The organism is Thalassobacillus devorans MSP14, assembly GCF_000496835.1.
Lineage (GTDB): Bacteria > Bacillota > Bacilli > Bacillales > Halobacillaceae > Thalassobacillus > Thalassobacillus devorans_B.
This window is the reverse complement of record NZ_KI543236.1, coordinates 1,406,773-1,848,831: the sequence shown is the minus strand read 5'-3', so window position 1 is coordinate 1,848,831 and position 442,059 is coordinate 1,406,773. Positions and strand designations below refer to the sequence as shown.

At 41.7% G+C, this 442,059-nt stretch carries 444 protein-coding genes, 9 tRNA genes, 1 other RNA gene, 2 riboswitches and 8 other annotated features; of the genes, 374 read left to right on the top strand and 80 right to left on the bottom strand.

Annotation, left to right across the window (positions count from 1 at the left end; genetic code table 11):
* Window positions 1-798: 798 nt before the first annotated feature.
* A complete protein-coding gene (locus tag P855_RS0110370; protein WP_028783512.1) occupies window positions 799-1,041 on the top strand; it encodes a hypothetical protein in 243 nt (80 codons plus the stop codon).
* 22 nt (window positions 1,042-1,063) lie between these two features.
* Here P855_RS0110370 and P855_RS0110365 read toward each other — a convergent pair whose 3' ends face one another.
* Window positions 1,064-2,326: an NAD(P)/FAD-dependent oxidoreductase gene (locus P855_RS0110365; protein WP_028783511.1), complete on the bottom strand. Its 1,263-nt coding sequence runs from the start codon at window positions 2,324-2,326 to the stop codon at window positions 1,064-1,066.
* Window positions 2,327-2,432: 106 nt separating this feature from the next.
* Between P855_RS0110365 and P855_RS0110360 the strand changes: the two genes are divergently transcribed.
* Both P855_RS0110360 and P855_RS0110355 read left to right on the top strand, forming a co-directional pair.
* Window positions 2,433-4,079, top strand: coding sequence for a putative polysaccharide biosynthesis protein (locus P855_RS0110360; protein ID WP_028783510.1), 1,647 nt, complete (start codon window positions 2,433-2,435; stop codon window positions 4,077-4,079).
* Window positions 4,069-4,788 carry a pseudouridine synthase gene (locus P855_RS0110355; protein ID WP_028783509.1) on the top strand — a complete coding sequence of 240 codons (720 nt, stop codon included), beginning with the start codon at window positions 4,069-4,071 and terminating at the stop codon, window positions 4,786-4,788. The genes P855_RS0110360 and P855_RS0110355 overlap by 11 nt, the downstream gene beginning before the upstream one ends.
* Window positions 4,789-4,839: 51 nt before the next feature.
* Here P855_RS0110355 and P855_RS0110350 read toward each other — a convergent pair whose 3' ends face one another.
* Window positions 4,840-5,079, bottom strand: coding sequence for a DeoR/GlpR family DNA-binding transcription regulator (locus P855_RS0110350; protein WP_037985766.1), 240 nt, complete (start codon window positions 5,077-5,079; stop codon window positions 4,840-4,842).
* Window positions 5,080-5,229: 150 nt separating this feature from the next.
* Here P855_RS0110350 and P855_RS0110345 point away from each other — a divergent pair, with 150 nt between their 5' ends.
* The 7 genes from P855_RS0110345 (at window position 5,230) to P855_RS0110315 (ending at window position 12,332) form a co-directional block, all read left to right on the top strand.
* Window positions 5,230-6,255, top strand: coding sequence for a potassium channel family protein (locus P855_RS0110345; protein ID WP_028783507.1), 1,026 nt, complete (start codon window positions 5,230-5,232; stop codon window positions 6,253-6,255).
* A complete protein-coding gene (gene pepV / locus P855_RS0110340; protein ID WP_028783506.1) occupies window positions 6,252-7,637 on the top strand; it encodes a dipeptidase PepV in 1,386 nt (461 codons plus the stop codon). The genes P855_RS0110345 and pepV overlap by 4 nt, the downstream gene beginning before the upstream one ends.
* A gap of 32 nt (window positions 7,638-7,669) precedes the next feature.
* The gene (locus P855_RS0110335) at window positions 7,670-8,848 is read left to right on the top strand and encodes an MFS transporter (protein ID WP_028783505.1); all 1,179 of its coding nucleotides are present in this window, start codon (window positions 7,670-7,672) and stop codon (window positions 8,846-8,848) included.
* Window positions 8,849-8,853: 5 nt separating this feature from the next.
* Complete coding sequence (thpR, locus tag P855_RS0110330; RefSeq protein ID WP_037985763.1) at window positions 8,854-9,420, top strand: RNA 2',3'-cyclic phosphodiesterase; 567 nt, start codon at window positions 8,854-8,856, stop codon at window positions 9,418-9,420.
* Between the two features lie 4 nt (window positions 9,421-9,424).
* Window positions 9,425-10,339: a hypothetical protein gene (locus P855_RS0110325; RefSeq protein ID WP_028783503.1), complete on the top strand. Its 915-nt coding sequence runs from the start codon at window positions 9,425-9,427 to the stop codon at window positions 10,337-10,339.
* Between the two features lie 96 nt (window positions 10,340-10,435).
* Window positions 10,436-11,362, top strand: coding sequence for a diacylglycerol/lipid kinase family protein (locus tag P855_RS20770; protein WP_051353137.1), 927 nt, complete (start codon window positions 10,436-10,438; stop codon window positions 11,360-11,362).
* A gap of 166 nt (window positions 11,363-11,528) precedes the next feature.
* The gene (locus P855_RS0110315) at window positions 11,529-12,332 is read left to right on the top strand and encodes a phosphotransferase family protein (RefSeq protein ID WP_028783502.1); all 804 of its coding nucleotides are present in this window, start codon (window positions 11,529-11,531) and stop codon (window positions 12,330-12,332) included.
* Here the strand turns inward: P855_RS0110315 and P855_RS0110310 are convergent.
* Complete coding sequence (locus P855_RS0110310; RefSeq protein WP_028783501.1) at window positions 12,307-12,609, bottom strand: YtzH-like family protein; 303 nt, start codon at window positions 12,607-12,609, stop codon at window positions 12,307-12,309. The two genes, P855_RS0110315 and P855_RS0110310, sit on opposite strands and share 26 nt — an antisense overlap.
* A gap of 543 nt (window positions 12,610-13,152) precedes the next feature.
* Between P855_RS0110310 and trmB the strand changes: the two genes are divergently transcribed.
* The gene (gene trmB, locus P855_RS0110300) at window positions 13,153-13,794 is read left to right on the top strand and encodes a tRNA (guanosine(46)-N7)-methyltransferase TrmB (protein WP_028783500.1); all 642 of its coding nucleotides are present in this window, start codon (window positions 13,153-13,155) and stop codon (window positions 13,792-13,794) included.
* Between the two features lie 65 nt (window positions 13,795-13,859).
* On the top strand, window positions 13,860-14,711 hold the full coding sequence (locus tag P855_RS0110295; protein ID WP_028783499.1) for a YtnP family quorum-quenching lactonase: 852 nt from the start codon (window positions 13,860-13,862) through the stop codon (window positions 14,709-14,711).
* A 47-nt stretch (window positions 14,712-14,758) separates the two neighbouring features.
* On the opposite strand, the gene P855_RS0110290 is transcribed toward P855_RS0110295, so the two are convergent.
* A complete protein-coding gene (locus P855_RS0110290; RefSeq protein WP_028783498.1) occupies window positions 14,759-15,073 on the bottom strand; it encodes a PepSY domain-containing protein in 315 nt (104 codons plus the stop codon).
* 141 nt (window positions 15,074-15,214) lie between these two features.
* Here P855_RS0110290 and P855_RS0110285 point away from each other — a divergent pair, with 141 nt between their 5' ends.
* Entirely contained in the window at window positions 15,215-16,282 is a 1,068-nt protein-coding gene (locus tag P855_RS0110285; protein WP_028783497.1) for a M42 family metallopeptidase, read from the top strand.
* A gap of 166 nt (window positions 16,283-16,448) precedes the next feature.
* Window positions 16,449-16,973, top strand: coding sequence for a DUF84 family protein (locus P855_RS0110280; RefSeq protein WP_037985761.1), 525 nt, complete (start codon window positions 16,449-16,451; stop codon window positions 16,971-16,973).
* Between the two features lie 135 nt (window positions 16,974-17,108).
* On the opposite strand, the gene P855_RS0110275 is transcribed toward P855_RS0110280, so the two are convergent.
* Window positions 17,109-17,549 (bottom strand): YtoQ family protein, encoded by a 441-nt coding sequence (locus tag P855_RS0110275; RefSeq protein WP_028783495.1) that lies wholly within the window; start codon window positions 17,547-17,549, stop codon window positions 17,109-17,111.
* Window positions 17,550-17,710: 161 nt separating this feature from the next.
* Here P855_RS0110275 and P855_RS0110270 point away from each other — a divergent pair, with 161 nt between their 5' ends.
* From P855_RS0110270 to motS, 16 genes are all read left to right on the top strand, one after another.
* The gene (locus tag P855_RS0110270) at window positions 17,711-18,217 is read left to right on the top strand and encodes a hypothetical protein (protein WP_028783494.1); all 507 of its coding nucleotides are present in this window, start codon (window positions 17,711-17,713) and stop codon (window positions 18,215-18,217) included.
* A 307-nt stretch (window positions 18,218-18,524) separates the two neighbouring features.
* Window positions 18,525-19,556, top strand: coding sequence for a PTS transporter subunit IIC (locus P855_RS0110265; RefSeq protein ID WP_028783493.1), 1,032 nt, complete (start codon window positions 18,525-18,527; stop codon window positions 19,554-19,556).
* A 65-nt stretch (window positions 19,557-19,621) separates the two neighbouring features.
* A complete protein-coding gene (locus tag P855_RS0110260) occupies window positions 19,622-19,939 on the top strand; it encodes a thioredoxin family protein (RefSeq protein WP_028783492.1) in 318 nt (105 codons plus the stop codon).
* A gap of 90 nt (window positions 19,940-20,029) precedes the next feature.
* Window positions 20,030-20,848 carry a DUF1444 domain-containing protein gene (locus tag P855_RS0110255; RefSeq protein WP_028783491.1) on the top strand — a complete coding sequence of 273 codons (819 nt, stop codon included), beginning with the start codon at window positions 20,030-20,032 and terminating at the stop codon, window positions 20,846-20,848.
* 2 nt (window positions 20,849-20,850) lie between these two features.
* On the top strand, window positions 20,851-21,456 hold the full coding sequence (gene ytpR, locus P855_RS0110250) for a YtpR family tRNA-binding protein (protein WP_028783490.1): 606 nt from the start codon (window positions 20,851-20,853) through the stop codon (window positions 21,454-21,456).
* Window positions 21,457-21,584: 128 nt separating this feature from the next.
* Window positions 21,585-24,257 carry a DNA translocase FtsK gene (locus tag P855_RS0110245; protein ID WP_028783489.1) on the top strand — a complete coding sequence of 891 codons (2,673 nt, stop codon included), beginning with the start codon at window positions 21,585-21,587 and terminating at the stop codon, window positions 24,255-24,257.
* A 170-nt stretch (window positions 24,258-24,427) separates the two neighbouring features.
* Window positions 24,428-25,558, top strand: a complete 1,131-nt coding sequence (locus P855_RS0110240; protein ID WP_028783488.1) for a nicotinate phosphoribosyltransferase — start codon at window positions 24,428-24,430, stop codon at window positions 25,556-25,558.
* Window positions 25,559-25,822: 264 nt separating this feature from the next.
* The gene (murC, locus tag P855_RS0110235) at window positions 25,823-27,121 is read left to right on the top strand and encodes a UDP-N-acetylmuramate--L-alanine ligase (protein ID WP_028783487.1); all 1,299 of its coding nucleotides are present in this window, start codon (window positions 25,823-25,825) and stop codon (window positions 27,119-27,121) included.
* Window positions 27,122-27,420: 299 nt separating this feature from the next.
* Window positions 27,421-27,855, top strand: coding sequence for a DUF948 domain-containing protein (locus tag P855_RS0110225; protein WP_028783486.1), 435 nt, complete (start codon window positions 27,421-27,423; stop codon window positions 27,853-27,855).
* Between the two features lie 2 nt (window positions 27,856-27,857).
* Window positions 27,858-28,319, top strand: a complete 462-nt coding sequence (locus P855_RS0110220) for a YtxH domain-containing protein (RefSeq protein WP_028783485.1) — start codon at window positions 27,858-27,860, stop codon at window positions 28,317-28,319.
* 63 nt (window positions 28,320-28,382) lie between these two features.
* Window positions 28,383-28,724, top strand: a complete 342-nt coding sequence (ytxJ, locus tag P855_RS0110215) for a bacillithiol system redox-active protein YtxJ (RefSeq protein ID WP_028783484.1) — start codon at window positions 28,383-28,385, stop codon at window positions 28,722-28,724.
* A 202-nt stretch (window positions 28,725-28,926) separates the two neighbouring features.
* Window positions 28,927-29,985 (top strand): bifunctional 3-deoxy-7-phosphoheptulonate synthase/chorismate mutase, encoded by a 1,059-nt coding sequence (locus P855_RS0110210; RefSeq protein WP_028783483.1) that lies wholly within the window; start codon window positions 28,927-28,929, stop codon window positions 29,983-29,985.
* Window positions 29,986-30,353: 368 nt separating this feature from the next.
* Window positions 30,354-30,518: a hypothetical protein gene (locus tag P855_RS22265; RefSeq protein ID WP_161628816.1), complete on the top strand. Its 165-nt coding sequence runs from the start codon at window positions 30,354-30,356 to the stop codon at window positions 30,516-30,518.
* A 246-nt stretch (window positions 30,519-30,764) separates the two neighbouring features.
* Window positions 30,765-31,760: a catabolite control protein A gene (gene ccpA / locus P855_RS0110200; RefSeq protein ID WP_028783482.1), complete on the top strand. Its 996-nt coding sequence runs from the start codon at window positions 30,765-30,767 to the stop codon at window positions 31,758-31,760.
* 55 nt (window positions 31,761-31,815) lie between these two features.
* A complete protein-coding gene (gene motP / locus P855_RS0110195; RefSeq protein ID WP_028783481.1) occupies window positions 31,816-32,634 on the top strand; it encodes a flagellar motor protein MotP in 819 nt (272 codons plus the stop codon).
* A complete protein-coding gene (gene motS / locus P855_RS0110190; protein WP_028783480.1) occupies window positions 32,624-33,430 on the top strand; it encodes a flagellar motor protein MotS in 807 nt (268 codons plus the stop codon). The genes motP and motS overlap by 11 nt, the downstream gene beginning before the upstream one ends.
* 51 nt (window positions 33,431-33,481) lie before the next feature.
* Here the strand turns inward: motS and P855_RS0110185 are convergent, their stop codons facing one another.
* The 4 genes from P855_RS0110185 to P855_RS20765 all read right to left on the bottom strand — a co-directional run bounded on the left by P855_RS0110185 (window position 33,482) and on the right by P855_RS20765 (window position 39,159).
* Entirely contained in the window at window positions 33,482-34,660 is a 1,179-nt protein-coding gene (locus tag P855_RS0110185) for an acetoin utilization protein AcuC (RefSeq protein ID WP_028783479.1), read from the bottom strand.
* Window positions 34,657-35,301 (bottom strand): acetoin utilization AcuB family protein, encoded by a 645-nt coding sequence (locus tag P855_RS0110180; protein ID WP_028783478.1) that lies wholly within the window; start codon window positions 35,299-35,301, stop codon window positions 34,657-34,659. The genes P855_RS0110185 and P855_RS0110180 overlap by 4 nt, the downstream gene beginning before the upstream one ends.
* Before the next feature lie 4 nt (window positions 35,302-35,305).
* Entirely contained in the window at window positions 35,306-35,953 is a 648-nt protein-coding gene (locus tag P855_RS0110175; protein WP_028783477.1) for a GNAT family N-acetyltransferase, read from the bottom strand.
* A 167-nt stretch (window positions 35,954-36,120) separates the two neighbouring features.
* Complete coding sequence (locus P855_RS20765; protein WP_051353136.1) at window positions 36,121-39,159, bottom strand: transglycosylase domain-containing protein; 3,039 nt, start codon at window positions 39,157-39,159, stop codon at window positions 36,121-36,123.
* 123 nt (window positions 39,160-39,282) lie between these two features.
* Window positions 39,283-39,493, top strand: a binding site (T-box leader).
* A 90-nt stretch (window positions 39,494-39,583) separates the two neighbouring features.
* Here P855_RS20765 and tyrS point away from each other — a divergent pair.
* Window positions 39,584-40,852, top strand: a complete 1,269-nt coding sequence (gene tyrS, locus P855_RS0110165; RefSeq protein WP_028783476.1) for a tyrosine--tRNA ligase — start codon at window positions 39,584-39,586, stop codon at window positions 40,850-40,852.
* 292 nt (window positions 40,853-41,144) lie between these two features.
* On the opposite strand, the gene rpsD is transcribed toward tyrS, so the two are convergent.
* Together rpsD and P855_RS0110155 are read right to left on the bottom strand one after the other, a co-directional pair.
* Window positions 41,145-41,747 carry a 30S ribosomal protein S4 gene (rpsD, locus tag P855_RS0110160; protein ID WP_028783475.1) on the bottom strand — a complete coding sequence of 201 codons (603 nt, stop codon included), beginning with the start codon at window positions 41,745-41,747 and terminating at the stop codon, window positions 41,145-41,147.
* Window positions 41,748-41,990: 243 nt separating this feature from the next.
* A complete protein-coding gene (locus P855_RS0110155; protein ID WP_028783474.1) occupies window positions 41,991-42,476 on the bottom strand; it encodes a GAF domain-containing protein in 486 nt (161 codons plus the stop codon).
* A 132-nt stretch (window positions 42,477-42,608) separates the two neighbouring features.
* On the opposite strand from P855_RS0110155, the gene refZ reads away from it, so the two are divergent.
* Window positions 42,609-43,229 carry a forespore capture DNA-binding protein RefZ gene (refZ, locus tag P855_RS0110150; protein WP_028783473.1) on the top strand — a complete coding sequence of 207 codons (621 nt, stop codon included), beginning with the start codon at window positions 42,609-42,611 and terminating at the stop codon, window positions 43,227-43,229.
* Here the strand turns inward: refZ and hisJ are convergent.
* On the bottom strand, window positions 43,208-44,017 hold the full coding sequence (gene hisJ / locus P855_RS0110145) for a histidinol-phosphatase HisJ (protein ID WP_028783472.1): 810 nt from the start codon (window positions 44,015-44,017) through the stop codon (window positions 43,208-43,210). The two genes, refZ and hisJ, sit on opposite strands and share 22 nt — an antisense overlap.
* Before the next feature lie 159 nt (window positions 44,018-44,176).
* On the opposite strand from hisJ, the gene ezrA reads away from it, so the two are divergent.
* From ezrA to P855_RS0110115, 6 genes are all read left to right on the top strand, one after another.
* Window positions 44,177-45,868, top strand: a complete 1,692-nt coding sequence (gene ezrA / locus P855_RS0110140) for a septation ring formation regulator EzrA (protein ID WP_028783471.1) — start codon at window positions 44,177-44,179, stop codon at window positions 45,866-45,868.
* A gap of 11 nt (window positions 45,869-45,879) precedes the next feature.
* A complete protein-coding gene (locus tag P855_RS0110135) occupies window positions 45,880-46,212 on the top strand; it encodes a hypothetical protein (protein ID WP_028783470.1) in 333 nt (110 codons plus the stop codon).
* A gap of 111 nt (window positions 46,213-46,323) precedes the next feature.
* Window positions 46,324-47,463, top strand: a complete 1,140-nt coding sequence (locus tag P855_RS0110130; RefSeq protein ID WP_028783469.1) for a cysteine desulfurase family protein — start codon at window positions 46,324-46,326, stop codon at window positions 47,461-47,463.
* A gap of 7 nt (window positions 47,464-47,470) precedes the next feature.
* Window positions 47,471-48,679 (top strand): tRNA uracil 4-sulfurtransferase ThiI, encoded by a 1,209-nt coding sequence (gene thiI, locus P855_RS0110125; protein ID WP_028783468.1) that lies wholly within the window; start codon window positions 47,471-47,473, stop codon window positions 48,677-48,679.
* A gap of 108 nt (window positions 48,680-48,787) precedes the next feature.
* Complete coding sequence (locus P855_RS0110120) at window positions 48,788-48,988, top strand: alpha/beta-type small acid-soluble spore protein (protein WP_028783467.1); 201 nt, start codon at window positions 48,788-48,790, stop codon at window positions 48,986-48,988.
* 211 nt (window positions 48,989-49,199) lie between these two features.
* Complete coding sequence (locus P855_RS0110115; protein WP_028783466.1) at window positions 49,200-50,792, top strand: amidohydrolase; 1,593 nt, start codon at window positions 49,200-49,202, stop codon at window positions 50,790-50,792.
* A 539-nt stretch (window positions 50,793-51,331) separates the two neighbouring features.
* Here P855_RS0110115 and P855_RS0110110 read toward each other — a convergent pair.
* The gene (locus tag P855_RS0110110) at window positions 51,332-52,135 is read right to left on the bottom strand and encodes an NAD kinase (protein ID WP_028783465.1); all 804 of its coding nucleotides are present in this window, start codon (window positions 52,133-52,135) and stop codon (window positions 51,332-51,334) included.
* A gap of 151 nt (window positions 52,136-52,286) precedes the next feature.
* Here P855_RS0110110 and P855_RS0110105 point away from each other — a divergent pair, with 151 nt between their 5' ends.
* The 7 genes from P855_RS0110105 (at window position 52,287) to P855_RS0110075 (ending at window position 57,873) form a co-directional block, all read left to right on the top strand.
* On the top strand, window positions 52,287-52,850 hold the full coding sequence (locus P855_RS0110105; protein ID WP_028783464.1) for a DUF2953 domain-containing protein: 564 nt from the start codon (window positions 52,287-52,289) through the stop codon (window positions 52,848-52,850).
* A 36-nt stretch (window positions 52,851-52,886) separates the two neighbouring features.
* Window positions 52,887-53,348, top strand: a complete 462-nt coding sequence (gene ytfJ, locus P855_RS0110100; RefSeq protein WP_028783463.1) for a GerW family sporulation protein — start codon at window positions 52,887-52,889, stop codon at window positions 53,346-53,348.
* Between the two features lie 94 nt (window positions 53,349-53,442).
* Entirely contained in the window at window positions 53,443-53,943 is a 501-nt protein-coding gene (tpx, locus tag P855_RS0110095) for a thiol peroxidase (protein ID WP_028783462.1), read from the top strand.
* 154 nt (window positions 53,944-54,097) lie between these two features.
* Complete coding sequence (locus P855_RS0110090; protein ID WP_028783461.1) at window positions 54,098-55,084, top strand: class I SAM-dependent methyltransferase; 987 nt, start codon at window positions 54,098-54,100, stop codon at window positions 55,082-55,084.
* 129 nt (window positions 55,085-55,213) lie between these two features.
* Window positions 55,214-56,401, top strand: coding sequence for an acetate kinase (locus P855_RS0110085; protein ID WP_028783460.1), 1,188 nt, complete (start codon window positions 55,214-55,216; stop codon window positions 56,399-56,401).
* 127 nt (window positions 56,402-56,528) lie between these two features.
* Window positions 56,529-57,371, top strand: coding sequence for an EcsC family protein (locus P855_RS0110080; RefSeq protein ID WP_152526211.1), 843 nt, complete (start codon window positions 56,529-56,531; stop codon window positions 57,369-57,371).
* Window positions 57,361-57,873, top strand: coding sequence for a MogA/MoaB family molybdenum cofactor biosynthesis protein (locus tag P855_RS0110075; RefSeq protein WP_028783458.1), 513 nt, complete (start codon window positions 57,361-57,363; stop codon window positions 57,871-57,873). Before P855_RS0110080 ends, P855_RS0110075 begins: the two co-directional genes overlap by 11 nt.
* A gap of 42 nt (window positions 57,874-57,915) precedes the next feature.
* Here P855_RS0110075 and P855_RS0110070 read toward each other — a convergent pair whose 3' ends face one another.
* Window positions 57,916-58,227 carry a hypothetical protein gene (locus P855_RS0110070; RefSeq protein ID WP_028783457.1) on the bottom strand — a complete coding sequence of 104 codons (312 nt, stop codon included), beginning with the start codon at window positions 58,225-58,227 and terminating at the stop codon, window positions 57,916-57,918.
* An 18-nt stretch (window positions 58,228-58,245) separates the two neighbouring features.
* Window positions 58,246-58,695, bottom strand: a complete 450-nt coding sequence (locus tag P855_RS0110065; RefSeq protein ID WP_028783456.1) for a universal stress protein — start codon at window positions 58,693-58,695, stop codon at window positions 58,246-58,248.
* Window positions 58,696-58,814: 119 nt separating this feature from the next.
* Here P855_RS0110065 and P855_RS22645 point away from each other — a divergent pair, with 119 nt between their 5' ends.
* The 10 genes from P855_RS22645 (at window position 58,815) to P855_RS0110015 (ending at window position 67,842) form a co-directional block, all read left to right on the top strand.
* Window positions 58,815-58,937 (top strand): hypothetical protein, encoded by a 123-nt coding sequence (locus P855_RS22645; RefSeq protein WP_268744485.1) that lies wholly within the window; start codon window positions 58,815-58,817, stop codon window positions 58,935-58,937.
* 248 nt (window positions 58,938-59,185) lie between these two features.
* On the top strand, window positions 59,186-59,944 hold the full coding sequence (locus P855_RS0110055; protein ID WP_028783455.1) for an SDR family oxidoreductase: 759 nt from the start codon (window positions 59,186-59,188) through the stop codon (window positions 59,942-59,944).
* Between the two features lie 162 nt (window positions 59,945-60,106).
* Window positions 60,107-61,228: an alanine dehydrogenase gene (ald, locus tag P855_RS0110050; protein ID WP_028783454.1), complete on the top strand. Its 1,122-nt coding sequence runs from the start codon at window positions 60,107-60,109 to the stop codon at window positions 61,226-61,228.
* 138 nt (window positions 61,229-61,366) lie between these two features.
* Window positions 61,367-61,885, top strand: a complete 519-nt coding sequence (locus P855_RS0110045) for a DUF4178 domain-containing protein (RefSeq protein ID WP_327084778.1) — start codon at window positions 61,367-61,369, stop codon at window positions 61,883-61,885.
* Window positions 61,886-61,905: 20 nt separating this feature from the next.
* Window positions 61,906-62,574: a PspA/IM30 family protein gene (locus P855_RS0110040; RefSeq protein ID WP_028783452.1), complete on the top strand. Its 669-nt coding sequence runs from the start codon at window positions 61,906-61,908 to the stop codon at window positions 62,572-62,574.
* A gap of 115 nt (window positions 62,575-62,689) precedes the next feature.
* Window positions 62,690-63,370 carry a DUF4247 domain-containing protein gene (locus P855_RS0110035; protein ID WP_028783451.1) on the top strand — a complete coding sequence of 227 codons (681 nt, stop codon included), beginning with the start codon at window positions 62,690-62,692 and terminating at the stop codon, window positions 63,368-63,370.
* Between the two features lie 20 nt (window positions 63,371-63,390).
* Window positions 63,391-63,786: a DUF350 domain-containing protein gene (locus P855_RS0110030; RefSeq protein WP_028783450.1), complete on the top strand. Its 396-nt coding sequence runs from the start codon at window positions 63,391-63,393 to the stop codon at window positions 63,784-63,786.
* An 80-nt stretch (window positions 63,787-63,866) separates the two neighbouring features.
* Window positions 63,867-65,417, top strand: a complete 1,551-nt coding sequence (locus P855_RS0110025; protein ID WP_028783449.1) for a polyamine aminopropyltransferase — start codon at window positions 63,867-63,869, stop codon at window positions 65,415-65,417.
* Between the two features lie 39 nt (window positions 65,418-65,456).
* Window positions 65,457-66,137, top strand: coding sequence for a metal-dependent hydrolase (locus tag P855_RS0110020; RefSeq protein WP_028783448.1), 681 nt, complete (start codon window positions 65,457-65,459; stop codon window positions 66,135-66,137).
* Between the two features lie 391 nt (window positions 66,138-66,528).
* The gene (locus tag P855_RS0110015; protein ID WP_028783447.1) at window positions 66,529-67,842 is read left to right on the top strand and encodes a CBS domain-containing protein; all 1,314 of its coding nucleotides are present in this window, start codon (window positions 66,529-66,531) and stop codon (window positions 67,840-67,842) included.
* 47 nt (window positions 67,843-67,889) lie between these two features.
* Here the strand turns inward: P855_RS0110015 and P855_RS0110010 are convergent, their stop codons facing one another.
* The gene (locus P855_RS0110010; RefSeq protein ID WP_028783446.1) at window positions 67,890-68,189 is read right to left on the bottom strand and encodes a YtpI family protein; all 300 of its coding nucleotides are present in this window, start codon (window positions 68,187-68,189) and stop codon (window positions 67,890-67,892) included.
* 125 nt (window positions 68,190-68,314) lie between these two features.
* Here P855_RS0110010 and P855_RS0110005 point away from each other — a divergent pair, with 125 nt between their 5' ends.
* A complete protein-coding gene (locus tag P855_RS0110005; RefSeq protein ID WP_028783445.1) occupies window positions 68,315-69,268 on the top strand; it encodes a DHH family phosphoesterase in 954 nt (317 codons plus the stop codon).
* 49 nt (window positions 69,269-69,317) lie between these two features.
* On the opposite strand, the gene P855_RS0110000 is transcribed toward P855_RS0110005, so the two are convergent.
* The 3 genes from P855_RS0110000 to P855_RS0109990 all read right to left on the bottom strand — a co-directional run bounded on the left by P855_RS0110000 (window position 69,318) and on the right by P855_RS0109990 (window position 70,461).
* On the bottom strand, window positions 69,318-69,518 hold the full coding sequence (locus tag P855_RS0110000) for a hypothetical protein (RefSeq protein ID WP_028783444.1): 201 nt from the start codon (window positions 69,516-69,518) through the stop codon (window positions 69,318-69,320).
* 119 nt (window positions 69,519-69,637) lie between these two features.
* The gene (gene ytrI, locus P855_RS0109995; RefSeq protein ID WP_051353134.1) at window positions 69,638-70,132 is read right to left on the bottom strand and encodes a sporulation membrane protein YtrI; all 495 of its coding nucleotides are present in this window, start codon (window positions 70,130-70,132) and stop codon (window positions 69,638-69,640) included.
* A complete protein-coding gene (locus P855_RS0109990) occupies window positions 70,129-70,461 on the bottom strand; it encodes a YtrH family sporulation protein (RefSeq protein ID WP_028783442.1) in 333 nt (110 codons plus the stop codon). The genes ytrI and P855_RS0109990 overlap by 4 nt, the downstream gene beginning before the upstream one ends.
* A 145-nt stretch (window positions 70,462-70,606) precedes the next feature.
* Between P855_RS0109990 and dnaE the strand changes: the two genes are divergently transcribed.
* From dnaE to P855_RS0109950, 8 genes are all read left to right on the top strand, one after another.
* Window positions 70,607-73,969 (top strand): DNA polymerase III subunit alpha, encoded by a 3,363-nt coding sequence (dnaE, locus tag P855_RS0109985; protein ID WP_028783441.1) that lies wholly within the window; start codon window positions 70,607-70,609, stop codon window positions 73,967-73,969.
* A 265-nt stretch (window positions 73,970-74,234) separates the two neighbouring features.
* A complete protein-coding gene (locus tag P855_RS0109980) occupies window positions 74,235-75,476 on the top strand; it encodes an NAD(P)-dependent malic enzyme (protein WP_028783440.1) in 1,242 nt (413 codons plus the stop codon).
* A 111-nt stretch (window positions 75,477-75,587) separates the two neighbouring features.
* A complete protein-coding gene (locus P855_RS0109975; protein ID WP_028783439.1) occupies window positions 75,588-76,217 on the top strand; it encodes a FadR/GntR family transcriptional regulator in 630 nt (209 codons plus the stop codon).
* A 75-nt stretch (window positions 76,218-76,292) separates the two neighbouring features.
* Window positions 76,293-77,153: an acetyl-CoA carboxylase, carboxyltransferase subunit beta gene (gene accD / locus P855_RS0109970; protein ID WP_028783438.1), complete on the top strand. Its 861-nt coding sequence runs from the start codon at window positions 76,293-76,295 to the stop codon at window positions 77,151-77,153.
* Window positions 77,150-78,112: an acetyl-CoA carboxylase carboxyl transferase subunit alpha gene (gene accA / locus P855_RS0109965; RefSeq protein WP_028783437.1), complete on the top strand. Its 963-nt coding sequence runs from the start codon at window positions 77,150-77,152 to the stop codon at window positions 78,110-78,112. The genes accD and accA overlap by 4 nt, the downstream gene beginning before the upstream one ends.
* Before the next feature lie 297 nt (window positions 78,113-78,409).
* Window positions 78,410-79,369, top strand: coding sequence for a 6-phosphofructokinase (gene pfkA / locus P855_RS0109960; protein ID WP_028783436.1), 960 nt, complete (start codon window positions 78,410-78,412; stop codon window positions 79,367-79,369).
* Window positions 79,370-79,408: 39 nt separating this feature from the next.
* Window positions 79,409-81,172 carry a pyruvate kinase gene (pyk, locus tag P855_RS0109955; RefSeq protein ID WP_037985758.1) on the top strand — a complete coding sequence of 588 codons (1,764 nt, stop codon included), beginning with the start codon at window positions 79,409-79,411 and terminating at the stop codon, window positions 81,170-81,172.
* A 113-nt stretch (window positions 81,173-81,285) separates the two neighbouring features.
* Entirely contained in the window at window positions 81,286-81,678 is a 393-nt protein-coding gene (locus P855_RS0109950; protein WP_028783434.1) for an FxsA family protein, read from the top strand.
* A 67-nt stretch (window positions 81,679-81,745) separates the two neighbouring features.
* On the opposite strand, the gene ytvI is transcribed toward P855_RS0109950, so the two are convergent.
* Complete coding sequence (gene ytvI / locus P855_RS0109945; protein WP_028783433.1) at window positions 81,746-82,858, bottom strand: sporulation integral membrane protein YtvI; 1,113 nt, start codon at window positions 82,856-82,858, stop codon at window positions 81,746-81,748.
* 509 nt (window positions 82,859-83,367) lie between these two features.
* Here ytvI and citZ point away from each other — a divergent pair.
* The 23 genes from citZ to P855_RS0109830 all read left to right on the top strand — a co-directional run bounded on the left by citZ (window position 83,368) and on the right by P855_RS0109830 (window position 107,172).
* Window positions 83,368-84,483: a citrate synthase gene (citZ, locus tag P855_RS0109940; protein ID WP_028783432.1), complete on the top strand. Its 1,116-nt coding sequence runs from the start codon at window positions 83,368-83,370 to the stop codon at window positions 84,481-84,483.
* Between the two features lie 155 nt (window positions 84,484-84,638).
* Window positions 84,639-85,910 carry an NADP-dependent isocitrate dehydrogenase gene (icd, locus tag P855_RS0109935; protein WP_028783431.1) on the top strand — a complete coding sequence of 424 codons (1,272 nt, stop codon included), beginning with the start codon at window positions 84,639-84,641 and terminating at the stop codon, window positions 85,908-85,910.
* 25 nt (window positions 85,911-85,935) lie between these two features.
* Window positions 85,936-86,874, top strand: a complete 939-nt coding sequence (mdh, locus tag P855_RS0109930; protein ID WP_028783430.1) for a malate dehydrogenase — start codon at window positions 85,936-85,938, stop codon at window positions 86,872-86,874.
* Window positions 86,875-86,963: 89 nt separating this feature from the next.
* Window positions 86,964-87,440, top strand: coding sequence for a MaoC family dehydratase (locus tag P855_RS0109925; protein WP_028783429.1), 477 nt, complete (start codon window positions 86,964-86,966; stop codon window positions 87,438-87,440).
* 1,028 nt (window positions 87,441-88,468) lie between these two features.
* The gene (locus P855_RS0109920; protein ID WP_028783428.1) at window positions 88,469-89,164 is read left to right on the top strand and encodes a response regulator transcription factor; all 696 of its coding nucleotides are present in this window, start codon (window positions 88,469-88,471) and stop codon (window positions 89,162-89,164) included.
* Entirely contained in the window at window positions 89,165-90,916 is a 1,752-nt protein-coding gene (pnpS, locus tag P855_RS0109915) for a two-component system histidine kinase PnpS (protein ID WP_028783427.1), read from the top strand.
* Window positions 90,917-91,277: 361 nt separating this feature from the next.
* Window positions 91,278-93,914 (top strand): DNA polymerase I, encoded by a 2,637-nt coding sequence (polA, locus tag P855_RS0109910; RefSeq protein ID WP_028783426.1) that lies wholly within the window; start codon window positions 91,278-91,280, stop codon window positions 93,912-93,914.
* 17 nt (window positions 93,915-93,931) lie between these two features.
* The gene (gene mutM, locus P855_RS0109905; protein WP_028783425.1) at window positions 93,932-94,756 is read left to right on the top strand and encodes a DNA-formamidopyrimidine glycosylase; all 825 of its coding nucleotides are present in this window, start codon (window positions 93,932-93,934) and stop codon (window positions 94,754-94,756) included.
* A 61-nt stretch (window positions 94,757-94,817) separates the two neighbouring features.
* Window positions 94,818-95,429, top strand: a complete 612-nt coding sequence (gene ytaF, locus P855_RS0109900; RefSeq protein WP_028783424.1) for a sporulation membrane protein YtaF — start codon at window positions 94,818-94,820, stop codon at window positions 95,427-95,429.
* A gap of 11 nt (window positions 95,430-95,440) precedes the next feature.
* Window positions 95,441-96,043 carry a dephospho-CoA kinase gene (gene coaE, locus P855_RS0109895; protein WP_028783423.1) on the top strand — a complete coding sequence of 201 codons (603 nt, stop codon included), beginning with the start codon at window positions 95,441-95,443 and terminating at the stop codon, window positions 96,041-96,043.
* Between the two features lie 153 nt (window positions 96,044-96,196).
* Complete coding sequence (locus P855_RS0109890) at window positions 96,197-97,231, top strand: glyceraldehyde-3-phosphate dehydrogenase (protein ID WP_028783422.1); 1,035 nt, start codon at window positions 96,197-96,199, stop codon at window positions 97,229-97,231.
* 232 nt (window positions 97,232-97,463) lie between these two features.
* Window positions 97,464-97,841, top strand: a complete 378-nt coding sequence (gene speD, locus P855_RS0109885) for an adenosylmethionine decarboxylase (protein WP_028783421.1) — start codon at window positions 97,464-97,466, stop codon at window positions 97,839-97,841.
* Between the two features lie 161 nt (window positions 97,842-98,002).
* The gene (locus P855_RS0109880) at window positions 98,003-98,401 is read left to right on the top strand and encodes a hypothetical protein (RefSeq protein WP_028783420.1); all 399 of its coding nucleotides are present in this window, start codon (window positions 98,003-98,005) and stop codon (window positions 98,399-98,401) included.
* A 38-nt stretch (window positions 98,402-98,439) separates the two neighbouring features.
* Window positions 98,440-98,898, top strand: coding sequence for a transcriptional regulator NrdR (gene nrdR / locus P855_RS0109875; RefSeq protein ID WP_028783419.1), 459 nt, complete (start codon window positions 98,440-98,442; stop codon window positions 98,896-98,898).
* Between the two features lie 61 nt (window positions 98,899-98,959).
* Window positions 98,960-100,330, top strand: coding sequence for a replication initiation and membrane attachment family protein (locus P855_RS0109870; RefSeq protein WP_028783418.1), 1,371 nt, complete (start codon window positions 98,960-98,962; stop codon window positions 100,328-100,330).
* Between the two features lie 20 nt (window positions 100,331-100,350).
* Complete coding sequence (dnaI, locus tag P855_RS0109865) at window positions 100,351-101,283, top strand: primosomal protein DnaI (protein WP_028783417.1); 933 nt, start codon at window positions 100,351-100,353, stop codon at window positions 101,281-101,283.
* A gap of 112 nt (window positions 101,284-101,395) precedes the next feature.
* On the top strand, window positions 101,396-102,241 hold the full coding sequence (gene ytxC, locus P855_RS0109860; protein ID WP_028783416.1) for a sporulation protein YtxC: 846 nt from the start codon (window positions 101,396-101,398) through the stop codon (window positions 102,239-102,241).
* 334 nt (window positions 102,242-102,575) lie between these two features.
* Complete coding sequence (gene thrS, locus P855_RS0109855) at window positions 102,576-104,525, top strand: threonine--tRNA ligase (protein ID WP_028783415.1); 1,950 nt, start codon at window positions 102,576-102,578, stop codon at window positions 104,523-104,525.
* Window positions 104,526-104,788: 263 nt separating this feature from the next.
* Window positions 104,789-104,916, top strand: a sequence feature (ribosomal protein L20 leader region).
* 78 nt (window positions 104,917-104,994) lie between these two features.
* Window positions 104,995-105,498 carry a translation initiation factor IF-3 gene (infC, locus tag P855_RS0109850; RefSeq protein ID WP_028783414.1) on the top strand — a complete coding sequence of 168 codons (504 nt, stop codon included), beginning with the start codon at window positions 104,995-104,997 and terminating at the stop codon, window positions 105,496-105,498.
* A gap of 35 nt (window positions 105,499-105,533) precedes the next feature.
* Window positions 105,534-105,731, top strand: a complete 198-nt coding sequence (gene rpmI, locus P855_RS0109845; protein ID WP_028783413.1) for a 50S ribosomal protein L35 — start codon at window positions 105,534-105,536, stop codon at window positions 105,729-105,731.
* A 40-nt stretch (window positions 105,732-105,771) separates the two neighbouring features.
* Window positions 105,772-106,128 (top strand): 50S ribosomal protein L20, encoded by a 357-nt coding sequence (rplT, locus tag P855_RS0109840; protein WP_028783412.1) that lies wholly within the window; start codon window positions 105,772-105,774, stop codon window positions 106,126-106,128.
* A gap of 154 nt (window positions 106,129-106,282) precedes the next feature.
* Window positions 106,283-106,567 (top strand): DUF1294 domain-containing protein, encoded by a 285-nt coding sequence (locus P855_RS0109835; RefSeq protein WP_028783411.1) that lies wholly within the window; start codon window positions 106,283-106,285, stop codon window positions 106,565-106,567.
* A 32-nt stretch (window positions 106,568-106,599) separates the two neighbouring features.
* The gene (locus P855_RS0109830) at window positions 106,600-107,172 is read left to right on the top strand and encodes a TVP38/TMEM64 family protein (protein ID WP_028783410.1); all 573 of its coding nucleotides are present in this window, start codon (window positions 106,600-106,602) and stop codon (window positions 107,170-107,172) included.
* Between the two features lie 25 nt (window positions 107,173-107,197).
* Here the strand turns inward: P855_RS0109830 and P855_RS0109825 are convergent, their stop codons facing one another.
* On the bottom strand, window positions 107,198-107,611 hold the full coding sequence (locus tag P855_RS0109825) for a hypothetical protein (protein ID WP_028783409.1): 414 nt from the start codon (window positions 107,609-107,611) through the stop codon (window positions 107,198-107,200).
* A 114-nt stretch (window positions 107,612-107,725) separates the two neighbouring features.
* Between P855_RS0109825 and P855_RS0109820 the strand changes: the two genes are divergently transcribed.
* Together P855_RS0109820 and P855_RS0109815 are read left to right on the top strand one after the other, a co-directional pair.
* A complete protein-coding gene (locus P855_RS0109820; RefSeq protein WP_028783408.1) occupies window positions 107,726-108,208 on the top strand; it encodes a dUTP diphosphatase in 483 nt (160 codons plus the stop codon).
* An 83-nt stretch (window positions 108,209-108,291) separates the two neighbouring features.
* Complete coding sequence (locus P855_RS0109815; RefSeq protein ID WP_028783407.1) at window positions 108,292-109,377, top strand: M42 family metallopeptidase; 1,086 nt, start codon at window positions 108,292-108,294, stop codon at window positions 109,375-109,377.
* A 38-nt stretch (window positions 109,378-109,415) separates the two neighbouring features.
* Here P855_RS0109815 and sspI read toward each other — a convergent pair whose 3' ends face one another.
* Window positions 109,416-109,628 carry a small acid-soluble spore protein SspI gene (sspI, locus tag P855_RS0109810; protein WP_028783406.1) on the bottom strand — a complete coding sequence of 71 codons (213 nt, stop codon included), beginning with the start codon at window positions 109,626-109,628 and terminating at the stop codon, window positions 109,416-109,418.
* A 101-nt stretch (window positions 109,629-109,729) separates the two neighbouring features.
* Between sspI and P855_RS0109805 the strand changes: the two genes are divergently transcribed.
* The 3 genes from P855_RS0109805 (at window position 109,730) to pheT (ending at window position 114,341) form a co-directional block, all read left to right on the top strand.
* On the top strand, window positions 109,730-110,467 hold the full coding sequence (locus P855_RS0109805) for a TrmH family RNA methyltransferase (RefSeq protein WP_028783405.1): 738 nt from the start codon (window positions 109,730-109,732) through the stop codon (window positions 110,465-110,467).
* Between the two features lie 49 nt (window positions 110,468-110,516).
* Window positions 110,517-110,745 (top strand) — a binding site (T-box leader).
* A gap of 120 nt (window positions 110,746-110,865) precedes the next feature.
* A complete protein-coding gene (pheS, locus tag P855_RS0109795) occupies window positions 110,866-111,900 on the top strand; it encodes a phenylalanine--tRNA ligase subunit alpha (RefSeq protein ID WP_028783404.1) in 1,035 nt (344 codons plus the stop codon).
* Between the two features lie 14 nt (window positions 111,901-111,914).
* The gene (pheT, locus tag P855_RS0109790; protein ID WP_028783403.1) at window positions 111,915-114,341 is read left to right on the top strand and encodes a phenylalanine--tRNA ligase subunit beta; all 2,427 of its coding nucleotides are present in this window, start codon (window positions 111,915-111,917) and stop codon (window positions 114,339-114,341) included.
* Between the two features lie 294 nt (window positions 114,342-114,635).
* Here the strand turns inward: pheT and rnhC are convergent, their stop codons facing one another.
* Window positions 114,636-115,559 (bottom strand): ribonuclease HIII, encoded by a 924-nt coding sequence (rnhC, locus tag P855_RS0109785; protein WP_028783402.1) that lies wholly within the window; start codon window positions 115,557-115,559, stop codon window positions 114,636-114,638.
* 165 nt (window positions 115,560-115,724) lie between these two features.
* Here rnhC and zapA point away from each other — a divergent pair, with 165 nt between their 5' ends.
* From zapA to uvrC, 12 genes are all read left to right on the top strand, one after another.
* Entirely contained in the window at window positions 115,725-116,012 is a 288-nt protein-coding gene (gene zapA, locus P855_RS0109780) for a cell division protein ZapA (RefSeq protein WP_028783401.1), read from the top strand.
* The gene (locus P855_RS0109775; protein ID WP_028783400.1) at window positions 116,005-116,553 is read left to right on the top strand and encodes a CvpA family protein; all 549 of its coding nucleotides are present in this window, start codon (window positions 116,005-116,007) and stop codon (window positions 116,551-116,553) included. The genes zapA and P855_RS0109775 overlap by 8 nt, the downstream gene beginning before the upstream one ends.
* A 68-nt stretch (window positions 116,554-116,621) precedes the next feature.
* Window positions 116,622-118,346 carry a DNA polymerase/3'-5' exonuclease PolX gene (gene polX, locus P855_RS0109770; RefSeq protein WP_028783399.1) on the top strand — a complete coding sequence of 575 codons (1,725 nt, stop codon included), beginning with the start codon at window positions 116,622-116,624 and terminating at the stop codon, window positions 118,344-118,346.
* Between the two features lie 15 nt (window positions 118,347-118,361).
* Window positions 118,362-120,707 (top strand): endonuclease MutS2, encoded by a 2,346-nt coding sequence (locus P855_RS0109765; RefSeq protein WP_028783398.1) that lies wholly within the window; start codon window positions 118,362-118,364, stop codon window positions 120,705-120,707.
* 23 nt (window positions 120,708-120,730) lie between these two features.
* A complete protein-coding gene (locus P855_RS0109760) occupies window positions 120,731-121,138 on the top strand; it encodes a DUF350 domain-containing protein (protein WP_028783397.1) in 408 nt (135 codons plus the stop codon).
* 242 nt (window positions 121,139-121,380) lie between these two features.
* Window positions 121,381-123,090: an AMP-binding protein gene (locus tag P855_RS0109755; protein WP_028783396.1), complete on the top strand. Its 1,710-nt coding sequence runs from the start codon at window positions 121,381-121,383 to the stop codon at window positions 123,088-123,090.
* 111 nt (window positions 123,091-123,201) lie between these two features.
* Complete coding sequence (locus P855_RS0109750) at window positions 123,202-123,789, top strand: TetR/AcrR family transcriptional regulator (RefSeq protein ID WP_028783395.1); 588 nt, start codon at window positions 123,202-123,204, stop codon at window positions 123,787-123,789.
* Between the two features lie 17 nt (window positions 123,790-123,806).
* Entirely contained in the window at window positions 123,807-124,580 is a 774-nt protein-coding gene (locus P855_RS0109745; protein ID WP_028783394.1) for an enoyl-CoA hydratase, read from the top strand.
* A 16-nt stretch (window positions 124,581-124,596) separates the two neighbouring features.
* Window positions 124,597-125,370, top strand: coding sequence for an electron transfer flavoprotein subunit beta/FixA family protein (locus P855_RS0109740; protein ID WP_028783393.1), 774 nt, complete (start codon window positions 124,597-124,599; stop codon window positions 125,368-125,370).
* A gap of 34 nt (window positions 125,371-125,404) precedes the next feature.
* Window positions 125,405-126,385, top strand: a complete 981-nt coding sequence (locus P855_RS0109735) for an electron transfer flavoprotein subunit alpha/FixB family protein (RefSeq protein ID WP_028783392.1) — start codon at window positions 125,405-125,407, stop codon at window positions 126,383-126,385.
* 149 nt (window positions 126,386-126,534) lie between these two features.
* Complete coding sequence (trxA, locus tag P855_RS0109730; protein ID WP_028783391.1) at window positions 126,535-126,849, top strand: thioredoxin; 315 nt, start codon at window positions 126,535-126,537, stop codon at window positions 126,847-126,849.
* A 139-nt stretch (window positions 126,850-126,988) separates the two neighbouring features.
* The gene (gene uvrC / locus P855_RS0109725; protein ID WP_028783390.1) at window positions 126,989-128,788 is read left to right on the top strand and encodes an excinuclease ABC subunit UvrC; all 1,800 of its coding nucleotides are present in this window, start codon (window positions 126,989-126,991) and stop codon (window positions 128,786-128,788) included.
* A gap of 14 nt (window positions 128,789-128,802) precedes the next feature.
* On the opposite strand, the gene P855_RS0109720 is transcribed toward uvrC, so the two are convergent.
* The gene (locus P855_RS0109720) at window positions 128,803-129,240 is read right to left on the bottom strand and encodes a YslB family protein (RefSeq protein WP_028783389.1); all 438 of its coding nucleotides are present in this window, start codon (window positions 129,238-129,240) and stop codon (window positions 128,803-128,805) included.
* A gap of 527 nt (window positions 129,241-129,767) precedes the next feature.
* Between P855_RS0109720 and P855_RS0109715 the strand changes: the two genes are divergently transcribed.
* From P855_RS0109715 to P855_RS0109605, 23 genes are all read left to right on the top strand, one after another.
* Complete coding sequence (locus tag P855_RS0109715) at window positions 129,768-130,388, top strand: succinate dehydrogenase cytochrome b558 subunit (protein ID WP_028783388.1); 621 nt, start codon at window positions 129,768-129,770, stop codon at window positions 130,386-130,388.
* Window positions 130,389-130,446: 58 nt separating this feature from the next.
* A complete protein-coding gene (sdhA, locus tag P855_RS0109710; protein WP_028783387.1) occupies window positions 130,447-132,207 on the top strand; it encodes a succinate dehydrogenase flavoprotein subunit in 1,761 nt (586 codons plus the stop codon).
* 2 nt (window positions 132,208-132,209) lie between these two features.
* The gene (gene sdhB, locus P855_RS0109705) at window positions 132,210-132,974 is read left to right on the top strand and encodes a succinate dehydrogenase iron-sulfur subunit (RefSeq protein ID WP_028783386.1); all 765 of its coding nucleotides are present in this window, start codon (window positions 132,210-132,212) and stop codon (window positions 132,972-132,974) included.
* Window positions 132,975-133,067: 93 nt separating this feature from the next.
* A complete protein-coding gene (locus tag P855_RS0109700; protein ID WP_028783385.1) occupies window positions 133,068-133,529 on the top strand; it encodes an acyl-CoA thioesterase in 462 nt (153 codons plus the stop codon).
* 106 nt (window positions 133,530-133,635) lie between these two features.
* Window positions 133,636-135,954, top strand: coding sequence for a sensor histidine kinase (locus P855_RS0109695; RefSeq protein ID WP_028783384.1), 2,319 nt, complete (start codon window positions 133,636-133,638; stop codon window positions 135,952-135,954).
* Entirely contained in the window at window positions 135,951-136,601 is a 651-nt protein-coding gene (locus P855_RS0109690) for a response regulator transcription factor (protein ID WP_028783383.1), read from the top strand. The genes P855_RS0109695 and P855_RS0109690 overlap by 4 nt, the downstream gene beginning before the upstream one ends.
* Window positions 136,602-136,695: 94 nt before the next feature.
* Window positions 136,696-136,920, top strand: coding sequence for a helix-turn-helix domain-containing protein (locus P855_RS0109685; RefSeq protein WP_028783382.1), 225 nt, complete (start codon window positions 136,696-136,698; stop codon window positions 136,918-136,920).
* Between the two features lie 240 nt (window positions 136,921-137,160).
* A complete protein-coding gene (locus tag P855_RS0109680) occupies window positions 137,161-137,625 on the top strand; it encodes a MarR family winged helix-turn-helix transcriptional regulator (RefSeq protein ID WP_419177266.1) in 465 nt (154 codons plus the stop codon).
* 30 nt (window positions 137,626-137,655) lie between these two features.
* Complete coding sequence (gene racE / locus P855_RS0109675; protein WP_028783380.1) at window positions 137,656-138,456, top strand: glutamate racemase; 801 nt, start codon at window positions 137,656-137,658, stop codon at window positions 138,454-138,456.
* Between the two features lie 130 nt (window positions 138,457-138,586).
* Window positions 138,587-139,672 (top strand): GerMN domain-containing protein, encoded by a 1,086-nt coding sequence (locus P855_RS0109670; protein ID WP_028783379.1) that lies wholly within the window; start codon window positions 138,587-138,589, stop codon window positions 139,670-139,672.
* 120 nt (window positions 139,673-139,792) lie between these two features.
* Window positions 139,793-140,554: a ribonuclease PH gene (rph, locus tag P855_RS0109665; protein ID WP_028783378.1), complete on the top strand. Its 762-nt coding sequence runs from the start codon at window positions 139,793-139,795 to the stop codon at window positions 140,552-140,554.
* Window positions 140,551-141,147, top strand: coding sequence for an XTP/dITP diphosphatase (locus P855_RS0109660; RefSeq protein WP_028783377.1), 597 nt, complete (start codon window positions 140,551-140,553; stop codon window positions 141,145-141,147). Before rph ends, P855_RS0109660 begins: the two co-directional genes overlap by 4 nt.
* A 14-nt stretch (window positions 141,148-141,161) precedes the next feature.
* Window positions 141,162-141,686 (top strand): metallophosphoesterase, encoded by a 525-nt coding sequence (locus P855_RS0109655; RefSeq protein WP_028783376.1) that lies wholly within the window; start codon window positions 141,162-141,164, stop codon window positions 141,684-141,686.
* 271 nt (window positions 141,687-141,957) lie between these two features.
* Window positions 141,958-142,028 (top strand) — tRNA-Gly (locus tag P855_RS0109650).
* A 67-nt stretch (window positions 142,029-142,095) separates the two neighbouring features.
* Window positions 142,096-142,172 (top strand) — tRNA-Arg (locus P855_RS0109645).
* A gap of 192 nt (window positions 142,173-142,364) precedes the next feature.
* On the top strand, window positions 142,365-143,345 hold the full coding sequence (locus P855_RS0109640; protein WP_028783375.1) for a tetratricopeptide repeat protein: 981 nt from the start codon (window positions 142,365-142,367) through the stop codon (window positions 143,343-143,345).
* 170 nt (window positions 143,346-143,515) lie between these two features.
* Window positions 143,516-144,802, top strand: a complete 1,287-nt coding sequence (tig, locus tag P855_RS0109635) for a trigger factor (RefSeq protein ID WP_028783374.1) — start codon at window positions 143,516-143,518, stop codon at window positions 144,800-144,802.
* A gap of 378 nt (window positions 144,803-145,180) precedes the next feature.
* Window positions 145,181-146,458 carry an ATP-dependent protease ATP-binding subunit ClpX gene (gene clpX / locus P855_RS0109630; RefSeq protein WP_028783373.1) on the top strand — a complete coding sequence of 426 codons (1,278 nt, stop codon included), beginning with the start codon at window positions 145,181-145,183 and terminating at the stop codon, window positions 146,456-146,458.
* Between the two features lie 263 nt (window positions 146,459-146,721).
* A complete protein-coding gene (gene lon, locus P855_RS0109625) occupies window positions 146,722-149,055 on the top strand; it encodes an endopeptidase La (RefSeq protein WP_028783372.1) in 2,334 nt (777 codons plus the stop codon).
* Window positions 149,042-149,626 carry a ribosome biogenesis GTP-binding protein YihA/YsxC gene (gene yihA / locus P855_RS0109620; RefSeq protein ID WP_028783371.1) on the top strand — a complete coding sequence of 195 codons (585 nt, stop codon included), beginning with the start codon at window positions 149,042-149,044 and terminating at the stop codon, window positions 149,624-149,626. Before lon ends, yihA begins: the two co-directional genes overlap by 14 nt.
* A gap of 282 nt (window positions 149,627-149,908) precedes the next feature.
* A complete protein-coding gene (locus tag P855_RS0109615) occupies window positions 149,909-150,721 on the top strand; it encodes a transporter substrate-binding domain-containing protein (RefSeq protein ID WP_028783370.1) in 813 nt (270 codons plus the stop codon).
* Window positions 150,722-150,855: 134 nt separating this feature from the next.
* Window positions 150,856-151,506: an ABC transporter permease subunit gene (locus tag P855_RS0109610; protein WP_028783369.1), complete on the top strand. Its 651-nt coding sequence runs from the start codon at window positions 150,856-150,858 to the stop codon at window positions 151,504-151,506.
* Between the two features lie 36 nt (window positions 151,507-151,542).
* A complete protein-coding gene (locus P855_RS0109605) occupies window positions 151,543-152,265 on the top strand; it encodes an amino acid ABC transporter ATP-binding protein (protein WP_037985996.1) in 723 nt (240 codons plus the stop codon).
* Window positions 152,266-152,320: 55 nt separating this feature from the next.
* Here P855_RS0109605 and P855_RS20760 read toward each other — a convergent pair whose 3' ends face one another.
* Window positions 152,321-152,845, bottom strand: a complete 525-nt coding sequence (locus P855_RS20760) for a LiaI-LiaF-like domain-containing protein (protein WP_051353132.1) — start codon at window positions 152,843-152,845, stop codon at window positions 152,321-152,323.
* 230 nt (window positions 152,846-153,075) lie between these two features.
* Between P855_RS20760 and hemA the strand changes: the two genes are divergently transcribed.
* The 8 genes from hemA to P855_RS0109560 all read left to right on the top strand — a co-directional run bounded on the left by hemA (window position 153,076) and on the right by P855_RS0109560 (window position 161,752).
* Window positions 153,076-154,449 (top strand): glutamyl-tRNA reductase, encoded by a 1,374-nt coding sequence (gene hemA, locus P855_RS0109595; RefSeq protein WP_028783367.1) that lies wholly within the window; start codon window positions 153,076-153,078, stop codon window positions 154,447-154,449.
* A 17-nt stretch (window positions 154,450-154,466) separates the two neighbouring features.
* Window positions 154,467-155,285, top strand: coding sequence for a cytochrome c biogenesis protein (locus tag P855_RS0109590; RefSeq protein WP_028783366.1), 819 nt, complete (start codon window positions 154,467-154,469; stop codon window positions 155,283-155,285).
* A gap of 18 nt (window positions 155,286-155,303) precedes the next feature.
* Window positions 155,304-156,233, top strand: a complete 930-nt coding sequence (hemC, locus tag P855_RS0109585) for a hydroxymethylbilane synthase (protein WP_028783365.1) — start codon at window positions 155,304-155,306, stop codon at window positions 156,231-156,233.
* Window positions 156,233-157,021 (top strand): uroporphyrinogen-III synthase, encoded by a 789-nt coding sequence (locus P855_RS0109580; protein ID WP_028783364.1) that lies wholly within the window; start codon window positions 156,233-156,235, stop codon window positions 157,019-157,021. The genes hemC and P855_RS0109580 overlap by 1 nt, the downstream gene beginning before the upstream one ends.
* Entirely contained in the window at window positions 157,011-157,988 is a 978-nt protein-coding gene (gene hemB / locus P855_RS0109575) for a porphobilinogen synthase (RefSeq protein WP_028783363.1), read from the top strand. The genes P855_RS0109580 and hemB overlap by 11 nt, the downstream gene beginning before the upstream one ends.
* A gap of 24 nt (window positions 157,989-158,012) precedes the next feature.
* Window positions 158,013-159,305 (top strand): glutamate-1-semialdehyde 2,1-aminomutase, encoded by a 1,293-nt coding sequence (gene hemL, locus P855_RS0109570; RefSeq protein ID WP_028783362.1) that lies wholly within the window; start codon window positions 158,013-158,015, stop codon window positions 159,303-159,305.
* 303 nt (window positions 159,306-159,608) lie between these two features.
* A complete protein-coding gene (gene spoVID / locus P855_RS0109565) occupies window positions 159,609-160,640 on the top strand; it encodes a stage VI sporulation protein D (protein ID WP_028783361.1) in 1,032 nt (343 codons plus the stop codon).
* Window positions 160,641-160,717: 77 nt separating this feature from the next.
* Window positions 160,718-161,752 (top strand): hypothetical protein, encoded by a 1,035-nt coding sequence (locus tag P855_RS0109560; protein ID WP_028783360.1) that lies wholly within the window; start codon window positions 160,718-160,720, stop codon window positions 161,750-161,752.
* Here the strand turns inward: P855_RS0109560 and P855_RS21805 are convergent.
* A complete protein-coding gene (locus P855_RS21805) occupies window positions 161,724-161,912 on the bottom strand; it encodes a hypothetical protein (protein WP_084315653.1) in 189 nt (62 codons plus the stop codon). The two genes, P855_RS0109560 and P855_RS21805, sit on opposite strands and share 29 nt — an antisense overlap.
* 133 nt (window positions 161,913-162,045) lie before the next feature.
* Window positions 162,046-162,280: a binding site (T-box leader), on the top strand.
* A 145-nt stretch (window positions 162,281-162,425) separates the two neighbouring features.
* On the opposite strand from P855_RS21805, the gene P855_RS0109550 reads away from it, so the two are divergent.
* From P855_RS0109550 to yajC, 34 genes are all read left to right on the top strand, one after another.
* On the top strand, window positions 162,426-165,068 hold the full coding sequence (locus tag P855_RS0109550; RefSeq protein WP_028783359.1) for a valine--tRNA ligase: 2,643 nt from the start codon (window positions 162,426-162,428) through the stop codon (window positions 165,066-165,068).
* A 69-nt stretch (window positions 165,069-165,137) separates the two neighbouring features.
* Window positions 165,138-166,436, top strand: coding sequence for a bifunctional folylpolyglutamate synthase/dihydrofolate synthase (locus tag P855_RS0109545; RefSeq protein WP_028783358.1), 1,299 nt, complete (start codon window positions 165,138-165,140; stop codon window positions 166,434-166,436).
* 111 nt (window positions 166,437-166,547) lie between these two features.
* Complete coding sequence (locus tag P855_RS0109540) at window positions 166,548-168,275, top strand: sensor domain-containing diguanylate cyclase (protein WP_028783357.1); 1,728 nt, start codon at window positions 166,548-166,550, stop codon at window positions 168,273-168,275.
* A gap of 85 nt (window positions 168,276-168,360) precedes the next feature.
* Window positions 168,361-169,113 (top strand): prepilin peptidase, encoded by a 753-nt coding sequence (locus tag P855_RS0109535; protein ID WP_028783356.1) that lies wholly within the window; start codon window positions 168,361-168,363, stop codon window positions 169,111-169,113.
* Between the two features lie 841 nt (window positions 169,114-169,954).
* The gene (locus P855_RS0109530; RefSeq protein WP_028783355.1) at window positions 169,955-170,854 is read left to right on the top strand and encodes an SPOR domain-containing protein; all 900 of its coding nucleotides are present in this window, start codon (window positions 169,955-169,957) and stop codon (window positions 170,852-170,854) included.
* Between the two features lie 189 nt (window positions 170,855-171,043).
* Window positions 171,044-171,613, top strand: a complete 570-nt coding sequence (locus tag P855_RS0109525; RefSeq protein ID WP_028783354.1) for a Maf family protein — start codon at window positions 171,044-171,046, stop codon at window positions 171,611-171,613.
* Between the two features lie 57 nt (window positions 171,614-171,670).
* Window positions 171,671-172,342 carry a RadC family protein gene (gene radC / locus P855_RS0109520; protein WP_037985751.1) on the top strand — a complete coding sequence of 224 codons (672 nt, stop codon included), beginning with the start codon at window positions 171,671-171,673 and terminating at the stop codon, window positions 172,340-172,342.
* A gap of 168 nt (window positions 172,343-172,510) precedes the next feature.
* A complete protein-coding gene (locus P855_RS0109515; RefSeq protein WP_028783352.1) occupies window positions 172,511-173,551 on the top strand; it encodes a rod shape-determining protein in 1,041 nt (346 codons plus the stop codon).
* 11 nt (window positions 173,552-173,562) lie between these two features.
* A complete protein-coding gene (mreC, locus tag P855_RS0109510) occupies window positions 173,563-174,441 on the top strand; it encodes a rod shape-determining protein MreC (protein ID WP_028783351.1) in 879 nt (292 codons plus the stop codon).
* Window positions 174,438-174,956 (top strand): rod shape-determining protein MreD, encoded by a 519-nt coding sequence (gene mreD, locus P855_RS0109505; protein ID WP_028783350.1) that lies wholly within the window; start codon window positions 174,438-174,440, stop codon window positions 174,954-174,956. Before mreC ends, mreD begins: the two co-directional genes overlap by 4 nt.
* A 63-nt stretch (window positions 174,957-175,019) precedes the next feature.
* Window positions 175,020-175,706, top strand: a complete 687-nt coding sequence (gene minC / locus P855_RS0109500) for a septum site-determining protein MinC (protein WP_028783349.1) — start codon at window positions 175,020-175,022, stop codon at window positions 175,704-175,706.
* A complete protein-coding gene (gene minD / locus P855_RS0109495; RefSeq protein ID WP_028783348.1) occupies window positions 175,699-176,496 on the top strand; it encodes a septum site-determining protein MinD in 798 nt (265 codons plus the stop codon). Before minC ends, minD begins: the two co-directional genes overlap by 8 nt.
* A 650-nt stretch (window positions 176,497-177,146) precedes the next feature.
* Window positions 177,147-177,917 carry a M23 family metallopeptidase gene (locus P855_RS0109490; RefSeq protein ID WP_028783347.1) on the top strand — a complete coding sequence of 257 codons (771 nt, stop codon included), beginning with the start codon at window positions 177,147-177,149 and terminating at the stop codon, window positions 177,915-177,917.
* Complete coding sequence (locus P855_RS0109485; RefSeq protein ID WP_028783346.1) at window positions 177,904-178,755, top strand: site-2 protease family protein; 852 nt, start codon at window positions 177,904-177,906, stop codon at window positions 178,753-178,755. The genes P855_RS0109490 and P855_RS0109485 overlap by 14 nt, the downstream gene beginning before the upstream one ends.
* Window positions 178,756-178,772: 17 nt before the next feature.
* Window positions 178,773-180,203: a ribonuclease E/G gene (locus P855_RS0109480; RefSeq protein WP_028783345.1), complete on the top strand. Its 1,431-nt coding sequence runs from the start codon at window positions 178,773-178,775 to the stop codon at window positions 180,201-180,203.
* 36 nt (window positions 180,204-180,239) lie between these two features.
* Window positions 180,240-180,311, top strand: a sequence feature (ribosomal protein L21 leader region).
* 13 nt (window positions 180,312-180,324) lie between these two features.
* Window positions 180,325-180,636, top strand: coding sequence for a 50S ribosomal protein L21 (rplU, locus tag P855_RS0109475; RefSeq protein WP_028783344.1), 312 nt, complete (start codon window positions 180,325-180,327; stop codon window positions 180,634-180,636).
* A 12-nt stretch (window positions 180,637-180,648) separates the two neighbouring features.
* The gene (locus P855_RS0109470; protein ID WP_028783343.1) at window positions 180,649-180,978 is read left to right on the top strand and encodes a ribosomal-processing cysteine protease Prp; all 330 of its coding nucleotides are present in this window, start codon (window positions 180,649-180,651) and stop codon (window positions 180,976-180,978) included.
* A 13-nt stretch (window positions 180,979-180,991) separates the two neighbouring features.
* On the top strand, window positions 180,992-181,282 hold the full coding sequence (gene rpmA / locus P855_RS0109465) for a 50S ribosomal protein L27 (protein WP_028783342.1): 291 nt from the start codon (window positions 180,992-180,994) through the stop codon (window positions 181,280-181,282).
* Between the two features lie 259 nt (window positions 181,283-181,541).
* Window positions 181,542-182,084, top strand: coding sequence for a Spo0B domain-containing protein (locus P855_RS0109460; RefSeq protein WP_028783341.1), 543 nt, complete (start codon window positions 181,542-181,544; stop codon window positions 182,082-182,084).
* A 5-nt stretch (window positions 182,085-182,089) separates the two neighbouring features.
* Window positions 182,090-183,370 (top strand): GTPase ObgE, encoded by a 1,281-nt coding sequence (gene obgE / locus P855_RS0109455; protein ID WP_028783340.1) that lies wholly within the window; start codon window positions 182,090-182,092, stop codon window positions 183,368-183,370.
* Window positions 183,371-183,427: 57 nt separating this feature from the next.
* On the top strand, window positions 183,428-183,877 hold the full coding sequence (locus P855_RS0109450) for an ACT domain-containing protein (RefSeq protein ID WP_028783339.1): 450 nt from the start codon (window positions 183,428-183,430) through the stop codon (window positions 183,875-183,877).
* Window positions 183,878-183,899: 22 nt separating this feature from the next.
* Complete coding sequence (gene pheA / locus P855_RS0109445) at window positions 183,900-184,799, top strand: prephenate dehydratase (protein WP_028783338.1); 900 nt, start codon at window positions 183,900-183,902, stop codon at window positions 184,797-184,799.
* Between the two features lie 200 nt (window positions 184,800-184,999).
* Window positions 185,000-186,085 (top strand): SafA/ExsA family spore coat assembly protein, encoded by a 1,086-nt coding sequence (gene safA, locus P855_RS21520; RefSeq protein WP_051353131.1) that lies wholly within the window; start codon window positions 185,000-185,002, stop codon window positions 186,083-186,085.
* Window positions 186,078-187,031, top strand: coding sequence for a phosphotransferase (locus P855_RS0109435; RefSeq protein WP_161628815.1), 954 nt, complete (start codon window positions 186,078-186,080; stop codon window positions 187,029-187,031). The genes safA and P855_RS0109435 overlap by 8 nt, the downstream gene beginning before the upstream one ends.
* A 34-nt stretch (window positions 187,032-187,065) precedes the next feature.
* Entirely contained in the window at window positions 187,066-187,821 is a 756-nt protein-coding gene (gene nadE / locus P855_RS0109430) for an NAD(+) synthase (RefSeq protein ID WP_028783336.1), read from the top strand.
* Between the two features lie 53 nt (window positions 187,822-187,874).
* On the top strand, window positions 187,875-188,450 hold the full coding sequence (locus tag P855_RS20745) for a YhcN/YlaJ family sporulation lipoprotein (protein WP_051353129.1): 576 nt from the start codon (window positions 187,875-187,877) through the stop codon (window positions 188,448-188,450).
* Between the two features lie 93 nt (window positions 188,451-188,543).
* A complete protein-coding gene (locus P855_RS0109415) occupies window positions 188,544-189,296 on the top strand; it encodes a YebC/PmpR family DNA-binding transcriptional regulator (protein ID WP_028783335.1) in 753 nt (250 codons plus the stop codon).
* Between the two features lie 77 nt (window positions 189,297-189,373).
* Window positions 189,374-189,934, top strand: coding sequence for a BofC C-terminal domain-containing protein (locus P855_RS20740; RefSeq protein ID WP_037985749.1), 561 nt, complete (start codon window positions 189,374-189,376; stop codon window positions 189,932-189,934).
* Between the two features lie 116 nt (window positions 189,935-190,050).
* Window positions 190,051-190,668 carry a Holliday junction branch migration protein RuvA gene (ruvA, locus tag P855_RS0109405; protein ID WP_028783334.1) on the top strand — a complete coding sequence of 206 codons (618 nt, stop codon included), beginning with the start codon at window positions 190,051-190,053 and terminating at the stop codon, window positions 190,666-190,668.
* Between the two features lie 20 nt (window positions 190,669-190,688).
* Complete coding sequence (gene ruvB, locus P855_RS0109400; RefSeq protein WP_028783333.1) at window positions 190,689-191,690, top strand: Holliday junction branch migration DNA helicase RuvB; 1,002 nt, start codon at window positions 190,689-190,691, stop codon at window positions 191,688-191,690.
* The gene (locus P855_RS0109395) at window positions 191,687-191,887 is read left to right on the top strand and encodes a DUF2905 domain-containing protein (RefSeq protein ID WP_028783332.1); all 201 of its coding nucleotides are present in this window, start codon (window positions 191,687-191,689) and stop codon (window positions 191,885-191,887) included. The genes ruvB and P855_RS0109395 overlap by 4 nt, the downstream gene beginning before the upstream one ends.
* A gap of 19 nt (window positions 191,888-191,906) precedes the next feature.
* On the top strand, window positions 191,907-192,932 hold the full coding sequence (queA, locus tag P855_RS0109390) for a tRNA preQ1(34) S-adenosylmethionine ribosyltransferase-isomerase QueA (RefSeq protein ID WP_028783331.1): 1,026 nt from the start codon (window positions 191,907-191,909) through the stop codon (window positions 192,930-192,932).
* A gap of 19 nt (window positions 192,933-192,951) precedes the next feature.
* On the top strand, window positions 192,952-194,088 hold the full coding sequence (tgt, locus tag P855_RS0109385) for a tRNA guanosine(34) transglycosylase Tgt (RefSeq protein ID WP_028783330.1): 1,137 nt from the start codon (window positions 192,952-192,954) through the stop codon (window positions 194,086-194,088).
* Between the two features lie 15 nt (window positions 194,089-194,103).
* A complete protein-coding gene (yajC, locus tag P855_RS0109380; RefSeq protein ID WP_028783329.1) occupies window positions 194,104-194,367 on the top strand; it encodes a preprotein translocase subunit YajC in 264 nt (87 codons plus the stop codon).
* Window positions 194,368-194,395: 28 nt separating this feature from the next.
* Here the strand turns inward: yajC and P855_RS0109375 are convergent, their stop codons facing one another.
* Window positions 194,396-194,785, bottom strand: a complete 390-nt coding sequence (locus tag P855_RS0109375) for a TIGR04086 family membrane protein (protein ID WP_028783328.1) — start codon at window positions 194,783-194,785, stop codon at window positions 194,396-194,398.
* Between the two features lie 120 nt (window positions 194,786-194,905).
* On the opposite strand from P855_RS0109375, the gene P855_RS0109370 reads away from it, so the two are divergent.
* Both P855_RS0109370 and P855_RS0109365 read left to right on the top strand, forming a co-directional pair.
* The gene (locus P855_RS0109370; protein ID WP_028783327.1) at window positions 194,906-196,198 is read left to right on the top strand and encodes an ArsB/NhaD family transporter; all 1,293 of its coding nucleotides are present in this window, start codon (window positions 194,906-194,908) and stop codon (window positions 196,196-196,198) included.
* Between the two features lie 123 nt (window positions 196,199-196,321).
* Window positions 196,322-197,011, top strand: a complete 690-nt coding sequence (locus P855_RS0109365; protein ID WP_037985746.1) for a DUF421 domain-containing protein — start codon at window positions 196,322-196,324, stop codon at window positions 197,009-197,011.
* Between the two features lie 38 nt (window positions 197,012-197,049).
* Here P855_RS0109365 and spoVB read toward each other — a convergent pair whose 3' ends face one another.
* Window positions 197,050-198,603 carry a stage V sporulation protein B gene (spoVB, locus tag P855_RS0109360; RefSeq protein ID WP_028783325.1) on the bottom strand — a complete coding sequence of 518 codons (1,554 nt, stop codon included), beginning with the start codon at window positions 198,601-198,603 and terminating at the stop codon, window positions 197,050-197,052.
* Window positions 198,604-198,733: 130 nt separating this feature from the next.
* Here spoVB and P855_RS0109355 point away from each other — a divergent pair, with 130 nt between their 5' ends.
* From P855_RS0109355 to dtd, 7 genes are all read left to right on the top strand, one after another.
* Entirely contained in the window at window positions 198,734-199,036 is a 303-nt protein-coding gene (locus P855_RS0109355; protein WP_028783324.1) for a post-transcriptional regulator, read from the top strand.
* Window positions 199,037-199,264: 228 nt separating this feature from the next.
* Complete coding sequence (gene secDF, locus P855_RS0109350) at window positions 199,265-201,541, top strand: protein translocase subunit SecDF (protein ID WP_028783323.1); 2,277 nt, start codon at window positions 199,265-199,267, stop codon at window positions 201,539-201,541.
* Window positions 201,542-201,707: 166 nt separating this feature from the next.
* Window positions 201,708-202,049 (top strand): LapA family protein, encoded by a 342-nt coding sequence (locus tag P855_RS20735; RefSeq protein ID WP_051353128.1) that lies wholly within the window; start codon window positions 201,708-201,710, stop codon window positions 202,047-202,049.
* Window positions 202,050-202,115: 66 nt separating this feature from the next.
* Complete coding sequence (recJ, locus tag P855_RS0109340; RefSeq protein ID WP_028783322.1) at window positions 202,116-204,458, top strand: single-stranded-DNA-specific exonuclease RecJ; 2,343 nt, start codon at window positions 202,116-202,118, stop codon at window positions 204,456-204,458.
* A complete protein-coding gene (locus tag P855_RS0109335) occupies window positions 204,448-204,960 on the top strand; it encodes an adenine phosphoribosyltransferase (RefSeq protein WP_028783321.1) in 513 nt (170 codons plus the stop codon). The genes recJ and P855_RS0109335 overlap by 11 nt, the downstream gene beginning before the upstream one ends.
* A gap of 139 nt (window positions 204,961-205,099) precedes the next feature.
* Window positions 205,100-207,301, top strand: a complete 2,202-nt coding sequence (locus P855_RS0109330; RefSeq protein WP_028783320.1) for a RelA/SpoT family protein — start codon at window positions 205,100-205,102, stop codon at window positions 207,299-207,301.
* A gap of 14 nt (window positions 207,302-207,315) precedes the next feature.
* On the top strand, window positions 207,316-207,762 hold the full coding sequence (dtd, locus tag P855_RS0109325; protein ID WP_028783319.1) for a D-aminoacyl-tRNA deacylase: 447 nt from the start codon (window positions 207,316-207,318) through the stop codon (window positions 207,760-207,762).
* Window positions 207,763-207,799: 37 nt separating this feature from the next.
* On the opposite strand, the gene P855_RS21515 is transcribed toward dtd, so the two are convergent.
* Window positions 207,800-209,065 (bottom strand): N-acetylmuramoyl-L-alanine amidase, encoded by a 1,266-nt coding sequence (locus P855_RS21515; RefSeq protein WP_028783318.1) that lies wholly within the window; start codon window positions 209,063-209,065, stop codon window positions 207,800-207,802.
* Between the two features lie 173 nt (window positions 209,066-209,238).
* Window positions 209,239-209,462 (top strand) — a binding site (T-box leader).
* A 67-nt stretch (window positions 209,463-209,529) separates the two neighbouring features.
* Here P855_RS21515 and hisS point away from each other — a divergent pair.
* The 4 genes from hisS to P855_RS0109305 all read left to right on the top strand — a co-directional run bounded on the left by hisS (window position 209,530) and on the right by P855_RS0109305 (window position 213,722).
* Window positions 209,530-210,804, top strand: a complete 1,275-nt coding sequence (hisS, locus tag P855_RS0109315; protein WP_028783317.1) for a histidine--tRNA ligase — start codon at window positions 209,530-209,532, stop codon at window positions 210,802-210,804.
* Window positions 210,805-210,806: 2 nt separating this feature from the next.
* Window positions 210,807-212,582 (top strand): aspartate--tRNA ligase, encoded by a 1,776-nt coding sequence (aspS, locus tag P855_RS0109310; RefSeq protein WP_028783316.1) that lies wholly within the window; start codon window positions 210,807-210,809, stop codon window positions 212,580-212,582.
* Window positions 212,583-212,685: 103 nt separating this feature from the next.
* A non-coding RNA gene (gene ssrS / locus P855_RS21800) (6S RNA) lies at window positions 212,686-212,869 on the top strand.
* Window positions 212,870-212,966: 97 nt separating this feature from the next.
* Window positions 212,967-213,722 carry a tRNA threonylcarbamoyladenosine dehydratase gene (locus P855_RS0109305; RefSeq protein ID WP_028783315.1) on the top strand — a complete coding sequence of 252 codons (756 nt, stop codon included), beginning with the start codon at window positions 212,967-212,969 and terminating at the stop codon, window positions 213,720-213,722.
* A gap of 119 nt (window positions 213,723-213,841) precedes the next feature.
* Here P855_RS0109305 and P855_RS0109300 read toward each other — a convergent pair whose 3' ends face one another.
* Complete coding sequence (locus P855_RS0109300; protein ID WP_028783314.1) at window positions 213,842-214,510, bottom strand: RsfA family transcriptional regulator; 669 nt, start codon at window positions 214,508-214,510, stop codon at window positions 213,842-213,844.
* 110 nt (window positions 214,511-214,620) lie between these two features.
* Window positions 214,621-215,898 carry a replication-associated recombination protein A gene (locus P855_RS0109295; RefSeq protein ID WP_028783313.1) on the bottom strand — a complete coding sequence of 426 codons (1,278 nt, stop codon included), beginning with the start codon at window positions 215,896-215,898 and terminating at the stop codon, window positions 214,621-214,623.
* A 149-nt stretch (window positions 215,899-216,047) separates the two neighbouring features.
* On the opposite strand from P855_RS0109295, the gene P855_RS0109290 reads away from it, so the two are divergent.
* From P855_RS0109290 to greA, 16 genes are all read left to right on the top strand, one after another.
* Window positions 216,048-216,752, top strand: a complete 705-nt coding sequence (locus tag P855_RS0109290) for a YczE/YyaS/YitT family protein (protein ID WP_028783312.1) — start codon at window positions 216,048-216,050, stop codon at window positions 216,750-216,752.
* Window positions 216,685-217,104 carry a cysteine metabolism transcriptional regulator CymR gene (gene cymR, locus P855_RS0109285; protein ID WP_028783311.1) on the top strand — a complete coding sequence of 140 codons (420 nt, stop codon included), beginning with the start codon at window positions 216,685-216,687 and terminating at the stop codon, window positions 217,102-217,104. Before P855_RS0109290 ends, cymR begins: the two co-directional genes overlap by 68 nt.
* Before the next feature lie 20 nt (window positions 217,105-217,124).
* On the top strand, window positions 217,125-218,270 hold the full coding sequence (locus P855_RS0109280; protein ID WP_028783310.1) for a cysteine desulfurase family protein: 1,146 nt from the start codon (window positions 217,125-217,127) through the stop codon (window positions 218,268-218,270).
* Window positions 218,271-218,294: 24 nt separating this feature from the next.
* On the top strand, window positions 218,295-219,407 hold the full coding sequence (mnmA, locus tag P855_RS0109275) for a tRNA 2-thiouridine(34) synthase MnmA (protein ID WP_028783309.1): 1,113 nt from the start codon (window positions 218,295-218,297) through the stop codon (window positions 219,405-219,407).
* A gap of 82 nt (window positions 219,408-219,489) precedes the next feature.
* On the top strand, window positions 219,490-220,149 hold the full coding sequence (locus P855_RS0109270; RefSeq protein ID WP_028783308.1) for a tetratricopeptide repeat protein: 660 nt from the start codon (window positions 219,490-219,492) through the stop codon (window positions 220,147-220,149).
* Between the two features lie 31 nt (window positions 220,150-220,180).
* Window positions 220,181-222,496, top strand: coding sequence for an ATP-dependent RecD-like DNA helicase (locus tag P855_RS0109265; RefSeq protein ID WP_028783307.1), 2,316 nt, complete (start codon window positions 220,181-220,183; stop codon window positions 222,494-222,496).
* 158 nt (window positions 222,497-222,654) lie between these two features.
* Entirely contained in the window at window positions 222,655-222,831 is a 177-nt protein-coding gene (locus tag P855_RS22390; RefSeq protein WP_093045502.1) for a hypothetical protein, read from the top strand.
* Window positions 222,832-222,833: 2 nt separating this feature from the next.
* Window positions 222,834-223,895: an AI-2E family transporter gene (locus P855_RS0109255; protein WP_028783306.1), complete on the top strand. Its 1,062-nt coding sequence runs from the start codon at window positions 222,834-222,836 to the stop codon at window positions 223,893-223,895.
* Between the two features lie 51 nt (window positions 223,896-223,946).
* Window positions 223,947-224,156, top strand: a binding site (T-box leader).
* 50 nt (window positions 224,157-224,206) lie between these two features.
* Window positions 224,207-226,834 carry an alanine--tRNA ligase gene (gene alaS, locus P855_RS0109250; RefSeq protein WP_028783305.1) on the top strand — a complete coding sequence of 876 codons (2,628 nt, stop codon included), beginning with the start codon at window positions 224,207-224,209 and terminating at the stop codon, window positions 226,832-226,834.
* A 72-nt stretch (window positions 226,835-226,906) separates the two neighbouring features.
* A complete protein-coding gene (locus tag P855_RS0109245) occupies window positions 226,907-227,173 on the top strand; it encodes an IreB family regulatory phosphoprotein (RefSeq protein WP_028783304.1) in 267 nt (88 codons plus the stop codon).
* The gene (gene ruvX / locus P855_RS0109240; protein WP_028783303.1) at window positions 227,174-227,590 is read left to right on the top strand and encodes a Holliday junction resolvase RuvX; all 417 of its coding nucleotides are present in this window, start codon (window positions 227,174-227,176) and stop codon (window positions 227,588-227,590) included.
* A gap of 14 nt (window positions 227,591-227,604) precedes the next feature.
* Window positions 227,605-227,886: a DUF1292 domain-containing protein gene (locus P855_RS0109235; protein ID WP_028783302.1), complete on the top strand. Its 282-nt coding sequence runs from the start codon at window positions 227,605-227,607 to the stop codon at window positions 227,884-227,886.
* 566 nt (window positions 227,887-228,452) lie between these two features.
* Window positions 228,453-229,589, top strand: coding sequence for an endolytic transglycosylase MltG (mltG, locus tag P855_RS0109230; protein WP_028783301.1), 1,137 nt, complete (start codon window positions 228,453-228,455; stop codon window positions 229,587-229,589).
* A 186-nt stretch (window positions 229,590-229,775) separates the two neighbouring features.
* On the top strand, window positions 229,776-230,420 hold the full coding sequence (locus P855_RS0109225; protein ID WP_028783300.1) for an O-methyltransferase: 645 nt from the start codon (window positions 229,776-229,778) through the stop codon (window positions 230,418-230,420).
* An 88-nt stretch (window positions 230,421-230,508) separates the two neighbouring features.
* Window positions 230,509-231,144, top strand: a complete 636-nt coding sequence (gene udk, locus P855_RS0109215; protein ID WP_028783299.1) for a uridine kinase — start codon at window positions 230,509-230,511, stop codon at window positions 231,142-231,144.
* 186 nt (window positions 231,145-231,330) lie between these two features.
* Window positions 231,331-231,807, top strand: coding sequence for a transcription elongation factor GreA (gene greA / locus P855_RS0109210; protein WP_028783298.1), 477 nt, complete (start codon window positions 231,331-231,333; stop codon window positions 231,805-231,807).
* A 241-nt stretch (window positions 231,808-232,048) separates the two neighbouring features.
* Here the strand turns inward: greA and P855_RS0109205 are convergent, their stop codons facing one another.
* Entirely contained in the window at window positions 232,049-232,300 is a 252-nt protein-coding gene (locus P855_RS0109205) for a KTSC domain-containing protein (protein WP_028783297.1), read from the bottom strand.
* A 183-nt stretch (window positions 232,301-232,483) separates the two neighbouring features.
* Between P855_RS0109205 and P855_RS21510 the strand changes: the two genes are divergently transcribed.
* The 3 genes from P855_RS21510 to P855_RS0109190 all read left to right on the top strand — a co-directional run bounded on the left by P855_RS21510 (window position 232,484) and on the right by P855_RS0109190 (window position 234,297).
* A complete protein-coding gene (locus P855_RS21510; RefSeq protein WP_051353127.1) occupies window positions 232,484-233,260 on the top strand; it encodes a DUF1510 family protein in 777 nt (258 codons plus the stop codon).
* 35 nt (window positions 233,261-233,295) lie between these two features.
* A complete protein-coding gene (gene mtnN / locus P855_RS0109195; protein WP_028783296.1) occupies window positions 233,296-233,991 on the top strand; it encodes a 5'-methylthioadenosine/S-adenosylhomocysteine nucleosidase in 696 nt (231 codons plus the stop codon).
* Window positions 233,992-234,066: 75 nt separating this feature from the next.
* Window positions 234,067-234,297: a YrhC family protein gene (locus P855_RS0109190; protein ID WP_028783295.1), complete on the top strand. Its 231-nt coding sequence runs from the start codon at window positions 234,067-234,069 to the stop codon at window positions 234,295-234,297.
* A gap of 49 nt (window positions 234,298-234,346) precedes the next feature.
* Here P855_RS0109190 and P855_RS22385 read toward each other — a convergent pair whose 3' ends face one another.
* The 9 genes from P855_RS22385 to sda form a co-directional block, all read right to left on the bottom strand.
* Window positions 234,347-234,490, bottom strand: coding sequence for a hypothetical protein (locus tag P855_RS22385; RefSeq protein WP_200865944.1), 144 nt, complete (start codon window positions 234,488-234,490; stop codon window positions 234,347-234,349).
* Between the two features lie 48 nt (window positions 234,491-234,538).
* A complete protein-coding gene (gene sigK / locus P855_RS0109180; RefSeq protein WP_028783294.1) occupies window positions 234,539-235,270 on the bottom strand; it encodes an RNA polymerase sporulation sigma factor SigK in 732 nt (243 codons plus the stop codon).
* A 325-nt stretch (window positions 235,271-235,595) separates the two neighbouring features.
* Window positions 235,596-235,976 carry a monovalent cation/H(+) antiporter subunit G gene (gene mnhG / locus P855_RS0109175; protein ID WP_037985743.1) on the bottom strand — a complete coding sequence of 127 codons (381 nt, stop codon included), beginning with the start codon at window positions 235,974-235,976 and terminating at the stop codon, window positions 235,596-235,598.
* Window positions 235,957-236,268, bottom strand: a complete 312-nt coding sequence (locus P855_RS0109170; protein ID WP_028783292.1) for a Na(+)/H(+) antiporter subunit F1 — start codon at window positions 236,266-236,268, stop codon at window positions 235,957-235,959. The genes mnhG and P855_RS0109170 overlap by 20 nt, the downstream gene beginning before the upstream one ends.
* Window positions 236,268-236,744 carry a Na+/H+ antiporter subunit E gene (locus P855_RS0109165; RefSeq protein ID WP_028783291.1) on the bottom strand — a complete coding sequence of 159 codons (477 nt, stop codon included), beginning with the start codon at window positions 236,742-236,744 and terminating at the stop codon, window positions 236,268-236,270. The genes P855_RS0109170 and P855_RS0109165 overlap by 1 nt, the downstream gene beginning before the upstream one ends.
* Before the next feature lie 6 nt (window positions 236,745-236,750).
* Window positions 236,751-238,232, bottom strand: a complete 1,482-nt coding sequence (locus P855_RS0109160) for a Na+/H+ antiporter subunit D (protein ID WP_028783290.1) — start codon at window positions 238,230-238,232, stop codon at window positions 236,751-236,753.
* Window positions 238,225-238,563, bottom strand: a complete 339-nt coding sequence (locus P855_RS0109155) for a Na(+)/H(+) antiporter subunit C (protein WP_028783289.1) — start codon at window positions 238,561-238,563, stop codon at window positions 238,225-238,227. The genes P855_RS0109160 and P855_RS0109155 overlap by 8 nt, the downstream gene beginning before the upstream one ends.
* Complete coding sequence (locus P855_RS0109150; protein WP_028783288.1) at window positions 238,563-240,899, bottom strand: Na+/H+ antiporter subunit A; 2,337 nt, start codon at window positions 240,897-240,899, stop codon at window positions 238,563-238,565. The genes P855_RS0109155 and P855_RS0109150 overlap by 1 nt, the downstream gene beginning before the upstream one ends.
* 240 nt (window positions 240,900-241,139) lie before the next feature.
* Window positions 241,140-241,280 (bottom strand): sporulation histidine kinase inhibitor Sda, encoded by a 141-nt coding sequence (gene sda, locus P855_RS21795; protein WP_028783287.1) that lies wholly within the window; start codon window positions 241,278-241,280, stop codon window positions 241,140-241,142.
* A 351-nt stretch (window positions 241,281-241,631) separates the two neighbouring features.
* Between sda and P855_RS0109140 the strand changes: the two genes are divergently transcribed.
* Genes P855_RS0109140 through P855_RS0109105 form a run of 8 tightly spaced genes read left to right on the top strand, consistent with a single transcriptional unit; the run spans window position 241,632 to window position 246,652 of the window.
* The gene (locus tag P855_RS0109140) at window positions 241,632-242,147 is read left to right on the top strand and encodes a YqeG family HAD IIIA-type phosphatase (RefSeq protein WP_028783286.1); all 516 of its coding nucleotides are present in this window, start codon (window positions 241,632-241,634) and stop codon (window positions 242,145-242,147) included.
* Between the two features lie 3 nt (window positions 242,148-242,150).
* Window positions 242,151-243,254 (top strand): ribosome biogenesis GTPase YqeH, encoded by a 1,104-nt coding sequence (yqeH, locus tag P855_RS0109135; protein WP_028783285.1) that lies wholly within the window; start codon window positions 242,151-242,153, stop codon window positions 243,252-243,254.
* Between the two features lie 16 nt (window positions 243,255-243,270).
* A complete protein-coding gene (gene aroE, locus P855_RS0109130) occupies window positions 243,271-244,104 on the top strand; it encodes a shikimate dehydrogenase (RefSeq protein WP_028783284.1) in 834 nt (277 codons plus the stop codon).
* A 4-nt stretch (window positions 244,105-244,108) separates the two neighbouring features.
* Window positions 244,109-244,399, top strand: coding sequence for a ribosome assembly RNA-binding protein YhbY (gene yhbY / locus P855_RS0109125; protein ID WP_028783283.1), 291 nt, complete (start codon window positions 244,109-244,111; stop codon window positions 244,397-244,399).
* Between the two features lie 15 nt (window positions 244,400-244,414).
* Window positions 244,415-244,981, top strand: a complete 567-nt coding sequence (locus P855_RS0109120; protein WP_028783282.1) for a nicotinate-nucleotide adenylyltransferase — start codon at window positions 244,415-244,417, stop codon at window positions 244,979-244,981.
* Complete coding sequence (yqeK, locus tag P855_RS0109115) at window positions 244,971-245,549, top strand: bis(5'-nucleosyl)-tetraphosphatase (symmetrical) YqeK (RefSeq protein ID WP_028783281.1); 579 nt, start codon at window positions 244,971-244,973, stop codon at window positions 245,547-245,549. The genes P855_RS0109120 and yqeK overlap by 11 nt, the downstream gene beginning before the upstream one ends.
* A gap of 17 nt (window positions 245,550-245,566) precedes the next feature.
* Window positions 245,567-245,914: a ribosome silencing factor gene (rsfS, locus tag P855_RS0109110; protein ID WP_028783280.1), complete on the top strand. Its 348-nt coding sequence runs from the start codon at window positions 245,567-245,569 to the stop codon at window positions 245,912-245,914.
* A gap of 6 nt (window positions 245,915-245,920) precedes the next feature.
* Entirely contained in the window at window positions 245,921-246,652 is a 732-nt protein-coding gene (locus P855_RS0109105) for a class I SAM-dependent DNA methyltransferase (RefSeq protein ID WP_028783279.1), read from the top strand.
* Between the two features lie 88 nt (window positions 246,653-246,740).
* On the opposite strand, the gene comER is transcribed toward P855_RS0109105, so the two are convergent.
* Window positions 246,741-247,553 carry a late competence protein ComER gene (gene comER / locus P855_RS0109100; protein WP_028783278.1) on the bottom strand — a complete coding sequence of 271 codons (813 nt, stop codon included), beginning with the start codon at window positions 247,551-247,553 and terminating at the stop codon, window positions 246,741-246,743.
* A gap of 79 nt (window positions 247,554-247,632) precedes the next feature.
* Here comER and P855_RS0109095 point away from each other — a divergent pair, with 79 nt between their 5' ends.
* From P855_RS0109095 to P855_RS20715, 3 genes are all read left to right on the top strand, one after another.
* A complete protein-coding gene (locus P855_RS0109095; protein ID WP_028783277.1) occupies window positions 247,633-248,214 on the top strand; it encodes a ComEA family DNA-binding protein in 582 nt (193 codons plus the stop codon).
* Between the two features lie 68 nt (window positions 248,215-248,282).
* Window positions 248,283-248,750, top strand: coding sequence for a ComE operon protein 2 (locus P855_RS20720; RefSeq protein WP_051353126.1), 468 nt, complete (start codon window positions 248,283-248,285; stop codon window positions 248,748-248,750).
* Between the two features lies 1 nt (window position 248,751).
* Window positions 248,752-251,040 (top strand): DNA internalization-related competence protein ComEC/Rec2, encoded by a 2,289-nt coding sequence (locus P855_RS20715; protein ID WP_051353125.1) that lies wholly within the window; start codon window positions 248,752-248,754, stop codon window positions 251,038-251,040.
* A gap of 41 nt (window positions 251,041-251,081) precedes the next feature.
* Here P855_RS20715 and P855_RS21790 read toward each other — a convergent pair whose 3' ends face one another.
* Window positions 251,082-251,216, bottom strand: coding sequence for a YqzM family protein (locus tag P855_RS21790; RefSeq protein ID WP_028783276.1), 135 nt, complete (start codon window positions 251,214-251,216; stop codon window positions 251,082-251,084).
* Between the two features lie 358 nt (window positions 251,217-251,574).
* Here P855_RS21790 and holA point away from each other — a divergent pair, with 358 nt between their 5' ends.
* Window positions 251,575-252,621, top strand: coding sequence for a DNA polymerase III subunit delta (holA, locus tag P855_RS0109075; RefSeq protein ID WP_037985740.1), 1,047 nt, complete (start codon window positions 251,575-251,577; stop codon window positions 252,619-252,621).
* A gap of 138 nt (window positions 252,622-252,759) precedes the next feature.
* Here holA and rpsT read toward each other — a convergent pair whose 3' ends face one another.
* Window positions 252,760-253,020, bottom strand: coding sequence for a 30S ribosomal protein S20 (rpsT, locus tag P855_RS0109070; RefSeq protein WP_028783274.1), 261 nt, complete (start codon window positions 253,018-253,020; stop codon window positions 252,760-252,762).
* A 162-nt stretch (window positions 253,021-253,182) separates the two neighbouring features.
* On the opposite strand from rpsT, the gene gpr reads away from it, so the two are divergent.
* From gpr to deoC, 13 genes are all read left to right on the top strand, one after another.
* Window positions 253,183-254,277 (top strand): GPR endopeptidase, encoded by a 1,095-nt coding sequence (gene gpr, locus P855_RS0109065; RefSeq protein WP_028783273.1) that lies wholly within the window; start codon window positions 253,183-253,185, stop codon window positions 254,275-254,277.
* Between the two features lie 93 nt (window positions 254,278-254,370).
* On the top strand, window positions 254,371-255,528 hold the full coding sequence (gene spoIIP, locus P855_RS0109060; protein WP_037985738.1) for a stage II sporulation protein P: 1,158 nt from the start codon (window positions 254,371-254,373) through the stop codon (window positions 255,526-255,528).
* A 19-nt stretch (window positions 255,529-255,547) separates the two neighbouring features.
* Window positions 255,548-255,892, top strand: a complete 345-nt coding sequence (locus P855_RS0109055) for a DUF3679 domain-containing protein (protein WP_028783271.1) — start codon at window positions 255,548-255,550, stop codon at window positions 255,890-255,892.
* 225 nt (window positions 255,893-256,117) lie between these two features.
* The gene (lepA, locus tag P855_RS0109050; protein WP_028783270.1) at window positions 256,118-257,935 is read left to right on the top strand and encodes a translation elongation factor 4; all 1,818 of its coding nucleotides are present in this window, start codon (window positions 256,118-256,120) and stop codon (window positions 257,933-257,935) included.
* 59 nt (window positions 257,936-257,994) lie between these two features.
* Window positions 257,995-259,143 (top strand): radical SAM family heme chaperone HemW, encoded by a 1,149-nt coding sequence (gene hemW / locus P855_RS0109045; RefSeq protein WP_028783269.1) that lies wholly within the window; start codon window positions 257,995-257,997, stop codon window positions 259,141-259,143.
* 99 nt (window positions 259,144-259,242) lie between these two features.
* Complete coding sequence (gene hrcA / locus P855_RS0109040) at window positions 259,243-260,274, top strand: heat-inducible transcriptional repressor HrcA (RefSeq protein WP_028783268.1); 1,032 nt, start codon at window positions 259,243-259,245, stop codon at window positions 260,272-260,274.
* Window positions 260,275-260,401: 127 nt separating this feature from the next.
* Window positions 260,402-260,953 (top strand): nucleotide exchange factor GrpE, encoded by a 552-nt coding sequence (grpE, locus tag P855_RS0109035; protein WP_028783267.1) that lies wholly within the window; start codon window positions 260,402-260,404, stop codon window positions 260,951-260,953.
* A gap of 96 nt (window positions 260,954-261,049) precedes the next feature.
* Window positions 261,050-262,885 (top strand): molecular chaperone DnaK, encoded by a 1,836-nt coding sequence (gene dnaK, locus P855_RS0109030; RefSeq protein ID WP_028783266.1) that lies wholly within the window; start codon window positions 261,050-261,052, stop codon window positions 262,883-262,885.
* Window positions 262,886-263,031: 146 nt separating this feature from the next.
* Window positions 263,032-264,165 (top strand): molecular chaperone DnaJ, encoded by a 1,134-nt coding sequence (dnaJ, locus tag P855_RS0109025; protein ID WP_028783265.1) that lies wholly within the window; start codon window positions 263,032-263,034, stop codon window positions 264,163-264,165.
* Window positions 264,166-264,265: 100 nt separating this feature from the next.
* Window positions 264,266-265,201: a 50S ribosomal protein L11 methyltransferase gene (gene prmA, locus P855_RS0109020; RefSeq protein ID WP_028783264.1), complete on the top strand. Its 936-nt coding sequence runs from the start codon at window positions 264,266-264,268 to the stop codon at window positions 265,199-265,201.
* Window positions 265,202-265,222: 21 nt separating this feature from the next.
* Window positions 265,223-265,975: a 16S rRNA (uracil(1498)-N(3))-methyltransferase gene (locus P855_RS0109015; protein ID WP_028783263.1), complete on the top strand. Its 753-nt coding sequence runs from the start codon at window positions 265,223-265,225 to the stop codon at window positions 265,973-265,975.
* A gap of 5 nt (window positions 265,976-265,980) precedes the next feature.
* On the top strand, window positions 265,981-267,336 hold the full coding sequence (gene mtaB, locus P855_RS0109010; RefSeq protein ID WP_028783262.1) for a tRNA (N(6)-L-threonylcarbamoyladenosine(37)-C(2))-methylthiotransferase MtaB: 1,356 nt from the start codon (window positions 265,981-265,983) through the stop codon (window positions 267,334-267,336).
* A 225-nt stretch (window positions 267,337-267,561) separates the two neighbouring features.
* Entirely contained in the window at window positions 267,562-268,230 is a 669-nt protein-coding gene (gene deoC / locus P855_RS0109005; protein ID WP_028783261.1) for a deoxyribose-phosphate aldolase, read from the top strand.
* A 40-nt stretch (window positions 268,231-268,270) separates the two neighbouring features.
* On the opposite strand, the gene P855_RS0109000 is transcribed toward deoC, so the two are convergent.
* On the bottom strand, window positions 268,271-269,197 hold the full coding sequence (locus P855_RS0109000; RefSeq protein WP_028783260.1) for a Na/Pi symporter: 927 nt from the start codon (window positions 269,195-269,197) through the stop codon (window positions 268,271-268,273).
* A 209-nt stretch (window positions 269,198-269,406) separates the two neighbouring features.
* On the opposite strand from P855_RS0109000, the gene rpsU reads away from it, so the two are divergent.
* The 23 genes from rpsU to P855_RS0108880 all read left to right on the top strand — a co-directional run bounded on the left by rpsU (window position 269,407) and on the right by P855_RS0108880 (window position 290,281).
* On the top strand, window positions 269,407-269,583 hold the full coding sequence (gene rpsU, locus P855_RS0108995; RefSeq protein ID WP_028783259.1) for a 30S ribosomal protein S21: 177 nt from the start codon (window positions 269,407-269,409) through the stop codon (window positions 269,581-269,583).
* An 18-nt stretch (window positions 269,584-269,601) separates the two neighbouring features.
* Window positions 269,602-270,048, top strand: a complete 447-nt coding sequence (locus P855_RS0108990; RefSeq protein ID WP_028783258.1) for a GatB/YqeY domain-containing protein — start codon at window positions 269,602-269,604, stop codon at window positions 270,046-270,048.
* Window positions 270,049-270,272: 224 nt separating this feature from the next.
* A complete protein-coding gene (locus tag P855_RS0108985) occupies window positions 270,273-271,619 on the top strand; it encodes an NfeD family protein (protein ID WP_028783257.1) in 1,347 nt (448 codons plus the stop codon).
* Window positions 271,620-271,631: 12 nt separating this feature from the next.
* Window positions 271,632-272,627 carry a flotillin-like protein FloA gene (floA, locus tag P855_RS0108980; RefSeq protein ID WP_028783256.1) on the top strand — a complete coding sequence of 332 codons (996 nt, stop codon included), beginning with the start codon at window positions 271,632-271,634 and terminating at the stop codon, window positions 272,625-272,627.
* 30 nt (window positions 272,628-272,657) lie between these two features.
* Complete coding sequence (locus tag P855_RS0108975) at window positions 272,658-273,194, top strand: hypothetical protein (protein WP_028783255.1); 537 nt, start codon at window positions 272,658-272,660, stop codon at window positions 273,192-273,194.
* A gap of 71 nt (window positions 273,195-273,265) precedes the next feature.
* The gene (yqfC, locus tag P855_RS0108970) at window positions 273,266-273,547 is read left to right on the top strand and encodes a sporulation protein YqfC (RefSeq protein ID WP_028783254.1); all 282 of its coding nucleotides are present in this window, start codon (window positions 273,266-273,268) and stop codon (window positions 273,545-273,547) included.
* Window positions 273,548-273,575: 28 nt separating this feature from the next.
* The gene (yqfD, locus tag P855_RS0108965) at window positions 273,576-274,760 is read left to right on the top strand and encodes a sporulation protein YqfD (RefSeq protein ID WP_028783253.1); all 1,185 of its coding nucleotides are present in this window, start codon (window positions 273,576-273,578) and stop codon (window positions 274,758-274,760) included.
* 2 nt (window positions 274,761-274,762) lie between these two features.
* Window positions 274,763-275,734 carry a PhoH family protein gene (locus P855_RS0108960; RefSeq protein WP_028783252.1) on the top strand — a complete coding sequence of 324 codons (972 nt, stop codon included), beginning with the start codon at window positions 274,763-274,765 and terminating at the stop codon, window positions 275,732-275,734.
* A 219-nt stretch (window positions 275,735-275,953) separates the two neighbouring features.
* Window positions 275,954-276,421 carry an rRNA maturation RNase YbeY gene (ybeY, locus tag P855_RS0108955; RefSeq protein ID WP_028783251.1) on the top strand — a complete coding sequence of 156 codons (468 nt, stop codon included), beginning with the start codon at window positions 275,954-275,956 and terminating at the stop codon, window positions 276,419-276,421.
* A complete protein-coding gene (locus P855_RS0108950) occupies window positions 276,396-276,773 on the top strand; it encodes a diacylglycerol kinase family protein (RefSeq protein ID WP_028783250.1) in 378 nt (125 codons plus the stop codon). Before ybeY ends, P855_RS0108950 begins: the two co-directional genes overlap by 26 nt.
* A 131-nt stretch (window positions 276,774-276,904) precedes the next feature.
* Window positions 276,905-277,810: a GTPase Era gene (era, locus tag P855_RS0108945; RefSeq protein WP_028783249.1), complete on the top strand. Its 906-nt coding sequence runs from the start codon at window positions 276,905-276,907 to the stop codon at window positions 277,808-277,810.
* Between the two features lie 101 nt (window positions 277,811-277,911).
* Window positions 277,912-278,055, top strand: coding sequence for a YqzL family protein (locus P855_RS21785; RefSeq protein WP_084315649.1), 144 nt, complete (start codon window positions 277,912-277,914; stop codon window positions 278,053-278,055).
* A gap of 21 nt (window positions 278,056-278,076) precedes the next feature.
* Window positions 278,077-278,829, top strand: a complete 753-nt coding sequence (gene recO, locus P855_RS0108935) for a DNA repair protein RecO (RefSeq protein ID WP_028783248.1) — start codon at window positions 278,077-278,079, stop codon at window positions 278,827-278,829.
* 40 nt (window positions 278,830-278,869) lie between these two features.
* Window positions 278,870-279,039, top strand: a binding site (T-box leader).
* 74 nt (window positions 279,040-279,113) lie between these two features.
* Window positions 279,114-280,004, top strand: a complete 891-nt coding sequence (gene glyQ / locus P855_RS0108930; RefSeq protein WP_028783247.1) for a glycine--tRNA ligase subunit alpha — start codon at window positions 279,114-279,116, stop codon at window positions 280,002-280,004.
* Window positions 279,997-282,081, top strand: a complete 2,085-nt coding sequence (gene glyS, locus P855_RS0108925) for a glycine--tRNA ligase subunit beta (protein WP_028783246.1) — start codon at window positions 279,997-279,999, stop codon at window positions 282,079-282,081. Before glyQ ends, glyS begins: the two co-directional genes overlap by 8 nt.
* An 82-nt stretch (window positions 282,082-282,163) precedes the next feature.
* Window positions 282,164-282,793, top strand: coding sequence for a helix-turn-helix transcriptional regulator (locus P855_RS0108920; protein WP_028783245.1), 630 nt, complete (start codon window positions 282,164-282,166; stop codon window positions 282,791-282,793).
* A gap of 32 nt (window positions 282,794-282,825) precedes the next feature.
* Entirely contained in the window at window positions 282,826-283,632 is an 807-nt protein-coding gene (locus tag P855_RS0108915) for a pyruvate, water dikinase regulatory protein (protein ID WP_028783244.1), read from the top strand.
* A 232-nt stretch (window positions 283,633-283,864) separates the two neighbouring features.
* A complete protein-coding gene (locus tag P855_RS0108910) occupies window positions 283,865-284,332 on the top strand; it encodes a YaiI/YqxD family protein (RefSeq protein ID WP_028783243.1) in 468 nt (155 codons plus the stop codon).
* Between the two features lie 32 nt (window positions 284,333-284,364).
* Complete coding sequence (gene dnaG / locus P855_RS0108905) at window positions 284,365-286,188, top strand: DNA primase (protein ID WP_028783242.1); 1,824 nt, start codon at window positions 284,365-284,367, stop codon at window positions 286,186-286,188.
* Window positions 286,189-286,221: 33 nt separating this feature from the next.
* Entirely contained in the window at window positions 286,222-287,340 is a 1,119-nt protein-coding gene (gene rpoD / locus P855_RS0108900) for an RNA polymerase sigma factor RpoD (RefSeq protein ID WP_028783241.1), read from the top strand.
* A 593-nt stretch (window positions 287,341-287,933) separates the two neighbouring features.
* Window positions 287,934-288,299, top strand: a complete 366-nt coding sequence (gene cccA / locus P855_RS0108890) for a cytochrome c550 (RefSeq protein ID WP_028783239.1) — start codon at window positions 287,934-287,936, stop codon at window positions 288,297-288,299.
* 178 nt (window positions 288,300-288,477) lie between these two features.
* The gene (locus tag P855_RS0108885; RefSeq protein ID WP_028783238.1) at window positions 288,478-289,182 is read left to right on the top strand and encodes a tRNA (adenine(22)-N(1))-methyltransferase; all 705 of its coding nucleotides are present in this window, start codon (window positions 288,478-288,480) and stop codon (window positions 289,180-289,182) included.
* Entirely contained in the window at window positions 289,172-290,281 is a 1,110-nt protein-coding gene (locus P855_RS0108880; protein ID WP_028783237.1) for a Nif3-like dinuclear metal center hexameric protein, read from the top strand. Before P855_RS0108885 ends, P855_RS0108880 begins: the two co-directional genes overlap by 11 nt.
* Before the next feature lie 80 nt (window positions 290,282-290,361).
* On the opposite strand, the gene P855_RS0108875 is transcribed toward P855_RS0108880, so the two are convergent.
* Entirely contained in the window at window positions 290,362-291,312 is a 951-nt protein-coding gene (locus tag P855_RS0108875) for a 4-hydroxy-3-methylbut-2-enyl diphosphate reductase (RefSeq protein ID WP_028783236.1), read from the bottom strand.
* Between the two features lie 221 nt (window positions 291,313-291,533).
* Between P855_RS0108875 and P855_RS0108870 the strand changes: the two genes are divergently transcribed.
* A complete protein-coding gene (locus P855_RS0108870; protein WP_028783235.1) occupies window positions 291,534-292,853 on the top strand; it encodes a DEAD/DEAH box helicase in 1,320 nt (439 codons plus the stop codon).
* 24 nt (window positions 292,854-292,877) lie between these two features.
* The gene (locus P855_RS0108865; RefSeq protein ID WP_028783234.1) at window positions 292,878-293,771 is read left to right on the top strand and encodes a deoxyribonuclease IV; all 894 of its coding nucleotides are present in this window, start codon (window positions 292,878-292,880) and stop codon (window positions 293,769-293,771) included.
* A 45-nt stretch (window positions 293,772-293,816) separates the two neighbouring features.
* Here P855_RS0108865 and P855_RS0108860 read toward each other — a convergent pair whose 3' ends face one another.
* Window positions 293,817-294,101, bottom strand: coding sequence for a DUF2624 family protein (locus P855_RS0108860; RefSeq protein ID WP_028783233.1), 285 nt, complete (start codon window positions 294,099-294,101; stop codon window positions 293,817-293,819).
* A 186-nt stretch (window positions 294,102-294,287) separates the two neighbouring features.
* On the opposite strand from P855_RS0108860, the gene P855_RS20710 reads away from it, so the two are divergent.
* Both P855_RS20710 and P855_RS0108850 read left to right on the top strand, forming a co-directional pair.
* Entirely contained in the window at window positions 294,288-294,995 is a 708-nt protein-coding gene (locus P855_RS20710; protein WP_037985736.1) for a lytic transglycosylase domain-containing protein, read from the top strand.
* A 142-nt stretch (window positions 294,996-295,137) separates the two neighbouring features.
* Complete coding sequence (locus P855_RS0108850) at window positions 295,138-295,545, top strand: hypothetical protein (RefSeq protein WP_028783232.1); 408 nt, start codon at window positions 295,138-295,140, stop codon at window positions 295,543-295,545.
* A 63-nt stretch (window positions 295,546-295,608) separates the two neighbouring features.
* On the opposite strand, the gene ispG is transcribed toward P855_RS0108850, so the two are convergent.
* Both ispG and P855_RS0108840 read right to left on the bottom strand, forming a co-directional pair.
* The gene (gene ispG, locus P855_RS0108845; protein WP_028783231.1) at window positions 295,609-296,703 is read right to left on the bottom strand and encodes a flavodoxin-dependent (E)-4-hydroxy-3-methylbut-2-enyl-diphosphate synthase; all 1,095 of its coding nucleotides are present in this window, start codon (window positions 296,701-296,703) and stop codon (window positions 295,609-295,611) included.
* Between the two features lie 105 nt (window positions 296,704-296,808).
* Window positions 296,809-297,177 (bottom strand): hypothetical protein, encoded by a 369-nt coding sequence (locus tag P855_RS0108840; RefSeq protein WP_051353124.1) that lies wholly within the window; start codon window positions 297,175-297,177, stop codon window positions 296,809-296,811.
* Window positions 297,178-297,304: 127 nt separating this feature from the next.
* Between P855_RS0108840 and P855_RS0108835 the strand changes: the two genes are divergently transcribed.
* Entirely contained in the window at window positions 297,305-297,949 is a 645-nt protein-coding gene (locus tag P855_RS0108835) for an NfeD family protein (protein WP_028783229.1), read from the top strand.
* Window positions 297,950-297,970: 21 nt separating this feature from the next.
* Here P855_RS0108835 and P855_RS0108830 read toward each other — a convergent pair whose 3' ends face one another.
* Window positions 297,971-298,468, bottom strand: coding sequence for a DUF1189 family protein (locus P855_RS0108830; RefSeq protein WP_028783228.1), 498 nt, complete (start codon window positions 298,466-298,468; stop codon window positions 297,971-297,973).
* Between the two features lie 204 nt (window positions 298,469-298,672).
* Here P855_RS0108830 and P855_RS0108825 point away from each other — a divergent pair, with 204 nt between their 5' ends.
* The 21 genes from P855_RS0108825 (at window position 298,673) to P855_RS0108725 (ending at window position 315,396) form a co-directional block, all read left to right on the top strand.
* Complete coding sequence (locus tag P855_RS0108825) at window positions 298,673-300,307, top strand: Na/Pi cotransporter family protein (protein WP_028783227.1); 1,635 nt, start codon at window positions 298,673-298,675, stop codon at window positions 300,305-300,307.
* Window positions 300,308-300,705: 398 nt separating this feature from the next.
* Window positions 300,706-300,777, top strand: a tRNA-Asn gene (locus P855_RS0108820).
* A 7-nt stretch (window positions 300,778-300,784) separates the two neighbouring features.
* Window positions 300,785-300,861, top strand: a tRNA-Met gene (locus P855_RS0108815).
* Window positions 300,862-300,891: 30 nt separating this feature from the next.
* Window positions 300,892-300,967 (top strand) — tRNA-His (locus tag P855_RS0108810).
* 3 nt (window positions 300,968-300,970) lie between these two features.
* Window positions 300,971-301,047 (top strand) — tRNA-Ile (locus P855_RS0108805).
* Window positions 301,048-301,055: 8 nt separating this feature from the next.
* Window positions 301,056-301,148 (top strand) — tRNA-Ser (locus tag P855_RS0108800).
* Between the two features lie 28 nt (window positions 301,149-301,176).
* Window positions 301,177-301,252: transfer RNA gene (locus P855_RS0108795), tRNA-Phe, on the top strand.
* 237 nt (window positions 301,253-301,489) lie between these two features.
* Window positions 301,490-302,101, top strand: a complete 612-nt coding sequence (locus P855_RS0108790; protein WP_028783226.1) for a superoxide dismutase — start codon at window positions 301,490-301,492, stop codon at window positions 302,099-302,101.
* A 110-nt stretch (window positions 302,102-302,211) separates the two neighbouring features.
* Window positions 302,212-303,489, top strand: coding sequence for an MFS transporter (locus P855_RS0108785; protein WP_028783225.1), 1,278 nt, complete (start codon window positions 302,212-302,214; stop codon window positions 303,487-303,489).
* 83 nt (window positions 303,490-303,572) lie between these two features.
* A complete protein-coding gene (locus P855_RS0108780) occupies window positions 303,573-305,708 on the top strand; it encodes a peptidoglycan D,D-transpeptidase FtsI family protein (RefSeq protein ID WP_028783224.1) in 2,136 nt (711 codons plus the stop codon).
* A gap of 154 nt (window positions 305,709-305,862) precedes the next feature.
* Complete coding sequence (locus P855_RS0108775) at window positions 305,863-306,828, top strand: PstS family phosphate ABC transporter substrate-binding protein (RefSeq protein ID WP_028783223.1); 966 nt, start codon at window positions 305,863-305,865, stop codon at window positions 306,826-306,828.
* Between the two features lie 112 nt (window positions 306,829-306,940).
* Window positions 306,941-307,888, top strand: a complete 948-nt coding sequence (gene pstC, locus P855_RS0108770) for a phosphate ABC transporter permease subunit PstC (protein WP_028783222.1) — start codon at window positions 306,941-306,943, stop codon at window positions 307,886-307,888.
* The gene (gene pstA / locus P855_RS0108765; protein WP_028783221.1) at window positions 307,888-308,766 is read left to right on the top strand and encodes a phosphate ABC transporter permease PstA; all 879 of its coding nucleotides are present in this window, start codon (window positions 307,888-307,890) and stop codon (window positions 308,764-308,766) included. The genes pstC and pstA overlap by 1 nt, the downstream gene beginning before the upstream one ends.
* A gap of 116 nt (window positions 308,767-308,882) precedes the next feature.
* The gene (pstB, locus tag P855_RS0108760) at window positions 308,883-309,641 is read left to right on the top strand and encodes a phosphate ABC transporter ATP-binding protein PstB (RefSeq protein WP_051353170.1); all 759 of its coding nucleotides are present in this window, start codon (window positions 308,883-308,885) and stop codon (window positions 309,639-309,641) included.
* Window positions 309,642-309,665: 24 nt separating this feature from the next.
* Complete coding sequence (phoU, locus tag P855_RS0108755) at window positions 309,666-310,325, top strand: phosphate signaling complex protein PhoU (RefSeq protein ID WP_028783219.1); 660 nt, start codon at window positions 309,666-309,668, stop codon at window positions 310,323-310,325.
* 187 nt (window positions 310,326-310,512) lie between these two features.
* A complete protein-coding gene (rpmG, locus tag P855_RS0108750) occupies window positions 310,513-310,662 on the top strand; it encodes a 50S ribosomal protein L33 (protein ID WP_028783218.1) in 150 nt (49 codons plus the stop codon).
* Between the two features lie 83 nt (window positions 310,663-310,745).
* Complete coding sequence (locus P855_RS0108745; RefSeq protein WP_028783217.1) at window positions 310,746-311,303, top strand: 5-formyltetrahydrofolate cyclo-ligase; 558 nt, start codon at window positions 310,746-310,748, stop codon at window positions 311,301-311,303.
* Window positions 311,304-311,359: 56 nt separating this feature from the next.
* Window positions 311,360-312,370 (top strand): ThiF family adenylyltransferase, encoded by a 1,011-nt coding sequence (locus tag P855_RS0108740; protein ID WP_327084774.1) that lies wholly within the window; start codon window positions 311,360-311,362, stop codon window positions 312,368-312,370.
* A 104-nt stretch (window positions 312,371-312,474) separates the two neighbouring features.
* A complete protein-coding gene (locus P855_RS0108735; protein WP_028783215.1) occupies window positions 312,475-313,440 on the top strand; it encodes an L-lactate dehydrogenase in 966 nt (321 codons plus the stop codon).
* 51 nt (window positions 313,441-313,491) lie between these two features.
* Window positions 313,492-313,668, top strand: a complete 177-nt coding sequence (locus P855_RS22260; RefSeq protein ID WP_161628814.1) for a hypothetical protein — start codon at window positions 313,492-313,494, stop codon at window positions 313,666-313,668.
* A 171-nt stretch (window positions 313,669-313,839) separates the two neighbouring features.
* Window positions 313,840-315,396 (top strand): rhomboid family intramembrane serine protease, encoded by a 1,557-nt coding sequence (locus tag P855_RS0108725; RefSeq protein ID WP_028783214.1) that lies wholly within the window; start codon window positions 313,840-313,842, stop codon window positions 315,394-315,396.
* Here the strand turns inward: P855_RS0108725 and P855_RS0108720 are convergent.
* Window positions 315,381-316,256 carry a hypothetical protein gene (locus P855_RS0108720; protein WP_028783213.1) on the bottom strand — a complete coding sequence of 292 codons (876 nt, stop codon included), beginning with the start codon at window positions 316,254-316,256 and terminating at the stop codon, window positions 315,381-315,383. The two genes, P855_RS0108725 and P855_RS0108720, sit on opposite strands and share 16 nt — an antisense overlap.
* An 85-nt stretch (window positions 316,257-316,341) precedes the next feature.
* On the opposite strand from P855_RS0108720, the gene P855_RS0108715 reads away from it, so the two are divergent.
* The 8 genes from P855_RS0108715 (at window position 316,342) to P855_RS0108680 (ending at window position 324,978) form a co-directional block, all read left to right on the top strand.
* Window positions 316,342-317,388: a M42 family metallopeptidase gene (locus tag P855_RS0108715; RefSeq protein ID WP_028783212.1), complete on the top strand. Its 1,047-nt coding sequence runs from the start codon at window positions 316,342-316,344 to the stop codon at window positions 317,386-317,388.
* A 60-nt stretch (window positions 317,389-317,448) separates the two neighbouring features.
* On the top strand, window positions 317,449-318,903 hold the full coding sequence (locus P855_RS0108710) for a spore germination protein (protein WP_028783211.1): 1,455 nt from the start codon (window positions 317,449-317,451) through the stop codon (window positions 318,901-318,903).
* 77 nt (window positions 318,904-318,980) lie between these two features.
* Entirely contained in the window at window positions 318,981-319,178 is a 198-nt protein-coding gene (locus tag P855_RS0108705) for a YqgQ family protein (protein WP_028783210.1), read from the top strand.
* Window positions 319,179-319,193: 15 nt separating this feature from the next.
* A complete protein-coding gene (locus P855_RS0108700; protein WP_028783209.1) occupies window positions 319,194-320,156 on the top strand; it encodes an ROK family glucokinase in 963 nt (320 codons plus the stop codon).
* A gap of 309 nt (window positions 320,157-320,465) precedes the next feature.
* The gene (locus P855_RS20705; protein ID WP_051353123.1) at window positions 320,466-322,397 is read left to right on the top strand and encodes an LTA synthase family protein; all 1,932 of its coding nucleotides are present in this window, start codon (window positions 320,466-320,468) and stop codon (window positions 322,395-322,397) included.
* Window positions 322,398-322,474: 77 nt separating this feature from the next.
* Window positions 322,475-323,350, top strand: coding sequence for a M14 family metallopeptidase (locus tag P855_RS20700; protein ID WP_051353122.1), 876 nt, complete (start codon window positions 322,475-322,477; stop codon window positions 323,348-323,350).
* A 128-nt stretch (window positions 323,351-323,478) separates the two neighbouring features.
* Window positions 323,479-324,177: an ABC transporter ATP-binding protein gene (locus tag P855_RS0108685; RefSeq protein ID WP_028783208.1), complete on the top strand. Its 699-nt coding sequence runs from the start codon at window positions 323,479-323,481 to the stop codon at window positions 324,175-324,177.
* A 12-nt stretch (window positions 324,178-324,189) separates the two neighbouring features.
* Window positions 324,190-324,978: an ABC transporter permease gene (locus P855_RS0108680; RefSeq protein ID WP_028783207.1), complete on the top strand. Its 789-nt coding sequence runs from the start codon at window positions 324,190-324,192 to the stop codon at window positions 324,976-324,978.
* Window positions 324,979-325,029: 51 nt separating this feature from the next.
* Here P855_RS0108680 and P855_RS21780 read toward each other — a convergent pair whose 3' ends face one another.
* Window positions 325,030-325,194 (bottom strand): DUF2759 domain-containing protein, encoded by a 165-nt coding sequence (locus P855_RS21780; RefSeq protein WP_084315647.1) that lies wholly within the window; start codon window positions 325,192-325,194, stop codon window positions 325,030-325,032.
* A 171-nt stretch (window positions 325,195-325,365) separates the two neighbouring features.
* On the opposite strand from P855_RS21780, the gene P855_RS0108670 reads away from it, so the two are divergent.
* Both P855_RS0108670 and P855_RS0108665 read left to right on the top strand, forming a co-directional pair.
* Entirely contained in the window at window positions 325,366-325,989 is a 624-nt protein-coding gene (locus P855_RS0108670) for an MBL fold metallo-hydrolase (protein WP_028783206.1), read from the top strand.
* A gap of 348 nt (window positions 325,990-326,337) precedes the next feature.
* The gene (locus tag P855_RS0108665) at window positions 326,338-327,450 is read left to right on the top strand and encodes an SAM-dependent methyltransferase (RefSeq protein ID WP_028783205.1); all 1,113 of its coding nucleotides are present in this window, start codon (window positions 326,338-326,340) and stop codon (window positions 327,448-327,450) included.
* Window positions 327,451-327,465: 15 nt separating this feature from the next.
* Here the strand turns inward: P855_RS0108665 and P855_RS0108660 are convergent, their stop codons facing one another.
* From P855_RS0108660 to comGA, 10 genes are all read right to left on the bottom strand, one after another.
* Window positions 327,466-327,705, bottom strand: coding sequence for a DUF2626 domain-containing protein (locus P855_RS0108660; RefSeq protein ID WP_028783204.1), 240 nt, complete (start codon window positions 327,703-327,705; stop codon window positions 327,466-327,468).
* 88 nt (window positions 327,706-327,793) lie between these two features.
* Window positions 327,794-328,474: a helix-turn-helix transcriptional regulator gene (locus P855_RS0108655; RefSeq protein WP_028783203.1), complete on the bottom strand. Its 681-nt coding sequence runs from the start codon at window positions 328,472-328,474 to the stop codon at window positions 327,794-327,796.
* A gap of 197 nt (window positions 328,475-328,671) precedes the next feature.
* A tRNA-Gln gene (locus P855_RS0108650) sits at window positions 328,672-328,743 on the bottom strand.
* Between the two features lie 71 nt (window positions 328,744-328,814).
* Window positions 328,815-329,201: a hypothetical protein gene (locus tag P855_RS22255; RefSeq protein ID WP_028783202.1), complete on the bottom strand. Its 387-nt coding sequence runs from the start codon at window positions 329,199-329,201 to the stop codon at window positions 328,815-328,817.
* Entirely contained in the window at window positions 329,161-329,586 is a 426-nt protein-coding gene (locus P855_RS0108640; protein ID WP_028783201.1) for a ComGF family competence protein, read from the bottom strand. Before P855_RS0108640 ends, P855_RS22255 begins: the two co-directional genes overlap by 41 nt.
* A complete protein-coding gene (locus P855_RS0108635) occupies window positions 329,567-329,899 on the bottom strand; it encodes a type II secretion system protein (RefSeq protein WP_028783200.1) in 333 nt (110 codons plus the stop codon). Before P855_RS0108635 ends, P855_RS0108640 begins: the two co-directional genes overlap by 20 nt.
* Window positions 329,889-330,326 carry a competence type IV pilus minor pilin ComGD gene (comGD, locus tag P855_RS0108630; RefSeq protein ID WP_028783199.1) on the bottom strand — a complete coding sequence of 146 codons (438 nt, stop codon included), beginning with the start codon at window positions 330,324-330,326 and terminating at the stop codon, window positions 329,889-329,891. The genes P855_RS0108635 and comGD overlap by 11 nt, the downstream gene beginning before the upstream one ends.
* Before the next feature lie 17 nt (window positions 330,327-330,343).
* Window positions 330,344-330,646 (bottom strand): competence type IV pilus major pilin ComGC, encoded by a 303-nt coding sequence (gene comGC / locus P855_RS0108625; protein ID WP_037985731.1) that lies wholly within the window; start codon window positions 330,644-330,646, stop codon window positions 330,344-330,346.
* Window positions 330,647-330,660: 14 nt separating this feature from the next.
* Window positions 330,661-331,725 (bottom strand): competence type IV pilus assembly protein ComGB, encoded by a 1,065-nt coding sequence (comGB, locus tag P855_RS0108620; RefSeq protein ID WP_028783197.1) that lies wholly within the window; start codon window positions 331,723-331,725, stop codon window positions 330,661-330,663.
* Window positions 331,688-332,692 (bottom strand): competence type IV pilus ATPase ComGA, encoded by a 1,005-nt coding sequence (gene comGA, locus P855_RS0108615; RefSeq protein ID WP_028783196.1) that lies wholly within the window; start codon window positions 332,690-332,692, stop codon window positions 331,688-331,690. The genes comGB and comGA overlap by 38 nt, the downstream gene beginning before the upstream one ends.
* 102 nt (window positions 332,693-332,794) lie before the next feature.
* Here comGA and P855_RS0108610 point away from each other — a divergent pair, with 102 nt between their 5' ends.
* Together P855_RS0108610 and P855_RS21775 are read left to right on the top strand one after the other, a co-directional pair.
* Window positions 332,795-333,286 (top strand): shikimate kinase, encoded by a 492-nt coding sequence (locus P855_RS0108610; protein WP_028783195.1) that lies wholly within the window; start codon window positions 332,795-332,797, stop codon window positions 333,284-333,286.
* A 49-nt stretch (window positions 333,287-333,335) separates the two neighbouring features.
* Window positions 333,336-333,509 (top strand): YqzE family protein, encoded by a 174-nt coding sequence (locus P855_RS21775; RefSeq protein ID WP_084315646.1) that lies wholly within the window; start codon window positions 333,336-333,338, stop codon window positions 333,507-333,509.
* Window positions 333,510-333,534: 25 nt separating this feature from the next.
* Here the strand turns inward: P855_RS21775 and P855_RS0108600 are convergent, their stop codons facing one another.
* Both P855_RS0108600 and P855_RS0108595 read right to left on the bottom strand, forming a co-directional pair.
* Window positions 333,535-334,341 carry a YqhG family protein gene (locus P855_RS0108600; protein WP_028783194.1) on the bottom strand — a complete coding sequence of 269 codons (807 nt, stop codon included), beginning with the start codon at window positions 334,339-334,341 and terminating at the stop codon, window positions 333,535-333,537.
* The gene (locus P855_RS0108595) at window positions 334,338-335,981 is read right to left on the bottom strand and encodes a DEAD/DEAH box helicase (RefSeq protein WP_028783193.1); all 1,644 of its coding nucleotides are present in this window, start codon (window positions 335,979-335,981) and stop codon (window positions 334,338-334,340) included. Before P855_RS0108595 ends, P855_RS0108600 begins: the two co-directional genes overlap by 4 nt.
* A gap of 167 nt (window positions 335,982-336,148) precedes the next feature.
* Window positions 336,149-336,238, top strand: a riboswitch (glycine riboswitch).
* Window positions 336,239-336,421: 183 nt separating this feature from the next.
* Between P855_RS0108595 and gcvT the strand changes: the two genes are divergently transcribed.
* From gcvT to gcvPB, 3 genes are read left to right on the top strand one after another with little or no spacing between them, the layout of a single operon-like run.
* Window positions 336,422-337,525, top strand: a complete 1,104-nt coding sequence (gene gcvT / locus P855_RS0108590; RefSeq protein WP_028783192.1) for a glycine cleavage system aminomethyltransferase GcvT — start codon at window positions 336,422-336,424, stop codon at window positions 337,523-337,525.
* A gap of 24 nt (window positions 337,526-337,549) precedes the next feature.
* A complete protein-coding gene (gene gcvPA / locus P855_RS0108585) occupies window positions 337,550-338,899 on the top strand; it encodes an aminomethyl-transferring glycine dehydrogenase subunit GcvPA (protein ID WP_028783191.1) in 1,350 nt (449 codons plus the stop codon).
* A complete protein-coding gene (gene gcvPB / locus P855_RS0108580; RefSeq protein WP_028783190.1) occupies window positions 338,892-340,352 on the top strand; it encodes an aminomethyl-transferring glycine dehydrogenase subunit GcvPB in 1,461 nt (486 codons plus the stop codon). The genes gcvPA and gcvPB overlap by 8 nt, the downstream gene beginning before the upstream one ends.
* A 120-nt stretch (window positions 340,353-340,472) precedes the next feature.
* Here gcvPB and P855_RS0108575 read toward each other — a convergent pair whose 3' ends face one another.
* A complete protein-coding gene (locus tag P855_RS0108575) occupies window positions 340,473-340,844 on the bottom strand; it encodes a rhodanese-like domain-containing protein (protein ID WP_028783189.1) in 372 nt (123 codons plus the stop codon).
* 423 nt (window positions 340,845-341,267) lie between these two features.
* On the opposite strand from P855_RS0108575, the gene P855_RS0108570 reads away from it, so the two are divergent.
* From P855_RS0108570 to P855_RS0108560, 3 genes are all read left to right on the top strand, one after another.
* Complete coding sequence (locus P855_RS0108570; RefSeq protein WP_028783188.1) at window positions 341,268-343,835, top strand: vitamin B12-dependent ribonucleotide reductase; 2,568 nt, start codon at window positions 341,268-341,270, stop codon at window positions 343,833-343,835.
* Window positions 343,836-344,337: 502 nt separating this feature from the next.
* Window positions 344,338-344,766: a transcriptional regulator MntR gene (gene mntR, locus P855_RS0108565; RefSeq protein WP_028783187.1), complete on the top strand. Its 429-nt coding sequence runs from the start codon at window positions 344,338-344,340 to the stop codon at window positions 344,764-344,766.
* A gap of 113 nt (window positions 344,767-344,879) precedes the next feature.
* The gene (locus tag P855_RS0108560) at window positions 344,880-345,770 is read left to right on the top strand and encodes a patatin-like phospholipase family protein (RefSeq protein WP_028783186.1); all 891 of its coding nucleotides are present in this window, start codon (window positions 344,880-344,882) and stop codon (window positions 345,768-345,770) included.
* A gap of 17 nt (window positions 345,771-345,787) precedes the next feature.
* On the opposite strand, the gene P855_RS0108555 is transcribed toward P855_RS0108560, so the two are convergent.
* Window positions 345,788-346,174, bottom strand: coding sequence for an SA1362 family protein (locus P855_RS0108555; RefSeq protein ID WP_028783185.1), 387 nt, complete (start codon window positions 346,172-346,174; stop codon window positions 345,788-345,790).
* 34 nt (window positions 346,175-346,208) lie between these two features.
* Complete coding sequence (locus tag P855_RS0108550) at window positions 346,209-347,162, bottom strand: DUF1385 domain-containing protein (RefSeq protein ID WP_028783184.1); 954 nt, start codon at window positions 347,160-347,162, stop codon at window positions 346,209-346,211.
* Window positions 347,163-347,309: 147 nt separating this feature from the next.
* Here P855_RS0108550 and P855_RS0108545 point away from each other — a divergent pair, with 147 nt between their 5' ends.
* From P855_RS0108545 to P855_RS0108400, 28 genes are all read left to right on the top strand, one after another.
* Window positions 347,310-347,819 carry a YqhR family membrane protein gene (locus P855_RS0108545; RefSeq protein ID WP_028783183.1) on the top strand — a complete coding sequence of 170 codons (510 nt, stop codon included), beginning with the start codon at window positions 347,310-347,312 and terminating at the stop codon, window positions 347,817-347,819.
* Between the two features lie 71 nt (window positions 347,820-347,890).
* On the top strand, window positions 347,891-348,334 hold the full coding sequence (aroQ, locus tag P855_RS0108540) for a type II 3-dehydroquinate dehydratase (RefSeq protein WP_028783182.1): 444 nt from the start codon (window positions 347,891-347,893) through the stop codon (window positions 348,332-348,334).
* Between the two features lies 1 nt (window position 348,335).
* Entirely contained in the window at window positions 348,336-349,397 is a 1,062-nt protein-coding gene (locus P855_RS0108535) for a M24 family metallopeptidase (RefSeq protein WP_028783181.1), read from the top strand.
* A 30-nt stretch (window positions 349,398-349,427) separates the two neighbouring features.
* Window positions 349,428-349,985 (top strand): elongation factor P, encoded by a 558-nt coding sequence (gene efp, locus P855_RS0108530; protein ID WP_028783180.1) that lies wholly within the window; start codon window positions 349,428-349,430, stop codon window positions 349,983-349,985.
* 492 nt (window positions 349,986-350,477) lie between these two features.
* On the top strand, window positions 350,478-351,464 hold the full coding sequence (gene spoIIIAA, locus P855_RS0108525; RefSeq protein ID WP_235062622.1) for a stage III sporulation protein AA: 987 nt from the start codon (window positions 350,478-350,480) through the stop codon (window positions 351,462-351,464).
* Window positions 351,409-351,921 carry a stage III sporulation protein SpoIIIAB gene (gene spoIIIAB / locus P855_RS0108520; RefSeq protein WP_028783178.1) on the top strand — a complete coding sequence of 171 codons (513 nt, stop codon included), beginning with the start codon at window positions 351,409-351,411 and terminating at the stop codon, window positions 351,919-351,921. The genes spoIIIAA and spoIIIAB overlap by 56 nt, the downstream gene beginning before the upstream one ends.
* Window positions 351,922-351,938: 17 nt before the next feature.
* Entirely contained in the window at window positions 351,939-352,145 is a 207-nt protein-coding gene (gene spoIIIAC / locus P855_RS0108515) for a stage III sporulation protein AC (RefSeq protein ID WP_028783177.1), read from the top strand.
* Between the two features lie 6 nt (window positions 352,146-352,151).
* Complete coding sequence (spoIIIAD, locus tag P855_RS0108510; RefSeq protein ID WP_028783176.1) at window positions 352,152-352,541, top strand: stage III sporulation protein AD; 390 nt, start codon at window positions 352,152-352,154, stop codon at window positions 352,539-352,541.
* 26 nt (window positions 352,542-352,567) lie between these two features.
* The gene (spoIIIAE, locus tag P855_RS0108505; protein WP_028783175.1) at window positions 352,568-353,740 is read left to right on the top strand and encodes a stage III sporulation protein AE; all 1,173 of its coding nucleotides are present in this window, start codon (window positions 352,568-352,570) and stop codon (window positions 353,738-353,740) included.
* A 12-nt stretch (window positions 353,741-353,752) separates the two neighbouring features.
* Window positions 353,753-354,358 carry a stage III sporulation protein AF gene (gene spoIIIAF / locus P855_RS0108500; protein ID WP_028783174.1) on the top strand — a complete coding sequence of 202 codons (606 nt, stop codon included), beginning with the start codon at window positions 353,753-353,755 and terminating at the stop codon, window positions 354,356-354,358.
* Window positions 354,351-354,971: a stage III sporulation protein AG gene (spoIIIAG, locus tag P855_RS0108495; protein ID WP_028783173.1), complete on the top strand. Its 621-nt coding sequence runs from the start codon at window positions 354,351-354,353 to the stop codon at window positions 354,969-354,971. Before spoIIIAF ends, spoIIIAG begins: the two co-directional genes overlap by 8 nt.
* Window positions 354,972-354,986: 15 nt before the next feature.
* Complete coding sequence (locus P855_RS0108490) at window positions 354,987-355,532, top strand: SpoIIIAH-like family protein (protein ID WP_028783172.1); 546 nt, start codon at window positions 354,987-354,989, stop codon at window positions 355,530-355,532.
* Window positions 355,533-355,909: 377 nt separating this feature from the next.
* Window positions 355,910-356,422 carry an acetyl-CoA carboxylase biotin carboxyl carrier protein gene (gene accB, locus P855_RS0108485; RefSeq protein WP_028783171.1) on the top strand — a complete coding sequence of 171 codons (513 nt, stop codon included), beginning with the start codon at window positions 355,910-355,912 and terminating at the stop codon, window positions 356,420-356,422.
* 13 nt (window positions 356,423-356,435) lie between these two features.
* Entirely contained in the window at window positions 356,436-357,791 is a 1,356-nt protein-coding gene (accC, locus tag P855_RS0108480) for an acetyl-CoA carboxylase biotin carboxylase subunit (protein WP_028783170.1), read from the top strand.
* 20 nt (window positions 357,792-357,811) lie between these two features.
* Window positions 357,812-358,210 (top strand): Asp23/Gls24 family envelope stress response protein, encoded by a 399-nt coding sequence (locus tag P855_RS0108475; RefSeq protein ID WP_028783169.1) that lies wholly within the window; start codon window positions 357,812-357,814, stop codon window positions 358,208-358,210.
* 341 nt (window positions 358,211-358,551) lie between these two features.
* On the top strand, window positions 358,552-358,932 hold the full coding sequence (gene nusB, locus P855_RS0108470; RefSeq protein WP_028783168.1) for a transcription antitermination factor NusB: 381 nt from the start codon (window positions 358,552-358,554) through the stop codon (window positions 358,930-358,932).
* A gap of 21 nt (window positions 358,933-358,953) precedes the next feature.
* Window positions 358,954-359,808: a bifunctional methylenetetrahydrofolate dehydrogenase/methenyltetrahydrofolate cyclohydrolase FolD gene (folD, locus tag P855_RS0108465; RefSeq protein ID WP_028783167.1), complete on the top strand. Its 855-nt coding sequence runs from the start codon at window positions 358,954-358,956 to the stop codon at window positions 359,806-359,808.
* A 15-nt stretch (window positions 359,809-359,823) separates the two neighbouring features.
* On the top strand, window positions 359,824-361,173 hold the full coding sequence (gene xseA, locus P855_RS0108460; protein WP_028783166.1) for an exodeoxyribonuclease VII large subunit: 1,350 nt from the start codon (window positions 359,824-359,826) through the stop codon (window positions 361,171-361,173).
* Window positions 361,166-361,402 carry an exodeoxyribonuclease VII small subunit gene (locus P855_RS0108455; RefSeq protein ID WP_028783165.1) on the top strand — a complete coding sequence of 79 codons (237 nt, stop codon included), beginning with the start codon at window positions 361,166-361,168 and terminating at the stop codon, window positions 361,400-361,402. Before xseA ends, P855_RS0108455 begins: the two co-directional genes overlap by 8 nt.
* Window positions 361,402-362,286 carry a polyprenyl synthetase family protein gene (locus P855_RS0108450; protein ID WP_028783164.1) on the top strand — a complete coding sequence of 295 codons (885 nt, stop codon included), beginning with the start codon at window positions 361,402-361,404 and terminating at the stop codon, window positions 362,284-362,286. Before P855_RS0108455 ends, P855_RS0108450 begins: the two co-directional genes overlap by 1 nt.
* A 686-nt stretch (window positions 362,287-362,972) precedes the next feature.
* Window positions 362,973-363,572, top strand: a complete 600-nt coding sequence (locus P855_RS0108440) for a hypothetical protein (RefSeq protein WP_028783163.1) — start codon at window positions 362,973-362,975, stop codon at window positions 363,570-363,572.
* A gap of 17 nt (window positions 363,573-363,589) precedes the next feature.
* Complete coding sequence (gene dxs / locus P855_RS0108435) at window positions 363,590-365,482, top strand: 1-deoxy-D-xylulose-5-phosphate synthase (RefSeq protein ID WP_028783162.1); 1,893 nt, start codon at window positions 363,590-363,592, stop codon at window positions 365,480-365,482.
* Between the two features lie 4 nt (window positions 365,483-365,486).
* Window positions 365,487-366,311, top strand: coding sequence for a TlyA family RNA methyltransferase (locus P855_RS0108430; protein WP_028783161.1), 825 nt, complete (start codon window positions 365,487-365,489; stop codon window positions 366,309-366,311).
* A 75-nt stretch (window positions 366,312-366,386) separates the two neighbouring features.
* The gene (gene ahrC, locus P855_RS0108425) at window positions 366,387-366,836 is read left to right on the top strand and encodes a transcriptional regulator AhrC/ArgR (RefSeq protein WP_028783160.1); all 450 of its coding nucleotides are present in this window, start codon (window positions 366,387-366,389) and stop codon (window positions 366,834-366,836) included.
* A gap of 67 nt (window positions 366,837-366,903) precedes the next feature.
* Window positions 366,904-368,646, top strand: coding sequence for a DNA repair protein RecN (recN, locus tag P855_RS0108420; protein ID WP_028783159.1), 1,743 nt, complete (start codon window positions 366,904-366,906; stop codon window positions 368,644-368,646).
* A 161-nt stretch (window positions 368,647-368,807) separates the two neighbouring features.
* On the top strand, window positions 368,808-370,100 hold the full coding sequence (spoIVB, locus tag P855_RS0108415; protein ID WP_200865942.1) for a SpoIVB peptidase: 1,293 nt from the start codon (window positions 368,808-368,810) through the stop codon (window positions 370,098-370,100).
* 1,015 nt (window positions 370,101-371,115) lie between these two features.
* Window positions 371,116-371,895, top strand: a complete 780-nt coding sequence (gene spo0A / locus P855_RS0108405) for a sporulation transcription factor Spo0A (protein ID WP_028783156.1) — start codon at window positions 371,116-371,118, stop codon at window positions 371,893-371,895.
* Between the two features lie 264 nt (window positions 371,896-372,159).
* A complete protein-coding gene (locus P855_RS0108400) occupies window positions 372,160-373,506 on the top strand; it encodes an aspartate kinase (protein ID WP_028783155.1) in 1,347 nt (448 codons plus the stop codon).
* A 111-nt stretch (window positions 373,507-373,617) separates the two neighbouring features.
* On the opposite strand, the gene P855_RS20695 is transcribed toward P855_RS0108400, so the two are convergent.
* The 3 genes from P855_RS20695 to P855_RS0108385 all read right to left on the bottom strand — a co-directional run bounded on the left by P855_RS20695 (window position 373,618) and on the right by P855_RS0108385 (window position 376,629).
* Window positions 373,618-374,373 (bottom strand): PolC-type DNA polymerase III, encoded by a 756-nt coding sequence (locus P855_RS20695; RefSeq protein ID WP_084315645.1) that lies wholly within the window; start codon window positions 374,371-374,373, stop codon window positions 373,618-373,620.
* The gene (locus P855_RS0108390) at window positions 374,373-376,283 is read right to left on the bottom strand and encodes a DUF294 nucleotidyltransferase-like domain-containing protein (protein ID WP_028783154.1); all 1,911 of its coding nucleotides are present in this window, start codon (window positions 376,281-376,283) and stop codon (window positions 374,373-374,375) included. Before P855_RS0108390 ends, P855_RS20695 begins: the two co-directional genes overlap by 1 nt.
* A 121-nt stretch (window positions 376,284-376,404) precedes the next feature.
* A complete protein-coding gene (locus P855_RS0108385) occupies window positions 376,405-376,629 on the bottom strand; it encodes a DUF2627 domain-containing protein (protein ID WP_037985729.1) in 225 nt (74 codons plus the stop codon).
* A 186-nt stretch (window positions 376,630-376,815) separates the two neighbouring features.
* Between P855_RS0108385 and P855_RS0108380 the strand changes: the two genes are divergently transcribed.
* From P855_RS0108380 to P855_RS0108345, 8 genes are all read left to right on the top strand, one after another.
* Entirely contained in the window at window positions 376,816-378,885 is a 2,070-nt protein-coding gene (locus P855_RS0108380) for a sigma-54-dependent Fis family transcriptional regulator (RefSeq protein ID WP_028783152.1), read from the top strand.
* Between the two features lie 112 nt (window positions 378,886-378,997).
* Entirely contained in the window at window positions 378,998-379,903 is a 906-nt protein-coding gene (gene yqiS, locus P855_RS0108375) for a phosphate butyryltransferase (protein ID WP_028783151.1), read from the top strand.
* A 12-nt stretch (window positions 379,904-379,915) separates the two neighbouring features.
* Complete coding sequence (gene bcd, locus P855_RS0108370; RefSeq protein WP_028783150.1) at window positions 379,916-381,010, top strand: branched-chain amino acid dehydrogenase; 1,095 nt, start codon at window positions 379,916-379,918, stop codon at window positions 381,008-381,010.
* A 30-nt stretch (window positions 381,011-381,040) separates the two neighbouring features.
* The gene (gene buk / locus P855_RS0108365) at window positions 381,041-382,129 is read left to right on the top strand and encodes a butyrate kinase (RefSeq protein WP_028783149.1); all 1,089 of its coding nucleotides are present in this window, start codon (window positions 381,041-381,043) and stop codon (window positions 382,127-382,129) included.
* Between the two features lie 15 nt (window positions 382,130-382,144).
* Window positions 382,145-383,566, top strand: coding sequence for a dihydrolipoyl dehydrogenase (gene lpdA / locus P855_RS0108360; protein WP_028783148.1), 1,422 nt, complete (start codon window positions 382,145-382,147; stop codon window positions 383,564-383,566).
* An 18-nt stretch (window positions 383,567-383,584) separates the two neighbouring features.
* Complete coding sequence (locus P855_RS0108355) at window positions 383,585-384,577, top strand: thiamine pyrophosphate-dependent dehydrogenase E1 component subunit alpha (RefSeq protein ID WP_028783147.1); 993 nt, start codon at window positions 383,585-383,587, stop codon at window positions 384,575-384,577.
* A gap of 14 nt (window positions 384,578-384,591) precedes the next feature.
* Window positions 384,592-385,575 carry an alpha-ketoacid dehydrogenase subunit beta gene (locus P855_RS0108350; protein ID WP_028783146.1) on the top strand — a complete coding sequence of 328 codons (984 nt, stop codon included), beginning with the start codon at window positions 384,592-384,594 and terminating at the stop codon, window positions 385,573-385,575.
* 18 nt (window positions 385,576-385,593) lie between these two features.
* Window positions 385,594-386,916, top strand: a complete 1,323-nt coding sequence (locus tag P855_RS0108345) for a dihydrolipoamide acetyltransferase family protein (RefSeq protein ID WP_028783145.1) — start codon at window positions 385,594-385,596, stop codon at window positions 386,914-386,916.
* Window positions 386,917-386,965: 49 nt separating this feature from the next.
* On the opposite strand, the gene P855_RS0108340 is transcribed toward P855_RS0108345, so the two are convergent.
* Window positions 386,966-388,018, bottom strand: coding sequence for a homocysteine S-methyltransferase family protein (locus P855_RS0108340; protein ID WP_028783144.1), 1,053 nt, complete (start codon window positions 388,016-388,018; stop codon window positions 386,966-386,968).
* Between the two features lie 85 nt (window positions 388,019-388,103).
* Window positions 388,104-388,215, bottom strand: a riboswitch (SAM riboswitch).
* A 165-nt stretch (window positions 388,216-388,380) separates the two neighbouring features.
* On the opposite strand from P855_RS0108340, the gene P855_RS0108335 reads away from it, so the two are divergent.
* The 6 genes from P855_RS0108335 (at window position 388,381) to P855_RS0108305 (ending at window position 395,319) form a co-directional block, all read left to right on the top strand.
* Window positions 388,381-388,818 (top strand): BrxA/BrxB family bacilliredoxin, encoded by a 438-nt coding sequence (locus tag P855_RS0108335; protein ID WP_028783143.1) that lies wholly within the window; start codon window positions 388,381-388,383, stop codon window positions 388,816-388,818.
* 264 nt (window positions 388,819-389,082) lie between these two features.
* The gene (locus P855_RS0108330; protein ID WP_028783142.1) at window positions 389,083-390,000 is read left to right on the top strand and encodes a proline dehydrogenase family protein; all 918 of its coding nucleotides are present in this window, start codon (window positions 389,083-389,085) and stop codon (window positions 389,998-390,000) included.
* A gap of 31 nt (window positions 390,001-390,031) precedes the next feature.
* A complete protein-coding gene (pruA, locus tag P855_RS0108325) occupies window positions 390,032-391,579 on the top strand; it encodes an L-glutamate gamma-semialdehyde dehydrogenase (protein ID WP_028783141.1) in 1,548 nt (515 codons plus the stop codon).
* A gap of 871 nt (window positions 391,580-392,450) precedes the next feature.
* Entirely contained in the window at window positions 392,451-393,731 is a 1,281-nt protein-coding gene (locus P855_RS20690; RefSeq protein ID WP_037985728.1) for a PucR family transcriptional regulator, read from the top strand.
* 76 nt (window positions 393,732-393,807) lie between these two features.
* Entirely contained in the window at window positions 393,808-394,761 is a 954-nt protein-coding gene (locus P855_RS0108310; RefSeq protein WP_028783139.1) for an aromatic acid exporter family protein, read from the top strand.
* Window positions 394,762-394,806: 45 nt separating this feature from the next.
* A complete protein-coding gene (locus P855_RS0108305; RefSeq protein WP_028783138.1) occupies window positions 394,807-395,319 on the top strand; it encodes a L,D-transpeptidase in 513 nt (170 codons plus the stop codon).
* Window positions 395,320-395,412: 93 nt separating this feature from the next.
* Here P855_RS0108305 and prli42 read toward each other — a convergent pair whose 3' ends face one another.
* Window positions 395,413-395,523: a stressosome-associated protein Prli42 gene (gene prli42 / locus P855_RS22055; protein ID WP_235062620.1), complete on the bottom strand. Its 111-nt coding sequence runs from the start codon at window positions 395,521-395,523 to the stop codon at window positions 395,413-395,415.
* A gap of 239 nt (window positions 395,524-395,762) precedes the next feature.
* On the opposite strand from prli42, the gene P855_RS0108295 reads away from it, so the two are divergent.
* From P855_RS0108295 to P855_RS0108275, 5 genes are all read left to right on the top strand, one after another.
* Entirely contained in the window at window positions 395,763-397,424 is a 1,662-nt protein-coding gene (locus P855_RS0108295; protein WP_028783137.1) for an acyl-CoA mutase large subunit family protein, read from the top strand.
* Between the two features lie 16 nt (window positions 397,425-397,440).
* A complete protein-coding gene (gene mce, locus P855_RS0108290) occupies window positions 397,441-398,262 on the top strand; it encodes a methylmalonyl-CoA epimerase (RefSeq protein WP_028783136.1) in 822 nt (273 codons plus the stop codon).
* A 7-nt stretch (window positions 398,263-398,269) separates the two neighbouring features.
* Entirely contained in the window at window positions 398,270-399,817 is a 1,548-nt protein-coding gene (locus P855_RS0108285) for an acyl-CoA carboxylase subunit beta (protein ID WP_028783135.1), read from the top strand.
* A gap of 93 nt (window positions 399,818-399,910) precedes the next feature.
* On the top strand, window positions 399,911-401,038 hold the full coding sequence (locus tag P855_RS0108280; RefSeq protein ID WP_028783134.1) for a M20/M25/M40 family metallo-hydrolase: 1,128 nt from the start codon (window positions 399,911-399,913) through the stop codon (window positions 401,036-401,038).
* A gap of 166 nt (window positions 401,039-401,204) precedes the next feature.
* Window positions 401,205-402,455, top strand: coding sequence for a DNA polymerase IV (locus tag P855_RS0108275; RefSeq protein ID WP_028783133.1), 1,251 nt, complete (start codon window positions 401,205-401,207; stop codon window positions 402,453-402,455).
* Window positions 402,456-402,564: 109 nt separating this feature from the next.
* Here the strand turns inward: P855_RS0108275 and P855_RS20685 are convergent, their stop codons facing one another.
* Together P855_RS20685 and P855_RS0108265 are read right to left on the bottom strand one after the other, a co-directional pair.
* Window positions 402,565-403,011 (bottom strand): GNAT family N-acetyltransferase, encoded by a 447-nt coding sequence (locus tag P855_RS20685; RefSeq protein WP_051353120.1) that lies wholly within the window; start codon window positions 403,009-403,011, stop codon window positions 402,565-402,567.
* A 92-nt stretch (window positions 403,012-403,103) separates the two neighbouring features.
* Window positions 403,104-404,522 carry an amidase family protein gene (locus tag P855_RS0108265; RefSeq protein WP_051353168.1) on the bottom strand — a complete coding sequence of 473 codons (1,419 nt, stop codon included), beginning with the start codon at window positions 404,520-404,522 and terminating at the stop codon, window positions 403,104-403,106.
* Between the two features lie 213 nt (window positions 404,523-404,735).
* On the opposite strand from P855_RS0108265, the gene P855_RS0108255 reads away from it, so the two are divergent.
* The gene (locus P855_RS0108255; protein WP_152526201.1) at window positions 404,736-405,068 is read left to right on the top strand and encodes a CHY zinc finger protein; all 333 of its coding nucleotides are present in this window, start codon (window positions 404,736-404,738) and stop codon (window positions 405,066-405,068) included.
* A 54-nt stretch (window positions 405,069-405,122) separates the two neighbouring features.
* On the opposite strand, the gene ppc is transcribed toward P855_RS0108255, so the two are convergent.
* Window positions 405,123-407,882, bottom strand: a complete 2,760-nt coding sequence (gene ppc, locus P855_RS0108250) for a phosphoenolpyruvate carboxylase (RefSeq protein WP_028783130.1) — start codon at window positions 407,880-407,882, stop codon at window positions 405,123-405,125.
* Between the two features lie 303 nt (window positions 407,883-408,185).
* On the opposite strand from ppc, the gene P855_RS0108245 reads away from it, so the two are divergent.
* Genes P855_RS0108245 through P855_RS0108230 form a run of 4 tightly spaced genes read left to right on the top strand, consistent with a single transcriptional unit; the run spans window position 408,186 to window position 411,915 of the window.
* Complete coding sequence (locus tag P855_RS0108245; RefSeq protein ID WP_028783129.1) at window positions 408,186-408,605, top strand: GntR family transcriptional regulator; 420 nt, start codon at window positions 408,186-408,188, stop codon at window positions 408,603-408,605.
* Window positions 408,568-409,467, top strand: coding sequence for an ABC transporter ATP-binding protein (locus P855_RS0108240; protein WP_028783128.1), 900 nt, complete (start codon window positions 408,568-408,570; stop codon window positions 409,465-409,467). Before P855_RS0108245 ends, P855_RS0108240 begins: the two co-directional genes overlap by 38 nt.
* Entirely contained in the window at window positions 409,445-411,364 is a 1,920-nt protein-coding gene (locus P855_RS0108235; RefSeq protein WP_028783127.1) for a DUF6449 domain-containing protein, read from the top strand. Before P855_RS0108240 ends, P855_RS0108235 begins: the two co-directional genes overlap by 23 nt.
* A 20-nt stretch (window positions 411,365-411,384) precedes the next feature.
* A complete protein-coding gene (locus P855_RS0108230; RefSeq protein ID WP_028783126.1) occupies window positions 411,385-411,915 on the top strand; it encodes an RNA polymerase sigma factor in 531 nt (176 codons plus the stop codon).
* Window positions 411,916-411,978: 63 nt separating this feature from the next.
* Here P855_RS0108230 and P855_RS0108225 read toward each other — a convergent pair whose 3' ends face one another.
* The 4 genes from P855_RS0108225 to P855_RS0108210 form a co-directional block, all read right to left on the bottom strand.
* Complete coding sequence (locus tag P855_RS0108225; RefSeq protein ID WP_028783125.1) at window positions 411,979-413,349, bottom strand: aldehyde dehydrogenase; 1,371 nt, start codon at window positions 413,347-413,349, stop codon at window positions 411,979-411,981.
* A gap of 13 nt (window positions 413,350-413,362) precedes the next feature.
* Window positions 413,363-414,289 carry a ribonuclease Z gene (gene rnz, locus P855_RS0108220; RefSeq protein ID WP_028783124.1) on the bottom strand — a complete coding sequence of 309 codons (927 nt, stop codon included), beginning with the start codon at window positions 414,287-414,289 and terminating at the stop codon, window positions 413,363-413,365.
* 99 nt (window positions 414,290-414,388) lie between these two features.
* A complete protein-coding gene (gene namA / locus P855_RS0108215) occupies window positions 414,389-415,408 on the bottom strand; it encodes an NADPH dehydrogenase NamA (RefSeq protein WP_028783123.1) in 1,020 nt (339 codons plus the stop codon).
* A 24-nt stretch (window positions 415,409-415,432) separates the two neighbouring features.
* A complete protein-coding gene (locus tag P855_RS0108210; RefSeq protein ID WP_327084777.1) occupies window positions 415,433-416,155 on the bottom strand; it encodes a glycerophosphodiester phosphodiesterase in 723 nt (240 codons plus the stop codon).
* Between the two features lie 90 nt (window positions 416,156-416,245).
* On the opposite strand from P855_RS0108210, the gene P855_RS0108205 reads away from it, so the two are divergent.
* The 6 genes from P855_RS0108205 (at window position 416,246) to P855_RS0108175 (ending at window position 422,344) form a co-directional block, all read left to right on the top strand.
* Window positions 416,246-417,865 carry a M20/M25/M40 family metallo-hydrolase gene (locus P855_RS0108205; RefSeq protein WP_037985725.1) on the top strand — a complete coding sequence of 540 codons (1,620 nt, stop codon included), beginning with the start codon at window positions 416,246-416,248 and terminating at the stop codon, window positions 417,863-417,865.
* Between the two features lie 618 nt (window positions 417,866-418,483).
* Window positions 418,484-419,455, top strand: a complete 972-nt coding sequence (locus P855_RS0108195; RefSeq protein WP_051353119.1) for an MBL fold metallo-hydrolase — start codon at window positions 418,484-418,486, stop codon at window positions 419,453-419,455.
* A complete protein-coding gene (locus P855_RS0108190) occupies window positions 419,455-420,249 on the top strand; it encodes an SDR family NAD(P)-dependent oxidoreductase (protein ID WP_028783118.1) in 795 nt (264 codons plus the stop codon). The genes P855_RS0108195 and P855_RS0108190 overlap by 1 nt, the downstream gene beginning before the upstream one ends.
* 133 nt (window positions 420,250-420,382) lie before the next feature.
* Window positions 420,383-421,657: a DNA polymerase thumb domain-containing protein gene (locus tag P855_RS0108185; protein ID WP_037985723.1), complete on the top strand. Its 1,275-nt coding sequence runs from the start codon at window positions 420,383-420,385 to the stop codon at window positions 421,655-421,657.
* 133 nt (window positions 421,658-421,790) lie between these two features.
* Window positions 421,791-422,123 (top strand): iron-sulfur cluster biosynthesis family protein, encoded by a 333-nt coding sequence (locus P855_RS0108180; protein WP_028783116.1) that lies wholly within the window; start codon window positions 421,791-421,793, stop codon window positions 422,121-422,123.
* Complete coding sequence (locus P855_RS0108175; RefSeq protein ID WP_028783115.1) at window positions 422,120-422,344, top strand: YqkE family protein; 225 nt, start codon at window positions 422,120-422,122, stop codon at window positions 422,342-422,344. The genes P855_RS0108180 and P855_RS0108175 overlap by 4 nt, the downstream gene beginning before the upstream one ends.
* Window positions 422,345-422,392: 48 nt before the next feature.
* On the opposite strand, the gene P855_RS0108170 is transcribed toward P855_RS0108175, so the two are convergent.
* Window positions 422,393-423,313 carry an aldo/keto reductase gene (locus tag P855_RS0108170; protein WP_028783114.1) on the bottom strand — a complete coding sequence of 307 codons (921 nt, stop codon included), beginning with the start codon at window positions 423,311-423,313 and terminating at the stop codon, window positions 422,393-422,395.
* A gap of 97 nt (window positions 423,314-423,410) precedes the next feature.
* Between P855_RS0108170 and P855_RS0108165 the strand changes: the two genes are divergently transcribed.
* From P855_RS0108165 to P855_RS0108055, 23 genes are all read left to right on the top strand, one after another.
* Window positions 423,411-423,953 carry an NUDIX hydrolase gene (locus P855_RS0108165; RefSeq protein WP_028783113.1) on the top strand — a complete coding sequence of 181 codons (543 nt, stop codon included), beginning with the start codon at window positions 423,411-423,413 and terminating at the stop codon, window positions 423,951-423,953.
* A gap of 1 nt (window position 423,954) precedes the next feature.
* On the top strand, window positions 423,955-425,130 hold the full coding sequence (locus P855_RS0108160) for an endonuclease Q family protein (protein WP_028783112.1): 1,176 nt from the start codon (window positions 423,955-423,957) through the stop codon (window positions 425,128-425,130).
* Between the two features lie 72 nt (window positions 425,131-425,202).
* Complete coding sequence (spoIIM, locus tag P855_RS0108155; protein WP_028783111.1) at window positions 425,203-425,841, top strand: stage II sporulation protein M; 639 nt, start codon at window positions 425,203-425,205, stop codon at window positions 425,839-425,841.
* A gap of 117 nt (window positions 425,842-425,958) precedes the next feature.
* A complete protein-coding gene (locus tag P855_RS0108150) occupies window positions 425,959-426,411 on the top strand; it encodes a Fur family transcriptional regulator (RefSeq protein WP_028783110.1) in 453 nt (150 codons plus the stop codon).
* 266 nt (window positions 426,412-426,677) lie between these two features.
* A complete protein-coding gene (locus P855_RS0108145) occupies window positions 426,678-426,896 on the top strand; it encodes a DUF4227 family protein (protein WP_028783109.1) in 219 nt (72 codons plus the stop codon).
* 6 nt (window positions 426,897-426,902) lie between these two features.
* Window positions 426,903-427,793, top strand: coding sequence for a site-specific tyrosine recombinase XerD (xerD, locus tag P855_RS0108140; RefSeq protein ID WP_028783108.1), 891 nt, complete (start codon window positions 426,903-426,905; stop codon window positions 427,791-427,793).
* Window positions 427,794-427,891: 98 nt separating this feature from the next.
* Window positions 427,892-429,070, top strand: coding sequence for a phosphopentomutase (gene deoB, locus P855_RS0108135; protein ID WP_028783107.1), 1,179 nt, complete (start codon window positions 427,892-427,894; stop codon window positions 429,068-429,070).
* Window positions 429,071-429,084: 14 nt separating this feature from the next.
* Complete coding sequence (locus P855_RS0108130) at window positions 429,085-429,909, top strand: purine-nucleoside phosphorylase (protein ID WP_028783106.1); 825 nt, start codon at window positions 429,085-429,087, stop codon at window positions 429,907-429,909.
* A gap of 19 nt (window positions 429,910-429,928) precedes the next feature.
* Window positions 429,929-431,230 carry a pyrimidine-nucleoside phosphorylase gene (locus P855_RS0108125; RefSeq protein WP_028783105.1) on the top strand — a complete coding sequence of 434 codons (1,302 nt, stop codon included), beginning with the start codon at window positions 429,929-429,931 and terminating at the stop codon, window positions 431,228-431,230.
* 215 nt (window positions 431,231-431,445) lie between these two features.
* A complete protein-coding gene (locus P855_RS0108120) occupies window positions 431,446-432,609 on the top strand; it encodes a D-alanyl-D-alanine carboxypeptidase family protein (protein WP_028783104.1) in 1,164 nt (387 codons plus the stop codon).
* Window positions 432,610-432,727: 118 nt separating this feature from the next.
* Complete coding sequence (spoIIAA, locus tag P855_RS0108115; protein WP_028783103.1) at window positions 432,728-433,081, top strand: anti-sigma F factor antagonist; 354 nt, start codon at window positions 432,728-432,730, stop codon at window positions 433,079-433,081.
* Entirely contained in the window at window positions 433,078-433,518 is a 441-nt protein-coding gene (gene spoIIAB, locus P855_RS0108110) for an anti-sigma F factor (protein WP_028783102.1), read from the top strand. The genes spoIIAA and spoIIAB overlap by 4 nt, the downstream gene beginning before the upstream one ends.
* A 9-nt stretch (window positions 433,519-433,527) precedes the next feature.
* Window positions 433,528-434,280: an RNA polymerase sporulation sigma factor SigF gene (sigF, locus tag P855_RS0108105; protein WP_028783101.1), complete on the top strand. Its 753-nt coding sequence runs from the start codon at window positions 433,528-433,530 to the stop codon at window positions 434,278-434,280.
* A 126-nt stretch (window positions 434,281-434,406) separates the two neighbouring features.
* Window positions 434,407-435,030: a stage V sporulation protein AA gene (locus tag P855_RS0108100; RefSeq protein WP_028783100.1), complete on the top strand. Its 624-nt coding sequence runs from the start codon at window positions 434,407-434,409 to the stop codon at window positions 435,028-435,030.
* Window positions 435,011-435,427, top strand: a complete 417-nt coding sequence (locus P855_RS0108095; protein ID WP_028783099.1) for a stage V sporulation protein AB — start codon at window positions 435,011-435,013, stop codon at window positions 435,425-435,427. The genes P855_RS0108100 and P855_RS0108095 overlap by 20 nt, the downstream gene beginning before the upstream one ends.
* A 17-nt stretch (window positions 435,428-435,444) precedes the next feature.
* Window positions 435,445-435,900 carry a stage V sporulation protein AC gene (gene spoVAC, locus P855_RS0108090; protein WP_028783098.1) on the top strand — a complete coding sequence of 152 codons (456 nt, stop codon included), beginning with the start codon at window positions 435,445-435,447 and terminating at the stop codon, window positions 435,898-435,900.
* Window positions 435,901-435,911: 11 nt separating this feature from the next.
* Window positions 435,912-436,925 (top strand): stage V sporulation protein AD, encoded by a 1,014-nt coding sequence (gene spoVAD / locus P855_RS0108085; RefSeq protein ID WP_028783097.1) that lies wholly within the window; start codon window positions 435,912-435,914, stop codon window positions 436,923-436,925.
* Entirely contained in the window at window positions 436,925-437,275 is a 351-nt protein-coding gene (gene spoVAE / locus P855_RS0108080) for a stage V sporulation protein AE (RefSeq protein ID WP_028783096.1), read from the top strand. Before spoVAD ends, spoVAE begins: the two co-directional genes overlap by 1 nt.
* A gap of 50 nt (window positions 437,276-437,325) precedes the next feature.
* A complete protein-coding gene (locus P855_RS0108075; RefSeq protein WP_028783095.1) occupies window positions 437,326-438,792 on the top strand; it encodes a spore germination protein in 1,467 nt (488 codons plus the stop codon).
* A 228-nt stretch (window positions 438,793-439,020) separates the two neighbouring features.
* A complete protein-coding gene (gene lysA, locus P855_RS0108070; protein WP_028783094.1) occupies window positions 439,021-440,334 on the top strand; it encodes a diaminopimelate decarboxylase in 1,314 nt (437 codons plus the stop codon).
* Complete coding sequence (locus P855_RS0108065) at window positions 440,331-440,768, top strand: peptidylprolyl isomerase (protein ID WP_028783093.1); 438 nt, start codon at window positions 440,331-440,333, stop codon at window positions 440,766-440,768. Before lysA ends, P855_RS0108065 begins: the two co-directional genes overlap by 4 nt.
* Window positions 440,769-440,851: 83 nt before the next feature.
* Window positions 440,852-441,304 carry a hypothetical protein gene (locus P855_RS0108060; protein WP_028783092.1) on the top strand — a complete coding sequence of 151 codons (453 nt, stop codon included), beginning with the start codon at window positions 440,852-440,854 and terminating at the stop codon, window positions 441,302-441,304.
* Window positions 441,305-441,648: 344 nt separating this feature from the next.
* Window positions 441,649-442,026 carry a GNAT family N-acetyltransferase gene (locus P855_RS0108055; RefSeq protein WP_028783091.1) on the top strand — a complete coding sequence of 126 codons (378 nt, stop codon included), beginning with the start codon at window positions 441,649-441,651 and terminating at the stop codon, window positions 442,024-442,026.
* The last annotated feature ends 33 nt before the right edge of the window (window positions 442,027-442,059 follow it).

Below are 442,059 nucleotides of genomic sequence, written 5' to 3'. Positions count from 1 at the left end.
TTTGTTTTATAGAGATGACTCTGTTAAAGCTCCCTTTTATGGAATACTCAGTTTCGAGAGAAACTGTTTCCGTTATGGTGATGGGCGTTTGGAGGTCCGGGAAATCACTCGCTTTCCATGGGCGGACGGTGAGCTTCCTCAGGCTCCGCCTTGCGGGATCTCACCATGTCCTATCCTCCCATTGGAGTCTCGCAATTTCCCGGCCCTCCTTGCGTTTGTAAGACTAACGGAAACATCGATATGCGGAACCACCATCTTAACAGCTGAAAAGAGCTTATGTCCTGAATCATTGAGCTTTTCATGCAGAAAATGCGGAAGATATCTTCTCATAACGTAGGGTTCGTTCGTCAAAATATGGATAAGGTGGCGGGGAAACGGTGAGACTCCCATGGGAGAAGGGGCTAGGCGAGACCCCACAGATCGTGTGAAACGGCCGAGGAGGCTTGCCAGCCTCCCCCACAGGAAAGAAATGAATGCGTAATCGCCTTGGTAGACACGACACGCATAAGCAGAACATCAAAAAGGAAGTGTTCTTTCTTCCTGTTGATGGGCTGCTTATGTCGCGAGTGTCTAGGCGATGAAGCTGGAAAGCGAATCGTTTCCCAGCCACCCTTTCCCCTGTCTCGGTAACGAACCCAAATTACTTTGAAACTGAGTCTTCCACAATTCGTCCCTTTAGTTGAATAAGCCTCTTCATGAAAAAATTGTGAAGCAGATCCACAGAAAACACTAGTTGCCCCCGACAGACTTATCTGATATTATATAATGCGTTACAGAATATACGTTCGGGTGGTGTGTATGAAATTAATTCGCTGGGCATACGATAGAAGAGGAGTCGTCAGAGGGTACTTTGACCAGTTTCCGAATACTACCTTTTATTTGAAGCGGATACGTAATTATTATTTTCTTTGTGCGATGGACTGGAATGAGTCCGATCCGGAAATAACCCATGAAAAGCGAGAAGAAATCAATATATTGATTAATAGAGAATTGGGTAGGGAGCAGGCCTACCTGCAAAGAAAAACGAGAAGCCTCTCTTAGAGGGCCACTCGTTTTTCTTATTTTATCTACCGAGTGCTTCCCAAGCGGCATGCATGCCGGCTACCCTTCCAGTAACCATAGCGGAAGTAATGTTATACCCCCCTGTATAGCCGTGGATATCCAGGATTTCTCCGCAGAAATATAGTCCAGTCATTAACTTTGATTGCATGGTGTTTGGAATTACTTCTTTAATAGATACTCCCCCACCGGTTACAAACGCTTTTTCAATCGATTGAGTGTCATGTATGGTAACGGTAAAATGTTTTAGTTCGTCAACGAACTTTCTTATTTGTTCATTGGATATATTTGCTGCTTTATCATCCGATTCGACCCCTGCTTTGTCTAAGGTATAGTCTATCAGGCGTTCGGGAACAATCCCCTTTACCAAATTACGCATACTTTTCTTCGGATGCTCTTTTACTAAGGTTTGCAGCTCTTCTATTAATTCCATTTCTTTTTTCTCAGGGAGCGTATCGATTTCTACTTTAACAGGTCGATTCCCCTTCATGAATTCTTTTACTACATACTGTGAACACCGCAATATAGCAGGTCCGGAAAGTCCAAAGTGGGTGAAAATCATATCCATTTGATGGGTGATAATTGCTTTTCCTTTTTTGTTGAAAACCGATACAGCTACATCTCGTAATGATAAACCTTGCAAGGATTTTTGCTTGATAACACGGTCATAGGAAATTAACGGTACTTCAGTTGGATACAGCTCTGTAATCGTGTGTCCTGCTTTTTTGGCCCAGGCATAACCATCACCTGTGCTGCCGGTATGGGGGACTGATTTTCCTCCCACAGCTAGCACAATCGCTTTAGTTGTAATTTTTTCTTTTTCTTTTAGAATTATCGTATGGCTCTTTTCGCCATAATCGATCGCTTCCACTGGAGTGTTCGTTCTTATCTCAACGTTTAACTCATCCAGCCGGTGAAGCAAGGCGTTGACCACGTCCTTTGCTTTATTGCTTGCCGGGAACATCCGGCCGTGATCTTCCTCTTTTAATGCCACTCCTAATTCTTCAAAGAAGTCAATGATGTCGTAATTATTAAACACCGAAAACGCACTGTATAGGAACTTGCCGTTACCAGGAATATGCTTAATTACTTCGTCTTGAGGAAGTCTGTTGGTCACATTACATCTCCCTCCTCCGGATATAGCAAGTTTATTCCCAAGTTTTTTTCCCTTATCGATCAATATAGTGGAGGCACCTTGCTCAGCAGAAGCAATTGCTGCCATCAAGCCTGAGGGTCCCCCGCCAATGATGGCTGTTTCATAGGACAATGTAGTCATTCCTTTCAATCATGATGTTATTTGATTTGCATCATCTTTATTTATGGTAAAATAGATTCGTTCGACTCTACAATCATTGAAGGTGGAATAAATAGAAATGTCGAAAATAGTAAAAGGGACCATGCTCCTGACTGGAGCTACATTTTTATCAAAATTTTTAGGGATGATTTATCTTATCCCTTTTGAGGCAATGGTAGGCGACACCGGTGGTACGTTATATGGTTTTGCATATATACCATACACGATATTCATCAGTATATCCACATTAGGAGTACCGCTAGCCGTTTCTAAATTCGTTTCTAAGTATAATTCACTCGGAGATTATGAAACAAGCAGGAAAATATTGAAGTCCGGGATGCAATTGATGGCTTTCAGCGGTTTGGTTGCGTTCCTGATCATGTTCTTTGGAGCTGAGCTGCTGGCAAAATCTTTTATGAATGAGGAAAGCAGTACAATTGCATTAACAGATGCGACCAGGGTTATTCAAATGGTTAGTTTCGCTCTGTTGATCATCCCGGGTATGAGTATAGTGAGAGGGTTTTTCCAAGGTCACGAATCCATGGCACCAACTGCCGTATCCCAGGTGATTGAACAGGTCGCCAGGATTGCATTTCTTTTGATTGCGGTGTTTGTGGTCAGAGAAATATTCAACGGTTCTATTGAATTGGCCGTCGGTTTCGCCACCTTTGCTGCATTTATCGGTGCAATTGCTTCAGTAATCGTATTGTATGTCTACTGGAAAAAACGCAAACCATACTTAGACCGCCATCTTGAGCAGCAGGAATACTCATATAATATTCCTCAAAAGAAAATGTTCAAGGAACTACTTGGTTATGCTGGTCCGTTTGTACTGGTCGGGATAGCAATACCGCTTTATCAGCTCATCGATAACCTGACGTTCCAGGATGCCATGTTCGTAGCTGGAAAAGGGGAACTTGCCGATACCGCATATGCAGCTATTGTGATGTATGGACATAAGCTTGTCATTATTCCAATGACACTTGCAACAGGACTGTCCTTATCTATGCTGCCAGCTGTAACAGCATCATTTACAGAACAAAAAGTTCATCTCCTTCATAAGCAGATGAACCAGGTTTTTCAGATTGTTATTTTATTGATTGTCCCTGCTGTGGTAGGGCTGATTGTATTATCCGGAGAAGCGTATGGTGCGTTATATGGTGTCGAGGGCGTTGAAATGAAAGGAATGTGGCTGGCCTGGTACGCACCTGCCTCCTTGTTATTTGGATTATTTTCTGTCAGTGCCGCAGTACTGCAGGGCATTAACCAACAAAATTTTACAGTCTTCAGTCTTACTGCTGGCATGATTATTAAAGCTTCGTTGAATATTCCGCTCATTTTAGCATTCGGAGCTAAAGGTTCCATCTTTGCTACTCTGCTTGCTGTTGGCGCAGCTGTTTTTCTTAATTTATGGAGGGTAAGAAAAAAAGCAGACTTCCCAATGCAGCCTTTATTTAAACGCGCATTGCTAGTAATAATTTTCACAGCCATCATGGCAATCCTGCTATGGATTATTAAATTACTGCTGGGTATGTTCCTGAACCCACTGGAAAGCCGCTTAGATGCTTTGGTTGTCTTGGTTGCCGGTGTAGTTATCGGTGGTGGAAGCTATCTGTGGCTTGCCTATAAGTCCACTTTGCTGGAAAGGGTACTCGGCGGTAAAATAAGAATATTGGACCGGTTCTTGAATAAGAAAAATAGTCAGGAGGAAAATGATGCGCATTGATAAATTGTTAGCTCATATGGGATACGGCACAAGAAAAGAAGTAAAGTCGCTTTTGAAATCAAGTAATGTCAGAGTCAATGAAGAAACTGTGAATAGTCCAAAGACACATGTCAATCCTGATAAAGATCAGGTCACTGTCTATGGGGAACCGGTTGAGTACCGTGAATATATTTATTTGATGATGAATAAACCAGGTGGGCTTGTATCAGCGACGGAAGATACAGTAGAAGAAACTGTTATTGAGATATTGCAGCCTGAAGATCTTATATTCCAGCCATTCCCTGTAGGACGATTGGATAAAGATACTGAAGGACTGCTGCTAATTACAAATGATGGGCAACTTTCCCATAGACTTACTTCTCCGAAAAAAGATATCGATAAAACTTATTATGCAACCATAGATGGTGAAGTGACGGATTCGGATATAAAGAAATTCAAACAAGGGGTCACGCTTGACGATGGGTATGTAACCAAACCAGGTGTGCTTAAAATTTTGGCCTCCGGCCCTGAATCGGAAATAGAACTCACCATTACGGAAGGAAAATACCATCAGGTGAAACGGATGTTTGAAGCTGTAGGAAAACGCGTTATCTATTTGAAACGGATGAGCATGGGCACGCTCCAGCTGGATGAAGACCTGGAGCCAGGAGAGTATCGTGAATTATCGGAAGAAGAAGTAACTTACTTGAAAGAAATAACCAACCTCTAGGAAGGATAAAAAAGCACCCGGCCATGTGGACCGGGTGACTTTCTGATTTATTCAGGAAATTTTTACTTTCTTTTCTGTTGTTGCCCATTTTCCGCGATGTGGACTATCCACTAAACCATTATATTCCAGAATTGTCAAATCCCTTTGAGCTGTACGTTCGGTGATGCCGAACTCTTCCGCTAGCTGTGAAGTCGTAACTACCCCATTCTCTCTGATATAAAGATAAACAGATTTAATACGGTTAAGCATACGGGATGATGAATGATTCAAAAAACCACTCCTTAGATTCATTCGTTGGAATTGTATGTGCGGGTGATACTAACCTATGAAGTTATTTATAGTTTACACCAAAAATTATGATATATGCTACAAAATGAGCTTGAATTTACAGATATTTCACTAAATTTACACAGCTATTACTTTAAGAAAGGGGAGCAGGTTATGTACATACTTCGCAAGTTGCTAGCCAAGATGGTCAATATTAATAATTATGTATTATTTCTATCTAGCGGGATGCTCATCATCATCAGTACGATTTTAATAGTCAGTGTGGAAAAAGAAAACTTTCCTACTTACTTTGATGGTTTCTGGTGGGTAATGACTACCGTAACTACGGTAGGTTACGGGGACTATTATCCAGTTACCATAGCTGGTCGCTTGATAGCTGTTACCCTATATATTTTAGGGATAGGCTTAATTGGTGTCGTTATAGGGAAAGTGGTTGACGGTTTTGCTAGCTTCCGAAAAAAACGCTTGGAAGGTGATATCGTGTATAAAGAGAAAAATCATTATATTATCATCGGCTGGTCACAAAAGGCCTCTTTTGCAATTAAAGAAATTATGGATACGTATGAAAATGCTGAGGTAGTCATTATAGATGATTTAAAAGAGGCTCCCTTCCTAAAAGACAATATCCACTACATAAAAGGTAATGCCTCTCAGAAGGATATTTTAGTAAAAGCCAATGCAGCTTCTGCTAAAGCAGTGATGATATTTGCAGATGACCGTATTAATGATGATCAATTGATTGATGGAAAAACTTTGTTGATTGCCTCCACTGTAGAGGCATTGGCACCAGATGTCCATACGATTGTGGAAGTGATGGAAGAAGCTCATATCAAAAACTTCAAACATGTTAAGGTAGACGAGTTCATTGTGTCGAATGAAACAGTATCTTCATTGGCGGTAAGATCAGCCTTTATGAATGGGGTATCCAATATATATGGTCAGTTATTAAGCCGATCGCATGGAGATGATTTATATTTAATACCTAAACGTAAAGATTGGAAGACCTATCGAGATGCTTTTGAGTCTTTATTGCATAAAGGAGCCACATTAATTGCGGATGGTAATGATTTGAACATCAATCGGCGATTAGATGAACCAATACCCGAAAAAGCAAGGCTTTTCGCTATATGCGATCATGTCACTTATCAGAAAATCATTGGAAACGAGGGAGCAGAATGAAATTTATTACATTAGCTTCTGACTACCAGGTGGAATTTGAAGAAAAAGTTAAAAGAATCTTACGTATTCCCAGCGTGTATGAGGATGATGAACGTTATCCCTTTGGAAAACCCGTGGATGATGTGTTGAAGGAAATGCTTTCTATCGGCCAGGAAGATGGATTTTCAGTAAAAAACATTTCAGGCTATGCCGGTCACATAGAGTATGGTCACGGGAAGGGCCTCATAGGAATTCTCGGTCATCTTGATGTCGTACCTGCCGGTGGAGGCTGGAGCAGTAACCCATTTGAACCTGTAATCAGAGACGGCAAGCTATTTGCCCGGGGTGCGCAGGATGATAAAGGTCCTGTAATGGCTGCGTATATTGCCATGAAACTATTGAAAGACCAAGGTTTTGAGCCGAAAAAAAGAGTACGTCTTATTATAGGGACCGATGAGGAAAGAGATTGGCAGGGAATTGATTATTATTTCAGGCAGGAGGAAATGCCCGAGTTCGGATTTTCTCCTGATGCTTCATTTCCTGTCATTCATGCTGAAAAAGGATTGATCGATGGATATTTACGACTTCCTTCATTTAATCAATCTCCCGATAATGTTATACAGGTCGAAAGTATGAAAGGTGGAGATCGCCTGAATATGGTGCCTGAAACTGCGAAAGCAAAGCTGCAGGTTAGTGCTGCTTATAATCTGGAGGAAGAGTTTAAAGGTTTTCTTCACACACGGCAGGTGAAGGGAGAAATAAATAGGTACGGAAATAAGGTGGAAGTGAATATTAAAGGTAAAGGTGTTCATGCCAGTAAACCGGAACAAGGTATCAATGCTGTTATCGATTTGGCCAAGTTTTTGAAACAACTGCCTTTATCGAAAGAAGCAAAGGAGTTTTTCTCCTGGTTAGCCGTACAATTCGGTGAAACGACAGGTGCGAATTTCGGAATAAACGCGCAGGATAAAGCTTCAGGGGCATTGACAATCAATCTTGGATCTTTTGCCTATCAAAATGGTGACATCACTGCCGGTATCAACATCCGTTATCCAGTTACCAGTGATGGTGAAGGGATTATTAACAAAATGAAAGAAACGGCAGCAATTCAGAAAGGAAGCTACGAACTTTATGATCATCTCTTCCCATTATATATGGATGAAGACCACCCCGGGGTAAAGACGTTATTAGATATATTCAATAAACAGACAGGCAGTGAGCGGAGGGCAGAAGCAATCGGAGGAGCGACCTATGCAAGAGCCTTGAAAGCCGGCGTAGCATACGGCGCAATGTTTACAGATAGTCCGGACACCGCCCACCAGACAGATGAACATGTTCGCATGGATGACATGATAAAAGCCATTGCTATTTATGCAGAAGCGATTTATCAACTGTCAAAATGACGAGACATCTATAAAAAGAGAGGGAATACCAAATGCAGGAATACAAGCATAAAACGTATCGTTTTTTCCAGATATACTATTTCTTCACATTCTTCGGTTTCGGTGCCCTCTTTCCGCTGTTATCTATCTTTTTAGAAGAAGAAAAAGGATTGACCCATACTCAAATTGGATTAGTTATCGCTGCATTGCCTTTAGTCACTATTTTTATTCAACCTGTCTGGGGGATGATTAGCGATCATACAAAACGAACTAGACGGCTGCTCGCGATAGCGACATTATTGGCTGCTGTTTTGGGTTTGCTTTACCCGCTTTGGCAAGGCTTTATATTCTTATATGCTGGTATGCTGGTCATCGCAGTATTTCAGTCAGCTATTGTGCCTCTCTCTGATAGTTTATCGCTTAGTTATGTACAGCAGCATGGGAAACAATATGGAAATATCCGTTTATGGGGAGCCATCGGATTTGCTGTGGCAGTTTTTGTATTAGGACGTGTCACAGAGGTAGCTGGATCACTGAATTGGGTATTCGTGTTTTTTAGCGGAGCGCTTATAATTGCTTTATTATCTCTCTCTCAATTCCCGAAACATGGAGCGGGAGTAGCCGTATCTTTTCGTGAAGGCATCAAGGTGTTAACCAAACAAAAAAGTTTTATGATTTTTTTAATTTCAAATTTCTTAGTTTTTGGACCGGTTTTAGCAAACAATTATTATTTTGGTACATTTATTTTAACTGTCGGCGGGACACTAACCGCAGTAGGAATAGCGTTTTTATTAGCTGCGGGAAGTGAAGCTCCTTTTATGAAAATATCCCAATTTATAATTGATAAGCTGGGAATTTTTCGAGTATTGATCGTCAGCTCTTCTGTTTCATTTGTCCGATGGTTTATATATACACTTGAACCCTCCAGTGGAATCGTTTATGCGACAACTATCATGCAAGGTGTATCCGTCGGACTGTATATCCCAGCTGCCTTGATTCTGGTAAGGGAACTTGCGCCTAAAGATGTTATTGCGACAGCGGTAGGCATGTACTCTGCAGTAGGAAATGGATTGGGTAACGCATTTTTTACGTTTACAGGTGGGGTATGGATAGATGCATTCCATGTATTCGGAATGTATGGCTTTTTCTCTGCTATGACATTTACTGGGATAATGCTGATAGTGGTGGTAAGTAAACGGGAAGCTAAGCAAATTAAATTAGAAGGAGGCTGATTACCATGCAAGGAGGAAGCTCCCATTATTTCGTTGGCGTCCCTATTTCCGAGGAAATACGTGAGGTGCTGATGGAATGGCAAAAAAAACTCAAACAGTTGATACAATATAAAACATGGACGAATCCAGAAGACTTTCATATCACATTGAAATTTCTCGGAGCAGTAGATTCGGAAAATATCACTGATGTACTACGAATGTTGAAGGAAGATGCTCAAAAGTACCCTGATCCTTTCCATCTCAAGACCTCAGACCTGAAGTTCTTTGGTCAAAAGCAAAAGCCGAGGGTTCTATTCATGGAAGTTGAAGATCATCCTTCTTTAAAAAGTCTGAAAGAAATGGTGGATACAAGGCTGAAAGCTGCAGATTTCCGAAAAGAAAACCGTCCATACCGGCCGCATATCACCATAGCGAAAAAGTGGAAACCGGAACAGACGGGTGCTTTTCCGCTTGAAAAATTGGAGACATTGAAAGAAACGATGACTTTACCGGTAGACCGGTTCCATGTTTTCCGCATCGATCCGGCGAAAACACCTAAGTATGAAATAGTCGAGACGATTAAATTGGGGTGACAGAATGGCGCAGTTAATTAAACTTCAGGATTATATTTCCCGATATGAAACCGATATATATAAGTATCCGGGAGAGTATATCCTTGCCAAAAAGCAGCACTGGGAGACAATGAAACAAAAGTGGACCGAACAGCGCTTAGGTTTGATGCAAGATCCTGCACCATCTGAAAAAGTCAAACCTCCATTTAAATGGAAACGTCTATTTAAAAGACAAGGGAAAGAAGAGGATGACCTGCTTCCTCCTCCCGAACCTCCAATGTCGTTAGAACAAGCAAAGCAGACCTTTCTTGATGATATCTTTTCTGTTCAACTGAAGTGGGCATCATCGACTCTATGGGAAACGTCGTTTTTAGACAAGGATTATAAGTGTGATAAGCACTTGAAATACCTTTTACAACGGTTTCCCGATACCTTCCTTATCATGTATGCTCCACTGGTCAAAGTCAAACAAGCGGCGATGGAAATAAATACAATCCTGATTGGCCCATTAGGGATTGAGATCATTCATTTCATGGAGACTTCTGCAAATTCGGTAATTCTACCAGCAGATAACAGAATCTGGTATATCGAAGATCAACAAAGCAGGTCAAAAATAATCAGCCCAATGTTTGCTTTGAATAGAAGTGAAACATATGTAAAAAGTGTTCTTTCCAAATATGACATTGATTTTCCTTATAAAAAAGTGATACTTGCACCTGACAACCAGTTTAAATCTCCCGAAGAAAGTTTTCATACGAGTTGTATTGGTAAAGACGAATTTCAGAAATGGTTTGAAGAAAAAAGAAAATTGCATTCACCATTAAAACATATGCAATTGAAAGTTGCTGAAGCTCTGCTTAAACATAGCCAGACTACTGCCATAAGGCGTCCGGAATGGGGGGAGGAGGAACAGGAGTTCATAAACGGAGAATCAATCTAGGGTTAATTCGTGGCGCTGAGTCTGAAGGAACTACCCTTACATTATTTGTAGTATAATAGGCTCGCAAAGGCTTTGCAATAAACTAGGGGGGAAGACATGCATATTGTCATCGTGAATGCGATAGCTGGTAATGGCAGAGCCTCGTGTATATTAGAGAAAATTCAGCGTGAACATTCATTCCAGACGAATCAATGCAGATCGTTTATCACCAATTATAAAGGTCATGCAGAAGAGATTACCAAACAAGTGTCTGAAATTTATCACGAGACGATAAAATCTGTGATTGTTATAGGAGGAGATGGGACCTTACATGAAGTGGTGAATGGCTTAAAGCATTATCCCGGAATACCTCTTGCTTTTATACCGGCAGGCTCTGGAAATGACTTTGCGCGAGGTGCGGGCATACATATGGATCCGGTTGACTTATTTAAGCGAATTTTAGACCGACCCAGAGTCCTATCCTTTAAGACCGGGACTTACGTATTTCGTAATGACGATAAGGGTCGTCGCCATTTTATGAACAGTATAGGATTTGGTCTGGACGCTGAAGTTGCTTATAAAGCGGATAACTCCTCACTCAAAAAAACTTTTAACAAAATGAGAATCGGGTTCATGAGCTATATCATTGCTTTTTTTACAGTACTTCCTACATATAAAACATTAGATATCACCCTTTCTATTGATGGTAAAGTTAAGCATGTAAAGGATGCGTATATGGTGACTGTTTCGAGACACCCCTATTATGGGGGAGGAATGAAAATCGCTCCTAAGGCAAGACTTGATAAGGACTTCTACTCCGTCATCGTAGTTGAATCGCTGCCAAAATGGAAAATATTTTTATTGTTTATCACTGTGTTTTTTGGGAAACACACATCTTTAAGAGAAGTTAAACAATATAAGGGCAGAACAATTACTGTAGAGTCGCAATCTACCATCCCGGTGCAGATTGACGGAGAAGTGTGCTCATGTCGATTTTGCAGCATAGAAATACCAGAGCAAAAGCGGAGAGTATACCTTGGATAGAGAAGCTTGTTCTTGAAATTGGTCTGGGAGATAAGATATTCTATAAAGCGTGTATCATACCGCGTGATAAAACTTTTACTGGCTATAGAAAGAAAATCATGTATACTTAAAATACCGCTTATGGCACGGCAATACTTAAAGATTTGAGGAATTGAAGGTGAAACGCTTGGAACACATACTTGGAGAAGAATGGACCATTACACCAGCCGGTGGATCAACTGGTGAGGCCTATTATGCACAAAATAATAATAAACGTCTATTCTTAAAGCGGAATTCATCCCCTTTCCTGGCTGTATTGTCTGCAGAAGGAATCGTACCTAAGCTTGTATGGACAAAAAGGTTGGAAAATGGTGATGTGATCACTGCACAGGAATGGCTGGAAGGCAGGGAACTCAAACAAGAAGAAATGAAACATCCACGGGTAGCCAAACTGTTGAGTAAGATCCATCATTCTTCCGAACTTTTAGACATGCTGATGCGAATAAGCAAACATCCACTGCTACCGGAAGATATCCTTGAAGATATTAAAGAGAACGAACGTCTTTTCAAGGACATCGACCCATGGAAACAAATTTATATAGCGATCGATTATCTGGAAGCCAAACTGGGCGAAGTGAAAGCTGCTAAGCATGTAGTGTGTCATTGTGATATGAATCATAATAATTGGATGTTATCCAGGGATGATCAACTGTATTTAATTGATTGGGATAACGCAATGGTGGCTGATCCGGCAATGGACTTAGGGATGTTGTTACATTGGTATATCCCTAAAGAGGATTGGAAACCCTGGCTGGAAAGATACGGGGTGGAGGAAACGGAGAACCTGTATACAAGGATGACATGGTATGCGATAGCTCAATCATTGACTTTTATTCAATGGCATCGCATGCGTGGAGATATAGATGAAGCCGCTCAGCGAACGGATTCGCTGATGCGACTGATGGCTAATCATGATATCTGGTATCTTTGAACTCAGCCAGAGCACTGACCCAGTGCTTTAAATTAGCTTGATTATTATAGATATGTTCTGTCATTTGTTCGTCTGATAAGCTTTGTTGACTATAATCATAAATACCTGGTAAATAATCCTGTATATTTTGTTCAGGCTCATTTCCCAGTTTAGATTGCAGGGAATGGACAAGGCGTGCGATCTGTTGACATTCTGCAACTGTTCCACACCCATCCTCACTATGTTCTGTAAGCAAATCGTATAAGACGTTCAACTGGTCATTTATTGTTAATGGCATGAATTGATCCCCCTTTTTAATTTAGAATGCTGAAAAATGCAGTTTCCTATACAAAAAACTTGGGCTCCTTTTAAGGAGCCCAAGTTTTTTTGGATAATATATTCATGATGTCGTAATCAGACTTTTATGCTTGTGGTGCATACTTGACTTGATTTTTGCGAACTTCGGGGTTTACGAGTTGTGTCAATTTTTCGAATGGATATATGAAAAGAGCATATCCAGCGAAAAGCACGGAAAATACAGCAATTACACTCATTTCAATCAAACTGGTAAATAGTTTCATCAGTAAATACTCACTCCATGTTTGTAGTGTTAATCATACGATTATAATCATATCCCAGTAAACGCTTACAATCCAAATGACTAAGTCATCAGTTATCGCTCCTGAAAAAGGATGTACGGTGATAAAAGTCATATATCTTTTGTATAGCTGTTTATATGGTGATAGATGGAGGTATACGCCATTTTTCTTCATATTCGCTAAAAACTTTTCTAAGATAGTGATTTCATGGTAAAGTTTAGACGTTAGAGGAGGAATAAGATATGCGCTTACGTAATAAACCTTGGGCAGATGATTTTCTGCGAGAAAATGACCACATCGTTGTCCAGGAGCCATTTGCCCATAAAAATGAATGGCAGACACTTTTTCCAAAAGAACAGCCGTTACATTTGGAAATCGGATCCGGAAAAGGACAATTCATCGCCGGGATGGGGAAGCAGCATCCAGATATCAATTTTGTAGGTATTGAGCGTGTTAAAAGTGTCATTGTCGGGGCAGTCAAGAAAGTGATTGATGCTGACACAGTCAATGTCCGTATGGTGAATGAGAAAGCGGAGGATTTGAGGGAATTGTTCGGTGAAAATGAAGTAGACCACCTTTACCTTAATTTTTCGGACCCTTGGCCGAAAACACGGCATGAAAAGAGAAGATTAACATACCATACGTTTTTAGAACAATACCAGAGTATTTTAAAACCGGATGGAAGCATCACAATGAAAACCGATAATAAAAAGCTTTTCGAATATTCGCTAATCAGTTTTTCTCAATTTGGAATGCGTTTGGAAGAGGTGGAACTCGATTTACACCAACTGGATGATCCGTTGAATGTTCCTACTGAATATGAGGAAAAGTTTGCGGAAAAAGGCCAGCCGATTTATCGTTGCCGTATCTCTTTCAAGGACTGATAGTATTTCCATACTTCTCTGCTGTTATGGTACACTTTAATTTGTAAGCAAAAGGAGGGGAACAGATGGAAACATTGCAAGTAGGACGTGCTAAACTGACCTGGCTTCAAGGTGGCGTTACCCATTTGGACGGAGGAGCGATGTTCGGCGTTGTTCCGCGTCCACTATGGACAAAAAAATACCCTGTTAACGATAAGAACCAAATTGAGCTTCGGTCTGACCCTATTTTATTGGAAGTTGACGATCAGAGATTCCTGATTGATTCGGGTGTAGGAAATGGTAAATTTTCTGAAAAGCAAATCAGGAACTTTGGTGTTTTGGAAGAATCGAAGCTGGATGAATCTCTGGAAAAACTGGGGTTGACTACAAAAGATATTGATAAGGTTTTAATGACACACCTTCATTTTGACCATGCCTGTGGATTGACACAGTGGCAGGAAGGTGAACTTGTTTCTACATTTCCTGCATCAGAAATCATAACTTCCGAAGTGGAATGGAAGGAAATGAAAAATCCTAATCTCCGTTCTGCTAATACGTATTGGGAAGAAAACTGGAAGCCTGTAGAAAGTCAGGTACATACATTTCAGGAAGAAAAGGAATTATTGCCAGGCTTGAAAATGATTCATACAGGCGGGCATAGTGATGGGCATAGTATAATCTTATTTGAAGATGGAGAAGATCGATTCATCCATATGGCGGACATCATGCCGACACATGGACACCAGAATCCTTTATGGGTTCTGGCATATGATGATTATCCGGTAACCTCAGTTCATGAAAAACAAAAATGGATGAACTATGGCTATGAACGGAATGCCTGGTATACCTTTTACCATGATGCCCATTACCGGGCAATCAAATTCGACCAGGATGAGACGAAAATAGATGAGGTGAAACGCCATCGGTATGCTTACTAAATGAACAAAAGCCGTGCTGGTTTATTAAACCGGCACGGCTTTTGTTATTAATTTGCTTCAGCCACATCAACGATGGTTCCTGTTTGTGCATCGATGAAGAATTCGTATTGAGAGGTTTCTCCATCCTGACTCTTAGATACACCTCCGCGATATACTTCATAGTCCATTCCGTTTTTAGTCAATTCTTCTGGTTTCATGTAAATCCAGGATCCACTGATTGGTCCTTGTTTTTTGAAAGCTTCCTTTGCAATTTTCAATGCTTTTTCAGGAGTGACCCCCTGTTTGTTGAAGACTTGTTCTTTGACGACATAGCCAGCTAAAGCACCAGCACCTGCCGCAATTGCGACTTTTTTCCAATCCATCACTATTCACCTCAATAAGTATTCTTTCCCACTAGTATACTAAATGTATTTCATAATGAAAACTAAAATCAGTCTGAAAAGTAGAAAGTAGTCGAAAGTTTCGGTAAAATGGTGACTATAGCGAAAGGAGTTCGATACATAATGAATAAAGAAACTCAATCTTTATTCCGGACATTGACGGAATTACCTGGCGCACCGGGCAATGAGCATCTGGTACGTCAGTTTATGAAATCAGAGCTGGAAAAGTATTCAGATGAAATCATTCAAGATGGCCTGGGAGGGGTTTTCGGGGTCAAAAAAGGTGAAGGCCCGAAAGTAATGGTAGCCGGACATATGGATGAAGTTGGTTTCATGGTTACGCAAATTACCAGGAATGGGATGATTCGATTCCAGACACTTGGAGGATGGTGGAACCAGGTTATGCTTGCTCAACGAGTACAAGTAATTACGGAAAATGGTCCCGTCACTGGAGTGATCGGTTCTATACCTCCGCATAACCTGACCCCCGAACAACGTAAGAAACCAATGGAAGTGAAAAATATGTTAATCGACATTGGTGCAGATGACGAAGACGATGTTAAGCGGATTGGTGTTAAACCGGGGCAGCAAATTGTTCCAATTTGTCCTTTTACCCCAATGGCAAATGAGAAGAAAATCCTTGCAAAAGCCTGGGATAATCGTTACGGTTGCGGGCTTGCTGTAGAGCTGTTGAAAGAATTGGAAGGGGAAGCTACACCCAATCAGCTTTTCTCTGGTGCTACTGTTCAGGAAGAAGTCGGGCTTCGGGGTGCTCAAACTGCAGCTAATATGATACAACCGGATATTTTTTACGCCCTGGATGCTTCTCCTGCTAATGATATGAGTGGAGATGATAAAGAGTTTGGGCAACTTGGCAAAGGGGCGCTTCTTCGTATATTCGACAGAAGTATGGTGACACACCGCGGCATTCGCGAATTTATTCTGGATACAGCTGAAAGCAATGATATCCCCTATCAATATTTCATCTCTCAAGGTGGCACAGATGCAGGAAGAGTGCACATTTCCAATGATGGCGTACCATCTGCAGTGATAGGGATCTGTTCGCGGTATATCCATACATCATCTTCCATTATTCATGTAGATGATTATGCAGCAGCTAAAGAGCTGTTGGTAAAATTGGTGAAAACAACAGATCAAAATACGGTCGCACAAATTCGTAATAATGGATAAGGATTCATAAATAAAATCACGCAGCTTTAATTGAAGCCTGCGTGATTTTATTTATGGTTTAGGAGAGGAATGCTTCTGATCAACGTTGACTTTTTAACCATAGACCTGAATGGTGGTAATGATGTATAGTGTAAGGAAGTAATTGTTCGATAGAAAGGTGAATAGAATGGTTCGTATATATACTGGGTCGAAAAACCCTACAAAAATAGAATCTGTTAAAGAAGTATTCCATAGTTTCGATATTGAGGGAGTAGAAGTTGAATCTAAAGTGTCCGCTCAACCTTTTTCTGATGAAGAAACTCAGGAAGGGGCTATCAACCGTGCAAGAGAATGTGCAAAAATGAAAAAAGGAGTTATGGGGCTCGGTTTAGAAGGTGGAGTGATGGAAATAGCTGATGAACTTTACCTTTGTAATTGGGGCGCATTAGTTGATGAATTTGAAAACTTATATTTAGCCAGTGGAGCAAGAATTCCATTACCTGAAGAGATTAAGATAGGGTTAGAAAAGGGAAGGGAACTAGGCGATATCATGGATGAATATGCGGATAAGCAGGAGGTAAGAAGAAACGAAGGAGCGATTGGTATTTTTACTAATGCAGCAGTAGATCGTAAAGAAATGTTCATCCATATTACCAGACTTTTGAAAGGACAATATGAATTTGCAAACAGGCAAAAAGCGGAACAAGCTTAACCTTTCATGGGGAAAATCAGATTTACTTGAATAGGAAGTCAAATTCACTTCAAATTCCCTGCTTTAATAAAAAATAAGGCTGTCCCATCAGGTGATTCATACCGATGGGGCAGCCTTATTTTGTTCTCTAATGTCTTATTCATAAATGTATTGCAATACTTCCAATGCCTGATCGACAGTATCGACCGTTACATCGGCTTTGTTCGTCAATTCCTTCAATGGATGAATTAATGAATCAGGGCGTACAATAATCGTTGGTTTATTCAAGTGAATAGCAGCACTCGCATCCATCGCCGTATTCCATTGCTTATACTTCTCCCCGAATAAGGCGATGACAACATCAGATTTTTTAAGTAGTACTTGTGTCCTGAAGTTATTGATGCTGGATGCCGCATCATCCTTGAACAGACTGCCAGGCTGTTCACCAAGAATGTCTTCCCCGATATTGTCGGAGCGGTCATGGTTTTCCTGGGGCCCGACAAACGTCAGAGGTAAATCTTTTTCTTTTGCTTTACTTTTGATTTCGTTTCTCCAATCATCATGAATTTGTCCGGCTAAATATACGGTCAGTTCCATAATTAATTCCTCCCATTCATTACCTTTGTTCCTACATTTTCATTATGGACAATTTATAAGAAGCTGTCCATTGAAAGGCGATGGAACGAAATGGAACTTGTCAAATCAACAAACAATAGTATCATGAAAGTAAAAAGAGGGAGTTGCAGGAGGAATAATCTATGAAGAAGACGATTGGTTTAACTCTGACTATTCTTGTTTTTGTACTCGGGGGATGTAGTTTTTTTATGTCTGAAGAAGATGCAATCTCGAAAACATATGAAGTTGCAAAATCGACCTTTGAGAAGAACGAAACCAAAACGAATCATAAGACGGATTCATTTTCATTATATATCCCTGATAGCATGAAGATCTCAGAAGAATCGAAAAGTAACTTGATTCTTAACGAGGGAGAGCAGACATTTATATTATTTTATAATCCAAAAGAAGAACGGAAAAGTAAACTGAACTATCAGGCCGCCTCTGAAAAAGATAATCATCTGTTGTTAAAATCTTTCGAAGATGAAGGCCGTTTTGGTTATATAAGAGTGATGCCCGTAAACGAGGAAGAAAAATATGAACTTCAAGTAGGTGTAGGTGGCGTAAAGGTCACAACTTACGCTGAAAAAGCCAGTTTAATGGATGATGCAGAAAAGATGATGAAGATTGCTAATTCAATCGCTTATTAGTTATTAAAGTTCCCTGAACAGGTTTTCCTGCCCAGGGAATTTTTTGTTTAAAATAGGTTGAAGAAATAAGTTTTCCGTTATGATAAATAATCCTCCCAGGATTGCAAAGCTGGTTCCCTTACCAGATGATTCAAAATGTGCTCCTACAGTAGTAAGTAATCCTTATATAACCATTAATAGCAAAGAGTTTGTTGAATCCAAAAAAACTCCCATCCAATGAAAAAACTATTTTACTATCTTAGTGTCTTTACACATGTAAAATATTTTTGTAAAATATAATGGTTGCATACCTTAGGGAGGGGAAAGAATGAAGCGTTTCTTTGAGAAAAAAGGAGTAACTCTTAGTGCAAAAGAATATTTTATAACTGCATTGAGTTTCATGGCTCTTGGGTTGTTTTCATCGCTAATAATAGGATTAATTATAAAGACCATGGGGGAGCAGCTGGATTTCTGGCCATACTTGTCTGCTTCATTAATCGAAATGGGCGAATTCGCAATGGATGTGAAAATTTGGGGAGGAGCGATTGGTATAGCGATCGCTTATGGATTGAAGGCTCCGCCACTTGTTATGTTCGCTGCTTTATTCAGTGGTGCATTCGGTGCTGAACTCGGAGGTCCGGCTGGAAGCTATGTGACAGCATTGATTGCAACTGAAACAGGTAAATTAATTAGTAAAGAAACACGAATTGATATAATTTTAACGCCTTTTCTTACGATTGCTACAGGTTTTATCGTCGGTTCTTTCATTGGTCCTCCAATTGGAAATTTCATGGTGTGGTTTGGGGAAGTTATCATTTGGGCGACTGACCAGCAGCCATTCATTATGGGGATAATTGTCGCTGTATTGTTAGGATTAGCATTGACTGCACCAATTTCAAGTCTGGCCATTACATTAATGCTTTCGTTAGATGGAATTGCAGCTGGTGCGGCTACCGTTGGAGGAGCTGCACAAATGATCGGATTTGCGGCCATCAGTTATCGAGATAACGGTCTGGGTGGTGTACTGGCACAGGGGGTTGGCACATCGATGCTCCAAGTGGCTAATATTATAAAAAAACCGATTATCCTTCTGCCGCCTACGATAGCAGGGGCTGTGCTGGCCCCCATCGCTACTGTTTGGCTCAAAATGGAAAACAACCCAATGGGTGCTGGAATGGGCACCAGTGGGTTCGTGGGGCAAATCATGACGTTTGAGGCGATGGCGTTCAGTTGGGAGGTTTTCTGGGTGTTAATGATACTTCATATCATCTCACCTGCAATCATCAGTTTATTGATAGCAGAGTGGTTCCGGAAAAAGGGATGGATCCAGCCGGGTGATATGAAAATTGATTATGAATAAGAATTTGAGCAAGCATGACCCAGATTTACCAGGTGCTATGTTAGGATGGAAGCGGAGGTGTAGAGATGGAACAGTTGAAAACAGAAGAACAATTTTATGAATGGCGAAACAAAGAAAAGGTAATTATGTTATTCTCAGCTGACTGGTGTCCGGATTGCCGTTTCATTGAACCTTTCCTTCCAGAGCTCGAAGAAAAATATTCAGATTATAACTTTGTATATATTGATCGAGATGACTTTCTGGATATTTGCATCGAATTTGGAGTCCTTGGTATTCCCAGCTTCCTTGCCTTTCATAAAGCAGAAGAGATCGGCCGCTTTGTCAGTAAGCAGCGGAAAACAAGAGATGAAATCGAGGCATTCATTGACGGATTAAAGATATAGTCAGAAACTGCGCGATTGTTGAAGCGCAGTTTTTTTATGCTAAAATAGACAAAGTAATTGATTTCTCTCCAAAATAAAGGAGGAAACGGTATGAAAATGACAAGCATCAAAATGAAAAGAAAACTCGAAGATCGGTTGCAAGTGGAAGAGTGGCGTACTTCTTTCAACCGTGATAAAGATACATTCCGGGTAGAATGGAAGGAATCTGGCCAGGGGATAACCATTACCTTGCCTAACGTTATCTCTAAGTGGGAAAATCGCGGTGAAGAAGCATTGGATGAATTAGAGGAGCATATCAAAGAAGCGTTACGGATTATGAATGAAACGCATCATTTGGAAGGAAAAGAACAACATATTTACCCTGTTATCCGTGCAGGATCATTTCCGACCGAGACTTCTTCAGGAAAAAAGCTGCTGTTTTCGGAACACACCGCCGAAACAAGGATTTATTATGCCCTTGATCTCGGCAAATCCTATCAGCTGATTGATGAAGAAATGCTGGAGAAGGAAGGCTGGACGGCGGATCGTGTTAGGGAAATTGCAAGCTTCAATGTCCGTTCACTATCCGTAGATTTGAAAAAAGACGAAGTGTATGGGAATACATTTTACTTTCTATCGACGAATGACGGGTACGATGCCAGCCGGGTGTTGAATGAGGCATTACTGGAAGAAATGAAAGCGAAGGCAGAAGGGGAACTGGCACTGAGTATTCCACATCAGGATGTGCTGATTTTTGCTGACGTCCAAAATCCCGCCGGCTATGACATTTTAGCTCAAATGGCGATGAAATTCTTTGCAGAGGGACGAACACCAGTCACTTCATTATCATTTTTATATGAAGATAAACAGCTGGAACCCATATTCATTCTGGCTCAAAATAAACCTAAAGATGAAGGAAAGGGCGAGTAGGCATGTATGTATTTTATAACCCCAAAGGAATCGGAGATGTACTGATTTTTCCAATCAAAGATGGAGATCGCAACTATATTAAACAGCAGCATCACGGAGATGTGGTGAAGATTACTGATCAGCGTGATGGAAGTTTGCTCGGGTATAATCTTTTTAATCTTTCTTCCTATATGAATTTGTCTGAGCATGGGAAAATCAGGCTTACGGAGTCATTGCTTGATAAAATCAAAAACATTCTTGAAAAAAATGACCTGGACGAAAAGTTGGATCTAGATTTGTCTCCCAAATTCATCGTTGGATATGTTGAAGAAAAAGATCAGCACGAAAATGCAGATAAGCTGAGTGTATGCCAGGTAAATGTAGGTGATGAAAAGCTGCAAATCGTTTGTGGTGCTCCTAATGTCGATAGCGGCCAAAAAGTGGTTGTGGCCAAGGTTGGCGCAGTCATGCCGAGTGGTATGAAAATCAAGCCTTCCAAATTAAGAGGGGTGGATTCCCAGGGAATGATCTGTTCAGCAAAAGAATTAGGTATGCCGGATGCTCCTAAAGAAAAGGGTATCCTTGTGCTGGAAGATGGATATGAAATCGGCCAGGTTTTTGAAATATAGAATTCAGATTAGATGACTGTAGCACTATTTTCACGCTACAGTCTTTTTTTATTTTAAAAAATAACCTGTATGACTGAAAAACCTGTTAAAATATAAGATAAAACCTTTGTTAGAAGAGAGTGATATAAATGTGGAATCAGATGAAGAAAAAACTGAAAGATATTTTAGCCAACGAGACATCTGAACAGCCGATGCAGGTTGATAACACGTTAAAGCACAAAGAAAATAATGACCCTTATGTAAAAACGAAAATGGCTTATAAATATCCTAAGCAAGGCGAATTCCGTTTTCCTGTAATTCCGGATCATCGTTCACCGCATCAAGAACATAAAAGCAGTCGTCGTCCTGTCCAAACTCCTTCGCACGAATATCAGGCTAACCCGGTTAAAAGCCCTGACAGGGAAAGTGCAAAGCAGCGAAGCTATACAACGAAAAAAGAGTATACCCCTGTACATAACCGGAAAAACAACGACAAACCAAAAAATGAAAGACGTTATCAAAAGGAAGAAAGCAGCAGGGAAGAAGTAAACAATATCCCTTTTCAGCCTTCCGAAGTACCTTCGCCAATTTATGGCTACCATCCGAGAGTAGGAAAAAGTAAGGTAATAGATGACACAGCTTCTTCAGAAAGAGATCATCGGCCTCAGGCAGAGAGCCTATCAGAACTGCTGGCCCGCTATAGGGAAGATGCTTCTTCCCATTCGGAAATAAAAGAAATCGTTACGCCTTTAGAAGAAATTCCAGTGGATCACGGAGAAGAAAAGGTCGATGAGATTTCTGAGGAGATAAATGAAGAGAAGACATTTGCGGCTGATCAAGTGAAACAGCAAGATAGCAGTGAAGAAGAGCTTCCAAAGATTGAAGAGGATCCTGTTGTAAATTCAGAGGATTATATTGCAGCCTCAGTAGAAACACCAGTTCAAGATGAAACAACAGATGAATCTATCAAAGAAATAAAAGAAGAGGAAACAGTAGCTACAGAAAATACGAAAGATGAAACAACCCAGATAGACGAAAATGAGAATGTGGAAGCTATAGTATATGAACAGCCGCCGGAACCTGAAGAACATTCAGATCCAGTTGAACCTGCTGAAAAAGATACGCTTCCAAAAGGTCCTGCTTCCAATGAGGAGGAGAGGTCTAAAGCTCATGCCCATACCCATATCGGGAAGCCAGTAGAGAAAAAAGAACAACATAAGAAAAGAAATCAAGCAAAACACCATTCCAAAAAAGGAAAACAAAGTGTTCCATTTAATGTCATCATGACACCCAGGGATAAAAGGAACAAGAATAAAGAAACAGCGGTCAAACAATCAGAAGTGAAAATAGAAGAAAAGCAAGAAACGGATAAGCCTGCAGCAGCTTACCGGAAACCACCACTACATTTATTAGATGACCCCATAAGAAAACGCGACAAAGATGATGAACAAATAAAGCACCAGATGGAATTACTTGAGACTACCCTGAACCACTTTCATGTCCGGGCGAAGGTCATAAATGCTATGCGTGGTCCATCGGTCACCAGATTTGAAGTTCAACCTGAGCCTGGGGTGAAGGTAAGTAAAATTACAAACCTCTCAGATGACATTAAACTAAGTATGGCGGCCAAAGCGATACGTATCGAAGCGCCAATACCAGGGAAGCAAGCGGTCGGGATTGAGATTCCTAATGAAAAATCAGACTTAGTCGGGTTACAGGAAATCTTTGAATCTCCGTACTTCACAGAGGATCCTTCTCCTTTAACCGTGGCGCTTGGATTGGATATTGGTGGTACACCTATAGTGACGAACCTGCAAAAAATGCCGCACGGGTTAATAGCTGGAGCAACAGGCTCTGGAAAGAGTGTCTGTATCAATACAATTCTTGTCAGTCTACTCTATAAGGCCCACCATGAAGAGGTCAAATTTCTATTGATCGATCCGAAAATGGTGGAACTTGCGCCATATAATGATCTGCCGCATTTAGTATCACCTGTAATCACAGATGTAAAAGCAGCAACCAAGGCACTTAAATGGGCAGTTAAAGAAATGGATGACCGCTATGAAAAGTTCGTTAAAGAAGGTGTCAGAGATGTAGAACGTTATAACCAAAAAATGATCAAACAGAACCGCGTCGAAGAAAAAATGCCATACCTGGTTGTCGTTATTGATGAACTTGCTGATTTGATGATGGTTTCTCCGCAGGATGTCGAGGATGCTATTTGCCGTCTCGCTCAAAAAGCCCGTGCCTGTGGCATTCATCTGTTAGTAGCGACACAGCGTCCATCCGTAGATGTCATCACTGGATTGATTAAAGCTAACATTCCTACCCGGATAGCCTTTAGTGTATCATCACAAGTAGACTCCCGGACGATCATTGATACGGCAGGAGCAGAAAAATTGCTTGGAAAAGGGGATATGCTGTTTGTGGAAAATGGTTCCGGGCAGTCAGTAAGAATTCAAGGGGCGTTCGTTTCGGATGATGAAATCGAACGTATTACAAGCCACGTAAAGAAAATAGCTCCACCTAATTTCCTTTTTGAACAAGAGGAACTGATGATGCAAGCAAGCTCAGAAGCTGGCGAACAAGATGAATTATTTGAAGAAGCAGTCTCTTTTGTTATCGAACATAATGGCGCGAGTGCGTCCATGCTTCAGAGAAGATTCAAAGTGGGTTACAACCGTGCTGCAAGGCTGATCGACCACATGGAAGAATACGGAATCATATCGGAACAAAAAGGCAGTAAACCAAGAGATGTATTATTAAGTAAAGAGCAAGTAAACGAATTATTTCACCCAAGTGAATCTGCCGAACTGAAATAACGATTCCTGCTTATCATGCAGCCGCTATTCTCCCTCGCGTTTTGAGGCGGGAAAAAGCGGCTTTTTTAGTCTGTTTCAGAAATAGCTTGTGTTAGCTAACCAGATTTTATATGATTAGAAATGAATGATTTTATTCGGACAAGGACTTTTCTTATATAAGGAGCAGAATTATGAAGGAAATCACACGTAAGTTAAATGGCGAAATCGATCGGTTGACTAATAAGACTTTCAAGTTTGATGAACGAGTGGGGGAAGGCTGGTTTTCTGCCGTTTATTTCCTGAAAACGAAAGAAATAGTACAAAATCACTTGAAGGATAACCATGTAACCATGCAATTTTTCCAGAAGAATGATGCTGTTTTATGTGGTACAGATGAAGTAATCGCTTTGATTCATACATTTGCGGATCAGCCGGAAGAATTAGAAATTTATTCATTAAAGGATGGGGATAAAGTAAGCCCGTATGAAACCGTCATGACCATTTCCGGTCCTTATCAGAACTTCGGTTATTTAGAGGGAATTATAGATGGAATATTCGCTCGCCGTACGTCTGTAGCAACGAATGTTTATAATGTAGTAAAAGCAGCACGGACGAGCGGGAAACAGAAGCCGATTATCTTTATGGGAGATCGTGATGATCATTATACACAGCAGGCAGGGGATGGGTATGCTTCTTTTATTGGTGGATCGACGGCACAAGCTACTCATGCCATGAATGAATGGTGGGGAAAAGAGGGCATGGGGACGATGCCCCACGCTTTGATTCAAATGTTCAAAGGGGATGTTGTTGCAGCGACAAAAGCTTACCATCAGCAATTTCCTGAAGATGAGTTGATGGCACTGGTTGATTACAATAATGATGTGATCACAGATTCTTTGAAAGTGGCCCGCGAGTTTGGCGACGAATTAAAAGCCGTCCGTATCGATACATCACGCAGTATGGTCGATAAATACTTCTTACGAAATCAACATCTGATGGGTACTTTCGATCCTCGAGGAGTTAATCCGGAACTAATCTTCGCTTTAAGAAGAACACTTGATAAAGAAGGCTATGACCATGTGAAAATCGTGGTAAGCGGAGGTTTTACAGAAGATAGAATCCGCATGTTCGAGGAGCTGAAAGTCCCTGTCGATATGTACGGTGTAGGGGGGAGTCTATTGAAAATAGACATCGGTTTCACGGGAGATAATGTCCTTCTGAACGGAGAGCCGGAAGCAAAAGAAGGACGTCGTTATAACCCGAATCCCCGCTTGGAAAGGGTGCCATTCCAGCCACAATCGACGGATGAAAATAACGAGTAATAATCAAGAAGACTTACTTCCTGGGGAGGAAGTAAGTTTTTTCTTTTATTATGATTCTGAAGAAGTGCATATAAATACTTCTTTCTTTTTACTTCATGTTATTCCATGCTAAAATAGGGAAGTATAAAAATGTCTAATTGCTCATTCATCTACTGCTTTTCTTTGCTATAATAATGGCCTGACTGGCAGATTTGAAAATCGCAAGTTTTAGTATGATACATATACTAAGTAAAAGTGACTCAATAATTTTGGAGGTACTTGTTTATGACGACTTACCATTTCATTGGTATCAAAGGGACGGGAATGAGTGCCCTTGCACAAATTTTGCATGACTCGGGCGAACATGTCCAAGGGTCCGATGTTGACAAACGTTTTTTTACACAGGAAATATTGGAAGCTAAAAATATTTCAATTTTGCCTTTTTCCAAAGCAAATATCAAAGAGGGTTTGACGATAATAGCCGGGAATGCTTTTAATGATGAACATGAAGAAATATTGGCAGCAAAAGAGCTGGGACTGCCATATTATCGTTATCATGAGTTTTTAGGAGAGTGGCTGCAGAAATACACAAGCATTGCCGTGACCGGAGCGCATGGGAAGACCTCTACAACGGGTTTATTGGCACATGTACTCTCTGAAAATTATCCCACCTCTTATTTGATTGGAGATGGGACCGGAAAAGGACATAAAAACAGTCAGTATTTTGCATTTGAGGCATGTGAATACAGACGCCACTTCCTTTCCTACCATCCTGACTATGCAATTATGACAAATATCGATTTTGATCACCCTGATTATTTCACCAGTATCGATGATGTGTTCCAGGCTTTTCAAGAAATGGCAAAGCAAGTGAAAAAGGGGATAATTGCATGTGGTGATGATGAGCATCTCCAGCACATCCAGGCGAACGTCCCTGTCTTATATTACGGGTTGGCGGATGCGAATGATTTTCAGGCACAAAATATTCAGGAAAATCCTGAAGGGACATCCTTCGATGTATTTGTAAGAAATACGTATTATGATACTTTCATCATCCCCGGATACGGTAATCATCACGTATTAAATGCGCTGAGTGTGATAGCGTTATGTCATTATGAAGACATGTCAGCTGAAGAAATCAAGAAAATCAAAACTTTTGAAGGCGTAAAACGGCGGTTTACGGAAAAGCAGGTCGGGGACCAGGTGTTGGTAGATGATTACGCTCATCATCCGATTGAAATTTCAGCTACAATCGAATCTGCCCGTAAAAAATATCCGGAGCGGGAAGTCGTGGCAATTTTTCAGCCACATACCTTCACAAGAACTAAAACTTTTCTGAAAGAATTTGCCGAGAGCCTGCAGGAAGCGGATGCGATCTATTTGTGTGACATATTCGGTTCTGCAAGAGAAGAAAACGGCAATTTGACCATCCAGGATCTTCAGAAACTTATTCCGGAATCGAATTTGCTTATGGCAGAAGATACAAGTGTCTTAAAGGAATATGATAATAGTGTGTTAGTATTCATGGGCGCTGGTGATATCCAAAAATACCAGCAGGCTTATGAAGGTCAATTGAATAGCTGATGTAAAAAGGCTGCCTTTTCAAGAGGATGCTGGCGGGCATGCTCTTGGAACAGCTTTTTTGTTTAGGGTTTGTGATTAAATCCTTAAATATAAAAAGCAAAGGAGTATTTGTGACACATAGTGTTAAAATTCTTAAAATTTTTTTTGCAGATTGATACGAAAAAAAAGGATATTCCGAGGTTAAAAACGAATAATACATTAATAGAACCATAGTCCCTATATCTTAGTTTAGCTATAATCGAGACAGGGTATTTACTTTAACATGAAAAAATACATAACAAAGGAGATGAACAGTGGGAATGGAAATTCTATTATACATTGCTGCGCTTATAGCTGCGGTAGCATTTGCAGTATTGGTGATTTATCTGAGTATCACCTTGAAGTCAGTTTCCCGGACAATGAACAACGTAGCGGATACATTAGAAGGGGTCGAGGAACAGATGGAAGGAATCACCCTTGAAACGACTGCGCTGTTGAATAAAACCAATAAATTGGCGGAGGATGTCGGTGAAAAATCCCAAAAGCTTAATTCACTGGTTGATGGAGTGAAAGGAATAGGGGACTCCGTGCAGGAGTTCAATCAGTCCATCCGCTCCGTATCAAGAAGCTTGACATCTTCTAAGATCAATGACGAAGATTCTGCAGCCCAGGCAATGAAATGGGGACAGGTGGCCATCAATTTATATAAAAAATATAAAAGAGAAGATGCAAGAAAATCAGAGGGAGGAATTTAAAAATGAGTGAAAAGCAAAAGCAAAACCAGCCAAACAACAAGGAAAACGGAAGAGATTTTATTGTCGGTTCATTAATCGGTGGGGTAGTTGGTGCTGTTGTGGCACTATTATTCGCACCGAAAGCAGGACGTGAGTTCCGTGATGATCTAAATCAGGGCTCCAATTATCTGAAAGATCGTGCCGGCGAATGGAAAGAAGTGGCCACAGAAAAAAGCGGCGAATGGAAAGAACGTGCCGTTGAATCTTCATCCCAATTTTCTAAGAATATCACAGAAAAATCCCAGGAACTTGGTACACGTTTTAAAGATTCTACTAAAAACATTGGTGACAAAGTAAGAAACATCCGCGGACAGGATGACGCAGAAGCAGAGGAAGCAGCCCAGGAAGTTGCAGAGGCGATTGAGGAAGCAGCAGAAGAATTAGAGAAACAACAGGAAGCTTCGACTTCAACCAATGCAAAATAAATAAGAGTGACGAGGCTGCTTTCAGTCTCGTCATTTTAGTTTAAGATATATAGGAGGATCCAGATGGACATACAAGTAATTACCAAAGAAGAAGAATTCAACCGTTTATTAGATCAGAAAAACGCCTTTTATCTCCTTAAGCACAGCCTGACATGTCCTGTCAGTACTTTTGTGAAAAGGCAGTACGATCAGTTCAATGAGAAAACAGATATTCCATGTTATATGCTTCATGTTCAGGAAGCTCGTCCACTTTCTAATCAAATTGCAGAAGAATATGAGGTCAAGCACGAGTCTCCCCAGGCATTGTTATTTCATAATAAACAAGTGATTTGGCATGACTCTCATGGAGCTGTAACAGTAGAAGCGTTAGAAGATAGTTCAAACCGGCTTCATTCCTCTGATTAAGCAGGTAGCAAACGAGAGGCAAACCCTGACCTCTCGTTTTTATTTTATTTGTAAACGTTTTCAATTTATTATGTGAAAATTCTTTGAGATTTTATCGCTTTAAAGGGGTGACAAGAAAGCAGAAGTCATATATAATGTTCCGTAATTATCATTTGAAATTATCAATTTTTTCAGCAAAGTAAAACGGAATGGAGGCTTTATCATGAGTAATGAACAATTGGACCAATTACGTGATGAACTGGATAGCGTGAATTTAGAAATCCTCGACCTGATAAACAAACGAGGTGAACTTGTTCAAGAGATCGGAAAAGTCAAGAATACACAGGGGGTTAATCGTTTTGATCCAGTACGTGAACGAAAAATGCTGGACCAAATTAATGAACATAATGATGGACCATTCGAAGACTCGACCATTCAGCAATTGTTCAAAGAGATATTTAAAGCCAGCCTGGAGCTGCAGGAAGACGACCACCGAAAAGCACTGCTAGTTTCCCGGAAGAAAAAACCGGAAGATACGATAATCGATATAAATGGAGAAAAAATTGGAGATGGCAATCCCCATTTTATTATGGGACCTTGTGCAGTTGAGAGTTACGAACAAGTTGCTGCCGTGGCAGAAGCTGTTAAGAAACAAGGACTTAAAATACTGCGAGGTGGAGCGTTCAAGCCAAGGACTTCTCCTTATGATTTCCAGGGACTTGGCCTCGAAGGTCTTAAAATATTGAAACGTGTCGCTGATGAATACGACTTAGCTGTAATCAGTGAGATTGTTAATCCGGCTGACGTATACAAAGCTGTTGATTATGTCGATATCATTCAAATTGGGGCACGTAACATGCAGAACTTTGAACTGCTGAAAGCTGCAGGTTCTGTTGATAAACCAGTATTATTGAAACGTGGAATGTCAGCTACCATTTCAGAATTCATCAATGCTGCTGAGTACATCATTTCACGCAGTAATGCCAATATCATGCTATGTGAACGTGGCATCAGGACTTACGAGAAAGCCACAAGAAATACATTAGACATATCAGCTGTCCCAATCTTGAAGCAGGAAACACATTTACCTGTCATGGTGGATGTCACACATTCCACTGGCCGTCGCGATTTATTGCTGCCGGCAGCTAAAGCGGCACTTGCGATTGGAGCAGATGGGGTAATGGCAGAAGTTCACCCTGATCCTGCCGTAGCACTTTCTGACTCTGCACAACAAATGGACATTGATATGTTCAAAGACTTCATGAAGGAATTGACCAAGTAATCAATAGGGAACAAAAGAACCGGGCTGAGGCGATCTCAGTCCGGTTTTATTTTTGGCTAAGGAAATTATAATTTTCTATTTGTGGATAGCTGTACACGGTGAGCCATATCCAGCTCCGACGCATAGGACGTGCTAGTGCCGATGTCGCCACAGGACGTGGCGTTTTCATCGGCCAGCGCCTACCCCCTCGAGGTCTTAAGTCAATCCTCTTTGTGATTAGAAAAACTTGGCTTATCGCCGCTTCCTAATGGCGAAAGCCTTAGTTTTTCTTATACTTTGATCCTTTAATAAAGTTAGTCTGTATTAAAGTACAGAGAACGTCACGCCGAGGCTTGTCTTAAGCTTGTCGGAGGCCTGCAGGACAAGGAATGCTTCTTAGAACTACATCGCACGAAGAAAAAGCGGTTTTCTTTTTCGAGGATGCAGGTCAGTTCGACGTTGGCACACTAGAACTACTTCTTAGAATGTACTTCGCAGAAAAAGACAAAGTCTTTTTTGAGGACGTGCCGCTTTTAGTCGAACGTCATTACTAGCAAGGCGCTTACGCTTTTGTTCTTGTCATGTGGCTATTCATAAAATACACGCCTTGAGGAAAACTGAACGGAAAGAGTTTATAATCTTTATTCGTTGTTATATGTGTATTTTACATTTATCTGTTTTGGGGTATGATTTGAATAGGGGGAACTCTATATACATCTTTATTGCGGTTGTTAAAATAGTATAATATGATTGGTTTATTGAAATTAAACTTAATAGAGAATTAGAGGAGGGAATCTTGCATGAATGTAACTATATATGATGTAGCAAGAGAAGCAAATGTTTCCATGGCGACTGTTTCCAGGGTTGTCAACGGCAACCCGAACGTCAAGCCGGCAACAAGGAAAAAGGTGTTGGACGCGATTGAGAATCTGGGGTATCGTCCTAACGCAGTAGCTAGAGGTTTGGCAAGTAAAAAGACAACAACGGTAGGTGTCATCATCCCGGATATTTCCAGTATCTTTTTTGCAGAGCTGGCCAGAGGTATTGAAGACATCGCTACGATGTATAATTACAATATCATTCTGAGCAACTCAGACCAAAATAAAGAAAAGGAAATCCATTTAATTAATACAATGCTAGGAAAACAGGTAGATGGCCTTGTTTTCATGGGCGGTAAAATCACTGATGACCATATCCGTGAATTCAATAACGCTTCTGTACCAGTAGCTTTGGCTGCAACCATTGATGAAACGGAAAGTACACCATCTGTAAATATCAACTATGAAGAAGCAGCCTTTGAAGCAACAGAGCTACTGATATCCCATAATAATGAACAAATAGCTTTTGTTTCTGGACCAGAAAATACTGAGGTCAACACCCAAAAGCTGGATGGGTACAAGCGCGCTTTAAAAGAGGCAGGACGAGTAGTTTCGGAAGATTTAATTGTGACGGGCGATTATTCTTATGACTCTGGCATTGAAGCATTCGAACAGTTGAATACCGGTGGACAGGCCCCTGCTGCAATATTTGTCGCTTCTGATGAAATGGCTCTTGGAGTCATTCACGGGGCTCAGGATTCTGGTTTAAAGGTACCGGAAGATATTGAAGTGTTCGGGTTCGATAATACACGTCTTGCCACAATGGTGCGACCGACGTTATCTACTGTCGTTCAGCCGATGTATGATATAGGTGCAGTAGCTATGCGTTTATTGACAAAATATATGAACAAAGAAGAAGTAACGGAACAAAACGTAGTACTTCCGCATCGAATTATTGAAAGAAACTCAACAAAGTAAAAATGGTGTCGATATTAGGAGTAGAATATATACGTATTAGTTGGGGAGAGAGAGTATGAAGAAGCGTGATATTTTAACTCCTGTCGGCATTACTTTAGGTACGATTATGATCATGTTCGGGATTCTTTCCAGTGGCGGGGCCTCCGGAGTCCAATCATTCATCCAGGTTTCTTCGATCGTAATCATTCTAGGTGGATTAGTGGCGGCGCTTATCATTAATTTCAATATAAGCGAGATCAAGCTTACTTTTAGAGTATTCAAAGAGACCTTTCAACAAAATGATTCGAACCTCCGTGAATTGATTACGTTATTTATAAGACTTTCTGAAAGAGCGAGAAGAGAAGGCTTATTAGCCCTTGAATCAGAGCTGGAAGAAGTCGGGGATCCTTTTATAAGAAAAGGGATTTTATTGGCTGTCGACGGCATTGAACCGGAGGTCATACAGGATATTATGGATGCTGAGATTGCTGCTTTAGAAGAGAGGCATCAAAGAGGAAGGTCCATTATTGAAAAAGCAGGAGAATATGCCCCGGCATGGGGGATGATTGGGACATTGATCAGTCTTGTTCTTATGCTGAACAGTCTGACTGATCCTACTACATTAGGTCCAAAAATGGCTGTCGCTCTTTTAACCACTTTTTATGGTACTGTAATGGCTAACCTGGTTTTTATCCCAATGGCAGGTAAGCTTGAGAATAAAACCGAGCAGGAAGTTTTTATAAAACAAATCATTATTGAAGGCGTAATTGGCGTTCAATCAGGTCAGAACCCTAAAATCCTGGAAGAGAAATTAAGTGCCTTCCTCTCAGAGGAAGAAAAACAGGAGAGTCAGGAAGAAGAAGCCTACGTGGGGGAAGCAGCCAATGAGGCGTAGGAATCGAATAAAAAAGAAGGAAGAAAAAGGCGCACCACGCTGGATGGTTACATACTCTGATTTGATGACTCTGATCCTTGTTTTTTTCATCTTATTATTTTCAATGTCACAAATCGATCTGGTCAAATTTGAAGCTATCTCTGAATCTTTTCGTAATCGGATGATTTTTGATTTTTATCCTTCCCCTGTAGAAATGGATAATCCTGCAGAACAGACCGACCTGAAGGAGAATGGTGAGCTATCGAATGAATTTGAAAATCCTTCGAGTGAGGTGAATTCCACAGTTCGTGACGCTGAAGATAATGAGCTTCAAAAAGAACACGAATTGAATCAATTAGTTGAAGAAGTGGATACTTTTTTAGATAACAATGAATTGAATGATGTCATATCTGCAAGTCGTACCGACCGTGGAGTCGTACTGGTGCTTCAGGAGCAATTATTATTCGACTCTGGCGAAGCAGAGGTGTTAGAATCAGGAAAGCCATTCCTCGGTAAGATCGGAACATTGCTGAAGAATATACCGAACGATATTTCTGTAGAAGGACATACGGATGACCGTCCTATCTCGACTTTCCGCTATCCTTCTAATTGGGAGCTTTCCGGTGCCAGAGCGAGTAGTGTTATTCGCTATATTGCAGGAGAGTCTAATTTGAATAGGGGACGTTTTACTGCGGTAGCCTTTGGAGATACACACCCTGCAGTACCTAATGATTCACCTGAAAATTGGGGTAAAAACCGGCGAGTTGAAATTGTTATTTTAGATCCTGCATACAGCAGTAAAAAAACTTCATCTTAACTATAAAAACCACCTGCTTTCGCTGGAATTTCAGCACACAGGTGGTTTTTATCAAGGAGATAAATGGTTATATTTTTTTTGATTATGGATAAATTGTAACGCTTTAGCTAATACTTTTTTATTTTTTTCTGTGATTTCAGCTTTTCGCGGAATAGGCTTAAATAAACCCTCCGGATCCTGCCATGATTCAGGGAGTTCAACAGGAGCGTGCTTTTGCCATTTGTTTTTCCATTCCGTCGGTAATTGCCCTTCAAAGGGCTCACCGGATAGCATTGTTTTCCAGACCTGTGCCCATGCCCTCGGTACTACCCGCCACATATCATAACCTCCTCCTCCAAGAGCAATCCAGCGTCCATTACAATATTGATGGGCTAGTTCATGGGCAAGCTGAGGGATACGTTCGTATGTTTTCATGGTAGAACACAAATGTGTCAATGGATCAAGATAGTGAGCATCTGCTCCATTCTGGGTTACAATGACGTCAGGTTTGAAATATTCCACTACTTCCCTGAATGCAGACTCATACAAATCAAGAAAGGATTCATCTTCCGTAAAAGCATCGATAGGCAGGTTAAAAGAATAACCATATCCTTCTTTTAGTCCCCGCTCTGTCACATTGCCGGTACCAGGAAATAAATAACGTCCTGTCTCGTGGATAGAAAGTGTACAGACATTAGGTTCGTCGTAAAATAACCATTGTACACCATCCCCATGATGGGCATCGGTATCTACATACAATACCTTATAGCCATATTTCTTTCTAATGTATTCAATGCCGACTGCTCCATCATTATAGATACAAAAGCCGGAAGCTTTTCTTTCAAAGCCATGGTGCAGGCCGCCGCCCAGGTTCAAGGCATGTTCATAGCCGCCTTCCAGCACAGCATCAATAGCTGTCAATGTACTCCCAACTAATAGGGAAGATGCTTCATGCATACCAGCAAACATAGGAGTGTCTTCCGTACCGATACCAAATTCCATACCTTCCTCTTCTGTCAGTGCTCCATTACTGGCTTTTTTGACAGCTTCTATATAGGTAGGGCTATGTACTAGCGCCAATTCCTTTTCTGTAGCTAGTCGAGGAGTGAGAAGATTTTCAGGATCCAATACTTTTTCCGATTCGAGTAATTCTTTGGTCATCTGGACGCGTAATTGGTTGAAAGGGTGATCATCTCGAAAATGATACCGTGTGAAGGCATCGGAATAAACGAAACCTGCTTGACATTTCATAATGACATCCCCGGCATGTTCGGCCATAATACTTCATAGCCAGCTTCTTTCAAATCCTCGATGGTAGGCATCGGATTCATGGTTTGAATACGGAAGACAAGTATTTTGTAGCGGGAATCAGGTTTGTAAGGGTAAATCAAAACAGAACTGATGTTGACTTTTCGTTTCCCAAACACCTGCGTCACTTTCGGGAGTATACCAGGTATATTTTTGACTTTGATTTCAATTTGGGAGCTTTGTACATTAGTACCGGTCAATTGAATCAGGGTATAGAGCATGTCTTTCTCTGTAATGATTCCAACGAGCTTATCTTCTTTCGTCACTGGTACACACGCTATTTCGTGTTCATAAAATATACTTGCTACTTCTTCGACAAAATCGAGGGGATGGACAGTGATGACAGGATGAGACATGATGGTTTGTATTTCATTTTCAAACTCTTCGGGTTCCGACTCATCAAAAATGGATGGGCTGGCATCGCGTACATCACGATCGGAAACAATTCCGATCACTTGATTTTTCTCATCCACAATTGGTAAATGCCGGATATGATGATCATTCAACAGCTGCAGTGCTTTTCCGATTGTCTCTGAAGGTGCCATAGTTATTACGTCTGTTTTCATGATTTCTTCTACAAGCATTGGATTACCTCCCTTGTTTTCGTTGTCTGTGCCGGTTCAAGAATCGTAGTTGATCAAACTTCTCTATGGAAGTTTCGGGAACATGCTGACCTATACGCACCATCAAACAGTTTGCGGGATGGGATACGATTTCCGGATCATCGGTAGGAGCTGGTTTCAGCCCGCCTGCGGCCATCATTTTTTCCATCACTTTACGATAATTCCATATACTAAGTCCGGTACCCTTCAAATCCCAATGCCAATAGTACTCGGTGGAAATGATAATATAGTTTTCCATAAACTCATCCAACATCGCTACCTGCAGTAAATGAGAGCCAACCCTGGCACCTCGGAAATCCGGAATGACTTCAATGGCGCCAAGTTCAATCAAATCTTCCATTTGAAACTCTGACCATCGCTCCAGGGGGTCTGGATGCAGATAAGTTACATAGCCGGCTATCGTATTCTCATGTCTTGCAATGATGATACGTCCCTCTTCAAAGTCCGCAATGCTTTTGATTGCTTCGAACTGCTTTGGACCTGGGCGAAATGCATTTAAATCTGGGTGAAAGTCATAGTTGGAGAGTTCTTCAGAGGTAAGGGGACCTTCAATGGTTAAAGATCCATTTTCCGTATCCAGTTCCTTGGAATGGTACGTTTTTACATGCTTCATCGATACACCACCTGCTATAAAGGTTATTATCACTGTTGCTTCCATTATACATGAAATCTATCTATTTTGAATCTATCAGCTGGTACCGGTTTGTTAAGTAGATTAAAAAAAATTCCCATACTGCTCATCGCAGCATGGGAGTTGACAAGATATCATCCGATATTGTTTTAGTTTGTAGGCTCAGTAGTATCAGTGGTATCCGTAGTATCCGTGTTACCTTCTTCTGTGTTCTCATTCGTGTTACCATTTTCACTGCCTGAATTATTTCCACTGCCATTACTTATACTGCCAGTGTCACTAGAAGACGAATCATCATTATTTGATGGTTCCTCAGACGTATCATCAGCTGGCGGTTGCTCCGGCTGCTCCTCAGGCTCTTCTTCCGGTTCCTTCTTAGGTTTTTCAGGAGGAGTATCAGCTGGTTCCTCAGGTTCACTTGGCTGCCCGGGAGAGCCTACCTTGATAGAAGAAGAAAGAGAGGACTCCATTCCAAAGTAATCGACCGCACGAACCGCATAAAAGCCATCAGATCCAGAAAATCCATACTTCGTGTTTGTCGTACTTCCTATCAGGCTGAAAGGACCGCCTTTGGAAGAAGCACGATATACCCGGTAACCGACCACATCATTACTGGAGGAAGCAGCCCAGCTGATAGCAGATCCGCTGGCGGAGACTCCTCCAGGTGTAGCTGGGTTTTGCCCGTCATTGTTGATACTTTCTGATACGTTGGCAGCAGTACCGCTTGGTAAAGCAACATTGCTCCATTTTCCGGAGGAAGGTATCAGATGACGAAGTTTCTCTGGTGAATTCAGGTTATTTTCTTTTAAGAAGTCAGGGTTCAACATGACTCCCCTTGAACTTTCGTTTACAAATTCGCGAGGTGTATTAGGGCCCGCCACGACTGTTTTACCCTTCACGTTCACGAAATTGCCTCCAGTAATCAAACTGTCATCTCTCTTAGAAGGTGCATACTTAGCATTATAGATGTCTGATTCAACGAGGCCCGCTTTCGAACATAAGTCTGAAGGCAATAGCCCAGAGGTAGCGCAATAAGATCGTTGGACAATACCTTCCGGCCGCTGGAAGCTCCTGTTAGGAACGGCGACATCGGGCTTGACTTCTGAAATAGCATTGACGACACGTGCCCAAAGGGTGGTGTTGCGACTGCTATAGCCGTTGCTATCCAGTTGTAGTTTGTAATCATATCCCATCCACATGCTCACGGTGATATTCGGGTTCGTAGCAATGAACCAAGTATCTTTATAACTATTGGAAGTACCTGTTTTTCCTGCCCAGTCGACACCAGGGTTGGTAAGCTGTCCCTTAATACCAGCGGCTGTTCCGTATTTAAGGACATCCCTCATCATATCCAATGTCAAGTAAGCTGTCTGTGGACTAAAGACTTTCTTCGCTTTGCTTTTATGCTCGTAAATGGTTTCACCATTTTTGTCGACAATCTTTTCAATCATATAGGCATCAGCAAATTGCCCATTATTACCTAATGCAGCAAAGGCATTGGTGTTTTCTTCGATGGTGACTTCCGGCGCTCCGATCGCTGTCGTTTGATAGCTGTATTGTTCTTCTGGAATGGTAGTAAAGCCTAAGCTTTTTCCATACTTGGCGATATCCACTTTATTCCTGGCTTTAGTGAAAGCTTTGACCGCTGGTACGTTATAAGACTTCGCTAACGCATATCTTACGGAAGTGAAACCATGGTATCTCCCTGTGTAGTTACCAAGTTCTTTACCGCTTTCATATCTATATGGGACATCGGCAAATACCGAGCCTGGGTGAAGAACGCCTTCCTCTATACCGGGAGCATAAGCCAATATTGGCTTCATGGTACTACCAGCTGAACGACGTGCTTGAGTGGCATGATTCAATTCACCTTTATTGAAGAAATCACGACCCCCGATAAAGGCGAGCACCTTACCGGTTTTATTTTCCATGATCACACTTCCCACCTGGACAGGAAGGGTGACATTTACCATGTTACCATCAGCATCTTCCAATTGAGTGGTCTTATCACGACCGTAATTGGTATATTCATTCTTAACTTTTTGGACGACATCGTACATAGCTTTATCGATAGTAGTATGAACTTTATAACCGCCAGAACGCAGTTCACGTTCGGCATTTTGTTGGAATTCTTTTCTCAGCTCGTCATCATTCTTTAAATCTTCCATCGTGTATCCGGCCTGTTTTGCTAGATACCTAGATAAAACATCTGTTGCACGATCTTCCACTTCAAAGGTCAGCCAAGGGTATTCATTCACGGAAGAAGTTTCTGGTTTTGCCAGGTTTGCTTTCACATCATAATTGATTGCTTTGTCATATTCCTCCTGGGTAATGTAGCCGCCTTCCAACATCCGGGATAAAACTTCCCTCATTCTGCTTAGTCCTGGTTCAATGCTTTCTTTTACCTTTCCACCATTGGTGAATGGAGAGTAATAGGTAGGACTTTGAGGTAATCCTGCTATAAATGCAGCTTGAGGGAGGGAAAGATCCTTAGCTTCAACATCGAAAATTCCCTGAGCTGCTGTTTGAATACCAGCTATATTGCGGCCGTTCGCATCTCTGCCGAATGGTACGATATTCAGGTACGCTTCTAATATTTCATCTTTTTCAAAGAAACGCTCCAAGCGCAGGGCAAGCAGAATTTCCTTAGCCTTACGTTCAAAAGACACTTCATTTGTCAAAATCTGGTTCTTAATCAATTGCTGTGTCAATGTACTACCGCCGGTTTTAACCGAGGCGTTCGTCACTTCCTGTGCAACAGCACGCATGATCGCCTTAGGTACTACCCCGTCGTGTTCTTTGAAGTTAGCATCTTCTGTTGCAATAATGGCATTTTTTAAGTATGGAGAGACCTCTTCCAGTTTAACCTCTTCACGGTGCAGGTCAGTTCGTATTTTTCCTAAGTATTTATTATCTGCAAAATAGAGTTCTGAGGTGGAGGAATAATCATAGATATCATGACTCATTTCCTTCTTGCTTCTGACTGTTTCGTCTTTGACAAGGGATGCGAAATATCCTGCGCCGGCACCACCGGCAAAAAACAGGCCGATGACACCAAGAATAATAAAGAACAAAATGATATTCCAGGCAACATCATAGGTGATTCGGCTGGATTTTTGCAATTTGCCGCTCTGCCAAAATTCTTGGATTTTTGCTTTATTTATACCTTTTAATGGGTTATTAGACATAATAAGACCTCCTAAAATTCCAGTCTATATTATAACACATTCTGCCAGTGTCAGGTATGGATGAATTGAATTTAAGATTGCTTTTTTTAAATGACTATGTTAAAAATATTATTAAGTTAAATAGCAATAGCAATGAACGATTGAAGTAGTAAGAGGATCCCTGTATTCAGAGAGCCGCCGGCTGCTGTGAGGCGGTACACATTCATCTTGCGAATTACGATCCGGAGCTTTCTTCTGTATGGACAGGAGACGGTTTTTAACCAGGCCGTTATCGATACAAGTGGCACGCTTGTCGTGCAACAAGGGTGGTACCGCGACAATGCTCGTCCCTTTTTATTAAGGACGGGTTTTTTTGTTTGTCCTGATGGATATATTTACCACGTGGCGTGCTGGTTTGAGCCGTATTAAATGGAGGAGTGAAAGCATGGAGATTCTACAGGACTTAGAACAAAGAGGGTTAATTAATCAAATTACAGATGAAGAAGGGTTGAAGAAGCATCTGGAGGAAAACCAGGTGACATTATACTGTGGGTTCGACCCAACGGCTGATAGCTTGCACATCGGACATCTGCTCCCAATTCTGATGTTGAAAAGGTTCCAGCGTGCTGGTCACCGTCCAATAGCCTTGGTTGGCGGAGGCACCGGGATGATTGGAGATCCGAGTGGACGTTCCACAGAGCGCCAATTGAATGAGGCACATGTAGTGGAAGGCTTTAGCGAAAGTATCAAGAAACAGCTTGCCAAGCTGTTGGATTTTGATAAAGGGGAGAATGCTGCAGTTGCCCGTAATAACTATGAATGGCTTTCTTCCATCAATATAATCGAGTTCCTGCGTGATACAGGAAAGCATTTTGGAATCAACTACATGCTTGCCAAAGATTCTGTCGAATCCCGTATAGAGCAGGGGATTTCTTACACCGAATTCAGTTATATGATTCTGCAATCGCTAGACTTTTATAACTTGTACCAAAAAGAGAATTGTACATTGCAAATCGGAGGAAGCGACCAGTGGGGAAACATTACTGCTGGTCTAGAGTTCATTCGCAGACGTGCGGGTGGAGAAGAAGAAGTGAAAGCATACGGACTTACTGTCCCACTGGTAACAAAGGCGGATGGCAGCAAGTTCGGCAAGACAGCTGGCGGCGCCATTTGGCTCGACAGCAAAAAGACCTCTCCATATGAGTTTTACCAGTTTTGGATTAACACAGATGATCGTGATGTAATCAAATTCTTAAAGTCTTTTACATTCCTGGAAATGGAAGAAATCGCTGAATTGGAAAAAGAGTTACAAGAGCAGCCGGAAAAACGCGCGGCACAGCGTCGCTTAGCTGAAGAAATGACCGAGATGGTTCATGGAAAGGGAGCATTAGAGCAAGCACAGCGTATTACAGAAGCACTGTTCAGTGGTGATATCAAGTCATTGACTGGAGAAGAAATCGAACAAGGCTTTAAAGATGTTCCTGCCTATACTACAGATAATCAGGAAATCGGTCTGGTTGAGTTGTTGGTAGAAGCGGGCATTTCATCTTCCAAAAGGCAGGCGCGAGAAGATATTAAGAACGGTGCAATTTACATCAATGGTAATCGCCAGCAGGACCTTGGCCATACATTGCAGGAGGAGGATCGTATAGAGGGAAATTTCACGATCATCCGCCGAGGCAAAAAGAAATATTTTATGATTCGATTCCAATAGGAAAAAGATGGTTTTCCTAAGTCGTTCAGATAACGATTAAAAACCGATCAAATGGCAGACTAAAACGAGTATGGAACCTTCCATACTCGTTTTTTGTTAGTAAATACAAACACATATCTTTTTACCCTTACTCTTAAATCAGTATCTCGCATAAACATTGGAACCTTACCAGGCCACCGCAGGGATGTAGTGTCCTGGACCTTTCCACCCTTCATATGGTAAAGGCCACATTTAAATGTTGAGGGTAATAAATAAAGCCATCCGGTAATCGGATGGCTTTTGTGGAAGCATATTAACGAGAGTAGAACTCAACGATAAGGGCTTCATTGATTTCAGAAGGAAGCTCAGCGCGTTCTGGAAGACGGCTGTAAGTACCTTCCATTTTCTCTTCATCGAAAGTAAGGTATTCAGGAACAAAGTTGTTCACTTCTACCGCTTCTTTGATAGAGTCAAGGTTTTGGGATTTTTCACGTAGACCGATAACTTGACCAGGCTTCACGCGGTAAGATGGAATGTCAACACGTCCACCATCAACAGTCACGTGACCGTGGTTTACCAATTGACGAGCTTGACGACGAGTACGAGCCAAGCCTAAGCGGTAAACGAGGTTATCCAAACGGGATTCTAGTAAAGTCATGAAGTTTTCACCGTGGATACCTTTCATGTTACCAGCTTCTTCGAATAGGCGACGGAATTGACGTTCCGTTAGTCCATACATAAAGCGAAGCTTCTGCTTCTCTTGTAGTTGAAGACCGTATTCTGAAAGTTTTTTACGTTGGTTTGGACCATGTTGTCCTGGAGCGTAAGGGCGCTTGTCAAGCTCCTTACCTGTTCCGCTTAAAGAAATGCCAAGGCGACGTGACTTTTTCCAAGTCGGACCTGTATAGCGTGCCATAGGTATTTCCTCCTTTTTATTTTATTTGCATAAAATAAAAACAGTGTGTCCCACACACGATGCTCATTTTGTTTTCATGCACCATCGCTCCAGCAGCAGAGAGTTACACGATGCACCTCCTATCTAGAGGAACAAAATGATGACAACGCAGGTTCACATAGGCTGCCATTTATTTTACACAAAGGCTATTATAGGCTCTACAGATAGAGAAGTCAAGGAAGAATTGAGATTTACTAGTTATCATTAGAGATTGTTTTCCAGTGTTCGGGCGAATTTCTCCAGGTATTTTTTGTCTGTTTCATCGAAACGGTTTTTAGATGGGCTGTCTATATCCAGGACTCCGAAGATCTCTCCGCCTTTATGCAAGGGGACGACGATTTCGGACTGACTTGCAGCATCACAGGCGATATGTCCGGGAAAGGCATGTACATCTGAGACGAGTTGGGTTTGTTTATCTGAAACCGCTGTTCCGCATACTCCTTTCCCCGATGGAATACGAACACAGGCTGGCAGTCCCTGGAACGGGCCTAGCACCAATTCATTTTCTTCCTGTTTCCATATATAAAACCCGACCCAATTGACATCTGCCAGGAATTGGTTCAGTAAGGAAGAAGCATTCGAAAGGTTAGCTATTTGATCGGTTTCCCCTTCGAGCAAGGCGGCAAGCTGCTTGATTAATAGTTGATAGTTTTCTTCTCGGGTTCCATTATAGTGAATGGTTTGGAACATTTGATACCCCTCCAGTTTCTTGATTCGATATTTTTCGAGCCTGCAAGCGCAGGATTTGACGAACGCTTTTAACAGGATTCTTGCTTATTTGCGGCGAAATTCTTATCAATACAGAGAGGAGCTGATGTCCTGATGAAAAAGACCACGACCAGACAAAAAGTGATGGATGTCGCTTGTCGGCAATTTTTTCTCAAGGGGTACCATGGTACCTCGGTAAGAGATATTGCGGGCGAGGCAGCTGTAAATGTCTCATTGATCAGTTATTATTTCACCAATAAGCAAGGGCTTTTAGAAACGTTGATTATCGATTATTATGAAGATTATATTGATTTGATTGAGCAACAGGCGGAAGCCCTGGATGAATTAGAACCAATTGACCGCCTGTGTCGTCTGATTGAAGTAATTTTACATTATAAACAGGACCGGCATCAACTTACCTGTCTTATCCAGCGGGAGCTTTCTCTGGATAACCAATTTGTCCGGGAAATGCTCGTCACTTACCTGTCCAAAGAAAACCATTTACTATATGCCCTGTTCCAACAGGTGGTAGCACCGGTGGTGAAAGAGAAAAGAGATACAAAGTTTTTGTTCCTGCAATTCAAAGGCATGCTGCAGGCACCTTATGCGATGCCGCATGATTGGAAAGATTTCGTGACTTTCGATCAATCGCACAGCTACTTTGCTCAACAGTACAGCCGCACGGTGAAAAAGTGGGTGAAGATGCTTTGTGCTCAGCCGGTTATCAGTGTTTGATCAATTTGGTCAAGTCCCTGACCGATAGCAGAACTGGTATGAGCATCGGACCCGTACACGAGCGGAATACCGGCACGGTAAGCTTGTGCAGCAATCGTATGAGGTGGATAGCTTTCCTTGCAGGCAGGCTTATAATAGCCGGCACCATTATAGTCCAGTTGATAACTTTTCTGCTTGATTTTTTTTAACAGCTCCGGGACTGGTTTATCCCATTCCGAGGGAGACGGAAATCTGTGATGGAACTTCCTTACTAATGTCATATGTCCGATCCTGGCAGGTTTGTAAGGACCAAGATCAGCTTGTATAGACTGTTCTATTGTAGAAAAATAACTTTGGTACACCTTTTCTATTGCACCAAAATCTTCGACAGCTTTCTGAAATGCTGACTCACTGAAGTCAATACAATGGTATCTGCCACTCGGTCCCTTTAAAAAATGGACGGAAAGAATACTGTCATCCAGAACGTCGCCATATTCAGAGAGAAAAAGGGAAGTTTGCTGCTGATACCCTTCGATATAATCGACTTCGAGTCCGAGGAGAATGTCAATTTCCTTTTGATATTCTTTTTTTATTTGTTGAATATCCTTAATATAACTTTCCATTAGGGAAAGCTTCATTCCACTGTCTTTATCAGGCACAGGGTCATGGAATGAGGGGGGTAATGGCGCGTGTTCTGTGAAAGTCATTGTTTGATAACCTTGTTTCAGCGCCTGTTCTATATAGGCTTTGAACGAATCAGAAGAACCGTGTGGACAGTATGGTGTATGGATATGACCATCAATAATCATCAAACTCCCCCTTTAGTGTAGAAGAAAATGTCATATTGTTAATTATTTTGAAATATTTTAGCAAAAATGATCGTTCTCATGGTATCATAATTACAACAATTTATCATTTTGGAGCCTATTTTCCTCTATTGAAAGGTGTCATCTGTTAGGAGGCTGTTTATGGAGTATTTGATCGGGTTAATTTTAGTTATTATCGGGCTTATCATATATGGTTTGATTGCCAGGAAAAAGATATATGATGAAGTCGATCGACTGGAAAATTGGAAAATGGAAATTATGAATCGAAAAGTGACAGAAGAGCTTTCAAAAGTGAAGAATTTGAATTTGTCGGGAGAAACTCATGAGAAGTTTGAAACATGGCGGGAACGCTGGGATAGTATCTTAACCCAAGAGCTTCCGGATCTCGAAGAAGATCTATTCGATGTCGAAGAAGCGGCAGACCGTTACCGATTCCGGAAAGCGAAGCACAAAATCCAGCTGATAGAAAAGAAGCTGGAAGACAAGGAAAAGGACATAGAAGAAATATTCAAAGAACTTGAACAGCTATTGGAATCAGAAGAGTCAAGCCGCCGGGAAGTCGAACATATTGAACCTTTATTAAATGACTTGAAAAAAGAATTGGTCCAAAATCGCCATAAGTATGGAAAAGCATACCGTGCTTTTGACGAGGAAATAAATACGATCCAGCAAACGCTTGACGATTACCGGAATTTGGTGGAACAAGGCGATTACATGGAAGCGAAGCAACTGGTCCACCAGCTGAAAATTATTCTGGAGGAGCTTCAACAGCGAATCTCTGCATTTCCATTATTATATAAAAAATGCCGGCAGGAAGTACCGATGCAGTTAGATGAAATTCTGGCTGGTATGGCAGAGATGAAAGAGGAAGGATACCGCCTGAACCATCTGGGGTTTGAAAAAGAAATACATAATCACAGGGAAACCCTTGCTGACTGTCTCACTGTCATGGAACAAAGCAGCTTAGATGGGGTGGAGGATTCTATCACAGAAATCGAAGTGCGTATCCAGGAAATATATCAGTTGCTTGAAAAAGAAGCGATAGCTCGAAACAATATCGAAAAACAATATGAGCCTTATCAGAAAGTGCTGGAAGAATCAGAACAAATTCTGCTTGCCACTAAAGAAGAAGTCCAAGAATTACAGCGTACCTACCACTTCGAAGATGAAGATATGGAAAAACAGCAATTGCTGGAAAAATGGATGGTGAAGATCAAGAAACAATTTCTTGATTTTCAGAAAAAACTAGAAGATGATTCAACTTCTTATACCGACTTACAGGCCAAGCTTGAGGATTGCCAAAAACAATTAGAAGAATTGCAAGTGGAACATAAACAATTCAGTGATCGAATCAGAACGTTGCGCAAAGATGAAAATGAAGCAAAGGAAAAACTTGTCTCGATGCAGCAATCTTTACTGGATATCAATAGGAAATTAAATAAAAGTAATATGCCTGGAATTCCTGAAGAATTGGCAGTCGAATTAAAACAAGCATACGAGGAGTTGCAAGAGGTCTTTATGACTTTAGAACAGCAACCTTTGGAAATGACAAAAGTTAATGCCGCCCTGGACAATGCTTCAGCAAAGATCACACATGTAACTGAAGCAGCAAGTTATACAATGGACCAGGCGCAGCTTGCAGAATCTGTGATTCAATATGGTAATCGCTATCGAAGTCAATATCCATTGATTGCCGCCAGGCTCTCAGAAGCAGAACGGGAATTTCGTTCTTACCACTATGATACGGCGCTTGAACAAGCCGCGGAAGCTATTCAGGAGATCGACCCGGATGGGTTAAGCCGGTTAAAAACACAACAAAACGTTTTGGTTTAGGGTGGATGACGATGAAAACATGGCTAGTCGCTTTATTAGGATTGTTGACCATTAGCATCTGGTCAACAGTCATATTTATTGCAGTCACCCAAGATAAATCACTTATAGCACGGCCGCATAATGTTAAGAATAGCATAGTTATTCAGGAACGCAGTGTACCAAAAATTCCAGAACTGGCTGACTTGGCAGCAAAGGATAGAGAGACAGCAGTGGGTGGCACAATTATAGGTGAAACCGCGATTACCAAAGCGTGGGTAGAGGACGTTTCTAAAGATGGACGTCTTTCGATTGATACTTTATTGGCTTCATTAGAAGCTGGAGAAGATCCAGAAAATAAGTATTAGTATAAATACAGGAACCGTCATGACTTTAGTGACAGTTCCTGTATTGTTTATTTTTAACATAAGTTATGATAATATATGAGACTGCAAAATAACGCTGAAGGGGACATCCCGATGATATATTTAGACAATAGTGCGACGACAAAACCTTATCCGGAAGTCGTCCAGAGCTTTCAAAAAGTAGCAGAACAATATTATGCCAACCCTTCTTCTATCCACAAATTTGGAAGCGAAGCGGAACGTTTATTACTTCAATCCAAAAAACAGGCAGCACAGCTTCTGAAAGTATCTCCCGAAGAGGTTATTTTTACATCCGGAGGAACCGAAGGGAACAACATCGCGATAAAGGGGATTGCATTAGAACACCAGAGTAGAGGGAAGCATATTATTACAACACAAATCGAACACCCTTCTGTTCTGGAAGCATGCAGGGCCTTGGAATCTTTAGGATTTGAAGTCAGCTACCTCCCTGTTACAGAAACGGGTTCGGTACGAGTGGAAGATATTAAGGCAAGCATACGGCAGGATACAGTATTAATCAGTATCATGTCTGTGAATAATGAGCTGGGCACTGTCCAGCCGATTCGTGAAATAGGACAAGTAGTTCATGAGTATCCAAAGATATTTTTCCATGTCGATCATGTCCAGGGTCTTGGAAAGATAGATATGGACTTTTATGAATGTGGAATTGATCTATGTACCATGTCAGGTCATAAGGTTCATGGCTTGAATGGTACTGGGGCTTTATTCGTCAAAAGGAGGACGAAACTTTTCCCTCTTCATCACGGTGGTGGTCAGGAAGGGGCATACCGGGCAGGGACAGAAAACCTGGCAGGGAATGTTTCATTTGTTAAAGCGTTGCGAATGAGCATGCAACAGAAAGCAACAGCCGTGAATAAGCTTAGAACTTTGAATGAGCGGTTGAGAAACAGGCTGGCTGTTAATCCTTTTGTCATCATTAATTCACCATCGGAGGCAGCTCCACATATTATTAATGTTTCTGTGCCTGGTTTTAAGCCGGAAGTAGTCATTCATGCGCTCGGAGAAAAAGGGATATACATTTCCACCATGTCTGCCTGTTCTTCCAAACGATCAGATGAAAGTGCTGTTTTGGCTGCCTGTCAGCTGAAAGAAGACAGGACGACAAGTGCTTTGCGAATCAGTATGTCTTATCAAAATACACAAGAAGAAATTGATATGTTTGCAAGTGAATTAGAAAAAGTACTAGCGGAATTAAACAAAGTGATGGGGTAGATAAATTATGCAATTCGATCAAATCATGGTGCGTTACGGTGAAATGGCGCTTAAAGGAAAAAACCGTCATAAGTTTGAGCAAAAGCTGCAAAGCAATGTGACACATAAATTGAAACGATATCCAGCTACTAAACTAAAGAAAACAAGAGATCGTATGTATGTCATGTTAAATGGAGAAGATCCCTATAAAGTCATGGAAACATGTCAGGAAGTGTTTGGCATTCAGAGTTTAAGTTTTGCCATTCGAACTGAAAAAGAGGAAGATAAAATTAAAGAAGCAGCACTGTTTGCCTTTAATGATTCAGAAAACGCAAAGACTTTCAAAATATCTGCAAAACGTACGGATAAAACGTTCCCGATTGGATCGCAGGAAATGAATCAGCGTTTAGGCGGCCATATCTTAAAAAATACAGAGGATGTAACAGTTGATGTTCACAATCCTGATGTAGAGATTTCTGTGGAAATCCGGCAGGACGCGGTTTATATTACTGCAAAAAAATACCCTGGCGCAGGTGGTCTGCCAGTAGGGACAACCGGCAAGACTTTATTACTTTTATCCGGAGGAATCGATAGTCCGGTTGCCGGATATCTCGCTATGAAGCGAGGTGTTGAAGTTGAAGCGATTCATTTTCACTCCCCTCCTTACACGAGTGAGCGGGCTAAACAGAAAGTTATGGATTTAGCACAGGAATTGACTCGCTTCGGTATTAAATTAAAAGTTCATCTCATACCTTTTACGAATATTCAGCAAAAAATCCATCAGGAAATGCCTGAAGGGTATAGTATGACCATTATGAGAAGACTGATGTTAAGAATCAGTGAAGCTGTTGCAAAAGAACAGGAGATTCTTTCTATGACTACTGGTGAATCTCTGGGCCAGGTTGCAAGTCAGACGATGGAGAGTATGAGTGCTATCAACGATGTGACCAATTATCCAGTAATCCGTCCGTTGGTCGCCATGGATAAGCTTGATATCATATCAATTTCTCAACAAATAGGTATGTATGATATTTCTATCCGCCCATATGAGGATTGTTGTACAGTCTTTGTACCAAAATCCCCTAAAACGAGGCCAAGTAAAGAGAAAGCCAGATATTATGAATCAGCAGTTGATTTTTCTGAAGATATTAAACAAGCAGTAGAGGAAAGAGAGATCATGGAGCTTAAACTTCAAACAGCTTCAGAGTCTGTAAATGAATTTAAAGATTTGTTCTAAATATGCTTTGTGACAACCTTTAACCTACTAGCAACAAATACCAGTGTGAGTTTTGAATGAAAAAAATCCTCGTTACGCATGATAGAAGTAACGAGGAGGTGAAACAACATGGCGAACAACAACAGCTCAAATCAATTAGTAGTACCTGGTGTACAACAAGCTTTGGATCAAATGAAAACTGAAATCGCTCAAGAGTTTGGTGTTCAACTTGGTCCTGATTCAACTTCCCGTGCCAACGGTTCAGTTGGTGGTGAAATCACTAAACGCTTGGTTCAACAAGCTGAGCAACAATTTGGTGGTCAACAATAACTAAAAAATTATATGTATGGCTAAAGTCTTGCTGTTCTTCAGCAAGGCTTTTCTTTATGATGAGTATAGGGTGGATTTAATCACCTTATAATTGTTTACATTCAGAAAAAGAGCGATCCATGGCAAAAACTCTTCCGGGTGATGTGTGCAATAAGGAAGAATAAGTGACTGCAGGGGAGCAAATATACATAGTAAGAAGGGAGAAGGTATGATGGCTGAATTATGGTATGGTGGAAAAATATATACAATGGAGAAGGAAGGAGAATGGGTAGAAGCGGTAGTTACAGATAATGGTGAAATCATTGCAGTAGGAAATAGCCAGCAACTGTATCATACATATGAAAAACAGTTGACGAAAGAGTATAATTTGATGGGTCATGTCATGTACCCAGGGTTTGTAGATAGTCACTTGCATATCATTGGCCATGGTGAGCGTCTGCAACGGCTGGATTTGTCTTTTATGAGATCTGCCGAGGAAGTTAAATGGGCATTGAGACAGCATGCAGAGCAGATTCCCAAAGGGGAATGGATCATTGGTGAGGGGTGGAATGAGAATCAATGGGAAGATCAGCGGATTATCTATAAAGATGAACTGGATGAAATCACTACCGATCATCCCATGCTGTTGACCAGAATTTGCCGCCATGCTCTGCTTGCCAATTCAAAGGCGATGGAGCTCGGAGGGGTAACTGCTGCTACACCAGATCCTCAAGGGGGACTGATTGTTCGCTCAGAAATCGGGGAACCTCTAGGCTATTTTCACGATCAAGCACAGGAGCTTATCAAACAAGCGATGCCCGAGGTTACTCCTCAGTACCTGGAACGGGCCTTGAAGATGGCGGTAAATGATATGCATATGAATGGGCTGGTTGGCGGCCACAGTGAAGACTTGAATTATTATGGCGGCTTTCAAAAAACTTTTGATGCCTTTCGGGCAGTCATTGACGGAAACCAATTGAAGTTCCGGGCCCATTTATTGGTACATCATGAAGTTGTGGAAGATATGCATGATAATGGCTATAGGTTCAAAAGTGGCACGGATTTTGTAGAACTTGGTGCTATGAAGATATTTTCCGATGGTGCTCTTGGCGGAAGAACAGCCTGGCTATCAGAAGCTTATGCAGATGACCCGCTGAATCGTGGAGTAGCTATCCATGAAAAGAAATCTTTAGAAAAGCTCATCCGTAAGGCTAGGGATAAGCAAATGCCTGTAGCCGTACATGCAATTGGAGATCAGGCAGTTGAGACTATTGCAGATATCCTCAAGAAAAATCCTCTGGCTACTGGGGAAAGAGATCGTATTATTCATGCACAGATCATGCGCGAAGAGTTATATGAGAAATTGGCTGAATTGAATGTAATATTGGATTTACAGCCGACATTTGTTGCATCAGACTTTCCTTGGGTAATCGAACGGATCGGTGAGCACCGTCTGAAGCATGCATACGCATGGAAAACTTTATTGGACAAAGGAATTCCTTGTGCGGGAGGTTCTGATGCGCCTATTGAAGAAATCAATCCTCTATTAGGAATACGAGCTGCAGTCGAACGGCGGGCTAGTTATGATCAAAAAGTTTATAATCCTTCCCAGCAGCTGTCTATGTATGAAGCAATTTCCCTCTATACTAGTGGAAGTGCATTTGCAATCAAGCATGAACACGACCGTGGCAAAATTAAAGAGGGCTACACTGCTGATTTCACTGTATTGGATCGTGACTTGTTTACGATTGCAGCCCATGAAATTGTCGATGCGAATGTATCGATGACTGTAGTAGATGGAGAAGTTGTATATCAAAGAACTTAATAATAATGCTATGGGAAATTTCAGATAAGCTCCCAATAGCTGAAGACTCAGTTTCGAGATTTCAGGTAGCGATTATGGCGGCAGGGAAAACGGATCGCTTTCCGTGGGCATGTGGTGAGCTTCCTCAGGCTTCGCCTTGCGGGATCTCACCGCTCATGTTCATCCCACAGGAGTCTCACCGTTTTCCCTGCCGCCATACGTTTATTTGTGTCTCGAAACTTTATCAGGAATAGCGTATTTATAACACAGAAAGTACAAGCACGATTTCGAGTGCTTTATATTGGCAAGGGGCATGGGGGAAGGTTGAGACTCCTGCGGGAAAGGATAGACTGGCAAGACCCCGCAGAGCTTTAGCTCGAGGAGGCTTGCCGGCTTCCCCGCGGAAAGCGAATCGTTTCCCGAAGCCCCTCAACTCCAACAACATCTCGAAATCAAGTCTTCCATAATCCGGCCATTTTGTTGAATAAGCACTTATGAAAAATCAACAGAGCAAATAATAAAGTCCTGGCACGTTTAGTTAGTGCCAGGACTTCATTATTTTATAAAAAGGTTCGCTTTACGCGATCCCAGAAAGTATTATCCTTCATTTTAACGGTCTTGATAACACGGTCGCTTAGATTAATGGACAAATCTTTAATATTGCGGATAGAGTAAGCTTCATTATCCATCCCAATAATTGGATAATCATTACCATCCTGCTGGACACTTAATTTCAACGTTCTTTCTCCGCTTAATACAAATGGTGATCCGAGTGTCCGGTAACGATTATTATTCAGTGAAGCGATTTCACTTACCTGGAAACAAGGAAGCTTCGGATCGATCACTGCACCTTTGGTCGATTTATTGTAACCGGTACTTCCGGTAGGTGTCGCTACGACTAAACCATCGCCGCGGAATGTCTCAAATGGCCGATCATCAATAAAAACATCGACCACAATTGTTTTTATCAATGTTGAACGCAGACTGCATTCATTCAAACAAAGCATCGTGGATTCATTATCGACGGTCGCTTCAATAACCGGAAATCTTCTGACTTCCAAGTCGGCATTGACCATCGAATCGACCATTGTGTCAAAGTCATCAATATTGAAATCACAGTAAAGTCCTGCTTCGTCTTCTCTCCGGATACCGACGTATAGACAATCCTGGCGAAATCCTGTTTTTCTGACAGCTTGAAGGAATGTTCCATCTCCTCCGACACTGATTATGATATTGGCATTTTTCGAGTCATCCAAAATGGTAAAGCCATTTTCTTCAGCAAGCTTAAATAATGGCTGAAGCTTTATATCAAGCTCTTTGTTCGGTGGGTAATAGAAAAAAAGGTTTTGTCTGTTATTCGACATATGTATGCCTCCCTCTACTTGGTAATCTTTATTTTATCATCTCCAGGTTGTAAGGGGAAATGCTTCCAAGCCGCCCATTGTATGAAAATGTTTGTAGAAATATGTTTATTCGTTTGGGCTAATGTTGATACTAATATGCAGGTGAGGTCTCATGGAATGGATTTGGATTACCTTTTTATTGTTGATGTTCGTACTGGCCGGATTACTATTCATCAGAATATCACTCAAATTTCATTTGATAATCCTGCCTATTGAAAAGCGGCTTACATTAGTCGCTTATTTGGGTTTTCTGCCTGTTTATCGAAAGCGTATTGATTTTAACCATTTAGCAGATGGTGAGACAGGACTAGCACATGTGGAGAAAAAAGCAGAAGAATTCTTGAGACAGCAAAACAGGGATGATAATAAAAAAAGGAATTTAAATCTGCATCAGCTGGTGCAAATGGGGAGAGCGATAACAATACATAAAATGAATAGCATGATGCGTGTAGGAACAGGTAACGCTTCTTCGACTGGTTCTGTTGCTGGTGGGCTGATCGCGATTGGTTCCCTGTTGGAACAATTGATCAATCAATTGTTCACCATAAAAAAGCCTGCTCATTTCCGGGTGGAGCCATCCTTTCAAATGCCATGCTTTCATGTGCATGCTGATGGTATATTTTCTTTCCGGCTTGGTAAGGCTATATATGTGTGGTTACGATACGTGAACAGATAGCCTGAAAAAGCCAGATGATTAGCAGGAGGTAATAGCATGAATGAGCATCCGATTCAAGGTCTAATGACCACAGCAATGGATAGTCTGAAAGAAATGATTGATGTCAATACAATTGTCGGTGAGCCGGTCGAATCGCCTGATGGTAGTATCATTATCCCGGTTTCCAGAGTTGGATTCGGGTTTGCGGCCGGAGGCAGTGAATTCAAAGCGAAAAGTGGCGGGGATCAAGGGAAAGATGGACGAAGCCAGGATCAATCAGAAGAAGAGCTGCCATTTGGCGGTGGCAGTGGTGGCGGTGTCTCCATTACTCCAATTGCTTTTTTAGTTGTTAGAAAGCAGGGAGTACAGATGATTCATTTGAACGAACAAACGCATCTTTACGAGAGAATGCTGGATTTAGCACCTCCGGTCATTGAAAAAATTCAGGAATTATTGCAAAAAGGTAGCAAGAGCGGCGGGCAGCAACAATCAAGGCGTCCTTCTTCCGACCTTTTATAGGTTAACGTTAGACAAGTTTAGAAACTGCCTTCATAATAAAGATAGGCAGTTTTTTTATTTACCTATTCAAACACAAAGCAAGGAGGACGAGGAAATGGCATCAATCACTTTTAAGGAAAATCCAGTGACACTTGTAGGGGAAGAAATTAAGGTAGGGGACAAGGCTCCAGACTTCAAGGTGCTTGCTAATGATCTTAGCGAAGTGACTCTCGATGATTACAAAGACAGTGTCAAATTGATCAGTGTCGTTCCTTCTCTTGATACTGGCGTTTGTGCCGAGCAGACACGCCGTTTCAATGAAGAAGCAACACAACTTGGTGATGTTAAAGTTTTGACTATCAGTATGGACCTCCCATTTGCACAAAAACGCTGGTGCGGTGCTGAAGGTATTGAAAACGTAGATACCTTGTCAGATCACCGTGATGCTTCTTTTGGTAAAGCATATGGTGTGTTGATCGAAGAACTTCGTCTATTGGCGCGTGCTGTGTTCGTTGTCGATTCTGAAAATAAGGTCACTTATACGGAATATGTCAGCGAAGCGACAAACCATCCGGATTATGAATCAGCTATTGCTGCAGTGGAACAAGCCAAGTAAGTTGACTGGCTAACAGATGAATTGTATGATCGGATAGTAAATATGATATCGAGAGACCAACATGGCGCATTTCTAAAATTGAATGCGCCATTTGCTTGTTTTAGATTATGAATCACAGTTGACGTACAGGGGAACAGTAAGGAGGAACAGTTGGATGGAACAATCACATGTAGAAGAAGTATTTGAATGGATCGACGAAGCTGCTACTGCAATAGAACTTCAAGAGAACACGTCATACTTAGAATCTGTGGCGGACGCCCTGGATGTTTTATTCCACCAGGCACCATTTGATGATATGTCTGATTTGCTCAAACAGCAATTGGTAAAGCATTTGAAAGAAATCGAACTGAATAAATTTGAGAAAGAGGAAATCCGAAAGGCGACACAGTTAGCCATTTTGAAAGGTATGAAGGGTGCTACTCAGCAACAACATCTTATCACTCCAGATACGGTGGCCATGTTTATGGGTTATCTGACCCAGCGATTATTCAAAAACGCACATGAGATACGGATATTCGATCCGGCCTGTGGTACAGCCAACCTCCTGACAGCTGTGCTTAACCAGTTAGACAAGCAGGTTGCCGCTTATGGCAGTGATGTAGATGAAACATTGATGAAACTGGCACTGGCTAATGCAAATCTGCAAAAATCAGAAATTGAATTTTTCCACCAGGATAGCTTACGTCCATTTTTATTAGAACCGGTCGACTTTGTTTTAGCTGATTTACCAGTCGGCTACTATCCAGATGATGTTCAAGCCGGTGAATATGAGTTGAAAGCAGAAGAGGGACATTCCTACGCCCATCATTTATTCATCGAACAAAGTTTACGTTATACCAGGCAGGGAGGCTATTTGATGTTTGTCGTCCCTAACTTTTTATTTGAAGGTGATCAGGCACCACAACTGAATGCCTTTTTAAGAGAGCATGCACATATTGTAGGAATGCTGCAGCTGCCAGAGGGGTTATTTAAAGAAGAAAAACACGCTAAAAGTATTTTGGTTCTGCAAAAGAAAGGAAAAGATACGAAAGCACCAAAAGAGGCTTTACTGGCGAAACTACCATCCTTTAAAAACCATCATGCTATGGCTGATATTCTCGGCCAAATCAACCAGTGGTTCGAAAAAAATCATTCTTCGTAATTATGAGAAAATAAAGATTTTATTGCGTAAACGTTACCATTTACTCTTGCATCTTGAAATTGGCCACAGCGGGTGATTAAATGGTAGTGGAATGAAACTAGTGAGCCTAATTTAAGGGGATGAAGAACCTTGAGTAAAATCATAGCAATCAACGCCGGCAGTTCTTCTTTGAAGTTTCAGCTTATTGAGATGCCGGAAGAAACAGTAATAACTAAAGGGTTAGTAGAAAGAATCGGGATCAACGATTCTATTTTCACAATAGAAGTGGGCGGAGAAAAAGTTACGACCACACAAGATATTTCAGATCATGCAGAAGCAGTTAAAATGCTGTTGGATAAACTGACTTCTACTGGCATTATTGAATCCCTGAATGAGATTGATGGTGTAGGGCATCGTGTCGTTCATGGAGGGGAGCGTTTCAGTGATTCAGTTTTGATAACTGACGAGGTTATCCAGGAGATTGAAGAGGTTTCAGAATTGGCTCCTTTGCATAATCCCGCAAACCTGACAGGTATCCGGGCATTTAAGCAAGTACTGCCTGAGGTACCATCAGTAGCGGTGTTTGACACTGCATTCCATCAAACTATGCCAGAACAATCTTATTTATACAGCCTGCCGTATGAGTACTATGAAAAATATGGCATCCGCAAATATGGATTCCATGGCACATCTCATAAATATGTATCCGAACGGGCTTCGGAAATGCTTGGTCTTCCGATTGAACAGCTGCGCCTCATTTCCTGCCACCTCGGTAACGGAGCAAGCATTGCAGCAATTGAAGGCGGAAAGTCAATTGATACATCAATGGGCTTCACGCCATTGGCAGGTGTTACCATGGGAACGCGTTCCGGTAACATCGATCCTGCTTTGATTCCTTACATCATGGACAAAACAGGGAAATCTGCTGCTGAAGTGATGAATGTATTAAACAAAGAAAGCGGGATGCTGGCACTCTCCGGTTTCTCCAGTGATCTACGGGATATTGAAGAAAAAGCTTCAGAAGGGGAAGAACGTGCAGAGCTGGCTTTGGAAGTATTCGCCGCGCGCATTCATAAATATATTGGGTCCTATGCCTCACGTATGCATGGTGTAGATGCCATTGTATTTACCGCAGGTGTTGGAGAAAACAGTACATCTATCCGTGAACGTGTCTTGAAAGGCCTTGAGTTTATGGGAGTTTACTGGGACCCATCTTTGAATCAGGTACGCGGTAAAGAAGCATTTGTAAATTATCCGCATTCTCCTGTCAAAGTAATGATCATTCCTACCAACGAGGAAGTTATGATCGCCCGTGATACTGTACGTCTATCCGCTTAATGATAAAACCAGGCAATCCGTTTCTGAACAAACGTGGTGCCTGGTTTTTATTTATACGTGGATTTTATTTTTTTCCTATTCGAGCTAGAATAAGAATAGGCATAAGAGGAGAATGGGAGGCAATAAGATGAGCGATGGAAGTAAAGTGAGCAGGGATATCCAGCAATGGAGAAGGAACCATACTGATTACCAGCCCAATGATTTTGAGCGTATGTATGATGCCTGGGTCAATCAAATGTTTGATGGTATCGATTCTAAATGGAAACAGCGCTTTTTTCGTAATTTAGATAATTACTTATTTCATACTCATGCTTTTATTCAAGGTACTTCTTTTCAAAATGAAGCAAGGGAACGTATCGTCACGGTCGGTAGAGTTTTTGATAATCAAATTGAAAATATATCTGATTTAAAGGGGTTGTCTATCGACCGCCGTACATATATCGCCCAGCAGCAAATATCACGGATCAGGCTGTATTCTTTTGCCCAGGGAGGGTTAACTGGAACCGGCGGCCTGCTTCTATTCGGCTTGGATTTTCCATTGATGATGGGAATGAATTTGCGTGCTGTCCAAATGATCGGTTTGTCGTTCGGTCATGAAATGAACCATCCGTATGAGATGATGCTGTCGTTGCGTGTCTTCCACGCAGCTACTTTGCCAAAACGGATGCAAGAGGAAGCATGGGAATCTATGGTGGAGGAAGTGCGGAATAACAAACACCCCTATGTGTTTGAGGGTGCGGATGACCTTACGGATGAATCCTGGCTGGAACAGCCTCTTAAGCAAATTCTCAAATCACTGTTTATCGTAATGTTTCGTAAAAAGCTGATACAAGGATTGCCTTTAGTCAGCATGACAGTAGGCGCCACTGTCAATTACCGTTTGACACGCCGGGTATCAGAATTCGCGTTGAGGTTTTATCAATATCGATATTTACTAGCAAAGGAAGAGGAGGGGGAAGATGTCCGTTGAGGAGCATAAACAAGAAGCAAAAAAATCAATAGCGTGCATGATCATCACAGTGAGTGATACGAGAACAATAGAGACAGATAAAAGTGGGAAATTGATGATGGAGTTGTTGGCATCAAACGGGCACTCCATCGTCGATCATCGTATTGTGAAAGACGAAGCACAAGCAATTCGAGATGCAGTAGAAATTGGATGCAGTAATACGGAGGTTGAAGCGATCCTTACCAATGGAGGAACTGGAATTGCGAAGCGGGATGTGACGATTGAAACGGTCGCTTCATTATTTGAAAAAGAAATACCGGGGTTCGGGGAAATTTTTCGGATGCTTAGTTACACAGAAGATATTGGATCTGCAGCAATTTTATCCAGAGCAATTGCAGGTGTCAGCAGAAACACGGCTGTTTTCTCCACACCTGGTTCGAGTGGGGCAGTGAAACTTGCCATGAATAAATTGATTCTCCCGGAGCTTAGCCATATCATCCAGGAAATACAAAAAGATATTTAAAATAAACAAACCCAGCCACTAACACCTAGTGGCTGGGTCTTTCTAACTGGTTTTTGCGGTTATGACAGGATTTGTCCGGTACCAGATCCATAAGTCATTGATAATCGAAGCAAGCTGGCTGATCCGGTCGTTCAACTGGCAGGACGCTTCGAAGTCATCTTCATTATTAAGCCGTGCTAGACAGTTTTCTATTTCTATTTCCAGCTCCTTGATTTTATCAGGAATTTCCCCGCGATGATTTTCCCATTCTGCCAGAATCGAAGCTTGTTCTATGTGGGAATAGGTATAAAAAGGGCGGGGAAGATCCGGAATATAAAGTTGAAGCCTTGAGTCATAATTGAAAAGTTGTTCCATAAAACCTCCCGCAACTTGTTATTTTTGTTCTGGCATCCGTACTACGAGTACGTCGCATTTTGCATATCTGGTAATGTGTTCAGATACACTGCCGATAAAGAAGCGTTCCATCGTGTTGAGTCCGGTAGCCCCGCAGATGATCAAGTCCGCCTGATATTTTGGGGCTACATCCTTAGCGATCTTTATTTTAGGTGAACCATATTCAATATCAATGATGACATTGTCTACTCCGGCTGTTTTCGCTTTCTCCCGGTATTCATCCAGTAACTCTTTTGCATAACCTTCTGCACGGATAGCGAGAGATCTGTCATAAGCTTCGACCGTAGCAAATGCGCGGGTATCCACAACATGAGAAAGAATTAACTGGGCGTCATTACGCTTAGCAATATCGATTGCTTTTTTAAAAGCGAATTCAGCAGCGTTAGATCCATCAATTGCTACTACAATGTTACTATACTCGAATGACATATGGAACGCTCCCTTCCTTAATTTATACTTCTATTATAACATGCAGTATGTTGTTAATGTAAACGTTGTCAGACATGAAAACAAACACTTTTGTGAACATTATAAAGGGAGGTGCCAATATGGAAAAAGACATCAAGAAAAGTTCCAAAGATGAGGAAAACTCTCTGGAAGGAATCAATGAAAGTTATCAGTCAGGGAGTATAGAATTTCCGCGGATGAAAGAGAAAAAACAGCAAGGGTAAGGTATTTCCTGAATAGGAAGGCAGCAAGGAAATATATTCTCCTTGCTTGCTTTTTGTGGCGAGGGAATTGACTCCCACCCTGGTTCCAAACCTATAAGCGAAGACAGAAGAACGGGAAAGGAAAAGCATTAAGTGTGAACCTATTTCAAGTTTTGTAGTAAAGTAGAAAGAGTACAAAGGTTTACAGTTAAAATATAAAAAAGTTACATAAAAAATTTAAAATTGCAAAGACTGAAGGAGGAATATCTATGCGACATGCCCTCATTACCGCCGGCACGAAAGGACTAGGGAAAGTTGTCACTACCCGCTTTTTGGAAATGGGGCATTCTGTCACCGTTACGTATCGAACGGATCGTGATAAAGCAGAACAACTTCTGGATGAGTGGGTCGAACACCAGGATCGTATTCAAATCATTCAGGTGGATGTCACGATAAAGAAGGATTTGATAGAACTTGTTCAGCAAACCATAGACCGATTCGGGAGAATTGATTACTTGATCAACAATGCCGGCCCTTATATTTTTAAAAGAAAAAAATTATTGGATTACACCCAGGAAGAATGGGATACCATGATACGCGGCAATTTGGACGCATCATTTCATTTATTCCAGCAGGTGGCTCCATATATGAGAAAACAGAAGTTCGGACGTATCATAAATTATGGCTTTCAGGGAGCGGGGGCTGCTTCCGGGTGGATCTATCGTTCTGCATTTGCGGCTGCCAAAGTAGGATTGGTATCGCTGACGAAAACCATTGCATTTGAGGAAGCTGAAAATGGAATAACCTCAAACATGATTTGTCCTGGAAATATTATGGGAGAAATGAAAGAATCTACAATTGCTGAAAGTAGAAAAATTCGGGATGAACATACACCAATAGGAAGGTCAGGTACCGGTGAAGATATCGCGCGCACGATAGAATTTTTATGTGAAGAAGACAGCGACATGATCACTGGGGCAGTTTACGAAGTAACAGGAGGGCTGGATGTCATCCATCGTCACCGGTGAATCATGATTTTTTGTAAAAATTAAATGTGTAAATAGAGAGTTTTTTTGTTACAATGTAAAGGCTTACATCTGCGTCATCTATCCACTTTTCAGAAATAGTGGTATAGTGATTATGAAGGGAAGGGCAAGCGTCCTGGATCAATTGATTGGGAGGTTATGAAGATGAAGATTGGGGTACCCAGAGAGATAAAAAATAATGAAAACCGTGTGGCCATGACTCCAGCAGGTGTAATTTCTTTAACCAACGCAGGTCATGAGGTTTATGTGGAGACCCATGCGGGAACAGGCTCGAATTTTACGGATTCACAATACATAGAAGCAGGCGCTACTATCGTAGCTACAGCTAAAGAGGCATGGAGGCAGGAAATGGTCATGAAAGTAAAAGAACCACTTCCTGAAGAGTATGATTACTTTTATGAAGGACTTATTTTATTCACGTATCTCCATCTGGCTCCAGAGCCTGAACTGACAAAAGCATTGATTGATCGAAAAGTAGTCAGCATTGCTTATGAAACAGTTCAACTGGATAATGGGTCTCTTCCTTTGTTGACACCGATGAGTGAGGTTGCAGGCAGGATGGCTACCCAAATAGGTGCACAATTCCTTGAGAAGCTTCATGGGGGGAAAGGTATTCTTCTCGGAGGTATCCCTGGAGTACGACGTGGAAGAGTCACCGTTATTGGGGGTGGAGTTGTCGGGACCAATGCAGCGAAAATAGCGATGGGTCTTGGCGCTGATGTAACAATCATCGACTTGAACCCTGAACGTTTGCGTCAATTGGACGATATATTCGGTTCAGAGATCAATACACTTATGTCGAACCCATTGAATATTCAGGAAGCTCTGGCAGAATCAGACTTAGTGATTGGAGCTGTCTTGATTCCTGGAGCAAAAGCTCCGAAACTTGTCTCTGATGAGATGGTCCAGTCCATGATGAAAGGTTCAGTCATTGTGGATGTGGCGATTGACCAGGGAGGGATTTTTGAAACCACTGACCGGATTACTACTCATGATAATCCAACGTATGAAAAGCATGGAGTCGTGCATTATGCCGTGGCAAACATGCCGGGCGCGGTACCGCGGACATCAACTATCGGTTTAACCAATGTGACAATCCCTTACGCGCTGCAGCTTGCTAACAAAGGGTACCGGCAGGCATGCCAGGATAATATAGCGTTACGTAAAGGGATTAACACCTTGAATGGTTTTGTAACTTACCGTGCTGTAGCAGAAGCACACCAGCTGGAATTTTCAGATGTTGAATCCTTACTAGAATATGAGTGATAACCGAACCAGCGAGGGCAGCTTAAGCTTTCCTCGCTGTTTTTAATAGCATCATCTAAATATTTCAGTTAAAATGAAACTTTCTTTCGGTTATATCGTATAAGAAAGTGACGCAGCGTTTTCATGAAGGAGAGGTGACTGGTCCTGGGACTGTTTTCACGTTTATTTTCAAATAAAAAAGCAAAGGCACCAGCAGTAAAGGAACGCACCCCGTTAAACATTCAAGTAGGGGACATTGTAAACTATGACCTGGTGGATTATGAAGTGGTTGGAAAAATTACTTACAGGGAACATGCCTATGAATGGTTCGGTTATCAATTGCTTGAAGGCCACTCTACGATTTGGCTCTCAGCGGAGATGGACGATGAGTTAGAGTTAGGCATATACCGTACCATCAAGCTTCCAGTATCTAAACCTTTCCCCAAAACCTTGGTATATGAAGGGAAAACCTATCATAAAGATGGCGAAGGGGATGCAAGAGTTGTCGGTGAAGGAAGAAGCGCGAATGTCAATGGCCAGATGATTTCCTATGCGGATTATATCGCTGCGGACGAGACTGACTATCTCAGTGTAGAAGCCTGGGGGAGTGACACAGAAGTTAGTCATGGTTATGATATTGAGCCATATGATATTAAAATCATAGCCGGTTCCCATTAAATTTAAGGAGGAAACTAAGGATGTTCCAATTTTTTAAACGCGTTAAAACAGTAGTAAATTCAGAATTGAATTCGATGCTGGACAAAGCAGAAGATCCAGTGAAAATGCTGGATCAATTCATGCGTGATATGGAAAATGATATTCGCGAGGCAGAAAGTGCCGTCGCCAAGCAAATTGCCAATGAAAAGATGCTGAAGCGTAAACTCGATGATGCCCGGGCTCTTGTCGACAAGCGAATGAAGCAGGCAGAGCAAGCGATAGAAGCAGGTAACGAAGATCTTGCACGTCGTGCCCTGGAAGATAAAAATAGCCAACAGGATCAAGCGGAACAATTGCAGGCATCATGGGAAAAAGCTAAATCAGATGCAGATAGTCTACGTGAAAAGTTAGATGAAATGAAAAAAGAATACCAGCAAATGAAGTTGAAGAAAGATTCCTTGAAGGCACGTGCAGAATCGGCAAAAACAAGAACAAAAATGAATCGTACGATGTCCGGTATTGGGAGCGATGACTCTCGTAAAGGTTTCGAGCGTATGGAAGAAAAAGTTCTTCAACAGGAAGCTGAAGCTGAAACAAGTGAAGATATGTCGCAGGCCAGCCGATCCCTTGATGATGAATTCGAGGCTCTCGAGAAAGACGGGGTAGACGACGAGCTGGCGGCATTGAAGAAAAAAATGGGTAAAGAATAACCTGTCAGCTGATCATAGTGAAAAGAGATATTTGAGCTATGGAAGAAGGGTCTGACTAAATGTCAGGCCCTTATCCATGGGCTTAAGAAACTTTCTCCAGGAAGGAGGAAACTATATGAAGGACTATCTTGTTTTATTTGGGGTCGGCATCATCATCATTGTACTGTTCATGAATATTTTTGCTGGTAATAATGATAGATCAAGAGGTATTTCAGGCTCCTTTTCAGATCCTGCTCTTACATATGACGAATTACCAGAAGAGCCATCAAAAGAAAAAATCATCTCTTCTTTGCAGCAATCTGACCCCTCTGATGCCGAGAAACTTGTAAGCAATCACTTTCCATTAATTGATACGGTCCGTACAGATCAAGGCATTTCCAAGGTTTATGTCACAAGGGAATTTAAGATACCAGAACTGGCGAATCTGTTAGCTGACACCCTCGAGCCGGATGAGAAAAGTGATTACAACAACGGTAAACAGGTACTTGTTTATCCGGATCATTTTGTAATTATGAAGGAAAGTGAAGAAAAACCTGGCGTGGTGTTCATTGAGCTTTCGAACGATCAATTTGTCCGTAATCATTATTCACCTGGATTCTTTAACGGCCTTTTAACCTATGCTGTATTGAACAGAATGCTGGGATCCAGTAATTGGGCTGAAAACCAGGCTGGACGTTGCCGGGCTTCGAATGATTGCTATGGTGGTTACACTATGTACGGGGGGTATCGCTCAGGAGATACAGGTACATTCCGAGGGTCTACGGGACGTGGCGGAGGACCCGGTGCAGGAAAATAATCTATTAGGAGGTTGAAAGTATGGGACCATTCATTGCTACTTTTGCTTATTTTGTCATTGCAGTCATCGTCGTATTGATCGGACTGGCCGTATTCGAATTGATAACTACGAAATATAAGGATTGGGAAGAAGTTAGACAAGGCAATACTGCGGTTGCTTTATCTATTGCCGGAAAAATAATCGGGATTTGTATCATACTCTCATTTGCTATCTATCATAGTTTGACACTATGGGACACTTTGATTTGGGGAGCGTATGGGGTAGTCCTGCAAATGCTTGCCTATTTCCTGTTTGAAATGTTCACGAGGAAATTTTCAGTGGAAACGATGTTGAAAGATAACAATATAGCTGTCGGAATCATCTCTGTTGGAGTTTCCATCGGTCTGGCTTTTGTAATCGGTGCATCCATTACATAAGTCAATCGTCCAGGGAGGGGTGTCTCTGCTTGTGGAGATAGCCCTTCTTCTTTATTATCTGTTCAACGGAGTGATCAACTATGCAACAAGATGCTATTAAGCAAAGCCATTTCATATACTGGGCTTCAGGTATTGTCTCGATTTGTGGAATCATATTTGAGGTGTTATTTGGGGCTTTGGGCTCTTATATATTGGGAGATGGTGTAAAACAATATACTTTGACAATCAGCCTGTTTCTGACAGGAATGGGAATAGGTGCGTCTCTCAGTGAAAGAGTGATGAAGCGTTTGATCATAGCTTTTATCTGGATCGAGTTCATGGTAGCTTTAATCGGTGGTTTTTCAAGCTTCATGATGTTTGGCATGACTTCATTCGCGCCAGATGGCACTGATGCATTATTTTTATATTCGGTGACATTGGTTGTCGGTGCGTTGACTGGACTTGAACTCCCTATCCTAATCCGGAAAGCGAATGATATAGGAGTAGAATTAAATCGCAGTACAGCTCGTGTATTATTTTCAGACTATGCGGGAGGGCTTATCGGCGGGCTTTTGTTCGTTTTCTTGCTCCGCCCGCATCTCGGGATGGTAAAAAGTGCATTTTTCGTAGGAGTAATCAATTTATCAGTGGCATTGGCTGTCCTTTATTTATTTCGTAAAGAAATTGCCAGGTTAAAGGTACATATCGTGGCAGGGGCCATCATCGGCCTGCTATTGCTGACGGGCCTCTTCTTTGGAGAGGAAATGGCGTTTTCCTTTGAACAGAAGTTATATAAAGATCCGATTATTTATAACGAAAATAGCGCCTATCAGAAAATAGTGCTAACTAAAGAACAAGGAGACACGCGTTTGTACCTCGATGGATCCCTGCAATTCAGTTCCTCTGATGAATACCGTTACCATGAGACGCTCGTCCACCCTCCGATGTCAGCGGCTGAGCAGGCAGAAAATGTTTTGGTCCTTGGAGGAGGCGATGGTCTTGCAGTCCGGGAATTATTGAAATACAAACAACCAGAAGAAATCACACTTGTTGATTTGGACCCTGCTGTTACTGAGCTGGCCAATACAAATTACCATTTACTCCAGCTAAATAAAGGTGCATTGAAAGATGAAAAAGTAACGGTATATAACGAGGATGCCTTTGAGTTTCTGGAGAAGGATGAGGGATTTTACGATGTTATCATCATCGACCTTCCTGATCCAAACAATGAAAGCCTGAATAAATTGTATACGCGCGAATTTTATTCCCTTATCAGGAATCATCTTCGTCCAGGTGGAGCAGCAATGATTCAGGCGACAAGCCCTGTTTTTGCTACGGAAGTCTACTGGACGATTGATGAAACGATTCGCTCCACAGGATTAAAGACGGAAAACTTCCACCTTGATATTCCGAGTTTCGGTAATTGGGGTTTTATCATGGCATCGCGGGAAAAGGTTGAACTGGAAGATCTCGATATTTCTGTTGAGACAAAGTATCTCACCGAAGATCTTCTCCATGCTTTTACCGTGTTTGGAAAAGATGAAGATAGGGAAATAATCAACCGGAAAGGGGATAAGGTTCCCTTAAAACCCAATACATTGATCGACCCTCATTTAATTGAAAAATACGAGCAGGCTTGGGATAATTACTAGTGAGACTATTGTAAATTTACGAACGAAGGAGAGGATAGTGTGAAAGCAACATATCATGGTCATTCAGTCGTAAAAGTAGAAGTAAACGGAAAAACAATTTTGTTCGACCCGTTCATTTCCGGGAATGGAAACACGGATCTCCACGCTGATGAAGTTAAAGCAGATGTCATCCTTTTGACCCATGGTCATAACGATCATGTTGGGGATACGGTGGATATCGCTAAGCGAAATGATGCCCTGGTGGTAGCTCCGTTCGAGTTGGCAGAATACCTTGGTAATAAGGGTGTGAATGCTCATCCGATGTATATTGGCGGCTCTCATGAGTTCGATTTTGGTAAAGTGAAATTTACCCAGGCATTTCACGGCTCTTCTTACACCGAAGAGGATGGAACCACCGTCTACACTGGTATGCCGACTGGTATTTTACTGACGGTTGAAGGGAAAACTATTTTTCATGCAGGGGATACCGGATTGTTCAGTGATATGAAGATGATTGGTGAAATGAATGATATTGAACTGGCTTTCCTGCCAATCGGAGATAATTTCACAATGGGACCAGACGATGCTTTAGTCGCAGCGAAGTGGCTGGATGCTAAACAGGTTGTTCCTATCCACTATAACACCTTCGATTTGATCAATCAGGATGGGAAAGCTTTCGCTGAAAAAGTGAGTCCCGGGACAGGTAAAGCGTTAGAAGTAGGCGAATCCATCGAATTATAATTTAGCCAGACCGTCACTTTTGGAAGTGGCGGTTTTTTAATGGCACTGTTAAATGTCATTGTTAACTTCACAATTAAAGCTCCCTATACCTGAAGACTCAGTTTCGAGAGAAACTGTTTCCGTTACGGTTGATAATTTCTGGAGGGCCGGGAAATCACTCGCTTTCCATGGGCGGACGGTGAGCTTCCTCAGGCTGCGCCTTCTTCGACTTTTCGGCCATTTAGTTGAATCAGAAGATAAGGCAATAAAAATGCGAATTGAAATTTTGAGCAAAAAATCAATTACCCCTTAGCTGGATTTTCTGTAAAAAATTGCAGGAAGACTGTAGCATCTGTATAATAACAATTAGATACATAAACACTAGTACAGTTAGAAAGAATGGTGAATGACAATGGCTACGAAACATGAACAGATTCTGCAATTTATTGAATCACTTTCCGTGGGCAATAAAATATCCGTACGCCAGATTGCGAAAGAATTGAATGTAAGTGAAGGAACCGCCTACAGAGCGATCAAAGAAGCTGAAAATCAAAGCCTGGTAAGTACGATTGAACGTGTCGGAACGATTCGCATAGAAAAGAAGAAGAAAGAGAACATTGAACGCCTCACCTTTGCAGAAATCATCAATATTGTAGACGGGCAGGTGCTGGGTGGCCGGGAAGGTTTATATAAGACATTGAACAAGTTCGTTATCGGAGCGATGAAGCTGGAAGCGATGATGCGTTATACAGAAGCTGGGTCGTTACTGATAGTCGGTAACCGGACGAATGCCCATGAATTAGCACTGAAAGAAGGAGCGGCAGTCTTGATTACCGGGGGGTTTGATACGGAAGAGCGTGTCAAAAAGCTGGCTGATGAAAAGAAATTGCCGATCATTTCAACAAGCTATGATACGTTTACTGTGGCAGCTATGATCAATCGGGCAATTTATGATCAGCTCATCAAAAAAGAAATCGTGCTTGTAGAGGATATTTATACTGCCTTTGAGCAATCTTATTATTTGAAAACGACAGATACCGTTGAAAACTGGCATGAATTGAATGAAGCCACTTCCCATAGCAGGTACCCGGTAGTCGACGCAAGCAATCGTGTAGTTGGGATGGTTACTTCAAAGGATGTTATTGGGAAAGACAGGAGTATAGTCATTGACAAAGTAATGACAAAAAACCCAATGACGGTGCAAACAAAAACATCTCTGGCCAATGCTGCTCACATGATGGTTTGGGAAGGCATTGAGATTATGCCGGTAGTGGACCAGTATCATAAATTGCAAGGTCTGATTTCCAGGCAGGATGTTTTAAAAGCGCTCCAGCACATTCAACGACAGCCACAGGTGGGAGAAACGATAGATGATCTGGTCAGCAAACAGGTGGAAGTAATCGGAGAAGAAGGAAATAATATGCTGTTTCAGGTTTCTGTAACTCCACAAATGACCAACCAGCTGGGAAGTCTTTCTTACGGGGTCTTCACCTCATTAGTGACGGAAGCAAGCAGCAGGTTGCTGCGAAAATATAAAAAAGGCGATTTGGTAGTGGAAAATTTAGCGATTTATTTTATCAAACCTGTTCAAATAGAGAGTGTTATTGAAATAAAACCGGAGATCATGGAAGTTGGCCGGAAGTTCGCTAAGGTAGACGTTGAACTTTATCATGAGAAGACATTGGTGGGGAAAGCCCTGTTAATGGCACAACTGATCGACCGTTGAGACAGCTGAAAGGCAGCGCTCCTATGCGCTGCCTTTTCTATCCTAATTCAGTTAGAAGCTGCTTCCTGTTGACGATACGCGTTTTTGTAATAGCGAGAGCTTTTAAAGCCGAAGTACATCTGCATGCCGCCTAATACAAGGAACACAAGACCAATATAAAGCGAGAGTTTTGTTTCATAAAAGAGATATTGATTAATACCAAAAAAGAATACAAAGCTTCCAAGACAAATTCTTGCTTTTCCATTGAAATAAAGCTGTGTCAATCTGTCCCTGGTCCGGGTTATATTTACTTTATAATAAATGTACAAAATAAGAGAAACGAGAATTAAAGTGGAAAATATCAGCATGAAATCTACTCCCTAAAGTTGTCTTAAATCAATTCTATTGTAGCTTGTTTTAATCAAATATGCTACCTGTTATTCGGTTTCTATGATTAAATAGTAAGTAAACACGCAAGGTAAGGAGTAATTATATGTGTAAAACAAAGATATTGGGAAAGATCAAAGAGTACGAGAAAGTCATCATTCACAGGCATGTAAGACCGGATCCTGATGCGCTGGGTTCTACCGGTGGCTTAAAGGAAATCATCCAGGCAAGTTTTCCGGAGAAGACGGTGCTGCTCACCGGGAAGGGAGACCCCTCTTTAAACTTTCTGGTTGGAATGGACCAAGTGACGGATCAGGATTATGAACAGTCCCTTGTAATTGTGTGCGATACTGCCAATCAAGCGAGGGTGGACGATCAACGTTACACACTGGGGAAAGAAGTAATTAAAATTGACCATCACCCAAATGTCGATCAGTATGGCGATATTCAATGGGTTGACACAGACTCCAGCTCCACAAGTGAATTGGTTTACGAATTTTACCTGGAATTTAAAAACCAGGGACTGAAGCTGACTGAGGCCGGGGCGCGTCTATTGTATGCGGGAATTGTTGGAGATACAGGCAGGTTCTTATTTCCAAGTACGACGACAAAGACATTGAAGTATGCGGCTGACTTGGTTCGTTATCCTTTTGACCGACCGGGTTTATATGATGGAATGTATAATACCAAAATGAATGTTGTCAGGCTGAAGGGTTATATTCTCCAGCATTTCACGGTATCATCATCCGGGTTGAGCACGATCAGCCTTACGAAAGATATCATGGAAGAGTATGGAGTGACTGTATTGGAAAGCAGCCAGTTAGTAGGTGTTCTTGGAGATGTGGAAGGAGTTCTTTCCTGGGCATTTTACGTAGAAGAGGAAGATGTTATCCGTGTACGATTACGATCGAAAGGTCCTGTTATAAACGGGGTTGCTGCCAATCATAATGGCGGAGGGCATCCAATGGCAGCTGGTGCTTCTGCACACTCCTGGGAAGAGACAGAAGCAATAACAGCTGAATTGGAAGAAGTATGCCGGCAGTATAAGCAGGAAGGATAATCAACAAAATAACCCTCCGAGCCTGAATGGGCTCGTGAGGGTCCACCTGTTAATGTTTCGACTCTACCGGATCTACTGGAATGAACCAGCAGCCTGTATCAGTGCGGTCGAAAAAGACATTGAGCTGGCGTCTGGCTACATCTCTTTTCATTAGACGGATGAGTTCATCAGTTTCTGCGTATGCGGTGTAACCGTTCATAAGCTGTGCAATCTTTTCCTCCACCAGACGATGACGGTCCATAATCAACATATCACTCACCCCTTTGGTTTGTATTGCTATTTATCTAACTATATTGTATAAAATCCAACAACGTTTCGCTACATTTTTCTGAAAATTTCATCATTTTGTCATATTTTATTTTTTCTTAGTCAAGTATCTATGGATATACTTAACTCGAAACTGAGTTGTGTGTATATAATAAGTTGGACAACTTCTACCTGATAGGTAAAATCATCAATCCTGAACCTTTTGTTCTCTATTGCTTTGATCAGCAAATCGCGGTTTTTGCCAATTTCCTCTACATTTTTACCTATGACATTTTCTATTTCGTGTTTGATCAAAGTTTCTAGTTGGTGTTTGGTCAAACGGTCCAGTTGCAGGCGCTTATCATTTGTAAAGGCTATCTCTATTTGTTGGACAGTGAACTGTTTTTCTTCCTCTTCCTGTGTGTTCAATAACCCTTCATAAGCAGATTCAAGCTCAGTCAACTTCCCTCTTAAACGAATGTTCTCCTCCACCCAGTGTTCAAGTAAACTGCCACTTACGTATAGTAATAATCCATAAGCTATGATGGCTCCTGCAATTACCCCGGCAAAAAAACGCTGCCACCCTCTCCGCTTATAATATGTGGGAATGTGCATCATGTGATATCCTCTTGCAAAATCCATTGAAAAAATAACAGCGCTGTTTTTACGCCCCCCATGGCAGCAATAATGACCATAATTTGTTTGAATATATCAAAGGTTGACCCATCAAAAATACCTTTTTCAAAACGTGCGATCGTATCAAATGTGCCGCCAATTGCAGCAACGATCGCCCAAATCCTTAACCCTTTTGAAATTCGTACCATCGAAGTATATGGCGCCTCTCCAGTTAAAAGACTGCCAAGACTACCAAGAAATGCACCACCGACCATAACACCAAATGCAATGAAAAAAACATGGATCATGGAAACAATCAATCGTTCTTCCACAATTACCAACCCTCTCTTGCCTTCTTACCAGCTGGACTAATGTATTTCTATTAAATATATGAAATCATGAGACAAGGTATGCGGTGTGGTTTCATTCCCTTATGGCAATCAGCTATAATATAGATAAGGAAGAAAGGTGATCAGAATGTCGTATACGCATTTGCAAGTCCGCAGCGGTTATAGTTTGATGAAGAGCAGTATAACCATTCAGAAATTAGTTCAGACAGCAAAGCAAAAAGGGTTCACCTCTCTAGCTTTGACGGATGAGGGGGTCATGCATGGTGCCGTTGAATTTTACCAGGCATGTATAAAAGAAGGGATCAAACCGATTCTCGGTATGATAATCAAAGTGGATACAAATGACCAGGCATTTTCCCCTGTATTATTAGCGAAGAATTTTTCAGGATATAAAAATTTGCTGAAATTGAGCAGCTACATACAGTCAGAGGATAGTAAAAAGGTAGATTTAGAGTTCTTACATAACTATACGTCCGGAGTAATTTCGGTTTTGCCTGCTGGGGGATCACCAGTGGCCCACTATCTGGAAACTGGTAATGACAATGCTGCTCACGATTTTCTGACCGAATGGTCCGCTATTTTTGAGCCCTCAAGTGTTTATTTAGGTATCGAGGATCATAATCTCGAGCGGGAGCGCAGGCTTCATGATAAGTTGAGACAGTTCGTAACAGCCCATGGTGCCAGAGCTGTAGCGTTACAAGATGTACGTTATCTCCAACAGGAAGATGCCCAGGCTTTTGATTGCTTAACAGCGATGAGAGAAGGCAGAAGGTGGTCTCCCGGGGATATGAAGATAGAAAATAAGGAACGGCATTTACGGACAGCCGTGGAAATGCAGCAGCTATTTTCAGACTGGTGGCCTGATATATTAACAGAAACAGAACGACTTGCTGACCAATGCAGGGTAGATTTACCACTGAATGAGCATCGAATCCCTTCTTATCCAGTTCCTGAAGGGAAGACTGCTGATGAGTATTTAAAAGAAATCTGTGATCAGGCAATAGAAGAATTAGAAGATGGGGAAAGAGCACAGGCAGCTAAACGTCTGGAGTATGAATGGCAGGTTATCACTTCCATGAACTTCAGTGATTACTTCCTGATTGTATGGGACTTTGTCACCTATGCGAAACAGCAAAATATCAAAGTGGGGCCAGGGCGGGGATCGGCTGCTGGTTCACTGGTTGCTTATTTATTAGGGATTACAGAAGTGAATCCACTACGTTATGATTTACTCTTCGAAAGGTTTCTAAACCCTGAACGTATATCAATGCCCGACATCGACATTGACTTTTCCGATCATCGAAGAGATGAAGTGATTCAGTATGTAACTAAAAAATATGGAACGGATCATGTTGCCCAAATCATCACATTTGGCACGTTTGCGGCAAGGAGTCTGTTACGGGAACTATTCAAAACGATTGGTATTGATCAACAGGATGCAGCATTTATTTTAAAAGAGTTCTCTGTCAGCAGTGACAAAACGATAGTAGGAACCGTTAAGCAATCGGAAGAATTGGCTATGTACCTACGCCAGTCCCCAAAGCTTCAATTGCTATTTAAAATCGCCGCCAAGCTGGAAGGATTGCCGAGGCATACATCGACCCACGCGGCTGGAGTAGTGATTAGTGAAGCTCCACTTACGGAAGATGTTCCATTGATGGCAGGCCATGAAGGCGTCCCTCTTACCCAGTATGCCATGGGAGATTTAGAAACCATCGGTTTGTTGAAAATGGATTTCTTAGGGTTACGTAACCTGACTCTTTTAGAGCGGATTGAAGCTAATATTATCCGCTCTTCACGGCGTGATTTTTCTCTTGATTCGATTCCTTACGAAGATGATGCTACCTACCAATTATTGAAAGAAGGCAGGACGAATGGGGTTTTCCAATTAGAATCCCAGGGGATGAAGGGCGTACTTCAAAAATTAAAACCGAATCGTTTTGAAGATGTAGTAGCTGTTAACGCTTTGTACCGCCCAGGTCCGATGGAGTATATTTCTGTCTATATCGACCGAAAACACGGTAGAGCCTCTGTGGTATACCCCCATCCTGATGTAGAACCAATTTTAGAGAAAACTTTTGGTGTACTGGTATACCAAGAGCAAATCATGCAGGTAGCCAGTCAAATTGCCGGGTTCTCGCTGGGACAGGCCGATGTTTTAAGAAGGGCTGTCAGTAAAAAAAAGCAGGAGTTGATTGCGGAACAACAAGCGGCTTTTCTTGAAGGTGCAAAGAGAAATGGGTATGAGGAGGAAGTTGCTAAAGAGATATACCAATGGATCGTCAAGTTTTCTAACTATGGATTCAACCGCAGCCACGCTGTGGCTTACAGTATGATTTCCTATCAACTTGCTTTTTTGAAAGCTCACTATCCCGCCTACTTCCTTGCAGAGCTGATGAATTCCAATGCTGGCAATCACGAAAAACTGGCAGCATATATCCGGGAAGCGAAAGAGTCCGGCGTGAAAGTAGCAGCGCCATCAATCAATACTAGCTATGCTGGTTTCCGGGTGAAAAATGGAAACATCCAGATGGGGTTATTATCAATTAAAGGCGTAGGTTTTCAAGCGGTGCAAGAGATAATAGATGCACGAAAGCAAGCGGCTTTTAAAAATATTTTTGACTTTTGTTTAAGAGTGCCGATGAAAGCTGTGAATCGACAAGTGATTGAATCATTGATCCTGGCAGGTGCTTTTGATGAAACGCACGCTAATCGTGCAAGTTTGCTTGCCAGTATCGATCAGGCGATAGAACAAGGGGAGTTGTTCAAGGAGTTCGATGATCAGCCTTCCTTTTTCCAGGATGATTTAATGCTGGATGTCAATTATGTAGAAACCGAACCATTTTCTCAGCTCAAACAGCTTACAATGGAAAAAGAAGTCCTCGGTACGTACATGTCAAGCCATCCCTTGGAAAGTTATCGAAAAGGGCTCCGGGCAAGCGGTTTTATTACTTTGACTCAAATAGAATCGTTAAAGCAGAAGAAAAATTTGAAATCCTGTGGAGTAGTTGATCAGATTAAGCAAATCAGAACCAAGCGCGGTGACCCAATGGCTTTCATAACCATAAGCGACGAAAATGGAGAGGCGGAGGCCGTCATTTTTCCTGAATTATACCGTAAAGTCAGACCCTGGCTGCAGGAAGAGATGCTTATCCGTTTTGAAGGAAATATAGAAAACAGAAAAAATAAGTTGCAATGGCTGCTTTCTACTATTGAGCCACTTTCTGAAGACAGTATCGATAATGGAGATGATACGGAGAGAAAGCTGTTTATACAGTTGACAGAACAAGAGGAATTTGACGCTTTACAGGCAATTAGACAAGTTGCCGAACATTTCCCAGGTAATACCCCTGTTATCGTCCACCATGCAAAAAAAGGAAAAACTTATCAATTATCGAGTGATTATTATCTGAACCTTTCCAGGGATTGTTTACATGCCTTACATGATTATTTTGGTAAAGAATCTGTCGTTCCTGCTTCAACTAAATGATAAATGAGCTCAGCATCCATGCTTTGGTATGCCGGGCTCGTTTTCTCTTTTATGCTCTCCCGGTTGGAATGGTATAACAAACAGAGACAAGTAAATGCAAATGAGAGGAAACAGGAGTTCGAAAGTTATTTACAGGGATGTAAAGGATGTTGCTTTACACCTATTTATCATCTGTTATAATTAAGGAGTCTAACTATGGTGGTCAGACCACTTTGATTTATCTATAAATTATCCATATTTACTGTTTATAAAGGAGCGGTTTCAGGTGTCAAATTTAAGAGATGAGGCATTACACATCCATCGTGTCAATAAAGGAAAATTAGCAACCCATTCTAAAGTACCTATAAAAAACGCTAAAGATCTCAGCCTTGCTTATTCTCCAGGAGTTGCAGAGCCTTGTAAAGAGATTTATGACCATAAAGAATCGGTTTATGATTATACCATGAAAGGGAATATGGTAGCTGTCGTAAGTGATGGTTCAGCTGTATTGGGGTTAGGGAATATCGGCCCGGAGGCTTCATTGCCAGTCATGGAAGGTAAAGCAGCGTTATTTAAAAGTTTTGCCGGCGTAGATGCTTTCCCAATCTGTCTGGACACGCATAATGTGGATGAAATCGTAAATACTGTGAAGCTGATGGAACCTACATTCGGGGGCGTAAATCTGGAAGACATCGCCGCTCCTAACTGTTTTATTATTGAAGAGAAATTGAAAAAAGAAACGAACATTCCAATTTTCCACGATGATCAGCATGGGACAGCCATTGTAACCGTGGCAGGATTAATGAATGCTTTAAAAATTGTCGGAAAGTCCTTCTCCGATATAAAAGTAGTGGCGAATGGGGCAGGAGCCGCTGGCATAGCCATTATCAAGCTGTTATATCATTTTGGTGTACGTGACATAATCATGTGTGACTCCAAAGGAGCCATCTTTGAGGGGCGCAATTATGGCATGAACAATGTGAAAGATGAAATTGCAAAAATCACCAATAAAGATAAACAAGAGGGGTCCCTGGAAGAAATAATGACAGATGCTGATGTATTCATCGGTGTATCTGTCGGCGGGTTGTTATCAAAAGAAATGGTGGAGTCCATGAATGAGGATCCGATTATTTTTGCCATGGCCAATCCTGACCCGGAGATCATGCCGGAAGATGCAAAATCTGCAGGCGCACGTGTGATTGGAACAGGGAGATCGGACTTCCCTAACCAAGTGAATAATGTTCTCGCATTTCCAGGAATTTTCCGTGGTGCGCTTGATGTCAGAGCGACAAGAATCAATGAGAAGATGAAGATAGCGGCAGCTGAAGCAATTGCGTCACTTGTAACGGCTGAAGAATTGAACGAAGACTATGTCATTCCAGCTCCATTCGATGCACGAGTGGCACCGGAAGTAGCGGCAAGTGTGGCAAAAGCTGCGATGGAGTCCGGCGTAGCACGTCTTCATGTAGATCCTGAGGAAGTAGCTGAAAAAACGAGAAAACTTACCATGATTGATGAAGAAAATTAAGGGTATGGGAGAGAGTATGCCTTTCTTTCTCCCGCTTACATAAGTAAACCTGTTTCTTTAAATTTTGGGAATAATAACGATCAGGTGTTGGAGTAAAGGAGTGGCATTCCTGTGTCCGGGACTCAGACAGTAAAGGTATATGAAGAAGTACTACATCAAATAAAAATGTATATAGAACAACATCAGCTGGGTCCGGGAGACAAACTTCCCTCGGAACGCGAATTAAGTGAGCTTTTGAATGTGGGACGTTCTTCCATCAGGGAGGCTTTTCGTGCGCTTGAGTTGTTGGGATTGATTGAAACCAGACGAGGAGAAGGTACCTTTATGCGTACCTATCGACCGTATCATATGGTAGAATTACTATCGACATTCATATTGCATGAGGCCCGAACGAAAGAAGAGTTAGCAGCTGCTAAAATGATGCTGGAAATAGAAGTTATCCACCACGTGATGACAGCTGTGGAATCTTCCCATATTGAAGTTTTGCATAAAATTTTAAGCGATAACCAGCAAAGTGGGGCAAAGCTTCATCATGCTTTTTTTCAATATCTATTTGAGGTATCCGGTAACGAGTTATTAAACAGGATGTGGCAATTGATTGACGGTTTCGCCAATACCGTTCATGACTTCGACTTCCAGCCATCCTTTTACCATGATGTAATCGAAGGTATGGAAAAGAAAAATATAGATGAATTGCGGAGCTGGTATGAAAAAGGAATTAATTTGTCGAAAGAAAGTTGACTGGAAACGACAATAATTTTGTGCATCTTCCGCTACATTGGAATATAGAAGCTTTGTCCCAAAGGAGGAATAGCCTTGCTTAAAGATATATTTAACAAAAAACGCAAATATGCATCGATCCCAAGCCAGGAAGGCAAGCAGGAAGTACCTGAAGGTGTGATGCAGAAATGTCCTGGCTGCCATAAGATTTACTATAGAAAAGAACTGGAAAGAAACCTGAATGTCTGCCCTCATTGCGGCTACCATCATCAGCAAAACGCTTTTGAAAGAATCAAAAGTCTTGTTGAGGAGGATTCCTTCGAAGAGTGGGACAAGTATATGGTGTCCACTAACCCTTTAGGTTTTCCTGAATACGAAGCCAAGCTTGAAAAGGATCGCCAAAAGTCGGGGTTGAATGAAGCGGTTGTAACCGGTAAAGGGATGATTGGAAATAATGAAACAGCTATCGCGGTCATGGACGCCAGATTTCGTATGGGCAGTATGGGCTCGGTAGTTGGAGAAAAGATTGCTAATGCAATCGAACAGGCGCGTAAAGAAAAACTTCCCTTTATTATTTTCACAGCATCAGGTGGAGCCAGAATGCAGGAAGGTGTCCTGAGTTTAATGCAAATGACCAAGACATCTGTTGCTATCCAAAGGCTCCATGCTGATGGTGGGTTGATGATATCAGTAATGACTCACCCTACTACAGGAGGGGTATCAGCCAGTTTTGCTTCTCTTGGTGATTTTAACTTCGCAGAACCTGGAGCCTTAATCGGTTTTGCAGGCAGAAGAATTATTGAGCAGACCATTCGTGAAAAATTGCCAGATGATTTTCAGACGGCAGAATTCTTATTGAAGCACGGTCAATTGGATGGTGTAATCCACCGCCATGACCTTAAAAACAAGTTAGCAACTATTTTAAATATCCATAAACCAGGAGGTGAAAATTCGTGAAACAAGTGTTGGATTTTGAAAAGCCGGTGGTCGAATTGCGAGGTAAAATTGAAGAATTGAAAAGGCTCACCGAGGACAGTGAAATGGATCTCAGCCAGGAAATCGAAACTTTAGAGCAGCGGCTGGAAAACCTGGAAGAGGACGTCTACGACCGATTGACGCCCTGGAACCGTGTTCAATTAGCAAGACATCCTGAACGTCCGACCACTTTGGATTACATCCAGGCAATGTTTACGGATTTCATCGAGCTGCATGGCGACCGGTTATATGGAGATGATGAAGCGATTGTTGCCGGGATAGCTAAATATAAAGGTATGCCTGTAACAATAGTTGGTCATCAGCGAGGAAAGGATACAAAAGAAAACCTTCGCCGGAACTTCGGTATGCCACACCCGGAAGGTTACCGCAAAGCTTTACGTATGATGAAGCAGGCGGATAAATTCAATCGTCCGATTGTATGCTTTATTGATACGAAAGGTGCCTATCCCGGGAAAGCGGCTGAAGAAAGAGGACAGAGCGAGGCGATCGCTCGCAATTTGATGGAAATGGCCGGTCTTGAAGTTCCAGTTGTTTGTATCGTAATCGGGGAAGGTGGAAGCGGTGGTGCCCTGGCGCTTGGTGTGGGTGATCATATCCATATGCTTGAAAACTCCACTTATTCGGTAATTTCTCCAGAAGGAGCTGCTGCGCTATTATGGAAAGATTCCAATCTGGCACAACATGCAGCAGAGACGATGAAAATCACTTCCTATGATTTGAAAAAGCTGGGAATTATCGACACCGTCATTACAGAAATACGAGGAGGAGCACATCGGGATATTGAAGCTCAAGCGGCTAATATTGATAAAGTGCTCCAAAAATCTTTGGAAAGTTTGAAAAAATTGGGCAAAGATGAATTATTAGAAGCCCGATGGAAAAAATACAAACAAATTGGAGATTATACAGATCTTCCATTATAATTGAACGGGATTGTTCAATAGAGGAAAAGTCGCACTTTCGTATAAATGTGCGGCTTTTCGTATCTTCAGGGGCGGGTAGCGCTTTCATTAAAGTGACCTTTATCAACCCAGGTGTCATCTTGTTTGCCAAGCGTTTGTGCATCACGTATAATCTTTTTCGCAAACAGTCAAGCTTAATTGTGAAGGCTGCATAAACATAAAATTGTCACAGAAACGATGTTGCTATTGGTTAAGATTAGATTTATCTTGAGATGGGAACAAAAGAAGCAATGGAACCTATGAAAGAGGTGATTGGATATGAAAAAGATCGGAGTTTTGACTAGCGGGGGAGATGCCCCGGGCATGAATGCTGCAATTCGAGCGGTAGTGCGAAAAGCAATTTACCATAATGTGGAAGTGTATGGTATCAAATATGGCTACCAGGGATTGATCGATGGCAATATAGAAAAAATGGAACTAGGGTCAGTTGGGGATATTATCCAACGAGGCGGTACTAAGTTATATTCTGCGCGTTGCGAAGAATTCAAAACCGAAGAAGGACAGCAAAAAGGCATCGAGCAATTAAAGAAACATGGTATCGATGGTCTGGTTGTCATTGGAGGAGATGGTTCTTTCAGAGGGGCCAAGAAGCTCACTGAAAAAGGTTATCCATGTATCGGTGTACCAGGCACCATCGATAATGATATTCCGGGGACCGATTTCACGATAGGTTTTGATACAGCGCTAAATACGATTATTGAAGCTATTGATAAAATTCGTGATACGGCAACCTCACACGAGCGTACATACGTGATCGAGGTTATGGGAAGAGATGCGGGTGATTTAGCATTATGGGCCGGCTTGGCTGATGGTGCTGAAACTATTCTTGTGCCGGAACGTGAGGAGAATTTTGACGATGTTGTCCAGCGTTTGAAACGAGGACATGAACGAGGTAAGAAACACAGTATCATTCTTGTAGCAGAAGGCGTCGGCAGCGGCTTTGAATTTGGGCAGCGCATTAAAGAAGCAACGGACCTGGAGACAAGGGTGACTGTCTTAGGTCATACACAGCGCGGAGGTTCCCCTACTGCTGCTGACCGTGTTTTAGCAAGCAGATTAGGTGCGAAAGCTGTTGATATCCTGCTGTCTGGAAAAGCGGGCCGGATCGTCGGCATACAAAACAATCAATTGGTCGACCATGACATCATCGAGGCGTTGAACCAAAAACACTCCATTGATATGGAGATGTATCAATTATCTCAAGAACTATCTATATAAAATCATTAGCTAATGAGAATTTTAATGAGGAGGAAAATCATGATTAGAAAGACAAAAATCGTTTCGACGATTGGTCCAGCATCCGAACAGGTAGAAACGTTGACCAAGTTGATTGAGGCTGGAATGAATGTAGCACGACTTAACTTTTCTCATGGGGATTTCGAAGAACATGGTCAACGGATTAAAAATATTCGTGAGGCAGCCGGTAAGGCCAATAAAAATATAGCGATCCTCCTGGATACAAAAGGCCCTGAAATTCGTACAGGGGTTATGCGTGATGGCAGCGTGAAACTGGAACAAGGTGGTACCCTATACGTCAGTATGGAGGAAGTTGAAGGTACCAATGAACGTATTTCAGTCACCTACCCTGGTCTGATTGATGATGTCCATCAAGGGTCTAAAATTCTGCTGGATGATGGTCTGATTGAGTTACAAGTGGAAGAAGTTGATAAAGAAAATAATGAAATCAAAACAACTGTCTTGAATTCCGGCTTGTTGAAAACGAAAAAAGGTGTCAACGTACCTAATGTAAGTGTCAACCTTCCAGGGATTACGAAAAAGGACGCTAAAGATATTGAATTTGGCATTGAACAGGATATTGATTTCATCGCTGCCTCTTTTGTTCGCAGGGCTTCCGATGTACTGGAAATCAGAGAGCTCTTGGAAAAACACAATGCTACCCATATTCAAATCATTCCCAAAATCGAGAATCAGGAAGGGGTAGATAACATTGACGAAATACTTGCTGCCAGTGATGGGCTGATGGTTGCCCGTGGAGATCTTGGTGTTGAGATTCCGGCAGAAGATGTTCCATTGGTGCAAAAAAAATTGATTCGAAAATGTAATCAAGTCGGCAAGCCCGTCATTACTGCCACACAAATGCTTGACTCAATGGAACGTAACCCTCGTCCGACACGAGCAGAAGCATCTGATGTAGCTAATGCTATATTCGATGGTACTGATGCAATTATGCTATCGGGCGAAACTGCAGCAGGTAATTATCCGGTTGAAGCCGTGCAAACGATGAATAACATTGCGAAGAAGACAGAAACAGGACTTGACTATAAAGCGATTCTCCAGGAACGTTCGAAAACAAGCGATTTGACAATTACGGATGCTATCAGCCAATCCGTTACCCATACAGCAATTAACTTATCTGTTAATGCGGTTGTAGCACCAACGGAAAGTGGACATACGGCCCGGATGATATCGAAATATCGCCCGCAGGCTCCTATTGTTGCTATCACTTCCAATGAGCGTGTGCTACGATTGCTTTCACTGGTATGGGGTGTACATGGAGTGCTGGGTGAAAGGGCTGCTACCACCGATGATATGTTAGGGGAAGCGATAGATCGCGGCATTGCATCCGGCGTTGTCAAGCGCGGAGACCGTATCATCATTACCGCTGGCGTACCAGTCGGAGAAAGTGGTACAACTAACCTGATGAAAGTTCATGTTATTGGTGACGTGTTAGCGAAAGGTCAGGGTATTGGTCAAAGTTCTGCTTACGGCAGGGCAGTCATCGCCAAAAGCACCCAGGAAGCATTGGACAAAGTAGAAGAAGGCGATATTCTGGTCTCATATGGAACAGATAAAGATATGATGCCAGCAATAGAAAAAGCCGGAGGGCTCATTACCCAGGAAGGCGGTTTGACTTCACATGCTGCTGTAGTTGGGTTGAGTCTGGGAATACCTGTAATTGTTGGAGTGGAAGAAGCATTTGCTCTGATTAAGGACGGAGACGACCTGACCATTGATAGCTCACGTGGTGATATTTACAGCGGACATGCTGGTGTACTTTAAATAACTCAGAGGATGATATTGCAGAATCAGAGCAGTGTCATCCTTTTCTTTTTAGTTTATTGTGAGCTTGTCGTATAATAGAGAAAAAGACTGAACAAGAAAGGATCATGCCAATGTTTCGTTGGTTGTTATTATTCATATTAGTAGTTCCGGCTTTAGAAATCGGTTTGCTCGTATGGACCGGCAATATCATTGGTCCGTTATGGGTAGTACTATTGATCATACTGACGGGCGTCCTCGGGGCATGGCTTGCAAAACAACAAGGGTTGGAAACAATTTATAATTTCCGGCAATCTATGGCGAATGGGAGAGTGCCTCAAGATGCACTGCTTGACGGGGCTTGCATACTGGTAGGTGGTGCTGTATTGCTCACACCTGGATTTATCACAGATGCAATCGGTTTCCTTTTATTACTACCCCCGACGCGTGCTCCAATTAAACGATTGATACGCAAATTGATCAGACGGATGATGGATCGTGGAACCATTACGATATATCCGAAATGATTATTGTATCAAGCCAACTAGCACAGCTAGTTGGCTTGATTTTTTAATTGCAGGTAATAGCAGGGGTTTATTTAGGCTCAGTAATGTATCGCCAAATTTCCAGGAAAACACCTGCCTGATTGAGCGTATAAAGAATAACGAGTGTGACGGGACCGATAATCAACCCGGATAGTCCGAACAGTTGAAAACCCACGAACAATGCAATCAGTGTTAACAGAGGATCCAAACCGATAGTTGTGGAAAGGATTTTCGGTTCAATCATCTGGCGTTGAATGATTACCAGCATGTAAAGAAGAGAAAGACTGATCGTCAAGAAGTGGTTGCCGGCTACAAACATATAAATGATCCATGGAATGAATACCAATCCGGTCCCAAGGTATGGCATTAAATCGACAACACCAGTCAGAATTGCAATGGTGATAGCATGTTCAACTTTTAAAAAAAGTAAACCGATTAAAACTGTCAGACCTGTAATAGAAATCAAGATTACTTGTGCTTTGATGAAGCCGAATAAAGCCTGCTTTAATCCCAGTAGAACTTCAGAGAATGAAGAGACTACTTTGGCTGGTAAGCTCTTAGATAGTTTGTCCGAGAATTTGTGCCAGTCTTTGCTGATAAAAAATGTACCTAACAATGAGAAAGTCAAAACAGATACATAATTTGGCAATTCTTTGAGTAGTAATGGTATGCGTTGAAGCAGGTCTTGAAGTATGGCAGCTCCCTGGTGGGCTATTTTTTCGCCAAGTTCCTGGATATTACCAATAATGGCATCTTGTTGAGAAGGATCAAGGGTGCTTATGAAAGAGAGCAGTCGTTGGTAAAGTGGAATGATAGTAGAAGAGATGAATACTTGGATATAGTTTATAAGAGATTTGAAATGCTCAGGCACTTCTGCGGCCAGGTAGGCTGTTCCGTTTGCTATTTCCACCACTAATAAGATTAACAATCCAACGCATATACCAGCAATTGTCAGGATAACACTAAACACGGACAGCCCTCTCGGCAAATGTAGCCGCTGATGAAGAAAATTGACAATCGGGTTCATAAGGAAGGCGATACTAAAAGCAATCAAAAAGGGATAAGCATATTGAAATACATAATAGGCGAGTGTAAATGTGAACGATATAACCGACAAAACGATTAAAAAGCGCATCAATTTATTGAGGAATATCATGTCCATATGTCCGATCCTTCCTTGTAGTGATGAACTATAAATCAAGCTTTTACCTTGTCTATTACCATTCTTATTCTTAATTATGATAGGATATAATAAGAGTCTTTTTATCCAGTATATATTAGAGGTGAATAGCACATCTCACTCCCGTTTTAATTACCGTTACCAGGTCTTGCGGTAGTTTTTCAATGATGACAGGTCCTTTGCTTGCAGCTGTGCCTGCATTTACCCCCAAGGGCAAGCGACCGGTTACTTGTATTTGTATGAAAATTCAAAACAATACATAGATACACATCCTCATTAACAGGTGAATTCCGCCAAAATTCGGCTGAAAAATTCATAAAAATGATAAAATCTATTCAAATTAACCGGTTTCAATTCACATATTTTTTAGAATGTTTTATAATTAGCAGTGGGGATGATTTCCTATTCACATGGATAGCTTGTTGGTAAAGCGTTTTCTCGAATAAATGTATATTTAGAAAGCGTCATCAAAAATAAAGGAGAGAATGGGTATGACAGCAACTAAAGGTCTAGAAGGTATTATTGCAACACAATCAACTATCAGTTCCATCATCGATGATCAACTGACATATGTCGGCTATGATATTGATGATTTAGCAGAAAATTCAAGTTTCGAGGAAGTTATTTATTTATTATGGAATCAAAAGTTACCTAATGAACAAGAACTGAATTCATTCAAAGATGATCTTGCTTCTAACATGGAACTTCCTGCAGAAGTTATTGATCACCTTAAATCGTATGATTTATCTACTGTCCATCCGATGGCAGCTCTTCGTACGGCCGTATCCATGCTTGGCCTTTATGATTCAGAGGCGGATGAAATGGAAGAAAGTGCAAACAAACGGAAGGCTGTTCGTTTGCAGGCGAAAATTCCTACCATCGTTACGGCATTTGCGCGTCTTCGTAAAGGACAAGACCCAATCAGTCCGAAAAAAGACTTTAGCTTCGCGGCGAATTTCCTATACATGCTTAATGGAAAAGAACCGGAGGATATCGAAGTAGAAGCATTCAATAAGGCGCTTGTTCTTCACGCTGATCACGAGTTAAACGCCTCTACTTTTACAGCACGTGTATGTGTAGCCACATTATCTGATGTTTATTCCGGCGTTACAGCTGCAATCGGAGCGTTAAAAGGGCCTCTACACGGCGGAGCAAACGAGCGCGTAATGAAGATGCTTACAGAAATCGGCGAAGTGGACAATGCTGTTCCTTATATCAAAGAGAAATTAGCTAATAAAGAAAAAATCATGGGTATGGGCCATCGTGTTTATAAAAAAGGCGATCCACGAGCTAAATTTCTGAAAGAAATGTCCAAAGAATTGACCAAATTGACAGGTCACTCTAAATATTATGAGATGTCTATTAAAATAGAAGATTACATCAAAGAGGAAAAAGGTTTACCAGCCAACGTGGATTTCTATTCTGCTTCTGTTTATCACAGCCTGGGAGTCGATCATGACCTTTTCACACCAATCTTCGCAGTAAGCCGTATTTCCGGATGGCTGGCCCACATTCTTGAGCAATATGACAATAACCGTCTGATCCGTCCTCGTGCGGAATATGTAGGTCCGAAGGGGCAAACATATAAATCACTGGACCAGCGATAAACAGAAAGTTATAATTTTTTTGCAGGAAGGGAGTCCCTTAAGGGAAGACTCCCTTTACAAGTGGATTCTAATGGCTAGTCCTTTTTATTAATTATTATTTATCGTATGATAATTATGTAATCCACATACCAACAACATATTAGGAGGTAATGAGATTGGCACAAGCTGAAAAAATTACAGTAGAAAATGGAGTACTAAACGTACCTGACCGTCCGGTAATCCCATTCATTGAGGGTGACGGTATTGGCCCTGATATCTGGGCAGCTGCGAGCCGTGTAATCGAAGCAGCAGTGGATAAAGCATATAACGGAGAAAAGAGTATCGAGTGGAAAGAAGTTCTAGCTGGTCAAAAGGCTTATGATAAGACTGGTGAATGGCTTCCTTCTGAAACGTTAGATACAATCCGGGATTATAAAATTGCAATCAAAGGTCCTTTGACAACACCAATCGGTGGCGGTATCCGCTCATTGAACGTTGCGCTTCGTCAGGAACTGGACTTGTTCACATGCCTCCGCCCGGTACGCTGGTTCACAGGTGTTCCGTCCCCGGTTAAGCACCCTGAAGATACAGACATGGTCATTTTCCGTGAAAACACAGAGGATATCTATGCAGGTATCGAATGGCAAAAAGGAACACCTGAAGTGAAAAAGGTCATCGACTTTCTTCAAAATGAAATGGGTGTAAATAACATTCGTTTCCCTGAGACATCTGGTATCGGTGTCAAGCCTGTTTCAGAAGAAGGTACAAAACGTATCGTCCGTGCAGCTATTGAGTATGCTTTGAACGAAGGACGTAAAAACGTAACCCTGGTACACAAAGGAAATATCATGAAATTCACAGAAGGTGCCTTCAAAGCATGGGGATATGAAGTTGCGGAAGAAGAATTCGGAGATAAAGTATTCACGTGGCGCCAATATGATGAAATTGTGGAAAAAGATGGTAAAGATGCTGCTAACAAAGCACAAGACGAAGCAGAACAAGCAGGTAAGATTATCGTTAAAGATGCGATTGCTGATATCTTCCTTCAGCAAATTCTGACTCGTCCGAAAGAATTTGATGTTGTAGCTACAATGAACTTGAACGGAGACTATATCTCAGATGCACTTGCAGCACAAGTAGGTGGAATCGGCATTGCTCCCGGGGCGAACATCAACCAGGAAACTGGACATGCTATCTTTGAAGCAACACATGGTACTGCTCCAAAATATGCTGGCCAGGATAAGGTTAATCCATCATCCGTCATTCTTTCTGGTGTACTGATGCTGGAACATCTGGAGTGGAGAGAAGCAGCTAACTTGATTACCAAATCCATGGATAAAACTATCGGTAATAAAACAGTAACCTATGACTTCGCACGCATGATGGAAGGTGCTACAGAAGTTAAGACGTCTGAATTCGGCGATGCACTAATCAAAAATATGGACTAATCAAGCGATAGGGAAGGGGATTTTTATGGGAATCAAGCGTAAAAAGATCTCAGTTATCGGCGGTGGTTTTACAGGAGCTACAACAGCACTAATGTTAGGTCAAAAGGAACTGGGGGATGTAGTATTGGTCGATATTCCTGACATGGAAGATCCGACAAAAGGAAAAGCGCTGGACATGCTTGAAGCCAGTCCGGTTCAGGGTTTTGACTCGAAAATTATCGGTACATCCAACTACGAAGATACGAAAGAATCTGATTTAGTCATCATTACTGCCGGGATTGCGCGTAAACCTGGTATGAGCCGTGAAGATCTTGTAAATACCAACTCTAAAATCATGAAGAGTGTGACTAAAGAAATTGTCAAGTACTCACCAGACTGCCTTATTATCGTGCTCACGAATCCGGTAGATGCAATGACTTACTCTGTCTTCCAGGAAGCCGGGTTCCCGAAAAACCGTGTCATCGGTCAGTCAGGGGTGCTTGACACAGCACGATTCCGTACTTTTGTTGCGCAGGAATTGAATTTGTCTGTCAAAGACATTACCGGTTTTGTGTTGGGCGGCCACGGCGATGATATGGTTCCATTGATCCGTTACTCTTTTGCAGGTGGTATTCCACTAGAGAAATTGATCTCAAAAGATCGCCTGGATGCAATCGTAGAACGTACACGAAAAGGTGGCGGTGAAATCGTTAATCTGCTAGGCAACGGAAGTGCTTATTATGCGCCAGCAGCATCCTTAGTACAAATGGCTGAAGCTATTCTGAAAGATCAACGTCGAGTTATCCCTTCCATTGCTTATTTAGAAGGTGAGTATGGCTACAAGGGGATTTACCTTGGTGTCCCAACTATCCTTGGTGGAAATGGTATCGAAGAAATTATCGAACTTGATTTGACAGAGGAAGAAAAGGCTCAATTAGATAAATCTGCTGACTCTGTTAAAAATGTACTGAATATATTACAATAAAAGATAAGAGAGACCAGGATTCGGGGATCAGCCTCGAATCCTTTTTGTCAAACGAGAAGAAAGCGTTTACATTCAAGGGGGGCGACGGAATGATAGGGAAAAAACGAAAACTAGGGAAAAAAATTCATGAATTGAAATCAGGGGACAAATATACAGCTGAGAAGAGAATTGAAGATCGCGACCTTCTTATGTATTTGGGTTTGTCAGATGATGCTAATCCCCTTTATATCCAACATGATTATGCATCTCAAACACCATTCAAGCGTCCGGTAGTACCTACCGTTATGTTGCAGGGGATGGTTTCCTCCATGATATCCATGCAACTGCCTGGACCGGGCAGCCATATACTGCGCCAGGAGCTTGATTTTCCAAAGCCGGTCTACCATTATGCAGAAATCTCGTTTCATTTAGAGGTAGTGGAGATAGATGTTTCTCAACATAAAGTAACGATATCCGTACATGCCAAGGATGCAGAAGGGGATGAAGTGATCAAAGGAGTGATGGTGGTTTCTCCTCCTTATGAGCCAGAGTCCATGACTGCAAAATCCTTAGAAAACTTTTATTGATAGTTGAAACAAAAAAGGAAATCAAGCCTATTCAGGCTTGGTTCTTTTTTAAAGTTTTTCTTTTAATCGATACTTTATAAAAATAACATCTCATTGTGATTGGTAAGGGTCTATTAGAGAGTCAGCTCGCTTTCCTCAAGGAGGACGACAATTTGATTGGAATAGGAATCAAAGAGCAGGAAAACCTTTAAATATAAAAATGTTTTTTGTTATTATAAATCTCTCTCTATTGATATTACAGTTAAAGCTCCTTTTTGCTGAAGACTCAGTTTCGAGAGAAACTGTTTCCGTTATGGTGATAAGTGTTTGGAGGTCCGGGAAATCACTCGCTTTCCGTGGACATGTGGTGAGCTTCCTCAGGCTCCGCCTTGCGGGATCTCACCTATCATGTTCATCCCACAGGAGTCTCGCAATTTCCCGGCCCTCCTTGCTTTTATAAGAGAAACGGAAACATCGGTATGCGGAACCACCAACTTAACAGCTGAAAAGAGCTTATGTCCTGATCATTGAGCTTTTCATGCAGTAAATGTGGAAGATATCTTCTCACAACGTGGGGTTCGTTCGTCAAAATATGCACAAGATGGCAGGGAAACGGTGAGACTCCCGTGGGAGAAGGGGCTAGGCGAGACCCCACAGGTCGTGAAACGGCCGAGGAGGCTTGCCAGCTCCCCCACAGGAAAGAAATGAATGCGTAATCGCCTTGGTAGACACGACACGCATAAGCAGCCCATCAAAAAGGAAGTGTTCTTTCTTCCTGTTGATGGGCTGCTTATGTCGCGAGTGTCTAGGCGATGAAGCTGGAAAGCGAATCGTTTCCCAGCCATCCTTTCGCCTGTCTCGGTAACGAACCCAAATTACTTTGAAACTGAGTCTACCACAATTCGGCCATATAATTGAGTAATTTCCTTAATAAAAATCAACAAAAACGTTCACCAGAGCCTAAAGATTATGTAAATTTAATTTATTCCTGTGTTCAAACAAGAGGGTTAATTGTATGATAAAGATAGTTTCTTTGTGAGGTGATCAGAATGTCAGAAAAAATATTAATTGTAGATGATGAAGAATCTATCGTGACCCTGTTGAAATACAACATTGAACAGGCTGGCTTTAAAACAGAAGTTGCCTACACAGGTTCAGAAGCCTTACATAAAGCTGAATCAGATGATTTTGATTTGATTGTGCTGGATGTCATGCTGCCTGAAATGGATGGCATGGATGTTTGCAAGGAACTTCGTGTGAATCAAATGGATACACCTATACTTATGCTTACTGCAAAAGACGATGAGTTCGACAGGGTGTTAGGTCTGGAACTGGGTGCAGATGACTATTTGACCAAACCTTTCAGTCCTAGAGAAGTAATTGCCAGAATAAAAGCTATCTTACGTAGATCAAATCGTGTAGTGAAAGAAGATAAGCCCGATGCTATCCAGATTGCTGATTTGACCATCTATCCGCAGCGGTATGAAGCATCTATCAAAAACGAACAGTTGACTTTCACACCTAAAGAATTTGAATTATTACTTTACCTGGCACAGCATAAAGGAAAAGTGCTGGCTCGTGATCAGTTATTAAGCGCAGTTTGGAATTATGACTTTGTCGGGGATACTCGCATTGTTGATGTGCATGTCAGCCATCTAAGAGAAAAAATTGAACCGGATACGAAAAAGCCGGTTTATATAAAAACGATCCGCGGCCTTGGATATAAAATGGAGGAGCCGAAATAAATGAGAGTTTACTCTCGTCCCCTTGTTACTTATACGATCCTTGTATTGATTATCATGTCAGGGCTGGGGATAATACTTGCACAGCTTACACATGGGTATTTTGTCAGTTTATTCGAGGAACGAATAGAGGATGAAAGTGTTTATTATTCCAGGGCTTTTGAAGAGCATATCGACAATACTGCTCTGAACAAGGATGCTTTGGAACAGTTTAGTAGAGAAATGAACACTGCATTTATTTTTTTTAGCGCGAATGACGAAATTTTAATAAATACTGCTGATGTTATCCATTCAAATCAAACTGATGTGGAAAAGATAACGGAAACCGCATCAGCGATCAACCGTGATGGAGCTAAAGGACAATTCGTCAGGAACGAATATTATTATCCGGTTCCTATTGAAACAGGTGGAATTACTGGAAAATTAATTGTAACAACACCAGTGGACTCTCTGGAAAATGTGACAAAAAATATTTGGCTGTTGATATTGTTTACAATACTTCTTGGATTGATTATTGTGCTGGTTATTGGATATAAAATATTTGACAAATATGTAAGACCAATCCGATCTGCAGCAGATGCGGCTTCTGAATTGGCAGAGGGCAATTATAAAGCCAGAACTTATGAAGGCTATTTTGGAGAAGCTCGAAAATTAAGTCAATCGATCAATATACTTGCCCGTAATCTGCAAGAAATGACTACAGAACAGGATATGCAGGATAATCGACTAGAAGCAGTTATTAATAATATGGGAAGCGGTCTGTTGATGATTGATGATAAAGGTTATATCCATTTAGTTAATCGGGCTTTTTTACAAAGCTTCACAGGAGGGGCTAAAGATTATATAGGACGTCTTTATTATGACGCCATCCCCTATACTTCCATCCATGAAGCGATTAAATCTGTATTCATGCTGGAAGAGACTGTAAGAGAAAGCTTCGTTTTACCAATCAATATTGAACGAAAGCATATTGAAATTACCGGAGCACCTATTTTCAATGAAGGTGGAAAATGGAAAGGTGTGGTACTGGTATTTCATGATATAACAGATTTAAAAAGGCTGGAACAGATGCGAAAAGACTTTGTGGCCAATGTTTCCCATGAACTCAAAACCCCCATAACTTCTATTCGGGGGTTTTCGGAAACCCTGCTGGATGGGGCTATGGATGATCCGGCTTTATTGGAGCAATTCTTGACGATCATCCATAAAGAAAGCACTCGTTTACAATCTCTTATCAAGGATTTACTGGAATTGTCCAAATTAGAAAAGTCAGACTTTGAACTGAATATTGAAAATGTGAATTTGAAGCAACTGATGCAGGATTTAATTACTATCATCGATCAAAATGCTAAGAAGAAAAACATCCGGATTGTTAGTCAAATTTCCGAAACAACATACATTCATGGTGATTCTGCTCGATTGAAGCAACTATTTCTCAACCTGTTGACTAACGCGATAAGTTACAGTTCTGAAGCAGGTGAAGTCAAAGTTTCGCTTTCTTCAGAAGATTACCAGGTAAAAGTATCGATTTCAGATAAAGGGATAGGTATTCCTAAAGAGGAAATTCCTCGTATTTTTGAACGCTTTTATAGGGTGGATAAAGCCCGAAGCCGGAATTCGGGCGGGACCGGGTTAGGCCTGGCCATTGCAAAACATATTGTAGAAGCACATCAAGGAGTACTGGAAGTCGAAAGTGAGCCTGGAAAAGGGACTACCTTTCACGTGACACTACCCAAAGACTTAACACAAAATTAACAATTGCTTAATTTTTCCTTTAAATCTCATTGTTATGATAAAACTGACCCTTTCATCCAGGGTGTTTCTCTTTAAACGGCAGCTGTTACAGCTGCCGTTTTTTTATTTATTTTTTTGTGAACCGGATATTTATATAGTTATGGCCATTGTGAAATATTCAGCAGGAAAGTGTCTTTTTTCTTCTCTGTTTTAATCATGGTAGAATAGAGAAGGTAGTTCTTTATTTGTGTGGCATGGAAAATGATGATGTTAGATTTAAAAGGTCTCCCTCTCAAGAGGACAAGCCTTATACTTAAAAAACAGATATACTAAATAACATATTAACCACGGAGACTAAAAAAGATTTTGAAGGAGTGGAATCATGGCAGACAAATTAGTATTGATTGATGGCAATAGTATCGCCTATCGGGCGTTTTTTGCTTTGCCTTTGTTGAACAATGATAAAGGGGTTTATACAAACGCGGTTTATGGCTTCACCACTATGCTTCTCCGCATTTTAGAAGAAGATAAACCGAACCATATTCTGGTGGCTTTTGATGCAGGAAAGACCACCTTTCGTCATAAAACATATGAAGAATATAAGGGCGGGCGGCAAAAAACACCTCCAGAGCTTTCAGAGCAGTTCCCTGTATTAAAGGAGCTCCTGGACACGTTTCAGATACCACATTACCAGCTCGAACAATATGAAGCAGATGACATCATCGGTACGCTAGCCACTTCAGCGGAAAAGCAAGGGTGGGAAACCAATGTGATTTCAGGAGACAAAGATCTTCTCCAGCTGGTTTCTGAACATACAAATGTGACCCTAACAAAAAAAGGTATTACCAATGTAGAAAAATATACCCCTTCTTTCATGAAGGAAAAGATGGAAATACGGCCTGATCAGATCATCGATTTAAAGGCATTAATGGGAGATAACTCCGATAACATCCCTGGTGTACCTGGTGTCGGACAAAAAACTGCGGTGAAATTACTGAAACAATTTGAAACCTTAGAGAGTCTTTACGAAAATATCAGTGAAGTCAAAGGAAAGCTTAAGGAAAAGCTTGAAACCCATAAAGATGATGCTTTCATGAGTAAACAGCTAGTCACGATTAAGAGAGATTCTCCTGTCTCTATTGGACTTGAAGACCTGAATTATGATGGTTACAGCAACCGTGATGTAAGCAATGCTTTCAAGGAACTTGGTTTCCAGTCTTTGCTGGGAAGAGTGGCTGGTTCTGATCAGGATGCGGAAGAGGCAGCGGAAGAGTTGCCCGAGATAAACGTGGAGCATGTTACAGATATTACTCCTGGTATGTTTACAGGAACGGAAGCAGTTTTTGTGGAAATGCTTCATGAGAATTACCACCATGCGGATATCGAAGGAATTGCAGTAGTTAATAAAGACAAGAAGTATTTTATTCCTGTCGAGATTGCTGCTGATTCTAAAGCTTTTTGCGAGTGGGCAAGGGATGATCAACAGAAGAAATGGGTATTTGATGCCAAGAAAACAATAGTAGCATTATTGCGCAAAGGTGTGGATTTAAAGGGGGTTGATTTTGATCTCTTGCTGGCTTCCTATTTGATCAACCCTTCAGAAAATAATCATGATGTACCTTCCATTGCCCATCGGATGGGGGAAACATCCGTACAATATGATGAAGAAGTCTACGGAAGAGGCGCCAAAATTAAACGCCCCGATGATGAATTACTTGCAGAACATATGGCTAGAAAAGCTGATTTGCTATATAAATTGAAAGATAAAGTAGAAGAACAGTTAAAAGAGAACAATCAGTTGGAACTTTATAAAGAATTAGAAATGCCATTAGCATTAATTCTGGGGAAAATGGAACATCTTGGCGTCCAGGTTGATGTGGACCGCTTGAAGCAAATGGGAGAAGAGCTTCAGGGTCGCCTTAAAGAAATTGAAGAGCAGGTTTATGAGCTGGCAGGTGAGAAGTTCAACCTGAATTCACCTAAACAGCTCGGTCCGATCTTGTTTGAAAAGCTTGGACTGCCTGTTATCAAGAAAACAAAAACGGGTTATTCCACGTCGGCAGATGTACTGGAGCAATTACAGGAAAAACACGAAATCATTCCTAAGTTACTTGTTTATCGTCAACTGGGAAAGTTGCAATCCACCTATATCGAAGGACTTCTCAAAGTGGTGGATAAGGATACCCAAAAGATCCATACTCGTTTTAACCAGGCTTTGACCCAAACGGGAAGGTTAAGCTCCACAGATCCCAACCTGCAGAATATACCTATCCGTTTAGAAGAAGGGCGAAAAATACGACAGGCTTTCATCCCTTCTAAACCAGGCTGGATTATGTTTGCGAGTGATTATTCCCAAATTGAGCTGCGGGTTTTAGCTCATATTGCAAAAGACGAAAAGTTGATTGCAGCTTTCAAAGAAGACCGGGATATCCATACCCAGACAGCGATGGAAGTATTCGAAGTCAAAGCGGATGAAGTGACCAGCGAAATGAGGCGTCAGGCAAAGGCGGTCAATTTCGGGATTGTTTATGGAATCAGTGAATTCGGTTTGTCGCAAAGTCTCGGTATTACGAGGAAAGAGGCAAGAGCTTTTATTGACCGGTATTTAGAAAGTTATCCAGGGGTTAAAACATATATGGAAGAAACGGTCCGTGAAGCCAAGCAGACGGGATATGTCACGACATTTATGAACAGAAAAAGATTCTTACCGGACTTGGCGAGCCGGAATTTTAATAGAAGGAATGCTGCAGAACGGACAGCGATGAATACACCGATTCAGGGGAGTGCTGCGGATATAATCAAAAAAGCGATGATCGACTTGCATTACAGGTTGATAGACGAGAAACTGGAAGCCAATTTATTATTGCAAGTGCACGATGAGTTGATATTGGAAGCTCCCGAAGACGAAATTGAGCAATTGCAAAAAATAGTGGCTGAGGTAATGGAAAACACTGTAGAACTTGATGTGCCATTAAAGGTCGATTCCTCTTACGGACCGACCTGGTACGATGCAAAATAATAAAGGGGAAGAATCAAATGCCAGAATTGCCAGAGGTCGAAACGGTACGACAAACATTACGCCAATTGGTGTTGAATAAAAAGGTAACGGATGTCACTGTGTTGTGGGAAAATATCATCAAGCTGCCACTGGAATCAGAAGCCTTCAGACAGGAACTGATAGGACAAACCTTCAAGGAGATCAACCGAAAGGGAAAATTTTTAATTATCGAATTTGACGATATTTCTATGGTTTCCCATCTGCGAATGGAAGGGAAATACGGCGTTTACCCTGCTGAGGAACCAATGAAGAAGCATACGCATGTAATTTTTCAATTAGATGATGGTACGGAGCTGCGTTATAATGATGTAAGGAAATTCGGGACGATGCATGTATTTAAAAAAGGGGAGGAAATCAACCAAAAGCCGCTCTCTTTGTTAGGACCGGATCCTTTTGATGACTCCTTTACCCTCGACTATTTTTATAATCGATTACAAAAAACTCAGCGTACCATCAAAGCGGTATTGTTAGATCAAAGTATAGTAGCTGGTCTGGGAAATATTTATGTTGATGAAACATTATTCAGAGCAGGTGTCCACCCTGAACGTAAAGCCAATCTGCTTAGCAGGCATCAAGCCGAAAGTGTAAGACAAGCCGCAATCGACACAATTGAGGAGGCAATCCAGCAGGGGGGCACTACGATCCGTTCTTATGTAAACAGTCAGGGTCAAATCGGTATGTTTCAGCAGCGATTATTTGTTTATGGTAAAGAAGAGGAGCCGTGTAAGAGCTGTGGAACACCGATTGAAAAAATTAAGGTAAGCAATAGAGGTACTCATTATTGCAGACACTGCCAACAGTAACACACTAAGTAAAGGTTCCCATATACTATCTCATATCCAGATAGCTGAAGGAGATCGTACAATGGGAGTCTTTACTACCTTATTTTTACTTGTGATGGCTGTCAGTATGGACAGCCTGGGACTAGGTGTGGTTTATGGGTTGAAGCAGATACGCTTATCCTTGCTGCCATTGACACTTATTGCCGTTTTGTCATCTGTAATTTTTTATGGAGCTATTACAGTGGGAAACTTTTTGGGACGTTTTCTCCCAGAACATCTAGCGGCAAATTTAGGAGCTTTTATTTTGATTGGCCTTGGAGCATGGTTTTTGATTCAGTTGATTATGCCTTCAACCTCATCAGAAGAGGAAAGTATGTCCTCCTGGTCTGCACCGGCAGATATATTGAAAGACCCTGAATTAGCAGATATCGACAATTCAGGATCGATCAAAGGATGGGAGGCGGTACTTTTGGCTTTGGCATTGTCATTAGACACCCTGGGGGCTGGGATCGGTGCTGCTTTCATGGCACTTCCCGCTGTAGCCACCGCTTTATCCATCGGTTTCATGACGAGCTTTTTACTTTACATCGGTCTTAAAATCGGTAATCGATTCAGCCGGAGTAAATGGGTGGATAAAGCTGTGGTTATACCAGGGGTCATGTTAATACTTTTAGGAATGTCGAAGTTAGTATAAGGAGGAATTCGGTGACACTAGTAATTGGACTTACAGGAAGTATTGCCAGCGGAAAAAGTACGGTATCATTAATGTTTGACGATTACGATATACCAGTAATTGACGCGGATAAGATATCCAGGGAAGTCGTCATTCCTGGAGAAAAAGCCTACCATGAAATTGTCACAGAATTCGGTACATCCATCCTGCGGGAAGACGGGTCGATCGATCGCAAAAAATTAGGAGCCATCGTATTTAAAGAAGAGGAAAAAAGGAAACGTCTAAATAATATTGTCCACCCGGCGGTCCGTAAGCGAATGATCGAACGGAGGGATCATTTCTGTAACCAGGAAGTACCAGCGGTAGTAATGGATATACCTTTATTATTTGAGAGTGAACTGACTCATTTGGTAGATAAGACGTTAGTGGTCTACGTCGACGAAAAAGTCCAGTTGGAGCGGTTAATGGAAAGGGATGGCTCTACGAAAGAAGAAGCAATACAAAGAATTAATGCTCAGTTGCCCGTCCAGCAAAAAGCGGAGATGGCAGATGAAGTCATTGACAACAATGGAACGAAGCATGAATCTTATCAGCAGCTTCATGCGATATTGAGAAAATGGAATGTGTTTTTGTGATTATATAAAAGCAATTTAGGTAACGGCGCTATTAAAGCGTCGTTTTTTTAATGAAAACATGAACTTTATTGACCAAAAATGCTTACAATGTGTTATACTATTTGTGATTAAACGTAACTAAAAGTATATCATATATATAGGAGGCTCTTTATTATGAAACAAACGCGCATCGCTATTAATGGTCTAGGCAGAATTGGAAGGATGGTACTCCGCAGAGCAGTGATGGATGAAACTTTGGATGTCGTTGCCATCAATGCGAGCTATCCTTCAGAGACACTTGCTCACATGATCAAATATGATAGTGTACATGGGCGCTTTGGGAAAGAAGTGAAAGCGCTTCAAGACAGCTTGGAAATAGATGGGAAAGAAATCAAACTTTGCTCTACACGCGATCCTCTTGAATTGCCGTGGAATGAACTTGACATAGATGTAGTAATTGAAGCCACAGGAAAATTCAAAACAAAAGAAGACGCAGGGCTGCACCTGGAAGCTGGTGCTAAAAAAGTAATCATTACTGCTCCAGGCAAGCAGGTAGATGCTACGATCGTCATGGGGGTTAATGATGAAGAATATAACGCTGCCGAACATGATGTCATCTCGAATGCATCCTGTACAACGAACTGCCTTGCTCCAGTAGTAAAAGTACTTGATGATGAATTTGGAATTGAAAATGGATTGATGACAACCGTGCATGCATTTACCGGCGATCAGAAAAATGTCGATAATCCACATAAAGATTTGCGTAGAGCCCGTGGGTGTACGCAATCAATCATCCCTACTTCCACTGGTGCTGCCAAAGCGCTTGGAGAAGTTATTCCCCATATGAATGGAAAATTGCATGGTATGGCTTTACGTGTACCAACACCAAACGTTTCACTTGTCGATTTGGTAGTGGATTTAGAACAGGATGTGACTGTTGAAATGATAAATGAAACGTTCAAACATGCAGCTGATCATGGTTTGAAGGGAATATTACATTACAGTGATGAACCACTGGTTTCCATTGATTATACGACATCGGAATACTCTTCTATCATCGACGGTTTATCTACAATAGTGATGGGAGATAGAAAAGTCAAAGTGCTGGCATGGTACGATAATGAATGGGGCTACTCCTGCCGTGTAGTGGATCTTGCTAAGCATGTTGGCAGCAAATTACAGCAAAAGCGGGAAGCACGTGTATCATAAGTTAGCCAAATCCCCCACATGTCATTTATAATATGAAATAGTATGTTTACCTTAAATAATTATCTTGCAAAATAGGGGTAAACCATATATAATTTCTTTGAACTTCTGAATTCTAGTAATCAGATGGCTACTCAAAGGGTTAGGACCTCTCTGGACTAACTTTCCCCCGTGGTAGTTATTTCCGAAGTATTTGGAAGTCGATTTTTAACCGCTAAAAGGGGGATTTCATATTATGGATACAATGGGAAGACATGTTATTGCAGAATTATGGAACTGCAATATGGATAAATTGAATGATATTAACTATATTGAAAAAGTATTTGTAGATGCTGCACTAAGGGCGGGCGCTGAAGTGAGAGAGGTAGCTTTTCATAAATTTGCTCCTCATGGAGTAAGCGGGGTAGTCATTATCTCAGAATCTCACTTGACGATTCATAGTTTCCCGGAACATGGTTATGCAAGCATTGATGTTTACACCTGTGGAGATCGTATTGACCCGAATGTAGCAGCCGATTATATTGTCGAAGCATTAGAAGCCCAAACGAACGAAAGCGTAGAAGTTCCCAGAGGAATGGGTCCAGTTGAAGTCAAACAATCAAAAGCTTTGTAATAAAATGGTAAATGCCGCAGGCCTGCGTGTCTGTGGCTTTTTTATATTGTTACTACATAATATCCGACATTTTTTGCTGTCGTCGTTTATGCTCGACCAAAAAACATGTTAAAATAAAATAAGTATACGTTCGGGAAAGGTCAATAGAGAAGGAGATTTCCATGAAAAAGTTTGTTTCGAAATATTTCACCAGTCATTCGGAAACAAGAGAACATCATGAGGATGAAGCATTACAAACGCATTATTTTAAAACTACAAAAGATAAAGCCTTGCAGGCCGTAAAGGACATTTTCGAGGATGAACCATTCACAATACTTTCTACTTCAGAAGAGCATGGTGAGATAAGTGTTAATTATTCAGGTAAAAAGAAAGCATTTATCGTAGCTAGTGTCGTAATGGTAAAACCGTTCAGAACCGCGGTGGATTTTTCAGTAACCACGGAATCAGGTGCTCCGGTCGACTTTGGTTTTAGCCGTAATCTGATTATCCAATTAAATGAAAAATTGAAAAAAAGTTTGCCTTATATTGAATCTTCGATGGCTAATAAATTGAATCAATAGAATAAATGCTTGTTGTATAGCGGTGGAGATGATTGTAATTGAGATGCCCAAATTGTCAATTCAAGAATACAAAAGTACTGGATTCACGTCCCATAGAAGAGGGAAGAGCGATACGCAGACGCAGGGAATGTGAACAATGCGGTTTTCGCTTTACTACCTTTGAAAGAATCGAAGAGGTCCCGTTGATCGTGGTCAAAAAAGAAGGGACCAGGGAAGAATTCAGTCGTGAAAAACTGATGCGCGGGTTGATAAAAGCTTGTGAAAAAAGGCCTGTCGCATTAGAGGAAATCGAGACGATCGCCCTGGAAGTAGAAAAAGAATTAAGAAATCAGGGTAATGCGGAAGTGCCGAGTGAGGATATTGGAGAAATGGTAATGGAGCGCCTTTCCAAGGTCGATGATGTTGCTTATGTACGTTTTGCATCTGTATATCGTCAATTCAAAGATATAAATGTTTTTTTAGATGAGTTAAAAGATTTGATTAAACGAGAGGATTGATGTCCGGAACAATAACCGGGCTCTTTTTTCTTCTAAGCATAGAAAAGCAGGGGGTGGTGAGATGAATCATTCTATTGGAAAGTTGTTGCCTGTAGATGGTTATAGTGTGCAGTTGAATGGCGTGATACCGAGAGATTTTGGTATGTCGTTATCTCATTTATATCAACCTATCATAGGTATAGAGGCAATTACACTTTACCAGACTTTGTTGAGTGAGCATGATTTATCCTCAAAACCAGAAACCCACTCACACCATACCTTAATGAATTATTTGGCAATTCCTCTGGATCATATCTATAATGCACGCAGAAAGTTGGAAGCGATCGGTCTTATTCAGACATTTTCCACAGAAAAGGAAGGTCGTACCTGTTTTATTTACCAATTACAGCCTCCGTTTTCACCAGAACAGTTTTTTTATGACGATATGTTGTCATTATTGCTGAATCATGAATTGGGAGCTGACAAATATAGTCGCTTACGTGACCGTTTCCTTAAAGAAAAACATTCATTGGAAGAATGTGAAAATATTACCGCATCGTTCGATGAAATTTTTCATGGCTACCAGAAATCCGGACCTGCTTTTACGGCAAGAACTCCGGAAAAAGAAGCAAATATTATAAAGCTGCAGACAACCCCGGGTCCATACCTGGAAGATGATCGTATTGACTTTACATGGATACACCAGTCACTAAAAGAAAAGATGTACCCCGCTGAGAAGATATTGACTGTACGCCATAAACGGATTATGATGCAGCTGGCTTCTTTGTATGATCTATCTTCCCAGGATTTAGAAAAAGCTATTGGCTGGGCTTTGAATGAAGAGAATCAACTGGTCGTGGAAGAATTAAAAGAAGCATGTCACGACCTATCGCCAAAAAAAGGAAAAGTCACCTCGCTTAAAACAATAGAAAAGAAAGATAGAGTTGTCGAAGATCCGATTGAAGATGGAAATGTAACGAAGGAAGATCAGTTTATCGCTATGCTTGAAAGAAAGTCTCCCAGAGAATTACTGGAGGACTTATCTTCAGGTAATGAAGCTTCTGCCCAGGATTTGAAATTGATTCGTGATGTTATGACAGAACAGGGATTATCACCTGGAGTGATGAATGTTCTCGTCCACTACGTTTTACTGAAAACCGATATGAAACTCTCCAAAGCTTATTTGGAGAAAATCGCCAGCCACTGGGCGAGAAAGAATGTCACTACAGTTCGGCAGGCAATGACCATGGCTAAAGCAGAACACCAAAAATATCAGCAGTGGGGCAAAAATAATAAAGGCCGAGTCAAAAAGCAATCAAAAGAAATTATTCCGGATTGGTTCAAAGAGCGAGAGAATGATACCGAACAAAGAAAAGAAAAACAGGGCTCTCAAAAAATTGACAAAGAAGAAATTGCAGCACGAATCAAACGAATTACCAATAATGGAAATTGATAAACAGGGTGTGATGGAAGATGGAACCGATACAATCCTCTTTAAGGAAATGGATGCGTGAAAATAAGAATTTTAAAGGTCATTTTACAAAGATAAAACAAGAGTTGCTTTCCTCACCAGAGGTTTCCAGGCTATTAAGGGACCATCCTGGATTGGATCAGCAATCACTGGAAAAACAACTGATGAAGCTTTATGAGTATCATAGTCAATCAAAAAAATGCGAGAAATGTCCTTCGTTAGAGGGTTGTATCAATATTCTTCCTGGTTATACACCGAACCTTGATGTCGAGGGCCAACAATTGCATCTTTCCTATGATAAATGTCCACGAAAATTGCGGCAGGAGCACCAGGAGAAGCAACAATCACTTGTAAAGAGCCTTTATATGCCTAAAGAAATTTTAGAAGCCAACTTGGAACGGATCGATTTGTCAGATGATGATAGATCGGACGCCATAGCAAAAATGATTGGATATTTAGAAGATATCCGGGAAGAATTGCCGCAAAAAGGCCTCTACTTCCACGGGCCATTCGGGGTGGGAAAAACGTATTTTCTAGGTGCTGTTGCCAATAGGCTGAGCGAAAAGAACATACCCTCGATGATCATTTATATGCCTGAATTTGTCAGGGAGATGAAATCATCGATAAAAGATGATACATTGAATGAGAAAATTCAGGCATTCAAGACAGTTCCGGTTTTAATGTTGGATGATATTGGCGCCGAATCACAGTCAGCCTGGTTCCGTGATGAGATACTGGGTTCCATCCTGCAGTACAGGATGATGGAGCGCCTTCCAGTGTTTTTCAGCTCCAATTATAATTTAAAAGAGCTCCAAGAAGTATTTACCACTACGAATCGGGGAGATGTGGAAAGCGTAAAGGCATCCAGAATCATTGAACGGATTAAGCAAGTCAGTGAAGTTATCCCGTTATATGGAGAGAACCGTAGAAGTTAATCATGTTATTTTCAACGTGCCCATACAGTTATCGAACTGTATGGGCATTTTTTCATCCCCTTGTCCATATAGTTAGAATAGATTGATTGTTGTTAGGGGGAACGGGGCCAATATGATACGTTTCTTTTTTATTTCGCGGCAAGAGACGATTACTTTTTGTGATGCCATTATGCAGGAGGGGGCGAAGTTCCAGGTCCAGTGGAAAGGGGATGACCAGGGAGGGAACCAGGTCTCTCTCATAGGAGAAGAGTGGGGGGAGGGTGAAAAAGATATTCTTGTTAATATCCTCTCGGCATTGGTTTTTAAATACCGCCTGCCATTATGGCAAAATCAGCTGATCCGTCAAAAATTCTATTATCAGGATGAGGAAGAAATTCATAGGATAAGGGAAATTTGTGATTGGCTGAATGATACAAAGCAGAGAAAAAAACTGGGAGTCAGACTTCCTTCGCTTGAAGATCGGATACAAACTTTCGTTCGAAACAGAATTCAATTTAAAAGTGTGGTTAATTTTAATGAAATGATGCCATTTTGCTTTCAGCATGTACGTACGCTTTTACTTAGCTATATCGGTGCGGCGCTTGATGAATTTAAACGGGAGGAAGATTATCTGTTGTGGGTGGAATCTCTCCGGCACTATATGCAGGATAAACCTTCGAAGGTGGATGAACTCTATTTATTACAACAGAGCCAACTTCATTATTATTCAAATGAGGGAAAGCTGCTGTCGAAAACGGAAATAAAAGCATTATTAAAAAAAGAACCAATACGTATATTTTCCGGGGGAATCGACGATCATAGTATCACAACAGCCCTGGTATATGCGCCGAAGCGAATATATGTCTATGGGGATCCGGCTGAACCGAAGATACAAACGATCATCAACATCTTTCAGGAAAGAGTGATTTGTAAACCTGTCCATGCTTTTCCATTCCATCACCCAGCTCACATTCATTGAAAATGGGCTTGATTTCTCTTTGCACTATCGCTATAATACGTACATATCCTATAACATCAAGGTAATGATGAGGACACGGACGCAAGTCACCGATGCATAAGAGATGGAAGCCACCGGCTGAAAGCTTCCTGCATACGAACTTCCGTTCACCACCTCTGAACCCTTTCTGTGAATATATAGTAGCAGAAAGCGTATGGTCTGCGTTAAAGATGTCAAAGAGCCGCAAGAATTGCGGGAATTAGGGTGGAACCACGAGCTAACGCTTGTCCCTTTGCCAATGGAGCAGAGGGATGGGCGTTTTTTATTTACACAAAAAGGATAGGAGTGAAAGGCCATGTCTGATCAAATTCAAATTACTTTCCCGGACGGAAATATCAAAGGATTTTCAAAAGGTACGACAGGGGAAGATATTGCAGGTGATATTTCTCCAGGACTGAAAAAACAAGCGCTTGCCATCAAGCTGAATGGGGAAATGTACGACTTACGCCGTCCGATTGAAGAGGATGGAGCTATCGAAATCGTAACCTATAAAAATCCTGAAGGACTGGAGGTTCTTCGCCACTCTACAGCACATCTGATGGCACAGGCACTCAAACGTTTGTATGGAAATGTTAAGCTTGGTGTTGGTCCTGTTATCGAAAGCGGATTCTATTATGATATCGATATGGAAGAATCATTGACACCAGAAGACCTTCCTAAAATCGAAAAAGAAATGAAAAAGATTGTGGATGAAAATCTGGAAATCGAACGTTTAGAAGTGAGCCGTGATAAAGCAAAAGAAATGTACCGGGAAGTCGGGGATGAACTGAAGATTGAACTAATTGACGATATTCCGGAAGATCAGCCGATTACAATTTATAAACAAGGTGAATTTTTTGATTTATGCCGTGGTGTCCATGTCCCGCAGACAAGCAAGATTAAAATATTCAAGCTGCTCAGTATTTCCGGTGCTTACTGGCGTGGTGACAGTGATAATAAAATGCTGCAGCGCATCTATGGTACTGCATTTGAAAAGCAGGGTCAGCTGGATGAATACCTTCGTCTGCTTCAGGAAGCTAAGGAGCGGGATCACCGTAAACTTGGGAAAGAGCTTGAAATATTTACAGTTAATCAAAAAGTCGGCCAAGGATTGCCACTATGGCTTCCCAAAGGGGCAACCATCCGTCGTACCATTGAGCGTTATATTGTTGATTTAGAGGAACGTCTCGGTTACGACCATGTCTATACACCGGTATTAGGCAGTGTCGACTTATATAAAACAAGCGGCCACTGGGATCATTATAAAGATGATATGTTCCCGGTCATGGAAATGGATAATGAAGACCTTGTACTTCGCCCAATGAACTGTCCGCACCATATGATGGTTTATAAAAATCAATTGCACAGTTACCGGAATCTTCCGGTTCGTATTGCAGAACTAGGAACCATGCACCGTCATGAAATGTCCGGGGCATTGGCCGGTTTACAGAGAGTGCGTGCGATGACATTAAATGATGCTCATATCTTCAGCCGGCCCGATCAGTTGAAAGATGAATTCATCCGTGTCGTACGTCTCGTGCAAGCCGTGTATGAAGACTTTGGTATCAATGATTACTATTTCCGTTTGTCTTACCGGGATCCAGAAGACAAAGAAAAGTATGTAGACAATGATGAGATGTGGGAAAAAGCACAGGCCATGTTGAAAGAGACAATGGAAGATCTTGATGTCGAATACGTGGAAGCAGAAGGGGAAGCAGCCTTCTATGGTCCTAAGCTGGATGTCCAGGTCAAAACAGCGCTTGGAAAAGATGAGACACTTTCTACTGTACAGCTGGACTTCCACCTGCCTGAACGGTTTGATCTTACTTATGTAGGAGAAGATGGAAAAGATCATCGCCCTGTTGTTATACACCGCGGAGTGGTTTCGACCATGGAACGTTTTGTCGCATTCCTGATCGAAGAATATAAAGGGGCATTCCCTACATGGCTTGCTCCGGTACAGGCAAAAATCATTCCGGTTTCTGCCGATGCTCATCTGGAGCACGCTAAGAAACTGGAAGATGAAATGCGTGAAGCGGGCGTGAGGGTAGAAGTCGACGAGCGAGATGAAAAAATCGGCTATAAAATCCGTGAAGCACAGATTCAAAAAGTGCCGTTTGCGCTTGTTATCGGGGACAAGGAAATCGAAAACAATTCTGTAAATGTCCGCCGTTATGGAGAGAAAGATTCCGTAACTAAGCCATTAGAAACATTCAAATCCGAAATCAAAAACGAGATTGACCAGAAGATCCTGAATAAAAAGTAAGCCAGTTCATGAATAAACGATAATGTATTCGAAATCGAGTATGAGACCAAAAGGTTTTATACTCGATTTTTTCTTAAAAAATATTGTTATATGATTAGAAAGTCTTTCTTAGTTATATCATAGTTAATCTGCTTCATTTCCTGTTGATTTTCACCATGGTTTTCGATATCCTTAGATAGTCAGTCTGATGGATGCTGGTGGATGGTTGACATGTTACTCATCCCATGCTATTATATTTTAGGTGAACAACAAATGAACGGATCTGAGACAAGTAGAAGCACCCGCTTCTCACCTGATCGACGCGTACAGCAGTTGGCAGGTCACTAATCCTTTTGAATTCGAATGGGATACGTGTGGGTGCATCGTTATGTGCCGACACTTTTTTTATTGGTTTAAAAGCACTTGTCGATGACAGATCTCTATATTTCCTAAAAAAATTTGGAGGTGGCTGGTTATTAGCAAAGATAACATGAACGTTAATGAGAAAATTCGAGCACGTGAAGTACGTCTCATTGATAACAACGGTGAACAACTAGGAGTCAAATCACGTCAGGAAGCGCTTGAGATTGCTCAAAATGCCAACCTTGATTTGGTATTGGTAGCTCCTAATGCAAAACCACCGGTCTGCCGCATCATGGATTACGGTAAATACCGTTTTGAGCAGCAGAAAAAAGATAAAGAAGCTCGTAAAAAGCAAACGACCATCAAGGTCAAAGAAGTTCGCTTGAGCCCTGGTATTGAAGAGCATGACTTCAACACGAAGTTACGTAATGCCCGTAAATTCCTTGAAAAAGGCGATAAAGTGAAAGCTTCTGTACGCTTCCGTGGACGCGCCATTACACATAAAGAGCTTGGTCAAAAAGTTCTTGAGCGTATGGCTGAAGAGTGCAAAGATGTTGCACAAGTTGAAACGAAGCCGAAGATGGAAGGCCGAAGCATGTTCTTGATGCTGGCTCCATTGGCTGAAAAGTAAGCACACATTGAATTAAGCAGAAGGAGGAACAACTCATGCCAAAAATGAAAACCCATAAAGGTTCTCAAAAACGATTCAAAAAGACAGGTAGTGGAAAGGTGAAACGCTCCCATGCGTTTACAAGCCACTTATTCGCTAACAAGTCTACTAAACAAAAACGTAAATTGCGTAAGGCTACACTTGTATCTAAGGGCGACTTGAAGCGTATCGCTCAAATGCTGCCAAAAAAATAAGACAACTGAGATATATGATCCAAAATAGGAGGGATTTATCATGCCACGTGTAAAAGGTGGAACAGTGACACGCCAACGTCGTAAACGTGTCCTTAAATTAGCAAAAGGTTATTATGGTTCAAAGCATTCTTTATTCAAAACTGCAAAACAGCAAGTGATGAAGTCAGGTCAATATGCATACCGTGACCGTCGCCAGAAAAAGCGCGACTTCCGTAAGCTATGGATCGCTCGTATCAACGCTGCAGCTCGTATGAATGACATTTCTTACAGCCGTATGATGCACGGTCTTAAAGTTGCAGGTATCGAAGTAAACCGTAAGATTCTTGCTGATCTTGCTGTTACTGATGAAAAAGGTTTTGCCAGCCTTGCTGAGAAAGCAAAAGCAGCACTTAAGTAAAATTGTTTGAATGAAGAGGCCATTTCCGGACGCCGGAAATGGCCTCTTTCCTATAGGGGAATGTCGAGGAAGGTAAGTGCACAGTGTTATGGTAAGCAAAATCAACCTCAGCATTCCACTTATTCTTCCTTAAGAGAGAAGGGATAGAGCAGTCATGAGCCTGTTCACTTATTTTATAATTTATTTATGTATGGTAAATATATTGGCTTTTGGGATGATGGGCTTCGACAAGAATCGAGCTCGAAGACAAAAACAGAGAATTCCTGAAAAACAGTTGTGGGGTGTTGCGCTACTTGGAGGTGCGCTTGGTGGAAGTCTGGGAATGCGGCGCTTTCGTCATAAGACGAAACACTCTGCATTTAAATTCGGTTTTCCGTTACTGATGATCGTAGAAGCAATTCTTGTCGGATACCTTGTCCTGGAGTTATATCAACCCTAATCTTGTCATAGTATGGGATAGGGGGGATACGCATGGAACAATTTACGCTTGGCTTTGTGGAGGTAATGGAGGTGAGTGGCTGGTACGCTCCGTTAATATTCATTATGTTTCACGTGTTGCGTCCGTTGTTCTTTTTACCAGTGGTCCTGATCTGTATTACGGGAGGGGTATTATTCGGTGCTGTAGCAGGGACGATATATTCCATTGTCGGAATTACATTATCAAGCACTTTGTTTTACCGGATAATCAAGAGTGTTCCCAGTATACTGAAACGATTACAGCGTTTGAAAAACAAAGTGTGGAAACAGGAAAGTTCGCTGACGGTTAGCCAGGTGGCTGTATTGCGTTTAGTTCCATTCATACATTTTCATCTCTTATCCCTTTGTCTGATTGAAATTTGTGTAGATTTTAAGGAGTATGTTAAGGCTTCTTTCTTATCCAATATCCCCCTGGCCTTTGTATATACAACTGTCGGTCAATGGTTATCCAGAATCTCATTGCCACTGATGATCTTATTCCTGTTTATGCTTGCCATCATTACTTATTTATTCCGGAAGAAGCAATACAGCATTACCTTGAATGAATTCTTCCAGCCGAATGGCTGAGAACAGAAAAGCGAACATTCCACCTTTAGGAAGGGTGTTCGCTTTCTTCTTTTGGCTGATGGATAAACAGACGATTAAGGGGGTACTTCCACTCCACAGTGGCGTAAGGGTAGCGGATCAGGATTTCTTGTTCAAGAAAATATATGTCTTCGCGTTCTATCCCTCTCAATTGGTTTGGCTGCCTCGCAGACACATTGATATTAACAACCTCGAAGGCGTTTTCAGTTGTGCCTAAATATTTTTCTCCTTCGAAAAGGACCCCTTTATAGGTCATTGAAAAATTTTGTTTTGTATTATCCGGATCATCATAAAAATAAAAGGTTTTGCTCTGTTTTGCCAGTTCCAGCTTCCTGCCCGGACTGGTCACATAGGAGTATATCGTATAAAAAATGAAAATGATTGCAAGCAATATCAACAGCCGGAATAGTATGACAATCATAAAGGTTTCCTCCTGAAATAGGAATTACTTAACTGGTTTACGTATGAAATTACCCAAAAGTTTCATGAAATGATACATTTATGATAGAAATTTATTAAAAAGGATGGACTTAAGATGAATTGGGATGAACTATTTCAAACACAATTACAGTTGGATCGTTATATTGAAGCAAATCACCAGCTGGAGGAGGCTGATTTATTTGAAGATAAAGTGCTGGCACTTCTCGTGGAGGTCGGGGAGCTGGCTAATGAAACAAGATGCTTCAAATTCTGGAGTCAAAAACCAGCAAGTCCTGAAGATGTAATTCTGGAAGAGTATGTAGATGGACTTCATTTTATGCTTTCCCTGGGGCTGGAGAAAGAACTTCGTTACGAAGAACAGCCAATTAAACCAGTAGATGATTTGAGTGGAGGATTTCATCAAGTCTACGAGGATATAGTTAAATTCAAATCAGTTCCAAAGCAGAAAAACTTTCAACAGATGTTTTCAAACTATTTAAGCCTTGGAGCAGGGTTAGGCTTTTCTGAACAAGCAATCCAGTATGCCTACCATAAAAAAAATGCCCGGAATCATCAGAGGCAGGATGAAGGTTATTGAAAGCGTTTTTATAAAAATTTTGTTTATTATAGGAAAAAACGATATAATAAAATAGTCAAAATTTTTCGAGGGGGCAATTACATATGGCGAAAACTGATGAAACATTGACCATGTTAAAGGAGTTGACTGATGCAAAGTCCATTCCAGGTCATGAAAAAGAAGCTAGGGATGTAATGAAAAAATATATTACACCTTTTGCGGATGAAGTGTATACCGATAATTTAGGGAGTCTGATTGCGAAAAAGTCAGGCGAAGCAAACGGTCCAAAAATTATGGTAGCCGGTCACTTGGATGAAGTAGGCTTCATGGTTACCCGTATTGATGATAATGGATTTATTTCATTTCAAACAGTAGGAGGCTGGTGGAGTCAGGTCATGCTTGCACAACGTGTGACAATAATGACTCGCGAAGGTTCTGTCACTGGAGTGATTGGTTCTAAACCACCTCATATATTACCAGCTGAAGCTCGCAAGAAACCCGTTGAGATTAAAGATATGTTTATTGATATCGGAGCTTCCAGCAGAGAAGAAGCAAAGGAATTCGGAGTGCGTCCTGGTGACTCGATCGTTCCTTATTTTGAATTTACCCAAATGAAGAACGAAAAAATGCTGCTTGCTAAAGCATGGGACAACCGTATCGGCTGCGCTATTGCAATTGAAGTATTGAAACAGCTAAAAAATGAAAAGCATCCAAACGTCGTTTATGGCGTAGGAACTGCTCAGGAAGAAGTTGGGTTACGGGGAGCTCGTACCTCTGCTCATGCCATCAACCCTGATATCGGTTTCGGTGTTGATGTTGGGATCGCAGGGGATACACCGGGAGTGTCAGATAAAGATGCATCCAGTAAAATGGGAGAAGGTCCGCAGATTATTCTTTATGATGCTTCCATGGTGTCCCATAAAGGACTGCGTGATTTTGTGGTAGATACGGCTGATGAGAAGGAAATCCCTTATCAGTTTGATGCTATTGCAGGCGGTGGTACTGATTCAGGGGCTATCCATTTGACAGCAAATGGTGTGCCTGCTTTATCCATTACCATTGCAACACGTTACATTCATTCTCATGCGGCTATGCTTCACCGTGATGATTTTGAAAATGCGGTAAAATTGATTGTAGAAGTCATCAAAAAGCTGGATGCCGATACTGTCAAAGAAATTACTTTCAACTAAATAAAAAGCTCTGCCTTTATCGGCGGAGCTTTTTTTGGTTATTGCTGCTGTACACTTTGTTCCAGCGCTTCAAGCATCTCATTTTTTTCACTTTCGCTGGATTCCTGCCAAATCAATTCAAACAACACACCAAGACCTGGAAGCATTTTTTCTTCCCCTTTTTGGATGGCATCAACGATGGTTGCTTCCAGTTGCTCTCTGTTATTTCCTGAAATATTAGACAAAATAGCTTCACGTAAGTTCAAATTCATTGAATAGCACTCCTTTTTTTAACTTTTTCTTTGGTTAGTTTGACCTTTCTTCCTTAAAATATGTATGATAGTCAAAGAAGCTAAGAAAAAGAGGTAAAGTAATGCTGACATCCTTACAAAATACACGCGTCAAACAATGGATAAAATTAAAAAAGAAACGTGAACGAGAAAAATCACGATCCTTTCTTGTTGAAGGCTACCATTTGGTAGAGGAAGCAATCAAAAGTGCATGGGAAACTAAAGAAGTGATAGTCAAAGAAGGTGCCGACCTTCCTGAGTGGATTGAAGGAGAAAGGTTTACACGTGTGTCTGATGAGGTCTTTTCTGCGATTTCTGAAACAGAAACTCCGCAAGGAATAGCAGCTGTTGTAGAAATGAAGGTATTTGAACTTTGTTCTTTTCATCATGTCCTGCTCATTGATGCTGTCCAGGACCCCGGAAATCTGGGTACGCTGATAAGAACCGCAGATGCAGCGGGTTTCGACGGCGTCATTATTGGTAAAGGTTCCGTCGACCCCTTCAATGAAAAAGTAATAAGGGCTACGCAAGGTTCTTTGTTTCACCTGCCTCTTATTCAAGGGGAATTGTTCGAATGGATCGCTTCGCTAAAGCAGCAAGGGCTGACAGTGTTTGCGTCCACATTAGAAAATGCTGAACCATACCATCAGATAACCTTCCCTGAAAAGGCCGCACTTATAGTGGGAAATGAAGGGGCTGGTATTCAGCAGGAAATGATCTCATTAGCAGATAAACAGGTGTACATTCCTATTGCTGGTCAGGCAGAATCGTTGAATGTAGCCATCGCTGCCGGCATTCTGATGTATCAAATGAAAATATAGGCTTGCAAGATTGAAAATGATTTTCTATAATATATGAATAGTTATAGAGCGAATGGCGTTGAAGGAGCCAGTAGATGATCATAACATCGATACAGGGAAGAAGTGCCAGAGACTGCGAGCACTTCTATCGTGGTGATTATTGAAATTTCACTCTGGAGCTGGCATCTGATCATAAAGGTGTCCCGGATGTATATCCGTTATCCGTAATGAAGTGGACACACCATTCGTGTGTCAACAAGGGTGGTACCGCGAAACGGCCATAAAGTCTCGTCCCTTTTCCAGGGAGGAGATTTTTTTTATGCTTTATGAACTTAATTTTGTTAAAGGAAGTAAAGTATACATTCGCAATAAAAACAGGTATAAGCCAGTTTTTTTAATCGAATAAGGAGGAGTTTTGAATGAAAGATCGTTTGCAGGAATTGCAATCAGAAGCGTTGGAGAAAGTGAAACAAGCAGAGGATTTGAAAGCTTTGCAAGATGTACGGGTAGCTTACTTAGGGAAAAAAGGTCCAATTACGGAAGTGCTTCGCGGCATGGGGAAATTATCCAAAGAAGAACGTCCGGTAATCGGACAGCTAGCCAATGAAGTTAGAGAAACTATATCCGATGCAATTCAAAAGAAGCAGGGTAAGTTAGAAGAAGAAGCGCTGGAACAGCAACTCGAAGAGGAAAGTATTGACGTGACTTTACCAGGACGTCCAGTACAGGTAGGCGGGCCGCACCTGTTAACTAGTATCATCGAAGAAATTGAGGATTTATTCATCGGTATGGGCTTCGAAATTAAAGAAGGGCCGGAAGTAGAGACGGATTATTATAATTTCGAGGCGCTTAATTTACCAAAGGGGCACCCGGCACGCGATATGCAGGATTCTTTCTATATTACAGAAGAACTACTGCTGCGTACCCATACCTCTCCGGTACAGGCCCGTACGATGAAACAAAAGGACGGGCATGAACCAGTTCGGATGATTTGTCCAGGTAAAGTGTATCGACGCGATACCGATGATGCAACCCATTCACATCAATTCACCCAGGTAGAGGGTCTCGTCGTAGATGAAAATATCAAGATGAGTGACCTGAAAGGAGTATTAAATGGGTTTGCCAAGCAAATGTTCGGATCAGAACGGGATATCCGTCTTCGCCCCAGTTTTTTCCCTTTTACTGAACCATCTGTTGAAATGGATATTTCCTGTAAGGTTTGCGGAGGTGATGGGTGTTCAGTATGTAAAGGAACAGGCTGGATTGAAATCTTAGGCGCTGGAATGGTACATCCGAATGTACTTGAAATGGCAGGCTATGATCCGAACCTTTATTCAGGTTTTGCATTTGGTATGGGTCCGGAACGGATTGCCATGTTGAAGTACGGCATTGATGATATCCGTCATTTCTACACCAACGATATACGATTCTTAAAACAATACCATAAAGCGTAAGGGAGAGATCTACCATGTTAGTGTCTTTAAATTGGTTGAAACATTATGTAGACATAAATGATCAGACGCCTGAGGAATTGGCTGAGCTGATAACGAAAACAGGCATTGAAGTAGAAAGCGTCGAACCGATTGCCGAAAAAATGAACCATGTAGTGGTGGGGTATGTCCAGTCCTGTGAAAAGCATCCCAATGCAGATAAGCTGAACTTATGCCAGGTAGATGTCGGAGAAGAGACACTGCAAATTATTTGTGGTGCCCCTAACGTCGCTGCTGGTCAGAAAGTAGCGGTTGCTAAGCCCGGTGCTGTGCTTCCGGGAAACTTCAAAATTAAAAAAGCTAAACTCCGGGGAGTAGAATCTAACGGGATGATTTGCTCTTTACAAGAGCTTGGCGTAGATGAAAAAGATGTACCAAAAGAATTTACAGATGGCATTTTTGTATTCCATGACGAAGTGGAAATCGGGGATAATGCAGCTGAATTGTTGAATCTGGATGATATTATTATCGAACTGGGACTGACTCCAAACCGTGCGGATTGCCTAAGTATGCTGGGGGTCGCTTATGAAGTAGCAGCTATCTTAGATCAGCCATTCACCCCACAGGAAGAAGTGGTCAATCCTGTTGAAGAGCCGGCTGCAGATGAAATTTCTGTCAAAGTAGAAGCACCTGACTTAAACCCTTATTATGGCGCTTTTATCATAAATGATGTAAAAATTGGTCCATCGCCTTTATGGCTTCGGAACCGCTTGATAGCTTCAGGCGTACGTCCGATTAATAACGTAGTTGATATTACGAATTATGTGCTGCTTGAATATGGGCAGCCGCTTCATGCCTTTGATTTGGATCGTTTCGGAACTGAGGAAGTGGTCGTCCGAAGAGCAAAGCAAAATGAAACAATCACTACATTAGATGGTCAGAAGCGAACCTTAAAGCCTGAACATTTAGTGATCACTAACGGTAAACAACCGACAGCTATTGCTGGAGTCATGGGCGGTGCTGATTCCGAAGTGCATGAGGATACGACTAATATCCTCTTAGAAGCAGCTTACTTCCATCCAAACGCAGTGCGAACGTCTTCCAAGGATCATGGTTTGAGGAGTGAAGCCAGTACCCGCTTTGAAAAAGGTGTTGATCCTAACAGGGTCATCCTTGCTGGTAAGAGAGCATGTGAATTATTAGAGAAATATGCAGACGGAAAAGTATTAAATGGGGTAGTAGAGTTCGATGACCTGGATAAAGAGCCAAAGCGAGTGGAAATCACTACTTCTCATATCAATGAAAGGCTTGGTACTGACATTTCGGATGAAGAAATTGCCGATATTCTTCGCCGTCTACAATTTAGGTATGAGCAAAACGGTGAATTGTTCAAGGTCATTGTACCTACCCGCCGCGGAGATGTAGAATTATTTGAAGATATGCTGGAGGAGGTAGCAAGGGTTTATGGCTATGATAATCTCCCTTACACACTTCCAGGCGGAGCTTCGCAGGCTGGCGGTCTCACGTTACAACAGCAATTGAAGCGAAAAGTGAAAAATTATTTACAAGGAGCAGGGCTTGATGAAACGATTACCTACTCGCTGACAAGAGCAAATCGTGCAGAGCAGCTGGTAAGTCGAGAGGTGAAAGAACAAGCAAAGGCACCCGTCAGGTTAGCGATGCCTATGAGTGAAGAGCACAGCCACCTTCGTTTGAGCATATTGCCAGAGCTTCTGGAATCTCTTTCTTATAACATCGCAAGGAAACAAACAGATCTTGCTTACTACGAGCTGGGTACTGTATTCATCAGTGAAGAGGAACAGGTTACTGTACAGCCGGAGGAACAGTTACGTTTGTCAGGCGCCCTTACTGGGGACTGGCACATTCACCCTTGGCAGCAAGAAAAGAAATCCGTCGATTTCTTTGTGGTTAAAGGAATCGTAGAAGGGTTGGCGAAATTACTTGATTTGCAGTTGACTTACCGTCAGGCTAAACTTCCAGATATGCATCCGGGCCGAACAGCGGAAGTATTGCTCGATAATCAAGTGATCGGTTTTATCGGCCAAATACATCCAAAGCTGCAAAACGAGTTGGATTTGAAGGAAACCTATGTATTCGATTTGAATGTGGAAGTATTATTTGGCAGCTATGAGAAAGAAGAAGCTTTCCAGGCTATCCCTAAATATCCGTCCATCAACAGAGATATTGCTTTAGTGGTGGATGAACAATCTTTCGCAGCAGAAGTTGCAGAAACAATTTTAGAAGCAGGTGCTCCATTGGTGAAGGATGTTCGCATTTTCGATGTTTATCAAGGAGAGCATTTGGAATCAGGTAAAAAATCAATTGCTTTCAATCTCTTGTATATGGATCCGAACCGTACGCTGAAGGATGAGGAAGTTGAAAAAGCGCATGAAAAAATCCTTTCCGCAGTAGGGGAAAGGCACCAGGCAGAATTGAGAGGCTGATAAGAAAAGCCTGATGAATAGCCAAAGCAGCCAAAGCAGCCAGAGTAACATGATAAAACAATAGAAAACCCAGTTTAAAATCGAGTATGAATCTAATGATTTCATACTCGATTTTTAAGTTTACATTTGTTAAAGGATTAAAGTATAAGAAACACTTAGGCTTTCGCCATAAGGACTTGGCGACAAGCCCATTTTTTTCTAATGGAATCCAAGGAGGTATTCCCTCCGAAGGGCGCTTAGCTTTTTGGGTTTGGATGGAAATAACAAATATCCGAGAATTGGAACCAGAAACGTTTATAGGTATTTTTTAGCTTTTTGAGTAGTTGCAAAATGTACTTTTGCAATCTCATCTAATTTTGCCTTTCCAAACTTTTTAATAATAGTAGCTGCAGCCCTGTCTACCTGGAGGGATGCACCTTTAGGGATAGTCAGCCCAACTTCTGTAGAGATATCTTCTATAGCCTTGACGAAGCTTGCCCTTGCAAGAATCGATCCTGTCGCCACAGCGATGGAATGACTTTCTGCTTTAGTCATAAAAAAGACACTTTCCTGTAGTTTATTTCCTTCTGAGGCAAGATGTCTTTTATATACCTCAGGTTCTGAAAATTGATCCACTAAAATACCGGCAGGACGCTCCGGCTCTATTTTCTTTAACAGTTTTTCTAAAGCATGATGATGGAGCATCGTTTTCATTTTCCCCTGGCTCCAACCCTTAGCTTGTAGTTGGTTGTACTTTTTATTATTCAACTTCAATAATGTAAAAGGGATATCCAAATGGATAATATCCTTAGCAATGGAGCGGATTTTAACATCTGTCAAATGCTTGGAATCTTTGACGCCAAGTTCTTTCAACAAAGCGACTTGTTCTTTTTTTACATAAGCAGCAGCAACTGTTATCGGTCCAAAATAATCACCTGTTCCTGCTTCATCAGAGCCAATGTGGGAACTGGTGAACAGTGATTCTGGCGGATGGTAAGCATGTTGCTTACTAACTTTTGTCTTTACAGGCTGGTCAGCTTTCCCCCATTTAGCCGCTTCATCTTCAGGACTTTTTCCCTGAAATAAAACTTTGCCCGATTGATAGGCTGTGATGGTGCTTCCGGGCGTTTTTGCCACAAATAAGGCAGCTTGAGGCACATCCGGTTTTAAATGTTCTTTATAATATATTTTCATTTTATTCAGGGTGTGTTTTGTTACTTTAAGTACAACTTGGCCCATGTTTGAATTCCTCTCTCTTTCTACGTTTAGGTTGCTTTCATTCATGATAAGTATATCAGACGACAGAATAAGACAGAACCATGCAATATACGATAGATTTAGTTTCCCAATTTTTCTCCTTCGTGTTAATATAAACTTTAGGATTCTATTGTCAGGGGGGATAATATGTCCCATTCAGAAAATAAAAAATCACGTACTACGGTTGAAATATATAATCGTTCCTATACCATTGTGGGAGACGAGCCGGCTCCCCGTGTGAAAATGGTGGCAGGACTTGTTGATCAAAAAATGCGTGAAATCCAGGAGGGAAATCGTTCGCTGGATACTTCCAGACTTGCAGTACTAACTGCGGTCAACACGATGAATGATTACATAGCCTTGAAAGAATCGTATAATGAGCTTCTTGACAAGCTGAAAATCAACGAAGAAAAGGAAAGAAAACAAGATGATTGATTTATTACTGATTATAATATTGATTATTGGAACTCTGAATGGATTACGGAGAGGTTTTATCCTTCAGCTGTTCCATATTATCGGCTTTATAGCCGCGTTTGTAGTAGCTGTACTTTATTATGATGATCTTGCAGAACGACTGACACTGTGGGTGCCATACCCGAATTTACCAGAAAGTGCAGAGTGGTCTGTATTTTTGGAGAGCCTGCCGCTGGAAATAGCCTTTTATAACGCGGTGGCCTTTGCCATTCTCTTTTTTGGTGTGAAGATCATCGTGCAAATTATCGCCTCTATGCTGGATTTCGTAGCTGACCTGCCAATTTTAAAAACATTGAATGGATTGTTGGGAGGCGTACTAGGTTTTATCGAAACGTATCTGATTTTGTTCATTTTACTTTCTATCGCAGCCCTGATGCCGATTGAGTCTGTGCAAAATGCACTGGATAACGCCGGAATTGCCCAGGCAATAATCGAACACACGCCAATGTTCTCACAACAGCTGAAAACGCTGTGGTTTGAGCATGTAGCAGCACTATTATAAAACTTCTCTTACCTGGAGAAGTTTTTTCTTTACGATATCACTACACTCATTAAAAGGAGTTGGCCGACATGGCAGTAGATAAGAAGCAGGTTATTAAGTTACTGGAACAGGTAGCTGTTTATTTAGAATTGAAAGGAGAGAACCCTTTCAAAATATCTGCATACAGAAAAGCTGCTCAAGCCTTAGAACAGGACGAGCGATCCTTAAGTGAAATCGAAGACTTCACTAAGTTGAAAGGGATAGGAAAGGGAACTGCAGAAGTTATAAATGAATATATAGACAACGGTCAATCGGATACGTTGATGCAGCTGCAGGAAGAAGTTCCTAAAGGTTTAGTGCCTTTGCTCGATTTACCTGGACTTGGGGGTAAAAAGCTTTCTAAATTATATCAGGAACTGGGTGTTACGGATGCAGCTTCCCTGAAAAAAGCGTGTGAAGATGGAAGTGTCGAACAACTCCAGGGTTTTGGAAAAAAATCAGCAGAAAAGATACTCAGAGCATTGGAAGATGCGGACAACAGGCCAGAACGACTGCCGATTGCCATGATGCTTCCACTAGCAGAAAAAATCGAAGCATTCCTGGATACTTTGAAGACCGTAGAGCATTATTCCAGGGCTGGAAGTTTACGTAGAATGAAAGAAACGATCAAGGACATTGACTTTATCATTGTATCGGAAGATGCTCCAGCAACTCGTGATCAATTGTTGGGGTATGAAGGTATAGAGGAAGTGATCGCATCAGGAGAAACGAAAGTATCTGTAGTTGTAAATGAAGGATACGATATCAACATTGATTTCAGGATCGTTAAACCAGAAGAATTTGCGACAACACTCCATCACTTCACAGGATCGAAGGACCACAATGTGGCGATGCGCCAATTAGCAAAGCAGCAAAATGAAAAAATCAGTGAATATGGCATCGAAAATGTGGAAACTGGAGAAGTGACTACCTTTAAAAAAGAAGAAGACTTTTTTGCTCACTTTGGGCTCAGCTGGATTCCTCCTGAAGTTAGGGAAAATTTAGGAGAGATAGAAAAAGCAGAGAAGGAATTTGATTTAGTAGATCTGAAGGATATTAGAGGAGACCTTCATATGCACAGCACCTGGAGTGATGGTGCCCAGTCCATAAGGGAAATGGCAGAAGAAGCAAAATCGAAAGGTTATGAATTCATTGCGATTACCGATCACTCTAAATATTTACGAGTGGCAAACGGATTAAATGAAGAACGTTTACGGAAACAAAGGAAAGAAATCGATAAGCTGAATAATGAAATGGTTGATTTTCATATATTTGCAGGAATTGAGATGGACATCCTTCCTGATGGAACCCTGGATTTTGAAGATGAATTTCTGGAAGAGATGGATTTTGTAATCGGGTCTATCCATTCAAGTTTCAGTCAATCCCAGGATAAGATCATGAAAAGGTTAATACATGCTATGGAGAATCCTCATGTTCATATGATCGCCCATCCGACCGGCCGTCTGATTGGCAGAAGAAAAGGATATGCTGTCGATTTAGACATATTAATTGAGACAGCTCAGCAAACTGGAACAGTATTAGAGTTGAACGCAAACCCGAACCGTCTTGACTTGAGTTGGGAAACGTTAATCAAAGCCCAGGAAGCTGGTGTCAAAATAGCTATCAATACCGATGCACATAATTATTCCATGCTGGATCATATGAAAATAGGTGTTGGAGCAGCACGCAAAGGGTGGCTGCGAAAAGAGAATGTCATTAATACCTGGAAAAAGGAGGAACTGGTGAGCCTTTTCCAAGGGAAAGCTAAGAAATAAAGGAGTCAATCACTCATGAATCAACGTGTATTTCATGTATTAGAATATAAAAAAATAGTTGATCAACTAGCAGAATATGCAGCTTCTTCACTCGGTAAGGCGAAAGCTGCCGCATTAAAGCCATCCACTGATTTTGAAGAAGTAGTCCGTTGGCAAAACGAGACAGATGAAGCTGCCCAAGTGATCCGGTTACATGGCAATGTCCCACTCGGCGGTATCTTTGATATTAAACCTGGCATTAAGCGGACTACCATCGGCGGCGTGTTAAGCCCATCAGAATGTCTGGATATCGCTTCTACCATATACGGCGGAAAACAGATGAAAAGATTCATCGACCAAATGGAAGAGCCGGTGGTCCCTATCCTGCGTGATTTAGTAGAAGGGATTGTCCCCCTGAATGAATTAGAACGGCTAATCCGTACGTGTATTGATGACAACGGTCACGTTATGGATGGTGCGTCGGATAAACTCCGGACGATCCGCTCTCGCGTCCGTACCTATGAAAGCAGAGTACGGGATAAAATGGACAATTATACGAAGTCGAAAAGTAAAATGTTATCGGATGCTATTGTGACGATTCGTAATGACAGATATGTACTTCCAGTAAAGCAGGAGTACCGTGGTGCGATCGGGGGGATCGTGCATGACCAATCAGCTTCCGGTGCTACGTTGTTCATAGAACCCCAGGCTATCGTGGACTTGAATAATCAACTTCAAGAAGCAAAAGTTCAGGAAAAACATGAAATTGAACGGATTTTAAAAGTATTATCAGAGGCAATAGCTTCAGACGAATCTTTCCTTTACCAAAATGTTGAACTTCTCGAAAAAATAGATTTTATGTTTGCAAGAGCCAAGCTTGGACAATCCATGAAAGCAGCCATGCCTGCTATGAATGACCGTGGAATCATTAAAATGAAACAAGCGAGGCATCCGTTAATCGATCAGGAAGAAGTAGTAGCAAATGATATCGAACTTGGTGAATCTTTTACTTCTATTGTTATCACTGGTCCTAATACGGGCGGGAAAACAGTGACATTGAAACTGGTCGGCCTATGTACGTTGATGGCTCAATCCGGACTTCAGATCCCTGCTTTAGATGGTGTGGAGATGGCAGTGTTTGAAAATGTCTTTGCGGATATTGGAGATGAACAATCAATCGAACAGAACCTGAGTACTTTCTCTTCCCATATGACTAATATTGTAGATATTCTCCAACACGTCAACGACAAAACCTTGGTGCTATTTGATGAACTGGGAGCCGGTACAGATCCGCAAGAAGGAGCAGCACTCGCTATGTCTATTTTAGATGAAGTAGTCCAAAGAGATGCCAGAGTAATTGCTACCACTCACTACCCTGAATTGAAAGCATATGGCTATAACCGGGAAGGTGTCATCAATGCATCGGTGGAATTCGATATACAAACGCTGCAGCCTACTTACCGATTATTAATCGGAGTTCCAGGGCGAAGCAATGCGTTTGAGATTTCAAGACGATTAGGATTGGATGAACACGTAATTGAAACTGCGAAAGGCCATATTGGCAGTGATTCAAAAAGTGTGGAAAGTATGATTGCTTCCCTGGAAGAATCCACAAGAGGAGCTGACCGGGATTATGAAGAAGCGGAGAAGATATTAGAGCAGGCCCAGGAGCTTCACAGTGAATTAGAAGATAAGTGGAAAAAGTTCGAGGGTAAGCGGGAACAACTTTATCAGCGTGCGGAACAGAAGGCTGAAAAGGCTATAGAGAAGGCTAAAAGGGAAGCTGAAGAAATTGTAAAAGAACTGCGTAACCGGAAACAGCAGGCAGATTTCAAGGAACATGAATGGATTGAAGCGCGTAAGACGTTAGAAGAAGCACGCCCTGAGCTTGCTGAAAAAAAACAAGAACAAAAAAAACCAGGAAGCACAAGTAAACGTGAGTTGAAGGCTGGAGACGAAGTCAAGCTGCTTTCCCTGAATCAGAACGGTACAGTTATTGATGTTATAAGTCAAAATGAGTTTCAAGTCCAGGTTGGGATAATGAAAGTGAAGGCTAAGCGGAAAGATTTAGAATTTATTAAATCTGAACAGCCTTTGAAGGAAAAACCAATGGCAACCGTAAAAGGTAAAGGCTATCATGTCAAAACGGAGTTGGATTTACGTGGAGAAAGATATGAAGAAGCATTAACCCGCTTAGAAAAATATATTGATGATGCCATATTGGCGGGATACCCCAGAGTTTCCATCATTCATGGCAAAGGTACAGGCGCCCTAAGAAATGGCGTGAAAAGTTTTGCGGACAACCATCCTGCTATCAAGTCACACCGATCCGGCGGCATGAACGAAGGCGGGGGTGGAGTTACTGTGTTAGAATTAGCTTGAGAGACTGGGGGGAGAGAGTGTAAATGAATAGCTTTTGGGAGCACCCTTTAATTGAAACTGCAGCAAGGTACAGTGTTGTTATTTTATGTTTGGTTATATTTATGGCAGTTTTTGAACTGGTGACCAGGTATAACAACTGGAAGGAAATTAAAGACGGGAATTTAGCTGTAGCCATGGCAACAGGTGGAAAAATATTCGGTATTGCCAATATTTTTCGTTACTCTATTGAACACAATGATTCCTTATTGCAAACTATGGGGTGGGGATTATATGGTTTCTTTTTACTCTTGAGCGGCTACTTCATTTATGAATTTCTTACCCCTAATTTCAAAATAGATGCGGAAATAGAAAATGATAACCGGGCTGTGGGTTTTATTTCTTTAGTTATATCCGTAGGTCTTTCTTTTGTTATAGGTGCAAATATCATCTAAGGGGCGAATAATCAGCATGGAAACATTAGCGAAGGTGCTGGGTGTAGTCTCAGCGCTATTTATTATTGTCGGTGTAATTTTTATTATCATGAATTGACAAAAGACAGGTTTCAAAGTCCGTCTTTTGTCCTTTTTTTAATACTATATACCCAGGCTGTTTTCTTCGAATTTTCAAATAATAATTCTTTTTATGGGCATAAATCGTTATAATAAGTATAAGCGAGATAAAGGGAGGAATTCTGATGACAGAAAAATTTGAGAGACCTTGGCATCGTCATTACCCAGAAGAAATTCCCGCTACCTTAGATTATGACAGAAAAGCCCTGCACCAATTTTTATATGAAGCAGCTGATTTATACCCGGAAAAGAAAGCGCTTCATTTTATGGGGAAAGAAATGACCTTTGAGGAACTTTTACAGCAGACAGAGAAATTTGCCGCTTATATGCAAAAACTGGGTGTAGAAAAAGGAGATAGGGTGGCTATCATGCTCCCTAACAGCCCGCAGTCAGTAATAGCTTATTATGGCATATTAATGGCTGGAGGGGTTGTCGTCCAAACCAATCCCCTATATATGGAAAGGGAACTGGAATATCAGTTGAATGATTCTGGAGCAAAAATGATCGTGTGCCTGGATATCCTTTATCCTAAAGTAAGCAATGTCAAAGGGAATACTGATGTAGAACATGTAATTATCACAGGCATCAAGGACTACCTTCCTTTTCCTAAAAACCGAATCTACCCTTTTATACAAAAACGTCAATATAAACTGGTAGTAAATCCGGAACAAACACATGATACGCATCTTTGGGAGTATATTTTCCATTCTTCCGTCGACACCGTGACCCCTGTGGATATCGATCCTGCCGATGATCTTGCTTTATTACAATATACAGGAGGAACAACCGGTTATCCAAAAGGGGTAATGCTGACTCATTTGAATTTGGTGGCAAATACTCAAATGTCAATGCATTGGCTGTATAAATGTAAAAAAGGGGAGGAGATAGTACTCGGCGTTCTCCCATTCTTCCATGTTTATGGCATGACAGCTGTCATGAATCTATCAATAATGATGGGATCAAAAATGATTCTTCTGCCTAAATTCGATGCAGGGGAAGTCTTGAAAACAATCGATAAGCAAAAACCAACATTGTTTCCGGGAGCACCGACTATCTATATTGCATTATTGAATCACCCTGCTTTAAAAAAGTATGATTTATCATCGATTGAAGCTTGTATCAGTGGCTCAGCCCCCTTACCAATAGAAGTTCAGGAGCGGTTTGAACGGGTTACAGGAGGAAAATTGGTAGAAGGGTATGGGCTTACAGAAACATCACCGGTCACCCATTCTAATTTTGTGTGGGATCGGAGAGTAAATGGCAGTATCGGCGTCCCTTGGCCTGATACAGATGCGAAGATATTCAGAATGGAAAGTGGTGAAGAAGCAGAGTTTGAGGAAGTTGGGGAAATTGCAGTGAAAGGTCCTCAGGTAATGAAAGGGTACTGGGGACGAAAAGAAGAAACTGACCAGGTACTGGATGCTGAAGGCTGGTTCCGTACCGGAGATTTGGGATATATGAATGAAGAAGGATACTTTTATGTAGTAGACAGGAAAAAAGATATGATAATTGCCGGTGGCTTCAATATTTATCCGAGAGAAGTAGAAGAAGTGCTATATGAACATGAGGCAGTCCAGGAAGCTGTAGTAGTAGGTATTCCAGACCCTTACCGGGGTGAAACGGTTAAAGCATTTATCGTTAAAAGGGAAGATTCTTCGGTGACTGAGCAGGAATTGAATGATTTTTGTCGAAAACATATGGCAGCATATAAAGTACCGAGGGTTTATGAATTCAGAAACGAGCTTCCCAAAACAGCGGTAGGTAAAATTTTGCGCAGAACTCTCATTGAAGAAGAGAAAAACAAACAGGGTACAGGAAGTACGGAACCCGTATAACCTGGTGAGGCTTGTCTTCTTCTTTTTATTGACAGGAACAAGATAGGGATGTAGAATGATAGATGAATGACCATTCATTCATTTTCAGAAGAGATAAGGCAGGAGATTGCAGTGAAAAAAAATAAGCCGAAATATACCCAAATCATAGATGCAGCTGTCAAAGTGATTGCTGAAAATGGATACCATTCCTCGCAGGTTTCAAAGATTGCAAAACAAGCAGGGGTGGCAGATGGTACCATTTATTTGTACTTTAAAAATAAAGAAGATATATTAGTATCCTTATTCCAGCAGAAGATGGGGAATTTCATAGAAAAAATTGAAGAAGAAACCAATTCGCAGCAGACAGCGGTTGAAAAGTTACTGAAGTTGATTGAAATGCATTTTAAGCAGCTTACAGCAGACCATCATCTTGCTATCGTCACCCAGTTGGAGTTAAGGCAATCGAATAAGGATTTACGGTTGAAGATTAATGAAGTTTTAAAAAGGTATTTGACCGTTATTGATCAGATAATAGAAGAGGGAATCCAGGATGAAATTTTCCGTAATGATATTGACGCACGTCTGGTCCGTCAGATGATTTTCGGAACCTTGGATGAAGCAGTCACCAACTGGGTGATGAAAGAACAGCATTACGATTTAGTTGACCAGGCCGGGGCGGTCCATGATTTGATCGTCCGAGGCTTGACATATAGAACTTAGCAAGGGGAGGTAGTGGTTTGGGGAACATAACCTATCATGTAGAAAATCATGTAGCTACACTTACATTACAAAGTCCGCCTGCAAATGCGTTATCCACATCCTTGTTGGAGGCTCTTTCAGACAGATTGGATGAAGTAGAAGAGGATAGCAGCATCAAAGCGATCATTTTGAAGGGGGAAGGCAAATTCTTCTCAGCAGGAGCTGATATTAAAGAATTTACTTCACTGCAAAATGAATCCGATTACACAAGTCTTTCCAAAAAAGGCCAGGCTCTGTTTAATCGGGTAGAAAAATTTCACATCCCAATCATTGCTGCTATTCATGGGGCTGCACTGGGTGGTGGATTGGAACTGGCAATGGCATGCCATATTCGCTATGCAGCTGATCATGCAAAGTTCGGGCTGCCTGAACTGAACCTGGGTATCATCCCTGGTTTTGCCGGGACCCAGAGGCTCCCTGCTTATGTTGGTGCAGCCAAAGCATATGAAATGATGTTATCCGGTATTCCTATTACCGGGGAAGAAGCTGTGCAGGCAGGTCTGGTAAATAAAAGTTTTCCAGAAGAAGAATTGTTTACAGCTGCTGAAAAGTTAGCAAGTACAATTGCAGAAAAGAGTGGACCGACAATTCGTCAGGTGATGGAACTGGTCACTTATACCCGAAGTTCCAGGTTTGAAGAAGGAGTCTTGGCAGAGGCAGAAGCTTTTGGGGAAGCATTTGGCACGAAGGATGCCAAAGAAGGTATCAAGGCATTTATGGAGAAAAGAAAACCTGAATTTAACGATCAATAGTCTGGGAGGTTTTTGTATGAACATTTATGTGTTATTGAAACGAACATTTGATACGGAAGAAAAGATCACCATCAGTGATGCACGTATTGAAGAGGAAGGCGCCGAATTTATCATTAACCCATATGATGAATATGCAGTAGAAGAAGCGATCAACCTCCGTGATGAACATGGTGGTGAAGTCACGGTTGTCACCATTGGTGAGGAGGAATCAGAAAAACAATTGCGTACTGCGCTTGCTATGGGAGCAGATAAAGCAGTACTTATCAATACAGAAGATGATTTAGAGGATGGCGATCAATATACTACGGTTAAAATCCTGGAAGCTTTCTTTGAAGATAAAGATGTCGATCTCATCCTTGCCGGGAATGTCGCTATCGATGAAGCGAGCGGCCAAGTTGGTCCTCGTCTGGCTGAACGATTGGATATCCCTTATGTTACGACGATTACTGCCATTACGATAGATGGTGAATCCGTGCATATCGAACGGGACGTGGAAGGCGACGTGGAAAAGGTAGATTCTTCCCTTCCATTACTCGTTACCTGCCAGCAAGGGCTGAACGAGCCACGCTATCCATCATTGCCTGGAATCATGAAGGCTAAGAAAAAACCATTGGAAGAATTAGAACTTGATGATCTCGATCTTGATGAAGATGACGTAGAACCTAAAACGAAAACAGTGGATATTTTCCTTCCACCTGAGAAAGAAGCAGGTAAAGTGCTGGAGGGCGAAATTGACGATCAAGTGAAAGAACTTGTTTCCTTATTGAGAAACGAAGCGAAGGTACTATAAATATATAGGAGTTACCGGGAAAGGAGAATCGTTTATGGGTAAGAAAATGCTAGTGATTGGGGAAGCACGTGAAGGCGCTTTACGTAACGTAACGTTCGAAGCCATCGCGGCTGCTAAACAAATTAGTCCAGATGGAGAAGTGGTAGGAGTTTTATGCGGTGAAGGTGACCTGACTGAACAAGGAAATGAAATGGTCTATCATGGTGCAGATCGTGTCATCACTGTTTCAGACGAAAAATTGAAAACGTATACATCTGAAGGATACGGGCAAGCGATCAAAGCGGTGGTTGATGATGAAAGTCCTGAAGGAATCGTTATGGGACATACAGCTGTAGGGAAAGATTTGACACCTAAGCTCGCAAGCAAGTTAGAAACTGGGTTGATTTCAGATGCCACTGAAGTGAGCAATGAAGGTGGAAATGTCATCTTCACTCGACCTATATACTCTGGTAAAGCTTTTGAAAAGAAAATCATTACAGACGGAATTATTTTTGTTACGATTCGACCGAATAACATTCCTGCACTTGAGCGGGATGATACCCGGTCTGGGGAAATCACTTCCAGAAGTGTTGAAATAGCAGATCTTCGTACAATCATTAAAGATATCGTCCGTAAAGGGTCGGAGGGTGTCGACTTATCAGAATCAAAAGTGATTGTAGCAGGTGGGCGCGGAGTTAAAAGTGCTGAAGGCTTCGAGCCATTAGAAAAGCTGGCTGAAGTGTTAGGAGGAGCAGTTGGTGCATCGCGTGGTGCTTGTGATGCAGGGTACTGTGATTATTCCCTTCAAATTGGCCAGACAGGTAAAGTAGTTACACCCGATTTATATATTGCAGCCGGCATTTCCGGAGCTATCCAGCACCTGGCAGGGATGTCCAACTCGAAGGTGATTGTCGCGATCAACAAAGACCCGGAAGCTAATATTTTCAATGTAGCTGATTATGGTATTGTCGGTGATCTCTTTGAAGTAGTGCCGAAGTTGATTGAAGAAATCAAACAAATTAAAGTGAACGCTTAATAGAAAGTTACCGGAGCAAATTTTTATGCTCCGGTATTTTAGTGCATAAGAGCAGCTGGTTTGTGGTATAAACAAAGTATTAGCCACTAATTTTAGGACATGATATACTCTATCTATGTTAAAAAAGATTGTTCGAGGAGGAATTTTTAATGGCAATTGTAACTGCAACTGATCAAAACTTTACAGAGCATACGAATGAAGGTCTAGCACTAGTCGATTTTTGGGCACCTTGGTGTGGACCTTGTAAAATGATTGCTCCTGTTCTTGAAGAAATTGATGACGAAATGAGCGATCAAGTGAAGATTGTGAAGCTGGATGTGGACGAAAACCAGGAGACTGCCAGCAAATATGGAGTAATGAGCATCCCGACGCTACTTCTTTTTAAAGATGGAAAAGTTGTGGATCAAGTAATCGGCTTCCAGCCAAAAGAAGCACTTACTGACCTTATCAACAAACACGCTTAATTATAATGAACCTTGTATATACTAAGCCACGTTACATTAAGTAGCGTGGTTTTTTTATTCGGAATAGCTCATGATGCTGTTTATACATGGCAGAATATGATAAATTTATCATACACCCGTAGATGGGAGGGGAGTGGTTATGAACCAGCAAATCCAGGAGAAATTAGCTGTCCTTCCTGACCAGCCAGGCTGTTACCTTATGAAAGATAAAAATGACACGATTATATATGTAGGAAAATCAAAAGTGTTAAAAAATCGAGTTCGCTCTTACTTTAGAGGAGCTCATGACGGAAAAACACAGCGTCTGGTTCAGGAAATCGTAGACTTTGAATATATTGTCACAACCTCAGAAATAGAAGCACTGATTCTGGAAATGAATCTTATCAAAAAATATGACCCTAAATACAATGTGCTGTTGAAAGATGATAAAACCTATCCTTATTTAAAGATTACAGCAGAAAAGCAGCCACGTTTGATTGTTACACGAAAAATCAAAAAGGATAAGGGGAAATATTTCGGCCCTTATCCTAACGTATTAGCAGCACGTGAAACTAAGAAGCTGCTGGATAGACTGTACCCTTTAAGAAAATGTAATACCATGCCCGATAGGGTTTGTTTGTACTATCACATGCATCAGTGTCTTGGGCCTTGTGAATATCCTGTTTCTCAGGAAACGAACCAAAATATTGTCCAAAATATTACTTCTTTTTTGAACGGCGGGCATAAAGAGATCAAAAAAGATCTTAAGAAAAAGATGTATCAGGCATCCGAGGACCTGGATTTTGAGCGGGCAAAAGAGCTGCGGGATCAAATCGAACATATTGAGTCTGTAATGGAGCAGCAGAAAATGACCCTGAATGACCAGGTTGATCGGGATGTGTTCGGCTATGCTTATGATAAAGGGTGGATGTGTGTCCAGGTCTTCTTTGTAAGACAAGGTAAACTGATCGAACGTGATATTGCCCTGTTTCCTTTCTTTGATGATCCGGAAGAAACGTTTTTATCCTATATCGGACGTTTTTACCTTCATCAGAATCATCCTTACCCTAAACAAGTGCTGGTACCAGTTGCTACAAATATCGATTTACTGGAAGGTGTATTGGACACGAAAGTCCATATTCCTATGAGGGGCCGTAAAAAAGAGCTGGTGGAGCTGGCGATGAAAAATGCAGAAATAGCTTTGGATGAGAAGTTCGCACTGATCGAACAGGATGAGGAGCGTACGATTAAAGCTGTAGAAAAACTGGGTGAAAAACTTCATGTTGAAACGCCAAGACGAATTGAGGCATTCGATAATTCCAACATACAGGGAACGGATCCTGTATCTGCTATGGTTGTGTTCATTGACGGCAAACCTCAAAAGAAAGAATATCGCAAGTATAAAATCAGGAATGTTAAAGGACCGGATGATTATGACACGATGAGGGAAGTAATCCGCCGGAGATATTCCAGAGTATTAAAAGAAGGAGCACCTTTACCTGATCTGATTGTAGTCGATGGGGCTAAAGGTCAAATGAGTGCTGCTATGGATGTGCTGGAAAATGAACTCGGTTTAGATATCCCCCTTTGTGGACTTGCTAAGGATGATAAGCATAAAACCAGTGAATTATTGTATGGGGAACCGCCACAGGTAGTAGAATTAGACAGAAAATCTCAAGTGTTTTATCTGATTCAGAGGATTCAGGATGAAGTCCACCGGTTTGCAATCACATTCCACCGGCAGTTACGAGGAAAAGGGGCCATACAATCAGAATTAGATGAAATTCAGGGTGTCGGCCAAAAACGAAGAAGACTGTTATTGCGTCATTTCAAATCAGTAGCAGAAATCCGGAATGCGAAACCCGAAGATATCACGAAGCTGGGTATTCCATTACCGGTCGCAAAAACGATAGTGGAACAACTAAATCAAAAACAAGAAAAGGAGCCAGCGGAAGAATAAGCTGGCTCTTTTATTTATGTATGCATCACTGTAAATGTAACCCGGTGCTTCTTTTCATCAATTTCTTCAAAACATTCTCCATTCACATTTTGGGTAAGCGTAATTGCCTCAGCTAGAAAACCTGCTTCCATCCTGAAGTCTATTTCAAGTAATGGGTTTTGTAATCTTTTTTCTAACACATGGCCACTAAGTTCAAAACGGGTCTCTTTCTTTTTTTCTTGTAAAATAGACAAGGAACCCCAGCCCAATTGCTGGAAAAATTGGATGATGTCATCTAATGTGGTCATTTCGCTTTTTCTGGCCAGGTTTTTCCCCATGTAATAAAGAAGAAAAGGTGCTTCTTTCCCCAATAAGTCTGGAAGTGTATAGTACCTGAGCAAGTCATAACCTGCTCCTGTATGTACAAGCGACTGTAATTGATCCAGGTTGATCTTGGTTGTGTTTCCCCTCATATTTGGTCATTCCTTTCTACATGATTCATTATTACTTGATTTGGATCGTAGTGCAACCAAAATCGAATGATTTAGTTATTTTTAATTAATCTTTTCTTTCGCTAAATTATTAAGTTGGCTTCTTGACGCTCTCACCTGATAGAAGTACAATAAATATGTCACTTTTTGTACATTTATCAACAAAATACGCGAAGCGGGGCTTACACCCCCATTATTTTTTATACTTTCCCACTACTGCTTTAACATGGAAAAGTGTAAATGGGGGGATTGCGGCCTGTTTCATGCGTATGCTTTAATTTGTTCGTGCGCTTTGTAAAGCGCTTTTATAATGGATGGGTGTTTCCATATAGAGAAGTTACAAAACCTTTTGTAGTTAAGGAAGCGCTGTCTTCGGGCTTTTCTAATTTCAGATACCTGTTGAGGCGCCACCGTTATATTACAGGTTGACATGCTTCTGATATGGAACCTCAGCCATGGTGATAATGTACATATAACCAACTATTCATTTAACTTGAGGGGGGTAAAACATGGCGGGAAATCGCGACTATATTAACAGAAGAATCCACTCTTTACTTGGGGTCCTTCCCATCGGGATCTTTTTGATCCAGCACTTGACGGTTAACTTTTTTGCTACACGAGGTCCAGAAGCATTTAATGCAGCAGCACATTTTATGGAAAGTTTGCCATATCGGTATGTACTTGAATTATTCATCATTTTCCTACCGATCCTTTTCCATGGAATCTACGGGGTGTATATTGCATTCACGGCAAAGCACAATGTATCCAATTATGGATATTTCCGTAACTGGATGTTTATGCTCCAGCGTTATACTGGAGTAATCACCTTGATTTTCATCGCATGGCATGTGTGGGAAACTCGAATAGCTATTGGTTTGGGCTGGGTAGACCTTAATTACCAATTGATGGAGAACATTTTGACTAATCCATTCTTCTTCTGGTTCTATGTAGTGGGTGTCGTATCAACAACTTTCCACTTTGCAAATGGACTTTGGTCTTTCTTTGTCAGCTGGGGAATTACGATGACACCGAGATCTCAACGTATCATGACTTATGCAAGTATCATTGTTTTCTTGGCTGTTTCCTATGTAGGCGTTCGCACGCTTTTCACATTCGCCTACGGGGTTTAAATTTAACATAACGTAATTAGATAGAAATGATAGTACTTAGAGGGAGTGAGTTTTAAAAATGAGCGATCGAAATATAGTTATTGTCGGCGGTGGCCTGGCTGGTTTGATGGCAACCATCAAAGCTGCGGAGGCAGGCGTTCACGTCGATTTGCTTTCCATTGTACCTGTAAAACGTTCTCACTCTGTTTGTGCGCAAGGCGGTATTAATGGAGCCGTAAATACTAAAGGTGAAGGTGATTCCCCGTGGGAACACTTTGATGATACTGTATATGGCGGGGACTTCCTTGCCAATCAGCCTCCAGTTAAAGCGATGACTGACGCAGCTCCTGGCATAATCCATCTATTGGATCGTATGGGAGTGATGTTCAACAGAACCCCTGAAGGGCTGTTAGACTTCCGCCGTTTCGGTGGCACTCAGCATCACCGTACGGCATTTGCCGGCGCAACAACAGGACAACAATTGCTTTACGCATTAGACGAACAAGTCCGACGCCATGAGGTGAACGGATTAGTTACTAAATATGAAGGCTGGGAATTCATCTCGGCTATTATTGATGAAGAAGGTACAGGGCGGGGAGTCGTTGCTCAAAACCTTCACACTCATGAAGTAAAAGCATTTAAATCTGATGCAATAATCATGGCAAGCGGCGGACCGGGAATCATCTTCGGGAAGTCAACCAACTCTGTTATAAATACCGGGTCTGCTGCAGGTGCGCTTTATCGACAAGGGGTAAAGTACGCTAATGGCGAATTTATCCAAATTCACCCAACAGCCATCCCTGGTGATGACAAGCTTCGTTTGATGAGTGAATCCGCTCGTGGTGAAGGTGGCCGTGTCTGGACTTATAAGGACGGCGAGCCTTGGTATTTCCTTGAAGAAAAATATCCGGCCTACGGAAATCTTGTTCCTCGTGACATTGCGACACGGGAAATTTTTGATGTATGTGTTAATCAGAAGTTAGGAATCAATGGCGAGAACATGGTATATCTGGATCTTTCTCATAAAGATGCGGAATTCCTGGACGTCAAACTGGGCGGTATCATCGAGATTTATGAAAAATTCGTCGGTGAAGATCCTCGTAAAGTTCCTATGAAAATCTTCCCTGCCGTTCACTATTCTATGGGTGGCATGTGGGTCGATTTTGATCAGATGACCAACATTCCTGGAATCTTTGCAGCTGGTGAATGCGATTATTCCCAGCACGGTGCTAACCGTCTTGGTGCCAATTCGTTACTTTCTGCCATCTATGGCGGAATGGTAGCCGGCCCAAATGCTGTAAAATACATCGATGGCCTGGAGAAAACGTATGAAGATATTGATGAGAGTGTATTTGAAAAGCAATTGCAGCTGGAAAAAGAGAACTTTGAAAAGATCCTGAAAATGGATGGAGACGAGAACGCTTACCAGCTTCATAAAGAACTTGGAGAATGGATGACTGATAATGTAACAGTTGTCCGTGACAATGCTAAATTGCTGGAGACAGATAAGAAAATACAGGAACTTATGGAACGCTATGAGCGTATTAACGTCAATGATACGTCCCGTTGGAGCAATCAGGGTGCAATGTTCATCCGCCAGTTACAAAATATGCTGCAATTAGCACGAGTAATGACGCTTGGGGCATATAACCGTAACGAAAGCCGAGGAGCGCATTACAAGCCTGAATTCCCGGAACGTAATGATGAAGAATGGCTAAAAACAACAATTGCAACTTACGATAAGGCTGAAAACAAACCTGTTTTCACTTATGAGGATGTTGATACATCCTTGATCAAGCCTCGTAAGCGCGATTATTCAAAAAGCAAAGGGGGTAAATGATCATGAGTGAAGAGAAAAAAATAACACTCATTATCGAACGTCAAGACAGTCCTGATTCTGCCCCATATGAAGAAACATTCGAAGTCCCATATCGTGAAAATATGAACGTTATTTCTGCGTTGATGGAAATTCGACGTAATCCTGTTAATGCTAAAGGGGAGGCAACAACACCAGTATTTTGGGATATGAACTGTCTTGAGGAAGTGTGTGGTGCTTGTTCCATGATTATCAATGGAAAGGCACGCCAATCCTGTACAGCATTAGTCGATCAGCTGGAACAGCCGATTCGCCTTGCTCCGATGAGCACCTTCCCTATTACCAGAGACCTGGCTGTGGACCGCAGCAGGATGTTTGATTCCTTAAAACGCGTCAAAGCATGGGTGCCAATTGATGGGACATATGATCTGGGGCCCGGCCCTCGAATGGCGGAGAGCAAGCGTCAATGGGCTTACGAATTATCCAAGTGTATGACATGTGGTGTCTGCTTGGAAGCATGCCCGAATGTAAATAGTAAGTCAGATTTTATTGGACCTGCTGCTATGTCACAAGTTCGTTTATTCAACTCCCATCCAACTGGCGAAATGAATAAGAGTGAACGTCTGCAGTCAGTTATGGGAGATGGAGGAATCATGGGTTGCGGAAATGCACAAAACTGTGTGCAATCCTGTCCGAAAGGGATTCCGTTGACCACCTCTCTGGCAGCAATTTACCGCGATACTGCTATTGAATCGTTCAAAAGCTTTTTCGGCAGCGACAATAAGCTGTAATCATACGCTTATCCCATTTCAAAGAGCCTCGCCTATTATGGAGAGGCTCTTTTGTTACATAACAACAACATAACCTGAATGGAGGAAGTATCAATGAAAAGAACGGCATACATCCATGACTTTGAGAAGTGGAGAAAGGGGTTTCAATTTAATATTCAAGTACATATCCGCTTTTCTGAAACCGATCAATTCGGCCACATGAACAATACAGTTCCTTTTATATATTTTGAAGAAGCGCGCATTGAGTTTATGAAGCACTTAGGTTTTGTTATCCATAAGGATAAAGCGCCAAAAGCAGTGCCGGTGGTCGCAGACATTCAATGTGATTTTCATAGGCAATTATTTTTTGATGAAAAGCTGGATATTTATGTGAAAGCTGATGAAATCGGAAATACTTCCTTTGACCTTCATTACCTGGCAGTCAATCAGGACGGTGATATAGCACTAACCGGACGGGGAAGGCTTGTGCAGGTCGACTCTACGACAGGGAAACCAGTACCTCTTGATGAATCCTTTAAAGTAAAGCTGGCAACTCAATCGACTGCTTGTATTTGACAGCGAAAAATCTTCTGTGATTTTGTATAATATAGAGGTCAGCTATTGCATGCTGACTTCTTTTTATCATAAAAGTGCACCGAAGGGAGTGAGGAGCAGCGTGGGGATGTTCAGCAAGAAAAGTATATTCATAGGTTTATTTTTTGTTTTGTCAGCTTGTTACTTGTTCTATATTTCCTTGGCTTATCCCTACATAGGAATAGAAGTAGAGGAAAAGGCTGGAAAAATAACAGTTGTAAAGTTAGAAAAGCAGGGATGGGCGATCAACAACCAGGTACCACTTGGTAGTAGTGTCACTTCTATCGACGGTAAGCCTCCACTTGAACACTTCTCTGTACCCTTGAATGGTGAAATAGAAAAGGTAAACACATTTACCGTCGAACATCAAGGGCAACGGATACAATATGATAATATCGATGGGGTTAGTCTGCAGCACTGGCTTCTTTACATCATCTTGCCCGTGTTGTTCTTTTTAGTGATATCAGGGATTGCCTATTTCCTTTATGCAAAAGGAAAACAACAGCATTCTTCTCGTCTGTTGATATTATTTTTTTTGACGATTGCGCTTGGCTATATGACCAATAGTGGGGCGATTCGTGATGATCTATATGCTTCTTTTCTTAATGTAGCTATGTTTCTTTTTGCCCCGGTAATTCTGATTCATTTCTTATATGAATACTTTAATGAATTCGATGTAAAATGGTTTCCCCGCTTAGTCTATCGACTGTTATATTGTATTGTAGCTATGATATCTTCCGCGGAAGCGTATTTTTTGATGACCCTATACTATCCAGCATTTATGGACAGGTTTCCCGCTATCTTTTTATTCTTTTTGATTCTATTTTCACTTGGGTTGATCCTTTATGGGTACTTCAAATACAGGGCGACCCGTTATGGTCCGATGTTCAAGTACTTAAACCTTGGGATGAGCATCGCTTTTTTGCCTTATCTTTTATTTTATCTGATACCGGGATTGCTTATAAATGAGCATATTATTCCGTTGGATGTTGCCGCTATGTTTGCTTTTGCCTTACCGGTTACGTTTGTATATTTGATCACCCGACAGCGATTAATGGATATTACATTTGTTATGGGGAGGGTAAGGTACTACACGATTATCAGCTTTTTGCCCAGTATTACCATATTAGTAGTTGGAGCTTTGCTGGTAGACCCTCTACTCCCTGCAATCACACTTGTACAGTTATATTTATTCATCCATGTCGTTTTTATCATTTTTTTATCTTTGAAAGAGAGTCTCGACTTTCGCTTACAGCGCAGACTGATTGCAGCCAAATACAGTTATCAGGATAGTATGCATCGGCTGTCACAGGATATGAAAAAGGAAACGAATGTAGTAGACCTGTTGAAACGTTTACGTTATGAAATTAAAAACGTATTGAATATAAGAGAAGTTTATGTATTTTCAAAGAATTTGAAGAAACAGATGTATTGTGTATATAAAGATGTTCCCGAAGGTGTATTTGAGCATGTCGATGCTCATTTGAAAAACTCGACTGCTGAAATAGGAAAAATATTGGAAACCAATGATGGATTTGGGATGGTGGTCGGTCATTCATTGAATAAAATGACCATACTGTGGTGTACAGGAAAGAGAGATTTTACATCCTTGAATCGAGATGAAAGAACATACCTTCAAACTATTGCACACAATACAAATATTGCGCTTGAGAACTTATCGTTGATAGAAGATCTGGTGAAAGAACTAAAAGCATTGAAAAATGATCAAACCCAGCAATATCCAACGTGGCTGTCACGTCTGCTCTTCACGATAGCAGAAAACCAAAGGAAGCAACTATCCATTGACCTACATGATACCGTACTTCAAGAGCAATTATACTTGTATAGGAAAGTGGATGATTTATTACAACATCGGCCGAATTTATCTGAAACCTTGAAAACCGAATTGAATATGTTTAAAGAATCATTACTAGACAGCATTCATTTGATCAGAGAAACTTGTAATGAATTACGTCCTGCATTCATTGAGGAATTAGGATTGGTTCAGTCGCTCCGGAATATGATTCAGCAATACCAATTACGATCAAATTTTACAGTTTATTTTGATGATCGCTGGTTTGACGCAGAACTGGATCAGGAGAGAATCCTGGCAATCTATAGAATTGTACAGGAACTACTTTCCAATGCAATGAAACACTCAGATGCAAAAATTGTAAGATTACACTTATATAGTGACGATAGTAACATTCATTTACATTATGCTGATAATGGGATAGGGATGGATTATTCTGTACAAAAAGATCTTTTTTCTCATTTCGGTCTGTCAGGAATTGAGCAAAGGATCAATGGCTTTTTCGGTGAAATGCATGTGGAAACAGCACCTGGGGAAGGTTTCCAGATGCAAATTTCCATCCCGCTTACCGTTAACAAGGGGGTATTAGCATGAAAAAAATATTAATCGTTGACGATCACCCAGCTGTTGGCGAGGGAACAAAAGCCATGTTAGAGCAAGAAGATGATATTCAAGTGGACGTCATTTCTAACAGTGAAAAGACAGGCACCTACCTGAGAGAAAATGAATACAATATCCTCTTGCTTGATCTTTACATGCCGGGTTTGAACGGAGTCGAATTAGCAAAGAAGGTGAGGCGCAGCTTTCCCGATATCATCATTTTGATTTATACAGGTTTTGATTTGAGCACTCATTTTAATATGCTGGTTGAAGCTGATATTTCTGGATTTGTCAGTAAAACAGCAAGCAAGGAAGAATTGGTTACGGTCATTCGGTGTGCATTACGCGATGAGGTAGTCATCCCCCTTCATTTATTTAAACAATTACGAAGGACAGAAGCTTGTCCAAGCAATCAGGTTGATTCCCCTGAAGGGGCTGCTATCTCCCTGAATGAAAAAGAGCAATCGATTCTTCAAGAAATCGCAGCCGGTCTGACTAATCGTGAAATCGCACAAAAACTCCATATGTCCCAGCGTAGTGTAGAATATACATTGACTGGAATATTCAATAAACTGAACGTCAGATCACGAACAGAAGCATTATTACAAGCCCAAGATTTAGGATTAATTTCAAAATCTTAATAGAAGCGGAACAGCAGTCAATCTCTCTTCATACGATATTATGACTAAATAATTCCCTCTCAGGGCAGCTCAGAGAGCAAGGAGGGGTACACATTTGAAGGAGAACGACTACAGGCCAAAACAAATCCTGACAAAACGCGAAAAAGAAGTTTTTGAGCTCCTTGTCCAAGATAAGACCACAAAAGAAATAGCAAAAGAACTTTTTATCTCTGAAAAGACTGTCCGCAACCATATTTCAAATGCCATGCAAAAACTGGGTGTCAAGGGGCGATCCCAAGCGGTCATTGAGCTGTTAAGGATGGGGGAATTAAAGCTTTAGTTCACATTTTATTGACGGTTAATGAACTGCCGTTCCTTCTAGAATCACAAGTTTTTTGTGATTCTTTTTTTATACTTTAAAAAGTTCAGTCTTGCTAAGAATTAAAGTATAAGAAAGGCTTTTCATATCGTTGTTTTGCATATTTTAAGAGAAGACTAGTAAATCTATAAACTTCTTTCTTGAATTTTTATAGGGAAACAATGAGAATATAGGAAAAGCTTATTCATTGAGGAGTGCTTCATTGTGGCTAAGACCCAGACAACAACAGTAATTTCTGAAATCGAAAAAGAGATGAGATACATATCCGGTATTATTAAACAAAAAGGCCGGGAAATATTAAACCATTATCCGATAACAGCCCCGCAATTTTTAGCATTACAATGGCTGTTAGAAAAAGGGGATATGACAATTGGCGAACTTTCAAATCGTCTGAATCTTGCCTGCAGCACTACCACAGATTTGATGGATCGAATGGAGAAAAACGGGTTGGTGGAGCGAATTAGAGACCCTAAGGATAGGCGTGTAGTACGCATACATGTCTTAGCAAAGGGAACAGCGATTATTCATGAGGTTATAGAAAAACGACAGGCTTATTTAGAGGGTGTATTGAAAAATGTACCTGAGGAACAGGTCGAAACGCTAAACCAGCTGTTGCATATGCTTCATGACCAAATGCTGGAATCCGATCAGCAAACAACAGAATGATCAGTCAACTAAGAAAGAGGAGGAAGGTTAGTGCGACAAGCAATTGGTGTTATCGATTCTGGAGTAGGCGGGTTAACCGTGGCGAGAGAACTGATGAGGCAGCTTCCTAATGAGCAATTGATTTATTTGGGAGATACTAAGCGCTGCCCATATGGACCCAGGTCAAAAGAAGAAGTGGTTAAATTCACCTGGCAAATGGTTAATCATTTGCTTGGAAAAAATATAAAATTATTGGTGGTTGCCTGTAATACCGCCACAGCATTCACTTTGGATCAGCTGCAGCAAAAGCTGGATATTCCCGTAATTGGCGTCATCCAACCGGGAGCAAGGGCTGCGATTAAGGTAAGTAAAAATAAGCGGGTAGGTGTAATAGGTACAGAGGGAACAATCAGCAGTGCTGCTTATACAAAAGCATTACATGCTACCGATAAATCCTTGGTCGTAAAAGGGCTGGCCTGCCCGGCGTTTGTACCGATGGTAGAAGACGGGATATTAGAAGGAGAAGTAGCTGAGGAAACAGTGAAAAATTCTCTTCACCCATTGAAAGTGAATAATGGCATCGATACGCTGATTCTAGGGTGTACCCATTATCCAATAATAAGGCATCTGATTCAAAGAGAAATGGGAGAAAATATACAAGTCATCTGCTCTGGTGAAGAAACTGCACGTGAAGTGAGTTTAATTTTAGCTTATCAGAACTTAAGTTACCAGGGAGAAGAGAAGCCGAACCATGAATTTTACTCAACTGGAGATTTGGATAAATTTGAAAAAGTAGCCAATATGTGGTTTGAGGAACCGATACAATATTTAAAGCCGGTAATCATAGACTGATCTCCCCCTTGTAAAAGTCGTCTGGATAGATTCCAGACGGCTTTTTCAATTTTTAATCCTCAGGTCATTGGTCTAAATTCCCCACGAGCTCGTATATATAATAGTACAAACCATCATAGGAGGGGAAAGCATGAAAATGCGTGTGATTGGAACACTGGTTATCGGCCTGTCGAGCACTTTGTTATTATCGGGTTGTTTTTTTGAAGGCGAGCAGTCCATAGAAAAGATGGACGCACCTCAGGACGTAGACTATATAGATAAGAATAGTGGGGAAGCAGATAAGAACGCCGGTGAAACGGCTGAGGATACAAACAAAGAAGCAAGCGAAGAAGCGACAGGGACTACCAGCCGTCAACTTTATTTGTTAGACGCCAATGGAATGGTAGTACCTCAAACTTTACAACTTCCGAACATTGCCAGTAAAGAGGTGGCCACCCAATCTCTGGAGTATCTGGTGAAAGGCGGTCCGGTAACGGAGCTGCTTCCTAATGGATTTGAAGCGGTATTGCCTGCAGGTACAGAAATTTTGGGGTTAAACCTTAAGGACGGAACCATGATTGTGGATGTCTCAAAAGAATTTGCCGATTATGCTCCTGAAGATGAACAGAAAATTTTACAGGCCATGACCTATACCCTTACCCAATTTGATAGCGTCGAACGCATTAAACTCTGGATCAATGGCCATGAGCAAGAGGTGATGCCTGTCAATGGCACCCCGATTTCGAGCGGAGTTTCCAGGGCGGATGGAATTAATGTATATGCTAGTGACGATGCTGATCCTGTGGATAGTAAAGCAGTTACGCTTTACTATCCTGCCCAAAACGATAAGCAGGAATTCTATTATGTCCCTGTAACCACTCACCTAAATACAAAGGAAGACCAATCCTATGAATCGATCGTCCAGGCATTAGTGGAAGGACCTGCATTTGATCTTCCCCTGTTATCAGCTTTCAATGATGAAGCTGAACTGAAAGGGACAAGCCTGAAGGATGGGGTCTTAACATTATCATTCAATGAAGCATTACTCTCCAACCAAAAAAAGCAATCTGTTTCTGAACACGTTATGAAAAGCTTAGTCATGACAATGACAGAACGACCTGATGTAAAAGCGGTGGAAGTCCAGGTGGATGGAGTGGATCAAGTTTACAATGAAGAAGGCTCCCCATATGCTGAACCTGTAACAAGAAATGATATCACTGGTGCAGATAGTTTATAGTAATAGAAAAGCCCCCGACAAAGGGGGCTTTTTGACGTGTCAGTATCCATGGTGGCTGCTACGAATTTTTGATTAATTATGTTAAGATGGGCAAGGATATGGAAAAAGGAGGACGTTACCATGAGATCGGACAAGCGAAAAAGAAACCAGTTGAGACCAATTGAAATAGAAACCGAATATGTTATGCATCCAGAGGGATCTGTGTTGATCAAGGTTGGAAACACGAAGGTAATTTGTAATGCAAGTGTCGAAGACCGCGTTCCCCCTTTTTTGCGTGGGCAAGGCAAAGGTTGGATTACCGCCGAATATGCAATGCTTCCTCGTGCTACGGATCAAAGGAATATCCGGGAATCTTCCAAAGGAAAAGTTTCTGGAAGAACAATGGAAATACAGCGTCTGATTGGACGAGCGTTACGGGCAGTGGTGGATCTGGATAAAATCGGTGAACGAACTGTCTGGGTAGATTGTGATGTGATTCAGGCAGACGGTGGTACCCGTACAGCATCCATTACTGGAGCTTTTGTAGCAGTAGTACTTGCTTTTGGGAAGCTCCTTGATAAAAAGGTATTGAAAGAAATGCCAATTAAAGATTACTTAGCAGCTATTTCTGTAGGGGTACTTCCTGATGGAACAGAAATACTTGATTTATGTTATGAAGAGGATAGTAAAGCTCACGTAGATATGAATGTGATTATGACTGGGAATGGCGAGTTTGTAGAATTACAGGGAACTGGAGAAGAAGCAACATTTTCTATGTCCCAGTTGCAGAATATGCTTGAATTAGCACAGACCGGAATAGCAGAAATTTTTACTATTCAACAAGAAGCGATCGGTTCTTACAAAGACCAGGTGGATAAAGCAGTAGAAAGTGATAAGAAATGAAAAAATTGATTATTGCTACTAAAAACCCTGGCAAAGTTAAAGAGTTTCAGGAATTATTCCATAAATATGGCATCCAGGTCAGATCGCTTCTTGATTTAGAGGAGCCGGTTGATGACATTGAAGAGACAGGCAAGACCTTTGAAGAAAATGCCGTATTAAAAGCAGAAACGATTTCTAAACAGTTCAATATTCCAGTGCTGGCGGATGACTCAGGTCTTGAAGTAGATGCCCTGGATGGTAGGCCTGGTATATTTTCCGCACGGTATGCCGGCGAAGAAAAAAATGATCAAAAAAACCTTGAAAAAGTTTTAGTAGAAATGGAAGGCGTCGCCCCGGAATACCGGACCGCCCGGTTTATTTGCAGTGTTGCTATCATCCAGCCTGGAAGAGAAGCTATTGTAAAACGGGGGACTTGTGAGGGAAGGATCGGTTTAGAGCCAAAAGGGGAAAATGGGTTTGGTTATGACCCTGTGTTTATTCCGAAAGGGTATGAGCGATCTATGGCCGAACTTGATCCTGAAGAAAAGAACACTATCAGTCATCGCAGGGATGCCATTAGAAAAGTGGAGGACTGGCTGAAAGAACTAGTGTAAGAGGGGGATGTTCTATGCCAAGTATACTGATTATGAGTGACAGTCATGGAATGACAAAAGAGGTATTGGAAATAAAGCAAAGGTATGAAGAGGTAGTAGATGGTATGATTCACTGCGGCGATTCTGAGCTTGAACTCACTTCTGAAGAGCTGCAAGACTATTATTATGTGAAAGGCAACGTAGACTTTGATCCTGATATGAAAGAGGAAAAGTCTTTTACTATCGAAGGCATGACATTCTTCATTACGCATGGACATCTTTTCAATATAAAGTCTACATTAATGCCATTGAATTACCGGGCTGAAGAAATGGGAGCAGATGTTGTCTGTTTTGGCCATTCCCATATGGCAGGTGCTGAAAAAGTGGACAATAGGCTGTTCATTAATCCGGGCAGCTGTCGTCAGCCCCGGGATCATAGGGAGCCTACTTATGCACTGTTAAGCTGGACGGATAAAAGCAATATAAAACTGCAGTATTACAATATGAATCATCAACCGATAGATTTGAAATTTGATACATCTTTAAGGTCAGAGGGTTAATCCTTTGACCTATTTAGGTGTTGACAAACTAAAAGAGAGTTAATATAATAAGTCTTGTCTCTAAAACGACCATCCGGTTACATACATATTTTAATCCTTGAACTTAACTGATCTATGCGGGTGTAGTTTAGTGGTAAAACCTCAGCCACGAGCAAAGCATCCACCGAATAAGCTGCGAGTTGTCTCGACGGATTAACTTCCATGAATCATCTGGCAGAGGAAGAGACATGATTGTACGTGAACCTGGCTTAAAGCAATCATCTATTATTGTGCGGGTGTAGTTTAGTGGTAAAACCTCAGCCTTCCAAGCTGATGATGTGGGTTCGATTCCCATCACCCGCTCTTCTAAAAACCATAGTAGTGTCCCATAAACAACTTAATAGGATCATTCTTATATCTTCTAATACATGTCCCAGTAGCTCAGCAGGATAGAGCAACGGCCTTCTAAGCCGTGGGTCGGGAGTTCGAATCTCTCCTGGGACGCCATTTTATTACTACATACAAAGCGTTGGGAAACCCCAATGCTTTTTTTATTTTCCTAAAAAACAAAACTGCACCCTGATAGTAATAAAATTCCAGGTGGGGTTTTTATAAATAAAATGTTTGTTTTACTTGAAGTCGGGAAAAGATAGAAAGATAATAGAGAATAATACATAGAGCGATTAGGAAGGGTGTCCTATGAAAAAGAAACAAGGGAATATTGTCATGTTCCCCAAATGGAAAACCAGGCTGGAAAATGAGGGATTAAAGGCCATACAAGAAAAGCGTTATGAGGAAGCGCTGGAAACTTTTGAACCATTGTTTGAGCATGATGTCGCCTCACACGATGTCATAACCGGAAAACTTGTCAGCTTAATGGAACTTGGGAAGTATGAAGCTGCTGAGGAACTTTGTGAATACCTTATGAAATACGATGAGGATAATTATTATCAATACCTACATATTTATTTGACGATTCTGTTTCAAACCAGCCGATATGAAGAATTAGTCAGTCTTTTGGATGAGGTATTCCAGGAAGAAGAAATGCCTCAACAAATGCGCACTCAATTCTGGCAATTATATGAAGTTAGCAGGAAGCTGGTACAGGAAGATGATGAACAGCAAAATAACAAGTTAATAGATGAGTTTTTTGAAGGCTTGAGTGAAGAAGATATACATAAGCAATGGCGTTCGATCATCAAACTTAGAAAATTAAGTGCTGCCCCTTATATCCAGCCATTTGAAGACCTGCTTACATCAGAGCGATTGCACCCGATTATCAAAACGGGGATTATCCAATGGTTTCAGGAACATCAGATTAATCGTAATATGGAGGTTTCTAAGTTCGGGTTAACGGAGCGTATCAATCCGTCCCAACTGAAAGAGCTTCATTCCGATTATGTAATGCAGCAAATGAAAATGAGGCTGGGTGATATGGAACAAAAGAATCCGACAATGTATGATATAGTTCAAAATTTACTTTATCGTTACCTATTTGTCCGTTATCCATTATTTCCGAGAGAGGAAGAAGTACCCCAAATTGTATCTGCTTTAAGACAACTTGGTCATGAATACTTGCAATTACCATCCCCAGGCGTCGAGGATGTGGAAGATGTGGAAGAATACAAACATGAAATTCTGTTATGTGAACAGCACTATACTCTTATAATGGAAGAATAGCATTATCTTTATTGTAATTTCCTTATGGATAAGGTTACATATGTTGAAAGGTGTTTCTTTTATGTTATAATGTAGTGGTTGCAAATTTAGATTCGTATGTAAATAGAATCAGAGAAAAAATGAACCTCGCCGTTGGCGAAAGGGAATCATAGATGTTGGAGGGAATATTTATGTCAGCAAAATGGGAAAAAAAAGAAGGTAACCAAGGGGTCCTTACGGTAGAAGTCCCTGCCGAAGAATTTGATCGTGCGTTAGATCAAGCGTTCAAAAAAGTAGTGAAGCAAGTACAGGTGCCAGGGTTCCGTAAAGGGAAGATGCCACGTAAGCTTTTTGAACAGCGCTTTGGTGTAGAATCTCTCTACCAGGATGCTTTGGATATCGTTCTTCCTGAAGCTTACATGAACGCTGTACAGGAAACTGAAATTGAACCTGTTGATCGTCCGGAAGTTGATGTTCAAGAGATTGAAAAAGGTAAAGGGGTAACTTTCACAGCGGAAGTTACTGTAAAGCCTGAAGTAGAACTTGGCGAATACAAAGGTCTTGAAGTAGAGGAAATGGATACAGAAGTTACCGACGAAGATGTCGAAAATGAACTGAAAACACTTCAAGAGAAGCAAGCTGAGCTTGTGGTAAAAGAAGAAGGAGAAGTAGAAGAAGGCGATACAGTAGTTATGGACTTTGAAGGCTTTGTAGATGGTGAAGCATTCGAAGGCGGCCAGGCAGACAACTACTCCTTAGAAATCGGTTCAGGAAGCTTCATTCCAGGCTTCGAAGAACAGCTGCAGGGTAAAAAAGCTGGAGAAGAAGTAGAAGTGGAAGTTACTTTCCCGGAAGAATACCATGCGGAAGAACTAGCTGGTAAGGAAGCAACTTTCAAAGTTAAAATCCATGAAGTAAAGGCAAAAGAACTGCCTGAACTTGATGATGAATTCGCTAAAGACGTAGATGAAGAAGTGGAATCATTAGACGATTTGAAAAAGAAAACCCGTGAGCGCCTGGAAGAACAGAAAAAGACAGACGCTGAAAATACGAAGCGTGACTCTTTAGTACAGCAGGCATCAGAAAATGCGAACGTGGAAATTCCAGATGCAATGGTTGATACAGAACTTGACCGTATGATCCAGGAATTCGAGCAGCGTCTTCAAATGCAAGGCATGACTAAGGATATGTATTTCCAGTTCACTGGTTCTGATGAGGACGGTCTTCGTGAACAGATGAAAGAAGATGCTGAAAAGCGGGTTAAAACTAACTTGACGTTAGAAGCAATCGCTAACGAAGAAAATGTGGAAGTTTCTGATGAAGACGTCAACGCTGAGTTGGAAAACATGGCTGGAATGTATCAAACAGATGTAGCTAATCTTACACAAATGCTAGGTGGCAACACGGACATGATCAAAGAAGATCTAAAAGTCCGCAATGCAATCGATGTGCTGGTCAACAACAGTAAAACCAAATAATCAATCATTCAAAAACAAGGCGCGTTTAACGTGCCTTGTTTTCTCATATCCATGTATATATTGACATCCGGAAAGATAGACTATTTATAACTGTAAGAATGAAGGTGGGTTGTCATTACATATATTATAAGAAGTGGGACAGACAGTATTTAGAACGACATTTTTTGTCGGATTTAGTGATATTCTATTGTTTGACTTATCTGTAACAAATCTACATAATGAGGTTGACGCAAGTAACAGAAAATGTGTCATTCTTATAGTGTTTTACTTTGTATGCCAACTTATATTTGTTATGATAGGCTAAAGAAACTGTTTGCAAATTGGTGAGACCGAAATGATTATAGATTTTTTGGCTGATATAAATAAGGGGTGAATTGGATGTTTAAATTTAATGATGAAAAGGGACAATTGAAATGTTCTTTCTGTGGGAAAAGCCAAGAGCAGGTTCGAAAGCTTGTAGCTGGCCCAGGTGTTTATATATGTGATGAGTGTATCGAATTATGTACTGAAATTGTGGAAGAAGAACTTGGTAATGAAGAAGAAGTAGAATTCAAGGAAGTTCCTAAACCGCAGGAAATCCGTGAAATCCTGAATGATTATGTCATCGGGCAGGATCAAGCGAAAAAGAATTTGTCGGTTGCAGTTTATAACCATTATAAGCGTGTTAATGCCACTCCTAAGAACGATGATGTCGAGCTCGCGAAAAGTAATATCTGTATGATTGGGCCGACAGGTAGTGGTAAAACATTACTAGCTCAAACATTAGCACGTATTTTGAATGTACCATTTGCGATAGCTGATGCCACTTCATTGACTGAAGCTGGTTATGTAGGGGAGGATGTAGAAAATATCCTGCTTAAACTGATTCAGGCTGCAGACTATGACGTAGAAAAAGCTGAAAAAGGTATCATTTATATCGATGAAATTGATAAAGTAGCACGTAAGTCTGAGAACCCTTCTATAACTCGTGATGTTTCAGGGGAAGGGGTTCAGCAGGCATTGCTTAAGATTCTCGAGGGTACTACGGCAAGTGTTCCTCCTCAAGGTGGAAGAAAGCATCCACATCAGGAGTTCATTCAAATTGATACCACAAATGTCTTATTCATTGTCGGTGGTGCATTCGATGGGATCGATCAAATAATCAAACGCCGTCTTGGTAAGAAGGTTATTGGTTTCGGTTCAGAAGATACGAACGAAGAATTGGATAAAGGTCAATTACTCTCCAAAATCCTGCCGGAAGATCTGCTTCGTTATGGTTTGATTCCGGAATTCATCGGCCGACTTCCGGTTATTGGCAGCTTATTGCCTCTAGATGAAGATGCCTTGGTTGAGATCCTTACACAACCGAAGAATGCACTTGTTAAACAGTACCAGAAATTGTTACAAATCGATGATGTCGAGCTGGAATTTGAAGAAGATGCCCTTCGTGAAATTGCGAGAAAAGCAATTGAGCGGAAAACGGGAGCTCGTGGTTTACGCTCCATCATTGAAAATATCATGTTAGATGTCATGTATGAACTGCCATCCCGGGATGATATTGAGAAATGTATCATTACCAAAGAAACGGTGTTGAATGAAGACGGAAAACCGAAGCTGGTATTGACTGATGGAACCGTACAGGATGATAATGAAGAATCACCAAAAGAAAGTGCATAAGGTGGATAGGTATCGTCAAAGCGAATGAGCTGAAGGTTCAGGCCGCGCTGCAATCAGACTGTAGCGCGGCCTCCTTTCATTATTGCTCTTCAAATAATCGCAGATGGATGATACAGCATGTTATAAAGGATGAAATATACTACATAGGTAACACTAAAAACCAGGAAGAAACCGGTCAAAAGGCCTTACTTATTTTACAATATCCATGCTATTTAATACGATAAAAGTAAGGAATTGCTATTCCATTTGGAGGTGCGCAAAATATGACAGCTAATCAAAAGAAACAAATCCCCCTCCTGCCCCTAAGAGGGCTCCTTGTATACCCCTCTATGGTGTTACACCTAGATGTGGGTCGAGATAAATCCGTCAAGGCCCTAGAGCAGGCAATGATGAATGATAATGAGATATTTTTAGCTTCTCAAAAAGAAATGAACATTGATGATCCAACACAAGATGATATTTACCCATTTGGCACGATAGCTAAAGTGAAACAAATGGTTAAACTTCCTAATGGTACAAACCGTGTACTTGTGGAAGGGCTTGTCCGTGCTGAAATTCTTGAATTCTCATCCAATGAAGAGTTTTATGTTGTGGATGTAGAAACAAATCAAGACAAGCATGGAAACATCAATGAAGAAGAAGCCCTAATGCGTACGCTATTACAACATTTCGAACAATATATCAAAATCTCAAAAAAAATCAGTAAAGAAACTTTGGATACGGTATCTGATATCGATGAGCCAGGACATTTAGCCGACATGGTAGCTTCCCATTTACCATTGAAACTGAAAGAAAAGCAAACGGTTTTGGAAACGGTAAACGTTAAAGAACGATTGCGTCATCTGATCGAACAAATAAGCAATGAAAAAGAAGTTCTTCAAATTGAAAAGAAAATCGGGCAACGGGTCAAACGCTCCATGGAAAAAACGCAAAAAGAATATTATCTGCGGGAACAAATGAAAGCCATCCAGAGTGAGTTGGGAGACAAAGACGGAAAAAGTGGAGAAGTAGCTGAATTAAGGGAAAAAATACATGAGGCTGACATGCCGGAACGTATTGAAGAAGTAGCGATGAAAGAGCTAGGCCGCTATGAAAAGGTACCACAAAGTTCAGCTGAAAGCTCTGTGATCCGCAATTATATCGAGTGGCTAGTATCGCTGCCTTGGAGTAATGAGACAGAAGACAATTTAGAAATCCACAATGCTCAAAGGATTTTAGATGAAGATCACTATGGACTCGAAAAGGTGAAAGAGCGGGTATTAGAATATTTAGCTGTCCAACAGCTGACACAGTCCATCAAAGGACCTATTTTATGTTTAGTAGGACCTCCGGGTGTCGGTAAAACTTCACTGGCAAAATCGATTGCAAGGGCAGTCAACCGCAAGTTTGTACGAGTTTCCCTCGGTGGAATCCGTGATGATGCTGAAATTCGTGGCCACAGGCGTACATATATCGGAGCTATGCCTGGCCGGATTATTCAAGGGATGAAGCGGGCAGAATCCATTAATCCAGTCTTCTTACTGGACGAAATTGATAAGATGGCAAGTGATTTCCGCGGGGACCCATCAGCAGCTATGCTGGAAGTGCTCGATCCCGAACAAAATAGTACGTTCAGTGACCATTTTATTGAAGAAAGTTATGATCTTTCCAAAGTAATGTTTGTAGCAACTGCCAATAATATGGCTGCTATTCCCGGTCCATTGCTGGATCGAATGGAAGTCATATCAATTGCAGGCTATACAGAAGTTGAAAAGCTTCATATTGCCAAGGAACATTTATTGCCAAAACAAATTAAAGAAAATGGTTTGACAAAAGGGCAATTGCAATTTCGGGAGGAAGCGTTGTTAAAACTGATCAGAACTTATACCAGGGAAGCAGGCGTTCGTAATTTGGAGCGGGAACTTGCCTCTATTTGCAGGAAGGCTGCAAAAGTTATAGTTGCAGGTGAAAAGAAGCGTGTAGTTGTAACGGAAAAGTTATTAGAAGAATTATTAGGACGTCCAAAGTATCGCTATGGACAGGCGGAAGAGGAAGACCAAATCGGTACGGCTACTGGCTTGGCATACACCTCTGCAGGAGGAGACACACTGTCTATTGAGGTCTCGATATATCCGGGGAAAGGTAAGCTTACCTTGACAGGCAAGCTTGGGGATGTAATGAAAGAATCGGCTCAGGCAGCTTTCAGCTATATCCGTTCTCGAGCAGAAGAATTAAAAATCGATGTTGATTTTGTTGAAAAGAACGATATCCATATTCATGTACCCGAAGGTGCTACACCAAAGGATGGCCCATCCGCCGGGATTACTATGGCAACTGCGCTTGTTTCAGCATTAACGGGTCGGCCGGTCAGGAAAGAAGTAGGGATGACCGGTGAAATTACATTGCGCGGGCGGGTATTGCCGATCGGAGGTCTGAAAGAGAAATCCCTCAGTGCTCATCGGGCAGGGCTTCGAAAAATCATTATTCCAGCGGATAATGAAAAAGACTTAGAGGATATCCCGAAAAGTGTTCGTGATGATTTAGAATACGTACCAGTCAAACATTTGGATGAAGTACTAGAACATGCCTTGTTGGAGGATAAAAATGAAAGTAAATGATGCTGAGCTTGTCATCAGCGCTGTCAGTAAAAAGCAGTACCCGGCTGATCACTTGCCTGAGATTGCACTGGCAGGCAGATCAAATGTCGGTAAATCATCTTTTATTAATAAAATGATTCAAAGGAAAAGTCTTGCCAGGACTTCTTCTAAACCTGGAAAAACTCAGACATTGAATTTTTATAAAATAAATGAAAGGTTTTATTTTGTAGACGTTCCTGGTTATGGGTATGCCAAAGTATCCAAGAAGGAACGAAAAAAATGGGGCGAAATGATGGAGGAATACTTCGCAGAGAGAGAAAATCTGCGAGCTACCGCTTTAATCATCGATATTCGTCACCAGCCGACCGAAGATGATATCATGATGTACGATTACCTGAAATATTTTGAATTGCCGGTAATGGTGATTGCTACAAAACTTGATAAAATTCCAAAAAACAAACGGGATCAACATATAAAAGAGGTAAGGAGAACCCTCGAAGTTGAAGAAGAGGATATAGTTATTCCTTTTTCATCTGAGACAGGCGAAGGCAAAGATAAAGCATGGACAGCAATGCTTTCCTATTTGAACTAGCTCCATACCCGATCATCTACCCAGGATGGTCGGGTATTTTTTTATTAAACAGTTTTTAATGCTAATTAAAGAAGTGGAGATGATTCTTGTTTACTTGAATGCTGAAAAGTCGAGTATCCCCCTGAATTTTTAAGGAAAAGCTCTGATTACTATGCTCTTCCTGGTTCAAACAGGATTCGTTCGCTATAATAGCCTGATATGAATTTTGAGAAAAGTCAGATTGGTTGGTATGATGAAGAGTGTGCTTATTCAAAAAAAGAAAAAGGAGTGGGTTACGAGAAAATGAAAAAAATATCTTTGTTCTTATTTAGTGTAATTATGATTTTCACACTTGCTGCCTGTGGTGCCGGTGAATCGGAAGAATCGAAACAAAAACAGAATGGGGAGGCTCAAGGTGGAAGTGAATATAATTTAGTGGAAGATGGAAAATTCACCTTTGCTGCATCAGGTGAATTCCGTCCATTCAGTTATACTGGACCTTCCGGAGAAATGGAAGGTTTTGATATCGATGTAGCTAATGCGATTGCAGAAGAGCTTGGATTAGAGCCTAATCAAAAGAAGTTCAAGTTTGCATCGATTGTTGAAGGTGTAAAAACCGGTCGTTTTGATGCCGCGGTTGCCAGCCACACCATCACCCCTGAACGTCAAGAGGAAGTAGATTTCTCCACCCCTTACTACTACTCAGGTGCCCAGATTTTTGTTCGCCCCGATAGTGATGTAGAAACCCTGGAAGATTTAAAAGGAAAGGAAATTGCTGTTTCCAAAGGTTCTACGTATGCGAAATTCGCCAGTCAGGTTACCGATAAGGTTCAAAGTTACGACAGTGATGTCGTGGCATTGCAATCACTGGATAAAGGTCGTCATGATGCAGTGATTACGGACTTTCTTACCGGTAAAGAAGCGATGGGCCAAGGTTTGAATATCGAAGGGAAAGAAATGATTGAGCGTAGTGAACAGGCAGTAGCAGTCGCAAAAGATAACGAGAAACTATTGGAAGCCATTAATGAAGCTATTAAAAAGCTTCGCGAAGATGGTACTTTGACGGAAATCAGTAAAAAATATTTTGGTGAAGATATCACCACAAAACCAGAGTGAAAAAGTCAATAAAAGAGCACGCCCGGCGTGCTCTTTTTACACTTTAAAATAATAAGAATCACTTAGATTTTAGGCCTAAGGGTCTCACGATAGCATGGTATGAGGAGGAGCTGAACGTTTTGTACTTGAATATCATCAAATTTGGTGAAGCGTTATTAGAAAGTAGAAACCTTTTTGCTGAAGCTGCATGGCTAACCTTGAAGCTGACAGCTGTTTCTATTTTCATTGCCATATTTATCGGACTATTTTTTGCATTAATGAAAATATCAAAAATTAAAGTGTTAGAATGGATAGCGAACTTTTATATTTTTATCGTTAGAGGTACACCATTAATCGTGCAAATATTTGTTTTCTATTATGGTCTGACCGAGATAGCGATGATTTCAGGATTTTGGTCGGCAACATTAGGTCTGGCTTTCCACAACGGGGCCTATATAGCAGAAATTTTCCGGGGGTCGATACAATCGATCGGAAAAGGTCAGACGGAAGCGGGCAGATCGCTTGGAATGAACCGTTACCAGACGATGAAAAGAATCATTCTGCCGCAGGCATTTCGAAGAGCACTGCCTCCACTTGGCAACCAGTTTATTATCGGTTTAAAGGACTCTTCTCTTGCGGCATTTATTGGATTGACTGAAATTTTCGGAGCAGCTACTACTATGGGCGCCAATACCTTTGATTACATGACCTGGTTATTGGTAAGTGCTGTTTACTACTTGATACTAGTCTTCTTGTTGACCTTAGTAGTATCTTTCATCGAAAAGAAAATGGCGGCAAGTGATTAATAGAGGAGGAACAAAAGCGTGTCAGAAGATAGGGAAATGATTCGAGTAGAAAAATTGAATAAATCATTCGGGAATCTACATGTTTTAAAAGATATTGATTTTACTGTCAAAGAAAGTGAAGTAGTCGTATTGATTGGCGCAAGCGGATCAGGAAAAAGCACCTTACTTCGTTGTTTGAATTTTCTGGAGCTGAAAAATGGTGGAAGTATAATTATTGAAGGAAAAGAGTCAGATCCAAAAAAAGATAACTTGAACGAGGTAAGGCAAAAAGTAGGAATGGTATTTCAGCATTTCAACTTATTTCCTCACAAAACAGTGCTGGAAAATGTTATCGAAGCTCCTACTCAAGTGAAAAAAATCAAAAAAGCTCAGGCGATAAAAGAAGCTAAGGAATTATTAGCTAAGGTAGGGCTGGGAGATAAAGCGGATGATTACCCTTCCCGTTTATCCGGTGGACAAAAACAACGGGTGGCAATTGCGCGTGCATTGGCCATGAAGCCGGATATCATGCTATTTGATGAACCGACTTCCGCTCTCGACCCCGAACTGGTAGGGGAAGTGCTGGCGACAATGAAGGAACTTGCTAAGGAAGGGATGACAATGATTGTTGTGACCCATGAAATGGGTTTTGCCCGGGAAGTTGCCGATAAAGTCGTATATATGCATGACGGACGTATCGTTGAAACGGGAGAGCCTAATCAATTGTTTGATAACCCTCAAGAACAGCGGACGCAGGAATTTTTGAGTTCTATTTTATAAATAGTCAGTCATTAGTTATTCAGCTTACAATTAATTGAAAAATAATCCCGGGCCGTTATTGGGCTCGGGATTTTAATTTTTTTCTTTTATTTTTGGTATTCTTTTTATTCTTTAGAAGGAACAAACCTATAATGATCAACGCTAATGGCCAAAATTGCTCGATAAGGGAAAATAATTGATAGATCCATTGAAACCATCCGGGATTTACCGGAGAAAATAGGGCGAATAAACCAAGAGCCACTAGTAACAGACCTGGTATCAATCCCTGTTTTGTTTTATTGGAGCGAAGCACGAAGGCAATTCCAATAATCAGGGGATACACTCCCCAATGATCCACCCAGAGCCTGTAAGTGGTAAGCCCATGGAAATGTATGCCGAACCCCAATAACACTGCACCAGCGAAAATATTGTGAAACTCATTTGTTATATAACTATGTAATAAAAATGAAATGCCTATAATCATTAAAATGGTCGGCCAGGAATAAAAATCAGTTAATAGGGGAATATGTAATTGTCGCAGTAAAAAATAAGCTCCTAAACCAATCAATAGGAAACCTGTAAAAGTGTTCTGTCTTTTCATGCAAAGCCTCCCTTTACATATATCGAATTGTTGCGAATATACCTCGGTTATGGTACATTACAGTCGGGTTTGATTTGTTTACGAAGGAATTACATTATTTATTCTTTATTTAATCCTACCATATAGTTTCATATTCTGTTCACAATTTCCATCAGTTAGTACTATTTCACATGTTATAATGTATTTTATAAAATACTGCTCGTCAGGAAAGTTTTTTGGGGGTAGATGAAATGCACATATTAGTTGTCGGCGTAAATTATAAAACAGCCCCAGTAGAAATCAGGGAAAAACTCACATTTTCTGAAAACCGCATTTCCGATGCAATGGTTGAATTGAACCAGCGGAAGAGTGTGTTAGAAAACGTGATTATTTCCACATGTAATCGAACGGAGATTTATGCCGTCGTTGATCAACTTCATACCGGCCGCTATTATATCAAACAGTTCTTGTCTGATTGGTTTGAGGTGGAGAAAGAGACCTTCTCCCCATATTTGTCTATTTATGAAGGCGATGGTGCCATGGAGCACCTATTGCGCGTAACCTGTGGCCTGGATTCCATGGTCCTGGGGGAAACGCAGATTCTTGGTCAAATGAAACAGACCTTCTTAGAGGCCCAGGAAGCAAAAACTACCGGCACCATTTTCAATCAATTATTCAAGCAGGCAGTAACACTTGCTAAGCGTTCCCATAAAGAAACAGAAATCGGGGAAAATGCGGTGTCAGTCAGCTATGCAGCCGTCGAACTTGCCCGGAAAATCTTCGGTGATCTTGTAAACAAGCATGTAGTCATCTTAGGCGCAGGAAAGATGGGTGAACTTGCTGCAAAAAACCTTCAGGGTTCCGGAGTAAAACAGGTTACCGTAATCAATCGCACGCTCGCTAAAGCGCAGGTAGTTGCCGATCAATTCAATGGAGAAGCCAGAACGATCGATGATTTGTCAAAGACATTAAAGGATGCAGACATTCTGATCAGCTCCACTGGTGCTAAAGATTATGTAATTACTCAGGAAGTGATGGCTCCTATCCAGAAAGCCCGGAAAGGGAAACCATTATTTTTAGTTGACATTGCTGTACCACGGGACTTGGATCCAGCTATGGAGGAATTGGAAAGTGTATTCTTATATGATATTGATGATCTCCAGGGAATAGTTGATGCTAATCTGGCTGCAAGGCAAAAGGCAGCGGAAATTATCGAAATCATGATTGAAGAAGAGATCATTGCCTTTAAGGAATGGCTGCAGACCATCGGAGTAGTGCCAGTCATCTCCGCTTTAAGGAATAAAGCTTTATCGATCCAATCAGAAACAATGAAAAGTATTGAGCGTAAAATGCCTGATTTGACTGAACGGGAGAAGAAAGTGTTGAACAAGCATACAAAAAGTATTATCAATCAGATGCTGAAAGAACCCATTTTGCAGGCCAAAGAACTTGCAGCTCAACCAGATGCAGATGAGTCACTGCGACTGTTCACGCAGATATTCGGCATCGAAGAGCAGGTGCAGAATGAACTTCAGGAACAGCAAAAGAAAGATAATAAAGTGGTGTCCCTGGACCATAATGGGGAACTATCCTTTCCTGCCATAAAAAATGCTTCCACACACTAGTAAGGAAGGATAACTATATGCTTGATGTGAAATGGCTTTATGAGTTTATTATTTTCATTTACGCTCTAAGTGTTATTGGCTATTTTATTGATTTCATTCAACAAAACCGGAAGGCGAACCACATAGCCTTCTGGTTACTTAGTATGGTTTGGTCTCTACAGACCATTTTTTTGTTAACACAAGTTTTTATCGAAGATAACTTTCCAGTTATGAATGTTTACGATGGATTATATTTTTATTCTTGGATTCTAGTGACATTTTCCTTGATCATCAACCGTTTATACCGGGTAGATTTTCTGGTTTTTTTCACAAATGTGGTTGGTTTTTCAGTCATGTTACTTCATATTACTACGAAAGCCCGTGCTGATTTAGTAGAACAAGGAGTTCGTTTTATAGATGAAATGCTTGTTGCGCATATCACATTGGCACTCATTTCTTACGGTTTTTTTACGTTTTCGTTTATTTTTTCATTAATGTATTTGTTACAATACCGCTTGTTGAAAAAGAAAAAATGGGATAAGCGATTGTGGCGTTTAGGAGACTTATCTAAACTTGATCATTACTCTTACCTGGCAGTGACCGGCGGCGTTCCTTTACTGATGTTAGCCGTCATTCTCGGTGTCGTATGGGGATATAACTCGGATGATGTTTTTTACTGGTATGATTCTAAGACAATGGGTTCGTTTATTGTGTTATTCGTCTATATTATTTTTTTATTTTTACGGATAGTGAAAGGCTATCAGGGCAGGTCGATAGCAATGTATAATGCTGCGGCATTTTTATTTTTACTTGTCAATTTCTTTTTATTCGGTTCACTGTCGAACTTCCACTTTTAAGATTGAGGAGGCAATTTGGTGCGAAAAATTATTATTGGTTCAAGAAAAAGCAATTTAGCAATCACTCAAACAGAATGGGTCATCGATCAATTGAAAAAGGTGGAGCCAGCTGCTGAATTTGAAATTAAGCGTATCTCGACTAAGGGAGACCAGATCCTCGATGTCACACTATCCAAAGTTGGTGGCAAGGGTTTATTTGTCAAAGAGATTGAAAAAGCGATGTATGACGAAGAAATAGATATGGCTGTACACAGTATGAAAGACATGCCTTCTGTCATATCTGAAGGTTTGATGATTGCCTCTGTACCAGTGCGGGAGGATCACCGGGATGCGTTCGTTTCTAATAATCACAAAAAATTGAAAGACCTGCCTGCAGGATCAGTTGTTGGGACGAGCAGTTTAAGAAGAGAATCTCAAATACGTGCAGCACGTCCTGATCTGGAAGTGAAATGGATTCGCGGGAATATCGACACACGTCTTAAGAAACTGAGAGACGGTGAATTTGATGCGATCGTTCTTGCCGCGGCTGGTTTGAAGCGAATGGGCTGGAGTGATGACCTGGTTACAGAGTACCTGGATAAAGATGTTTGTGTACCGGCTGTTGGTCAGGGAGCGCTGGCAATCCAAACAAGAGAGTCTGACACGGAATTGCGTGAACTACTATCTAAAATCAATGATAGTTATACGGAAAAGACTGTAGCAGCAGAACGCAAATTTCTTCATGACTTAAATGGAGGCTGTCAAGTTCCAATCGGTGGTTATGCATATCTTGAGGGTGATGAAGTTATTTTGACTGCCCTTGTAGCAACTCCTGATGGGGAAACTATTCTGAAGGAGACATTCAAAGGATCTGATCCTATCGAGGTAGGAAAAGAAGCGGCCGATCATTTGAAAAAGTACGGCGCACAAAAAATCGTGGATGATGCAAAAGAGGAGCTGGATCAATAATGGGAGCATTGACAGGGAGAAATATACTTGTCACCCGTGCTCAAAGCCAGACAGCTTCTTTATCGGAAAAAATAAAGCAAGCAGGAGGGACCCCGGTGGAGGTCCCGCTGCTTCATTTTGCTTTACGTGATAACAAAGAAAATAAGCAGTATGTAGAACAACTTCACGAATATGCTTGGATTTTTTTCACAAGCTCTAATGGCGTGAAGTTTTTTTTCGAATTACTTGAGGAGAAGAAAGTTACTTGGCCCGGTAACCTAATGGTAGGCGCTGTAGGGGAGAAAACGGAAAGGACACTGATCCAATATGGCGTTGCTGCAGACTTCGTTCCCAATACATATACTGCAGAAGTGATGGCAGAAGAATTTATGGGGCGATTTGATAATCCCGGTCCAATACTATTAGTGCGTGGGAATCTATCGCGGGATGTATTGCCGGAAGCGATGAAAGGACATGTTTTTTTCCATTCAATGACCGTGTATGATACGCTATTAGCGAAGGATCAAAGGCCATTAATCGAAAAACTGGAAACCATTTCTATTGATGCTTATACTTTAACGAGCCCTTCGACGGTGGAAGCGTTCGTCCGGTTATGTCACAAACACAAGAATTTTAATAAATACCTCACTGTACCTTGTGTTTGCATAGGTACAACAACAGAGGCGAAAGCAAAGAAGGAAGGCTTTTTAAATGTTCTGGTGCCGGAGGGGCATTTCACGATAGAAGGTATGGTAGAGCTAATGGAAAGTTATTTCAGTGAGAAAGGATACGATATAGATGAACAGTAAAGACTTTAAGCGACATCGACGCCTGCGCCGTACGGAATCCGTGCGTGCGCTGGTCAGAGAAACTAAATTATCCAAAGATGATCTCATTTATCCCATATTTGTAGTAGAAGGAAAAGGAATTAAAAATGAAGTATCCTCCATGCCTGGGGTCTTCCATGTGTCTTTGGATTATTTGACTGAAGAAATGAAAGATTTACAGTCAAAAGGGATCCGTTCGGTAATCGTTTTTGGCGTACCGAATGAAAAGGACTCCCAAGGGTCACAGGCTTATTGCGAACACGGAATCGTGCAGGAAGCGATCAGACAAATCAAGCGGGATGTCCCTTCACTTACTGTAATTGCAGATACCTGTCTTTGTCAGTACACGGACCATGGACATTGCGGCCTCGTAGAAAACGGGGAAGTTCTGAATGATCCATCTTTAGAGTTGCTGGTCAAAACAGCCGTCAGCCAGGCAGAAGCAGGAGCAGATATCATCGCCCCTTCTAACATGATGGATGGATTTGTCGCTGCTATCAGGGAAGGATTGGATGAAGCGGGTTACAGTCAGATTCCGATAATGTCCTATGCAGTGAAATACGCTTCCGCTTTTTATGGCCCGTTCCGGGATGCTGCCCACAGTTCGCCTCAGTTTGGTGACCGCAGGGCGTATCAAATGGATCCTGCCAATCGTTTGGAAGCACTGCGAGAAGCTGAATCCGACATGGAAGAGGGAGCTGACTTCCTCATCGTCAAGCCAGCCTTATCGTATATGGATATCATGCGGGAAGTGAAAGACCGTTTCAATGCCCCGCTCGTTGCTTATAATGTCAGCGGGGAATATTCCATGATTAAAGCAGCAGCAATGAACGGCTGGGTCAATGAGCAAGAAATTGTCATGGAGAAATTGACCTCTATGAAACGTGCTGGTGCTGATTTAATCATTACTTATTTTGCTAAGGATGCAGCAGACTGGCTGAATGAATAATATTTGTAAGGTGGTGCGTTAGCAATGAAAAAATTTGACCGTTCAATTGAAGCATATAAAGAAGCAGAGCAGCTGATGCCAGGTGGCGTGAATTCACCGGTACGCGCATTTAAATCTGTAAATATGGACCCGGTGTTTATGGAACGAGGAAAAGGTTCAAAAATCTATGATATCGATGGAAATGAATATATTGATTATGTATTAAGCTGGGGTCCGTTGATTCTCGGCCATGCGGATGACCGTGTCGTAGAAAAACTTAAATCTATTACAGAATTAGGGACAAGTTTTGGTGCCCCTACAGAAATCGAAAATAAACTTGCTCAGTTAGTCATTGATCGTGTGCCTTCTATTGATATGGTACGCATGGTGAATTCTGGTACAGAGGCAACAATGAGTGCGCTCCGTGTTGCAAGAGGCTACACAGGCAGGAACAAAATTTTGAAGTTTGAAGGGAACTACCATGGCCATGGAGATTCCCTCCTGATTAAAGCAGGTTCAGGAGTAGCTACACTTGGGCTCCCTGATTCCCCGGGTGTTCCAGAGGGAATCGCCAAAAACACGATTACTGTACCATATAATGATATGGAAAGTGTCCGCTATGCATTTGAACAATTTGGTGATGATCTGGCAGCTGTAATTGTCGAACCTGTAGCTGGAAATATGGGAGTTGTACCTCCACAGGGTAATTTCCTGCAGGAGCTTCGTAAAATTACAGAAGATAATGGGACTGTATTGATTTTTGATGAAGTGATGACCGGTTTTCGCGTAGGCTATAACTGTGCACAGGGACATTTTGGTGTAACGCCGGACATGACATGCCTGGGTAAGGTCATCGGTGGCGGGCTTCCTGTGGGAGCTTACGGTGGCAAAAAGGAAATTATGGAGCGCGTAGCACCTATAGGTGACATTTATCAGGCAGGCACATTGTCAGGAAATCCACTAGCAATGACAGCAGGGTATGAAACACTGAAAGCAATGGATAAAGTTGCTTATGAAGCAATCAATAAAAAGGTGGATCGTCTGATCGAAGGCTTTACGAATGCAGCAATTGAAAATAATATTCCATTCTCTGTCAATCGTGCGGGCTCCATGGTAGGCTTTTTCTTTAATAAGGAAGGCGTCTATAACTTTGAAACAGCCAGTGCTTCAGATCTGGATTTATTTGCAAAATATTATCGTGGAATGGTTGAAGAGGGCATCTTTCTACCTCCTTCCCAGTTTGAAGGATTGTTCTTATCTACTGCTCATACGGAAGAAGATATTGAAAAGACGATTGAAGCAGCAAGAAAAATTTTCACTGAAAACCGTAAAAATTAACTCACATATTTGCTGTAATAAGATCTGTTATGCGTTTGTTTGAATAAGGCTTAGAGGAAAATCTCCTCTAAGCCTTATTGTGTTTAACCTCCCTTTCCTGCTGTCTCTTGACTCTAAAGAATAATACGAAATCGACTGATTCAGATCACTAAGATGTTGTGGAGCATAACTCTCATCTGCATAATTTTAAAATTAAATTGGAGTTGGCAGGCGGGGTTTTCTTATTGATTCGTATATTTTACCTTTTCTGTGCATAAAGTGGAACAGAGATGGATGTTGCGTCATAAGGGAGGAGGAAAGTACGTGACTAATGATAACAAGAATGTGTTTTCATTTTATTTAGACGAATCGTTATGGTTTGAAAGAGGACAGGAAGTCAAAGAGCTGATGGGGATTTCACTGGATCCGGAAATTGTCATACATCCCTTGGATGAGACAGTATTGATTCAAGGAGCGATCAACCTTACTGGTGAATACTTTGCTAAAACAGATGAGGAATCAGATACGGAAACTGTAGCTCCTTTCCCTTCCAGGAAGATTGTTGAAAGGGTGGAACAGGAAGAAGAGGGTGCAAGTCAGTTTTATCATCAGTTTCCTGTAGAGGTATCCATACCCAGAAATCGGGTTGAAAATGTAGATGATGTATCTGTTAGTATTGATGTTTTTGATTATGAGTTGCCTTCAGAAAACCAGCTCAAGCTGCATGCAACTATTGCGATTCACGGAATAGAAGAGACGGAAAGAGAAAAAGAGGGGGCGGCAGAGTCCGAGGCAAGGAGCGAAAACAATGTTGCCTGGGAACAATCTTATCAATTTGAAGTGGATTATCCAGAAAATGATGAAGCTTCAGCTTCTCCTGAGGCAAATACTTCATCTTTCGAGCAGGAGAATCCAGTCATGGAGGAAGAAGTTGTGGAATCTAAATCGGAATCTTCAAGCGGGGATCGTTGGAAATATAAAAAAGTCCAGACTCTCTCTGAATTTTTCAACCATGAAGCTGCTCCGGAAGTAGAAGAAAATGAGCCTAGTCCTTCTCCATCCTATGAAGCATCTCCTTCACTGGAATATAAGGGGGATGAAGTGGAAGGGCAGGATGACGAGGGAGAAACTGAGGCTGAAAGCCGTAATCTCGGCAATCAATTACTGTTCAGTATGTTTGAAGACCGGGAAGAAACCTATACGAAGATGAAAATGTGTATCGTTCAAGAGGAAGATACACTGGAAAGTATTGCAGACCGCTACCAAATTTCTATCACTCATTTGACGAAGGTGAATAATGTATTCGAGGATGATCTTAAACCTGGTAAAATCATTTATATTCCTTCGCAATCATAATAGGATTCTTAAAAAGGCTGTCCTGGAAGATCCATCCCTTCCTCGGCAGCCCGATCTGTTTTGAGGGAGGGATTTTTTTGAATTACTTACAAAAGGTTATCGACAAGTATGGAATGTCGATCCAAAGAGCTGAACAAATTACTAAGAAGCTATATCGCATTCAAACCGATTACGGTGATTTTGCCCTAAAACAATCCCGCTATCACTCCAATGAAGAAAATAAATGGAATTCCATCGTAGACTGGCTGGAAGCTAACGGTGGGCACCTTGCTCCACCGTTAGCCCGAACAAAAAATAGCCGCTCCTATGTAAAAAGTGAAGAATGGCTTTATTATCTTACACCATGGGTGCAGCACACCAAGGATGAGTATCCCAGTCATGATATAGAAAGTTTTTATCGAAGCCTCGGAATATTGCATAAACAAACAAAGCAGACATCTCAGGACAATTATCACTACATTGAATATTTGGGGAATAGGAAAGAAGCCAGTGAGCAGGCACATCAGCAACTGCTTGTTCAGATAGAAGGGTTCGAAAAGCGTCGTTATATGTCCCCCTTGGGACTGGCTGTTTGTTCACAATACAAGCAGATTCATTATTCATTAGAATTTATGAAAGATTTATTTCGGGAGTTTCCTGATCGGGAAAACATTTCCGGGGAAATCCCTCAGGTTATGAATCACGGAAATTTAAAAAACGATCATATCATCCAATATCACGGGCATAGTTATTTTCTGAATTGGGAGCAAATGTTTGTTGGACCTGCCATGTTGGATGTCAGCAGGTTCTTTTTAAATGATTTTCGTTTTCATGACAGTCCTGTTGAAGCATATTCAAAGAAATTTCATGTCTATGAGCAATTATATGGGATAACAAACCAGGAGCGTCTTTTTTTAGCGATTCATCTAATTGATCCTCACCATTATTTCCATCGACTGGATCAGTTGACAGCGGATGAACATTCAAGTGAGCTTGAAAAGGTACAGAGATTAGAGAAGAGTTTTCGGCGTATGGTATATGGGCGAGTGATTGCCGAATCTCTTTTTTCTTCTTTTCAAGCTCAGCAGGTAAAAGAAAACGAGTCTATATCCACTCCAGATGAAACGCAATGAATATTCCTATGAATATACCAAGCAAAAATACATCCAGCGTTGTCGGAAATATGAGTGTGCGCAGTAATTGAAAAATCATCAGCGGCAGCATCGCTTTTTCAATAATATAAAGCCACCTGCGACACCAGGGAGGAAGCCGGTAACGGTACAGTCTGCTCATCTTAATCACCTCTTTTTTATAAAATATGATGAATTGGGTAAAATGATGAAAATGCGGATTTTAGCAGCAGAAATTAAGTAACTGTTGATTTTAAATACATTTCTCTATACAATATGAAATATAATTGAACACGTGAAATGCCGTGATGGGGAAGAGTACAGGATGCAAACCCACAGAGAGGAAAACATATGCTGAAAGTTTTCCGGAATATTGCGTGCTGGAAGGTCACCCCGGATGCAGCTTCTTTGAAAGGGAAAAAGTAGAAGAAGCCGGTTTGAAACCGTTAACGAATGAAGTGCACAAGGGAGAAGTGTTTTACCTTGTGAATAAAGGTGGTACCACGTAGATTAATCTCTTTCGTCCTTTTTGGATGGAAGGGATTTTTTTATTTTTACTTTATAAAAGTTTAACTTTGTTAAATAAAAATCTTAGGTTTTCGTTATAAGCCATAGCGACAAGCAAAGTTTTTCTAACACGGCACTTTATTTATTTACTTAAAGGAGGAAATGCTTTATGACCAAACAGGAAGTATCATTACCGCCAAAGTACGAACCGACGACAGTTGAAAAAGGAAGGTACAAATATTGGGTGGATGGAAAATTTTTCGAAGCAACAGGTGACAAATCGAAAGAACCTTATACAGTTGTCATCCCGCCACCGAACGTTACCGGTAAACTACACCTTGGTCACGCATGGGATACTACATTGCAAGATATCATAACACGGGCAAAAAGGATGCAAGGGTACGATGTATTATGGCTGCCAGGCATGGACCATGCAGGTATCGCAACCCAGGCAAAAGTAGAAGCCAAACTGAAAGAACAAGGCCTTTCCCGTTATGATTTAGGCAGAGAAAAATTCCTGGAACAGGCCTGGTCATGGAAAGAAGAATATGCAGATTTCATTCGCACCCAGTGGGAGAAACTGGGCCTTGGACTCGATTACTCCCGGGAGCGTTTTACCTTAGATGAAGGGTTATCTGATGCAGTTAAAGAAGTTTTTGTGAAACTATATGAAAAAGATTTGATTTACCGTGGTGAATACATTATCAATTGGGATCCAGCTACGAAAACCGCCCTCTCTGATATCGAGGTTATTTATAAAGATGTCACCGGGCATTTTTATCATATGAAATATCCATTAAGTGATGGCTCCGGTCATATTGAAATAGCTACTACACGTCCGGAAACAATGTTAGGCGATACTGCAGTAGCTGTACATCCTGAAGATGAACGCTATAAGCATCTGATCGGTAAAAAGGTTACATTGCCTGTTACCGGCCGCGAAATTGAAATTGTTGCAGATGATTATGTGGATATGGAATTTGGTTCAGGTGCAGTGAAAATCACTCCCGCCCATGACCCGAACGACTTTGAAATTGGAAACCGTCACAACTTAGAACGGATTCTGGTTATGAATGAAGATGGTACCATGAATGAAAACGCAGGCAAGTACCAGGGAATGGACCGCTTTGAATGCCGTAAACAACTGGTGAAGGATTTGCAGGAGCAAGGTGTTTTATTTGATATTGAAGATCATGACCATTCCGTAGGTCACTCCGAGCGTAGTGGGGCTGTCGTTGAGCCTTACCTTTCCACTCAATGGTTTGTCAATATGGAGCCGCTTGCGAAGGAAGCGATTAAGCTTCAGCAAGGTGATGACAAAGTGCACTTTGTACCGGATCGTTTTGAAAAAACTTACCTTCACTGGATGGAAAATATCCGGGACTGGTGTATTTCAAGACAGTTATGGTGGGGGCATCGTATCCCGGCCTGGTATCATAAACAAACTGGTGAAATTTATGTAGGCAAAGAAGCTCCAAAGGATGAACAAAATTGGGAGCAGGATAAAGATGTATTGGATACATGGTTCTCCTCCGCATTGTGGCCATTCTCCACAATGGGCTGGCCGGATGAAAACAATGAAGATTTTCAACGTCACTTCCCTACTGATGCCCTGGTCACAGGTTATGATATCATCTTTTTCTGGGTGAGCCGCATGATATTCCAGTCCATCGAATTTACAGATCGTCGCCCATTCAAAGACGTTTTGATTCATGGTCTGGTCAGGGATGCTGAAGGCAGGAAGATGAGCAAGTCTCTTGGTAACGGGGTAGATCCGATGGATGTCATCGAAAAGTATGGAGCGGACTCACTACGATATTTCTTATCTACAGGGTCAGCGCCTGGGCAGGATTTGCGTTTCCAATGGGAAAAAGTAGAATCAACCTGGAACTTTGTCAACAAAATATGGAATGCTTCCCGTTTTGCATTAATGAATATGGGAGATATGAAATATGAAGATATTGATTTGTCCGGAGAAAAATCGGTAGCAGACCAATGGATTTTGACTCGCTTGAACCAAACGGTAGAACAAGTGACTAAGAATATCGACCGCTATGAATTCGGGGAAGCTGGTCGTCACCTATATAATTTCATCTGGGATGAGTTCTGTGACTGGTATATTGAAATGGCAAAGCTGCCTTTATATGGTGAAGATGAAGCGAAGATTAAAACAACTCGCTCGGTACTTGCGTATACACTGGATTATATCATGAGGATGCTGCATCCATTCATGCCATTTGTTACAGAAGAGATCTGGCAGAATTTACCGCATGAAGGTGAGTCTATTACCCAGGCAGCCTGGCCGAAAGTGAAGCCGGAATTCGATAATGAGAATGCTGTTGGTGAAATGGAACGACTCGTAAATATCATTCGTGCCGTTCGTAATATTCGAGCGGAAGTGGATACACCGATGTCCAAAGAGATTCAGTTGATGATTCAGGCGAAAAATGAAGAAGTAGAGAAAGAATTAGAGGCGAATCGCAACTACTTGGAACGCTTCTGTAACCCAAGTGAACTTACAATAGCAACAAGCCTGCAATCCCCGGAAAAAGCGATGTCTGCTGTTGTAACGGGTGCTGAGCTTTACCTCCCATTAGCTGGACTGATCAATATCGCAGATGAAATCAAACGTCTGGAAATAGAGAGAGAAAAATGGGATAAAGAAGTGGAGCGAGTCCAGAAGAAACTTTCCAATGAAGGTTTTGTCAGTAAAGCTCCAGAGCACGTAGTCGAAGAAGAACGCAGAAAAGAAACCGACTATCTAGATAAGCGTGCAAAAGTAGAAGCGCGGATTAAAGAGTTGAAATCGTAAAGAACAGGAAAACTTGAGGGTGTTCCAAGAGGGGATGCCCTCTCTTTGTTGTGAAGCGAGGAGGATCAGATGGTGACGTATGAAAAAGCAATAGAATGGATTCACAGTCGGGAAAAATTCAAAATTAAACCAGGGCTGAAACGGATGGAATGGATGATGGATAAACTGGGCCATCCAGAGCGAGAGTTGAATGCCATCCATATTGCCGGAACAAATGGAAAAGGTTCGACACTTTCTTTTTTACGTAATCTGCTGGAAGCACAGGGTAAGAATGTCGGTACATTCACCTCTCCATACATTATTCACTTCAATGAACGTATCAGTGTGAATGGAAAACCAATACAAAATGATGATTGGCTGCAGTTAGTAGAAACGATTAAGCCCTTGTCTGAAGAGATAGGCCGGACACATTTAGGAGAACCCACCGAATTTGAAGTCATTACGGCCATGGCCTTACTATATTTCAAACAGGCAAATCTTGATTTTATCATTTTGGAAACCGGGTTAGGCGGGCGCTTTGATTCTACTAATATCATTCAACCAGCCGTGGCAGCTATAACTAATATAGGTCTCGATCACATGAATATTCTTGGGGACAGCTACGAAAAAATCGCTTTGGAAAAAGCTGGTATAATCAAAAATCATGTCCCGGTTGTTACTGCTGTAGAAAATGAAGAAGCTATTCGAGTAATAGAGCAAAAATGTCAGGAAACATCCTCGAAACTTTTTCGCTTGAACCATGAGTTTTTTGTAAAGCATGAACGCAGTGATGAAGCAGGAGAACATTTTTACTTTTCCAACCGTTCCTATCAATCCCGACTACTGACAAGCTCCATGAAAGGCAGACATCAAGAAGCGAATGCTGGAACAGCCATAGAAATTATGGAGGTGTTGCGTGATAAAGGGTATCCGTTCCGTCCAGAAGATTACTATAATGGTATTATGTCAACAAGTTGGCCTGGAAGATTTGAAAAGATATCGGAAAGTCCTTTGGTTATCCTGGATGGAGCACATAATGAAGAGGGGATGGAAACCCTGATGAGAACTGTGGATGAACATCTCACTGGCAAGCGTAAATTTTTGCTCTATGCTGCCCTGGAAGATAAACCTGTAAAAGGAATGCTGAAGCAGCTTAAAGGTCATTTCGATCACATCACTTTCACAAGTTTTAACTTTCCTCGGGCAATGGATGCGCAGCAGTTAAAGCTCTTTTTTGATGGAGACAATGCTTGTGTGGAAAATGACTGGGAGAAAGCTATCGAAAACATGATAGGCAAAATGACCTATGACGACGTATTACTTGTGGCAGGTTCATTATATTTCATCTCTGATGTCAGAAATTACTTTGAATATAGGTCAAAGGTATGATAATATAATAGTTATCTGAAAATTGCTCACGGTAAAAGCGCATCTTTTGCATTCATCATCAAGCAATAAATGGTAAAAATATAATAGATTTGATGCAGGGAGATGCATGTAATGACAAAAGAGAAGGGGATTGCCATATGGTTGACCTGGCTTTTTGTATGGCCGATTAGTTTATATGGAGTTTATAGTTATATGGAACCAGCTTTTGGAGGGATAATGGTGGATCTATTCTCTTTTGCCATTTTAATTTGTATTGTCTCTTTATTTCCTCTCCTATTCAAAGAGGGACCAATCTTTTTGATCCAGGGAGTCAGTCTCGCAGTGTTTCTTTATTTCGGCTTATTCATGGAAATCGTCCTCACGCAGATTGGTGTTATCTCCCTGTTATTAAAGGTGCGGATCGCCCGTGAAGATCTGCACCGATTTCCGATGAACATGCTGATGTTTCTGGTGACTAGTATCGTTGGGGGAGCAACCTATTATCTTTTAGGCGGAGAACATGGTACAAAAGCCTATAATGATTTGTATGATATCTTTCCTATTCTGGCTTATGCGATAACTATATTTCTGGTGAATCAGACATTAATAAAGGTAATAGGAGTGCTATTACAAAAGCGGACATTTCAATTGATAGATCGTGCTACTTTATGGGAAACCTATACCACAGTGCTTATTTTCCCTGTTGGTTTCGTATTGTACAGACTATATTCTGATTTAGGAGTTGTAGCGGTTTATTATGTAGGAATCCCTTTTGTATTAATTTCTGCCATGCTAATGCTTTACCATACCAGTAAGCAGATTAATGGATATTTGCAAAAGACGAGTGATATCGGTCATGAGCTTACAGGACGTCTGAAATCGGAGGAAGTGATTGACCTTTTCATTTTTCGTGTGGCAGATCTGCTGCCTCTTAAATATATTTATATTTTTAATGTGAAAGATGATGAAAGGTTATCCTTGATTCGCTTTTATGATGGAAGTGGCGAACATAGCTTTCCGGAATTCACCTTAAGACCAGGGGAGGGTGTTAGCGGCTATGTATGGAAGGAAGGAAAGGGAGTACGGTACAATAACCAACGCGAATGGCTTCATTTGAAAAGCGGGTATATCCCTGATGATGGAGAAAGCGTTCTATCACTTCCTGTTTATCGAAATCATGAAATTTTTTCGGTTATAACAGTTATTTCTAACCATAAGCGCGCATTTGAGAAGTATCAATATATGATCGTAGACATTTTGACCAATTATCTGGCTGTAGCTATTGAGAATGCAAACAATTATGAGTTCACTAAAAATAAGAGTGAACGCTGCCCTCTCACAAATCTATATAATTACCGTTACTTTGAAGAGCAATTAGAAAAAACATTTCTCACCAATAAAAATTTCAATCATCCCATCTCCCTTATTTTATTGGATATTGATCATTTCAAGGCAGTGAATGATACATATGGTCACCAAAGTGGTAACGAGATCCTATGCAGTGTAGCAGATTTGCTGAATAACGTGAATGGAAAGGGAGGTCTGGTGGCTCGCTATGGTGGAGAAGAGTTTGTGATTCTGTTGCCGGGCTATCCGCTAAGGAAAGCAATGAATATCGCTGACAAATTAAGAGAAAGTCTGGCAACAACTACTTTTTATGCTTATGACCATATTGTAAACCAGAATGGTCCGGTAGCCGTTTCTATTACAGCAAGTATAGGGGTAGCTAACTACCCTGACCATTGTGAAGAAGCCCTTGAGCTTGTCCGGCATGCGGACCGGGCTATGTACGTAGGTGCAAAACAACAAGGGCGCAACAAAGTTGCCAATTATGAAAGTTTACTGGGGATAGCCGAGTAATTCTATGCAGCTATCTCTGGTAAATGCTTTACCTTATCTCCGTTTTTCCTCAACCAACCCCACTATCCCCGAAGGAGAATGTTTGATGAACTTCATTTTTATAGTTTATTTTTTCATTATTGGTTTGGTATTCGGTTCTTTTTTTAATGTAGTCGGCTTTCGAATCCCAAAACAAACACTTTTGCAACATCAGCGTTCGCACTGTCCCTCATGCGGCAACCAGCTTTCATGGCAGGACTTAATCCCTGTTTTGTCTTATCTTCATCTGAAAGGAAGATGCCGGTATTGCCGGACCTCTATCTCTATAATTTACCCTTTTGTAGAACTCTTCACTGGAAGTTTATTCGCGTACAGTTATTATATCTTCGGATCAACAGTTGAACTTTTTACGGTTTTATTATTGATATCTCTGTTTAGCATCATTTTTGTCAGCGACATGACTTATATGTATATTCCGGATAAAGTACTGATCACATTTTTTTCGTTATTTTTCGTCCTTCGTATGCTGCATCCTACGATTACCTGGAGCAATGCTTTTCTGGGGGGGATTAGCGGAATTTTCCTCATAGGGATGATTATCCTTCTTAGTAAAGGAGGTATGGGCGCTGGAGATATGAAGTTATTTGGAATCATAGGCTTCGCCATGGGAATAGAGGGGATGATGGTTTCATTTTTTCTGGCTGTCATAAGCGGGGCTTGCCTTAGCATGGCTTTTCTAGTTTCGGGGAAAGTAGCAAGGAAACAACCCATTCCCTTTGGCCCATTTATCATCTTTGGAACTTTGACCGCCTACTTTTATAGTGACAAAATCCTGACATGGTACATTGCTTTCTTCTAACAAGATGCCGTTAAACCTCAGTTTTAATTTTCCAGTAAAGCTCCCTTTTGCTGAAGACTCAGTTTCGAGATAGTCGGGTCCGTTACCATGAGTGGAATGGAATGGTCCGGGAAACAACTCGCTTTCCAGCTGCATCGCCTAGACACTCGCGACATAAGCAGTCCATCAACGGGAAGAAAGAACACTTCCCTTTTGCTGTTCTGCTTATGCGTGTCGTGTCTCCCAAGGCGATTACGCATTTATTTCTTTCCTGCGGGGGACCTGGCAAGCTTCCTCGGGCTACGCCCTGTGGGATCTCGCCTAGCCCCTTCTCCCGCGGGAGTCTCGTCATTTCCCTGCCCATCCAGCCAGTTTAGTAATAAACGGCCTCTTCATGTGTGTAGCTGAAATCTTCATCTTGAGCCATTTATAAAGAATATAAAGGATGCAACGTTTTCTTTCAAAATTATCATAGTGAGGTTTCGTCAAGTATGGTTTCGAGTGCTTTTTATGGCAAAGGGCGTAGGGAAACGGTGAGACTCCTGTGGGAGCTGAGTGATAGGTGAGGCCCCGCAAGGCGAAGCCTGAGGAGACTCAGCACACGCCCACGGAAAGCGAATCGTTTCCCGAAGCCCCTCAACTTCAACAATATCTCGAAATCAAGTCTTCCCTAATCCGGCCATATTGTTGAATAAGTCTCATATGAAAACCCTGCATCACCGTTTAACAGTATTTTAACTAGTGAATGACTGCTTAAAAATAAATTGTCGAACGTTAATGGCATTCTGGTGACAAGTTTCGTCTACTTTTTTTAAACACTTTTGGTAGAGTAGTACAAAATGACCCAGAGGTGGTGGATCTAGTGGACAAGCAGGATAAAATCTCTATTAGGATGAATGGTAAAGAGACATTGATCCCTCGGGAAGAAGAGAAAGCAATCGAGGAGGTTGTTACTTCTCAGGAAGAACAGGCTGCTACAGCTGAAGTATATGAATACGAACACGCAGAACAAAAAAAAGTAATCAAACCTGAAGCTTGGAAAAAACATCCCTATTATAAAAAGAAAAAAAGGAAAAAAAAGCTTACTTCTCCCGTTAAGAATGTCATCGTTTCAGTCGTTGCCGCTCTATTGTTAGGACTCCTGCTCGGCTTTATTTTGCTCCGTATGTTCGTGGGTATTACTGAAAGTGATGGTGCAACGCCTTCAAGTACTGCCCCATCCACAGGAGATACAGAGAATGCTGCACCCGTAACAACAGGGAGGGTGACCGATATTAATCTTTCAGCTGTCAAAGCATATGTGGTACAGGCCGGATATTTTACGAGCAGGGAGAAAGCCGAGGAGTGGAGCGAAAATTATATAGATGAAGGATATCCTACCGTCATTTGGGAACGGGAGGGCGATGTTTTCCTGTTTACCGGTCTGGCTGGGAGTTATGAGGCTGCCAACGCTAAAGCATCTTCATTACAGGCAGACGATCTTCAAACCTATGTTAAACCCTGGGAAGTTGCAGCAACTGAAAAGGTGAACATAAAAGGAGCGGAACCCCTCAGCGGTTTCGCTGATTTATTCTATGCAACAATGGATGGAAAAGAAACAACTGAGGAATGGAATCAGCTTGCCGGGCGTCTGCCTGAAAATGATACATTCAAAGAACTCAAAGCCGCTATAAAAGATTTAAGTGAGTCAAGTGATCGTAGTCAACAAGATGTGCTTTTGTTAAAAGTTTGGAAAGGTTATGAAAATATTCTTAAAAAATAGGTGCATTAAGTGCCTATTTTTTATTTTTCTGTAATTATTAAACAAGGAAACAGGATAAGCTTATAATAAAAAATCAGATAATGTACAATAAAGAATAAGTTGAATTGCTATATATCTCCTTTTATTAATTCTAAAAAGTTTCATATACTGGTTAGAACCTCACAGTTGATTTTTGGGAAGGGTGTCAGGATGGAGAAATCATTAGTATTAGGATCAGCATCACCTAGAAGGAAGAGTCTGCTTGAATTGGCTGGCTTTCAGTTTGAAGTAAGAACCAGTGATGCGGATGAAACTGCTATCAGTAATAAAGAGCCTGAGATGTTAGTTCAAAGACTAGCACAGCTAAAGGCTGAACAAATTGTTACAACAGAGAATGAAGTATTAGTAACGGCGGATACCGTCGTGAGTTTTGCGGGAAAAGTGCTGGGTAAACCGGAGACCAGACGGGAAGCAATCGAAACACTCCAGTTATTAAGCGGCAAAACACATGAAGTTCATACTGGTGTGTTAATCCGGGGTTATGATCAATATAAAATCTTTGCCGTAAAAACCATCGTGAAATTCATGGAGTTGACGGAAGCCGACATCATTCGTTATGTAAATACCGGAGACCCTTTTGATAAGGCAGGAAGTTATGGGATTCAAACCAAGGGAGCATTGTTGGTAAAAGGAATTCGAGGTGATTATTATAATGTAGTCGGTCTGCCTATTGCATTTCTGGTGAAAGAGCTTGAAAAATTTGACATCACTCCATCCTGAAAAAATCTGTGAGGAAAAACAGGAAAGGGTGTAGTGAATTTGTCAGGTGCTCAGGTTATGTTGAAAGATGTGCCTTTAGCTGATAGGCCCAGGGAGCGTATGATCGAACATGGCCCCCGTCATTTATCAAACCAGGAACTGATAGCCATTCTTCTTGGCAGCGGCTCGAAAAACGATTCAGTGATGAACTTGTCCCAGCGTTTGCTGATACATTTTGAGGGTCTGGATCTTTTAAAGGACGCCACTATTGAAGAGTTGACAGCGATCAAAGGGGTAGGTACAGCTAAAGCTGTGCTCATCCAGGCAGCCTTGGAAATAGGTAAAAGAATTCATCGAATGAAGCCGCCGGAACGTTATATCATTCGCAGCCCGGAAGATGGGGCGGATTTTGTTATGGAAGAGTTGCGAGGGCTTAAACAGGAACATTTCATATGCCTTTTTCTAAATACCAAAAACCAAGTTCTGCATCGGCAGACGATTTTCATCGGAAGTCTCAACGCCTCCATCGTTCATCCACGAGAGGTTTATAAAGAAGCGGTGAAACGTTCAGCAGCATCGATTATTTGCATTCATAACCACCCCTCTGGCGATCCCACCCCATCGCAGGAAGATATCAATGTAACGAGGCGATTAGCAGAATCTGGTAAGATGATCGGCATTGAAATGTTAGATCATTTAGTGATAGGGGATCGGAAATTTGTTTCTCTAAAGGAAAAAGGATACTTGTAAGACTATCCATTTCTTCATTTTTTTCGTATAATTGAATAGATAGTGAAAGTGAGCGCCTTTTTATAAGCTGGATCTTATAATGGGCGCTTCTTTCTCTTGCTTAACTGGAAAATAAAATTATTAGATGACTAGAATACCCTCGAGATAGAGTAGAAAGGGAGATCGGTATTGGGTTTATTTGGTTTTTCACAGGATTTAGGAATTGATTTAGGTACAGCGAACACGTTGGTCTTTATAAAAAATAAAGGAGTCGTAGTCCGGGAGCCTTCTGTAGTAGCCCGCGACATTACGACAGGAAACATTGAAGCAGTTGGGAATCCTGCCAGAAATATGATTGGTCGTACACCTGGCAATATTTCTGTTGTACGTCCTATGAAAGATGGCGTCATAGCCGATTATGATACGACAGCTGAAATGATGAAATATTATATCAATAAAGCGATGAAAAATAGATCTAGTTTTGCAAGAAAGCCGAATGTGATGATCTGTGTTCCTTCAGGAATTACAATGGTCGAAGAACGTGCGGTCATTGATGCAACTAAGCAAGCCGGGGCGAAAGAAGCGTATCCGATTGCAGAACCTTTTGCCGCTGCTATTGGAGCAGGGCTTCCTGTATGGGAGCCGACTGGAAGCATGGTAGTAGATATCGGTGGCGGGACTACAGAAGTAGCGATTATTTCCTTAGGCGGAATTGTTACTTCCCAGTCTATCAGATTAGCCGGTGATGAAATGGATGATGCCGTTATGCAGTATATTCGGAAGCAATACAACCTGATGATCGGAGAACGTACCGCCGAAAATATCAAAATGGAAATAGGTGCAGCCGGTAGTCCTGAAGAAGATAAAGAGATGGATATCCGTGGAAGAGATTTATTGACAGGGCTGCCAAAAACAATTTCTATCAATGCTGCTGAAATTTCTACAGCATTAAAAGATACAGTAGATGCTATTATCGATGCGGTGAAAAATACATTGGAAAAAACACCTCCTGAATTGGCAGCTGATATCATGGACAGAGGGATTGTATTGACTGGGGGCGGTGCCTTGTTGAAGAATATGGACCAAGTTATCAGCGATGAAACAAAGATGCCTGTTTTTGTTGCTGACGATCCGCTTGATTGTGTGGCGATTGGTACGGGGAAATCGCTGGAATACATCCATCAATTTAAGGCGCAGCCAAACGTGGCCTCTAGAGCCAGAATGGAGTAACTGACGGTTCTATGCCTTCTTTTTTCAAAAAAAAACGACTTATTCTTATACTCGTCAGTTTCATTTTGCTCGTCGCATTGATTGGCTTTTCGCTAAGAGAGCGAAGTGAACTCACCTGGCCGGAGAAATTTGTCCATGATTCCGTCGGGTGGATACAAACAATATTTAACCAGCCCGTACAATTCATCCAAGGCACCTACGAAAATATACAGGACATCAGTAAAACATATGAGCAGAACGAAATATTGAAATCGCGTCTATCCCGATATAAAAGTATCATGCAAGAAAATCAGATGCTGAAAAAAGAGAATGAAGAACTTCGTTCAAGTCTCGAATACCAGGATAGCCTGACAGATTATGAGCCTATCGATGCTTCAGTCATAGCAAGGAGTTCAGAGAGATGGTTCAGCCAGATGATTGTGAACCGGGGCGAGGCTCATGGAGTTAAGAGGAATATGGCAGTTATCACAGGTGAAGGAATGATCGGAAAGATTCAGTCAACCGACAAGTTTCATTCTACTGTCCGGTTACTAAGCGGGTTCGGTTTGTCCAACCGTATTTCTGCATGGGTGTGGCAGGAAGATCAGCCAATTCACGGCTTGATTCAGGGATATGATGAAGAAACTGAGTCATTATTATTAAAAGAAATTGACTATGACGCAGAGATTAAGAAAGGAGAAAAGGTTGTTTCATCTGGTAAAGGCGGAGTCTTTCCGGCAGGTTTACTGATTGGAGAAGTTACCAAGGTTGAAATGGATCAGTATGGTTTGACACAAACGGCTTATGTAGAGCCTGCCGCTGATCTTTATGACATCAATCAGGTAATGATTGTAGACAGGAGCATGCCTACCTATGATATGGAGCAAAAAAATGAGGAGGAAGAGGAATGAGAAAACGTTTCTATCTTCCTTTGATATTACTTTTTCTGCTTGTCTTACAAGGACTTGCTATGAGCCTGCTTCCAGCAAGTTTAGCTTATTCGGATTTACTGATTACCCCTCATTGGGTACTTGTGATCCTGATACTTATCGCTGTTTTTTTTGATAACGATGATACCTATTACTCCCTGTTATATGCAATTCTGTTCGGTCTATTGATTGATATGGTTTATACAAGTATTTTAGGGGTTTATATGTTTACGTATGGCATCGTCATCTATTTAGCTCACGGGCTTAAAAAAATGCTTCACGGAAACTTTATTGTAGCTGTCTTATTGGCATTGTTTGGCCTGGCTCTGACAGAATTACTTTTATATACGATTTACTCCTTCGTCCAAGTGACCCAAATGACGTGGGAAGCGTTTTTGACAAAGAGAATGCTGCCGACGGGGATAGCTAATCTACTCTTCTTTTTACTTGCCTATCCGATTGTAAAAGGAAAACTGGAAAAGTGGGCAGCAAATTGACTGAGCAACTGATCTTCCCTATTGCATTGGGAAGCGGATCCTTGCAGGCTGGAGGGAACTAAGGTGATAGCAAATCAACAACTAATAACAATTAAAGGCACGAGGGACGGGTTAATTTTAAAAATAGATGACCAATGTGCCTATGAAAATGTCCTGGAAGAATTAAAAGAAAAACTTTCTCTGAATGCTTTGCTGGAGGAAGACCGGCTGATATCGGTTAATATTCAACTTGGGAACCGGTATGTTACCAGAGAACAAAAAGAAACGCTGAAAAAAGTAGTAAGGGAAAACCAGAATCTTGTGGTCGGAAAGATAGAATCTAATGTCCTAACAATAGAGGAAGCTTCAGAATGGAAAAAGCATGCAGAAGTAAAGCCTTTAGTGAGGGTAGTAAGATCAGGACAGGTGATCAATGTTGAGGGAGACTTATTATTGATCGGAGATGTCAATCCTGGTGGCAAGGTGATGGCTTCAGGTAATATTTTTGTGATGGGAAGCCTCCGAGGGATTGCGCATGCTGGCGTTGATGGAGATTCCCGTGCTGTCATCGCCGCTTCATATATGCAGCCGAGCCAATTAAGAATTGCCGATGCAATCAGCAGAGCCCCTGATCATGAGACAGAGGGCGTCTATATGGAATGCGGCTATTTGAATGAAAATGAAGACAAAATTTTGATTGACCGTCTTCAGGATATCATTAAAAAAAGGCCGGACATCAGCAGTTTTGAAAGGAGAATGCTTAATGGGTGAGGCTATTGTTGTAACCTCTGGTAAAGGTGGGGTAGGTAAAACAACAACTACTGCCAATATCGGTACAGCACTTGCATTACTTGGTAAAAAAGTTTGCCTCATTGATACGGATATCGGGTTACGGAACCTTGATGTAATTATGGGGCTTGAAAACCGTATTATCTTCGATCTTGTGGACGTAGTGCAAGAGCGGGTGAAAATCAAACAGGCTTTAGTTCCCGACAAACGTTTTGATTGTCTGCAATTGCTTCCGGCAGCACAAACAAGTGACAAATCCGAAGTGACACCAGAAGCCATGAAAAAAATTGCAGATGAATTAAAACAGGAGTTCGACTACATAATCATCGATTGTCCGGCAGGAATCGAACAAGGGTATAAAAATGCCGTAGCCGGTGCGGATAAAGCAGTTGTCGTTACCAATCCGGAAAAATCGAGTGTTCGGGATGCCGATCGAATCATTGGTTTATTAGAACAGGAAGATATCGAGCCACCCAAATTGATCGTCAATCGTATCCGTCATCATATGGTTCAAACTGGAGATATGCTGGATGTGGATGAAATTGTATCTGTATTATCCATCGATTTACTAGGTGTGGTTGCAGATGATGATGAAGTGATCAAGGCATCTAACAGTGGGGAACCCGTAGCCCTGCACCCAAATACAAAATCATCGCTTGCTTATCGGAATATAGCGCGAAGGATATTAGGTGAATCAGTTCCGTTGCTTTCTTTTGATGAAGAAAAAGGCTTTTTCACTAAAGTTAAAAAATTCTTTGGAATTCGAAGCTGATCCCCCGGACTGTCTCTGTAGAGGCAGTCTTTTTTATGTCTCTAATTTCAGAACTAAATTTACACATAAGCTCCCAATTGCTGAAGACTCAGTTTCGAGATTACAGGTAGCGATTATGGCGGCTGGGAAAACGGGTCGCTTTCCGTGGGCATGTGGTGAGCTTCCTCAGGCTTCGCCTTGCGGGATCTCACCGATCATGTTCATCCCACAGGAGTCTCACCGTTTTCCCCGCCGCCATACGTTTATTTGTGTCTCGAAACTTTATCAGGAATAGCGTATTTATAACACAGAAAGTACAAGCACGATTTCGAGTGCTTTATATTGGCAAGGGGCATGGGGGAAGGTTGAGACTCCTGCGGGAAAGGATAGACTGGCAAGACCCCGCAGAGCTTTAGCTCGAGGAGGCTTGCCGGCTTCCCCGCGGAAAGCGAATCCTTCCCCCACGCCCCTAAACTCTACCAAACATCTCGAAATCAAGTCTTCCACAATACGGCCATATAATGGAATAGGCCTTTTATAAAAAACAACTAAATAACAGTTAGAAAGAGCCTGCTATTAAGTTGTTTGGAGGCAGTATTTTTTTCGGTATTCATACTTGTGGGATTTTACACATAGACTTGTACAAATCTCATTTAAGGGACGGGGCTGCTATGGGAAAAGATATTGAAAAAGTGCGTAAAAATATTGCGTCACGAAAGCGTGAAAAAAACTTAAATAAAAAGAAGTATGCCGACATGCCAAAGGCTATGTATTACTCTGTACAGGAAGAGGAGAAACATGGATATCTTCCGTTTGCACACTCTTCACCTGGACAAGCCGGACAAAAGCAGGAACCAAAAACAGGATTTTTCTTATTGAAACTGATTATTGCATCCTGTTTATTTTTTGCTGTTGCGAGCATAGTGCAAATGGAAGCTGGATGGTTACAAAAGCCCAAAGCATGGGTGGTGCATAATATGAATGAAGATTTTCCATTTGCTGCAGTAACCTCATGGTATCAAGACAAGTTTGGTAGTCCATTACAATTGGTGGAACCAGATCAGGGTGTAGAGCCAAATCAAGCAGCATTACCGGTCAGCGGAGTCGTAAGCGAAACTTTTCAAACGCACGGGAAAGGCATAGTCATGACTTCAGAGCAACCTTCTGAAGTCGTTGCAATGGATGAAGGTACCGTTGTGTTTGCCGGAAAAGATTCACAAACGGAGCAAACCATTATCATCCAGCATGTGGATGGTAGTAAAAGTACGTATGGTTATTTATCATCCATTGATGTGCATCTTTATGAACATGTGAAGCCAAACGATGTCATTGGGAGCGTGAAACCTGAACAAGGAAAAGCCGGCAGCTTCTTTTTTGCAGTTGAAAAGGATAATAAATATATAGATCCTGTTGAGGCGATAAAAGTTGATGAAACTCCGTGAATTTATTTCTAATCTTCATCTGCATCCGATTTTGATATTATTTGTTTTTACTTCTTTGATTACAGGGGCTTTTATTGAGCTCCTTATTTTATTTTTAATAGTGCTCGTCCATGAATGGGGCCATTACCGTATGGCAAAATCTTTCAACTGGCGTATCAGGAAGGTGACCTTATGGCTTTTCGGGGGAACGATGGAAGCGGAGGAGCATGGAAACCGTCCTTTGCGAGAGCAGCTTTTTGTGACACTGGCCGGACCTTTTCAACATATATGGATGTTGAGTATTCTTTATGCATGGATGATTTTCTTACCTGCCTCATCGAACCTGATCAATATTGCAATTTCATACAATTGGCTGATTTTTGCATTCAACCTCTTGCCAATCTGGCCATTGGATGGAGGGAAGTTGTTGTTTTACCTTCTTAATTGCTTTTTTCCTTACCGGAAATCCCATCACCTTGCCATCATTTTATCCTGTGTATTATTAACTGTGGCTATCTTTGTGCTGACAGTATCTTCTTATTTTACGCTGCATGGATGCCTATTGGCAGCTTTCTTGTTGTTAGAAAATCGGCTAGAATGGAAACGACGTTATTATTTGTTTATCCGTTATCTGATGCACCGTTACCGAAAACCGCCATCTCCGGCTAAAGTGGTAACACACCCGATAGATCCATATGAAACCATATGGACTGTACTGGTCCGGATGAGGAATGATAGACAGTTTCTGTACGTATGTAAAGACAGGAGAGAAAAGTTAGTGGTTAAAGAAAGTGATTGTTTGAAACATTTCTTCACTTATGGAAACCCTAACCTTCCTGTACGTGAGTTGTATCAGTAGATAGAAAGAGGTAAAAGATGAGACAGTTATTTATTTCCAATAGAACAACCGAGAAGGCCGCCATGCTCTATGAAAACAACCGTTTAATGGAAGTGTATTTCGATCGGGATACCAGCCGTTCGCAAATAGACGATGTCTATCTCGGGAAGGTTGTTAGAATCGAGCAGGGTTTGCAAGCAGCTTTTGTTAATATAGGTATGAAAAGCAATGGTTTTATACGTCAGGAGGATGTGAAAAGCGGTACTGGAAGGATAGAGTCGTTACTTACAGAAGGGCAATATATTTATGTTCAAGTAAAAAAAGATGGAGTCGGCAACAAGGGACCGCTCCTCACAACTGATATTACTATTCCAGGCGCATATATCATATATTTACCCCATAGAGCCCAGGTATCTGTATCTAATAAGATTTCCAAAGAAGAACAGATACGGTGGAAACAGCTTGTAACAGAATGGCTGGATGAGGGGGAAGGGGCAATCATCAGGACCAATGCCCAATCTATGGAAAATGAAATCATAAAAGGAGAATTGAAAGCTCTAAAGAAGAGGTGGAAGGAAAGTGTCGAGGGCCCTTCTAAAAAAAATCCAGGAGTAATCTTAAAGTCCAGACTTATTCCGGATCATATACTAAGGAAATACCCTGCCCATTTGATTGATGAATGTGTTGTAGATGATGTTGATTTATCCAGGCAATTGCAAAACCGGTACCCAGAATACAAAAGTCGCATTACCTGGAATAAGTTTTGGCATAAAGAAGACCATTCTATCAAAGCAGCGCAGGAAGAAATGATTAATTCAGTGGTAGAAGCTGGACAAGGAATCAACTTGACTATAGAGGAAACAGAAGCAATGGTTGTTATTGATGTCGATAGCCAGGGTTTCACTGGAAGGTCGAACAAACAACATACCGCATACCAGGTCAACCTTGCTGCTGTGAAAGAAATTGCCCGTCAAATCAGGCTGAGGAACCTTTCTGGAATTATCATCATTGATTTCATTAACACAGATTCCCGGGACTGGGACAGGAAAATTGCAAAAGCTCTATCAAACGCATTAAAAGAGGATCCTGTTCCATCCCGGTGCCACGGTTTCACAACCCTTGGTCTTTTTGAATTAACCCGGAAACGTGAACTGCCCTCCTGGCGAAGTAAATTAATAGAAGAAACAACGGTGCATAAGAATCTGGTCACCACAGTATACGAGCTGGAAAGAGAATTATTAGGATATGAAGATTCCTCTCATGAATCAGTTCTGGTGGCTATTTCTCCAGATGTGGCCGACTTGAAAAAACAATTGCTTTCTACTTCTGTATCTAGTAAAATTCCACAGGAAGTCTTTTTCCGGATCGATCCTGTTCTCAGCGATTATCGTATTGAAATGGCTGGATCTGATGAAACGGTTAAGGAATATGTGGCAAGTCGCGGCTATCATGTTGACAAAAGCTTTTGAATCATGGTAACATCGTTATGTTATTCTAGTAGCACCCGACTGCTACAACCGCTCAGAACAGGTTTTCAAACCTAACTGGTACCTGGGATGGCGAGTCTTAGTTCTACGAGGAGGTGCAGTAATGTACGCAATTATTGAAACTGGTGGTAAACAATTCAAAGTGGAAGAAGGTCAATCCATCTACGTTGAGAAAGTCAACGGGGAAAATGGGGATTCTGTCACTTTTGACAAAGTACTTTTCATTGGTGGAGGAGACGACGTTAAAGTTGGTGCTCCATTCGTAGATGGTGCTTCTGTTACAGCTAAAGTTGAGAAACAAGGCCGTCAGAAGAAGATCACTGTCTTCAAATATAAGCCAAAGAAAAACTACAAGCGTAAGCAAGGTCATCGTCAGCCTTACACTAAGCTGACAATTGATAAAATTAATGCGTAAGGCTTGTGTATTATGATTAAAGTGCTGATAGACCGTAATGACAATGAATTGACTGGTTTTGAGATATCAGGCCATGCAGAAAGCGGTCCATATGGACATGATCTTGTATGTGCAGCTGTATCAGCTGTCTCCTTTGGAGCAGTCAATGCCGTCATGGAGTTATGCGGGGTAGAACCAGCCATCGATCAAGGCGGTGAAGGTGGGTTCCTGCGAGTCATGCTCCCGGACAATCTGGAAGCAGAAACAAAAAGGAAGGCACAGCTGCTGATTGAAGGAATGTTGGTATCTCTACAGACCATTGAACAAGATTATAATCAATATATAACGATATCGGAACGATAAGGAGGTGCAACCCATGCTACGTCTAGATTTGCAATTCTTCGCCCAAAAGAAGGGTGTAGGTAGTACAAAGAACGGCCGTGATTCCGAGGCGAAACGTCTTGGAGCCAAGCGTGCTGATGGACAATTTGTTTCTGGTGGCTCTATCCTTTACCGTCAACGCGGTACAAAGATCTATCCAGGTACAAACGTAGGTCGTGGCGGCGACGACACACTATTTGCGAAAGTTGATGGTGTTGTCAAGTTCGAACGCTACGGGCGTAACCGTAAGAAAGTCAGTGTTTATCCAGCTGCTCAAGAAGCGTAAATCGCTGGTATCCAGATAAATACGAGGCGAAAAGCCGCGCTATGCATTTGCATCAGCGCGGTTTTTTTTAATGGAATGGAAGGGTTGTTACAGGTACACTGGTATTCCGGCGCATAGTTGTATTCCGATGAAAAACATGGCGTGTTATAAGTGTTACACGTGTATCCTTATAATTCTTACTTTAAGGCAGAGTCGCCTTCACTAATGATATTTGCTATAATTCTTTTATTACGTAATTATCGGAAGGGGAGGGGCCTGTATGCAAGCGGATGAAGTCATGGATATGATGCGTCATGCCCGTCATGATTGGATGAATGAAATGCAGCTGATCCAGGGGTATGCTTCAATGGGGAAAATGGATCGGGTAAAAGAAAAACTTGCTGATGTTTTGGCTAACGCTGATGAAGAACGGCGGTTAATGAACTTGAATGCCCCCTACTTGTCTTTATGGCTGATGTCTTTCAACTGGTATCATCCTTATTACAGGCTTACATATCAAGTTAAAGGGGACAGGCATGATTTGCGCCAAAAGGATATAACCCTGTATGCCCAATGTAAAGAAGTCATCCATACAATGGAAAACTTCAGCGATTCTTCTGTTCTTTATCATGGTCTTATGACCATTGAAGCTGACAGCGAAGGCCGGATAGCAATTGATATTATGTTGAAAGGGAAATTCAGCAATCCTTCTTTGCTAAAAGAACCTCTCGAAGCAAAAGAATATATCGAGTCGGTTGAAATTGAGAAGACAGAACAGTATCATCAAGTAACAGCTAAAATGAATGTAGAAGTAAAGAGGTGATGGGCATGTTTGTCGATCAAGTTAAAGTTTATGTTAAAGGTGGAGACGGCGGTAACGGTTTAGTGGCTTTCCGCCGAGAAAAATATGTACCGAATGGAGGCCCTGCCGGTGGAGACGGAGGAAATGGCGGCGACGTCGTTTTTGAAGTTGACGAAGGGCTTAATACATTGATGGATTTCCGCTATCAGCGTCACTTTAAAGCAAAAAGAGGAGAAAATGGGATGAGTAAAGGACAGCACGGGAAAAATGCGGAGCCTTTAATCGTCCCTGTCCCCCCTGGTACCACAGTGAAAGATGCTGATACGGGTGAAGTAATCGCCGATCTTGTGGAGCATAAACAACGTGCGGTTATCGCAAAGGGAGGCAGAGGCGGTCGAGGAAATATCCGTTTTGCTACTGCCCGAAACCCTGCACCGGAGCTGGCCGAGAATGGAGAGCCTGCTCAAGAACGTGATATACAAGTAGAATTGAAATTGATTGCTGATGTCGGGTTAGTGGGATTTCCCAGTGTAGGAAAGTCCACTTTGCTTTCAGTAATTTCAGCAGCAAAGCCTAAGATTGCCGATTATCATTTTACAACACTTGCCCCCAACCTCGGGGTAGTGGAAACCGCGGATCAGAGAAGTTTTGTTATGGCAGATCTTCCAGGATTGATTGAAGGGGCTCATGAAGGAGTCGGGCTAGGTTATCAATTCCTTCGACATGTAGAACGGACAAGGGTCATTGTGCACGTGATTGATATGGCAGCAACCGAGGGAAGGGATCCTTATCAGGACTATCAAACAATCAATCAGGAACTTTTTGAGTATGATGAACGATTAAAGGAAAGACCGCAAATCATTGCGGCTAACAAAATGGATATGCCTGGTGCAGACGAGCAATTAGAATTATTCAGACAGCAGCTTGATGGTGAATACCCGGTTTATCCGATCTCTACGCTAACTAAAAGTGGCTTGCAGGATTTATTGTTTGATGTAGCGGATACGCTCGAACGAATTCCTAAAGATAGTACTCCGATTGAAGAAAAAGAAGAACGTGTCCTCTATAAATATGAAAGAGAAGATGTTCCATTCAAGATCACACGTGATCCGGACGGAGCTTATGTACTTTATGGTGCTCAAATAGAGAAATTATTTAAAATGACTGACTTTAATCGAGATGAATCAATTCGCCGATTTGCCCGTCAAATGAGAGGGATGGGTGTCGATGACGCTTTACGTAAGCGTGGGGCTAAGGATGGAGATACCGTACGTCTGCTTGATTATGAATTCGAATTTGTTGAATAGAAAATCTTACCTTTAGCAACAAAGGTGAAGTACGCTGTGGAAAAAGGGGGATTTTAGATGGGAGATAGAAAAGAGCACTTTTATCTGGTAAGAAGCGATGTTTTGCCAGAAGCGATGAAAAAAACGATTGAAGCCAAGACATTGCTGGAAAAAGGCAGCGTTGATTCTATCTACGAGGCAGTCCAGAAAGTGGACCTTTCCAGAAGTGCTTTCTATAAGTACCGTGATGCTGTCTATCCATTTCAGGAGATGGTGAAAGAACAAATGATCACCCTCTTTTTCCATTTGGAAGACAGGAAAGGATCTCTGTCGAAGCTGTTGGCAGCAGTAGCCAAAGCTGGATGCAATGTTTTGACGATTCACCAGACAATCCCGTTGCAAGGGAAAGCGAACGTGACATTGTCCTTAAACACTGCAGCTATGACGATTACAATTGATGAATTGATCCAAAGGTTGAAAAAAGTCGATTTTATCAATCGTGTAGATTTGTTAAGTACAGGAGCATAAACTGCAAGGAGGACATAAAGCCATGCCAGAATCAGAATACAATCAAAAAATAGGATATTTAGGCCCGAAGGGGACATTTACAAAAATGGCAGTAGACGCATTATTTCAAGGGGGGGACTTTACCAGCTATGAAACGATTCCGGCATGCCTGGATGCTGTGGAAGCAGGAGAGATAGATACAGGGGTAGTTCCAATGGAAAATGCAATCGAAGGGTCTGTGCACTTGACCATCGATTACATGACTCATCACGTCGATGTACCAATTGTGGCTGAAATGACAGTTCCTATCAAGCAGCATCTGCTTGTCAGAAAAGACTTTGACCCTGAGACAGAAGAAATAACACAAGTTTATTCCCATAGCCATGCAATAGCTCAATGTCACCAATATTTGCATAAACAATATCCTGACGCTGAGCTGAGGTATACTTCCTCAACAGGGCGAGCGGCCGAAGTTGTTGCAGATTCTGATGAACCGATTGCTGCAATTGGAAACCACCTGGCAGCAGAAGAGAATGGATTAGTCATTCTCAAGCATGATATCCATGATTATGATAATAATCATACAAGGTTCGCCGTAGTGCAAAAACATCCAAAAACTATGAAAATTCGTGAACATATCCCTGCCAAACATAAAACGACTGTGATGGTGACTTTACCGAAAGATTATGCGGGTGCTTTGCACCAGGTGCTGGCTGCATTTGCCTGGAGGAAAATGAATTTGTCGAAAATCGAATCGCGTCCAATGAAGACAGGGCTTGGTAATTATTTCTTTTTAATTGATATAGATCAGGCTTATGATCAGGTATTATTCCCCGGTGTAGAAGCAGAACTGGAAGCCCTTGGCTGCTCTTTAAAACTGCTGGGTACGTATCCAAGTTATGAATTAAATGTACCGGTGCCGAATATGCAAACAACCAAATAACTATAAAACGGATCATTCCCGAGGAATGATCCGTTTTATTTTCATGGACACAGATAGATGCCTAGTTGAATATACATAAATAAAACTTGTTCTAAAAAAAGTTTAGGCATTTTCATCAACTTTTCCTATTCGATGCATAAGTTGTTATGAAGATTTCTTGGCCAAATCGAATGATTTGTTTAAAGAAGGGAGCTACAAAAGTGAGAATTCATATCGTACAAAAAGGTGATACGTTGTGGAAAATTGCTCAAAAGTATGGAGTTGATTTTGAGCAGCTGAAACAAATGAACACCCAGCTATCCAATCCAGATATGATTATGCCGGGGATGAAAATTAAAGTCCCGACAGGTTCAAAGCAGGTGAAGAAAGAAGCACCCATGAAAAAAGAGCAGCCGAAAGCAGCGCCACAAGTACCTTATAAGAAGGAAACCCCTAAACCTATCCCGCAAATAAAAGAAGATGAGAAAGAAATGCCGATGATGCCGCCGATGCAGCAAATGCAGCCTATCCAGATGCCGATGATGGAGCAGCAATTACAGAACTATTATACGACCTTTCACTTGCCGCAGATGCCTTATACACCACCAGCACCACCTAAAAAGGAGAAAGTAAAAGAAGCAGAGGAGTCGCCTGAACCAGTTAAGGAAATGCCGCAGGTGCAGCCGATGATGCATCACCCAATGCCATTATGCCCACCTGGATACTACCCGGTCTTTTGTCCGCCGATGCCATGTCCTCCAATGCCACATGGGCAGTTAGTTCATAGTGACTTCTATTGTGATGATGATATGGAGAGTCCGAAGCAGGCGGGAGCTTATCACGGAGGACCAATGCCTCAAGTTCAGGGAATGTGGATGGATGATGATGAATCAGCAGCTATGCCGCAGCAAATGCCGATGTCTGATGACTGTGGTTGTGGGGGTGGAAAATCAGGAGCAATGCCTATGTGGGGCCACCATATGCAGCCGCAGATGATGCCGGGATACCATGCCCAGCCTCATTATGGAATGCCACAGCAGATGCCGTACCAGGGACAGCAAGCACAAATGATGCCTCAGGGGCAGGGTATGCCGTACCAGGGAGCACAAATGATGCCGCAGGGACAGGGAATGCCATATCAGCAGTCGGGAATGCCAATGATGCAGCAAGGTATGCCTCAGCATCAACAAATGATGCCTTGGGGTGGTCAGCAAATGGGATATGCTCCACCTGGCCAGACATTCCAGGGTGGTATGCCGGGTCAAATGCCATACTCCTATGACTTTGACGATGATGACGATGAATAAGTACCAGGGCGATTCTAAGTTGAATCGCCTTCTTCCTATTCTGGAGCAAAAAAGTTTTTATATAAATGATTATAAAAAGATTAAAGAAGACGTGTATTGGGTGAGATCAGGGAAGAAGGAATGTGCACTAAAATGCTATCAAGAACCGGAAAAGCTGGAAAAACAACATCATTTTTTTAAGAAGTGGAAGGATGCTGGACGTTTTGCGGCAATACCGGTCGCTTTCACAGAAAATATGTGGATGGCAGGAAATGAAGATGGAACCTGGGGATTATTTGAATGGCTGAAAGGAACTCATTTGCATTTCGACCAAAAGCAGGATAGAACACAAGCGCGCAAGCTTATTCATGAATTCCATGCAAGTGCGGAAGGGATTTCGGGACCACTTCTTCTTCGAAACCCCCTTTATATGAAGTGGGAGAGAAGAATAGATCAGTTTGAAACCACCTATAAAGATTTTTTATCCTCAGGGAAAAGATTTTTATTCCATGAAATTCACGAGATATCACGGCAAACACTGGAAGAATTCAAGCAATTGGACTGGGGAAAAATTGAACAGGATGCATGGGAAAGAAAAAGTTGGCTGCATGGAGATGTGGCGCATCACAATTTTATACGTAGTCAGGATGGAAAAGTTAAATTAATTGACTTTGATTTATTACAGATGGGTCCCGAACTTTATGATGATATTCAATTGGGGCAACGTTTTCTCCCATATACGAACCATTCTTTGGGGGAAATCACCAAGTGTTTTCAGGCGACGAAATGGAAAACAGCCTGGATGAAAGGATTACTTGTACCAAGTGATCTTTTGCGGGAATGGCTATATGCGCATCGACGCTATCAAAGACAAAAACAAAAACTGGCCGGACATCTGGATTGGTTAGACTCCTCCTGGGGGGAAAGGAAGAAGTTTGTTGAAAAAGTCCAACATATGCTAACATAAATTATTATATATTTGTGAAAAGGAGAACATAGTTATGCATGAACAAGTAGATGCAATTGTAGGATGGCTTCAACAAAAAGTGAAGGAAGCGAATGTGGATGGCCTGCTGGTAGGAGTGAGCGGAGGCATCGATTCCGCGGTAGTAGCTAATTTGATCAAACGTGCCTGTCCAGATAAATCATTAGGTGTGATAATGCCTTGTAAGAGCAGTCCTGAGGATGAGAACCATGCTCAGGCAGTTATTGATACATGTGGCATCGATCACCTTACAATTGATTTGACAGAAACACATGAAATGATGTTTTCAACCATTAAAAACCAGTTGCAAACGAAAGATGACTTCCATGCCTCTCAGGAGCAGCTTGCCGATGCCAATTTACGAGCTCGCCTTCGAATGAGTACCCTTTATACGTTAGCGACTAATTACCGTTACCTGGTTGTAGGTACTGATAATGCAGCCGAATGGTACACAGGTTATTTTACGAAATACGGGGATGGAGGGGTCGATCTGGTTCCCCTGGTGAATTATACAAAAGGAGAAGTGCGTGAAATGGCCCGTCTTCTTGAAGTGCCTGCGGAAATCATTGAAAAAAAACCAAGTGCCGGACTTTGGGAAGATCAGACAGATGAAAATGAAATGGGTACTACTTACCATATGATTGACAAGCATATAAGAGGGGAAGCAGTTCCAGATAAAGATCGTGAAATCATTGAATCCTTACATCGGCGTTCTGCACACAAACGTCAGCTGGCTGCAGCGCCTCCAAAATTTAATGGTGGGTTAATTTAACAGATTAAAAAAGCCTCCTTAATCCAATATAAAGGAAAAGGAGGTTTTTTGTAATGTGGAAAAAACCAATCGCCTGGGCTTTTATCGTCGCCCTGATGACAGGATGTAACACCGATGAATCCCGAGAAAATACCACACAGAACAATGTTTATGATCCGTTAGAAACAACAGAACAGCAGAATAACGATACAGATCGTAATGAAACACGTCGGGGAGCACCTAATAAACTGAAGCGGGAAGCGGAAAAGGATATGCAGAACACCACATATAATATAACAGATCGGGCACACGATAATGATTATTTTAACGAGAAGTCAATGGAAATCACCCGTTCCATCAATGAGTTACCACAGGTAACCACTTCGAGAGCCATAGCTACTAAGGAGCGCGTGCTTGTCGGAGTAGTTCCTACTCCATATGGCCGGAAAGACCATAACCTTAAAAATTTAGTCAGAAAAAAAGTGGCGGAGATCACAGATGAAAAAGATGTGGTGATTTATATGAACCACAGCGACTGGGAAGAATTGAAGGACTTGAATGCAAGAGTAAAAGCAGAAAAAACCCCGGAAAGAGTGAAAGAACAAATCAATAATTTCCTTCGACGATTCCAACCAGAGGATGACAAATAATGTCACTTCTCCTTCTTCAACGATACCTTCCAGTATGATATAGTAATAAAAGAAATCAGATAACTATATGTATGTTGGAGAGGAGAATGCACCATGGCTGGTCATTCTAAATGGAAGAATATACAACGACGTAAAAACGCACAAGATGCGAAGCGGGGCAAGGTATTTATGAAAATGGCCCGTGAAATCTTCGTAGCAGCTAAGGAGGGTGGCGGAGATCCGGAGATGAATCCAGCACTTCGTTTAGCTGTTGATAAAGCAAAAGCGAGTAACATGCCTAGTGAAAATATAGATCGCGCCATTAAAAAAGCTACAGGTGACTTGGATGGTGTCAGTTATGAAGAAATAACTTATGAAGGTTATGGCCCTGGCGGTGTAGCAGTAATGGTGAAAGTGCTTACTGATAATAAAAACAGGACAGCTGCCGATGTCCGGCATGCTTTTAACAAAAACGGTGGTAATCTTGGTGAAAATGGTTGTGTTTCTTATATGTTCGATCGTAAAGGATATCTTGTGATCGACCGTTCAGAACATGATGCTGAGGAAGATGATGTCATGCTAGAGGCGATTGAAGCCGGAGCAGAGGAAATGGAAACTCATGAAGAAACCTTTGAAGTTTATACCGAATCAGAAAATTTCACAGAAGTAAAGGCTGCTTTAGAGCTAAGCGGTTATACGTTTGAAACTGCTGAAATCACCATGTTTCCGCAAACCTATACCCCGGTTGGCGAAGAAGAAACCGAAAAAATGCTGAAACTTATCGATACATTGGAAGATAACGATGATGTCCAGGACATCTACCACAACCTCGAAGCCGACGAAGAGGTATTAGAAAAATTGAGTTAAATCCCCTCCTGATTATAATAGCTTCCATTTCTGGGCAAACTGGAAATAGAAGCTATTTTCTTTTTAGGGGTGATGAGATGAGGATGATTATTCAATCCATAGCTATCAGTGTTTTATTGCTTGGTACCATATTACTCGCACCAGTGGCGTATTCAACAATGGAGGGAAGTATCTCGAATAAGGCTCCCGTTGAAGCTGAAGAACAGGCTTCCTTAGTTGCAAGTCAGCCATTAGAAGTGAAGGTTACGATGACGAAGGAATATTTGGATGGAGCTCGTGAAACTGAGGAAAAGGTAGAAACAATTTGGGCTATGGAAGATTTTTGGGCCAGTTATACAGGCTGGACATTAGTGGATCAGGGAGAGGGTTTTGTTGAATTCAAGAAAAAAATCGATGACCTGTCACCTGAGGTAAAAGCAAACGGTTATTTTGGAATTGATTTAAACGAGCAATTAACCATCTTTTTGGGGAAACCGGCCGAAGGTCAAGTCATGGAGTCATTTTTCCCAATCCCTGTAGAAACATTGGAAAGCAAGCGGATGGAAGAACTGAAAAAAGGAATCAAAATTAAAGATAAAGAACATTTTCAACAAGTGCTTAAAACCTATTCTGGAAATAATAATGAAGGAAAACAATAGCCACCAGCTCTCCTGTGTGATCAGGAGAGCTTTACTTTTGTTCCTATGCATAGGCGAACATGTGCTTGTATGTTACAATAGAGGAATACTTAGTAAGATTAGAGGGGAAAAACAGCATGATAGCATATGTACGTGGGTTATTGACTGATATAGATGATGTCAGTGTCATTGTAGAAACGAACGGGATAGGTTATGAACTTATTTGTGCCAATCCTTATTTGTTTCAGGAGAATATGAATAGTGAAGTGAAAATTTATACATATCATCATGTCAGAGAAGATTTGCAAGCCTTATACGGATTTAAAAAGAAAGAAGATAAAGCCTTATTCTCTAAGCTTTTGAATGTATCAGGAATAGGACCGAAGGGTGCCCTTGCTATTTTGGCTTCTACAAGCGTCCGTGATTTCGTGGCTGCTATAGAGCAGGAAGATGAGAAGTTTTTAACGCGTTTTCCAGGGGTCGGAAAAAAGACAGCGAGGCAGATGATTCTTGACTTGAAAGGGAAGTTGACAGCCTGGATTCCAGATGAAGAAAACGAGTCATCGATTTTTTATGCGAAAGACCACACTTCCAAGGAGCGGAATCAGGCAGTAGAAGAAGCGCTTGAAGCTATGAAAGCTCTCGGATATTCCGAGCGGGAACTTAAGGCTCTTCGTCCTGAGCTGTCTAAAAAAGAGCACACCAATGTAGATGACTATGTACGTCAAGGTTTACAATTAATGATGAAAAGCTAAACGAGTGGGGGTGACTCGGGATGGAAGAACGGATGATATCAAATGAGATGCAGGAAGAAGACGCATCGATTGAATTAAGCTTACGACCCGCCAATTTGAGACAATATATTGGGCAAACAAAGACGAAACAGAACCTGCAGATTTTTATTGAAGCAGCAAGAATGAGGAACGAACCTTTGGACCATGCTTTATTATATGGACCACCTGGTTTAGGTAAAACTACATTAGCTTCCATTATCGCCAATGAAATGGGAGTTCAATTTCGCACCACGGCCGGACCAGCTATCGAGCGGGCCGGAGACTTGGCTGCTATTTTGTCATCATTGGAAGCGGGAGATGTACTCTTTATCGATGAGATTCACAGGCTCCCTCGATCAGTGGAAGAGGTTCTGTATCCAGCTATGGAGGATTTTTGTCTGGACATCGTCATTGGAAATGGCCCAAGTGCAAGGTCGGTACGCCTTGACCTGCCGCCATTTACTCTTGTTGGAGCTACAACACGGGCCGGATTGCTATCAGCACCGCTACGTGACAGGTTCGGTGTGCTGAGTCGTTTAGAGTATTACGATACGAAAGACTTATGCGACATTGTAGAGCGGACAGGAGAAATTTTCCAGGTAGGCATCAAACATGATGCAGCAATAGAAATTGCACGACGTTCAAGGGGGACGCCAAGGATTGCTAACCGCCTATTAAAACGTGTGCGTGATATAGCTCAAGTAAAAGGTAAGGAAGAAATAGATTTGGAGACTACGCAGGAAGCACTTGAGATGCTTCAAGTGGACCCCGTAGGACTTGATCATATTGATCATAAATTATTACTGGGAATCATGGACAGCTTCCAGGGCGGACCTGTAGGACTGGATACGATTGCGGCTACCATCGGAGAAGAGCCCCAGACGATTGAAGATGTTTACGAACCGTACTTGCTTCAAACCGGATTCATTCAACGTACGCCGAGGGGAAGAGTAGTCACACCTAAAGCTTATCATCACTTTCACCGGGAGGTGCCTGAAGCTTGACCGGATTTGGGAAAATATTTATTGTAATAGGGGTTGTATTCATCATCATCGGCTTGCTTTGGAGTTTTATTGGTAAGCTTCCAGGTGATATCAGCTTTAAAAAAGGAAATGTTACTTTTTATTTTCCGATCGTCACTTCCATTGTAGTAAGCATCATACTTTCATTGATTTTTTACTTCATAGGTAAAATAAAATGAATAAAGATAGGAGATAATTATGGACATCAAGCAATATGACTTTGACCTTCCTGAAGAGTTGATCGCACAAACCCCATTACTGGATCGTGCTGCTTCAAGACTTATGGTTCTGGATAAAGAAAATAAAACGATCGATCACCGGCGATTTTCAGATATCAGAGAGTATCTGCGTCCCGGTGATTGCCTTGTTTTGAACGATACCAGGGTACTTCCTGCGCGGCTATATGGAGTAAAAGAGGATACTGGTGCAAAAGTGGAAGTACTTCTTCTACATCAGACAGAAAAGGATGAATGGGAAGTATTGGTGAAACCAGCGAAGAAAATTAAAGCTGGTACCAGAATTATATTTGGTGAGGGCAAATTGATTGCACAATGTACGGCAGCCCAGGAACATGGTGGCCGAATGCTTCGCTTCGAATATGAGGGAATATTTTTAGAAGTATTAGAAACGCTCGGAGAAATGCCGTTACCACCCTATATTAAGGAACAGCTTTCAGATAGTGAAAGATACCAGACTGTCTATGCTAAAGAAGAAGGTTCTGCCGCTGCTCCCACAGCTGGGTTGCACTTCACTAAGGAGCTATTACAAGAAATTGAGCAGTCCGGGGTTGAACTTGCCTATATTACACTACATGTCGGTTTAGGTACTTTCAGGCCGGTCAGTGTCGACAATATCGAAGATCACGATATGCATGCAGAGTTCTACCAAGTATCACAGGAAACGGCTGATAAACTGAACAATGTCCGTGAAAACGGGGGGCGTATCATTTCGGTAGGCACCACTTCTACTAGAACTTTGGAGACGCTTATGCGTGATTATGGTCAATTTACTTCAGCGTCTGGCTGGACAGATATATTCATTTATCCACCATATGAACTGCAAGCGATTGATGGATTAATTACCAATTTCCATCTTCCACAATCAACACTGATCATGCTGGTCAGTGCTCTGGCAGGACGAGCGTTCATTTTAGATGCCTATCAACAGGCAGTAGAAGAACGGTACCGTTTTTTCAGTTTTGGTGACGCAATGTTGATTTTATAAAGAGAGGGTTTAATTACTGATGGCAATCACCTATGAATTTATAAAAACCTGTAAACAAACTGGAGCCCGATTGGGAAGGGTTCACACTCCCCATGGTTCCTTTGACACTCCGACGTTCATGCCGGTTGGTACACTGGCTACCGTAAAAACGATGAGTCCGGAAGAATTGCAGGAAATGAATGCTAACATCATCCTATCTAATACGTATCACCTGTGGCTAAGACCAGGAGAAGATATTATCGAAGAAGCCGGTGGTCTGCACAAGTTTATGAACTGGGATGGTGCGATTCTTACTGATTCCGGCGGCTTTCAAGTATTCAGTTTAAGTGACCTGAGGCAGATTGAAGAAGAAGGCGTTCACTTTCGAAACCATATCAACGGTGAAAAACTATTTCTATCCCCTGAAAAGGCAATGCATATCCAGAACGCTTTAGGATCGGATATCATGATGGCATTCGATGAGTGCCCGCCATATCCGGCTGAGTACGATTATTTGAAGAAGTCAGTAGAACGGACAAGTCGCTGGGCGGAACGCTGTTTAACTGCACATATGAAGCCGGATAAACAGGGATTGTTCGGCATCGTGCAAGGTGGTGAGTACGAAGAACTCCGGCGTCAAAGTGCGGAAGACTTGATATCATTGGATTTCCCTGGCTATGCGATTGGAGGCTTATCCGTTGGTGAACCGAAGGATGTCATGAATCGTGTGTTGGAATTCACTGCTCCGATGCTTCCTGAAAATAAGCCGAGGTACTTGATGGGAGTAGGATCGCCAGATTCCTTGATTGATGGTTCCATCAGAGGAATAGATATGTTCGATTGTGTGTTGCCGACTCGTATTGCAAGAAATGGTACCTGTATGACATCTAACGGAAGATTAGTGGTCAGAAATGCTAAATTTGCCCGTGACTTTCGTCCAATTGATGAAAAGTGTGACTGTTATACATGCCGCAATTATTCACGTGCTTATATCAGACACCTGGTAAAAAATAATGAAACTTTTGGCTTTCGATTAACTACTTACCATAACTTATATTTTCTGTTAAAATTAATGGAGCATGTCCGCCAGGCTATTAGAGAAGACCGCCTTGGTGACTTCAGAGAAGAATTCTTTGAACAATATGGTTTCAATAAACCGAATGCTAAGAATTTCTAGAAAGGGGGAATGAAAATGGATGGCATATTAGGATTGTTACCGATTATCCTTATGTTCGTCATTTTCTATTTCTTGTTGATCCGGCCGCAGCAAAAAAAACAGAAGAAGGTACAACAAATGCAAGCGGATTTACAAAAGGGAAATAGAATCATTACTATCGGGGGCCTTCATGGCACCATTCACGCCATTGATGAAGGTACCGTAGTATTAACGGTGAATGATGGAACTAAAATGACTTTCGATCGTTCAGCTGTTCGAGAGGTAATGAACCAGGACTGAAAAAATGACTCCGGCAAAATTGCCGGAGTCATTTTTTACTGGCCGCGGGGGCAGAACGGATATTGACGCCCAACATCCCACCGATCAAAGCAGAACCGACCATCCCGGCCAGGTAGGGAAGCTGTGCTAGTGACAACCCCTGTTCAAGCCCCAGATATTGATAAAGAATAATAAGTAATAAGAATGCCCCTCCTGTCATAAGACCATACATCCAGCCTTTTTCCTGGCCGCGATGCCCGGCAGTAGCTCCCCCGGTAAAAAGTATGAGCATTGCCATAATCATTGTGAGTAAGTTGATGATATTGGTATCAATCGTTGTAAACCGGAGCAGAAGCGCCAATATAAAACTGCATGTCAACATAAGAATAAGGATAATGGCAAGACCATATCCCAGAGCCTTCCAAACTTCTCTATTCATGATTCCCCTCCTTGTCTACCTTGTCCGTATACTATATGTCTTATAATTTATAAATAGAAGTATATATTTCTCCTGCCTTTTGAATAGATATCATAGAAAAGGTTGCAAAGGAGACAGGTTATGATAACGTGGATGGCCATTCTTATTTTTATCATCAGTTATGGATTGATCATGTCAGAAAAAATAAACCGCGCTCTCGTAGCCATTTCTGGAGGGGTACTGCTACTACTGACTAATGTGTATGAATGGCAGGATGCTTTTACGCATTACATCGACTGGGAAACAATCGCTTTGCTTTTCTCGATGATGGTTTTGGTAGCCATTACTAAGAAAACCGGGGTATTTGAATATGTAGCCATAAGTTTCGCACAATTGGTGAAAGGAAAACCTGTGCCTTTATTGATAGGCACTGCCATTTTGACAGCTGTAGGTTCTGCTTTTCTGGATAATGTTACCACAGTACTCTTATTTGTTCCTATTCTTTTGACACTGACAAGCCAACTCAACTTGCCGGCATTTCCTTTTCTTCTCACTACCATATTCAGCGCAAATATCGGAGGTACAGCCACCTTGATTGGAGACCCTCCCAATATTATGATTGGACAAGCGGTCGAGCATTTTACCTTCGTATCATTTCTGGTTAATCTTGGTCCGATTGTGCTCATTATATTCGGTTTTACGCTTGGAGGATTAGTACTGATGTTTCGTAAACATTTAGTATACGAAAAAGAGAAAGCCAATGAGTTGATGAGCTTGAATCCATCAAGTTACTTAAAAAAAACTCCAATGCTTTATCAGTCGTTAACCGTAATGGCTCTGACCATGGCAGGATTTATGATGCATCCGATCATCCATGTGGAGCTCACTACGGTTGCTGTTTGTGCAGCGGTTTTGTTGCTGCTTTTAACCGATAGAGAAGCCTCGAGCGAAAAAGTGTTTCAGGAGGTGGAATGGGTAACCCTGTTCTTTTTTATCGGCTTATTCATGCTCGTTGGAGGACTGGAGAAAGTGGGAGTAATCGATGAGATCGCAAGAGCAATGATGTGGATGTCCGGAGGGGACTTACCGCTTACAGCATTGATCGTCCTATGGAGTGCCGGATTACTTTCCGGCGTGGTCGACAATATTCCTTTTGTAGCTGCTATGATACCTGTTGTACAGGAGTTCCAGGGATACGGGATGATGAACATTGATCCGATTTGGTGGGCGCTGGCTCTTGGGGCATGTCTCGGAGGGAATGGTACATTGCTTGGAGCATCAGCTAATGTAGTTGTAGCTGGACTTGCAGCCAGTGCTAATCATCAGATATCTTTTATGAAATTTCTGTTATACGGGATTCCGGTGCTGTTATTTTCTTTGGCAGCTGCTACTGTATATATCTATTTCCGTTATCTGGTCCCATTTTTATCTTAAGTTTTACTACAATGAATTAAAAAGAAGGTTCGTTTGCCCGCGAGTAGATGCCCGCGGGTATTTATTGTATTTAAGTTTCGGATAAAACAAGCCTTTTTGGTTAAAGTAACAAGTGACACCTAGATGGACAGCGGGAGTGGAATTGAAGTGGATATTCAGGTATGGACAATATTATTTCGAACGCTGCTTACATATATACTGATCTTAGTAATTCTGAGAATGATGGGGAAAAGGGAGATCGGGGAGTTAAGTGTATTAGATTTAGTGGTGTTTGTCATGCTTGCCGAAATTGCGGTATTTTCAATAGAGGAACCGGATAAGTCTTTAGTTCATGCCCTGATTCCAATGACTCTCTTACTACTCATTCAACGGTTTTCCGCTTTACTTTCCTTAAAGAGTCAGAACTTTCGAGAATGGTTTGATGGCACACCTGCCTTTATTATCAAACATGGAAAAGTCGATGAGTATGAGATGAAAAAGCAGCGCTATAACTTTAATGATTTACTCATTCAACTTCGGGAAAAGGACATATTTAGTATCCAGGATGTAGATTACGCTATTTTGGAACCTAACGGTAAGCTTTCAGTCCTTCAAAAGGATGAAGATGACTCTGACCATTCCACGGGATATTCTGCAACTTTGATTGCAGATGGAAAAATACAATATGATTCCCTCAAACGCGTGAAAAAAAATAAAAGCTGGCTTCTGAACGAACTGAAGAAAAAAGGTTATGATTCTGAAAAAGATATTTCCTTCTGCTCCCTTGATGAACAAGGAGAACTATTTATCGATCACAAAAACGAGTACGAGTAACAAAGCCCCCCGGTACATTCCGGAGGGGCTTTGTCTGTTTATTTGATGATTTTCTGAAGGAAAGGAATTTGTTTCAATTCATCTTTGGTAAGAAATTTTAATAGGAATAAAAGGATGATATACAGGCAGGTCAAAGTTATGCTGATGATGGTAAATTGTGAAATTTCACCGACATTATAAGCTAATAAAGCCTTCAATTCAGAACCGATCCACCAGGTAACCCCAATCAACACTATCATTTTAGCGAGATCTCCAAAAGGGATTCGAAAGCTGATGGATTGCATAAGAGCAGCGAGATGCAAAAACGTCACAACCAGTACACCCACCACTATAGAAATAGCCACTCCACGAATGCCGAAGGCTGGCTGGGAGGCCAGTCCGACCATCACGCCGAATTTTACTACAGCTCCGATCAAGCTATTCCACATGGCAGGCTTTGCCAGGTCCAAAGCCTGTAAAGCCGCCTGCAGTGGGGCCTGTATATAGAGTAACAGAAAGAATGGGGCCATCAGGGCAAGCATAAAGGCAGCATTGCTTGTACCATACATTAGTTGCAGGATAGTAGCAGCGAAACTTGTCAATAAGATAGTAGCAAGTCCTCCGGAAGCGAATGAAAGGCGTATAGATTGATGTATCCGATAGTGAATCAGTTTTGTATTATTTTTGGCACCTGCTTCACTGATCGAAGGTACTAAAGCTACAGATAAAGAATGGGTAATAAAGGTAGGCAGCATTAAGAGTGGAAGAATATAACCTGCCAATTCCCCATATTGTTTAGTGGCTAGAGCAGTCTGGACCCCTGCCAAAGCCAGGCTTTGGGCTACTAAGATAGGTTCAAGGAAGAATGAGAATGAACCAATCAATCTGCTCCCCGTGGTAGGTATGGCAATAGACAACAATTCGTGCAATGTTTTACCGCCCGATTGGAGGTGGGATAAAAACTTTTTTCTAACTTTGAAACGTTTTTTTATAGAAAACATTCGGAGCATGAATAACAGAGATGCCAACTCTCCAAGGATGACGGATGCCATAGCACCTGCGGCAGCATATTCAATCCCATACGGCAGTAAAAGGTTAGTGAAGAAAGCGACAGAAATTATTCGGACGATCTGTTCGATGACCATGGAAAAAGCTTGTGGCTTCATATTCTGTCTTCCTTGAAAATAGCCGCGAAGGACGGAAGAAATAGCAATGATAGGAACGATAGGACTGATAACAAGTAATGGAACCACTGTACGGGAGTCCGTCAGTAAGTGATTAGCTACCCAAGGAGCTAAGAGAACCATCAAAATGGTAAAAATAATGCTCAACCCACCAGTTATTGATAGGGATACTACAAGAATACGTTTGATTTTACTTAAATCGCCATCTGCTTCAGCCTCTGCTACGCGTTTGGAAATAGCCACAGGCAGGCCGAATTGTGTGAGTGTAATCGCAAGGAATAGAGTAGGCAGTGCCATCATATATAAGCCGACCCCTTCTTCCCCCATTACACGTGCTACAACAATACGATTAATAAAGCCTAAAAAACGGGTGATCATTCCCGCTGCTATTAATATCAGGGTCCCCTGTAGAAATGTTTGCTTGGTCATAGAATAACGACCTGCCTTCTCAAAGTGATTAAATTCATATACAATGAATGTATATGCGAAAGAGGTGTCCAAGCATGACATTATTTATATGCAAGCCAGCCTTTAGCTGGTAGGAGGGGCGAAGGGAACGATGTTAAAAACAACCAGCATGTGGAAACCGGAAATATTTGCTGTATTGGAAAGTAAGGCAATGGAATTTAAGCTAATGGGTTATTCGGGATCTTCCCCGGAAGATATATGGAGATGTATGACGGAGAAAGTATGGAAAGGAAACCCGGAGAAACACCTTTATGAAGTCGTTCAGGACATATTGCATTTGAATACCGCTTTATACATAAGTTATCTGACCGTTCAGGCTTACCAGGGAGATGACTTGAATAAGTCTATTTCAGCACTGGTAAAGCATGAAGAGTCTTCCCATGACAAAGAGTGACAGACAGACCTTTTATTGACATACACCAGAGAAGGTTTTTATAATAGTTCTATTGAAAAAATTCAGTAATCTAATCATTTGGTACGAGGAAAGCCCTGACAACTTCCCCGACTTTCCATTTAAGTGACAAGGCTGTCCTGGTACCCTATTTATGTCTATGTACATAAATTCATATGTTTCGTTTGGCTATCATCATGCGTTGGTAAGATAAAGGAGGAGCAATTGAATATGGTTAAAAGAGGCCGTATCGTAGCCTTTTTTCTTGTTATTTTGTTACTGGCAGGAACAATTGGTACCACGATCACAGGAATTACGAAAGATATCAAACTTGGATTAGATCTGCAAGGCGGATTTGAAATCTTATATAAGGTAGAGCCCCTGAATGAGGGACAGGAAGTGAACGAAAAGGTATTAGAATCCACCGTTCGTTCTTTAGAAGAGCGGGTCAATGTCCTTGGTATCAGTGAAACAAACATAGACATTGAGAAGCCTAATCGTATCCGGGTACAGCTTGCGGGTGTAGAAGATCAATCCGAAGCACGTGAGTTGTTGTCAACTACCGCTCAATTATCCTTCCGTGACGCAGAGGGTAAGGAATACATGAATGGTTCTGATTTGGTGGAGGGAAGTGCAGCTCAATCCTTTTCACAAACCAATTCCCCGATCGTCACACTTGAAGTGAAGGATCCGGATAAATTTTATAAAGTTTCTAAAAAGATCAGCAGTATACCAGAAGATCCAAGTACCCCCTATCCTGATGATGTCATGGTTATTTGGATGGATTATGATAAAGAGACATCTTTTGCTGAAGAGTATGGAAAAAAAGATCCAAAGTATATTTCCGCACCTGGTTTCTCTAATGGTCCGATCCGTAGCAAAAACATCCAGATAACTGGAGACTTTACAGTTGAAGAAGCCAAGCGTCTTGCTGAGATTCTGAATGCTGGATCTCTCCCCGTAAACCTGGAGGAAATGTATTCTACGTCTGTAGGTGCCCAGTTTGGGGAACAGGCGATGAGTAAGACCATTTATGCTGGCTTTATCGGAATTGCAATGATCTTCATCTACATGATGATTTATTACCGTTTTCCTGGGGTTATTGCCACTCTTACGTTAAGTGTATATATTTACCTTATTCTTTTGGTTTTTGAATGGATGAATGGTGTCCTGACCTTACCTGGAATAGCCGCCTTGATTCTTGGGGTTGGTATGGCCGTTGATGCCAATATCATCACTTATGAACGAATCAAAGAGGAATTGAAGTCTGGTAAGTCTGTTTTAGCTGCTTTCCGGGCAGGTAATCAGCACTCTTTATCGACTATTTTTGATGCCAATATAACGACATTGATAGCTGCAATTGTCTTATTCAGCTTTGGTACAAGTTCGGTCAAAGGTTTTGCAACGATGCTGATTGTGAGTATCCTGGTCAGCTTTGTAACGGCTGTATATGGCAGCCGGCTTTTCTTAGGGTTATGGGTGAAAAGCCGCCTTCTTGATAAACGCCCAGGCTGGTTTGGAGTGAAAAACGAGGAAATCGTCAATATAGAAGATGGGGAAGAAGTAGAAGCCACATTCTTGAAACGAAAGTTCGATTTTGTCAGTGTTCGTAAACGTTTCTTTACCCTTTCTATCATATTGGTGGTTGCCGGTATTTTGTCGCTTGCGATCATGCGTTTGAATTTAGGAATCGACTTTACCAGCGGTTCCAGGGTTTCAATTTTATCTGATGGGAATATAACATCCGAGCAAGTGGAAGAAACGTTTGAAGAGGAATTTGATGTAAGCCCTAAAAAGGTAGTACTATCCGGAGATAATAGGGAAATCGCCGATGTCAGATTTGATACTGTGTTAGGAAAAGATAAAATCGCTGACATTAAATCCTACTATAGTGAAAAATATGGCAATGAACCGAATGTAAGTACAGTATCACCGATAGTGGGTCAGGAACTTGCTAAGAATGCAGCCCTTGCTGTGCTTTATGCGTCAATCGGCATCATTATCTATGTAACGATAAGATTTGAGATTTATTTTGCTTTGACAGCAATCATTGCATTGCTCCATGATGCCTTTTTTATCCTTGCATTGTTCAGTATCACCAGGTTAGAATTCGATATTACGATTATTGCGGCGATACTGACAATTGTCGGTTATTCCGTCAATGACACGATTGTCACATTTGACCGGATCAGAGAAAATGTAAAGCGGGAAAAACGAGTCAAATCATTCTCCCAGCTTGCAAAAATCGTTAATAAAAGTTTAATGCAAACAATGGCGAGAAGTATCAATACTGTACTTACAGTTGTTTTCGCGGCGCTTATGTTATTGTTCTTCGGGGCAACATCCATCACTAACTTCGCGTTTGCATTAGTGGTTGGCTTAATCGCTGGTACGTATTCATCCTTGTTCATTGCCGCTCAGTTATGGCTGGTATTGCGTGGAAAGAATATTAAAGAAAAACCGCTTAGCTTCGTAAAAAAGAAAAATACAGGCGGACCACAAGTTTAATAAAGAAACCTTAAAGAAAGGCTGGCTCATCCACCAATGAGTCAGCCTTTCTTTTATGAAATGCAGGGAGTTTCTATAAACATGGTTTTTCTGTCCTATACGTTTGTGGGAAATAGTTTAAGGTAATAAATAGAGTAAAGTAATTAACCTGGAAAGGTGGAGAAATATGAAAGGACAATATTATTGGATTTTAGCACTTATTTTTGCGTTATTGATAGCAGTGTTTGCAGTAATCAATGTAGATCCGGTAGAAGTTAATTATTTATTCGGTTCTGGGGAAGCACCATTGATTCTTGTTATTTTAATATCTGTTCTTATGGGTGGGATTGTAACTGCGACTCTTGGCGCAGTCCGGGTGTACCGGCTGCAGCGCGAAGTTAAAAAGCTTCGAAGCAAACAGGCAAGTAAGGAATCACAATCTGCAACCCACATTAACGAAAATAATGATAAACCAGCAGCCCGCATCCGTACGGACACCTCTGAAACTTCCGATCATTCTTCAGAATAAAATATCTTTCAGCTATTTGCTACCCCTGATTCCCTCTAGTATAATAAGTGGGTCAGGGGTGAACGTATGTTAAAAAGTAAAATGAAATGGAACTTTACATATAACGATAATGTAGACACAGAAGTTTTTTTAGAAGAATTGGAAATTTCACCGCTTACAAGAAAATTATTGTGGCAAAGAAATATTACAGAATACGAAACCGCCAAGCGTTTTTTGTTCCCTTCATTGGAACACCTGCATGATCCATTTTTAATGGAAGGGATGAGAGAAGCGACGGAGCGTGTTCGGCTTGCTATTGAGCGGAATGAAAATATCTTAGTATTCGGGGATTACGATGCTGATGGGGTCAGTGCTACGTCTGTCATGGTAGAAGCCTTGCGCGAAGCAGGTGCGTCATGTGATTTTTATATTCCGAATCGTTTCACGGAAGGGTATGGACCAAATGAATCAGCGTTCCGTAGCGCGAAGGAAAACGGTATGGATGTCATCATCACTGTCGATACCGGAATTGCTGCCGTACATGAAGCAGAGGTTGCAAAAGAGCTGGGAATCGATCTCATCATCACCGATCACCACGAGGTACAGGAACAATTACCTGATGCCTATGCAATCATTCACCCTAAAGCTTCCACCTCTTACCCTTTTCAGGAGCTTGCAGGTGTAGGGGTGGCTTTTAAATTTGCGCAGGCTCTCCTCGGCAGATTGCCGAAAGAACTGTTGGATCTCGTGGTAATTGGGACTATTGCTGATCTTGTTCCGCTTCAGGACGAAAACCGGGTGCTTGCGTCCTTTGGGTTAAAAGCTATATCCCAATCGCAGCGACCTGGCATCCAGGCATTAAAAAAAATGTGTGGAATTGAAGGGGACTTTACCGAAGAGACAATCGGTTTTACGATTGGACCGAGAATCAATGCGGTAGGTCGTCTGCAAGATGCTGCTCCAGCGGTTGAATTGCTGTTGACTAAAGATTATAAGCAGGCAGAGGAATTAGCAAAATTGATCGATCAACTGAATAAAGAGCGGCAAAAGATTGTTGCAGATATAGCAGATGAGGCCGAGAAAATGCTGGAAAGCGATGAATCAGGTGATAATCGATCTGTAATTGTCGTGGCTAACAAAGGATGGAATCCAGGTGTACTGGGAATAGTCGCATCCAAACTGGTTGGCCGTTTCGATCGCCCGGCGATTGTACTTGGAATTGATGAAGAAACAGGAGAGGCTAAAGGATCAGCCAGAAGTATTGATGCGTTTGATTTATTTGTCAATTGTATGAAGGTGAGACCGTTATTCAAACATTTCGGTGGACATGCACAGGCTGCTGGAATGACCTTGAAAATAGAAAATATTAGAGAACTGCGGCATGAATTGAATCGATTAGCGGAAGAACAACTGACGCCGGATGATTTTACCCAGAACGTGGATGTTGAAAATACTATTGACATTGCAGATTTGTCGTTACAACAAATCGAGGAAATCGGGAAACTCAGTCCATTTGGCATGGGAAACCCTAAACCGCTTTTCCATATCGATCATACTCCAAAGGAAATTCGCCAAATCGGGAGTAAGCAGAATCATTTGAAATTCCAATTCCATAAGTCTGGCACCCAACTCGATGGAATTGCTTTTGGAATGGGGGATTTATATAGTGATATTTCCCCGTATTCTAATCTAGAAGCCGTAGGGGAATTGGGTATCAATGAATGGAATGGTCGAAAAAAATTACAAATCATGATCAAAGACCTCCGTATTGCTGAGTGGCAGCTGTTTGACTATAGAGGCTCTAAATATATTGAAAAGAAACTATCCGGAAGCAATCTGGAAGATCATGTCGCCCTTTCTTTTGAGGGAAGCAGCCGGGCACCTTCAGGTTTGAATGTTGCAGATAAAAATTCAATTCTGAACACCGGTAAAGGGCAGATTGCAGGACTCGTGCTATTGGATCTGCCATCCAGATTAGAAGAGCTGGGGGAAATAATAAAAATAACCCAGCCTCAAAAAATATATGCTTGCTATCGAATTGACGATAGCGCATTTTTTGATAAGCTCCCGACTCGGGATGATTTTAAATGGTTTTATGGAATGCTGATGAAACATAAGTCATTTGATTTGAAAAACGGAGCAGCTAAGCTCGCTTCATATAAAGGGTGGAATCAGGATACATTGAAATTCATCTCGCAGGTGTTTTTTGAGTTGGATTTTGTTAAAATAGAGAATGGACTGATTTCACTCCATCCTTCTCCGTCAAAGAAGGATTTGAATGATTCGGATACGTATCAGTTAAAACAACGGAGATTACAAGTCGAGAAGAAACTTTACTATTCCAATTATCAAGAACTGAAATCATGGTTCGATCAATATATGGAGCAAGTGGACTTGGCCGTTAAGGAGGAAGTAACACATGGATTATAAACAACATATCGCTATTGTAGAAGATTGGCCAAAAGAAGGAGTACGGTTCAAGGATATCACACCTTTAATGGATAATGGAAAGGCATTCAAATCTGCTATTGACGAAATCGTAGAGTATGCTAAATCATTGGATATAGACCTGATTGTGGGGCCAGAAGCCCGGGGCTTCATTGTCGGCTGTCCTGTTTCTTATGCATTGGAAGTAGGCTTTGCCCCTGTGCGTAAAGAAGGGAAATTGCCAAGGGAGACCATTAAAGTGGACTACGGTTTAGAATACGGCAAAAATGTACTTACGCTACACAAGGATGCAATTAAACCTGGTCAGAGAGTGCTGATTACTGACGACTTATTAGCTACCGGAGGAACAATTGAAGCAACCATTAAACTGGTGGAAGAACTAGGTGGTGTCGTTGCAGGCTGTGCTTTCCTGATTGAATTGACCTATTTGCACGGAAGAGATAAGCTTGAAGGACACGATGTGTTGACACTGATGCAATACTAACGTTATTAGAGTGCCCTCTTATGGGTACTCTTTGTTTATAATTATATTTTTTTCTTTACATTTATCTATCTTTTTTTGATAATGAAATACAACCAATAATTATAATTAAACAAGTATGTATAGAAACCAAGGTGATTAGATGTCGAAAGACAAAATTTTAAGCGCAGAAGAAGTGATTGAAGAAGCAAGCCGGTATTTGACGATAGAAGATGCCGGTTTTATTCGACGCGCTTATGAATTTGCGGAGCAGGCACATAAGGATCAATTTCGTAAGTCTGGAGAACCATATATCATTCATCCTATCCAGGTTGCAGGGATACTTGTCAATTTGGAAATGGATCCAGAGACCATCGCTGGTGGTTTTCTGCATGATGTCGTAGAAGATACCGAAGTTTCTATTGAAGAGATAGAGGAGACGTTCAATAAGGAAGTGGCCATGCTGGTGGATGGCGTCACCAAACTTGGAAAAATCAAGTATAAATCGAAAGAGGCCCAACAAGCAGAAAATCACCGTAAAATGTTCGTCGCTATGGCGAAAGATATTCGTGTGATTCTGATCAAGCTTGCTGATCGACTCCACAATATGCGGACATTGAAGCACCTTCCTCCAGAAAAACAGCGTAGAATATCTAATGAGACGTTGGAGATTTTCGCGCCACTGGCTCACAGACTTGGTATTTCTACAATCAAGTGGGAGCTCGAGGATACCGCATTGCGATATTTGAACCCGCAACAATATTATCGCATTGTACACCTAATGAAACAAAAAAGGAACGAACGCGAATTCTATATAGAAGATGTCATGAAAGAGATAGAAGATCGAATGGAAGAAGTGAACATCAAAGCAGATATTTCGGGACGTCCGAAGCATTTATACAGTATTTATCGTAAAATGGTGCTCCAAAACAAACAGTTCAATGAAATCTATGATCTTCTTGCTGTCCGGGTTATAGTCGATAGCATCAAAGACTGCTATGCTGTGCTCGGCATCATCCACACGTGCTGGAAACCTATGCCGGGGAGGTTCAAAGATTATATTGCTATGCCGAAGCCGAACTTATATCAGTCTCTTCATACAACGGTCATAGGTCCAAAAGGCGATCCACTGGAAGTGCAGATACGGACTCAGGAGATGCATGAAATAGCTGAATACGGGATTGCAGCTCATTGGGCCTATAAAGAAGGCGGGCAATTCAACCAGACGAAACAATCATTCGAAGAAAAACTGACCTGGTTCCGTGAGATTTTGGAGTGGCAAAATGAAACCCATGATGCAGAGGAGTTCATGGAATCCTTGAAGGTGGATCTTTTTTCTGACATGGTGTATGTCTTCACACCAAAGGGCGATGTCATTGAACTTCCGTCCGGGTCTGTCCCGGTAGATTTCGCCTACCGGATCCATACAGAAGTAGGAAATCATACGATTGGTGCAAAAATCAATGGAAAGATGGAGCCGCTTGATTATGAACTGAAGACAGGCGACATTGTAGAAATGATGACCTCCAAGCATTCGTATGGCCCTTCGAAGGATTGGATAAAGCTTGCACAAACCTCCCAGGCTAAAAGTAAAATCAAACAATTCTTCAAGAAACAGCGTAGGGAAGAGAACATCCTAAAAGGGAAAGAACTTGTCGAAAAAGAGATCAAGAACATGGACCTGCCTCCTAAGGAAGTTCTCACGCAGGAAAATCTCGATCGTGTTGCTGAAAAATTCAATTTTAGTAATGAAGAGGATATGTTCGCTGCGGTCGGATATCAGGGAATAACTGCTGCTCAAATAGCCACACGCCTGACTGAAAAAATAAGACGTCAGAAAGAACAGGAACAAAATCTCGAAGAGACACTCGAAGAAGTAAAGAATGAAGTGAAAGCAAAACCTTCGGGTAAACGGGATTCCGGCGTCAGGGTGAAAGGTGTCGACAACCTGCTTGTACGATTGTCTAAGTGCTGCAACCCGGTACCGGGTGATGATATCGTTGGATATATAACAAAAGGCCGAGGCGTTTCTGTACACCGTTCGGATTGCCCGAATGTCCAAACTGAAGATGCCCAAAGCCGTTTATTACCAGTGGAATGGGAAGGCAGTGGCTCGGATTCCAAGCAGTACCATGTAGACCTGGAGATCTCCGGATATGACAGGCGAGGGCTTGTCAATGAGGTATTGCAGGCCGTTAATGAAACGAAAACAAATATTACAGCTGTTTCAGGTAAGTCAGACCGAAACAAAATGGCTACCATCAATATTACGATTTTGATCCAGAATATCAATCATTTAAGAAAAATAGTAGAGCGGATTAAACAAATTCCTGAAGTATATACTGTAAGAAGAATGATGCAATAAGGAGTTCCGATATTATGAGAGCAGTCATCCAACGTACCAAAAATGCCTCAGTTACAGTAGAAGGTAAGACTACTGGTGCCATTGATTCCGGTCTGGTAGTATTGGTAGGAGTCACTCACGACGATACAGTCGACGATGCTAAATACTTGGCTAATAAGATTACCAATTTACGTATCTTTGAAGATGATCAGGATAAAATGAACTTAAGTTTAAAAGATGTTCATGGAAAAGTACTGTCCATCTCCCAGTTCACGCTTTATGGGGATTGTCGGAAAGGGCGCCGTCCTAATTTCATGTCAGCTGCAAAACCTGATAAAGCGGAAGAACTGTATGAAGTTTTTAATAACCTGGTAAAAGAAGAAGGTGTCCCTGTGGAAACAGGAGTATTCGGTGCGATGATGGACGTTCAATTGCATAATGCAGGACCTGTCACATTAATCATAGATAGTAAAGATAAGTAGTAAAAAGGATGGCCGCATAAGGCCATCCTTTTTACTATTAATTAAAATAATCGATGAGTCCATTGACGATTCCAGTACTTAATTTACGTTGATAGTTAGACGTTTTAACCATCTTTTCTTCCACAACGTTTGATAAATACCCAAGTTCCAGCAATAGTGACGGATTATTGTTTTCACGAATTACATGGAAACTGTTTGCTTTTGCACCTCGATTGACTGCTCCTGTAGAACGGATCATTCCTTGCTGCACCAGCTTTGCAAGGGTCATATCCTGGCTGCTGTGATAAAAGGTTTCTATTCCTTTGGCCCCCGAATAGGTCGGGAAACTATTGTAGTGCAGACTCAGGAAAACATCTGCATGAGATGAGTGAGAAACAGATACCCTGTTTGATAGAGAAATATAGCGATCGTTGCTGCGTGTCATGATAACTTTTGCTCCTGCAGCCTGAAGCTTTTCTTTAACATGCAAAGCTGTTGAAAGGGTTACATTTTTTTCATAAGTGCCGCTTAACCCGATTGCTCCTGGATCACGGCCCCCGTGGCCGGGGTCAATCACAACGACTTTTCCTTGCAGACCGCTGCTTGAATTACTATTACTGCGGTTATTTAGTGTCACAATCCAGCCTGCTACATATGCAGTACCTGCACCATATTTTATTTTATACCATTCACCGTCTTTACTGATCACCTGGAAGTCATCGCCTTTATGTGCTCTTCCGAGGATCTTATGGCTGGTAGATGGACCACTGCGGATATTTGTTCCATCATAAAGGAGTGTCAATGTTTGGAGGCTTGCTCCTCCGGTACTTGTCTGAACAGGTTGACTGGAGCTTTGGCTGGTGCCGCCCGGGCTGGCATAATCACTGTGAATCCAGCCTGTGCCATACTCACTCTTGATTTTGTACCAGTTACCACTTGTACCAAGATGTTTTACTGATTGCCCTTTCATCAGGTGTCCCAGAATCCTGGAGTTTGTATTAGACTCTGCGCGTACTCGCAGGTAGTCTGCATCTGAGTGGACTGTGGTATTTTCCCGGATGTTGACAAGGTATTTCGCTACCCATGCTTTCCCGCCTTTGTATTGGATTTGGAGCCATCCATACTTTTCACCGAGGATAGGGTAGGCTTCGCCTCTATGTATTTGTCCCAGTTTCTCTGTATAGGAACTAGGAGCTTCTCTTACGTTAAGTGTATCGATATTAACGATTGCGTTATCCGCTTTCACCGGCAAGGCAGTGAATGCGGCAACACTTAACAAAAGTAAGAAAAGTAAAGCAAATACTTTATTCCATTGTTTTGCCAAACGTCATACCTCCTTTTGTTAGTTATTCGAGTTCAATAGTATCATTTCGACAATTTCTTTTAAATCCCTTTTTTTCCATGATTTTTTTAAAAATAATTGAGAAAAAGTAGTTGAAAACCTTGACATTGCCTTTCGAGAGTCATATGATAATAATCAATTCTTAATTAGAGTCGTTAAAACCGATGAGAGAAAGAGTAATCAGGAAATATGCAGACAGAGAGGAAATGCCTGTTGGCTGGAAGCATTTCTGTGTAATAACCTGGTGAAAGACATTCTTTAGGTGCTGTGTCGAACTCATAGTAGGCATAGCCGTACACAGGCGTTAACTGTATGGAGAGGAAACATGTAATGGTATGTTTCAACCAGGGTGGCAACGCGGGTAACTCCCGTCCCTTTTATTAGGGACGGGAGTTTTTTATGTTTTATTGCCAGTCACTGACAATTATATAAAGGAGGATGTTGTGATGAAGGCACCAAGAGGGACGCAGGATATTTTACCTGGAACGTCTGAAAAATGGCAATATGTAGAGAGTGCTCTGATCGAGCTTTGCAGAAAATACAATTATCAGGAGATTCGTACTCCTGTTTTTGAACATACAGAACTATTCCAACGAGGGGTTGGAGACACCACAGATATCGTGCAAAAAGAAATGTATACCTTTGATGATCGAGGGGGAAGAAGTTTAACCCTGAGACCAGAAGGAACTGCATCGGTGGTACGCTCTTTTGTGGAACATAAGGTTTTTGGACTGCCAATGCAGCCGACTAAATTGTTCTACATTGGACCGATGTTCCGTTATGAGCGGCCACAGCAGGGCAGGATGCGACAATTTTATCAGTTCGGTATCGAAGCATTGGGAAGCGCTGATCCAGCTATCGATGCTGAGGTGATGGCTTTGGCAATGGCGGCCTACCAGGAGCTTGGGCTGAAATCGTTAAAGCTGGTCATCAACAGCTTAGGTGATAATGAGAGCCGTAAACAGCACCGTGAAGCACTGATCGGCCACTTTGATCCACATCGGGAGGAACTATGTCAGGACTGTCAGGTTCGTCTGGATAAGAATCCGCTTCGTGTGCTTGATTGCAAGAAGGATAGAGAACATCCGGCAATGGCAACAGCGCCATCGGTATTGGATTATTTGAACGAGGAATCAAGAGAGTATTTTGAGCAAGTCAAATCCTATTTAGATGCCATGGAGATTCCTTACGTGGTTGATAAAAACCTTGTCCGAGGGTTGGATTATTATAACCATACCGCCTTTGAAATCATGAGTGATGCTGAAGGCTTCGGGGCGATTACTACATTGAGCGGCGGTGGCCGTTATAATGGTCTGGTTGAAGAAATGGGAGGACCTGAGACTCCTGGTATCGGATTTGCGTTGAGTATTGAACGTCTGTTAATGGCACTGGATGCAGAAGGAATCGAATTGCCGGTCGAAGAAGGGATCGATTGCTATTTTGTTTCTCTCGGAAATCAGGCTGAAAAAGAAGCGGTCCGCCTAACCTATCAACTGCGGAATGCCGGCGTTCAGGTAGATAAAGATTACCTTGGAAGGAAAATCAAGGGGCAGTTCAAATCTGCTGACAGGCTGAAAGCAAAATATGTGATTGTATTAGGTGAAAACGAGATGGAAGCCGGCCAGGCGAATGTTAAATTAATGGAAACTGGTGAACAAAAAGAAATACCACTAACAGAGTTAGTCACTTATTTAAAGAACGAACTTGCAGGAGGGAACTAAGGATGGAACGACATCATTGCGGCAAACTGCGTGAATCAGACACCGGAAAAAAAGTCATGTTAAAAGGATGGGTACAAAAACGACGGGACCTGGGCGGATTGATCTTTATCGATTTAAGGGACCGTTCCGGTATTGTACAGGTGGTGTTTAATCCTGAAATTTCCAGCGAAGCTTTGAAGATCGCGGAAACTGTCAGGAATGAGTATGTATTAGAAGTACACGGGGAAGTACTTGGCAGAGATGAAGGTACCATTAATGAAAATCTCGAAACAGGCGCGATCGAGCTCCAGGCAGAAAAAATAGAAATCCTTAATAAAGCAAAAAACCCGCCATTCATGATCGAAGAGGAATCGGATGTTGCAGAAGACCTTCGTCTGAAGTATCGTTATCTGGATTTGAGAAGGAAGCCAATGCAAGAGACATTCCAATTACGCCATAAAACTAACCAGGTGGTTCGGAATTTTTTAAATGATGAAGGTTACCTGGAAATGGAAACGCCGATGCTTACGAAAAGTACACCGGAAGGCGCACGGGATTATCTAGTACCGAGCCGTGTCCATCCAGGCGAGTTTTACGCTTTGCCGCAATCACCGCAGTTGTTCAAACAATTGCTGATGATGTCCGGCTTTGAAAAATACTACCAGATTGCCCGTTGTTTCCGTGATGAAGATTTGAGAGCAGATCGTCAGCCTGAATTCACTCAAATTGATATCGAGACCTCCTTCATGTCTAAAGAAGAAATCATAGATATGACCGAACGGATGATGGCACAAGTGATGAAAGAGGTTAAGGGAATTGAATTGGAAACACCACTCCCGAAGATGCGCTATGAAGAAGCGATGGAACGTTTCGGTTCAGATAAACCGGATACCCGGTTCGGCATGGAATTGGTGAATGTTTCTGAAGTAGTGAAAGATTCCGGTTTCCAGGTATTCAGTGGAGCAGTTTCCTCTGGAGGCCAGGTAAGTGCTATCAATGTGAAAGGGCAGGCGAATGCCTTCTCCCGAAAAGATATTGATAAGCTGACAGAGTTTGTCAAAGGATATGGTGCCAAAGGGTTAGCCTGGATGAAGGTGGATGAAGCACAATGGAATGGTCCAATAGCTAAATTCTTCGGTGAAGATGAACTGATAGGGCTTGGTAATGCATTAGAAGCAGAACCAGGTGACTTGATCCTGTTTGTTGCTGATAAAGTAACAGTGGTCCAGGAAGGTTTAGGTGCTTTACGTCTGAAGCTGGGTAAACAGCTCGAACTGATTGATGAATCTAAATTCAATTTCTTATGGGTGACAGATTGGCCATTGCTTGAATATGACGAAGATGCAGGACGTTATTTTGCAGCCCACCACCCTTTCACGATGCCAGAGCCGGATGAAGTAAACCTATTGGAAACTGACCCGGGTAAAGTTCATGCCCAGGCTTATGATCTAGTATTGAACGGGTATGAATTGGGAGGAGGATCCCTGCGTATTTACAATAAAGAAATGCAGGATCGTATGTTTGAAGTTCTTGGCTTTTCCAAAGAAGAGGCTGAGGAACAATTCGGATTCCTGCTTGAAGCTCTTGAATATGGAACGCCGCCCCATGGCGGAATCGCTCTAGGGCTGGACCGGATCGTAATGCTTTTGGCAGGGCGAAACAACCTTCGGGATACGATTCTATTTCCTAAAACAGCGTCTGCATCCTGCTTGTTGACCGAAGCGCCCGGGGAGGTCAGCGAAGCGCAATTAGAGGAATTGTACTTACAGACCACTGCTAAAAAGGAAAGCAAGCAATAAGAGGAAGGAAATCTTTTTGTAACAAATAATTACGGAATCGTTATAGTAAACTTATTGAAATTTGAGAGTTCGTATGCTATTATTTGATTACAAAGTAAAGGTACCAATCCTGATGTGTACGTTGTTCGAATGTACGTTTTGACCGAACATTTATGTACAGGGAGCCTGGTGTTTCCATGTGGAGTGCAGGCCTCGTTACGATGAGGACGCATGAAGCATGGAACAGGGCACCCACCTGCTAGGAGCGGGTTCAAAACTCATGAAACAACGGCACAATTGGGATTGGAACTTACATAACTGCACACCTTAAGGGAAACCTTAAGGTGTTTTTACTTTCAGAAAGTTTAAAGTTGATAAGGATATAGAAAGGAGCGGCTCATTCATATGCTGCATCAATTTTCACGAAATGAACTGGCTATCGGAAAAGAAGGGTTAGAACTACTCAAAAATTCCACAGTAGCTGTCTTAGGGATAGGAGGAGTCGGCTCCTTCAGCGTCGAGGCATTAGCACGAACCGGAATAGGTAAACTGATACTGATCGACAAAGATGTTGTAGATATTACAAATATAAACCGTCAATTGCCAGCGCTGCTCTCTACTATCGGGCAGCCTAAAGCAGACCTGATGAAAGAACGTATTAAAGATATCAATCTAGATTGTGAAGTAGTCACTTTGAACATGTTTTATACGGAAGAAACTTATGAAACGCTATTTGAATATCACCCTGATTTCATCGTAGATGCCAGTGATACGATCATTTATAAAGTACACCTTATTAAAGAATGTATCGCGCGTGATATTCCGATCATCTCCAGTATGGGGGCAGCCAATAAGACAGATCCTGCTAAATTTCAAATTGATGATATTTTCAAGACGAGTTATGACCCTATCGCAAAAGTGATTCGAAAAAAATTACGGGAAGCTGGTATTAAAAAAGGAATTCCAGTCGTTTATTCCCAGGAAAAGCCGATTAAGATCAAAGAAGAAGTTAGAAAAGAGGTTGCCCCTGAGAACCCTGGAACGAGGAAAGCGGAAATGCCTCCTTCTTCCAATGCATTTGTACCGTCTGTTGCAGGCTTGATTATGGCCAGCCATGTTGTGAATGAAATCCTGAAACCAATTGATATCGATCGTAATTAAAAAGCAGGAAGCGACATATTCGCTTCCTGCTTTTTGTGCTCTCTGATAAAATTTTCTTTGTGACACCGAGGCTTGGCTTAAGCTTGTCGGGGGTGAGCAAGGCGCTTGCGCTTTTGTTTTTATTTTGCAACTTGTTCCAGGTTGCCGTTTCGTTCCATACGGAATTGCGGTTTTGCGAAATCGCCTTCTTCGTCGAATACAATCATCTTTCTAGCCCGGTCCATAATTTGAATCAGCGCTTGATAGTCATCTTGCATTGTTACCAGTTGACGTTGCAGTTGGGCGTATTTCTTTTCCAATTTATTTTTTTCTTCTTTCAGTTGCTGGTTCTCCGCAGTTACTTTTTCCAGTTTGTTACGATGGTTGGCAGAGCTGTCCATATCCGTCTGCAAACTACGTAAATAATTGATAACATCCCTTAGATTCATCTGAGAAAAAGCCGGTTCGGAAGGTTGATCCGTGAAGTTAGCTGAATGCTCCTCATTAGGGGAGCTTTGTTCTCCACTATAAGGCACAGGTGCTTTAGCAGCTCGTTTTGGCTGTTCAATGGCTTCTGCGCGTTTCTTTTCTTTTCTTTGCTTTTTAGCAATTTCAATCGCCTGATCGTACTTTTGCCGGACTTCTGCGTTCCAACGGAATCCGCAAGCAGCAGACGTACGATTCAAGGCATCACCCACTTCATCAAAAGCTTTCAATTGGGTACTGCCTTCCCGAATATGCCTAAGTACAGTTTCAGCTAACAATAAATCATCTTCATGAGACCATGCATCCTGTCTGACTTTTGTCATACCAATCACTCCTCTTCTTAATAGGCTTTCTAGTATTTTTAAAAACTAGTTTGTTATTTTTATGCCTATTGTGACCACTAAGAAAAGGATTTATACCAATATAGCAAAAATTAGTTACTTTTTTGCTGATTGATTTTATCATAGATTTGTTTCATGGCTTGCTCAAACTTACCTGTACTTTTCGGTTTATAGTACTTCTTATCCTTGATAGTATCAGGGAGGTATTGCTGATCTACCCAGGCATTATCATAATTATGAGGGTATTTATATTCTATCCCTCTGCCTAGTTCCTGGGCTCCCTGGTAATGGGCATCTTTTAAATGTTTTGGAACCTCGCCGCTTCTACCACTTCTAATGTCACTTAATGCTTCATCCAAAGCTTTATAGGCTGTATTCGACTTTGGAGATAAGGCTAACTCTGACACTGCTACAGCAAGCGGGATGCGCGCTTCAGGAAAGCCAAGCCGTTCAGCAGCTTCTACTGCAGCAATTGCGCGTGGGCCGGCTTGGGGGTTTGCCAGGCCAATATCTTCATAAGCGATTACGACTAATCTTCGGGCAATACTGTCAAGGTCTCCAGCTTCGATGAGGCGGCCTAAATAGTGCAGCGAGGCATTCACATCGCTTCCCCTTATAGACTTTTGGAAGGCTGACAGAACGTCATAGTGGGCATCACCATCTTTGTCATGTGTGAAACTTTTTTTCTGCACACACTCTTCTGCAGACTCAAGATCGATATGAATGAGACCCTTTTGATCTGCAGGGGTGGAATAGGCGGCTAACTCTAGCCCGTTAAGTGCTGAACGAAGGTCGCCGTTGGCAGCCTGTGCAAAGTGATCCATTGCTTTTTGCGAGACATCGAGTTCCAGCTCAGCCAATCCCTCTTTATCATCTGCAATAGCACGCGATAAAGCCTCTTTGATGTCATTTTTGTTCAAGCGGTAAAGCTCGAATAAGTGACAGCGGCTTCTAATTGCTGGATTGATGGAATGATATGGATTACTTGTAGTACAGCCAATCAGTGTCAGCAAATTGTTCTCCAGGTGGGGAAGCAGGAAGTCCTGTTTTCCTTTATCTAAGCGATGGACCTCATCTAAGATCAAAACCATCCGGCCATGCATTTTTGCTTCTTCGACTGCAATTTCCATGTCTTTTTTCTTATCGGTCACAGCATTCAATAATTTGTAAGGCAGACTAAGACTTTTTGCAAGAGCCATTGCCATTGATGTTTTACCGGTTCCCGGCGGACCGAAGAGGATCATAGAAGCCAAACGGTTGGCTTGTACCATTCTCCTGATCGTTTTCCCTTCAGAAACGAGATGCTTCTGCCCGATGATTTCATCAATATTAGTAGGTCGCATCCGTAAAGCAAGCGGCTTTTGTTTCATTTTATTATCCCCTTTATTCTTCATCTTTCTTCTGATAAGCGTAGTCATATTTCAGATAGAATGCAAGAGCCGCACATTCATGCTATAATAGCGTTTAGTCAAAGCGGAAGCGGTCGTTTTTCCGCTGCCTGGAAGTTAGGAGGAAGCACATGCCTCAACAACAGCAGAAAATTCATAATCAAGTGGTACGCTGGTCATTTTTTGTGATCGGTTTAATCATATTAGCTTTGGGCATCTCACTAACCATGCAAGCGAAAGGTCTTGGTATCGGTCCATGGGATGTCTTTCATTATGGGTTATATGTTCAATTTGGTTTAACTGTAGGATCCTGGTCCATTATTGCCGGGCTGGTAATTGTAGCTGTGACCTCGCTGGCGATGAAGCAATGGCCGCAAATTGGTACAATATTGAATATGGTGTTAATCGGTGTGTTTATTGACTTTTTCAATTGGATTTTACCAGCACCCGAACATCTATGGACAGAAATATTAGTATTTGCAGCAGGAACTACAGTCATGGCTTATGGTATAGGGATTTATGTTTCACCCGGGATGGGAGCTGGACCGAGGGATGGTTTGATGCTGGTTCTGACAGATGTGACAGGCTGGAAAGTTTCAACAGTAAGGAACTGGAATGAAATCATCGTAGCGGTGTTTGGGTGGATGCTGGGCGGACCAGTGGGGATCGGTACGGTTTTTATCGCATTGTTTCTCGGAACAATGGTCGGATATTCCCTTCCCCAGGCAAAAAAACTACTTAACTTTTTCTTGAAGAAAGGTGAAAGAAATGAAGATATCTACAAAAGGCCGTTACGGGCTGACAATCATGATCGAACTGGCGAAAAGGTACGGTGAAGGACCGATATCACTGAAACAAATTGCCAGAGAAAAGGATCTATCTGAGCATTACCTGGAGCAGCTGGTGGCTCCTCTCAGAAATGCTCGTTTAGTAAAAAGTGTCCGGGGTGCGTATGGAGGCTATATGCTGACCAAAGCGCCCCATGAGATTACTGCAGGAGACGTTATTCGTGTGTTAGAAGGTCCAATCACTCCTGTTGAAGGGATCGAGGATGAGGAGCCAGCTAAGCAGGCTTTGTGGAAAAGAGTCAGGGATGCAGTAAAAGAAGTGTTGGATACGACGACGCTTGAGGACTTGAAAGACCATGTCGAAGATCAGACGCAGGATGCTTACATGTTTTATATTTAATTAAAATGGAAGTGAATGGAATGAAAGCAATATATTTAGATCACGCAGCCACAACACCTATTGACCCGAAAGTGATGGATAGTATGCTGCCTGTCTATCAGGACGTGTTCGGAAATCCTTCAAGTGTCCATCAGTTTGGCCGAAAAGCGAGGAGAATCCTTGATGAGGCACGTCGGACGATAGCAAAAAGCATCAGAGCCAATGAAAAAGAAATCATTTTCACAAGCAGTGGCACGGAAGCGGATAACCTTGCGTTGCTTGGCACAGCCCGTGCTAATAGGGATAAAGGGAATCATATCATTACTACGGTCCTGGAACATCATGCAACTCTCCATGCTGCTGAGCAACTTGAAAAAGAAGGGTTCCGAGTCACTTATTTATATCCGGATAAAGCTGGCATCATTCGTATAGAAGAGTTGGAAGAAGCTTTGACAGAGGATACGACGCTGGTTTCAGTAATGACAGTCAATAATGAAACGGGTATGATTCAGCCAATCGAGAAAATTGGCCGGCTTTTAGAAAACCATCAGGCTTATTTCCATACAGATGCAGTACAGGCTTATGGAGTTATGGATGTTAACACAGCAACACTGAAAGTGGACATGCTAACTGTGTCAGGGCACAAAATCAACGGTCCCAAAGGTATAGGTTTCCTGTATGCAAAAGAGGGGACTTCCATGCAAACTTTGCATTATGGCGGTGAACAGGAGAGAAAACGACGCCCTGGTACGGAAAACGTTCCAGGTGTCAAAGGATTGCAAACGGCTGTACAAGTAATGCTGGAAGAACGAGAGCCCCGGATGGAAGCCTATCATCGATATAAAAAGCTGTTTTTGGAGACTTTAGAAGAAGAACAGGTCGAATTTACAATCAATGGCGAGCAGGGAAGTATGGTCCCGACCATCGTTAACTTGAGTTTTCCGGGAATGAATGTGGAGACCATGTTAACTAACTTTGATTTAGCAGGTGTAGCTGCTTCGAGTGGCAGTGCTTGTACGGCAGGGTCGGTAGAGCCTTCTCATGTGCTTTCAGCGATGTATGGGAAAGAAGACGCCAGAACGATTAATTCCATACGATTCAGCTTTGGAATGGCAAACAATGATGAAAATGTAAGAGAAGCAGCACAAAAAATCAGTAAGGTGATAAAAAGGCTGCATGAATTATAGGAGCAGGAAAGATGGTGAAGTAATATGAAAGATCCCAAAGACACCAGAGTCGTCATCGGAATGAGCGGTGGAGTAGACTCCTCAGTAGCTGCTTTGCTTTTAAAAGAACAAGGGTATGATGTTGTCGGCATCTTTATGAAAAATTGGGATGATACGGATGAAAACGGGGTTTGTACCGCAACAGAAGACTTTGAAGATGTCATACGTGTGTGTAATCAGCTGGATATTCCCTACTATGCAGTCAATTTTGAAAAACAATATTGGGAGAAAGTGTTCAGCTACTTTTTAGATGAATATAAAGCAGGAAGAACTCCAAACCCTGATGTCATGTGTAATAAGGAAATCAAGTTCAAGGCGTTTATGGATCACGCCATTTCTCTAGGTGCAGATTATTTGGCAACCGGCCATTATGCCCAGGTAAGAGAAAACAACGGTCAATTCGAAATGTTACGCGGGAAAGATAATAATAAAGACCAGACGTATTTTCTGAATCAGCTGTCCCAGGATGTGTTGGCTAGAGTGATGTTTCCGCTTGGTCATCTGGAGAAAAAGAAAGTAAGAGAAATTGCCAAAGAGCATGATCTGGCTACAGCAACAAAGAAAGACAGCACTGGTATCTGCTTTATTGGTGAACGCAATTTCAAGGAGTTCCTGAGTGAATATCTCCCTGCTCAACCGGGAGAAATGCAGACACTTGATGGAGAAGTGAAAGGAAAGCATGATGGGTTGATGTATTATACACTTGGTCAGCGACAAGGTCTGGGTATCGGAGGAGCTGGTGAGCCATGGTTTGTCGTTGGGAAAAACCTGAAAGAGAATATCCTTTATGTCGGCCAGGGATTCCATCATGACGCTTTGTATTCAGATGCTCTGATTGCGAGTCAAATTAATTGGATCAGTGGTGGGATTCCAACTGAAAAGATGGAATGTACTGCAAAATTCCGTTATCGCCAGGAGGACAGTCCGGTCACTGTTCAGTCATTGGACGACGATAAAGTGAAAGTGATTTTTCACGAGGTCCAAAGGGCGATTACACCGGGACAGGCTGTTGTCTTTTATGATGGAGCCGTTTGTCTTGGAGGAGCAACGATCGATGAAGTCATTAAGAACGGGCAGGCTTTAACTTATGTAGGTTGAGAGTACGAAAATGTCCCACTAAGACCATGCAGGGCTGAATGTGCGCATGGTCTTTTCTCATGGAAAGAAAGGAAGGGAAGTCATGGATAAATTAGCTAAAGGGATCGAAGAGATGAAACAACACAATTTAGAGCAAGCCGCTAAATGGTTTACAGAAGCAATTGAAGATCAGCCGGAGGAACCATTAGGCTATATCAATTTCGGCAATTTATTGTTGCACATGAAAGATTATGAACGGGCGCAGCGCTTTTTTGAACGGGCAATAGAAAAAGACAGCCATGCGGCTACCGCTTACTATGGATTAGGCAACACCTTTTACGAACAAGAGGACTATAGCAAAGCTCAGGAGCAATTTTTACGCGCAATTGAAGAAGGCTTGAATGAGGCGGATGTCCATTTTATGATGGGTATGACATTCGTCCATCAGGAGCATTACCGTCTTGCATTACCTTACCTGATGACAGCAGCTGAGATAGATGAGAAGGATATTGATATACAATTCCAATATGGACTTAGTCTGGCACAGAATGAAGATATCGACCACGCAGAACAACAGATGAATCGTGTGCTACAATTAGAACCAAATCATAGTGATGCCTATTATAACCTTGGTGTGATTGCATTGTACCAGGAAGACGTGGACAAGGCGCTTGCCAAGTTTAATCAGGCATTGGAAATTCAGCCGGAACATATGCTGGCGGCTAATGGTAAAAAACAGATAGAGAATATGTTAGACAGCTGAAGCTAGGAAAGAAAGGAGAAGACGGTTAGCAATGGAAACGATTGAGGATAAGCAGCAGCTTGAGGCAGGTTATATTAAAGGTACGCTGAACCGGATGATCTTTCATAATGAGTCCGAACATTTTTCCATTGCTTCCGTCCGTATCAAAGATACGAATGAACCAATAGAAGAAAAGGACGTTGTAATCAAGGGACATTTTTCGCCTTTAGAAGATGGGGAAAGTTATTTATTTCAAGGGAAGATAGAACAACATCCTAAATTTGGCAAACAATATCAAATTGATTTTTACAGGCGGGTACTGCCTGAATCAAAAGAAGGATTAATCGCCTACTTATCCAGTGATTTATTTCAGGGTATCGGTAAAAAGACTGCCGAAAAAATTTATCATACCCTTGGCAATCAAGCTGTCAGCACTATATTAAACGATAAAGATGTACTTAAAAATGTTCCAGGTATGAAGCAAGAACAGGCTGACCGTTTATACCATGCATTGAAAGAACACCAGGGATTTGAACACGTAGTCATTCATGTATCGCAATATGGCTTCGGATTGAAAATGGCTCAAAAAATTTATGAGGTGTTTAAAGAGGAAAGCCTTTCTATCCTTCAGGAAGATCCTTATCAGCTTGTATTCCACGTGGAGGGATTTGGTTTTCATCGGGCTGATGAGGTAGCACGAGTGAATCAGGTGCCTTATGATCATCCGACACGAATCCGGGCTGCATGTCTGTATATTCTTCAACAAAGCTATCAGACTGGTCATGTTTACCTGCCAACCCATGAAGTATTGGAAAGCCTTGACCGGCTTTTGAATGGCAGCCAGCAGGCTATCCCTTTTGAGTTTCTATCTCATCAACTGATCCAGATGGGTGAGGAAGGGGTTGTCAGGATCGAGTCAGATCGGATTTATCTTCCTTCTCTTTTTCATGCGGAAAATGGATTTTGCCATCAGTTAGATCGAATTATGGCTAAAAAAATGGATGCTGATTATACGCAGGCGGAGTTATTGAAGATTATTGGTTCTGTCGAAGAAGAAGAATCGCTTAGTTATGGTCAGGATCAATTCCAGGCCATTGAAAAGGCATTACAGTCAAAAGTGATGGTTTTGACGGGAGGTCCCGGAACGGGGAAGACTACGGTCATTAAAGGAATTATCCGGGCGTATGCCGAGCTTAACGAATTATCGTTAAACCCGGAGGATTATGATCAGGATGAACCTTTTCCGTTTATTTTGACTGCCCCTACCGGCAGAGCAGCCAAACGGATGACCGAATCAACCGGTTTACCGGCCAGAACGGTTCACCGCTTGCTTGGGTGGGATGGTAAACATTCTTTTGAAAAGAACCAGAATAATCAGCTGGAAGGGAAAGTTCTTATCGTAGACGAATTCTCTATGGTGGATATTTGGCTGGCCAACCAATTGTTCCGTGCTATACCGACAGATATGCTGGTACTGATCGTAGGAGATGAAGACCAGCTTCCTTCCGTCGGTCCTGGCCAGGTATTAACAGATATCCTGGCATCAGAGCAGTTGCCATCTGTCCAGCTGCAAGAGGTGTACCGTCAAAAAGAAGGGTCACGCATTATTCAATTGGCTCACGAAATTAAAAATGATAATTGTAACTCCCAATCTTTAAAAAAAGAGCGGGACTTCACATTTATTGATGCCAGAGAACATCAACTGGTGGATGTAGTGACACAAATAGTGAAGCGTGCTATCGAAAAAGGGATTGAACGGCGTGAAATACAAGTGCTTGCTCCCATGTATCGAACACAGGTCGGTATCAATAAATTGAATGAAGAGATTCAATTGTTAGTCAATCCCCCTAGTAAACAAAAGCGTGATATTAAGTTCAAAGAACTTGTCTACAGGACCGGGGATAAAGTGATTCAACTAGTCAACCAGCCAGAGGACGGTGTTTATAACGGGGATATTGGAGAAATTGTTGCTATTTTCAGAGAAGATGAAAATGTCGATCAAGTAGAACAGGTAGTCATCGATTTTGATGGAAAAGAAGTGGTCTATCCTAAGAAAGATTTGTCAAATATTACCCATGCCTATTGCACTTCTATCCATAAATCGCAAGGCTCGGAATTTTCGATTGTGATACTGCCGGTAATTCGCAGTTACCGCAGGATGCTGCGTAAAAATCTTTTATATACTGCCATTACAAGAAGCAAGCAGTCACTGATTATTTGTGGAGATAAACAAGCATTTTTGGAGGGAGTCAAAACCGAGGACACCAATCTGCGATACACGTATCTGAAAGAAAAACTGATGGAGAATAGTGCTACACCCATTTCAGAGGAGGAAGAAGAAGAGGTTTCTCCTTATGACTTTATGTGAAAAACGCACTAGGAGTTGCTCACTTCCCCTATTCCGAGGGGCTTTCTCCCAATAGAAGAATCGTTTCCAGTATGCGAAATTTAAGGTCCTAAAGAGTATTTCTATGTATATTTGAAGCTTTTCGGGGACATGATAGGGGCTAAAAAGGAGTTTTTCTCTTGATTTGCCCTAACTGTCAGCGAAAAGATATCGGTAAAGTTGGTACAAACCAGTACTATTGCTGGAATTGCTATATTGAATTATCCTATGAAAATGGCAGAATGAACGTCCATCAGATAGAAGAGGATGGCAGCCTCAGTTCCCTTAATGACTTATTCTTTCAGGAAGCAGAGTAAAAATGGAAGAGAAAATCAGACGCGCATTATACCGTTTTGTGCTGCTGATCTTTATCCTATTAAGTTTATACTTGCTTGCGAAGCTGTTTCCTTATTATAAAGGTTTACTAGTCGGGATTTGGAAGGTGCTCATTCCTTTTCTTATCGCAGGGTTTATCGCTTTTCTGCTTCATCCTATCGTAGAGAAGCTGCATGAAAGCCATCTGCCTCGCTGGATAGCAATACTGATAATTTTCTTTATATTTTTTGCAGGAGTGGGGTTTGGATTATATAAGGGAGTTCCAAGGTTAATCCATCAGTTAAAAGACTTGAACGCACAAATACCGGAATTCTCAGAAGCTTACCGGAATTTAATATTACAAATCTATCAGCAAACTTCGGACTTGCCGGAAAGTTTCCATGATCAACTGACAGAAATTCTTTATCAAATTGAGACTTGGACGAATGAACGTATCACTATGCTGATTGCAAGCTTTAGCGGAATCATGGAAGTGCTTGTTGTGGCAGCCGTTATTCCCGTATTGACATTTTACTTTTTAAAGGATATAGAAAGAATTAAGGACACTTGCAAAAAGCTGACGCCAAAACGCTTCCATTTCGAAGGAAAGACACTGGTGCATGATATCAGTGTATCTTTAGGTGGCTATATTCGTGGTCAATTTATAGTTTGTTTATTTGTAGGCGGCCTGTCTTTTCTTGGTTTTTGGCTGATCGGTATCAAGTATCCTTTGCTTCTGGGGGTGATTGTCGGTGCCACGAATATTATTCCGTACTTTGGTCCGCTGATTGGCGCCTTTCCAGCAGTGATTATTGCGCTTACTACCTCTGTGAAAATGGTAGTTTACGTTCTCATCACTATCATTGTGGTGCAGATGACTGAAGGAAATTTATTATCACCTTATATAGTAGGGAAAAGTATTCATATCCACCCGATATTGATCATCCTTGCATTGCTCGTAGGAGAAGAAGCGGCAGGAATTTTAGGTATGATTCTTGCGGTGCCGATACTTACCTGTATCAAGGTAATAGCAGAGCATATATGGAGAGCAAGGACTGCCCATTGACATCTCCTGGATAGTTATCTATAATAACGCATATCCAAATTAAATAGTTATCGAAATATGTAGACGGAAATGAGTATGCAGCAGACCATCTTTAAGAGAGGGATTTCCCTGGCTGAAAGAAATCCTGGATGAAGGGCTGCAGAAGCTATTCCTGAGTGCGGTTAATCCCCGCCGGCAGCGCACCGTTATTAAGCGTCCAAGGTGATGGAGTTTTATTCCATAATCAGGGTGGTACCGCGGAAATCATATCCCGTCCCTGCTCAATTCGAGCAGGGACGGGTTTTTTTAATACAATAAGGAGGAAATGAATGATGAAAAAACTGACATCAGCACAAGTACGTCAAATGTATCTGGATTTTTTTAATGAAAAAGGGCACCGGACTGAACCGAGTGCTTCCCTTGTTCCCCATGAAGACCCGTCTTTACTATGGATCAACAGCGGGGTAGCCACTTTGAAGAAATATTTTGACGGCCGGGTCATTCCTGAGAACCCACGGATTGTCAATGCTCAAAAATCAATTCGAACCAATGACATTGAGAATGTTGGTAAAACTGCACGTCACCACACGTTCTTTGAAATGCTCGGAAATTTCTCCATAGGGGATTACTTTAAGGAAGAAGCAATTGAATGGGGATGGGAATTCCTTACAAGTTCTGACTGGATTGGTTTTGAAGAAGAACGTTTATCTGTAACTGTCCATCCCGAAGATGATGAAGCATACAGCATCTGGAAAGAAAAGGTTGGCATTCCGGAAGAGCGTATCATTCGTCTGGAAGAGAATTTCTGGGATATCGGGGAAGGGCCAAGTGGTCCAAACACAGAAATTTTCTTCGACCGTGGGGAAAAATATGGGAATGATCCGACGGACCCGGAATTATATCCTGGTGGAGAAAATGAACGTTACTTAGAAATATGGAATCTAGTATTTTCCCAGTTTAATCATAACCCGGATGATACCTACACCCCTTTGCCGAAGAAGAATATTGATACAGGAATGGGATTGGAACGCATGGTATGTGTCATCCAGGATACCCCAACAAACTTTGAAACAGATTTATTCCTGCCTATCATTAAAGAAACAGAGAAACTTGCCAATGCAAACTATGGACAGGACAGCGGGCATGACGTTGCATTCAAAGTAATTGCCGATCATATCCGCACGGTGGCATTTGCTGTAGCAGACGGTGCACTGCCATCTAATGAGGGGCGGGGATACGTTTTACGTCGTTTATTACGACGCGCGGTAAGATTTGCGAAGCAAATCGGAATTCACGATCCATTCATGTATAAGCTGGTTCCTCAGGTTGCAGAAATCATGATTGATTTCTATCCGGAAGTAAGGGAAAAGCAATCATTTATCCAAAATGTGATAAAAACAGAAGAAGAGCGTTTTCATGAAACATTGAATGAAGGTCTTTCGATTCTCTCAGATATCATTAAGGATGAAACGAAAAAAGGAAACAATGTGTTTCCTGGTTCAGAAGTATTCCGTTTATATGACACCTATGGTTTTCCGAAAGAGTTGACAGAGGAATATGTCGAAGAAGCCGGGTTTACCATTGATGAAGAAGGGTTTCAGGAGGAAATGGAAAAGCAGCGCGAACGTGCACGAAACGCTCGTCAGAAGTCTGACTCCATGCAAATCCAGGAAGGTGTACTTGGAGATGTACAGGTGGACAGTGAATTTGTTGGATATGAAACCCTGGACGTAAAAGCAGAAATTGTTGAACTGATTAAAGGGAAAACTTTCGCTGATAGGGTAGCCTCGGGAGAAAAGGCGTATATTTTTCTCGATAAAACACCTTTTTATGCAGAAAGCGGCGGACAAATTGCTGATAAAGGCGTAATGAAAAATAATGAGGTTGCCATTGAAGTACAGAATGTACAAAAGGCACCTAATGGACAACATATGCATGAAGTAGTGGTCAAGGAAGGTACACTGACAAAAGGAGCAATAGTGGAAGCAATTGTAGATCAAGGTTCCCGTTCATTTGTGGTAAAAAACCATACGGCGACTCACTTGCTGCATCAGGCATTGAAAGATGTACTCGGTGGTCATGTTAATCAGGCTGGTTCACTTGTTGCTCCGGACCGTCTTCGTTTTGACTTTTCACATTTCGGATCTGTTTCGGAAGACGAACTCCATCAAATTGAAGCAATCGTCAATGAGAAAGTATGGGATTCCCTTCCTGTTAAAATAGAATATAATTCATTGCAACAAGCAAAGGAAAAAGGTGCTATGGCACTATTCGGTGAAAAGTACGGAGATGAAGTCCGTGTCGTCCAAGTAGGGGATTACAGCCTTGAGCTTTGTGGTGGCTGCCATGTACTGAATACAGCCGAAATAGGATTGTTTAAAGTTGTCTCCGAAACAGGAATCGGGGCAGGTACTCGACGTATTGAAGCAGTTACAGCTAAAAGTGCTTATCAATATATGAATGAGAATGAAAGACTCCTTAAGGAAGCTGCTGACCGTCTGAAAACTAAACCAGAACAAGTGCCAGAACGAATCGATGCGCTTCATCAGGAGTTGAAAGCAGAACAAAGAGAAAAGGAATCTCTGGCTGGCAAGCTCTCCAACTTGGAAGCCAGCTCCATACTGGATGAAGTGGAAGAAGTGAATGGCATCCCTGTACTCGCGAAGCAGGTAGATGTTAAAGATGCCAACAGTCTGCGAAACATGATGGACGAATTAAAGCAGAAATTGGATTCAGGAATTATTCTGTTAGCATCTGCGAATGGAGAAAAAGTCCAGTTGATTGCAGGAGTTTCCAAAGATCTTATCGAAGATGGTTATCATGCAGGGAAATTGATCAAAGAAGCTGCGGCTCGTTGCGGCGGCGGTGGAGGCGGACGTCCGGATATGGCACAAGCCGGAGGGAAAGATCCTTCAAAAATCGGTGAAGCCCTGCAATATGCGAAAGAATACGTCCAATAAACTCCGATGTTTTTCAAACTCCTGATTTAAGTATATAATGGAGTAAATCATAAAAAGGTGCGAGGTGTTAAGATGAGTTCAATGGACAAGACCATGAAGTTCAATTTTTCAGAGGAGCCGTTCGACCAGGATGTACGGTCCGTCCTTCTTTCGGTGCACGAAGCATTGAAAGAAAAAGGTTATAATCCGATCAACCAAATAGTCGGCTACCTGCTTTCCGGGGATCCAGCGTATATTCCTCGCCATAAAGACGCCAGAAACTTAATCAGGAAAATGGAACGGGACGAATTAATTGAAGAGCTGGTGAAATACTATTTGGAGGGAAATAAAGATAAATAAATGAAAACTATGGGATTAGATGTCGGAGAAAAAACAATCGGAGTAGCTGTCTCCGACGGATTAGGCTGGACTGCACAAGGGATTACCACGCTCAAGTGGACAGAGCCTGATTTTGGCACAGCAAATGAGGCCTTGGAGAAACTCATCAAGGAACACGATATTTCCAGGATGGTCATCGGCCTTCCGAAAAATATGAATGGCACAGTGGGGCCCAGGGGAGAAGCCAGCAAGGACTTTGGGAGAAAAGTAGAAGAAGTCTTCCAGATCCCTGTGGTATTCTGGGACGAAAGATTGACAACGATGGCTGCGGAACGTGTGTTACTGACTGCGGATGTAAGCAGAAAAAAAAGAAAAAAAGTAATTGATAAAATGGCAGCCAGCATTATTTTACAGAGCTACCTAGATGCCAATCAATAAAGGAGTGGATTTTCATGGCTTTAGAAGAACAAGAGCGAATTATTATCCCGGATGAGAATGGGGAAGAACATTTATTTGAGGTATTATTCACCTTTGATGTAGATGAGACCAGCCATTCTTATATCGCAGTCGTTCCAGCGGAACAGAAAGACGAAGAAGAAGTAGAAGTGTTTGCTTTCCGTTACGAGGAAAAAGAAGGAGACGATGACGATTTGGCGTTATACCAGATCGAAACCGACGAAGAGTGGAACATGGTAGAAGAAACTTTGAACACATTGACTGAAGAAAAAGAGTAAGAGCTCGACACGCTTCCTTAAGTGGAAGCGTGTTTTTTAGTTTTCTAGGAAATTATAAAATTTTCTGGATGTGAATAACTTTCACATCCAGCTCCAGCGCCTACCCCCTCGAGGTCTTAAGTCAATCCTCTTTGTGATAAGAAAAACTTGGCTTATCGCCGCTTCCTAATGGCGAAAGCCTTAGTTTTTCTTAAACTTTGATCCTTTAATAAAGTTAGTCTGTATTAAAGTACAAAGAACGTCACACCGAGGCTTGTCTTAAGCTTGTCGGGGGTGAACAAGGCGCTTGCGCTTTTGTTCTTTTTGAAGTTTAAAAATATACTGGACTATATATTGTTGCGAGCTTTTACATAGTACATTTACTTATTCTCAAGAGTCGGAAGACAAACCTCTTGTGAATGGGAAAAGCATTGCTTATCGCGAAAACCTTGTGAAGAATCATAAGTTTTTCCTATACTTGTTTGATTCAAGTATGGAGGCCGGAGTTGTATCGTAGTTCATTTAACCATAGAAAAAATGGTGCTTTTTGTAGTATAATGTACCGGATGGATTAAGGAGGATGGGCAATGTCTGATTCGAACTTTAAGGATTTATATCAAAAACGCTTGAAAAAAAGAGGAGAAGAAGCAAGCACAGTACGTAAAGTTGTAGCTATCGTACTGACGACATTATTAGTTGTTTTTATTGGCGGCGGTATCGCCGGTTATTTATATATCAAAGCAGCTTTAGAGCCGGTTGATCCAAATGCAGAAGAAGAAATTACAGTCGAGATTCCACTAGGTTCTTCCACTTCTTCTATTGCAAGTATATTAGAAGAAAAAAACCTAATTAAAAATGATGTGATTTTTCGATTTTATACTAAGTTCAAAAATGAATCTGATTTTCAGGCAGGGGAATACCAATTCACCCAGGCTATGACAATCGACCAATTGATCGAGTCATTGAAGACTGGAAAAGTAATCAGAGAGCCGTTGTTTCGGGTAACTGTCCCAGAAGGCAGAAAAATCACAGAAATCGCCGAGACCTTTGCAAAATCCAAACAGACAGACTTCACAGCTGAAGCATTTATAAAAAAAGCGGATAATCCTAAATATATCAAAAAATTGATGGAGCAATATCCGCAATTATTGACCGAGGAAATTCAATCACCTAAAATTCGTCACCCTTTAGAGGGGTATTTATTTGCTTCCACTTATGATTTTTATGAAAAAAATCCAAGTATAGAAACAATTATTGAAAGAATGCTGACCAGAACACAGGAAATTGTATTGCCTTATAGACCTGAACTGGAAAACCTGAGTATTTCTACTGTGCATGAACTGATTACCATGGCTTCCCTTTTGGAAAACGAAGCACCTAAAGCTGAAGACCGTAAGAAAATAGCTGGTGTCTTTTATAATCGTCTGGAAAAAGAAATGCCGCTTCAAACAGATCCTACAGTTTTATATGCACTTGGCAAACATAAAGATAGAGTCCTTCATAAAGATTTGGAAGTGGAATCCCCCTACAATACCTACCAGATAAAAGGACTACCGGTAGGACCAATATCAAATTTCAACAAAAATTCACTGGAGGCTGCAGTGAATCCACCAGAGTCTGATTATTTATATTTCGTAGCCGATAGCGAAGGAAATGTTTATTATTCGAAGAACTATGATGAACATCTCAAAAAGAAAAAAAAGCACATTGATAGCCAAAGGTAAGTAAAGGGCCGTCTCTGCAGGGTTCGAAAAGTCTGGAATAGATCAACACTATTTAAAGACAGGACCCTGATGAGACGGTCTTTTTAGTGTGTGAGATATTATAGTGAAGAAATGTAAACTTTATGTTAAAATATTAGGGTTGTAAAAATGTAAAAGGAAAGAACGGTTGGTAAAGGAGTGTTTATAATGGGCCGGACGGAAGAATACCTTGCTTCACTATTACCAGCTAACCCGCTATGGGCTGATGAACTGGAGCAGTTTGCCAAAGAAAACCAAGTTCCGATTATGGAGCCATCAGGTATACATTATTTAATGCAGCTTGTACGAGTCAAACGACCTAAAAGAATTTTAGAAATAGGGGCGGCCATCGGTTATTCAGCCCTGCGAATGTTAGAAGCTTATCCGGGAACTACGATAGTAACAATCGAGCGGGACCCTGAACGTTATCAACAGGCTAGAACCAACCTTGAAAGACTAGATGAAGACACCCGAATCGAACTTGTCTTAGGGGATGCTCTTGAATTGCAAGACGAAATCCATGAAAAAGGTCCTTTTGATTTGCTATTTATAGATGCTGCTAAGGGTCAATATCAAAAATTCTTTGAGTATTATAGCCAGATGATTACAGACGAAGGAATCATTGTATCTGATAATGTTCTGTTTAAGGGATATCCTGCGGGAAAAGATGATGATAATAAGCGCATGCAAAAGATAGGTGACAAAATACGTTCCTATAATGATTGGTTGATCAGCCATCCCCACTACCATACTACGATTGTTCCGGTAGGAGATGGTATAGCGTTGACGGTTAAGAAGGTGACAGGACGGTGAAGAAACCATACCCGCTTCAAATAGTTGAAATCAAAGTTGAGCAACCTGTATACTCATATAACATGATGCGAAGGGAGAAACACAAAGCATGACTGAAAGACCAGTTGTAATCGGAGTCGCTGGGGGTACAGGGTCGGGAAAGACGAGTGTGACCCGGTCTGTAATCCAGCGGTTTGCAGATAAACCATTATTAATGATAGAACAAGATTATTATTATAAAGACCAATATCATCTGCCTATGGAAGAACGTCTGAAAACCAATTATGACCACCCTTTGGCGTTTGACAATGACTTATTAATTGAGCATTTGAAGCAGCTGATTCAGGAAAAGCCTATTGAGAAGCCGGTCTATGATTATAAAATACACACAAGATCGAATGAAACAATACATGTAGAACCTAGAGAAGTAATCATCGTCGAAGGGATACTTGTACTGGAAGATGCACGTCTCCGGGACCTGATGGATATTAAAGTTTTTGTTGATACCGATGCTGATGTCCGGATTATCCGCCGTTTAATGAGAGATATAAAAGAACGCGGCCGCTCAATTGATTCCGTAATTGAGCAATATATCAACGTGGTACGTCCCATGCATCTGCAATTTGTAGAGCCTACGAAAAGGTATGCGGACATCATCATCCCGGAAGGTGGTCAAAATCATGTTGCTATTGATTTGATGGCTACCAAAATAAAAACAATCCTGGAAGAACGAAGCGAGAAATAATTGGTAAAAAGAGTTGAAATGTCATATGAAATCTGGCATAGTTTTGTTTAGTAGTTCTAGATAGACATGATCCTCGATAAAATGAAGTATACTCAAGCAAGAGCGCATAAAAGCTATGTGCAACTCATAATTGAATTCACATTGGGGACAGGAATATAGTTTTGGGATAAAAGGAGTGTTTATGATATGGCTGAAGAGAAAAGCTATTATATGACCCAGGAAGGTAAAGAAAAGTTAGAGAATGAGCTTCATTACCTGAAGACTGAGCGCCGTCAGGAAGTAGTAGAAAGAATCAAAGTCGCCCGTGATTTTGGTGACCTTTCTGAGAACTCTGAATATGATTCAGCTAAAGATGAACAGGCATTTGTAGAAGCGCGTATTTCTCAAGTAGAAAATATGATTCGTAATGCTGTCATTATCGAAAATGATAATCAGAATCCTAATATGGTCTCCTTAGGAAAGTCTGTTACTTTCCAGGAACTTCCGGAAGGAGACGAAGAAAAATATACGATTGTCGGAAGTGCAGAAGCAGATCCCTTCGAAGGGAAAATTTCCAACGATTCTCCGATGGCTAAAAGTCTTATCGGGCATGAGATCGGAGAGCAGGTTACTGTTATGACTCCTGGAGGCGAAATTGAAGTGAAAATTGTAAGTGTAGAATAGTTTGCATAAAAAATGACGGGACTTCCCGTCATTTTTTGTTTGACAACGATAACGGAAATCCAGGCTGGAGATTGAAGGTTAGAGGTGGGACATAGTCATTGGTGTCCTGGTTTTTGATATTGTATTTCGTAATAACAGCAGCAGAGTGAAATCCAAAGATGTAAACAGGATATATATTATATATGCTGTGTGTTAATTTGAAACTAATAATAAAGATGAAGGAAAGGCTTATACGGGCAAGCTATGGGGTTTGGGCCAGCAAAGAGGAATTCAGCCACCTATGGTCATATTTCGGCCAAAAGACATCATGCAGGAATGCCTCTTTATCTGTGGCTATGATAAATTGAAATACTGTCTTTTCTTCGACCTGATCAAAATATACAACTTTTTCATTATGGAAGAAGATACAGAGTTGTTGAGCATTTTTGTCATAACCCATTTTGACGAAGCTTTGGTTTCCCCAGACATTTGGGTCGAAATCAGTATATTTCATATCATCACCTCGTTATTTTCTCTGGTACATACTTCTATTAGATACCTATGTAAAACTTCCTTCCTTAATTCCAAAAATAGTTTTGAATCGACAAAAATAGCCAACATTTTGTGGTGTCGTTTTTATTGGTTTCTCTATACGAATCTTATATAATATAACAAGGATAAAGGAGGGCTTATATTAATGGCGAATAATAATGATAAATATACACGTTCCACAAGGCGTCAAAAAAAGAAAAAAGGTAACCGGATGATTGCCTGGCTGGTCGGGGTAGCCGGTGCCATGATTTTATTATTAATTGTATTTTTTACAGTTATGGTGAATCTGGGGAATGATCAAGCCTCAGTAGAAGAAGAAAACTCAATTACTTTGAAAGAACAGTATAAGAATGATAAGGATGCCGCTCAAGACTCCAGCGAGCAGTCAGACGAGTCTGCTGATAATAAAAATAGTGAGAATAACACTGATGAATCCGGCAAAAGTGAGCAAGAAGGCTCTGAGGAAGATACTGTAAGTGATAAAGAAAAAGAGGAAGAGAAAGCAAAAAAAGAAGAAGAGAAAGCAGAAAAAGAAGATAAAGATAAAGAAAAGGAAAAAAATAAAAACAAAGAAGAAGAAAATGTCCAGGACAGTGATAAACCGAATGTCGATAAAGTTATCACAAAGAATTGGTCCCCTGTTCCTACAGAGCAGGAAAACCACACGAGAATAACTTTTGCTGAAGGTACACAAGATTGGGAAGAAATGACCAGTGCCATCGCTAAGGGAGCCGGTTTATCAAAAAGTGATATGATTCTCTGGTGGGCAGAGGGAAATGGTCCAAATAGCGTAATTGCAACAGTAACCAACAAAGCTCAAACAAAAAACTATCGTGTTTATGTCTCCTGGGTAGACGGTGCTGGCTATAAACCTACCAAAGTTGAAGTACTGCATAAAAACGACCAGAAGCATAGAGGATAAATGTCAGGATGGTAAAGCTATAGGGGGAATTATCAATGAGTATAGGGATTATTGGAGCAATGGACGAAGAAGTGAAATTATTGAAAGAAAGTATGGAGGATATTCATGAAGAAGAGGTAGCCGGCGTCCATTTTATTGAAGGCAAACTGCGCGGTCAAAATGTAACCGTACTGAAATCTGGCATTGGTAAGGTTAATGCTGCTATGGCAGCGACGATTCTGCAGGAGCGTTATCAACCCGATTATGTGATCAATACAGGTTCTGCGGGAGGTTTTGCGAAACAGCTGGAGGTAGGAGATATTGTCATTTCTTCGTTAGTAACACATCATGATGTGGATGTGACTGCTTTTCAATACGAGTATGGTCAAGTACCAGGTATGCCTGCAATGTATGCAGCTGATGAAGAGCTGATTGAAAAAGCCGAACGTGCAGTCGACCATTTGAACGTGTCATCAGCGAAGGGAATTATCGCAACTGGAGATGCTTTCATGCAGGAGGCTGATCGAGTCGATTTTGTCCGGGGCAAGTTTCCGGAAATGATAGCCGCAGAAATGGAAGCGGCAGCGATTGCTCAAGTAAGCTTTAAATACGGCACACCCTTTGTAATTATTCGGGCTTTATCGGATATTGCCGGTAAAGAATCTAATATCTCATTTGATCAGTTCCTGGAAACAGCAGCAGCCAATGCGGCTAATCTCATTATGAATATGCTGGAAGACATGCCACACTAATACCCATCTAACAACAATTACCACCGGGCAGGAATGGATTCCATGATAAAATGGAAGACATCGGGGGTGGTTTCGATGAATTCTATGAAACAATTAGAAAATAAAATTGAAGATTATAAACGCTTTATCATTACGTTAATCATAGTAAGCAGTTATTTTTTCGTCGGAACATTAATCAGTATGTATGTGTATCATAACCGATTAGAGGACCTGATGGTGACATTGACATTAATTGGTCTGGCTACAGCTTTTTACTTCACACTAAAGCTGACTGATTTCCAACGAAAATTATCGGAAGAAGAATAAAAAAGCAGGTGACGTTTTTTCAACGTTTCACCTGCTTTTTGTGTTTAATTTAATGATAGAAATACAGCCAATAACCGCCGCCAATAATTAATAATAATAGTAAGAGGACAATAGCTACTGAATACCATTGTCCACCTGGATTGTAATAGCTGCCATAAGGGTAAGGCGGGTAAGGACCATAAGAGCCATACATTGGTCAATCGCCTCCTGAATTAGGTTCTTACCCTATCCTATGCTTGGGTCAGTCGTTTGGTATAGTAGAAATACCCATTTTAGAGCGTTCATGTTTATAAAACTCATGGAAAATTTTCATTAGTGCTCTTTTTTCGATACGTGAAACATAGCTGCGTGAAATCCCCAGCTCTTTTGCAATCTCTCTTTGTGTTTTTTCTTCTTCAGCATTTAAACCGTAACGGGCAATCAATACCTCTTTTTCCCGATCATCGAGTATTGTAATGAATTCTTTTATTTTTTCAAGTTCCATTCCTAATTGGATTTGTTCAACTACATCGACATGTTCCGCTTTCAAAATATCAATAAGGCTTATTTCATTGCCTTCCTTATCTTGACCGATAGGATCATGGAGGGAAACGTCTTTTTTCGTTTTTTTCAAAGCTCTCAGATGCATAAGTATTTCATTTTCAATACAGCGTGCAGCATAAGTAGCCAGTTTAGTACCCTTGTTCGGAGAGTAGCTTTCAATCCCTTTGATCAAACCGATCGTTCCTATAGAGATTAGGTCTTCAGTATCTTCTTTGGTATTTTCGAACTTTTTGACGATATGAGCGACCAGTCTCAAGTTGTGTTCAATTAATAAATCCCTGGCTTCTGGATCGCCTTCTTGCAGCAGCTTAAGTTGTTTCGATTCTTCTTCTGGAGAAAGAGGATTGGGAAATGCCTGGTTTTTCACATAGGAGACGAAGAGGAAAGTTTCTTTGACCAAATAGATAAGAGACCCCAGGATGCTAGACACGATAACAGACCTCCTCCAGGTAATGGGCTTTTAACCTATAAATTAACTTATGTGTCGTGGGGGTTAATCGTGTCTGTCCAGTTGAAGAAATAACGGATAAATATAGAAAAAACCTGTCATACATTGGTATGACAGGTTTGTTGCATTGTCTAGGAAATTATAAAATTTAATGATCGTGGATAACATTTAGTAGTAGGCTGCATACAGCTCCAGCGCCTACCCCCTCGAGGTTTTAAGTCAATCCTCTCTGTGACCAAAATGTCACGACGAGGCTTGGCTTAAGCTTGTCGGGGGTGAGCAAGGCGCTTCCCTTTTGTTCTTGTATTTAATTGTCGATGGATTTTCTTTTTTCTTTAACAGCTTCAGCATAATCATCTCTGACGCTTTTATCCCAGAGTTTTACGCCATTATGGTACCCAGCACGGGAAATCATATGTCCTGATATGGGGGAGGTAACCATGACAAAGATCATTCCTAAAATTAATTTCCCACTGACGATCCCATGTTCCACATAAAGAAATAAAAAAGCTCCTATCATTATACCGGCAATTCCAAGTGTAGAACCCTTCGTTACAGCATGCAGTCTGATGTAAATGTCAGGAAAACGTAACATTCCGATGGAAGCAGAAAATATAAAGAAGGTGCCGGTTAACAGAGAAAGGCTGATGATGATATCGATCAGTAAATTAATCCAAGTCCCGCTCAATGATAACACCCTTTTCTAAAAATTTGGCTATAGCTATTGTTCCGATAAACAGCAAGATACCGATCAGGAGAACGACATCGTTCAATTGGGTGGTCACTAATACAATTGCCATAAGCCCTGCCAGAGCCATCAAGTTCACCCCGATATTATCCAATGCAACAGCGCGGTCTGGGTTAGTAGGGCCGGCGATTGCCCGGTACATGAGCATGATGACAGAAACAGCAATGACAACAATACAAATTAATGTTACGACAGTGATCATGGATTGTGTGAATTCTAATGCCTTTTCCATTATCTCGTCACCTCCATGATCGCCTTTTCAAATGTTTCTTTAATGTCATTGATGGACTCTACAACATCAGGAATATCGATAGCATGAATATAGATTTTTGAATTATCTTCGCTTACAGCTATAGATAATGTACCAGGAGTCAGAGAAATCAAATTCGCTAATATTGTAATTTCCCAATTGCTTTTCAACTCAGTCGGCAATGCGAAAATTCCTGGTTCAAAATCCAGTTTAGGCTTATAAACCAATTTGACTATTTCTATATTAGAAAGGGTCAATTCTTTAATAAAGAGTATAATCAGCTTTATTACTTTGATGACGCGATCCATATAAAAGGAATCTGGTATGAAACGCTGTAATACAAATAGCAGTAAAATACCGAGTAAGTAACCGACTAAAAAAGTGGAGAATGTGTAGCTTTCACTTAAAAACATCCACATCAGTGCAATAATAATATTAATGACTATTTGTAAATTCATAAATCACTACTCCTTCAGCACAGAATCAATATAGAGTTCTGGCGCCATCAGATACTCACCAATGGATTGAATCGCAGGATAGAACCATTCTGCTCCAACTCCCAGTATAACAGATAAGGCCAGTAAGCCAGCTATTGGTCCTGTAAACGCTCTAGCCGCTCGTTTATCTACGGGTAACCCTTCAACCTTTTCTCCCCAGAATGCTCCGATAAAAATGCGGATCATGGAAAACAAAATCAATAGACTGCTCAATAAAGCAACAATGACAATGGATATTTCCTCTTTTGCCAAACTACCTTGAAGCAGCAGCAGTTTCCCGATGAATCCACTGAAAGGTGGAATACCCGCCAAAACTAGAGAGGCAAGAAAGAAAAGCCATCCAAGTAAAGGGTAGTGATGAATCAAACCTCCCATTTTACGTAAGTCGGAGGTTCCAGCCAAGTGCACCAAAGCTCCTATTAATAAGAATAATGCTCCCTTGATTACCATATCGTGAACAAGGTAATAGACGGTCCCGCTTAAGGAAGTCTCTGTAAATACACCGATACCCATCAACATAAAACCAACTGCAGGTATGATGTTATAAGCAATAATAAGTTTTACATTATTAGTTGAGAGTGCTCCGATAACTCCGAAAATCATCGTCAAGCCTGCCAGCCACAGGAACAAGTTATGCGTAAGTCCCTGGTCATGGGTGAATATTAACGTAAACACCCGCAAAATCGAGTAAATACCTACTTTTGTTAGCAAAGCCCCAAATAACGCTGATACGACCGGATTAGGTACTGAGTAGGAGTTCGGTAGCCAATAATACAAAGGAAATACTGCCGCTTTTGTTGCAAATACGAAAAAAAGCAAGACGGCAACAGTAGTCAGGATACCCTGTTGGTCAACATCCTTCACACGTTCTGCGATTTGAGCCATGTTTACTGTGCCTACCACTGAATAAACGAAAGAAACGGCTGTGACAAACAACATGGAAGAAAAAAGGTTCAGCAGTAAATATTTAATTGATTCTCTTAGTTGTGCTTTGCCGCCACCTAACACAATCAGTGCGTAGGATGCCATTAGTAATACTTCAAAGAAAACGAACAGGTTGAACAAGTCACCTGTAAGAAAAGCACCGCTCACTCCGGAAATCAACAAGAAAAAGAAGGAGTAAAAATAGAAGGTTTCCTGTTGGTCAGTCAAGGATTTTGGGGCGTAAAAAGCTGCTGCTACTGCAATGATGTTAGTAGTCAGTACCAGCGTTACCGCAAGCAGGTCAGCGACAATAATAATACCGAAAGGGGCTTTCCAGGCCCCTGTTTCTAAAATCAATGTTCCGTTCTGTTTAACAAACGCAAAAATATAGGTCACTACTGCTAGGTTCAGGATGGTGGTCAGCTTAGCCAATCCTCTGACGAGTGGGAGTTTCTTTGGGAAAAAAGCTAATAGAATTCCTGCTAGTAAAGGTATGATGATTGGTAGTATAGCTAAATTACTCATAATCGTTGCCCCTTAATTGTTCGATATTATCCGTACCGTTCGCTTCGGAGGCTCTGTAAGCTAATACCAGCAGAAAGCTGGTTACCCCAAAGCTGATAACGATGGAAGTTAAAATTAAAGCTTGTGGCAGGGGATCTGTATAGTGTTCGACTCCCTCAACCAGAATAGGGGGAGCACCACCTTTTAGTCCTCCCATTGTCAAAATAAACAAATGGGCGCCATGGGAGATGAGAGCTGTTCCAATCGCAATCCGCAGCAGTTGTTTTTGAAGAAGGTTATAAACACCTGTTGCAAATAACAATCCTGCTACGATAGACATGATAATCTCCATTATACATCCCCCTTCTTATTTTTACGTAGTTTAATCATTCCATAAATGCCTAGTGCGGCGATACCGAGTACAGTGATCTCAAATAAAGTATCCAATCCACGCATGTCAACCAGTATCACGTTGACAATATTATCTCCGCCACCAAGCTTGTATGAATTTTCGATAAAGTAAGTGGAAATGGATTCGAACCATTTACTGCTATGAGAAGAGATGGCTACTAATGTCATCAATGCTCCAAATCCTATGGAAATAATCAAGTTCAGCGCTTTTGTACTCCAATCTTGTTGTCTGACTTCAAGTTTAGGCAAATGATTGAACGCCATCAGGAATAAAGCCACGGTGACAGTTTCTACAATCAACTGTGTCAAGGCAAGATCAGGAGCACGGTAGATAACAAATAAAATGGAAAGTCCATAACCGACTACACCTAAAATAATGATTGCTGCGATCCGGTTATTGGCCACTATCGTACCTATGGACGCAACCACCATCATGATAGCAACCAACAATTCAATGGCGGTAAACTCGGCTGTATTTTCCATGCTGAAACTGAATCCTCCAGTGATGATCATAAAGCTGAATGTAACGATCAGAATGGCAGATAAAATTAACCGGAAATACCTGCCCAGTGATCCATTCATATATCCTTTAGTGATTTTTTCCGAATAGGTTTCGGCACGTTTAACCAACCCATCATACACTTTATTCATACTTAATGGTCCTGGTATGAATCGGTAAACAGGCTCCCATTTTGTTCGAGTGAGCGCAAGGATGGTTCCGAAAGCAAGAACAGCCATAGACATGATTAAGGGCAAGTTGATTCCATGCCAGAAATAGATATGTTTTTCGACCTCTCCTCCATAAATGGAAGCGGCAGCATGACTGAGGAAAGGTTTATTGATTAATTCTGGGAATATACCAATTATAATTACACCAAGTACCAGCACTGCTGGAGAAATAAGCATTCCGACAGGCGCTTCGTGCGGCTTTTTTGGTAACTCGGAAACATTCGCTTTTCCCCGGAAAGTACCAAAGAAAAAGTACATGGAATAAACAAACGTAAATATGCTGCCGAACACAGCAAGGTATGGTAATACTTGCTGCAAAAAGGATGCCAGGGCATTGTTTGTGGCTTCAAATTCAAGTGTTGATCCAAAGAACATTTCCTTACTATAGAACCCATTTAAAAACGGCAGTGGAAAGCCTGCCATAGAGAAAGTAGCCAGAACAGCCAGTGTAGCTGTAATCGGCATAAAGGTCATTAATCCACCAAGCTTACGGATATCCCGTGACCCTGTTTCATGATCGACGATACCTGCCACCATAAACAGGCTCCCTTTAAAGGTAGCGTGGTTAAGAATATGGAACACTGCCCCAAAGATAGCAGCTTTAGTACCGAAACCGAGCATGGCCATAATCATACCAAGCTGACTGATGGTAGAGAATGCCAGTATCCCCTTCAGGTCTGTTTGGCGGACAGCCATATAAGATGCCCACATTAACGTGAAGATCCCAAACCCGCTGACAACGATGAAGAACCATTCAGACTCAGCGAATATAGGAATATAACGGGCTACCAAATAGATACCTGCCTTTACCATCGTAGCTGAATGAAGATAGGCACTGACTGGTGTAGGGGCTTCCATCGCATCCGGGAGCCAGATATGGAATGGAAACTGGGCTGATTTAGTAAATGCTCCTAATAATAACAGCCCGAATATTAAAGGGAAAAATTCATGATTCAAAATGATACTCTTTTGAGAAATCATCTGTTGAATGCTGGTTGTGTTAGTGATTACAGACATAAATACAAGGGAACCCAGCATGCTAAGTCCCCCGAATACAGTAATGAGCATTGATTTCAACGCACCATATCGCGAACCTCTGCGATGGTTCCAATAACCGATCAACAAGAAGGAAGATAAAGAAGTGAATTCCCAAAAGGTGTATAATACAAAAACATTATCCGACAGTACTACCCCGAGCATAGACCCCATGAATATTAAAAAATATACATAAAAGTTGCCAAGCTGCTCTGATTTATGCAGATAGTAGATAGAATAGAAAGCCACTAATGTACCAATACCGCTTATCAATAAAACGAATAATAAGCTTAATCCATCCAAATAAAAGTTCATATTCATATTTAAGGATGGTATCCAGGTATAACTCCTGGTTACAGGTTTAAACCCTCCCCCTATGAATTGGATAAAGTAAAGAAAGACAATAAAAGGTATTAGGGTAACGAAAATGCCAGTATGTATCCTGTTCTTCATCTTAGCTAGAAAAGGGATGAAGATGGATGCTATGAAGGGTAATAAAACGGCAAACAACATCAAGCTGATCCTCCTCTGATTAATGTATATAAAAGTCTAGCACGGACTGATCATAGAAACTTAGTCACTCAATTGTAATCAAAAATTACACGATTATTCAACTAAATGTAACTAATTCATAATCTTCTTTTAGTGTGTCCCATAGTCTTATTAAATAAGAAGAAACATGGAATAATTTTAAAAATAAAAATAACGCACTTTTGGTTGCCAAAAGTGCGTTATTGGGGAATTTTACCTCTATCAGCTGGTTTTTTTTATTGAAGGGTGTATGGACCGTCTATGTAATTCTTCTTCAATCAATTCTATAAACTCTTTACTTAAGTTCAGTTCTAATGCTTTTTGGTAGGATTCAATCAACAGCTTATCAGTCAAATGCTCCATATAGCGTCACAAAATAGCGTGACGTTCACCTCCAATCAGGTGTAATCAATTTCGAAAACGTATCCTATCTCCTTTGGTAACCCAACTTTACCATGAAAGTTGCACCCATACAACAGAGTAGTTATCTACAGCAAAATGTAGATAACTTGTGTATAAATGCTGGTTTATTCATAGAAATATTGTCAAAGGTATGTGGAAAATGTGCATAAACTTATCCACAGGTGAGATTTTGACGTAATTTGTCGAACGATTTTTAGAATGATACGAATTACTTTGAATCATGCGTGGAATTTGTATATGATGGGTAAGGAGTAAAAAAGGTGCGGGTAAATAGCGAATGAGGTGAATGGGTTGTTCAATAAATTCTTACCGAATGAACATGTAGACAGTATATTTGAAATTAAACCTGAAGATTTAAAAGCACGGGGGATTAAGGGTATTATTACAGATTTGGATAACACCTTAGTAGCTTGGGATGTTCCTGAAGCTACACCAGAAATCCTCCAGTGGTTCAAGGTCATGGATGAGCATGGAATCAAGGTGACAATTACTTCAAATAATAAGCAAGAGCGGGTTCGGGTTTTTTCCCAGCCATTGGATACCAGTTTCATTTACAGTGCGAGAAAGCCTTTGTCCTATGCTTTTAAAAAAGCACAGAAGCAAATGGAAATGAACAAAGAAGAGATCGTGGTCGTCGGCGACCAGTTGCTCACTGACGTTCTTGGAGGAAACTTTGCAGGATTTCATACTATCTTAGTTGTTCCGATTGTAGAAACGGATGGCTTCTTCACACGTTTGAATCGGAAAGTTGAGCGCAGGATTCTGAAGTGGATGAGAAAAAAAGGTAAACTGACTTGGGAGGAATAAAGATTGAATAAGGAAATCATATGCCAGGGATGCGGCGTCCAAATACAGACGGAACACCCTGATCAGCCGGGATTTGCGCCTGCTTCTGCGTTAGAAAGGGAAGAAGTGATTTGCAAGCGGTGTTTCCGCTTGAAAAATTATAACGAAGTACAGGATGTACCTTATCAGGATGACGACTTTTTACAAATGTTGCATCAAATATCTGAAACTGACAGCCTTATTGTCAATTTAATTGATATATTTGATTTCAATGGAAGTTTCATACCTGGGCTGGCACGCTTAACAGGGAACAATCCTATTTTATTGGTTGGCAATAAAATGGATTTGCTTCCGAAGTCAGTCAATCATAATAAAGTCAGACAATGGCTTCGCCGGGCTTCAAAAGAATTAGGAATGAAAGTAGAAGATGTTCAATTGATCTCAGCTGCCAGGGGGCAGGGGATTGAAGAATTGTCCTCAGTCATTGATCGTATGAGAAATGGAAAGGACGTCTATATCGTAGGCACCACTAATGTAGGAAAGTCTACCTTTATTAATCGTTTGATCAGTCGAACACATGGAGTGAGTGATGCTATCACTACCTCTTATTTTCCTGGTACGACTCTTGGTTTCATCGATGTTCCCCTTGATGATGGTTCATCACTTTTCGATACGCCAGGAGTAATTCACCGTCATCAAATCGCTCACTATCTTTCTGACAAGGACTTGAAGCGGATTACACCTAAAAAAGAAATAAAGCCTATGGTTTTTCAACTTAATGATAAACAAACACTATTCTTTGGCGGGCTGGTACGCATGGACTTTGATGAAGGGGATAGGAGCTCATTCATTTGCTATGTGTCCAATGACTTGCCAATCCACCGAACTAAGCTGGAGAAAGCGGATGAACTATATCATAATCACTTAGGAGAACTTTTGTCACCTCCTGATGAAACAACCCTTAAACGATTACCCGAATTGAAGCCTGCTTCGTATAGAATAGCAGAAGATAAAACGGATATCGTAATTTCCGGTTTAGGATGGATTACTGTACCAGAGGGACCTGTATCAGTAACGGTCCATACTCCTCAAGGGGTTAAAGTATCTTTAAGGGAATCTTTAATATAATAAGGGGTGTAGATTTATGAAGCTAGGTTTGATAGGCAATCCCATCAAGCACTCGTTGTCCCCATGGATCCATAATCAATTGTTGCAACAAGCGAATATATCTGGGGAATATAATTTATATGAGTTGGAACCAGGGAGTTTTACTGAACAAGTGGAACTCTTGAGGAAAGAAGGATTGAACGGATTTAATGTAACAGTCCCATTCAAGCAGAAGATCATGATGGAACTGGATGACGTTGACACACAAGCTGAATTGATCGGTGCAGTGAACACAGTCAAAGTGGAGAATGGTCAATGGACAGGGTTTAATACCGATGGGAAAGGGTTTCTGAATTCTTTAAAGGTCAAATACCCGGATATATCCAGCTCTGACATTAATATTTTAATCCTGGGTGCAGGTGGTGCCGCGAAGGGTATTTTTTATACCTTAGTACATGCGGGATTTGAAAATATAGACATTGCGAATCGTACATCAGCTCGTGTTAAAGAAATGACGAAAGGCAATGATAAAACCAAACGAAGTGGAATACTTTCACTTGCAGAAGCTGAAAATCATGTAGCTGATTATGATCTAATCATTCAAACGACAACTGTTGGAATGAAACCTCATACAGAACAGCAAATTATTTCCCTGGAGAATATTCGTGAAGGTACAATTGTCAGTGATATAGTCTATCAGCCATTAATGACAGCTTTTCTGAAGGAAGCGTCGGAAAAAGGGGCAAGGATCCATCAGGGCCACGAAATGCTGCTTTACCAAGCGGTGTATGCCTTTGAAATCTGGACAGGAGCCTCGTTGGATGAACAAGGACTGCTAGAAACACTGGAAGCACATTTGAAAGGAGCATAAACTCATGCTTACAGGAAAACAAAAGCGTTATTTGCGTGCTCAAGCTCATCATATGAATCCGATTTTTCAAGTTGGAAAAACCGGTGTCAATGAAAATATGATTGCTCAGATTGACGACGCTCTGGAAAAAAGAGAACTACTTAAAGTCAGCGTCCTTCAAAATTGTATGGAGGACAAAAATGAAGTGGCAGAAGAATTGGTAACAGGTACCGGGGCGGAACTTGTCCAAGTCATAGGAAATACGATTGTGTTATATAAAGAATCAGAGGAAAACAAACAAATTGAACTTCCTTAATAAGGGGAGGGTTATATGAAGCGTGTTGGAATTCTGGGAGGTACATTTGATCCTCCTCATCTGGGTCATTTGATTATTGCCGAGGAGGTTTATCAAAGCTTAAATCTGGATGAGGTCTGGTTCATTCCATCTAATCAACCGCCACATAAAGACAATGCCAATGCAGACAATCGGGATCGGCTCGAGATGGTAAAGGCTGCCACGGCTGGTAATGACCATTTTTCTATTAATGATATTGAATTACGAAGAAATGGTAAATCCTATACCTATGATACCATCAGCCAATTGAAACAAAGGTACCCGGATACTTCCTTTTATTTCATTATCGGAGGAGACATGGTAGAATATTTGCCAAAGTGGCATGCTATCGATAAACTGATAGAACTTGTCCAGTTTGTCGGAGTGAAACGCAGCGGATATCCATTAAGCAGTCCTTATTCCATTAAGGAAGTAGAGATTCCGGTAATTGAAATTTCTTCAACGATGATCAGGGAACGTTTAGAACAGGGGCAGGAAATCAAGTATTTAGCGCCCGATGCTGTGATTGAATATATAAAGGAGCATCGATTATATGAATCTTGACCGTGATACGGCACTGCAACTTGTAAAAGCTAAATTAAAAAAAGAGCGTTTTGAACATACCATCCGGGTAGCAGATACAGCAGTGAAACTGGCTGAAATGTATGGTGCTGATGTGGAAAAAGCCGAGCGGGCTGCCATCTTACATGATTATGCAAAGTATCGAAACAAAGAAGAAATGAAGCGGTGGATCAAAGCTGACCAACGTCTGCCGAAGGATTTATTACATTATCATCATGAATTGTGGCATGGGCCTGTAGGAGCATTGTTACTTGAAAAAGAAGCAGGTCTTGATGATGCGGAAGTCGCTGCAGCCATTACCTGTCATACAACTGGTAAAGCAAATATGAGTCTATTAGATAAAGTACTATTTCTGGCCGATTATATAGAGCCGGGGAGAAAGTTTCCAGGTATTGATGAGGTGCGGGAAACAGCACAGGAGAATTTGGATAAAGCATGTCTTCAGGCTGCACAGAACACGATTTTCTTCTTAATGTCCAAAGGACAAAAAGTTTATCCGGATACACTTCATAACTATAATCATTTAATAAATACAATCACCCATAGATGAAATGGAGGGGTTTGAAGATGGATAGTAAAGAATTGATGATACTTGCTGCACAAGCATGTGATGATAAACGAGCGGAAGATATTGTCGTATTGGATATGGGAGAAGTATCTCTTATCGCCGATTATTTTTTGATCTGCGAGGGTTCAAATGAACGGCAGGTTCAGGCTATTGCTCGTGAAGTAAAAGAAAAAGCGGAAGAAGCAGGGTTATCTGTTACAAGGATTGAAGGTTTTGAACAAGCTCGTTGGATTCTTGTCGACTTGAACGGTGTTATCTGCCACATTTTCCATAAGGACGAGCGAAATTATTATAATTTAGAACGGTTATGGGGAGATGCTCCGACCGTTGCGATTGAAAGCGTCTGAGTGCCCATGTCCTATGGTGAAATGGCCTCCGTTTATGATCTTTTGATGCAGGATGTGCCATATGACGAGTGGGTTTCCTTTACAGAAGATCATGCTTCAGGGATCCATATGTTGGATATGGGGTGCGGAACCGGGGAAATTACTATTCGTCTGGCTGAAAAGGGATATCAAATGACGGGTGTCGATCTTTCAGAAGATATGCTTGCGATCGCTAACCATAAGACACCTTCTCACACAAGGATTCATTGGCTGCATCAGGATATACGCAATCTGGCCGGTTTAAAAGACTATGATACAGTGATCAGTTATTTTGATGTCCTTAATTACATCACTTCCCTGGAGGATTTAAAGGCTGTCTTCAGGCAAACATATAATATTCTGAAGCCTGGTGGAACTTTTATTTTTGATGTGCACTCGCTTAGCCATCTGCAACAAAGTATGGCCGGGAAAACTTTTGCAGAAGTTTATGATGAAACAACCTATATTTGGTTTTGCGAACATGGGGAGCAAGCAGATACTTTTGTCCATGACTTGACTTTTTTTATACAAAAACCTGAGGGTTCTTATAAACGTTTTGATGAATATCACACCCAGCGAGGTTACAGGATGGATCGTTTGAAAAAAGAGTTGCATGCGGCAGGTTTTATAATCATGGCAATTTATGCGGATTTAAACCGGGAACCGGTACATAATGATGCAGATGGCGATCGTTTGTTTTTTATATGTAAGAGAAAATGAATCACAGGAGATGACAGTGATCTCCTGTGATTTTTAAATTTCCGCTATGCATCTTAGGAGGCATAAGGTAATATTATATATAAGGACTTCAATCCTGCTTCAGCATTAACTTATCCGCTTTATGCTTCTTTTGCGTTGCCTGGAACATCTTCTCGAATAAGTCTCCGATATTTTGTTCTAACGCAATCAATCCTTCCCCGGTGACCCCACCTTTAACACTTACTTTCTTCCTTAATGTTTCTAAGGTATAATGATTTTTTGCCAGTAAACTCCCATACCCGATCAGCATTTCTGTAGTTAACTCTGTGGCTGTTTCCTCAGGCAGTCCAGCTACCTCCCCGGCAGCTTCAATCCACCTTTCCATCAAGAAACTTATAAAAGCTGGCCCGCATGAAACGATATCAGAGCAAACTCTGATGTAGGGTTCCTCAATTTCAATCGGCCGTGAAATGAATTTATATGTTTGCTTCAATAAAGCTTTCATTTCAGGTTTTACAGACTCGCCAAAACTCATCAACGTTGTTCCGGAAAAAGATCGGTTCGTGATGGAGGGTACAATTCTCGCTACCTGGCACGGTAGTGCTTTCTCCAGTTCATCTACCCCCACAGGGCTCGTAATAGAAACTACACACTGGCTATCTTTAATGTAAGGTTTTATTTCTGTAAGTAATTCTTTCATATCGTGCGGCTTTACACACAGCATGATGATATCCGATTCAACGATTAAGTCACCTAATTCTTTTTTTATTCCAAGACCAGGATGTCTTTGTTTAAGGTCATAAGCTTTTTCTAAAGATCGGTTGGTCACGATCATTTCGGTTGCTTCCAGTGAGCCGCTTTCAATCAATGATTCAATGACAATCGTTCCCATGTTTCCGGTCCCAATGACTCCCCAAATCATGTTATACCTCCTTTAGATTATCTATTATTTCATCTATATGAACTAAGCTCGATTTATAGGAAAGGATGTGTTTGATTATATGTATTGGATTAAAAAATATGCCTGGATGGCTATGGTTGGTGCAATCATAATATGGATACTTGTGGCAGAGGAAAAGGAAAAAGAAGACGATGTTGCTGCTTCATTTCCGCTCGAAGAGACTTCCGGACAAACAGATGAAAGTAACCCCCTTGCAGAACAGGATAAAATAGTCGTTGATGTCAAGGGGGCAGTTTTAAAACCTGGCGTATATGAGCTGTCAGCAGGGAGTCGTGTCGCGGATGCAATAGAGATGGCTGGAGGCATGAGAAAAGAGGCCGATCCAACATCGGTCAACCTTGCACAGCGATTGATCGATGAAATGATGATCATCGTAAATAGTTACGGAAATACGGAAGAAGGAAGTATCGAAAGCGACGTTAAGGATGACAAAATCAGAATCAATTATGCAGATGTAGAGGAGATTCAACAACTGGATGGAATTGGAGAGTCAAAAGCAAAAGCCATTGTACAGCATCGTGAAGAAAATGGCCTGTTCCAAACAATGGATGATTTGCTGGATGTTAGTGGAATAGGTGAAAAAACCTTGGAGAATATAGGGGATTCGATTCAGATTCCGTAGAAGATTGACGAAAAAATTCCACCAATGTAAACTTATTTTAAAATCTAGAAAAAGGGGACCTATACATAATGGAGCGTATATCATGGGACCAATATTTTATGGCTCAAAGTCATTTGCTGAAAATGAGGAGCACGTGTGAACGTTTAGCTGTTGGTGCTACAATTGTAAGAGATAAGCGGATGATTGCAGGGGGTTATAATGGAAGCGTATCAGGTGGCGTGCACTGTATTGATGAAGGGTGTTATGTCATCGATGGGCATTGTGTCCGCACTATCCATGCTGAAATGAACGCCTTGTTACAATGTGCTAAATTCGGTGTAGCTACAGAAGGAGCTGAGATATATGTGACCCACTTTCCGTGTCTTCATTGCTGCAAGGCAATCATCCAGGCTGGTATTACATCTGTTTATTATCATGCTGATTATCGAAATCATCCTTATGCGATTGAGTTATTCCGAGATGCTGGTGTGAAGATGGCAAAAGTCGAATTGGAAGAGTGGCCACTCGATCCGTTGGCAAATAAAAAAGAGGTATAAAATGCGGGGATACTGGCACATTTTTGCGGTTGCTTTCGTGTTGGGGGGACTTACCTTTTCTTCCTGGCAGGAAGGCACCGCCATTATTTATATAACATTGCTGCTGACAGGTCTTTTTATAATGAAGCCTTCAAAACATAGGATGATAATGATCGGCAGCTTCTATTTGCTTGGAGGCTTGATTGTCACCGGCGATCCTCCTGCACCAGGAAAACCTGGTCCGGTCATAACAGGAGAATTGGCAACCATTCCAAATGAAACAGACAACTCGATAGAAGTTGTCATGAAAGTGACTGATTCAAAACAGAAAGTATTATTGACAGCCTTCGTTGAAAATTCTTCTGCTTCTGTAACAGCACTTACAGCTGACTGGCAACATGGTGCTGTATGTCAGGTCCAGTCTGCTGTTTCCCTCCCTCCTTCAGCAACGAATCCTGGTGAATTTGATTATCGTGACTATTTATCACACAAGGGAATCACCTCACAAATCATAATTAATGAAGCCACGCAAATGACTTGTAGTGGCAGCTCTTGGCTGGCCTTGTTATACGAACAAAGGAAGAGACTGCTCAATGCTTATGAAGAAAACCTGCCTGATGATGTTTTTTCCTGGCTGACGGCGTTGGTATTTGGAAATACGGATGGTCTAGATAACACAATTATCGAGTTATTTCGAAGATGGAACCTTTCTCATTTATTAGCCATTTCCGGCTTGCATATCGGATTAATGATCGCGTTACTTTTGTATATATTGTATCGATCTGGTATAACGACGGTGGAAAAAAGCTTTTGGTTCCTTTTCTTCTTTATGCCACTATATGCCTTATTTGCAGGAGGAGCTCCTTCTGTTTTGAGAGCTGTTACGATGGCATTGCTCGGTATGCTGATCCTGAAACTGAGGCTTCAGATTCGTTTGCTGGACATGCTAAGCTTATTATTGCTAAGTTTTTTGATAATCAATCCTTCTTATTTTTATCACTTAGGCTTTCAATTTTCTTTTCTTGTAACGTTCGCTATAGTTCTTTCTAACACCTGGTTCAACCGAACTTCTTCCAAATTATTTTTACTTTCCAAGATCAGCTTATTGAGTCAATTGATTATTTTACCTCTCCAGCTTTTCAACTTTTTCCAATTCAATCCTCTTTCTATCTTCATCAATTTAATTTACGTCCCTTATTTTTCTTTCTTTGTCATTCCGTATATGATTTTTTTAAGCTTCTTTACGTTATTCGTACCTGGTTTAGCTTCGTTAGGATCTGAAATTTTTCTCCTCATTCACGGCTTTTTCCTGGAAGTTCTGCGTCAGGTGGATACCTTTTTATATTATCCTTGGATAATCGGTAAAATCACACCATTATTCAGTATCGGGTACTATATTCTATTAGCTCTCATGATGGTAAAGTTGGAAAATGGAGAGGAAAGAAAAGCTTTTAATACAGGTATCCTGGTCGTAACACTGTTGATAATATTTTCGCTGAAACCTTATTTTAGTAAAGAAGGTACCATCACCATACTGGACATCGGACAAGGAGACAGCATTGTCGTCGAACTTCCTTATCGTAAAGGAGTCTTTCTGATTGATGCAGCAGGTCCATCCCATTTTTCAAAAAACCAAAAAAGAATTGCTGACAATGTTATCCGACCCTTCCTTCAGTCAAAAGGTATCAGTGACATCGATGCCATATTTTTAAGCCATGAGGATTCCGATCATGTTGGCAGTGTGCCCTATGTTATTGATCAATTTCATGTGGAAAAGCTGATAACAAGTCCCTATTTTCAATTTTCTGAGGCGTTACAAAAAAAGGTTTCAGAAGAAAGGCTGCGTATCATACGAGCGAAAGGCGGGGATAGTCTCGTCTTGAATGGCCAAAGATTCGCTATTTTAAATCCGGTAAAAGATTTTGCAGAGACAAATGATAATTCATTAGTGATGCACACTTCATTTGGAATGGATACATGGCTGTTTACTGGGGATATATCAGTTAAGGTGGAACAGGAACTTCTTAATGCTTTTCCCTATCTACAGGCAGATGTGTTGAAAGTTGCCCACCATGGAAGCAGCACTTCATCCTCACAAGCATTTCTGGAAAGTCTTCAAGTGAAGGCAGCACTCATATCAACGGGGAAAGATAATCGTTATGGTCATCCTCATAAGACAACAATTGAAGCTTTGTCACAGCAGGAAATAAGCATATTCAGAACCGATTTGCAAGGTGCCATCCAATATAAATACACGGAGGACGATGGCACGTTTTATACTAATCACACGTACGATAGGAAAAAGCGATAAAAAAGGCCGCTTTAGCAGCAGCCTCTCTACGTAAATATTTACTATGATCCGATTACACTCACGACGACACCGACAAAGAATATAATGAAAAAGAACAAGAACGAGAAAATGAACCCTTTGCCTGAATCAATGACGTCATTATTTTTTGATTGAATATTTTTTTTGAATTCGTTCACTTTTACCCCTCCTATATACCTGTGTTTTAGTATAAGTGATACATCGATAAAAATCCAGATTCAATACAAATTTAAATAATAAAAACTATCCATTTTATTGTTGCCTCCGTTAGCAAGAGTTGTCATCTATAGTTTGCGTCCTTTTGGTCAATCTAAAACCAAGGGACAACAACATCGCCGCCCGGTCTTTCACCCGGGTATGGATCGGACGGCGTTCATATAGATTGTTCAGGCACCTCGTTCTTAAATATTTTTGACAAGGCTTCCTAACCGGCATAAAATAATAACACTGAGTTCCGTTTGTGGATAGGAAGAATGAGGTGCCTGTCACATTTATCAAGTAAGCTGGGGTGTAACGATGAATTACGTGGAAACAATGAAAAAAATTAACAAGAAACAATTTACTTCGATATATTTATTATATGGAACAGAAACATACTTAATCCAGGATATCAAACAAAAAATACTTAAAAATGCTTTGTCAGAAGAAGATCAGGATGTAAATGTATCTTATTATGATTTAGAAGAAGTTCCTATAGAAGATGTAATCACTGATGCAGAGACCTATCCTTTTTTTGGTGAGCGAAAAGTCATCATTGCAGATAATCCCGTTTTTATGAAAGCAAAACCGGACAAGCTGCCATTCGAACATGATATCGAAGCGTTGCAAGCTTACCTGGAAAACCCGGTGGATTACACTATTTTAGTTATTACTGCCCCTTATGAAAAGTTGGATGAACGGAAAAAAACATTCAAACAGTTTAAAAAAAACGGGGAAATTGTTCCTTGTCAGCCGGTAAGGGAATGGAATATGGATGAATGGATCCAATCCATCGCAAAAGAAATGGGCATTCAGGTCCCTAAAGAACTTCATGAATTATTTATTCAGGAAATCGGAACGAACTTGATGGTACTTAGAAGTGAAATGGAAAAATTAGCGTTAAATGTTGAAGAAAATGGAATGGTTACCAGGGAAACTGCAGAAGAGTTGCTTTCTCACAGTGCTGAAGCATCCGGGTTAAAACTGGTTGACGCAGTTATGGAAAGGGATCTTTCCAAGGCGATTCATTTATACAAGGATCTGAGTCGGATGAATGAAGACCCGATAGCTTTGACAGCCTTGCTTGCTTCGCAATTCCGGATTATTTTTCAAGCGAAAATATTAAAACAAAAAGGCTATGCCCAAAATCAAATGAGGCAGTACATACAAGCACACCCTTATGTAATTAAAATGGCAATGAAAAGAGAACAATATTTCAGTTTGCATGAACTTGAACAGATTATGGACCAGCTTACCGAAACAGATCAGCAGATTAAACAAGGAAAAGTAGAGAAAAGCCTGGCGTTTGAATTACTCCTTTATCGAATGATTAATATTAAACGGATAAATAACAAAATCGGATGACGTACAAAACAAAAAAGAGCTGCATGGGACGATAATCATATCGTTTCATGCAGCTCTTTTATTAGAGCTAAGCCATTATTTTGCAAAATGAAAAACGACCCTGGCAAGAGTCGCTTGTTGGTCATAAAAAAAGCAAGCCTACAGGCTGTTTACTTTTTTAGCTAGGCGAGATTTTTGACGGTTACCGTTATTTTGGTGGACAATCCCTTTTTGAACGGCTTTATCAATGTTTTTCGTTGCAGTTTGTAGAGCGCTCTTCGCACCTTCTGCATCATTGTTTGCTACTAATTTTTCCACACGCTTGACTGCTGTACGCATGTCCCCTTTGTATACAAGGTTTTGAGCGCGACGGTCATTTGTAGTACGAACACGTTTAACTGCGGATTTAATGTTTGGCATGATTTCACCTCCCAGGTAAAAACATAAGAATCATTCATATCGAACAAGAGACATTTTACCAAAGCCATCACTAGTTTTCAATAGGTTTATCCCTGTAGGAAAAGAAAAGGTATAAAATTCTTATACCTGCTTCAAGCTAGATAACAAAAAGGAGGCAGGTTTATGGATGAGAATAATATCAAATATACTGTCCGCACGGATCTTGCAATTGAAGCCAGAGATATGTATGTCGAGGATGAACAGCAGGAGCAATCTCCGCAAGGGGTGGAGGTAGAAGAGAAGACCGTGGAGGACATAAAGGTTACATATGTCACGATTGATGAAGCGGCGGAAGAAAGACTTGGTAAAAAGGCGGGAAACTACATTACACTGGAATCAAAAGCCATTCGAAACCAGGACACCGATATGCAAAAACGACTATCAGTCGTTTTGGCAGAGCAGCTTGGCGAATTGTTTAAACTGAATGATATAAAAGAAGGACAGACGTGCATGGTGGTGGGTCTTGGAAACCATAATGTCACTCCGGATGCGTTAGGACCGATGGCTATGGAAAAAGTCATGGTGACCACCCACCTCTTTAAATTACACCCGGAAACAGTAGCGGAAGGTTATCGTCCTGTCGCTGCAATAACTCCCGGGGTAATGGGGGTAACAGGAGTCGAGACCAGCGATATCATTTTGGGGGTACTTGAAAAAACAAAACCAGACTTTGTGATCGCCATTGATGCACTGGCATCAAGATCCATTGACCGTATCAATGCTACCATCCAATTATCAGATACAGGAATACATCCAGGATCAGGCGTAGGGAACAAAAGAAAAGAGCTTAGTAAATCTACATTGAATATCCCGGTGATAGCAGTGGGAGTTCCGACCGTTGTGGATGCTGTCACGATTACGAATGATACCATTGATTACTTGTTGAAGCATATGGGCAGAGAGTGGCGGGAGAAAGATGATCCATCTAAATCTCTTACACCGGCCAGGATGACTTTTGGTGAGAAAACTTTACGTGAAGAGGATTTGCCTGACCTGGATCAGCGTAAAGCGATTCTTGGTATGGTGGGAGGCCTGGAAACGCATGAGAAACGTCAATTGATAGAAGAAGTATTATCCCCTATCGGCCACAATCTTATGGTCACCCCTAAGGAAGTAGATGGGTTCATGAAGGATATGGCGCATGTAATAGCCTCAGGGATCAATGCCGCTCTTCATGAAAGGGTTAAAGGAGATGAAGCGCAATCATTTACGAGGTAGTATTGATAGAAAGTTGATAGAGTAATGTTCTATTTTAGTTATCCCTTCATAGACTTTAGTAAACAGCCTTAAGATCATGAAGGGATTGGGACGATGAAAAAACTAAGACGACAGCCGCCATTCCAGTATTATAAATTCAATAGGCTATCAAAACGGGCTGGATCCTTAGTAGGAGGCATGCTTGCATTATTATTGATTATCGGGGCATTGACGAGTGTGAAACCTACTTATCGCCTTTATTCAGAGACGATCCAGAGTTGGACCAGCCAAATCGAAGGGCCTTCTTTTCTCTACTTATTCAGTATGGAAAACAGATTATTTGAAGCAGCATATCCAGAAAACATAACCCCTCCCAACTTATCCACTATGGGTTTCCAGCTGGCGACAAGCTTGACACCGAATGACCCGAGAAGTCTGTTGGGAAGGGAACTGCCCGGTCTTGATACGTATCATGGAGAAATTCTTGTGGCAGGCGAAGGTACAGACTATACCAATTTACCAGTAGAGTCACATCCACCTCTTGATGTCGTACTCGAAGATAGAGAAGCTGTCGATACAGAAGATGAAGAACCAGTGGAAAGTCCATCAAGAGAAGGAGAAGCCCCTTCAACAGGCGGGCGTGATGTTGTCCTTATTTATAATACCCATAACCGGGAATCCTTTCTTCCTCATTTAGCAAAAGGGACAGAACACGCATACCATGATGAAGTAAATATCACTAAAGTTAGTGACAGGCTGGCAAAATCCCTGGAAGCCAATGGGATTGGTGCAAAAGTACTTACACAAGATGTTACCCAGTATGCAAGAGATAAAGGTATGGCACCTTATGATGCCTCTCGAACACTCGTCTCGGAGGTGATGGGGTCTAACCAGGATGTTCAATATATTTTCGACCTTCATCGTGATGCAGTACCAAGGGATATTACCACTACGGAAATCAATGGGAAAACATATGCAAAAACAATTTTTGTCATCGGTGCTGAACATGCCTCTTTTGAAAAAAATGCAAGGCTGGCTGCTGATCTGCATGAAATGCTCCAGGAAAAATATCCTGGGCTAAGTCGTGGAGTAATCAAAAAGAAAGGGAACGGAGTAGACGGCAAATACAATCAAGATCTTTCTGAGAATGCCATCCTTGTTGAATTTGGCGGACATGAAAATAGCCTGGAAGAAGTTTATCGGGCTGCGGATGCAGTAGCGGAAATCTTCAGCGATTATTATTGGAATGCTGAAAAAGTTTCAGGTGACTAATGAACAGGTGGTGGCCGTAATGCTAAAATATCTTCTTTTGTTATGTATGATGATCATACTGTTTTTAGGCGGGGCTCTGTTTGGCCTCAAACAGGGTGGTGAAGGTGTCATCCAGACCAGTGGGTATACCACTGAACATCTGAATGAAGGGTTAGTGATTGAACAGGTAGTCAATGATAAATATGATACACCTGTATTGGGCATACCGATAGAACAGCAAAATATAGATGCAAACATTAATACCTATAAAAATCAAGCTGCCCATTCCAGCGTCCAGCTGGCCGAATTGCTGGGGGGCGGTGTCTCTAAAATATACGATGTGGTCATTACCGTAGCCGCCAATATGGTAGAACCATTATTTTGATAATGTAAAGAAAGCAGTCCTTTCCATGGGGCTGCTTTCTTCTGTGGCATCCATTAATAGCAGTTGGATGTTTTCTAGATAAATAAGAAACTTTCTATGCTCTCTATGCATTCTTTTTCCGCATAGAACTAGTGGGATTGCGCTATTGATGATTGAATATTCGCTTGGCTATTGCTATAATCTATGCTAGTTATCGTTCGTAAAAATAGTAGGAGTGGATTGTAATTGGCAAGTAATCAAAGACAGCAGCGTGTGAGAAATTTTTCGATCATTGCTCACATTGATCATGGAAAATCGACTTTAGCTGATCGGATATTAGAAAAAACAAAAGCGCTGACACAGCGTGAAATGAAAGAACAATTCCTTGATGCCATGGATTTGGAACGGGAACGGGGAATAACGATCAAGTTGAATGCGGTACAATTAAATTATAAACAAAATGGTGAAGACTATATTTTTCATTTAATAGATACACCAGGACACGTCGACTTCACTTATGAAGTTTCGCGTAGTCTTGCTGCCTGTGAAGGTGCTATTTTGGTCGTGGATGCAGCCCAGGGGATCGAAGCCCAGACGCTTGCAAATGTTTATTTAGCATTGGAAAATGACCTTGAAATCATCCCTGTCATTAACAAAATCGACCTGCCAAGCGCAGATCCTGATCGGGTAAAACAGGAAATTGAAGATGTGATTGGAATTGATGCCTCTGATGCTATCCTTGCTTCTGCTAAGGATGGGAAAGGTATTGATGAAATTTTAGAAAGAATCGTCAGCGACATTCCCGCTCCTGAAGGTAATGTTGAAGAACCACTGAAAGCACTGATATTCGATTCCTTATATGATCCTTACCGTGGTGTCATCGCTTATGTATGTATAAAGGAAGGATCTGTCAAAGTCGGCGATAAAATCAGGATGATGGCTACTGGAAAAGAGTTTGAAGTGAATGAAGTAGGTGTTTTCAAGCCAAAGCCAGCCCCATTGGATGAATTGACGGTTGGGGATGTGGGTTATCTGACTGCCTCGATAAAAAACGTCGGGGATAGCCAGGTAGGTGATACGATTACACTTGCAAACAAGCAGGCTGCCGAGCCTCTTCCTGGTTATAAACGTCTGAATCCGATGGTCTTCTGTGGGATGTATCCTGTTGATGCCAATCGGTACAACGATCTTCGTGAAGCTTTGGAACGTTTGGAGTTGAATGATTCCTCCCTACAATATGAAGCAGAAACATCACAGGCGCTTGGATTCGGATTCCGTACCGGGTTCCTCGGTATGCTTCATATGGAAATTATCCAGGAGCGAATCGAAAGGGAGTTCGGCATTGATTTGATCACCACTGCTCCAAGTGTTATTTACCAGGTAGCATTGACAGATGGTAGTGAGATTCAAGTCGATAATCCATCTATGATGCCTGATAACCAAAAAATCCAGGAAGTACGTGAACCGTTTGTTAAAGCGACCATTATGGTTCCGAATGATTTTGTCGGACCAGTCATGGAGATTTGTCAGAAAAAACGCGGTGACTTCAAAGACATGCAATACCTGGATGAAAATCGGGTCAATATCGTTTATGAAATCCCTTTGTCAGAAATCGTTTATGATTTCTTCGATGCCCTTAAGTCCAAAACAAAAGGGTATGCTTCTTTTGATTATGAGTTAATCGGATACAAGGAATCCAATCTTGTGAAGATGGATATCCTGTTGAATGGAGATACCATTGATGCACTGTCCTTCATTGTCCACAGAGACTTTGCATATGAACGGGGAAAGCAAATTGTTGAAAAGCTGAAGAACCTTATTCCAAGACAGCAATTCGAAGTACCGGTCCAGGCGACAATCGGCAACAAGGTTGTGGCGCGGTCTACCATCAAAGCTATGAGAAAGAATGTATTATCAAAATGTTACGGCGGAGATATATCCCGTAAACGTAAGCTGTTAGAAAAGCAAAAAGAAGGTAAGAAGCGGATGAAGATGGTCGGTTCTGTAGAAGTACCGCAAGAAGCCTTCATGTCCGTGCTTGAAATGGATGACGACGATAATTAATAAGTTGAAAAACCGCAGGAAGCGTTTCTTGCGGTTTTCGTTATGAAAGGCGGTATATCATGCAGATACCATCTGTATATATTCATATCCCATTTTGTCAGCAAATCTGCCATTACTGTGACTTCACAAAGTTTTTTTATAATGAAAAGCTGGCAGATGATTACTTGAATGCATTGGAGCAGGAAATGCAACATTATGTTTTACAGGAGAAAATCACCCCGGAGACTATTTTTGTAGGAGGCGGGACGCCGACAGCACTCTCTAAGGCACAGCTGAAAAAACTTCTTCTCATCATCGAGCGTTATCATGATATAGAATCGTGCAAGGAATATACATTTGAAGCGAATCCTGGCGATCTTGACGAAGAAAAAGTCAACTTGCTGAAAGCATTCGGAGTCAACCGGATCTCTTTAGGTGTACAGGTTTTCGATGACGATATGCTTGAAAAGATTGGTCGTCTTCATAAAGTGAAAGATGTCTATACTAATATTGAACGGCTTTTGGGAGCAGGGATTACGAATATCAGCATCGATTTGATCTACGCACTTCCCGGGCAAACGGAAAGTCAGTTTGAACGGACTGTCGATGAGGCGCTGAAGTTCGACCTTCCTCATTATTCTTCCTATTCATTGCAAATCGAGCCGAAGACCGTTTTTTATCAACGATATAAAAAAGGGAAATTAATCAAGCCTCCAGAGGAATCGGAAGCAAGGATGTATGAATTGCTGCAAGATAAAATGACTGTGCACGGCAAGCATCAGTACGAAATCAGTAATTTCGCTGAACCGGGTTATGAGAGCAGGCACAACCTGACTTACTGGAACAATGAATTTTATTACGGCTTCGGTGCCGGTGCTCATGGGTATCTGCCAGGAAGACGGATTGTGAACCTTCGCCCTCTTCCAGCTTATATCAAACAAGCATCAGAGAATGGCAGGCCTGTGCTGCACGAAGAACCTATAGGCATAAAAGAACGAATGGAAGAAGAAATGTTTCTGGGACTTCGGAAAACAGAAGGAGTGGACATACACAGGTTTGAATTGAAATTCGGTAAAACAATTGAGCAGATATTCGGTGATGCAATACCTAAATTGGAAGACCGTAATTTGATCGTAAGAAACCCGGATAAAATCGCTTTGACAGAAAAGGGCCGTATCCTTGGTAATGAGGTATTCCAGGAGTTTTTATTAGAAGGTGAAGAATCATGAAAAAATCAAGGTAAAGTCGTTGACATTAGAAATTGCATTTGATAATTTAATATTAGATTTAGCACTCAACAGACAAGAGTGCTAACAGAGGTGATCATCATGTTGACAGAAAGGCAATTACTGGTACTGCAAGTGATTATTGATGAATTCATCCAAACGGCACAACCCGTGGGTTCCCGTTCCATTTCAAAGAAAGACGAAGTCACATTCAGTTCCGCAACAATCAGAAATGAAATGGCGGATCTTGAAGAGATGGGATTGATTGAAAAGACGCACTCTTCTTCAGGAAGAGTTCCTTCTGAAAAGGGGTACCGATTTTATGTGGATCACCTTTTGTCTCCGTCCCGTCTTTCAAATAAAGAAATACGTTCTATTCAGGAAACTTTTCGGGATCAGATGCTTGAGTTTGAGAGAGTGGTCCAAAAGTCAGCAGGAATCCTTTCCGATCTGACAAATTACACATCGATCATCTTAGGACCTGAGGTATTCGAAACGAAACTGAAACAGCTTCAGATAGTTCCGTTGACTCACCAGACAGCCGTAGCGATCCTTGTGACGAACACCGGCCATGTCGAGCATCGGGCATTTACTATTCCTCAGGAAATTGAAGCGTATGACCTGGAAAAAATGGTGAATATATTAAATGACCGTTTGTACGGAGTGCCGTTAGTACAGCTTCATGAAAAGATTTTTAATGAAGTGGGAGATCTGCTTAAAACCCACACCAGGAATTATGAACAGGCATTCCAGTACCTGCAGGCGGCTTTACTCAATGAACAGCCTGCGAAACTGTATGTCGGCGGGAAAACCAACATTCTCATGCAGCCAGAGTTCAAAGACTTAGAAAAAGTTAGATCTTTGTATGCCATGATGGAGAAAGAGAATGAGATTGTCCACTTGCTTCGCAGCGAGCACCCGGGTATACATGTGAAAATAGGTCATGAGAATGAAGTAGATGCCATGCAGGACTGCAGTTTAATTACAGCAAGTTATGCCTTGGGTGATGACCAAATAGGGACAATTGCTTTATTGGGACCCACCAGGATGGAATATAATCGTGTCATCAAGCTGATGAATGTTTTGTCATCCGAAATGACAGATACTTTCAAATCCTGGTATCAAGGTGAATAAAAAATGGTAAGAATGGATGAAGATGGGCAGCTTCTCTTCCCATCCCTTATTTTTGTCCTTTTACTTTTGTCCAGCCTATAAAAGTGTTATAGTCTTAACGGTGAATAGAACTGGAGGGGGTGTCGGCATGTCAAAAGACAACCAACATGAACAGGAAATCATTACAGATGCTGAAGAATCTGTAGAAGAAGAATTGGAACAGGAAGTTCTAGAGGAAGAACAGTCCGAAGATCAAGAGCTGGAAAAGCTGAAGCAGGAATATGACGAACTTAACAATCGGCTGCTTCGATTGCAGGCAGATTATGATAACTTCCGCAGACGCACCATGAAAGAGCGGGAAGCGGATCGCAAATATAAGTCTCAGGATCTGGTGACTGAACTGGTACCGGTACTGGATAACTTTGACCGGGCATTGAAAGTGGAGGTCGAAGGGGACTCTGCCAAAGGTTTCGTAGATGGTATGAAAATGGTCTACCAGCAATTCAAAGCAGCACTGGAAAAAGAGGGCGTAGAAGAAATAAAAGCTGAGGGTGAAGCGTTTGATCCTCACCTCCACCAAGCAGTGATGCAAGATAACGATGAAAACTATGAATCCAATGTAGTTATTGAAGAAATGCAAAAGGGTTACAAGTTGAAAGATCGTGTCATTCGTCCGGCGATGGTCAAAGTGAATCAATAGCCCGGGTGATCTGAAAAGCAGGATGAATAAACTCCGTATACCAGGGAGTTCCACTAATATATCCAACACAGTAGAGCTATAAGGAGGAATTTTGCAATGGGTAAAATCATTGGTATTGACTTAGGTACAACAAACTCTTGTGTCGCTGTAATGGAAGGCGGCGAATCAAAAGTAATTCCAAATCCGGAAGGTAACCGTACAACACCTTCTGCTGTCGCTTTTAAAAATGGCGAGCGCCAAGTAGGTGAAGTCGCTAAGCGTCAGGCGATTACGAACCCGAATACGATCCTTTCCATCAAACGTTATATGGGTACAGACCATAAAGTGGAAGTGGAAGGAAAAGAATATACACCACAGGAAATTTCTGCAATCATCCTGCAATACATTAAAGGATATGCGGAAGACTACCTTGGTGAAACGGTAGACAAAGCCGTCATTACCGTACCTGCTTACTTCAACGATGCAGAACGCCAGGCTACTAAAGATGCTGGTAAAATCGCGGGTATCGAAGTAGAACGTATCATTAACGAGCCGACGGCTGCTGCCCTTGCCTATGGTATCGATAAAGAAGATCAGGATCAGACTATCCTGGTATATGACCTTGGCGGCGGTACTTTCGACGTTTCTATCCTGGATATTGGTGACGGCACATTTGAAGTTGTATCTACTGCCGGTGACAACCGTCTTGGTGGTGACGACTTTGACCAGGTAATCATCGATCATATGGTAGCAGAATTTAAGAAAGAAAATGGTATTGATCTTTCCCAGGATAAAATGGCCAAACAACGCTTGAAAGATGCTGCTGAAAAAGCGAAGAAGGATCTTTCCGGTGTTGCTCAAACTCAGATTTCCCTGCCGTTTATCACAGCAGGTGAAGCTGGTCCGTTGCACTTGGAAATGACATTGACACGCGCTAAATTCGAAGAACTTTCTTCTGATCTTATCGAGCGCTCCATGAGACCGACGCGTCAAGCGCTAAAAGATGCTGGTCTTTCTTCCAGCGAAATCGATAAAGTTATCTTAGTCGGTGGTTCCACGCGTATTCCAGCTGTCCAGGAAGCATTGAAAAAAGAAGTTGGAAAAGAACCATCTAAAGGAGTTAATCCGGATGAAGTTGTAGCCCTTGGTGCAGCCATCCAAGGTGGAGTCCTGCAAGGGGACGTTAAAGATGTTGTCCTTCTGGACGTTACCCCACTATCCCTTGGTATTGAAACAATGGGTGGCGTAACTACTAAACTGATTGAACGTAATACAACCATTCCAACAAGCCACTCCCAAGTATTCTCAACAGCAGCTGATAACCAGACTGCCGTTGACATTCATGTCCTGCAAGGGGAGAGAGAAATGGCACAAGATAACAAGACGCTTGGCCGTTTCCAATTGACTGACATTCCGCCAGCACCACGTGGTGTTCCACAAATCGAAGTATCCTTCGATATTGATGCTAACGGTATCGTTAACGTCCGTGCCAAGGATATGGGTACAAATAAAGAACAGTCTATTACCATTAAATCCTCTTCAGGACTTTCTGACGAAGAAGTAGAAAAGATGGTCCAGGAAGCAGAAGAAAATGCAGAAGCAGATAAGAAACGCCGTGAAGAAGTAGAGCTTCGTAATGAAGCGGATCAGATGATCTTTACTACTGAAAAGACCTTGAAAGATTTAGGCGAACAGGTTTCTGAAGAAGAAAAACAACAAGCTGAAACTGCAAAAGATGAATTGAAAGAAGCGTTAGAAGGCGAAGACCTTGATAAAATTAAAGAGAAGAAAGAAGCGCTTCAGGAACATGTCCAAAACCTGTCAACAAAGGTGTATGAGCAAGCAGCACAGCAGGCTCAGGCTCAGCAGGAAGCAGAAGGCGGACAAGGCGGCGACGATGATGTAGTCGATGCCGATTACGAAGAAGTTAATGAAGAAGACGATAAAAAGTAACTGAGTCAAGTTAAAAGTCAAAGTCAGGAATCCCTTGGCTTTGACTTTTTTCACGTAAACGAAAAAGAAGCAAGAAGATTTGAAAATAGCTTTGTACCAATGTTATTATTAACTTTATGCAATAGTGCCGGGAGAGTGATCGTCAAGTGAGTAAACGAGACTACTATGACGTGCTTGGAGTCGACAAAGGGGCTTCCAAGGACGAAATCAAGAAAAGTTACAGAAAACTTGCCCGTAAGTATCATCCGGACGTCAGTGAAGAACCGGATGCTGCGGATAAGTTCAAAGAAGTAAAAGAAGCTTATGAAGTATTAAGTGATCAGCAAAAACGTGCCCAATACGACCAATTTGGTCATGCCGGTGCCCAAGGTCAAGGAGGCTTTGGCGGTTTCGGTGGCGGCGCTGAAGACTTCGGTGGATTCGGCGATATTTTCGATATGTTCTTCGGCGGTGGCGGCGGTAGAAGGCGTGATCCAAACGCTCCGCGTAAAGGTGCCGATTTACAATATACAATGACACTTGGATTCGAAGAAGCCATCTTCGGTAAGGAAACAGATATTGAAATCCCGAAAGAGGAAGAATGTGAAACTTGTGATGGTTCAGGTGCCAAGCCAGGGACTACCCCTGAGACTTGTCCTCACTGTCAGGGAAGCGGTCAGCTGAACGAAGAGCAGAATACACCATTCGGTCGAGTGGTCAACCGTCGGGTTTGTCATTATTGCCAGGGGAGCGGCAAGATTGTCAAAGACAAATGTAATACTTGTGGTGGATCCGGTAAAGTGACAAAACGTAAGAAAATCCATGTCAGCATTCCAGCGGGAATTGACGAAGGGATGCAAATACGGATTGCAGGACAAGGGGAAGCGGGCGCCAACGGAGGACCTGCAGGTGATCTTTTTGTTGTCGTACGTGTCCAGTCACATGAGTTTTTCGAACGTGATGGCGACCATATCTTCTGTGAAATGCCTGTTACATTCGCACAAGCTGCTCTTGGAGACGAATTGGAAGTGCCGACTGTGCATGGTAAAGTGAAACTGAAAGTACCAGCAGGCACACAGACAGGCAAAACATTCCGCCTGAAAGGGAAAGGTGCTCCTAATGTCAGAGGAGGCGGCCATGGAGACCAACATGTCAAAATCCGTGTTGTGACTCCGCAGAACCTGACCGAGAGACAGAAAGAGCTGCTCAGGGAGTTTAATGATATCAGCGGTAATGAAGCAACAGATGAACAGCATGGTAACTTTTTTCAAAAAATGAAGCGGGCGTTCAAGGGCGAGTAAGAGGAGAGGCTGGTCAAAATCAGAGGCATCTATTTTGATACAGCCTCTACATATGTGTGGGAATACCATCTATAAAACGACTGGAAAAGAGTTGATTGGTATGAAGTGGTCAGAAATTTGTATCCATACTACAAATGAAGCAGTGGAACCAGTGTCCAATATTCTTCATGAAGCAGGAGCCAGTGGGGTGGTCATCGAAGACCCACAGGATATGGAGAAAGAGCGTCGTGCGGGCTTTGGTGAGCTTTATGACTTAGACCCTGAGGATTATCCGGCTGAAGGTGTATATGTAAAAGCTTATCTTCCTGTTAACAGCTTTCTAAGTGAAACGATTGATGAAATTAAACAGTCCGTTAATAATTTGGCCGCTTATGATATCCAGCTTGGAAATAATGAAGTGACACTTTCTGAAGTGAATGAAGAAGATTGGGCGAATGAGTGGAAAAAATATTATAAGCCTGTGAAAATCTCAGATAAAGTCACGATCATTCCGACTTGGGAAGATTATCAGCCGGTATCGAGTGACGAAGTCATTATTGAGATGGATCCCGGTATGGCGTTTGGTACAGGGACGCACCCAACGACCGTACTAAGTATCCAGGCTATCGAACGTTTTATTAAGAAAGGTGATCATGTATTGGATGTTGGCGCGGGATCCGGTATTCTTAGCGTAGCCTCGGTGTTGCTTGGTGCATCAAGGGTGTCTGCGTTTGACCTGGATGATATCGCTGTTAAAAGCACAGAAAATAACGCTAAGTTGAACCGGGTGGACGATCGCATAACCTCACATCAGAATGATTTACTAAAAGGGGTCGAGGAAACTGCAGACTTGATTGTCTCGAACATTCTCGCTGAGATTATTGTCCGCTTCACAGAAGATGCCTATCATCTATTGAAAAAAGGCGGCTATTTCATTACCTCTGGAATCATTCAGGGTAAGAAAGAAGACGTAAAGCAAAATTTGATTCAGGCTGGATTTGAAATAATCGAAGTGAACCAAATGGAAGATTGGATTTCTATAATCGCTAAGAAATAGCGGGTAAAGCAGGTGCTTGAAATGCAGCGATATTTTGTAGAAGCAGATAATTGGCAGAGTGATAAGATTATCATCGAGGGGGAGGATGTTCATCATATCGGACGTGTCATGCGTATGCTCCCGGATGATGAAATTATCTGCAATCATCCGAGTGGCAATGCTGCACGCTGTCAAATTATCAGTGTTGAGAAAGAGGCTGTACATTGCAGGCTGGTAGAATGGCTGGAAGAAAATGTTGAACTTCCTATTGAAATCACCATAGTCCAATCACTTGGCAAGGGTGATAAGTTAGAAACCGTTGTACAAAAAGGGACAGAATTAGGTGCTTCCCGGTTCATCCCTTATCAAGCAGAACGGTCTGTAGTAAAATGGGATAAAAAAAAGGCGGATAAAAAGATTTCCCGCCTGAGAAAAATTGCGAAAGAAGCTAGCGAACAATGCCACCGTAACAAGATTCCTGATATTGAACCTCTTTATAATCTGGACAAACTGCTTCAGGTCAGTGAACAGTATAAATGGAAACTGTTCGCTTATGAAGACGAAGCAAAGCGCGCTGAATATAAATCATTGTCTGATTTGATCAGAATAGTGGAGCCTGGGGGAAAACTATTGGCAGTTATCGGTCCTGAGGGGGGATTTTCCCCATCCGAAGCAGTTAAGCTGTCAGAAGCGGGTTTTCATTCGGTGCGATTAGGTCCAAGGATTTTGCGGATGGAAACGGCACCTCTTTATTTGCTAGCAAGTATTTCGTATCATCTTGAAGAATTGAGGTGATGAAAATGCCTACAGTGGCATTTCATACATTAGGGTGTAAAGTGAATCATTATGAGACTGAAGCAGTCTGGCAATTGTTCAAAGACCAGGGCTATGAGCGGGTCGATTTCGATCGTGAGTCAGATGTCTATGTCATTAATACGTGTACCGTTACTAACACTGGGGATAAGAAAAGCCGGCAGGTCATCCGCAGAGCAATCAGGAAGAACCCGGACGGGGTTATTTGTGTTACAGGCTGCTATGCCCAGACTTCCCCGGGCGAAATCATGGACATACCTGGAGTGGATATTGTTGTAGGTACACAAAACCGGGTGAAAATGCTTGATTATATTGAGCAGTATAAAAAAGAACGACAACCCATCAATGGTGTAACAAACATCATGAAGAACCGCGTATACGAAGAATTGGATGTCCCGTACTTTACAGATCGTACCCGTGCATCTTTGAAAATCCAGGAAGGCTGTAACAACTTTTGTACCTTCTGTATCATCCCGTGGGCTCGTGGCTTGATGCGGTCGAGAAAGCCTGAGGATGTCATTAAACAAGCACAGCAGCTTGTCGATGCGGGTTACAAGGAAATTGTGCTGACAGGAATTCATACAGGCGGATATGGAGAAGATATGAAGGATTATAACCTCGCCATGCTCCTCCGCGAACTGGATGAACAAGTAAAAGGGTTAAAACGGATTCGTATTTCATCCATTGAAGCAAGTCAAATCACAGATGATGTCATCAAAGTGTTGAATGACTCTGATAAGATTGTACGGCACTTACACATTCCACTACAATCCGGCTCGGATACTGTCTTAAAACGGATGAGAAGGAAATATACAATGGAATTTTATAAGGAGCGAATCGAACGTATCAAAGAAGCGCTGCCTAATTTGGCAATCACTTCAGACGTCATTGTCGGTTTCCCGGGGGAAACGGAAGAAGAGTTCATGGAGACCTACCAGGCAATCCAGGATATAGGGTACTCTGAACTGCACGTGTTTCCTTTTTCAAAAAGAACTGGTACTCCAGCTGCCCGTATGACTGACCAAGTTGATGATGAAGTGAAAAATGACCGTGTTCACCGCCTGATCGAATTATCTGATCAACAGGCGAAGGAGTATGCGTCCCGTTTCGAAAATGAGGTGTTGGAGGTCATTCCTGAAGAGGAAGACAAAGAAGGCAACGAGGAAGGGCTATTAATCGGGTACACCGATAACTACCTGAAAGTAAAGTTCGAAGGATCCAAAGATTTAATTGGGCAAATAGTTAAGGTGAAAATCGCTAAAGCGGGTTATCCTTATAATGAAGGAAAGTTTGTACGTGTGATGGACGGACCTGACTTGACTGGTCATGTCACAGCTATTTAATTTTTAAAAAAGACAGCCACACGATAATTCGTGTGGCTCTTTTTGCATTGTAAGAAGTTGAATTTGTTAAAGGATTTAAATATAAGATTAAGCTTGTCGCCATAAGTGCTTAGTGACAAGACGAGTTTTTCTGACCGGAAGAGACAAGACATAGAATTTATATTTGCTTCATGCTATGATGTAGAGGTACGGACAACTAACCGATAGAAAGAAAGGAAGATCGTTATGGAAAACTTAGCCAAATATATTGATCATACCCAATTAAAACCTGAAACATCAAAGGAGAAGATTGACCAGGTATGTCAGGAAGCGAAAGAATATGAGTTTGCTTCCGTTTGTGTCAATCCATATTGGGTCAGCTATTGTTATGAACAGTTGAAAGAAACTTCTGTCAAAGTATGTACGGTAATCGGTTTTCCTCTCGGGGCAAATACGAAAGAGGTAAAAGCTTTCGAAACTAAGCAAGCAATCGAGAATGGTGCCACGGAAATAGATATGGTCATCAATGTCGGCGCCCTTAAATCTAAGGACTACGATACAGTACAAGCCGATATCGAAGCAGTTATAAGAGAGTCAGAAGATAAAGCACTGGTGAAAGTGATTATTGAAACTTCTTTACTTACCAAAGAAGAAAAAGTTCAAGCCTGTGAGCTGGCTGTTAAAGCGGGAGCAGATTACGTGAAGACTTCTACCGGTTTTTCCGGAGGAGGAGCTACTGTGGAAGACATTAAGTTAATGCGGGCGACTGTAGGACCTGAGATTGGCGTAAAAGCTTCAGGAGGAGTCCGTGATTTCGAATCCACAAAAGCAATGATTGATGCAGGTGCTTCCCGTATCGGAGCAAGCTCTGGTATTCAAATTATCAAAGGCGAAAAAGGAACTTCTGATTATTAAATTGAAATTAATAAACCAGCCATGCTTCAAGCAGGCTGGTTTATTTGTTGTGCAAACGAGTAAGCCATTTCTCAAAAGGTTTCAAAAATGGATAGAAAAAGAAAATGGTCAAGGTATTGAACAGAACTGCCAAATGAGCTAACTGTCTGCCAGGTTCCGATGCCAGCCAATAAGATACGGTATCTAATAAAGTGAGAAATGGAAGGAAAAGTACCACACTGATCACGTTATACCAAATATGACTGGATGCCACTACTCTGGCCTGTTTATCTAAAGCCACACCAGCTATCGAAGCAGTAATGCATGTGCCGATATTTGAGCCGAGAATGACTGCAATAGCGGAAGACATAGAAATAGCGCCCTGATCAAGCAAGGTAAGTGTCACACCGAACATAGCAGAAGAAGATTGAATTAAACCTGACCCGATAATTCCAAAGAATAAAGCTGATATAGTGGAATGATTAAGTGAAGAAATCCAATCTTCCGCTCCGGGAAGAATCATCATATCTGAAATAGACCCGCCTAAGTTTTCCAATGCAAGAAAGATGACTGCCAGCCCAAACATGATGGTACCCCAGGCAAACGTCTTCTGATGTTGAATGATAATCAATAAAACGCCTGCGATAAGCAATGCCGTATAAGGAAGGTGGAGGGATAAACTGAGAATCTCACCGGTTATCGTTGTACCCAGGTTCGCCCCGAGCATGATACCTATAGCCTGTGTCACTTTCATATACTTAGTGGTAACAAGCCCCATTGCCAAGACGATGACTACGGAACTGCTTTGCAGCAACCCTGTAGCTGCAAAACCTGTTAAAATTGCAGTGAACGGATTATTAGAAAATTGATGAATCCATTGTTTGGTCCGATGATAAGAAAGTTGGAACAGACCGATTTTCAGGCATTGAAGCCCAAATAAAAACATTAATAATAATACAGTTAATCTTGAGATCAATTCCATAAGCATAGACGACACCTCATAATACTATATGGACAAGGGTGCAGAAAAATGAACATAATTCATTACGATGTTCACTGAAAATGGCATTAATGGAACAAATTCAACGAAATAAGTTGACCCATCTAAGGGGTTATAATATAATTATCAAAGGCATGCAAGATAGATATGCATGCAGAGAAGATACTTGCTTTATGCTTCGGAGGGAGGGAAATAGCATGTCAAAAACAACTCGCGTTCGTAAAAACGAGTCTCTTGAAGATGCTCTTCGTCGCTTCAAAAAGAGTGTATCCAAATCTGGAACGCTATCTGAATATCGTAAACGTGAACATTACGAAAAGCCTAGCGTACGCCGTAAGAAAAAGTCTGAGGCCGCTAGAAAGCGTAAGTGGTAAAAGAGGGTGTAGAGAGCTATGTCATTAGTTGAACGTCTCAATGAAGACATGAAACAAGCGATGCGGAATAAGGACAAAGAGAAATTGACTGTCATCCGTATGGTGAAGGCTTCCTTACAAAATGAAGCCATCAAGCTTGGAAGAGGCGAATTATCTGAAGAAGAAGAACTTACTGTTTTATCCCGAGAGGTAAAACAAAGGAAAGATTCCCTCCATGAATTTAAAGAAGCTGGACGCGAAGACCTTGTAGAAAAACTTAATCGTGAAATAGAGATTTTACAAGCATATATGCCGAAACAGCTTTCAGAAGAAGAACTGGAACAAGTCGTTCAAGCTACGATTACTGAAGTAGGAGCTTCCTCCAAGCAGGATATGGGGAAAGTTATGAGTGCTATCATGCCCAAAGTTAAAGGTAAGGCAGATGGTTCACAGGTAAACAAGCTCGTACTTAAACATTTATCATAATCGTACGTGAAGAATAGAAAAATCTCCCTTTAAACAGGGAGATTTTTTTGTACATAAGAAAGTATAACTTTGTTAAAGGGTTATAGTATAAGAAAAACTCAGGTTTTCGCCATAAAGACTTGGTGATAAGCCAAGTTTTTCTAATATATTTTTTTATTTAAATGAAACGTTATGTTTAGTTGGAACGTACATATACCATGACTGTGTCAGGAAAGGGGTACCGCATGATACGGATAGCTCGTTATATAACCTTAATGGTACTGCTGATGATGGTTTTATATTCGATTAATGGTAATACAGGATATAAAATTTTTGCTGAAGACGGGAAGGGAAAGCTTGTCTACATCATTCCTGTGGAGAATACAGTGGAAAGAGGAATGGAAGCGTTTTTAAAACGATCCATTACAGAAGCGAAGGAAGCTGAAGCAGATCATGTTGTTTTTGAAATCGCTACACCAGGCGGCAGGGTTGATTCAGCTAATGCCATCGGAGAATTGTTTCAGGATTTGAAAATCCCCAATACTGCGTTCATTACCAGTCAGGCATTGTCAGCTGGTTCTTACATAGCCCTTAACTCGGATCAGATATACATGAAGCCCTCCGCGACGATGGGGGCTTCTGGAGTAATTACTTCAGATGGGAACGCAGCTGATAAAAAAGCTCAATCCGCCTGGATTGCTGCTATGATTGCAGCAGCCGAGTCCAATGGCAGGGACCCCATTTATGCAGAAGCGATGGCAGATCCATCAGTAGATCTCCCAAAGTATAATGCACCGGAAGGAGAATTTCTTACATTAGGACCAAAGGCCGCGGTAGAAGTAGGCTACGCAGAAGGTGTTGTCAGACATCGTACAGAACTGCTTAGCGAACTAGAGCTCTCAAAGGCGGAAATAGTGGAAACGGAACCTACTTTAGCTGAAAACATTGCCAGTTTTTTGACCAACCCGGTGGTCGTTCCGATTCTTCTCTCAGTTGCAAGCCTGGGGCTGATCGTCGAATTATACTCTCCTGGATTTGGAATTCCTGGCACAATGGGTTTGCTCTCTCTGGTATTATTTTTCTATGGGCATATCATTGCCGGGCTGGCAGGATATGAGGCGATTATTCTGCTTGTACTGGGGATCATCCTGATGGCAGCTGAATTCTTTTTACCTGGAGGAATTGCAGGTATAGCAGGAGGAGTGGCTATCGTTTCTTCATTGATGTTATCAGGAGCGGATACGGGCCATATGGCCATGAGTATCGGTATTGCAATACTTGTGGCAATAGTCGCCTCCGTAGTCCTTTTCAAATACCTTGGGTTGGAAAGGGGTTTTTTCCGGCACATCATCCTCCAGGATGCTACTACCACGGACAAAGGATTCGTCTCCACAGTAAACCGGTTAGAATTGATTGGTTTAGAAGGAGAAACGTTGACCCCGCTTCGTCCTTCCGGAACTGCTGTTTTTGACGACGAAAGATTGGATGTCGTTTCGGAAGGGAGGTTTTTGCAGGCGGGGCAGCCCGTAAAGATCATTAAGACAGAAGGTTCGCGCGTTGTTGTGCGTGAAATCAATAAAGATAACCAATAAGGAGGAAAAAAGATGACGTTAAATGAATTAATGCCAATTATCATTATTGGCCTCATTATCATTGTGCTTGCTGTATTATTCACTTTCATTCCAGTCATGCTCTGGATCAGTGCATTGGCAGCGGGAGTCCGAATCAGCATTTTCACACTCGTAGGGATGCGGCTGAGAAGGGTTATTCCCTCTCGTGTAATCAATCCATTGATTAAGGCTCATAAAGCAGGGGTCAATGTAGACACCAACCAATTAGAGAGTCACTATTTAGCTGGTGGTAATGTAGACCGTGTGGTCAATGCTTTGATTGCTGCGCAGCGCGCAAATATTGAACTTAGCTTTGAACGTTGTGCTGCGATTGACCTTGCTGGTCGTGATGTGTTAGAAGCCGTCCAAATGAGTGTTAATCCAAAAGTAATCGAAACACCGTTCATTGCGGGTGTAGCCATGGATGGGATTGAAGTAAAAGCGAAGGCACGTATTACGGTAAGAGCCAATATCGACCGTTTGGTCGGTGGTGCAGGTGAAGATACTGTTATCGCTCGTGTCGGCGAAGGAATCGTCTCCACAATTGGCAGCTCTGAGAACCATAATAAAGTATTGGAAAATCCAGACCGTATTTCCCAGAATGTTTTATCAAAAGGGTTAGATGCAGGAACAGCTTTTGAGATCTTATCCATTGATATAGCAGATATCGATATAGGTAAAAACATTGGAGCCATCCTGCAGACAGACCAGGCTGAAGCAGATAAGAATATCGCCCAGGCAAAAGCGGAAGAACGTCGTGCAATGGCTATTGCGCAAGAACAAGAAATGCGTGCCAGAGTACAAGAAATGCAAGCTAAAGTTGTTGAGGCAGAAGCTGAAGTCCCTCAGGCGCTTGCTGAAGCATTGCGATCCGGGAAAATGGGTGTCATGGACTACATGAATTACCGTAACATCAATGCAGATACAGATATGCGTGATACGTTAGGCAAACTTTCTAAAGAAGACCATGGAGAAGACGAAGAGAAATAATCATCTTCGTGGTTTAAGGAGGATGAGTCCATGGGAAACTTCATTGATTTCCTGCTGAATAATATTTTCCTCGTAGCTGTTTTTATTGGAGGTATTATCAGCTGGTTAAATCGCATGAACGGGGAACAAGAAGATGAGCGTCCTGCAAGGCGTCCTTCCTCGCCTGCACCACCTACACCTTCAGGGCCAGTACGGCACAAGACTGAACAAGTAGAACAAGCTGAGCGAAAACCAGATAAATTTGCAGGCGAAAGCAAGATGGAGCGATATTACCAAGAGAAACAAAAGCATATCAAGGATATTTCCGCACGGAATATTGGTGATAAGCAAGGCACGGGTTCATTTACGTATGAAACCCCGAACAGGAAATTACATGATGCATTGCCTGGTCAAATGGAAAGAACCAAACCGACGCAGTACAATCAAAGCGAAACAGCCCCTTCCCTTTCTATCAAAAGTAACCTGAATCGAAAAAAAATTGCTGAAAGTGTGATAATGGCTGAAATTTTAGGGCCTCCCCGAGCTCATAAGCCACACCGGACATTCTCAAGACGGAATAATTATTAACAGGAACGCACGGATTGTAGTGATACAATCCGTGCGTTTTTCGTATATATAGATGAGAGGGAGGTCGTTACATGAAAAAGTGGCAACAACAGATCCGTGGCTGGATGGCTAACTACTTGGAACTTCCTTCTGATGTCATGTTGGATTTGCCAAGGGTCACTACAATCGGAGACTTCCATGTATATATTGAAAATCACCAGGGTTTATTACATTTTTCAGAACAGGAAATCAGACTGAAATCAAGAAAAGGCTACATCCGTCTGGTGGGTGAAGGATTTGTATTAAAAATGATGCTATCGGAAGAGATTTTAGTAGAAGGCAAAATGCATTCGATCCTGTTTATGGATCAGTAACCAGCCCGTTTGAAGGAGGACCTCTATTATGAAGCCCATACAAGGAAAGTTCATTAAAGGTTACGTCACTTTGATCATCCAGGGTGCATATCCTGAACAATTCATAAATCTTTGCGCTAAAGAAGGGGTGGTCATATGGAATGCAAAAAAACTGTCCGACAACCAGCTTCAAGCTAATATTTACCTCGCTGATTTAGCCAGGGTCAAACGAATCAGAAAGCGGACAAGATTTAAGGTTCGTTTAAAGCGTGGACAAGGTCTCCCGTATTTATGGCAAAGTTTTCTTGCTCAAAAACCCTTGTGGTTTGCGGTGATATTGACAGCACTCCTGATTGTGTTTGTCTCCAATTTAGTTTGGTCTGTGCATATTGAGGGTCTTCCAAAAGAATTAGAGAAGAAAGTAGAAAAACAATTACGTGAGTATGGTGTACAGCCCGGAGCGATATCCTTTCGTTTAGAGGATAATGGAACGTTGCAGCAAAAGCTTCTGGATGATGTGCCAGAACTGCTATGGATCGGTGTGGAAAAGAAAGGGACAGCCTATATATTCCAGGGGGTTGAAAAGACATTAGTAGAAAAAGAAAATGCGTCTCAGCCTGCTCATCTTGTTGCCGCAAAAAAAGGCATGATTCATTATATATACATTTCTAAAGGAAAACCGATGGTAGAAGTGAATGATTACGTCGAAGAAGGTGAATTATTAGCTTCCGCCCAACTGGATGAAAACGATGAAAAACTTATCCGTGCGGAAGGTGAAGTAATAGCAGAGACATGGTATAGAGTAGAAGTGTCTGCCAGTCAAACAGAAAAAATACAGACCGCCACAGGAGAATTTAAAAACAAATATCATATAAACATTGCCGGATTTGAATTCCCCGTATGGGGGTGGGGTAAAATAGAATATAAGGTTAGGAAAAAAGAAGAAGATTATCACCAGCTGAGTCTTTTTTCTAAATCGCTTCCGTTCTATTGGAAAAAAACCACCATCTTTGAATTGAACCAATTATCGCATAAACGTTCGGTAGAAGAAGCTGCAGCGATAGCAATAGAGCAAGGAAAAAGAGACTTATTGAAAAAAATTCCAGAGGGTTCGAAGATTTTGGAAGAAAATATTTTGCACCAAAGTGTTGACAATGGTAAAGTAAAATTAATTCTATTTGTAAAAGTACATGAAGATATTGCTATGACAAAGAATGTGAATCAAGGAGCTTGAGTATGCAGGAAGACTTAAAAACGATTGATATACAACTTGATAATCCATCTGAAGCTTTGGCTTTATTTGGTACAGAAGATAGAAATCTGAAACAAATTGAAGAGCAGCTGCAAGTTTCCATCATATCACGTGGTGAGCATGTCAGTGCTTCCGGCAAGGGGGACAAGGCGAGGCTCGTAGAAGAGATACTACTTTCTTTGCTGGCCTTAATTCGCAAAGGTCTTACGATTACAGAACGAGATGTCGTATACGCAGTCGAATTAGCAAAAAAGGGCAAAATTAATCAATTCGAAGCTTTATTCGAAGATGAAATCACCCGGAATGCCAAAGGAAAGTCCATCCGTGTCAAAACCCTGGGTCAACGCGGATACGTGTCAGCGATACGGAATAATGATTTAGTGTTTGGCATTGGCCCGGCAGGAACCGGAAAAACGTATTTGGCGGTTGTCATGGCTGTAAATGCTTTGAAAAACGGTCAAGTGAAACGTATTATCCTGACCCGTCCTGCTGTGGAAGCTGGAGAAAGCCTTGGCTTTTTACCAGGTGATTTGAAAGAGAAAGTCGATCCATATCTTCGTCCTCTTTATGATTCCTTACATGATGTATTAGGGACCGAACATACTGCAAGACTGATTGAGCGTGGCACAATCGAAATTGCCCCTCTGGCGTATATGCGGGGGAGAACCCTGGATGATGCTTTTGCTATATTGGATGAAGCCCAAAATACAACTCCTGAGCAGATGAAAATGTTTTTGACCCGACTTGGTTTTGGATCCAAAATGGTCATAACGGGTGATATCACTCAAGTGGATTTGCCGAAAGGCGTCAGGTCAGGTCTGCGTGAAGCCGAGTTGCGCTTGAAGGGTATTAAAGGTTCGTCGTTCATCCATCTTGACCAAACGGATGTCATTCGTCACCCACTAGTACAACGGATTATTGACGCATATGAAAAGGATAAGAGCGAAGAAAAATAAGACCCGTTTTTTAAAGAGGGTCTTATTTTTAAATGGCTTTCTTAAAAGGGTGTTTAACAAGAATGGATAAATGCTGTGTGTCATTTTCCAAACGTTGTAAAGAGGTTTAATCCGTATATAAAAGCGGAACATGTTAAGAACCAGAGCGATAAGAACAAGTCAATCGGACAAACTATACGGTAAAAGATGAAATAGCGCATCAAGGAGGCTGTACCAATGATACAAATCGATTTTCATGACGAGACGAATACAGTAGATGAAGGGCATATTGATATGATTCAACGGTTATTGAAGTTTGCTGCTGAAAAAGAAAAAGTTCAGAATGAAGCGGAAATATCCGTGAATTTTGTGGATAATAAAGAAATCCAAATTTTAAATCGGAATTACCGGCAGAAAGATACGCCTACTGATGTCATTTCGTTTGCCATGCAGGAGGAAGGGAAAGGAGAAGTGCGTATTATCGGCGAGGAAATTCCGGTAGTACTTGGGGACATCGTGATATCAATTGATAAAGCAAAAGAGCAGGCGGAAGAATATAAGCACTCACTAGAACGGGAATTAGGTTTCTTAGCTCTTCATGGTTTTCTTCATTTATTAGGATATGATCATTTGGAGGAAGAAGATGAGAAAAAAATGTTCCAAAGACAAGAGGATATTTTAAATGAGTTCGGATTGGAACGGAAATAAAAAACGGGGAATCGGGTTTCGGTATGCATGGCGTGGAATAATGATAGTAGCAAAAACAGAACGGAATATGAAATTCCACCTGACAGCAGCCGTATTGGTGTTGATACTTTCATGGTTACTGCAACTTACTCCAGTCGAATGGGCAGTTATTTTACTGATTATAGCGTTAATATTGACGCTGGAGATGATAAATACAAGTATTGAAAAAGCAATGGATCACTTAGCACCTGACATACATCCAGCTGTTGGTGCTATTAAAGACATTGCAGCTGGTGCAGTACTGGTAGCGTCGGTTTTTTCAGTCATTATTGGTTTGGTTGTCTTCCTTCCTAAGTTAATTTCATTTTTATAGGAAGGCGCCCATTCGGCTGAACTGGCTTGAGCAAAAAGATTGAAAGCTTTTGTCGAGTATATGAAATTGCAGTTTTTCTATAGTAAAATAGTAAATACACACAGACCTCATTCACAAACGGAGGATACCACATGGACAATACATTCAAATCAGGGTTTATTGCAATCATTGGACGACCTAATGTAGGGAAATCCACTTTCATGAATCAGGTGATAGGTCAAAAAATCGCTATCATGAGCGATAAACCACAAACCACAAGAAACAAAATTCAAGGTGTCTGGACAGAAAATGATGCCCAAATAGTGTTTATTGATACACCTGGAATCCATAAGCCGAAACATAAACTTGGGGATTTCATGGTGAAAGTTGCCGAGCAATCTCTTAATGAAGTGGACGCTATCATGTTTATGATCAATGCGGAAGAGGGGTACGGCCGCGGTGATCAGTTCATTATCGACCGACTTGAAAAAGTAGATAAACCTGTATTTCTAATCATCAACAAAATTGATAAGGTCCATCCTGATGAATTGCTTCCATTAATCGATCAGTACAGGGAGATGTATGATTTTGAAGAGATTATTCCTATATCAGCTTTAGAAGGGAACAACGTCAGCCACTTATTAGAAGTGTTGAAATCCCAGCTGCCGGAAGGCCCACAGTATTATCCTGAAGATCAGATCACTGATCACCCTGAAAGGTTTATCATCAGTGAAATGATTAGGGAAAAAGCACTCCATTTGACAAGAGAGGAAGTTCCTCATTCTATTGCGGTAGTGATTGATGGAATCGAACATCGGGAGCAATCTGAAACAGTATATATCCAGGCTACTATTATTATTGAGCGTCCCTCCCAGAAAGGGATCATTATCGGTAAACAGGGTAAGATGCTGAAAGAAATCGGACAGCGTGCCAGAGAAGATATCGAAGCCTTGTTAGGTACGAAAGTTTTTCTTGATTTGTGGGTGAAGGTTCAGAAAGATTGGCGAAATCGCCAACTCCAGTTGAATGAGTATGGCTACCGGGACGATGAATATTAATTCATGGTAAATTTTAATATTCATGCTTCAAGCTGCTTGTAACATCCTAAGAATGTCATGTTATTTTGATTGAATAACTAACTTGAAAGGCGGTGTTTCTTGTGCTTGACTTACCATGGAAAATTTTCAGTCAAACAGGAAACATAGAAACCTACTTACTCATGAAAGAGATGGAAAAACAAGCACCTCAGGAAGAGGAACCACAGGAACAAGAGACGGTTTCTGGACATGAAACCAATTTGTGAAAAGCAGAAAAGGTGAATATGTTGCTCGAAAAAATGGAAGGAATTGTTCTCCGAACCAAAGATTATGGCGAAACACATAAAATTGTAACTATTTTTTCACGGGAAAAAGGGAAATTCGCTGTTATGGCCAAAGGCGCAAAAAAGCCCAAAAGTCGTATGAGTTCGATCACCCAGCCGTTTATCCACGGGCAATATTTAGTGCAAACAGGGCGAAACCTTGGTTCTCTTAGCCAGGGAGAAGTCATTTCCTCGCTTAGAGGAGTTCGTGAAGATATTATCAAAACAGCATATGCTGCTTATGTAGCGGAAATGACTGATAAAATGTTGGAAGAAAAACAGCCAGATCCATTTTTATTTCAACAATTCCTTCAAACATTGATTTGGATTACAGAAGATAAAAATCCGGAAATTCTATCATTGATGTACGAACTTAAGTTATACCAGAAAGCAGGGTTCGCTCCCCAACTGGATGCCTGTGTGAATTGTGGCAATCAAAATGGCCCCTTCTCCTTTTCAATAAAAGAAGGGGGCTTTTTATGTTTTCGATGCAAACATCTGGATCCAGAAGCTTTTGGGTTAACTGAAAACATAACGAAGCTGCTTCGATTATTTCTCCATATGGATGTTGCCCGTCTTGGTAACATATCCATAAAAGAAGAAACTAAACTGAAATTGAGACAATTGATGGACGCATACTATGACTATTATGGTGGATATTTTATAAAATCAAAAAAGTTTTTAAAGCAGCTGGATCTTTTCAGACCAGAAGATTGACAAAACATCCAGCTTTCAAGTATGATGCATATACTAATAAACTTGTGCGTTGAAGGAAAGTAGTACCTATTCCCCTCGACTGAAGCGAACCTGTGATGGTGCGAGACAGGTGTCGAAGAAATAGCGAAGGCAGTCCTGAGCAGCTTATTAAAGCGGCTTTCTAAGTAGAAAGCAAATAGGGTGGAACCGCGGGAAATTCTCGTCCCTATGTCACGAAAGTGGCATAGCGGCGAGTTTTTTTATGGAATAAATTCAATAACTTTCATTAGTGGAGGGAAGATCACATGAATATCCAAAATATGATACTGACATTACAAAAACATTGGTCGGATCAAGGCTGTTTATTAATGCAAGCTTATGATGTAGAAAAAGGTGCCGGAACCATGTCTCCAATGACCCTGCTCCGCAGTCTTGGACCGGAGCCTTGGAATGTTGCTTATGTAGAGCCTTCAAGAAGACCGGCAGACGGAAGGTATGGGGAAAACCCTAACCGTCTCTACCAGCATCATCAATTCCAGGTGATCATGAAGCCGTCACCTGACAATATTCAGGAACTTTACTTAGAATCATTGAAAGCTTTAGGAATCGATCCGCTTAAACATGATATCCGGTTCGTGGAAGATAACTGGGAAAACCCTACACTAGGTGCTGCGGGATTAGGATGGGAAGTATGGCTCGATGGGATGGAGATCACCCAATTCACATACTTCCAGCAGATTGGCGGGCTTGAAGCCAAGCCAGTGTCTGCAGAAATCACTTATGGGCTGGAACGGTTGGCTTCTTATATTCAAGATAAGGAAAATGTCTTTGAACTGGAATGGACAGATGGTGTGACGGTAGGGGATATCTTCTCTCAACCTGAGTATGAGCACTCAAAGTATACATTTGAATCCTCTGATAGTGATATGTTATTTGATTTATTCAGCATTTATGAAAAAGAAGCCGGACGTGCGATGGAGCTTGGCCTTGTATTTCCCGCATATGATTACGTATTGAAATGTTCCCACACTTTCAATTTACTTGATGCAAAAGGTGTAATTTCAGTCACGGAACGAACTGGCTATATATCTCGAGTCAGAAATTTAGCCCGTAAAATTGCAAAAACCTATGTAGAAGAACGGGAACGATTAGGTTTCCCAATGCTGAAAGAAAAGGAGGAAGCGTCCAATGAGTAATACAGTTTTATTTGAAGTCGGGTTAGAAGAACTTCCAGCCCGGTTTATCGATGATGCTCTAATACAGTTAGAAGAAAAAACGAAAGAATGGCTGGACGATTTACGTCTTCCTTATGAAACCATTGCGACAATGTCTACACCACGCCGTCTGACTGTTAAAATCGAAGGATTGCCAGAGAAACAGCCAGATATCGAAGAAGTGGCAAAGGGCCCTGCAAAAAAAATAGCGTTTGACGAGCAAGGGAAATGGACAAAGGCAGCTATCGGATTTGCAAAAGGCCAAGGGAAGAGTGTCGAAGATATTTATTTTAAAGAACTTAAAGGAACGGAATATGTCCATATCAATAAGTTTATTGAAGGGGAAGCGACAAAAAATCTGCTTGATCAATTCAAAGATGTAATTCTTTCTTTGAATTTCCCGAAAAATATGCGGTGGGGGGACAAGCAGCTTCGATATGTCCGCCCGATTCGTTGGCTTATTGCTCTTTATGGGGACGAGGTGATCCCATTTTCCATTTCAGGTGTACAAACAGGAAAAACTACGTTCGGACACCGTTTCCTGGGAAAGCAGGTTGCTGTTGATCATGCAGACAACTATGAAAAAATATTGAAAGAGCAGTTTGTCATAGCCGATGTTATGCTTCGTAAAGAAATGATTGCTGCTCAAATTGAAAAGTTAGCTCAGGATAAAGGCTGGGAAGTCCTTGTGGATGAAGATTTATTGAACGAGGTTACGCACCTGGTGGAATACCCGACGGTTTTTTACGGAGCTTATAGTGCTGATTTTCTCGTTGTTCCGGAAGAAGCTTTAATAACTTCCATGAAAGAACACCAGCGTTACTTCCCTGTCCGTTCCCGGGAAGGGGAGCTGCTTCCTTATTTTGTGGCAGTCAGAAACGGGGACGAAAAGCATTTGGATAATGTTGCGCGAGGAAATGAAAAAGTATTGAAGGCCAGACTTGCTGATGCTCGTTTCTTTTATGAAGAGGATCAGAAGGCGCCTATCGAGCAAAGTTTGGAAAAGCTATCTCGAATGGTCTTCCAGGAAGACCTTGGTACAATTGCGGATAAGGTGCAGCGGACTGTGAAACTGGCCGATGCAGTCAGTGAGCACCTACAACTGGATAAGACTACAAAGAAACATGTTACGCGTACAGCAGAAATATGTAAATTCGATCTGGTTACCCATATGGTAGATGAATTTCCGGAACTTCAGGGAATCATGGGTGAAAAGTATGCAAGAATCTTTGGAGAAGATGATGTTGTGGCCACGGCTATTAATGAACATTACATGCCACGTCAAGCTAACGGAATGCTGCCTGAAACAGTTGCCGGGACAATCGTAAGCATAGCAGATAAGCTCGATACAATTGTTGGCTGCTTTTCTATTGGTATTATTCCATCTGGATCCCAGGATCCTTATGGACTAAGAAGATCAGCGATCGGTATACTCCAGATGCTCGACAAACAAGCCTGGGATATTCGCCTGGAAACTTTAGTGAGTACAGCGCTCAGTATGAATGTCAAACTTGGCTTGACAAACCGTACGGAAAAAGAAATAGCTGAGGATTTAAAGGAATTCTTCCATATTAGAGCAAGTTATCTATTAAGGGAAGAAGGGGTAGCCTCTGATATTGTAGAAGCTGTATTGGCAGAAGGCATACAGCATGTACCATTTACAAAGGAAAAAGCAAAGCTGTTGGCAGCTAAACGTAATGACGAAGCTTTCAAATCAACACACGAAGCCTTGGGCCGTGTCTTAAATTTGGCAAAAAAGACGAATGTAGAAAAAGTAGATAAAGCTCTATTTGAAAATGAAACAGAACATGACTTATTTGAAAAGTACCAAAACATCAGTCCGGTGTATGAAGATGCACTGCTTAAACATGATGCTGTTAAGGCCTTGGAAACGTTAGGTACACTTGCGGAACCGATTCACGCTTTCTTTGATCAGACTATGGTCATGGCGGAGGATGAGCAATTACGGGAAAACCGCTTAGGTTTACTGAACCTGATAGCAAAAGAAGTTTATGCCTTTGCTGATTTGAACGCAGTCCAATGGAAACAGCAGTTCTAAGCCTCCTTCTTTTACCCGATTATAAAAATGAGCTATAATAGTTAAATAGTATGTCACAGTCAGTGATCAGGGTGGTGAAAGTATGGAACTTTCCAGCAGACAAGAACAGATTATCGAAATTGTGAAAGAGAACGGACCGATAACTGGTGAAAATATAGCAGACCAATTGCAGTTGACGAGAGCGACATTAAGACCGGATCTTGCTATTTTAACTATGGCCGGATTTTTGGATGCCCGGCCGAGAGTGGGTTATTTTTTCACAGGGAAAACAGGTTCAGAATTATTGACGGAAAAGCTGAAAAAATTCAAGGTTCAGGAATACCAGTCCATTCCGATCGTGGTAGAAGAAGATGTATCTGTATATGATGCCATCTGTACCATGTTCCTTGAAGATGTCGGCACCTTGTTTGTTGTCGATAATAAATCATTGCTTCTGGGGGTTTTGTCCCGAAAAGATTTATTGCGGGCAAGTATTGGAAACCAGGATTTAAACTCTATTCCTGTCCATATCATTATGACTCGGATGCCGAATATAACGGTGTGCAGGAAAGACGACTTATTGCTGGATGCTGCACAGAAGCTTATTGATAAGCAGATTGATGGGCTGCCGATTGTTAAAGATGTAGACGAAGGATTGGAAGTGACAGGACGAATTACAAAGACAAATATGACGAAAGCATTAGTGGAACTAGGGCGTGACGAACACTTGTAAGCATTCCGCTCTGAATAATAGGAGGAATTGGGATGGATAAGCCATTGATATTTGTAATTTCTGATTCTGTGGGTGAAACAGCAGAATTGGTGGTAAAAGCAGCACTAAGTCAGTTTGATGATGGTCCTTATGAAATTCAGCGGATTCCTTATGTGGAAGATGAAGGCACTATAAATGAAGCAGTGCTGCAAGCGAAAGAAAAAAAAGCCATGATAGGTTTTACATTGGTGATTCCTGAGTTAAGAAAGCACCTTTTGAAAAAAGCTGATGAATACCAATTGGAATGTATCGACATTATGGGCCCGATGATGGATAGTATGGAGCGGTTCTTCAAGACAAAACCACGGATGGAACCTGGATTGGTTCATAAACTTGACGAGGATTATTTCAAAAGAGTGGAAGCAATCGAATTTGCTGTCCGGTATGATGATGGCAGAGATCCAAGAGGGATTTCCCGTGCGGATATCGTTCTTATTGGTGTATCACGCACCTCCAAGACTCCATTATCACAATACCTCGCTCATAAAAGATTAAAGGTGGCAAATGTGCCAATCGTTCCGGAAGTGGAACCTCCGGAAGAATTGTTTCATGTAGACAAGAAAAAGTGTATCGGCCTGAAGATCAGCCCTGAAAAACTGAACGATATCCGCAAGGAACGCTTGAAAGCTTTAGGATTAGGAGACCAGGCAAGTTATGCCAATATGGAGAGAATTAAACAAGAGCTGAATCATTTTAATGAGGTTGTAGAGCGCATCGGCTGTGATGTGATAGATGTATCCCATAAAGCTGTTGAAGAAACTGCAAATGTCATCATGAACAAATTAAGAAATGAACGATAAACCCGCAAAATACAAAGAAAAATCGCGCCACCTATAAACCAGGCGCGATTTTTTCCGTGAAAAACAAGAAAAAATGAAAAAAAACTGTAGCAATTACTAATTGGATGTATTATAATATGTTTTTGTGTAAAAATGTATGGTAGCTAAACTATCGTTGTTATAGAAACAATTCTGAAAAATAAAACATTGATGAATTAGGAGGATTTTGCGGGCCACTGTAGAATTTATGATAATGTTGCAAAATAAACCTGCTTTATATGTTGATGCTGATAGCTGTCCTGTCAAAGAGGAGATAGATCGAGTTTGTATCAAACACGCAATCATCCCCCAATTTGTTGCCACTATAAATCATTATAGCCCTAATTCGGAATATGGAGATTGGAGAATCATTGATGACGCTGATCAGGCTGTAGATCTATTTATTCTCAATAGGGTTAAAAAAGGAGATATAGTAGTAACACAGGATTTGTCATTTGCTGTGCTGTTGACTTCAAGAGGTGTTTATGCAATAACCCCACGAGGTAAACTGATTGAAGAGGCGGATGCAGATGAAATTATGTTACGGAAACACTTAAGACAGAAAACTCAAAAGAGAGGCAATCGTATTAAAGGACCACCGCCTCTGCTTGAGCAGGATCGCTTATACTTCCAGGAAAAGCTGGATGATTTTTTGTCGAAACATGAAGGTATTCAGGATTGAATATCGAATAATTCATAAATACGGTGATAGTGATGGCTGGACATCTTCCAGAAGAAACCATAGATGAAATACGAAAATCCAATGATATCGTTGATGTTGTTGGAGAATATGTACAATTAAAGAAACAGGGAAGGAATTATTTTGGTTTATGTCCTTTCCATGGGGAGAATACCCCGTCTTTTTCTGTTTCTCCCGATAAACAGATTTTCCATTGTTTCGGATGTGGGAAAGGCGGCAATGCTATCACATTCTTGATGGAGCTTGAAGGGTATGAATTTCTGCAGGCTGTCAAATACCTTGCTGATAAAGCTGGTCATCCCCTTCCTGATGAGGTAACTAATAATCAGGAAGTGACCTCACCCAGAAACGAGGAAGCCCAGAAAATCCTTGAAGCGCATCAGTGGCTAAGTAAACTTTATCATCACCTGCTGAAGCATACCAAAGAAGGTAAAGAAGGACTTCAGTACCTGCTGAACCGAGGTTTCACAGAGGAGATGATTGACCATTTCCATTTAGGTTATGCCCCGAACTCCAAAGATTTTGTCGTTCGTTTTCTTGAAAAGAAAGGGTATCATCCTCAATTAATGGTTAAAGCTGGTTTATTAAGTACAAATCAATCTGGCGATTACAGTGATCGTTTCAGGGGAAGGGTTATTTTTCCAATACGCAACCACTTAGGAAAGACGGTGGCTTTTGGCGGCCGAGCTATTCAAGACCAGGAGCCTAAGTACCTTAATAGCCCTGAAACAGAACTTTTTCATAAAGGAAAACTGCTGTACAACTTTGACTTAGCAAGAAGTGCTATCCGTAAACAAGGTTCCATTGTCCTGTTTGAAGGATACGTAGACGTAATTTCTGCATATCAAGCAGGTGTTCATAATGGTGTTGGCACATTGGGTACATCCATTACTGAACATCAGGCAAATTTGATTCGAAGATATGTTGAAGAAGCTGTCATTTGTTACGATGGCGATCGGCCGGGTATAGAGGCTTCCATGAAAGCTGCCCGATTGCTAAGGAAAGCAGGTTGCACTGTAAAACTGGCCCGCCTTCCCGATGGAATGGACCCGGATGATTATATAAAAGCTAACGGAGCCGAAAAATTCCAAAGAGAAGTTCTTGGAGCAAGCGATACCTATTTGACCTTTATCATGAGACATCTCAGGAAAGAATATAATCTCAATTTAGAAGGGGATCGCATTGCTTATGTAGAAAGAGTAGTTAAGGAAGTTGCCACGCTCGATCATGCGATTGAGAGGGAACACTACCTGAAGGAACTTTCCAATGAGTTTGAACTTTCGTTAGAAACGCTTAAACAGGAAGTTTCAGAGCACCGGAGAAGAAGCGGGTCACCTGTAAAAGAGGCAAATAGGGCAAGACAATCCAATGTCCGTTCTGAACGCATGATGGAGAACAGACTGTTGCCAGCTTTCCATAATGCAGAAAGGGCACTGATTGCATATATGTTAAAAAATCCCCAGGTCGCGGATAAAGTGCAGGCCGAAATAGGGGGAGGGTTCAATATCAGTGAACACCAGGTTATTGTTACTTATCTCTATGCATATTTTGAAGAAGGCAATGAACCTGATGTCAGCCATTTTATTGAAAGGTTACCTGAACCTGACTTGAAGAATTTAGTGATTAAGCTTGCGATGATGCCTGTTCATAGTGAAATTTCCGAACGGGAAATCAATGATTATATTCGTTTGATACGTGCAGAACAAAGTGACAAAATGGATATCAAATCATTGGAAGAAGAACAAAAACAGGCAGAGCAGCAAAATGATCCCATCAAGGCAGCTGAAATTGCCATGAAAATAATTCAGTTGAGAAGACAACTGAGAAGTTCGCAGTAAAAGTATTGTGATTTGTTGGAAGGAGGGGGACTTATGGCAGATAAGCCATTACGTTCTAAAGAAGCTGAAAATGAACTTACGCTGGACCAGGCAAAAGAACAATTGCTCGAAATTGGGAAAAAGCGTGGAGTTTTAGCATACGAAGAAGTAGCAGAACGTCTATCCAGCTTTGAACTGGAGTCTGAACAAATGGACGAATTTTATGAGTACCTGAATGAACAGGGTGTTGAGGTGATCGGAAGCTCGGAAGAGGATCCGAACATGCAGCAGTTAAATAAAGAAGAAGAATTTGACCTGAATGATTTAAGCGTTCCTCCTGGTGTCAAAATCAATGACCCGGTTCGTATGTACCTGAAAGAAATTGGGCGGGTAAATCTTTTGGCAGCAAAAGATGAAATTGATCTTGCTCAACGGATTGAAGAAGGCGACGAAGAAGCCAAACGTGAACTGGCAGAGGCTAACTTGCGTCTGGTGGTAAGCATCGCAAAACGTTATGTAGGCAGAGGGATGTTGTTCCTCGACTTGATCCAGGAAGGAAATATGGGCCTTATCAAAGCAGTTGAAAAGTTTGATTACCGCAAAGGGTACAAATTCAGCACTTATGCGACATGGTGGATCAGACAGGCAATCACACGAGCGATTGCGGACCAGGCTCGTACCATTCGTATTCCCGTCCACATGGTTGAAACAATCAATAAGTTGATCCGTGTACAGCGACAGTTGCTTCAGGACTTTGGACGTGAGCCTACTCCGGAAGAGATCGGAGAGGAAATGGAGCTGTCACCTGATAAAGTAAGAGAAATCTTAAAAATAGCACAAGAGCCAGTCTCCTTGGAAACACCAATTGGTGAAGAAGACGATTCCCATCTTGGTGACTTCATTGAAGATCAGGAAGCGACATCTCCTTCTGACCATGCAGCTTATGAGCTATTAAAAGAACAATTAGAAGATGTGCTGGATACTTTGACTGACCGGGAAGAAAACGTACTTCGCCTGCGGTTCGGATTAGATGACGGACGTACACGCACTCTTGAAGAGGTAGGGAAAGTGTTTGGCGTCACCCGGGAACGGATTCGTCAGATCGAAGCAAAAGCTTTAAGAAAACTGCGTCACCCTAGTAGAAGTAAACGGTTAAAAGATTTCTTAGAATAGATGTGACTGTCATGACCAGGAGCTGACTGAATGTTTTGTTCCTGGTCTATTTTACTGCTAATGGTACACCGGGGGAAATCATCATTCAGGAAATGAAGTATCGGAAAATCAATTGCCTGCAGCCTGAATTTTATTGCCCTGTATCCATTTGGAAACTGATGTTTTTATATCTGAGATTGGCAGTTATATTACTATTGTTTCCAATCTTATTTCTTGTCATTTATTTTACTGAAACGGCTTTCATAATGCAAACAGTCATTTTGTCGATATTTGTAGTTGGTACTGGTTTAAGCGCGGTATCCCTACATAATCAAAGGTCGATTGATTTTTCCTTTACTACTCTCGTTCTTTTGTTATTGTTATTGCTTTGGAATCTTCATTTGTTATCTCCTTGGCAGAGTTGAAGCTCGACGGTGTGGATTCCATTCATTGAAAATTAATGGCTTTCTGGGAGCAGTTTTTGCCGTTTTGATGATGTTTTTTAACTTTTAAGTGGATAGCTCTTTCCTAAAGAAGATTTTTCAAGTAAAATAAATATAGTTTGTATTTTAGAGAAAGATATATATGGGACTACATAAGGAGGAAATGAACACATGAAAAGAAACCCAATTATCCCATTTGCAATGATTGCTGTTATAGGGATCTTAACAATGTTCATCATTTCTTGGGTCGGTGTCGGCCAAAATGAAGCAATTAAAAATGGAGAGAAAAATGGAGGGGAAAAGCAGGAAGAGGCAAGTGCTAATCCTGAGGATATTTTCCAAAACAATTGTGCCAGCTGTCATGGGGCTGATCTTTCTGGTGGAAATGGCCCTTCCTTAAAGACGGTAGGCAGTAAGTATTCGAAAGAAGAGATACAAGACATCATCAAGAATGGTAAAGGACAAGCTATGCCAGCAGGACTTATCCCAGCTGAGGAAGCGGCGGTTGTGGCAGAATGGCTGGCGAAAAAGAAATAAACATATAGAGCAAGCTTTCTGGAAATTTCAGAAGGCTTTTCTTTTTGTACTATACGGTAGTTTACTTTTGTGAACGCTAATAGTATAAGAAACATTAAGGTGTTAGCTATCAGAAACTTAGTGATAAGCCGGTTTTTTACTGGAAATATGTTTAGTTTGAGAGAAATGAGGAAGTCAAATGAATGAAAAGTTATTATCCAGACGACTCCAGGTGGTAGCCTCCTATCTCCCCCATGGAGCCAACTTTGCGGATATCGGCTCAGATCATGCGTACCTTCCCTGTTATGTTTGCCTTCAGGATCCTACCGCGACGGCCATAGCAGGAGAACTGAATGAAGGCCCCTACCAAAGTGCAAAAAAGGAAGTGGAAAGCAATGGTTTATCTGCCCGGATAGCTGTCCGGAAAGGAGATGGACTTACCGTCCTCTTTGATGATGAAGTAGAGCAAATAGTCATAGCAGGTATGGGAGGTACCTTGATCACGACTATCCTTGAGGAAGGCAAAGAAAAATTGGGGCGTACTTCACGGATTATCGTCCAGCCGAATGTTGATGCCAAGTCATTACGGAAATGGTTCATTAAGTATAATTATCAAATAATAGCTGAAGAAATTATTGAAGAAGCAGGGCATATTTATGAAGTGATTGCAGCTGAAAAAAGTGACCATGAAAAAGTGCATTATTCAGAAAGAGAAATTCTGTTCGGGCCATATTTAATGAAAGATAAGTCACCTGTTTTTAAGAAAAAATGGCATGAAGAAAAAGCAAAAAGAGATTATGTGAAAAAACAAATGAAAAAAGCAGCAAATCCTGATAATGACAAAATTGCTAAACTGGAATTAGAAATAGAATGGATAGAGGAGTTATTGAACGATGACTGGTAATGAAATCATCCGGGTTTTTGAACAAATGTCGCCAAAGCATTTAGCGTTCGAGTGGGATAAGGTAGGTTTGCAAGTAGGAACGTTGAATAAATCCGTTAAAAATATCATGATTACATTAGATGTGTTAGAAAATGTAGTGGATGAGGCGGTGGAAAAACAAGTAGACTTAATCATTTCCCACCATCCTGTCATTTTCAAACCGTTGAGCCAAATCAACCCGGATACACCAAAAGGACGTGTTATCCAAAAGCTCATCAAACATGACATTACCGTTTATGCCGCACATACCAACCTGGATATAGCAGAGGGAGGGGTCAATGATGCGTTAGCTGAAGCTTTGGGCTTATCGGATACCAAGCCGCTGCTTGAAACAGGAAAAGATAAGCTGGTCAAACTCATTGTATTCGTTCCTGAAAATCATGCTGAACAAGTAAGAAAGGCGATGCATGACGCAGGTGCAGGACATATTGGGGATTACAGCAATGTTTCATTCAGCATGCCCGGTAAAGGAAGGTTTATGCCGACAGAAGACGCAGATCCATTCTTAGGTAAAAGTGGAGAGATGGAAATTGTTGATGAACAAAGAGTCGAGTTCCTACTGCCGCACTCAAAACTATCAAATGTATTAAAAGCCATGCAGGAAGCTCATCCTTATGAAGAAGTAGCTTACGATGTCTATACATTACAAAACGAAGGTGAGTCCTATGGGATCGGCAGGATCGGTATGATGAATGAGGAAATGACGTTAAAAGATTTCTGTGAGCATGTAAAGAAAAGCTTGGACATCCCAAGTCTTCGTGTGATTGGGGAGTTGGGTGAGACGGTTCGCACAGTGGCTATTTTAGGCGGGAGCGGGGAAAAATATCTATATGATGCCAAACGTCTTGGAGCAGATGTTTATCTGACTGGAGACATGACATTTCATCCTGCTCAAGAAGCCGAGGAGATTGGCTTAAAGGTGGTAGATCCGGGTCATCATGTAGAAAAAGTGATGAAGAAAGCTGTGAAAACTTATTTAGATGAAAAGCTCAATCAAATAGAAGACAAGTTGAACGTCTATATTTCTGAAGCGAATACAGAACCATTCAAATTTATATAAAGAAAAGGCTGCCCTAATTGGCAGCCTTTTTTATCGTCTGGTGGTCATTACTGTTAGGCGCTTGTGCTTCTGGTCAGCATTTACGCTTTTTTCTTAGTTTTGACTTTGGGCAGAATTTTCTTCTGTTCAACTTTAGATTCTCTGACCCAGGTGTTTTCATCAGACCCATCATACTGTTCAATGAACTTGATTACTTCCTTTGTGATAGGAGTTGGAGTTGAAGCACCGGCAGTTACCGCTACTTTGTCAACTCCCTGGAGCCATTCTAATTGAATTTCAGTAACGTCAGAAATACGATAAGCTTCCGTGCCTGCAATTTCTTTAGAAACCTGCGCCAATCGATTGGAGTTGTTACTCCGTGGATCACCTACCACGAGGGTAAGATCCGCGTCCTTTGCCTGTTCGGATACTGCTTCCTGCCGGACCTGAGTTGCCATGCAAATTTCCTGGTGAAGCTCGACGTGAGGATATTTTTCTTTGATTTTTTCCATTACGTCATAAACATCCCATTGACTCATGGTTGTTTGATTCGTGACCAATAATTTATCGTGCTCCACATTCAATTGCTCGACATCCTCTTCCGTTTGGACGAGGTGTACTTTTCCCGGTGCTACTCCGACTGCACCTTCAGGCTCAGGATGTCCTTTTTTTCCAATATAGATGACTTCATATCCATCAGCAACACGATCTCTGATCAGGTTGTGTGTGTTGGTTACATCCGGACAGGTGGCATCCAGAACGGTCAACCCTTTCTCTTTGGCGCGTTCTTTCACTTCCGGTGAAACGCCATGGGCAGTGAAAATGACTGTCCCATCATTAATGCCTTCTAATATATCTAAACGATTTCTTCCATCCAGTGTAATGATTCCCTGTTCTTTGAAAGCTTCAGTAACATGAGTGTTATGCACTATCATACCTAAAATATATATCGGACGAGGTAAATTGGGGTCCTTAGACGCGTTTTGGGCGATTACCATGGCATCGACCACTCCATAGCAATAACCGCGCGGTGCTATTTTTATTACTTCCATGCTGGTTGGTTCCCCCTCTGAAATAAAATAATTCATTATCTTTACATGCATCATCTTTTCGTGCATCAATTTCATTATAAAGGGAAAAGTTGAAGATGACAAAGAAGAGATGTTTATAAGCGTGCAATTGTTGTCTGTGTCTACTATAATGAGGAAGGAAGTTTTTTTACCTGCAAAGTTCAGCGTGAGCGCTGAACTTGTTTATAAAAAGGAGTAATTATATGAAAAGTCATGAGTTCAATCAGTTCGCTATCCATCCGGTAGTCAGTGATATTATATCTAAGTACGGATTTATCGAGCCCACCCCCATTCAGCAGCAGGTTATACCCGCCGCTTTACGAGGAGAGAGTATCATCGGCCAGTCCCATACAGGTTCGGGAAAAACACATGCCTATTTATTGCCCTTGATTAATAAGTTAGATGAAACAAAAAATCATGTTCAATTTGTTATTACAGCTCCCACCCGGGAGCTGGCTATCCAAATTTATGATGAAGTCCGTAAGAGTATCCATTTCGCAGAAAAAGACCATCGCTGGAGAGCGAAGCTGCTTATCGGTGGAACAGATAAGCAGAAAACAGTGGAAAAATTAAAAGAGCCTCCACACATTGTGGTAGGAACGCCAGGACGTATATTGGATCTCGTAAAAGAAGAAGCGCTGGATTTGTACCAGGCAAGCGCTTTTGTATTAGATGAAGCTGATTTGATGCTTGATTTAGGTTTTATCGACGAGGTCGATCAGATACTTATCCGGATGAAACCTGAAGTCCAGCTATTGGTATTTTCAGCGACTATACCTGAACGGCTTCAGCCTTTTTTGAAAAAATATCTGGATAACCCAACGTATATTCATATTCAAGATGAAAAACCTTCGCCGGAATTAATGGAACACCGAATGATTCCGTTACGACATCGCTCACCTTCCGAAATGATCATAAATATTTCTAAGGTGATCCAGCCTTACCTGGCAATTATATTCACGAATGGAAAAGAACATGCAGATCGACTTGCAGAGGAATTGCAAGAAAAAGGGCTGGAAGTCGGGGTCATCCATGGGGGACTGTCTCCCAGGGAACGAAAAAGGATGTTGAAAGAATTACAAAGCTTGCGCTATCAATATATTGTTGCAACGGACCTTGCTTCCCGTGGAATAGATATTCAAGGGGTCAGCCATGTCATTAATGCCCAGATGCCTAAGGAAGAAGAGTTCTATATCCACCGTGTCGGCCGGACAGCCCGCGCAGGTCTGGAAGGCACAGCGATCAACCTGTTTAACGATTACGATCTTCCGTTGGTCCAGCGTTTAGAGAAAAAAGGGCTTACCTTCGATTATTATGATATCCGTAATGGAGAATGGAAAGAAGTAAAAGCCTACAATGAACGTCAAAAACGTGAAAAAACACAGGAATCGACCATGGAAAAACAGGCATGGAATATGGTGAAAAAACCGAAAAAAGTAAAGCCTGGGTACAAAAAGAAAATGAAGAAGCAAGCAGAAAAAAACATAAAAAAACTAAAGAGAAATAATTTTAAGAAGAAATAATATTGATGACAGAGGTGTAGAAATATGGTGAAGATTGGTTCACACGTGTCAATGAAAGGGAAAAAAATGTTGTTAGGGGCAAGTGAGGAGGCTGCATCCTATGGCTCAAATACATTTATGATCTATACAGGTGCTCCGCAAAATACACGTAGAAGGCCGATAGAAGAATTGAATATTGAAGCTGGTATGGAACATATGCGAGCGCATGATATTGGGGACATTGTTGTTCACGCTCCTTATATTATCAATGTAGGTAATACGACAAAGCCGGAAACCTTTCAACTGGGTGTCGACTTCTTAAGAAATGAAATTCAAAGAACAGAAGCCATCGGTGCCGATCAGATCGTATTACATCCTGGCTCTCATGTTGGTGCAGGCACAGACCAGGGGATAGACAAAATCATATCTGGTTTAAATGAAGTCCTTCACAAAGACCAAAAAGCCCAGATTGCTTTAGAAACAATGGCAGGTAAAGGTTCAGAATGCGGGCGGACTTTTGAGGAATTAGCAAAGATTATTGATGGAGTAGAGCTAAACGATAAATTATCCATCTGCCTCGATACATGCCACATCCATGATGCAGGGTATGATGTGGTCAATGATTTCGACGGTGTCCTTGAAGAATTCGATAAGGTTATCGGATTGGATCGTTTGAAAGTTATTCATGTAAATGATAGCAAAAATGAACGTGGGGCAGCTAAAGACCGTCATGAAAACATTGGATTTGGTCATATTGGTTTTGATGCATTAAGTTATGTCGTCCATCATCCCCAATTGAAAGATTTGCCTAAAATTCTTGAAACTCCATATGTAGGAGAAGATAAGAAAAATAAGAAACCTCCCTATAAATTTGAAATTGAGATGTTGAAAGCTAAAGCCTTTGATAAGGAATTAAAGGATAAAATCATGCAGCAGTAACAAAAGCGCACCGCCCCCATCCTGTGAGGGCGGTGCGCTTTTAATTCACTTAAGTAAGTGACTAACACCATATTCTTTCGCCATTTGATGAAGAATACGATTGACCTTCTTTGCTGTATCAGGACTGGTTATAGCTGCTAACTTTTTTAACATAGTCATGCGTTCACCGGCGTTTAGTGGATTGAAATTATTGTATTTCAATTCTTTGATGATTTGGTCAGCTTCCTGCCTGGTGATCTGTATGCCGAACTTTTCACTATATTTTAATATATCTCTTGTGGTTAACTGCTTTAATTTTTGGGTAATGATATGTTGTGCCATATCTTTCATAGCTAAGCCTCCTCGAGACGAATACTCTTTACAACTTATTCCTACATAATGGAAACGTGAATGGTAAGTTCAGGAATATAGCGCTTATCAATTGCTTTCTGGCAACTGGTCCGTTAGTATCGGTTGATGAGTCCATTTCTCTATTGTATTGAAACAGAATTTGTACTCATTATAAGGAGTGAAGTAATGAAATCATTAAAGATAATGTTCCAAATTGGAGCAACCGTGCTCCTTGTCGGCTTATTCTTTTTTGTTACCCATATTTTGAAGGATGATACAAAGACTACTGCAGAAGGTAAAAATTCCGCAGAAGAAGAAACGAAGGAAAAAATCGCTGCAGACAGCGCTCTGTCAGCCACGCCAAAAAAATCACAAAAGATTGACGAAGGATATTATGAATGGCACAAGATGGAATTGGCAGCACAGCGTTTAGTGGAAGAGAGCGGGGGAAGGTTCAAAAAATCATGGGCCATGTTTCTTGTCAGAGAAGCAGAACGTTATGAAATAGATCCATTTCTGGTTTATGAATTATTAAAAGTGGAGACAGGAGATACGTTCAATCCGGAATTGGTTGGGCCTCCTACGAAATATGGACGAGCCTATGGGATGGCACAGTTTATGAAAAACACTGCCCCATGGATTGCAGATATGGGAGGACTTCCATATAAAGATGAATTATTATTCGACCCGTACTATTCTATGCAATTATCGATGATATACCTGGATTACCTTCATGGAAAATATGGTAATTGGAATGAAGCATTGACGGCGTATCACCGTGGAATGGGTGGCTTAGAAAATTATAAGGAAAAGAACGGTCACGCAAGAAGCTGGTATGCAGTGGAAATACAGGAAAATGCAGAAACGCATCCAACTTTAGCTTCAGCAAATTGATAAAAACGTTATGGGAAAGGATTTGACCTGTCCCATAACGTTTTTTGTTTACTTCATCGTCATGTAATTATTACCTCGTAAGTTTACTGAGAACCTGCAGACAATATAAAGGAATCTCCATAAAGAAAGCGAGGGTGTTAAAATGGATGATTCCAACAAGCGCTCAACCTATGATGAGGTAGAACGAGGACCTCATTATGGAGATGACGATATGCAAGAAGAAAAGCAGGGGCTGGTTTATCATGACGAGCCTTACCAGGAACAGGATTATAAAGAAGAGTATGCGCAAGAACTTGCGATGAGTCCAAATGAAACCATAAAATCTGAAGAACAAGAGACAGACATGCAAACAGATGTAAAAACCGGCATGGGCTGGTTAGCTCTGATACTTGCAGGGATATCTTTATTCTTCGCTCCCATCCTTTTAGGTGGAGCAGGGATTGTACTTGGATTCATCTCAAGGAGAAGAGGAGCCGAAACCTTGGGCAACACTGCGATATTTATTGGTGTGGCTTCGATTCTCTTGTCGCTTTTCTTCAACCCATTTTAGTTGGGAACAGCTAAAGTAAGCGCCTGTAAATCAAAAGTGAGCCCAAAAAATGGGCTCACTTTATTATGCTTCCTGCTTTTGTTTTTTATAATGCTCTTCGGCAAGTTTATCGACTTCTTTTTTCAATTCTTCTACCATGATATCTTCAGGTACTTTACGAATGATTTCCCCGTGCCGGAATAACAATCCTTCGCCTCGTGCACCTGCAATTCCAATATCAGCTTCACGGGCTTCGCCTGGGCCATTAACTGCGCAGCCAAGCACAGCAACTTTAATAGGTGCTTTAATGGTTGAGATATATTCTTCCACTTCATTCGCAATGGATATCAAATCGATTTCGATACGGCCGCATGTAGGGCAGGATATCAAGGTGGCAGCGTTGGCAGCCAGCCCGAATGATTTCAATAATTCCCGTCCGACTTTGACTTCTTCTACCGGATCAGCACTTAACGAGATACGCAAGGTGCTGCCGATACCTTTGCTTAAGATGGCACCAAGACCCGCTGCGCTTTTGACAGTACCAGCAAATTGGGTGCCGGATTCGGTAATACCAAGATGCAATGGGTATTTGATGGCTTCCGCCGCTTTTGTATAAGCTTCAATCGCCAGCTGAACATCTGATGCTTTCAAGGAAACAATAATATCATGAAAATCAAGGTCCTCGAGAATTTTAATATGATGTAAGGCGCTTTCTACCATACCCTCAGCAGTTGGGTAGCCATATTTCTTAAGGATATGCTTTTCTAACGAACCGGCGTTCACCCCGATACGAATAGGGATGCCTCTTTTTTTAGCGGCATTTACTACTGCTTCTACTTTTTCGCGTCGGCCGATATTTCCAGGATTGATCCGGATTTTATCTGCTCCGCCTTCGATTGCTTTTAAAGCCATTTTATAATCAAAGTGAATATCTACTACAAGAGGAATGTTGATACGTTTTTTAATTTCAGGGATGGCATCCGCAGCACGATCATCTGGGCATGCTACCCTTACAACTTGGCATCCGGCTTCTTCTAACCGATGGATTTCATTTACTGTAGCTTCTACATCATGGGTTTTTGTCGTCGTCATGGATTGAACCACAACCTGGTCCGAACCACCAATTATCAAATCGCCGACTCTGACTGGCCGGGTATCTTTTCTATGCGTAATTGCCATAAGTGAAACGCTCCTTTGTTTGTTCACATTGAAGGGTATTTTTTTATACCATCTTTCATTATAAGGCCTAAACGGATAAATGAGAAGTAAGATTACTTAGATTATCTATTCTGACTGAGCTTTTTCATATAAAGGAAAATAATATACTTTATCAATTTTAAGCTTAGAGGGGTCAATTCCAGGGTTCAATTGTTGAAAATCGTCAAGCATGTCCTTCATGGGATGGTAATACTCCCCATTATGAAGTTGTTCCATGATGGAAAGAACCGTGTCACCCGCTTTCACTTTAACTGGGACTTTCTGGTTATAACGTAATGGAGATTCGATTATTTCTGCTTTTGGAGGTGGAGGGATTTCAGTGGTATTTAATTTGTCATTTGAATCACTACGATTGATGGTAGTACCGATCGTCAAGTCTTTGTATAAGCTGGCTAAAAGCAGTATGATTAAGATAAATAAGCCTGTTTTCTTCACACTGACAGTCACCTCCATTAAATGTCATATGTGTACTATTCGCCTTAAACCGAAAACATTCCTTTTTTGAAACTTATATTATATTTCATACGTATATATGAATAAAGTAAGGAGAGGGCGTGTAAACATGGGAATTCTGCAAAATGATTGGGTAAGTTTTCTAATAACGTTTTTTGGAACGTTATTTTTGATTGGGGAACTGCTTGTAAATGCCCGGGGTTTGTTTGGTCTAGTAGGGTTGGGGTTTATCACTGTATATTTTTACTCCTTTCTCTCGCCGAGTATGTTCATCGTGATGATGTTGATTTACCTGATCGGCCTCATTTTAATTGTTATTGATGGTAAATTAATTAATGATGGAACATTAGCAACGATCGGTGCCGCGTGTATGATCGTTGCAGTAGGGTTCAGTTCACCTAATTGGGTCGCTGGTTTATATGGCGTAATTGGCGTGGTTTTAGGTGGGGCAAGTTCACTCTTCTTTCTAAAAGCTTTTAAGAGAAGAGATATGTGGTCGAAAATCACTTTAATTGATCAATTATCTACAGAAGCTGGATATAATACGATGAATGAACAATATAAGAGTCTTGTAAACGAAGAAGGTGTTGCACAGACGGATATGCGCCCGGTGGGAACGGTGCAAATCAATGGTAAAGATTACAGTGCTGTCACTAACGGTCAATGGATTTACAGAGGTTCGACAATTATTGTAGAAGCGGTGGACGGAACGAAGATATTGGTGGCAAAAAAACAAAATCATGATGCACAATGACCCGCAAGAAAAATTGGCGGGTCATTTCATTTTGGGTAAATAGCGTAGACTTAAAAAGAGATAGACAGCGGTTGCGAATATATAAATTAATATAATAGAAGAAACTGACCAGAAAAAGGATTCCACTACTACTAAAACTATGGTGGGAGCCGTAATAGAAAGGGTACTCATATTCCATAATTGCTTATAATCAGCTCGCTTGTTCAAAACTTTTACATAGACAAGACCGATACTAGCCAATAAGCCGCTACTGCAGAATAATAACAAAGAAATCAGTAAATAGATAAAGGGCAGGAAGATGATTGTAAATACACCGCTTGAGATACCTTTCATTATACCTGCGGCGTCTCCCCCGGGAGAAGATAAAGTAGTGGAAATCATGCTTAATAGTACCGGTAATAAGACGATTAAACTTAAGAAGAAAACATAACCAATTGCTTTTCCGATCGGTTGAAAACGAAAAGCACTGATCAGTTTGAAATGGTAACAGCTTTTTAACAACAATCGTGTTTTACTCATTAACTTATTCTCCTTTGATTACTTACCTTCTTTATATTAAAACAGGGAACAGGTATCGACAAGAGAAATCTAATTATGAACCGAATGTAAATTTAGTGTTAAATTTGACGGTTTTCCTTTACAAATGTTTCGTAAGTCATTAATAATGGTAGAGGTGTTTAAAGAGAAACAAAACTTTGGATGAAAAGAAGGGGTGGACAACCGTTGGAAATCGATGTTCAGAAGATGATATTTGAATTTATCGGCGGTCTGGGTATTTTCTTATTCGGTCTGAAATACATGGGGGACGGTCTGCAACAGACAGCAGGGGACAACTTGCGTAATTTGCTGGATCGGTTTACCAAAAATCCTTTTATGGGAGTACTTGCCGGTGCGATAACCACTGCATTGCTGCAGAGTAGTTCAACTACTACAGTGCTGACAGTAGGACTGGTTAACGCTGGATTTATGACTTTCAGACAAGCGATTGGGGTCATTATGGGTGCTAACATTGGTACAACCATGACAGCATTCATCATTGGGATTGATATCAAGGCATATGGTTTACCGATATTGGCCGTAGGTGCATTATTGATATTCTTCTTCAAAAACAAAAAAGTTACGTATGTCGGACAGACAATCTTTGGTTTGGGTTCGTTGTTCTTCGGCCTTGAAATGATGAGTGGAGGAATGAAGCCGCTTCGTTCTCTCGAAGCATTCCAGGAACTCACTATCAACATGAGTCAAAACCCGTTACTGGGTGTACTTGTTGGTACAGTATTTACAGTCATCGTACAAAGCTCAAGTGCAACGATTGGTATCCTTCAGGGGCTTTTCGGTGAAGGCCTTATTGATTTACAGGCCGCTTTGCCTGTCTTATTCGGTGATAATATTGGTACGACCATCACTGCGGTGTTAGCTGCAATCGGTGCTAGTGTGGGAGCGAGAAGGGCTGCCTTTACCCACGTTATATTTAACCTGTTGGGGGCAACACTATTCCTGTTGCTATTGAAGCCTTTTACGCTGTATACGGAATGGTTAAGAAGTACCCTTGACCTTAACCCGGAAATGACGATAGCTTTTGCTCATGGATCTTTTAATATAGCGAACACGGTTTTACAATTCCCGTTTATTGCAGTTCTTGCATGGGTTGTGGTTAAGCTTGTTCCCGGTGAGGAATCTGCTGTTGATTCCAAGCCACAGCATCTGGATCCTATCTTTATTGAACAATCACCATCTCTTGCGTTGGATCAGGCAAAAGAAGAAGTTCTTCGTATGGGTGAACTTGCATACAAAGGTCTGGAGGAGGCAGGCAGTTACTCCAATAACCTGAAGCAGAAACATGCTGAAATAGCCCTGCAGTTTGAAGATGCTTTAAATAATCTAGACAGAAAAATCACTGATTATCTAGTCAAACTATCTGTAGCACCACTAACTGACGAGGATAGCAGAAAGCACTCTGCTTTACTTGACTCAGTAAGGGATTATGAACGGATTGGGGACCATTTTGAAAACATTGTAGAACTCATCGATTATAAAGTTTCAAATAAAGTTGATCTTACAGGGCAGGCACAAGAGGATTTGAATGACATGTTCAACTTAACCTTGATGACTGTTAAACAGGCAACAAAAGCACTTGAAACAATGGATCGTGAAGAAGCATTAGCTGTGGTCCAAAAAGAAGATAAAATTGACCAGATGGAACGAACTTATCGTAAGAAGCATATCCTGCGTTTAAATGAAGGACTATGCTCTGGACAAGCCGGTATTGTCTTTGTGGATATAATCAGTAACCTGGAACGTATTGGAGATCACGCTGTTAACATTGCAGAAGAAGTTCTGGGCGAAGAGGATCAGTAAAAATTAAAAACGCACTCAGGATGCTGGGTGCGTTTTAGTTTTTCTTTTGCAGCGGTAAAAAATCACTGATATAACGTTGAGATTAATAAAAATTAGTCTTGAAAGCATCCTTTGAACATGCTATATTATTTTTGTTGCTTTCTTACGGATTCAATTTTCGTAATGCTGTTGACACCTTGTAAAATACATGATATATTATATCTCGTCGCTTCGACAAAGCCAACCTCTTCGAATAAACTACGAAGCAAGCTTTGCGAAGCTAACCTCATCGAATAATTATCGAAGAAGCTTTGCGAGGAATTCAACAGTACTCATTTAGTAAGAAAGTCAAAGTACAGAGTTGAATGACGAGCACAAAACTAAGATTGAGCTCAATGATATATATATAATCACATTATTCCACCGTAGCTCAGTGGTAGAGCAATCGGCTGTTAACCGATTGGTCGTAGGTTCGAATCCTACCGGTGGAGCCTTCATGTCGGCGTAGCTCAGCTGGCGAGAGCGTACGGTTCATACCCGTGAGGTCGGGGGTTCGATCCCCTCCGCCGACACCATACATAACTTTAATTAAATAGTCTAACATGGCGGTCGTGGCGAAGTGGTTAACGCACCGGATTGTGGCTCCGGCACTCGTGGGTTCGATTCCCACCGGTCGCCCCATGTGGACCCTTAGCTCAGCTGGTTAGAGCTATCGGCTCATAACCGATCGGTCGCAGGTTCGAATCCTGCAGGGTCCACCATTTTTTGCGGAGGAGTACCCAAGTCTGGCTGAAGGGAGCGGTCTTGAAAACCGCCAGGGGCTTCACGGCCCGCGGGGGTTCGAATCCCTCCTCCTCCGCCATTCTTATTATGGGTAAAAAATTTAAAATGGCTTGGTAGCTCAGTCGGTAGAGCAACGGACTGAAAATCCGTGTGTCGGCGGTTCGATTCCGTCCCAAGCCACCACTCATATACATATCAATGCTGACTTTTAGTCAGCATTTTTTTGTTTCAATAAGAGAAACATGTTTTAAGGAAATCTATTTGGGAACATTATATAAGCAGGGTGATTAAAAAGGAAATATGAATATGCATAATATTTGCAACACTTCAGAAGCTTTGGTAATGTTGCATTAGAGCCTTGAAAGCAGGTATCTGTTTCCAGGCACTGAGGTACATATTATAAAAAGGAGGAATTTCATTATGGCTAAATTTGAACTACCAGAACTACCATACGCTTATGACGCACTAGAACCACACATTGACAAGGAAACAATGAATATCCACCACACAAAACACCATAACACCTATGTTACAAAGCTGAACAATGCTCTTGAGGGTCATGCAGATTTAGAAAGTAAGTCATTAGACGATCTAGTTGGCAATCTTGACGCAGTACCGGAAGATATCCGCACTGCTGTCCGTAACAATGGTGGAGGACATGTAAACCACTCTCTATTCTGGCAGATTATGTCTCCAAATGGTGGTGGAGAGCCATCAGGTGACCTGGCCAATGCAATTAACGAAAAATTTGGCAGCTTCGAACAATTCAAAGAAGAATTTGAAAATGTGGCCAAAGGTCGTTTTGGTTCTGGCTGGGCTTGGTTAGTAGTAAACAATGGTAACATCGAATTGATGGATACTATCAACCAGGACTCACCGATTATGGAAGGTAAAACTCCTATCTTAGGGCTGGACGTATGGGAGCATGCGTACTATCTTAAGTATCAGAATAAGCGCCCGGATTATGCAAAAGCATTCTGGAACGTAGTAAACTGGGAAGAAGTCTCTAAGCGTTACCAGGACGCAAAATAATAGCAATTAAAAGCGCGGATATTTGTCCGCGCTTTTTTCATGCCTATAAAATTGCATATCTCCAATCCATTTGAAGAAACTAAAGAAGGACAGTAAAGGAGATTGGAGATATGAAAAAAATATTACACTCCCTTTTAGGGCCGACTGAAGTGAATAAGGATTTACTGCTATTACTGTTAATTGGCGGTCTTTATTCCTTGGGCATCTTTTTATCCAACACATTTGTTAATGTTTATTTGTGGAAACAATCCAGCGAATATACAGCTATCGCATTATATAATTTAAGTATTTATATATTGCAGCCCATTACTTTCATATTTGCAGGGAAATTCGCAAAGAAAGTGGATCGCGTTGTTGTACTGCGGGCAGGGGTAATCTTTTTATCCTTGTTTTTCTTGATGGTATTGGTGGTAGGAGAGAAGGCCGCCAGTTTTAATATGCTGCTGGGCGGTTTATTAGGTATTGGCTATGGTTTTTACTGGCTTGCCTTTAATGTGTTAACCTTCGAAATTACAGAACCGGAAACGCGTGATTTCTTTAATGGTTTTTTGGGCCTGCTGCAATCTTTTGGTGGTATGACCGGTCCAATTTTAGCCGGTTTAATCATTGCTAATATGACCGCTTTTACTGGGTATACCGTGATTTTCACCATATCGTTCATCTTATTTATTTGTGCTGTAATCACGAGTTTCTTTTTAAAACGAAGAAAAGCGAAAGGAAATTTCTCGTTTAAACGGATATTCGAAGAACGTAAGGCCAATAAAAATTGGGGGAAAATCCTGCATGCCCATGTTTTTCAAGGTCTGAGGGAAGGAACATTTTTATTTGTCATTTCTATTTGGGTATATATAGCGACTCAGAGTGAGTTATCTTTAGGCATGTTCAACCTGGTATATTCCGGAAGCGCCTTCGTCCTTTATTTTCTGGCAACTAAATGGATCAAACCCAGGCTTAGAAAATGGGCGATCTTTGCAGGCGGTGTTTCCTTATACCTTGCGCTCTCTATCTTACTAATTAATGTAAACTTTACTACCTTATTGATATATGCGGCTGTAATCGGAATATCTTATCCGATCTTGTATGTGCCATATATTTCTTTGACTTATGATGTCATCGGTAAGGCGTGGAAAGCGGCCGAAATGAGGATTGAATATATTGTAGTACGTGAATTATTTTTAAATGCTGGACGAGTGTTGTCCATCGTTATTTTCCTGATTGGCATCACGTTGTTTACCCCGGAAAAGGCGATTCCTTTCATCCTGTTAATTGTAGGTTCCGGACACTTCTGGATTTATTTTTTTGTAAAAGGTATCGATTTACGTAAACAGGCCGAAACGGAAAGTGCTTATGTGACAGATACGACAATGACCACAAGTAAAAACCCTTAAATTATTCCCCATTGGCAACTATTTAAATTTCCTGGAAGATGTTATAATGATTGGGTAGATTTTGACATATGAGGGGGAGGACGATGGGGAAAAGCAAAAAGAAGAAATCGCATCTTCCTTTAAGAATGAATATATTGTTCTTTGTGATTTTTTTATTGTTCGCTTCATTGATACTGCAATTGGGCGTTGTACAAATTTTGTATGGAGAAGATGCCCAGGAAGAAATCAATCGCACAGAAAATACTACGATCCATACACCGGTACCAAGAGGTAAAATGTATGATCGTTTTGGCAGGGTCCTTGTCGATAACGAACCGCTTTATTCGATTACATACACACCTCCAAAAGGAGTACAGCCAATGGATCGACTGGAGTTAGCACAAGATTTGTCTGCGTATATCAGTATGGGAGATAAGAAAAAGTTAGAAAAAATCGTAAGAGAACGCGATTTAAAAGAATATTATTATTTGATCCACGAAAAAGAAGTGAAGCAAAGGGTAACGTCAGAAGAAACAGAGAACTTATCCAATGGGGAAGTATATCAACTGATGCTCGATCGGATCACTGAAAAAGAAATTAAAACGATCCCATTCGAAAAATATCAGGTTATTGCCATAAAGAAAGAGTTGGATAAGGCTTCAGCACTAGCCCCGCATATCATAAAAAATGAAAACATCACTATTGAGGAATACGCGTCTGTGGCCGAACATTTGAACCAGCTTCCCGGCATCAATGTAACATCTGACTGGAAACGAGAATACCCATTTGATGGTACACTGCGTAATTATATCGGTAATATTACTACCGCTGAACAAGGTATTCCCCGTGCCAATCAGGATTATTATCTGTCTTTGGATTATAGCCGGAATGATCGTGTCGGTAAAAGCGGCCTTGAAGAAGAGTATGAAAGTGTGTTAAGAGGAACAAAGGAAAAAATCCGATATGAAACAGATAAGAAACAAAACATCGTCAACTCCGAAATAGTGAGGAAAGGTTCACGGGGGGACGATTTAGTGCTCTCTATCGATATCGAACTGCAGCGGCGTGTCGATGAAATCGTGGCACGTAGACTTAGAGAAGAAATAGCACGACAGCCATATAAAAACCGTTTTCTGGAAGATGCAATGGCGGTCATGATGGACCCTGACACCGGAGAAGTTTTGGCGGTTTCAGGAATGCATTATAACCGTGACCGGGAATCTGGCGAGCCTTTAGTAGAAGACCATTCTTATAAAGCAATTCAGGCCCAGCATCTTCCTGGTTCGGCGGTCAAAGGTGCCACTGTATTGATGGCATTACATGAAGGGGTTATGCAGCCGGGTGAAACGATTTACGACAGAACATTAAAAATAGCTAGCACACCTGATAAAAGTTCCTGGCGGACATTGGGGCCAGTAAACGACATAACAGCACTTCAAAAATCTTCAAACGTATACATGTTCCTAACAGCCATCAGAATGGGAGGAGACACCTATATTCCCAACGATCCATTAGACTTCAGGGGCGGAACCTATCAGAAGTTCCTATACTATTATAACCAGTTTGGTCTCGGTGTACCTACCGGAATTGACATGCCTTTCGAAGCTGTTGGTTATATCGGGGAAGACCCGAGTCCAGGAACTCAGCTTGACTTAATGATTGGCCAGTACAATTCTTACACAACCATGCAATTGGCTCAGTATGTGTCAACCATTGCCAATGATGGCTATCGGGTCAAGCCCCATCTGGTAAAAGAAATCCGAAAGCCTTCTAATGAACCAGGCAAGTTAGGTCCGGTCAGTCAAAATATTAACACCACTGTGTTAAATCGCATTGATATGGCTCAGAAGTATATTGATCGTGTACAGCTTGGTTTCCAATATGCATTTCAACGTCCTGGCGGAACTGCGTACGGATATTTCGATGATGTCGACTACAGTCCGGCTGGAAAAACCGGTACCGCAGAAAATGCGGTTTATTTAAAGGACAGTAACGGAAAACCTTATAAGATAGATACAGAGAACTTGACGATGGTTGGGTATGCCCCGCACAACGACCCGGAAGTAGCCTTTGCTGTAGTGGTCCCTCATGTAGGGAAAGGAGCAGGCTCCAGCATCAACAAGTATATTACGAAAGATATCCTTGATGCTTATTTTGAATTGAAAGAGGAACGCAGCAAAGAAGGCATCAATAAATTAAATGAAAAGCTTGATGAAGAAAATGATGAGAAAAAAGAGTGATACCTTATGGGTATTACTCTTTTTTTATGGTGAACATTGCAATTTACACAATCTTTACACTGGATTCATTCTGGTTTAAAACTATGATTCTATGATAGGGGATGTAGTTGGCCAAGCCAACCGACACAAATCAAATGGTGTAGGGGGAAAAGAAATGAAAAATTTCAAGAATTTCGCACTACTATCTTCACTAGTTCTTATGCTAGGTGTACTAGCTGCATGTGGCGGCCAATCTGGCGGTGCAGAGAATGGAGGTTCTAAAGACTCTCTATCAGGAAGTATCTCCATTGACGGTTCTTCAACAGTTTTCCCGATTATGGAAGCTCTGACTTATGAATATAACAAAAAGCATCCTGAAGTGAATGTTTCCGTAAACGCTTCTGGATCGGGTGGTGGATTTAAGAAATTTACCAAAGGCGAAACAGACTTCAGTAATGCTTCCCGGCCAATCAAAGAAGAAGAAAAGCAAGCTGCTGAGAAAAATGGCGTAAAATACAAAGAATTAGAAATAGCCAAAGATGGCCTTTCAATAGTCGTAAGTAAACAAAATGATTTCGTAAACAAGCTTTCAGTAGAACAATTACAAAAGATCTTTACAGATGGCAATGGTGCTACAAAATGGTCTGACATCAACCCGGAATGGCCGGATGAAACCATTAAGATCTACAGTCCCGGTCATGATTCAGGTACCTTTGATTATTTCAATGAAGTAGTACTACAAGACAAGCCGATGAAAGAAGGAGAGAATACTACTCTCTCTGAAGATGATAACGTACTAGTACGCGGAATTGAGAGCGATCCTAATGCAATTGGATTCTTTGGTTACGCCTACTACAAGGAAAACGAAGACAGTCTGAAAGTCCTTGGTATCAAAGATGGGGAAGGTAAAGCTGTAAAACCGACACCAGAAACAATTCAGGATGGTTCTTACACACCGTTCTCCCGTCCATTGTTCACTTATGTGAATATGAAATCCTACAAGGAAAAAGAGCAAGTAAGAGACTTTACTGAATATATGCTGAAAAATGCAGGTAAAGCAGCAGAACAAGTCGGGTACGTTGCCCTTCCGGAAGAAAAATATCAGGAACAGCTGGATGCACTAAAGCCTGAAGCAAAATAAAGCAGTTTCTAAATAAAATAAGAGGGAGGGTGGGGCTTATGAGCAGCTCCACCTTCCTGTTTGAAAAGAAGAGACGACGTTCAACACCTTTTTGGATGAAAGGGGATTTAACATGGGTAAAGCTTTGCAAAATGAAGCTATGAATATAGATGTTCAAACTATGATTGAGAACAAAAGAAAAAAGAAAAGTGTTTCTGGTAAGCTGGAAAAACTCATTCCTGCCTTTTTATTTCTGTGTGCAGCAGTGAGTGTATTGACAACAGCAGGAATTCTTTTCACTTTGCTTAGAGAATCGATTACTTTTTTCAGTAACACTTCAATTATTGACTTTTATACTGGTACACAGTGGTCACCATGGACGGGGCATTTTGGAGTATTACCATTGATTACTGGAACATTGCTGATCACCCTGATAGCTGCTATTGTAGCGATTCCATTGGGGTTGATGTCAGCCATTTTCTTGAGTGAGTATGCAAGTGACCGTGTCCGTAAAATAATCAAGCCGACATTGGAAGTACTGGCAGGTATTCCTACGGTGGTATACGGGTTCTTTGCTTTAACGTTTGTGACCCCCTTATTGAAAACTTTCATACCAGGACTGGGAATATTCAATGCATTAAGTGCAGGGATCGTTGTCGGAATAATGATTATTCCTATGATCGCATCCTTGTCCGAAGACGCAATGAACTCTGTACCGAATAAATTGAGAGAAGGGGCGCTTGCTTTAGGTGCGACAAGGCTGGAAGTTGCGTTGAAAGTAGTACTTCCTGCAGCATTTTCCGGAATTGTGGCATCTATTGTTCTTGCTGTTTCCCGGGCAATTGGTGAAACAATGATTGTTGTTATTGCGGCGGGTGCTTCTCCGGCTTTGACATTTGATCCCACCCGTTCGATTCAGACGTTAACTGCCTTTATTGTACAGGGGGCAACCGGGGATACCACTTTCGGTTCTACCATTTATTATAGTATTTATGCTGTAGGAGCTACACTCTTTGTGTTCACGTTGCTGATGAACATGCTATCCCAGTATATCTCAAGCAAGTTTAGGGAGGAATACTGATGTTAGGTATAGATCAAAAGAACATTTTAAAACGAATACGTGGAAGAGTGCTTCTGAACAATGTGCTCAAAGGTTTATTTTTTGCTTCTACGACCATCGGTTTGATTTTCCTGGCACTATTGTTATATCGCATATTGACTCAAGGGATTGGTTATTTAAATTCAGGATTTATTACAAGCTTTCCCGCTCCGTATCCTGAAGAAGCAGGTATATTCGCAGGACTTATTGGTTCTCTCCTGATGATTGCAATTGTGGCGCCGGTAGCTATTATCCTTGGGGTAGGGACAGCTATCTTCTTAGAAGAGTATGCCTATAAAAACCGTTGGACAAAATTTATTCAAATCAATATTCAAAATTTAGCTGGTGTACCATCAATTGTATATGGGCTGCTCGGTCTTACGTTCTTTGTGTATATGCTGCGTTTAGGCTATACACTTCTCGCGGGCGGTCTCACGATGTCGCTATTAGTGCTGCCTGTCATCGTGGTTGCAGCACAGGAGGCGATCAGATCTGTTCCATCAGATATAAAAGAAGCTTCCTATGGGATGGGTGCATCTAAATGGCAGACTATTCGCCGTGTCATTCTTCCTGCCGCACTTCCTGGAATTCTGACTGGTACAATTCTTGCGTTGTCTCGTGCAATCGGGGAAACGGCTCCATTGATTATTGTAGGAGCTGCAACAGCGCTTTACACATTGCCTGATTCACTGCTTTCCAAATATACGGTCATGCCTATCCAAATATTTAACTGGACCGGGCGTCCACAAGAAGAATGGCAATTCGTAGCTGCTGCAGGAATTTTAGTCTTGCTGATTGTGTTGTTATTCATGAATGCCATTGCGGTGTTCATCCGTAACAAGTTCCAAAAACGGTATTAGATTCTGATAGGAGGATGGTAGGAATGAATACGCTAATGAAACAAAAGAAAGTTGATAATAAAACGTCAGTTAAAACGGATAAAAAAGAAATCAAACACACAAAGAGTGAGGCTGCTATGGATAAAAATGTATTTGAAGTCAATAATTTAAACCTTTGGTATGGAAATGACCAGGCTTTATATGAAATCAACATGAATGTTCCTCAAAATAAAGTGACAGCAATCATTGGTCCATCCGGGTGTGGCAAGTCGACTTATTTAAAGACGCTCAACCGTATGGTTGAAATGGTTCCGATTGTTAAGACCTCCGGTTCTATCAAGTATAACGGAGAAGATATATTTTCTGATAAACACAGTGTTGAGGGCTTAAGAACTAAAGTAGGTATGGTTTTTCAAAAGCCTAATCCATTTCCGAAATCTATCTACGATAATATCGCATACGGGCCGCGAATCCATGGAGTAAAGAAAAAAGCGGTGTTAGATCAGATTGTGGAGAAGAGTCTTCGAGATGCAGCTATTTGGGATGAGGTAAAAGATCGTCTCAATGAAAATGCTTTTGGCCTCTCTGGTGGTCAGCAGCAAAGAATTTGTATTGCCCGGGCTTTAGCCATTGAACCTGATGTGATTTTAATGGATGAACCAACTTCTGCCTTGGATCCTATTTCAACTTTGAAAGTGGAAGAACTAGTGCAAGAGTTGAAAAAGAAATATAGCATCATCATTGTCACCCACAATATGCAACAGGCTGCCAGAATTTCTGATAAAACAGCTTTTTTCTTAAATGGTGAGCTGATCGAGTTTGCTGAGACGGACAAGTTGTTTTCTAATCCTTCAGATAAACGAACAGAAGATTATATCAGTGGCAGGTTCGGATAATAATATCCAGGGAGGGATCAAAGAATGGCGACAAGGGAACATTTTTCAGAGGAACTGGAAAACTTGAAAGCAGACATCCGGGAATTAGCAGAGGATGTAAAACAAGCATTGGTTATTGCAATAGATGCTTTGCACAATCGTGATGTCGAAAAAGCTAAACAGATTATCGAGGATGATCATCTTATTGATGAAAAAGAAGAAGTTATTAATGAGAAGGTTATGATCTTAATTGCAAAACAACAGCCCGTAGCTACTGATCTGCGCAGGCTGATTATTGCAATAAAAATTACGAATGACCTTGAGAGAATGGCTGATCATGCTAAAAATATTTCAAAAGCGACGATTCACTTAGGTGAAGATCATCCGATTTCTATTCATCCAGGGATAAGGGAAATGGCTGAGGTAGCTTTTGATATGGTAGACACCGCACAAAATGCCTTTATGCTTGAAGATATTTCATTTGCCCATAAGCTCTCGGAAATGGACGATATCATTGATGAAAAATATGGAAAAATGATTCGCGAATTATTAGAGTTGACTGCTAATAACCCGGATCAAATACAGTACTTGATGCAAATGGCTTATTCAGCACGTTACATTGAGCGATTTGCCGATCATATTACGAATATTGGGGAAGAAATCTTCTTCCTTGTCAAAGGCAGAACTTATGATTTGAATGAGTAAGCAAAAAAAGAAGGCCGGAATAGATGTTATCCATCCTCTGGCCTTCTTTTTTCGTAACTGCACCAGAAGTTTTGTTATTTATTTTCCTCGCATGCTTGAAAGGAAGATGCAGTTCTGCTATTATAAATAAGTCTGATATTATCAACTAAGAGACTTATGAAACGAGATAGGATATGGAGGGATAAACATGCGTGTAAACATCACACTTGCTTGCACTGAGACTGGTGACCGCAATTATATTACAACTAAAAACAAGCGTACGAATCCGGAGCGTCTTGAGCTGAAAAAATACAGCCCACGCCTTCGTAAATATACGCTACACCGTGAAACTAAGTAAGCAGTAGGATATTTGATCCTACTGTTTTTTTATACATAATTTGATTTATCATGTAAAAAAGTTACTGGTTAGGAGTGGTTCTGATGGACAAAGTGCAACTTAGAGCCAGAGGTAAACAGATATTGGCTAACTTTTCAACAAAAGAGAAAAACGAGGTAGAGCAAAAGCTTGCTGAGCATTTATTCCATTCCATGATTTTCAAGCAGGCAAGTACTATCGGAATAACAATTTCGCAAAACAATGAGTGGTCAACTGCTTCTATTATTGAAAAAGCCTGGAAGGAAGGGAAGAGAGTGACTGTTCCTAAATGTGATCCCGGTCCGAAGCATCTCCACTTTCATCGATTAGATAGTTTTGATCAATTAGAAACTGTTTACTTTGGTTTACAGGAACCTGACCCTTCCCAATGTGCACATGTAAATAGGGAAAAGATAGATATGATTGTAGTTCCAGGGTTGGTATTTGATATCCACGGGTATCGTATTGGTTATGGGGGAGGATTTTATGACCGTTATTTGTCTGGATACGAAGGGAAAACAGTCGCTCTTGCTTCGAAGGAACAGGTAGTAAAAAGTCTTCCTCATGACAAATTCGATATACCAGTGAACCATTTAATTACAGAGGATGGCTATGTATTCTAATGGAGTAATTCCTCTATTCTCTTATATCTGTTAGAAAGCCAGTAGGAGTGATAATGATGCAAAACCGCTACTCAAGACAAATTCTATTTCAGCCAATCGGTGAAAAAGGCCAAGAGCAGTTGCAGCAGAAATCGGTGTTGGTAGCAGGCGCAGGTGCGCTTGGAACGGTGGCGAGCAACCATTTGGTCAGAGCAGGAGTCGATCATATACGTATTGTGGACCGGGATTTTGTTGAATACAGCAATCTTCAAAGACAGATGCTATACACTGAACAAGATGCTAAAAATATGCTGCCAAAAGCAGTAGCAGCTGAAAACAGATTAAAAGAGATAAACCCGGAAGTTTCAATAGAAGGACTGGTCACAGATATTACCTCGGAAAATATAGAAAAACTGATGGATGGCGTCGATGTAGTAATAGATGGAACTGATAATTTTTCTACTCGATACCTTTTGAATGATGCCTGCTTTAAACTGGGAATTCCATTTGCTTATGGAGGTGCTGTCAGCTCAAGAGGGATGTCTGCATTTTTTGTACCAGGTGAAACCCCATGTTTGAGATGTATGGTACCAGATGGGGCAGGAAATGGGCAAACGTGTGATACTGTTGGGGTGATTGCCCCTGTCGTAGACATGGTTGCTTCTTTACAGGTAACGGAAGTGATGAAATATTTAACAAATAACGATCACGCACTAAGAAAAGACTTATACACTTTTGATATGTGGCAAAATCAGCAGTTTTCTATGAAGCTGAAAGAACCTGTACCTGATTGTACTACCTGTCAGACCAAAGCTTTTCCATATCTTCACACCAGTGTTGAAGAAGAGTACAGCGTTCTTTGTGGCCGTGATTCTGTTCAAATCCATAAAACCGATCATTTTGATCTGCATGTATGGGGACAGCGTCTACAAACGATTGCAGAAGTAAAAAAGACCCCCTTTCTTTTGAAAGCAATCCTAGATTCTGGAGAAACTTTAGTGTTATTTCCGGATGGACGTGTATTGGTTCAAGGGATTGACGACATTACAAGAGCAAAAACACTTTATGATCGTTTGATTGGTTCATAAGTTTTCAAATTTGTCATGATTTCAAGCGTTTTCAGTGATTGAAGAGTTTGTGAAACAGTGTACAATCTAAAGTGGAAGGTTAATATAGGAAGGGAGTGGAAGGAATGGAAAGGGTAAATCGTGTCGCATTAATTGGAACGGGATTTGTTGGATCAAGCTATGCGTTTGCTTTATTGAATCAAGGAGTAGCGGATGAATTGGTAATGATCGATTTAAATAAGGATAAATCTGAAGGAGATGCCATGGATCTCAACCATGGATTACCATTTTCTCCAGGCAGCCAAAGAATATGGTTTGGAGATTATGAGGACTGCAAGGATGCAGACTTAGTAGTCATTACCGCTGGTGCCAATCAGAAGCCAGGGGAAACCAGACTTGATTTAGTTGAGAAGAACAGTAAAATTTTCAAAGATATAGTCACATCGGTAATGGAAAGTGGATTTGACGGTATATTCGTAGTCGCCACTAATCCGGTTGATATCCTGACTTATATGACCTGGAAATTTTCCGGTCTGCCATCGCATCGTGTCATTGGTTCAGGTACAATTTTAGATACCGCGCGACTACGTTACCTGCTAAGTGATTATTTTAACGTAGATGCAAGAAATGTCCACGCCTATATCATGGGCGAACATGGCGATTCTGAACTGCCAGTTTGGAGTCACGCTAATATTGGCGGCAGGTCGGTATTTGACCGCATACATGAGCGTCCCGCTGATTATAAAGTGGAAGACTTGGATGATATTTTCATTAATGTACGCGATGCAGCTTACCATATCATTCAGCGAAAAGGTGCTACGTATTATGGAATCGCTATGGGGTTAGTCCGACTCACTAAAGCGATTTTGCATAATGAGAATTCTGTATTGACTGTCTCTGCCTATTTAGAAGGTGAATATGGGGAAGATGACATCTATATCGGTGTTCCGGCAATTGTAAACCGGAGCGGAATTAGAGAAGTATTAGAGTTGAATCTGGATCGTGTGGAAATAGATCAGTTCAAAAGATCAGCGGACGTATTACGGGAAACGATGGATCCACTTGCCCGAAAGTTCTTCGAGAATAAATAAGCATGATTGTGAAAACATAAAGATATCTAACTCAACTGAAGGGGTGTCTTTATGAGAACTGCCATTTCTACAATCGTCGGCTTTGCGATACTACTCATGTTGTTGAAATACCGTTTCAAACTGATCAACCAATTGCTTGCAATTCACTTGATAAGAAAATTCGTTGCTATGTTCCTTGTCAATGTACCTGGTGTTAGGGAACGATTATTCCGTACCTCTATCCTGTAAAGCTTTGTTAAGTCATGGAGGGTCTGTCGCCGCTAGCAATTGCTTGCGCTTCAGGCCCTTTTTATTTTTTTCTGGTAATGAAGGCGATTAGGGATTTTAATTAAAATATAATCATTCGATTTCTACCATATTCTATACCATGATATGATAATAGGAGGAAGGAGCCGGGCTATGTTTATTGAGGAAGAATATTATTTTTGGGAGCTTACCCATGACCTGGTAGTCAACCAGGGGTTTGACATCCTCCATGTCAATGAAGTGAATAGTGAAGTATGGCTGGAAAAACAAATAAATCGTAAAAACCATATATTGAGACTGTATCGAAATCAATTTGATTGGTCGAATCATGTTAAAAGGGATATTGCACGCATCAATCAGCATATTCAAAAAAATAAGCATATGTTTGTTGGTAAGGAACTGAATGTCCATGCTGTTTACATATCGGAATATAGTCCGGTGGATGAGTGGGACGGATTGGTCCGTCCTCTGAAAGTGAAAGGGAAAAAAGATATTTTTCTTAAGGTCCATTATTTAGATCGTGCAGAAAGGGAGCAAAAGCTGAGCGGGCTGTACGAGAGCCTGAATATTTTTTCTGTCCCAGCCTTTGAACGTCAATCCGAAACTTTGTACGATAACATGGCACTGGAGGAACAAATCGAACTTCTGAAAAAGAAGATATTATATCAGAGGGATCAAAAGAGAAAAGAACAGGTGGAATTGTTTGAGTATGGTAAACCTTTATTAACTCGAATACTACTGGCAATCAATATTGCTGTGTTTTTATATATAGAAATGAATGGCCAAAGTACGTCTGTTTTAGACTTGATCAAATATGGAGCCAAGTACAATCCGGCAATAATTGAAGGTGAATGGTGGCGGATAATAAGTTCTATGTTTATCCATATAGGTATGCTCCACCTCTTTATGAATATGCTTGCACTGTATTACCTGGGAATGGCGGTAGAAAAGATATACGGCACTGGACGGTTTACTCTGATTTACTTTTTAGCAGGAATTGCTGGCGGAATTACCAGTTTTGCCTTGAATCCCCAAGTAGCTGCTGGGGCTTCTGGAGCAATTTTTGGTCTATTTGGTGCCTTGTTATTTTTCGGGGTTAAGCATAGACAGATATTTTTTCGGACAATGGGGCGAAATTTATTATTTATTATAGGATTAAATGTAGTGTTGGGGTTGTCTGTCCCGCAAATTGATAATGGCGCCCATATGGGAGGGTTGGTCGGAGGATTCATTGCCAGCGCGATTGTCAACCTGCCTAAGAATCGTAAGTTTGTATGGCAAAGTTTAGCTGCAGTATTGTACATTGTAAGTATTTCTGCACTAGCGATATATGGTTATTATCAGTCGGAGCATCAAAAACACACGGCAGTAGATGTTGAGATGTCCACCTCAATGCTGGAAGATCAACGTTTTGAAGAAACGATAACTTATACAAGTCAGGCATTGGAAAAAAATGGTGATTATGATGCTTATCTGCTTTTCAATCGCGCTGTAGCCTATTTTGAAACCGGGCAAATGGATAACGCACAAGCGGATTTAGAACAAGTGGTGGAGTTGGATCCTAAGATGGCGGAAGCTCACTTTAATCTTGCTTTGATTTATCAAAACAAGGGAGAAAAAAATAAGGCAGCAACTCACGCAAAAAAAGCGAAAGAGTTACGTCCTTCCAATAAGGATTTTAAAAAGTTTTATGATCAATTAATGGAATAATATTGTATCAATTGTTCCTTTCTCCCTTGATCATCTTCAAATAAGACGAGAAGGTGATCTGCATCTTTAGAAAATAAAATCAATGGGATATAACTTTGGATTGGATGTCCCGTTGATTTATTATCTGAAATTCCTAGTACGTAGTTTTTATACAATCCTTCCCAAAGTTGACCGAGGATGCGTGTGGAAGCTTTTTTTGAGACGCCGGGGATTGGCTTATCTTCATATTTGTATAGATTTGTAAGTGGAACAGCAATATACTTTTCCTCAGGGATGTTGAAGTGATCGATAAGTTCATCCCATTGGTAGTCCAATTGCTGCTGGATAGAGTGGTTGATCGTTTTCTCCCATTCTCTATGTCCGGCATTTTCAGCAGTATGAAAGGATTCTAATGGCGTATGGGGGGAATCCACTACATAAAGCTGATCATACGAAAGGGTCTGGATACTTTTAATTACATCTTCCGGATAATGGATTTCACCATGATGAAAGGTGATTGCCTGATACAGGCTGGTATCTTCTCCATGAAGAACGGAAGATTGTTCGATTTGCTGGCCATTTTCCCGCCATTTGTTTAAAATACCTTTCAATTGACCATTGACATAGAGTAGCGATAGGTCCTGTCTTAAATACATAGGATCATTGCTATCAGAAAGGCTTTTCCATTCTACTTCGTATTCGTCGGCATCTGTTTCAGAATTAAATTTTAATTGGGTTTCTGCCTGTACAAACTTTTTAGTTTCATCAATGGGAAAATATTTGATCACACTCTCGGTGGCAGGTTGAAAAGGCTGGAATATAGCTGTCAAGAGTGTAACTATCAACAATAGCATCAGAATAGACCATACATATTTTTTCATGTGCTCGTCCCCTTTTTGATCAGACGCCTTTTTACATGTTATATGACAGAAATGAACTTTTATGATAAAGAACGGAGGAGTAATGATGCAAAAAAACATTAATCATATGGTGAATTACTTAAAGGAATTAGTGACCATTCCAAGTCCGTCAGGTAATACTGAGGAGATCGTCCGCTATTGTGAAAACTTATTAGCAATGCATAAAGTAGATGTGAAAACCACGAATAAAGGTGCTTTACTTGCTACTATTCAAGGGAACAATGATCAAAAACATCGTGTATTGACTGCTCATTTAGATACATTAGGAGCGATGGTGAAAGAAATCAAGCCGGATGGCAAGCTTCGTTTATCTATGATCGGCGGGTTCAAATGGAACAGTGTAGAAGGGGAGTATTGTACCATTCACACAATGAACGATACCTCCTACACAGGAACAATATTGATGCATCAAGCTTCTGTACACGTTTATGATGATGCTGGAAAAGCGAAACGTGATGATCAAAACATTGTAGTTCGAATAGATGAGCAAGTGAAGAGTAAAGAGGATGTCCAGGCATTAGGGATACAGGTAGGGGATTTTGTCTCGTTTGACCCCCGATATCGTTATTCAGACAGTGGTTACATTAAATCACGTCACTTGGATGATAAGGCAAGTGCAGCTGTGTTATTGCATATGATTGAAGAAATATCAGCCAACCAGTTGGAATTGCCGTATACTACCCATTTCTTTTTTTCTAATAATGAAGAGATCGGTTATGGAGCAAATGCAAGTATTCCGGATAAAACAGTAGAATACATTGCGGTCGATATGGGCGCAATCGGAGATGGACAGACATCGACCGAGCATGATGTTTCGATTTGTGCCAAAGATTCCAGTGGTCCATACCATCTAGTTCTCAAAAACCATTTGGTACGCCTGGCAGAAAAAAATGATATTTCCTACCAGATTGATATCTATCCTTACTACGGATCAGATGCTTCAGCAGCTATTCGCGCAGGGTATGATATTAAACATGCTCTTGTAGGTCCTGGAATTGATGCATCACACTCCTTTGAAAGAACGCATACGGATTCGTTGTGGCATTCCTTTCAATTATTAATGGAATATATACAGGCGCCTATGATTGATTAATGTATTATTCTTCATTGACAGTACACAATAATACCAACTGCTGTTGATGAGGGTGAGTAGATGAAAGAGAAACAGAAATTATTTTCAGACCATCAGAAAAATATAGATTATTTGCATGAGCAGCTAGGTGTAGATAAAAGTTTTGACGTCATTCAACTGGATCTGCAATATGCAGGCAGAAAAATGAGTTTATTCCTGATTGATGGGTTTGTAAAAGATGATATTCTTCATTATTTGATGGAGTTTCTGGCTTATTTGGAGCCTGAACATCTAGAGCCGGATCCACTGGAGGAGTTACTGAAACGAAGTATTCCTTATATTGAATTAGACAAGACAGATGATTTGAATGATACAGTTGACAAAGTGTTAGCAGGACCTACAGCTTTGGTGGTTGAGGGGTTAGACACTGTCATTTTGATTGACGCCCGTACATATCCGGTACGTGCACCAGGTGAACCTGACTTGGAGCGTGTTACCAGGGGGTCAAGGGATGGGTTTGTGGAAACGATCGTTTTCAACACAGCCCTTACGAGAAGACGGGTAAGAGACAGGACGTTGCGTATGGAGTATATGCAAATCGGTCGTCGTTCTCAAACGGATATTTGTGTATGTTATATAGAAGATATAGCAGATGACAAAAGAGTAGAGCATATAAAAAGTGTGCTCGAAAAAATTGATACGGATGCGCTCCCTATGGCTGAAAAAACCGTTGAAGAGTTTTTGAGTGGTGAACATTGGAATCCCTACCCGAAGATAAGGTACACGGAAAGACCGGATACAGCAGCTGCTCATTTATATGAAGGTCATGTGCTGATTATAATAGATGGGTCGCCAAGCGTGATGATTACACCTGCAACCTATTGGCATCATTTACAGCATGCAGAAGAATACCGCCAAAAGCCAATGGTTGGGGCGTATCTTCGCTTTGTTCGCTTTTTTGCCATATTTGCGTCGATCTTCGTTTTACCATTGTATTACTTATTTTCTGTAAACCAGGAGCTGTTGCCTGAAGCATGGAGTTTTATCGGTCCTGCTGAGGCAGCTGCGATTCCTTTGATTGCGCAATTTCTTTTAGCGGAAATTGGCATAGACATGTTGAAGCTGGCAGCTATCCATACACCTTCCTCTCTGGCTACGGCTCTCGGATTGGTTGCAGCAATACTAATCGGACAGGTTGCGGTAGAAGTAGGGTTATTCTCAAATGAAGTAGTACTTTATCTAGCGATTGCAGCGATCGGAACATTCACGACTCCAAGCTATGAATTAAGCCTGGCAAACAGGATCATGCGGATATTTTTACTGATCGTAACAGCCACATTTGGTCTGGCAGGCTACGTCATAGGTATAACCGTATGGCTGTTGAATCTTGTCCGGATGAAAACATTTCATACACCGTACTTTTGGCCGTTACTTCCGTTTAATGCCAAGGCGATGAGGGATGTTTTGGTTCGCTCACCGATGCCATTAAAGAATAGGCGTCCAGCCTTTTTGCACCCGAAAGATCCAGACAGATAATGAGTCTGGATCTTTTCATTTTCCTTTATTTCAATTCTTCAGCCTGGTTGATATAATACTTACAGGTGATGATGATAATGAGAACAATTTACGATGTGCAACAATTACTAAAGAAATTCGGAACGTTCATATATATTGGTAACCGGTTAGCTGATTTGGAGCTGATGGAGGAAGAAATTAAACAATTATACCAGGCCCAATGTATATCAAAAGAAGATTATCAAATGGCAATCTTTTTATTAAGAAGTGAAGCTGCCCGTGAAAGGGATAGATAAAAGGGAGAGAAATTTATGAAAAAATATTACATAGGTGCAGATATTGGGGGAACCACTATCAAGATGGCCGTTATAACCAAAGACGGCACTATTTTGGATAAATGGGAAATACCTACCAATCATAAAGACGATGGAAGCTATATCCCTGAAGACATCCATTTTTCCTTGAAGGACAAATTGATCGAGCTGGGTATTCATAAGGAACAGATTTTAGGAATAGGAGCCGGTGCACCAGGATTTGTAGATGCAGATACTGGATTTGTATACCAGACGGTAAATATTGGCTGGAGAAATTTTGATCTGGGAAAAATTCTAAAAGAAAAAACAGGGTTTCCTGTCTATGTGGATAATGATGCAAACCTGGCTGCATTAGGAGAAAAGTGGAAGGGTTCAGGGGAAAATTCCAATGACTTGATTGCTGTAACGTTAGGAACAGGAGTAGGTGGAGGTATCATTGCTAATGGAGAAGTCATCAATGGCGTCAATGGTACCGGAGGAGAAATTGGTCATATCACTGTCATTCCTTCAGGAGGGGCACCTTGTAACTGCGGGAAGACAGGCTGCTTAGAGACTATTGCTTCCGCTACAGGGATTGTTCGTTTAGCAGAGGAAGCTATAACGAAAAACAAGGAAACCTCACTCGCTGAATTTTCAGTTAAGGAAAGAACGTTTACAGCAAAAGACGTTTTTGATGCTGCACGTGCAGGCGATAAACTGGCCCGGGAAGTCCTTGACTATGTTATGGATGTACTGGGGATGGCTATTGCAAACCTGGCTATAGCATGCAATCCTTCAAAAATAGTGATTGGCGGTGGCGTATCAAAAGCTGGAGAAGACTTACTGGTTCCTTTAAGAAAAGCTTTTGATCAATACGCTTTACCACGTACCAGTGAGGCATGTGAATTCGTCATAGCTGAGTTAGGAAATGATGCCGGTGTACTTGGTGGAGCTTTCCTGGTACAACAAAATCTTGAGTAGAAGAGAAATGAAGGACTGCGAAAGGCAGTCCTTTTTTTAATCAGAATCCCATATAATACAAATTGCCTTTTTTAGAAGGATCACTTATAATTTTTTTTAGCCGGAAGTGGTTCCGGCGCCATCAAATCGCGATGTAAAAGATTTGTAATAGAAAAGTAAACAAATAAATGAAACTTTTCTGCTACAATAGTCGTCATATTAGAAGATAGGTTTAATATTAATGATAAATGGATATTGTTAAATACAGGTGTGTCTCATGTTCAAAATTAGTAAAACATGGATACCCTGGAAGCTAAGGAGGATATAGACATGCAAGCTTCAAAGTTCAAGTTACCATTGTTTATAATTGCAACCGTGTTATTTGGCTTGAAGACATATATAGTGTACAAATATATGTTCAATCTGAGCATTGAAAATACCATGCAGGAACTGATTCTCTTCCTGAATCCATTCGTTAGTGCCTATCTAGTATTCGCCATCAGTGTATGGCTGAAACCCAGAAGGCAAATGAAATATCTGCGATGGACAATTTTATTGGGTACCATGATTTTATATTTGAATCTAGTATTCTACCGGAATTTCACTGATTTCATTACTATTCCTGTGTTATTCCAAGGTAACAACGCAGCAGACTTAGGCAGCAGCTTCCTTTCGCTTGTTCACCTGCCGGATCTGTTTCTGTTCCTCGATGTGGCTATTGTATGGTTTTTAAGCAGGCGTACTGCCAGCTTGGCAGTTGATTTTCCAAAAGCCGGAAAAATTGCTGCTACAGCAGTAACTTTCTTGTTGTTGACGGCCAACGTCGTGCTGGCGGAAATGGAGCGTCCTATGTTGTTCGTTCGCGCATTCGACCGTGAATATCTTGTTAAGAATATCGGGATTTTCAATTATCATGTATACGATGCGACGATGACTACGAAGACAAAAGCACAACGTGTCTTAGCGGACGGCAGTGAAGTGCAGGAGATTGAGTCGTATATGCGTGAAAATACCACCAATAACGAAAAGACCGATTTATTCGGGGTGGCTGAAGACAGGAATGTCATCTTTGTATCAGTAGAATCGATGCAGAACTTCGTATTAGATGAAAAAGTTAATGGAAAAGAAATTACTCCATTCATGAATGACTTAAAAGAAAGCAGTGACACCATTTTCTTCCCGAACTTCTATCATCAGACTGCACAAGGTAAAACGTCTGATTCGGAGTTCATCGTAGAAAACAGCTTGTATCCACTGCCGAGGGGTGCGGTATACTTCACTCATGCTGGTAATGAATATAACTCATTGCCTGAAATATTGAATGAAGAAGATTACTACACTTCTGTCTATCATGCGAATAACAAAAGTTTCTGGAACCGGGATACCATGTATGCAAATTTAGGCTATGACAAATTTTTTGATGAACAGTCTTTTGAAGAAAACGAACAAAACTCATTTGGATGGGGCTTGGAAGATAAAGCATTCTTCGAACAATCCATCAAATATTTGAAAGAACAGCAGCAGCCTTTCTACAGTAAGTTCATTACACTAACGCATCATTTCCCGTTTGAATTACCTGAAGATAAGGCTCATATTGATAAATATAATTCGAACTCCAGAACACTGAATAATTATATTCCGACTGCCCGTTATACAGATGAAGCATTAAAAGGCTTTTTCCAGCAATTGAAAGATGCTGGGTTATATGAGGACTCTATCATTGTACTCATGGGAGATCATTACGGTATCAGTGATTTCCACAATAAGGCGATGAGTCAATTCCTTGGTAAGGAAATTGATGGTTATCAGCATATCCAAAACCAGCGGGTACCATTTATGATCCACATTCCTGGTTATGAAGGTGGAAAGAAATACGATAAAATCGCCGGACAAATAGATGTTAAGCCAACATTGATGCATCTATTGGGAATTAAAGAGGAAAACGATCTCTCCTTTGGTACGAACTTGTTCGCGAAAGATCGTAAAGGCTTTATTGCTATGCGTGACGGGAGCTTTGTAACAGACGAATATATTTACAAAGACGAGGTTTGTTATGATCGGGAAACAGGAGAACCGATCGAGATGGCACCTGAACAGAAATCCCCATGTCTGCCTTTTAAAGAAAAAGTTGACAAGGAACTCGAATATTCAGATAGTCTCATTTATGGCGATTTGCTGCGCTTCTATGATTTCGATGAAGGCGAACGTCAAACGAAAGAAGAAATTAAGGAAAAAGAAAAGGCGCAACAAAATGATAAATGAAAAGAATTGTCAAAAAGACACCCATCGGGTGTCTTTTTATTATAATGATATAAAATAAATGGGAGTGGGGAGAAATCATGAGTAAGGGTTATGATTCACATTTACTTAATCGGGATGTTGAAATATGTATAAAATCGCCCTATGTCCATGTCGAAGTAATAGGGGAATCCCTTTTAAAAAAGCCGCTTCATTTATTAACTATAGGAAAAGGACCATATTTAGTTCATTGGAATGGAGGCTTTCATGGAAATGAATGGATGACATCCAGAATTCTAATGGATATCGTATTCGAATTATTAGGGTTACAAGATGATAAGGAGCCCTGGACCAGTAATCCACTGAAAGATCTTTTAAAACAGGTGCGTCTGCAAGTGGTTCCAATGGTCAATCCTGATGGAGTGGACCTCGTGATTCATGGGGAAAAGGAAGCAGGGAACTATTGTGAACTTGTTAAGGAATTGAACCATCCTAACCGCACTTTCTCTAACTGGAAAGCGAACATTCGAGGAGTAGACTTGAATAAACAGTTTCCCTCCGGGTGGAAGATCGAGCAGAAAAGAAAGCCGTCATCTCCGACCTTCAGAGACTTTCCAGGCTATCGCCCGCTCACTGAACCGGAATCAAGAGCTATGGCACAACTGGTCAGAAAGGAACCTGCTGACCGGCTGCTTTGTTTTCATTCCCAGGGGGAGGTCATCTACTATGGCTATTTCGATAAACAGCCGGCGACTTCAAATGATGTAGTGAAGGGATTCCAGCAGAAAAGCGGATATGAACCAGTACGCACGTTTGACAGCCATGCAGGGTTGAAAGACTGGTTTATCGATTGCTTTCAAAAGGAAGGGTATACGGTAGAGGTAGGGACTGGCATTAATCCTCTTCCTTTATCCCAATATGACAGGAACCTGGAAAAAGTGAGACGAATTGCCTTTCAATCTCTAATACCCTGTTAAGTATTTGTTATCGAAAGTAATCTTTTGCGATAATTATGTTTGACTTTCCACTTTGATGAAAAAATACAGAAAGCCGTTATAATAGTAAAAGGTTAGATAACCCTAAAAAAAGAAAGTTGGTGAAGGAAGTGGCACAACCCATTTTTTCCTTTAAAGGTGTCACCGATGACATTCTTAAAGATTTGAATTTTAACATCTACACGAATGAAAAAGTCATGCTGTTTGGTCCTTCAGGTGCTGGTAAAAGTTCATTGCTGTTTCTATTCAACCGATTGAGAGATCCAAAAGGAGGAAAAATCGAATTTAAAGACAGGCCGATAACTGAATACGAGATCTCAAATTTACGCAGGAAAGTAGGACTGTTGCTTCAATCATCGAACTTGTTCCCTGGTACTGTTCTCGATAATTTAAAGTACGGGCCTTCGCTTTGTGGAGAATGGAACCCTGAAGACGCGAAAAAGCTGTTGGAATATGTACAACTTCCTGAGAGTTATATGAATCGAAAGGTCGACCAGCTTTCCGGAGGGGAACAGCAACGCGTTTCCCTTGGTCGTACATTAGCTAACTCCCCTGAAGTATTATTGTTAGATGAACCGACAAGCGCGCTTGATTATCGTACCTCAGAAGAAATAGAGGAAGTATTAGAAAGGCTGGTTGATGAACACCAGTTGACGATGGTAATGGTCACCCACGATTTAAGACAAGCCAAACGGCTAGGAGAAAGAGGGTTGTTCCTTATGGATGGTGAAATTATAGAGGATGCGCCGTTGCAGACTATGCTTACAAAACCTAAGACAGCCGAACTTAAAGATTTCATACAAGAATAGGAGGGATACCTGATGGAGCCGGAAGTATCCAATCAGTCGTTACTGTTTCTGATTGTATTCGTACTCGTACCATTGACGTTATCGTATTATTATCAATTAGGAATGAGCAAAGACATAGTCTGGTCCTCGATAAGGGGTACGATACAGCTTTTTGTGGTCGGATACATATTGACCTTCCTTTTTGATTTAAACCCTTATATCGGCATTCCCTTGATGGTAAGTATCATGATAGTGATTGCCACCTTTCATGCCAGGAATAAAGGGAAAGAATTACCGAATGCTTTCGGAGTGATCTTACTTGGTTTAATAACGGTAGAGGGTAGTGTGCTTGCTTTATGGCTTGCTTTTGACATGGTTGAATTCAGACCCTCGGAAGTCATTCCAATGAGTGGGATGATCATTGGGAACAGCATGGTCGCAATGGGACTGGCTCTCGAGCGGATGAAAAGTGAATTCACAGAGAACAGCGGTAGATTGATGGCTGCACTATCGTTAGGAGCGAAACCTAATCAGGCTTCTCACTTGATCATTACCAAGACACTCAATGCTGCCCTGATTCCTAACGTAGATCGTTTAAAAACGATCGGGCTGGTTCAGCTTCCAGGAATGATGACTGGCTTGATTCTTGGAGGAGTAGAACCAGTCATGGCAATCAAATATCAACTCGTTATATCTTTAAGTATTTTCTCATCTGTATCATTAAGTGCTATGTTCGTCACGATGGCAATGTATCGTTATTTTTTCAATAAAAATGATCAGTTGCTGGAAAGTGAAGAAGAACTGCGTACCCAATCAAAGTGAATGGAAAACGAAAAAACCTTGCCAACCATATGGTGGCAAGGTTTTGTGATTTTATCCAAATAACCGGACGTAAATCGTCATTACAGAGAACCAGCCGAAAACCAATGCTGAAGCTCCTGCAAATAATACTGCAAAGAAATTTTTCGTTTTCATTTCACGGAATACGGCAAGTACGCAAAGAATTGCGACTAGTAAAAGAATGATAGCTGTTACCAAACTCAGCACCCCCTAAACCCTTCACTGTGTAGTATCCATAGCTTAACTTTGGATGTTATAATGGCTATGTAAAACCTTTTCATTCCTCATACATTTTATAGTATGGACTGGAATTTGTCGAGTTATTCTATATGAATTTTAATAAAACATTGCAAAGGAGTCAATAGGCTTATGAAAATTGTACAATTGCCCCTTGGGCCTCTAGGTACGAATTGCTATATTCTATCTGAACAGGAAAGGAGTCTGGTAATTGACCCGGGAGGGGATAGCAGCCAGTTGATTGATTATTTAACTGATAATAACTTGAAGCCATCAGCTGTTTTGTTAACACATGCTCATTTTGATCATATTGGAGCAGTGGATGATGTCAGAGATCATTTTGATATCCCGGTTTATGTCCATAAGGCAGAAGCAAATTGGCTTACAGACCCGAATCGGAATGGTTCAGCTTTTTTTCAGATGGGGGAAATTACAGCGCGCAACGCTGAACACCATTTTGAAATCGGGGAAATGGTAATTGGTCCCTTCCAGCTCGATGTCAGACACACCCCTGGGCATTCCCCTGGAAGTGTATCCCTGGTATTGAGAGGAGAAGCGATAGTCATAGCAGGAGATACACTATTCCAACGGGGTATCGGCAGAACTGATCTTCCAGGTGGGGACATGGATACACTTTTGAGTAGTATACGTAAAGAATTGTATACGCTGCCGGATTCAACCAAGGTATACCCTGGGCATGGACCAGCGACAACCATCAGAGAAGAAAAACGGGAGAATCCTTTTGTGACCATGTAAAAAAACAGAACAAAAGCGCAAGCGCCCTGCTCACCACCGACAAGCTTAAGACAAGCCTCGGTGTGACGTTCTTTGTACTTTTAAACCAAATAAATTTAAAGGTATAAAGTATAAGTAAAACTAAGGCTTTCGCCATAAACCATTGGCGATAAGCCGAGTTTTCCTAATCACAAAGAAATTTTTAATTTCCTGGACATTAAAAAAAGATCCTTCTTGAATATTCAAGAAGGATCTTAGGGGGGATGTGCTCTGCTCTTTTGTTGGTTAGGGATAAAAGTTAAGCTACTATTAATAAGTATAAACTAAATTATCACTATGTCAATAGTGTAAATTAAAAAGGGGACAACAATGGAGAAAATTTTAAAATCTCTAATTTTGAATCATCCTGATGCATCCATTGGTTATGACACTTTTATTGACTATGCTCTTTATCATGAAAATTGGGGATATTACCAAAAAGAAGGAATTAAGGTTGGCAAAGAAGGGGATTTCTACACCTCCAGCATGATTCATAGCATATTTGCCGAGATGTTCGCCGATTATTTCTTAAAGGCGAGTCAATCCCTGAATATCCCCCTGCAAATTTGCGAAATAGGGGGAGGGAATGGAACCTTCGCACACCAGGTAATCGCGCGTTTAAAGAGTCATCAAGCAGATTATGTCTATCATCTGATTGAAAAAAGTCCTTTCCATCGTGAAACGTTAAAGTTGGATGATTCGGCAGATGCTTTTTTCCTTTATGAGAGTATAGAGGAATTTACAAGGGAAAATTCTTTTTTCGAAGGTCTGGTCTTTTCAAATGAATGGCTGGATGCTCAGCCGGTAAAAGTAGTGGAAAAGTATGAAGGTGAAATTGTTGAGATTCAAATATCTTTGGATGAAAAGGACCATTACAAGGAAGTGGTCCGGCCATTGGATAGGGAGTTATCCCTTTTTATAAACAACTATAATTTTCACTTTGAGGAAGGACAACGTATAGAGGTGCCTCTCTTTATGCTTCAAGCTGTGTGGGGAGTGGATGCTCTTCTGGATAGAGGTTTGATTGTGACAGTAGATTATGGTTATGAGAGGCAGGACTGGAACCATCCTGCGCGAAGAGAAGGCAGCTTAAGGGGTTACAAGCAACATCAATTGGTAAAGAATGTGCTACAGGATCCAGGAGAAATGGATATTACACATCATGTTCAGTGGGATATATGGAAAGCCCTTGGTGAGGATAGGGGCTGGAAAAACATTTATTTAAAGAATCAAAAAGAATTCCTGCTTCAATCAGGCATTCTGCAGGAACTGATAGCACATAACAATACTGACCCTTTTTCAGAAGAAAGCAAAAAGAATCGCGCCATCTCTTCCCTGGTTGCAGGGAATGGATACAGTGAAGCGTTTGATATTTGTATCCAGGCTAAAAATATGACGAGGGAGTCTTTAACAAGGCATAAAAAAGATCTGTTATCCGATTAAGGATAACAGATCTTTTTAATGGAACCCTGGCTGTAAGATAAATGTTGTGTAATACGTAAAACCGATCATGAATACTGTCAGGTAGGCGCCAAATATGTACATATACATACGTTCTGACAGCTTTAAGTAACTTACTGCAAGGAAAAAAGCCGTTTGAACTAAAAATAATAAAGCCGATTCATCCATGTCGCCAACGTAAAACATGACAGTAAAAATACCAGTCCAAAAGGCAAGCACGCGGAACATACGATCCATGCTTTTCCCCCTCCTTTTCTTCGATGAAACTATCATAGATATTATAAACGACTATACAAAGAATGTAAAACGAATCCTCACAAAAATGTCAAATTTGAGCTCTGTATAGACAGTTTGCGCAGCCGTCCATCATATTATGCTCTTCTTTTAATTCTATATCCTGAAACATTGCTTCAAACATACCTTTTAAAAAGTAACCGTGCATATCACATACTAATTGCTTCTGACCAGAAGCTACTTCCTTAAATGGACAATTATTTACGGTGAATACAATGGTATCATCCGTTTGCAGGTGAAATTCAGGAAATAGTCCAGTCATTTCAGCAGAATTCTTTAAAAGTTCGAGTTTTTCAGCCCGATTTAAGTTTGACGTATTAGAAGTTTGTCTTTCAATAATTTCTTTCCCGAATTTCTTACCAGTTGAATAGAGAGCTGTTTTACCAGCTTCACCCATTTCAGCGAAGGCCTCAAATGCGATTTGTGCTAACAACTGATAATCACGGAATGGGAAGTGAAGCTGTACCACTTCCTGGGATAAGTTATAAACTCTGCTTGGCCTGCCGCCACGACCTGTTTTTTTGGTGTGGGAAATTAACATATTGACATCTTCCAGTTTAGATAAATGCAAGCGTGCAACATTTGGATGGATCTCAAAAGCTTCGGCAACATCCTGAACGGTAACATCTGTATTCTTCTTTACAATAAACTCATAAATATGAAAACGGGTTGGATCACTTAATACATTAGTAATTTTCAAGGTCTGTTCCATAAACAGTCACCCCTCATAATAGAATAGGTTTGCCTTCATTATAATACAAACCTTACTGTTTTTTACTTAAAGGGAAAGAATGTTAAAAAACGTACACAAATTGCTAATATGGCTAACTTGTTAACCTGAAAACGTGATGACAAACAAAAACATGCTAATAGGAAGGGCACCCTTCTGTTAGCATGTTTTGATACAAGCTGGGCTAGCTGGATTCGAACCAACGAATGACGGAATCAAAATCCGCTGCCTTACCGCTTGGCTATAGCCCATTAATGATAATGTAACTATAGTTTGTACCGGAAAATAGAAATTATGCAAAAGTGAAAAAAGAATTTTTATTTCATGCTTCTTCCAATTTATACACTCTTCCAAATTTATTTTTGACACCTTTATTTGTAGTTATGACCAGCTGAAGGTCATAGGTACGCCCTTCTATCCACGTATAGTTAATTGAAGCTTCCCCATCCGGGAAAAGGTACATGACCTCCCCGGACTTTGGAAGTTCTTCCAGGCTACTCATTTCTTTATGGAATTTGGCTATTCCACACTGAAATAAAGTATCCATCACAATATTGTCAAGATGCAGCTGTGTTATATATTGATGGTTTTGATATAACTGAATGGAGGTGGTTGTAACACCAAGCAAGAGTAAACTCAGTAATAACACGAAAGGAAAGACGAACCCATTATGGCAGGGTGCTGGTGTATACTTGAAGTCGTTTTTCAAAAGTTTTTCCCCCCAATGATGTAATAACAACCAAAAGCTGATTATTTTCTAGAGAAAATTGAACCGATTCAATATTTCTTAATAATACTTCATGTCCTCGTCCGCCAACTTGTCTCCTGAGAGAATAACCATATCTTTCGATTGTGACAAGCTCATTATGATAGGAAAGCAATTCCAAACGATTGGATTGCACGGAAACCAGGTCATTAAGCGCCAGTTCATCTGAAGCAAAAGTGAAGAATTGCTGTACACTTAGTTCCTCCTGCTGGTTATCAATAGATAGTAATTGAAATAAAGGGGGGAGAAAGCTGATCAGTAAGGTGACTAGCAATAAACTTATGATTGTTTCAGCTAATGTATATCCATTAATTTTTTCGATATCCATTAAGACAAACCTTTTCTGTGTGATTTTGTTTATTGGCCCAATCTGCACATGCTTTGATTAAACCTTCCTTGATGTCAAAGTCTACATTGATCATAGTAAAATCATTAATAGAGTAACTCAACAATCCAACCCCTGGATCATTCACTTTTTTAATTAACTCATCATGCAAAATTGATGTCACCTTTCTCCGGTCTGTGAGTATAGCTTCTTCCAGGTTTACTTTCATTATGATTGGTATAGTGCTCAGCATAAGTGTAAGCAATAAACCAAATGCTACGATTACTTCCAACAATGTAAAGCCATTATATTTCATACATATAACACCTGCTTTTGCCGAATGGGAAGACAACTTTATAGGTTTTATCGGGAGTTTTTATACGAAAGCTTCCTGGACTGTAAATAGTACCGTCAGAGGAAAAACGGATGGGGATTTGTAGAGTCTGAAGCTCAACCGTCAATGCGTGAGGAATATTACGCTCGATAATTTTCTGTTCTTTTACTGCATCCATTAAAAAATATTTTTTCTGCTCGGGTCTAATTATTAAGTCGTAAAATGATTGATTGTTCATCGCCAACTGCTGGGTAAGTAAGACATCATCTTCAAATTGTTTGTAAAAATTAGTAAAAGAAATATGTGCCTGGGTCTGGTGATGGATCGGAACAGCGATTATAAGGAAAACACTTAGAGTTAATAGTACAATCATAGTCTCAAGCAGCGTATAACCATTTCTATTTAACATAATAGTATTCCGATAACCTATGGGGCTGATGTTACTTTGCCATCACTTGAAAGTGAAAGGGTGCTGCCATTAGGACATGTAGTCTCGGTAATATAACCTTTAGTCTCTAAATCGCTGATTAAAGTTGGCATTTCCTCTTCATTGATGTAATATGCCTGAACCTGTGCTTCAGCCAGTTTGACCAGTGCAGCGCATCCTTTATCACGGACCATTTGATTGTTCTGTGCTATATTCGGTATGGTTATAATCAATAATACTGAAATGATTAGTAAAACGACTAACATTTCAATTAATGTGAAACCTTTCTCGTTTGTAAACATTAGTATCTTCCTTTCTATATTTGGTTCATCCATTGATACATAGGCAACATAATCGAGCCGTAAATAAATAAAATGAATACTGCTATGATAATGAAGAATACAGGCTGGATGATTTCCAGAGCTTTATTCAACTTTTCCCTTGTCATGTCGGTAAGCATCTCGGAAAGCATAGCTAAGTCTCTAATTAAAGTTGTGAGGTCGGATGTTCTGTGGAAAATATTGGTCAGTTCTGTGCGAAACATTTGGCAATGATGGATGGCTTGCGCTATGGTTGCTCCTTGTTCCAGTTGTTCGAGTATGATATCGGCTTGATGGCGTAGCAGGGGATAATGGGCCTGGTTACTCATAACATGCAACGCTTCTTTCATGGAAATGCCCGTGGATAGTATAGAGTGTAAGTGTGTGGCAAATAGGAAAGTAGTTTTCAGTTTATGATAATCGCGAAGTATTGGAATCTTTTCATAAAATAGAAGTTGTTTATCTAATGATATTGTGCGCTTCCTGAACTTCCAGTAAATAAATGCAGTTACCCCTAAAGCCATTATCACCTTTCCGGAGGTGATAACAAAACCTGTTACAAATACTGCTGCCATTAATCCTTTACTTACAGTTTCCTGTGACTGAAACATCGTCACAAAAGCGGGGAAGATGGTGCGATCAATGACAAATAACATGATTACTAAAAATAATGTCAAAAAAACAGGGTAGCGAATAACTTGTTTGAATTTATTCACATATTTATTTTCTAGTTGAATCATTGTGCTGCATTGATGAAAAATTTCATCAAGATTACGATGCACCCTCGCGAAGTATAAAAATGAAACTATGTTCCTTGAAAAACCCGTAGCCTGCATACACACATCAATCGGCTTTCCACTTTTTAATTCTTGTGTGATATCTGCAGCCATCCTGTCAAACCGCTCATCCCAGGTTAGAATAGTTAATGCTTCCAGCAGGGGATATCCTTTTTTTAAAAGGTGGCTCATACGATCTAAGAATTGAACCTGAATCTTTTGTGGCAAAGTCACTGATGATCTGCTTCTAAACAAATTCATTTTTGGAAAGGTAACCGTAGGCATAGGCTTTTCTCCTTAAATGATCAAAGGAATAAAAAGGCGTGGATACAGGGAGAGAGTTTTCATGAATAGCATGACGGAGCAGCTCACCGTCCATTAGTTCCAAGATTGCTGCCCGTTTAGGGAGGTGCGCGGCACATTCAATTGGGAGTAATCTTTGTGAAGCTATTGAAATCAGAGTTTGCTCCAGGTCGACTGTTTTAATTCCCATTTCTTTTAATCGTAAGAGGGTGCCTAACGCGTCTTTAGCATGTAAACTGGATAGTACCAGGTGCCCCGTGTGAGCCGCATGAAAGGCAAAATGAGCGGTTTGCCTATCGCGGATTTCTCCTACCATGATCAAATCAGGGTCGTGTCGTAATGCAGCCTTGAGTCCTGCATCGTAGGTGATACCGGCCCGTTCATTCACTTGAACCTGAATAATGTTTTCGAGGTTTTTTTCAATTGGATCCTCTAATGTAATGGCCTGATAAGAATTTTCCTTGATTAAAGCTTGTAGTAATGCATAAAGAGTAGTGGTTTTGCCACTTCCAGTCGGTCCTGTAAAGAGAATCATTCCGCTTTGATGACGGAGCCATGCTTGAATTCTTTTATACTGTGCAGGGAAGATAAAAAGCTTTTCCAGGGAAAGGGATTCGGTTTGCGGAAGAATCCGTATGGCAAGGCTTTCATTTGACTGGATAGGAAGTGTGGAAAGCCGCAAGGAAAAAAGGTCATCGCGATTTCGGAAAGAAATTGTTCCATTTTGGGGCTTTTTAATTTCTCCAATGTCCATCCCGGAAGTGAATTTGTAATAGGAAAGTAATTTCGCGTAAACTGGAGTGGTAATGGAGGAATGAAATATCCGTTTTCCATGTACACGGAAATGAATGTCCACTTTTTGAAGGTAGGGGGAAAAGTGTATATCTGTAGCAGTTGACTGTATGGCTGAGATTAACAGCTGATGAGATAATTTTGCAGTTGAGCTCACTTCAATATATCACCTCGCTTTTTTGTTTAAATTACATAATTCGACAAATGTTCCAATAATCCTGCATGGATTTCAAAATATTTTTTAATAGGAGGGGGAAGCATGAAGACTATTTACTTGATCGGTTTTATGGGAAGCGGTAAAACAACAGTTGCAGAAATTCTTTGTCAGAATGAATCACTAACTCTCTTGGAAATGGATGAGCTGATTGAAGAAAGCGAAGGTAAAAAGATTAAAGAAATATTTGCCGATGATGGGGAAGCCTATTTTCGAAAGCTGGAAACTGCATTGCTCCAGGAATTTCCAGCGGATAATGCGATTGTTTCTACCGGTGGAGGAGTTCCGATGAATCCGGTTAATCGGGAGTTGATGCGTCGTGGCACAGTCATTTTCCTTGATGCCAGCTTTGATACCATCAACAAAAGATTATCTCAGGATGGAAACCGTCCATTATGGAAAGGGAAAGAAGAGGAGAAGCTTCAACTTTTAAAAGAGCGCCGACCAGTGTACGTACAAGCTGCTGATTATATTATCGAAGTAGAAGGGAAGAGTCCTGAATTTATAGCCAGGGAGATCCTGGACGTATTGAGTTAATCAGATCCGGTCATACTAAAGATAATAAATCCAAATAAGGGTGATTGTTATGTCCGGTAATGATTACGTCAAGTATGTCACGGAAGAATTTGTCCGTTATATGAATTTATCGAAAGAGGAAAAGCATAAACGTAAAAAGCAAAAAATCAAGCAACCACAGCAAAATAAATGGTTTGGTATTTTACCGACAGCGATGAAAATGCTTTTCAACCGTAATAAATAAGGTTGTCTCCCAAGCGGAGACAACCTTATTTGATTAATTCGTTAGTTGTTTCCTGGGTAAGATAAAATAATCCGCCATTTAACACATCTACAGTGACTCTGGGCGTGAAGCGTCCCTTTAAGCCTTCAAGCTCTTTTTCCATGAACTCTCTCTCTTCATCATCATCTTTCTGGAAAAAAGCATGAAGCAGTTGTTCCTCTTCTTCTAAGGTTTCCAGGGCCTTATTTGCCCAGGTACGATCAGTGCTTTCGATATGATCGTGAATGAAACTAAGTATACGCTGGTAGCCACTGGGGATACGAATTAAAGGTGTCATGGGAAAAGTGTAGTCTGATATTGTAGTTTCAAGCTGGTACTTTTCCAACTTTTCCATAATGGGAGAAACCATCGTACCATGAATCAAGTTGAGCCCGATTGATAATATTTCATCCTTTTTTTGTTTACCGTAATAACTGACACGGATATTAACGATTAACCAGGGAACCAGAGGACTTTGCTGATTGAAACGCTGGACGGCTTCATAGAGTTTGGTATACCGGCAATTTTCTAACAGGTAACGGTACAATTGACGTAAGCGAGGAGAACCGGAATGAATATATTCACCTTTTTCCTCTGTCAATTCAGGGTTGGTAATCAGTGTAAGTGACATCGGATCACCCTGTCTGCCCATTTTCTTGATGTAATGCCAGTAGAAAGGCCTGTTCATTAGTGCCTCATCCATCTTGTCGGTCAATTGAACGACAAGGCGACCATTTTCATCCGAAACGATCGGACATTCATATTCGTAGAAGAAACTTCTGATAAACTGTTCATGAGCGGCTGCTTCTTTCATGATGATGACCTCCGGTATGGTTCGGAATGGGATGAAATAACAGAAGCAAGATTGTTAAGTTTAATTTTTGCTTCTCCATAACTGGAAGATTCGGAATAGATGGATTCAATTTCCTTTCCTAAATCTCTGATATCCAATTCTTCTAAAATGTGATCAAGTTCCCCAATTGCATTTTCAAATAGTTTGATTTTATCGTATAACAAGTTCAGGATATGCTCTTCGATTGTGTCTTTAATAGCAAAGTTGTAAATCTGAACATTTTTATCCTGCCCGAAGCGGTGGATCCGCCCAATACGTTGTTCCAGACGCATTGGGTTCCAAGGGAGATCATAATTGATCATATTTCGGCAAAATTGCAGGTTGATACCTTCACCAGCTGCTTCTGTCGCTATCATTACTTGTGCATGGTCCCGGAACAATTGTTTCATCCAGTCCTTTTTGCCACGTTTAAAACCGCCACGGAATGGTACAGATGATATACCGTGCTGCTGTAAGTACCATTGGAGATAATATTGGCTTGCCCGGTATTCAGTGAATACGATGAACTTTTCATCTGTTTGCTGGATCAGTTCCACCATCCGTTTTGCTTTAGCATGTTGGGGCAGCTGTTCCACTCCAGAAATCAAGTCATGCAAAGGTCCGGTTGCTTCAGGGTCCCCAAGTTTGTCATACATCTGCTTGCTTGATAAATAGCATGCCTCCCGTGAAGAACACAACTCTTTTGCCAGGGTTAAATAAGTGAAAGAAGGATGTGTCCCTTTAATGGATTCGAGCATTTGGTAAACCTTCTGCTCCTCTTCTGAGAATTCGATCCACTCTGTTGTTACCATGCGCTTTGTATCAGCAAGCCCTGTGTCCTGTCTCCGATTGCGGATCATGACTTTGCTGATCAGCTTTTTGAGGTTCAGGTTGCTATCAATATTTCCTGTTTTCTTACCATATTCTTTTTTAAAGCTCGTCAAGTCTCCCAGATAGCCTGGTTTTAAAATGGATACTAAGTTGAATATATCGGTGATTCGGTTCTGAATCGGTGTAGCAGTCAATAATAGACAATATTTCTTTTGTAATGCTTTTACGAATTGATAGTTTTTCGTCGCAGGATTTTTTAATTTATGAGCCTCATCAATGATGATCAGGTCGTAAGGAATAGATAATATTTCACTTTGGTGTGGTTCTTTTTTTGCCATATCAATGGAAGTCACCATAATATCTGCTTCTTTCCAGGCGGGATTTTTCTTTGGGGCATAAGCCTGGATGAAAAACTTCTCATGTAATTCGATCACCCATTGATTGACCAGGGAAGCGGGGGTCAGAATCAAGACCTTGTTCACCATGCCGCGAATCAAATATTCTTTCAGCACCAATCCAGCTTCTATTGTCTTACCTAACCCCACTTCATCAGCAAGGATAGCTCTTCCTTGCATTTGGTGAATGATTTCTTCCGCTGCTTCTTTTTGATGGGGAAGAAAATCGATATGGGGCAGATGATTCAGTGCGACCAGCCCCTCAAAGGCAGGTACAGAAGAAGCTTTAGCTGCCTGGTAAGCAAGTTTGAATTGATTCCAGCTGCTGATTGCATCAGGATTTACGGTCTGTTGCAGCAATTCTTCTCCATAATTTTCATCTAGTAATATATCCATTCTGTTGAAGCCTTCCTTTCCCCGTGCGTCTTACGAATTTAAGCCGGGATAAAATAACTTTTTAAAACATACCTGAGCATGTGATATAATTGGTTGTGAGAAAATGACAGATTTTTCACCGCTTTTATTGGTTAGTATGCCCAATTGAAAAATAAATACTACCGCGAATGACTACAGGGGGAGAGACTACGTCAGTAGCGCCGAAGGAGCAAACATTGATATGTGAATCTCTCAGGCAAAAAGACCCTTGTGTGACGCACCTCTGGAGAGTGTTCACTTCCGTGGACCACCCAAGAAGCAAACCTTAAATACATGATGCTTTGAATGCGTTTTCAATTTTAGGTGAAACTTTCTGGTGAATGGACAGAGTATCCCTCAACATAGCAGTGGGATATCTGTCTGTTTTTTTATGAGAAAAATATTAGTAGAGGAGTGTTCGCATGGCTGAGCTAAAAAGGACGCCGTTGTTTCCGGAATATGAAAAGCACGGCGCAAAAACGATTGATTTTGGCGGATGGGACTTGCCTGTCCAATTTTCTGGAATCAAAGATGAACATGAAGCAACCCGAACTAAAGCTGGATTATTTGATGTATCCCATATGGGAGAAATCTTTGTAGAAGGTACGAATAGCGAACAATTTTTGCAACGAATGCTTACCAATGATGTTTCTAAATTGGAACCTAAAAAAGCACAGTATACAATAATGTGTTATGAAAATGGCGGAACGGTCGATGACTTGATCGTTTATCAACTGGAGCAGGATAAATACCTCCTTGTCGTGAATGCTGCTAATGTAGACAAAGATTATCAATGGTTGGAAGATCACTTGATTGATGGTGTGTCTTTACGTAATGAATCTGATGCGTATGTACAACTTGCTCTTCAAGGCCCGAAGGCTGAGGCTGTTTTAGAAACACTTACCGATACAGATTTATCAGGCATAAAATTCTTCCGCTTTGAATATCCGGTTTCTTTTGAAGGTGCATCGGATGACGCAATTGTTTCCCGGACTGGTTACACAGGGGAAGATGGTTTTGAAATTTATCTTCCGAAGGCATCGGGCCCTGTACTATGGCAGAAAATCATTGAAGCAGGAGAAGCAGAAGGAGTGCAGCCGATTGGTTTAGGGGCAAGAGATACCCTTCGTTTTGAAGCTAACCTGGCTTTATATGGACAAGAGTTATCCCCGGAGATTTCTCCTCTTGAGGCGGGACTGTCTTTTGCGGTTAAACTGAAAAAAGATGCAGATTTCATCGGAAAAGAAGCACTTTTAAATCAGAAAGAAAATGGGCTGGAACGGAAGCTTGTAGGGATTGAGATGCTGGAAAAGGGAATTCCAAGAACCGGATATCAAGTCTTCTCAGGAGATAATGAAATCGGATTTGTAACAACTGGCACTCAATCTCCAACACTCGGAAAAAATGTCGGCTTAGCATTATTGAATATTGATTATACTGAAATTGGTACGGAAGTTGAAGTGCAGGTACGTAAGCGGAAGTTGAAAGCAGAAGTAATCCACACACCTTTTTATAAGCGTGGTTAATTCAAACAGGCAGGGGGATTTATGATGGAATTTCGTTATTTACCAATGACGGAAAGAGACAAGCAGGAAATGTTAGATACGATTGGAGTTAAAGATTCCGAAGAGCTGTTCAAGGATATTCCTGAAAAAGTAAGGTTCAAAGGAGAACTGGACATTAAGCCGCCGGCTAATGAGTTTGCATTGACAAAGGAACTGACAAGATTGGCAGAGACCAACGTCAACTTGAAATCGCATACCTCCTTTCTTGGCGCAGGTGTCTATGACCATTACATCCCTTCAATCGTAGACCATGTTATTTCCAGGTCTGAATTTTATACAGCATATACGCCGTATCAGCCGGAGATTTCCCAGGGGGAACTGCAGGCGATTTTTGAATTCCAAACCATGATCTGTGAATTGACTGGTATGGATGTGGCCAACTCTTCCATGTATGACGGGGGAACAGCGCTGGCAGAAGCTGTTAACCTCAGTGCAGGTTCTACGAAGAAGAAAAAAGTTATTGTGTCCCGTGCCGTGAATCCGGAATCCCGTGCAGTAATCCAGTCCTATGCGAATGGACCTGGAGTGGAAATTGTTGAAATTGATCATAAAGATGGGGTCACTGACTTGGATGCCCTAGCCTCAGAGCTGGATGAAAACACAGCCGGGGTAGTGGTTCAATATCCTAATTTCTTCGGTCAAATTGAACCATTAGCAGAAGTGAGAGAATTGGTTGATACACAGAAAAAAGCCATGATGATTGTCTCCAGTAATCCTTTGGCCTTGGGTTATCTGACTCCGCCTGGCGAATTTGGGGCGGATATTGTCGTAGGAGATGCCCAGGTGTTCGGTATTCCTGCACAATTTGGAGGGCCGCATTGTGGGTATTTTGCAACGACTAAGAAGCTGATGAGGAAAGTTCCAGGACGCCTGGTCGGCCAGACGAAAGATGAGCAGGGCAGAAGAGGTTTTGTATTAACCTTGCAGGCGAGGGAACAACATATAAGACGTGATAAAGCTACTTCTAATATTTGTTCGAACCAGGCTCTGAACGCACTTGCTTCATCGGTTGCTATGTCTTCATTAGGGAAGCAGGGAGTCAAAAAAATGGCTTGGACCAACATTCAAAAGACAGCTTATATGCAGAAAGCTATTGAAGCTAACGGGCTTTCCGTTACTTATAACGGACCATTTTTCAATGAACTTGTCGTTAATCTGGGTACAGATATCCAGAAAGCTAACGAAAAGCTGCTAAAGAAAGGGTTCATCGGTGGTTATGATTTAAGCACCGATTATGAAGAGCTCTCAGGGCATATGCTGATCGCTGTAACAGAGGTACGTTCAAAAGAAGAAATCGACAAATTCGCGCAAGAATTGGGGGATTTACATGAGTAATCAGGATTTTCCATTAATATTCGAACATAGCCAGGAGAGTCGCACAGGCTTCAGCCTTCCGGAGATGGATGTTCCGGAGGTGGACTTGACAGAAATGCTTGATGAGCGTTATATCCGCAAAAACGAAGCAGACCTGCCAGAAGTGAGTGAATTGCAAATTATGCGTCACTATACAGCACTGTCTGCACGTAATCATGGCGTCGATTCAGGGTTTTACCCGCTTGGGTCTTGTACAATGAAATACAATCCTAAAATGAATGAAGATGTAGCCAGGCTGACTGGTTTCAGTCATATTCACCCTCATCAGCCGGTGGAAACGGTGCAGGGAGCATTGGAATTGATGTATGATCTACAAACAACCCTGGCTGAAATCACAGGTATGCATACAGTGACTTTACAGCCGGCAGCTGGAGCGCACGGCGAATGGACAGGACTCATGATGATCCGCGCTTACCACGAAGCGAATGGCGATTATGGACGTACGAAAGTCATTGTCCCGGATTCTGCCCATGGAACGAATCCGGCATCAGCTACGGTGGCAGGGTTTGATGCTGTTACGGTCAAATCTGATGATCGAGGATTGGTTGATTTAGAAGACTTAAAGCGTGTTGTTGGCGATGATACAGCCGCTTTGATGCTGACGAATCCTAATACCTTGGGGTTGTTTGAAGAACATATATTGGAAATGGCAGCAATCATCCACGAGGCAGGTGGGAAGCTTTATTATGATGGAGCCAACCTGAATGCTATTCTGGGTTATGCTCGTCCGGGAGATATGGGTTTTGACGTTGTTCACTTGAATCTTCATAAAACTTTTACTGGCCCCCATGGAGGTGGAGGCCCCGGTTCTGGTCCTGTAGGTGTAACAGAAGAATTTGCCGCTTACCTTCCGAAGCCGGTGTTAACGAAAAAAGAGGATCAATTTGTATTTGATTATGACCGTCCTAAGAGCATTGGCAGAGTGAAGCCCTATTATGGAAACTTTGGTATTAATGTTCGTGCTTATACGTATATTCGGACGATGGGAGCAGAAGGACTGAAAAAAGTTAGTGAGCATGCTGTATTGAACGCTAACTATATGATGAGGCGATTGGAAAAAGAATATGACCTGCCTTTTACGCAGCATTGTAAACATGAATTTGTATTATCAGGCAAACGCCAGAAGAAATTAGGAGTAAGAACACTGGATATTGCGAAACGACTCCTGGACTTCGGCTACCATCCGCCGACTATTTACTTCCCATTGAATGTAGAGGAAGCCTTGATGGTGGAGCCGACAGAAACAGAATCCAAGGAAACCCTGGATGCATTTATTGATGCAATGATTCAAATTTCCAATGAAGCGAAAGAGAATCCGGAAATCGTTCAGGAAGCCCCACATACGACAGTGGTCAGCCGAATGGATGAAACCACGGCAGCCAGAAAACCAGTTCTGCGCTATTTCAAAGACTGAAAACATAAAAAAGCATCCTTTATCGGATGCTTTTTTATGTTCTGGGAATTTATAGAGTATCCTCTGTTTGAATAATTTTAAGTGGTGGGCTACACACATCCAGCGCATGGGCTTTTGTTCTTACCCTTGTTTAATTTTTCCGCCCCAGTGTTTAAATCCGCCTTTAAGCTGATTCAAATCCCTGTATCCTTTCTTATGAAGCAAAGCTGCTGCACGAGCTGAACGTGCGCCGCTTTGGCAATAAAGGTATACCGGCTGGTCTTTTCTAACTTCAACAAGCCGGTGGTTCAACTGAGACAATGGTATATTTCTTGCCCCAAGGATATGGCCCCCTTTGAATTCCTTCGGCTCCCTTACATCAATCAGCTGGGCTTTCCGATATCCTTGTCTGAACTCTTCTTCTGTCAATGTAGTAAGAATTTTACGGGTCTTAAAAAATCTATATAACCAGAACCCAAGCAGAACAATAATCGTTATAATCAATAATTCCATCTTACATATACCCCCATTTGTCTATTCCTTTATCTATTATATGGATGATTGGTCAAATTTTCAAAGAGTTTTTGCTGAAAATAACTCTTACACTAACTGTTTATGATATGTAGACACTTTTTTGTCACCGTTGAGAAAGTCGCTGTTATTTGCAAACGATAAAAAAGTTTATCTGAGAGATATAAACAGGCAATTACTATTGTTATCTCTATTTCCCTATTATTTTCAACCTTTTTTATGATTGACAATTACAGTTTTTCTCGTTCTAAACACAATATCTGGTGCTTTTATAAAAAAAGAACACAATATATTGATTAAGAATCTCTCGATGTGGTATGTTACTTGTAGAAATTAAAAAATACCAACAACAAGAAGAATACCACCAATCCTAAATAAAATAAATAGTGAAGGAGAGGTTCACTGATGCCAACAACTGCCGAATCTCATACAAATATCGATGTGGAGCGGTTGAATAAAGATATTCGACAATTTCCACAGGTTCACGAAATAGAGCCGAACATGAAAATAACCCATAAAGGTGTTTCTCGTCTTGTTATGCTTGATCGCTATGCATTCAAGGATACCGAAAGACTTACATTAGGTGAAGGAGACTTTGTGGTACTGACTGTCAAAGAAGATCCTAACTTTCCAGCACGGGGGTTAGGTTTTATTGATTCTATCGATTGGGAAGCGAAGAAAGCCAAAGTCAAAGTCGAGCAGGAGTTCGTCCATGTCCTGGATAACGATAAGGAGCAGGAAACAGGGATAGTCACCCGTAATCTTGATACCATCGACAAACCATTAGAGATTTTCTATGAACAGATTGCCATGCGAAATGCTACAGGGTTAGCGGAGGTAGAAACTGTTCCTGAAAAGAAACAAGCCTGGTATACAGAGTTTTACAAAGAGCTTTCCGAGTTGAACTTCGTACCGGCAGGGCGTGTTTTGTATGGTGCTGGTGCCAATACAGATGTTACTTACTTTAACTGCTATGTTATGCCGTTTGTACAGGATTCCCGAGAAGGTATCTCAGACCACCGTAAACAGGTGATGGAAATCATGTCCCGGGGTGGAGGTGTTGGAACCAATGGTTCGACACTAAGGCCGCGCAACGCATTAGCACGAGGGGTGAATGGCAAATCATCAGGTTCTGTATCATGGTTGGATGATATTGCCAAACTGACCCATCTCGTTGAGCAAGGCGGATCAAGACGGGGAGCACAAATGATCATGCTATCCGATTGGCACCCCGATGTATTGGAGTTCATCATTTCCAAAATGCAGAACCCAAGAATCCTTCGCTTTTTGATTGAGAATACGGAAGATGAGCAAATCAAAACGTTAGCCCAGGAAAAATTGAAATTCACACCGTTGACAGAAACGGAACGGGATATGTATCAAAGTGTTGTAAACTATAAAAATATGCCAGGCTATGGCGGTTTCACGGAACAAGCGATCAGAGAAGCGGAAGAAAAGCTATTGACTGGAGGAACATATACAGTTCATAACCCGGACTTCCTGACAGGTGCTAATATTTCTGTCTGCATCACGAAAGAATTTATGGATGCGGTCGAAAATGATCAATATTACCATCTGCGTTTTCCTGATGTAGAAAATTATACGAAGCAGGAAATGGCCGAGTATAACGAAGAATGGCATAAAGCAGGAGATGTGCGAGAGTGGCAGGAAAGAGGCTATGCTGTTCGTACTTATCGAAAAATAAAAGCGAAAGAGCTATGGAATCTTATTAATATTTGTGCTACTTACTCAGCTGAACCAGGAATCTTTTTTATAGATAATGCTAATGAAAAAACCAATGCTACAGCTTATGGTCAAAAGGTAGTTGCAACAAACCCATGTGGAGAACAGCCTCTCGCCCCATACTCTGTCTGTAACTTAGCAGCGGTGAATCTTGCTGCTATGGCAGATAAGGATAATAAAAAAGTCGATTATGATAAGTTGAAAAAAACCGTGGAAACTGGAGTCCGTATGCAGGATAACGTCATTGATGCCACCCCATATTTCCTTGAAGAAAATCGTAAACAAGCACTTGGGGAACGTCGGGTAGGTCTGGGTGTCATGGGGCTTCATGACCTGTTGATCTACTGTGAAACAGAATATGGTTCCAGCGAGGGTAATAAACTTGTCGGTGAGATATTTGAAACAATAGCGACAACAGCTTACCGTGCTTCAGTCGAACTGGCGAAGGAAAAAGGGAGCTTCCCATATTTAGTCGGGGAAACCGAGCAGGAAACTAAAGAACTTCGTCAACGCTTTGTCGAGACAGGTTACATGAAGCAAATGCCGGAAGATATCAAGGAAGCTATCCTGGAACACGGCATACGCAATTCACACCTGCTCACAGTGGCACCTACTGGTAGTACAGGCACTATGGTCGGAGTATCTACAGGGCTTGAGCCATACTTCTCGTTCTCTTATTTCAGAAGCGGGCGATTAGGAAAGTTCATTGAGGTCAAAGCGGATATTGTCCAGGAATATCTGGATGCCCATCCTGCACAGGATCCTGACAACCTGCCTGATTGGTTCGTCACCGCCATGACTCTGTCCCCGGAAGCCCATGCAGATACACAATGTGTGATACAGCGTTGGGTCGACAGTTCGATTTCCAAAACAGTGAATGCTCCTAAAGGGTATTCGGTAGAACAAGTGGAAAGTGTATATCAGCGACTATACAGAGGCGGTGCCAAGGGCGGAACAGTTTATGTAGATGGCAGCCGTGACTCTCAAGTATTAACCTTGAAAGCAGAAGAAAATGACTTTGAAGGTGAACAGACAGAGTTTGAATTTGAAGAAGATAAGAAGCCTCGGGTTGTATTGATGGATACGGTTCAAGAATTGACGAAGACCGATGTAACCATCGGTTCAGAAGTCGGTAATACCTGCCCAGTCTGTCGAAAGGGTAAAGTTGAAGATATCGGAGGCTGTAATACCTGTACGAACTGTAATGCTCAGTTGAAATGTGGATTGTAGAATAAAAAACCTTGCAGGATTCTGGAGGCCACTGAAAAAGTCCTTTATTACCTAAAGGGACTGGCAACGTTTGTTGTTGATTCTCACGAATCGCTTGTCGGTGGATGCTTGCCGCGGGCACGGCCTCAGCTAACTTGGTCAAGAAGATCACTTGACCAAGTGGATCTTCGGCTCGCGCTGTTCCCGCAGGCGTCACCACCGAACGCTCATCGTGGAATCAACAGAGGGTAAACGAAAAAGGGTGATTTTCTTAGATTTCTACAAGAAAGTTACTTTTTTTCTTGTAAACAAAAAGCGTTCTGTGTGGAATTTAATTTCCATACAGAACGCTTTTTTAAATTCTAATTTTCAAAGATATTCAGTTCTTCAGCGGCCTCAGGATTCTGCAGGGTTTTTTTATACGATGTGCACGTCAAGGGTCTTTCTTGTCACGTATTATAAACTAGTGTATGATTTTTACTATACATAGAAGTAAACTAGAAGGCAGTATTGGAGGATTAACATGCCGACACCGAGTATGGAGGACTATATTGAACAAATATATATGTTGATAGAAGAAAAGGGTTATGCCCGCGTATCGGATATCGCTGAAGCTTTAAGCGTTCATCCTTCTTCTGTAACCAAAATGGTACAGAAGTTGGACCGCGATCAATATTTGAATTATGAAAAGTACCGTGGCCTGGTACTGACTGCTAAGGGTAAAAAAATAGGAAAACGACTGGTCTACCGTCATGAATTATTAGAACAATTTTTGGAGATTATTGGTGTGGATAATGAAAACATCTATGAAGATGTAGAAGGAATCGAACATCATTTAAGTTGGAATTCTATTGATCGTATCGGTGATCTGGTGCAATTTTTTGAAGAAGATGAGTCCAGGATAAGAGGACTTCGTCAAGTCCAGGAGAATAATGAAAGAGAAACATCATAAACTATATCTAGAAGGCGTGCCGACGAGGTGCGTTTTTTTTTCGGGAGTTTTCGGTTCTATACGAGCTTGTTTCCCCTTATACATGAAACAAACAGCCTCTAAGGGGGGGACCTATGAAAATTGATGGTGTTTTTTCAGGCGGGGGAGTCAAAGCTCTTGCTTTTGTAGGTGCACTACAGGTGGTAGAAAAAAGAGGCTATGTATTTCAGCGGATGGCCGGCACTTCAGCAGGTGCAATAACTGCCAGTCTTTTAGCAGCCGGATATCGCGTCGATGAATTGGAAACCGTTCTGAGGGAGCTGGATTTTGAAACTTTTGTAGACCCTCCTTTGATCGACAGGCTGATTCCTTTTACCAAGTGGCTGCTTTTATATTTCAGGATGGGATTATACAAAGGGGATCGGCTTGAACGTTGGCTGTATGATCGTTTAGCCGCTAAAGGGGTGTATACTTTTCGTGACCTGCCAGAAGGAAGGCTGAAAATTATATGTTCTGATTTGACGTTAGGAAGAATCCTGGTAATTCCTGATGATTTAGAAACATTTTATAATATAGACCCTTACCAGTTTCCTGTCGCAAAAGCAGTGCGAATGAGTGCCGGACTTCCCTATTATTTTACTCCTGTTAAATTAGCTGGTAAATCAAGCGTCAAATCATTGATTGTTGATGGTGGTTTGCTGAGCAATTTCCCTATCTGGTCTTTAGAAACTCGTGATGGAAAAAGGATAAGACCCATCCTGGGGATGAAGCTGAGTAATCCTCCGAGTCAATTACCGGAAAGAAAAATAAATAACTCCATAGAAATGTTCCACGCATTATTCTCTACAATGAAACAAGCGCATGATGCCCGGTATATTTCCAAGTCCAAGAGTGCAGACATACTGTTTATTCCAGTAACTACCATAGATACAACGGATTTTCATTTGAACGATACGCAAAAAGATGAGTTGATCCAGCTTGGAAGGGAGCATGCTGAAATGTTCATAGGAAAATGGAGAAAATAAAAAATCGAACCTCATCATTAAGATGAGGCTCGATTTTTTTTCTTGTTTTTAGCTCCTTCTATTACACGAAGGTGAGCAGCACTTGTTTTTCGTTTCTTTTTATTCATGACAGGAGAAGGGGTGAATGTAGATTTTACATTCGGTTTGCTGCTTGTGGCATCTCCTTTATATTTCCTTTTAGACTGTTTAACAGCTTGCTTGTATTTTTTCATTTCATCCGATGAACCACCTCTCCGTTTCATCAGGAAATGATTAAGAACGAAGTAAAGAACTGCTGCTATTCCAACCATAATCAAAAGGTTTGTCAAAAGTCCCATGGCATCGGTAGCCAGTTTCATAACGAGTCCGACAACAGCTAGCCCAATCAAAATATAAATGACAGGCATCATACGACTGCGTGGCATGATTTTCATGTGCCTCCCTTCCATTTTCAAATCGCTAAGAGATCACCCTACTATTCTGTATACCACTTTTTCGGTCATTTTCATCATTTTCAAGCACTTTTTTAAAAGAATGTATGGCAACTTCCACTTGATCGTCTTTTGGTTCCTTTGTCGTCAGCAGTTGCAGCCATAGCCCAGGGTACCCTAAAAGACGTAATACAGGAACATTTCTAACTTTATTCGTCAATTGAAGTACTTCAAAGGATAGACCGATTACTACGGGAATCAAAAATATCCGATTTACAATTCTCCACCATAATGGATCGGTAGCTACAAACATATAGACGAACATTCCGACGATGACCGTAAAAAGAATGAAACTGGACCCGCAACGATAATGAAGGCGCGATTGCTCCTGTACTCCTTCGACAGTTAACGGCGCCCCATTTTCGTAAGCGTTGATCACTTTATGTTCAGCTCCATGATACTGAAAAACTCTTTTAATAATTGGTGTCATGGAGATAAAGTAAATATAGGCCAACAATAAAATAAGTTTAAAAAAGCTTTCAAGTGCTACTTGCCCGAACCGGCCTGAAATTACAGGTTCAAAGAAATTGGCGACAAATGCAGGGGTGACTGTGAAAATCAGTTTTCCGAAGAAAAAAGATAAAACACCCAACGCGCCTACACCTAAAATCATAGCCAGTTTAGAAGTTTCCTCTTCCTTTTCAAGTTGATCATCATCATCAGGGTGGACATCATAACGCTCACTGGAAAAATTCAAGTGTTTGGTTCCATTTGCGCTTGCTTGAATAAGAGAAACGAGACCTCGTAAAAAAGGGATCTTTTTTAGACGATTCGCTATTTTAGATTCTGTCCGTTCCAGCTCAAAATATTCAATACTTTTATCTTTTCTACGTATAGCAGTAACATAGCTTTTCTTTCCGGCGAACATGACTCCTTCTACCACCGCTTGCCCACCGTATGCTATTGAGTTTTTTTCTGACATAGATACACCAGCCTCATGTTGAATTTTCCTCTTACTTATATTTTACAGCAAATAACAGGGTATCACTAGCCCCTTTTAATCATAACTGAGCGGATTCGGATTTTTTTCCGTTTTAAGGGAAAAACTACAGGAAGGAGGTGTTGGGATATGGAAGATAAAAAATTAGAACAAAATCAAAGGGAAAAACCAGCGAGTATTGTAAATAAGTCACTGTTGACGGGATTTGTTGGCGGGATGATATGGAGTATATTCGGAGCCATTTCTTATTATTTCAGTTTTACGGAGGTTTCCCCTGCATCCTTTGTCATTCGCTCATTCTGGCAAACAAGCTGGTCAAGTGCTTTTCTTGGGGAAGTACTAGGGGTGACAGGTGTAAGTATGGTTTCTATTTTAGGTGCTCTTGTCTATTATTTAGTGCTAAAAAAAACAAATGGGCTCATGCCTGGCATACTTTATGGATTGGCAATTTGGGGAGTACTGTTTTATTTGCTGAACCCGATATTTACAGCGGTTCCAGCTCTTCCGGATCTGACAAGTGATACGATTGTAACTACGATTTGTTTATTCGTTTTATATGGAACGTTTGTCGGGTACTCTATTTCATATGAGTATCATGACTTGAATCAGCCTTCCAGTGATAATTCCTCAGGGAAATGATTATTAAAAGCCCAATGATTATGATAAGATTGAGTTGTGTGAATATTCTATGAGGTAATGGAGAGATCGTGATGACGCGCTTACTGGTTTTGAACGGACCCAATTTAAATTTACTAGGAAAACGGGAGCCGGGTATTTACGGGAAAGGTTCCCTGAAAGATGCTGTGGAGCTTGTGAAAACGGCCGCTGAAGAACATGGGGCTGAGGCTGAGTCTTACCAATCCAATCATGAAGGTGATTTAGTGGATGCCATCCAACAAGCTGAAGGGAAGTATGATGGGATCATATTTAACCCGGCCGCTTATACCCATACAAGTATTGCCCTAAGAGACGCCATCAGTGCGATCGACATTCCAGTAATAGAGGTGCATATCTCCAATGTTCATCAGAGGGAATCTTTCCGGCATCATTCCATGCTTGCATCAGTCTGTAAAGGACAGGTAGTGGGATTAGGGTTGTCCGGTTACCGACTGGCTGCATTAGCACTCTTAGAAAGTTTTGAAGGGAGAAGATAATATGGATAAAATTCGGGGAATCAGACAAAGCATACAGGATCTGGATATAGATGCACTGCTGGTAACGAGTGACAAGAACCGTCGGTATCTCACTGGTTTCACTGGCAGTGCCGGAGCTGTTTTGATTACTGCGACAGACGCCCTCTTCATTACCGATTTCCGTTATACTCAACAAGCAAGGGAGCAGGCTAAAGGTTATAAAGTTGTCGAACATAAAAAACCTTTGATTGAGGAAATCGCTGATCAAATAGATCAATTGGGTGTAAAAACAGTAGGTTTTGAACAAGATCTTCTTACATATGGGAACCATCGTCAATATGAACAGAAATTCGGGGCAGAATTAGTGCCCACTTCAGGCCTGGTCGAGAAATTAAGGTTGATAAAGACAGAGGGAGAGATTAGTATATTAAAGGATGCTGTCAAAATTGCCGATGATGCTTTTGAACACATTCTGACCTATATCAAACCTGGTGTAAGAGAAATCGACGTGGCAAATGAACTCGAATTCTTCATGCGTAAACAGGGGGCTGCTTCCTCAAGTTTTGATATCATCGTAGCATCAGGAGAACGCTCGGCTTATCCACATGGCGTAGCATCGGAAAAAGAAATCCAGACCGGAGAGCTTGTAACCTTGGATTTTGGTGCCCTGTATAAGGGATATTGTTCCGATATAACACGTACTGTTGCTGTAGGTGAAATAAGTGATGAACTAAAAGAGATATACAACACAGTATTAGAAGCTCAATTACGGGGAATGGATGGCCTCGCTTCCGGAATTACGGGTAAAGAGGCTGATGCATTGACGCGTGATTATATCAAGGAAAAAGGATATGGAGAATACTTCGGTCACTCTACTGGACATGGAATAGGACTTGATGTCCATGAGGGACCAGGTCTCTCCCATCGGAGCGACAAAGTATTAGAAGCCGGCATGGTGGTGACCGTAGAACCTGGGATATATGTCCCGGGAATTGGCGGGTGCAGAATTGAAGACGATGCATTGATCACAGATACAGGTAATGAACGACTAAGTAAATCACCGAAAGAATTAATTACTTTATAACGGTAAACCTGGGAAAAGGAGAGAATTTAAATGATATCAGTAAATGACTTTAAGACTGGATTAACAATCGAAGTAGACGGAGAAATCTGGTCAGTAGTAGAATTCCAGCATGTTAAACCTGGAAAAGGAGCAGCTTTTGTAAGGTCGAAACTGCGAAATCTGAGAAATGGTAATATCCAGGAGAAAACATTCCGTGGCGGGGAAAAAGTAGAAAGGGCGCATATCGAAACAAATAAAATGCAATACTTATATTCCTCCGGAGACGCTCATACATTTATGGACAACAATACGTATGAACAGTTGGAACTTCAGACGAATCAAATTGAATACGAATTGAAATTCCTGAAGGAAAACATGGAAGTCAGCATACAGACGTATCAGGGAGAAGTAATTGGTGTTGAATTACCGAACAACGTAGAGCTGAAAGTTACGGAAACAGAACCAGGTGTCAAAGGTGATACAGCAAGTGGCGGAACCAAACCTGCTACTGTGGAAACCGGTTTGGTTGTTCAGGTTCCTTTCTTCGTCAATGAAGGAGATACACTAATCATTAATACATCGGATGGAAAATATGTTTCCCGGGGTTAATTAAATTGAAATAAAAAAGCACGTCACGATTGAATCGTGGCGTGCTTTTTTGCATTTTATGGACCAGGGCTTTGAAAGATTGTCTTTTAAGCACCAGTCCAGTCCATTCGTCGCTAAACGTTCGCTTCCGCTTTTGCATCGTCCAGCTCCAGCGAACAGCGACTCGTGCACTTCCTTCACCTCCGTACGATAAGGCGAAATCAAATCGCTCCGCTCTTTGTTTCTTCTTTATCTCCTGCGGTTCAGTCCAGTCCATTCGTCGCTAAACGTTCGCTTCCGCTTTTGCATCGTCCAGCTCCAGCGAACAGCGACTCGTGCACTTCCTTCACCTCCGTACGATAAGGCGAAATCAAATCGCTCCGCTCTTTGTTTCTTCTTTATCTCCTGCGGTTCAGTCCAGTCCTTTCGCCGCTAAACGTTCGCTTCCGCTTTTGCTGGTCATATACATTTTTGTAGTGCATACATTTACATTAAAGAGTTGGTGGATGGGGTGTGGTTTTATTGAGAGAAATCATAGGTTTATTTCCTGAAATAATGCAGCCGGTCCTTGGAAAAGCTGTGGATTGGAGTTCAGTTCAGGAGATTCGAATTCGTGTTGGACAACCAGTTGAACTGGTCTACCATCAACGCTATGAATGGTTAGAGAGATTGATCCCTACAGAGGCAGAAAAGAATCATATTCTTAATCAGGTTAGTCAATTTTCTTTGTACCGGCTTGAGGATGAATTGCGAGAAGGGTTTATCACCATAGAAGGAGGACACCGAATTGGATTGGCTGGCAAAGTTAATACCACCAATGGAACTGTCCAAGCTATCCGTTATATCTCTTCTTTCAACATAAGGGTGGCAAGGGAAAGTCGTGGAGCAGCCCGATCATTGATGGAGCGCCTTATTCATCACGGAAACTACTGTAATACGTTGATAATTGGAGCACCACAGACAGGAAAAACAACACTCCTGAGAGATATCACTTACCACATCAGTACAGGCTGGAAGGGAGTGGAAGCTAAAAAGGTCGCTGTTATTGATGAAAGGTCTGAACTCGGGGCAAGTATTCATGGTGTACCTCAGCTGGATTTAGGAAGACGTACCGACATCATGGACGCCTGTCCTAAATCTGAAGGCATGATGATGATGATCAGATCCATGTCACCGGAGGTGCTGGTGGTTGATGAGATAGGACATCAAAGGGATGTGGATGCTATCCAGGAAGCGATTAATGCTGGCGTGACATTATATTGCACGGTTCATGGAACCAATTTAGATGAATTGAGAAAACGTCCATCTATTAAACAGCTTCTGGATCAACGGGTATTTAAAAGGTTCATCATTTTGCGTAAGGAATTCAACAGACCGGCAAGCAAAGCTGTGATTTTGAATGAAATTGAAAACATCATGGATGTGACTGCAGGAGGGAGTGCGAATGAAGTGGATCGGAGCCCTGTTACTACTAGCCGCCACAACATGGGTAGGATTTGAGGTTGCTCGTAAGTTCAAACAGCGCCCAAGACAAATTAAGCAATGGAAGCATGCATTGCAGATGCTCGAAGCTGAAATGGTATTTGGGCAGACACCACTTTTAGAAGCATGTAAACACCTGTCTAAACAGATGCAGGATCCGATTTCGTGGTTTTTTCGAGACTTGGCTTCTGCAAAAAACACATCCGGGTTAGACTTCAGTCAACTATGGGAGAAAGAATTAGAACGTCACTGGGGGTATACCTCCCTGGGGGAAAATGAAAAAGAGATATTGAAGCAATTTGGACAAACGCTTGGACAACAGGATCTCTTGCACCAAAAGAAGCATGTCCAATTGGCGTTGAGTCATTTAGATAGAGAACTGGAAGAAGCTCTAAGCATTTATCATCAATATAACAAAACCGTAAAAGGATTAGGATTCCTGACTGGTTTACTTATCGTGTTGTTACTCATCTAAGGAGGAGGCCGAAGACTGTGATTCAAGATGCCACTGTATTATTTCAAATTGCAGGTATTGGAATTATCGTAGCAATGATTCATAGCATATTGAAGCAGATGGGAAAAGAAGAAATCGCACAAGTGGTTACCCTGGTCGGGTTTATCATTGTACTCTTCATTGTTCTGAATGGTCTTGCTGATCTATTTCAGCAAATCAAATCAGTATTTTTATTCCAGGGATAGTCTTGTATGGATATCTTACAAATCGTCGCAATCAGTATTGTGTCCAGTATATTGATTTTGTTATTGAAAGAACAAAAATCCTCACTAGCGTTCATGCTTGCGATCTTTACAGGCTTGATTATCTTTCTGACTCTGATTCAGCAGATTTCCCACATTTTCTTATTAATCGATTATATGGCAGGAAAAGCGAACATTCATGGGATGTATGTAGAAACGATTTTAAAAATTATAGGGATTGCTTATATTGCAGAATTTGGTGCTCATTTAACGAAAGATGCAGGGTTATCTTCCATCGCTTCGAAAATCGAATTGGCAGGTAAGGTATTCATTCTTCTTCTATCGATACCAATTCTCACCGCACTGATCGAAGCGATTTTAGGTTTCTTTCCTGGATAATGATGAAAGAAGGGGGATGGGCAGAAATGATAAAGCCCTCCTTAGTCTCGCTATTATTAATCTTATTCTTTTTGTTAATCCCTGCAGAACAAAGCTTCGCTGAAGTGAGTCATCCGACAGGACCTGAACCTTTGATGGAAAACATAGATTTTCGTGAATTGAATGAATACTGGAGTTCGATCGTTCGTGAATATGGTGGTTATTTACCTGAGTTGAAGCAGATGAATATCAAAGAGATGGCCGAACAGACCTCAGAGGTTACGATAACCGATTGGCTTACAGGATTTCTCAAATACTTTTTTCATGAATTGATTGCAAATGGCAAACTGTTGGGAAGTTTGATTTTTTTAACATTGTTCATCACAGTGCTGCAAACATTACAAAGTGCATTTGAGCAGACAGCAGTAAGTAAGGTCGCCTATATGATCGTATATCTGGTGTTGATCATGCTGGCGCTGAACAGCTTCCATTTAGCTGTCTCCTATACCAGCGATGCGATCGATGCCATGAGCGCCTTTATTATTGGCCTGCTTCCTTTATTACTGGGTATCATGGCTACCTTTGGTCATATGGTGTCTTTATCGTTTTTTCATCCAATTATCATTTTCCTTATTCAGGTCAGTGGTGTACTGATTGCCAAAGTGATTCTTCCGTTATTTTATTTATCCGCTCTATTGTTGATGACGAGTTCATTGACAGACAAATATAAAGTCGATCAACTCGCTCAGCTGTTGCGAAATGTAGGGCTCGGTTTGTTAGGTACTTTCCTGACAATTTTCCTGGGAGTCATATCTGTTCAAGGTGCCGCCACTGCAATCCAGGATGGAGTGGCGATGAAAACTGCGCGCTTTGTCACAGGTAATTTTGTTCCTGTAATCGGAAGACTATTTACAGATGCTACTGATACAGTCCTGGGGGCTTCATTATTACTAAAAAATACAATTGGTTTGGCGGGAGTAATCATTGTAATTGGACTGGCATTATTTCCTGCATTAAAAGTATTGGCTATAGCACTTACCTTTAAAATTGCAGCAGCTGTCCTGCAGCCAATCGGAAGTGGTCCGGTCGTAACATGCATCTCTATCATCAGTAAACATATTCTGTATATTTTCGCTTGTCTGCTTACAGTTACTTTTATGTTCTTCCTGTTAATTGCCATTTTAGTAGCATCAAGCAACTTGACAATGATGGTTCGTTGAGGAGGGAAAAGAGTGACGTTTATTATTCAATGGGTGACGGAGATTGTAATATTTCTTCTTTTGGCAATGGTCATCGATTTCCTGCTTCCCTCGGGCAAAATGCAAAAGTATGCCAGACTGGCAATTTCCTTAATCCTTGTTTTAATTTTCTTAAATCCATTGTTCAAATTGTTCAATACGGATATTAACCAGTTGATACGAACACAGGCACAAACCTTCACGAATCAGACTTTGAAAGAAGAAACATTAAAAAAATCAGTAGAATCAAAGAAAAATGAAATACAAGCGTCTCAGGATGCATATATATTAGAACAAATGGTTGTCCAAATGAAATCTCAAGCTGAAGAAACACTGGCTCAAGACTATCAGGTTGAAATCTTGGATATCAATTTTCTTTTTTCTCAGAAGCAGAAGGATTTAGAACATCTTGAATCGGTTGTTATTACTTTAGCTGAAGCAGAAACGATTGATTCCATTGATCAGGTGGAGATTGACTTAGAAGCTTCTGAGGAATCAAGGGACAAGCAAATGGATGAAGCCATTACATCCTATTTAGCACAGTTATGGCAGTTAGAAAAAGACCAAATAACGATTCAATGGGAGGGTGCAAATGAGTAAATGGCAGGATTTTTTCTCTTTCCTGAAAAAAGAGGATGGCAAAAAGCTGAATAAGCGAGGCTATATCGTGCTAATCGGTTTAATAGGTCTGTTGCTCTTGATGGTAGGAAACATCTTCCAGAAACCTTCCCCGGACCCCATAGATATGACAGCACCATCTGAATCAGGCGCCGCAGCAGAAACTTCCATTAATAATGCTGACACCACGGAGGGAATCAAAGAATTGGAAGATAGTTATGAAAAAGAACTTGCACCCTTGTTAGAAAACATCAAGGGAGTGAGTGAGGTTGACGTGATGGTCAACCTGGGGGCTACTAAAGAAAAACTATATGACAAAAACCTCATCATTGGCAAACAAACCACCGAAGAGTCAGATAAAAACGGGGGGGAAAGAAGTATAGAAGATTACTCTCGGGAGCAGCAGCTGGTACTGGTGAGACAAGGTGATCAAGAGCTTCCGTTATTGATACAAACAAAAAAACCAAATGTCAAAGGAGTGTTGGTGGTAGCGAAGGGTGTCGATCATATGCAAGTCAAGCAGTGGGTAGTAGAAGCGATTTCACGAGTTATGGATGTACCGAGCCACAGAGTATCGGTCATGCCGAAAAATTAATAAGGGGGAAGCGTAATGGTTAAAAAGCAAACCGTTTGGTTATTGACGATGTTGAGTTTGATGATTGTTTTGAGTGTATACTACATGACTGCACCTGAAGGCGATGAAATGGCATTTATTAACGATGAAGAACTTAAACAGAATGATGAAGGAGAAGAGATGGCTGCTGACGTGACAGAAGAAGGTACATCCATTTCCCAAATGTCTACAGAAGAGCTTTTTGCAGCCATCCGTATGGAAAAGCAGGATGCGAGAGATAAGCATCATGAGCAATTGTCAGATATCGTAGCGTCCAGCGACTATAGCACCGAAGAAAAGAATGATGCATTGCAAGAAATGCAACAGTTACAGGAACTTCAGACAAAGGAGTCCATTTTAGAAACTACTATTCAGGCCAATGCCCAATATGATGATGTACTCGTCAGAGTAGAAGACGATGTTATCAATGTCACTGTCAAAGCTAATGAGCTTTCCAAGAAAGAAACCAACAACATTATTAAAATGGCGGTGGATGAATTCGGAGAAAAGCCCGTCCGGGTTCAATTCCAGCCATCCAAATAATAAAAGCATCTCTCAAAGATGGTTCCTGCATGCTGTCGAGATTTTCTCGACAGCTTTTTTATTTGACTAGTAACTTATATGGATGGTTGTATAAAACATTTTGCAGCGGTCTGCACCCAGCTCCAGCGCCTACCCCTTGAGGTTTTAAGCCGATACTGTCTGTGACAGAGAACGTCACGGCGAGGATTGGCTTAAGATTGTAGGGGGTGAGCAAGGCCTTGCGCTTTTGTTCTGTTCATTAACAAGGACGAAGGTACCTTTTTAGAAAACGCTTTTAGAGCAAAGTTGAAGTTTGCACTACATTTATAATAGAATGTTAGAAGGAGTTATTAATACCTGTTATTAAATAAGCAATAAAAAAACAAGGGGTGCCATCTATGTTGAAAGTTCAAGAAATCAGAGAACTAATAAGGTTGATTGATGATTCTAAAATCAATGAATTCTGTTATGAAACGAATGGAACAAAAGTAACCATGAAAAAACAAGGCGGACAAGTTGTCAGCCATCAAGTAGCAGAGCCTGTACAAACTGCTGCTCCAGCGTCGGTAGAGAAGCAGTCTCCAGTTGAGCAAGCTCCAGAAAAAACTACAGAAAAACCTGCACCGGAAGAGAACAAGGAAGAATCTTCATCAGCAGCATCGTCAGATTATGATTCAGAAGTTACGTCACCAATGGTAGGAACCTTCTATGCAGCTTCCTCACCAGAAAGTGATCCATTTGTACAAGTAGGAGATAAAGTTAAGCCTGACTCTGTCGTTTGTATTGTAGAAGCGATGAAATTATTTAATGAAATCGAAGCGGAAGTATCCGGAGAGATTGTAGAAATCCTGGTAGAGGATGGAGAATTAGTTGAATATGGTCAGCCGCTTTTCAGGGTAAAGAAGGTTTAATGGGGGTGGCTGTATGATTAAAAAAATATTGATTGCTAATAGAGGAGAAATTGCAGTCCGTATTATCAGGGCTTGTAAAGAAATGAATATTGAAACGGTAGCAATTTATTCCGAAGCGGATAAAGAAGCACTGCATGTCCAATTAGCTGATGAAGCCTATTGTATTGGTCCAACATTAAGTAAGGACAGCTACTTAAACTATACAAACATCATGAGTCTGGCGAAACTTACAGACGTAGATGCTATCCATCCAGGATATGGTTTTCTTTCTGAGAATGCAGAATTCGCTGAAATGTGTAACGAGTGCAATGTGACCTTTATTGGTCCTTCTGCATATGCTATTTCAAAAATGGGCACCAAAGACGTTGCCCGTGAAACAATGAAAGAGGCAGGCGTCCCTGTGGTGCCTGGGTCTGAAGGTATCATAGCTGACGAAAAAGAAGGCATTAAAGTAGCAGAGGAAATAGGTTATCCTGTCATTATTAAAGCTACAGCAGGTGGTGGCGGTAAAGGGATTCGTGTGGCCCGTGATGAAGAAGATCTGATCAAAGGAATACGCGTCACCCAAAATGAAGCAGAAAAAGCCTTTGGAAATCCAGGCGTGTATATTGAGAAGTTTATTGAAGATTTCCGACATGTGGAGATCCAGGTATTAGCTGATAACTTCGGCAACGCCATCCATTTAGGTGAACGGGATTGTTCTATTCAGCGCCGTCTGCAAAAGTTGATCGAGGAAACACCATCACCCGCTATCAGCCCGGAAATGCGAGCTGATATGGGAGAAGCGGCAGTTAAAGCGGCATTAGCTGTCGAGTACTCCGGGGCCGGAACCGTAGAGTTTATTTTTGATCAACAGCAGAATAGCTATTATTTCATGGAAATGAATACGCGTATACAAGTAGAGCATCCGGTAACCGAAATGGTTACAGGAGTAGATTTGATCAAGGAACAGATCAAAATTGCCTCTGATGAGAAGCTGGGCTATACTCAGGAGGATATTACATTTGAAGGCTGGGCGATGGAGTGCCGTATCAATGCGGAAGATCCCTTCAAAGATTTCATGCCATCGCCAGGGCGGATTCAAATATACCTTCCACCGGGCGGTTTAGGGGTTCGTATTGATTCTGCTGCTTATCAAGGGTATATGATTCCCCCGTATTACGATTCCATGATAGCCAAATTGATTACTTATGGCCGTACCAGAGAGGAAGCGGTTAATCGTATGAGCAGGGCATTGGATGAATTTGTGGTCGATGGTATTAAAACCACTATCCCGTTCCATCAGCGAATGATGAAACACCCTGTTTTCGTAGGCGGAGACTTCAATACAAAGTTTCTAGAGAAATACCCTATAATGGATGAAGAATAGGGGGGAAGGAGTGAACAGAAATGAGTGAGCAACGCTTATTGAATGTAAGTAATGATTCTTCACTTGGTAATGTCGAGATTGCCCCGGAAGTTATTGAAGTCATTGCGGGTATTGCGGCATCTGAAGTTGCAGGTGTGGCGGCGATGCGAGGAAACTTCGCTTCTGGTGTGGTAGAACGGTTAGGAAAGAAAAACCACGGCAAAGGTGTCAAAGTAGAGCTTGAGGAAGATGGCATAAGCATTGATGTGTATGTCGTAATGGATTATGGCATCTCTATTCCCGGGGCTGCTCAGAAAATTCAGGATAACATCCGTCAGGCATTGATGAATATGACTGCTCTGGAAATCAATGAAATCAATATCCATGTGGTTGGCGTACAGATGGAACTGAAAGAAGACGAAGACTTAGAAGAAGAATAACTGGAAAAGGTCATAGGACATAAGCGCCTGTGGCCTTTTTGTATTTACTGCAACTTTCCTAACGTCCCTAAATTCTACCAACACATTGAAATCAAGTCTTCGATTTTTCGGCCAAATAGATGAAAAAGACGCTTATAAAGAGGGGAACGATTTTAAATGAAAAATGAATGTCTTTTACATAAAAAAGAATGGGACTTTTAATATTCTTATGGATAGGAGCACCAACCCTCATATCCAGGTAAGCTAAACTAAGGACAGGGCTAAAGATAGCTTTTCGATTGATAAAATGTTATCATTCTTACGGAATATAACGTAAAAGTGTACCTAAAGGAGATTGAAACATGAAACGACACCTTGCTCGTGAAAAAGCATTTCAAGTATTATTTCAAGTAGACGTCAATGATATAGAAATGGAAGAGGCAATCGACCATTTACTGGAAGAAACAGATAGTGATTCATTCATGGAACAATTAGTTCACGGAGTGTTTGACAAAAAACAGGAAATAGATCAAAAAATAGCCGACCATTTGGTTAATTGGAGCGTCAAACGACTGCCTTTAGTGGAAAAAACATTGCTCCGTATGGCTGTTTATGAAATGGATCATGTGGATGATGTTCCTGAGCAGGTGGCAATCAATGAAGCAATTGAATTAGCAAAAGTATTTGGAGATGAAAAGTCCGGTAAATTCATTAATGGTGTTCTATCAAAAATGACTAAATAACAATAAAAGGGGTTGTTTCGTATGGGTGCAAATATTATTTATGGAAAAGAACTGGCAACTGAGCTTCGTGAAGAAATGAGACAAGAAGTGTCAGAATTAAAAGCGAAAAACATTATACCAGGACTTACTGTGATAATTCTCGGAGAGGATCCCGCGTCACTTTCCTATGTGAGAGGAAAACAAAAAGCCTCAGAAAAAGTCGGAATGGAATCAAAACTGATTGAGATGCCAGAAACAACTTCTGAGCAGGAATTACTGGACCTGATTGCGGAACAGAATAAAGACGAGTCGGTACATGGGATTCTTGTGCAATTGCCACTGCCCGATCATATTTCCGAACAAATGGTAATTGAAGCAATCGACCCTGCTAAAGATGTCGATGGATTCCACCCGATCAATGTCGGAAGAATGATGACAAATCAGGATACATTTTATCCTTGTACCCCATATGGAATACTTGTCATGTTGAAAAAAGCGGATATCGAAATAAAAGGTAAACATGTCGTAGTGGTAGGGCGAAGTAACCTTGTCGGTAAACCTGTCGGTCAGCTTTTACTAAATGAAGATGCCACGGTTACCTATTGTCATTCAAAGACTCCTGACTTAACATTACACACAAAACAGGCGGATATTGTGATTGTAGCTGCTGGTAAAGCCGGTCTTGTTAAAGGAGACCATATCAAAGAGGGAGCAGTTGTAATTGATGTTGGGGTGAATCGAGTGGACGGAAAACTCGTGGGTGATGTTGATTTTGCGTCTGTTGAACCGATCGCTTCCCATTTAACTCCTGTACCTAAGGGTGTTGGACCAATGACGATAACAATGTTATTACATAACACTATAAAAGCTGCTAAAAAAATAAATGAAATCATGTAAAAGGAGCTTTTGATTGTGGAAGACCGTTATCTAACTGTTACTGCTCTGACAAAATATATCAAGCGTAAATTCGCTGCGGATTCCCATTTGAAAGAGGTTTGGCTTCGCGGAGAAATATCAAATTTTAAACATCACAGCCGTGGGCACATGTATTTGTCTTTGAAGGATGATAAAGCCCGGATTCAAGCCGTTATGTTTGCCGGCAATAATCGTTTTTTGAAATTCATCCCGGAAAATGGGATGAATGTGATGGTTAAAGGTGAAATAGGCGTATACGAACCGATGGGTCAGTATCAATTGTACATTCATGAAATGGAACCAGATGGAATCGGTGCTTTATATCTCGCGTTTGAACAATTGAAAGAAAAACTAGAGAAGGAAGGCCTGTTCTCACCTGCTGAGAAAAAACCTTTGCCTGCTTATCCCAACCATATCGGTATCATCACGTCCCCTACCGGAGCGGCAATCCGCGATGTCATGACTACCATAGAACGACGATACCCTGTGGTAAGACGCTCGGTTCTCCCTGTGTTAGTACAAGGGGAGCGAGCAAAAGATTCTATTGTCAAAGCGATTGAATATGCCAACCGTGCAGGGGATTTTGACGTACTGATCATAGGGAGGGGCGGGGGCTCTATTGAAGATTTATGGAGCTTCAATGAAGAAGCAGTAGCACGCGCGATAGCCGCTTCCAAAATCCCGGTCATTTCAGCTGTCGGTCATGAAACGGACTACACCATCAGTGATTTTGTCGCCGATGTACGTGCAGCCACACCGACCGGAGCAGCTGAACTGGCTGTGCCGTCACAAATCGAGTTGAATCAGCGCATCATTGTTTTGACCCAAAGGTTACAGAGGGCATTACAGACGGAGCAGACAGCAGCCTGGAAACGACTGGACCGGCTGCAGCATTCCTATGCATTCAAGTATCCCGCACTGCTAATGCGGCAAAAAGAGCAGGAACTGGATCGGCTGCTCGATTCTTTAAATAAGCGCGTAGAAAATCAAAAGAAGCAAAAGACAGCTCAGGTAAAACACTTACAAACCAGGTTACTGCAGCAACATCCAGAAAAACAGATCAACCAGACCAGCGAACGCCTGGAAAAACTGAGACAGCGCTTAACACGTGATTTCCGTATTCAAGTGAGTGAAAAAGAAAAGCAATTTGATAATGTAATCGAGAAGTTGTCATTGCTTAATCCCCTCGAAATAATGAAGAGAGGCTATGCTATTCCTTTCAATGATAGCGGAAACGTCATTAAAAGAGTAGAATCTGTGCAACCAGGAGAGGCGATTCAGGTGAAATTGCAAAACGGCAGCCTTGATTGCCAGGTATGGGGGATAGAGGAGGATGAAAATGAGTGAAAATCATAAGGAATTAAGCTTTGAAGAAGCGATCGAGCAATTGGAAAAACTGGTGGAAAAACTGGAAGAAGGCGATGTTCCACTGGAAAAAGCGCTCAATTATTATCAGGAGGGCATGAAACTGTCCAAGACCTGCAGTGAAAAATTGAATCGCGTCGAGCAGCAAATGCAGCAAATTTTGAATGAACACGGTGAGTTCGAGCCATTTTCCGTGCAGGAGGAAGAGTAGTGGATCAGGCACTTTCCTATTATTTAGAACAGGGGCAAACATTGGTGAATGCGTATTTACATGATTATATCTCTGAAAAACCCATTCATTCCAATCTCAAAAAATCTATGCTTTATTCGATTCATGCCGGCGGTAAGCGGCTCCGACCTATTCTTATGATGGCTGCCTGTGAAGCATTCGGCGGAAATAAAAAGGAAGTGCTTCCTGTAGCTGCAGCCCTGGAAATGATTCATACGTATTCTCTTATCCATGATGATTTACCTGCGATGGACGATGATGATATGCGGCGAGGTCAGCCGACCAATCATCGTAAGTTTGATGAAGCAACCGCTATTTTGGCCGGGGACGCTTTATTAACTTTAAGTTTTCAGGCGATCATGGAAGCGGAACAGCTAAGTGTCGAACAAAAAGTACACCTTGTTCAACAGCTTTCCACAGCCAGTGGTGCGCTTGGGATGGTGGCAGGGCAATTAATGGATATGGAAAGTGAAGGGAAGGCAATTACCCTTGAAGATCTCGAACAAATTCATCATTTGAAGACAGGAAAGCTGTTAAGTTTCGCTTTGATGGCTGGAGCCTATATTGGGGGAGCTTCAGAGCAACAGCTCCAGTCAATTAAAGAAACAGCAGATTTGCTGGGCATCATTTTTCAAATTCAGGATGACATTCTTGATGTAAGCGGTAATGAGGAAAAGTTGGGGAAACCGGTAGGCAGTGACTCAACAAACCATAAAAGTACGTACCCAAGTATGCTTGGGCTGGAAGGATCCGTCACTCAAAAAGAGCATTATGTAGCACAGGCTAAATCTGCTTTAAAACAAGCTGATGTAGAAGAAACGAAGCTTTTCATACTTATAGACCACCTAAGCAACCGCGATCATTAAGAATACAGTTTAATTGAGGAAGTCTGACGATTATGGTATATTAGAAGTACATAAGGGATGGTGCAGTATTCTAGTCAGTCCTCCGTTCCTGAAGGCGGGCCTAAAAATCCGCCAAAGGGCATATCGATGAAGTTCCTTGTGTTGGCTTGAGGCGCCCAGCCTTGGGTCGATGCTGGGAGTTAAGGTAGCGGGGCGATCCACAAAGGCATGTGGGCGTTGACCCTGCTTCCGCGGAGGCCCATATCTGTGATGGTTTCTTAGCCGGAAACCATGATGGAATGGGGTATGAACCTGCTTCATATGGAGGAATTCTGTATGAGCAGCGTAGCCTGCCTTGAGTGGTCTTGAGGGGATTATGGAATTAAAGATGCGTGGAAGGGATGGCCACCTTTTCATGGATTTTTTCGCCATATGAAATCAAGACTGCAAAAGAGGCTAAGGTACGGTCAAAGGCTGTTGAGGAAATCTCCTAGACTGTTTGCCAAGACACACAATAGGAATTATAGTGCGGACTAAGTGGTAATCCAGTCCGGCTTCCGGAGACGGAGTCGATCCGGGTTTAAAGGGGAACCGCCAGAATGGTGACATTCGGTATCTGGATGGGAAAACCTACTGGACCTAAGCCGCAATTTTTACCTATTGGGTGACCATTCCTTTTCTTACATATTCTACAAATGAGGTTGCGAATGGATAATCAATTAAAAAAATCATTAAGATTCAGTATAAGTATTGCCGTTATCACATTTGTGTTAGCGGCTATTTTTTCAATCATATCTTCTTCCGTATTAAGCGGGGTTATCTGGTTTATTGGATTAGTTATCGTTTTCATTATAGTATTGATTGGTGTTATATTTGATATGTTAGGAATTGCAGCTACTGCTGCATCAGAGCCGCCCTTCCATGCAATGGCCGCAGAGAAAGTACCTGGTGCAAAACAGGCGATCCTAATTGTCCGTAATGCTGATCGATTCGCCAGTTTTTGTAATGATGTCATCGGGGACATCTCCGGCATCGTCAGTGGTACAGCTTCTGCGATTGTAGTAATCCAGCTGTCCAATGTAATGGGGCATAATGAAGGGTCTACGGTGCAAATTACTATATCAGTCATAATGACAAGTATAGTAGCTGCGTTGACTGTAGGCGGTAAAGCTGTCGGCAAATTTTTTGCTATTCACTCTTCTACAAAGATCATATTTTTTGCTGCAAGAGTGATCGCATGGATAGAGAATAAATTGAAGATAAATATCATATCAAAACCAGCCGAGGCTTCTAGAAAAACACGTTAAAGATAGGAGGTCCATTTATGGATCTAAAGAAAATTCAAGATCCTTCGTTTGTCAGGGATCTTTCAGACGAAGACTTGAAACAGCTAGCCTCAACAATAAGAACTTTCCTAATTGAAAACCTTTCGAAAACAGGCGGTCATCTTGGAGCCAATCTTGGGGTTGTGGAGTTGACCCTTGCTCTTCATAAAGTATTCCAAAGCCCGAAAGACCGATTCATTTTTGATGTGGGTCATCAGTCTTATATCCACAAAATTTTGACTGGACGAGCGGGTCAGTTTGGCACTTTGAGACAATATAAAGGACTTTGTGGTTTTCCTAAACGTTGTGAAAGCGAACATGATTTATGGGAAACAGGTCATAGTTCGACGTCACTATCAGCAGCAATGGGCATGGCTATCGCACGCGATGTAAAAGGAGAAGAACACTCTATCCTCCCGGTGATTGGTGATGGTGCATTGACTGGTGGTATGGCTTTAGAGGCACTCAACCATATTGGCCATGAAAAGAAAAATATTACGGTCATACTTAATGACAATGAAATGTCGATTGCTAAAAACGTTGGTGCACTTCATAATGCGTTAGGACGGATGAGGAGCGCAGGAAAATATAACCGCGCTAAAGACGATCTTGAATGGTTGTTGAAAAAAATCCCTGCTGTCGGCGGCAGGCTTGCTCAAGCTGCTGAGCGTCTTAAAGACAGTATGAAATATTTTGTCGTGCCTGGAATGTTTTTTGAAGAATTAGGTTTTACTTACTACGGTCCTGTAGATGGCCATGATTTTCAAGATTTATTAGAAAACCTTAATTATGCGAAGAAAACAGAAGGCCCGGTTATTGTGCATGTGATGACCCAAAAAGGGAAAGGGTATCATCCTGCTGAAACGGACAAGACAGATAAATGGCATGGGGTGGGACCATACAAAATTGATTCAGGCGAAAAAATCAAGCCTGATACAGCGCCACCGGCCTGGAGTTCCGTGATAACGGAAGCGCTGAGACGGGAAGCACGTGAAGATAAGCGAATCGTCGCTATTACTCCAGCCATGATTTTAGGGTCTAAATTGGAGAAATTCGGCGAAGAGTTTCCGGACCGCTTATTTGATGTCGGAATAGCGGAACAGCATGCTACTACAGTAGCTGCTGGATTAGCTACCCAGGACATGAAACCATTTCTTGCGATTTATTCTACATTTTTGCAGCGTGCATACGATCAGGTCGTTCATGATGTATGCCGCCAAAATCTGAATGTGGTTTTCGGGATTGACCGTGCAGGGCTGGTAGGGGCTGATGGAGAAACACACCAGGGTGTATTTGATATAGCGTTTTTAAGAAATCTGCCGAATATAACCCTCATGATGCCCAAAGATGAAAATGAAGCTCAGCATATGGTGCATACCGCGATGAAGTATGATGATGGTCCGATTGCAATACGCTATCCTCGTGGTAATGCAAAAGGAGTAGCAGTAGATCCCGAACCTGAGCTGATTGAAATTGGCAGTTGGGAAACCTTACAGGAAGGTGCAGACGCTGTGGTGTTGACATTCGGCACCACGATAGACATGGCTCTGGAAGCCAGTGAGGAATTGAAGAAGCAGGGCATTTCAGTAAGAGTGGTTAATGCCAGGTTCCTAAAACCTTTGGACGAAAGAATGCTTCACCAAATTATGCAGGATAGCTTGCCTATTTTGACTATTGAAGAAGCTGTTCTGAAAGGTGGTTTCGGCTCAAGTATCCTTGAGTTTGCTGAAGAAAACCTCTATAAAAATCAATCAATCAAACGTATGGGTATCCCGGACCGTTATATTGAGCATGGCAAAGTGCCTGAATTGTTGAAAGAGATTGATTTAACAAAAGAATCTGTGGTGGCGAACTTGAAAGAACTAATACCAAGTAAACAAAAAAGGGCTTGAAGATATGGGAAAGAAAGTAAGACTGGATATATTACTTGTCGAAAGAGGTATAATAGAGACAAGAGAAAAAGCTAAAAGGACGATAATGGCAGGGCTTGTTTATTCGGAAAGTGCCCGTCTGGATAAACCCGGAATGAAGGTCGATGAAGATACCTCTTTACATGTGAAAGGAAAGTTGATCCCCTATGTTAGCCGAGGTGGCCTGAAGCTGGAAAAAGCTATTAAGGAATTCGATTTAAACTTGAAAGGCAGGGTAATGATTGATGTTGGATCATCCACTGGCGGTTTTACGGACTGCGCCTTACAAAATGGCATAGAAAGTAGTTATGCTATAGATGTAGGCTATAATCAGCTGGATTGGAAGTTGAGGAATGATCCTCGTGTGTATGTAATGGAGCGCACAAATTTCCGTTATGTGACAGAAGAGGACCTGGTTCACGGACAGCCGGATTTTGCTTCTATTGATGTATCCTTTATATCACTCCGGTTGATTTTACCGGTTTTGTCCCGGCTGTTACAGGAAGAAAGCGACATCGTCGCATTGATTAAGCCGCAATTCGAAGCAGGTAGAGACCAGGTCGGTAAAAAAGGAATCGTCCGTGACCCGAAAATCCATGAGGAAGTTGTCAAAAGAATCATTGGCTTTGCTCAAGAGCAAAACTATACCGTTGCGAATATTTCGTTTTCGCCTATTACCGGGGGAGACGGAAATATTGAATTTTTAGCACATTTCCGCTGGAAATCCAGTAAAGAAGGTAATCGTATCTCCGATGTTAAGATTAGGGATATTGTGGAAGAAGCACATCAGACACATCGGAAGCATGCGTAGGAGAAGAGGGCTGCCTTGATGTGTAGCCCTCTTTTTATGTAAAATGCACGGTTTTTAGATTGGAGGAAAATTTCTGTGAACAAAGGTCAGCGACACATTAAAATTCGTGAATTAATTACCAATAATGATATTGAAACACAGGATGAACTTGTCGACCGTTTGAAAAGTCTTGGCTATAATGTCACGCAGGCTACCGTCTCAAGAGACATAAAAGAGCTGCATTTAGTGAAAGTCCCGATGATTGACGGCAGGTATAAATACAGTCTTCCTGCTGACCAACGTTTCAATCCATTGGAAAAACTTCATCGCCTAATGATGGATGCGTTTGTGAGTATTGATCGTGCGGGGCATTTTATCATTTTAAAAACATTACCCGGCAATGCCAATGCTGTGGGTGCATTGATTGATAATTTAGATTGGGAAGAAATAATGGGAACAATTTGCGGAGATGATACGTGCTTGATTATTTGCCGGAGTGAGAAACAGACGCAGATGATATCGGATCAACTGCTGGAAATGCTGTAAAATATAGCTGAAGCATCCTGTAAGATGTGGCATATCTAAGAAATGGGGAAATCGAGGTGGCTCAACGATGTTAATGGAACTTTCTATTCGCGATTTTGCTATCATTGATCAAATTTCTGTCAATTTTAAAGACGGTTTGACTGTATTGACCGGAGAAACTGGTGCAGGTAAATCCATCATTATTGATGCGATCCAATTACTCGCAGGCGGACGGGGTTCGGTAGAATTTGTCCGGCATGGCAGCAAGAAAGCTGAAATAGAAGGATTGTTTTCCGTAGAAGGATACCATCCTGTTTATGATAAAGGGGAGGAATTCGGGGTTGATATCGAGGAAGATGGAATGATAGTACTGCAACGTACGATTACTTCTCAAGGAAAGAGTATTTGCCGTGTAAACGGAAAACTCGTCACCCTCGCTATTCTCCGGGAATTCGGTAAAACACTAATAGACATTCATAGTCAACATGAAACACAATCACTGATGGATGTGGAGCAGCATATTGAGCTGTTGGATTTATACGCGGATAAAGAAATTAAGCAGGCCAAAGAAGAATATCAAAAGTTATATGATAAATACCAGTCTTTACGGAAAAGATATAGAGAACTGAATGATAATGAACAGGAAATGGCCCAGCGGCTTGATTTATTAGAGTTTCAATGGAATGAACTGCAGGCAGCAGAGCTGAAGCCTGATGAAGATACTGTTTTGACGGAAGAACGAAACCGTTTAGTCAATTATGAAAAAATATATTCTGGTCTTCATGATGCTTATCAGGCTCTTTATGGTGAACAAAAAGGCCTGGATTGGGTCTCTCATGCGCTGACTGCACTGGAAGGCGCAAAGGATTATGATGAACAGATAAATAAAATGTCAGAAGAAATGTCGAACCATTATTACCTGATGGAAGAAATGACCTTTCAGCTTAGCTCCCAGTTGGAGCAGTTGGAATTTGATCCGGAACGTCTGGATGACATTGAAAGCAGATTGAATGAAATCAATCGTCTTAAGAAGAAGTATGGACAAAGTGTCGAAGAGATTCTGGAGTACAGTTCGAAAATTGAAGAAGAAATTGAAGAAATTAAAAATAAAGATTCTCATTTAGCCAAGCTCGAGGACGATATCAAAGAAATCGGACAAGACGCCGTCCTGGAAGCCAAACAGATTCAGGATATCAGAGTGAAGGCTTCCAAAAACCTTTCACATGCTATTCAACAGGAGTTGAAAGGTTTATACCTCGAGAAGGCATCTTTTGCGGTGGATATCCAAACTAAAGAGGGACAGCAGGATGATCCTGAATTTGATGGCAGGAATGTTAAATTGATGCCCAGCGGATTCGATTTAGTCAAATTTCTGATCACGACAAACCCCGGAGAGCCATTAAAAGAAATTCACAAAGTTGCCTCAGGCGGAGAGCTTTCCCGTGTAATGCTTGCTTTAAAAAAGATTTTTTCAAAACATCAGGGTGTTACCAGCGTCATTTTCGACGAAGTGGATACTGGTGTCAGCGGACGGGTTGCACAAGCTATCGCTGAAAAAATATACGGAATTTCAGAGGCTTCCCAGGTTCTATGTATATCACATTTGCCCCAGGTTGCTTCCATGGCTGATACCCATTTGCAGATTGAAAAGCACGTGAGCGGTGATCGCACATCCACCTCCCTGCAGGAGTTGACTCTCCATGATAAAATTGATGAGATCAGCAGGATGATTACAGGGGCAGAATTGACAGATACTACAAGAGAACATGCAAAAGAATTATTGGAACTTGCATTCAAATATAAATCGAAAGAACACATAAAATCGCGCTGACATCGGCGTGATTTTTAGTATTAACATTTCCGTTAAAAGCCCTTTTTATCCATCCATTTACACTAAAAATGTTTCAGGAATTCTTCCCTCTTTTTTCTGACTTGAGCTGTGTTTAAAAAGCGACTGCTTAGACCACATTAAAAGTAAACCATTCGATTGAGATGGTGTGGGTTAGAGGCGAGGAGTTGGAACATTTGAAATTTAAACAACAGATGAGATATGCAGCAGGTTTAATCCTTTTGCTCACCATGATAGTAATACCGTTTCTAAGCCCTGTACAAAAGTATTTATCCATTCCGACTGAATGGACCACCTTTCAGGAACAAGGCATCACCAGTGTGCCAGCTATAAAAGATATTAATGAAGCAGAAGGTTCTTCGATACATGCCCTTCAATCCAGTAAAGGAAACTCCTCAGCAGATGAGTTCTTCTATAACGTTGCTGGCCTGCCGTTGAAAAAAATCAATGTGGATTATCTTAGTGACTATAAGGTCATACCTGGAGGTCAATCGATTGGTGTCAAACTGCACACAAAGGGTGTATTAGTTGTAGGACATCATCAAGTGAAGACAGAAAAAAATCAGGTCTCTCCAGGAGAGAAGGCGGGAATTGAAGTCGGCGATATACTTCTTAAGGTAAATGGCAAAGAATTAGAAAAAATGTCAGAAATGGCACCGATTGTGAAAGAAGCTGGAGAAAAAGAAAAAGCTCTTAACGTAACAGTCAAGCGGGGGAAAGAAACATTTGATACTAAGCTTACTCCGACCTACGATGTAAAGGATCAAAAATTCCGTATCGGTCTTTATATCCGGGATTCAGCAGCTGGAATCGGCACAATGACTTTTTATGATCCTCGATCAAAAAAATATGGAGCGCTGGGCCATGTCATTTCTGATATGGACACGCAAAAGCCGATTGAGATTCATGAGGGAACAATTGTGAGGTCCAATGTAACATCCATCCAAAAAGGAAGTGAAGGTGTCCCGGGAGAAAAGAAAGCTGAGTTTTCCGCAGACCGAAACCGAATTGGAGAAATAACCAAAAACAGTCCTTTCGGTATATTTGGAAAGTTAGATAATGGAATTACCAACGGTGTAAGCGATGAACCAATGCCGATTGCTTTATCACATGAAGTAAAAGAAGGACCTGCAAAGATTTTAACCGTAGTGGAAGGTGAAAAAGTGCAGGAGTTCGATGTAGAGGTAGTTAGTACCGTTCCGCAAAAGCATCCTGCCACAAAGGGAATGGTAGTAAAAATCACTGATCCAGAATTATTGAAGGAAACAGGTGGCATCGTGCAAGGGATGAGCGGCAGTCCGATTATTCAAGATGGAAAAGTCATCGGAGCAGTTACCCACGTTTTTGTAAATGATCCTACCTCAGGTTATGGTGTCCATATTGAATGGATGCTTCAGGAAGCAGGTATTGATATTTATAAGCAGCAAGCAAGTTGAAGCCGTATCACTTACGGCTTTTTTTTATTGGTTTTTTTAAACGTTGGTATTGATTTTTCATAAAAGCATTATTCCACTAAATGGCCGAATTGTGGAAGACTCAGTTTCAAAGTAATTTGGGTTCGTTACCGGGACAGGGGAAAGGGTGGCTGGGAAACGATTCGCTTTCCAGCTGCATCGCCTAGACACTCGCGACATAAGCAGTCCATCAACGGGAAGAAAAAACACTTCCCTTTTGCTGTTCTGCTTATGCGTGTCGTGTCTCCCAAGGCGATTACGCATTCGTTTCTTTCCTGTGGGGGAGGCTGGCAAGCCTCCTCGGCCGTTTCACGACCTGTGGGGTCTCGCCTAGCCCCTTCTCCTACGGGAGTCTCACCGTTTCCCCGCCACCTTATCCATATTTTGACGAACGAACCCTACGTTGGGAGAAGATACCTTCCACATTTACTGCATGAAAAGCTCAATGATTCAGGACATAAGCTCTTTTCAGCTGTTAAGATGGTGGTTCCGCATATCGATGTTTCCGTTAGTCTTACAAATGCAAGGAGGGCCGGGAAATTGCGAGACTCCTATGGGAGGGTAGGACATGGTGAGATCCCGCAGGGCTTTAGCCTGAGGAAGCTCACCGTCCGCCCATGGAAAGCGAGTGATTTCCCGGACCTCCAAACGCTCACCACCGTAACGGAAACAGTTTCTCTCGAAACTGAGTCTTCAGGAAAAGGGAGCTTTTCTGTAAGTTGAACTTTCAGATTTGACAAAGCCTTTTAATTAAAAAACTTAATTCCTTTAATGGAAAAATTATGTTACTATACTTAATGTAAAGATTTTTCGACAAACAGGAAATTCGCCTTGCATTAATTGTAGAATATAATCGAAAACCATAGAAAATCAAAGTAAATAGAAGCATTTTAAAAATAATTAAATTTTTCTCACTAAATTAAAAGGAATATCTGCACGATTGTCGAATACATTACTTGGAAGAACAGGCGGAAAATACAAGGAGGAATCAAATAAAGTGGAAAAAATTAAAATTGGTTTGGCTGACGATAATCGTGAATTGATTAAGTTGTTGGAAGAGTATTTTGAGGACATTAAGGATGTAGAAGTTGTCGGCACATCTTATAATGGCAAAGAATGCCTGGAAATGTTAAAAGAGACTACTCCTGATGTACTTGTTTTGGATATTATTATGCCGCATATGGATGGACTTGCTGTATTAAGTCAAATGAAGCAGTTGGAGTTAAAGAAAAAACCAAGCGTCATCATGCTTACAGCTTTCGGACAAGAAGAGGTGACGAAAAAAGCGGTCGATTTAGGAGCATCTTACTTCATGCTGAAGCCGTTTGACCTTGACTCTCTTACGGACCAGATTCGTCAAATTCATGGTTCTAACGATCCGATTAGCAAAGCTATTGGTACAAGTGCGAAGTCTGGACAGAAACCGGACCTTAATACAAGCATCACACATATCATCCATGAAATTGGTGTGCCGGCACATATTAAAGGATACATGTATCTGCGTGAAGCAATTTCAATGGTATACAATGATATTGAATTATTAGGATCGATTACTAAAGTGTTGTATCCGGATATAGCTAAAAAATATCAGACAACTGCATCTCGTGTAGAACGGGCAATCCGTCATGCGATCGAGGTAGCCTGGAACCGTGGCAATGTCGAATCGATTTCTTCTTTGTTTGGATATACCATTTCTAATACAAAAGCTAAGCCGACAAATTCCGAATTCATCGCTATGGTAGCTGACCGCCTGCGCTTGGAACATAAAGCAAGTTAACTATCATAAAAACAGATCTAAATAGCTTCTCTTTTCTCTCGCTTGTTTGTGCGAAGGAAAGAGAGGCTTTTTATTTTGGCTATTTTCGGAAAATATTGAAACAAGTGGCGGGGCAATTTAAACGGTGTGCGGGAATTTTTGCGAAAAATCGTAATAACACAAGAAAAATCAGAATTATTTCTACAAATAATGGAGAAGAGCAAACAACTATGTTACAATTTTAAATTATTAAACACTTTAACATATTAGCAGGGAGATGTAATCATGAAAGTAGTAAAGTTCGGAGGAAGTTCTGTTGCAAATGCAACACAATTAAGAAAAGTGGCGGATATTGTCCTGGATGATCCGCAGCGAAAAGTGGTCGTAGTTTCAGCACCGGGCAAAAGGTTCAGTGACGATGTGAAAATGACCGATCTATTGATTGAGCTTGCAGGAAAAGTGATCAACAATGAAGATTATGAAACAGCTTTGTCAGCCGTAATGGATCGTTTCCGTGAAATCATCCAGGAATTGGAGCTGTCGGAAGATTTGACTGAAACGATTCAAAAGAATATTCAATACATTATTGCTGCTCATGAATCCGCAGAATGGACACTGGACGCACTTAAATCTTGTGGAGAAGATGGTTCTGCACAGATTCTCAGTGCGTATTTACAGTCTAAGGATGTGACAGCTTCCTACGTCAGTCCAAAAGATGCCGGGATTATTGTCAGTGATGAACCAGGACAGGCTCAGGTGCTTGATGAGAGTTTGGAACAGTTGTATAAATTGCATGAACGGGAAGGGATTCTGGTTGTGCCTGGCTTTTTCGGATACAGCAAGGAAGGAAGACTGGTCACATTTCCTCGTGGCGGATCTGATATAACAGGGTCGATTGTGGCAGCCGGAGTAAAAGCTGACTTGTATGAAAACTTTACAGATGTCGATTCCGTATACTGTGTGAATCCGAATATTGTCTCTAATCCTAAACAAATCACCTCTTTGACATATAAAGAAATGCGTGAACTATCCTATGCCGGATTTTCTGTCTTTCATGATGAAGCCCTAATTCCGGCGTTTAAAGCTAAGATACCTGTATGTATTAAGAATACCAATAATCCGCAGGCACCAGGCACAATGATTGTCGCTGAGAATGAAGCCGGCTTTGGAAAGGTGACTGGTATAGCGAGTGATAAAGGTTTCTTGACGCTCTATGTCAGTAAGTATTTGATGAACCGTGAAATCGGTTTTGGTCGTCGACTGTTACAAATTCTTGAAGATGAAAACATCTCATTTGAGCATGCTCCTTCGGGTATAGACGATATGTCTGTGATTTTAAGGGAAGAAGAGCTGCCCGGAGGAAAAGAGGAGCGAATATTAGCTCGTATCCAGCAAGAGTTGAATGTGGACACGGTGTACATTGAACGGAAAATGGCTATGGTAATGCTTGTAGGGGAAGGTATGAATAGTACAATCGGTCTGGCCAGCCAGGCTACCCGCGCTTTTCGTGAAGCAAATGTTAATATTGAAATGATCAACCAGGGTTCTTCAGAGGTCTCGATGATGTTTGGAGTGGATGCTGAGGGTATGGAACGGGTTGTACAGTGTTTGTACCGTGAATTTTTTGAATAAAAAGTAAAATAATACTTTCTCGAGGGTCTTTTAGTGAAGAGGTATCGAGGTAAAAAAGACTGTCCCGGCAAATCTTAGATGACTTTCGGGACAGTTTTATTTTTTAACGACTCAACAATAAGGAAGAGTTTTTTTGGATTTTGATACCTTGGATAAATTTTCTTTTAAAGAATGATAATCGCTTATACCTGTTTCGACAGCGCCTCTTAATAACTGTTCGAATAATTCTGCTGTCATAATCGCATCGTTCAAGGCATGATGACGTTCCATTTGTTCGATATCAAAGTACCTTAATAAAGGGTCCAGCTGATGGCGGATATCAGGCAAGAGCCATTGCGCGAGTAACTGGGAATCAATTACCGGAGGATCGTACTGTGGAAGTTTCCAACGTTTCAACATCGCCTGAAGAAATCGCATATCGAATTTAGCAGGATGAGCTACCAGGATCGAATCCTGACTAAAAAATAAAAACCTTTCAAACCCCTCAATAAACGAACATCCTTTTTGTAATTGTGATCGTGTCAAGCCTGTCAATTCCAATGTATGACGGTGCACCGGCCGGATAGGCCTTATGATCTGGTGGAATTTTTTAATGTTACAGGCTTGCAGTCCTTCCATTTGTATAGCTCCGATTGAGATAATTTCATGACCGATTTCCGGGAGGAAGCCAGTTGTTTCTAAATCGAATATGGTGTATGTTGCTTCCTCCAAAGGCTGATGCAGCAGACCTCTTGCGGATTGATAATTCTCAAGAATTTCGTAAAGTCGGTGATAGCCCTCCATTTTTAAATAAGGCTTGATTTTATAAGCGTATATCGGTTTTTCGAAAAATAAATATTTGATGATTTGCAAATCGATAGGCAGCATCAGACCACCCGATTCCTGTTATAGCTTAATTCAAGGACTTGCTGGAGACGTTTAGCGATGATTAATGCATCACGTAAGATTCTTTTTTCATCTTTTTTTAAATGGGCTAAATTCAACTCATTCGATAAAGGTAAATGATCGTCAAGCTGTCTTAAATTTTCCTGCAGCCGGAACGTGAGTAAGCGATGCAATGCCAGCTTCGCATTTTCAGCATCTCTAGGATGGAATCGTTCCTGCTTTGTGAGAGCTGTCAGTCTTTTGATGGTATTGATATCTTCAATCCCGTATTTGATCGAATAAATACGAATAGCGTTGACTATTTGCATAATAGCAGATTTTTTTAAGTTCAAGCCCCGTTTTTTTCCAACTCCAGTAATCCGTCCAAACGGTTGTATAGGTACCCTGAACCGCAATGTATCCTTCATCAGCAATTGATGCAGGTTTAAAGAACGGCGAATACGTGCCACAACAAATTCTCTCAATTCATAAGCAAGTGAATAATCGCCAAAAATTGGACGGAAGTCCACAAAAATCGTAAAGTCTCTTATTTCTTCTCCATCCATTTTTTCAATCCAATTTTTTACACTTTCATACCATTCTTCTTTTGATTTACGCCACTTTTCCTCTTTTGCCATAATTCCTCCAGTACATAACGGGAATCCACAATCTGCCAGCATGTGGTTGATTTTTTCTCCGAACAATTTGAAATAGTCAACGATTTTTTGAGCGGCAGGCAAGTGCTTGTAATCAGATAGAATCAAACCATTATCCTGATCTGTACTGAAAGCCTGTTCTTTTCTTCCTAAACTTCCCATCACTATAAAACAATAGTTAATCGGGGGTGCACCATAGCCTTCTGCGACCATTTCTTCTTCAGCGATTTGTATGATTTGTTTATGGATCCGCTCATTATAGTTGGATATTAGTTCAGTGATGTCATAAGCGTACATATTTTCTCCGACCAAACTTCCGACAAATTGCTGGAAACGTTTATTATTGGAAGGGGATAAACTTTTCAGCTCATCTATACTTGTTGCATTAGAGATACGATAAGTAAGGTCGAAGTAGACGGAGTTCTGGATTGTAAAGAAAGATGATTGTCTAAGTACCCCTGCAATGGTATCGCGATGTAGTACGGGAATCAACTCTGTAGGATGGTGCTTTAAATAACTTAAGGCATCATAGATGAATGACTGCGAAGCAATTGCAAAAGACTCTTCGGTGGCATAATCTTTCACAGGCTTCTTATGGCCATTTTCAAAATAGGCTTTCAAAATTTCCGAATAGCCCAGCATTCCGATCATCGTTTGACGGTCTTCGCTGACAATCAACGCTTCAACTTTCTCTTCTTGTATTATCCTTGCCGCCTGTTCTACAGATTTTTCAGGGTGAATGAACGTAGGAGGCTCCATAAAAGCATCCGCCCGTTTTTTAAATAGCTCTTTTTCATCGTTATCGTCCGCGGTGGAACTTTTATATTTAATTTCATTATAAAGGGACTTCATCATATTACTAATTTCGTTGACGACGACCTTTGAAAAGTGAGTGTTATTGGACATGACTTCAAAAAATTTAGCCTTATCAAAGCATAGGGTCCTGGTCGCTTCTAATGCCTGGACAGAGAATTTCATCTCCCCGCTGGTTAGCATCATCATGACACCCACAAGGTCGCCAGGATAGAAAAAGTTGACGGACAATTGCTGTCCATTAGAGCGGTGCATGATGTTTTTAGCAAGCCCTGATAAAAGAAATTGTACTTCCACAGAATCTTCCTGCTGATCCTCATGGATGATGAATTCGTTTTTATTATATTCATGGACGGCGGCATTTCCGAAGATGTCGTTAAACTCTTCAGATGTCAATAAGTTGAATGGATATTGTTCTTTGAACATCTCCTGATAACTTTCCATTAAAAAACCCCTAACTTACGAATGTTGGTAATATTAGTATAGCAAACCAGTACGCAGGCATGCTTCTGAGGAGCATTACAATAATATTTTTTCACAAAAAAAGAGCACATACGGCTCTTCTTTAAAATCTTCCATTTGTCTGTTTTCGCTTTTTATCCCGGTGGCGGATGAACCCTCCGATAAACGCGATTCCTCCCAATAAAAATAGGACACCAACAATAAATTGTATCGAAATATGAAAGAAAATTGGGTGTGATATTCCAAATAACGTATCACGTATCAGTTTAATTCCTAATGTCGCAATGATTCCGGGGGTGACCAGGATAAGTAAGGCTATCAATCGCATTGCACTCGAGCTCCCTTTATATAAAAATATTTATAAAAAACTAAGATACTTAGTCAGCTGCGCAATTTTTGTCAATGTTTATTAAGTATAGCAAACAAGCCGATTTATGAAAACTTATTAAAACTTGCTAATATATGCAGGTTGAATTATGATGAAGGTACGCAAAAACTTGCAGGAAGTGGTACAGTGAAACGAGTACTAATTGTAGGTGCCGGCAAAGGCGGTACGGCATTATTGAAGTTATTAAATGCGACCAACCGAATGGAAATTGTAGCCATAGTAGATATTAACCAGCAAGCGGAAGGGTTAAGGCTGGCTGCTGATTTTGGAATAGCTACAGGTTCGGCTTGGAAGGAATGGATACATAAACAAATCGATATTGTAATTGAAGCAACGGGAGATGAAAAAACTTTCGAATCTATTCTCTCTGCCAGAAGAGGGAAGACAGTGGTCATCCCGGGTTCAGTTGCTTATATCACTTCTGAACTTTTGGAAGAAAAAGAGACGTTATTGAATGAATTGAAAACACAAACGGTTAATCAGGAATTAATCCTGAACAGTATCCATGATGGAATGATTGTCATTGATGAGCAGGAAAAAGTTACATTCATGAACCGAAGTGCAGCGAAAATTTTAGGGATGGACAAGAAAGAAGCGTTAAATCGCAATGTGAATCAAATTATCACCTCAACCAGACTTCCACAGATAATGAAAACCCGCAGGAAGGAAGTTAATCAGAAGCTTATACTGGAGAATGGTAAAAAAGTGATTACCACACGGATCCCTATCATTAATTCGGCTAATGATGTTATGGGTGCGTTCGCTGTTTTCAAAGATATTACCGAAGTGGTCAATTTAGCGGAAGAGATAACCGATTTAAAAGAAGTAAAAACGATGCTTGAAGCGATTATCCAATCTTCTGATGAAGCGATAACTGTGGTGGATGAGAATGGGAATGGTTTAATGATCAACCCGGCCTACACTAGAATTACAGGGCTGACGGAGAAAGATATCGTTGGCAAACCCGCAACAGTAGATATTTATGAAGGCGAAAGTATGCACATGAAAGTGTTGAAGACGAGAAGGCCTGTGCGCGGGGTCAGGATGAAAGTCGGGCCTGCTAAAAAGGATGTCATCGTTAATGTTGCCCCTGTGATTGTTGATGGAAAACTGAAGGGTAGTGTAGGTGTCCTTCATGATGTGACAGAAATCAAGTCGCTGACAAGTGAATTGAAACGGGCCAGGCAGATCATCCGAAAATTAGAGGCGAAATACACATTTGATGATATCATCGGTACTTCTCAAGAAATGACACTAGCTTTAGAACAAGCTAAAGTGGGTGCAAAAACCCCTGCAACCGTGCTATTAAGAGGGGAATCGGGCACCGGAAAAGAACTTTTTGCACATGCCATCCATAATGAGAGCGGACGACGACATAATAAGTTCATCCGGGTCAACTGTGCTGCTATTGCTGAATCCCTATTGGAGAGTGAGTTGTTCGGGTATGAAGAGGGAGCTTTTTCAGGAGCGAAACAAGGCGGGAAAAAGGGGCTGTTTGAAGAAGCGAATAACGGCAGTATCTTCTTAGATGAAATTGGAGAACTTACGTTACAAATGCAAGCCAAGCTGCTTCGCGTACTTCAGGAAAAAGAGATAGTCCGTGTCGGGGGAACGAAGCCGGTGCCGGTAGACGTCAGAATCATTGCTGCTACACATGTCAATTTGGAAAAAGCAATCATGAATAAAAGTTTCCGCGAAGACCTTTATTACCGGCTTAACCGTCTTCCTATTTATATTCCGCCTTTAAGAGAAAGGATGGAAGATATTCCTTTATTGATCGACCACCTGATTCAAAAATTGAATGAAAATTATGGGCGAAATGTAAAGCGGGTCGAAGATAGGGCTTTAGAGAAATTGAAAAGTTATCATTGGCCTGGAAATGTAAGGGAATTGGAAAATATCATTGGAAGAGCGATGATTTATATGGAAAACTTTGAGGAAGTAATTCGCCTTGCGCATATTCCTCCGTTGAAGCACGCAGTTCCAAAAATAGATAAAACCAGGGAAGAGGACCAGTCATGGCTTGGTGAAACGCTTCAAGTTGCAGTCGATGCTTATGAACGGAAGCTGCTTGCTGAGGCTTATCAAGCGCATAATTACAATAAAACCCAGACGGCAAAAGCGCTGGGCATCTCCATTCGTAATCTCTATTATAAGTTGGATAAATATAATTTGGACAAAAATAGCATGCAATAATTTTCATACATGCCAATTATTGCAGGGTGATGACCTTGGCTAAAAAGCGATTACAAAGACATAATTAAGTTGGCATGGTATTTGCATGTAGAAATAGTGAAGAGGTGAGATTTTGCGCACACTAGGAACATTGATAGAAAAACTTGATAACTCGGAACTTAAGACCGTGTCCGTAGCTCAAGCGGCAGATCTGGAAGTGTTGAAAGCTGTGAAAAGCGCTATACAACGTAATCTTTGCCGTTTTTTGCTAGTAGGAGAAGAAAAAGAGATTGAACGGGTATCTCATGAGGCAGGTTTGGATCTGCATCATCCCTCCATTGAAATAAAATCGACAAAGAAGGATGAGGCAGCTATCCATGCTGTCAGGGCTGTCAGAGCCGGGGAAGCTCATGTAGTTATGAAAGGAAACCTTTCTACTAAAGAAATCTTAAAGGCGGTCCTCCATAAAGAATACGGTTTGCGGGCAGGTAATGTATTATCCCATACCGCTCTCTTCGAAATTCCCAATCAGGATCGGCTGATATTTTTGACAGATGCCGCCATGAATATAGCTCCTTCCCTTGAAGAAAAAGGACAGATCATTGAGAATACAGTTTCTGTGGCGAGGAGTTTAGGAGTAGAGCTGCCAAAAGTCGCTGTATTAGCTGCAGTCGAAGTAGTCAATCCTGCGATGCCCGCTACAATGGATGCTGCGATGCTTACACAGATGAATAGGAGAGGTCAGCTCAAGCATTGCCAGGTGGATGGTCCGCTTGCCTTTGATAACGCTGTCAGTAAGACCGCTGCAGAACAAAAAGGAATCGACTCACCGGTAGCAGGGGAAGCAGACATACTGGTCGTTCCCGCAATCGAGGTAGCTAATGCATTATATAAGTCATTCATGTACTTTGCAGAAGCGAAGGTAGCCGGTATCATCAGCGGTGCTGCTGCACCGATTGTTCTCACCTCTCGCGCTGATTCAGCCGAGAGTAAAATATATTCACTCGCTCTGGCTTTATTATCATCTGACAAACAATAGGAGGAATACAGGATGAAAATTTTCAATTACATGAAGGAATACGATTATGAGCAATTAGTATTTTGCCAGGATGAAACTTCAGGTTTAAAGGCAATCATCGCTATCCATGATACAACGTTAGGTCCAGCCCTTGGCGGGACAAGAATGTGGACGTATGAAACAGAAGGTGAAGCTATCGAGGATGCATTGCGTCTGGCTAAAGGGATGACCTACAAAAATGCGGCTGCCGGCTTGAATCTTGGGGGTGGAAAAACTGTTATTATCGGAGATCCAAAGAAAGATAAAAATGAAGAGCTTTTCCGCGCGTTCGGTCGTTATATACAGGGGTTGAATGGTCGTTATATTACAGCAGAAGATGTAGGAACCACGGTACAGGACATGGATTTGATCCATGAGGAGACGGATTATGTAACTGGTATTTCACCAGCCTTCGGTTCTTCCGGAAACCCTTCTCCTGTAACTGCTTACGGAGTTTATCGCGGGATGAAAGCAGCTGCTAAAGAAGGCTTCGGTTCCGATTCCCTTGAAGGGAAAACAGTTGCTGTACAGGGTATAGGTAATGTGGCTTATAACTTGTGCAGTCACCTGCATGAAGAAGGAGCTAATTTGATTGTCACAGATATCAATAAAGAAGCAGTCCAGCGGGCAGTGAATGATTTTGGAGCTAAAGCAGTGGACACGAATGAAATTTATGGTGTAGATTGTGATATTTATGCACCATGTGCGCTTGGAGCTACAATCAATGATGAAACAATTCCCCAATTAAAGGCGAAAGTTATTGCCGGAGCAGCTAATAACCAGCTGAAAGATACAACTCATGGAGATATCCTTCACGAAAAAGGGATTGTCTATACACCGGACTATGTCATTAACGCCGGGGGAGTAATCAATGTAGCTGATGAATTGAACGGGTATAATAAAGAGCGCGCTATGAAACGGGTGGAAACAATTTACGATAACGTCGCAAAAGTGTTTGAAATTTCCAGGCGCGATAATATTCCTACTTATGCAGCTGCTGACAGAATGGCTGAGGAACGTATTCAGCGTATGCGTCATTCTCGCAGCCAGTTTTTACAAAATGGCCATCACATTCTTAGCAGAAGATAAACAGCAACGGTTGAACGGAGGTTTAAGTCAGTGCAGCAAACTCACAGAATTCTAGTAATCAATCCAGGTTCGACATCTACGAAGATCGGTGTGTTTGATGAGGAAGATTGTATTTTTGAAAAAACTATCCGCCATACTTCCGAAGAAGTGGCGGGTTATTCACGAATCATCGATCAGTTTGAGTTTCGTAAGCACGTCATATTGAATGAGCTGGATGAAGAAGGAATCAATATCAGTAAACTTAGTGCCGTTTGTGGACGTGGCGGGCTGCTGCGTCCGATTGAAGGGGGCACTTACGAAGTCAATGATGCGATGCTCGAGGATTTGAAAGCAGGTTATAACGGAGAACATGCTTCTAACTTAGGCGGGATCATCGCCAATGAAATTGCCCAGGGATTGAACATCCCAGCGTTTATTGTAGATCCGGTAGTGGTGGATGAATTGCAGGAGATAGCACGTGTTTCTGGTGTTCCGGAAATACCAAGAAAAAGCATCTTCCACGCATTGAATCAAAAGGCTGTGGCAAGAAGGGCCGCAAATGATCTTAAACAATCCTATAAGGCTTCCAGGCTGATCGTTACCCATATGGGCGGGGGGATTACGGTAGGCGCTCATAAAAATGGTCGAGTGGTAGATGTGAACAACGGTCTGCACGGGGATGGACCTTTTTCGCCTGAACGTGCAGGAACGGTACCTGCGGGCGACCTTGTATCCTTATGTTTTTCCGGGCAGTATTACCGCGATGAAATCATGAAGAAGCTAGTCGGTAAAGGCGGCCTGGTGGCTTATCTGGAGAGCAATGATGCTGTAGAAATAGAAAATCGCATTGAACAAGGCGATAGGAAAGCGGCGCTTATCTATGATGCAATGGCTTATCAAATCGCTAAAGAAATAGGTTCAATGAGCGCGGTTTTAGAAGGTAAAGTAGATGCTATCGTCTTGACCGGGGGTCTGGCGTACGGGAAAGAGTTCGTTAAACAAATTTCAGAGCGTGTGAAATGGATTGCTGATATTCTGGTCTATCCAGGCGAAAATGAACTGGAGGCTCTCAATGAAGGAACATTGCGTGTCCTTCACCAGGAAGAGCTGCCAAAACAGTATCCTAATTTCACAGAATAGAAAGGAGAGTTTTGTATGGCTCATGATTATGATTTAGTTGTGCTTGGCGGAGGTACTGGAGGGTATGTAGCGGCTATTCGAGCATCTCAACTGGGTATGAAAGTAGCGGTGGTTGAGAAAGGGAAGATGGGCGGTACTTGTCTTCACAAAGGATGCATCCCTTCTAAGGCGCTGTTAAGAAGTGCAGAAGTGTATCGTCAGACAAAAGAAGCTGATAAGTACGGAATCACTGCGGTGCAGCCGACAATTAACTTCGATCGTGTCCAGGAACGTAAGCAGTCGATTGTTGATACCTTACATAAAGGTGTAGAAGGCTTGATGAAAAAGGGGAAAATCGATATCTTTGAAGGTTTTGGACGGATACTGGGTCCATCGATTTTTTCTCCTATGCCAGGCACCATTTCTGTGGAGATGAACAATGGGGAAGAAAATGAGATGCTTATCCCTAAAAATGTTTTGATTGCCACTGGGTCCAAACCAAAAACACTACCAGGTCTGGAGGTTGATGGAGAATACATCATGACCTCGGATGAAGCATTAGAAATGAAAGAACTGCCGGAATCTATCATAATTGTAGGCGGTGGAGTCATTGGTATCGAATGGGCTTCTATGCTTGCGGATTTGGGGGTAGATGTAACAGTCATTGAGTACCTTCCTCAAATTTTACCGACAGAAGATCAAGAGGTAGCTAAGGAAATGCAGCGTTTGATGAAAAAGAAAGGTATTAAAGTAGTAACTGGTGCCAAAGTGCTTCCAGAAACCTTGAAAAAGGATGGCAAGGTAGAAATCCAGGCGGAAGTAAAAGAAAAACAAGAGACGTATCAAGCGGATAAATTATTGGTTTCCGTCGGTCGTTCAGCTAATGTAACGAATATCGGCTTAGAAAATACAGACATTAAAGTCGAAAATGGCTTCATTGAAACGAATGATTATTACCAGACTAAAGAGAGTCATATCTATGCAATTGGTGATGTCATCGGAGGATTGCAGCTTGCCCATGTAGCTTCCCATGAAGGGATGATAGCTGTCGAGCATATGGCGGATAATAATCCGCACAAATTGAAAGCAGAAGACATTCCGACATGTATTTATTCCAACCCTGAGATTGCGAGTGTTGGTTTGACCGAACAGCAGGCGAAAGAAGCTGGTTATGAAGTGAAGAAAGGCAAGATCTCTTTCAAAGCGATTGGTAAGGCATTGGTATTTGGAGAGTCGGACGGATTTGTCAAAATAATCGCCGACAAACAGACGGACGACTTGTTAGGAGTCCATATGATCGGACCGCATGTAACGGATATGATTTCCGAAGCAGGCCTTGCCAAGGTGCTCGATGCGACACCGTGGGAAATTGCCGAATCCATTCACCCTCATCCGACTTTATCAGAAGCAATTGGGGAAGCGGCGATGGCTGTAGATGGAAAACAGATTCACGGATAATGCAAAGGAGGGATTATGATGGCTGAAAATCGCCATGAAAAACTTGGATTGACTGATGATCAAGTATTAGAGATGTACCGGATCATGCTGACTGCGAGAAAAGTTGATGAAAGAATGTGGCTGTTGAATCGTGCAGGGAAAATTCCATTCGTCATTTCCTGTCAGGGACAGGAAGCTGCACAAGTGGGAGCGGCATTTGCGCTGGATCGGGATAAGGATTATGTACTTCCTTATTATCGGGATATGGGGGTTGTGATTGCTTTTGGTATGACAGTCAAAGAACTGATGCTTTCAGGGTTTGCTAAAGCTGAAGACCCGAACTCAGGGAGCCGTCAGATGCCTGGCCACTTTGGGCAAAAGAAAAACAGAATCGTTACAGGTTCTTCTCCAGTTACGACACAGGTGCCTCACGCAGTAGGAATTGCCCTTGCAGGTAAAATGGAGAAAAAAGACTTTGTCTCTTTAGTTACATTTGGTGAAGGCTCATCTAACCAGGGTGATTTTCATGAGGGCGCCAACTTTGCAGGTGTCCATAAGCTGCCAGTTATCTTTATGGTAGAAAACAATAAGTACGCCATATCTATTCCAGTGGAACGGCAGCTTGCCTGCGAAAAAGTTTCTGATCGTGCAATTGGATATGGTATGCCGGGATATACTGTCGATGGCAATGATCCTCTCGAAGTCTTCGAAGTTGTTAAACAAGCGGCAGAACGAGGACGTAACGGAGAAGGCCCAACACTGATTGAAGCAGTTTCTTATCGCTTGACTGCACACTCCAGTGACGATGACGATCGTACTTACCGTGAAAAAGAAGAAGTTGATGAAGCTCGGAAAAAAGATTCCATCATTACATTTGGCAACTATCTTCGCAGCCTGGATATCTTAACAGAAGATATTGAGAAACAAATGAATAAAGAGATCACGGATTTGGTCAATGAAGCGACTGATTATGCAGAAAATGCGCCGTATGCTGATCCGGAATCTGCTTTGAAATACGTATATGAAGAGTAAGGAGGGGAATGACAATGCCAGTAATTTCTTATATACAAGCTGTAACACAAGCATTACGTGAAGAAATGCAGCGTGATGAAAAAGTGTTTGTTCTAGGAGAAGACGTCGGAAAACGTGGCGGTGTGTTCCGTGCTACAGATGGTCTGTATGATGAATTTGGATCGGACCGTGTTTTGGATACGCCACTTGCAGAATCAGCAATCGCTGGTGTGGGTATCGGAGCTGCGATGTACGGGATGCGTCCGGTAGCTGAAATGCAGTTTGCAGACTTCATCATGCCGGCGGTCAACCAGATCATTTCTGAAGCTGCAAAAATACGCTACAGGTCCAATAATGACTGGAGCTGTCCAATAACCATCCGGGCACCATATGGCGGGGGCGTTCATGGCGCATTGTATCATTCTCAATCTGTTGAAGCTGTGTTTGCCAATCAGCCAGGGTTGAAAATTGTTATGCCGTCTACTCCATATGATGTCAAGGGGCTGTTGAAAGCAGCAGTTCGTGATCCGGATCCGGTACTGTTTTTTGAACATAAACGTGCTTATCGCCTTATTAAAGGAGAAGTTCCTGAGGAGGATTACACACTGCCGATTGGGAAAGCGGATGTAAAGCGTGAAGGCTCAGACATTACCGTGATTACATACGGGTTAGCTGTCCATTTCGCTTTGCAGGCAGCAGATAAGTTGGCTGAAGAGGGAATCGATACACATATCCTCGACTTGCGCACGGTTTATCCATTGGACCGGGAAGCAATCATCGAAGCCGCATCAAAAACCGGTAAAGTACTCCTTGTATCAGAAGATAATAAAGAAGGCGGGATCATCAGTGAGGTTTCTGCCATCATTAGTGAAAACTGCCTATTTGATCTTGATGCGCCAGTACAGCGTCTGGCAGGACCGGATGTGCCAGCGATGCCATATTCACCGACTATGGAAAAATATTTTATGATTAATCCTGATAAAGTTGAAAAAGCCATGAGAGAGCTTGCTGAATTTTAATCCAAAGGAGGAGTCTCTGTGGGCGTAGAAAAAATAAATATGCCGCAATTGGGCGAAAGTGTCACCGAAGGCACCATCAGCAACTGGCTGGTCCAAGTGGGAGATAAAGTCAATAAGTACGACCCGATTGCTGAAGTGATGACAGATAAAGTAAACGCAGAAGTACCTTCATCGTTTACGGGCGTTATTAAAGAATTAGTAGCTCAGGAAGGCGACACGATCGCTGTAGGAGAATTAATGTGTTATATCGAAGTAGAAGGCGGTGGCTCTGATGATGTCGGAGAAGAACCTGCCAAAAATGAACCTGCAGCGGAAGAACCGGCAGCTGAGGAAAATAAAGGCGAGGAACCAAAGAGCCAGAAGCAAGAGAAGCACGAAAACAAAGATAACACAATGAAGAAGCGTTATTCACCGGCGGTTATGCGTTTGGCGCAGGAGAATAACATCGATCTTGAACAGGTAGAGGGGACAGGCAAGGGTGGCCGAATCACTCGTAAAGATGTAGAAAAAGTGATTGCTGCTGGTGGCACGCAAGATAAAGATCCGCAAGAAACGGTACAGGAAGCACCAGCGAAAACTTCTGAACCGGCTCCCTCTAAAGCACAACCAACGCCTGCGCCTTCTAATATTAAAACGGAAGCCGGGGATAAAGAGATTCCTGTTACTGGCGTGAGAAAAGCTATTGCGCAGAATATGGTCAAATCTAAAACTGAGATTCCTCATGCCTGGATGATGGTAGAGGTCGATGTTACAGGCTTGGTCGAGTACAGAAATTCACTGAAAGATAAATTCAAAGCAGAAGAAGGCTATAGTCTGACTTTCTTTTCTTTCTTTGTCAAAGCGGTAGCCCAGGCATTGAAAGAGTACCCGCAATTGAACAGCACATGGGCTGGTGATAAGATCATCCAGCGTAAGGCGATCAACTTGAACATCGCAGTCGCTAAAGAAGATCAACTATTCGTCCCGGTCATCAAGGATGCAGATGATAAGAGCATCAAAGGGATTGCGAGGGATATCACTGACCTTGCGATGAAGGCGAGAAACGGTAAATTGACCTCCGCTGATATGGAAGGCGGTACGTTCACCGTAAACAATACTGGTTCCTTCGGTTCCGTTCAGTCGATGGGAGTCATTAATCATCCTCAGGCAGCGATTCTTCAAGTGGAATCAATCGTGAAAAAGCCTGTCATCAAAGATGGCATGTTTGCAGCTCGTGATATGGTAAACTTATGCTTGTCTCTGGACCACCGCGTCTTGGATGGGCTCGTTGCTGGCAATTTCCTGGCCCGAGTCAAAGAAATTCTGGAAAATGTGAACAAAGACAACACACCAATTTATTAAAAACAAAAACTCCCGTGAACCGATGTAGGCTCCGGGAGTTTTTTGGATTTCATGCTTTATTTTTATAGGAAGTGATATGCGATTGCAGTGATTCATCAGATCCAAATAAAAAATGCTTTTCCATATTAGGAGAATAGGTGGAATTGACAGCTTCTCTTCCAACTGTTTCTGCCACTTCACGAAGCATGCTTGGAGATGCCCCGCAACATAGTCCAAAGTAATTCACTCCGGTCTCATGTGCTTCTTTTGCCCAGGCAGCAAGTTCATATCGGTTACAATAAAGCGGGTCGAGTGAAGTTGGAAATGTAGTCTCCGTCGGTATACTGCAAGCACAGCCGCCGTCCGGCAAATTAAAGAAGGTAGGGTGCTCTTCGGTTGTTCTGTATGGAATTGGCAAAGCTCCTACATAGCCATCGACATTTTCGCGGATTTTTTCGATATGAGGCTGCATGGTTGCTGGTCCACGAAAACAGTTCATTCCTACTACTAATGCGCCATGTTCCTTCAATAAATGGCAGCCTTCTTCAACAGAATATCCATCTCGTAACACATTTTCACCCATGAGTCCAAACGTGATCACAGCAGGAAGCCCTTGCTTTTTTATTTCCTCTAAAGCTATTTTTGCTTCCTCGTAATAATAGAAAGTCTCTCCATTTACAAAGTCTACCCCTTCTTCTTTACACCAGCTGATCATTTCAGCGAACATACTGCGAACCTCTTCCTTTGAGGCTGGATCATCAGGATTGAAAAGGTTTGTATTCGATATATTCCCAGCAACGAGTGCTTCTTCTTCGGGATGTTCTTTGGCTACTTCTTTGGCCAGACGAATAGCTTGACGGTTTAAGGGCTCAAGTAGTTCTTCTTTTCCGATAATCCTCATTTTTTCACGGTGGGCATTGTAAGTAAAGGCCAGTACAACGTCTGATCCCGCTAACATATAATCCCGATAGGTTTGTTTTAATGCTTGAGGATTGTCTAAAGCTACTTCTGGCACGAATGTACCAGCCTGCAAATATCCACGACGCTCTAATTCAAATAGATAACCTTCTCCACAAATGACTGGTCCATCCTGCAAACGTTCCTCTAAACTTCTTTTTGTCATGTAACCATCCTCTCAGGGGAATTATTTTTGAAAAAATAAAAAACTCTCTTCCAATAAGAAGAGAGATTTTTTGTAACGAATCCTCATCTTATCTGCCAGATCAAGAAATCTGTAGGAATTAGCACCTTTTCCAAACGAATGTCTGAAAGGTTGCCGGGCGTCTTCGGGCCTAGTCCCTCTGCCACTCTGGATAAGAGTTATCTATGCAATTGTCCTGTATTATAAGTTGGGGAAGAAGCAGGTGTCAACCATATTTTCAGATAATTTTAAATTGATATGCAGCTTTTAGCGCCAGTTTAATTGAAAGCAAAAAAGAAAATTGATAAGATAACTTAAGAAGGTATTCTAGTTGAAAAGGGGATATACACATGGATTTTAATATTTATATGAACGATGTCGTCAATCAGGCACGTAATGAGATATCACAAGCTGGCTATAAGGAACTAACTACACCAGAAGAAGTAGATGAAGTGTTGAAGCAAAAAGGAACGACGTTGGTCATGATCAACTCCGTATGCGGCTGTGCCGGTGGTGTTGCTCGACCTGCTGCTGCACACTCTATCCATTATGATAAACGACCGGACCACCTGGTAACAGTTTTTGCTGGTCAAGATAAAGAAGCGACAGAACGTGCTCGTCAACACTTCGTCGGCTACCCACCTTCTTCCCCTTCCTTTGCGTTTTTAAAAGACGGAGAGATTGTAACGATGGTGGAGCGTCATGATATCGAAGGTTTTGAACCGATGGAAGTAGTAGGAAAGCTTCAAAACATCTTTGAGGAACACTGTGAAGAAATATGATTGAAGGAAAAAGTCCGTTACGAGGGTTTGCCTCTGTAACGGCTTTTTTTTGTTCTTCACATTCCAGTCTTATCTTGATGTTATGGGTTGTGGTTAAACCACAATTTAATAGGGGGATGTTTGTGTCAGAGACACGTTGTCAAAATGACGACAAAATCGTTACAATTTTCTTAACAGATAAAAATCTTTGGTTATTCTGTTTAACTGCAAGGAATAGAAGGAACATCTTCATTACGTTAGAGTAACTGAAGGGATGTGGTGATGTTGGAAGCCATTAGCAAAAACTTTTTCTTGTTTTTGTCAAATAACCGTATGTTGGATCGTTTAGCTAAAAAGTGGGGCCCGAAATTTGGGGCTGACAAAATAGTGGGCGGAGTGACTTTTGAGGAAGCGGTGCCGTTAATACGACACTTGAATCAACAAGGACTGCAAGTCACAGTAGATCACTTAGGTGAATTTGTTAACTCTGAACAGGAAGCCAGGAATCGTAGCCAGGAATGTATGAATACCATTAGAACCATTTCTGAAAACGCTTTAAGTTCTGAAGTTTCATTAAAATTGACATCACTTGGACTTGATATCAATGAAGATGTAGTAATGGAAAATATGGAACAAATTCTTGAAACTGCCGAAGCTCATGATGTAGTGGTAACGATTGATATGGAAGACTCCACGCGTTGTGCACAGACTTTAGACATTTATAAGCGTCTGAAAGCCAAGTATCATAACCTGGGCACTGTGATTCAATCGTATCTTTATCGTTCTGATTCCGACCTGGATAAGCTTAACGAATGTAATCCTTATCTGAGATTAGTAAAAGGTGCATACAAAGAATCTGGAAAAGTGGCATTTCCCGATAAATCAAAGGTAGATGACAACCTGAAGCATTTAATTAAAAAAAACCTTTTAAATGGTCATTACACTGCCATTGCAAGCCACGATGATAAAATCATCGACTTTACAAAAAAGTTGGCAGAAGAAGAGAAGATTCCAACGGATCAATTCGAATTTCAAATGCTGTATGGGATGAGAAACCAGACTCAGCTCGAATTAGCAAAAGAGGGGTATACAGTAAGAGTTTATCTTCCCTACGGTGACGATTGGTATGGATATTTTATGAGAAGGATGGCAGAACGACCAGCGAATATCGCCTTTGCTATCAAAGGTGTTTTCAGTAAATAAAACGATTATTTTAGGAAAAGGGGTTTTATAAATGGTAACAGCATATCGTCATGAACCATTCACAGATTTCACGGTAGAAGAGAATAAGCAGGCATTTGAAGCTGCGTTAAAGCAAGTTAAGGAAGAGCTGGGAAAAGATTATGACCTTGTCCTCAATGGGGAACGCCTTCAGACGGAGGAAAAAATCGTATCTACAAACCCTGCAGATACAAAACAGGTAGTCGGAAATGTTTCCAAAGCGAATCAGGATATTGCCGAAAAAGCGATTCAATCAGCTGCAGAAGCTTTCAAAAGCTGGAAGAAATGGGATGCAGCTTCCCGTGCAGAAATTCTTTTCCGTGCTGCTAATATTGTTCGCCGACGTAAACACGAATTTTCCGCATATCTTGTATATGAAGTAGGTAAGCCTTGGAAAGAAGCAGACGCCGATACAGCAGAAGCTATCGATTTCATGGAATATTATGGTCGACAGATGCTGGAGTTGAAAGATGGAAAGCCAGTCAATAGTCGTGATGGAGAGCACAATCGTTATGTTTACACTCCTACAGGTGTTTCTGTAGTCATTCCTCCATGGAATTTAGCGTTCGCCATCATGGCAGGTACGACGATTGCACCGATTGTTACAGGTAATACAGTTGTCCTTAAACCTGCCAGCAATAGTCCTGTCATTGCGGCTAAATTCGTTGAGGTCCTGGAAGAAGCAGGTCTGCCAAAAGGGGTTTTGAACTTTGTTCCAGGAAGTGGCGGAGAAGTCGGTGACTATCTTGTCGATCATCCAAAAACTGCATTGATTTCTTTTACAGGTTCACGTGAAGTCGGTACGCGTATCTTCAAGCGGGCAGCTGAAATCCAGCCTGGCCAGCAACATCTGAAACAAGTGATTGCAGAAATGGGCGGAAAGGATACAGTGGTCGTAGATAACGAAGCAAATCTCGACACAGCAGTAGAAGCCATCATCGTATCAGCATTCGGTTTTTCCGGTCAGAAATGTTCTTCCGGTTCCCGTGCTGTCGTGCACGAAGATGTGTATGATGAAGTTGTTGAACGAGTGAAAAAGCGTACAGAAGAACTTACTGTCGGTAATGCTTCCGAAGAAAATGTTTATATGGGACCGGTAGTCGACCAAGGAGCTTATGATAAAATTATGAGCTATATCGAAATAGGTAAAGAGGAAGGGCGTTTGGTTACTGGCGGTAAAGGAGATGATTCAAAAGGATATTTCATCGATCCTACTGTTTTTGCTGATCTTGATCCGAACTCCCGTATGCAGCAGGAGGAAATCTTCGGTCCGGTTGTCTGCTTCACAAAAGCAAAAGACTTTGACGAAGCGATTGAAATTGCGAATAACACAGAATACGGATTGACAGGCGCAGTGATTTCTAATAATCGCGTTCATCTCGACCAGGCTGCTGTAGATTTCCATGTCGGAAACCTATACTTCAACCGTAACTGTACGGGTGCAATTGTAGGTTACCAGCCATTTGGAGGCTTCAATATGTCCGGTACAGATTCCAAAGCAGGTGGTCCGGATTATCTGGCTCTTCATATGAACCCAAAGACTATTTCCGAGAAATACTAACAACAATAAAGTAAAGCAGCACTTCGCAGGAGGAGTGCTGCTTTTTCTGTTTGCACCTGTTAAATCTCCATGTTGCTGATTTTCCGGATAAGCTCCCAATTGCTGAAGACTCAGTTTCAAGATACATTGTTTCCGTTACGGTAGTAACGGTTTGGAGGGCCGGGAAATCACTCGCTTTCCATGGGCGGACGGTGAGCTTCCTCAGGCTCTGCCTTGCGGGATCTCACCATGTCCTATCCTCCCATTGGAGTCTCGCAATTTCCCGGCCCTCCTTGCGTTTGTAAGACTAACGGAAACATCGATATGCGGAACCACCATCTTAACAGCTGAAAAGAGCTTATGTCCTGAATCATTGAGCTTTTCATGCAGAAAATGTGGAAGATATCTTCTCACAACGTAGGGTTCGTTCGTCAAAATATGGATAAGGTGGCGGGGAAACGGTGAGACTCCCGTGGGAGAAGGGGCTAGGCGAGACCCCACAGGTCGTGAAACGGCCGAGGAGGCTTGCCAGCCTCCCCCACAGGAAAGAAATGAATGCGTAATCGCCTTGGGAGACACGACACGCATAAGCAGAACAGCAAAAGGGAAGTGTTCTTTCTTCCCGTTGATGGGCTGCTTATGTCGCGAGTGTCTAGGCGATGAAGCTGGAAAGCGAATCGTTTCCCAGCTACCCTTTCCCCTGTCTCGGTAACGAACCCAAATTACTTTGAAACTGAGTCTTCCACAATTCGGCCATATAATTGAATAGCCTATGATTGGCACTTCATTCTCCAGCAGCATAAAGGGTTCTTCTTTCGATTTCCCGATAAAGTCGCTATAATAGGCAATAACTTACACTATACGAATAGCACGGGGAAGGTTTGAAGATACCTTGAATATAAAAGAACTCATTTTTGAAACAGAAGATATTCATAAGGTTACCGAATTGATCAGTTCCAAATTGGTGAAACCGGTAATCATTGAGAATAAAAACTTTGAACTTGTTTCCTATAGCGCATCTGTCGATCAGTTTGATCAGACCCAACAGAAGACGATCCTTTCAAAAAAATGCCCGATTTTTATCATCGATCGTTTAAAGAAAGAGGGTATCGTCCAACGTCTACAGAAGCAGCCGACACCTATCCGGGTACAGCCGATGGAGGAACTGGGTTTTTACCAAAGGATTGTTATTTCAGCTAAACATCTCGGCCAAACAATGGGCTACGTGTGGGTACAGGAGTCTGATACGCTTCTTAATGAAGAAGAATTGAAATTTTTACAAGAAATCACCCCGCATCTTGGCAAGTTGGTTTATGACACTTATGCCAAAGCGAATGCGAAAGAAGGGCGCCGGGAGGAATTATTATGGAAGGTGCTTCAGCATGAATACGGAAGTGAAAATCAATTTCGTCATGAAGCAGCCCTGGCTAAGTTGACGTTGCCACAAAGATTTTCCGTAATGGCATTTTCGATCTCTGATCCGCAAGATAAATTCCGATTAGACTATTTGGAAAAAGGCCTCGAGAGTTTTTATCTAAGACGGAAAATACAGCTTTTAAAATCCGACTTTCAAATAGTGCTTATTGTTCACGGGGAAGCTGAACAAGAATTTTCTTCCCGTAATTTGGCGCGGAAATTTATTGAAGAAGTAAAACATATTGCTGGTACAGATGCTTTTTATCGTTTTCTCATTGGTGTGGGGAAAGAGTATACCTCTTTGATTCATATGAGAAAAAGTTTCCTCGAAGCGCTTGAAGTTATTGAAACAGCAAATTTCCTTACCCCACGGCCGGAATCGATGCCACGGGAATTTTCTAAATTAGGTGTCTACCGCTACCTGGCAACCTTATATGAAAAAAACAGTTCAGAAGATTATTTCAGCGAGGATTTGCTTAGGCTGATCAAAAAAGATATGGAAAAGCAGACGGATTTACTTGGAACGCTTGAAGTTTATCTTGCCAATAATGGGAAAGGTAAGCAGACTGCATCTGATTTGTATATTCACCCTAATACACTGAATTACCGGATTAAACAAATCCTGGACCTTACGAATATCGATTTTAATGACTTTAATATGAAGAGCTATCTATATACAGAGTTATTACTGCTCAATAATGTACCTGCCTACCACGAACGTTATAAAGAAGCGGCAGAAAAAGGTGCGGGTCTTTGAATATGATGTTTTCAGATAAGCGTGGACATGATATGATACATTACTGTTTCAGTACACCAAGGAAGAGGAGTCACCTATCGTGAAAATCGGATATCGCACGATAAAGACAGCAATAGGCACACCCATCGCTATATGGATTGCCCAGCTGATGAGCCTGGATAATTTTGCATCTGCTGGTATTCTGACTATTTTATGTATCCAAGTGACCAGAAAGCGATCGATTTTGTCTGCCTGGCACCGTTTTGCGGCATGTATAGTGGCCATGTTTTTTTCCTATCTATTTTTCGAAACGCTCGGGTATAACCCTATTTCAATTGGACTCATGCTATTTTTATTCATTCCGACTACAGTAAAGCTGAAGATTTCTCCAGGGATTGTTACGAGTTCCGTAATTATTCTTCACTTATATGGCTCAAAGGGGATTGATATCGGTGTTATTACCAATGAATTGCTATTAATTATAGTAGGGATTGGTACGGCTTTGATATTGAACCTTTATATGCCAAGTATGGATAAAAAATTATACGAGTACCAGGAAAAAATTGAACACAACTTCACTGTGATTTTAAGAGAGCTCGCCACTTATTTGCGTGAAGGCGATAATGACTGGTCAGGCAGGGAATTGACAGAGACGGCTGAGCTTCTGGAAGAGTCCAAAACGATGGCGTTCCGTGATGTAGAGAACCACTTGCTCCGCTCGCATAATCAACATTATCATTACTTTAATATGCGCCTTAAACAATTTGAGCTGCTTGAAAGAATGCTGCCGCTGGTCAGCCGTATTTCCGGTCCTTATAAACATTCTATTACAATCGCAGAATTCTTCGAGGAGCTTGCAGAGGCCGTGCATCCTGGAAATACTGCTGTCATTTACTTACAGCAAATCCAGTCATTGAGGAAGGAATTCCGGGAAGATTCCCTACCGGAATCACGGGAAGAATTTGAAGTGAGAGCAAGCTTATTCAATTTACTGAATGAAATTGAGCAATATTTAATCATTAAACGTTCCTTTAAAAAAAGTGATGTATAGAAGGTTTAGCGAAGAGGGGAAGCTAACCAAAAAGGAGCAATCAATATGAAGATCTTTCTGTTGTTTCTTATCCTCTCTGTTACTCCTCCCTATAGTCCGGAAATAGCTGAACCGTTCGTGATTGTCAACAAAGCGACTAATCAGCTGGCGTTTTTTGAGAAGGGAAAGCTCGAAGAAGTTTATACAGTGGCCACCGGAGCAACGGAGGAACTTACACCAACCGGTTTATTTACCATCACTGTAAAAGCGAAAGATCCTTATTACCGTAAAAAGAATATACCCGGAGGAGACCCTGAAAATCCATTAGGGTCCAGGTGGATCGGTTTTGATGCAAAAGGAACAGATGGCCGTATCTATGGTATTCATGGTACCAATCAGCCTTCCTCGATAGGGAAAAATGTTTCACAGGGATGTATCCGTTCCTATAATAATCAAGTAGAAGAGCTGTATGAACGGGTTCCGATCGGGACCAAAATACTGATTGTGGAAGATAATGGAGATTTTTTAAGTGTATATGAAAATCATGTGAAAAAGAATATTAAAAATCGATTGCAATAAGAAAAGCGGAGCTGCCTCGTTTCGGCACAGCTCCGCTTTTGTATTAGCATTTTCGTTATAGGGTCTGGCAATTGCTATTGCTTTAGACCTTTCTTATAGAAACATGCCTGCTCCGGCTAATAGAGATGAAAGTACCATAGATAGAATCATGATGTAAATAATGATTTTCATGCGTCGTTCACGCTTTGACTGCTTTCGGGCCAAGGTTGTTACCTCCTTTATCCGTCCTGAGGATGTCCTGAAGAATTTGGACATGCGTTAACTGTATTTTACATGTAAATGATAAATTGGACAAGAGCGGGAAAGTATTTCAAAATAGAATTATGAATGCTTGCAAAAATTTGAAAAATTATGTTGTACTTTTTGGTTTTTTGCTGAAAAATTGTTTAATTGTCTGATAAGCTAGTAAGGAAGATAGTAGTTAGGGAGAAGGAGGTTATTAAATGAGTGAACAATCAAAATATCATGAGCAAGAACAGCAATGGAAAACAGATGTGGAGAAAACCACGAAGCGGTTTCCGGAACGCAAAGAGGAATTTATAACAAGTTCAGAGATACCTATAGACCGACTGTATACACCGGAGGAGAATCCTGGCGAAACTTATGAAGATAAATTAGGTTTCCCTGGCCAATATCCCTATACTCGCGGTATCCAGCCGACCATGTATCGAAGCAGGTACTGGACTATGCGGCAGTATGCAGGGTTTGGATCTGCTGAAGAAACCAATAAAAGATTCCGTTATTTATTAGAGCAAGGACAGACGGGGTTATCCGTCGCATTCGATCTTCCAACTCAGATTGGGTATGATTCCGATGATCCAATGGCGGAAGGGGAAGTCGGAAAAGTTGGTGTAGCCATCGACACATTGAAGGACATGGAACAGCTGTTTGATCAGATTCCACTCGATAAAGTCAGTACATCTATGACCATCAATGCACCTGCCTCTATTTTGCTTTGTATGTACATAGCTGTGGGAGAAAAGCAAGGCGTACCGATGGAGAAGCTTACAGGGACGATTCAGAACGATATTCTCAAAGAATATATCGCAAGAGGGACATATATTTACCCGCCAAAACCATCCATGCGTTTAATTACGAATATTTTCGGATACTGCCAGACGCATGTGCCGAAATTCAATACCATCAGTATCTCTGGCTATCATATTAGGGAAGCTGGTTCCACAGCAGTCCAGGAAGTCGCGTTTACGATTGCCAATGGCATGGCATATGTTGATGCCGCCATCGAGTCGGGACTTGAAGTCGATCAGTTTGCGCCAAGGCTCGCTTTCTTTTTCAATGCACATAATCAATTCTTCGAAGAAGTGGCGAAATTCAGAGCAGCACGCCGTATCTGGGCGAAAATCATGAAAGAGCATTATCAAGCAGAAAATCCAAAAAGCTGGAAACTGCGCTTCCATACCCAGACTGGTGGATCGACACTTACTGCGCAGCAGCCGGATAACAATATTGTACGTGTTACTCTGCAAGCGCTTGCAGCTGTCATGGGAGGGACGCAGAGCCTTCATACTAATTCTCGTGATGAAGCTTTAGCTCTTCCAACAGAAGATTCTGCTCGTATAGCGCTAAGAACCCAGCAGATCATTGCTAATGAAAGCGGTGTCGCTGATACGATTGACCCTCTTGGAGGCTCCTATTATGTGGAGTCATTGACCGATAAGATCGAGGAAGAAGTCAATGACTACCTCGAGCGAATCGATAAATTAGGAGGAGCAGTCCAAGCGGTGGAAGATGGATATATGCAACGGGAAATACATCAGTCTGCATATGATGCTCAAAAAAAGATCGAATCAGGCGAAGATATCATCGTAGGAATGAACGAATTCCGCATCGAAGAAGAAATTAATCCTGATTTGCTACGGGTAGATGAAGCTTTGGAAGCACATCAAATCGAACAGACAAAGAATATCAGAGAAACAAGGGACCAGCAGCTGGTCGATGATTGCCTTAATAATTTGAAAGAAGCAGCCAGGCATGAGAATGAAAATTTAATGCCGTACATTCTTGAAGCTGTCAAAGCTTACGCAACCGTCGGTGAAATTGCTAATGTACTAAGGGAAGAATTCGGTGAGTATACGGGGATGTAGAAGGGGGAGTACTGTCTTGAAAAAACAAATACGTGCATTAATAGCTAAGCCAGGTTTAGATGGACACGATCGTGGTGCATTGATCATTGCCCAGGCATTGAGAGACCATGGGATGGAAGTGATTTATACTGGATTAAGACAATCGCCAGTGCAGATTGCCCAGGCCGCCATTCAGGAAGATGTCGATGTCGTAGGATTATCTTCCCTGTCAGGGGCACATAAATCTTTGTTTCCAAAGGTTGTACAAGCATTGAAGGATAAAGGTGCGGAAGATATTCCTGTCATTGGAGGCGGAGTTATTCCTGCTGAGGATATCCCTTATCTGGAAGGACAGGGAGTGGCTAAGATATTCACTAGTGGTACGCCGACAGAAGAAATCGCTAAATATATTGAAAAAATGGTCGATCCGGAAGAAAGCCTGGTTGCTGCACCAAAGAAAATCGCCCACATAGGAATTGCAGTCAAGCAATTAGAAGCGGCGCTTCCGTTTTATCAGGATGTGCTCGGGTTGAAGCTTGAAAATGTGGAGGAGGTAACTTCAGAACAGGTGAGGGTGGCTTTTCTCAAGATCGGGGAAACTAGACTTGAGCTGCTTGAACCGCTGAATGAGGAATCCCCTATTCATCAGCATATTGAAAAACGAGGGGAAGGAATCCATCATCTGGCATTGGAAGTCGATGATATTTCCGAACGCTTAAAACAATATAAAGAGAGCGGTGTAGCATTGATTCATGATACGCCAAAAGCAGGGGCACATGATAGCCAAATTGCATTCCTTCACCCGAAAGCCGGACACGGCGTTTTATATGAATTATGTCAGTACAGAGAAAAGGAGTGAAGCTTCGATGGATATTTATGATAAAATCAGTGAGCTTTATGATAAACGCAGACAGACAGAACTTGGTGGCGGAGATGAGCGGATAGAAAAACAGCATGCCAAAGGAAAGATGACAGCACGAGAGCGCATCGATTATATGCTGGATGAAGGCACTTTCATCGAATTGAACCCATTTATGGAACATCGTGGTGACAGCTTTGGGATGAATGGTCAGCCTGCCCCGGGGGAAGGTGTAGTAACAGGGTTCGGTAAGATTGATGGAAGGGATGTTTATCTGTTTGCGCAGGATTTCACTGTCTTTGGGGGAGCACTTGGTGAAATGCACGCTAAAAAGATTGCAGCAGTCATGGATCTGGCAGTGAAAAATGGTACGCCTTTCATAGGTTTGAACGACTCCGGCGGTGCCCGTATCCAGGAAGGGGTTTCATCCCTTGATGGCTATGGCCATGTTTTTTATAGAAACTCCATTTACTCTGGTGTCATACCACAGATTTCTGTCATTATGGGTCCATGTGCTGGTGGCGCTGTCTATTCTCCAGCTATTACTGACTTTGTCATCATGGTGGAAGAAACGTCTCAAATGTTCATTACCGGACCAAAGGTGATCGATACCGTTACCGGAGAGCAAATATCTTCTGAAGATCTTGGAGGGGCGTATGTCCATAACTCAAAAAGTGGTAATGCTCATTTAAAGACACAGGACGAAGAAACAGCGCTCGATGCTGTACGTCAGCTGGTCAGCTACCTTCCTTCCAATAATGAACAAAAGCCCCCGGTAATGGAACTGGAAGAAAAGGACGATTACTGTCCGGATATTACCGATAAAATACCATTCGATCCGATTCGTCCCTATGATGTCCGTGTTGTTATCGATGAGGTGGTCGACTCTGGTTCTTTCTTTGAAATCCATAAAGATTTTGCTAAAAACATTGTAGTTGGGTTCGCACGGTTGAAAGGACAAACCATAGGTCTGGTCTGTAATCAGCCGAAGTATATGGCTGGCGGACTCGATATCGATTCCAGCGACAAAGCGGCACGGTTCATCCGATTCTGTGATTCATTCAATATACCAATCATAACTTTTGAAGATGTCACTGGATTCTTCCCGGGGATCAAACAGGAGCATGGCGGTATTATTCGCCATGGAGCGAAGATTTTATACGCTTATTCAGAAGCTACCGTGCCTAAACTTACGGTCATAACCCGCAAAGCTTATGGTGGTGCTTATGTCGCTTTAAACAGTAAGTCGATCGGTGCTGACCTGGTATATGCATGGCCGAACGCGGAAATCGCGGTTATGGGGCCTGAAGGTGCAGCGAATATCATTTTTGCGAAAGAAATCAAGGAAAGTGAAAATCCGGAAGAAACGAGAAAAATGAAGATCAGCGAATACCGGGAGCGTTTCGCTAACCCTTATGTCGCTGCATCGCTCGGAATGGTCGATGATGTGATCGATCCTCGTGAAACCAGGAAAACCTTAATCCAGGCATTGGATATGCTCAAGAACAAAAAGGAAGAACGGCCGAAAAAGAAACACGGCAACATTCCTCTATAAAAGCTGCTGGCAGCCTGTAAACTGCTTCCGTTGACAGTTTCAGGCTGTTCCGCTAACGTACTAATTGGAGCGTACATAAAGGAGGACATACGAATGGCAACTGTAAACAAAGAACGTCTTCTTGAAGAGTTTCTGGAATTGGTCCAGGTCGATTCCGAGACAAAAGACGAAGCAAAAATCGCTAAAGTACTGAAAAAGAAATTTACGGATCTTGGTTTGGAAGTACTTGAGGATGATGCGCGTAATCAGACAGACCATGATGCCAACAACCTGATTTGTAACCTTAAAGGGACCAAGGATGGCGTGGATACGATTTATTTTACTTCCCATATGGATACTGTAGTTCCAGGTAATAGTGTCACTCCATCTGTAAAAGATGGATACATCGTAACAGACGGTACCACAATTCTCGGGGCAGATGATAAAGCTGGACTGGCGGCCATGCTTGAAGCTATCCGTGTGTTGAAAGAAAACAATATCGAACATGGGGACATTCAGTTTGTCATTACCGTAGGGGAAGAAAGCGGGCTTGTCGGTGCCAAAGCACTTGATACTTCCTTGTTGAAAGCAAAGTATGGATATGCGATTGACAGCGACGGTAAGGTCGGCAATATCATTGTTGCCGCCCCGACACAGGCAAAAGTGAATGCCATCGTAAAAGGGAAGACAGCTCATGCAGGCGTGGCGCCAGAAAAAGGCGTATCTGCGATTACACTGGCTGCTAAGGCGATCGCAAAGATGCCACTTGGACGAATCGATGATGAAACGACTGCTAATATCGGACGTTTTGAAGGTGGAAAGCAGACGAACATTGTATGCGACCATGTGGAAATATTAGCAGAAGCCCGTTCCCTTGTTCCTGAAAAAATGGAAGCTCAAGTAGAAAAGATGAAACAGGCTTTCCATGACACAGCTAAAGAAATGGGCGGTGATGTAGACGTTGAAGTGACCGTTATGTATCCCGGCTTTAAACATCAGGCAGGCGACAAGGTAGTGGAAGTAGCTCGCAGTGCTGCTAGTCATATCGGGCGCGACAGTGAATTGCTTCAGAGCGGTGGCGGCAGTGATGCGAATATCATCGCAGGTCATGGCATCCCGACAGTTAACCTGGCAGTAGGATACGAAGAAATCCATACGACGAATGAACGCATGCCGGTCGCTGAGCTCGAGAAAGTGGCAGAGTTTGTGACTGCAATCATTCAGGAAGCGGCAAAAGCATAAATCCAATGAATCGATCATGGTTAATAAGCATGATCGATTTTTTTTGTTAAATGACTCACCCCGGGTCCTCCAGATTTTGGAGGACCCGGGGTACATCCCGGAGTCGAAGTTATTTGCTTTCTCATGATATAATTGAAGAACAAAAGTTCGTAAAGGAAGGATTGCCATGTCAAAATGGTACCCGAAAAATGGCAGGGTCATTTTTCATGTAGATATGAATAGCTTCTATGCCTCTGTTGAGATGGCATTCGATCCAAGTTTAAAAGGGAAACCGTTAGCGATTGCCGGGAATCCTGAAGAACGGAAGGGGATTGTCGTCACAAGCAGTTATGAAGCAAGGAAACACGGGGTGAAGACGACAATGCCTTTATGGGAAGCAAAACGGCATTGTCCTGACTTGATTGTCATGCGCCCAAATTTCGATAGGTATCGTACGGCCTCAAAAGAAATGTTTAAAATCCTGGCGGAGGTAACGGAAATGATACAGCCCGTATCGATTGACGAAGGCTATATGGACATCACCGCCTGTGAGCATCTTGGATCCCCGCTTGAAATAGCTGACCGGATACAGCAAAGAATTGCTGAAGAGCTTGACCTGCCATGCAGCATCGGAATCGCACCGAATAAGTTCCTTGCCAAAATGGCTTCTGACATGAAAAAGCCAATGGGCATCACTGTGCTTAGAAAGCGTGATCTGCCTAAAAAATTATGGCCGTTACCAATCGAAGACATGTATGGCGTAGGGGAAAAAACTGCAGAAAAGCTTCGAAGCTATAAGATAGAAACGATAGGTGACCTGGCTAATTATGATGTCTTTAAACTCAAACAACTGCTGGGTGTAAATGGAGAACGATTGAAAAATCGGGCCAACGGACAAGATAACCGGCCTGTTGACCCGGATGCTGTTCATGAATTCAAAAGTATCGGGACATCGACTACGCTGGCACAAGATACGACCGATGATATGGAGATCCACCAGGTGCTGAGAAGACTTGCAAATAAAGTAGCTGCCCGTATGAGTGGCAAGAAAGTACTGGCGAGAAACGTACAGTTAATGATTCGCTATCATGATTGGAAGAATGTCACAAGAAGCAGACAGTTAAATGATTATATCCATACTTCGGATGATATCTTTCACATTGCCTCGAGGTTGTTTGATGAGCATTGGAACCAGGAACCTGTCAGGCTGCTCGGTATAACTGCTGGAGATTTGGCAGAACAGAAAGAAGTGACCCAGCAGTTGGATATATTCAATTATCAACAATATGCAGAAAAAGAAAAACTGTATAAAACGATTGATGATCTGACCGAACGCTATGGCAAGAACCCGTTCCAGGATTTATCCAGCACGGTGAATGGGTCTCACAAAGTCAGCACCAGTTTTCAAAAAGACTTTTTAGATGATTATAAGAAATAATATTAATTGTACAGAATATTTATCCCGGCAGCCGGAATGGTGGGAGCAGACGATGGGAACAACAAAACAGATATACTTGGCGTAATCCTGAACGATGTATAGAATTCGCTTAAGGTTTCTCAATAGCTTTATACAACACGAACAGGGTTCCGTTCAGGTCATTTGCACATGACTCCCCAGCTGAGGAAAATCCCATTCTTTCGTAGTAAGCTTGTGCTTTCGCTGGTGCCATACACCAAAGGAATTCGACATTGCCGTGATATAGGATGCGGTTCGCTTTGTGTAATAGTGTTGTACCTATTCGCAGTTCCTGGTCTGGATCCTCTACTGCGAGCCCTTTGATGCGGATTTGTTTATGGGAGGGGATGGCATCTGTTGTCTCCATGTAAAAAGATGCAACCCCTGCCAGTTTCCCATTTTCAAATGCGCCTAAATGAAAAGTGGTCTCATGCTGATCTCCTTGATATGGAAGGTCTTCTATGTTTTGGCTGTTCCTTTGCTCTTTTTGCCGCAGTTTATACGTATCTTCAGCTGTAATTTCTTTTACGGTTATCACCCATCTTCCTCCTTATCCTCTATTTTTTGCAACCAAGTTAGAGTTATTTTCCTGCACCAAGGTGGGAATTGTAAATTTAGAAGTTTCTTCTTTTATTCCACGAATGCAGATAACCGTGGCGGGTGTATCGTACTACTTCTGGATTGCTCATAAGCATATGCAAGTGCCAGGAGCTTCGATTCTTGAAAAGCCGTACTGGTCAGTGTCAAACCAACCGGCTGCCCTTTAGATTCCGTAAAGCCTGCCGGAACGGTTATAGAAGGATAACCTGCCATCGCGGCGATACCTGCACCGAGGTTATTGGCAAACAGAAGTGCATCTAACTTATGTTCGTTTACTACTCGGTCGATACCCTCTGCCTGGGAGTATTTGATATCATCCAAACGATCACGAATGTATTCCTCTTCTGTTAAATGCCCGCTTTTTTCTTCAGAAGCCATCAGCAGAGTTTGTCCATACTTAAGCATAATGTCAGCATGAGTGTGGTTGAACTCGATTAATTCTTGCAGGGAGTGCACTGGCAGATGGGGAGAGCAGTCAGCTAAATAGGCATTGAGACCATTTTTAAACTCATGGAAAAGAACACTGGAGTCTCTGGCTTTTTCACGGATATGCACTTCTATTATTTCTCCGCCTTGCTTAAGGATATCTTGCATGGCATTGTCTATAACCTTATTTTCTTCAGCATCTAAGCCTTCCAGATAGCTGCGATCAATTCCTATTCGTGCAGCTTCCAGCGCATTGGAATGGAGGGATGAAGTGTAATTACGAGAGGACTTACCCGGTGTCATTTTAGTTGCCGGGTCGTTAACGTCCATCCCGGTAAGAATTTCCAGTAACAATGCGGCATCATAAACAGTCCTTGTAATTGGGCCGGCGGTGTCCTGGCTGTGTGCAATCGGAATGATGCCTGCTCGACTAATCAATCCGACAGTAGGTTTTACACCCACTACAGCATTGCTGCTGGCTGGGCTGAGAATCGATCCGCTTGTTTCTGTTCCAATCCCTCCAGCGGCGAATTGCGAAGCAACAGCAGCTGCTGAACCTGAACTGGATCCACCGACATCGAGTTGGCCTGGACCATATGGATTGAGGACTTGACCACCGCGGGAGCTATAACCATTTGGCATCCCCTCTGTCATAAAGTTCGCCCACTCCGTTAAATTAGCCTTTCCCAAAATGATAGCGCCAGCCTGGCGCAGCTGTTTTACAACAAAGGCATCCATAGAGGCATAGTGATCCTTCAGGGCTGCCGAACCAGCACTTGTGTGCATTTTATCACCAGTATCAATATTATCTTTGACGATAATCGGAATGCCGTGGAGAGGGCTTCTGATGTCCTGCTGTTTCCTTTCAATATCGAGTGCTTCTGCCATATGTAAGGCGTCCGGATTGATTTCCAATATGGAATTGATATGTATCCGGCTTTGGTCATATTGGGAGATGCGATCCAGATAAGTCATTACGATATCTTTTGCGCTTATTTGGCCATTAGTCATCGCTTGCTGCATTTCGTTTATACTTTTAAAGAAAGATTCCAATTTAAAATCTCCTTCCGTTTATGTAGCCTATGGTTAGTCTATCAAAAGATGGAAGATAATGCTTCCAGCTGGACTTGAGATAGGAAATAGTGGCTATTGCAGGAATTTTAAAGAACAAAAGCGAATGAAGCAACTGGAGATGAAAAATAGAGTGGCAATCCAAATGAAAAAAGGGGGAATTGGGTGACAAAACAAAGTATAGAAGTGAAGGGAATAGAAGTAGACGCTGCTACCCGTTGTCGTCACTATCATAGTGAAGTCGATATCATCGCTATCAAGTTTCATTGCTGTGAGGAATATTATGCTTGCTTCTATTGTCATAAAGAGAACGCCGATCATCAAGAGACAAAGTGGCCCCGGGACCAATGGGAGGAACAAGCTATCCTATGCGGAAATTGCAGCCGGGAATTGACAATCAACGAATATATGTCCGTTTCTGAATGCCCGGAATGCAAGCATCCTTTTAATGAAAGATGCAGCTTCCATTATCCATTATATTTTGACATGAAAAAGTAAATATAAACTGCAAAAAAGCAGTCGGTGAAAAAACCGACTGCTTTACATATATGATCAACCTGTGTTGCGAAGGCCTGCCGCAATACCACTGATGGTAAGGAGTACTTCGGTAAGCAGGCTATCTTCTCTGCTGTCTGTTTCACGTAACTCTTTAATCAATTCAACCTGTAAGAAGTTCAATGGGTCGACATAAGGATTACGCAGACGTACAGAATCCTGGATGGTCACTTGTTTATCCAGGAGTTCCTGATCCCCACTGATTTTCAGAAGTATATCTTTGGTTTTATTATATTCATCCACAATGTCATTGTAGATTCTTTCGCCCAGTTCTTTATCATTCACGAGCGATTTGTATTGATCGGCGGTCTGAATATCAGCTTTCATCAATGCCATTTGCAGGTTATCGATCGTTGAACGGAAGAACGGCCAGTTTTCATACATTTGCTGTAATGTTTCAAGATGGGTGTCACTTTGCTCAGCATAGCTTATCAGACCAGAACCTGCAGCATACCAGGCAGGAAGCAGCTGGCGGTTCTGTGTCCAGGCGAATACCCATGGAATCGCACGCAAGTTCTCAAATTTAGAACTGTCTTTCCGCTTCATCGGGCGGGAACCGATATTCAACTCACTGATTTCTTTCAATGGTGTCGCTTCATTGAAATAGGTAAGGAAGTCTTCATCACCAAATACCAGTGATTGATATTTTCTAAGCGATACTTCCGAGATCTCTTCCATCGCTTTTTCCCATGTTGCTTCCCGGTGGTGACCTTGTTCCGACTCCATTGAAACTTGTGCTGCACCTTCAACAAGAGTAGAAGCTGCCTGTTCGAGGCTTCGGTAGGCGATATCGCGGATAAGGTAGCGGGAAGACAATACTTCTCCTTGTTCCGTGATTTTAACGCCATCTCCCAATGTTTCGGCAGGCTGGGATAAGATGCTGCGGTTCAATGGTCCGCCTCCTCGCCCTAAAGACCCGCCGCGGCCATGGAAAAATTTGAGTCCAACATTGTATTCCTTCGCCATATCATGGATCTCCTGCTGCGCTTTGTAAAGTTTCCAGTTGGCAGTCAGCGTGCCACCGTCTTTGCTCCCATCGGAATAGCCTAACATGACTTCCTGATGGTTGTTGAGCTGGCCAAGATGCTTTCGGTATGCATCCATCTCGAATAAGGTTTTCAGAATCTCAGGACCTGCAATCAAATCATCTACCGTTTCCAGTAAAGGAGCGACATTCAAGTTACTTTCGACACTGCCATCTGGATGGAGGCGGTAGATGCCTGCTTCTTTGGCAAGGACGAGCACTTCCAGAAGGTCACTGGCTGATTCTGTCATACTGATGAGATAGACCTCGATGGCACGATCCCCGAATTCACGGTGAGCTTCACGGATTAGCTTAAAAACCTTCAGCATTTGCTGCGTTTCCTCAGAATAATCTTCATCCAGCAATGTAATTGGTCGAGGATCACCCAGAATACCCTCCAGCACTTTGATTTTTTCCTTTTCGCTTAAGGAAGTATAATCTTCACAGATATTGACTTTTTGAAGGATTTCCGAAATTGCAGCTTCATGTTCGCCGCTATGATTTCTGATATCCAGCGTCGCCAGATGGAAGCCGAATAACTGAACCTGACGGACGAGCTTACGAAGCATCTTCAGTTCCCGTTGATTTGGCTGATGATTTTTTACACTTCTTTGAATCATATATAAGTCGTCCAACAGTTGGTCAGCGGAATCGTAGCCTATATCCGTTCTTCCTACATTTCGCAGACGTTCTAAAATGATTGCGAATTTCCTTCGATACATTTCTTTTTCGACACGCCATCTCTTATCAGCTGGAATCACCGCTTCTTCTTTTTCGATAGATGCCAGCAATTCATCTGTGATGGTAACGATCTTCGTAGAGTGGCTGAAACGTTTCATCAGTTCAACCAGAACTTCCTCATACTTATCCAGTACCAGTTCTCTATGGTTCTTAAGTGTGTTCCAAGTGATATCCGGAGTTACGTTCGGGTTACCGTCACGGTCTCCTCCTATCCATGAACCGAAACGGAGGAAGTTAGGTATTTCCCATTTCTGGTCTGGGTAATTTTCTTCCAAACGGTCTTCTAATTCCTGGTGGATATCTGGCAGCACATCAAATAAAGTTTCATCAAAATAGTACAAGCCATTTCTCACTTCATCCATGACCGTTGGTTTACGCTCACGCAACTCATCTGTCTGCCATAGGACCGTCACTTCATTCATTAAGCTGTCTTGTAATTGTTCCTTTTCATGTGCTGTCAGTTGAGGGTTGTCCAGCTGTTGCAAAATAGTAGCGATCCGTTTTTGGATTTCCAAAACGGTTCGTTTCGTCGCTTCGGTGGGATGTGCGGTTATGATCAGCTCTAAAGATAATTGATCGAGAACATCCTGAATCACAGAACTTGAAATATCGTTTTTGCGTAGCGAGTCGACTGCACTCTCTAAGGAGAATGGCTGTACCCCATGATCTTCGCGTAGCTGGTACTCACGGCGCCGGCGAACACGATGGTTCTGCTCAGCAATGTTAACTAAATGGAAATAAATTGAGAATGCGCGGATGACTTGGGAGCGCATCGGAGGATGGAGGTTTTCAATCTCTTGTTTCAAATTTTGATATGCGGTTTCGCCCGGGTTGCTTCTCAGTTCTTTTGAGTATTGGCGGATTGTTTCTACTTTCTCGAATAATTTTTCTCCACCATGGTGCTTCAAAAGGTCACCAAGCATATTCCCCAGTTCACTTACGTCGCGTCGTAAGGGAACAGTATGATCATTGGTTTGACTAGTTGTGTTCATAATTTCACCTTCCTGTAAAATCTTAGTTATGACGACCGTTTATGGTCGACGTATGGTTTCTTATGTTATCAGAATTTTTAGGATAGTCAAATTTACTAACCTGATAGGTTATCACCAACATAGTTTGCTGAAAGTTTAAACTATCAAAATTTTTAATGATCCTCCACCATTAAGCTTATAATTGGTAAATAATTTAAGAAAAAGTAAAAAAGTGCTTCTCAAATGAGAAATATTACTATATACTTTAACTGTACTAACGATACTAATACAGTTAATACGGTTTCGGATCGGAGGGAAAAGGCCATGTTTGATTTAGATTTACGTAGCAGAAAACCGATCTACGAACAATTAGTCGATAAGTTCAAAGAACTGATCATGAAAGAAGTATTGCAAGCTGATGAAAAACTTCCTTCTGTGAGGACATTAGCCAGACAAATGACAATCAACCCTAATACCATCCAAAAAGCCTACCGGGAGCTCGAATCGCAAGGATACATCTATTCTTTGAAAGGGAAAGGGAGCTTTGTCCAGGCATCTTCTGAAAAAGTCAGTCAGGAAGAACTTCTCAAAGTACAGGAAAAGTTGAAAGCAGCTATTTCAGAAGCCCTTTATCTTGGGATGAAACGTGTAGATATAGAACTGCTGCTTGATGAAATAGTGGAAATGACAGGGGGAGGAATACGTGATGATAAAGCTTCAGGAAGTAACGAAGACTTTTCATAAACAGCAAGTGCTGCATGATATAACATTTCAAATAAAAGGAGGGTCGATTTACGGCCTATTAGGCTCTAATGGAGCCGGGAAGACAACCCTGCTTAAAATCATTGTCGGCATTTTAAAGCAAGAGCAGGGAAGTGTACAGATCGAAGGACAGCAGGTGTTCGAAAACATCGATGTGAAAAAACAGATGATTTTCATTCCTGACAGCCTTTATTTTTTCCCGCATTATACGATTGAACAGATGGCAAAATTCTATCAGAATATCTACCCTTCCTGGAATCAGGAGCGATTTGTGGAGCTCAGGGAGGTATTTGGACTCAATATCAAAAAAAAGGTCAGTCAATTTTCGAAAGGTATGCGCAGACAGGTAGCTTTTTGGCTCGCTTTATCTGCTATGCCGGCTATCCTCGTGCTGGATGAGCCATTCGATGGATTGGATCCGGTGGTTAGAAGGAAAGTGAAGAACCTGCTGATCCAGGATGTTGCTGACCGGAAAATGACCGTAATAATTTCTTCTCATAACCTGAGAGAGGTGGAGGATATTTGTGATTATGTAGGTATATTGCATGAGGGCTCCATCTTACTGGAAAAGGATTTGGATGAACTGAAAGCGGATATTCATAAAGTTCAGATCGCCTTCAGGAACCATGTTCCTGCAGCATTGAAGAACGAGTTGTCCATTCTTCATGAAGAAAAGCGCGGGAGTGTCCGCCTGTGGATTGTCAGAGGAGCGGAAACAGAAGTTTCAAAAAAAATCGAATCTTACCAGCCTATCGTCTATGATTTGCTGCCGCTTACATTGGAAGAAATTTTTGTCTATGAAATGGGAGGTGCCGGTTATAATGTGGAAAACATCCTCGTTTAAGAAGGAAGTGACAAAACAGAACTTCAGAAGCGTTGGCTGGATCGGGATCATTTACTTGATCGGATTACTATTCGCCATGCCGCTCCGAATAATGATGGAGTTGTCCAGCGATCGTCCGTTTCAATTCTTTCATGAAAACGGGTTATTCCAGATCAATTTTGAAATCCAGCAGGTAATGATAATTATCATACCTGTTTTACTTGGGGTCTTTCTGTTCCGCTACCTGCAAGTGAAAGAAACGTCAGATTTTGTACATAGTCTGCCGCTTAAGCGTACGGAACTCTATCATAATAACGTTTGGAATGGAGTTGTCATTCTGGTGACGCCCATTATCATCAATGCTGCGTTGATGGCGATCCTCTATATCAGTTTTGATTTATCTTATGTGTATACCTGGGAGGACATCTGGTACTGGCTTGGCGGAACACTCAGCGTCACGCTGCTGTTATTTTTTGCTGCAATATTTGTTGGGATGGTCACAGGTCTGACTGCAGTCCATGGCGTCCTGACCTATATCATGCTGCTATTCCCAGCTGGAATCACTGTACTGCTTTACTTTGCTATGAACCAGTTCTTATATGGATTTTCTGAAAACTACTATATGGATCAGAATCTGGAACAGCTTTCTCCTCTCGTCGATACACTGAATTTATACCACGCCTCCTTTCCGGCATCACGTATGTACATCTACCTGGCTATTGGTGCTGTGCTTTACGGGCTGGCACTGAAAATCTATCAGCATCGGAATATGGAGATGGCAGGGCAGGCAATCGTTTATGGAGTGCTCAGGCCGATCTTCAAATATGGGCTTACGCTTTGTATGATGCTTGTCGGCGGATTGTATTTCCATAACCATGATACTTCGTGGATGCTTTTCGGTTATATGGCAGGGGCGGTGCTCGGTTATGCGATTGCGGAAATGGTTCTGCAAAAGACTTGGCGGGTGTTTGATGCCTGGAAAGGGTTCATCGGTTACGCTGCAGCTGCAGGACTTGTCTTTTTACTGTTGCAGTTCGATCTTACCGGGTTTGAACAGCGGGTTCCTGCTGCGGCCAACATCGAGCGTGTTTTTATAGAAGACGGCTCACATAGCTACCAGAGTAACCATCCGTACAATGAGTCCGGTTATTTGAATAAAAGCGAAAACATCCAGGCTGTAACGAAATTGCATAAGCAAGTCGTTTCATCCGGTTCAGATGAGTATCAGACTGGTAGAAGAAATCTCTTTCTTGCTTATGAGATGAAAAGCGGCGAGACAATGGTAAGAGAATACATGATTCCTGAACAGGACTACCAGGCTTACTTAGAGCCGATCTATGAATCTCTTGAATATAAAGCATTGAAGTATCCTGTTATGAATGTGGATCCTCAAAATATCGACTTGATCAGGTTTTACACCGATTCAGCCCGACCGGATGAACTGGTGGTCGGTGAACCGGATGAGATTGAAACATTGATGTCCCGTTTAAAACAGGATTTGCAGGCGGAAACCTACGAAGACATGATCCCTTCCCTGGGGGATCGCGGAGATATCAGCTTTATGCTGGAAAGTGGGATGGAGATATATATCCCAATGAAACGCTCCTACGACCAGCTGAATGAATGGCTGAAACAAAAAGGGCTGTATGAAGAAGCAGTATTGACAGACGAGGATGTCTCCAAGGCAGTGATTGTTCATCAAAATGAGCCGGGTGGTCCGATTTTCAACGAATTCAAATCAGCTGCTGCCTCCAATGAACATGTCTGGACTGTAAAAGACAACAAAAAAATCAAATTGCTGTTAAACAGTAAGGAATATCAGGGACAGGGCGGATATTTTGTTGGTATATACCCTAAAGGTGGAGAGCCGATGATCTATCGGATATCCGAAGATTTAGTAGCGAGAGTGGTCAATTAAGTTAGAGAGAGGGGATTCCTGTGGAAGGTCTGGCATATGAAGAAATTTTTACCACTAATTATCAGAAAGTTTATGGTGCGGCATTACGTGTAGTCAAGAACCCCTATCTTGCAGAAGAAGCTGCTCAGGAGGCTTTCATAAAAGCATACAACAACAGAGAAAAGCTGGAGGATATCAATAAATTGGCAGCCTGGCTTGGTCAGATTGCCACAAGGACAGCGATAGATATATGGAGAAAAGAAAGAAAGAAGCTGATGGTCCCACTTGATGACTTGATCGAAGGCAGTCATCAAGCTGCCATCGGGTCTGATGGAGTGGATAAAGAAGTGGAACAATTAATCAGTCACCATCAACTGATGGAAGAACTTAAACACCTTGCTCCGAAGCTTCATGTGGTATTTATGATGAAATACTTTCACGGAATGAAAGAAGTTGACATAGCCGAGCACCTGGAAATTTCCATTTCTGCGGTAAAATCAAGAGCATATCGAGCCAGAATGTCCTTAAAGAAGAGACTGAGTCAGAAGGGCAGCACGTTGTCAACTTCCTAAAAATATAGAAGAAGAGAAGACCGCTGATCGTTACCCTTGATCAGGAGTCCTTCTCTTCTTTTTTTACTTCAATAACTTTTTGATGATTTTCAATCCTGCTTTCGAGCCTGGATAGCGGAAGCTGTAGTCAAACTTGGTCGTTTGCCTGGTGATGCTTTTTTGGTGGGTAAATGTATTAAAGCTTGCTTTTCCGTGATAGGCACCCATGCCGCTGCTTCCGACCCCGCCGAAAGGGAGGTGAGGGTTTGCGATATGATAGAGTGTATCATTGATGCATCCCCCGCCGAAGGAAAGGGTTTCGGTCACATATTTCTGATCCTTTTCTTTTTTACCGAAATAGTAGAGTGCCAGCGGCTTTTCGTGATCTTGCAGGATCTCCACAGCATCGGATAGATTTTCGTAAGTAAGCACAGGAAGGATTGGTCCGAAGATTTCTTCTTTCATGACCGGGTCATCCCAACTGATATCATCCATGACAGTCGGTTCAATCATCAACCGCTCCCTGTCACTGCGTCCACCGGTGACAATCTCACCATTATCTAAAAAGCCAGTCAAGCGACCAAAGTGGCTGCTGGATACTATACTGGTGAAATCTGTATTCTCAAAGGGATCCTTACCATACATAGACTGGATATGCTTTTTGATTTTCACGAACAGCTTGTCTTTTACATCTTCGTGGACAAATAAGTAATCAGGTGCTATGCAGGTCTGTCCTGCATTGGTGAATTTGCCCCATACAATCCGCTTTGCTGCCAGGTCGAGTTTTGCGTCTTTATGGACAATAGCGGGGCTTTTCCCGCCAAGTTCCAGGGTTACAGGGGTGAGGTGTTTGCTCGCTTTTTCCATGACGATTTTTCCGACCTGTATGCTGCCTGTAAAAAAGATATAATCAAAACGCTGGTCCAATAATTCCTGGCTGGTTTCTTTTCCGCCTTCTATCACGGTAAGGAAACCGGGTTCGAAGGTTTCTGCAATCATTTCCTCCAACAGGGCAGAGACGTTCGGGGTCAACTCGGATGGTTTCAGAATCACCGTATTACCAGCTGCGATTGCACCGATGATCGGAGCAATCGCAAGGTTGATCGGATAGTTCCACGGGGCGATGACAAGTACATTACCATATGGTTCTTTTATGATGTAGTTCTTAGACCCCTTGTGGGTGAGGGGAGTTTTCACATAGATCGGTTCCATCCATTCTTCCAGATTCTTGATATGATCATCAAGTTCACTATAAAGGAACCCTACTTCAGTCGCAAAAGCTTCATATTCCGATTTGTTCAGGTCGGTATGGACTGCTTCAAGGATGGCAGGCTCCCATTCTTTCAACATTTTTTTCAGTTTCTTCAATTGATCTATACGGAACTCGTAGGGTTTCGTATGACCTTGCCGGAAAAATTCTTTTTGGTCCGCTACCGATTTTTGAGTGATTGACATGAATCATACCTCCTTACTTATTAGCTGGCACTGGGTGTTCATAAAAGTCATGAGCAATGACGGTGTTGGGAAAAATCTTTCGAGCTTCCCGCAATAATTCCTCCGCCTCCTCACCTTGATATCTGGAGGAAATGTGACTGATGATCAATTGCTTCGCATCAGCAAGTTTGGCAAGCTGTGCTGCCTGGCGGGTGGTTGAATGGAAGTAAGCAAAAGCCAATTGTTCATCTGCTCCAGCAAAAGTAGCCTCATGAACAAGGATGTCAGCATGCTTTAAATCGTCTGCCAAACCCTCGATGTAACGGGTATCACCAAGGATGGCTATTTTGCGTCCACGCTTGGAAGGCCCGATGAAGTCTTCCCGTTGTATGATTCGACCATCAGAAAGTTCTGTCGCTTCATTTTGTTTGATCTTTTGATAAATAGGGCCAGGGGAAACGCCGGCTGCCTTCAGTTTTTCAGGTAGGAGTTCCCCGGGCTGATCTTTTTCCTGAATAATATATCCAAAGCTTTCCAATCCGTGCTCAAGCCCAATGCTCTCTACTAGTAGTCCCTCATCCTCGTAAATGACGCCTTCGGCAACTTCAATGATTTTAAGCGGGTAGGAGAGTCTGGTCCCGCTGACACGCAGTGCCGTTTCTACATATTCTTTCAAGCCTTTTGGCCCGTATAAGGTACAAGGTGTTTCTCCACCTTGAAAGGAGCGGCTGCTCAATAATCCGGGCAGGCCGTAAATGTGATCGCCGTGGAGGTGGGTGATGAATATTTTTTCAATCCTGCGTGGACGAATGTTCGTGCGTAATATTTGATGCTGTGTCGATTCTCCGCAGTCGAACAACCAGGTGCTCTGTCGTTCCTGGAGCATCTGTAAAGCTAACGCGGAGACATTCCGTTCTTTTGAAGGAACCCCTGAACCGGTCCCGAGAAAAAATAATTCCATAATCTTTCCTCCTATATCGCTATCTTACCATTGGTAAAGACTGGTGACACGTAAAAAGAAAGACCCGTGCCTGAAGGGACGGATCTTTACCTGATAGAGTTACTTCCATGCCCGGGCATATTGCCGCGGACCTTCAAGAGAGAAGCCTAACTCATCAGCTGCCTGTTTTGGCCAGTACGGGTTGCGTAAGAGTGCACGACCGATAAAAACCAAATCAGCACGTTCATTTTGTAAAAGTTCTTCCGCCTGGAGGCCGTGCGTAATCAAGCCTACAGCTCCGGTGGCGATGCCTGTCTCGCGCTTGAGTGTTTCTGCATAAGTCAGCTGATAGCCTGGAAAAGGATTGATCGAAGCAGGCACAACTCCTCCTGAACTGACATCAATCAGATCGACTCCCTGCTCTTTCATCTCTTCCGCATAATAGAGAAAATCTTGCATCGTATTGCCGCCTTCCTGATATTCATCAGCTGAAATCCTGACCAATAATGGGCCATCCCATACTTCCTGGACAGCTGCTATCACTTCACTTAAGAAGCGGTAGCGGTTCCCTCTTTTCCCACCATAATTGTCGTTCCGTTGGTTGGTGAGAGGGGATAAGAACTGGTTGATTAAGTATCCATGGGCTCCATGCAGTTCAATGACATCAAAATCAGCTTCTTTTGCTCTTCTGGCAGCTTCCTTGAATGCCATGATCACCTGGTGAATATCACCCGTGCTCATTTCAAGAGGAGTTTGTAATTGTTCGTTGAATCGGAGTGGGCTTGGTGCGAAAATCTCATTTTTCAGGTTCGCTTTTCTGCCTGCATGGGCAAGTTGTATGGCAGAAGCGGCACCATGGCGGTGTATGCCTTCATTGATAATCTTTAATCCTTCGATATGATCGTCGCTCCAAATTCCAAGATCCTCATGGGATATCCTTCCTTCCGGTACGATAGCGGTGGCTTCTGTCATGACCAGGCCGACTTGACCGGCAGCGCGACTTTCATAATGGGCAAAGTGGAAAGCGTTTGCTTTTCCATCCTGGGTGGTAGAAGAATACATGCACATCGGGGACATAACAATTCTGTTTTTTAGTGTCAGATTTCTTATAGTATAAGAGCTGAATAATTTTGCTTCCATAGCAGATCTCCTCCGTGTAAAAGGTTATTCATATAATTCGCGATATTCCATAGCCAGGTGGGGCACATCAGTGAAAACCCCATCACATTTTAGTTTGAAACATTTTTTCATCTGCGTCGGCCGGTTGACTGTATATATCCGCAGCGCCAGGTTATGCTTCCGGCAAGTTTTTGCCAGATTGCTATTTAACAATCTGTATTTGGTATGAAAGCCTGTAACTCCAATTCTTTTTAAGTGACCTGGCAGTTCCGGGATCTTTTTTGAGCTCAGTAAAGCGGTAGAAATATTCGGATCGATGTCTTTCATCCGTTCCATGCTGGAAGCGTTAAAAGAGGAAATAACAGTTTGTTCCAGTAATTGGTATTTCTTCAGGTGATCATAAACAGTCTGTTCCAGATGCTTATAGGGGATGACATTGTTTTTTAATTCTATATTTAAAAACATCGATTTATCTTGAACCCAGTCTAAAAATTCGTCTAATGTTACAATGGGAGTATCTGAAAATTTAGATGAAAACCAGCTTCCTGCATCCAGCTTTTTTAGTTCCTTATATGTATAGTCCTGAACAAAACCGGTACCATTGGTGGTTCGACGGACATTTTCATCATGGATCAGGATAGGAATGCCATCTTTGGTGAGTTGGACATCCGTTTCAATACCATCCGCACCAGCATGGTAAGCCAACTCGAAAGCTGGCATAGTGTTTTCAGGTGCGAGCTTGCTTGCACCTCGGTGGGCGTAAATCATTGTTCCCAATTGTGTCACCTCTCGATCTATGCTCTTTTTGATTGTGTGACATTTAGTGGGAAAAGTCAATTTACAAGGAGTGTGTTGTTGATGGAAGCACAGTGGAAAACAAAAGGGCAATTGACTGAACTTTTATGTTCATTAGTCAATTATCCAAGTATTACGGGGAGTAATGATGAAATTGCCATTATTGAATACTTGCAGCACCTGCTGGGTTCAAAACCCTATTTCAAGCAGAATCCGGAACATCTTGAAATACATCCTTTGAAGGATGGCCGTCAGTTGTTGACCGCTCTGGTTAAAAAAGATGAAACAAAAGATACCATTGTGCTGCTATCCCATGTGGATGTGGTAGGAATTGATGATTATGGATCGTTTCAGAACCTTGCGTTTCATCCGAAAGAACTGACGAAAGAGTTAATGAACCACCTGAAAGAATTGCCAGTGGAAGCTGCTGAGGATCTGAAGTCCGGTAACTGGCTGTTTGGCCGGGGGACGATGGATATGAAGGCAGGGCTCACGGTACACCTTTCTTTATTAGAGCAGGCAATGGATGGAACTTTCGAAGGGAATCTCTTGTTGCTTGCTGTACCTGATGAAGAAGTCAATTCACTGGGTATGCTGACCGCTCTTCCTGCCTTAGATGAACTTAAACATAGACATGAGCTGGATTATAAAGCGACAATGAACGGGGAACCGATGTTCCGCAAATACCCCGGAGATACAGCTTATTATCTTTATACTGGTTCAATTGGTAAAGTGCTGCCCGGGTTCCTTTGCTATGGAAAAGAAACGCATGTCGGGGAACCTTTTGCCGGGCTGAATGCCAACCTGATGATCAGTTATCTGGCACAGGAACTGGAATTGAGTGAGGATTTTATTGAAACGGTAGGAGAGGAGACTACCCCTCCGCCCATCAGTTTGATGCAAAGGGATTTAAAAGAGGAATACTCTGTCCAGACTCCGCAGGCAGCAGTGGCTATGTACAATGTCCTTTACATGGAACAGACGATAGCAGAGCTCAATGAAAAGCTTTTAGCTGCAGCAGACAGGACAAAGCATAAAATTCTCCGGCATTACAATAGTAAGGCCTCGCATTTCATTGCAGAAAATGAGCGGAAGTTTATAGATATGGACGTGACCGTACTTACTTACGAACAATTGTACCAGGAGGCGGAAAAGCGTTACGGAAAAGGCGAAGTGGAAAGACGACAGAATCTGTTGACATCACAAAGGGATCAGGGGGACAGGGACTTTTCGACTCTGCTGGTACAGGACCTCGCCTCTTTGTGTAAAGACATCGGACCTATGATCGTGCTATTTTACAGTCCTCCATTTTACCCGTCGGTCTCTTCAAAAAAAGACCCGATCATACAAACAACCGTAGAAGCCTGTCAAAACTATGCGAAAGAGACGTATGGAGTCGAACTTAAAAATAGTGAGTACTTTACCGGCCTGTCTGATCTAAGCTTTATTGGTCCGGTTTCGGCTGAATCCCCTCTGGACGATCTGTTGAATTTGATGCCGATTCAGGGCCGTGGCTTCGAGCTTCCTGAAGATGTAATGCAAACACTTAATATGCCTGTCATCAACGTCGGCCCGTTAGGGAAAGACCCGCATCAATGGACCGAACGTCTGGAATTGGATTATTCTTTCGAGTATTTACCGGAGCTTTTGCATTATACGTTGAATAAACTTTTCAATAGTTGAATGATGGCTGGGGATTCCTTCAATTATAGGGCCGGATTATGGAAGACTTGATTTCGAGATATTGGTGGAGCTAAGGTGCTCCAGGAAACGATTCGCTTTCCGTGGGCGTGTGCTGAGTCTCCTCAGGCTTCGCCTTGCGGGGCCTCATCTATCACTCAGCTCCCACAGGAGTCTCACCGTTTCCCTACGCCCCCTTGCCGTGGGAAGTTCTCAAAATCAGCCGAAGAAAACTGTCCTATGATTGAAGATTTTAATGCCTCTCATCCTTTGTAAAATGCCTCAGGATGAAGATTTCAGCTACATTCTTACTCTTTGTGAAGGGTCCGTTTAATACAAAACTGGCTGGATGGGCAGGGAAATGACGAGACTCCCGCGGGAGAAGGGGCTAGGCGAGATCCCACAGGGCGTAGCCCGAGGAAGCTTGCCAGGTCCCCCGCAGGAAAGCGAGTTGTTTCCCAGCCCATCCCATTCTTCTCATGGTAACGGACCCAAGTATCTCGAAACTGAGTCTTCAGCAATTGGGAGCTTTAATAGAGGTGAAAGGATGAGGGAATGGAAAAATCATGCTACAATGGTATAATCAGGTGAATGACTATTCAGTAAGAGAGAGGAATACGAATGAATATTGTGAAGCAGAAAATCCATCAAATTACAGTACCTACTCCCTACGCGGTAGGAGATGTACATATTTATATCATAAATGGTGACCGGCTATCTGTCATTGATGCCGGTGTTAAAACCGATGAAGCCTGGGAGGCTTTTGTTTTCCAAATAAAACAGCTGGGATATGGGCCGGAGGATATCGAGCAGGTCATTTTGACACATCATCATCCAGACCATATCGGATTTATTGAATATTTCCCACGTCTCCAGGAAGTGACAGCACATCCGCAGGTCGATAGTTGGCTCAAAAGGGAACCAGACTTTTTGCAAAATTATCAAAGCTTTTTTTATTCTTTATACCAACAGGCAGGTGTGCCTGAGCGTTACCTTGGTTTTTTAAAGGAACTGCGCAATCCTCTTGGCAATGTTGCCAAAGGGCAGCTGACCAGCACTATTCTGGAAGGAGATTTGCTGCCAGGCCATGAGGAGTGGCGTGTCATTGCAACACCAGGGCATGCCCAAAGCCACTTATCTTTTTATCGGGAAAAAGATGGAGCTTTGCTGGGGGGCGATCACTTGCTTGAACATATCTCTCCCAATCCTTTATTGGAGCCGCCACATAACAATGCAGAGGAAAGGCCTAAGCCAATGCTGCAATATCGTAACTCTTTGAAGAAATTACTCCATTACGATATTACTCAGGTCTACCCTGGGCATGGGAAGATATTCAACCAGGCAGATGACTTGATTGGACGCAGGTTGGAAAGCCAGGAAAAGAGGGCAGCTAAAGTTCAGGAGATTATTGGGGAAGATGAAAGGACAACTTTCGAAATTTGTACCCGTTTGTTCCCCAAGCAATTCGAGAAGCAGTTCGGTCTCACCATGTCGGAAACAATTGGACAGCTGGATTATTTAACACATATAAAGGCAGTAGGAACAAGGGTAGATAATGGTGTGACTTTCTATAAGAACATGGAGGCCAAGTGATGAATCCCTTAGTAAAAAATAAAAACGTGCTGGTCACCGGGGCTTCTGGAGGAATTGGCCAGTTCATTGCCATTCATGTAGCTATGAATGGAGGGACGCCTATATTGATTGCCCGGTCTTCCGATAAGTTGAAGGTGACTGCAGACATATTGAAAAACAAGTACCATGTGGCCTGTCACTGGCACCAGGCTGACCTTAGCAAAGAAGAAGAATGGAAGGCTGTAAGTGACCACATTTTCACTGAACATGATCGTATTGATGCTTTGATCAACAATGCCGGGTTGGGTGTCTTCGAATATTTTGCTGATACGAAATGGGAAGATATCAACCGGATGATCCAAGTGAATATTACTGCTTTGCTTCGGGTTACACATCAAGTCTTGCCGCATATGATAGCGCATGTTAATGGCCATATCGTGAACATTGCTTCCCAGTCTGGAAAGATGGCCACACCTAAATCAGCCGTTTATGCCGCTACCAAACATGCTGTGCTTGGCTTTACAAATGCCTTGCGTATGGAGACTGCAGATCATGGCATATATGTGACCGGAGTCAATCTTGGCCCAGTCCGGACTGATTTTTTTGCCCAGGCGGATCCATCAGGCAATTATCAACGTGCTGTTGAGCCATGGATGCTGGATGCCAATCAGGTAGCAAAGCGTATTGTGAATCAATTATTTAAGAAAAAGCGGGAAATTAATCTCCCTGCATGGATGGAAGCGGGAAGTAAATTGCACTATCAATTTCCTGGTCTCACGGAAAAGATGCTTCATAAACAATTCAATAAAAAGTAGCCTGGCGCCTTGATCGCCAGGCTTTTCTGTATACAGAAAATTTTTCCTGGTGTCTTTACAGTAATTCCCTCTTGCATACACGAACGTATATTCGCATAATATAAAGTAAGACAAAATGAGGGGTGTGACGGAAATGAGTAATCCAGCAATCGATTACAATTTATTTCCGGAGCGTCGAGTGCTTTGTGTCGATATGAAAAGTTTTTATGCCAGCTGTGCAGCTATTTTACGGGGGGTGGACCCGATGACCTGCCATCTGGCGGTAGTTGCTGATACAAATCGCCGGGGGAGTGTGGTTTTAGCAGCCTCACCCGCTATGAAGAAAGATTACGGAATTCGTACGGGGAGCCGGTTGTTTGAAATCCCCGATGACCCGGATATCGTTATTGTTTCTGCACAAATGAGCACTTATTTAGAGATATCCACTGAGGTGACTCGTCTATTTAATAAATACGTGCCAAAAGAAGCGATCCATACCTACAGCGTTGATGAAAGCTTTTTGGAAGTGGATGGCAGTGAACGAATGTTCGGTGAAGCGGAGGAAATAGCAGAAATGATCCTGACAGAATTGGAGGATACCTTCCATCTCAAGGCAGCAATTGGAATTGGGCCCAATATGCTGATGGCAAAGCTCTGTCTTGATTTGGAAGCGAAGAAAAAAGGCATTGCCGAATGGACGTATGACGATGTACCGGAAAAACTGTGGCCGGTTTCTCCACTGAGAGAAATGTGGGGGATCGGCCCGCGGCTGGAACGAAGATTGAACCGGATGGGGATTACCACGGTCGGCCAGCTTGCTCATTATCCACTGGAACGGTTGGAAAAAGTATTCGGTGTAATGGGTAATCAATTGTTCTACCATGCACATGGGATTGATTTATCCGAGCTCGGGGCTCCGATCATCCAGGGACAGATCAGCTATGGGAAGAGTCAGATACTTCTTCGTGACTATCATGATCCCGCTCACGTTAAACATGTCATGTTGGAAATGTGTGAAGAAGTAGCCAGGCGAGCGAGAAACAATGATAAAGCGGGAAGGACGATCAGCCTTGGGGTAGGCTATAGTAAAACAGAGGGAGGCGGAGGATTTCATCGTTCACGCAGTCTGGATCAGCCGACCAACATTACGATGGATATTTATTATACCTGTCTCCAGTTATTCAAGGAATTTTATGAGGAAAAGACAGTAAGGAGCATTTCAATTTCTTTATCGAATATCTCGGAGGACGCGAGCATCCAATTGGATTTGTTTGATACCGGACGGGACCGGAAGCGGGAGTTGGGTTATGTGATGGATGCGATACGGGACAAGTATGGGAGTGATTCGCTGCTTCGGGCGGTTTCGTATACCGAAGCAGGTACGGCCCTCCATCGCAGCAAGCTTGTCGGCGGACATTTTGCAGAGTAAGGATACCACGCCATTCTTCCAGCGGGAATCAGTGGTCCTCCCGGGAGAAAGGTGGCGGACCATTGTGTGAACCTTCTCTTTTGCCCGCAAACGAAAAATTCATTATGATGGAAATGACAGAGGAGGAATCGCCATGGAACTTAAAGTAACTAGTGAAGCAAAGACGAAGCTGCAATCATTAAACCCGGAAAATAAACGTTATTTGCGATTATTTTATGATACAGAAGGCTGTGGCTGCGGAGTCAATGGAGTACCGACACTCCGTTGGACAGAAAAGCGGACCGATTGGGACCAAGAGGTGGAAAGTGATGAATTCGAAGTCATCGTCCATAAGCAACAGGCTGTTTTCTTCAATAAGCAGCTGAGGCTAGCGGTAAGCAATGGATCACTGCGTCTGAGCAGCCCTAATGAAATACTTAACCCGGTCATCCCTGGATCGGAAGTGATGAAAGGAGATAGCATATGAGCAAGAAACGAGCGAATGAGCAAGGCTCGTTGAGTGACCGCTTGAATGCAGATATCGTCAGCCAATTGAAGTCGAAAAAAACACAGCTGAAACAAAAAGAAGAGCAGGACAAAGAAAGAGAGAGAAAACGTAAAATAGAGGAAAGAAAGAAAAGAGAAGCGAATAAAAGCTTTGAAGAACTGCTGGAAGAAAGTGAAATGGACTGGAAAAAGTTCAAGTAAAAGGCTGCCTGGAGAGTGCACTCCACCAGGCAGCCTTAGTTTTTTTAATTATCGGTGTTTCTGATAGGTGATTGGACTGGTCAAAGCCTGAATTTCACCAAAGATCTGTTCCGTCAATGGAGCCGATCCTGCAAATTCCAGGTTTGCCTCCAGTTGTTCCACAGAGCTGGCCCCGAACACAGCAGTAGCTACAGCTGGATGGTGCAGTACATACTGAAGCGCAAGAGTGTTGAGCGAACGCTCTTCAATCGCATAATCCTCAAGTTTTTCTGTCAGAGCAAGCATTTCTTCATAACTGTACTCCAGAAAACCGTCTTTTGCCTTCGACTCAGCCACTTTGGCGCCTTTGTTGCTAAGCATGCCTTTCGCCAGCGGTCCCCGGGCGAGTACACTGGTGTTATGGTTATGGAGGAGGTCCAGCATATTCTCTTCCGGACGGCGGTCGAAGATGTTATATTGCATCATGACACTTACAATGCTGGAACGTTCCACATATTCGCGGATAACATTCGGACGAATCGAAGAAATGCCGTATTCTCTGATCAGGCCTTCCTGTTTCAAATCTTCAAACGCCTCGATGGTTTCATCGATATTATCCTCAATCGTACCACCATGAAGCTGATAGAGGTCGATATAATCGGTCTGAAGCCGTTGAAGACTGTCTTTTATCCCCTTCTTGATATGTTCCTTTGAAGGGTCCCAATGCCAGTCCTTTTTTTCTTTATCAAAATGATTGCCGACTTTGGTTCCGAGAATGACATCCTGCCGCCGATGCTGGATAGCCTTTCCGACGATTTTTTCATTTTCTCCAAAATCATATAGATCAGCAGTGTCGACATAATTGATGCCTGCATCAAGCGCACGATCAATGATTTCCTTCGCCTTTGTCTCTTCTGTACCAAGGTTCATACACCCAAGGCTAATTTCCGATACCCGCAAGTCGGAGTTTCCGAGTTGTCGTTTGTTCATTGGGAACATCCTTTCTTTCGTGAAATTATCTCCACCATCCCCTGTCGAATAACAATGTGTTAGAATGGCGGTAGTGTAACAGAGAGGGGTTTTGGTCATGAAAAAATTTGAAGAAAAAACGATTGATACAGAGAAAATATTTAATGGTAAAGTGATAAAACTGCAAGTAGACAGTGTTACTTTACCCGATGGCAATACATCTAAACGAGAGTTGATCAAGCATCCCGGTGCTGTAGCGATTATAGCATTGACAGATGAAAATAACATTGTTTTTGTTGAACAATATCGGAAAGCCCTGGAGAAAAGCATCCTGGAAATACCGGCGGGGAAGCTGGAAGAAGGGGAAGCGCCTGAAGTGACAGCAAAACGGGAGCTGGAAGAAGAAACAGGATATACGACAGATCACTTGGAACTGGTGACTTCTTTCTATACATCACCCGGTTTTGCTGATGAGCTGGTCTATGTGTATTTTACTGATCAATTGCAACGGCTGGATGACGCTGTAGCAGGGGATGAAGATGAATTTGTAGAAGTTTATGAACTCCCTTTGGAAGAAGCGGAACGGCTGATGGCTGAACAGAGAATCCACGATGCTAAGACAGCCTACGCATTGCTTTATTTGAAAAACAGGAGAGTATAACATGGCTTTACATTCCTATTATGTCGATCTTCATATCCATATAGGTCGGGATTGGAACGGCCGGCCAGTTAAAATCAGTGGAGGAAAATCGCTTACACTGACTAATATTTTAAAAGAAGCAAGCAGGCGGAAAGGCATGGACATCGTAGGAGTTATTGACAGTCATGCTCCTGCTGTCCAGGATGAACTGGAGGATTTTATTGATAGAGGGTATGCAGAGGAATTAGAAGAAGGCGGAGTCCGATTTGAAAATACCACTCTATTATTAGGAGCGGAAGTAGAAATTTATGATGATTTTTGCCAGGGACCGATTCATGTTTTGTGTTATTTCCCTTACTTTTCCGTAATGAAGAAATTCACCGCCTGGCTGTCTGGGCGGATGAAAAATGTCAACCTTAGCTCTCAACGTTATTACGGGAGCGCCCGGGAGTTACAAACCTATGTCCAGAGCATGGGAGGCTGGTTCATCCCAGCTCATGTTTTCACTCCATTTAAAAGCTTGTATGGCAAAGGGGTCAAACGCTCATTAGCTGAGGTTCTGGACCCTAAAATAATAGATGCAGTGGAATTGGGTTTAAGTTCTGATACGTCAATGGCAGAGCAGATAGAAGAATTATCAGGTTATACTTTTGTGTCTAATTCTGACGCGCATTCGTTGGCTAAGATCGGCAGGGAATACCAAAAGGTAAAACTGGAGAACCCCTCTTTCTATGAGCTGGGGTTAGCATTCCGTGGGCAAAAAGGCAGAAGCATTGAAACAAACTATGGTATGAATCCCATGTTAGGGAAATATCACGAAACTGTCTGTAACGGCTGCGGAGCCAAACTTGCTGTTTTTGAACTTCCTTGTCCGGCATGTAATTCAAAGAAAGTAGTCAAAGGGGTAGCGGAAAGAATCAGGGAACTTTCTTCTGCCATTGACTCACATTCCAAGCGGCCACCCTATATCTATCAGGTGCCTCTTGAATACTTACCATCCCTTGGTCCAAAAACTTATGAAACTCTATTAAGGAAGTTTGGCACAGAAATGCATGTCATCCATCATGCTGAGAAGGGTGAGCTGGATGAAGTCATACCTGAAAAGCTGACTGCCCGCATTCTTTCCTTAAGAAAAGGTGAAGTAGCAATTGAAGCAGGTGGAGGCGGTAAATACGGGAAAGTCCGGAGTAATTCATAGAATCGTTGGTCTACTTTCTTTCTTCACTTCATAGAGTTGTAATAGATAGCTTGAGAAGGGGTGGAGGAAAGTATGTACGCACAGCAACGGGTTTTGAGAAATCATTTTACAAGTTATATGAATATTTATATTTTCATCTCTGTGCTATTTTTAATCGGGATCATATTTGGAGCAGTGATTGTCAATAGTATGAACTTCATTCAAAAACAGGACCTGTATTTCTATTTGAATCAATTTTTCCAGCAAATGATTAATACAGATGTTGTGTCAAAGCCCACGCTGTTTTGGGATAGTTTAGCTTACCATTTGAAATATATGCTGTTGATTTTTATACTGGGTATTTCTGTGATCGGTATGCCCATCATTACAGTGTTATTATTTATTAAAGGACTAGTGGTTGGTTTTTCCGTGGGTTTTTTAGTCAACCAGATGGGGTGGTATGGATTATTCATTTCTTCCGTTTCCATCGCCCCTCAAAACCTGTTGATTATTCCTATTTACCTGATAGCAGGCGCCTTAGCAATGATTTTTTCGATCACTTTATTCCGGCAGTTATTCTCAAAACGGGTCCATCAGCCGATTATGACTATTTTTCTTCAGTATGGTATACTGTTCGCCATATTAATCGCATGTCTGGTGATTGCTTCCTTTATTGAAGCATTCCTTTCTAACCAAACGTTAGAGTGGGTAGTGAAGTGGCTATATAAATAGGGATTGTCACTATTAGATTAAAATAATTATCGAAAGCAGATTGTAATGATTGTAATTTGACACCAGTTCCTTCTCTGCTTATAATTAAAATGGAATTGCGAGGGAGGGGGACGCTACATGGAGCACCGTATCGAAAGAATTAAAAAGCAGTTACATTCGCAAAGTTACAAGTTGACCCCGCAACGGGAAGCGACGGTACGAGTATTGCTGGAGAATGAAGAGGATCACTTAAGCGCAGAAGATGTTTACCTCCTCGTCAAAGAGAAGGCGCCAGAGATCGGCCTTGCTACGGTGTACCGGACCTTAGAATTATTATCTGAGTTGAAAATAGTCGATAAAATAAATTTCGGTGACGGGGTATCCCGTTATGACTTAAGAAAAGAAGGTGCCGAACATTTTCATCACCACCTCGTCTGTATAGAATGTGGGGCAGTGGAAGAAATTGAAGAAGATCTCCTTGGCGACGTAGAAAAATTAGTTGAAAATCAATGGGGCTTCCAAGTGAAAGACCATCGTCTGACCTTTCATGGTATTTGCCGCGTCTGTCAAAAAGAAACGGTTAAATCGTAAGGGAATGGAGCCTGATAATTTCATAGCTTGAAAATAGTGAATGCGGAACTGCGTGTTCACTTTTTTGTTGGTTTTATAAACCACCCGGTATACATAGTATGGTAGTATGGAAGTGTGAAAAAAGCTGGCTTATGCTTTCAGCGTAGTCTTCTTTACATTCTATTAAATTTATTGTAGCTTTAAAGTAGAGTAGAATCTTTGTTTTATGTATATTTTCCTAGAGGGATGGCATACCTTGTTAATGAGATTGACAAGGGGGCGTAGTGATGAAGCACGTGTGGTTGTTCCTCAAGGATACATTGAAGATACTTATTGTATTTGTCCTCTGTACTTCCTTTTTTTATATGGCACTACGAATGGTCCACCTGGAATATGAGCGCTATCATCGTTATGATGAACCAAAGGGCGCCGCAGTGAAGGTGTTCAATCAGGAAGATATCAGTTGGCCGGAGCGATTATCGATTTTTATTCAATTGGGAGAGTAGAGACGTATGCTGAAGCATGCACTTGATGATTTTTTCCACTATTTAACTGTGGAACGGGGATTATCGGAAAATACAATCAAATCCTATCAGCGTGATTTAAGACAATATGCTGAGTTTTTGGATAAGCATTTGTCCATAAAAAGCTGGGATGACGTGACGAGAACCCACATTATGAAATATATGTATTATTTGAATGATGAAGGCCGTTCTTCTGCAACAATAGCGCGACTCTTGTCCTCTGTCAGGCTTTTTCATCAGTTCCTGGTCAGGGAAAAGGTGAGTGACCAGGATCCGAGTCTACATATCGAGACTCCTAAGAAAGAACGGAAACTGCCGAAGGTGCTTTCCACAGAGGAAGTGGACAAGCTATTGAACCTGCAAGGAGGGGATTCCCTCTCTTTACGTAACCGGGCGATGCTTGAGATGCTTTATGCCACCGGCTTACGTGTCTCTGAGCTGATGTCTTTGAAGGTCACTGATCTTCATCTTACAATGGGGTTTGTAAGATGTTTCGGCAAAGGCTCTAAGGAACGGATCATTCCGCTTGGTGATATGGCTAAGGAAGCGGTAGAAGATTATTTAAGTAACTCGAGACCGGGCTTAGTCAGAAAAAAACAGACGGAAGAGTTATTTGTCAATCATCATGGCAATCCATTATCCAGACAGGGATTTTGGAAGATATTGAAAGCGGTTGCCCGAGAGGTAGGCATTCAAAAAGCGATTACTCCTCATACGCTGCGCCATTCGTTCGCTACTCATTTATTAGAAAATGGTGCAGATCTACGAGCGGTGCAGGAGATGCTCGGGCATGCGGACATTTCAACAACGCAAATTTATACACATGTAAGCAAAACACGTTTGAAAGATGTTTATCGCTCATACCATCCACGGGCATAAACTCTTTTTTACAAAAACAGTTGTCTGACATCCTACATCTCTATTTTTTGTGTATTGTTGGTAAGGATAAGGAATGTAAATTACAGGAGGGAAATAAAATGAATGATTTCAAGCGAGTATTCTTAATAGTAATGGATTCTGTCGGTATCGGTGAGGCGCCGGATGCGGCTAAGTTCAATGATAAAGGTGCAGATACCCTTGGTCATATTGCAGAACATATGGGTGGCCTTAAAATGCCGAATATGGGTGAACTCGGTTTGAGCAATATCCGCAATATTATGGGGATTGAGGAAGCAAAGACTCCAAAAGCACATTATACTACTATGCAGGAAGCTTCGAATGGAAAAGATACCATGACTGGTCACTGGGAAATCATGGGCTTGTATATAGATAAACCGTTCCGTACGTTTCCAGATGGTTTTCCTGATGAACTTCTCCATGAATTAGTACAACGCACCGGTCGTAAAGTCATCGGCAATAAGCCTGCTTCCGGCACCGAAATCCTGAAAGAATTAGGCGAAGAGCATATGGAAACTGGTGCATTGATCGTTTATACCTCGGCTGATTCTGTTTTGCAGATTGCTGCTCACGAAGAGGTTGTCCCTCTGGAAGAGTTATATGAAATATGTGAAATCGCAAGGGAACTTACGCTTGATGAAAAATATATGGTCGGCCGCGTAATCGCCCGTCCGTTCGTCGGAAAACCAGGAGCATTCGAGCGCACACCTAACCGCCATGACTATGCCCTTAAGCCGTTTGGACGGACTGTTATGAATGAAATGAAGGATGAAGGACTTGATGTCATCGCATTAGGTAAGATTTCCGATATTTATGACGGAGAAGGTGTTACAGAAGCAATCCGAACCACAGACAATATGGACGGCATGGATCAGCTGGTAGCTTCTATGGATAAGGATTTCCGAGGGCTCAACTTCTTGAACCTGGTGGATTTTGATGCGAAGTTCGGACACCGGCGTGATCCGCAAGGCTATGGCGAGGCTCTGGAAGCCTTCGATGCCCGACTTCCGCAGGTATTAGAGAAACTTAAAGAGGAGGACCTGCTCTTAATTACGGCTGACCACGGGAACGACCCGATTCATCACGGTACAGATCATACACGTGAATTAGTTCCACTTCTTGCTTATCATAAAGGAATCGAACAAGGGAAGCGTTTGGATCAACGTAAAACATTTGCAGATATTGGAGCAACGGTTTCGGACAATTTCAAGATCAAGACGCCGGAACATGGGCAAAGCTTCTTAAAAGAGATTAAGTGATGGAGGGTGAAAGCATGAATATCGAACAAATCAGAGAATCAGCTTCATTTATTTCAAATAAACTATCTGAGAAACCAACGGTAGGATTGATTTTAGGCTCAGGGCTTGGAGTGTTAGCTGACGAAATCAAAAACCCGGTTGTGATCCCGTATGGAGACATTCCTCATTTTCCGGAATCCACTGTTTCCGGTCATAAAGGTCAATTGGTAATCGGTGAACTGGAAGGACACCAGGTTATCGCCATGCAGGGGCGCTTCCATTATTATGAGGGCTACAGCATGCAGCAGGTGACGTTCCCTGTAAGAGTGATGAAGCAGCTTGGAATCGAAACGATGTTTGTCACAAATGCAGCAGGAGGCGTAAATGAAATATTTGAACCTGGTGATTTAATGATAATCACCGACCATATTAATAATATGGGAGACAGCCCTTTAATCGGTAAGAATGATGAAGAAATGGGTCCCAGGTTCCCTGATATGTCCCAGGCATATAATAAAGAGTTGATACAAACCGCACAAAAATGTGCAGATAATCTTGGGTTGAAAGTCCGTAATGGTGTGTACGTCGGGAATACCGGACCTGCTTATGAAACATCAGCCGAAGTAAAAATGCTCCGTACCCTTGGCGGCGACGCGGTAGGTATGTCTACTGTTCCAGAAGTCATCGTTGCGAGTCATTCCGGTATCAAAGTCCTCGGTATCTCCTGTATTTCCAATATGGCGGCAGGAATTTTAGACCAGCCATTGACGCATGACGAAGTTATTGAAACCACAGCACAAGTTCGTGAAGATTTCCTTGGGTTTGTGAAAGAAATTCTACAGTCAATGTCTGCATCATAACAGGGGAAGGATGATCGCAATGAGAATGGTTGATGTAATTCAGAAAAAACGTAATGGTATGGAACTTAATGAGGAAGAAATCAAGTTTTTTGTTAAAGGCTACACAAAAGGTGAGATACCGGATTATCAAGCGTCTGCCTTGACGATGGCTATCTATTTCAAAGGAATGACTGAAAAAGAGACGGCAACTTTGACCCAGGCTATGGTTGATTCAGGTGAAACGATCGATTTGTCAGGCATTGAAGGACACATAGTCGATAAACATTCTACTGGTGGAGTAGGCGATAAAGTCACCTTTATCGTTGGGCCATTGGTGGCTTCTGCAGGTGTTCCGGTTGCCAAAATGTCAGGGCGCGGTCTTGGTCACACAGGAGGTACACTGGATAAACTCGAGGCGATTGAAGACTTTCATATTGAGATGACGAAAGAAGAGTTCGTCAATAATGTTAATACCCATAAACTTGCTGTTGCCGGACAGACAGGTAACTTGGCTCCAGCTGATAAAAAACTATATGCCTTACGTGACGTAACAGCTACAGTGGATTCTATTCCATTGATCGCCGGTTCCATCATGAGTAAGAAGCTTGCCTCTGGTGCTGATAGTATTGTACTGGATGTCAAAACAGGTACGGGGGCATTCATGAAGACCCTGGAAGAGTCAGAAGCGCTTGCCAGAGAGATGGTCAATATCGGTAAAAATCTCGGCAGAAACACAGTCGCTGTCATCAGTGATATGAACCAGCCGCTTGGTTTTGAAGTGGGTAATGCTAACGAAATAAAAGAAGCAGCGGAAATTCTGCAAGGCAAAAACGTGGAAGACCTTCGTAAACTTTCATTAGAAATCGCTTCTCATATGACAGTGCTTGCTGAAGTATTCTCCAGTTATGAGGAAGCATACGCAGAGCTTGAAAAGAATTTGGAGAATGGCAAAGCGTTCGAAGCATTCCGTAACTTTATTGCTGCTCAGGGCGGGAATATTGACATGATCAATGATTTGAATAAATTACCACAGTCCAAATATAAATTAGAGGTAACCGCCGATCAGGATGGCTATGTATCAGCTATTGATGCTGAGTCGATTGGAGTGGCCGCTATGTATCTTGGAGCAGGTCGTGCAACGAAAGACGATGTAATAAATCATGCAGTTGGCATTACCTTAAAGAAAAAGATCGGCGATGAAGTAAAAGCAGGAGAACCGCTGGTAGTCTTGAATAGTGATGAAGAAAACCCGGAAGACTCGATAGCGAAAGTGAAAGAAGCATACACCATCACCGAAGAAAAAGTATCAGCCCCTACTTTAATTCATAAAGTTATCAATTAGCCTATTAGTAGAACGCCCGTATTTTATGGGCGTTCTTATTTCTGGTAATTACGTTTTGCAACAAAGAATACCTTGATTTATCTGATAGTCACGAATATATTCAGTATAGTTTACATAATATTTTTATCGCATATTAAATAATTTTCTTTGGGTTTCGTAATAAAACGGCAGGTTGTTGGAAAATATAACTACAACTATGAATGGAGGGAAAGTGAATGAAAAAAATAGCCATTTATTTCACTGTTTTCATGCTGGTAAGTACAATAAGTATTCCTGTAACCTATGGGCAAGAGTCCAATCAAATAGAGCTGGCTGAAGGGGCGAAATCGGCCGTTTTAATGGAGAACAGCAGTGGAACGATTTTATTCGATAAGAACGCACATGAAAAACTCCCGCCCGCCAGCATGACGAAAATCATGACATTATTACTGATCATGGAAGCTTTAGACAACAAAGTCATCAAGTTGGACGAGACCGTCAGGGTAAGTGAACGTGCTGCTTCGATGGGGGGATCTCAAATATTTCTTGAGGCCGGGGAAGAAATGAAGGTTGAAGATCTTCTGAAGGGAGTGGCTGTGGCTTCTGGTAATGATGCAAGCGTAGCATTAGCCGAAAGAATTGCCGGTAGTGAAGAAGCATTCGTTAAAAAGATGAACGAAAAAGCGGAAGAGCTTGGTTTAAAGAACACTAACTTTAAAAATACGACCGGTCTTCCAGAAAAAGGCCATTATAGCACGGCCCATGATATGGCAGTGATGGCTAAAAAATTATTACAGTATGAAAATATAACGGATTATACCAGTATTTATGAAGACTATTTGCGAAAAGGGCAAAAAAATGAATTCTGGCTTGTGAACACGAATAAATTGGTCAAACACTATAAAGGTGTGGATGGCTTAAAAACAGGATACACAAATGAAGCGAAATACTGTCTCACGGCTACAGCTCAAAAGAATGGGATGCGCATGATTGCAGTCGTAATGGGAGCGAAAACTCCGAAAGAACGAAATGCGAATATAGCTAAGATGCTTGACTATGCTTACAGTCAATTCGAAACAGAACAATTATATGATAAAGGACACAAAATGAGCACCTTGCAGTTAGCGAGAGGCGATAAGCCAGAGTTAAATTTAATAACGGAAACCCCTGTTACGTTGCTGAAACGTAAAGGACAAAAGCTGGAAAATCTAGCAACGTCCATGGAGTTTGACAAAAATATTCAGCTGCCAATAGAGGAAGGCAGCCATTTAGGGACGGTAAAAGTTAAGCAGGGAGACAAAGTGCTTACTGAGGTGCCATTAGTAGCTGAGACTAGTGTGAAACAAGGGAATGTCTGGCAACTATTCAAACGTACATTAGGCAATATGGCTCACCGGTGATAAACCTGTCATTTTATTAAAAGATTTAGCGTATCGTCACTAGTTTTGTCACCCTGCAGGAAAAACAGGATGCAAAACAGAAAGACTCACTAACGCAAAGAAAGAGGAGGTAAACACAGTGAGTCTTAGTGTCGATTTTGCCTGCAAAGAAGATGTCCTTCTTGTAAGATTAGTCGGTGAACTGGATCATCATGAAGCAGAAAATTTAAAGAAAGAATGGAAGTCGATTCTTAATCAGCACCAGGTACGTCATGTCATTTTGAATCTGGAAGGGCTGTCGTTCATGGACAGTTCAGGTCTTGGTGTGATTTTAGGAAGATACAAAGAAATCAACGCTTTAGGAGGAGAAATGGTGATTTGCTCTATTTCTCCGGAAGTCAAACGACTCTTCGATTTATCCGGAATGTTCAAAATCATGAAGCTTGTCGATAATGAAGAATTCGCTTTAGAGATGCTGGGGGTGGCTTCATGAAAAATAGTATGAACCTGGAATTTTTAAGTGTAAGTCAAAATGAATCGTTTGCCCGGGTGACAGTAGCTGCCTTTGTGAGTCAGCTGGATCCGACGATGGAAGAACTGACAGAAATCAAAACGGTCGTATCCGAAGCAGTGACCAATGCCATCATTCATGGATATCATGAACTTCCAGACGGAAAGATTTATATTTCATGTACGATAAATGATGGAGAAATGGAATTGATGATTCAAGACCATGGGGAAGGGATCGCAGACATTGATGAAGCCAGGGAACCACTATTCACCTCAAAACCTGAACTGGAGCGGTCCGGAATGGGTTTTACGATTATGGAGAACTTCATGGACAAGGTCGATGTCATTTCCAGCCCTGAGGAAGGCACGACAGTCCGATTGATCAAGCATTTGACTACTAATAAAGCGTACTGTAATTAGGAGCCCACGATGAATGTGGATGTGAGTCAAAAACAGAAGCGGCTGAAAGACGAAGATGTCAGGGCCTTGATTGCCAAGAGTCAAGAGGGTGATCAAGAAGCAAGGGACATGTTAGTGGAAAGGAATGTCCGACTTGTCTGGTCGGTGGTCCAGCGTTACATTCACCGGGGTTATGATCAGGAGGATCTCTTCCAGATTGGATGCATAGGGTTATTGAAGTCGGTCGATAAATTCGACTTGAACTATGATGTGAAGTTTTCTACTTATGCAGTACCCATGATCATTGGGGAAATCCAGCGTTTTATCAGGGATGATGGCAGCGTAAAAGTCAGCCGCTCGTTAAAAGAAATGAATAATAAAATCCGACGGAAAAAAGAAGAATTAACGAAAGAGCTCGGTAGGTCTCCCACCATTGATGAAATGGCGAAAGCGCTGGATATGACTTCAGAAGAAGTAGTACTGGCGGAAGAAGCCGGCCGTGCTCCTCAGTCCATTCATGAAACAGTTTATGAAAATGACGGAGATCCTATTACATTGCTGGATCAAATGGCTGAAGATGATACCAAGTGGTTCGATAAGATGATACTTCAGGATGTCATCCGAAAGCTTGATAAAAGAGAACGGCTGATCATTTATTTAAGGTATTTTAAAGATAAGACCCAAACGGAAGTGGCTGAACGGCTTGGGATTTCACAAGTTCAAGTCTCCAGGCTGGAAAAGAAAATACTGAAAGAGATTAAAGATCAGATGGAGCCTGATTAATCTTTAGCTTTGGACGCATTGTATCTAATGCGTCTTTTTTATATGCCTTCAATTGATAGCAGGTGCATGTTTTTTACCTTAACATCCATACTAAAAAGAAAGGCGCGGAGATAAAGGGTGGTGTCTATGGCACAAATTGTTTATTTACGATTAAGAAAAAAAGTGGATATGACAAGCTATCGGCCTGTTTTGCTGAAAGACATCGCCTACCTGGCTTGTTCTCTATCCCTAAAACAGAAACTAGAAACCATCCCCTTGCACTACATTACAAAAAAAGATAAGAACATTATCGTCATTGATGGTGTGCTGGTGATAGAAAAGATGGCAGAACTATTTCCAGAAATCGAAGTCCAATTGATAGGACCGGCACAAACCATCATTACTATCACAACAAAGAAAAGAAAGCCTGCGATCTGGATGGTAGCAGGGATATGGCTATTATTGTTTGTCGGGGCAGCGATGGCGATCATGAATTTTCATTATGATGTGAGCATGGAAGCCGTACAACAAAAGCTGCACTTTATGTTGACCGGAGAAAAAGTAAAACATCCTTTTTGGATCCAGGTACCTTACTCCATCGGTCTTGGGCTTGGAATGATTTTATTTTTCAATCACATTTTTAATAAAAAAATCAATGAAGAACCGAGCCCATTGGAAGTCGAAGTTTTTAAGTACCAACAAAGCATGGATGATTATGTGACGATTAATGAAAATAAGGTGGAAAACAACGATGATCCACGCTCTACTTGAAGCCTTTATTGGTTTGGCGGCAGGACTCGCTGTAGGGACGGGATTTGTAGCTTTCTTGACCGTTTTAGGGATTATTCCCAGGTTGATGCAATTGAGTCGTTCAACCAATCGGATCCGATTTTATGAAACAGCTGTTATTCTTGGAACATTCGCAGGCATCTACCTTTCGTTCGGAGATGAGGCAATTTTGCTTCCTGACCTGTTTATAGCTGTTTGGGGACTACTTCATGGTGTCTTTATTGGCATGCTCGCAGCAGCACTGACTGAAGTTCTGAATGTCTTCCCATTACTGACGAAACGTATCGGGATGGATGGGCAGCTGATATTGTTGATGATGGCTATTGTGCTTGGGAAAATCTCAGGTTCTTTATTTCATTGGATCATCTTTGTCAGATGAGACTTGGAGGTATGATGATGAGCGATAAGTTTGTCCAGAATCAATATAATAAGACAATTAAAAGTTACCAGCCAAAGCCCAATTATTTTTTAAACTGTTTGAAAGCTTTTGTAATTGGGGGGCTAATTTGTGTCATAGGTGAAGCATTAACAGACTTTTATGTGAATGTATTCGATTTTTCGGAAAAGGAAGCTGTCAACCCGACAGTTACGACTTTGATATTAATTTCCGCATTGTTGACGGGTTTTGGAGTATATGACAAATTGGGGCAATTTGCAGGGGCAGGTTCTGCAGTCCCTGTAACAGGGTTCGCAAACTCTATCACTTCTGCCGCTCTTGAGCACAAAAGCGAAGGACTGGTATTGGGAGTTGCCACCAATTTATTCAAGCTTGCAGGTTCGGTCATCGTCTTTGGAGTGGTGGCCGCTTATGTACTTGGAATGATCAGATATGCTTGGCAACATTTCTTCTAGGAGGAACAATCATGGCTAAAATGGGACAGCAATCTTGGTTATATAACAATGCCATCTATATTAATGCATCTGGAACAGCGGTGGGCCCGATGGAAGCTGACGGTCCCTTATCTTCCTCCTTTGATCAATCCTATGACGAACTGCATTGCAACCAGGATAATTGGGAGCTGGCTGAGCGTCAATTGATGAAGGATGCGATCAATGCTTGTCTGCAAAAAGCAGGAAAAGATCATTCAGAGGTGGATTTGTTCCTTGCTGGTGATTTGCTTAATCAAAATGTGACTGCTAATTATGTAGCAAAAGAGCTTGGGATTCCATTCTTATGTATGTTTGGCGCCTGTTCTACTTCTATGGAGACGCTTGCTACTGGAGCATCGTTGATTGATGGTGGTTTCGCAGATCAGGTAATCGCAGCTGTAAGTTCACACAACGCCACTGCAGAAAGGCAATTCCGTTATCCGACTGAGTATGGGGGCCAAAAGCCAAAAACTGCAACGTTCACGGTTACTGGGAGCGGCGCTGCTCTTCTTTCCAAAAGAAAATCAAACATCCGTATTGAATCAGCCACCATTGGCCGGGTGATGGACTATGGCACGAAGGATCCCTTTGACATGGGGTCAGCGATGGCACCTGCTGCGTATGACACAATCAAAACGCATTTTCAGGATATGGGACGGACACCCCAAGATTATGACTTGATTGCTACCGGAGATTTATCAGCAGTAGGTACTCCGATCGTACGGGATATGCTGAAGGAAGATGGTTTTGATATTGAAGAAATGCATAATGATTGCGGCCTGATGATCTATCATAGTGATCAGCCTGTTTTCAGTGGAGGAAGCGGTTGTGCCTGTTCTGCAGTTGTGACTTATGGAAAATTACTGAATGAACTGGCAAGCGGCAGGTATAAAAAGATTTTGGTAGTAGCCACTGGAGCCTTGATGAGTCCCACTATGGTTCAGCAGAAAGAATCTATTCCTGCCATTGCTCACGGAGTCGCTTTAGTCCGGGAGGAGGGTTTCTGATGGATTATCTCTGGGCATTTCTTGTCGGTGGTGGAATATGTATTATCGGCCAGTTGCTCCTGGATGTAGCAAAATTAACGCCTGCACACGTCATGTCTTCCTTTGTCGTGGCGGGAGCTGTGCTGGATGCTTTTGACCTGTACGATAATTTGATTGCGTTTGCAGGTGCTGGAGCTACAGTGCCGATTACAAGCTTTGGCCACTCATTGCTGCACGGAGCAATGGAGCAGACGAAAGAGCATGGCTTTATCGGGATTGCTACAGGGATATTCCAGCTCACATCGGCTGGTATCGCTTCGGCAATTTTGTTCGGATTTTTAGTTGCTGTCTTTTTCAAACCAAAGGGGTGAAAAAACAGGCTGAACCTGGTTACGGTGATAGAGAAAGGAGGACGAACGTAATGGCTAAGCAACAGGAAACGAACGTGATGTCTCGTCTTCATGATGTGGAAGAGTACATGAATGAAAAAGTTGGCATCGAAGAATCATTTGATATCGGATTCCGTCAATTTCCCATCCTGGGTAAGAAACTCGATATGTATTATGTTACGGGACTTGTCGACACGGCATATATCATAGAATTGATGAAAGAACTGATGGAGTGGGAGGCCGAGCAGCCAAGAACGAAAAAAGTGTTCGAAGGAATTTATGAACATCTTGTACATCAACAGGTAGAAATTGTAGAATCCATGGAAGAGTGTATCACCCAGATGCTTTCTGGATTAGCAGTAATTTTTGTAGATGGGGAAAAAAAGGCTTTTATAATAGATGTAAGGTCTTACCCTGGACGTTCTCCGGAAGAGCCTGATACGGAGAAGGTCGTTCGTGGTTCACGAGATGGTTACACGGAAAATATCATTGAAAATACTGCACTGACCAGAAGAAGGATCAGGGACGGTCGGTTACGACATGAAATAGTTAAATCAGGAACAAGATCCAAAACGGATATTTGTATTTCTTATCTGAAAGATGTTGCTGATCCCGGTTTAGTAAAAGTAGTGAAAGAAGAAGTGAAAAATATCGAAATTGACGGACTTTCCATGGCAGATAAGTCCGTTGAGGAATATATCGTCAAACAAGGATTTAATCCTTTTCCAATGGTGCGGTATACCGAACGGCCGGATGTTGCAGCTAGCCATTTATTAGAAGGGCATGTACTGATCATGGTAGACACTACCCCAAGTATGATTATTACTCCTACGACTTATTTCCATCATGTTCAGCATGCGGAAGAATATCGGCAGTCGCCGGCTGTAGGTACTTTTGTCAGGTGGATAAGATTTATTGGTATGTTTGCATCTATATTTCTATTACCGTTCTGGTTATTGATGGTAATGCAGCCTTCATTATTGCCTGAAGCACTTACTTTCGTAGGACCGAATGAAGAAAGCAGTATTCCAATTGTCATCCAGATATTGATAGCGGATATCGGGATTGAATTCTTAAGAATTGCGGCTATTCACACCCCTACACCGTTATCAACTGCGATGGGCTTAATAGCGGCTGTTCTGATCGGACAAATCGCAATCGATGTTGGTATGTTTGTTCCGGAAGTTATCTTATATGTAGCTGTGGCTGCAATCGGCACGTTTGCAACCCCCAGTTATGAGTTGAGTGTAGCGAATAAAATGAGCCGCATCATCCTGCTTTTGTTTACCGCATTTTTGGGTGTGAAAGGATTTGTAATCGGATTCACATTATATACCCTTATTCTGGCGAGAAACAATTCATTGAGTACCCCTTATCTGTGGCCACTACTTCCTTTCAATGCCAAAGCGATGATGCAGATCTTATTCCGTCTGTCTGTGCCTTTAGCAAAAGTACGCCCAAGTATCGTTCATCCACGTAATGATAAACGGCAGCCGTAATTTGGTATTTGCCGGTTTTTAAACCATATGATAAATTTAATATAATTTAGAAAAGAATGTCTTATCATTACTATACAGACATTCTTTTTTGATTGAGTCTGTTATGGGTAGCGAGAGAGTTTGCCCCATTTTCGGAAAATCCGGAAGAGCGGCCGATTGTAACAACATATATTTTGAATGATTAAGAATAGAGTGGATATCGTAACGGTACAGGAAGGAAGGAACCACATGAGTTTACCTTATAATGAACAAGGGCATTTGCTGATAGGCGGAATAGACGCAGTGTCATTGGCGGAAAAGTATGGCACTCCATTGTTTGTGTATGATGTAGAACGAATCAGGAAGAATGCACGGGCATTTGTAAAAACATTTGAAGAGCGAGGGATGAAGGCACAAGTGGCGTATGCTAGTAAAGCTTTTTCCTCGGTGGCGATGCTGCAGGTAGCCAAGCAGGAAAATTTAAGTCTGGATGTCGTTTCCCAAGGAGAATTGTATACAGCATTGAAAGCAGATTTTCCTGTAGAAAAAATACATTTACACGGGAACAATAAAAGCATAGAAGAATTAGAAATGGCGGTGGACGAGGAAATCGGTTGTATTGTGGTAGATAATTTCTATGAAATTGATTTGTTGACTGCCATTCTTGAGGAAAAAGGAAAAGAAATGGATGTGTTACTCCGGGTCACTCCAGGTATTGAAGCACATACCCACGATTATATCCTTACAGGACAGGAAGATTCCAAGTTTGGATTCGATTTATCGAGTGGACAGGCGGACATCGCCTTTCAACAAATCAATAACTCAGATAGGATCCGTTTAATTGGACTTCATTGCCATATTGGTTCACAAATATTTGAAACCAGTGGCTTTTTAATGGCGACCAAAAAACTTTTTGCGTCTATGGAAGAGTGGAGAAAAAAGTACGGGTTTACAGCTGAAGTACTGAACCTCGGAGGAGGATTCGGTATCCGGTATACGAAAGAGGATGACCCGCTTGAATTAGATGCTTATGCCCATGCCCTCATCAATGAAGTGAATGAACAGGCAGCTGCTAAGAACTATCCGATACCAGAGATATGGATCGAGCCAGGGCGTGCTATCGTAGGGGATGCGGCCATGACTTTATACTCGATAGGTGCTATTAAAGAGGTACCCGGGGTCAGAAAGTATATCTCTGTAGATGGTGGGATGACTGACAATCTAAGGCCGGCTTTGTATCATGCGAAATATGAAGCGGCAGTTGCTAATCGGATGGATGCCCAGGTTCATGAAAAGGTATCAGTTGCAGGGAAGTGCTGTGAATCCGGAGATATGCTAATATGGGATGTAGAGCTTCCGGAGGTCTCACACCAGGATATACTGGCGGTGATGAGCACTGGCGCTTATGGCTATTCGATGTCTAACAATTACAATCGTTTTCCCCGACCGGCAGTTGTGTTTGTAGAACATGGGGAACATCAGCTGGTTATTGAGCGGGAAAACTATGAAGATTTGCTTAGGCTGGATTGCTCTTATATAAAAGGAGAGGAGAGTCTTACATGAAAAAAGGCAGCATTACTTTCGAAACAGGAGAAAAAATTGTACTGGAATTTTACCCTGACGAGGCACCAAACACGGTGGCTAACTTTGAAGAGCTTGCGAACAGCGGCTTCTATGATGGAGTCATCTTCCACCGCGTCATCCCAGGCTTTGTAGCACAAGGGGGAGACCCTACGGGTACCGGCCGTGGAGGTTCCGGTAAAACAATCAAATGTGAAACAGAAGGAAATCCGCATAAACATGTCGCGGGCTCCTTATCCATGGCACATGCAGGAAAAGATACCGGAAGCAGTCAATTCTTTTTGGTACATGAGCCTCAACCTCATTTGGATGGTGTCCATACCGTTTTTGGCCAGGTGATTGAAGGAATGGATACGGTATTGAACATTAAGCCAGGAGATACAATGAAAGAAGTTCGTGTGTGGGATGAGGAATAAGCGTTGACTATAGTGGGTCTTTTAAAAGGCTCACTATTTTCATTTCATTCTGCAGGTATTGGTGAAGGGAAGGTGACGGAGCATTGTTGGAGTTTTTGACTGCGATGATTTGGGTCGCTCCATTAGGCCTGCTCATCCATGAACTGGGACATGTCATACCGACAATTCTCCTGGGGCGTGGGGAAGCCGTCCTCCACCTTGGAACCGGTTCCGTTTTATTCCGGGGAGATTGGGGCAGATTCCATTTGAGGGTACACCGTATATTTTTCCTGGGCGGTCATACGGAGAGCAGCTGTAACGAAAGATATAACAGGTGGCAAAAGGGAGCGGTGACTTTAGGCGGACCTTCCTTGAATATGCTTGTTTTTTTATTTTCCTTCTCATTGTTGCAAATAGAGGAGTTACATATTTTCATGTTATTCAATTTATATCTCGCTGTATTCAATCTCCTTCCATACAGTTGGAAAGGCAAATGTTCAGACGGATATCATCTTTTCCAGATATTATTAAATAAACAATCGGAAGAGACACCTTGAATATTTTCTGAGTTTGGCTTATGCTATTCGTTGAAGCTCAACAAGGTCAGCAGCTTGGGGGAAGTTGAAGTGAGAAAGAAAAATATTATTTTGTTTATCGTTTTGCTGACGTTCAGCATATTATGGGGATTATACTACTGGTTTTTCATTGCAATGTAAGTTGCTTACAGAATGTAGGCGAACCAAATCGACGTTACAGTCATATTAATAACAACTACGGCTACCCATGATTAGCTGGTGAGAATATCAATGCATAAAGCAATCATATGATTTGGCTGGGTAATCAGCAGCCTGGATTCCTATTCATGTGGGTAGGAAAGTTATTTTTATAATGAGGGGTTACTATGCTAATTCGCTATAAAAAGACATTTGAAAAAATTGCTATGGGGTTGTTGTCATTCATGCCGGAAGAAAAGGATGTCAAGAAGCTCCAGCAGACCATAAAAGAATATGAGACTAATGAGGATTGGCAGTTGTTCCTTTGGAAGGACGAAGATATCCTTGGTGCAGTCGGGGTTCGTTTGGAAGATGAGGAACGGGCGGTGATTCAACATGTTACCGTCAATCCTTCCCATCGCAATATGGGGATAGGAAAAAAAATGGTGCAAGGCGTGAGAGGTTTTTATCGGGATCAGTATCATGTTTGTGCTGACGAAGCGACAAGCGCCTTTTTAGAAAAATGTTGTGCCGCCAATTCAGATGCTACATCTGCGGAAGCATAATAAAAATAAGCGCATGTCTATGACATGCGCTTA

Bases quoted from the DNA above. Each gene is read 5' to 3' on its own strand.
- P855_RS0110370 (WP_028783512.1), top strand. From the start codon at position 799: ATGAAATTAATTCGCTGGGCATACGATAGAAGAGGAGTCGTCAGAGGG.
- P855_RS0110360 (WP_028783510.1), top strand. From the start codon at position 2,433: ATGTCGAAAATAGTAAAAGGGACCATGCTCCTGACTGGAGCTACATTT.
- P855_RS0110355 (WP_028783509.1), top strand. From the start codon at position 4,069: ATGCGCATTGATAAATTGTTAGCTCATATGGGATACGGCACAAGAAAA.
- P855_RS0110350 (WP_037985766.1), bottom strand. From the start codon at position 5,079: ATGAATCTAAGGAGTGGTTTTTTGAATCATTCATCATCCCGTATGCTT.
- P855_RS0110345 (WP_028783507.1), top strand. From the start codon at position 5,230: ATGTACATACTTCGCAAGTTGCTAGCCAAGATGGTCAATATTAATAAT.
- pepV (WP_028783506.1), top strand. From the start codon at position 6,252: ATGAAATTTATTACATTAGCTTCTGACTACCAGGTGGAATTTGAAGAA.
- P855_RS0110335 (WP_028783505.1), top strand. From the start codon at position 7,670: ATGCAGGAATACAAGCATAAAACGTATCGTTTTTTCCAGATATACTAT.
- thpR (WP_037985763.1), top strand. From the start codon at position 8,854: ATGCAAGGAGGAAGCTCCCATTATTTCGTTGGCGTCCCTATTTCCGAG.
- P855_RS0110325 (WP_028783503.1), top strand. From the start codon at position 9,425: ATGGCGCAGTTAATTAAACTTCAGGATTATATTTCCCGATATGAAACC.
- P855_RS20770 (WP_051353137.1), top strand. From the start codon at position 10,436: ATGCATATTGTCATCGTGAATGCGATAGCTGGTAATGGCAGAGCCTCG.
- P855_RS0110310 (WP_028783501.1), bottom strand. From the start codon at position 12,609: ATGCCATTAACAATAAATGACCAGTTGAACGTCTTATACGATTTGCTT.
- trmB (WP_028783500.1), top strand. From the start codon at position 13,153: ATGCGCTTACGTAATAAACCTTGGGCAGATGATTTTCTGCGAGAAAAT.
- P855_RS0110295 (WP_028783499.1), top strand. From the start codon at position 13,860: ATGGAAACATTGCAAGTAGGACGTGCTAAACTGACCTGGCTTCAAGGT.
- P855_RS0110290 (WP_028783498.1), bottom strand. From the start codon at position 15,073: ATGGATTGGAAAAAAGTCGCAATTGCGGCAGGTGCTGGTGCTTTAGCT.
- P855_RS0110285 (WP_028783497.1), top strand. From the start codon at position 15,215: ATGAATAAAGAAACTCAATCTTTATTCCGGACATTGACGGAATTACCT.
- P855_RS0110280 (WP_037985761.1), top strand. From the start codon at position 16,449: ATGGTTCGTATATATACTGGGTCGAAAAACCCTACAAAAATAGAATCT.
- P855_RS0110275 (WP_028783495.1), bottom strand. From the start codon at position 17,549: ATGGAACTGACCGTATATTTAGCCGGACAAATTCATGATGATTGGAGA.
- P855_RS0110270 (WP_028783494.1), top strand. From the start codon at position 17,711: ATGAAGAAGACGATTGGTTTAACTCTGACTATTCTTGTTTTTGTACTC.
- P855_RS0110265 (WP_028783493.1), top strand. From the start codon at position 18,525: ATGAAGCGTTTCTTTGAGAAAAAAGGAGTAACTCTTAGTGCAAAAGAA.
- P855_RS0110260 (WP_028783492.1), top strand. From the start codon at position 19,622: ATGGAACAGTTGAAAACAGAAGAACAATTTTATGAATGGCGAAACAAA.
- P855_RS0110255 (WP_028783491.1), top strand. From the start codon at position 20,030: ATGAAAATGACAAGCATCAAAATGAAAAGAAAACTCGAAGATCGGTTG.
- ytpR (WP_028783490.1), top strand. From the start codon at position 20,851: ATGTATGTATTTTATAACCCCAAAGGAATCGGAGATGTACTGATTTTT.
- P855_RS0110245 (WP_028783489.1), top strand. From the start codon at position 21,585: ATGTGGAATCAGATGAAGAAAAAACTGAAAGATATTTTAGCCAACGAG.
- P855_RS0110240 (WP_028783488.1), top strand. From the start codon at position 24,428: ATGAAGGAAATCACACGTAAGTTAAATGGCGAAATCGATCGGTTGACT.
- murC (WP_028783487.1), top strand. From the start codon at position 25,823: ATGACGACTTACCATTTCATTGGTATCAAAGGGACGGGAATGAGTGCC.
- P855_RS0110225 (WP_028783486.1), top strand. From the start codon at position 27,421: ATGGAAATTCTATTATACATTGCTGCGCTTATAGCTGCGGTAGCATTT.
- P855_RS0110220 (WP_028783485.1), top strand. From the start codon at position 27,858: ATGAGTGAAAAGCAAAAGCAAAACCAGCCAAACAACAAGGAAAACGGA.
- ytxJ (WP_028783484.1), top strand. From the start codon at position 28,383: ATGGACATACAAGTAATTACCAAAGAAGAAGAATTCAACCGTTTATTA.
- P855_RS0110210 (WP_028783483.1), top strand. From the start codon at position 28,927: ATGAGTAATGAACAATTGGACCAATTACGTGATGAACTGGATAGCGTG.
- P855_RS22265 (WP_161628816.1), top strand. From the start codon at position 30,354: ATGCTTCTTAGAACTACATCGCACGAAGAAAAAGCGGTTTTCTTTTTC.
- ccpA (WP_028783482.1), top strand. From the start codon at position 30,765: ATGAATGTAACTATATATGATGTAGCAAGAGAAGCAAATGTTTCCATG.
- motP (WP_028783481.1), top strand. From the start codon at position 31,816: ATGAAGAAGCGTGATATTTTAACTCCTGTCGGCATTACTTTAGGTACG.
- motS (WP_028783480.1), top strand. From the start codon at position 32,624: ATGAGGCGTAGGAATCGAATAAAAAAGAAGGAAGAAAAAGGCGCACCA.
- P855_RS0110185 (WP_028783479.1), bottom strand. From the start codon at position 34,660: ATGAAATGTCAAGCAGGTTTCGTTTATTCCGATGCCTTCACACGGTAT.
- P855_RS0110180 (WP_028783478.1), bottom strand. From the start codon at position 35,301: ATGCTTGTAGAAGAAATCATGAAAACAGACGTAATAACTATGGCACCT.
- P855_RS0110175 (WP_028783477.1), bottom strand. From the start codon at position 35,953: ATGAAGCATGTAAAAACGTACCATTCCAAGGAACTGGATACGGAAAAT.
- P855_RS20765 (WP_051353136.1), bottom strand. From the start codon at position 39,159: ATGTCTAATAACCCATTAAAAGGTATAAATAAAGCAAAAATCCAAGAA.
- tyrS (WP_028783476.1), top strand. From the start codon at position 39,584: ATGGAGATTCTACAGGACTTAGAACAAAGAGGGTTAATTAATCAAATT.
- rpsD (WP_028783475.1), bottom strand. From the start codon at position 41,747: ATGGCACGCTATACAGGTCCGACTTGGAAAAAGTCACGTCGCCTTGGC.
- P855_RS0110155 (WP_028783474.1), bottom strand. From the start codon at position 42,476: ATGTTCCAAACCATTCACTATAATGGAACCCGAGAAGAAAACTATCAA.
- refZ (WP_028783473.1), top strand. From the start codon at position 42,609: ATGAAAAAGACCACGACCAGACAAAAAGTGATGGATGTCGCTTGTCGG.
- hisJ (WP_028783472.1), bottom strand. From the start codon at position 44,017: ATGATTATTGATGGTCATATCCATACACCATACTGTCCACACGGTTCT.
- ezrA (WP_028783471.1), top strand. From the start codon at position 44,177: ATGGAGTATTTGATCGGGTTAATTTTAGTTATTATCGGGCTTATCATA.
- P855_RS0110135 (WP_028783470.1), top strand. From the start codon at position 45,880: ATGAAAACATGGCTAGTCGCTTTATTAGGATTGTTGACCATTAGCATC.
- P855_RS0110130 (WP_028783469.1), top strand. From the start codon at position 46,324: ATGATATATTTAGACAATAGTGCGACGACAAAACCTTATCCGGAAGTC.
- thiI (WP_028783468.1), top strand. From the start codon at position 47,471: ATGCAATTCGATCAAATCATGGTGCGTTACGGTGAAATGGCGCTTAAA.
- P855_RS0110120 (WP_028783467.1), top strand. From the start codon at position 48,788: ATGGCGAACAACAACAGCTCAAATCAATTAGTAGTACCTGGTGTACAA.
- P855_RS0110115 (WP_028783466.1), top strand. From the start codon at position 49,200: ATGGCTGAATTATGGTATGGTGGAAAAATATATACAATGGAGAAGGAA.
- P855_RS0110110 (WP_028783465.1), bottom strand. From the start codon at position 52,135: ATGTCGAATAACAGACAAAACCTTTTTTTCTATTACCCACCGAACAAA.
- P855_RS0110105 (WP_028783464.1), top strand. From the start codon at position 52,287: ATGGAATGGATTTGGATTACCTTTTTATTGTTGATGTTCGTACTGGCC.
- ytfJ (WP_028783463.1), top strand. From the start codon at position 52,887: ATGAATGAGCATCCGATTCAAGGTCTAATGACCACAGCAATGGATAGT.
- tpx (WP_028783462.1), top strand. From the start codon at position 53,443: ATGGCATCAATCACTTTTAAGGAAAATCCAGTGACACTTGTAGGGGAA.
- P855_RS0110090 (WP_028783461.1), top strand. From the start codon at position 54,098: ATGGAACAATCACATGTAGAAGAAGTATTTGAATGGATCGACGAAGCT.
- P855_RS0110080 (WP_152526211.1), top strand. From the start codon at position 56,529: ATGAGCGATGGAAGTAAAGTGAGCAGGGATATCCAGCAATGGAGAAGG.
- P855_RS0110075 (WP_028783458.1), top strand. From the start codon at position 57,361: ATGTCCGTTGAGGAGCATAAACAAGAAGCAAAAAAATCAATAGCGTGC.
- P855_RS0110070 (WP_028783457.1), bottom strand. From the start codon at position 58,227: ATGGAACAACTTTTCAATTATGACTCAAGGCTTCAACTTTATATTCCG.
- P855_RS0110065 (WP_028783456.1), bottom strand. From the start codon at position 58,695: ATGTCATTCGAGTATAGTAACATTGTAGTAGCAATTGATGGATCTAAC.
- P855_RS22645 (WP_268744485.1), top strand. From the start codon at position 58,815: ATGGAAAAAGACATCAAGAAAAGTTCCAAAGATGAGGAAAACTCTCTG.
- P855_RS0110055 (WP_028783455.1), top strand. From the start codon at position 59,186: ATGCGACATGCCCTCATTACCGCCGGCACGAAAGGACTAGGGAAAGTT.
- ald (WP_028783454.1), top strand. From the start codon at position 60,107: ATGAAGATTGGGGTACCCAGAGAGATAAAAAATAATGAAAACCGTGTG.
- P855_RS0110040 (WP_028783452.1), top strand. From the start codon at position 61,906: ATGTTCCAATTTTTTAAACGCGTTAAAACAGTAGTAAATTCAGAATTG.
- P855_RS0110035 (WP_028783451.1), top strand. From the start codon at position 62,690: ATGAAGGACTATCTTGTTTTATTTGGGGTCGGCATCATCATCATTGTA.
- P855_RS0110030 (WP_028783450.1), top strand. From the start codon at position 63,391: ATGGGACCATTCATTGCTACTTTTGCTTATTTTGTCATTGCAGTCATC.
- P855_RS0110025 (WP_028783449.1), top strand. From the start codon at position 63,867: ATGCAACAAGATGCTATTAAGCAAAGCCATTTCATATACTGGGCTTCA.
- P855_RS0110015 (WP_028783447.1), top strand. From the start codon at position 66,529: ATGGCTACGAAACATGAACAGATTCTGCAATTTATTGAATCACTTTCC.
- P855_RS0110010 (WP_028783446.1), bottom strand. From the start codon at position 68,189: ATGCTGATATTTTCCACTTTAATTCTCGTTTCTCTTATTTTGTACATT.
- P855_RS0110005 (WP_028783445.1), top strand. From the start codon at position 68,315: ATGTGTAAAACAAAGATATTGGGAAAGATCAAAGAGTACGAGAAAGTC.
- P855_RS0110000 (WP_028783444.1), bottom strand. From the start codon at position 69,518: ATGTTGATTATGGACCGTCATCGTCTGGTGGAGGAAAAGATTGCACAG.
- ytrI (WP_051353134.1), bottom strand. From the start codon at position 70,132: ATGATGCACATTCCCACATATTATAAGCGGAGAGGGTGGCAGCGTTTT.
- dnaE (WP_028783441.1), top strand. From the start codon at position 70,607: ATGTCGTATACGCATTTGCAAGTCCGCAGCGGTTATAGTTTGATGAAG.
- pfkA (WP_028783436.1), top strand. From the start codon at position 78,410: ATGAAAAAGATCGGAGTTTTGACTAGCGGGGGAGATGCCCCGGGCATG.
- pyk (WP_037985758.1), top strand. From the start codon at position 79,409: ATGATTAGAAAGACAAAAATCGTTTCGACGATTGGTCCAGCATCCGAA.
- P855_RS0109950 (WP_028783434.1), top strand. From the start codon at position 81,286: ATGTTTCGTTGGTTGTTATTATTCATATTAGTAGTTCCGGCTTTAGAA.
- ytvI (WP_028783433.1), bottom strand. From the start codon at position 82,858: ATGGACATGATATTCCTCAATAAATTGATGCGCTTTTTAATCGTTTTG.
- citZ (WP_028783432.1), top strand. From the start codon at position 83,368: ATGACAGCAACTAAAGGTCTAGAAGGTATTATTGCAACACAATCAACT.
- mdh (WP_028783430.1), top strand. From the start codon at position 85,936: ATGGGAATCAAGCGTAAAAAGATCTCAGTTATCGGCGGTGGTTTTACA.
- P855_RS0109925 (WP_028783429.1), top strand. From the start codon at position 86,964: ATGATAGGGAAAAAACGAAAACTAGGGAAAAAAATTCATGAATTGAAA.
- P855_RS0109920 (WP_028783428.1), top strand. From the start codon at position 88,469: ATGTCAGAAAAAATATTAATTGTAGATGATGAAGAATCTATCGTGACC.
- pnpS (WP_028783427.1), top strand. From the start codon at position 89,165: ATGAGAGTTTACTCTCGTCCCCTTGTTACTTATACGATCCTTGTATTG.
- polA (WP_028783426.1), top strand. From the start codon at position 91,278: ATGGCAGACAAATTAGTATTGATTGATGGCAATAGTATCGCCTATCGG.
- mutM (WP_028783425.1), top strand. From the start codon at position 93,932: ATGCCAGAATTGCCAGAGGTCGAAACGGTACGACAAACATTACGCCAA.
- ytaF (WP_028783424.1), top strand. From the start codon at position 94,818: ATGGGAGTCTTTACTACCTTATTTTTACTTGTGATGGCTGTCAGTATG.
- P855_RS0109890 (WP_028783422.1), top strand. From the start codon at position 96,197: ATGAAACAAACGCGCATCGCTATTAATGGTCTAGGCAGAATTGGAAGG.
- speD (WP_028783421.1), top strand. From the start codon at position 97,464: ATGGATACAATGGGAAGACATGTTATTGCAGAATTATGGAACTGCAAT.
- P855_RS0109880 (WP_028783420.1), top strand. From the start codon at position 98,003: ATGAAAAAGTTTGTTTCGAAATATTTCACCAGTCATTCGGAAACAAGA.
- P855_RS0109870 (WP_028783418.1), top strand. From the start codon at position 98,960: ATGAATCATTCTATTGGAAAGTTGTTGCCTGTAGATGGTTATAGTGTG.
- dnaI (WP_028783417.1), top strand. From the start codon at position 100,351: ATGGAACCGATACAATCCTCTTTAAGGAAATGGATGCGTGAAAATAAG.
- ytxC (WP_028783416.1), top strand. From the start codon at position 101,396: ATGATACGTTTCTTTTTTATTTCGCGGCAAGAGACGATTACTTTTTGT.
- thrS (WP_028783415.1), top strand. From the start codon at position 102,576: ATGTCTGATCAAATTCAAATTACTTTCCCGGACGGAAATATCAAAGGA.
- infC (WP_028783414.1), top strand. From the start codon at position 104,995: ATGAACGTTAATGAGAAAATTCGAGCACGTGAAGTACGTCTCATTGAT.
- rpmI (WP_028783413.1), top strand. From the start codon at position 105,534: ATGCCAAAAATGAAAACCCATAAAGGTTCTCAAAAACGATTCAAAAAG.
- rplT (WP_028783412.1), top strand. From the start codon at position 105,772: ATGCCACGTGTAAAAGGTGGAACAGTGACACGCCAACGTCGTAAACGT.
- P855_RS0109835 (WP_028783411.1), top strand. From the start codon at position 106,283: ATGAGCCTGTTCACTTATTTTATAATTTATTTATGTATGGTAAATATA.
- P855_RS0109830 (WP_028783410.1), top strand. From the start codon at position 106,600: ATGGAACAATTTACGCTTGGCTTTGTGGAGGTAATGGAGGTGAGTGGC.
- P855_RS0109825 (WP_028783409.1), bottom strand. From the start codon at position 107,611: ATGATTGTCATACTATTCCGGCTGTTGATATTGCTTGCAATCATTTTC.
- P855_RS0109820 (WP_028783408.1), top strand. From the start codon at position 107,726: ATGAATTGGGATGAACTATTTCAAACACAATTACAGTTGGATCGTTAT.
- P855_RS0109815 (WP_028783407.1), top strand. From the start codon at position 108,292: ATGGCGAAAACTGATGAAACATTGACCATGTTAAAGGAGTTGACTGAT.
- sspI (WP_028783406.1), bottom strand. From the start codon at position 109,628: ATGAATTTGAACTTACGTGAAGCTATTTTGTCTAATATTTCAGGAAAT.
- P855_RS0109805 (WP_028783405.1), top strand. From the start codon at position 109,730: ATGCTGACATCCTTACAAAATACACGCGTCAAACAATGGATAAAATTA.
- pheS (WP_028783404.1), top strand. From the start codon at position 110,866: ATGAAAGATCGTTTGCAGGAATTGCAATCAGAAGCGTTGGAGAAAGTG.
- pheT (WP_028783403.1), top strand. From the start codon at position 111,915: ATGTTAGTGTCTTTAAATTGGTTGAAACATTATGTAGACATAAATGAT.
- rnhC (WP_028783402.1), bottom strand. From the start codon at position 115,559: ATGGGCCAAGTTGTACTTAAAGTAACAAAACACACCCTGAATAAAATG.
- zapA (WP_028783401.1), top strand. From the start codon at position 115,725: ATGTCCCATTCAGAAAATAAAAAATCACGTACTACGGTTGAAATATAT.
- P855_RS0109775 (WP_028783400.1), top strand. From the start codon at position 116,005: ATGATTGATTTATTACTGATTATAATATTGATTATTGGAACTCTGAAT.
- polX (WP_028783399.1), top strand. From the start codon at position 116,622: ATGGCAGTAGATAAGAAGCAGGTTATTAAGTTACTGGAACAGGTAGCT.
- P855_RS0109765 (WP_028783398.1), top strand. From the start codon at position 118,362: ATGAATCAACGTGTATTTCATGTATTAGAATATAAAAAAATAGTTGAT.
- P855_RS0109760 (WP_028783397.1), top strand. From the start codon at position 120,731: ATGAATAGCTTTTGGGAGCACCCTTTAATTGAAACTGCAGCAAGGTAC.
- P855_RS0109755 (WP_028783396.1), top strand. From the start codon at position 121,381: ATGACAGAAAAATTTGAGAGACCTTGGCATCGTCATTACCCAGAAGAA.
- P855_RS0109740 (WP_028783393.1), top strand. From the start codon at position 124,597: ATGAACATTTATGTGTTATTGAAACGAACATTTGATACGGAAGAAAAG.
- P855_RS0109735 (WP_028783392.1), top strand. From the start codon at position 125,405: ATGGGTAAGAAAATGCTAGTGATTGGGGAAGCACGTGAAGGCGCTTTA.
- trxA (WP_028783391.1), top strand. From the start codon at position 126,535: ATGGCAATTGTAACTGCAACTGATCAAAACTTTACAGAGCATACGAAT.
- uvrC (WP_028783390.1), top strand. From the start codon at position 126,989: ATGAACCAGCAAATCCAGGAGAAATTAGCTGTCCTTCCTGACCAGCCA.
- P855_RS0109720 (WP_028783389.1), bottom strand. From the start codon at position 129,240: ATGAGGGGAAACACAACCAAGATCAACCTGGATCAATTACAGTCGCTT.
- P855_RS0109715 (WP_028783388.1), top strand. From the start codon at position 129,768: ATGGCGGGAAATCGCGACTATATTAACAGAAGAATCCACTCTTTACTT.
- sdhA (WP_028783387.1), top strand. From the start codon at position 130,447: ATGAGCGATCGAAATATAGTTATTGTCGGCGGTGGCCTGGCTGGTTTG.
- sdhB (WP_028783386.1), top strand. From the start codon at position 132,210: ATGAGTGAAGAGAAAAAAATAACACTCATTATCGAACGTCAAGACAGT.
- P855_RS0109700 (WP_028783385.1), top strand. From the start codon at position 133,068: ATGAAAAGAACGGCATACATCCATGACTTTGAGAAGTGGAGAAAGGGG.
- P855_RS0109695 (WP_028783384.1), top strand. From the start codon at position 133,636: ATGTTCAGCAAGAAAAGTATATTCATAGGTTTATTTTTTGTTTTGTCA.
- P855_RS0109690 (WP_028783383.1), top strand. From the start codon at position 135,951: ATGAAAAAAATATTAATCGTTGACGATCACCCAGCTGTTGGCGAGGGA.
- P855_RS0109670 (WP_028783379.1), top strand. From the start codon at position 138,587: ATGAAAATGCGTGTGATTGGAACACTGGTTATCGGCCTGTCGAGCACT.
- rph (WP_028783378.1), top strand. From the start codon at position 139,793: ATGAGATCGGACAAGCGAAAAAGAAACCAGTTGAGACCAATTGAAATA.
- P855_RS0109660 (WP_028783377.1), top strand. From the start codon at position 140,551: ATGAAAAAATTGATTATTGCTACTAAAAACCCTGGCAAAGTTAAAGAG.
- P855_RS0109655 (WP_028783376.1), top strand. From the start codon at position 141,162: ATGCCAAGTATACTGATTATGAGTGACAGTCATGGAATGACAAAAGAG.
- P855_RS0109640 (WP_028783375.1), top strand. From the start codon at position 142,365: ATGAAAAAGAAACAAGGGAATATTGTCATGTTCCCCAAATGGAAAACC.
- tig (WP_028783374.1), top strand. From the start codon at position 143,516: ATGTCAGCAAAATGGGAAAAAAAAGAAGGTAACCAAGGGGTCCTTACG.
- clpX (WP_028783373.1), top strand. From the start codon at position 145,181: ATGTTTAAATTTAATGATGAAAAGGGACAATTGAAATGTTCTTTCTGT.
- lon (WP_028783372.1), top strand. From the start codon at position 146,722: ATGACAGCTAATCAAAAGAAACAAATCCCCCTCCTGCCCCTAAGAGGG.
- yihA (WP_028783371.1), top strand. From the start codon at position 149,042: ATGAAAGTAAATGATGCTGAGCTTGTCATCAGCGCTGTCAGTAAAAAG.
- P855_RS0109615 (WP_028783370.1), top strand. From the start codon at position 149,909: ATGAAAAAAATATCTTTGTTCTTATTTAGTGTAATTATGATTTTCACA.
- P855_RS0109605 (WP_037985996.1), top strand. From the start codon at position 151,543: ATGATTCGAGTAGAAAAATTGAATAAATCATTCGGGAATCTACATGTT.
- P855_RS20760 (WP_051353132.1), bottom strand. From the start codon at position 152,845: ATGAAAAGACAGAACACTTTTACAGGTTTCCTATTGATTGGTTTAGGA.
- hemA (WP_028783367.1), top strand. From the start codon at position 153,076: ATGCACATATTAGTTGTCGGCGTAAATTATAAAACAGCCCCAGTAGAA.
- P855_RS0109590 (WP_028783366.1), top strand. From the start codon at position 154,467: ATGCTTGATGTGAAATGGCTTTATGAGTTTATTATTTTCATTTACGCT.
- P855_RS0109580 (WP_028783364.1), top strand. From the start codon at position 156,233: ATGGGAGCATTGACAGGGAGAAATATACTTGTCACCCGTGCTCAAAGC.
- hemB (WP_028783363.1), top strand. From the start codon at position 157,011: ATGAACAGTAAAGACTTTAAGCGACATCGACGCCTGCGCCGTACGGAA.
- hemL (WP_028783362.1), top strand. From the start codon at position 158,013: ATGAAAAAATTTGACCGTTCAATTGAAGCATATAAAGAAGCAGAGCAG.
- P855_RS21805 (WP_084315653.1), bottom strand. From the start codon at position 161,912: ATGAGCAGACTGTACCGTTACCGGCTTCCTCCCTGGTGTCGCAGGTGG.
- P855_RS0109550 (WP_028783359.1), top strand. From the start codon at position 162,426: ATGACCAAACAGGAAGTATCATTACCGCCAAAGTACGAACCGACGACA.
- P855_RS0109545 (WP_028783358.1), top strand. From the start codon at position 165,138: ATGGTGACGTATGAAAAAGCAATAGAATGGATTCACAGTCGGGAAAAA.
- P855_RS0109540 (WP_028783357.1), top strand. From the start codon at position 166,548: ATGACAAAAGAGAAGGGGATTGCCATATGGTTGACCTGGCTTTTTGTA.
- P855_RS0109535 (WP_028783356.1), top strand. From the start codon at position 168,361: ATGAACTTCATTTTTATAGTTTATTTTTTCATTATTGGTTTGGTATTC.
- P855_RS0109525 (WP_028783354.1), top strand. From the start codon at position 171,044: ATGGAGAAATCATTAGTATTAGGATCAGCATCACCTAGAAGGAAGAGT.
- radC (WP_037985751.1), top strand. From the start codon at position 171,671: ATGTTGAAAGATGTGCCTTTAGCTGATAGGCCCAGGGAGCGTATGATC.
- mreC (WP_028783351.1), top strand. From the start codon at position 173,563: ATGCCTTCTTTTTTCAAAAAAAAACGACTTATTCTTATACTCGTCAGT.
- mreD (WP_028783350.1), top strand. From the start codon at position 174,438: ATGAGAAAACGTTTCTATCTTCCTTTGATATTACTTTTTCTGCTTGTC.
- minD (WP_028783348.1), top strand. From the start codon at position 175,699: ATGGGTGAGGCTATTGTTGTAACCTCTGGTAAAGGTGGGGTAGGTAAA.
- P855_RS0109490 (WP_028783347.1), top strand. From the start codon at position 177,147: ATGGGAAAAGATATTGAAAAAGTGCGTAAAAATATTGCGTCACGAAAG.
- P855_RS0109485 (WP_028783346.1), top strand. From the start codon at position 177,904: ATGAAACTCCGTGAATTTATTTCTAATCTTCATCTGCATCCGATTTTG.
- P855_RS0109480 (WP_028783345.1), top strand. From the start codon at position 178,773: ATGAGACAGTTATTTATTTCCAATAGAACAACCGAGAAGGCCGCCATG.
- rplU (WP_028783344.1), top strand. From the start codon at position 180,325: ATGTACGCAATTATTGAAACTGGTGGTAAACAATTCAAAGTGGAAGAA.
- P855_RS0109470 (WP_028783343.1), top strand. From the start codon at position 180,649: ATGATTAAAGTGCTGATAGACCGTAATGACAATGAATTGACTGGTTTT.
- rpmA (WP_028783342.1), top strand. From the start codon at position 180,992: ATGCTACGTCTAGATTTGCAATTCTTCGCCCAAAAGAAGGGTGTAGGT.
- P855_RS0109460 (WP_028783341.1), top strand. From the start codon at position 181,542: ATGCAAGCGGATGAAGTCATGGATATGATGCGTCATGCCCGTCATGAT.
- obgE (WP_028783340.1), top strand. From the start codon at position 182,090: ATGTTTGTCGATCAAGTTAAAGTTTATGTTAAAGGTGGAGACGGCGGT.
- P855_RS0109450 (WP_028783339.1), top strand. From the start codon at position 183,428: ATGGGAGATAGAAAAGAGCACTTTTATCTGGTAAGAAGCGATGTTTTG.
- pheA (WP_028783338.1), top strand. From the start codon at position 183,900: ATGCCAGAATCAGAATACAATCAAAAAATAGGATATTTAGGCCCGAAG.
- P855_RS0109435 (WP_161628815.1), top strand. From the start codon at position 186,078: ATGAATAAGTACCAGGGCGATTCTAAGTTGAATCGCCTTCTTCCTATT.
- nadE (WP_028783336.1), top strand. From the start codon at position 187,066: ATGCATGAACAAGTAGATGCAATTGTAGGATGGCTTCAACAAAAAGTG.
- P855_RS20745 (WP_051353129.1), top strand. From the start codon at position 187,875: ATGTGGAAAAAACCAATCGCCTGGGCTTTTATCGTCGCCCTGATGACA.
- P855_RS0109415 (WP_028783335.1), top strand. From the start codon at position 188,544: ATGGCTGGTCATTCTAAATGGAAGAATATACAACGACGTAAAAACGCA.
- P855_RS20740 (WP_037985749.1), top strand. From the start codon at position 189,374: ATGAGGATGATTATTCAATCCATAGCTATCAGTGTTTTATTGCTTGGT.
- ruvA (WP_028783334.1), top strand. From the start codon at position 190,051: ATGATAGCATATGTACGTGGGTTATTGACTGATATAGATGATGTCAGT.
- ruvB (WP_028783333.1), top strand. From the start codon at position 190,689: ATGGAAGAACGGATGATATCAAATGAGATGCAGGAAGAAGACGCATCG.
- queA (WP_028783331.1), top strand. From the start codon at position 191,907: ATGGACATCAAGCAATATGACTTTGACCTTCCTGAAGAGTTGATCGCA.
- tgt (WP_028783330.1), top strand. From the start codon at position 192,952: ATGGCAATCACCTATGAATTTATAAAAACCTGTAAACAAACTGGAGCC.
- yajC (WP_028783329.1), top strand. From the start codon at position 194,104: ATGGATGGCATATTAGGATTGTTACCGATTATCCTTATGTTCGTCATT.
- P855_RS0109375 (WP_028783328.1), bottom strand. From the start codon at position 194,785: ATGAATAGAGAAGTTTGGAAGGCTCTGGGATATGGTCTTGCCATTATC.
- P855_RS0109370 (WP_028783327.1), top strand. From the start codon at position 194,906: ATGATAACGTGGATGGCCATTCTTATTTTTATCATCAGTTATGGATTG.
- P855_RS0109365 (WP_037985746.1), top strand. From the start codon at position 196,322: ATGGACAGCGGGAGTGGAATTGAAGTGGATATTCAGGTATGGACAATA.
- spoVB (WP_028783325.1), bottom strand. From the start codon at position 198,603: ATGACCAAGCAAACATTTCTACAGGGGACCCTGATATTAATAGCAGCG.
- P855_RS0109355 (WP_028783324.1), top strand. From the start codon at position 198,734: ATGTTAAAAACAACCAGCATGTGGAAACCGGAAATATTTGCTGTATTG.
- secDF (WP_028783323.1), top strand. From the start codon at position 199,265: ATGGTTAAAAGAGGCCGTATCGTAGCCTTTTTTCTTGTTATTTTGTTA.
- P855_RS20735 (WP_051353128.1), top strand. From the start codon at position 201,708: ATGAAAGGACAATATTATTGGATTTTAGCACTTATTTTTGCGTTATTG.
- recJ (WP_028783322.1), top strand. From the start codon at position 202,116: ATGTTAAAAAGTAAAATGAAATGGAACTTTACATATAACGATAATGTA.
- P855_RS0109335 (WP_028783321.1), top strand. From the start codon at position 204,448: ATGGATTATAAACAACATATCGCTATTGTAGAAGATTGGCCAAAAGAA.
- P855_RS0109330 (WP_028783320.1), top strand. From the start codon at position 205,100: ATGTCGAAAGACAAAATTTTAAGCGCAGAAGAAGTGATTGAAGAAGCA.
- dtd (WP_028783319.1), top strand. From the start codon at position 207,316: ATGAGAGCAGTCATCCAACGTACCAAAAATGCCTCAGTTACAGTAGAA.
- hisS (WP_028783317.1), top strand. From the start codon at position 209,530: ATGAAGGCACCAAGAGGGACGCAGGATATTTTACCTGGAACGTCTGAA.
- aspS (WP_028783316.1), top strand. From the start codon at position 210,807: ATGGAACGACATCATTGCGGCAAACTGCGTGAATCAGACACCGGAAAA.
- P855_RS0109305 (WP_028783315.1), top strand. From the start codon at position 212,967: ATGCTGCATCAATTTTCACGAAATGAACTGGCTATCGGAAAAGAAGGG.
- P855_RS0109300 (WP_028783314.1), bottom strand. From the start codon at position 214,510: ATGACAAAAGTCAGACAGGATGCATGGTCTCATGAAGATGATTTATTG.
- P855_RS0109295 (WP_028783313.1), bottom strand. From the start codon at position 215,898: ATGAAACAAAAGCCGCTTGCTTTACGGATGCGACCTACTAATATTGAT.
- P855_RS0109290 (WP_028783312.1), top strand. From the start codon at position 216,048: ATGCCTCAACAACAGCAGAAAATTCATAATCAAGTGGTACGCTGGTCA.
- cymR (WP_028783311.1), top strand. From the start codon at position 216,685: ATGAAGATATCTACAAAAGGCCGTTACGGGCTGACAATCATGATCGAA.
- P855_RS0109280 (WP_028783310.1), top strand. From the start codon at position 217,125: ATGAAAGCAATATATTTAGATCACGCAGCCACAACACCTATTGACCCG.
- mnmA (WP_028783309.1), top strand. From the start codon at position 218,295: ATGAAAGATCCCAAAGACACCAGAGTCGTCATCGGAATGAGCGGTGGA.
- P855_RS0109270 (WP_028783308.1), top strand. From the start codon at position 219,490: ATGGATAAATTAGCTAAAGGGATCGAAGAGATGAAACAACACAATTTA.
- P855_RS0109265 (WP_028783307.1), top strand. From the start codon at position 220,181: ATGGAAACGATTGAGGATAAGCAGCAGCTTGAGGCAGGTTATATTAAA.
- P855_RS0109255 (WP_028783306.1), top strand. From the start codon at position 222,834: ATGGAAGAGAAAATCAGACGCGCATTATACCGTTTTGTGCTGCTGATC.
- alaS (WP_028783305.1), top strand. From the start codon at position 224,207: ATGAAAAAACTGACATCAGCACAAGTACGTCAAATGTATCTGGATTTT.
- P855_RS0109245 (WP_028783304.1), top strand. From the start codon at position 226,907: ATGAGTTCAATGGACAAGACCATGAAGTTCAATTTTTCAGAGGAGCCG.
- ruvX (WP_028783303.1), top strand. From the start codon at position 227,174: ATGAAAACTATGGGATTAGATGTCGGAGAAAAAACAATCGGAGTAGCT.
- P855_RS0109235 (WP_028783302.1), top strand. From the start codon at position 227,605: ATGGCTTTAGAAGAACAAGAGCGAATTATTATCCCGGATGAGAATGGG.
- mltG (WP_028783301.1), top strand. From the start codon at position 228,453: ATGTCTGATTCGAACTTTAAGGATTTATATCAAAAACGCTTGAAAAAA.
- P855_RS0109225 (WP_028783300.1), top strand. From the start codon at position 229,776: ATGGGCCGGACGGAAGAATACCTTGCTTCACTATTACCAGCTAACCCG.
- udk (WP_028783299.1), top strand. From the start codon at position 230,509: ATGACTGAAAGACCAGTTGTAATCGGAGTCGCTGGGGGTACAGGGTCG.
- greA (WP_028783298.1), top strand. From the start codon at position 231,331: ATGGCTGAAGAGAAAAGCTATTATATGACCCAGGAAGGTAAAGAAAAG.
- P855_RS0109205 (WP_028783297.1), bottom strand. From the start codon at position 232,300: ATGAAATATACTGATTTCGACCCAAATGTCTGGGGAAACCAAAGCTTC.
- P855_RS21510 (WP_051353127.1), top strand. From the start codon at position 232,484: ATGGCGAATAATAATGATAAATATACACGTTCCACAAGGCGTCAAAAA.
- mtnN (WP_028783296.1), top strand. From the start codon at position 233,296: ATGAGTATAGGGATTATTGGAGCAATGGACGAAGAAGTGAAATTATTG.
- P855_RS0109190 (WP_028783295.1), top strand. From the start codon at position 234,067: ATGAATTCTATGAAACAATTAGAAAATAAAATTGAAGATTATAAACGC.
- P855_RS22385 (WP_200865944.1), bottom strand. From the start codon at position 234,490: ATGTATGGCTCTTATGGTCCTTACCCGCCTTACCCTTATGGCAGCTAT.
- P855_RS0109170 (WP_028783292.1), bottom strand. From the start codon at position 236,268: ATGGAAAAGGCATTAGAATTCACACAATCCATGATCACTGTCGTAACA.
- P855_RS0109165 (WP_028783291.1), bottom strand. From the start codon at position 236,744: ATGAATTTACAAATAGTCATTAATATTATTATTGCACTGATGTGGATG.
- P855_RS0109160 (WP_028783290.1), bottom strand. From the start codon at position 238,232: ATGAGTAATTTAGCTATACTACCAATCATCATACCTTTACTAGCAGGA.
- P855_RS0109155 (WP_028783289.1), bottom strand. From the start codon at position 238,563: ATGGAGATTATCATGTCTATCGTAGCAGGATTGTTATTTGCAACAGGT.
- P855_RS0109150 (WP_028783288.1), bottom strand. From the start codon at position 240,899: ATGTTGTTTGCCGTTTTATTACCCTTCATAGCATCCATCTTCATCCCT.
- sda (WP_028783287.1), bottom strand. From the start codon at position 241,280: ATGGAGCATTTGACTGATAAGCTGTTGATTGAATCCTACCAAAAAGCA.
- aroE (WP_028783284.1), top strand. From the start codon at position 243,271: ATGAAGCTAGGTTTGATAGGCAATCCCATCAAGCACTCGTTGTCCCCA.
- yhbY (WP_028783283.1), top strand. From the start codon at position 244,109: ATGCTTACAGGAAAACAAAAGCGTTATTTGCGTGCTCAAGCTCATCAT.
- P855_RS0109120 (WP_028783282.1), top strand. From the start codon at position 244,415: ATGAAGCGTGTTGGAATTCTGGGAGGTACATTTGATCCTCCTCATCTG.
- yqeK (WP_028783281.1), top strand. From the start codon at position 244,971: ATGAATCTTGACCGTGATACGGCACTGCAACTTGTAAAAGCTAAATTA.
- rsfS (WP_028783280.1), top strand. From the start codon at position 245,567: ATGGATAGTAAAGAATTGATGATACTTGCTGCACAAGCATGTGATGAT.
- P855_RS0109105 (WP_028783279.1), top strand. From the start codon at position 245,921: ATGTCCTATGGTGAAATGGCCTCCGTTTATGATCTTTTGATGCAGGAT.
- comER (WP_028783278.1), bottom strand. From the start codon at position 247,553: ATGATTTGGGGAGTCATTGGGACCGGAAACATGGGAACGATTGTCATT.
- P855_RS0109095 (WP_028783277.1), top strand. From the start codon at position 247,633: ATGTATTGGATTAAAAAATATGCCTGGATGGCTATGGTTGGTGCAATC.
- P855_RS20720 (WP_051353126.1), top strand. From the start codon at position 248,283: ATGGAGCGTATATCATGGGACCAATATTTTATGGCTCAAAGTCATTTG.
- P855_RS20715 (WP_051353125.1), top strand. From the start codon at position 248,752: ATGCGGGGATACTGGCACATTTTTGCGGTTGCTTTCGTGTTGGGGGGA.
- holA (WP_037985740.1), top strand. From the start codon at position 251,575: ATGAATTACGTGGAAACAATGAAAAAAATTAACAAGAAACAATTTACT.
- rpsT (WP_028783274.1), bottom strand. From the start codon at position 253,020: ATGCCAAACATTAAATCCGCAGTTAAACGTGTTCGTACTACAAATGAC.
- gpr (WP_028783273.1), top strand. From the start codon at position 253,183: ATGGATGAGAATAATATCAAATATACTGTCCGCACGGATCTTGCAATT.
- spoIIP (WP_037985738.1), top strand. From the start codon at position 254,371: ATGAAAAAACTAAGACGACAGCCGCCATTCCAGTATTATAAATTCAAT.
- P855_RS0109055 (WP_028783271.1), top strand. From the start codon at position 255,548: ATGCTAAAATATCTTCTTTTGTTATGTATGATGATCATACTGTTTTTA.
- hemW (WP_028783269.1), top strand. From the start codon at position 257,995: ATGCAGATACCATCTGTATATATTCATATCCCATTTTGTCAGCAAATC.
- hrcA (WP_028783268.1), top strand. From the start codon at position 259,243: ATGTTGACAGAAAGGCAATTACTGGTACTGCAAGTGATTATTGATGAA.
- grpE (WP_028783267.1), top strand. From the start codon at position 260,402: ATGTCAAAAGACAACCAACATGAACAGGAAATCATTACAGATGCTGAA.
- dnaK (WP_028783266.1), top strand. From the start codon at position 261,050: ATGGGTAAAATCATTGGTATTGACTTAGGTACAACAAACTCTTGTGTC.
- prmA (WP_028783264.1), top strand. From the start codon at position 264,266: ATGAAGTGGTCAGAAATTTGTATCCATACTACAAATGAAGCAGTGGAA.
- P855_RS0109015 (WP_028783263.1), top strand. From the start codon at position 265,223: ATGCAGCGATATTTTGTAGAAGCAGATAATTGGCAGAGTGATAAGATT.
- mtaB (WP_028783262.1), top strand. From the start codon at position 265,981: ATGCCTACAGTGGCATTTCATACATTAGGGTGTAAAGTGAATCATTAT.
- deoC (WP_028783261.1), top strand. From the start codon at position 267,562: ATGGAAAACTTAGCCAAATATATTGATCATACCCAATTAAAACCTGAA.
- P855_RS0109000 (WP_028783260.1), bottom strand. From the start codon at position 269,197: ATGCTTATGGAATTGATCTCAAGATTAACTGTATTATTATTAATGTTT.
- rpsU (WP_028783259.1), top strand. From the start codon at position 269,407: ATGTCAAAAACAACTCGCGTTCGTAAAAACGAGTCTCTTGAAGATGCT.
- P855_RS0108990 (WP_028783258.1), top strand. From the start codon at position 269,602: ATGTCATTAGTTGAACGTCTCAATGAAGACATGAAACAAGCGATGCGG.
- P855_RS0108985 (WP_028783257.1), top strand. From the start codon at position 270,273: ATGATACGGATAGCTCGTTATATAACCTTAATGGTACTGCTGATGATG.
- floA (WP_028783256.1), top strand. From the start codon at position 271,632: ATGACGTTAAATGAATTAATGCCAATTATCATTATTGGCCTCATTATC.
- P855_RS0108975 (WP_028783255.1), top strand. From the start codon at position 272,658: ATGGGAAACTTCATTGATTTCCTGCTGAATAATATTTTCCTCGTAGCT.
- yqfC (WP_028783254.1), top strand. From the start codon at position 273,266: ATGAAAAAGTGGCAACAACAGATCCGTGGCTGGATGGCTAACTACTTG.
- yqfD (WP_028783253.1), top strand. From the start codon at position 273,576: ATGAAGCCCATACAAGGAAAGTTCATTAAAGGTTACGTCACTTTGATC.
- P855_RS0108960 (WP_028783252.1), top strand. From the start codon at position 274,763: ATGCAGGAAGACTTAAAAACGATTGATATACAACTTGATAATCCATCT.
- P855_RS0108950 (WP_028783250.1), top strand. From the start codon at position 276,396: ATGAGTTCGGATTGGAACGGAAATAAAAAACGGGGAATCGGGTTTCGG.
- era (WP_028783249.1), top strand. From the start codon at position 276,905: ATGGACAATACATTCAAATCAGGGTTTATTGCAATCATTGGACGACCT.
- glyQ (WP_028783247.1), top strand. From the start codon at position 279,114: ATGAATATCCAAAATATGATACTGACATTACAAAAACATTGGTCGGAT.
- glyS (WP_028783246.1), top strand. From the start codon at position 279,997: ATGAGTAATACAGTTTTATTTGAAGTCGGGTTAGAAGAACTTCCAGCC.
- P855_RS0108920 (WP_028783245.1), top strand. From the start codon at position 282,164: ATGGAACTTTCCAGCAGACAAGAACAGATTATCGAAATTGTGAAAGAG.
- P855_RS0108915 (WP_028783244.1), top strand. From the start codon at position 282,826: ATGGATAAGCCATTGATATTTGTAATTTCTGATTCTGTGGGTGAAACA.
- P855_RS0108910 (WP_028783243.1), top strand. From the start codon at position 283,865: ATGTTGCAAAATAAACCTGCTTTATATGTTGATGCTGATAGCTGTCCT.
- dnaG (WP_028783242.1), top strand. From the start codon at position 284,365: ATGGCTGGACATCTTCCAGAAGAAACCATAGATGAAATACGAAAATCC.
- rpoD (WP_028783241.1), top strand. From the start codon at position 286,222: ATGGCAGATAAGCCATTACGTTCTAAAGAAGCTGAAAATGAACTTACG.
- cccA (WP_028783239.1), top strand. From the start codon at position 287,934: ATGAAAAGAAACCCAATTATCCCATTTGCAATGATTGCTGTTATAGGG.
- P855_RS0108885 (WP_028783238.1), top strand. From the start codon at position 288,478: ATGAATGAAAAGTTATTATCCAGACGACTCCAGGTGGTAGCCTCCTAT.
- P855_RS0108880 (WP_028783237.1), top strand. From the start codon at position 289,172: ATGACTGGTAATGAAATCATCCGGGTTTTTGAACAAATGTCGCCAAAG.
- P855_RS0108875 (WP_028783236.1), bottom strand. From the start codon at position 291,312: ATGGAAGTAATAAAAATAGCACCGCGCGGTTATTGCTATGGAGTGGTC.
- P855_RS0108870 (WP_028783235.1), top strand. From the start codon at position 291,534: ATGAAAAGTCATGAGTTCAATCAGTTCGCTATCCATCCGGTAGTCAGT.
- P855_RS0108865 (WP_028783234.1), top strand. From the start codon at position 292,878: ATGGTGAAGATTGGTTCACACGTGTCAATGAAAGGGAAAAAAATGTTG.
- P855_RS0108860 (WP_028783233.1), bottom strand. From the start codon at position 294,101: ATGAAAGATATGGCACAACATATCATTACCCAAAAATTAAAGCAGTTA.
- P855_RS20710 (WP_037985736.1), top strand. From the start codon at position 294,288: ATGAAATCATTAAAGATAATGTTCCAAATTGGAGCAACCGTGCTCCTT.
- P855_RS0108850 (WP_028783232.1), top strand. From the start codon at position 295,138: ATGGATGATTCCAACAAGCGCTCAACCTATGATGAGGTAGAACGAGGA.
- ispG (WP_028783231.1), bottom strand. From the start codon at position 296,703: ATGGCAATTACGCATAGAAAAGATACCCGGCCAGTCAGAGTCGGCGAT.
- P855_RS0108835 (WP_028783229.1), top strand. From the start codon at position 297,305: ATGGGAATTCTGCAAAATGATTGGGTAAGTTTTCTAATAACGTTTTTT.
- P855_RS0108830 (WP_028783228.1), bottom strand. From the start codon at position 298,468: ATGAGTAAAACACGATTGTTGTTAAAAAGCTGTTACCATTTCAAACTG.
- P855_RS0108790 (WP_028783226.1), top strand. From the start codon at position 301,490: ATGGCTAAATTTGAACTACCAGAACTACCATACGCTTATGACGCACTA.
- P855_RS0108785 (WP_028783225.1), top strand. From the start codon at position 302,212: ATGAAAAAAATATTACACTCCCTTTTAGGGCCGACTGAAGTGAATAAG.
- P855_RS0108780 (WP_028783224.1), top strand. From the start codon at position 303,573: ATGGGGAAAAGCAAAAAGAAGAAATCGCATCTTCCTTTAAGAATGAAT.
- P855_RS0108775 (WP_028783223.1), top strand. From the start codon at position 305,863: ATGAAAAATTTCAAGAATTTCGCACTACTATCTTCACTAGTTCTTATG.
- pstC (WP_028783222.1), top strand. From the start codon at position 306,941: ATGGGTAAAGCTTTGCAAAATGAAGCTATGAATATAGATGTTCAAACT.
- pstA (WP_028783221.1), top strand. From the start codon at position 307,888: ATGTTAGGTATAGATCAAAAGAACATTTTAAAACGAATACGTGGAAGA.
- pstB (WP_051353170.1), top strand. From the start codon at position 308,883: ATGGATAAAAATGTATTTGAAGTCAATAATTTAAACCTTTGGTATGGA.
- phoU (WP_028783219.1), top strand. From the start codon at position 309,666: ATGGCGACAAGGGAACATTTTTCAGAGGAACTGGAAAACTTGAAAGCA.
- rpmG (WP_028783218.1), top strand. From the start codon at position 310,513: ATGCGTGTAAACATCACACTTGCTTGCACTGAGACTGGTGACCGCAAT.
- P855_RS0108745 (WP_028783217.1), top strand. From the start codon at position 310,746: ATGGACAAAGTGCAACTTAGAGCCAGAGGTAAACAGATATTGGCTAAC.
- P855_RS0108740 (WP_327084774.1), top strand. From the start codon at position 311,360: ATGCAAAACCGCTACTCAAGACAAATTCTATTTCAGCCAATCGGTGAA.
- P855_RS0108735 (WP_028783215.1), top strand. From the start codon at position 312,475: ATGGAAAGGGTAAATCGTGTCGCATTAATTGGAACGGGATTTGTTGGA.
- P855_RS22260 (WP_161628814.1), top strand. From the start codon at position 313,492: ATGAGAACTGCCATTTCTACAATCGTCGGCTTTGCGATACTACTCATG.
- P855_RS0108725 (WP_028783214.1), top strand. From the start codon at position 313,840: ATGTTTATTGAGGAAGAATATTATTTTTGGGAGCTTACCCATGACCTG.
- P855_RS0108720 (WP_028783213.1), bottom strand. From the start codon at position 316,256: ATGAAAAAATATGTATGGTCTATTCTGATGCTATTGTTGATAGTTACA.
- P855_RS0108715 (WP_028783212.1), top strand. From the start codon at position 316,342: ATGCAAAAAAACATTAATCATATGGTGAATTACTTAAAGGAATTAGTG.
- P855_RS0108710 (WP_028783211.1), top strand. From the start codon at position 317,449: ATGAAAGAGAAACAGAAATTATTTTCAGACCATCAGAAAAATATAGAT.
- P855_RS0108705 (WP_028783210.1), top strand. From the start codon at position 318,981: ATGAGAACAATTTACGATGTGCAACAATTACTAAAGAAATTCGGAACG.
- P855_RS0108700 (WP_028783209.1), top strand. From the start codon at position 319,194: ATGAAAAAATATTACATAGGTGCAGATATTGGGGGAACCACTATCAAG.
- P855_RS20705 (WP_051353123.1), top strand. From the start codon at position 320,466: ATGCAAGCTTCAAAGTTCAAGTTACCATTGTTTATAATTGCAACCGTG.
- P855_RS20700 (WP_051353122.1), top strand. From the start codon at position 322,475: ATGAGTAAGGGTTATGATTCACATTTACTTAATCGGGATGTTGAAATA.
- P855_RS0108680 (WP_028783207.1), top strand. From the start codon at position 324,190: ATGGAGCCGGAAGTATCCAATCAGTCGTTACTGTTTCTGATTGTATTC.
- P855_RS0108670 (WP_028783206.1), top strand. From the start codon at position 325,366: ATGAAAATTGTACAATTGCCCCTTGGGCCTCTAGGTACGAATTGCTAT.
- P855_RS0108665 (WP_028783205.1), top strand. From the start codon at position 326,338: ATGGAGAAAATTTTAAAATCTCTAATTTTGAATCATCCTGATGCATCC.
- P855_RS0108660 (WP_028783204.1), bottom strand. From the start codon at position 327,705: ATGGATCGTATGTTCCGCGTGCTTGCCTTTTGGACTGGTATTTTTACT.
- P855_RS0108655 (WP_028783203.1), bottom strand. From the start codon at position 328,474: ATGGAACAGACCTTGAAAATTACTAATGTATTAAGTGATCCAACCCGT.
- P855_RS0108640 (WP_028783201.1), bottom strand. From the start codon at position 329,586: ATGGATATCGAAAAAATTAATGGATATACATTAGCTGAAACAATCATA.
- P855_RS0108635 (WP_028783200.1), bottom strand. From the start codon at position 329,899: ATGAAATATAATGGCTTTACATTGTTGGAAGTAATCGTAGCATTTGGT.
- comGD (WP_028783199.1), bottom strand. From the start codon at position 330,326: ATGTTAAATAGAAATGGTTATACGCTGCTTGAGACTATGATTGTACTA.
- comGC (WP_037985731.1), bottom strand. From the start codon at position 330,646: ATGTTTACAAACGAGAAAGGTTTCACATTAATTGAAATGTTAGTCGTT.
- comGB (WP_028783197.1), bottom strand. From the start codon at position 331,725: ATGCCTACGGTTACCTTTCCAAAAATGAATTTGTTTAGAAGCAGATCA.
- P855_RS0108610 (WP_028783195.1), top strand. From the start codon at position 332,795: ATGAAGACTATTTACTTGATCGGTTTTATGGGAAGCGGTAAAACAACA.
- P855_RS21775 (WP_084315646.1), top strand. From the start codon at position 333,336: ATGTCCGGTAATGATTACGTCAAGTATGTCACGGAAGAATTTGTCCGT.
- P855_RS0108600 (WP_028783194.1), bottom strand. From the start codon at position 334,341: ATGAAAGAAGCAGCCGCTCATGAACAGTTTATCAGAAGTTTCTTCTAC.
- P855_RS0108595 (WP_028783193.1), bottom strand. From the start codon at position 335,981: ATGGATATATTACTAGATGAAAATTATGGAGAAGAATTGCTGCAACAG.
- gcvT (WP_028783192.1), top strand. From the start codon at position 336,422: ATGGCTGAGCTAAAAAGGACGCCGTTGTTTCCGGAATATGAAAAGCAC.
- gcvPA (WP_028783191.1), top strand. From the start codon at position 337,550: ATGGAATTTCGTTATTTACCAATGACGGAAAGAGACAAGCAGGAAATG.
- gcvPB (WP_028783190.1), top strand. From the start codon at position 338,892: ATGAGTAATCAGGATTTTCCATTAATATTCGAACATAGCCAGGAGAGT.
- P855_RS0108575 (WP_028783189.1), bottom strand. From the start codon at position 340,844: ATGGAATTATTGATTATAACGATTATTGTTCTGCTTGGGTTCTGGTTA.
- P855_RS0108570 (WP_028783188.1), top strand. From the start codon at position 341,268: ATGCCAACAACTGCCGAATCTCATACAAATATCGATGTGGAGCGGTTG.
- mntR (WP_028783187.1), top strand. From the start codon at position 344,338: ATGCCGACACCGAGTATGGAGGACTATATTGAACAAATATATATGTTG.
- P855_RS0108560 (WP_028783186.1), top strand. From the start codon at position 344,880: ATGAAAATTGATGGTGTTTTTTCAGGCGGGGGAGTCAAAGCTCTTGCT.
- P855_RS0108555 (WP_028783185.1), bottom strand. From the start codon at position 346,174: ATGCCACGCAGTCGTATGATGCCTGTCATTTATATTTTGATTGGGCTA.
- P855_RS0108550 (WP_028783184.1), bottom strand. From the start codon at position 347,162: ATGTCAGAAAAAAACTCAATAGCATACGGTGGGCAAGCGGTGGTAGAA.
- P855_RS0108545 (WP_028783183.1), top strand. From the start codon at position 347,310: ATGGAAGATAAAAAATTAGAACAAAATCAAAGGGAAAAACCAGCGAGT.
- aroQ (WP_028783182.1), top strand. From the start codon at position 347,891: ATGACGCGCTTACTGGTTTTGAACGGACCCAATTTAAATTTACTAGGA.
- P855_RS0108535 (WP_028783181.1), top strand. From the start codon at position 348,336: ATGGATAAAATTCGGGGAATCAGACAAAGCATACAGGATCTGGATATA.
- efp (WP_028783180.1), top strand. From the start codon at position 349,428: ATGATATCAGTAAATGACTTTAAGACTGGATTAACAATCGAAGTAGAC.
- spoIIIAB (WP_028783178.1), top strand. From the start codon at position 351,409: ATGAAGTGGATCGGAGCCCTGTTACTACTAGCCGCCACAACATGGGTA.
- spoIIIAD (WP_028783176.1), top strand. From the start codon at position 352,152: ATGGATATCTTACAAATCGTCGCAATCAGTATTGTGTCCAGTATATTG.
- spoIIIAE (WP_028783175.1), top strand. From the start codon at position 352,568: ATGATAAAGCCCTCCTTAGTCTCGCTATTATTAATCTTATTCTTTTTG.
- spoIIIAG (WP_028783173.1), top strand. From the start codon at position 354,351: ATGAGTAAATGGCAGGATTTTTTCTCTTTCCTGAAAAAAGAGGATGGC.
- P855_RS0108490 (WP_028783172.1), top strand. From the start codon at position 354,987: ATGGTTAAAAAGCAAACCGTTTGGTTATTGACGATGTTGAGTTTGATG.
- accB (WP_028783171.1), top strand. From the start codon at position 355,910: ATGTTGAAAGTTCAAGAAATCAGAGAACTAATAAGGTTGATTGATGAT.
- accC (WP_028783170.1), top strand. From the start codon at position 356,436: ATGATTAAAAAAATATTGATTGCTAATAGAGGAGAAATTGCAGTCCGT.
- P855_RS0108475 (WP_028783169.1), top strand. From the start codon at position 357,812: ATGAGTGAGCAACGCTTATTGAATGTAAGTAATGATTCTTCACTTGGT.
- nusB (WP_028783168.1), top strand. From the start codon at position 358,552: ATGAAACGACACCTTGCTCGTGAAAAAGCATTTCAAGTATTATTTCAA.
- folD (WP_028783167.1), top strand. From the start codon at position 358,954: ATGGGTGCAAATATTATTTATGGAAAAGAACTGGCAACTGAGCTTCGT.
- P855_RS0108455 (WP_028783165.1), top strand. From the start codon at position 361,166: ATGAGTGAAAATCATAAGGAATTAAGCTTTGAAGAAGCGATCGAGCAA.
- P855_RS0108440 (WP_028783163.1), top strand. From the start codon at position 362,973: ATGGATAATCAATTAAAAAAATCATTAAGATTCAGTATAAGTATTGCC.
- dxs (WP_028783162.1), top strand. From the start codon at position 363,590: ATGGATCTAAAGAAAATTCAAGATCCTTCGTTTGTCAGGGATCTTTCA.
- P855_RS0108430 (WP_028783161.1), top strand. From the start codon at position 365,487: ATGGGAAAGAAAGTAAGACTGGATATATTACTTGTCGAAAGAGGTATA.
- recN (WP_028783159.1), top strand. From the start codon at position 366,904: ATGTTAATGGAACTTTCTATTCGCGATTTTGCTATCATTGATCAAATT.
- spoIVB (WP_200865942.1), top strand. From the start codon at position 368,808: ATGGTGTGGGTTAGAGGCGAGGAGTTGGAACATTTGAAATTTAAACAA.
- P855_RS0108400 (WP_028783155.1), top strand. From the start codon at position 372,160: ATGAAAGTAGTAAAGTTCGGAGGAAGTTCTGTTGCAAATGCAACACAA.
- P855_RS20695 (WP_084315645.1), bottom strand. From the start codon at position 374,373: ATGCTGCCTATCGATTTGCAAATCATCAAATATTTATTTTTCGAAAAA.
- P855_RS0108390 (WP_028783154.1), bottom strand. From the start codon at position 376,283: ATGGAAAGTTATCAGGAGATGTTCAAAGAACAATATCCATTCAACTTA.
- P855_RS0108385 (WP_037985729.1), bottom strand. From the start codon at position 376,629: ATGCGATTGATAGCCTTACTTATCCTGGTCACCCCCGGAATCATTGCG.
- bcd (WP_028783150.1), top strand. From the start codon at position 379,916: ATGAAAATTTTCAATTACATGAAGGAATACGATTATGAGCAATTAGTA.
- lpdA (WP_028783148.1), top strand. From the start codon at position 382,145: ATGGCTCATGATTATGATTTAGTTGTGCTTGGCGGAGGTACTGGAGGG.
- P855_RS0108355 (WP_028783147.1), top strand. From the start codon at position 383,585: ATGGCTGAAAATCGCCATGAAAAACTTGGATTGACTGATGATCAAGTA.
- P855_RS0108350 (WP_028783146.1), top strand. From the start codon at position 384,592: ATGCCAGTAATTTCTTATATACAAGCTGTAACACAAGCATTACGTGAA.
- P855_RS0108340 (WP_028783144.1), bottom strand. From the start codon at position 388,018: ATGACAAAAAGAAGTTTAGAGGAACGTTTGCAGGATGGACCAGTCATT.
- pruA (WP_028783141.1), top strand. From the start codon at position 390,032: ATGGTAACAGCATATCGTCATGAACCATTCACAGATTTCACGGTAGAA.
- P855_RS0108305 (WP_028783138.1), top strand. From the start codon at position 394,807: ATGAAGATCTTTCTGTTGTTTCTTATCCTCTCTGTTACTCCTCCCTAT.
- P855_RS0108295 (WP_028783137.1), top strand. From the start codon at position 395,763: ATGAGTGAACAATCAAAATATCATGAGCAAGAACAGCAATGGAAAACA.
- P855_RS0108285 (WP_028783135.1), top strand. From the start codon at position 398,270: ATGGATATTTATGATAAAATCAGTGAGCTTTATGATAAACGCAGACAG.
- P855_RS0108280 (WP_028783134.1), top strand. From the start codon at position 399,911: ATGGCAACTGTAAACAAAGAACGTCTTCTTGAAGAGTTTCTGGAATTG.
- P855_RS0108275 (WP_028783133.1), top strand. From the start codon at position 401,205: ATGTCAAAATGGTACCCGAAAAATGGCAGGGTCATTTTTCATGTAGAT.
- P855_RS0108265 (WP_051353168.1), bottom strand. From the start codon at position 404,522: ATGCAGCAAGCGATGACTAATGGCCAAATAAGCGCAAAAGATATCGTA.
- ppc (WP_028783130.1), bottom strand. From the start codon at position 407,882: ATGAACACAACTAGTCAAACCAATGATCATACTGTTCCCTTACGACGC.
- P855_RS0108245 (WP_028783129.1), top strand. From the start codon at position 408,186: ATGTTTGATTTAGATTTACGTAGCAGAAAACCGATCTACGAACAATTA.
- P855_RS0108240 (WP_028783128.1), top strand. From the start codon at position 408,568: ATGATAAAGCTTCAGGAAGTAACGAAGACTTTTCATAAACAGCAAGTG.
- P855_RS0108235 (WP_028783127.1), top strand. From the start codon at position 409,445: ATGTGGAAAACATCCTCGTTTAAGAAGGAAGTGACAAAACAGAACTTC.
- P855_RS0108225 (WP_028783125.1), bottom strand. From the start codon at position 413,349: ATGTCAATCACTCAAAAATCGGTAGCGGACCAAAAAGAATTTTTCCGG.
- rnz (WP_028783124.1), bottom strand. From the start codon at position 414,289: ATGGAATTATTTTTTCTCGGGACCGGTTCAGGGGTTCCTTCAAAAGAA.
- namA (WP_028783123.1), bottom strand. From the start codon at position 415,408: ATGGAAGCAAAATTATTCAGCTCTTATACTATAAGAAATCTGACACTA.
- P855_RS0108210 (WP_327084777.1), bottom strand. From the start codon at position 416,155: ATGATTTACGCCCACCGAGGTGCAAGCAAGCTCGCACCTGAAAACACT.
- P855_RS0108205 (WP_037985725.1), top strand. From the start codon at position 416,246: ATGGAAGCACAGTGGAAAACAAAAGGGCAATTGACTGAACTTTTATGT.
- P855_RS0108195 (WP_051353119.1), top strand. From the start codon at position 418,484: ATGAATATTGTGAAGCAGAAAATCCATCAAATTACAGTACCTACTCCC.
- P855_RS0108190 (WP_028783118.1), top strand. From the start codon at position 419,455: ATGAATCCCTTAGTAAAAAATAAAAACGTGCTGGTCACCGGGGCTTCT.
- P855_RS0108185 (WP_037985723.1), top strand. From the start codon at position 420,383: ATGAGTAATCCAGCAATCGATTACAATTTATTTCCGGAGCGTCGAGTG.
- P855_RS0108180 (WP_028783116.1), top strand. From the start codon at position 421,791: ATGGAACTTAAAGTAACTAGTGAAGCAAAGACGAAGCTGCAATCATTA.
- P855_RS0108175 (WP_028783115.1), top strand. From the start codon at position 422,120: ATGAGCAAGAAACGAGCGAATGAGCAAGGCTCGTTGAGTGACCGCTTG.
- P855_RS0108170 (WP_028783114.1), bottom strand. From the start codon at position 423,313: ATGAACAAACGACAACTCGGAAACTCCGACTTGCGGGTATCGGAAATT.
- P855_RS0108165 (WP_028783113.1), top strand. From the start codon at position 423,411: ATGAAAAAATTTGAAGAAAAAACGATTGATACAGAGAAAATATTTAAT.
- P855_RS0108160 (WP_028783112.1), top strand. From the start codon at position 423,955: ATGGCTTTACATTCCTATTATGTCGATCTTCATATCCATATAGGTCGG.
- spoIIM (WP_028783111.1), top strand. From the start codon at position 425,203: ATGTACGCACAGCAACGGGTTTTGAGAAATCATTTTACAAGTTATATG.
- P855_RS0108150 (WP_028783110.1), top strand. From the start codon at position 425,959: ATGGAGCACCGTATCGAAAGAATTAAAAAGCAGTTACATTCGCAAAGT.
- P855_RS0108145 (WP_028783109.1), top strand. From the start codon at position 426,678: ATGAAGCACGTGTGGTTGTTCCTCAAGGATACATTGAAGATACTTATT.
- xerD (WP_028783108.1), top strand. From the start codon at position 426,903: ATGCTGAAGCATGCACTTGATGATTTTTTCCACTATTTAACTGTGGAA.
- deoB (WP_028783107.1), top strand. From the start codon at position 427,892: ATGAATGATTTCAAGCGAGTATTCTTAATAGTAATGGATTCTGTCGGT.
- P855_RS0108130 (WP_028783106.1), top strand. From the start codon at position 429,085: ATGAATATCGAACAAATCAGAGAATCAGCTTCATTTATTTCAAATAAA.
- P855_RS0108125 (WP_028783105.1), top strand. From the start codon at position 429,929: ATGAGAATGGTTGATGTAATTCAGAAAAAACGTAATGGTATGGAACTT.
- P855_RS0108120 (WP_028783104.1), top strand. From the start codon at position 431,446: ATGAAAAAAATAGCCATTTATTTCACTGTTTTCATGCTGGTAAGTACA.
- spoIIAB (WP_028783102.1), top strand. From the start codon at position 433,078: ATGAAAAATAGTATGAACCTGGAATTTTTAAGTGTAAGTCAAAATGAA.
- sigF (WP_028783101.1), top strand. From the start codon at position 433,528: ATGAATGTGGATGTGAGTCAAAAACAGAAGCGGCTGAAAGACGAAGAT.
- P855_RS0108100 (WP_028783100.1), top strand. From the start codon at position 434,407: ATGGCACAAATTGTTTATTTACGATTAAGAAAAAAAGTGGATATGACA.
- P855_RS0108095 (WP_028783099.1), top strand. From the start codon at position 435,011: ATGATCCACGCTCTACTTGAAGCCTTTATTGGTTTGGCGGCAGGACTC.
- spoVAC (WP_028783098.1), top strand. From the start codon at position 435,445: ATGAGCGATAAGTTTGTCCAGAATCAATATAATAAGACAATTAAAAGT.
- spoVAD (WP_028783097.1), top strand. From the start codon at position 435,912: ATGGCTAAAATGGGACAGCAATCTTGGTTATATAACAATGCCATCTAT.
- spoVAE (WP_028783096.1), top strand. From the start codon at position 436,925: ATGGATTATCTCTGGGCATTTCTTGTCGGTGGTGGAATATGTATTATC.
- P855_RS0108075 (WP_028783095.1), top strand. From the start codon at position 437,326: ATGGCTAAGCAACAGGAAACGAACGTGATGTCTCGTCTTCATGATGTG.
- lysA (WP_028783094.1), top strand. From the start codon at position 439,021: ATGAGTTTACCTTATAATGAACAAGGGCATTTGCTGATAGGCGGAATA.
- P855_RS0108065 (WP_028783093.1), top strand. From the start codon at position 440,331: ATGAAAAAAGGCAGCATTACTTTCGAAACAGGAGAAAAAATTGTACTG.
- P855_RS0108055 (WP_028783091.1), top strand. From the start codon at position 441,649: ATGCTAATTCGCTATAAAAAGACATTTGAAAAAATTGCTATGGGGTTG.